Source organism: Natrarchaeobaculum sulfurireducens (genome assembly GCF_003430825.1).
GTDB lineage: Archaea > Halobacteriota > Halobacteria > Halobacteriales > Natrialbaceae > Natrarchaeobaculum > Natrarchaeobaculum sulfurireducens.
This window is the reverse complement of the sequence record NZ_CP024047.1, coordinates 2,254,431-2,709,010: the sequence shown is the minus strand read 5'-3', so window position 1 is coordinate 2,709,010 and position 454,580 is coordinate 2,254,431. Positions and strand designations below refer to the sequence as shown.

At 63.3% G+C, this 454,580-nt stretch carries 433 protein-coding genes, 3 tRNA genes and 2 pseudogenes (2 of these 438 cut by a window edge); 258 read left to right on the top strand and 180 right to left on the bottom strand.

Annotated elements, in window-relative coordinates; genetic code table 11:
- From AArc1_RS14360 to AArc1_RS14180, 42 genes are all read left to right on the top strand, one after another.
- Window positions 1–497 carry the end of a class I SAM-dependent methyltransferase gene (locus tag AArc1_RS14360; protein ID WP_117365017.1) on the top strand. Its footprint begins 535 nt before the window's first position, so only the last 497 of its 1,032 coding nucleotides appear in the window; its start codon lies beyond the left edge, outside the window; its stop codon occupies window positions 495–497.
- Window positions 498–597: 100 nt separating this feature from the next.
- Window positions 598–671: transfer RNA gene (locus AArc1_RS14355), tRNA-Thr, on the top strand.
- A gap of 114 nt (window positions 672–785) precedes the next feature.
- Window positions 786–1,013 (top strand): hypothetical protein, encoded by a 228-nt coding sequence (locus AArc1_RS14350; RefSeq protein ID WP_117365016.1) that lies wholly within the window; start codon window positions 786–788, stop codon window positions 1,011–1,013.
- Complete coding sequence (locus AArc1_RS19135; protein ID WP_186336608.1) at window positions 1,010–1,159, top strand: hypothetical protein; 150 nt, start codon at window positions 1,010–1,012, stop codon at window positions 1,157–1,159. The genes AArc1_RS14350 and AArc1_RS19135 overlap by 4 nt, the downstream gene beginning before the upstream one ends.
- A complete protein-coding gene (locus tag AArc1_RS18775; RefSeq protein WP_154670858.1) occupies window positions 1,152–1,304 on the top strand; it encodes a hypothetical protein in 153 nt (50 codons plus the stop codon). The genes AArc1_RS19135 and AArc1_RS18775 overlap by 8 nt, the downstream gene beginning before the upstream one ends.
- Window positions 1,297–1,773, top strand: a complete 477-nt coding sequence (locus AArc1_RS14345) for a hypothetical protein (RefSeq protein WP_117365015.1) — start codon at window positions 1,297–1,299, stop codon at window positions 1,771–1,773. The genes AArc1_RS18775 and AArc1_RS14345 overlap by 8 nt, the downstream gene beginning before the upstream one ends.
- A gap of 187 nt (window positions 1,774–1,960) precedes the next feature.
- The gene (locus AArc1_RS14340; RefSeq protein WP_117365913.1) at window positions 1,961–4,072 is read left to right on the top strand and encodes a minichromosome maintenance protein MCM; all 2,112 of its coding nucleotides are present in this window, start codon (window positions 1,961–1,963) and stop codon (window positions 4,070–4,072) included.
- 2 nt (window positions 4,073–4,074) lie between these two features.
- The gene (locus AArc1_RS14335) at window positions 4,075–4,470 is read left to right on the top strand and encodes a hypothetical protein (protein ID WP_117365014.1); all 396 of its coding nucleotides are present in this window, start codon (window positions 4,075–4,077) and stop codon (window positions 4,468–4,470) included.
- Window positions 4,471–4,492: 22 nt separating this feature from the next.
- Complete coding sequence (locus tag AArc1_RS14330; RefSeq protein WP_117365013.1) at window positions 4,493–5,314, top strand: DNA cytosine methyltransferase; 822 nt, start codon at window positions 4,493–4,495, stop codon at window positions 5,312–5,314.
- Window positions 5,314–5,538 carry a hypothetical protein gene (locus AArc1_RS14325; protein WP_117365012.1) on the top strand — a complete coding sequence of 75 codons (225 nt, stop codon included), beginning with the start codon at window positions 5,314–5,316 and terminating at the stop codon, window positions 5,536–5,538. Before AArc1_RS14330 ends, AArc1_RS14325 begins: the two co-directional genes overlap by 1 nt.
- Entirely contained in the window at window positions 5,531–5,764 is a 234-nt protein-coding gene (locus AArc1_RS14320) for a helix-turn-helix domain-containing protein (RefSeq protein WP_228442339.1), read from the top strand. The genes AArc1_RS14325 and AArc1_RS14320 overlap by 8 nt, the downstream gene beginning before the upstream one ends.
- 99 nt (window positions 5,765–5,863) lie before the next feature.
- A complete protein-coding gene (locus AArc1_RS19130; protein WP_133412362.1) occupies window positions 5,864–6,514 on the top strand; it encodes a hypothetical protein in 651 nt (216 codons plus the stop codon).
- 1 nt (window position 6,515) lies between these two features.
- The gene (locus AArc1_RS14310) at window positions 6,516–6,737 is read left to right on the top strand and encodes a hypothetical protein (RefSeq protein ID WP_228442338.1); all 222 of its coding nucleotides are present in this window, start codon (window positions 6,516–6,518) and stop codon (window positions 6,735–6,737) included.
- Window positions 6,734–6,940, top strand: coding sequence for a hypothetical protein (locus tag AArc1_RS14305; protein WP_133412361.1), 207 nt, complete (start codon window positions 6,734–6,736; stop codon window positions 6,938–6,940). Before AArc1_RS14310 ends, AArc1_RS14305 begins: the two co-directional genes overlap by 4 nt.
- 626 nt (window positions 6,941–7,566) lie before the next feature.
- A complete protein-coding gene (locus AArc1_RS14295) occupies window positions 7,567–7,998 on the top strand; it encodes a hypothetical protein (protein WP_228442337.1) in 432 nt (143 codons plus the stop codon).
- 5 nt (window positions 7,999–8,003) lie between these two features.
- Complete coding sequence (locus AArc1_RS14290; protein ID WP_117365007.1) at window positions 8,004–8,300, top strand: hypothetical protein; 297 nt, start codon at window positions 8,004–8,006, stop codon at window positions 8,298–8,300.
- 113 nt (window positions 8,301–8,413) lie between these two features.
- The gene (locus AArc1_RS19550) at window positions 8,414–8,545 is read left to right on the top strand and encodes a hypothetical protein (protein WP_267130073.1); all 132 of its coding nucleotides are present in this window, start codon (window positions 8,414–8,416) and stop codon (window positions 8,543–8,545) included.
- Between the two features lie 3 nt (window positions 8,546–8,548).
- Entirely contained in the window at window positions 8,549–8,683 is a 135-nt protein-coding gene (locus tag AArc1_RS19545; RefSeq protein ID WP_267130072.1) for a hypothetical protein, read from the top strand.
- Window positions 8,684–8,686: 3 nt separating this feature from the next.
- Window positions 8,687–9,112, top strand: coding sequence for a hypothetical protein (locus tag AArc1_RS14285; protein ID WP_117365006.1), 426 nt, complete (start codon window positions 8,687–8,689; stop codon window positions 9,110–9,112).
- Window positions 9,113–9,136: 24 nt separating this feature from the next.
- Entirely contained in the window at window positions 9,137–9,892 is a 756-nt protein-coding gene (locus AArc1_RS14280; protein WP_117365005.1) for a hypothetical protein, read from the top strand.
- On the top strand, window positions 9,889–11,430 hold the full coding sequence (locus tag AArc1_RS14275; protein WP_117365004.1) for a phage terminase large subunit family protein: 1,542 nt from the start codon (window positions 9,889–9,891) through the stop codon (window positions 11,428–11,430). Before AArc1_RS14280 ends, AArc1_RS14275 begins: the two co-directional genes overlap by 4 nt.
- 15 nt (window positions 11,431–11,445) lie before the next feature.
- The gene (locus AArc1_RS14270) at window positions 11,446–12,867 is read left to right on the top strand and encodes an anti-CBASS protein Acb1 family protein (protein WP_117365003.1); all 1,422 of its coding nucleotides are present in this window, start codon (window positions 11,446–11,448) and stop codon (window positions 12,865–12,867) included.
- 2 nt (window positions 12,868–12,869) lie between these two features.
- On the top strand, window positions 12,870–13,934 hold the full coding sequence (locus AArc1_RS14265) for a minor capsid protein (protein WP_117365002.1): 1,065 nt from the start codon (window positions 12,870–12,872) through the stop codon (window positions 13,932–13,934).
- Between the two features lie 88 nt (window positions 13,935–14,022).
- Window positions 14,023–15,696, top strand: coding sequence for a DUF7282 domain-containing protein (locus tag AArc1_RS14260; RefSeq protein WP_117365910.1), 1,674 nt, complete (start codon window positions 14,023–14,025; stop codon window positions 15,694–15,696).
- A gap of 11 nt (window positions 15,697–15,707) precedes the next feature.
- On the top strand, window positions 15,708–16,199 hold the full coding sequence (locus AArc1_RS14255; protein WP_117365001.1) for a hypothetical protein: 492 nt from the start codon (window positions 15,708–15,710) through the stop codon (window positions 16,197–16,199).
- A gap of 11 nt (window positions 16,200–16,210) precedes the next feature.
- A complete protein-coding gene (locus tag AArc1_RS14250) occupies window positions 16,211–17,368 on the top strand; it encodes a major capsid protein (RefSeq protein ID WP_228442336.1) in 1,158 nt (385 codons plus the stop codon).
- Between the two features lie 14 nt (window positions 17,369–17,382).
- Window positions 17,383–17,742: a hypothetical protein gene (locus AArc1_RS14245; protein WP_117364999.1), complete on the top strand. Its 360-nt coding sequence runs from the start codon at window positions 17,383–17,385 to the stop codon at window positions 17,740–17,742.
- A 3-nt stretch (window positions 17,743–17,745) separates the two neighbouring features.
- A complete protein-coding gene (locus AArc1_RS14240; protein ID WP_117364998.1) occupies window positions 17,746–18,105 on the top strand; it encodes a hypothetical protein in 360 nt (119 codons plus the stop codon).
- 5 nt (window positions 18,106–18,110) lie between these two features.
- Entirely contained in the window at window positions 18,111–18,305 is a 195-nt protein-coding gene (locus AArc1_RS14235) for a hypothetical protein (RefSeq protein WP_117364997.1), read from the top strand.
- Window positions 18,298–18,432 (top strand): hypothetical protein, encoded by a 135-nt coding sequence (locus AArc1_RS19540; protein ID WP_267130071.1) that lies wholly within the window; start codon window positions 18,298–18,300, stop codon window positions 18,430–18,432. Before AArc1_RS14235 ends, AArc1_RS19540 begins: the two co-directional genes overlap by 8 nt.
- Window positions 18,429–18,878, top strand: a complete 450-nt coding sequence (locus tag AArc1_RS14230; protein ID WP_117364996.1) for a hypothetical protein — start codon at window positions 18,429–18,431, stop codon at window positions 18,876–18,878. Before AArc1_RS19540 ends, AArc1_RS14230 begins: the two co-directional genes overlap by 4 nt.
- Window positions 18,868–19,251, top strand: coding sequence for an HK97-gp10 family putative phage morphogenesis protein (locus AArc1_RS14225; protein ID WP_117364995.1), 384 nt, complete (start codon window positions 18,868–18,870; stop codon window positions 19,249–19,251). The genes AArc1_RS14230 and AArc1_RS14225 overlap by 11 nt, the downstream gene beginning before the upstream one ends.
- Entirely contained in the window at window positions 19,248–19,655 is a 408-nt protein-coding gene (locus AArc1_RS18535) for a hypothetical protein (protein WP_133412360.1), read from the top strand. Before AArc1_RS14225 ends, AArc1_RS18535 begins: the two co-directional genes overlap by 4 nt.
- A complete protein-coding gene (locus tag AArc1_RS14215) occupies window positions 19,652–20,080 on the top strand; it encodes a hypothetical protein (RefSeq protein WP_117364993.1) in 429 nt (142 codons plus the stop codon). Before AArc1_RS18535 ends, AArc1_RS14215 begins: the two co-directional genes overlap by 4 nt.
- A 21-nt stretch (window positions 20,081–20,101) precedes the next feature.
- Entirely contained in the window at window positions 20,102–20,635 is a 534-nt protein-coding gene (locus tag AArc1_RS14210; protein ID WP_117364992.1) for a hypothetical protein, read from the top strand.
- 6 nt (window positions 20,636–20,641) lie between these two features.
- Window positions 20,642–21,154 (top strand): hypothetical protein, encoded by a 513-nt coding sequence (locus AArc1_RS14205; protein WP_117364991.1) that lies wholly within the window; start codon window positions 20,642–20,644, stop codon window positions 21,152–21,154.
- 337 nt (window positions 21,155–21,491) lie between these two features.
- Window positions 21,492–21,650: a hypothetical protein gene (locus AArc1_RS18770; RefSeq protein WP_154670857.1), complete on the top strand. Its 159-nt coding sequence runs from the start codon at window positions 21,492–21,494 to the stop codon at window positions 21,648–21,650.
- 152 nt (window positions 21,651–21,802) lie between these two features.
- Entirely contained in the window at window positions 21,803–22,777 is a 975-nt protein-coding gene (locus AArc1_RS19695; protein WP_133412359.1) for an HNH endonuclease, read from the top strand.
- Window positions 22,778–23,080: 303 nt separating this feature from the next.
- Window positions 23,081–24,979, top strand: coding sequence for a phage tail tape measure protein (locus tag AArc1_RS14195; RefSeq protein ID WP_228442335.1), 1,899 nt, complete (start codon window positions 23,081–23,083; stop codon window positions 24,977–24,979).
- Between the two features lie 13 nt (window positions 24,980–24,992).
- Window positions 24,993–26,144, top strand: a complete 1,152-nt coding sequence (locus AArc1_RS14190; protein WP_117364988.1) for a hypothetical protein — start codon at window positions 24,993–24,995, stop codon at window positions 26,142–26,144.
- A complete protein-coding gene (locus AArc1_RS14185) occupies window positions 26,141–27,019 on the top strand; it encodes a hypothetical protein (RefSeq protein WP_117364987.1) in 879 nt (292 codons plus the stop codon). The genes AArc1_RS14190 and AArc1_RS14185 overlap by 4 nt, the downstream gene beginning before the upstream one ends.
- Complete coding sequence (locus AArc1_RS14180) at window positions 27,016–30,321, top strand: fibronectin type III domain-containing protein (RefSeq protein WP_117364986.1); 3,306 nt, start codon at window positions 27,016–27,018, stop codon at window positions 30,319–30,321. Before AArc1_RS14185 ends, AArc1_RS14180 begins: the two co-directional genes overlap by 4 nt.
- A 205-nt stretch (window positions 30,322–30,526) precedes the next feature.
- On the opposite strand, the gene AArc1_RS14175 is transcribed toward AArc1_RS14180, so the two are convergent.
- From AArc1_RS14175 to AArc1_RS18765, 3 genes are all read right to left on the bottom strand, one after another.
- Window positions 30,527–33,037, bottom strand: coding sequence for a BGTF surface domain-containing protein (locus AArc1_RS14175; protein WP_228442334.1), 2,511 nt, complete (start codon window positions 33,035–33,037; stop codon window positions 30,527–30,529).
- 1,711 nt (window positions 33,038–34,748) lie between these two features.
- On the bottom strand, window positions 34,749–35,381 hold the full coding sequence (locus AArc1_RS14170; RefSeq protein WP_117364984.1) for a hypothetical protein: 633 nt from the start codon (window positions 35,379–35,381) through the stop codon (window positions 34,749–34,751).
- Window positions 35,382–35,471: 90 nt separating this feature from the next.
- On the bottom strand, window positions 35,472–35,615 hold the full coding sequence (locus tag AArc1_RS18765; protein WP_154670856.1) for a hypothetical protein: 144 nt from the start codon (window positions 35,613–35,615) through the stop codon (window positions 35,472–35,474).
- Window positions 35,616–35,929: 314 nt separating this feature from the next.
- Between AArc1_RS18765 and AArc1_RS14165 the strand changes: the two genes are divergently transcribed.
- From AArc1_RS14165 to AArc1_RS14155, 4 genes are all read left to right on the top strand, one after another.
- Entirely contained in the window at window positions 35,930–36,280 is a 351-nt protein-coding gene (locus AArc1_RS14165; RefSeq protein ID WP_117364983.1) for an ArsR family transcriptional regulator, read from the top strand.
- A gap of 299 nt (window positions 36,281–36,579) precedes the next feature.
- Window positions 36,580–36,906 carry a HalOD1 output domain-containing protein gene (locus tag AArc1_RS14160; protein ID WP_133412358.1) on the top strand — a complete coding sequence of 109 codons (327 nt, stop codon included), beginning with the start codon at window positions 36,580–36,582 and terminating at the stop codon, window positions 36,904–36,906.
- Between the two features lie 82 nt (window positions 36,907–36,988).
- Window positions 36,989–37,129 (top strand): hypothetical protein, encoded by a 141-nt coding sequence (locus tag AArc1_RS18760; RefSeq protein ID WP_154670855.1) that lies wholly within the window; start codon window positions 36,989–36,991, stop codon window positions 37,127–37,129.
- Window positions 37,130–37,192: 63 nt separating this feature from the next.
- Complete coding sequence (locus AArc1_RS14155; protein ID WP_117364981.1) at window positions 37,193–38,269, top strand: Cdc6/Cdc18 family protein; 1,077 nt, start codon at window positions 37,193–37,195, stop codon at window positions 38,267–38,269.
- A gap of 9 nt (window positions 38,270–38,278) precedes the next feature.
- Here the strand turns inward: AArc1_RS14155 and AArc1_RS14150 are convergent, their stop codons facing one another.
- Window positions 38,279–38,518 carry an AbrB/MazE/SpoVT family DNA-binding domain-containing protein gene (locus AArc1_RS14150; RefSeq protein WP_117364980.1) on the bottom strand — a complete coding sequence of 80 codons (240 nt, stop codon included), beginning with the start codon at window positions 38,516–38,518 and terminating at the stop codon, window positions 38,279–38,281.
- Between the two features lie 100 nt (window positions 38,519–38,618).
- Here AArc1_RS14150 and AArc1_RS14145 point away from each other — a divergent pair, with 100 nt between their 5' ends.
- From AArc1_RS14145 to AArc1_RS19120, 10 genes are all read left to right on the top strand, one after another.
- Entirely contained in the window at window positions 38,619–38,813 is a 195-nt protein-coding gene (locus tag AArc1_RS14145; RefSeq protein ID WP_117364979.1) for an AbrB/MazE/SpoVT family DNA-binding domain-containing protein, read from the top strand.
- 279 nt (window positions 38,814–39,092) lie between these two features.
- The gene (locus AArc1_RS14140) at window positions 39,093–39,455 is read left to right on the top strand and encodes a hypothetical protein (RefSeq protein ID WP_117364978.1); all 363 of its coding nucleotides are present in this window, start codon (window positions 39,093–39,095) and stop codon (window positions 39,453–39,455) included.
- Window positions 39,452–39,721, top strand: coding sequence for a hypothetical protein (locus AArc1_RS14135; RefSeq protein WP_117364977.1), 270 nt, complete (start codon window positions 39,452–39,454; stop codon window positions 39,719–39,721). Before AArc1_RS14140 ends, AArc1_RS14135 begins: the two co-directional genes overlap by 4 nt.
- On the top strand, window positions 39,721–40,002 hold the full coding sequence (locus AArc1_RS14130; RefSeq protein ID WP_228442332.1) for a hypothetical protein: 282 nt from the start codon (window positions 39,721–39,723) through the stop codon (window positions 40,000–40,002). The genes AArc1_RS14135 and AArc1_RS14130 overlap by 1 nt, the downstream gene beginning before the upstream one ends.
- Complete coding sequence (locus AArc1_RS14125; RefSeq protein ID WP_117364976.1) at window positions 39,999–40,742, top strand: hypothetical protein; 744 nt, start codon at window positions 39,999–40,001, stop codon at window positions 40,740–40,742. Before AArc1_RS14130 ends, AArc1_RS14125 begins: the two co-directional genes overlap by 4 nt.
- Entirely contained in the window at window positions 40,739–40,882 is a 144-nt protein-coding gene (locus tag AArc1_RS18755; RefSeq protein ID WP_154670854.1) for a hypothetical protein, read from the top strand. Before AArc1_RS14125 ends, AArc1_RS18755 begins: the two co-directional genes overlap by 4 nt.
- Complete coding sequence (locus tag AArc1_RS19125) at window positions 40,875–41,990, top strand: hypothetical protein (RefSeq protein WP_117364975.1); 1,116 nt, start codon at window positions 40,875–40,877, stop codon at window positions 41,988–41,990. The genes AArc1_RS18755 and AArc1_RS19125 overlap by 8 nt, the downstream gene beginning before the upstream one ends.
- Complete coding sequence (locus AArc1_RS14115; RefSeq protein ID WP_186336607.1) at window positions 41,990–42,928, top strand: ICP22 family protein; 939 nt, start codon at window positions 41,990–41,992, stop codon at window positions 42,926–42,928. Before AArc1_RS19125 ends, AArc1_RS14115 begins: the two co-directional genes overlap by 1 nt.
- The gene (locus AArc1_RS14110) at window positions 42,925–43,245 is read left to right on the top strand and encodes a hypothetical protein (protein ID WP_117364974.1); all 321 of its coding nucleotides are present in this window, start codon (window positions 42,925–42,927) and stop codon (window positions 43,243–43,245) included. The genes AArc1_RS14115 and AArc1_RS14110 overlap by 4 nt, the downstream gene beginning before the upstream one ends.
- The gene (locus AArc1_RS19120; RefSeq protein ID WP_186336606.1) at window positions 43,242–43,403 is read left to right on the top strand and encodes a hypothetical protein; all 162 of its coding nucleotides are present in this window, start codon (window positions 43,242–43,244) and stop codon (window positions 43,401–43,403) included. The genes AArc1_RS14110 and AArc1_RS19120 overlap by 4 nt, the downstream gene beginning before the upstream one ends.
- A 20-nt stretch (window positions 43,404–43,423) precedes the next feature.
- On the opposite strand, the gene AArc1_RS14105 is transcribed toward AArc1_RS19120, so the two are convergent.
- On the bottom strand, window positions 43,424–44,638 hold the full coding sequence (locus tag AArc1_RS14105) for a site-specific integrase (protein ID WP_117365908.1): 1,215 nt from the start codon (window positions 44,636–44,638) through the stop codon (window positions 43,424–43,426).
- A 689-nt stretch (window positions 44,639–45,327) separates the two neighbouring features.
- Here AArc1_RS14105 and AArc1_RS14100 point away from each other — a divergent pair.
- Window positions 45,328–46,101, top strand: a complete 774-nt coding sequence (locus AArc1_RS14100; RefSeq protein WP_117364973.1) for a CatB-related O-acetyltransferase — start codon at window positions 45,328–45,330, stop codon at window positions 46,099–46,101.
- 51 nt (window positions 46,102–46,152) lie between these two features.
- Here the strand turns inward: AArc1_RS14100 and AArc1_RS14095 are convergent, their stop codons facing one another.
- From AArc1_RS14095 to AArc1_RS14085, 3 genes are read right to left on the bottom strand one after another with little or no spacing between them, the layout of a single operon-like run.
- Window positions 46,153–46,857, bottom strand: coding sequence for an energy-coupling factor transporter transmembrane component T family protein (locus AArc1_RS14095; RefSeq protein ID WP_117364972.1), 705 nt, complete (start codon window positions 46,855–46,857; stop codon window positions 46,153–46,155).
- A gap of 8 nt (window positions 46,858–46,865) precedes the next feature.
- Complete coding sequence (locus AArc1_RS14090; protein ID WP_117364971.1) at window positions 46,866–47,588, bottom strand: energy-coupling factor ABC transporter ATP-binding protein; 723 nt, start codon at window positions 47,586–47,588, stop codon at window positions 46,866–46,868.
- A 19-nt stretch (window positions 47,589–47,607) separates the two neighbouring features.
- Window positions 47,608–48,195, bottom strand: a complete 588-nt coding sequence (locus AArc1_RS14085; RefSeq protein WP_117365907.1) for a biotin transporter BioY — start codon at window positions 48,193–48,195, stop codon at window positions 47,608–47,610.
- Window positions 48,196–48,836: 641 nt separating this feature from the next.
- Between AArc1_RS14085 and AArc1_RS14080 the strand changes: the two genes are divergently transcribed.
- Window positions 48,837–53,432 (top strand): DUF7282 domain-containing protein, encoded by a 4,596-nt coding sequence (locus tag AArc1_RS14080; RefSeq protein WP_228442331.1) that lies wholly within the window; start codon window positions 48,837–48,839, stop codon window positions 53,430–53,432.
- 120 nt (window positions 53,433–53,552) lie between these two features.
- On the opposite strand, the gene AArc1_RS14075 is transcribed toward AArc1_RS14080, so the two are convergent.
- From AArc1_RS14075 to AArc1_RS14065, 3 genes are all read right to left on the bottom strand, one after another.
- Window positions 53,553–53,843 (bottom strand): DUF7545 family protein, encoded by a 291-nt coding sequence (locus AArc1_RS14075; RefSeq protein WP_117364970.1) that lies wholly within the window; start codon window positions 53,841–53,843, stop codon window positions 53,553–53,555.
- A gap of 208 nt (window positions 53,844–54,051) precedes the next feature.
- Complete coding sequence (locus tag AArc1_RS14070) at window positions 54,052–54,516, bottom strand: DUF5799 family protein (protein ID WP_117364969.1); 465 nt, start codon at window positions 54,514–54,516, stop codon at window positions 54,052–54,054.
- Window positions 54,517–54,612: 96 nt separating this feature from the next.
- Window positions 54,613–55,113 (bottom strand): gamma carbonic anhydrase family protein, encoded by a 501-nt coding sequence (locus AArc1_RS14065; protein WP_117364968.1) that lies wholly within the window; start codon window positions 55,111–55,113, stop codon window positions 54,613–54,615.
- A 525-nt stretch (window positions 55,114–55,638) separates the two neighbouring features.
- Here AArc1_RS14065 and AArc1_RS14060 point away from each other — a divergent pair.
- Together AArc1_RS14060 and AArc1_RS14055 are read left to right on the top strand one after the other, a co-directional pair.
- Entirely contained in the window at window positions 55,639–57,861 is a 2,223-nt protein-coding gene (locus tag AArc1_RS14060) for a sensor histidine kinase (protein ID WP_161958297.1), read from the top strand.
- Window positions 57,862–58,075: 214 nt separating this feature from the next.
- Window positions 58,076–60,559, top strand: a complete 2,484-nt coding sequence (locus tag AArc1_RS14055; protein WP_117364966.1) for a DNA topoisomerase I — start codon at window positions 58,076–58,078, stop codon at window positions 60,557–60,559.
- 55 nt (window positions 60,560–60,614) lie between these two features.
- Here the strand turns inward: AArc1_RS14055 and AArc1_RS14050 are convergent, their stop codons facing one another.
- Window positions 60,615–61,286, bottom strand: a complete 672-nt coding sequence (locus AArc1_RS14050) for a TlpA family protein disulfide reductase (protein ID WP_117364965.1) — start codon at window positions 61,284–61,286, stop codon at window positions 60,615–60,617.
- Window positions 61,287–61,523: 237 nt separating this feature from the next.
- Between AArc1_RS14050 and AArc1_RS14045 the strand changes: the two genes are divergently transcribed.
- A complete protein-coding gene (locus AArc1_RS14045; protein ID WP_117364964.1) occupies window positions 61,524–62,141 on the top strand; it encodes a class I SAM-dependent methyltransferase in 618 nt (205 codons plus the stop codon).
- Window positions 62,142–62,178: 37 nt separating this feature from the next.
- Here the strand turns inward: AArc1_RS14045 and AArc1_RS14040 are convergent, their stop codons facing one another.
- Together AArc1_RS14040 and AArc1_RS14035 are read right to left on the bottom strand one after the other, a co-directional pair.
- Entirely contained in the window at window positions 62,179–62,775 is a 597-nt protein-coding gene (locus tag AArc1_RS14040) for a TlpA family protein disulfide reductase (protein ID WP_117364963.1), read from the bottom strand.
- Between the two features lie 92 nt (window positions 62,776–62,867).
- A complete protein-coding gene (locus AArc1_RS14035) occupies window positions 62,868–63,422 on the bottom strand; it encodes a class I SAM-dependent methyltransferase (RefSeq protein ID WP_117364962.1) in 555 nt (184 codons plus the stop codon).
- 177 nt (window positions 63,423–63,599) lie between these two features.
- Here AArc1_RS14035 and AArc1_RS14030 point away from each other — a divergent pair, with 177 nt between their 5' ends.
- Complete coding sequence (locus AArc1_RS14030) at window positions 63,600–64,280, top strand: LysE family translocator (RefSeq protein WP_228442330.1); 681 nt, start codon at window positions 63,600–63,602, stop codon at window positions 64,278–64,280.
- 27 nt (window positions 64,281–64,307) lie between these two features.
- Here AArc1_RS14030 and AArc1_RS14025 read toward each other — a convergent pair whose 3' ends face one another.
- Entirely contained in the window at window positions 64,308–65,591 is a 1,284-nt protein-coding gene (locus AArc1_RS14025) for a DUF7544 domain-containing protein (protein ID WP_133412356.1), read from the bottom strand.
- 140 nt (window positions 65,592–65,731) lie between these two features.
- Window positions 65,732–66,400 (bottom strand): HD domain-containing protein, encoded by a 669-nt coding sequence (locus tag AArc1_RS14015; protein WP_117364959.1) that lies wholly within the window; start codon window positions 66,398–66,400, stop codon window positions 65,732–65,734.
- A gap of 345 nt (window positions 66,401–66,745) precedes the next feature.
- Between AArc1_RS14015 and AArc1_RS14010 the strand changes: the two genes are divergently transcribed.
- From AArc1_RS14010 to AArc1_RS13995, 4 genes are all read left to right on the top strand, one after another.
- Window positions 66,746–67,162, top strand: a complete 417-nt coding sequence (locus tag AArc1_RS14010; RefSeq protein WP_117364958.1) for a cobalamin B12-binding domain-containing protein — start codon at window positions 66,746–66,748, stop codon at window positions 67,160–67,162.
- Window positions 67,159–68,247, top strand: coding sequence for a methylmalonyl Co-A mutase-associated GTPase MeaB (meaB, locus tag AArc1_RS14005; RefSeq protein WP_117364957.1), 1,089 nt, complete (start codon window positions 67,159–67,161; stop codon window positions 68,245–68,247). The genes AArc1_RS14010 and meaB overlap by 4 nt, the downstream gene beginning before the upstream one ends.
- 85 nt (window positions 68,248–68,332) lie before the next feature.
- Window positions 68,333–69,277, top strand: a complete 945-nt coding sequence (locus tag AArc1_RS14000) for an alpha/beta fold hydrolase (RefSeq protein WP_117364956.1) — start codon at window positions 68,333–68,335, stop codon at window positions 69,275–69,277.
- 192 nt (window positions 69,278–69,469) lie between these two features.
- Window positions 69,470–71,437, top strand: coding sequence for an acetate--CoA ligase (locus AArc1_RS13995; protein WP_117365905.1), 1,968 nt, complete (start codon window positions 69,470–69,472; stop codon window positions 71,435–71,437).
- Window positions 71,438–71,458: 21 nt separating this feature from the next.
- Here AArc1_RS13995 and AArc1_RS13990 read toward each other — a convergent pair whose 3' ends face one another.
- The 3 genes from AArc1_RS13990 to AArc1_RS13980 all read right to left on the bottom strand — a co-directional run bounded on the left by AArc1_RS13990 (window position 71,459) and on the right by AArc1_RS13980 (window position 73,727).
- Window positions 71,459–71,806: a 4a-hydroxytetrahydrobiopterin dehydratase gene (locus tag AArc1_RS13990; protein WP_117364955.1), complete on the bottom strand. Its 348-nt coding sequence runs from the start codon at window positions 71,804–71,806 to the stop codon at window positions 71,459–71,461.
- 73 nt (window positions 71,807–71,879) lie between these two features.
- Window positions 71,880–72,269: a Zn-ribbon domain-containing OB-fold protein gene (locus AArc1_RS13985; RefSeq protein WP_117364954.1), complete on the bottom strand. Its 390-nt coding sequence runs from the start codon at window positions 72,267–72,269 to the stop codon at window positions 71,880–71,882.
- Window positions 72,270–72,560: 291 nt separating this feature from the next.
- Window positions 72,561–73,727, bottom strand: a complete 1,167-nt coding sequence (locus AArc1_RS13980; protein WP_117364953.1) for a thiolase domain-containing protein — start codon at window positions 73,725–73,727, stop codon at window positions 72,561–72,563.
- 161 nt (window positions 73,728–73,888) lie between these two features.
- On the opposite strand from AArc1_RS13980, the gene AArc1_RS13975 reads away from it, so the two are divergent.
- Window positions 73,889–74,956 carry a M42 family metallopeptidase gene (locus AArc1_RS13975; protein ID WP_117364952.1) on the top strand — a complete coding sequence of 356 codons (1,068 nt, stop codon included), beginning with the start codon at window positions 73,889–73,891 and terminating at the stop codon, window positions 74,954–74,956.
- Window positions 74,957–74,995: 39 nt separating this feature from the next.
- On the opposite strand, the gene trkA is transcribed toward AArc1_RS13975, so the two are convergent.
- Window positions 74,996–76,333: a Trk system potassium transporter TrkA gene (gene trkA / locus AArc1_RS13970; RefSeq protein ID WP_117364951.1), complete on the bottom strand. Its 1,338-nt coding sequence runs from the start codon at window positions 76,331–76,333 to the stop codon at window positions 74,996–74,998.
- Window positions 76,334–76,466: 133 nt separating this feature from the next.
- Window positions 76,467–76,988 carry an SRPBCC family protein gene (locus tag AArc1_RS13965; protein WP_117364950.1) on the bottom strand — a complete coding sequence of 174 codons (522 nt, stop codon included), beginning with the start codon at window positions 76,986–76,988 and terminating at the stop codon, window positions 76,467–76,469.
- Window positions 76,989–77,091: 103 nt separating this feature from the next.
- Between AArc1_RS13965 and AArc1_RS13960 the strand changes: the two genes are divergently transcribed.
- The 10 genes from AArc1_RS13960 (at window position 77,092) to AArc1_RS13915 (ending at window position 87,662) form a co-directional block, all read left to right on the top strand.
- Window positions 77,092–77,925 (top strand): NAD(P)/FAD-dependent oxidoreductase, encoded by an 834-nt coding sequence (locus AArc1_RS13960; protein WP_323368564.1) that lies wholly within the window; start codon window positions 77,092–77,094, stop codon window positions 77,923–77,925.
- Between the two features lie 88 nt (window positions 77,926–78,013).
- On the top strand, window positions 78,014–79,183 hold the full coding sequence (gene coaBC, locus AArc1_RS13955; protein WP_117364948.1) for a bifunctional phosphopantothenoylcysteine decarboxylase/phosphopantothenate--cysteine ligase CoaBC: 1,170 nt from the start codon (window positions 78,014–78,016) through the stop codon (window positions 79,181–79,183).
- A 204-nt stretch (window positions 79,184–79,387) separates the two neighbouring features.
- On the top strand, window positions 79,388–80,002 hold the full coding sequence (locus tag AArc1_RS13950; protein WP_117364947.1) for a DUF7344 domain-containing protein: 615 nt from the start codon (window positions 79,388–79,390) through the stop codon (window positions 80,000–80,002).
- Between the two features lie 192 nt (window positions 80,003–80,194).
- A complete protein-coding gene (gene hpt / locus AArc1_RS13945; protein ID WP_117364946.1) occupies window positions 80,195–80,764 on the top strand; it encodes a hypoxanthine/guanine phosphoribosyltransferase in 570 nt (189 codons plus the stop codon).
- 228 nt (window positions 80,765–80,992) lie between these two features.
- Window positions 80,993–82,645, top strand: a complete 1,653-nt coding sequence (locus tag AArc1_RS13940; RefSeq protein ID WP_117364945.1) for an ABC transporter substrate-binding protein — start codon at window positions 80,993–80,995, stop codon at window positions 82,643–82,645.
- 21 nt (window positions 82,646–82,666) lie between these two features.
- Complete coding sequence (locus tag AArc1_RS13935) at window positions 82,667–83,620, top strand: ABC transporter permease (RefSeq protein ID WP_117364944.1); 954 nt, start codon at window positions 82,667–82,669, stop codon at window positions 83,618–83,620.
- Entirely contained in the window at window positions 83,617–84,708 is a 1,092-nt protein-coding gene (locus tag AArc1_RS13930) for an ABC transporter permease (protein ID WP_117364943.1), read from the top strand. Before AArc1_RS13935 ends, AArc1_RS13930 begins: the two co-directional genes overlap by 4 nt.
- A complete protein-coding gene (locus AArc1_RS13925; RefSeq protein ID WP_117364942.1) occupies window positions 84,708–85,778 on the top strand; it encodes an ABC transporter ATP-binding protein in 1,071 nt (356 codons plus the stop codon). The genes AArc1_RS13930 and AArc1_RS13925 overlap by 1 nt, the downstream gene beginning before the upstream one ends.
- Window positions 85,775–87,136 carry an ABC transporter ATP-binding protein gene (locus AArc1_RS13920; protein WP_117364941.1) on the top strand — a complete coding sequence of 454 codons (1,362 nt, stop codon included), beginning with the start codon at window positions 85,775–85,777 and terminating at the stop codon, window positions 87,134–87,136. The genes AArc1_RS13925 and AArc1_RS13920 overlap by 4 nt, the downstream gene beginning before the upstream one ends.
- Before the next feature lie 13 nt (window positions 87,137–87,149).
- Complete coding sequence (locus AArc1_RS13915; RefSeq protein WP_117365904.1) at window positions 87,150–87,662, top strand: hypothetical protein; 513 nt, start codon at window positions 87,150–87,152, stop codon at window positions 87,660–87,662.
- 118 nt (window positions 87,663–87,780) lie between these two features.
- Here AArc1_RS13915 and AArc1_RS13910 read toward each other — a convergent pair whose 3' ends face one another.
- From AArc1_RS13910 to AArc1_RS13900, 3 genes are all read right to left on the bottom strand, one after another.
- Window positions 87,781–87,999: a universal stress protein gene (locus AArc1_RS13910; protein ID WP_228442329.1), complete on the bottom strand. Its 219-nt coding sequence runs from the start codon at window positions 87,997–87,999 to the stop codon at window positions 87,781–87,783.
- Window positions 88,000–88,249: 250 nt separating this feature from the next.
- Window positions 88,250–88,324: transfer RNA gene (locus AArc1_RS13905), tRNA-Met, on the bottom strand.
- A 66-nt stretch (window positions 88,325–88,390) separates the two neighbouring features.
- Complete coding sequence (locus tag AArc1_RS13900; protein ID WP_117364939.1) at window positions 88,391–88,837, bottom strand: GtrA family protein; 447 nt, start codon at window positions 88,835–88,837, stop codon at window positions 88,391–88,393.
- 271 nt (window positions 88,838–89,108) lie between these two features.
- On the opposite strand from AArc1_RS13900, the gene AArc1_RS13895 reads away from it, so the two are divergent.
- Entirely contained in the window at window positions 89,109–89,945 is an 837-nt protein-coding gene (locus AArc1_RS13895) for a DUF7847 domain-containing protein (RefSeq protein WP_117364938.1), read from the top strand.
- Window positions 89,946–90,206: 261 nt separating this feature from the next.
- Here the strand turns inward: AArc1_RS13895 and AArc1_RS13890 are convergent, their stop codons facing one another.
- A complete protein-coding gene (locus AArc1_RS13890) occupies window positions 90,207–90,473 on the bottom strand; it encodes an HAH_0734 family protein (protein WP_117364937.1) in 267 nt (88 codons plus the stop codon).
- Window positions 90,474–90,710: 237 nt separating this feature from the next.
- On the opposite strand from AArc1_RS13890, the gene AArc1_RS13885 reads away from it, so the two are divergent.
- From AArc1_RS13885 to AArc1_RS13860, 6 genes are all read left to right on the top strand, one after another.
- Window positions 90,711–90,995 carry a 50S ribosomal protein L44e gene (locus AArc1_RS13885; protein ID WP_117364936.1) on the top strand — a complete coding sequence of 95 codons (285 nt, stop codon included), beginning with the start codon at window positions 90,711–90,713 and terminating at the stop codon, window positions 90,993–90,995.
- A 5-nt stretch (window positions 90,996–91,000) separates the two neighbouring features.
- Window positions 91,001–91,174 carry a 30S ribosomal protein S27e gene (locus tag AArc1_RS13880; RefSeq protein ID WP_117364935.1) on the top strand — a complete coding sequence of 58 codons (174 nt, stop codon included), beginning with the start codon at window positions 91,001–91,003 and terminating at the stop codon, window positions 91,172–91,174.
- Window positions 91,171–91,968, top strand: a complete 798-nt coding sequence (locus AArc1_RS13875) for a translation initiation factor IF-2 subunit alpha (RefSeq protein WP_117364934.1) — start codon at window positions 91,171–91,173, stop codon at window positions 91,966–91,968. Before AArc1_RS13880 ends, AArc1_RS13875 begins: the two co-directional genes overlap by 4 nt.
- A gap of 36 nt (window positions 91,969–92,004) precedes the next feature.
- On the top strand, window positions 92,005–92,184 hold the full coding sequence (locus AArc1_RS13870; RefSeq protein WP_117364933.1) for an RNA-protein complex protein Nop10: 180 nt from the start codon (window positions 92,005–92,007) through the stop codon (window positions 92,182–92,184).
- Between the two features lie 6 nt (window positions 92,185–92,190).
- Window positions 92,191–92,958: a proteasome assembly chaperone family protein gene (locus AArc1_RS13865; RefSeq protein WP_117364932.1), complete on the top strand. Its 768-nt coding sequence runs from the start codon at window positions 92,191–92,193 to the stop codon at window positions 92,956–92,958.
- 123 nt (window positions 92,959–93,081) lie between these two features.
- Entirely contained in the window at window positions 93,082–94,446 is a 1,365-nt protein-coding gene (locus tag AArc1_RS13860) for a flavin monoamine oxidase family protein (RefSeq protein WP_117364931.1), read from the top strand.
- A 73-nt stretch (window positions 94,447–94,519) separates the two neighbouring features.
- On the opposite strand, the gene AArc1_RS13855 is transcribed toward AArc1_RS13860, so the two are convergent.
- Complete coding sequence (locus AArc1_RS13855) at window positions 94,520–95,299, bottom strand: DUF7839 domain-containing protein (RefSeq protein ID WP_117364930.1); 780 nt, start codon at window positions 95,297–95,299, stop codon at window positions 94,520–94,522.
- Between the two features lie 299 nt (window positions 95,300–95,598).
- On the opposite strand from AArc1_RS13855, the gene AArc1_RS13850 reads away from it, so the two are divergent.
- The gene (locus tag AArc1_RS13850) at window positions 95,599–96,843 is read left to right on the top strand and encodes a digeranylgeranylglycerophospholipid reductase (protein ID WP_117364929.1); all 1,245 of its coding nucleotides are present in this window, start codon (window positions 95,599–95,601) and stop codon (window positions 96,841–96,843) included.
- Window positions 96,844–97,023: 180 nt separating this feature from the next.
- Window positions 97,024–97,857, top strand: coding sequence for a ZIP family metal transporter (locus AArc1_RS13845; RefSeq protein ID WP_117364928.1), 834 nt, complete (start codon window positions 97,024–97,026; stop codon window positions 97,855–97,857).
- A gap of 146 nt (window positions 97,858–98,003) precedes the next feature.
- Here AArc1_RS13845 and AArc1_RS13840 read toward each other — a convergent pair whose 3' ends face one another.
- Entirely contained in the window at window positions 98,004–98,744 is a 741-nt protein-coding gene (locus AArc1_RS13840; protein ID WP_117364927.1) for an SDR family NAD(P)-dependent oxidoreductase, read from the bottom strand.
- Between the two features lie 140 nt (window positions 98,745–98,884).
- Here AArc1_RS13840 and AArc1_RS13835 point away from each other — a divergent pair, with 140 nt between their 5' ends.
- The gene (locus AArc1_RS13835; protein WP_117364926.1) at window positions 98,885–99,346 is read left to right on the top strand and encodes a universal stress protein; all 462 of its coding nucleotides are present in this window, start codon (window positions 98,885–98,887) and stop codon (window positions 99,344–99,346) included.
- A 66-nt stretch (window positions 99,347–99,412) separates the two neighbouring features.
- Window positions 99,413–99,877, top strand: a complete 465-nt coding sequence (locus tag AArc1_RS13830) for a universal stress protein (RefSeq protein ID WP_117364925.1) — start codon at window positions 99,413–99,415, stop codon at window positions 99,875–99,877.
- A gap of 147 nt (window positions 99,878–100,024) precedes the next feature.
- On the opposite strand, the gene AArc1_RS13825 is transcribed toward AArc1_RS13830, so the two are convergent.
- From AArc1_RS13825 to AArc1_RS13755, 15 genes are all read right to left on the bottom strand, one after another.
- Complete coding sequence (locus AArc1_RS13825) at window positions 100,025–100,831, bottom strand: CBS domain-containing protein (RefSeq protein ID WP_117364924.1); 807 nt, start codon at window positions 100,829–100,831, stop codon at window positions 100,025–100,027.
- A gap of 74 nt (window positions 100,832–100,905) precedes the next feature.
- Window positions 100,906–102,417 carry a DHH family phosphoesterase gene (locus AArc1_RS13820; protein ID WP_117364923.1) on the bottom strand — a complete coding sequence of 504 codons (1,512 nt, stop codon included), beginning with the start codon at window positions 102,415–102,417 and terminating at the stop codon, window positions 100,906–100,908.
- Window positions 102,418–102,568: 151 nt separating this feature from the next.
- Complete coding sequence (locus AArc1_RS13815; protein ID WP_117364922.1) at window positions 102,569–104,107, bottom strand: NADH-quinone oxidoreductase subunit N; 1,539 nt, start codon at window positions 104,105–104,107, stop codon at window positions 102,569–102,571.
- The gene (locus AArc1_RS13810; protein WP_117364921.1) at window positions 104,107–105,636 is read right to left on the bottom strand and encodes a complex I subunit 4 family protein; all 1,530 of its coding nucleotides are present in this window, start codon (window positions 105,634–105,636) and stop codon (window positions 104,107–104,109) included. Before AArc1_RS13810 ends, AArc1_RS13815 begins: the two co-directional genes overlap by 1 nt.
- Window positions 105,633–107,669, bottom strand: a complete 2,037-nt coding sequence (gene nuoL, locus AArc1_RS13805; protein WP_117364920.1) for an NADH-quinone oxidoreductase subunit L — start codon at window positions 107,667–107,669, stop codon at window positions 105,633–105,635. The genes AArc1_RS13810 and nuoL overlap by 4 nt, the downstream gene beginning before the upstream one ends.
- 1 nt (window position 107,670) lies before the next feature.
- Window positions 107,671–107,976, bottom strand: coding sequence for an NADH-quinone oxidoreductase subunit NuoK (nuoK, locus tag AArc1_RS13800; protein WP_117364919.1), 306 nt, complete (start codon window positions 107,974–107,976; stop codon window positions 107,671–107,673).
- Window positions 107,973–108,416, bottom strand: coding sequence for a hypothetical protein (locus tag AArc1_RS13795; protein ID WP_117364918.1), 444 nt, complete (start codon window positions 108,414–108,416; stop codon window positions 107,973–107,975). The genes nuoK and AArc1_RS13795 overlap by 4 nt, the downstream gene beginning before the upstream one ends.
- Window positions 108,413–108,691, bottom strand: a complete 279-nt coding sequence (locus tag AArc1_RS13790) for an NADH-quinone oxidoreductase subunit J (protein WP_117364917.1) — start codon at window positions 108,689–108,691, stop codon at window positions 108,413–108,415. The genes AArc1_RS13795 and AArc1_RS13790 overlap by 4 nt, the downstream gene beginning before the upstream one ends.
- 2 nt (window positions 108,692–108,693) lie before the next feature.
- Window positions 108,694–109,155: a NuoI/complex I 23 kDa subunit family protein gene (locus AArc1_RS13785; protein ID WP_117364916.1), complete on the bottom strand. Its 462-nt coding sequence runs from the start codon at window positions 109,153–109,155 to the stop codon at window positions 108,694–108,696.
- Entirely contained in the window at window positions 109,152–110,246 is a 1,095-nt protein-coding gene (locus AArc1_RS13780) for a complex I subunit 1/NuoH family protein (RefSeq protein WP_117364915.1), read from the bottom strand. The genes AArc1_RS13785 and AArc1_RS13780 overlap by 4 nt, the downstream gene beginning before the upstream one ends.
- A complete protein-coding gene (locus tag AArc1_RS13775) occupies window positions 110,243–111,895 on the bottom strand; it encodes an NADH-quinone oxidoreductase subunit D (protein ID WP_117364914.1) in 1,653 nt (550 codons plus the stop codon). The genes AArc1_RS13780 and AArc1_RS13775 overlap by 4 nt, the downstream gene beginning before the upstream one ends.
- Complete coding sequence (locus AArc1_RS13770) at window positions 111,892–112,599, bottom strand: NADH-quinone oxidoreductase subunit B (RefSeq protein WP_117364913.1); 708 nt, start codon at window positions 112,597–112,599, stop codon at window positions 111,892–111,894. Before AArc1_RS13770 ends, AArc1_RS13775 begins: the two co-directional genes overlap by 4 nt.
- 6 nt (window positions 112,600–112,605) lie before the next feature.
- Complete coding sequence (locus AArc1_RS13765) at window positions 112,606–113,007, bottom strand: NADH-quinone oxidoreductase subunit A (RefSeq protein WP_117365903.1); 402 nt, start codon at window positions 113,005–113,007, stop codon at window positions 112,606–112,608.
- Window positions 113,008–113,430: 423 nt separating this feature from the next.
- Window positions 113,431–114,069 carry an AIR carboxylase family protein gene (locus AArc1_RS13760; RefSeq protein ID WP_117364912.1) on the bottom strand — a complete coding sequence of 213 codons (639 nt, stop codon included), beginning with the start codon at window positions 114,067–114,069 and terminating at the stop codon, window positions 113,431–113,433.
- Between the two features lie 48 nt (window positions 114,070–114,117).
- On the bottom strand, window positions 114,118–115,329 hold the full coding sequence (locus tag AArc1_RS13755; protein ID WP_323368556.1) for a 5-(carboxyamino)imidazole ribonucleotide synthase: 1,212 nt from the start codon (window positions 115,327–115,329) through the stop codon (window positions 114,118–114,120).
- A 211-nt stretch (window positions 115,330–115,540) separates the two neighbouring features.
- Between AArc1_RS13755 and AArc1_RS13750 the strand changes: the two genes are divergently transcribed.
- The 6 genes from AArc1_RS13750 (at window position 115,541) to AArc1_RS13725 (ending at window position 123,424) form a co-directional block, all read left to right on the top strand.
- The gene (locus AArc1_RS13750) at window positions 115,541–117,634 is read left to right on the top strand and encodes a methyl-accepting chemotaxis protein (protein WP_117364910.1); all 2,094 of its coding nucleotides are present in this window, start codon (window positions 115,541–115,543) and stop codon (window positions 117,632–117,634) included.
- Between the two features lie 91 nt (window positions 117,635–117,725).
- A complete protein-coding gene (gene ribH / locus AArc1_RS13745; protein ID WP_117364909.1) occupies window positions 117,726–118,139 on the top strand; it encodes a 6,7-dimethyl-8-ribityllumazine synthase in 414 nt (137 codons plus the stop codon).
- 13 nt (window positions 118,140–118,152) lie between these two features.
- Window positions 118,153–119,301, top strand: a complete 1,149-nt coding sequence (locus tag AArc1_RS13740; RefSeq protein ID WP_117364908.1) for a pyridoxal phosphate-dependent aminotransferase — start codon at window positions 118,153–118,155, stop codon at window positions 119,299–119,301.
- Window positions 119,302–119,356: 55 nt separating this feature from the next.
- The gene (locus AArc1_RS13735) at window positions 119,357–120,106 is read left to right on the top strand and encodes an HNH endonuclease (protein WP_117364907.1); all 750 of its coding nucleotides are present in this window, start codon (window positions 119,357–119,359) and stop codon (window positions 120,104–120,106) included.
- Window positions 120,107–120,147: 41 nt separating this feature from the next.
- A tRNA-Gln gene (locus AArc1_RS13730) sits at window positions 120,148–120,250 on the top strand.
- Between the two features lie 333 nt (window positions 120,251–120,583).
- Entirely contained in the window at window positions 120,584–123,424 is a 2,841-nt protein-coding gene (locus tag AArc1_RS13725; RefSeq protein ID WP_117364906.1) for a leucine--tRNA ligase, read from the top strand.
- Here AArc1_RS13725 and AArc1_RS18530 read toward each other — a convergent pair.
- Complete coding sequence (locus AArc1_RS18530) at window positions 123,408–123,602, bottom strand: hypothetical protein (protein ID WP_133412226.1); 195 nt, start codon at window positions 123,600–123,602, stop codon at window positions 123,408–123,410. The genes AArc1_RS13725 and AArc1_RS18530 overlap by 17 nt on opposite strands.
- A gap of 170 nt (window positions 123,603–123,772) precedes the next feature.
- On the opposite strand from AArc1_RS18530, the gene AArc1_RS13720 reads away from it, so the two are divergent.
- From AArc1_RS13720 to AArc1_RS13710, 3 genes are all read left to right on the top strand, one after another.
- Window positions 123,773–124,072: a HalOD1 output domain-containing protein gene (locus AArc1_RS13720; protein WP_117364905.1), complete on the top strand. Its 300-nt coding sequence runs from the start codon at window positions 123,773–123,775 to the stop codon at window positions 124,070–124,072.
- A gap of 93 nt (window positions 124,073–124,165) precedes the next feature.
- Window positions 124,166–124,765, top strand: a complete 600-nt coding sequence (locus AArc1_RS13715; protein WP_117364904.1) for a DUF420 domain-containing protein — start codon at window positions 124,166–124,168, stop codon at window positions 124,763–124,765.
- Window positions 124,766–124,860: 95 nt separating this feature from the next.
- Complete coding sequence (locus AArc1_RS13710; RefSeq protein WP_117364903.1) at window positions 124,861–125,418, top strand: pyridoxamine 5'-phosphate oxidase family protein; 558 nt, start codon at window positions 124,861–124,863, stop codon at window positions 125,416–125,418.
- Here AArc1_RS13710 and AArc1_RS13705 read toward each other — a convergent pair.
- Entirely contained in the window at window positions 125,406–126,662 is a 1,257-nt protein-coding gene (locus tag AArc1_RS13705; protein ID WP_117364902.1) for a cytochrome P450, read from the bottom strand. The two genes, AArc1_RS13710 and AArc1_RS13705, sit on opposite strands and share 13 nt — an antisense overlap.
- 96 nt (window positions 126,663–126,758) lie before the next feature.
- Here AArc1_RS13705 and AArc1_RS13700 point away from each other — a divergent pair, with 96 nt between their 5' ends.
- On the top strand, window positions 126,759–130,577 hold the full coding sequence (locus AArc1_RS13700) for a PAS domain S-box protein (RefSeq protein ID WP_117364901.1): 3,819 nt from the start codon (window positions 126,759–126,761) through the stop codon (window positions 130,575–130,577).
- Between the two features lie 47 nt (window positions 130,578–130,624).
- Here the strand turns inward: AArc1_RS13700 and AArc1_RS13695 are convergent, their stop codons facing one another.
- The 3 genes from AArc1_RS13695 to AArc1_RS13685 form a co-directional block, all read right to left on the bottom strand.
- Entirely contained in the window at window positions 130,625–131,398 is a 774-nt protein-coding gene (locus tag AArc1_RS13695; protein WP_117364900.1) for an ABC transporter permease, read from the bottom strand.
- Entirely contained in the window at window positions 131,395–132,399 is a 1,005-nt protein-coding gene (locus AArc1_RS13690; protein WP_117364899.1) for an ABC transporter ATP-binding protein, read from the bottom strand. Before AArc1_RS13690 ends, AArc1_RS13695 begins: the two co-directional genes overlap by 4 nt.
- A gap of 98 nt (window positions 132,400–132,497) precedes the next feature.
- Window positions 132,498–133,832 (bottom strand): metallophosphoesterase, encoded by a 1,335-nt coding sequence (locus AArc1_RS13685; protein ID WP_117364898.1) that lies wholly within the window; start codon window positions 133,830–133,832, stop codon window positions 132,498–132,500.
- A gap of 157 nt (window positions 133,833–133,989) precedes the next feature.
- Here AArc1_RS13685 and AArc1_RS13680 point away from each other — a divergent pair, with 157 nt between their 5' ends.
- The 3 genes from AArc1_RS13680 to AArc1_RS13670 all read left to right on the top strand — a co-directional run bounded on the left by AArc1_RS13680 (window position 133,990) and on the right by AArc1_RS13670 (window position 136,395).
- Complete coding sequence (locus AArc1_RS13680) at window positions 133,990–134,124, top strand: PGF-CTERM sorting domain-containing protein (protein WP_117364897.1); 135 nt, start codon at window positions 133,990–133,992, stop codon at window positions 134,122–134,124.
- Between the two features lie 111 nt (window positions 134,125–134,235).
- Window positions 134,236–135,234, top strand: a complete 999-nt coding sequence (locus AArc1_RS13675) for an aldo/keto reductase (RefSeq protein WP_117364896.1) — start codon at window positions 134,236–134,238, stop codon at window positions 135,232–135,234.
- A gap of 336 nt (window positions 135,235–135,570) precedes the next feature.
- Complete coding sequence (locus AArc1_RS13670) at window positions 135,571–136,395, top strand: ion transporter (protein WP_228442328.1); 825 nt, start codon at window positions 135,571–135,573, stop codon at window positions 136,393–136,395.
- On the opposite strand, the gene AArc1_RS13665 is transcribed toward AArc1_RS13670, so the two are convergent.
- Both AArc1_RS13665 and AArc1_RS13660 read right to left on the bottom strand, forming a co-directional pair.
- The gene (locus tag AArc1_RS13665) at window positions 136,367–137,062 is read right to left on the bottom strand and encodes a thioredoxin domain-containing protein (RefSeq protein WP_117364895.1); all 696 of its coding nucleotides are present in this window, start codon (window positions 137,060–137,062) and stop codon (window positions 136,367–136,369) included. The two genes, AArc1_RS13670 and AArc1_RS13665, sit on opposite strands and share 29 nt — an antisense overlap.
- 64 nt (window positions 137,063–137,126) lie before the next feature.
- Window positions 137,127–138,584, bottom strand: a complete 1,458-nt coding sequence (locus tag AArc1_RS13660) for a heme o synthase (RefSeq protein ID WP_394341234.1) — start codon at window positions 138,582–138,584, stop codon at window positions 137,127–137,129.
- A 358-nt stretch (window positions 138,585–138,942) separates the two neighbouring features.
- Between AArc1_RS13660 and AArc1_RS13655 the strand changes: the two genes are divergently transcribed.
- Window positions 138,943–140,403 carry a sodium/proline symporter gene (locus AArc1_RS13655; protein ID WP_117364894.1) on the top strand — a complete coding sequence of 487 codons (1,461 nt, stop codon included), beginning with the start codon at window positions 138,943–138,945 and terminating at the stop codon, window positions 140,401–140,403.
- A gap of 85 nt (window positions 140,404–140,488) precedes the next feature.
- Here the strand turns inward: AArc1_RS13655 and AArc1_RS13650 are convergent, their stop codons facing one another.
- The 3 genes from AArc1_RS13650 to AArc1_RS13640 all read right to left on the bottom strand — a co-directional run bounded on the left by AArc1_RS13650 (window position 140,489) and on the right by AArc1_RS13640 (window position 143,889).
- Window positions 140,489–142,612, bottom strand: a complete 2,124-nt coding sequence (locus AArc1_RS13650; protein WP_117364893.1) for a PAS domain-containing sensor histidine kinase — start codon at window positions 142,610–142,612, stop codon at window positions 140,489–140,491.
- Between the two features lie 104 nt (window positions 142,613–142,716).
- Window positions 142,717–143,481, bottom strand: a complete 765-nt coding sequence (locus tag AArc1_RS13645; RefSeq protein ID WP_117364892.1) for a response regulator — start codon at window positions 143,479–143,481, stop codon at window positions 142,717–142,719.
- Between the two features lie 90 nt (window positions 143,482–143,571).
- Window positions 143,572–143,889 carry a DUF7111 family protein gene (locus tag AArc1_RS13640; protein ID WP_117364891.1) on the bottom strand — a complete coding sequence of 106 codons (318 nt, stop codon included), beginning with the start codon at window positions 143,887–143,889 and terminating at the stop codon, window positions 143,572–143,574.
- A 106-nt stretch (window positions 143,890–143,995) separates the two neighbouring features.
- On the opposite strand from AArc1_RS13640, the gene AArc1_RS13635 reads away from it, so the two are divergent.
- The 9 genes from AArc1_RS13635 to AArc1_RS13595 all read left to right on the top strand — a co-directional run bounded on the left by AArc1_RS13635 (window position 143,996) and on the right by AArc1_RS13595 (window position 152,338).
- Window positions 143,996–144,901, top strand: a complete 906-nt coding sequence (locus tag AArc1_RS13635; protein WP_323368555.1) for a DUF3267 domain-containing protein — start codon at window positions 143,996–143,998, stop codon at window positions 144,899–144,901.
- Between the two features lie 170 nt (window positions 144,902–145,071).
- Window positions 145,072–145,368, top strand: coding sequence for a PadR family transcriptional regulator (locus AArc1_RS13630; protein WP_117364890.1), 297 nt, complete (start codon window positions 145,072–145,074; stop codon window positions 145,366–145,368).
- A gap of 224 nt (window positions 145,369–145,592) precedes the next feature.
- Complete coding sequence (locus AArc1_RS13625; protein WP_117364889.1) at window positions 145,593–145,787, top strand: cold-shock protein; 195 nt, start codon at window positions 145,593–145,595, stop codon at window positions 145,785–145,787.
- Window positions 145,788–146,051: 264 nt separating this feature from the next.
- Window positions 146,052–147,098 (top strand): phytoene/squalene synthase family protein, encoded by a 1,047-nt coding sequence (locus AArc1_RS13620; RefSeq protein WP_117364888.1) that lies wholly within the window; start codon window positions 146,052–146,054, stop codon window positions 147,096–147,098.
- A 132-nt stretch (window positions 147,099–147,230) separates the two neighbouring features.
- The gene (locus tag AArc1_RS13615) at window positions 147,231–148,214 is read left to right on the top strand and encodes an ornithine cyclodeaminase family protein (RefSeq protein ID WP_117364887.1); all 984 of its coding nucleotides are present in this window, start codon (window positions 147,231–147,233) and stop codon (window positions 148,212–148,214) included.
- 122 nt (window positions 148,215–148,336) lie between these two features.
- Window positions 148,337–149,032 (top strand): DUF7409 domain-containing protein, encoded by a 696-nt coding sequence (locus AArc1_RS13610; protein ID WP_394341235.1) that lies wholly within the window; start codon window positions 148,337–148,339, stop codon window positions 149,030–149,032.
- A 112-nt stretch (window positions 149,033–149,144) separates the two neighbouring features.
- On the top strand, window positions 149,145–149,939 hold the full coding sequence (locus tag AArc1_RS13605) for a class I fructose-bisphosphate aldolase (protein WP_117364885.1): 795 nt from the start codon (window positions 149,145–149,147) through the stop codon (window positions 149,937–149,939).
- Between the two features lie 2 nt (window positions 149,940–149,941).
- Entirely contained in the window at window positions 149,942–150,799 is an 858-nt protein-coding gene (locus tag AArc1_RS13600; protein WP_117364884.1) for a class 1 fructose-bisphosphatase, read from the top strand.
- 165 nt (window positions 150,800–150,964) lie between these two features.
- Window positions 150,965–152,338, top strand: coding sequence for an ADP-dependent glucokinase/phosphofructokinase (locus AArc1_RS13595; protein ID WP_117364883.1), 1,374 nt, complete (start codon window positions 150,965–150,967; stop codon window positions 152,336–152,338).
- A gap of 28 nt (window positions 152,339–152,366) precedes the next feature.
- Here the strand turns inward: AArc1_RS13595 and AArc1_RS13590 are convergent, their stop codons facing one another.
- Complete coding sequence (locus AArc1_RS13590) at window positions 152,367–153,260, bottom strand: universal stress protein (protein WP_117364882.1); 894 nt, start codon at window positions 153,258–153,260, stop codon at window positions 152,367–152,369.
- 105 nt (window positions 153,261–153,365) lie between these two features.
- Window positions 153,366–154,607: a glycosyltransferase gene (locus AArc1_RS13585; protein WP_117364881.1), complete on the bottom strand. Its 1,242-nt coding sequence runs from the start codon at window positions 154,605–154,607 to the stop codon at window positions 153,366–153,368.
- A 137-nt stretch (window positions 154,608–154,744) separates the two neighbouring features.
- On the opposite strand from AArc1_RS13585, the gene gap reads away from it, so the two are divergent.
- Together gap and AArc1_RS13575 are read left to right on the top strand one after the other, a co-directional pair.
- The gene (gap, locus tag AArc1_RS13580; RefSeq protein ID WP_117364880.1) at window positions 154,745–155,818 is read left to right on the top strand and encodes a type I glyceraldehyde-3-phosphate dehydrogenase; all 1,074 of its coding nucleotides are present in this window, start codon (window positions 154,745–154,747) and stop codon (window positions 155,816–155,818) included.
- A gap of 24 nt (window positions 155,819–155,842) precedes the next feature.
- Window positions 155,843–157,054, top strand: coding sequence for a phosphoglycerate kinase (locus AArc1_RS13575; RefSeq protein WP_117364879.1), 1,212 nt, complete (start codon window positions 155,843–155,845; stop codon window positions 157,052–157,054).
- 132 nt (window positions 157,055–157,186) lie between these two features.
- Here AArc1_RS13575 and AArc1_RS19630 read toward each other — a convergent pair whose 3' ends face one another.
- Window positions 157,187–157,561 carry a hypothetical protein gene (locus AArc1_RS19630; protein WP_321169158.1) on the bottom strand — a complete coding sequence of 125 codons (375 nt, stop codon included), beginning with the start codon at window positions 157,559–157,561 and terminating at the stop codon, window positions 157,187–157,189.
- A 30-nt stretch (window positions 157,562–157,591) separates the two neighbouring features.
- Window positions 157,592–158,764, bottom strand: a complete 1,173-nt coding sequence (locus AArc1_RS13565; protein WP_117364878.1) for a hypothetical protein — start codon at window positions 158,762–158,764, stop codon at window positions 157,592–157,594.
- A gap of 493 nt (window positions 158,765–159,257) precedes the next feature.
- Here AArc1_RS13565 and AArc1_RS13560 point away from each other — a divergent pair, with 493 nt between their 5' ends.
- A complete protein-coding gene (locus AArc1_RS13560) occupies window positions 159,258–161,039 on the top strand; it encodes an acyl-CoA carboxylase subunit beta (RefSeq protein ID WP_117364877.1) in 1,782 nt (593 codons plus the stop codon).
- 286 nt (window positions 161,040–161,325) lie between these two features.
- A complete protein-coding gene (locus AArc1_RS13555) occupies window positions 161,326–161,676 on the top strand; it encodes a DUF5658 family protein (protein WP_117364876.1) in 351 nt (116 codons plus the stop codon).
- A 28-nt stretch (window positions 161,677–161,704) separates the two neighbouring features.
- Here AArc1_RS13555 and AArc1_RS13550 read toward each other — a convergent pair whose 3' ends face one another.
- A complete protein-coding gene (locus AArc1_RS13550; protein WP_117364875.1) occupies window positions 161,705–162,163 on the bottom strand; it encodes a MaoC family dehydratase in 459 nt (152 codons plus the stop codon).
- Window positions 162,164–162,429: 266 nt separating this feature from the next.
- On the opposite strand from AArc1_RS13550, the gene gdhB reads away from it, so the two are divergent.
- From gdhB to AArc1_RS13530, 4 genes are all read left to right on the top strand, one after another.
- Window positions 162,430–163,704, top strand: a complete 1,275-nt coding sequence (gene gdhB, locus AArc1_RS13545) for a glutamate dehydrogenase GdhB (protein ID WP_117364874.1) — start codon at window positions 162,430–162,432, stop codon at window positions 163,702–163,704.
- Window positions 163,705–163,812: 108 nt separating this feature from the next.
- Window positions 163,813–164,673, top strand: a complete 861-nt coding sequence (locus AArc1_RS13540; RefSeq protein WP_117364873.1) for an HpcH/HpaI aldolase/citrate lyase family protein — start codon at window positions 163,813–163,815, stop codon at window positions 164,671–164,673.
- 147 nt (window positions 164,674–164,820) lie between these two features.
- On the top strand, window positions 164,821–166,077 hold the full coding sequence (locus AArc1_RS13535) for a Glu/Leu/Phe/Val family dehydrogenase (protein ID WP_117364872.1): 1,257 nt from the start codon (window positions 164,821–164,823) through the stop codon (window positions 166,075–166,077).
- Between the two features lie 177 nt (window positions 166,078–166,254).
- Window positions 166,255–166,719, top strand: a complete 465-nt coding sequence (locus tag AArc1_RS13530) for a DUF2062 domain-containing protein (protein ID WP_117364871.1) — start codon at window positions 166,255–166,257, stop codon at window positions 166,717–166,719.
- Window positions 166,720–166,793: 74 nt separating this feature from the next.
- Here AArc1_RS13530 and AArc1_RS13525 read toward each other — a convergent pair whose 3' ends face one another.
- The 3 genes from AArc1_RS13525 to AArc1_RS13515 all read right to left on the bottom strand — a co-directional run bounded on the left by AArc1_RS13525 (window position 166,794) and on the right by AArc1_RS13515 (window position 169,576).
- Entirely contained in the window at window positions 166,794–167,006 is a 213-nt protein-coding gene (locus AArc1_RS13525; RefSeq protein WP_117364870.1) for a hypothetical protein, read from the bottom strand.
- Window positions 167,007–167,011: 5 nt separating this feature from the next.
- Window positions 167,012–168,154 carry an acyl-CoA dehydrogenase family protein gene (locus tag AArc1_RS13520; protein WP_117364869.1) on the bottom strand — a complete coding sequence of 381 codons (1,143 nt, stop codon included), beginning with the start codon at window positions 168,152–168,154 and terminating at the stop codon, window positions 167,012–167,014.
- A gap of 141 nt (window positions 168,155–168,295) precedes the next feature.
- The gene (locus tag AArc1_RS13515) at window positions 168,296–169,576 is read right to left on the bottom strand and encodes a DUF7544 domain-containing protein (RefSeq protein ID WP_117364868.1); all 1,281 of its coding nucleotides are present in this window, start codon (window positions 169,574–169,576) and stop codon (window positions 168,296–168,298) included.
- A gap of 151 nt (window positions 169,577–169,727) precedes the next feature.
- Between AArc1_RS13515 and AArc1_RS13510 the strand changes: the two genes are divergently transcribed.
- On the top strand, window positions 169,728–170,540 hold the full coding sequence (locus tag AArc1_RS13510) for an RIO1 family regulatory kinase/ATPase domain-containing protein (protein ID WP_117364867.1): 813 nt from the start codon (window positions 169,728–169,730) through the stop codon (window positions 170,538–170,540).
- Window positions 170,541–170,638: 98 nt separating this feature from the next.
- On the opposite strand, the gene AArc1_RS13505 is transcribed toward AArc1_RS13510, so the two are convergent.
- From AArc1_RS13505 to AArc1_RS13480, 6 genes are all read right to left on the bottom strand, one after another.
- Window positions 170,639–171,370, bottom strand: coding sequence for a maleate cis-trans isomerase family protein (locus tag AArc1_RS13505; RefSeq protein WP_117364866.1), 732 nt, complete (start codon window positions 171,368–171,370; stop codon window positions 170,639–170,641).
- Window positions 171,367–172,983: a hydantoinase B/oxoprolinase family protein gene (locus AArc1_RS13500; protein ID WP_117365899.1), complete on the bottom strand. Its 1,617-nt coding sequence runs from the start codon at window positions 172,981–172,983 to the stop codon at window positions 171,367–171,369. Before AArc1_RS13500 ends, AArc1_RS13505 begins: the two co-directional genes overlap by 4 nt.
- Window positions 172,984–172,988: 5 nt before the next feature.
- Window positions 172,989–175,055, bottom strand: coding sequence for a hydantoinase/oxoprolinase family protein (locus AArc1_RS13495; RefSeq protein ID WP_117364865.1), 2,067 nt, complete (start codon window positions 175,053–175,055; stop codon window positions 172,989–172,991).
- Window positions 175,056–175,060: 5 nt separating this feature from the next.
- Window positions 175,061–176,299, bottom strand: coding sequence for an Nramp family divalent metal transporter (locus tag AArc1_RS13490; protein WP_117364864.1), 1,239 nt, complete (start codon window positions 176,297–176,299; stop codon window positions 175,061–175,063).
- A gap of 126 nt (window positions 176,300–176,425) precedes the next feature.
- Window positions 176,426–176,974, bottom strand: coding sequence for a ribbon-helix-helix protein, CopG family (locus tag AArc1_RS13485; RefSeq protein ID WP_117365898.1), 549 nt, complete (start codon window positions 176,972–176,974; stop codon window positions 176,426–176,428).
- A gap of 226 nt (window positions 176,975–177,200) precedes the next feature.
- Window positions 177,201–177,896 (bottom strand): YqjF family protein, encoded by a 696-nt coding sequence (locus tag AArc1_RS13480; protein WP_117364863.1) that lies wholly within the window; start codon window positions 177,894–177,896, stop codon window positions 177,201–177,203.
- A gap of 124 nt (window positions 177,897–178,020) precedes the next feature.
- On the opposite strand from AArc1_RS13480, the gene AArc1_RS13475 reads away from it, so the two are divergent.
- Window positions 178,021–178,581 carry a metal-dependent hydrolase gene (locus AArc1_RS13475; protein WP_117364862.1) on the top strand — a complete coding sequence of 187 codons (561 nt, stop codon included), beginning with the start codon at window positions 178,021–178,023 and terminating at the stop codon, window positions 178,579–178,581.
- Window positions 178,582–178,899: 318 nt separating this feature from the next.
- Here the strand turns inward: AArc1_RS13475 and AArc1_RS13470 are convergent, their stop codons facing one another.
- The 4 genes from AArc1_RS13470 to AArc1_RS18750 all read right to left on the bottom strand — a co-directional run bounded on the left by AArc1_RS13470 (window position 178,900) and on the right by AArc1_RS18750 (window position 180,727).
- The gene (locus AArc1_RS13470) at window positions 178,900–179,751 is read right to left on the bottom strand and encodes a carbon-nitrogen family hydrolase (RefSeq protein ID WP_117364861.1); all 852 of its coding nucleotides are present in this window, start codon (window positions 179,749–179,751) and stop codon (window positions 178,900–178,902) included.
- 4 nt (window positions 179,752–179,755) lie between these two features.
- A complete protein-coding gene (locus AArc1_RS13465) occupies window positions 179,756–180,193 on the bottom strand; it encodes a CoxG family protein (protein WP_117364860.1) in 438 nt (145 codons plus the stop codon).
- Window positions 180,194–180,278: 85 nt separating this feature from the next.
- The gene (locus tag AArc1_RS13460; RefSeq protein ID WP_117364859.1) at window positions 180,279–180,503 is read right to left on the bottom strand and encodes a DUF7123 family protein; all 225 of its coding nucleotides are present in this window, start codon (window positions 180,501–180,503) and stop codon (window positions 180,279–180,281) included.
- Between the two features lie 71 nt (window positions 180,504–180,574).
- Window positions 180,575–180,727 carry a hypothetical protein gene (locus tag AArc1_RS18750; RefSeq protein WP_154670596.1) on the bottom strand — a complete coding sequence of 51 codons (153 nt, stop codon included), beginning with the start codon at window positions 180,725–180,727 and terminating at the stop codon, window positions 180,575–180,577.
- Between the two features lie 31 nt (window positions 180,728–180,758).
- Between AArc1_RS18750 and AArc1_RS13455 the strand changes: the two genes are divergently transcribed.
- Entirely contained in the window at window positions 180,759–181,907 is a 1,149-nt protein-coding gene (locus tag AArc1_RS13455; RefSeq protein ID WP_117364858.1) for a pyridoxal phosphate-dependent aminotransferase, read from the top strand.
- A gap of 161 nt (window positions 181,908–182,068) precedes the next feature.
- Here the strand turns inward: AArc1_RS13455 and AArc1_RS13450 are convergent, their stop codons facing one another.
- The 3 genes from AArc1_RS13450 to AArc1_RS13440 all read right to left on the bottom strand — a co-directional run bounded on the left by AArc1_RS13450 (window position 182,069) and on the right by AArc1_RS13440 (window position 184,611).
- Entirely contained in the window at window positions 182,069–182,257 is a 189-nt protein-coding gene (locus AArc1_RS13450) for a DUF7525 family protein (protein ID WP_117364857.1), read from the bottom strand.
- Between the two features lie 109 nt (window positions 182,258–182,366).
- Window positions 182,367–183,398, bottom strand: coding sequence for a phosphate signaling complex PhoU family protein (locus AArc1_RS13445; RefSeq protein WP_117364856.1), 1,032 nt, complete (start codon window positions 183,396–183,398; stop codon window positions 182,367–182,369).
- 103 nt (window positions 183,399–183,501) lie between these two features.
- Window positions 183,502–184,611 carry an ATP-NAD kinase family protein gene (locus tag AArc1_RS13440; protein ID WP_117364855.1) on the bottom strand — a complete coding sequence of 370 codons (1,110 nt, stop codon included), beginning with the start codon at window positions 184,609–184,611 and terminating at the stop codon, window positions 183,502–183,504.
- A gap of 92 nt (window positions 184,612–184,703) precedes the next feature.
- On the opposite strand from AArc1_RS13440, the gene AArc1_RS19535 reads away from it, so the two are divergent.
- Entirely contained in the window at window positions 184,704–184,826 is a 123-nt protein-coding gene (locus tag AArc1_RS19535) for a hypothetical protein (RefSeq protein WP_267130070.1), read from the top strand.
- A gap of 2 nt (window positions 184,827–184,828) precedes the next feature.
- Here the strand turns inward: AArc1_RS19535 and AArc1_RS13435 are convergent, their stop codons facing one another.
- Complete coding sequence (locus AArc1_RS13435) at window positions 184,829–185,512, bottom strand: competence/damage-inducible protein A (protein WP_117365897.1); 684 nt, start codon at window positions 185,510–185,512, stop codon at window positions 184,829–184,831.
- A 203-nt stretch (window positions 185,513–185,715) separates the two neighbouring features.
- On the opposite strand from AArc1_RS13435, the gene AArc1_RS13430 reads away from it, so the two are divergent.
- The 7 genes from AArc1_RS13430 to udk all read left to right on the top strand — a co-directional run bounded on the left by AArc1_RS13430 (window position 185,716) and on the right by udk (window position 190,683).
- A complete protein-coding gene (locus AArc1_RS13430; RefSeq protein ID WP_117364854.1) occupies window positions 185,716–186,600 on the top strand; it encodes an IS1595 family transposase in 885 nt (294 codons plus the stop codon).
- A 111-nt stretch (window positions 186,601–186,711) separates the two neighbouring features.
- Window positions 186,712–187,062, top strand: a complete 351-nt coding sequence (locus AArc1_RS13425; protein WP_117364853.1) for a winged helix-turn-helix domain-containing protein — start codon at window positions 186,712–186,714, stop codon at window positions 187,060–187,062.
- Between the two features lie 148 nt (window positions 187,063–187,210).
- Window positions 187,211–187,696, top strand: coding sequence for a 6-pyruvoyl trahydropterin synthase family protein (locus AArc1_RS13420; protein ID WP_117364852.1), 486 nt, complete (start codon window positions 187,211–187,213; stop codon window positions 187,694–187,696).
- Between the two features lies 1 nt (window position 187,697).
- Window positions 187,698–188,489: a 7-carboxy-7-deazaguanine synthase QueE gene (locus tag AArc1_RS13415; protein WP_117364851.1), complete on the top strand. Its 792-nt coding sequence runs from the start codon at window positions 187,698–187,700 to the stop codon at window positions 188,487–188,489.
- A 36-nt stretch (window positions 188,490–188,525) separates the two neighbouring features.
- Complete coding sequence (gene queC / locus AArc1_RS13410) at window positions 188,526–189,278, top strand: 7-cyano-7-deazaguanine synthase QueC (RefSeq protein WP_117364850.1); 753 nt, start codon at window positions 188,526–188,528, stop codon at window positions 189,276–189,278.
- Between the two features lie 88 nt (window positions 189,279–189,366).
- The gene (locus AArc1_RS13405; protein WP_117364849.1) at window positions 189,367–189,825 is read left to right on the top strand and encodes a hypothetical protein; all 459 of its coding nucleotides are present in this window, start codon (window positions 189,367–189,369) and stop codon (window positions 189,823–189,825) included.
- Window positions 189,826–190,014: 189 nt separating this feature from the next.
- Window positions 190,015–190,683 carry a uridine kinase gene (gene udk, locus AArc1_RS13400; RefSeq protein WP_117365896.1) on the top strand — a complete coding sequence of 223 codons (669 nt, stop codon included), beginning with the start codon at window positions 190,015–190,017 and terminating at the stop codon, window positions 190,681–190,683.
- A gap of 6 nt (window positions 190,684–190,689) precedes the next feature.
- Here the strand turns inward: udk and pth2 are convergent, their stop codons facing one another.
- A complete protein-coding gene (gene pth2 / locus AArc1_RS13395) occupies window positions 190,690–191,028 on the bottom strand; it encodes a peptidyl-tRNA hydrolase Pth2 (RefSeq protein WP_117365895.1) in 339 nt (112 codons plus the stop codon).
- A 127-nt stretch (window positions 191,029–191,155) separates the two neighbouring features.
- On the opposite strand from pth2, the gene AArc1_RS13390 reads away from it, so the two are divergent.
- Window positions 191,156–191,761, top strand: coding sequence for a thioredoxin domain-containing protein (locus tag AArc1_RS13390; protein ID WP_117364848.1), 606 nt, complete (start codon window positions 191,156–191,158; stop codon window positions 191,759–191,761).
- Window positions 191,762–191,805: 44 nt separating this feature from the next.
- Window positions 191,806–192,408 (top strand): dCTP deaminase, encoded by a 603-nt coding sequence (gene dcd / locus AArc1_RS13385; RefSeq protein WP_117364847.1) that lies wholly within the window; start codon window positions 191,806–191,808, stop codon window positions 192,406–192,408.
- Between the two features lie 7 nt (window positions 192,409–192,415).
- On the opposite strand, the gene AArc1_RS13380 is transcribed toward dcd, so the two are convergent.
- Both AArc1_RS13380 and AArc1_RS13375 read right to left on the bottom strand, forming a co-directional pair.
- Window positions 192,416–193,726: a DUF7405 family protein gene (locus AArc1_RS13380; RefSeq protein ID WP_117364846.1), complete on the bottom strand. Its 1,311-nt coding sequence runs from the start codon at window positions 193,724–193,726 to the stop codon at window positions 192,416–192,418.
- Between the two features lie 10 nt (window positions 193,727–193,736).
- Window positions 193,737–195,665, bottom strand: coding sequence for a hypothetical protein (locus tag AArc1_RS13375; RefSeq protein WP_117364845.1), 1,929 nt, complete (start codon window positions 195,663–195,665; stop codon window positions 193,737–193,739).
- Window positions 195,666–195,862: 197 nt separating this feature from the next.
- On the opposite strand from AArc1_RS13375, the gene AArc1_RS13370 reads away from it, so the two are divergent.
- The gene (locus tag AArc1_RS13370) at window positions 195,863–196,762 is read left to right on the top strand and encodes a thiamine-phosphate synthase family protein (protein WP_117364844.1); all 900 of its coding nucleotides are present in this window, start codon (window positions 195,863–195,865) and stop codon (window positions 196,760–196,762) included.
- A gap of 2 nt (window positions 196,763–196,764) precedes the next feature.
- Window positions 196,765–197,490: a class I SAM-dependent methyltransferase gene (locus AArc1_RS13365; RefSeq protein WP_117364843.1), complete on the top strand. Its 726-nt coding sequence runs from the start codon at window positions 196,765–196,767 to the stop codon at window positions 197,488–197,490.
- A 42-nt stretch (window positions 197,491–197,532) separates the two neighbouring features.
- Here the strand turns inward: AArc1_RS13365 and AArc1_RS13360 are convergent, their stop codons facing one another.
- From AArc1_RS13360 to hutU, 7 genes are all read right to left on the bottom strand, one after another.
- The gene (locus AArc1_RS13360; protein ID WP_117364842.1) at window positions 197,533–197,943 is read right to left on the bottom strand and encodes an acyl-CoA thioesterase; all 411 of its coding nucleotides are present in this window, start codon (window positions 197,941–197,943) and stop codon (window positions 197,533–197,535) included.
- Between the two features lie 60 nt (window positions 197,944–198,003).
- A complete protein-coding gene (locus AArc1_RS13355; RefSeq protein WP_228442327.1) occupies window positions 198,004–198,876 on the bottom strand; it encodes a DUF7001 family protein in 873 nt (290 codons plus the stop codon).
- Between the two features lie 72 nt (window positions 198,877–198,948).
- Window positions 198,949–199,878, bottom strand: a complete 930-nt coding sequence (locus AArc1_RS13350; protein WP_117364841.1) for a sulfide-dependent adenosine diphosphate thiazole synthase — start codon at window positions 199,876–199,878, stop codon at window positions 198,949–198,951.
- A gap of 85 nt (window positions 199,879–199,963) precedes the next feature.
- Window positions 199,964–201,541, bottom strand: coding sequence for a histidine ammonia-lyase (gene hutH / locus AArc1_RS13345; protein WP_117364840.1), 1,578 nt, complete (start codon window positions 201,539–201,541; stop codon window positions 199,964–199,966).
- Window positions 201,538–202,851: an imidazolonepropionase gene (hutI, locus tag AArc1_RS13340; protein WP_117364839.1), complete on the bottom strand. Its 1,314-nt coding sequence runs from the start codon at window positions 202,849–202,851 to the stop codon at window positions 201,538–201,540. The genes hutH and hutI overlap by 4 nt, the downstream gene beginning before the upstream one ends.
- Entirely contained in the window at window positions 202,848–203,831 is a 984-nt protein-coding gene (hutG, locus tag AArc1_RS13335) for a formimidoylglutamase (protein WP_117364838.1), read from the bottom strand. Before hutG ends, hutI begins: the two co-directional genes overlap by 4 nt.
- Window positions 203,828–205,561 carry a urocanate hydratase gene (gene hutU, locus AArc1_RS13330; protein ID WP_117364837.1) on the bottom strand — a complete coding sequence of 578 codons (1,734 nt, stop codon included), beginning with the start codon at window positions 205,559–205,561 and terminating at the stop codon, window positions 203,828–203,830. Before hutU ends, hutG begins: the two co-directional genes overlap by 4 nt.
- An 85-nt stretch (window positions 205,562–205,646) precedes the next feature.
- On the opposite strand from hutU, the gene AArc1_RS13325 reads away from it, so the two are divergent.
- Entirely contained in the window at window positions 205,647–206,291 is a 645-nt protein-coding gene (locus AArc1_RS13325) for a helix-turn-helix domain-containing protein (protein WP_117364836.1), read from the top strand.
- Window positions 206,292–206,507: 216 nt separating this feature from the next.
- On the opposite strand, the gene AArc1_RS13320 is transcribed toward AArc1_RS13325, so the two are convergent.
- Window positions 206,508–206,951, bottom strand: coding sequence for a cupredoxin domain-containing protein (locus AArc1_RS13320; RefSeq protein ID WP_117364835.1), 444 nt, complete (start codon window positions 206,949–206,951; stop codon window positions 206,508–206,510).
- A 165-nt stretch (window positions 206,952–207,116) separates the two neighbouring features.
- Between AArc1_RS13320 and AArc1_RS13315 the strand changes: the two genes are divergently transcribed.
- Together AArc1_RS13315 and AArc1_RS13310 are read left to right on the top strand one after the other, a co-directional pair.
- Entirely contained in the window at window positions 207,117–207,842 is a 726-nt protein-coding gene (locus tag AArc1_RS13315; protein WP_117364834.1) for a protein sorting system archaetidylserine synthase, read from the top strand.
- A gap of 178 nt (window positions 207,843–208,020) precedes the next feature.
- Complete coding sequence (locus AArc1_RS13310; RefSeq protein WP_117364833.1) at window positions 208,021–209,400, top strand: HEAT repeat domain-containing protein; 1,380 nt, start codon at window positions 208,021–208,023, stop codon at window positions 209,398–209,400.
- A 215-nt stretch (window positions 209,401–209,615) separates the two neighbouring features.
- On the opposite strand, the gene AArc1_RS13305 is transcribed toward AArc1_RS13310, so the two are convergent.
- Together AArc1_RS13305 and AArc1_RS13300 are read right to left on the bottom strand one after the other, a co-directional pair.
- Entirely contained in the window at window positions 209,616–210,095 is a 480-nt protein-coding gene (locus tag AArc1_RS13305; RefSeq protein WP_117365893.1) for a type II toxin-antitoxin system VapC family toxin, read from the bottom strand.
- Between the two features lie 11 nt (window positions 210,096–210,106).
- Entirely contained in the window at window positions 210,107–210,376 is a 270-nt protein-coding gene (locus tag AArc1_RS13300) for an AbrB/MazE/SpoVT family DNA-binding domain-containing protein (RefSeq protein ID WP_004216296.1), read from the bottom strand.
- A 377-nt stretch (window positions 210,377–210,753) separates the two neighbouring features.
- Here AArc1_RS13300 and AArc1_RS13295 point away from each other — a divergent pair, with 377 nt between their 5' ends.
- Window positions 210,754–212,550 carry a phospholipase D-like domain-containing protein gene (locus tag AArc1_RS13295; protein ID WP_117364832.1) on the top strand — a complete coding sequence of 599 codons (1,797 nt, stop codon included), beginning with the start codon at window positions 210,754–210,756 and terminating at the stop codon, window positions 212,548–212,550.
- 20 nt (window positions 212,551–212,570) lie between these two features.
- On the opposite strand, the gene AArc1_RS13290 is transcribed toward AArc1_RS13295, so the two are convergent.
- Entirely contained in the window at window positions 212,571–212,999 is a 429-nt protein-coding gene (locus tag AArc1_RS13290) for a metal-dependent transcriptional regulator (protein WP_117364831.1), read from the bottom strand.
- 94 nt (window positions 213,000–213,093) lie between these two features.
- Window positions 213,094–213,588 (bottom strand): ferritin-like domain-containing protein, encoded by a 495-nt coding sequence (locus AArc1_RS13285; protein WP_117364830.1) that lies wholly within the window; start codon window positions 213,586–213,588, stop codon window positions 213,094–213,096.
- Window positions 213,589–213,760: 172 nt separating this feature from the next.
- Between AArc1_RS13285 and AArc1_RS13280 the strand changes: the two genes are divergently transcribed.
- Entirely contained in the window at window positions 213,761–214,483 is a 723-nt protein-coding gene (locus AArc1_RS13280; protein ID WP_117364829.1) for a helix-turn-helix domain-containing protein, read from the top strand.
- A 172-nt stretch (window positions 214,484–214,655) separates the two neighbouring features.
- Here AArc1_RS13280 and AArc1_RS13275 read toward each other — a convergent pair whose 3' ends face one another.
- The gene (locus AArc1_RS13275; protein WP_117364828.1) at window positions 214,656–215,489 is read right to left on the bottom strand and encodes a proline dehydrogenase family protein; all 834 of its coding nucleotides are present in this window, start codon (window positions 215,487–215,489) and stop codon (window positions 214,656–214,658) included.
- Window positions 215,490–215,632: 143 nt separating this feature from the next.
- On the opposite strand from AArc1_RS13275, the gene AArc1_RS13270 reads away from it, so the two are divergent.
- From AArc1_RS13270 to AArc1_RS13260, 3 genes are all read left to right on the top strand, one after another.
- The gene (locus tag AArc1_RS13270) at window positions 215,633–217,168 is read left to right on the top strand and encodes an aldehyde dehydrogenase family protein (protein WP_117364827.1); all 1,536 of its coding nucleotides are present in this window, start codon (window positions 215,633–215,635) and stop codon (window positions 217,166–217,168) included.
- Between the two features lie 169 nt (window positions 217,169–217,337).
- Window positions 217,338–218,504: a thiolase C-terminal domain-containing protein gene (locus AArc1_RS13265; RefSeq protein WP_117365892.1), complete on the top strand. Its 1,167-nt coding sequence runs from the start codon at window positions 217,338–217,340 to the stop codon at window positions 218,502–218,504.
- A gap of 6 nt (window positions 218,505–218,510) precedes the next feature.
- Window positions 218,511–218,972 carry a Zn-ribbon domain-containing OB-fold protein gene (locus AArc1_RS13260; RefSeq protein WP_117364826.1) on the top strand — a complete coding sequence of 154 codons (462 nt, stop codon included), beginning with the start codon at window positions 218,511–218,513 and terminating at the stop codon, window positions 218,970–218,972.
- Window positions 218,973–219,047: 75 nt separating this feature from the next.
- Here the strand turns inward: AArc1_RS13260 and sufD are convergent, their stop codons facing one another.
- From sufD to AArc1_RS13245, 3 genes are all read right to left on the bottom strand, one after another.
- Window positions 219,048–220,265 (bottom strand): Fe-S cluster assembly protein SufD, encoded by a 1,218-nt coding sequence (sufD, locus tag AArc1_RS13255; protein ID WP_117364825.1) that lies wholly within the window; start codon window positions 220,263–220,265, stop codon window positions 219,048–219,050.
- Window position 220,266: 1 nt separating this feature from the next.
- On the bottom strand, window positions 220,267–221,697 hold the full coding sequence (sufB, locus tag AArc1_RS13250; protein WP_117362529.1) for a Fe-S cluster assembly protein SufB: 1,431 nt from the start codon (window positions 221,695–221,697) through the stop codon (window positions 220,267–220,269).
- A 61-nt stretch (window positions 221,698–221,758) separates the two neighbouring features.
- Window positions 221,759–222,667 carry an ABC transporter ATP-binding protein gene (locus tag AArc1_RS13245; RefSeq protein ID WP_117364824.1) on the bottom strand — a complete coding sequence of 303 codons (909 nt, stop codon included), beginning with the start codon at window positions 222,665–222,667 and terminating at the stop codon, window positions 221,759–221,761.
- Window positions 222,668–223,145: 478 nt separating this feature from the next.
- Between AArc1_RS13245 and AArc1_RS13240 the strand changes: the two genes are divergently transcribed.
- The gene (locus tag AArc1_RS13240) at window positions 223,146–228,374 is read left to right on the top strand and encodes a S8 family serine peptidase (protein WP_161958296.1); all 5,229 of its coding nucleotides are present in this window, start codon (window positions 223,146–223,148) and stop codon (window positions 228,372–228,374) included.
- 161 nt (window positions 228,375–228,535) lie between these two features.
- Here AArc1_RS13240 and AArc1_RS13235 read toward each other — a convergent pair whose 3' ends face one another.
- Entirely contained in the window at window positions 228,536–231,253 is a 2,718-nt protein-coding gene (locus AArc1_RS13235; RefSeq protein WP_117364822.1) for a DNA-directed DNA polymerase, read from the bottom strand.
- 131 nt (window positions 231,254–231,384) lie between these two features.
- Here AArc1_RS13235 and AArc1_RS19115 point away from each other — a divergent pair, with 131 nt between their 5' ends.
- Genes AArc1_RS19115 through AArc1_RS13220 form a run of 3 tightly spaced genes read left to right on the top strand, consistent with a single transcriptional unit; the run spans window position 231,385 to window position 232,683 of the window.
- The gene (locus tag AArc1_RS19115) at window positions 231,385–231,570 is read left to right on the top strand and encodes a DUF7331 family protein (protein ID WP_117364821.1); all 186 of its coding nucleotides are present in this window, start codon (window positions 231,385–231,387) and stop codon (window positions 231,568–231,570) included.
- 54 nt (window positions 231,571–231,624) lie between these two features.
- Window positions 231,625–232,155 (top strand): DUF7322 domain-containing protein, encoded by a 531-nt coding sequence (locus AArc1_RS13225; protein WP_117364820.1) that lies wholly within the window; start codon window positions 231,625–231,627, stop codon window positions 232,153–232,155.
- Window positions 232,156–232,206: 51 nt separating this feature from the next.
- Window positions 232,207–232,683 (top strand): DUF7346 family protein, encoded by a 477-nt coding sequence (locus AArc1_RS13220; protein WP_117364819.1) that lies wholly within the window; start codon window positions 232,207–232,209, stop codon window positions 232,681–232,683.
- 20 nt (window positions 232,684–232,703) lie between these two features.
- Here AArc1_RS13220 and rad50 read toward each other — a convergent pair whose 3' ends face one another.
- The 3 genes from rad50 to AArc1_RS13205 form a co-directional block, all read right to left on the bottom strand.
- Window positions 232,704–235,376, bottom strand: coding sequence for a DNA double-strand break repair ATPase Rad50 (rad50, locus tag AArc1_RS13215; RefSeq protein ID WP_117364818.1), 2,673 nt, complete (start codon window positions 235,374–235,376; stop codon window positions 232,704–232,706).
- Entirely contained in the window at window positions 235,373–236,764 is a 1,392-nt protein-coding gene (mre11, locus tag AArc1_RS13210; RefSeq protein WP_117364817.1) for a DNA double-strand break repair protein Mre11, read from the bottom strand. The genes rad50 and mre11 overlap by 4 nt, the downstream gene beginning before the upstream one ends.
- Before the next feature lie 140 nt (window positions 236,765–236,904).
- A complete protein-coding gene (locus tag AArc1_RS13205) occupies window positions 236,905–237,174 on the bottom strand; it encodes a MarR family transcriptional regulator (RefSeq protein WP_117364816.1) in 270 nt (89 codons plus the stop codon).
- Between the two features lie 328 nt (window positions 237,175–237,502).
- Between AArc1_RS13205 and AArc1_RS13200 the strand changes: the two are divergent.
- Together AArc1_RS13200 and pan1 are read left to right on the top strand one after the other, a co-directional pair.
- Window positions 237,503–238,740 (top strand): annotated as a pseudogene (locus tag AArc1_RS13200) (RNA-guided endonuclease InsQ/TnpB family protein).
- Between the two features lie 58 nt (window positions 238,741–238,798).
- On the top strand, window positions 238,799–240,016 hold the full coding sequence (pan1, locus tag AArc1_RS13195; RefSeq protein ID WP_117364815.1) for a proteasome-activating nucleotidase Pan1: 1,218 nt from the start codon (window positions 238,799–238,801) through the stop codon (window positions 240,014–240,016).
- A 171-nt stretch (window positions 240,017–240,187) separates the two neighbouring features.
- Here the strand turns inward: pan1 and AArc1_RS19110 are convergent, their stop codons facing one another.
- Complete coding sequence (locus tag AArc1_RS19110; RefSeq protein ID WP_186336605.1) at window positions 240,188–240,325, bottom strand: hypothetical protein; 138 nt, start codon at window positions 240,323–240,325, stop codon at window positions 240,188–240,190.
- A 144-nt stretch (window positions 240,326–240,469) separates the two neighbouring features.
- On the opposite strand from AArc1_RS19110, the gene AArc1_RS13190 reads away from it, so the two are divergent.
- Complete coding sequence (locus AArc1_RS13190) at window positions 240,470–241,024, top strand: GMP synthase subunit A (RefSeq protein ID WP_117364814.1); 555 nt, start codon at window positions 240,470–240,472, stop codon at window positions 241,022–241,024.
- 114 nt (window positions 241,025–241,138) lie between these two features.
- Here AArc1_RS13190 and AArc1_RS19105 read toward each other — a convergent pair whose 3' ends face one another.
- The 3 genes from AArc1_RS19105 to AArc1_RS13180 all read right to left on the bottom strand — a co-directional run bounded on the left by AArc1_RS19105 (window position 241,139) and on the right by AArc1_RS13180 (window position 242,944).
- A complete protein-coding gene (locus AArc1_RS19105; protein ID WP_186336604.1) occupies window positions 241,139–241,303 on the bottom strand; it encodes a hypothetical protein in 165 nt (54 codons plus the stop codon).
- Between the two features lie 116 nt (window positions 241,304–241,419).
- Complete coding sequence (locus AArc1_RS13185; RefSeq protein ID WP_117364813.1) at window positions 241,420–241,635, bottom strand: hypothetical protein; 216 nt, start codon at window positions 241,633–241,635, stop codon at window positions 241,420–241,422.
- A gap of 277 nt (window positions 241,636–241,912) precedes the next feature.
- Window positions 241,913–242,944, bottom strand: coding sequence for a PGF-CTERM sorting domain-containing protein (locus AArc1_RS13180; protein ID WP_228442326.1), 1,032 nt, complete (start codon window positions 242,942–242,944; stop codon window positions 241,913–241,915).
- Between the two features lie 270 nt (window positions 242,945–243,214).
- On the opposite strand from AArc1_RS13180, the gene AArc1_RS13175 reads away from it, so the two are divergent.
- The 4 genes from AArc1_RS13175 to AArc1_RS13160 all read left to right on the top strand — a co-directional run bounded on the left by AArc1_RS13175 (window position 243,215) and on the right by AArc1_RS13160 (window position 248,922).
- A complete protein-coding gene (locus AArc1_RS13175) occupies window positions 243,215–243,724 on the top strand; it encodes a hypothetical protein (RefSeq protein ID WP_117364811.1) in 510 nt (169 codons plus the stop codon).
- A gap of 101 nt (window positions 243,725–243,825) precedes the next feature.
- Window positions 243,826–246,651: a DEAD/DEAH box helicase gene (locus tag AArc1_RS13170; protein ID WP_117364810.1), complete on the top strand. Its 2,826-nt coding sequence runs from the start codon at window positions 243,826–243,828 to the stop codon at window positions 246,649–246,651.
- Between the two features lie 245 nt (window positions 246,652–246,896).
- Complete coding sequence (locus tag AArc1_RS13165; RefSeq protein WP_117364809.1) at window positions 246,897–247,289, top strand: response regulator; 393 nt, start codon at window positions 246,897–246,899, stop codon at window positions 247,287–247,289.
- An 88-nt stretch (window positions 247,290–247,377) separates the two neighbouring features.
- The gene (locus AArc1_RS13160; RefSeq protein ID WP_117364808.1) at window positions 247,378–248,922 is read left to right on the top strand and encodes a methyl-accepting chemotaxis protein; all 1,545 of its coding nucleotides are present in this window, start codon (window positions 247,378–247,380) and stop codon (window positions 248,920–248,922) included.
- A gap of 32 nt (window positions 248,923–248,954) precedes the next feature.
- On the opposite strand, the gene AArc1_RS13155 is transcribed toward AArc1_RS13160, so the two are convergent.
- Entirely contained in the window at window positions 248,955–251,657 is a 2,703-nt protein-coding gene (locus tag AArc1_RS13155; protein ID WP_117364807.1) for a hypothetical protein, read from the bottom strand.
- Between the two features lie 973 nt (window positions 251,658–252,630).
- Between AArc1_RS13155 and AArc1_RS13150 the strand changes: the two genes are divergently transcribed.
- The 3 genes from AArc1_RS13150 (at window position 252,631) to AArc1_RS13140 (ending at window position 255,618) form a co-directional block, all read left to right on the top strand.
- Window positions 252,631–253,341, top strand: a complete 711-nt coding sequence (locus AArc1_RS13150) for a hypothetical protein (RefSeq protein WP_117364806.1) — start codon at window positions 252,631–252,633, stop codon at window positions 253,339–253,341.
- Window positions 253,342–253,495: 154 nt separating this feature from the next.
- Window positions 253,496–254,758, top strand: a complete 1,263-nt coding sequence (locus tag AArc1_RS13145; RefSeq protein WP_117364805.1) for a HEAT repeat domain-containing protein — start codon at window positions 253,496–253,498, stop codon at window positions 254,756–254,758.
- A complete protein-coding gene (locus AArc1_RS13140) occupies window positions 254,755–255,618 on the top strand; it encodes a CheF family chemotaxis protein (protein WP_117364804.1) in 864 nt (287 codons plus the stop codon). The genes AArc1_RS13145 and AArc1_RS13140 overlap by 4 nt, the downstream gene beginning before the upstream one ends.
- A gap of 50 nt (window positions 255,619–255,668) precedes the next feature.
- Here the strand turns inward: AArc1_RS13140 and AArc1_RS13135 are convergent, their stop codons facing one another.
- From AArc1_RS13135 to AArc1_RS13125, 3 genes are all read right to left on the bottom strand, one after another.
- Window positions 255,669–255,863 carry a hypothetical protein gene (locus tag AArc1_RS13135; protein ID WP_117364803.1) on the bottom strand — a complete coding sequence of 65 codons (195 nt, stop codon included), beginning with the start codon at window positions 255,861–255,863 and terminating at the stop codon, window positions 255,669–255,671.
- A 75-nt stretch (window positions 255,864–255,938) separates the two neighbouring features.
- Window positions 255,939–256,217 (bottom strand): DUF7521 family protein, encoded by a 279-nt coding sequence (locus tag AArc1_RS13130; protein ID WP_117364802.1) that lies wholly within the window; start codon window positions 256,215–256,217, stop codon window positions 255,939–255,941.
- 1 nt (window position 256,218) lies between these two features.
- Window positions 256,219–256,578 carry an ArsR/SmtB family transcription factor gene (locus tag AArc1_RS13125; protein ID WP_186336603.1) on the bottom strand — a complete coding sequence of 120 codons (360 nt, stop codon included), beginning with the start codon at window positions 256,576–256,578 and terminating at the stop codon, window positions 256,219–256,221.
- 335 nt (window positions 256,579–256,913) lie between these two features.
- On the opposite strand from AArc1_RS13125, the gene AArc1_RS13120 reads away from it, so the two are divergent.
- From AArc1_RS13120 to flaJ, 9 genes and pseudogenes are all read left to right on the top strand, one after another.
- On the top strand, window positions 256,914–258,146 hold the full coding sequence (locus tag AArc1_RS13120) for an archaellin/type IV pilin N-terminal domain-containing protein (protein WP_117364801.1): 1,233 nt from the start codon (window positions 256,914–256,916) through the stop codon (window positions 258,144–258,146).
- 2 nt (window positions 258,147–258,148) lie between these two features.
- Window positions 258,149–258,793, top strand: coding sequence for an archaellin/type IV pilin N-terminal domain-containing protein (locus AArc1_RS13115; RefSeq protein ID WP_117364800.1), 645 nt, complete (start codon window positions 258,149–258,151; stop codon window positions 258,791–258,793).
- Window positions 258,794–258,798: 5 nt separating this feature from the next.
- Window positions 258,799–258,982, top strand: a pseudogene (locus tag AArc1_RS19690) (archaellin/type IV pilin N-terminal domain-containing protein); the annotation flags it as partial.
- A gap of 1,282 nt (window positions 258,983–260,264) precedes the next feature.
- Window positions 260,265–260,915: an archaellin/type IV pilin N-terminal domain-containing protein gene (locus AArc1_RS13105; RefSeq protein WP_117364799.1), complete on the top strand. Its 651-nt coding sequence runs from the start codon at window positions 260,265–260,267 to the stop codon at window positions 260,913–260,915.
- A gap of 331 nt (window positions 260,916–261,246) precedes the next feature.
- Window positions 261,247–261,909 (top strand): archaellin/type IV pilin N-terminal domain-containing protein, encoded by a 663-nt coding sequence (locus AArc1_RS13100; protein WP_117364798.1) that lies wholly within the window; start codon window positions 261,247–261,249, stop codon window positions 261,907–261,909.
- 140 nt (window positions 261,910–262,049) lie between these two features.
- Window positions 262,050–262,670, top strand: a complete 621-nt coding sequence (locus AArc1_RS13095) for a flagellin (protein WP_117364797.1) — start codon at window positions 262,050–262,052, stop codon at window positions 262,668–262,670.
- Window positions 262,671–263,162: a flagellin gene (locus AArc1_RS13090; RefSeq protein WP_117364796.1), complete on the top strand. Its 492-nt coding sequence runs from the start codon at window positions 262,671–262,673 to the stop codon at window positions 263,160–263,162.
- Window positions 263,163–263,164: 2 nt separating this feature from the next.
- Complete coding sequence (locus AArc1_RS13085) at window positions 263,165–264,316, top strand: FlaD/FlaE family flagellar protein (protein ID WP_117364795.1); 1,152 nt, start codon at window positions 263,165–263,167, stop codon at window positions 264,314–264,316.
- Window positions 264,317–264,426: 110 nt separating this feature from the next.
- On the top strand, window positions 264,427–266,151 hold the full coding sequence (gene flaJ / locus AArc1_RS13080; RefSeq protein ID WP_117364794.1) for an archaellar assembly protein FlaJ: 1,725 nt from the start codon (window positions 264,427–264,429) through the stop codon (window positions 266,149–266,151).
- Between the two features lie 323 nt (window positions 266,152–266,474).
- On the opposite strand, the gene AArc1_RS13075 is transcribed toward flaJ, so the two are convergent.
- The gene (locus AArc1_RS13075) at window positions 266,475–267,149 is read right to left on the bottom strand and encodes a DUF7500 family protein (protein WP_117364793.1); all 675 of its coding nucleotides are present in this window, start codon (window positions 267,147–267,149) and stop codon (window positions 266,475–266,477) included.
- Window positions 267,150–267,458: 309 nt separating this feature from the next.
- Between AArc1_RS13075 and AArc1_RS13070 the strand changes: the two genes are divergently transcribed.
- The 4 genes from AArc1_RS13070 to AArc1_RS13055 all read left to right on the top strand — a co-directional run bounded on the left by AArc1_RS13070 (window position 267,459) and on the right by AArc1_RS13055 (window position 272,417).
- Window positions 267,459–269,480, top strand: coding sequence for a FlaD/FlaE family flagellar protein (locus AArc1_RS13070; RefSeq protein ID WP_117364792.1), 2,022 nt, complete (start codon window positions 267,459–267,461; stop codon window positions 269,478–269,480).
- Window positions 269,481–269,487: 7 nt separating this feature from the next.
- Entirely contained in the window at window positions 269,488–270,243 is a 756-nt protein-coding gene (locus AArc1_RS13065) for an ATPase domain-containing protein (RefSeq protein ID WP_117364791.1), read from the top strand.
- A 14-nt stretch (window positions 270,244–270,257) separates the two neighbouring features.
- Entirely contained in the window at window positions 270,258–271,931 is a 1,674-nt protein-coding gene (locus tag AArc1_RS13060; RefSeq protein WP_117364790.1) for a type II/IV secretion system ATPase subunit, read from the top strand.
- 93 nt (window positions 271,932–272,024) lie between these two features.
- The gene (locus AArc1_RS13055) at window positions 272,025–272,417 is read left to right on the top strand and encodes a DUF7522 family protein (RefSeq protein ID WP_117364789.1); all 393 of its coding nucleotides are present in this window, start codon (window positions 272,025–272,027) and stop codon (window positions 272,415–272,417) included.
- A 4-nt stretch (window positions 272,418–272,421) separates the two neighbouring features.
- Here the strand turns inward: AArc1_RS13055 and AArc1_RS18740 are convergent, their stop codons facing one another.
- Window positions 272,422–272,583 (bottom strand): hypothetical protein, encoded by a 162-nt coding sequence (locus AArc1_RS18740; protein WP_154670598.1) that lies wholly within the window; start codon window positions 272,581–272,583, stop codon window positions 272,422–272,424.
- Between the two features lie 96 nt (window positions 272,584–272,679).
- On the opposite strand from AArc1_RS18740, the gene AArc1_RS13050 reads away from it, so the two are divergent.
- On the top strand, window positions 272,680–273,879 hold the full coding sequence (locus AArc1_RS13050; RefSeq protein ID WP_228442325.1) for a mechanosensitive ion channel family protein: 1,200 nt from the start codon (window positions 272,680–272,682) through the stop codon (window positions 273,877–273,879).
- 114 nt (window positions 273,880–273,993) lie between these two features.
- Window positions 273,994–274,167 (top strand): hypothetical protein, encoded by a 174-nt coding sequence (locus AArc1_RS19100; protein ID WP_186336602.1) that lies wholly within the window; start codon window positions 273,994–273,996, stop codon window positions 274,165–274,167.
- Window positions 274,168–274,451: 284 nt separating this feature from the next.
- Here the strand turns inward: AArc1_RS19100 and AArc1_RS13045 are convergent, their stop codons facing one another.
- Complete coding sequence (locus AArc1_RS13045) at window positions 274,452–274,778, bottom strand: (2Fe-2S) ferredoxin domain-containing protein (protein WP_117364788.1); 327 nt, start codon at window positions 274,776–274,778, stop codon at window positions 274,452–274,454.
- 553 nt (window positions 274,779–275,331) lie between these two features.
- On the opposite strand from AArc1_RS13045, the gene AArc1_RS13040 reads away from it, so the two are divergent.
- The 9 genes from AArc1_RS13040 to AArc1_RS13000 all read left to right on the top strand — a co-directional run bounded on the left by AArc1_RS13040 (window position 275,332) and on the right by AArc1_RS13000 (window position 283,611).
- Window positions 275,332–276,408, top strand: coding sequence for a monovalent cation/H+ antiporter subunit E (locus AArc1_RS13040; protein WP_117364787.1), 1,077 nt, complete (start codon window positions 275,332–275,334; stop codon window positions 276,406–276,408).
- A complete protein-coding gene (locus tag AArc1_RS13035; protein WP_117365890.1) occupies window positions 276,401–276,682 on the top strand; it encodes a cation:proton antiporter in 282 nt (93 codons plus the stop codon). The genes AArc1_RS13040 and AArc1_RS13035 overlap by 8 nt, the downstream gene beginning before the upstream one ends.
- Complete coding sequence (gene mnhG / locus AArc1_RS13030; protein WP_186336601.1) at window positions 276,682–276,999, top strand: monovalent cation/H(+) antiporter subunit G; 318 nt, start codon at window positions 276,682–276,684, stop codon at window positions 276,997–276,999. Before AArc1_RS13035 ends, mnhG begins: the two co-directional genes overlap by 1 nt.
- Window positions 276,996–277,583, top strand: a complete 588-nt coding sequence (locus tag AArc1_RS13025; protein WP_117364785.1) for a DUF4040 domain-containing protein — start codon at window positions 276,996–276,998, stop codon at window positions 277,581–277,583. The genes mnhG and AArc1_RS13025 overlap by 4 nt, the downstream gene beginning before the upstream one ends.
- Entirely contained in the window at window positions 277,580–278,197 is a 618-nt protein-coding gene (locus tag AArc1_RS13020) for an MnhB domain-containing protein (RefSeq protein WP_117364784.1), read from the top strand. Before AArc1_RS13025 ends, AArc1_RS13020 begins: the two co-directional genes overlap by 4 nt.
- On the top strand, window positions 278,194–278,586 hold the full coding sequence (locus tag AArc1_RS13015) for a sodium:proton antiporter (RefSeq protein WP_117364783.1): 393 nt from the start codon (window positions 278,194–278,196) through the stop codon (window positions 278,584–278,586). Before AArc1_RS13020 ends, AArc1_RS13015 begins: the two co-directional genes overlap by 4 nt.
- On the top strand, window positions 278,579–280,255 hold the full coding sequence (locus AArc1_RS13010; protein WP_117364782.1) for a proton-conducting transporter transmembrane domain-containing protein: 1,677 nt from the start codon (window positions 278,579–278,581) through the stop codon (window positions 280,253–280,255). The genes AArc1_RS13015 and AArc1_RS13010 overlap by 8 nt, the downstream gene beginning before the upstream one ends.
- Complete coding sequence (locus AArc1_RS13005) at window positions 280,252–282,054, top strand: Na(+)/H(+) antiporter subunit D (protein WP_117364781.1); 1,803 nt, start codon at window positions 280,252–280,254, stop codon at window positions 282,052–282,054. Before AArc1_RS13010 ends, AArc1_RS13005 begins: the two co-directional genes overlap by 4 nt.
- A gap of 87 nt (window positions 282,055–282,141) precedes the next feature.
- Complete coding sequence (locus AArc1_RS13000; RefSeq protein WP_117364780.1) at window positions 282,142–283,611, top strand: monovalent cation/H+ antiporter subunit D family protein; 1,470 nt, start codon at window positions 282,142–282,144, stop codon at window positions 283,609–283,611.
- A 105-nt stretch (window positions 283,612–283,716) separates the two neighbouring features.
- Here AArc1_RS13000 and AArc1_RS12995 read toward each other — a convergent pair whose 3' ends face one another.
- On the bottom strand, window positions 283,717–284,835 hold the full coding sequence (locus AArc1_RS12995) for a tyrosine-type recombinase/integrase (RefSeq protein ID WP_117364779.1): 1,119 nt from the start codon (window positions 284,833–284,835) through the stop codon (window positions 283,717–283,719).
- Between the two features lie 290 nt (window positions 284,836–285,125).
- Between AArc1_RS12995 and AArc1_RS12990 the strand changes: the two genes are divergently transcribed.
- Complete coding sequence (locus AArc1_RS12990) at window positions 285,126–286,679, top strand: ABC1 kinase family protein (protein WP_117364778.1); 1,554 nt, start codon at window positions 285,126–285,128, stop codon at window positions 286,677–286,679.
- A gap of 3 nt (window positions 286,680–286,682) precedes the next feature.
- Here AArc1_RS12990 and AArc1_RS12985 read toward each other — a convergent pair whose 3' ends face one another.
- The 4 genes from AArc1_RS12985 to AArc1_RS12975 form a co-directional block, all read right to left on the bottom strand.
- Window positions 286,683–288,296, bottom strand: coding sequence for an alkaline phosphatase family protein (locus AArc1_RS12985; protein WP_117364777.1), 1,614 nt, complete (start codon window positions 288,294–288,296; stop codon window positions 286,683–286,685).
- A 295-nt stretch (window positions 288,297–288,591) separates the two neighbouring features.
- The gene (locus AArc1_RS18525; RefSeq protein WP_133412355.1) at window positions 288,592–288,954 is read right to left on the bottom strand and encodes a hypothetical protein; all 363 of its coding nucleotides are present in this window, start codon (window positions 288,952–288,954) and stop codon (window positions 288,592–288,594) included.
- 41 nt (window positions 288,955–288,995) lie between these two features.
- Window positions 288,996–289,358, bottom strand: a complete 363-nt coding sequence (locus tag AArc1_RS18520) for a hypothetical protein (protein ID WP_133412354.1) — start codon at window positions 289,356–289,358, stop codon at window positions 288,996–288,998.
- Window positions 289,359–289,607: 249 nt separating this feature from the next.
- The gene (locus tag AArc1_RS12975) at window positions 289,608–290,618 is read right to left on the bottom strand and encodes a lipid II:glycine glycyltransferase FemX (RefSeq protein WP_117364775.1); all 1,011 of its coding nucleotides are present in this window, start codon (window positions 290,616–290,618) and stop codon (window positions 289,608–289,610) included.
- Between the two features lie 384 nt (window positions 290,619–291,002).
- On the opposite strand from AArc1_RS12975, the gene AArc1_RS12970 reads away from it, so the two are divergent.
- The 3 genes from AArc1_RS12970 (at window position 291,003) to AArc1_RS12960 (ending at window position 295,172) form a co-directional block, all read left to right on the top strand.
- The gene (locus AArc1_RS12970) at window positions 291,003–292,037 is read left to right on the top strand and encodes a DUF1616 domain-containing protein (protein WP_117364774.1); all 1,035 of its coding nucleotides are present in this window, start codon (window positions 291,003–291,005) and stop codon (window positions 292,035–292,037) included.
- 641 nt (window positions 292,038–292,678) lie between these two features.
- Window positions 292,679–294,562, top strand: coding sequence for an MFS transporter (locus AArc1_RS12965; protein WP_117364773.1), 1,884 nt, complete (start codon window positions 292,679–292,681; stop codon window positions 294,560–294,562).
- A gap of 178 nt (window positions 294,563–294,740) precedes the next feature.
- The gene (locus tag AArc1_RS12960) at window positions 294,741–295,172 is read left to right on the top strand and encodes a universal stress protein (RefSeq protein ID WP_117364772.1); all 432 of its coding nucleotides are present in this window, start codon (window positions 294,741–294,743) and stop codon (window positions 295,170–295,172) included.
- A gap of 34 nt (window positions 295,173–295,206) precedes the next feature.
- Here the strand turns inward: AArc1_RS12960 and AArc1_RS12955 are convergent, their stop codons facing one another.
- On the bottom strand, window positions 295,207–296,160 hold the full coding sequence (locus AArc1_RS12955) for an NAD-dependent epimerase/dehydratase family protein (protein WP_117364771.1): 954 nt from the start codon (window positions 296,158–296,160) through the stop codon (window positions 295,207–295,209).
- A 515-nt stretch (window positions 296,161–296,675) separates the two neighbouring features.
- On the opposite strand from AArc1_RS12955, the gene AArc1_RS12950 reads away from it, so the two are divergent.
- The 4 genes from AArc1_RS12950 (at window position 296,676) to AArc1_RS12935 (ending at window position 303,351) form a co-directional block, all read left to right on the top strand.
- On the top strand, window positions 296,676–298,196 hold the full coding sequence (locus tag AArc1_RS12950) for a flippase (protein ID WP_117364770.1): 1,521 nt from the start codon (window positions 296,676–296,678) through the stop codon (window positions 298,194–298,196).
- 154 nt (window positions 298,197–298,350) lie between these two features.
- On the top strand, window positions 298,351–299,472 hold the full coding sequence (locus tag AArc1_RS12945) for a hypothetical protein (protein WP_117364769.1): 1,122 nt from the start codon (window positions 298,351–298,353) through the stop codon (window positions 299,470–299,472).
- Window positions 299,473–299,542: 70 nt separating this feature from the next.
- Entirely contained in the window at window positions 299,543–301,579 is a 2,037-nt protein-coding gene (locus tag AArc1_RS12940; RefSeq protein WP_117364768.1) for a hypothetical protein, read from the top strand.
- Between the two features lie 191 nt (window positions 301,580–301,770).
- Window positions 301,771–303,351, top strand: a complete 1,581-nt coding sequence (locus AArc1_RS12935; RefSeq protein WP_117364767.1) for an alkaline phosphatase family protein — start codon at window positions 301,771–301,773, stop codon at window positions 303,349–303,351.
- Window positions 303,352–303,548: 197 nt separating this feature from the next.
- Here the strand turns inward: AArc1_RS12935 and AArc1_RS12930 are convergent, their stop codons facing one another.
- Window positions 303,549–304,766, bottom strand: coding sequence for a carboxylate--amine ligase (locus tag AArc1_RS12930; protein ID WP_117364766.1), 1,218 nt, complete (start codon window positions 304,764–304,766; stop codon window positions 303,549–303,551).
- A gap of 581 nt (window positions 304,767–305,347) precedes the next feature.
- Here AArc1_RS12930 and AArc1_RS12925 point away from each other — a divergent pair.
- Entirely contained in the window at window positions 305,348–306,349 is a 1,002-nt protein-coding gene (locus AArc1_RS12925) for a polysaccharide deacetylase family protein (RefSeq protein WP_117364765.1), read from the top strand.
- Window positions 306,350–306,372: 23 nt separating this feature from the next.
- On the opposite strand, the gene AArc1_RS12920 is transcribed toward AArc1_RS12925, so the two are convergent.
- The 3 genes from AArc1_RS12920 to AArc1_RS12910 all read right to left on the bottom strand — a co-directional run bounded on the left by AArc1_RS12920 (window position 306,373) and on the right by AArc1_RS12910 (window position 310,002).
- On the bottom strand, window positions 306,373–307,392 hold the full coding sequence (locus tag AArc1_RS12920) for a GNAT family N-acetyltransferase (RefSeq protein WP_117364764.1): 1,020 nt from the start codon (window positions 307,390–307,392) through the stop codon (window positions 306,373–306,375).
- A gap of 106 nt (window positions 307,393–307,498) precedes the next feature.
- Entirely contained in the window at window positions 307,499–308,731 is a 1,233-nt protein-coding gene (locus AArc1_RS12915) for a glycosyltransferase (protein WP_117364763.1), read from the bottom strand.
- Window positions 308,728–310,002, bottom strand: coding sequence for a prenyltransferase/squalene oxidase repeat-containing protein (locus AArc1_RS12910; protein WP_117364762.1), 1,275 nt, complete (start codon window positions 310,000–310,002; stop codon window positions 308,728–308,730). Before AArc1_RS12910 ends, AArc1_RS12915 begins: the two co-directional genes overlap by 4 nt.
- A gap of 170 nt (window positions 310,003–310,172) precedes the next feature.
- Here AArc1_RS12910 and AArc1_RS12905 point away from each other — a divergent pair, with 170 nt between their 5' ends.
- On the top strand, window positions 310,173–311,291 hold the full coding sequence (locus tag AArc1_RS12905; protein WP_117364761.1) for a DUF354 domain-containing protein: 1,119 nt from the start codon (window positions 310,173–310,175) through the stop codon (window positions 311,289–311,291).
- Here AArc1_RS12905 and AArc1_RS12900 read toward each other — a convergent pair whose 3' ends face one another.
- Window positions 311,292–311,636: a hypothetical protein gene (locus AArc1_RS12900; RefSeq protein WP_117364760.1), complete on the bottom strand. Its 345-nt coding sequence runs from the start codon at window positions 311,634–311,636 to the stop codon at window positions 311,292–311,294.
- A gap of 503 nt (window positions 311,637–312,139) precedes the next feature.
- Between AArc1_RS12900 and AArc1_RS12890 the strand changes: the two genes are divergently transcribed.
- Complete coding sequence (locus AArc1_RS12890; protein ID WP_117364758.1) at window positions 312,140–312,322, top strand: hypothetical protein; 183 nt, start codon at window positions 312,140–312,142, stop codon at window positions 312,320–312,322.
- 57 nt (window positions 312,323–312,379) lie between these two features.
- Here AArc1_RS12890 and AArc1_RS12885 read toward each other — a convergent pair whose 3' ends face one another.
- The 3 genes from AArc1_RS12885 to AArc1_RS12875 form a co-directional block, all read right to left on the bottom strand.
- Window positions 312,380–313,729 carry a hypothetical protein gene (locus AArc1_RS12885; protein WP_117364757.1) on the bottom strand — a complete coding sequence of 450 codons (1,350 nt, stop codon included), beginning with the start codon at window positions 313,727–313,729 and terminating at the stop codon, window positions 312,380–312,382.
- The gene (locus tag AArc1_RS12880; RefSeq protein ID WP_117364756.1) at window positions 313,726–314,736 is read right to left on the bottom strand and encodes a polysaccharide deacetylase family protein; all 1,011 of its coding nucleotides are present in this window, start codon (window positions 314,734–314,736) and stop codon (window positions 313,726–313,728) included. The genes AArc1_RS12885 and AArc1_RS12880 overlap by 4 nt, the downstream gene beginning before the upstream one ends.
- Before the next feature lie 187 nt (window positions 314,737–314,923).
- Window positions 314,924–315,529, bottom strand: coding sequence for a metal-dependent hydrolase (locus tag AArc1_RS12875; RefSeq protein WP_117364755.1), 606 nt, complete (start codon window positions 315,527–315,529; stop codon window positions 314,924–314,926).
- Between the two features lie 118 nt (window positions 315,530–315,647).
- On the opposite strand from AArc1_RS12875, the gene AArc1_RS12870 reads away from it, so the two are divergent.
- The 3 genes from AArc1_RS12870 (at window position 315,648) to AArc1_RS12860 (ending at window position 317,113) form a co-directional block, all read left to right on the top strand.
- Window positions 315,648–316,370, top strand: a complete 723-nt coding sequence (locus AArc1_RS12870; protein WP_117364754.1) for an alpha/beta hydrolase family protein — start codon at window positions 315,648–315,650, stop codon at window positions 316,368–316,370.
- Between the two features lie 87 nt (window positions 316,371–316,457).
- Entirely contained in the window at window positions 316,458–316,805 is a 348-nt protein-coding gene (locus AArc1_RS12865; RefSeq protein ID WP_117364753.1) for an ArsR/SmtB family transcription factor, read from the top strand.
- Window positions 316,802–317,113 (top strand): DUF7521 family protein, encoded by a 312-nt coding sequence (locus AArc1_RS12860; protein ID WP_117364752.1) that lies wholly within the window; start codon window positions 316,802–316,804, stop codon window positions 317,111–317,113. Before AArc1_RS12865 ends, AArc1_RS12860 begins: the two co-directional genes overlap by 4 nt.
- A gap of 394 nt (window positions 317,114–317,507) precedes the next feature.
- On the opposite strand, the gene AArc1_RS12855 is transcribed toward AArc1_RS12860, so the two are convergent.
- Together AArc1_RS12855 and AArc1_RS12850 are read right to left on the bottom strand one after the other, a co-directional pair.
- Complete coding sequence (locus AArc1_RS12855; protein WP_117364751.1) at window positions 317,508–319,019, bottom strand: MATE family efflux transporter; 1,512 nt, start codon at window positions 319,017–319,019, stop codon at window positions 317,508–317,510.
- A gap of 100 nt (window positions 319,020–319,119) precedes the next feature.
- Window positions 319,120–319,521: a universal stress protein gene (locus AArc1_RS12850; RefSeq protein ID WP_117364750.1), complete on the bottom strand. Its 402-nt coding sequence runs from the start codon at window positions 319,519–319,521 to the stop codon at window positions 319,120–319,122.
- 64 nt (window positions 319,522–319,585) lie between these two features.
- On the opposite strand from AArc1_RS12850, the gene AArc1_RS12845 reads away from it, so the two are divergent.
- Window positions 319,586–320,422, top strand: coding sequence for an N-acyl homoserine lactonase family protein (locus AArc1_RS12845; RefSeq protein ID WP_161958295.1), 837 nt, complete (start codon window positions 319,586–319,588; stop codon window positions 320,420–320,422).
- A 24-nt stretch (window positions 320,423–320,446) separates the two neighbouring features.
- Here AArc1_RS12845 and AArc1_RS12840 read toward each other — a convergent pair whose 3' ends face one another.
- Both AArc1_RS12840 and AArc1_RS12835 read right to left on the bottom strand, forming a co-directional pair.
- Window positions 320,447–321,448: an FAS1-like dehydratase domain-containing protein gene (locus AArc1_RS12840; protein WP_117365889.1), complete on the bottom strand. Its 1,002-nt coding sequence runs from the start codon at window positions 321,446–321,448 to the stop codon at window positions 320,447–320,449.
- Window positions 321,449–321,453: 5 nt separating this feature from the next.
- Window positions 321,454–322,704: an acyl-CoA dehydrogenase family protein gene (locus AArc1_RS12835; protein WP_117364748.1), complete on the bottom strand. Its 1,251-nt coding sequence runs from the start codon at window positions 322,702–322,704 to the stop codon at window positions 321,454–321,456.
- A 151-nt stretch (window positions 322,705–322,855) separates the two neighbouring features.
- Here AArc1_RS12835 and AArc1_RS12830 point away from each other — a divergent pair, with 151 nt between their 5' ends.
- Entirely contained in the window at window positions 322,856–324,217 is a 1,362-nt protein-coding gene (locus AArc1_RS12830; protein WP_117364747.1) for an MmgE/PrpD family protein, read from the top strand.
- A 37-nt stretch (window positions 324,218–324,254) separates the two neighbouring features.
- Here the strand turns inward: AArc1_RS12830 and AArc1_RS12825 are convergent, their stop codons facing one another.
- Window positions 324,255–324,701 (bottom strand): twin-arginine translocation signal domain-containing protein, encoded by a 447-nt coding sequence (locus AArc1_RS12825; protein WP_117364746.1) that lies wholly within the window; start codon window positions 324,699–324,701, stop codon window positions 324,255–324,257.
- A gap of 207 nt (window positions 324,702–324,908) precedes the next feature.
- On the opposite strand from AArc1_RS12825, the gene AArc1_RS12820 reads away from it, so the two are divergent.
- On the top strand, window positions 324,909–325,979 hold the full coding sequence (locus AArc1_RS12820) for a quinone-dependent dihydroorotate dehydrogenase (protein WP_117364745.1): 1,071 nt from the start codon (window positions 324,909–324,911) through the stop codon (window positions 325,977–325,979).
- A gap of 60 nt (window positions 325,980–326,039) precedes the next feature.
- On the opposite strand, the gene allB is transcribed toward AArc1_RS12820, so the two are convergent.
- Entirely contained in the window at window positions 326,040–327,419 is a 1,380-nt protein-coding gene (allB, locus tag AArc1_RS12815; RefSeq protein ID WP_117364744.1) for an allantoinase AllB, read from the bottom strand.
- Window positions 327,420–327,698: 279 nt separating this feature from the next.
- On the opposite strand from allB, the gene AArc1_RS12810 reads away from it, so the two are divergent.
- Both AArc1_RS12810 and AArc1_RS12800 read left to right on the top strand, forming a co-directional pair.
- On the top strand, window positions 327,699–328,052 hold the full coding sequence (locus AArc1_RS12810) for a hypothetical protein (protein WP_117364743.1): 354 nt from the start codon (window positions 327,699–327,701) through the stop codon (window positions 328,050–328,052).
- A 692-nt stretch (window positions 328,053–328,744) separates the two neighbouring features.
- Entirely contained in the window at window positions 328,745–329,158 is a 414-nt protein-coding gene (locus AArc1_RS12800; RefSeq protein WP_228442324.1) for a helix-turn-helix transcriptional regulator, read from the top strand.
- Window positions 329,159–329,283: 125 nt separating this feature from the next.
- Here AArc1_RS12800 and AArc1_RS12795 read toward each other — a convergent pair whose 3' ends face one another.
- Window positions 329,284–329,787: a DUF7344 domain-containing protein gene (locus tag AArc1_RS12795; protein ID WP_117364740.1), complete on the bottom strand. Its 504-nt coding sequence runs from the start codon at window positions 329,785–329,787 to the stop codon at window positions 329,284–329,286.
- 253 nt (window positions 329,788–330,040) lie between these two features.
- Window positions 330,041–330,211: a DUF7563 family protein gene (locus AArc1_RS12790; RefSeq protein ID WP_394341265.1), complete on the bottom strand. Its 171-nt coding sequence runs from the start codon at window positions 330,209–330,211 to the stop codon at window positions 330,041–330,043.
- A 640-nt stretch (window positions 330,212–330,851) separates the two neighbouring features.
- On the opposite strand from AArc1_RS12790, the gene AArc1_RS12785 reads away from it, so the two are divergent.
- The 3 genes from AArc1_RS12785 (at window position 330,852) to AArc1_RS12775 (ending at window position 333,117) form a co-directional block, all read left to right on the top strand.
- Window positions 330,852–331,184, top strand: coding sequence for a winged helix-turn-helix domain-containing protein (locus tag AArc1_RS12785; RefSeq protein ID WP_117364738.1), 333 nt, complete (start codon window positions 330,852–330,854; stop codon window positions 331,182–331,184).
- Between the two features lie 196 nt (window positions 331,185–331,380).
- Complete coding sequence (locus AArc1_RS12780) at window positions 331,381–331,656, top strand: PadR family transcriptional regulator (RefSeq protein ID WP_117364737.1); 276 nt, start codon at window positions 331,381–331,383, stop codon at window positions 331,654–331,656.
- A gap of 459 nt (window positions 331,657–332,115) precedes the next feature.
- Window positions 332,116–333,117, top strand: coding sequence for a DUF1616 domain-containing protein (locus AArc1_RS12775; RefSeq protein WP_117364736.1), 1,002 nt, complete (start codon window positions 332,116–332,118; stop codon window positions 333,115–333,117).
- A gap of 271 nt (window positions 333,118–333,388) precedes the next feature.
- On the opposite strand, the gene AArc1_RS12770 is transcribed toward AArc1_RS12775, so the two are convergent.
- Window positions 333,389–333,919: a DUF7344 domain-containing protein gene (locus AArc1_RS12770; protein WP_117364735.1), complete on the bottom strand. Its 531-nt coding sequence runs from the start codon at window positions 333,917–333,919 to the stop codon at window positions 333,389–333,391.
- A 424-nt stretch (window positions 333,920–334,343) separates the two neighbouring features.
- Here AArc1_RS12770 and AArc1_RS12765 point away from each other — a divergent pair, with 424 nt between their 5' ends.
- The 5 genes from AArc1_RS12765 to AArc1_RS12745 are packed head-to-tail and all read left to right on the top strand — an operon-like array spanning window position 334,344 to window position 339,798.
- A complete protein-coding gene (locus AArc1_RS12765; RefSeq protein WP_117364734.1) occupies window positions 334,344–334,922 on the top strand; it encodes an acyltransferase in 579 nt (192 codons plus the stop codon).
- Complete coding sequence (locus AArc1_RS12760; RefSeq protein WP_117364733.1) at window positions 334,919–336,124, top strand: DegT/DnrJ/EryC1/StrS family aminotransferase; 1,206 nt, start codon at window positions 334,919–334,921, stop codon at window positions 336,122–336,124. Before AArc1_RS12765 ends, AArc1_RS12760 begins: the two co-directional genes overlap by 4 nt.
- Window positions 336,121–337,125: a Gfo/Idh/MocA family protein gene (locus tag AArc1_RS12755; RefSeq protein WP_117364732.1), complete on the top strand. Its 1,005-nt coding sequence runs from the start codon at window positions 336,121–336,123 to the stop codon at window positions 337,123–337,125. The genes AArc1_RS12760 and AArc1_RS12755 overlap by 4 nt, the downstream gene beginning before the upstream one ends.
- Window positions 337,122–338,666 (top strand): nucleotide sugar dehydrogenase, encoded by a 1,545-nt coding sequence (locus tag AArc1_RS12750; RefSeq protein ID WP_117364731.1) that lies wholly within the window; start codon window positions 337,122–337,124, stop codon window positions 338,664–338,666. Before AArc1_RS12755 ends, AArc1_RS12750 begins: the two co-directional genes overlap by 4 nt.
- Window positions 338,659–339,798: a glycosyltransferase family 2 protein gene (locus AArc1_RS12745; RefSeq protein WP_117364730.1), complete on the top strand. Its 1,140-nt coding sequence runs from the start codon at window positions 338,659–338,661 to the stop codon at window positions 339,796–339,798. Before AArc1_RS12750 ends, AArc1_RS12745 begins: the two co-directional genes overlap by 8 nt.
- Window positions 339,799–339,814: 16 nt before the next feature.
- Here the strand turns inward: AArc1_RS12745 and AArc1_RS12740 are convergent, their stop codons facing one another.
- From AArc1_RS12740 to AArc1_RS12720, 5 genes are all read right to left on the bottom strand, one after another.
- Window positions 339,815–340,003, bottom strand: a complete 189-nt coding sequence (locus tag AArc1_RS12740) for a hypothetical protein (RefSeq protein WP_117364729.1) — start codon at window positions 340,001–340,003, stop codon at window positions 339,815–339,817.
- A 123-nt stretch (window positions 340,004–340,126) separates the two neighbouring features.
- Window positions 340,127–341,227: a DUF354 domain-containing protein gene (locus tag AArc1_RS12735; RefSeq protein ID WP_117364728.1), complete on the bottom strand. Its 1,101-nt coding sequence runs from the start codon at window positions 341,225–341,227 to the stop codon at window positions 340,127–340,129.
- 131 nt (window positions 341,228–341,358) lie between these two features.
- Complete coding sequence (locus AArc1_RS12730) at window positions 341,359–342,321, bottom strand: NAD-dependent epimerase/dehydratase family protein (RefSeq protein WP_117364727.1); 963 nt, start codon at window positions 342,319–342,321, stop codon at window positions 341,359–341,361.
- On the bottom strand, window positions 342,318–343,286 hold the full coding sequence (locus AArc1_RS12725; protein ID WP_117364726.1) for a DUF362 domain-containing protein: 969 nt from the start codon (window positions 343,284–343,286) through the stop codon (window positions 342,318–342,320). The genes AArc1_RS12730 and AArc1_RS12725 overlap by 4 nt, the downstream gene beginning before the upstream one ends.
- Window positions 343,283–344,383, bottom strand: coding sequence for a Gfo/Idh/MocA family protein (locus AArc1_RS12720; RefSeq protein WP_117364725.1), 1,101 nt, complete (start codon window positions 344,381–344,383; stop codon window positions 343,283–343,285). Before AArc1_RS12720 ends, AArc1_RS12725 begins: the two co-directional genes overlap by 4 nt.
- A gap of 302 nt (window positions 344,384–344,685) precedes the next feature.
- Between AArc1_RS12720 and AArc1_RS12715 the strand changes: the two genes are divergently transcribed.
- Window positions 344,686–346,602, top strand: coding sequence for a rhomboid family intramembrane serine protease (locus tag AArc1_RS12715; protein WP_117364724.1), 1,917 nt, complete (start codon window positions 344,686–344,688; stop codon window positions 346,600–346,602).
- A 30-nt stretch (window positions 346,603–346,632) separates the two neighbouring features.
- On the opposite strand, the gene AArc1_RS12710 is transcribed toward AArc1_RS12715, so the two are convergent.
- Window positions 346,633–347,583, bottom strand: coding sequence for a polysaccharide deacetylase family protein (locus tag AArc1_RS12710; protein WP_117364723.1), 951 nt, complete (start codon window positions 347,581–347,583; stop codon window positions 346,633–346,635).
- Window positions 347,584–347,983: 400 nt separating this feature from the next.
- Between AArc1_RS12710 and AArc1_RS12705 the strand changes: the two genes are divergently transcribed.
- Together AArc1_RS12705 and AArc1_RS12700 are read left to right on the top strand one after the other, a co-directional pair.
- Window positions 347,984–349,579, top strand: a complete 1,596-nt coding sequence (locus AArc1_RS12705; protein WP_117364722.1) for an alkaline phosphatase family protein — start codon at window positions 347,984–347,986, stop codon at window positions 349,577–349,579.
- A gap of 54 nt (window positions 349,580–349,633) precedes the next feature.
- Complete coding sequence (locus tag AArc1_RS12700) at window positions 349,634–350,020, top strand: hypothetical protein (protein WP_117364721.1); 387 nt, start codon at window positions 349,634–349,636, stop codon at window positions 350,018–350,020.
- 99 nt (window positions 350,021–350,119) lie between these two features.
- On the opposite strand, the gene AArc1_RS12695 is transcribed toward AArc1_RS12700, so the two are convergent.
- Window positions 350,120–351,454, bottom strand: a complete 1,335-nt coding sequence (locus AArc1_RS12695) for a hypothetical protein (RefSeq protein WP_117364720.1) — start codon at window positions 351,452–351,454, stop codon at window positions 350,120–350,122.
- Between the two features lie 364 nt (window positions 351,455–351,818).
- Here AArc1_RS12695 and AArc1_RS12690 point away from each other — a divergent pair, with 364 nt between their 5' ends.
- From AArc1_RS12690 to AArc1_RS12680, 3 genes are all read left to right on the top strand, one after another.
- Entirely contained in the window at window positions 351,819–353,609 is a 1,791-nt protein-coding gene (locus AArc1_RS12690; RefSeq protein WP_117364719.1) for a hypothetical protein, read from the top strand.
- 935 nt (window positions 353,610–354,544) lie between these two features.
- The gene (locus AArc1_RS12685) at window positions 354,545–355,486 is read left to right on the top strand and encodes a hypothetical protein (RefSeq protein WP_117364718.1); all 942 of its coding nucleotides are present in this window, start codon (window positions 354,545–354,547) and stop codon (window positions 355,484–355,486) included.
- A gap of 476 nt (window positions 355,487–355,962) precedes the next feature.
- Window positions 355,963–357,750 (top strand): hypothetical protein, encoded by a 1,788-nt coding sequence (locus AArc1_RS12680; RefSeq protein WP_117364717.1) that lies wholly within the window; start codon window positions 355,963–355,965, stop codon window positions 357,748–357,750.
- Window positions 357,751–358,296: 546 nt separating this feature from the next.
- Here AArc1_RS12680 and AArc1_RS12675 read toward each other — a convergent pair.
- Window positions 358,297–358,896: a DUF7344 domain-containing protein gene (locus AArc1_RS12675; protein ID WP_117364716.1), complete on the bottom strand. Its 600-nt coding sequence runs from the start codon at window positions 358,894–358,896 to the stop codon at window positions 358,297–358,299.
- Between the two features lie 749 nt (window positions 358,897–359,645).
- Between AArc1_RS12675 and AArc1_RS12670 the strand changes: the two genes are divergently transcribed.
- The gene (locus AArc1_RS12670; protein WP_117364715.1) at window positions 359,646–360,599 is read left to right on the top strand and encodes a transcription initiation factor IIB; all 954 of its coding nucleotides are present in this window, start codon (window positions 359,646–359,648) and stop codon (window positions 360,597–360,599) included.
- On the opposite strand, the gene AArc1_RS19095 is transcribed toward AArc1_RS12670, so the two are convergent.
- Window positions 360,592–360,768: a hypothetical protein gene (locus AArc1_RS19095; RefSeq protein ID WP_186336600.1), complete on the bottom strand. Its 177-nt coding sequence runs from the start codon at window positions 360,766–360,768 to the stop codon at window positions 360,592–360,594. The genes AArc1_RS12670 and AArc1_RS19095 overlap by 8 nt on opposite strands.
- Window positions 360,769–360,905: 137 nt before the next feature.
- Window positions 360,906–362,636 carry a methyl-accepting chemotaxis protein gene (locus tag AArc1_RS12665; RefSeq protein WP_117364714.1) on the bottom strand — a complete coding sequence of 577 codons (1,731 nt, stop codon included), beginning with the start codon at window positions 362,634–362,636 and terminating at the stop codon, window positions 360,906–360,908.
- Window positions 362,637–362,924: 288 nt separating this feature from the next.
- Between AArc1_RS12665 and AArc1_RS12660 the strand changes: the two genes are divergently transcribed.
- Both AArc1_RS12660 and AArc1_RS12655 read left to right on the top strand, forming a co-directional pair.
- Window positions 362,925–364,826, top strand: coding sequence for a DEAD/DEAH box helicase (locus tag AArc1_RS12660; protein WP_117364713.1), 1,902 nt, complete (start codon window positions 362,925–362,927; stop codon window positions 364,824–364,826).
- 243 nt (window positions 364,827–365,069) lie between these two features.
- Window positions 365,070–366,809, top strand: a complete 1,740-nt coding sequence (locus tag AArc1_RS12655; protein ID WP_117364712.1) for a helicase HerA domain-containing protein — start codon at window positions 365,070–365,072, stop codon at window positions 366,807–366,809.
- A 39-nt stretch (window positions 366,810–366,848) separates the two neighbouring features.
- On the opposite strand, the gene AArc1_RS12650 is transcribed toward AArc1_RS12655, so the two are convergent.
- Window positions 366,849–367,967: a DegT/DnrJ/EryC1/StrS family aminotransferase gene (locus AArc1_RS12650; protein ID WP_117364711.1), complete on the bottom strand. Its 1,119-nt coding sequence runs from the start codon at window positions 367,965–367,967 to the stop codon at window positions 366,849–366,851.
- Between the two features lie 225 nt (window positions 367,968–368,192).
- On the opposite strand from AArc1_RS12650, the gene AArc1_RS12645 reads away from it, so the two are divergent.
- On the top strand, window positions 368,193–369,824 hold the full coding sequence (locus tag AArc1_RS12645; protein ID WP_117364710.1) for an alkaline phosphatase family protein: 1,632 nt from the start codon (window positions 368,193–368,195) through the stop codon (window positions 369,822–369,824).
- Window positions 369,821–370,831, top strand: coding sequence for a lipid II:glycine glycyltransferase FemX (locus tag AArc1_RS12640; RefSeq protein ID WP_117364709.1), 1,011 nt, complete (start codon window positions 369,821–369,823; stop codon window positions 370,829–370,831). The genes AArc1_RS12645 and AArc1_RS12640 overlap by 4 nt, the downstream gene beginning before the upstream one ends.
- Here AArc1_RS12640 and AArc1_RS12635 read toward each other — a convergent pair.
- A complete protein-coding gene (locus tag AArc1_RS12635) occupies window positions 370,828–371,082 on the bottom strand; it encodes a MarR family transcriptional regulator (RefSeq protein ID WP_117365888.1) in 255 nt (84 codons plus the stop codon). The genes AArc1_RS12640 and AArc1_RS12635 overlap by 4 nt on opposite strands.
- 253 nt (window positions 371,083–371,335) lie before the next feature.
- On the opposite strand from AArc1_RS12635, the gene glmM reads away from it, so the two are divergent.
- Window positions 371,336–372,673, top strand: a complete 1,338-nt coding sequence (gene glmM, locus AArc1_RS12630) for a phosphoglucosamine mutase (RefSeq protein WP_117364708.1) — start codon at window positions 371,336–371,338, stop codon at window positions 372,671–372,673.
- 77 nt (window positions 372,674–372,750) lie between these two features.
- On the opposite strand, the gene AArc1_RS12625 is transcribed toward glmM, so the two are convergent.
- On the bottom strand, window positions 372,751–372,960 hold the full coding sequence (locus tag AArc1_RS12625; protein ID WP_117364707.1) for a DUF7563 family protein: 210 nt from the start codon (window positions 372,958–372,960) through the stop codon (window positions 372,751–372,753).
- Between the two features lie 432 nt (window positions 372,961–373,392).
- Here AArc1_RS12625 and glmU point away from each other — a divergent pair, with 432 nt between their 5' ends.
- A complete protein-coding gene (glmU, locus tag AArc1_RS12620) occupies window positions 373,393–374,577 on the top strand; it encodes a bifunctional sugar-1-phosphate nucleotidylyltransferase/acetyltransferase (RefSeq protein ID WP_117364706.1) in 1,185 nt (394 codons plus the stop codon).
- Between the two features lie 496 nt (window positions 374,578–375,073).
- On the opposite strand, the gene glmS is transcribed toward glmU, so the two are convergent.
- Complete coding sequence (glmS, locus tag AArc1_RS12615) at window positions 375,074–376,888, bottom strand: glutamine--fructose-6-phosphate transaminase (isomerizing) (RefSeq protein WP_117364705.1); 1,815 nt, start codon at window positions 376,886–376,888, stop codon at window positions 375,074–375,076.
- 778 nt (window positions 376,889–377,666) lie between these two features.
- Here glmS and AArc1_RS12610 point away from each other — a divergent pair.
- Window positions 377,667–379,727: a cation:proton antiporter gene (locus AArc1_RS12610; RefSeq protein WP_117364704.1), complete on the top strand. Its 2,061-nt coding sequence runs from the start codon at window positions 377,667–377,669 to the stop codon at window positions 379,725–379,727.
- Window positions 379,728–379,763: 36 nt separating this feature from the next.
- Here AArc1_RS12610 and AArc1_RS12605 read toward each other — a convergent pair whose 3' ends face one another.
- From AArc1_RS12605 to AArc1_RS12595, 3 genes are all read right to left on the bottom strand, one after another.
- Entirely contained in the window at window positions 379,764–380,465 is a 702-nt protein-coding gene (locus tag AArc1_RS12605; protein ID WP_117364703.1) for a helix-turn-helix domain-containing protein, read from the bottom strand.
- A 386-nt stretch (window positions 380,466–380,851) separates the two neighbouring features.
- Window positions 380,852–384,058, bottom strand: coding sequence for a bacterio-opsin activator domain-containing protein (locus AArc1_RS12600; RefSeq protein ID WP_117364702.1), 3,207 nt, complete (start codon window positions 384,056–384,058; stop codon window positions 380,852–380,854).
- Between the two features lie 298 nt (window positions 384,059–384,356).
- Complete coding sequence (locus tag AArc1_RS12595; protein WP_117364701.1) at window positions 384,357–384,779, bottom strand: universal stress protein; 423 nt, start codon at window positions 384,777–384,779, stop codon at window positions 384,357–384,359.
- 240 nt (window positions 384,780–385,019) lie between these two features.
- Between AArc1_RS12595 and AArc1_RS19090 the strand changes: the two genes are divergently transcribed.
- The 4 genes from AArc1_RS19090 to AArc1_RS12580 all read left to right on the top strand — a co-directional run bounded on the left by AArc1_RS19090 (window position 385,020) and on the right by AArc1_RS12580 (window position 388,392).
- Complete coding sequence (locus AArc1_RS19090; RefSeq protein ID WP_133412228.1) at window positions 385,020–385,214, top strand: hypothetical protein; 195 nt, start codon at window positions 385,020–385,022, stop codon at window positions 385,212–385,214.
- 164 nt (window positions 385,215–385,378) lie between these two features.
- Window positions 385,379–387,097, top strand: a complete 1,719-nt coding sequence (locus AArc1_RS12590; protein ID WP_117364700.1) for an alpha,alpha-trehalose-phosphate synthase (UDP-forming) — start codon at window positions 385,379–385,381, stop codon at window positions 387,095–387,097.
- Window positions 387,094–387,909 (top strand): trehalose-phosphatase, encoded by an 816-nt coding sequence (gene otsB / locus AArc1_RS12585; protein ID WP_117364699.1) that lies wholly within the window; start codon window positions 387,094–387,096, stop codon window positions 387,907–387,909. The genes AArc1_RS12590 and otsB overlap by 4 nt, the downstream gene beginning before the upstream one ends.
- 129 nt (window positions 387,910–388,038) lie before the next feature.
- Window positions 388,039–388,392 carry a winged helix-turn-helix domain-containing protein gene (locus AArc1_RS12580; protein ID WP_117364698.1) on the top strand — a complete coding sequence of 118 codons (354 nt, stop codon included), beginning with the start codon at window positions 388,039–388,041 and terminating at the stop codon, window positions 388,390–388,392.
- Between the two features lie 729 nt (window positions 388,393–389,121).
- Here the strand turns inward: AArc1_RS12580 and AArc1_RS12570 are convergent.
- Together AArc1_RS12570 and AArc1_RS12565 are read right to left on the bottom strand one after the other, a co-directional pair.
- Window positions 389,122–391,095, bottom strand: coding sequence for a bacterio-opsin activator domain-containing protein (locus AArc1_RS12570; RefSeq protein ID WP_117364697.1), 1,974 nt, complete (start codon window positions 391,093–391,095; stop codon window positions 389,122–389,124).
- A 240-nt stretch (window positions 391,096–391,335) separates the two neighbouring features.
- Window positions 391,336–391,587: an MTH865 family protein gene (locus AArc1_RS12565; protein ID WP_117364696.1), complete on the bottom strand. Its 252-nt coding sequence runs from the start codon at window positions 391,585–391,587 to the stop codon at window positions 391,336–391,338.
- 222 nt (window positions 391,588–391,809) lie between these two features.
- On the opposite strand from AArc1_RS12565, the gene AArc1_RS12560 reads away from it, so the two are divergent.
- Window positions 391,810–392,199, top strand: coding sequence for a ribbon-helix-helix domain-containing protein (locus tag AArc1_RS12560; RefSeq protein WP_117364695.1), 390 nt, complete (start codon window positions 391,810–391,812; stop codon window positions 392,197–392,199).
- A 108-nt stretch (window positions 392,200–392,307) separates the two neighbouring features.
- Here AArc1_RS12560 and AArc1_RS12555 read toward each other — a convergent pair whose 3' ends face one another.
- Window positions 392,308–393,921, bottom strand: a complete 1,614-nt coding sequence (locus AArc1_RS12555; RefSeq protein WP_117364694.1) for a cobyric acid synthase — start codon at window positions 393,919–393,921, stop codon at window positions 392,308–392,310.
- Between the two features lie 70 nt (window positions 393,922–393,991).
- Window positions 393,992–394,204 carry a hypothetical protein gene (locus tag AArc1_RS12550; RefSeq protein ID WP_117364693.1) on the bottom strand — a complete coding sequence of 71 codons (213 nt, stop codon included), beginning with the start codon at window positions 394,202–394,204 and terminating at the stop codon, window positions 393,992–393,994.
- 113 nt (window positions 394,205–394,317) lie between these two features.
- Between AArc1_RS12550 and AArc1_RS12545 the strand changes: the two genes are divergently transcribed.
- Window positions 394,318–394,674 (top strand): hypothetical protein, encoded by a 357-nt coding sequence (locus AArc1_RS12545; protein ID WP_117364692.1) that lies wholly within the window; start codon window positions 394,318–394,320, stop codon window positions 394,672–394,674.
- 42 nt (window positions 394,675–394,716) lie between these two features.
- Here the strand turns inward: AArc1_RS12545 and AArc1_RS12540 are convergent, their stop codons facing one another.
- The 3 genes from AArc1_RS12540 to AArc1_RS12530 all read right to left on the bottom strand — a co-directional run bounded on the left by AArc1_RS12540 (window position 394,717) and on the right by AArc1_RS12530 (window position 397,675).
- Entirely contained in the window at window positions 394,717–396,165 is a 1,449-nt protein-coding gene (locus tag AArc1_RS12540) for a hypothetical protein (RefSeq protein ID WP_117364691.1), read from the bottom strand.
- A complete protein-coding gene (locus AArc1_RS12535) occupies window positions 396,162–396,911 on the bottom strand; it encodes an ABC transporter ATP-binding protein (RefSeq protein ID WP_117364690.1) in 750 nt (249 codons plus the stop codon). Before AArc1_RS12535 ends, AArc1_RS12540 begins: the two co-directional genes overlap by 4 nt.
- 74 nt (window positions 396,912–396,985) lie before the next feature.
- Window positions 396,986–397,675: a cob(I)yrinic acid a,c-diamide adenosyltransferase gene (locus AArc1_RS12530; protein WP_117365887.1), complete on the bottom strand. Its 690-nt coding sequence runs from the start codon at window positions 397,673–397,675 to the stop codon at window positions 396,986–396,988.
- A gap of 144 nt (window positions 397,676–397,819) precedes the next feature.
- Here AArc1_RS12530 and AArc1_RS12525 point away from each other — a divergent pair, with 144 nt between their 5' ends.
- Together AArc1_RS12525 and AArc1_RS12520 are read left to right on the top strand one after the other, a co-directional pair.
- Window positions 397,820–398,185: a helix-turn-helix domain-containing protein gene (locus tag AArc1_RS12525; protein ID WP_117364689.1), complete on the top strand. Its 366-nt coding sequence runs from the start codon at window positions 397,820–397,822 to the stop codon at window positions 398,183–398,185.
- Window positions 398,186–398,328: 143 nt separating this feature from the next.
- A complete protein-coding gene (locus AArc1_RS12520; RefSeq protein ID WP_117364688.1) occupies window positions 398,329–398,682 on the top strand; it encodes a hypothetical protein in 354 nt (117 codons plus the stop codon).
- A gap of 75 nt (window positions 398,683–398,757) precedes the next feature.
- Here the strand turns inward: AArc1_RS12520 and AArc1_RS12515 are convergent, their stop codons facing one another.
- Window positions 398,758–399,843, bottom strand: coding sequence for a guanosine monophosphate reductase (locus tag AArc1_RS12515; RefSeq protein WP_117364687.1), 1,086 nt, complete (start codon window positions 399,841–399,843; stop codon window positions 398,758–398,760).
- Between the two features lie 106 nt (window positions 399,844–399,949).
- Here AArc1_RS12515 and AArc1_RS12510 point away from each other — a divergent pair, with 106 nt between their 5' ends.
- Complete coding sequence (locus AArc1_RS12510) at window positions 399,950–401,371, top strand: FAD-dependent oxidoreductase (protein ID WP_117364686.1); 1,422 nt, start codon at window positions 399,950–399,952, stop codon at window positions 401,369–401,371.
- A gap of 39 nt (window positions 401,372–401,410) precedes the next feature.
- Here the strand turns inward: AArc1_RS12510 and AArc1_RS12505 are convergent, their stop codons facing one another.
- The 4 genes from AArc1_RS12505 to AArc1_RS12490 form a co-directional block, all read right to left on the bottom strand.
- Window positions 401,411–401,626, bottom strand: a complete 216-nt coding sequence (locus AArc1_RS12505) for a hypothetical protein (protein ID WP_117364685.1) — start codon at window positions 401,624–401,626, stop codon at window positions 401,411–401,413.
- A 129-nt stretch (window positions 401,627–401,755) separates the two neighbouring features.
- On the bottom strand, window positions 401,756–402,289 hold the full coding sequence (gene msrA / locus AArc1_RS12500; RefSeq protein ID WP_117364684.1) for a peptide-methionine (S)-S-oxide reductase MsrA: 534 nt from the start codon (window positions 402,287–402,289) through the stop codon (window positions 401,756–401,758).
- A gap of 52 nt (window positions 402,290–402,341) precedes the next feature.
- Complete coding sequence (locus AArc1_RS12495) at window positions 402,342–403,001, bottom strand: 2,5-diamino-6-(ribosylamino)-4(3H)-pyrimidinone 5'-phosphate reductase (protein ID WP_117364683.1); 660 nt, start codon at window positions 402,999–403,001, stop codon at window positions 402,342–402,344.
- Between the two features lie 46 nt (window positions 403,002–403,047).
- A complete protein-coding gene (locus tag AArc1_RS12490) occupies window positions 403,048–403,257 on the bottom strand; it encodes a hypothetical protein (protein ID WP_117364682.1) in 210 nt (69 codons plus the stop codon).
- A gap of 103 nt (window positions 403,258–403,360) precedes the next feature.
- Between AArc1_RS12490 and AArc1_RS12485 the strand changes: the two genes are divergently transcribed.
- The 4 genes from AArc1_RS12485 (at window position 403,361) to AArc1_RS12470 (ending at window position 407,821) form a co-directional block, all read left to right on the top strand.
- Complete coding sequence (locus tag AArc1_RS12485; protein WP_117364681.1) at window positions 403,361–404,680, top strand: Single-stranded DNA binding protein; 1,320 nt, start codon at window positions 403,361–403,363, stop codon at window positions 404,678–404,680.
- On the top strand, window positions 404,677–406,449 hold the full coding sequence (locus AArc1_RS12480; protein ID WP_117364680.1) for an RPA family protein: 1,773 nt from the start codon (window positions 404,677–404,679) through the stop codon (window positions 406,447–406,449). The genes AArc1_RS12485 and AArc1_RS12480 overlap by 4 nt, the downstream gene beginning before the upstream one ends.
- A gap of 7 nt (window positions 406,450–406,456) precedes the next feature.
- On the top strand, window positions 406,457–407,284 hold the full coding sequence (locus tag AArc1_RS12475) for a metallophosphoesterase (RefSeq protein WP_117364679.1): 828 nt from the start codon (window positions 406,457–406,459) through the stop codon (window positions 407,282–407,284).
- An 84-nt stretch (window positions 407,285–407,368) separates the two neighbouring features.
- Window positions 407,369–407,821 (top strand): molybdopterin-dependent oxidoreductase, encoded by a 453-nt coding sequence (locus AArc1_RS12470; protein ID WP_117364678.1) that lies wholly within the window; start codon window positions 407,369–407,371, stop codon window positions 407,819–407,821.
- A gap of 295 nt (window positions 407,822–408,116) precedes the next feature.
- On the opposite strand, the gene AArc1_RS12465 is transcribed toward AArc1_RS12470, so the two are convergent.
- Window positions 408,117–409,487 carry a sodium-dependent transporter gene (locus AArc1_RS12465; RefSeq protein ID WP_117364677.1) on the bottom strand — a complete coding sequence of 457 codons (1,371 nt, stop codon included), beginning with the start codon at window positions 409,485–409,487 and terminating at the stop codon, window positions 408,117–408,119.
- 157 nt (window positions 409,488–409,644) lie between these two features.
- Here AArc1_RS12465 and AArc1_RS12460 point away from each other — a divergent pair, with 157 nt between their 5' ends.
- The 3 genes from AArc1_RS12460 to AArc1_RS12450 all read left to right on the top strand — a co-directional run bounded on the left by AArc1_RS12460 (window position 409,645) and on the right by AArc1_RS12450 (window position 413,560).
- The gene (locus AArc1_RS12460) at window positions 409,645–411,189 is read left to right on the top strand and encodes an acyl-CoA carboxylase subunit beta (RefSeq protein ID WP_117365886.1); all 1,545 of its coding nucleotides are present in this window, start codon (window positions 409,645–409,647) and stop codon (window positions 411,187–411,189) included.
- A 6-nt stretch (window positions 411,190–411,195) separates the two neighbouring features.
- Window positions 411,196–411,546 carry a hypothetical protein gene (locus AArc1_RS12455; RefSeq protein ID WP_117364676.1) on the top strand — a complete coding sequence of 117 codons (351 nt, stop codon included), beginning with the start codon at window positions 411,196–411,198 and terminating at the stop codon, window positions 411,544–411,546.
- Between the two features lie 181 nt (window positions 411,547–411,727).
- Entirely contained in the window at window positions 411,728–413,560 is a 1,833-nt protein-coding gene (locus AArc1_RS12450; protein WP_117364675.1) for an acetyl-CoA carboxylase biotin carboxylase subunit, read from the top strand.
- 176 nt (window positions 413,561–413,736) lie between these two features.
- On the opposite strand, the gene AArc1_RS12445 is transcribed toward AArc1_RS12450, so the two are convergent.
- Window positions 413,737–415,536: an SLC13 family permease gene (locus tag AArc1_RS12445; RefSeq protein ID WP_394341244.1), complete on the bottom strand. Its 1,800-nt coding sequence runs from the start codon at window positions 415,534–415,536 to the stop codon at window positions 413,737–413,739.
- A gap of 143 nt (window positions 415,537–415,679) precedes the next feature.
- Here AArc1_RS12445 and AArc1_RS12440 point away from each other — a divergent pair, with 143 nt between their 5' ends.
- The gene (locus AArc1_RS12440; RefSeq protein ID WP_117364673.1) at window positions 415,680–416,138 is read left to right on the top strand and encodes a universal stress protein; all 459 of its coding nucleotides are present in this window, start codon (window positions 415,680–415,682) and stop codon (window positions 416,136–416,138) included.
- A 179-nt stretch (window positions 416,139–416,317) separates the two neighbouring features.
- Here AArc1_RS12440 and AArc1_RS12435 read toward each other — a convergent pair whose 3' ends face one another.
- The 4 genes from AArc1_RS12435 to AArc1_RS12420 all read right to left on the bottom strand — a co-directional run bounded on the left by AArc1_RS12435 (window position 416,318) and on the right by AArc1_RS12420 (window position 419,804).
- Window positions 416,318–417,793 (bottom strand): MATE family efflux transporter, encoded by a 1,476-nt coding sequence (locus AArc1_RS12435; protein ID WP_117364672.1) that lies wholly within the window; start codon window positions 417,791–417,793, stop codon window positions 416,318–416,320.
- 352 nt (window positions 417,794–418,145) lie between these two features.
- Window positions 418,146–418,775, bottom strand: a complete 630-nt coding sequence (locus AArc1_RS12430) for a universal stress protein (RefSeq protein ID WP_117364671.1) — start codon at window positions 418,773–418,775, stop codon at window positions 418,146–418,148.
- A gap of 187 nt (window positions 418,776–418,962) precedes the next feature.
- On the bottom strand, window positions 418,963–419,100 hold the full coding sequence (locus AArc1_RS12425) for a DUF7560 family zinc ribbon protein (RefSeq protein WP_117364670.1): 138 nt from the start codon (window positions 419,098–419,100) through the stop codon (window positions 418,963–418,965).
- A 248-nt stretch (window positions 419,101–419,348) separates the two neighbouring features.
- Entirely contained in the window at window positions 419,349–419,804 is a 456-nt protein-coding gene (locus AArc1_RS12420) for a dCTP deaminase/dUTPase family protein (protein ID WP_117364669.1), read from the bottom strand.
- Between the two features lie 134 nt (window positions 419,805–419,938).
- Here AArc1_RS12420 and AArc1_RS12415 point away from each other — a divergent pair, with 134 nt between their 5' ends.
- Window positions 419,939–420,607, top strand: coding sequence for an O-methyltransferase (locus AArc1_RS12415; protein ID WP_117364668.1), 669 nt, complete (start codon window positions 419,939–419,941; stop codon window positions 420,605–420,607).
- On the opposite strand, the gene AArc1_RS12410 is transcribed toward AArc1_RS12415, so the two are convergent.
- The 3 genes from AArc1_RS12410 to AArc1_RS12400 all read right to left on the bottom strand — a co-directional run bounded on the left by AArc1_RS12410 (window position 420,592) and on the right by AArc1_RS12400 (window position 424,828).
- On the bottom strand, window positions 420,592–421,050 hold the full coding sequence (locus AArc1_RS12410; protein ID WP_186336599.1) for a hypothetical protein: 459 nt from the start codon (window positions 421,048–421,050) through the stop codon (window positions 420,592–420,594). The two genes, AArc1_RS12415 and AArc1_RS12410, sit on opposite strands and share 16 nt — an antisense overlap.
- 57 nt (window positions 421,051–421,107) lie before the next feature.
- The gene (locus tag AArc1_RS12405; protein ID WP_117364667.1) at window positions 421,108–423,897 is read right to left on the bottom strand and encodes a PAS domain S-box protein; all 2,790 of its coding nucleotides are present in this window, start codon (window positions 423,895–423,897) and stop codon (window positions 421,108–421,110) included.
- Between the two features lie 157 nt (window positions 423,898–424,054).
- The gene (locus AArc1_RS12400) at window positions 424,055–424,828 is read right to left on the bottom strand and encodes a creatininase family protein (RefSeq protein ID WP_117364666.1); all 774 of its coding nucleotides are present in this window, start codon (window positions 424,826–424,828) and stop codon (window positions 424,055–424,057) included.
- Between the two features lie 112 nt (window positions 424,829–424,940).
- On the opposite strand from AArc1_RS12400, the gene nikR reads away from it, so the two are divergent.
- The 7 genes from nikR (at window position 424,941) to AArc1_RS12365 (ending at window position 431,126) form a co-directional block, all read left to right on the top strand.
- Window positions 424,941–425,366, top strand: a complete 426-nt coding sequence (gene nikR / locus AArc1_RS12395) for a nickel-responsive transcriptional regulator NikR (RefSeq protein ID WP_117364665.1) — start codon at window positions 424,941–424,943, stop codon at window positions 425,364–425,366.
- Between the two features lie 235 nt (window positions 425,367–425,601).
- Window positions 425,602–426,645: a Bug family tripartite tricarboxylate transporter substrate binding protein gene (locus tag AArc1_RS12390; protein ID WP_117364664.1), complete on the top strand. Its 1,044-nt coding sequence runs from the start codon at window positions 425,602–425,604 to the stop codon at window positions 426,643–426,645.
- Between the two features lie 85 nt (window positions 426,646–426,730).
- On the top strand, window positions 426,731–427,339 hold the full coding sequence (locus AArc1_RS12385; RefSeq protein ID WP_117364663.1) for a hypothetical protein: 609 nt from the start codon (window positions 426,731–426,733) through the stop codon (window positions 427,337–427,339).
- Between the two features lie 13 nt (window positions 427,340–427,352).
- On the top strand, window positions 427,353–428,873 hold the full coding sequence (locus AArc1_RS12380; RefSeq protein WP_117364662.1) for a tripartite tricarboxylate transporter permease: 1,521 nt from the start codon (window positions 427,353–427,355) through the stop codon (window positions 428,871–428,873).
- A gap of 94 nt (window positions 428,874–428,967) precedes the next feature.
- Window positions 428,968–429,345, top strand: a complete 378-nt coding sequence (locus AArc1_RS12375; protein WP_117364661.1) for a cupin domain-containing protein — start codon at window positions 428,968–428,970, stop codon at window positions 429,343–429,345.
- A gap of 153 nt (window positions 429,346–429,498) precedes the next feature.
- Window positions 429,499–429,909: a hypothetical protein gene (locus tag AArc1_RS12370; protein ID WP_117364660.1), complete on the top strand. Its 411-nt coding sequence runs from the start codon at window positions 429,499–429,501 to the stop codon at window positions 429,907–429,909.
- Between the two features lie 65 nt (window positions 429,910–429,974).
- The gene (locus AArc1_RS12365) at window positions 429,975–431,126 is read left to right on the top strand and encodes an acyl-CoA dehydrogenase family protein (RefSeq protein ID WP_117364659.1); all 1,152 of its coding nucleotides are present in this window, start codon (window positions 429,975–429,977) and stop codon (window positions 431,124–431,126) included.
- A 72-nt stretch (window positions 431,127–431,198) separates the two neighbouring features.
- Here the strand turns inward: AArc1_RS12365 and AArc1_RS12360 are convergent, their stop codons facing one another.
- The gene (locus AArc1_RS12360) at window positions 431,199–431,801 is read right to left on the bottom strand and encodes a response regulator transcription factor (RefSeq protein WP_394341245.1); all 603 of its coding nucleotides are present in this window, start codon (window positions 431,799–431,801) and stop codon (window positions 431,199–431,201) included.
- 731 nt (window positions 431,802–432,532) lie between these two features.
- On the bottom strand, window positions 432,533–434,500 hold the full coding sequence (locus AArc1_RS12355) for a 3-hydroxyacyl-CoA dehydrogenase/enoyl-CoA hydratase family protein (RefSeq protein WP_117364658.1): 1,968 nt from the start codon (window positions 434,498–434,500) through the stop codon (window positions 432,533–432,535).
- Window positions 434,501–434,615: 115 nt separating this feature from the next.
- On the opposite strand from AArc1_RS12355, the gene AArc1_RS12350 reads away from it, so the two are divergent.
- Window positions 434,616–435,767, top strand: coding sequence for an acyl-CoA dehydrogenase family protein (locus tag AArc1_RS12350; protein WP_117364657.1), 1,152 nt, complete (start codon window positions 434,616–434,618; stop codon window positions 435,765–435,767).
- 250 nt (window positions 435,768–436,017) lie between these two features.
- On the opposite strand, the gene AArc1_RS12345 is transcribed toward AArc1_RS12350, so the two are convergent.
- Window positions 436,018–436,341, bottom strand: coding sequence for a DUF5789 family protein (locus tag AArc1_RS12345; RefSeq protein WP_117364656.1), 324 nt, complete (start codon window positions 436,339–436,341; stop codon window positions 436,018–436,020).
- 108 nt (window positions 436,342–436,449) lie between these two features.
- Complete coding sequence (locus tag AArc1_RS12340; RefSeq protein WP_117364655.1) at window positions 436,450–436,827, bottom strand: hypothetical protein; 378 nt, start codon at window positions 436,825–436,827, stop codon at window positions 436,450–436,452.
- An 88-nt stretch (window positions 436,828–436,915) separates the two neighbouring features.
- On the opposite strand from AArc1_RS12340, the gene AArc1_RS12335 reads away from it, so the two are divergent.
- The gene (locus tag AArc1_RS12335) at window positions 436,916–437,674 is read left to right on the top strand and encodes a helix-turn-helix domain-containing protein (RefSeq protein ID WP_117364654.1); all 759 of its coding nucleotides are present in this window, start codon (window positions 436,916–436,918) and stop codon (window positions 437,672–437,674) included.
- A gap of 60 nt (window positions 437,675–437,734) precedes the next feature.
- Window positions 437,735–440,410 (top strand): heavy metal translocating P-type ATPase, encoded by a 2,676-nt coding sequence (locus AArc1_RS12330; RefSeq protein WP_117364653.1) that lies wholly within the window; start codon window positions 437,735–437,737, stop codon window positions 440,408–440,410.
- Here AArc1_RS12330 and AArc1_RS12325 read toward each other — a convergent pair whose 3' ends face one another.
- Window positions 440,411–440,938 (bottom strand): metal-dependent hydrolase, encoded by a 528-nt coding sequence (locus tag AArc1_RS12325; RefSeq protein WP_117364652.1) that lies wholly within the window; start codon window positions 440,936–440,938, stop codon window positions 440,411–440,413.
- Between the two features lie 149 nt (window positions 440,939–441,087).
- On the opposite strand from AArc1_RS12325, the gene AArc1_RS12320 reads away from it, so the two are divergent.
- On the top strand, window positions 441,088–442,992 hold the full coding sequence (locus tag AArc1_RS12320; protein WP_117364651.1) for an L-aspartate oxidase: 1,905 nt from the start codon (window positions 441,088–441,090) through the stop codon (window positions 442,990–442,992).
- A 124-nt stretch (window positions 442,993–443,116) separates the two neighbouring features.
- A complete protein-coding gene (locus tag AArc1_RS12315; protein ID WP_117365883.1) occupies window positions 443,117–443,707 on the top strand; it encodes a DNA-3-methyladenine glycosylase family protein in 591 nt (196 codons plus the stop codon).
- Window positions 443,708–443,855: 148 nt separating this feature from the next.
- Here AArc1_RS12315 and AArc1_RS12310 read toward each other — a convergent pair whose 3' ends face one another.
- The 4 genes from AArc1_RS12310 to AArc1_RS12295 all read right to left on the bottom strand — a co-directional run bounded on the left by AArc1_RS12310 (window position 443,856) and on the right by AArc1_RS12295 (window position 448,074).
- Window positions 443,856–444,110, bottom strand: a complete 255-nt coding sequence (locus AArc1_RS12310; protein ID WP_117364650.1) for a PRC-barrel domain-containing protein — start codon at window positions 444,108–444,110, stop codon at window positions 443,856–443,858.
- Window positions 444,111–444,170: 60 nt separating this feature from the next.
- Window positions 444,171–445,514 carry a RimK family alpha-L-glutamate ligase gene (locus tag AArc1_RS12305; protein ID WP_117364649.1) on the bottom strand — a complete coding sequence of 448 codons (1,344 nt, stop codon included), beginning with the start codon at window positions 445,512–445,514 and terminating at the stop codon, window positions 444,171–444,173.
- Between the two features lie 141 nt (window positions 445,515–445,655).
- Complete coding sequence (locus AArc1_RS12300) at window positions 445,656–447,122, bottom strand: oligosaccharide flippase family protein (protein WP_117364648.1); 1,467 nt, start codon at window positions 447,120–447,122, stop codon at window positions 445,656–445,658.
- Window positions 447,123–447,324: 202 nt separating this feature from the next.
- Window positions 447,325–448,074, bottom strand: a complete 750-nt coding sequence (locus AArc1_RS12295) for a GNAT family N-acetyltransferase (protein WP_117364647.1) — start codon at window positions 448,072–448,074, stop codon at window positions 447,325–447,327.
- Window positions 448,075–448,223: 149 nt separating this feature from the next.
- Between AArc1_RS12295 and AArc1_RS12290 the strand changes: the two genes are divergently transcribed.
- The 6 genes from AArc1_RS12290 to AArc1_RS12265 all read left to right on the top strand — a co-directional run bounded on the left by AArc1_RS12290 (window position 448,224) and on the right by AArc1_RS12265 (window position 453,361).
- Complete coding sequence (locus AArc1_RS12290) at window positions 448,224–449,303, top strand: succinylglutamate desuccinylase/aspartoacylase family protein (protein ID WP_117364646.1); 1,080 nt, start codon at window positions 448,224–448,226, stop codon at window positions 449,301–449,303.
- 235 nt (window positions 449,304–449,538) lie between these two features.
- Window positions 449,539–449,994: a succinate dehydrogenase, cytochrome b556 subunit gene (locus AArc1_RS12285; RefSeq protein WP_117364645.1), complete on the top strand. Its 456-nt coding sequence runs from the start codon at window positions 449,539–449,541 to the stop codon at window positions 449,992–449,994.
- Window positions 449,994–450,359: a succinate dehydrogenase gene (locus tag AArc1_RS12280; protein WP_117364644.1), complete on the top strand. Its 366-nt coding sequence runs from the start codon at window positions 449,994–449,996 to the stop codon at window positions 450,357–450,359. Before AArc1_RS12285 ends, AArc1_RS12280 begins: the two co-directional genes overlap by 1 nt.
- Before the next feature lies 1 nt (window position 450,360).
- On the top strand, window positions 450,361–451,233 hold the full coding sequence (locus AArc1_RS12275) for a succinate dehydrogenase/fumarate reductase iron-sulfur subunit (protein WP_117364643.1): 873 nt from the start codon (window positions 450,361–450,363) through the stop codon (window positions 451,231–451,233).
- A gap of 3 nt (window positions 451,234–451,236) precedes the next feature.
- Entirely contained in the window at window positions 451,237–453,075 is a 1,839-nt protein-coding gene (locus tag AArc1_RS12270; protein ID WP_117364642.1) for an FAD-binding protein, read from the top strand.
- 97 nt (window positions 453,076–453,172) lie between these two features.
- Complete coding sequence (locus AArc1_RS12265; protein WP_117364641.1) at window positions 453,173–453,361, top strand: hypothetical protein; 189 nt, start codon at window positions 453,173–453,175, stop codon at window positions 453,359–453,361.
- Window positions 453,362–453,473: 112 nt separating this feature from the next.
- Here the strand turns inward: AArc1_RS12265 and AArc1_RS12260 are convergent, their stop codons facing one another.
- Complete coding sequence (locus AArc1_RS12260; RefSeq protein ID WP_117364640.1) at window positions 453,474–453,668, bottom strand: XapX domain-containing protein; 195 nt, start codon at window positions 453,666–453,668, stop codon at window positions 453,474–453,476.
- Between the two features lie 137 nt (window positions 453,669–453,805).
- On the opposite strand from AArc1_RS12260, the gene AArc1_RS12255 reads away from it, so the two are divergent.
- On the top strand, window positions 453,806–454,033 hold the full coding sequence (locus AArc1_RS12255) for a MarR family transcriptional regulator (RefSeq protein ID WP_117364639.1): 228 nt from the start codon (window positions 453,806–453,808) through the stop codon (window positions 454,031–454,033).
- A gap of 193 nt (window positions 454,034–454,226) precedes the next feature.
- Here AArc1_RS12255 and AArc1_RS12250 read toward each other — a convergent pair whose 3' ends face one another.
- Window positions 454,227–454,580, bottom strand: the 3' end of a protein-coding gene (locus AArc1_RS12250) for an HD domain-containing protein (protein ID WP_117364638.1). Its footprint extends 462 nt past the window's final position; only the last 354 of its 816 coding nucleotides appear in the window; its start codon lies beyond the right edge, outside the window — the gene reads right to left on this strand; it ends in the stop codon at window positions 454,227–454,229.

The window sequence follows — 454,580 nt, the reverse complement described above, 5'->3', positions numbered from 1 at the left end:
TCGACGACGAGCGCGGGAACGGCCCGCAAGGTGAATCCGAGCACGTGTTCGACATGTTTGCCGGGGTCGGCCCGTTCGTCGTCCCGTTTGCCACACGCGGAGCCGAGTGCGTCGGCGTCGACGTCAACGAGACCGCGATCGAGTATCTCCGGGAGAACGCACTGAGAAACGGTGTCGAGGACCGAATCACTGCCATCCACGACGACGTTCGCGAGGTCGCACCGGCGTATGAGGGCTGGGCCGACCGCATCGTCATGAACCTCCCACACAGCGCCGACGACTTCCTCGAGTCGGCGGTAACGATCGCCAGCGACGACTGCGTGATCCACTACTACGACATCCAGCACGAAGACGACCCCTTCGGCCCGGGCGAGCGAGCGATTCGCGAGGCTGCCGACCCCGAGTACGCGGTCTGCGTCGAGACCCAGCGTGTCGTTCGATCGTACGCACCCCACGAACTGAACGTCTGTCTCGACGTTCGCCTCGAGCGGCCGTAGCTTCGAGCCAGCGGTGCGCGATCCGTTCGCACGAGCGTAACGATTCGCAACCCTTATGCCCGATATCACTCCTACAGTTAGATGCACATAGCAGTGATGTGCCGGTGTAGCTCAGACTGGCAGAGCGAATCCTTCGTAAGGATTAGGTCGAGGGTTCAAATCCCTCCACCGGCTTAAATCCTTAGGTTCAAAGCTTCTACCTGCAGGATTCGGTACTTCGGATACTTTTGACCTCTCCGTAAATTCGGACCTCAGGTTCAAAGCCGCGACTTCCGGGGGTGTTGCGGCATGACGACCGGGTACGTCGTCAACCTCGAAAACGGCCACGACGGCTACTGTATCGAGAGTCTCGTCGGCGTTACGTTCTGTGGCGAGACGTTCGATCCCACCACCGACGAGCGGGAAGTTTACGCGATCGATCGTAGCGAAGACCACCCGCACACGTACCTCTGTTTCGACTGCTCGAGGGCGAACGCTCGCCACGTCCGCGGTGCAGCCCGAGGTGAGATGGCATGAGTTCCGCGACCGACGGGTTCGGCCCGTTCTGCGGTGCTCTCGGCTGTACGAACGGTGCTGACGTCGTGATCCGCCATCCCGAGCACGGCCGACGGACGGTCTGTGACGAGTGTGCTGACGGCTACGAGGTGATCGCCGATGTCTAATTCGGACGCCGAAGAGGCGGTTCTGATCGCCCAACAGGCACTCGGCAGGTGTGTGTTCCTCGAGCAAGAAGTTCGAGAAATTCGAGAAGAGACGAACGAACTCAGAAAAGCAGTCGATCGTCTTGAGGGTGATCTCGATGAGTGACGCCCCTGAGGTCAGCCCAGAAGACGCACTCCAGGTCGCCCAGCGTGCGATGAATCGGTGTTCAAATCTCGAGAGTCTCGTCGACGACCTCCAGGAGGAGAACCTGGAGCTCGCTAACCGAGTCACGTCACTCGAACTCCGTTACCAAGATCTCGACGAAGGCCGTTCCTACGACGATCTCGATCGGGACGGTCGCGTCGGTCGTGTCCGTGAACACGCCTTTCAGAGGGCGGTCAACGGCCACGGGAGAGCTGCACTTGATTACAATGACGTGATGTGGAGTGTCTTCGACGGTGAGCCCAGCGCCGACTACTGTTACAAACTGATGCGACTCGCTGCAGAGGCGCCTGGATTCGATTATCACAACCCGGACGGGAAGGGGAAGCAACTCACCGTAGACGCAAACGAGGCGAGAACGGGAGCCGCGTTTTCGTCCGCGAAGAAAACGGATTCGTCGGGGGTGCTCTGAGGATGCGTTTGTTCCACCGCGGGATTCCACCTCCAGAAAGTAGGGTGTAGTCCAGTGCAAGTGTAGTAGTGTAAATAAGTGTCCGTTAGCTGTGAGTACGCCGAATCCGACGCCGTCCGACGCCGTCGTTCAACGTCACGAAGGCTCGATTCGGTTTTATTCGCAGACGAAAACCGCGACCGATCCAATGTCACAACCCCAACCGCAAACCGAACCGCTCGTTGATCGCCTCTCGACGAAATTCTATCGTCGATACTACAAAGAGGACATCCAGCAACTCGCCCAACGCTACCCCAACGAACAACGCTCTCTCGAGGTCGACTGGGCGGACGTCTACAAGTTCGATCCGAACGTCGCCGATGACGTCCTCGAGAATCCCGAACAGATGCGTCGGTATTTCGAGGAAGCACTCCGGCTGTTCGACCTCGCGATCGACATCTCGCTCGGGAACGCACACGTACGTATCTACAACCTCCCCGAGGAGTACACGCACTACCCAGGCGAGTTCTCCCCATCCGAACATCTCGGTGCCTACCGGTCGATCCGCGGGGAGATCACGAAGACCTCAGACGTCTACCCGAAGATCGAGGAAGCGGCGTTCGAGTGTAAGCTCTGTGGGACGCTCACCCGCGTTCCCCAATCGGACGGCCACTTCCAGGAGCCCCACGAGTGCCAGGGCTGTGAGCGACAAGGCCCCTTCCAGGTCAACTTCGACCAGTCGGAGTTCGTCGACGCACAGAAACTCCGCATCAAGGTCCCGCCGGAGCTCGCCGACGGCGCCGGCCAGAAGATCGACGCCTACGTCGAAGACGACATCGCCGGTGACGTCACCGTGGGCGATCGCGTCCGCGTGTCGGGGATCATCCGATTCGAGCAAGAGAGCAAGGGCTCACAAAAGCAGCCGAAGTTCGACGAGTACCTCGAGGGCTACCACATCGAGATCGAGCACACCGAACAACAGGACCTCGATGTCACCGCCGAGGAACGCCGTCGGATCACGGCCCTCGCGAACGGTGAAGAGGGCGACCCGTTCGACGTCGCGGTCCAGTCACTCTCACAGAAGGTGTTCGGATACGAGGTCGAAAAGAAGGCGCTGATCCTGTCGATGGTCTCGGGCCAGCAGATCGAGTACGCTGACGGCGACACCGATCGGGCGAACGTCCACGTCCTCCTGATTGGCGACCCCGGAACCGGGAAGTCGAAGCTCATCGATCGCTGCGAAGACGTCGGTTGGCGAACGGTCGGCGTCTCATCGCGACGAGCGTCCGGACCTGGACTCACAGTGACGGCCGAACAGGACGACTTCGGTGATGGTGACTGGTCGCTCAAAGCCGGTGCCCTAGTCCGCGGGAACGGCGGTACGGTCTGCATCGACGAACTCGACGACATGGACCCCGACACGCGGTCGTTCCTCCTCGAGCCGATGTCGAAGCAGAAGATCAACGTCGAGATCGCCGGCGAACACGCGACGTTCCGAACGGAGGCGTCAGTGATGGCCGCAGGGAACCCCGAGCATGGCCGGTTCAACCCGTACGAGCCGATCGCCGAACAGTTCGACTTCCGCTCGGATCTGCTCTCTCGGTTCGACCTCATCTTCACCGTCCAGGACGAGCCAGACGCCGACGACGATCTCGAGCTGGCCGATCACATCCTGGACGTTCGTGACGACGCAAAGCGAGATGCCGATAACAACCACGACGAACGCCCAGCCGACGCGGCGGCCGATGACCCGATCGTCGACGCTGACCTGTTCCGCAAGTGGATCGCGCTCGCGAAACAACGACCGAACCCGCCGTTCGAGAGTCCCGAGGTGAAAGCCCAGCTTCGGGATAGCTTCCTCGAGATTCGCCGACTGTACGACGTCAGAGACAACTCACCGATCCCGGTGACGATGCGCGACCTCGAGGCACTGGCTCGGATCGCCGAGGCGGCGGCGAAGTTCGAGCTCTCCGACGTGATCACCGAGCGCCACGCCCGTATCGCGACCGAACTCGCCGGGCGGTCGATGCAGGACGTCGGCAAGAACGAAGATGGCGAGTACGATGCCGACATCGTCGAGGTCGGCCAGTCGAAGAGTCAGAAAGACCGGATCAACTCACTCGCCACCGCGATCAACGATCTCGAGAGCGAGCACTCCTACGATAACGGCGTCCCGCGGGAGACAGTGATCAAGCGCGTCGAAGAGATGGGGGGCAGCTGGAGCAGCGAACGACTACACTCGGACATGGACAAGATGCTCGAGGACGGCGTCGCGATCCAACCGAAGACAGACCACATCCGTTACCTGGGGAGGGCCTGATCATGACGGTAATCCAGGACACTGGGAACGCGTCCGCGAAGGAGATCTACGACACGGTCGTCGGCTTCGTCGAGCACAACACCGGTGGCGTGCAGCCGCCACTGATCAACGAGCCGCCGGTCGTCGCCAGCGTGTGTCGGCTGTTCCCCGACGAGCATCCCTCGCGCATCCGGTCGGCGATCGCGGCGGCGACCTCGAGGGGCGACCTGTTCCGCTACGTTCGCGAACGCGAGGATCGACGGGACCAGCGCTTTCTCGGAATCGACGACGCGGACGTCCTCGAGACGAAGATCACCGAGTATCACGAGCGCTCGGAACGGACGACGCGATACGGGGCGATCTGTCTGCAGATCGCGAACGGTCGCGTGGACCACCTACGGGGTGGGGATGATGAGTAACTCTGGTGCTATCCCTCGATCGATGCTCGAGACAAGTGCGTTCCTCGGGACGCAGGAGTATCAACAGCCGGATGATATTCGAGCTCGGATCGGCTACTCAGACCCGCCGACGCACGTCTCGCTATTCAGTGGGATCGGTGGCTTCGATCTCGGCTTCGATCGGGCAGGATTCAAAACGCTCGCTGCAGTCGAGGCGGACAAAGAAGCCGCCAAGACATACCGGACCAACTTGATCGAGGGCGAGCACCTCGAGCAGGATGAGCCGCCAGTTCTGATGGAACGCGACGTCCGGAAGGTGTCGACATGGGAGATCCTCGAAGCGGCTGGCGTTGGTGTCGGCCAGCTTACCGCGGTCTCCGGCGGGCCACCGTGCCAGGGCTTCAGCCACATCGGCAAGCGCGAAGAAGACGACCCGCGCAACGAACTCTACGTCGAGATGGTACGAATCGTCCATCAGGCGAAGCCGGTCACGTTCGTGATGGAGAACGTCCCCGGCCTGGCGACGATGAAGGACGGAAAAGCCATCATAGAGGTCGCCGAGTCCTTCGCATCCGGAGGGTACCACGTCACCTGGGACGTCGTCGACGCCGCTGACTATGGCGTTCCCCAACATCGAAAGCGCGTGATCATGATCGGCAAGCGCATCGACGTGATGGGGATGCCCAAGCAGGGAAATCCACAGCTGCACATTGGTGCGAAGCCGGGTACGATCGACCATCCGGAGTTCTTCCGAGATCGTCACGATCTCAATGAGCCCGACCAGGCGACACTCGACGCCTTCGACAACGACCCTGAGACGATAGACGAGATGATTGAGCAACTCATTCAGGAGGGGGTGGTCTGATGACTGAGAGCATCATCCCCGACGACTTCGATCTCGAGAAAGCACGAGCAAAGCGCTCGTCGACGCCAGACGAGAAGCGCAAACGCTGTCCGGAGTGTCACAACACCTCGATCATCCGGAAGACGTCGAAGCCGAGCACTGATCGCTACGAAGAGGGTGACTGGCGCTGTGACATCTGCTGTGCCCACTTTGATGAGCCACTGCGAGGTGATCCCGGTGCCTGAACAACAGCCTTCAGACCTGGAAGATCTCCCACCGAGTGCGAAGCTGGTCTACAAGATCCTCGAGTACGAGGACCGACCGCTCCCGACGCCCGAGATTGCCGACGAAGCCCATCTCCCCGAGTCCACAGTCCGCCATGCGATCCGCCGGCTTGACGACGCCGACACGATCGTCTGGAAGAACGATCTCTCGAGCCCTGGGAGAAAAGTCTACTATCTCGACAGGTGATGAATCTCATCGGTGTACGACTGCTTATCTAAGATAATGCCTCATACTGATACAACGTGAGCCCCGGTGCGTGGTTGGCGACTACGCGCCTTCTCAGTCATGGCTATCTCTAATACCGAACCTCGGACGGGAACGTGCAGACACTGCGAAGACGAACATCCGATCGAGACTGCTGTCGGCCAGTTCTGCAGCGAAGCGTGCAAACGACTTGATCGGGCCGATAAAGCACTCTCTCAACTTCGATCACAGCACTACCTCTGCGGAACGTGCGGTGGGCAACTCAAGGAGATCACGCCGCCGGACGAGGACTGGCAGCACGAACACGGCTCGCAGACCCAGGTCGCGCTGAACCACGGCGGCAAGTACCACAACGTCGACGGCGCGATCGCCCTGGACGCAACCGACTGCGAGGATATCCAGCGGACGGCGACCGACGCGGTGATCGGCTTCGAGGACCCGACCGATCACGCTGCCGAGGTCGTCAAAGAGACCGAGCACGCTCACGGCCTGCGCCAGTATCGGACCGGCATCGGCTGTGTCTGCGGCGCGACTGATCACTCGAGCACGGACGATCTCCTCCGCGAGGCCGACCCGGCTCGAGTTCTCGCGAACTACGTCCAAGCGTTCCGGCTGCTCGAGCGCAAAGAAGCGATCCACTGGCGTCTGGACAAAGACGCGTTCTTCGAGACCTACCGCGAGACTCGAGACTTCGAGCTCGCACTGGGCACGGCACTCAACAGACCTGATTAACATGCGATCTTACAGCGGGCCGACGATCGACGCGGGCTACCAGCCCATATCTGAGCGACCGACGCTCGAGGAGCAAGCCGATGAGGTCGTCTACGCGACCGATCCTGACCTCGGCGGCACGGAACGAACCGAGGGTACGCCGACGATCGACGACGACACTGACGAGCCAGAACGCCCAGCGGTCCCCGGACAGACGACGATCGGAGAGTGGTCACAGCTATGATGGACTTGATCCAGGAGTTAGCCGCCCAGAGCGACGCCGGCCAGAGCGTCGCCGTCGAAGTACTGGTCGGCACGCGCCAGGCCGTCGGGACGATCGACCACGTCGAGAGCGAGCCGACGATCACGGGCGTCGAGTACAAGGTCCACGTGGACATCAACGGCCGACGTATCGTCTGCTCTCCTGGGCAACTGCGACTCGCGTGACGCCTCCCATGGTGGCTGGTGTAGGAGGGTTCGAGTCCCTCGAGGCGCGTCGATGACGGCCCGCGGATGATCGTCGCTGCTGACGCGGTCGACGTGACCGGGCTCGAGTCCTCAACCACAACTGTTCGGTGGGCCTGAAACACCCACCGGGTTCCGCCGTCTCCGTGGTCGGTTGTTCGGGGTTCGATTCCTCGAGGACGGCGTCCGATGACGACGATTCCACTGCTCGAGTGGCGCTCGAGTACGACCGTCTGAGGCACACCCAGAGCGCCTATTGCGCTCGCTGAGACTCTCGCTGAGATCAAGGGCTGAGACAGCAGCCGATCGCAACTGCACATCTTCATCCAGCGGATCGCGAGCAGTGAGTTATCGTTCACCGTCGATGTCGAACTTGTGGTTGACACGACTCGACTTCGACCTTCGACCTTCGTTCGGTCAGGACACATGCGCCAGGATCCAGCGAGTGCGCGGTGAGGGGTTTGCCGACTCGTGCCCCGGGGACAACTCGGGATCGGGACGGCTCGACGATCGGGCTTGAGGGAAACCTCGAGATCTCGACGTCGACCCACGGCCGCGAAGCAACACTCTCCATCCAGCCCGCTTCCATACTGACGTTTTTGATACCGATGTCCATACTCGACATCCTCCAGCGTCTCCCTTTCAAACGCTGGAAAACGACTCGAGATGCACTGCGCCCAGTCCTCGCGTCGACAGACTGGCCAGAATATCCGGACCACGTCACCGTCGACGTTGACGTCGAGACGCTCGAGGCCGCGTTCCGCGACGTCCACTGGGAGGACACCAGCGGCTTCTCGATCGAGTACCGCGGCGAGGTCCTGAACCTGCGTCGTCCAGCTGGGCGTCGCGATGACGGGACGCCGCTCGAGGACCACCTCCGCTTTCGCGAAACCGACGCCGGCCTCGAGGGCAACGGCCATCGCGAGCCGTCTCGTCTCGAGGCCAAAACCCAGCACGTCGAGGAGGACGGCTTAGCGTGGCTCTCGAGCCAGGAGCTTGCCGCACTCGTCGAGGAGGCTGGCCTACAACCCACTGTATAGATGCCATGTCTGACAAGCGCCCACTCATCATCCCACATCGCGTCGTCGAGCACAACCGACGGCTCGAATCGACACTCAACCGGAGGCTATCCGTGACACTCGCGACGTACAAGTCGATCGAAGCGATGGCCGAACTCGCAGTCGTTGCACTCGCCTTCTACTCGATCTACCACGGCGCCGACCCGCTGTTAGCGTTCGCACTGACCGCAGTGGTCGTCGGCGGCTGGAAGGTCGTGGAGTTCCTGGCCGTCTACGCTGACGACCTGGCCGAAGCTCGAGACGCCGTCGACGGCAGTGACTGAGCCATGGATCCGTATCGACAGTGCAACCACGGACCGCGACCGAACGCTGCCGTCCTCGAGCCCGACGGCACGATCGCGTGGGACCTCGTCCTCGAGGAGGGTCGCTGACCGCTATGCCCTCTGGACAGTACTGGGGTGACGATCGCGACGATGACGACGAGTGCGCCCACCCCGACATCATCGACCGTCCGGGCGCAAACCCGTTCTGCCGTGTCTGCGGGAAGATCAACCCGACGACCGACTGAGCGATGTCCAGCGACGATCTCGAGCGCGGAGACGACGTCAAAGAGATCGAAGAGGGTGGCTGGCTCATCATCTGGGACGGCACTCCCGACGGCTGGCTACGCTGTCGCGAAGCGCCGCAACTCGAGTACTGGAGATAACACATGACTGATCTCGAGATCCTCGTCGAGCCGGACGATACGGCTCGCCGGCTTCGTGAGTACGTCCGCAACAACCCGGACGTCCGCCACGACGACTACGAAACCGACGGTGTCGACCCGATTCGAGAAGCCTGTTACGTCCTGAGCGAGGCCTATTTCCACGCTCGAGGCGGCACAGACAGCAATCTCGAGGTGTACTGCATCGGCTGGGACGACGTCTACGATGACGCCGACGGCGCTCACTGGTTCCTTCGCGATGGCGAGACGGTAATCGACCTCTCACTCCCGACGCCGGCGTACGGCGAGGACGTCCCGTGGGACCAGGCACGACACCGCGCGTTCATCACTGGCTATACGCCCTCTAAACGAACCTCGGCGGTCCTCGCAGCGCTCGAGATCGACCCTGAAGCACGCTCGAGCGGCGACTGACTCTTTGGTGAACTAATCAATCCCATGAACGTCGACGAAGATGAGCTGGTCGGCCAGCCGTCGGACGAGGTCCCGACGCTCGAGCCGACCGACGAACACTGCCGTGGCAAGCGCACGGAAAGGCGCGACGGCGAGACTGTGTTCGTCGCCTACTGCCGATCGACCCCGGGACGTGGCACGGATCACGTCGGTGAGGGTCGGTGCAAGCATCACGGCGGGAACGCCGGGTCTGGTGGCGCTCGAGCCGGCGCCGGCGCCCCAGCGGGCAACACGAACGGGACGACCCACGGCGGCTACACTGACGAGAAGAGCTTCTACGCCGACGTCCTCGACGAGTCGCTCCAGGCGCTCGCCGACGAGATCTTCGAGGACTACCTCGAGGAGTACGAGCGACGTCACGGCAGAGAGCCGCCGAAAGGGCTCGAGATGGAGCTTGAACGCCTCTCGATCAGTCACGTGAAAGACGTCGTCCTCGACCAGTGGGCGAACGACAAGCCAGAGTCGCTCGAGTCGGGCAACCCGCTGGTCGATCGCGAGACGGAACGCGACTTCAACCCTGAAGACGGCTCCGTGACTGTGGAGACGTACAAGGAGAGCGTCGTCATCCAGGCGCAACGGAAACTCTCGAGCGACCGCCGGCAGTGGCTCAAAGACCTCGGGCTCCTGGACGATCCCGAGAGTCAGAAAGCCGACGCGATGCAGGACAGCCTCGAGCTAACCCTCTCGAGCGAGGATAAGGAGGCGCTCGAGGAGGCCTTCGACGAAGAGCCAGACACATGAGCCAGGCAGCAGACGTGATGCAGATCGCCGAGCGGAACCCGCTCGCACACCCGGCGATCGCGTCGATCCAACTGTTCGATTACTCACTGCCACCGGGCCCGCACCTGAAGGAGCTGTACAACGCGCTTTGGAAGGCGGTCGACCCGGATTTTCCATACGCAGCGACGAAGATCGCGCGACTGCTCCCTCGAGGCCACGGCAAGAGCGAGGGGATCGGCGTCGTGTTCCCGACGTGGGTCATCCTCTCGTACCCCGACGTCCGCGTCGCGGTGATCTCGAAGACGGCCGATCTCGCAGCCGAACGGACCAGCAAGGTCGTCGACGCCGTCGAACACTGGGCGCCACAGTTCGGGATTGAGATCGAGAACGCCGCCGGCCAGCAACTCAACACGGCAGCGAACACCGAGAAGGAGCCCACGATCTCGCCGTACGGCCTCGAGTCACAGCTGACCGGAAAGCACTTCGACGTCATCGTCTGGGACGACATCGCGGACTGGGACAACCAGCGGACGGCGAAGCAGCGCCGAAACGTCCGGGAGTACTTCCGCGACTACGAGAAGAACCTGATCGACCCGGACTCCGTCCTCGAGTGCGACGGCGTCCAGGCGATGATCGGCACGCGGAAGCACCCGCAGGACATCTACGAGACGGACATCCTGAACTCGGCGAGCTGGGACGCCAGGACCTACAAGGCGATCGCCGAAGAGGACTGGCCACTCGTCGAGCAGCGGGCCTGGCAGGTTCGCGGCGACGACGGCGAGGTCTACGCCGACGTCGGCGACCTGCCGGCGGACGTCAACCTCGCGAACAACGGCGTGATCCCGGACGAGCCGATGACAGTCCTCTGGCCGGAACACAAGCCGGCGGAGTCGCTGCTGTACGACATCGTCGACGGCGACAACACGACGCCGATCTGGCGACGGGAGAACCAGCAGGATCCCCACGCTCTCTCCGGCGAGGTGTTCAAGTCCGACTGGCTCACCTACGTCGACGAACTCCCGAAACCCCGCTCGAGTTACGAGTGGTACGCCGGCATGGACATCGGCCTCGTCGAGGACCTTCAGCAGGCCGCTGAGGACGACACCGACTGGACCGCACTTGCAGTCATCGCCTGGAACGCCGACGTCGAGCGAGGCTACCTGACGACGCTCGTCCGCGACCGCGGCATGTCGGTCAAAGAGTCTGCCGACTGGGCAGAAGAGCACCTCGAGGACGTCGACGTCGATCAGATGCTGGTCGAGCAGAACGCCAACCGTGGCGTCGCCCAGCGTCTTCGCGATGACTCGCCGATCCCGGCGGAGGGCGACTCCTCGAGCGGCGACAAGGAAGAACGGATCCACAACATGGCGGCCGACTTCGAGAGCTCCACGCTACGGATCGTCGGCTCGCCCACCGATGAGGAGTGGCGCAACTTCGAGGTCGAGGAGTGGCTGCAGTTCCCAAACGCCTCACACGACGACCGCCTGGATGCGATCGAGATCGCGATGCGAGCGGTGGAGTACGACGACGACACCAACAGCGGCAGCGGCACCTGGTAGGCCTTTTCAAAGATCATGACTGACGAAGATACTGAGACAGAGGCAGAGCTCGTTACTCGAGACGGAGGCCTCTCGACGCGGCAGGAGTTCCAGATGCGGTTTGCTCTCGCCCAGGCGTTGGGGGAGAACCTACCGGGCGACGAGGACTACTACGAGGTCTTCAACTGGGACAAGAACCCAACCGTCGAGGACTACTTCGCCCTCGCCCTGCGGAACCCGTACGCCTACGCCGTCACGTTCCTGCCGCCGGAGACGACCTGGCGCGATCCACCGGAGATCGACGACCACGCCGAGCCGTCGGGCAGCGCAGATCAGACCTCGTTCGAGGCAGACGTCGAGGACCTCGTCGACGATCTCCGACTGTGGCACTACTGCCGCCGGGCAGACAAGCTCGCAGGGATCGGCAAGTTCGGCGCGCTCGTCCTCGAGTTCGACGACACCGAGGACCCCAGTGACCTCGATACGCCAGTCGAGCAGGGTAGCGAACTGACCGGGCTGCGGCCGTTCTCGAGGGCGTCGGTCGCTGACGTCCGCGTCGGCGGGCCGGGATCGGGCCGGTGGAACGAGCCGATCAGGTATCAACTGGACTTCAGCGACGAGAACGAGAACGAGGGCGTCATCCGACAAGAGGGCCCCGAGACGGTCTGGGTCCACTGGAGCCGCGTCATCCACATCCCGTCGGACGAGCTGCTCGACGACGAACTCCGCGGCATCCCTCGGCAGAAGCCGGTCTACAACAACCTGATCGACATCGAGCGCACACTCGGATCTGCCGGCCAGCTGGCCTACCGGGCAGCGGCGTGGGGGATCCACATCAACATCTCGGAGAACTTCGACGTCGACGACGGTGGCGACGAACTTCGAGAACATCTCCAGCGCTGGCAGCACGGCCTCGAGAACGTGCTCCGGACCCACGGCGCCGACGACGTCAAGTCACTCGGTGGCGAGGAGATCGAGCCGAGCCCGATCATCGATCCGAACATCGAGGCGATCTCCTCGCAGACGGGGATCCCGCAGTCCGTCCTGAAGGGTAACGAGACTGGCGAGCGAGCGACCACGCAGGACCTGAAGGAATGGTACGGGAAGATCTCGGAGCGACGGAACGAGTTCGTCGAGCCGCTGATCGTGCGGGAACTGATCGACCGACTCGTCGACTTCGGCTCGATCGAGCCGCCAGCCGGCGACGGCTACGACACCATCTGGAAGCCGCTGGCAGAGCTAAGTGAGGCCGACCAGGCCGACGTCCGCGAGACGCGGGCCGACGTCCTCGAGACTTGGATGCAAGTCGCCCCTGGCATCCTCACGCCGGAGCAGCAACTCGAGTACATCGAGGACGGCAAGCTGCCAGCAGAACTCGATACTGCGGAACTGCCACCACTCGACGAAGACAACGACGAGGTCGAGGCACAGTGGCAGTCGCTCCAAGCCGGTGACTGAGCATGTCGTTCAACCCAACGTACGAACGCCCTCGAGAACTCACAGCCTCGGAAGATCCCACGAAGACGAAGACGATCCGAGAGACGTACGGCCAGCGTCTCCGTGGCGCGTTCGGCCGGATCAACACCGCCATCCGCGAGCGAGTGACCGAGGACGACATCTTCGGGCTCGAGGACACCTACCTCACGGATGACGAGATAGACCAGCTACTCGAGACGTTCGCCGGCGTCGACGGACCGCCGGACCTGAGCACGATCGACCCGGGCGAGCGAGTCGAACGCTTCGAGGCGTGGCTCGACGAGGCGATGGACTCGGAAGTTCTCGAGGTGATCGACCGAGACGAGAACGTCTGGATCCGCCGTGCCTACGAACGCGGTGTCGAGGATGCTGACTCGAACCTCAAACGAGCCGGCGTCAGTGCTGGTGCTGCCACGGAGGCAGCCGACGTCGTCGAGATGCCGGTCCACGAGCGCAAGTTGCACGTGCTGTTCGCCCGCAACTACGCCGAACTCGACGGCATCTGTGACGCGGTCGCCCAGCAGGTCACTCGAGAGCTCGCCGACGGGCTCGCCGAGGGCGTCAACCCTCGAGAGATGGCACGTCGGCTCACCGATCGCGTCGACAAGATCGGGAAGACGCGGGCTACCGTATTGGCTCGGACGGAGACGATCAACGCCCACACCCAGGCCTCAGTTGAGCGGTACCGACAGCAGGGTGTCGAGGAGGTCGGCATCGAGCCAGAGGTTCAGGTCCAGACGGCCGGCGACGAGGCCGTCTGCGAGCAGTGTGCCGAGGTGGCTTCCCAGGGCCCGTGGGAACTGGACGAGTTCGAGGGTAGCGAATACCAGCCGGCAATCCACCCTCAATGCCGTTGCGCCGTCGTTCCCGTGGTCAACGAAGCTGCGGCGTCGGCGTACCTCGAGCACCCGAAGCAGTTCGTTGCGATGCTCCGGGCTGGCGCGTTCGTCGCCGACTCTCGAGAGCGCTACGAGGCGCTGGCAGCAGCGGACGACGACGGCGCCGAGGAGTTGGTCGCGCACTTCTCACCACAGCAGACAGCAGCGTAATCCGGGACCGATGACCCTCACACGACACCCACGCTTTTCCGGATCGGCCGGCGCGGCGTGAGAGGCGAGGTCCCGGGCCGACATGATCATGAAGAACAACAGTACTCACGACCTGCGGGTGTCGGCCCGAACGGCCAGGCTAACCGCAGGTCAGGACGACGATGACGACGGCCCGCCGTGGCGCTTCGGCGGGATCGCAGTCGCCGCCGGTGACATCCTCCACATGGACGACGGGACTCGAGTCCTGATGCCTGGCGAGGAGCTCAAGAAAGCGGCCGAGTCACAGGCCGGCGAACCGCTCACGACCGACCATCCTGCAGACGATGACGGCCAGCCAGTCTACCCGCCGCCGACTGACGAGACGGTCGGCAAAGTGGCGAAGGCAGGCTGGCTCGAGGGCGCCGAAGCAGTCGGCTACGAGGCGACGACACACGACCGGGACATCGCCGACGGCGTCCGCGGGGAGACCTACGAGGTTTCGGTCCATCCACGGTTCCAGGTCGAGCCCTACGACGGCCTCGAGGCCGACGTCCGGGCGTCGAACATCAAGTTCCTGGACCTGTCGGTCGTCTCGAAAGGCGACTCGCCGAGCAACACCGCAAAGTGGGGCCCGAACGAGGCACTGGCGTCGTTCACCCACTCAGATGAGTTCGCCGAGCAGCTGACCTCGGCGACACACGCGGATGCTGACGTCCCCGAGAATCCGGAAGGGATCGTCGAGTGGCTGGCCCGTAAGTTCGGCATCATCGGCGATCGCGGCGACCGGCGTGGTTTCATCCACGTCGAACCGCAGACGTCTGACGGTGAGACGATCCGCGTCGCCGAGGCCGGCTTCCAGGATGCGCGCTGGGTTGTGTGTGCGCACCTCGAGGGAGAGGAGTATCCGGACATCGGCCCAGGGCTCAGCTCCTCGATCGGCGAGGCTGACGCGGTGGCGCCTGGTGAGATCGAGGCCGGCATCCAGATCGAGTTGGACGACCCGCTCGAGGAGGACGCCGAGGTCTACGTCGCGCTCCACTATGCGAGCGAGGACGGCGAGAAACTCGACCACATCACGAGCGCCGACGGCGGCCACTTCTACGACAGCGCGTTCGTCGGCGTCGCTCCGGACGAAGCGGACGTCACGGCCGACGCCGATGGCCAGCAAACGACGGGGGCGGCAACCGGCACCGGGTCGGGATCCCCTGTGGACGACTCAGATCCAACTATGGACGACAACACTCGACAGCAGTACGTCTCGTTCTTGACCGCCAACGCGGGCTTCGACAAGGAGTCCCTCGAGGCGATGGACGACGACGTGCTCAAACAGACGTACGAACTCGCCGCGGAGAGCGGCAGCAACGGAGATCCCGACGACGGGACTGACACTACGACCAACGACGGCGGCAAGACCCTCGGCGAGATGACTGCGGACGAAGCCGCAGACCAGCTGGGTGACGCCCTGCAGGAGCGTGGTTTCGTGACTGAGGAGAACGCCGACGAACTCCTCGCTCAGGCAGAGCAGCAGGCGACGAAGAGCCAGAAGGTCGAGGAGATCATCGCAAACAGCGATTCCTACGACGAGGACGACCGCGAGGACCTCATGGCCTCGGCGGACTCGATCGTCGACGACGTCCACGACAACGTCACTGGCCAGAGTGGCTCGGGTCTGCCCGGCGCCGCTGGGCTGACGGCGTCGATCGGCGCTCCCGACACTACGCCGTCGACCGACGACGACGCCGAGGACGATCTGGACGCCTACGGAACGGGGGTCGCCAACTGAGGTGACGACAGATGGCAGGACCACTAAACACCACGAACTCGGTCAAAGCAAAGGTACACAACCAGGTCGCCTTCGACGAAGGCGAGGCACTCGAGGAACTCGAGCCCGGCCAGGGCGTCGTCCGCGGCGACGGTGGCTTCGAGGCCGCCGGCGCTGACTCGCCAACTCGCCGCGTCGTTCGCGAACAGCGCAACCCTGGCAGTCGCGGCATCGAGGACGATGAGAGCCCGCTCGAGAAGACCTACGAGCCAGAGGCAAACGTCGAGACGCTCGGCTTCGGATCGCACGATCAGGCTCGGCTCCTGATCTCGTACGCTGACGTCGACGACGACGCCAGCGACGACACGTACGGAGAGGGCGACGAGGTCGGCTGGAACGCCAACGGATACCTCGAGGTCCTCGACGGCGACCCAACAGACGCGATCGGCGTGATCGCGCAGGAAGACGACGTCGAGATGTCGGACGGCGACGACCCAACCCACGTTCTCGTGGAGTTCTACTGAGGTGATTCAAGATGGCAATCAGCACTTCTGACAGTGTAGAAGCACAGCAGCCGCAGATGGCCGAGGAGTTCGAAGCAGGAACGCGTCTCCACGAGACGGCGCTGTTCAACCCGGTCAAGAGCGTCCGCGAGAACGCGTGGAAGCAGATCCGCGCCCAGTCTCCGATCGGCCCCGACATGTGGGAGGAGCTCGACCAGGCGGTCGGGATCCAGGGCCCGAAGGCAGAACTCACGGCAGACTCCTCGCTCCAGGTCGACTCCTGGCAGGAGTACGCCGAGACCATCCTCGACGACCAGTTCGTCGAGTCGACCGTCATCGACCAGCTCGAGGGCGCTGGCTTCAGCGTCTCGGCGTCGCTCTTCCGCTACGCCTACTTCGACCGCCTCCGCAGCGAGCGGATGGACGCGACGGTCAGCATGAACGCTCGAGCCCGAAGCGTTCAGGAGATGCCGGCCAACGCACTGCACGGCGTCCCGCTCTGGATCCACCACGTCGACTACGAGTTCGACAGCCGCGAAGTCCAGAACGCCATGCAGTTCGGCGACGATCTCGACGCATCCGTCGGCCGAGAAGCCCGTCGTGCGCTCAACCGATCCGAGCACAGCATGCTCTGGAACAGCGAGGGTCGAGAGGTCCCGACCGATCGAGGAACGCTCGCGGTCACTGGCCTCGACAGTGACAACGACCTCATCCTGCAGGCCAGCGGCTCGAACGGCTGGATCGGCGACCCCAACGAAATCCTCGCCGACTTCAAGGAACTGCACGACACGGTCGAGGAGCAGGACGACGTCCAGGACGAAGACGACGTCCCACTCGTCTCGCAGGTCGGCGGCTGGGTCTTCGTCCCGCGCAAGCTCTGGGGCGAAGTCGACCGCGAGGACTACGAGACTGAGGCGACCGACGAGCCGATCATGGAGCGCCTTGAGCGGAAGTACCCGTACCTCAACATCGTGCCAGCGCCGCGTCTGGACGGCGACACGTGCATCCTGCTGCTGAACGACACGCGGTACTTCCAGATCGTGAACGCCCAGGGCGTCACAAATACTAACTGGGAGGTCGACGGCGGCTTCGGGTTGCGTAACAAAACGCTCTCGAGCCGGACGCCGTTCGTCCGCCGAAGCCCGGACGGTATCCGCGGCATCGTTCGGATGACCGGCATCGACGCCTAAAGAGCCCACCAACGATGACAGACAACACAGTCCGCGTTCGGGTTGCCGGCTCGCAGTTCCGGTTTGATCGAGAGCAGTTCACCCGCGACGACACACTCGAGGTCCTGGAACGGGTCGCAGCGAAGCACCCGAACACGCTCGAGCCGGTCGACAGTGACGATGGCGACGAGGAAGACGACGACATCGAGCCGATTCCTGAGGACGAACTCGACCCGCATCCGTCGGAGCTGACCGTCGACGAACTCGAGACCCGACTCGGAAACGTCGACGACCTGGAGTTGCTCCACGGAATCCTCGAAGCCGAGCAGAGCAACAAGAAACGCGACACGGCTGTCGACTCGATTACTGGCCGGCTCGCCGAACTGGAGGGCTGATCGATGACGCTTGCCGAGCCGGACGACGTCCGCCTCGAGATCGATACGAACCTCGAGGACGACAGGATCACGAAAGTGATCGAGCGGAAGGCACGCGACATCGATCGAGACGATGGCGTTCCAGTTCTCGACGAGCCCGATCGCCGCGACCTCGAAGCAGTGCTGGCTGCGTTGCACATCGCGACGAAGCTCGATCGCGCAACCTCGAGTCAGCAGCTCGGCAACGCCCAGAAATCCTACGAGGAGTCGATGGTCGAAGAGCTTCGGGCCGACGCCCGCCGCCTCGGAGCGACTGACGAACTGATCGGGGTCGGCGGGACAGACAAGACTGCCTCGATCGCTGTGCCGGACACGCGAGGTTGATCCTGATGGTCCGAGCACGTGTCACCAACCAATCCGGACTCCGACGTGGCGGCCGGCAGTACGAGCCTGGCGATGTCCTCGAGGTTGCCGTCGACGTGGCCATCGAGTCCAGATACCTCGAGCCAGTTGAGTGTCCGGTCGAGAAGTCCGACGGCGAGACCTGCGGCCGGGAACGGCCATGTCGCTATCACGATGACTGACGATCTCAAGATGCCGGCGACGCTCGAGACCTGGACGTACCCAAGTCTCGACCTCGTTGTGGCCGTCGGCACGATCGGCAACTCGACCGACCCCGTCGTCATCACGAAATCGGTGACCGACACATGATCACAGGCTTCGAGAACGATCGCGCGATGTTCTTCGCCGAGCGCCAGGTCGACACTGCCGACGATCCCTACAGTGACGACCCCGAACCCGTCTACGACTGGGTACCGCTTGGGCTCGAGGACGACGAGTGGGAGTACGTCGACGGCGAGGTCGTCTACGATGAGGACGATGTCGAGCTGGCCCACGTCCGCGTCGAGCAACGCGACGCCGAGTACGTCCGAGAGGTCTACGGCGAGTGGCCGGCCGACGTCTACCGGGTGTACGCCTATCCCAAGGACGTCGGCACCATCGACGGTCGGAAGTACGAGCTCGAGATCAGCGCCGACGACCGCGTTGAACTCCACCGTAGCGACGGCCGTTTCGTCGTTCAGGAGCCGAACCTTCGACGGCTTGACTCAGCGGTTCCGGAGTACGTCCAACTCGAGGTGAGCCGCGTTGGACTTTGATCTCGAGTGGGAGTCGGGATTTGATCCCGAGAACGCCCAAGACGTCTTCGAGGAGATGCTCGCAGAATCCGACGAGGAGCTGGTCGTGGCGATGACTGAAAGCTCGCTGGAGATCGAAGCCGATGCACGGCGACGATCGCCAGTCGACACCGGAAACCTGCGCGGCGCGTGGACCTCAGAAGTCGAGACAGAGGGCGAGACGATCATAGCCGAAATCGGCAACGAGGCAGCATACGCTGCGTTCGTCGAATTTGGAACCAACCGGATGGCCGCACAGCCAATGATCCGGCCGGCGATCGAACGCGAGATCCGCGATCTCGAGCGTCGTATTCGGGAAGCCGTCTACGAGGCTGCAGAGGAGGCGCGTCAATGAATTACGGACTTCACGACGCTCTGCAGGATGCGATCACAGACCTGCTCGAGGAGTTGCAGGATGCCGTACGCCAAGGAGCAATGCACACCGAAAAAAAGGTCAACGTTGTACAGCACACCCGGCAACGATCACTCGTCGTCGGACTTGCTGGCCCGCAGATGGAGGAACCCAACCTTTACAGTGAGGTCCGTCCAACTGTCGGGTGTGCATCGGAGGAGGACTATCACTCCCCCGATGCCGGCCCAAATAAGGGCCATTACGCCAAACAGGTAGATGAGCAGATTCAATTGACAACTGGGGTGCTGGTACACCCCAGTTGGTTGAAGTTGCCCGCCGCACGTAACTCTGCCTCATCTACACTTTCTCTCTCTGATGATCGTCCTCGAGCGGGTGGTATGGCATGAGATACGGCCTTCACACCGCTTTAGAAGACGTCATCAAAGAGTTGCGAGATTCTGACGATCTAGTTGACCTTCTCGAGGCCGCGGACGCGATCGACGAGGGCTGGCCTCGCGACGCCCAAGAACACTCAGTCGTCGTCCGCGTCCAGCCGATTACTGAGTCCTCGAGTCAGATGGGCGCGGCTACGCAGCGAACGTTCCGGTTCCAGTTCTCGGTCGTCGCGACAGACGACTGGCGAACTGCACAGCTGGCGCCGACCTACCGCATGGCCGAGATCATGCACGAGATCGCCGAGCGCCTCGACGTCGGCGCGCAGTCGCCGTACGCCGAGCCCGGCGAAGTTGCATCCGGGAGCTGGGAAGAGGTGGTCGGCAACCGAGTAGCGATGATCCAGGACTGGCGAATCACAGTTCGACAGCGACGATAACCGACACACAACGACTACACTATGACAAACGATCTACCCGACAACGTCATCACGGGCGGGAATCACCGCGTTGGCACCATCGACGCCGACGTCGACGAGGCCGTCCTCGATGACATCATGACCGGCGAACAGGAGGTAACGTACGTTGGAAACGCACACGACGGCTTTGAGATCGACAACGACTGGGAGGAGTTCTCGGTCAACCCTGCGTCCGGCTCGATCACGTTCCAGGGTCGAACGCACAAGGCCCAGACACTGACGACGAACCACTTCAGCACGCCCGGTCTCGAGCACTTCGAGGACGCTGGCCTCGTCGATACTGAGACCGGCGAACTGACTGAGAAGGCAGTCGTCGGCGGCGTCGTCCTCGAGAGCTTCGACGATGACCCGAGCGAGACGGACGCCGAACCCGTCGAGACCTTTGTCTTCGCGAACTGCGAGATCGCCGCTGAAGGCCTCGACTACGGTGAGACCGATCCCGGAAACACCGAACTGACGATCTATATCCGGGGCAAGAAGTACGCCCTCGGATTCCGCGACGAACCAGCGGAGTGATGATCTATGAGTGCCGATAGCGTTAGCGTCTCCTGGTCGAACGAGGAGGCGCTCGAGGAACACGAGAGCGAGCAGCAGCACGCTCGAGAACAGCGCAAGCAAGAACGCACCGAACTCTACGGAAAGGCCCAGGAAATCTTCGAGGCTCGAGCCCACGACTCGTTCACGGTGGAGTTGCACGGCGTCGAGGTCGAGTTCCTCTACCCCGACCCGGACACGAAACAGGAGTTCGAGAACCGCCAGCGGAAGATCCTCGAGGACGCCCAGGAAGGGGCCAGCCTGTTCGATCTCCTCCAGGAGGCACAGGTCGGGCTCGACAAAATGGAGGATACACTCTCCGACCACGCCGTCGACCCGTCGCTGCAGGAGCCGTCGGTCTGGCGTACCGGCCTCGGACTTACTGAAGACGAAGTCGGTGAGCTCTACCAAGATTTTTTGATGGTTGGTCGCGGGGAAGAGACGTCCAGGCAGGCCGAGATGTTGGAAAAGATGCTCTCGGAGACTTCCTCGAGTGGCTGAATAGCAAACAGCGCTACCGGCCTGCAGAGTTCCTCTTCGAGATGAGCGAGGCCGAGCGTGCGTTCTGGCTCACCCGCTTCGAGAAGTATCGCGACGAGCAAGAGCGGCTACAAAGCACGTACAACGCGTAGCTCTGGGGGCAGATGGGACGAAAATCTGTGCGATGGCTACTCACCCAGTCGACCGTTGGTTCCTCAACCGTTCGCTTGAGGATGACCCCGACCACTTCCCAACCACGTTGGCTGGACCTCCAGCCACGAACCACCGCCTGCGAGGAGATGCGATGCAACCCACGCTGGCGTAAAGGCTTATCCGCTACTGCACCGACCCATCGAGTATGGCTACCGACGGCGAGACGCCCCCACAGCCACCCGAGGACGAGATGCTCCCCGACGAGCGAGAGATCATCCTCGAGCGGCTGGACGAACTCGAGGACGCCGACTCACACCTCACGGTTGAAGAGACTGCTGAGAGTCTGGGGATCGATCTGGAGTAGCCAACGTGCCACAAGCGCCGTCGGAGGTAACAATTTTCGAGTTGGTTGTGTGATATGATGAAAAAGTGTCTGAATATGCGTTGTCCGAAAGCCGTTCGCGACAAGCAGTACTGCAGCTGGAGGTGCTCGTGGAGTCGCTCTGGGGTGAGGCGATGAGTGGTGACGGGACGCACAAGTGTCCGACATGCGGGGATGAATTCGGTAATGAACGCGGTGTGAAAGTACACCACACGAAAGTACATGATGAGAGTATCGCAGGTGTCGAGGTCGAATGTGCGCAGTGTGGTGAGGTCAAAACGGTCACTCCTAGCCGCGTGGAGCGGTATGATGACCATTACTGCAACAACGAGTGCCGCGCAAAGCACCAAAGGAAGCGTACTAGCGTAGAATGCCATTTCTGTGGAGACGAGTTCGAGATAGCAGAGTGGCACCTTGAGCAATCAGAGCGCGTGTTCTGTCCCAACAAAAACTGCCGAGGTAAGTGGCAATCCGAAAGGATCCAAGGGTCAGATCACCCCAATTGGAGAGCAGATTCGCACACCAAAGTTAACTGCTCGTTTTGCGATGCTGAACTTACTCGGAGAACAGATCGTGTGGAAGGACGCTCAGAGCATTTCTTCTGTGGCAGGATCTGTGAAACCGAATGGAAGCTGGAGAACTGGGCCACCGGCGAAGATAATCCACTCTACGATCGGGTAACCCTCGAGTGCGGGTGGTGCGGTTCTGGGGTTGTGCGTAAGCGGTATTACAAGGACTCTGTTGACCACACTTTCTGTCGTGGGACGGACTGTCTTCAGGAATGGCTCGCTGAGACTTCTTCGGGTGAGAACAATCCAAACTGGTTAGGAGGATCACTGCCGTATGGCCCTGGCTGGAACGAGTCGAAGAAAGAAGCCGTCCGCGAGCGAGACGGTTGTCAGTGTGTGTCTTGTGGACTTCCACAAGCAGAACACTACGGCCAATATGGCCAGAAGCTTGATGTTCATCACATCACACCGGCACGGCAAATAGACGATCCAGAAGAACGCAATGCCATTGGGAACTTGGCGTCTTTGTGCATCCCGTGCCACCGAAAATGGGAGAAAATGGCCCCACTCCGCCCCGTCACGAATCCTGTCGACGACTGACTTGCTACCGATGACCCTGTTGGGCCGGGTGAGGGTTTTGAAAGCATAGACATCAGCACAAACGCCCGGAATCTCTGAGTCATGTTGTCAGAGCTGTCTTGTGGTATGAACAGGAGTTGAATCTCTTGCAAAATAGCCATATTTCTATCCAACAGAACGGTCAGTTGAATCATTAGTATGACAACAATATCGACATTAACGGCAGTATTGAACCTCGACCAGTCCGGTTTCACCTCGAGTGTTGAGGACGCACGCGGTAGTCTCGACAGCCTTAGCGACCGAGCAGCCTCTGCCGGGAGATCGATGCAACGGACAGGGGCTGTCCTTTCGGCAAGCATCACCGCACCTCTCTCTGCCCTTGGCGTTGCATCGGTCAAGACTGGCAGCGAAATTGAGGAGATGCAGGACAAGATGAGTATTGTCTTCGACGATCTCGAGGACGACGTCATCAAGTGGTCTGAAGCACATGCCGATGCGGTCAATCGGTCGGCGTATCAGTTGCAGGAGTACGCAACGAGCCTCCAAGACACGTTCGTCCCAATGGGCTTTGCCCGCGACGAGGCTGCTGGAATGTCGCAAGAACTCACAGAACTTGCCATTGACCTAGCCTCCTTCAACAATATGTCGGAGGACGCCGCGATGTCCAAGCTCGAGTCTGGACTGATGGGTCAACACCGCGCGCTTCGGGACTTCGGCGTTGCGATCAACGAGTCGCGACTCGAGCAGGAATTGATGAATAAGGGGATGGCCGACAGTGTGCAGGAAGCCAGTGAACAGGAGAAGATGATGGCGCGTATGAGCATCATCATGAGTGACACTGCTGACGCCCAGGGTGACGCTGCTCGAACGTCGGATTCATTCGCGAACAAGATGCGCGGCCTTCGTGCAGATACAGAAGAGCTTCGTGCTGAGATCGGGCAGCACCTTATCCCAGCCGCGACGTCGCTCGTCGGTCGCGTGTCTGGCCTCGTATCGTGGTTCGGCGAACTTTCAGACAGTCAGCAACGGACAGTCATAACTGCTGGCGGCCTTGCAGCAGTGCTGGGCCCACTCCTAATTGCTGCAGGGACGTTCCTGACGATCCTCCCGACAATGGCGGCTGGTTGGGGCATGGTTACTGGTGCAGTCACTGGCGCAACTGGTGCTATTGCCGGAGGTCTCGTCCCGTCTCTGCTCGCGACGAACGCCGCATTACTCCCCATAACAGCCCCCATTTGGACGGTCATCGCCGCGATTGGTGCCCTGATCATCGCAGTCGGCGGGCTACACTACGCCTGGACGAACAACGTCCTCGGGATCAGAGATGCAGCCACGGATGCCTTCGGGACCGTCCGAGGGTGGTTCGAGTCCGCACCCGGCTGGATGCTCGCTCTGCTCGGCCCACTCGGAACGCTCTATTACGCCTGGCGGGAGAATCTGTTCGGCGTCCAGGACATCGTTGGCAGCGTCTTCGGCTGGATCGGCGATAAGATCGACTGGCTCCGTGACCAGATCGAACGGATCCCCGGTGTCGGTGACGATGACGGGATTAGCCAGGACGATATCGTTGCTGACGATGTTGACGAACCCGACGTTAACGAGGACACCTACGCTGAGGCGTTCGGTGACCTCGGCGAGACGTCGGGTCAATCATTCGGAGAGTCCTTCGCCGAGTCGGTCGTCGACGGCCTCGAGACAGATGATGCCGAGGCACACCTCGAAGACGAGATCGCTGGCGCTGAACAACGACTCTCCGAGCTGCAAGAAGGCGGCGTGGCACTCGAGGATCAAGAAGAGGCGGCGGACCTCCAGCGCGAGATCCGCGACCTCGAGGGCCAACTTTCGGGTGTCCAAAACGCCGATGGAATCGAAGACGTTGACCCCGACCTGCTCGCGGATGCCGCACAGGCACAAGTCGACGCCGAAGAAGAGCGCCAGAACACGCTCGCTGCGGTTGCCGATCGGATCGGCGGTGCGGATGTCGAAAGGGCTGATCACGGCGAGGCAACGCCGGAGATGGTCGCCGACTCACTCGACAGTGGCCCTGAGCAGGCCGATCGCGGCTCAACAGAGCAGGGGCTCACGGAAGAGACGCTTATGAACGCGTTCATGACCGCCCTCGAGCAGTGGTCGGAGGGCCGGAAGTTCCGAATGGAGCAGTCGATCAACGAACGTCGCTTCCGCGGTCTGTTCCAAGATGAAGCTGACGTCTATTTCGACTGACTCGCTATCCGCTATGCACATCTACACACTCACCGTCGACGACCAGCACGACGTCGGCCAGCTCTCAGACAGCGGCGGCCTCGACGTCGACAAAGAGAACCTTCTCGAGGAGATCGGCAGCGCAAAACCCATCTCGAGCCCGCCGGATTCGATCGACCCGCCGATCAAGTTCAACGGCCCCGATGCGACGATGCGAGCGCTCGAGTTACACGAACTCCTCAACTCCCCGCATCACGCCCCGCTGCCGGTCGCGATCGACGTTCCAGGCTACGACGGCTACTACGTCGCCGATGACGCGACCCGAAACACGAAGCTCGCCGAAGGTGGCGATGCCGATTACGAACGGATCGACACGAGCCTCACCCGCGCCGGGACGGACCAGCGACTCGTTCGCGCACTCGAGGCCGCCCCACGGCTGGCCGACCACGAGTTCGGCAACGACCTCGAGGCCCACATCGCACTGCCGACCGACGCCCGCAAAGTCCGCTGGTTCGATCCCGACAGCGGCGATCGTGAGCTCGCCGAGCCCGTCGAGACGGTCGCGACCGCCTACGGCGACGTCGACGTCTACGATCTCGAGGGCTGGCCCGACTACGAGTTCGACCCCGACGATCCATCGGAGGCTCCGCTGCTGGTCTACGAGATCGACAAGGACCGCGATGCCGAGGCGGACGTCCGACTGTGGGATACGCGCGGGTACGAGTCGCTCGAGGACGGTGGCCGACGGCGGTGGCAGTACGTGTTCTCGAAGGACCACGAGTACGACGGGGCGATCGTGCTGGACACCGGTCGGTTACGGCTCTGGCTCGACGAGGACGACGGTACCGTCGACGCCCAGGAGTTGGACAGTTCGGAAGCGGAGTGGACCGACCTCGAGCTCGCAGCCGAGCAGCCCGAAAGCGTCGCGGTGTTCGACATCGACGTTCGCGAGATCGGGATGGTCCGCGATCGCGTCCAGGTGACGTTCGACGTCGACGGCGAGTTGTTCGCGATGGATGCGATCCTCCAGGCCGGCCACGACGCCGTGTTGGTCGACATCCCTGACGGCGAGAGCGGGCCGATCCCGGCCGACGTCGAGTCGTGGCTCGAGCCGATCGCGGCCGAGACGATCGTAGACGCACAGCCGACGAAGCAACTCATCGAACGCAATAACGTACGAAAATGACTTACAGCGGAAACATAGACTTCGACGGCGATTTGACCGACCTCGATATGGAGCCGGTTGTGTACTTATTCGACATGAACACCGGCGAAAAGGTTGGAATGGGTATGGTCGACGAGGACGGGGATTACACCATTTCAGATTACGATGACGGGGAAATAATGGCGGTTGCGGTGGGATATGAAGACCAGGCAAACCCCGTATATTACACCGATCGGCCTGATATAAACATCGACGATTCGGACAAAAAGGGGTATTGGACCGGATTCAATGTCGTCGAAAGCGGGGACGTGAACCGACTATCCGGCGGTTGGGAGCGGTGGGGAGACAGCGGTATTGGGGACCTCGACCTTGAAACGGATACTGACGCCGTTTACGGTAATAATGTCCTCCGGTGGGATACCAACACGGGCGGGAATTACGGTCAAATATGGAGTATTGTCGGGGAACACGAGGATGTAGATATAATAGCTCGCGCCGAGGTCACAGACATCTATTACAGGGTGTTGGCACGGGCCGACATGGACGAGGAGGGAGATGGACATAGGGCCCTTGCAAGAATAGACGACGATCAGGTCGCCGTTCGTGCATTCGACGAGGACGGGAACCTAATCGATAGTGAAAGCTCAGGCATTACGAGGACGGGAGATTGGGCTTGGAGTAGATTCAGGTGCGAGGGCGATGAATACAAGGGTAAAGCTTGGGACGGTGACGACTCGATACACGACGAGCCGGACGATTGGGAGGTCGAAATAGAGTTAGAAAATATTGGGGAGGGAGGCGTCGGTATTCAGACGACCTCTTTCTCAGAGTGGGCAATCGATTATTTCTCCGTCGGAGTGGACGGACATGAGCCACCGCGGATTGACGAGCCATGAGCGATTTTTACCTATCTGACCCGACAGACGAGGGCGGCGATTTTTACCTTGGCGACCCGCCGGCTCCCGAAAATCTCGAGGCCGAGGCGGGCGACGGCGAAATATCTCTCGATTGGGGCCTCGTCTCGGAGGCCGACGAGTACCGCGTTTACCGCGACGACGATTCGGGAGTTTCAATCACATCGTCGAATCGTATCGCGACGACCTCCTCGACAGGATATACGGATACGGACGTAGAGACGGGGGACGAGTATTATTACGTCGTCACGTCGTACCTCCGCGGAGCGGAAAGCTCCTCGAGCAACGAGGCGAGCGCGGAACTTGCTATTAAAGCGCCGTACGACTTTTCAATCGTCGACGCGGGCGAGACGACACTCGATATTGAATGGGAGTACGACGGCGACGGGCATGACGGATTCGAGCTCGAGGTACGGTATGATTCCGACGACGATCCCGTGTTTGACGTCGTCGATGACTTTGACGAGGACGACCGAGAGGCGACGGCCGAGGGCGTCAGGAACGGACGGAAGCTTACTGCACGGTTAAGAGCCTATTCCGAGGACTTAACGAGTGATCCGACGGACACCGACGAGGCCGAAACGTCCCTCCCGGATATTGAGTCGGTCGACCTTGACGCATCCGAACAATCCGAGCTAACAGTCGAGCCCGAGGACGTCCTAAATGACGGTTGGTACCGGATTGAAAAACGCGACGACGACCCCGACGGCGACCACCCAGATTATGAGTTCGACGGCGACCTCGATTATGACGAGGACCCCCTCGAGTACACAATCGACGACCTCGTCGACGGCGAGCAATACTCGGTAAGAATCCGAACGGAGACAGAGGATAATACGGGCCATTGGCTCAATGTGGACGAGATTACAAAACTGGTACCGCCCGAGGACGTCGAGGCCCTCGACGTCGGCCGACGGAGCGCGACCGTCGAGTGGTCCGACGAGTCGGAGTTCCGCGGCAGCTACCAGATCTACCGCCGCCGGACTGACTTCGACTACGACGGTCCCGGTCGCCTGGTCGGGACGGTCGGCGATGAAGACGAGTCCTTTACCGACTACGCTGTCGCCCCCGACCGCGAGTACGAGTACGTGATCCGCGCCCGGACCCAGTGGGTGTACGCCGACAGCGAGCCGAGCGACCCCGCCGAGACAGACAGCGTCGGCCTCGAGCAGCGGGCGGTCCCGTCGAGTGGGTGGTACGTCGAGATCGACCACCCCGACCGCAACGCACCACTGGTTCCGGAGTTACTCGACGACCCACAAAAGCAGCCGACAGTCAACGGCTACCCACGCGTCTCGTTTAGCGTCCCTGCGGACGAACGCTGGCTCGATACCGCTCTCGATGACGCGCCGGTTCGCGTCTGGAAGGACGGACAAAAGCAGCCGGTCGACCGGCTCGAGCATCGAACACTCACACCCGAGACAGTCGAGCTTGAGGCGCGCGGTGGAACGCAACTCGATCGGCGCGTCGTCGAGAGTGCCGACATCGAAGAGGCGCTCGTCTACGCCGAGTACCTAATCGAGGAGTACACCGACTACATCCCCGTCGTCGATGACCCCGACGACGTTGTCCGCGAGGACGTTCTCTTGCTGGCGGCGGCGATCCTCGCCGAGTTGCAGGGGGCGTTCGAGGCGATCCCCGACGACGTCCCGCTCGAGTACGATGACGATGGCCTGCAGGCAACCAACGTCTCCGACGTCGACTGGGACTTTGGGGCCGAGGATAACGACGACGTACCTGGTGGGGCTGGGGCCCTCGTCATCTCGCCCGGAACTGGCGGCACGGGCAGCCGATCGGTAAGCATCGACCACGCCATCCCCGACGGCGACGCTCTCGTGGCCGTTTACTCGGTTGAAGACTCGGGCAGCGGTCCGTCGACAACAGTGGACGTTGAGTTCAACGGGACCGTCGTCGAGGGGGGCGACGACACGCCGCTGGGTTCCGATCCGGGGTGGGACGTGTTCGAGATCGACGGCGACGTGGCCGCCGGCTCTCACGACATCCGCGTCGATCCTGGCGATTTCGACGCCAGTGTCGGGCAGATCATCGGCGCGGTCGCGATCGTCGACGCGCGGTTTACCGACCTTGACGAAGACGAGCTGGTCAACGAACCCGGCGGGCACCTCAAGTACCCGTTCAGGTACCCCGAACGAGACACCCCTGCCCACCTCGCCCTCGAGGAGATCGCCACGCCGCTGTCGATCGTCCGGCTCATGCTCGAGGCCGTCTCGGACGACGGCGAGCCGCTCCCCGAACTCTCGATCGGTGTCGACGGCAGTGATGACGACTTCGACACCGTTACTGACGCCCTCTCGTACGACCTCGAGTACGACGACCTCGCTGCGGTTGCGAACGTCCGCGTCGGGTTGGGCCATCGCGAGGACCTCGAGCCACGGGACGCGACGCCGCGGCTGGGCTACGAACCCCAGGCGCTCGACGAACTCGAGTTGCGTGCTGACCTCGACGAGACGCCGGTCGTCGTCAACTACCAGCGCGACGCTCGGCTCAAGGACCACCTCCAGGACGTCGTGGTCGACATCGCCGACGCCGCCTACGAGATCCGACCCGGCGACGACGGTATGGAGGTCCACATCGCACGGATCGACAGCCGCGAGACCGACGTCGATCCCGATCTCATCAACTACTCGATCGAGCGCAACACCGAGGATACTGTCGACCGGGCCGTGGTGTACGCCGGTGCCGAGAGCCTTCGCCGGGTACCCTTCGAGGCCGATGTCGACGAGTGGACGGAGTTGCCGCTCGGCGAAGGACAGATCGTACGGGACTTCGAGACCATCTACGATGCCACCGATGACGACGAGACACTCGACCGTGGTGACGACTACGAGATCCGCCCACTTGTCGAGGATGGACCACCGGAAATCAAGCTCCTGGTCGACCTCGACGAGCCACGGATCGACTGTGACTTCCAACCTCGAGGTGAGCACGAACGCACCGATCTCCCCGACGAACCTCGAGAGATCAGCGAGCACGCGACGAACCTCTCGAGTCAGCAGATGGCTGATATTGCAGCCTTCCAGGCCGTCGAAGGGTCCTACACCGATGCCGTGATCACCGCCCGAATTACGGTGCCGCCGGACGAGATTGGCTGGAACGTCATCGACGCGCTGAACGTTCCACAGCTGCCCGGTGGGCCGTACCAGGTCCTCGACGAAGAGACTAACCCACGTCGGGGACAGTTCCCGCTGGGCGTCGGGCGTGGTGGCAAAGAAGAGATCCAGCGCCTAGACGACCAGACTGGACACCTGAGCGAGCGCAACTAAGCTCACGCTTTCTCTTTTTTCGCTTCTGTACTGCTGAGAACGACTGCTCGAGCACGCACGGAGTGGCAACGCTCTGGTCTTCGATCCAGTCCAACAGCGCTAGCGCTGGCGCTACGCGGTGCTGGATGATGTTGCGTCAATAAAAAATCGGTGTGTCGCGGAAGACCGGAACCGAAGTCCGGTTAGTTAGCTGCTGATCGCGGCCTTAGTTCTGGCGGCGGAGTGCCAGCATGCCGGCGGCGATCAGTGCGAAGAGTGCAACGGCGATGCCGAAGCCGGGGACACCGTCGTCCTCAACTTCTTCAACGTCGTCATCCTCTTCTTCCTCAGGCTCTTCCTCAGGCTCTTCCTCAGGCTCCTCCTCAGGCTCCTCCTCAGGCTCCTCCTCAGGCTCTTCCTCAGGCTCCTCCTCAGGCTCTTCCTCAGGCTCCTCCTCAGGCTCTTCAACTGCTTCGACGAAGATACCGTCAGCGTCGTCAACGGAGCTGCCGCCGATGCGGAAGTCGAGTTCAGCTTCGTCGTCGACATCACGGTCGTCGAAGTCGAAGCTCTCGGACTCCCATGCACCGTCGGAGTCGATCTCAGCGTCCTCGGTGTTGAGGAAGCTTGGCGTGTCGCCAGCGTTGCTGATGCGGAGGTCAGCGTCCGATCCAGGTGCGACGTTCGTCTCACCCGTGATGACCGACTCATCACTGTTCTCGATCTGGACGTGGTCGTCCTCATCAAGGTTGTCGAAGTGGACTTCAGGCTCGACAATCTCGAACGTGGTGCTCACAGACTGGTCAGAGTCTGCCTGGAAGTATGGGTAGGCGTCGTCGACGTCGCCATCGTTCCAGTCAGCTGCGTTGAAACCTTCCGTGCCAAATTCGTAGCGGTCGTCGTCGTCGGTCTCGTATTCGAGCTCGACGTCGAAGGTGTCGCCGTCGTCGATACTGCGGTCGAAGACGCCGTCGCCTTCGCTGGTGTCAACGACAACGTAGAGTGCGCCGTTCTCGTTGTCAGGCAGCACGAAGATGTCGCCTTCGTCGTCGTTGTCGAGGTTGAGCGAGTTAGCGTCCTGGTTGCCCGTAGCATCGTCAGCCTCGACTTCGAAGTTAATGCCTTCGTACTCGTCGGTGACAACGCTGTCGAGCGTGTCAGCACTGGTTCCGTCTTCGAGGATATCGAAGTCGTAGTCGCCGGATGCGATGAGGGCACCGAACATGCCGGTTGCCTCGGCTTCGATGATCAGACGGTCGTCTTCGGCAACGTCAGTGCGCTCGGTGACTTCGTCGAGGAGGTCCTCGAGTTCGTCATCTTCGTCCGCACTGTCTTCAGGTGCAACGTGCGTGGTGATCTCGCCGAGCTCAGGCTCGAGCAGGTCGAGCGTTGCGGCGTCAAGCTCGTCTTCGAGGTCAAGCTCGTCGTCACCGTCTGCGATGAAGTGTCCTTCACCGTCAACAGCGAGCTGGTAATCCGTAGACTGGATCGGTCGGACGAGCTCGGAGATCTCGAGGTCGTCGCGGAACTCGTTCAGCGTGTACGTAGTTCCATCCTCGCCAGCGACGTATTCATCGCCGTCATCTTCGAGGATGAGGCCCTCGAATTCGTTGTCAAGGTGCTGGAACTCCATGTCAGCGTCTTCCTGTCCAAGGCTGACAACTTCGTCATCCTCGGAGTAGAAGACGTCTTCGGAGTCAGCGTTCGTGCCAACGAGTCGGGTGTTGACGTGGAAGCTGACTTCGTCATCCTCGCCACCATCGTCTTCGATGTAGAGGACGTCGAAGTAACCAGCGTCTTCGTCACCGAAGCTCATGTAGGCGTCGTCGGTGTCCTCGAGTCCGACGGTGATCTCAACGATGTCACCAGCGGACTGCGTGTAGACACCTTCGCTGAAGTCAGCGTCGATGTCGGACTCGGTCACTTCGATCGAGTCAGACGCTGCGGCTTCGGTATCAGTGGATTCAGCGTCGAAGTCGTAGTCACCTTCGTCGATGCCATCGAACTCAACATCTGCTTCGGTGTCACCGGCTTCGTAGAGGACGATCTGTTCGTCGTAATCGTCCTCAGCTTCGGAGTACGCGAATGGGACGAAGTCGAATACGTCGCCGTACTCGTCAACGTCCGAGATGCCGTACTCGTCTTCGATGGTGTCGCCATCGAACGCGTCGACAGGCGTGTCGAAGAGATCGTCGTGGACGTGGACATCGGTGTCCTGGCTGTCGTCAATCGTGACGTACTGGCGGACGTCTTCCTCAGTCAGGGCATCAGCGAGGCTTTCGTTACCCTCGGTGAAGATCTGGACCAGTTCGTCGTCGTCAAGGTCACCATCTGCGCTGACGTTCAGCGAGTAGGTGCCACGGTTGGAGTCAATCTCGAGTTCGGTGTCCGAGTCAGGACCGGCGTCGGTCACTTCATCGTCATCGAAGTCGAAGTCAAGATCCTGAATGCGGACCTCGAAAGCGTCATCGGTCGAGGTAGCACTCGGGCTTGGGAGTCCAGGTCCGTCGAGGAAGTAGTCTTCGCCGGATTCGAGATCGTCAGTTTCGATTTCGATCTCATCGCCATCGACAGTGTACTCTTCGACGAACGAGCTGGATTCGACAGTACCGGAGTCGGTGTCGTCGATCACGCGCAGGTCGTAGTCGTCGCCATCGCTGAAGTCGCCCTCGAAGGCGTCGTCAGCGGTTGCGATGACATCCTGTCCCTGGTATGGGTTATCTGGGTTGTAGTCCACGAAGTCCTCATCTTCGGCTTCCTCTTGGACTTCGATCGCATCGTCGATCGTTACCGATTGATGGAGATTGGAGGTGCCCTCGCTCTCAGTAGTGAGGTCGTAGGTGCCTCGGTCGAACTGTTCAGATTCCAGCTGAAGTTCGACGGTGTCGTCAAAGTCGGAAGCGACGTCGAACGTCAGACTGTCATCGTCGAAGTCAGCATCGGCCTCAATCTCGTGATCGTTACTTTCGGAGTCGCCCGTGTTGATAACGTCTATGTCAACATCAAGCGTGTCACCCTCCTCAATGGTGTTAGCAAAGGATATCTCGTCGATGGCGACGCCAAGCGTCGTGAAGTCAGTGTTTTGGACTTGGAAGTTGTCCGCACTGGCAGCGTACTGGTCGTCCTCGGCATCAAGCACAGCGTGAACAACGAGGTCGTCGCCTACGTTGAATTCACCGTCTGTACTCATATCGAGTCCGGTAACTGTATCTTCACCAGACCCACCAGCACTTTCCGTACCTTCAACGTAGTTACCGTCTTCGTCCACAATGTAGACACTAACATCGTTCACATCACCGCTTCCGAACGAGTCGTCGTATTCGACGTCGACCTCAACACCAGACAGGTCATTGTCAGTGTAGTCGAGCTGGTCGTCGTCAATGGAGACGGAGTCAGCACCGACGATGTGGAAGGTGTCACTTTCCTCATCAGGATCGTCAGCAACGTATTCAACGTCTACGGCAGGCGAACCGTCAGACGTGTCAAGGTCAACATCGATATCGATGTCGGCTGTCTGTGTACTGGCTTCTTCTTCGATTCCGACCTCGAACTCGTCATCAGAGACACTGACGATGCTTGCATCGTGGGCGTTGCCTTCAGTGACCGTGGCATCGTCGATAACTGTACCATCAAGCCCTTCTGCAGTGATGGTGACATTACCTTCTTCTCCGTCACCAACCTCAACGTCATCAAGGGTTATTCCATGGCTTCGTACAGGGGTATCACCCTGGTCGATACTTATGTCCTCATCAACATCAAGCGAATTGATGTCGTCAACTTGTGTCGCCGCCGCCGCGCCCGCAAACGCTGCGGACATGGCGACAACGGAGACGATCATAATCACGGAAAGGAACAGCGCACGTCCCTTTTCACGATATGATGTATTATCGTTCATTTATGTTGTATGTTGTCGTGTTTCGATTTCGCAATTAGTTAGCGCGCGATCCGTCATCTTTGGAGGCGACCTTCTGCAACCGGCCGACTTCATCTTCGAGTACCGACCCGGCCGCCCGAGTAGGGGTATTGGATAGTACACGCAACTGGACATAAATGCTTTCTGGGTTATTATATCCAGAGTAAAATGAAGTAACTAACCTGTTACCAGTCCGTAGCGTTCTGCTACTCCTGAAATTCAGATTTTCTGACCGGTGGGGTGCTGAGAAGTGGTGTCATACACCGTGAGACGTCGAAAATCGGGCGTGTAATCACCCAACAGATCGCGACCGGAACCGGCCAGTCACCAATACATTCTTACTCGAGAAGCGTGTACTTCCGTGTGGGTGCATGCACAGATGTGCCATGACGCCCACTCGCTCGGATTAGGGGCCGAGCGAGCCGCGAGTCGTCTCGAGGGGGCGAACGGCCGCCCGGATAGAACTGTTCTCACCCTTCGGCGACATTTTCCGTGTGCCTACCCCCGATCGAGCGCCAGCGCTGCTCGCCGAGTGTTACCCCTCTCGTTTTTCGACCGCGGGCCACTCACCGAACGTTGTGGGGATACAGTCGAACCGCCCGCTGATGCGGAAATACTCGAGCAGCCACCGAACGGAGCCCTCGACTGCCGGGTGATCGCGGAGATCGTAATGTCGAATCGGGCTTTCAAACTCGGCATACAGTTCCTCGGTCGAGATCGAGGCGTCGACGCGAACCGAGGTTTCTTCGGAGGTGGAGTACCGCCGCATGGGCTGGGTCTCGAAACGCTCGCGTTCGATCACCCACTCGATGCCGTCGGGGCGACGCTCGTAGATAATCGTCCGATACTTCCGAAGCTCGCGCTCGCCCAGGAAGTGTAACACCCAGTCGTACGCCTCGCGCGGGAGTGACGTCGATAGCGCGTCGGGATTCGAGAAGTCGATCGCCTCGAGTTGCTCGCGATTTTCCTCGACGAACACTTTCGCAGCTCGTCGGTCATCGCCCGCAAGGTAGTAGACCGTCGTCCAGGAGCCACTGTACTCGGCTGGGACGTCACTCGAGCGCGTGATTCGCAGCGTCCGGAGCTCGAAGCGTTCCTCGGGAGCCAACAGCCCGCGATTGACGTTCGTCCGTGGGCGTTCTGAGAGTTGTTCATACAGCTTTGTCATCTACTACGCTGTGTCTGAACAGCCTCGGAGTATGAAGGTGGGTGGTCGGACGTGGGTGGCCCGAGTCACGACCTCGGCGGTTGTGGTCGGTTAGGAACTTCCCTGGTGGAGCTCAACGCGGCCGCTATCAGCCTCACCGAGGACGTGCAGGTCACCGTCGAGTCGGTAGCCAACTACGAGTTCAACATCTGAATCCGGTCCTGCCTCGAGCAAGATGTCTGGAGTACCACGCATCGGTCGAACTATCCCCATTAACGATAATTAATCCACAGGGTTTAGACCGCACTCGATCTGTTTGATAGCACGGTCTCCGGCGTCGTCAGTCCTCGAGCATCGCGTCACGAGCCTCACGCACGCGCTCGAGTTGTTCGTGTGAGCCGCCGTGATCTGGGTGGGCCTTCTTGATCGCCTCCTGGAAGGCGACCGTGACGACGCGATCGGGCCGTAACTGTACCGCCGCTAGCGAACAGATCGTACTTTCCGACGTTTGTGGCCATCAAAGATATGTAGTAACTCCAACCTAAACTCGGCCGGGGGATTACCACACAATGAAGCTTCGATACGAGACTGATTTTCTCATCCTCGAGGGGCTTGAGGAACACGGTCGAAATGTTGCCACGAACCTCTCGCACCACATCGATAGAACGCGTAAGAACATCAACGTCAGACTGCCAGTGCTCCAAGATTACGGGCTGGTCAATAAAATCGGCCCTGTAGAACATAGTGGCCTTTACGAGATCAACGACTACGGACGAACAGCACTGCACTACCAAGATCAGTACGAAGAAGTCGACGACTTCGAGGCACTGCTCGAGAACGCAATGAAACCATCCGCAGCGGAAACCAGCCGGTCGTCGAGTGACGGCACACAGGAGATGGCCGCCGGAGACGACGACTGACGGACCCACTCGAGCACCGACGCATTTCTAATGGATGGTCTCGCGGCCACAAACTTGACAATAGAGTCTAATGACGTTTCACTTGGCGAGATTGTCCACTATCGTTGCCATCGGTTTGATAACCGGACTCTCGTCTCGATGGGGGGTGAACATCATCGAACGGGACATCACCGATCGCCATCTCGGTGATTTCGTTCTCCGCGTGAATTATGTTGATAGCCCAGCCAGTTTACTTCAGTTTAAACTGAATTGCACTCGTGGCCAGTAAATTCATTATATAGAGATTCTGAAGAGTTAGCATGGCAACGGGAAGCCTTGAGCTCCACCGCCGATGCACACCAGTTGTGGATACGGAATACGACGACAAGACCGACGCTCCGGTAGTGATGATCGCCGAGGCTCTTGCGGATGTCACTGGAAAGGAGATCGCAGAGCTCCCACCACTCCACGACTACATTGATTGTGGAGCTCTCAATCAACTGTTCGAGGCCAGCGAGAAACTCACCGGGGACGTGGTCCTGAGTTTTACAGTCGAGCAGTGGAACGTGTTCGTCCGATCCGATGGGATAGTTCGGATCTGCGACGGAACCGACCTCAACGAGCCCGAGCCAGTCTTTGAAGACTAGATCGCCTAGCCACAAGAGTCGATTCGCGCGATACGTCAGTGCCATTCACGTCCGTCGCGATCGCGTAGCTCGAGGGAGTGAAATGGCCGCCGTCGAGATCGAAGATGAGTTCGGCGTGCTTGTGCACACTGTGGACGACCTCGACGACGCCAAGGCAACACTGTACCTGACGGTTCTTCAACGGCAGGGTTGGGTTCAACGTTGCCAACGTCGGGAAGTGTGATCGGCACCTGTTTCGAAACGGTGCCCGTCACCGCTTTTAGGTCAGTCATCGACACTGTCGGTAATGATTAAAAATCGCTGGGTGTTCGAAGACAAGTACGAAACCCAGATCCTCCATCGACACGACGAGCTCCAATCACTCTCTCGGTCGTTAGGCCGCACTGAACACGGCCTTTCGGCAAACGACGTTCTGATCCACGGCCCCTCCGGCGTCGGGAAGACAGCGTCGGCTCGCTACATGCTTCGCAATCTCCGCCAGCAGTGGGGCCTCGAGTGGTCGCTCATCGAGTGTTCGGACCAGACGTGTAACGGCATCCTGCATGAAGCCATCACTCGCCATCGAAACCGAACGGTCGTTCACCGCAACCAGCCACGGGCCGATCTCCTCGAGGCGCTGGACGACGTCGTCTCTGGCCCCTACGTGTTGATGCTCGACGAAGCCGACGTCATCCCTGATTTGGGCGTGCTTCGGGATCTCTACTCGATCGACGGTATCTCGGTGATCGCGATCACCCACTCCGATACCGAGTGGCTCTCGCGCGTCGACCGCAACATCCAGCCACGGTTTCACGGTGACTCGCAGGTCCCGTTCCAGAAATATCACGTCGACGAGCTCGTTGACATCCTCGAGCCGCGCGTCGAACACGGCCTGATCGGGCAGCCGATCGACGTCGCCCAACTCGAGTGGATCGCCGACGAGACCGGCGGGGTCGCCCGCTGGGCGATCAAGTCGGTGCTGGCCGCTGCGAAGATCGCCGACGAGCGCCACCACGACACCATCCTCGACAAAGACATCGAAGACTCGTTCGATCGTGCGATGCAGATGATCCGCAAAGACAATCTTCGGAGTTTGCCGGTCCCCTACCTTCGACTGTACGAACTCGTGCGCGCGATCGGGCCAGTCGACGGAAGCGAAATGCGTGCGGCGTACGACGAACACCAGGAGATGATCTTCGAAGGGCGCGACCGCGATCCCGTGACCTGGCGACGGGCGTGGGACTATCTCGCGAAAATGGCTGACTATGACCTGCTCGAGATGCCCGGTGAGACGAACTCGAAAGTGTACGAGGTCATCGATCCGGAGTTAGAAGCGCCTGTGGACTTTGAGATAGACAGAGCCGTCGTCGGCGATTGTCGGTAAGTCAAATTTTCATTCGCCGCTGGCCCCTTCTTCTGCGGAACGGATGCGAATTACGTCTTCATTCTTGTCAGCGACGATTTCAACTTGTTGACCCTCGCACAGTCCGATTGACTGGTAAACCTCTTCGGGGATCGTAAGCACAGTGCTATTGCCAGAGGATCGCAGTTTCCGTTCTGCAGTCACCGTACCTTGTTCCCAGTCGATTTCAACGCTGTTCCCCATATCCAGGGATTTCTGAGCGAGTGCCATAGGTCTTACTCGAATAAGACGAGAATGTATACACAGAAAAAGCTATCGCCAGTCTGCACTCATAGGAAGATTTTAGTGAGACAGAGAATAAGACATGTGTATGTCGGTCGATGTCGATCCGAATGAAAACAAAACACGCGCCGAGCGAAGCATCCGGAAATCGGGCAACAGCTTCGTTGTCTCGATTCCGCCGGAGATCCTGCAGTCTGCAGGAATGTCGGAAGGTGACAGAGCAACACTCGAGGCCGACATCGGTGGGGAGACGATCCAAATCCACCGTAACACCGACGCATAGCTAACCAATCAACAGCAGTGAGCCGGGTGTCTCTAGCACCCGACCGAGGACTGAACGCATGGTCACGAACGCAACACGCGGATATTGTTACGCTGGCGGTACGGCAGCCTTTGGAGCTGCTAACCAGCGATTACTCCGACTGACCTGTTTCGAAACGACGCGGGTTAGTTTAGTAGGTGTTCGTGACCTACATCAGAACCAACTACTCGCGGGCACCACCGGAGCGCGCCCAACCTTCCAAAGCAGTCGCGCTCCGGCTGTCCGCGGGCCAGATCCAACATGTCTGAGAAAGACCCAGCCGGGCGTGAGAACGCCCGGCAAAGTGATAGGAGTATCGCATTTGAGACGAGTGCAGCCGACTGCACCACCGCAAGCGACGACGCCGAGATTCCGATCCTCGAGCGCCCCCAGGTGTCCGTCGAGGACGCCGCCCGAGTGCTTGCCGACCTGAAAGACAGCCGCCCGACCGATCGCGAGCTCGCGGTCGTCCGTGCGTTTGACGCGGCCGAACGGAAGACGCTACGACCACGCCGACTGCCAGGCTACTACACGACTGGCGGGCAGCAATTTGCCGTCGAAGGCCGAACCACTGGCGAGTGGCTCGTCACCAACCACGCGATCTCGGTGGGTGATGTGCGATGACGGCCTCGAAGTACGCCACCATCGCCGAGGACGAGAGTGGCGGACTCCACCTCTTCCGTGGGAAAGAGAGTGCCGAGTTCTCCTACGCGAAGTTCACCGACACCGACGATGACGCGACGCTGATGGAACGCATCACCTACGAGCGCCGCGCGTTGATCCACCTCCCCGAACCGATGAGTTCCGAGGAGTTCAAGGAGTTCGTCGAAGGCCGGAAGATCGCCGACGTCGTCGGTGAGTGTGTCGGCTTTAGCGGGGGTGAGCAGTGATGGATCTCACCTGCCGCGACCGCATCACCGTCGAAAAAGACGGTGAGCGAGTCGATGTGTACAACCACGCCAGCATCAGCCAACACCACTACGTCAACAGCGTCAACGGGTACGAAACGTTCGAGCCGTCGATTGCGAAAGGCGACATGGGCGACGGGCCGAAGCCCGAGGCTGTGACGCCGCGGCTTGCGACGCTTTTGTACGACGAGTTCCGGGTAGAGGTCGAACAACAGGGAATCGACGTGATCGATCCCGAGTCTGACGAGGTCGATGTGCTATGATCGCCGGCCAACTCGGATTCCTCTCTGAGCCCGCTTCCGAACCCCTCGAGAACTACCACGACCAGACCGGTCGCGCGGTCCACGTCGAGGAGACCCAGACCTACCTGGACGACGAGCTGATCATCCAGTCGGGGATGGTCGCCGGAGACGTCCCCAAACAGACCGAGCGAGTCCTTCTCGACGGCCACGAGATCGACACCGAGACGCGAACGGTCAGCCGCCGCGTCGCCAGCAAGTTCGTCGCCGACGTCAGCGGCGAGGGGTGGGTGCTCGCCGAGCGCACCCACTCGAGCGACCTCGAGCACGAACCCGACTGGCCGTTCAACGAGTTCTCGAAAGTCACCGGGCCGGAGATCTCACCCGTCCGCCTCAAGCCGTGGGAGTTCGTCCGCACCCAGCGCGATGAAGGCCGGACGTTCACGGTCGAGATGTCGACGAACGAGTCGAACCTCGATGACGTCTCGATCGAGTGGGGCCACGGTGCGCTCAAAGCCACCGCGGTCAACGCCGACGTCGGCGTTGCACTGACGACGTTCTGGAACGACGTGCACATCCGGCTGGTGATCTACGCCAGTGGCTACCTCGCGATCTGGGAACCCGCCGAGATGAAACCCGAGCTGCTCGGGCGGTTCATCAACGAAGAGATCGTCCCGATCGCGACGTTCGACCCAGCTGCCGAACCCGAAGAGAAACAGGGCGTCGAACAGTCCACGCTCGGCGACAGTGGGGTGGATGCATGAGCGTCCGCTACCAGAGCGTCGGGACGATCGACCGCGCCGCCGCGTCGTCGATCCGCGTCGGTGACCAGCAGATCCTCGTCGACACGGGTGAGGACGAACTGCACATCGCCGAGCCCGCCGGAGGTGAGGATGATGAGTAACGGCTGTGGGTTCTGTGGACAGCAAGGCCACAACGTCGATCACTGCCCGGAGCGCCTCGAGGCGTACCACGGCCGACCCGCCGACCAGGACCTCGATCTGTGGGTGCTCGGTGCCGACGGCGACGTCTGGCACGCCGCCGGAAGCTTCAACGGGCACGAACACGCCTGCCTCTGTGGCACCGACGTCGAGACACCGCTCGAGTGGAGTACCGAAGACCTCCGCTGGGCACCCGATCGCTACGCCGACGTTCCCGTCTGTCGCGAGTGCGTGGCCACGCTCGAAGGCACGCGTGCAGAGACGGTCCCCGACGACGTCGCGTTCCAGACCGCTCGAGAGATCGTGACCGACGGCGGCGAGGAAGTAGACCGGTTTACCGATCTCCCAGTCCCCGATCGATTCTTCCTGCAGATCAGTTCTGCCGAGATCGACTACCGCGTCGAAGACTGGGAGCGCGACGAGATCCGGTTTTCGGCCCAGAACGTCCCCGGTGGAAAGTTCGGCTTCGAGATCGCCGCGGCATACAGCTACGCTGGCTACGACTGCAAGCAACACTTTTTACTCGACGTCGAGGGTGCTGTTGCGCTTCGGAAAGCACTCGGTGAGGCGCTCGAGGCCAGGGGCTACGATCCCGAGACCGGTGAACGAGAGATCGTGACCGACGGTGGTCAGTGTGTGGACGATACCGAAGCCGAGGCTGAGGCACTCGTTGAGCTATTCAACGAGGCTGCCGCAGACCACTCGCCGGATCTAGAGTGGTTCGCGATGGGACTGGTCCACGAGTCGATGGAGAAATGTTTCGTCCTCGAGGCCCAGGAGTACATCGATCCTGACGGCCTGGACGCGCTAAGAGACGCCGGTCGGACTGTGCGGTACATCGAAGCCTACCAGAAACCACCGAAGGACGAGGTGTACTGCCAGATCGAGATCCCAGTCCACGGAGATCGTGGCCGTACACTACACACGGATACCGACGACGAAGACGTTCAAACCGACGGCGGCCTCGAGGAAATCTTCCGCCGCGAGACCATCGTCGCGACTGACGACGGGATCGCCGTCGGTGACGCTGCCGTCCCACGTTCTCGCACGCGCGAGGGGGGTGACAACTGATGACGGTCAATGCCGACTCGCTGCGCCACCTCGCGGCCGTTGTCGACGAACTCCAGGAGACGCCAATCGACGTCGACGGCGCACGCGTTCTCAACGCGACCGACGACGAACTCCGGGCACAGGTCGCGCTGACGATCCCGATGGACGCCACCCTCGAGATCGGCGAGGTCGGCCCCGCCGAAGACAGTTCGGACGGCGTCAACGAAATCGAAGAGGACGAAAAAGCCGACCGAGAAGACAACCCCGAAGTCCTCGATCACACGTCGACCGAGGATCTTCAGTACGCCTACGACGAGGCCGATGGTCGGATCTCCGAGGCCGCTGAACACTTCGAGGTTAGCTACTCGGCAGTGTTCAAGCGGATGAAAGACCACGGCGTCCATACGCCGAACAGCACAGCCGAACGCGACACCGCCACCGAGGACGACACCACCGAGTCTTTGTCAGAGGCACGCACCGTCGACCTCGAGGCGGACGTCGCGGACGACGCGCCAGAAACCGATGCTGGCGACGACGTCCAGGACGAACCCGAGACCGAGATCGAAGCCGAGTCGATCACCGTCGACGCGATCGACGACGGCGTCACCTGTGATGGGTGTGGAGAGCACTTCGATAGCCGGGAAGCGCTGCAGGGCCATGGCCCGAAGGCGTGTTCCGGCGGCGACGGTCCGGACGTCGAACTCCCCGATGGCGTTACGCCCGATGATGTCCGTGCTGTGGTTGCCGAGTGCGAAACGCTCGGCGACGTCGGCCAGGAGATCGGCGTCACCCGCGGTCGCGCTCGAACAATCACCGTTGCACTCGGGTGTTACGGCGACGTTCGTGACGTGCCGTCTCGCGACCGCGCCTCGCTGACGCCACTACAGACGGTCGGCCTCGGCGTGATCGCCGTCCTCACGTTCTGGGTTTTGCTCGCGTTCTACGGGGTGATCCTATGAGCGCCGCGACGAGCGGCCCGGAGGTCAAGCCCACGCCCAGCTACGAGGAACTCCACGTCGACGAGCACTTCTACGACCGGTGGGCCGAGCGCTCGCCACGGTCGCAGCTGAACCCGTCGATTGCGTGGCTCGAGTCGATCCCCGTCGACTATCCGAGCGCCACGCCGCCAGCCGACCGAACGCGATACCACGAGGTGACGCAGCTGCTCTTACTCGCAACTCCAGAGGGACGGCTAGTCACCTGCATCCGACTCGAGGACCGCCCGGACGACGAACAGCGCTACATCCGCGACCAGATCGAGGTGACCGACCGATGAGCCAGAGTACGACACCACCAGCTGACGACGACCGCGACCCGTGGGAACGCCTTGCCGAATACGAAGACACGCTCGAGATGCTCATCGAAGAAGGCGTCCCGATGGCCCAGGACGCCGAAGTCCTGCTCGAAGAGCTCGAAGACCGGGGGTTGCGATGATTGCTATCGCACAGAGCGGTTTATCGGTCGAGCAACGAGGCGCGAACCTCGGGGTCGTCGATGGCGTCATCGACCATCTCGAGGACCTCTCGAGCCTTCTCGGGCGGGAGTTCAGCCAGCGATTTGGACTCACGCTCGTCCGCCTCGTCGAGTTCGGACGCCGCCTGCGGGTTCATCGCCTGACCGCACCAGACACAGAGCGGTTCCTTTCGGGGTGTCTCTCGAGCGCATCGCGGGCACTCGAGCGGTGCGATCGGGTCGGGTTCGTCGTCGGTGACGTCGACGCCGTGGATCTTCGCGAGCTCGCGATCGCTCTCTTCGGCGAACACCGAGATGTAACGCGCGGCGACGCGCGAGCCACGCACCCAGCCGTGGTGCTCTTCGATGTGGGCCTGGTTGAGGTTCCTCGAGGCGAGAAAGGCAGCGCTGGATTTGCGGAAGTTCGTCAACGTGACGGGCTTGGTGACGCCAGCGCGTTTGGCGACCTCGTCGAACACCTTCGAGACCATGCGGTCGGAGATCGGCTCCGCCTTCGTGATCTTACTCCACAGCGGGGCGTTGGGCGCGTGTCGGTCGGGATGGGCGTCGAGCCAGCGGTTGACCCACGGCACCGACGGGATCAGCATGACCGTCCGACGGCCCTGTTTGCCCTCGACGGTGACCTGCAGGCCGTGTTTGTGGTCCTGGACGTCGTCGACGGTGAGGTCTTTGAACTCCCCACCGCGGAGGCCGGCGTCGAACTGCAGCGCGATCATCGCGGCGTCGCGAGCGTTGTAACACTCCTCGAGCATCGGCTCGATATGGTCGTCCCATCGGAGCATGTTTCGCGGGTCGGGCGTGGGATCGTAGTTGTTCGAGGTTCCGCTTGGGACCCACTCGATCGACTCGGGTGGCTCTTCGCCGTCGGTGACGCGCTTTGCGAAGACACGCAGTGCAGAGCGGTAGTCCCGGTTGGTCTCTTCGTTGCTGTAGGTGCGGTTGATCCAGCTGACGATCGTTTCGGCTGCGCCGCGGTCTTCGAGGGCATCGGCGAGCGTGCCGTCCTCGAGGGACTCGGCGATGATCGTACAGTGTCGGAGGAGCTTCTCGTGGCGGTAGTCGGAGTATTGCTGAGCGAGGAGATCGAGTCGGTCGCTGAACTCGAGGAGGACGTCACGATCCCGATCGCCGATCTCGTCACCGTCCTGGATTCGGTCGCGGAGCGAGTCGATTCGCTTGCGTGGTGTCGACGCCATGAAGAGGTCGATGATGTCGGCTATCATAAAGGTGTGGCTTTGAACCTCTGGTTCGCGGCCCTCCACCGGCTTACTTTTGTCGCACGGTTACTCGTGGGCTGTAACAACTGCAACGATGTGTACACTGATCGCCGATCCGTCTGGCGAGCAGGTGCGCACTGACGTGCAGTGGCTAGTATAGCGAGTATCGGCAGTACGCCCGAACTGACCGCCCGGTCGGAAACCAAACTCGAGTCACCGCTGAGCCCTATCGATCCCCGAGATCAAAACCATTAATAGCAATCACCATTAACTATCAAGTGCCCATCCAGGCGAGTTCGTCTGGAGGCACCCCAACCGCTTGTCACTCCATCCCCCACCCAATGACATCCCGCGGTTGGGAGCTGCCGACACGAGGGTTCCCCCACCCTCGCAACCGGCTCCCCCTTCTGACCGATCGTCGGCGACGCGAGCGACGGTGATCGAGTGCTGTCGAGACGAGAATGTCGGAACGAGGTTTCGAGATACCTCCTCGAGAAATCGGACCCTACAGCCACAGTCGGCCGTTCACGGGTGCGTCGAAGGCGAACTCGAGAGGTGGTAGCGACGCCTGAACGGAGTATGCTGATGTTTCGATCGATACGGGTCGCTGAGTGTCCGCCGGTGGTCAATGAACTATTTGTGTCGAGGGAGCGGTTCGTGAGATACGCGTGACGCTTGCCACTGTCCTGGATCGAACGCTGTCGGTGCTGGGCTATCCCCGGCCGACGCACGGACTGGTCAATCGATTCAGGGACGAGACGAGACTCGAGGTCGATCCAACGGCCCGGATCGCGACGGGCTGTCTACTTCGCGGGCAGGTCGACCTCGCGTCGCGGGCGCGACTGAGCCGTGGCTGTATCCTCAACGGAGACGTCTCCGTCGGTCGGGGAACGAACCTCGAGCCGGAGTGTGAACTCGTCGGCGACGTCGACCTCGGGCGATACTGTGCGATCGCCAGGGAAACCGTCTTCCAGGAGACGAACCACGAGATGGCCCAGCCATCGCTGCAGATTCGGCTCTACGATCGGGTGCTCGATAGCGACCTCCATCCGGCCTCGAAGGGGCCGATCACGGTCGGTAGCGACGTCTGGATCGGGGCACGTGCGACGATCCTCTCGGGGGTCGAGATCGGCCACGGTGCGGTGATCGGAGCCGGCGCGATCGTCACCGATGACGTCGAGCCGTACGCGGTCGTCGCGGGCATCCCTGCCGAGCGGGTCAAGTGGCGGTTCCCTGAATCGGTCCGAGAGAAGCTCCTCGAACTCGAGTGGTGGGAGTGGGACGAGCGAACGATCCGGGCCAATCGTGACTTCTTCGAGCGAGAGCTCGTCGGCCCAGAAGACGTGCCCTCGGTCGACGAACGCCGACCGACAGAGTCGAGCCGGGAGTCGGGGCGGGCACGGGCTGCTGATTCGTCTCGGGTGTCCGGTTATTTCGGGTAGTGGGCTGTGTTGCAGCGATCGCGAGCGACGTCGTGCAGCGTCGACAGTGGGTTAGACCAGTGCCGAGAGCGCCAGCACGATGGCCAGCGTGAGTGCCGGGATATCGAGTCTGGAAAGGGACAGCGACGGGAGCGTCGGATTCCAGGCAAAACACCGAGCCCGGAGCGCAAGCGAGAGCCGATCCGCACGATCGAACGCCCGCCTGAGTCCGAGCTGCCCGATCGTCGTGGTACGCTCGAGCGGGCCACGTTCGGTGCCGAGTCGGGCTGCGATCGCCTCGCGGATCGTTCGGAGGTCGGCCTGGAGAACGGGTAAGAAGCGGATGACGAGCGCAACGCCGATGCCGAGCACCTGTCCGGGCTTGCCGGGGATCGTTCGCTGGATCGCGGCACGTGAGGCTCTGACCGGCGTCGACCGGATGTACGCCGCGCTGACGAGCAGGATGAGGAGGACGCGGTAGCTCGCCTGTGCGGAGGCCAGGCCGTCCTCGAGGGCGACCCACGGTGGGCCAAACGTGACCGCAGCGACGATCGGCGCGATGGCGAGCAAGACGAGCGCGAAGCGGTAGGCATACAGCGTTCGTAGCGGGTGTACGCGAGCGACGGCGAGGATGGCACCGGTCAGAACGGTGAGTGTAGCCAGCGCTCGCGGACTCGTGTGAGCGAGTGCGGTCGCCGCGAACCCGATCTGGATCGCGAGCTTCGAGCGTGGATCGAGTCGGTGGGCGAGCGTCTCGTCCGGTTCGTAGGTAAGCATCGGTCTGGCTACTCCGTCGGTGTCGACTGCCGATCGGGTACGCGAACTGCGAGGGCAGGGAGTCCCTCGAGCGCCCCTGTTGACGGCTCATCGAGGACGACCCGTCCGTCGGCCATCGCGATCACACGGTCGGCGAGCCCCAGGACGTCCCGGAGGTCGTGGGTCGCAAGAACGACACCGGTCCCCTCGGCAGCGAGTGACTCGAGTCGCGAGAGGACCGATCGACGGGCGGGCTCGTCGAGTCCAGTAAAGGGTTCATCGAGCACGAGGTGTGAGGGGGCCATCGCGAGAGCGCCGGCGATGGCGACCCGAGCCTGCTCGCCGCCGGAGAGCTGGTCGATCCGGTCGGCTTCGCGGCCGGCTAAGTTCACCGCCTCAAGTGCGTGCTCGACGCGACGGTCGATCTCGGTTCGGTCGAGGCCGAGGTTCTCGGGGCCGAACGCGATGTCCTCGCCGATCGTCGCGGCGACGAACTGATCGCGGGGGTGTTGAAACACCATGCCCACGCTCGAGCGTGCGCCGATCAGGTCGTCCTCGACGGGCGTTCCGTCGACGAGGACCGTTCCATCGTCGGGCGTCAACAGGCCGTTGCAGTGGCGCAGCAGGGTCGTCTTGCCGCTGCCGTTGGCGCCGGCGAGGAGGACGAACTCGCCGTCGTCGATCGTAAGCGAGAGCTCCGAGAGGACGGGGACGCCGTCGAACGCGTGCGAGACAGAGCGAAACTCGATCATCGGTGGATCAGGGTGGCGCTCACGAGCGGAGCGGGCTGACGACGCCGCGTTTTACGATCGCGATCGCGGCGGCCATTTTGAGCAGTTCGCCGGGGATGAACGGCAGGGCGCCGACGGTGATGGCCTCCCAGACCTCGAGTTCGAGCAGCCAGGCCATGTACGCGGTCCCCATCCCGTAGATGAGTATCGTCGCGGCCACCAGGACGCCGACGAGAAACGGGGTTGAGACGTCAGCCGGATCGCGCAGGTCGGTCCCGCCGTGGACGAGTAGTCCGACCAGTGCCGCGGCGATGGGATACGACCAGAGGTAGCCACCAGTCTCGCCAACGAGCACCCCGAGGCCGCCGACCATCCCGGAGAACACCGGGAGGCCGATGGCACCGGCTGTGAGGTAGAGCAGGATGGAGATACCCCCCCAGACCGGCCCGAGCAACAGGCCGGCGAGGAAGACGAAGAGTACCTGAAGTGTAATCGGGGCCGGGGACAGCGGCAGTGGGATCGCCACCGGTGCGACGGCCCCGAGCAGGGCCGCGAGTAACGCGGCTCGAGCGAACTGGCCGACGACGGCGTCGTCGACGAGTTCGGCCGAGGATCGTTCGGTTTCCATACCGTCGCCTCTCTCGTAAACCGGGATGAAAACTTCGGTTTCCGAGATCGGATCGGCTGCATTCGAAGTGAGGTCACTCTCTTCGATCTGTGGGACCTTCCGTCGGGCTGAGAGCTTTTGTCCTCGGCGTGTCGACCGTCGATCTGGTGGCGGTTGCTCGAGCACCCGGTCGCAGACAGTCCATCGAGCGTGACTCCGAGGACGGCGCTCATCGATCGGCGGTGTAACCCCGCTACAACCGGTGATTTCTTTCTCACTCGAGCGGAGATTGGCTCTCGTGGGGGCTTCCAGGTGATCGCTCGGAATCCATCGACCGAGGCCCCTCGAACGACACATCGCCCGGATCGTTCCGGGTAATCACTGCTTGTATCGGTGGGCTAGCTGAAACGACCGGCGCCCTTATGCTTCGATTCCGCCGCCTGTCGCGAAACGATGCGACAGCGGAGTGTGCGGTATGGGCGGGGGCGGAATCGCTGCTGGTTGAGCACTGGTCGAATCGCGACTGCGTCGGGCGACGGCGTCGCCTCGAGTGGGCGGCCACCACGGACACGGGCTGACGAGCGAGCCATCGGGTCCGGTCGAATGCGGCCTAGCGGCCAGAGCCGAAGCGACGGCCGGATCGGGCTGGACGGAGGTGTCCGATGAAGCCCGGAACGCTCGTGGTCGTGACCGTCGCGCTTGCGCTCGTCGCAAGCGGTATCGCGTTGCCGCTTCTCGGTGGCGGGTTCGATGGACTCACCGGAGACGAATCCGAACCGGGCGACGACCGGGAGACCGGGTTCGAGGAAGCGATCGAGAACGACGGTTCCGGGTCAGCGACCGACGATGGCGAGGGAATCGACGGCGAGGTGATCGACATCGATGGATCCGACCTCGAGTTGGTTTCGATGGCGGCTCCGTCCGAGCAGTCACCGCTCGAAGACGGCGAACAGTCGTCCCCCGGGAACGATTCGGACGCAGCGACCGACGGCGGCGTCACCTACACGACGCTCGCCCAGGAGACTGAAGACGACGCCGACGCCGTCGAAGCGGGCGTCGAGGCCGCGATCGAACTGGTTCAGGCCCAGGGCGTCGAGGTGAGCCAGGAACAGGAGACCGCGGCGCTCGAGGGGGCCAGCGCGTCTGCTGCCCAGCACCAGGAGGCGTCGGCCGAGCAGGTCCAGGCTGCGACGACGGGGAGCGTCTCCGGCGCCCTGTTGCAAGAACAGCGCGTCGATGGCGAACAGATCCAGTACGCCGTCGGCGGTGCGACCGACGGGGCGCTCTCGCAGTACCAGACGGCGAACGCAACACAGTTGCAACACGCCGCCTGGGGGGCGACCCACGGTGCCATCGCCCAGGAACAGCGCGTGACCGTCGAACAGCTCCAGGTCGCCGCGGCTGGCGGGGCCGCAGGCGCTGCGACCGAGGCTGGCGAACAGGGAGTCGACCACAAGCCGACGATCCAGGAGGCTGCCCAGGGTGCTGCTTACGGCGTCCTCGAGCAGTACCAGACGATCACGGCCGAACAGCGCCAGCAGATCACCCTCGAGCACGTCCAGCACGCTGCAGCGGGGGCCGCCGCGGGCGCGGTCGAGGGATCGACCGAAGCCGCCCTGACGCAGGACCAGCGGATCGAGGTCGAACAGGGTCAGATGGTCGACTTCAAACAGGTTCAGAAGGCCGCGAAAGGGGCCGCAAAGGGCGCACTCGAGCAGCGCCAGGACGTGACAGTCGAGCAAACCCAGTCGGCAGCCTGGGGGGCGAGTGCAGGAGCACTGAAACAGGTGCAGTCGGTCGACGTCGAGCAGGTCCAGCGCGCCTCGATCGGTCAGCTCCAGGAAGCGGCCCACGGCGCGGCACACGGGGCGATCAGTCAGAGTCAGGAGGCGACCGTCGAGCAGATCCAGGCCGCGGCTGACGGCGCAGCACACGGCGCGCTCGTCCAGCATCAGGCAGTTTCGATCACGCAGGTCCAGTACGCGGCGACGGGAGCCGCCAAAGGGGCGCTCGAGACGGCCGTTCAGGAACAGATCGTCGAGGTCGAACAGATCCAGGCCGCCGCGTGGGGCGCGAGCGAAGGAACGGTGACACAGACGCAGCTCGTCGACGTCACGCAGGTCCAGCAGCTCGCGAGAGGCGGCGCGGGCGGCGCGTTGCTCCAGCACCAGGAAGCGACGGTCGAACAGCTCCAGTTCGCGGCCAAAAGCGCCTGCGAGGAGACCGCCAGGGTCGTCCAGGACCAGCGGATCAGCGTCACGCAACTCCAGATCCTGGCCGGCGAGACGGCCGCGGACGCGACCGCCTACGCCGTCGCCGAAGGGATCACCGACGAACTCGAGATCGTCCAGTACGTCGAAGTAGAGGTCGTCCAGAACCTCGAGGAGATCGACGAACTCGAGGGGACGGCCTCGATCTCTATCTCGGATCAGGAGAGCGACGGCGAGACGGTCGTCGTCGATCAGGTCGACCTCTCTGAAGGTGGCTTCGTGGCGATCTACGGCGGCGTCGCCGCGGACGTCGATCCCGACGCCCTCCTGGGTGCATCGGGCTACCTCGAGCCGGGCGAGCATGAGGACCTCGAGATCGAACTCGACGAACCGCTCGAGGAGAGCGGCCCGATCGTCGCCGCGGCCCACCACGACACGACCGGCGACGAGACGTTCCAGTACGCTGAGACCGACGGAACGGAGGACGAGCCGTACGTCACCGAGGGCGGCGCACCGGTCGTCGACGGCGCGTTCGTCACGGTCGACGACCCCGAGCCGGAGCCCGAGGCCACCCTCTCCGTGGCCGACCAGGAGGGCGATGGCGAGACGCTCCTGATCGACGAGGCCAACGCGAGCGTCGACTCCCTGATCAGCGCCGAGTACGACGGCGAACGCGTCGACAGCGAGGTGTTCGACGCCGACGAGTCCGTCGAGGCGTTCGATCTCACACTCGAGCCAGCACTCGAGGACGACGCGACGGTCGACGTCTCGGTTCGCGACGCCGAGACCGACGACGAACTGGCGAGCGAGACGATCGCGTACACGTTCGAGGAGGTGCCACCAGACCCCTCCGAACCGGAGGCCAGCCTCTCCGTGGCCGACCAGGACGGTGACGGCGAACTGCTCTTCGTCGACGAGGCGAGCGCGTCGGTCGACTCCCTCCTGACCGTCACCGACGCCGACGGCGAGCGAATCGGCGAAAACGGCCCGTACACCGGAAACGAAACGATCTCGAGCGTTCCCGTCCCGCTCGATCCGGCGCTCGAGGGCGACGCAACGCTCGAGGTGGCCGTTGTCGACGCGGCCGACGACGAGGTCCTCGAGAGCGAGTCGATCGAGTACACGCTCGAGGAAGAACCGCCGGAGCCACCCGAACCCGAGGCGACGCTCGAGGTCTCGGACCAGGCGGGTGACGGCGAGTCGGTCGTCGTCGACGAGGCGAGTGCGACGGTTCCGTACGCGCTCGCTGTCACCGACGAGGCTGGCGAACAACTGGGACTGAGTATTCCGTTCACGGCCGACGAGACCGTCGAGAACGAGTCGATCGGGCTCGACCCGGCGCTCGAGGACGACGGCCCGCTCGAGGTGAGCGTCGTCTCGCTCGACGGCCTGGACGACCCCGGCGAGGCCGACGAAATCGACGGCGACGAACCGGTGCTCGCGAGCGAGACGCTCGAGTACACGATCGATCCGACGCCACCCGCCTACGACGTCGAGTTCGTCACCTGCCAGCAGGCGGAGATCACCGGCGAGTTCGAGGACGGCGACTCGGTGATCGTCGCCACCGGGTTCTACGAATCCGGCGGCTTCGGCAACACCCTGGGCGAGTACGGCCTCACGGTCGGTGCGGACGTCGACGCGCCGCTCGAGGGGACGATCTCGTTCGAGATCGGCGAGGACTTCACGATAACGGAGACCGACGAGGGCGCGACCGTCGAGGTCCCACCGGGTGACTTCGGCGCGGCGATCACTGGCATCGCCTCGCCTGAAGCGATCCCCGGTGAGATCGATCACCCGAACCCCGACGCGAGCGACTGTATCGCCGAGGTCCGACCCGAACTGCCCGAGATCACCGTCCTCGAGACTGAACCCGGCGAAGACGCCATCGACGTCACCTTCGGGTACGAGAACCCCAACGACGCCGCGCTGTTCGTCGGCAGCGAGTTCGTCGAGGGCACCACCGCAGACGACCCGATTGAGGAACTCGAGGCTGGCACAGGCGAGTTCACCGCCGAGTGGACGCCAGAAACGGACGACGAACGACTCGTCTGGGCGGTCGATATGAGCTTCTACGAGTACGACGAGGTGCTGACCGCCGAGACGCCGCCGGCCGGTGAGATCGACCCACCCGAGCCCGACGAGGGCGAGTTCGCCGTCTCGATCGTCGACGTCACCGATCCAGTGACGCAGGGTGACCCACTTGAGGTCGACGCCGAACTCGAGAACGTCGGCGAGGAGGCGGCGACACAGAACGTCACGCTCGCGGTCGACGACGACGAACGCGACGTGATCGAGGTGTCACTCGAGCCCGGCGACACCGAGTCCGTCACCCTGACTGGCGAGACCGACGACCTCGAGCCCGGCGAGTACCCCATCTCGGTCTCGAGCGAGGACGAGACGGCCGAGGGCACCGTCACGATCGAGCCCGTAGACGAAGCGGGCGAGTTCGTGATCGTCGACCTTTCGGGCCCCTCGAGCGGCGTGGCAGGCGAAGGCGTGACCGTCGCCGCGACGATCACGAACGCCGGCGACGGCCCGGACGAGCAAACGGTGACCTACAGCGTCGACGACGAGGTGCTCGACGAAGAGACGGTCGAACTCGATTCCGGCGGCTTCACGACGGTGACGTTCTCGTCGACGCTGTCGGCGGGTGAGTCGACCCACACCGTTTCGACCGACGATGACGAGGCCTCGCTGACCATCGAGGGCCTCGAGGTCCCCGGTACGGACGAAGTCCCAGCGGATGAAGTTCCCGGGGACGACGTCGAAGACGAGGACGATCCCGATGAGCCGGACGACACCGAACCGGACGAGGAGGTTCCACCGCCAGACGACGACGCGACGGACGCCGACGATCCGGACATCGACGATGAGCCACCCGAGGACGAGGATGACGGCGCTGACGACGAAGCCGGCTTCGACGAGCCGACCGACGACCCTGACGACGAGGATGCCGAGTCGGCCGTCGCCGGAACCGGCGGAGACTCACTCGAGTCCGGCAGCGAGTCTGGTGTAACTACCGGAACCGTGTTTGCGGTCGCAGGGTGACCCTACTCCGGTGGTTTTCGTGTCCGCTTGCGCTGTCTTTCCGGCCGGTACAGCCGTGGCTTTTCGAGCTCGGCGGCAGTGAGAAGTGAGCGGGCAACTCGGTGTCGGTCGGCGGACAGCTCAGTGCTGGTGGCCGGTCGCTTCGCCGAAGGTGACGCCGAATCGCTCTTCGAAGAGGTCCATGATGTGCTGTTCCTGGGCCTCGAGCTCTTCGTCGGCGTCGTGGCCGTGGTGGACGATATGGTGGGCGCGGCTGGCAAAGGAGAGCAAGACCACGTCACCGACCGTCTCAGCAGACGACTGATCGCCTTCCGCGACGAGGTCGAGCAGGCCCGCAGGAACCTCGACTTCGTCAGTCGTGTCGTCGTCGGCGTCGATCGTGAGGGTTACAGTTGCTACGTCGTCAGACATATCCCAACCCTGGGGAGGCGTACCTAAAGATGCTGTGGCTTGCACCGGCTCGGCTAACGGCTACGCCGCCACACCGTGGTGGTGTCTTGCTCACGCTCGTTCGTGCCCGTGACTGACGATTTGGCAGGCCGGTGAGCCAACGGAACCGACGCTCGCCGCGGCTGAATCCGCGTCGAATTCGGAGCCGGACCGGTGTCAAGTCAGTCCGTTAGTCCCGAGTGGCAGCAGCCTCCCGCACCGTGTCCCACTTGCCTTGGGCCTCGAGGTGGGCCTGTAACTCCTCGGCGTACTCCTGGGTGAGCCGTTCGGCGGCCTCGAGTTGGTCGTCGTGAGCATCCCCACCGTCGCCGAAGCCGAGTGCGCCCTTGATCGAGTCGACGAGGCCGCCAGAGGAGCTACCGTTCGAGCCTTGAGCGCCTCCGGGGCCGCCCATCGCGCCCATCCCGGCCTGGACGTTCTCGAGTTCGGGGATGATCTGGTCGACCTTCTCCGTGTTGGCGACGATCCGCGCTCGATCGGGGTCGTCGGGGTGGTCGATCTCGAACTCCGTCGCGGTCATGATGAGGCTCCACTGCTGGTTCGAAAACTCGGAGTTCGCGATTCGCGAAGCGAACTCCTGGTCGACGGTCATTCGGTCGCCGACGATCCGGTCGGTCCACGGCGAGTCGCTCATGGCACCCCCTTGGATCGGTTGTCGTATCAGGGTTTCCCTCGCTGGAACGGGCGTTGTGACGCCACTGGCGGCGGTGGCTCGCCAGTGGTAATCGGCTCACTCGAGCCGACGCGACGTCTCGGCGTAGCGCCTCGAGAGTTCGACGTACCGGTCGGCCGTCGTCTCGAGTCGAGGATCGTCGACTTCGGTCTTGGGTTCGGCGGGAGCGCCAGCGACGAGGGTCTTCGGCGGGACGTCGGTCCCTTCGGTGACGACGCTGCCGGCGGCGACGACGGCGCCATCACCGACACGAGCACCGTCGAGGACGACCGCATTCATCCCGACCAGCGCGCGTTCACCGACGGTGGCGTCGTGGACGATGGCGCTGTGGCCGACCGTCGAATACGGCTCGAGGACGGCCGACTCGTGACAGACGGCGTTGTCCTGGACGTTCGCACCCTCGCCGACGGTGATCGTGCCGTGGTCACCGCGGAGGGTCACGTTCGGCCAGACACTGGCGTCGGCCTCGACGATCACGTCGCCGATGACGACCGCGGCCTCGTCGACGTAAGCCGAGTCGGCGATCTGTGGTTCTCGTCCGTCGAACGATCTGAGCATAACTGATTCGTGACTCGAGCAGTCCCTTGAACGTGCCTATCGTCGGAGGCGGCTGATTCGTCCCAGGCCAGCAGTCGGCTTGCGACGCACCTACATACGTTGGCTGTGCGATTACTATTGGGGCAGTGCCATGTCCGGACGCAGCGGACCCGACGGCTCACCCCGGCCACCAGTCCGCTGCCATCCCATCCCCACCGCTGTCGCAGCCATCCCCCCCTCCTACCGTCACTTCTCTCTTTCCGAACCACTGCGACAGCGAATCGACTGACGAGCCTCGAGGGATCGATTTCAGCGGTGCAGTGCCGTGGGAAGCCTCGCCGTCGTCGGGCATCGGCCGACTGCCTGCGGGAGCTTCGCTTCCTCTCCGTTTCCGGCGAGGAGGTCACGAGGCATGCGCACCCAACAGAACGACACTCGCCCACCATTGCTGGACGAGAACACCCGTCTGTTGGCTGTTCTTGGGCCGAAAGGTTGAATTAGTTGTCAACGAGGTACGCTTACACGGAACGAATGTTCGACGAGCCGGTGGATAACGGAGCGTGGTCACCAACGGACTCCACAGCGTCAGCGACGGTTCTCGTCATCGGAGACGCTCCCGAGTGGGTCGCCACCGTCTCGTCGACGCTCGAGAGTACACCCGAGCCGTTGACCGTCGAGACCGAAGCGGACGTCGACAGCGCGCTCGAGCGCCTCAGAGCCGACGTGATCGACTGCTTGCTCTGTCGCGTCGACTCGTTCGACCGGACTCAGACGGCACTCGACCGGTCGGCCGACGAACTGCGACCGCCACCGATCGTCTGCTGGGGGACCGCCGACGAGCCGGGGTCGGTACTCGAAAACGGCGCTGCAGACGTTATCGACCCGTCGCTCGCTGACGACCGCGCTCGAGTCGTCGCACGCCGCATCAGAACGGTTGCCGAGCGGTATCGGGCAGCACGTTCGGCGACCACGTACTGGTCGATCTTCGAACACCTGCCTGACGCCGCCGTCGTCCACGATCAGTCGGGTTCGTTTCTCGAGGTGAACCGCGAGGTATCGACGCTGCTCGGATACGATGAAGCGACGCTATACGACCTCTCGGTTGACGACCTCGAGACGACGTTCGACGCCGAGGCGCTCGAGTCGATGGTCGTCGAACTCGAACCCGGCGAGTCGAAGACAGTCGAGGGACGAAACGAGCGGGCGGACGGAACCGAAATCCCCGTGCGGGTCAGCTTCCGTCGCATCGACGACGGGACGGGGCCGCGAGTCATTGCATCACTTCGTGACCTCTCGGAACTGAAAGCTCGCGAACGCGACCTCGAGCGCAGCCTCGACTTGCTCGAACAGACAGAAGAGATCGCAAACGCTGGTGGCTGGGAACTAGACGTTCGAAGCGATTCGTTGCGGTTGACCGATGGCACTCGGCACATTCTCGGCCTCGAGGCGGACGCGACGCCGACGATCGACGATGTGCTAATGAAATACCACCCGTCGGATCGTTCCCGCCTCGACGAGGCCGTCTCGGCCGCGATTCAGACGGGCGTCGGCTTCGAGGAGATGGCACGCCTCGAGACGACCGACGGCCCGGTTAGACAACTTCGACTCCGCGGGGAAGCCTACCAACGAAACGGCGAAACCGTCAGACTCCGTGGAGCGATCTGGGACGTCACCGATTGGATGGAGGCTCAATCGGAGCTCAACCAGCGGGAGGCACACCTCTCACAGGCACAGTCGGTGGCCAATCTCGGCAGTTGGTCGAAAGACCTCCAGTCGGACGAAATCTCCTGGTCCGACGAGGTTTACGCGATTTACGGCCTCGAGAGAGACGACGAGCCGATCGACCATCAGCGGTTTCTTTCGCTCGTCCACCCTGAGGACCGACAGCGAGTCGACCGGGAGTGGGAGCGAGCCAAACGCGGCGCGCCCTACGATGTCGAACACCGGATCGTGACCACCGACAACGAGACGAAATGGGTCAGACAAAAAGCCGAACTGTCGTTCGCCGACGGTGAGCCGGTAAGCGCGATCGGCGTCGTCCAAGACATCACCGACCGCAAGACGTACGAACGACGTCTCGAGGCCCAGAACGAACACCTCGAGATTCTGAACCGAATCGTTCGCCACGACGTGCGAAATCGGATGAACGTCATCGCCGGCTACGCTGCGTTGCTCGAAGAACGATCTGACGAGCCGACACCACTCGCTGAAACTATCAGGTCAGTTGCAGACGAGCTGGTCTCGATCAGCGAGCGGATCAGAACCGCAAACCAGTTGCTCTCGGATGAGACGGAGGTGATTCCACTCCCGGTCGACCTGCTCGTCGAAGACGCACTCGACGAGGTGACCGAAACGCACGACGAACTCGAGTATGACTGCGATCTCGACGATGGACTCTGGATCTGGGGGTCTGAAGCCATCGGACTCGCTCTCGAAAACGTCCTCGAAAACGCGATCGAACACAACGACGCGTCGACCCCCCGGATCGAGGTCACGGCGGATGCAGCTCCCGACGATGACGTCGTCATCCTCGAGGTCGCGGACAACGGGCCCGGCGTTCCCCCAACCGAACGAGAGCTCCTCACCGGCGACCGACAACGCTCACAACTCGAACATTCGAGCGGGCTCGGGCTCTGGCTCGTCGACTGGATCGTCTCGAGCGTCGACGGCTCGCTCTCGATCGATACCGACGACGGTGATGGAACCGCCATCACGTTCGCGTTCCCGGCTGCGGCACCGACGGACGTCACGCTTCCGTGCGAACGGTAGCCGGTCGGCGGGGTTCGACGCTGACCCTGGATGCGTCGATCCTGATCGTCCGGCAAACGCCCGCGAGCACGCGCCGTGCCCGATCGCACGCACACCCGCGCTGTCGGTCGGTTTTGGCGAAAGCGTTATCAGATACTCAGGCGTAGCGCCGGACAATGTGCGACACTCGCTCGTTGCTGGGACCGGGGCCAACCGTGCCAGGGGGTGATTCGCGGTGGAGTTGATCATCACCGAGAAGGACAACGCCGCCAGGCGGATCGCCGACATCCTGAGCGGTGGCACCTACGACTCGAGCCGAGAGAACGGCGTCAACGTCTACGCCTGGGGTGGCAAACGTTGTGTGGGACTGTCGGGTCACGTCGTCGGTGTCGACTTCCCCGCTGAATACGCTGACTGGCGGGACGTCGAACCCGTCGAACTGATCGACGCCGCCGTCGAGAAGACGGCGACGAAAGAGAACATCGTCGCGACGCTGCGCATCCTCTCGCGGAAGGCAAATCGCGTGACGATCGCGACCGACTACGACCGTGAGGGTGAACTCATCGGGAAGGAAGCCTACGATATCGTCCGCGAGGTGGACGAAGAGGTCCCGATTCGGCGCGTTCGGTTCTCCTCGATCACCGAAAACGAGGTTCAGAACGCCTTCGACGAACCCGACGATCTCGACTTCGATCTGGCGGCTGCCGGCGAGGCTCGACAGATCATCGACCTCGTCTGGGGGGCGGCACTCACCCGATTCCTCTCGCTGTCGGCCGGCCAGCTCGGCAACGACTTCATCTCCGTCGGGCGCGTCCAGTCGCCGACGCTGAAGCTGATCGTCGATCGCGAGCGTGAGATCGAGGCGTTCGATCCCGAACAGTACTGGGAGCTGTTCGCAGAGCTAGCGAAAGCCGACGAATCCTTCGAGGCCCAGTACTTCTACCGCGACGACGAGGACAACGAGGCCGAACGCGTCTGGGAGGAGGCCGTCGCCGAGGAGGTCTACGAGACGCTCTCGAGTCACGACGCGGCGACCGTCGTCGACGTCACCGGCCGCACCCGGACCGATACGCCGCCGACGCCGTTCAACACCACCCAGTTCATCCGCGCGGCCAGCGCACTCGGCTACTCCGCCCAGCGAGCGATGTCGATCGCCGAGGACCTCTACACCGCCGGCTATATCACCTACCCGCGGACGGACAACACCGTCTACCCCGACGACTTAGAGCCCGACGAGTTGCTCGACGAGTTCGTCGGCCACCCGACGCTCGGCGAGTCCGCCGAAAGCCTGCTCGAGGCCGACGAGATCGTCCCCACGGAGGGCGACGAGGAGACGACCGACCACCCGCCGATCCACCCGACCGGCGAGATCCCCGCTCGCGGCGGCGACGTGAGCGACGACGAGTGGGAGATCTACGAACTCGTCGTCCGTCGGTTCTACGCGACGGTCGCCGACGCGGCCGTCTGGGAGCACCTCAAGGTCGTCGCCGAAGTCGATGACTGCCGACTCAAAGCCAACGGCAAGCGGCTCGTCGAACCCGGCTACCACGACGTCTATCCGTACTTCAGCACCGCGGAGAACTACGTCCCGGCCGTCGAAGAAGGCGAAGAACTCGGGCTCTCCGACGTCGAACTCGAGGAGAAAGAGACCCAGCCGCCGCGACGCTACGGCCAGTCGCGGCTCATCGAGACGATGGAGAAGATGGGCATCGGGACGAAAGCGACCCGCCACGACATCCTCGAGAAACTGTACGACCGCGGCTACGTCGAGAGCGACCCGCCGCGGCCGACGAAACTCGCGATGGCCGTCGTCGAGGCTGCCGAGAACTACGCCGACCGGGTCGTCTCAGAAGAGATGACCGCCCAGCTCGAGGCGGATATGGACGCCATCGCGGGCGGCGAGGCAACCCTCGAGAACGTCACTGACGAATCTCGGGAGATGCTCGAGGCGATCTTCGAGAACCTCGGTGACTCCCGCGAGGAGATCGGCGACCACCTTCGGAAGTCGCTCAAAGACGACAAGCGCCTGGGGCCGTGTCCGGACTGTGGCGAGGACCTGTTGGTCCGACGGAGCCGTCACGGCTCGTACTTCGTCGGCTGTGACGGCTATCCCGACTGTGAGTTTACGCTCCCGCTGCCCTCGACGGGCAAGCCGCTGATCATGGAACGCGAGTGTGCAGACCACGGGCTGAACGAGGTCAAGATGCTCGCGGGTCGGCAGACGTTCGTCCACGGCTGTCCGCTCTGTAAGGCCGAAGACGCCGGCGAGGGACCGATCCTCGGGGCGTGTCCGGACTGTAATTCGGAGGAGGGCGGCGAACTCGCGATCAAGACGCTCCAGAGCGGCTCCCGGCTCGTCGGCTGTACGCGCTACCCCGACTGTGAATACTCGCTGCCGCTGCCCCGTCGGGGCGAGATCGAGGTCACCGAGATGCGCTGTGACGAACACGACCTGCCCGAACTCGTCGTCCACAGCGGCGACGAGCCCTGGGAACTGGGCTGTCCGATCTGTAACTACCGGGAGTTCCAGGCTCGAGACTCCGAAAGCGGCTCCGACCTCGAGTCGATCGACGGCATCGGCGCGAAAACGGTCGAAAAGCTCGCCGACGCGGGAATCGAGAGCCTCGAGGACCTTACCGAGGCCGACCCCGACGCCATCGCCGAAGACGTCGACGGCGTCAGCGCCGACCGGGTTCGGACCTGGCAGGCGGAGGCCTGATTCGGCCCACCGTTCCGGGCCTCGTGATCGACGGTCGCAGTTTCTCGATCGCTCCTCACTGAGCCGTCTCGGCGTCGGTCTCTCCGTCGTCGGCACGCTCCTCGGTGGAGCTGTTCCCACTGTGTTCGGCGCTTCCGACGTCTCGTTCGTCTTCCCCGTCGGCTGTGGCGGCCTCCTCGAGGATCGGCTCGAGATTTCTGACGATGACGTTGGTGTCGACGACGCCGTCGTCGTCCCAGCGTAGTTCGCCGTCGGAATCGACCGCGGCGAGGACGGGGTAGCCGGTGATCCGATACCAGGTGCTGAGCCGGCCTCTGGGGTCGAATCCGAGCGACCAGTCGGCGTTGTGCTCGGCCCACCACTCCCGGAGGTCGTCTTCCGGGAAGGGAGCCGTCACCGAGACGACGGTGAGGACGTCCGCGTACGACTGAGTTAGCTCTGCGACGGCGTCCTCGAGGGGAGGCATCAGCCGCTGACAGGTGCCACAGGACGGCGAGGTGAAGTTGAGCAGCAGGACGCCGTCGGTGGGGACCGGAATCGTCCCGGCCTCGCTCTCGCCGGCGTCGATCGTCTCGAGTTCGAACTCGGGTTCGCCCGACGAGTCCTCCTCAGTCTCTTCGGTTTCGTCGGGTGCCGCTGGCGTGATTGACGTGCGACGCCAGAGCGCGACGCCGCCACCGAGGAGTCCGACGCTCGCTAAGCCGGCGACGGCCTCGCGGCGCTTCATCTGACCCGTACCTCCGTCCGCGCCGGCCGTGGCTGTCGACGCCGCACTCGTCTCTCGTGAGCGCCGTGCTCGCGGTGGCCGTCCCGAGTGTCGGGGTAGTCACGCGTCGCGTCGTCGCTCGGGCGCTCGAGCATGCACAGCCGTAGGGGCTGTCGGGTCAAAACGTTCACTGGTTCGGTTCCCGAACGTGGTCGCCGAGTGGGTACGTACAAGAGCGGTCAGTTCGTGAATCGAACCATGCCGTCCGATCGCGACCGCTGGAACGATCGCTATCAGGATCCGTCGTTCGACCTCCCCGACGACCCGATCCCCGAACTCGAGCGGCGCATCGAGACGCTGCCGGAAGGCCGCGCGCTCGACGTCGCGACCGGAACCGGGCGAAACGCCCTCTTTCTCGCCGCCAACGGCTACGCCGTCGACGCCATCGACGTCTCTGACGTCGCGCTCGAGCAGGCCCGACAGCGTGCCGACCAGCGCGCCCTCGACGTAAACTGGAGACGTGCCGACCTCGCGGAGACCGACCTCGAGACCGATCGCTACGACGTGATTACGGTGGCCTTTTTCGCCGCGCTTGAACACCTCCCCGCGTTGAAAGAGGCCTTGGCTCCCGGCGGTGTGCTCGTTTACGAACACCACCTGCGCTCGAGCGACCAGATCGAGGTCGGCCCCTCGAGCGATCGCCACCGCTACCGGTCGAACGACCTGCTTCGGGCCTGTCTCGACCTGACGATTCTCTCGTACGAAGAGCGCCGCCGGTCGGTGATCGACGGGACGGCTGCCGTCGCGACGCTCGTCGCCCGCAACTCTCACGGCGGTGTGCAGTCGTATCCGCTGCTAGCCGAGCCAGACGAGTGAGCGCGTCGTCGGGTGACGGCTCATGCGTGCCTGGTCGTCAGTCCTCGAGGGCGTCGGCGACGCCGTCGACGATGCTGTCGGTTGCCGTCGCATCCGTCTCGTGCCAGCGGACCGCGCCGTCGGCGTCGATCACGACGAGCACGGGGAACCCGCCCACGTCGTAGTGATCGGTGAGTGCGCCGTCCTCGTCGATGCCGAGCGGCCAGTTACCGTCGTGACTCGTCCACCAGTCGGCGAGTTCGTCGGCCGACTCGTCGCTTCCGAAGGTGGTGTCGGTCACCGAGAGGACGGCGAGACTGTCGTTCGGCTCGAGGTCGCGGGCAGCACCCAGCCGATCGGCCGCGTCGTCGACGTTCTCGAGCAGGCTCTCGCTGGTCGGACAGCCGGTTCGGGTGAAGTTGACGAGCAGCGAGCGGTCGCTCGCGGGGACGGTCGTCGTTCCAGCCTCGCTGCCAGGGGCGTCGACGGTGGTGAGTTCGAACGGTGGGCCGTCGGGTTCGTCGTCGCTCCCGGCCGCCGGTTCGTCGCCCGTGTCGGCCTCGAGACAACCCGCGGTCGCCACCAGACTGGCTCCGATGAGAAGCCGCCGTCGGGTCGGCGAAAGACCGAGTCTGACGGTCCGTCCGCGATCCATAGCACCAACTATGGGGTCGAGTGACAAAGGTCTGGGCCGGCAGACGACGGGTGTCAGCGGTCGGTCCACCGTCGGGCAGCGGTCGTCGTCGGTTAGCGCCGCGCGACGCAGACGTAGGTCTCGTGGCGGTCGACGGCGTGGGTGACGGTGAAGCCAGCGTCGGTGAAGTGTGAGACGGCGTCGCCGAGTGCGTAGCGTTCCTCGAGCGGCGGTCCCGCGATGCGGTCGCCCGTTGCCGACCAGTCGATGGTGACGACGCGGCCGCCAGGGCGGATGACTCGGGCCAGTTCGGCCAGGCTCTCCTCGCTTTCGTACTCGTGGTAGGTGTCGACCGAGAACGCACCGTCGAGGCTGTCGTCGGCCAGCGGGAGGTCGTCGACGGGTGCCTGGACCAGTTCGACGTTCTCCGGGACGCCTTTCTCGCGGTAGAACTCGTGCATCTCCGCCTGGAGGTCGACCGCGTAGACGGACCCAACGTAGCGAGCCACGTCGTCGGCATAAAAGCCCGTCCCGCTGCCGAGGTCGGCGACGACCTGTCCATCGTGGGGCTCGAGCCAGGTTAGCAGTTCCTCCTGAGAACACCACCGGTAGCGAGTGACGTCCTCTAAGTCCGCAGCGCGGTCGGGGTCGAATGTGTGAAAGCCCATACACCTGCTTTCGACTGTCGCGTAATGTAGCTCCGCATTCGTCGGTCGACGTCGATGTGCGTTCGAGTCACCGATGGCGTACCAGCCGACCGAACGTAGGGCTCCCGGTCAGGGAGTTCGACCGACTCGCTCGAGCCAGTCGCTGTGTTTTTCACGATCTGGACCCGACTCGAGACTGTGTTCACGACGCTGACGACGGTGTTCGCAGGGGTCGTCTTCGGCCTCGCGCTCGCGGCCCCACCGGGGCCGATGAACGCCATCATCGCCGAGGAGAGCGTCGTCCGCGGCTGGACGGCCGGCTTCCGGGCTGGCCTGGGAGCGATGACCGCTGACGTGCTCTTTTTCGTCCTCACGCTTGGTGGCGTTGTCGCGCTCGTCGACGGCGTCCCGGCCGTTCGTCCCGTCCTCTATCTGGTCGGCGGCCTGCTGATGTGTTACTTCGCGGTGGGCGCGGTCGACGAAGCGCGGGCCGCCGCTTCCTTTACCGACGGCGGCGAGCCGACCGCGGCGGGCTTTCGAAAGACGTTCGCGCTCTCGCTCTCTAACCCCTACCAGATCGGCTTCTGGCTCACCGTCGGCGTCGGCTTACTCGAGCCCGGCCAACTCGACGTCTTCGCCCACGTCCCCGCCGTCGGCGACCTTCTCGCCGGTTCCCTGCTGGTCCAGACCGGCTCGACGACGCTCCTGGTCGGTTTCTTCGCGGGTATCGCGGTTTGGATCGTCGTTTATCCCGCCGCGCTCGTTTCGGCGGGGCGACGTGTCGATGCCCTCGCTCCGATCGTCGCCGCTCTTAGTGCCGCCGTGCTGGCCGGTTTCGGTCTGCTCTTTCTCGCAATGGGTGTGGTTCGCCTGTTCTAACGCCCGGGACACCGAGTATCGAGTCTCTCAACGCGAGTCGTCGGCTTCCTCGTCCGTCCTGTCGTCTGCTTCCTCGTCCGTCCTGTCGTCTGCTTCCGACCGAGTCTCGGTGGCTCCGTCGTTGCTCGAGTCGGTACTGTCGTTGCTCGAGTCCAACGGCTCGCTCGTGTCGTCGGCCCGTGACTCGACCGGCTGGTCCCAGACGCTTTCGCCCTCCCAGACGGGGTCGTCGAACGCTCTGTCGCTGGAGCCACCGGATTCGTCTCCCGTCGATGGCTCACCGCCGGGGCCATCGACATCCATCGGACGGTCGGTGCGCTCGAGGTCCGACGTCGGTTGCATCGGTCCCGGATCGTCACCCGAAGCAGTTCCAGCGGTGATCGCGGCCCGTCGGTCGGCGACCAGGTCGAGCGAGTCGTCGGTTGCGCCGAGGATCCCGATCGCGTAGTAGCGAACGTAGCTCCGGACGGGCGATTCGACGAGCGCCACCGCGTACTGGTAGGCGAGGTAGCCGACCAGCAGCCCGACGACTGCGACGAGCACGAGCGAGTCGTGAAGTTCTGTCAGGAGGGCAGCGAAGAGAATCCAGAGGAACAGCCCGAAGAACGCGGCGAAAAAGCCGACGACGGCGAAGACCGCCCAGAGGGCGAAGCCGATCGTCCAGGCGACGAGCACGAACGCGAGAACGCCGACCCAGTTCGCGCCGATCACCGGCACGAATCGCCGCCAGGCGCTAATCGGGCCCCGCTCGTCGTGGAGCATGATCGGGACGACGAAGCCGTTCGTGAGAGTGTCGACGACGAACCAACCCAGTACCACGGCCACTGCGTAGGCGACGAGCGCGGCGACGGCCCCGGCTGACAGTGCGTTCGGGTCGGACACGTCACCCAGAACGACGAGTGCCACGAGTGGGGCAGCGATGGCGACGACCACGCCGATCCCGACTGCGAACCGAAACACGAGCAACGACAGGCCTCGTCGCACGTTCGCCCGGAGGTATCGCCGGACGGACATCGTCTCCGATCGAAGCGATTCGACGAAAACGAACTCGAGCAGTGCGGCGACGTATCTGAACGCGACGTATATCACGAGGACGGCCACCGCCCCGGCGGCCACGAGGGGGAGTTCGTCGGACCCCTCGAGGGCCTGGATACCCAGTTCGACGGGGACGTTGAACACCTGGAGAAACGCGCCGAACCCGCCGAGAAATGCGAGAACGATTCCGAGTTTCAGCCAGCCCTGGAGCCAGAGGGCCGAGAGATACCGTTTCGTCAGGTGGAGGGCGTCGGTGAGACTATCGGCGGCGTACATCCTATCAGATTACTACTCTCCACCTGATAAGTCTGTTCTGGTGTAACGACCGTTCGGTGACCGACCCTCGCCGCCCTCGGTGGGCCGTCGAAGAGACCGGACACGGGAGCCATGGTCGGCTGAAAACGCTGTCAGAACGGCTATAGTCCAGCGATCTCGTCTTCGAGCCACTCGCTGAACCACTTCGCACGCTTGAGTCGCTGATGGGCGATTCCCTGGCCAGTATCACTTTTCACGCGCGAAGCGGCGTCGTAGCCCCGCTCGAGTACCCGGTCGACCATCTCGTCGGCCTGCATGTGTGTGCGGGCCTCATAGCCCATGCGCAACAGCATAAGCGTCGTCCCGTTGGCACCGATTTTATCGAGCAGATCGGCTTCGATCAGACACTGCGTCTCGAGGGCCAGATCCGTCAGGTCGCCCTGGTAGGAGTGGTGTTCGATCGCGCGACACACCTGGCTGATGAACGACTCGGGGTAGTCCGCGCGGGCCTCGAGATATTCACGGGCGACGCGAGCGCCGGCTTCGGCATGCAGTTCCTGGTCGGTCTCGAGTTTGGCGACGTCGTGAAAGAGTGCCGCAACGCGGGTAATGTCGACGTCTGCACCCTCGCCACGAGCGATCTCTTCGGCCAACTCGACGACGTTCAGGATGTGGTTGAACCGGTACTCGGCGGAGTGCCACGGGTACCATCGCATTCGGCCGCCTTCAGTCTCTTTCTGTACGCTTGCCGCGAGGTACTCGTAGACGAACCGTTTCATTTCCTCGAACTCCGCGTCGGTGACCCTGGTCTCTTTTATCTCGACACCCACGAAAGATCCCTCCGCAATAGACGAACGATAGTCATTGCAGGAATGTTCGTTCGTAGCACTCTTTAGCCTTTGGTTCGGGATGGTTACGGCCGCGAGGACGGTCACGAGCGGGACACACTCCTCGAGCGAAACGGGTCCTCGAAGCGAGAGTGTTGGCGACGACTGGCAGGGCTCGAGGCGGGGTTTCGGTGACGATTTCGACTCGGTTTCTCACGGTCGGCGGGGTCGAGCGATGGGGGCCCATTCGTTCGATGATCGATCTTGGCTCGTCGGGGCACTCTCAGTGTCGCCGGGACTAACACGGTTTTCCGTTAAAGTCAAACACACGGCCGGGGAAGATGAGGTATGAGCAGTGAACAGCAAGGGGAGTCGATCCGGTGTCTGGTCGCCAAAGTCGGTCTCGACGGTCACGACCGTGGGGCACACGTCATCGCGCGGGCGTTCCGAGACGCCGGTTTCGAGGTTATCTACTCCGGGTTGCACCGTGCACCGGACGAAATCGTCCAGGCAGCGGTTCAGGAGGACGTCGACGTGCTGGGGATCTCCATCCTCTCCGGCGCACACGATACCCTCGTCCCGAAGATCATGAGTGGACTCGAGGAGTACGGTGCGAAAGATGACACGCTCGTCCTCGTCGGCGGCGTCGTTCCCGAGGAAGACCGCGAGAACCTGAAGGCGGAGGGCGTCTCGGCGATTTTCGGCCCCGGGACGTCGATCGAAGAGACGATCGAGTTCGTCCGCGAGAACGCGCCCGAGCGATGACCGGCGACGAGACGCTGCTCGAGGACCTGCTGGCCGGCGAACACCGCGCGCTGGCTCGAGTCATCTCGAAGATCGAGAACCGTGCGCCGGGCCACCGCGAGCTCGTCTCGGCGCTGTACGCTCACGCGGGCGACGCCGACGTGATCGGCGTCACGGGCAGCCCCGGCGCGGGCAAATCGACGCTCGTCGACAAGCTCGCCGAAACCTACCGCGAGCGCGGCGAGACCGTCGGCGTCATCGCGATCGACCCCTCCTCGCCGTTTACGGGCGGGGCGGTGCTTGGCGACCGTATCCGGATGGCCTCGACGGTCGGCGATATGGACGTCTTCGTTCGCTCGATGAGCGCCCGCGGCACGCTCGGCGGCCTCTCGACGGCGACGGCGGACGCCGTCAAGGCGATGGACGCCTTCGGCAAGGACAAGATCATCATCGAGACCGTCGGTGCCGGCCAGAACGAGATCGACATCGTTCGCACCGCCGATACGGTCGCCGTCCTCGTCCCGCCGGGATCGGGCGACGACATCCAGACGCTCAAAGCCGGGATCCTCGAGATCGGCGACGTCTTCGTCGTCAACAAGGCCGACCGTGACGGGGCCGATCGAACCGTCCAGGAACTCCGAGAGATGATCCACCTCGGCGAGGGAAGCGGCTTCGGCAGCGGCCACCACGGCGCAGACGAGATCACCGACCACCATCCCGACTGGGACGGCCCGGACGAGACGGACGGTGACACAGCCGAGGTCGCCGCCGACTGGTCCCCACCGATCGTCGAAACCGTCGCCACGACGGCGACGGGCATCGACGACCTCATCGACGAGTTCACCGCCCACCAGACGTACCTCGTCGACTCCGGAACCCACGCGGCGATGGCCCGCCAGCGCTACGCCGAGGAGATCCGAACCCTGCTGCGCGAGGACGTCCACGCTATCCTCGAGGACGAACTCGACCGCGTCGGCGGGATCGACGACCTCGCCGACGCTGTCCGGGCGGGCGAGACCGACCCGTACACCATCGCCGACGAGCTGCTCGAGCCGGTCGAAGCCTGCGTGTCGGAACTCGGTACCGACTCGGCCGGCACCGAGTAACGCTTCGTGGGGGCTGGACCTGCTCACAATCGCGCTCGTGAGAGATAGCCCCACCTTGAAGACCGACGGCGACGTACGACGGCGTATGCGAGCCCGATCAGTCCTCGGCGCGACCCTCGGTGCCGTCGGCGCGGCCGTCGTCGGCAACCGGTTTCTGAAAGCGCGCGCTGGCGACCTCGAGAACCCGTTGCCGGGCGTCGAACGGACCTACCGGTGGCGGGGTATCGAGACCACCTATACCGTCGCTGGCGATCCGAACGATCCAGACTTGTTGCTCTATCACGGCATCTACGCCGGCGCGAGCGGGTACGAGTTCGAACCGGTTTTCGAGCGCCTCGCGGAGGAGTATCACGTCTACGCCATCGACCTTCCCGGCTTCGCTCGGTCCGAGCGACCGCCGTTGCTTTACTCGCCGTCGCTGTACGCTGAGTTCGTCCGTGATTTCGCCGACGACGTCACCGACGATCCCATCGTGGTCGCCTCCTCGCTCACCGGGGCGTTCGTCGCCGACGCCGCAGGAGAGGCCGACTTCGAACACCTGGTGTTGATCTGTCCTACCGACGAGACCGCCCCCGAACGGCCCTGGCTTCGGACTCTTTTGCGGACGCCGATCCTCGGGACGACCGTCTACAACCTGCTTGCGAGCAAGCCCTCGATTCGACGGTACTACGTCCGCGATGGGTACTACGACGCCGACGCCCTTGAGCCCGAGGACGTCGCCTACACCTGGAACAGCGCCCACCAACCAGGCGCTCGCTACGCGCCGGCGTCGTTCGCTGCCGGTACGCTCGACCCCGAGTTCGACCTCGCGACGGAACTCGCCGCCCTCGAGATGCCCACGACGCTCGTCTGGGGTCGAGACGCCGAACTCGTCCCGCTTCGTGACGGCCGTGACCTCGCCGACGCCGCCGATCTCGAACTGGTCGTCATCGACTACGCAACGCAGTTGCCCCACGCTGAACATCCGGCGGAGTTCGTCGAGTACCTGACCGCCGAACTGGCCCACACCGACGTCGAACTCGACGAGTAATCACAGTGCCTTCACCTCTCAGATCGCCCATTTAGCTGACCGAACGCTCCGGTCGTGCGATCGAGTCGGGTCCGAACTCTCGAGATCGTCGACCTGACACCACGTGGTGGATCTGCTCTGTCGACGACCCGTATGTCCACTGATGACATCGAGCACAACATACAGATGCATCGGGGTCGTACGAACGATTCTATGGTCAACCAGGGACCGGATCCACCCGCTCGAGGCGACCCCCTCCATCCCAGACGACCGTCGGCCGCATTCGGACGCGAATCGACCGATGTGGAGGGCCCGCTCGCGGACGACTTCGACCGCGAGTGGCCGGCGTGCTGGGAGACGGCCGCGTCGTTGCTCGAGTGGCACGAGCCTTACGACGCCGTACTGGACGACGACGATGCCCCGTTCTACCGATGGTTCGTCGGTGGTCGACTGAACGCGGCGGAAAACTGCGTCGACCGCCATCTCGAGTCCCGACAGAACCAGGTCGCCCTCCGCTGGGAAGGCAAACGCGGGGAACGGCGTGCGTACACCTACCTCGATCTCTACCGGGAGGTCAACGCCGTCGCCGCTGCGCTGCGTGATCTCGGCGTCGAGGAAGACGACGTCGTCACGTTCTACCTGCCGAACCTCCCGGCGTTGCCGATCGGGATGCTCGCCTGTGCCCGCATCGGCGCCCACCACAACGTCGTCTTCGCCGGCTTCGCGCCCGACGCGCTCGCCGATCGGATGGATGGCGTCGACTCGAGCGTGCTGGTCACCTGCGACGGCCACTTCCGGGAGGGGACGGCCATCGGACAGAAACGGAAAGCGGACGCGGCGCTGGCCGCACTCGAGACGTCGATCCCGACGATCGTCGTCGATCGGCTGGGGCCGAGCCACGACACCCAGCTGGGGGACGACCAGTACGATTACGACGGCCTCGTGACGACGTTTACTGGCGAGGAAGTCGAGCCGGTTCCCCGTGCGGCGACCGATCCGCTCTTTCATATCCACACGTCCGGGACGACCGGCGAGCCCCAGCGGATGACCCACGCGACCGGTGGGTATCTCGCGGGGACGGCCTGGACGGCTGGGACGGTGTTCGACCTCTCGCCCGGTGATACCTACTGGTGTACGGCCGACGTCGGCTGGATCACCGGCCACTCCTACGTCGTCTATGGGCCGCTCGCCCGCGGAGCGACGGTCGTCCTCGCGGAGGGCAGCCTTCGGTACCCGGATCGCCACCGGCCGTGGGAGGTCATCGAGCGCAACGGCGTCGAGGTGCTCTACACCACCCCCGGGACAGTCAGAACGTTCGCGAAGTGGGGTGAGTCTTTCCCCGCAGCCCACGATCTCTGCTCGTTGCGGCTGCTCGGGACCGTCGGCGAACCGATCGGGCCGGACACCTGGGAGTGGTACTACACCAACGTCGGCGGCGAGCGGTGTCCGATCGTCGATACCTGGTGGCAGACCGAAACCGGGAGCATCCTGCTCTCGACGCTGCCCGGCACCGACGAGATGAAACCGGGATCGGTCGGCCCACCATTGCCCGGGATCGAGGTCGGGATCGTCGACGAACACGGCCGGGAACTTCCGCCCGGCGAGCCTGGCTATCTCACGATCGAGCGCCCCTGGCCGTCGATGCTCTCGCCGCTCGAGGGCGACGAGTACTGGGTCCTAGCGGAATACTGGCAGGAGTTCTCGGATCCGCGGGCCGACAGCTGGTCGTACTTCACCGGCGACCGCGCGGTCGTCGACGACGACGGCTACGTCCGGATCATCGGCCGCGACGACGATGTCGTCACGGTCGGCAACCGACGCCTCGGCACGGCCGAACTCGAGGCGGCGATCACTGCCGTCGACGGCGTCACGGAAGCCGCCGCCGTCGCGGGTACCGACGGGGGCGACACCGAACTCTACGTCTTCGCAACGGTCGCCCAGGAGCGTCGTGACCGGGAAACGATCCGGGAGGCCGTCGCGGACTCGGTCGCCGAGCGCGTCGGCGAGTTCGTCCGTCCTGGGGCGGTCGTCTTCACTCCGGAACTGCCCGAAACGCACTCTGGGAAGACGATGTACCGGATCCTAGAGCGCATCGTCGAAGACGCTCCGCTCGAGGACAGCGATCCGCTGCGCAACCCCGAGATCGTCGGCGAACTCGCGACGATATGGGCTCGCGAGTGAGCTACTCGCGTCGGCTGATCGTCACTCCTCGGGATACTCCTCGTAGCACCGGTCCATCTTCGCGGCCATGACGAAATCCGACTCGTGTAAGCCGTCGATCTTGTGTGTCCACACCTCGATCCGGACTTCGCCCCACTGGAGGTGGATGTCCGGGTGGTGCCACTCCTCTTCGGCGAGTTCGCCGACCTCGTAGGTGAACTCGAGCGCGTTGCGGAAGTCCGGGAACTCGTAGGCTCCCTCGAGATGGTGGTCGTCAACGACCGCCCAGACGTCGTCCTCGAGTTCCCCGAGGTAGTCCGCGTACTCCGGCTCGGTGAGCGGTTCGTCCTCGGACGTACAGGCTTCACACTCCTGATCGGCGAGGGCCATACCTCGTGTGAACGTGCCGCAATAACAAAGGCCGTTCGCTGGCGGTGAACGCGATGGGGAACCGGTAGGTCGATCAGACCGGACTGAACCCGAGGACGCGCTCGTCGGTCGTCTCCGAGACCGTCACTTCGAGTTCGATCTCGAGGCCGCTCTCGACCGCGTCGACGTCGACGCCGATGACCTGCCCCGTAATACGGACGGGGCCGAAGTTCGCGATGGCCGTCGCGTAGGGGGCGTCGTCTTCGAACGCTGGCGTCGGGACGTACGTGACGGTGAACGTCTCGATTTCGCCGCTCTCTGGCAGGGGGACTTCCTCGAGATCGGTCGAGCCGCAGTCGGGACAGACACGCCGCGGTGGCAGCGAACCGTGATCGTTTGGACACTCGAGGTAGTACGCTTGGCCCTCCTCGACGGCGTCGAGCCAGTCGTCGAAGCCAGCATCCCGGACGGTGTTTTCGCTCACGCAACCACCTCCAGAGCATACGCTGGCGTCATTGCGTTCGCTTCACTACGTTCGCTCACGCAACCACCTCCAGAGCATACGCTGGCGTCATTGCGTTCGCTTCACTACGTTCGCTCACGCAACCACCTCCAGAGCATACGCTGGCGTCATTGCGTTCGCTTCACTACGTTCGCTCACGCAACCACCTCCAGAGCATACGCTGGCGTCATTGCGTTCGCTTCACTACGTTTGCTCACGCAACCACCTCCAGAGCATACGCTGGCGTCATTGCGTTCGCTTCACTACGTTCGCTCACGCAACCACCTCCAAAACGTGGACGACCGCGCTGGCGACGGTGCCACCTGCGTTGTGGGTGACGCCGATCGTCGCGTCGTCGACGGACTCGCTGTTGGGATGGGTCCCAGCGAGCAGGGTCGTGATCTCGGCGATCTGAGAGGCACCGGTCGCGCCGACGGGGTGACCCTTCGCTTTCAGCCCGCCCGAGAGGTTGATCGGCGTCTCTCCCTCGGCGGTCGTCCGACCGTCACGGGCCGCCGTGATCCCCTTACCGACCGGCTCGAGACCGAGCGCCTCGATCGCGAGCACTTCGGCGATCGTAAAGCAGTCGTGGACCTCGGCGACGTCGACGTCTCCTGCATCGACGCCGGCGTCTGCGTAGGCTTCTTCGCCGGCCTCGCGGGCGGCCGGCGAGCGTGCGAGGTAGTCTCGGTCGTGTAAGGCGAATCTGTCGCCACCCTGTCCCGAGCCGGTGATCGCGACCGGAGCTTCGAGCCCGTGGGCTTCGGCGTAGGCCGCACTCGTCAGGACGACCGCTGCGGCCCCATCGGAGATCGGACAGGAGTCGTACAGTCCGAGCGGGCTCGAGACCTGCGGGGCCTCGAGGACGTCCGAGACCTCGATCGCGTTCTGGTACTGCGCGTTGTCGTTTGGCAGTGCGTTCTCGTGGTTCTTGACGGCGATGTGGGCCAGATCCTCGTGTTCGCCGCCGTACTCGGTGAAATAGGCCTGCGCCATCAGCGCGTATGCACCGGGGAACGTCATCCCGGCTCGCACCTCCCAGAGTTCGTCGGCGGCGATGGCGAGCGCCTCCGTTGCCCCCGCCGTCCCGAGGTTCGTCATCCGCTCGACGCCGCCGACGAGGACGACATCGGCCGCACCGCTGCGGATTCGAACCACAGCATCACGGACGGCCACGCCGCTCGAGGCACACGCGGCTTCGTAGCGGGTCGCCGGGGCGTCGACTCCGGCGGCTTCGGCCATCAGCGGCCCCTGGTGGCCCTGGTGTTCGGCGAGTTCGCCCATAAAATTCCCGTAGAAGACGGCGTCGACGTCCTCACGGGGGACACCGCTGTCTTCGAAGGCTGCGATACTCGCCTCCGCGAAGAGGTCGCGGCCGGTCCGCTCGGGTGCGTTCCCGAACGCGGTCAACCCTGTTCCTGCAACACGTACGTCACTCATGAACACACAGTACTATACCGACGGGCTAATATCCAGCGGGTACCATCGAACTCTGCGATCAGTCCCGAAGGAGCCGACCGGGGATCGGGAGTCGCGGTTGAGCCCCCGTCCAGACAGCCGAGAACCACGTGTTTATAGCCCAGAACGGAACACGTCTAGTCATGACTTCGACATCCCTCGACGTCGAACTCCTGACGGAACTGACCGAGACGAGCGGGGTCCCCGGCTACGAGGACCGAATTCGACAACTCGTCGTCCGCGAGCTAGCAGACAGTGTCGACCGCGTCCGAACCGACGCGATGGGGAACGTCGTCGGCACGCTCGAGGGAGACACCGACCACGAGGTGGCCGTCGCGGCCCACATGGACGAGATCGGGTTCATGGTGAGATATGTGAAAGGCGACGACGACGGCTTCGGGTTCGTCGAACTCGACCCGCTCGGCGGCTGGGATGCCCGCGTGCTCAAAGCCCAGCGAGTGACGATCCACACCGAAGACGGCGACGTCCCTGGCGTCATCGGCTCGCCCCCGCCACACACCCTCGACGAGAAAGAACGCGAGAAGACCCCCGAGGTCTCGGACGTCGTCGTCGACGTCGGCCTTCCCTCCGAGGAGGCCACCGAGCGCATCTCGCCCGGCAACCTCGTGACGATGGACCAGACCACCGAACGCGTCGGCGAGACGATCACCGGCAAAGCCCTCGACGACCGCGTCTGTCTGTTCGCCATGCTCGAGGCCGCCCGCCGACTCGAGGAGCCCGACGCGACGATCCACTTCTGTGCAACGGCCCAGGAGGAAGTCGGCCTGCGTGGCGCCCGTGCACTCGGCGTCGACGTCGATCCCGACCTTGCTATCGCACTCGACGTCACCGTCGCGAACGACGTCCCCGGCTTCGACGCCGGCGAGCGCGTCACGGCACTCGGCGACGGCACTGCAATCAAACTCAAAGACTCGAGCGTCATCACCAACCCGAAGGTCCACCGTCGGATGAAAGCCGTCGCCGAGGACCGCGAAATCGACTACCAACTCGAGATCCTCCCCGCCGGCGGCACCGACACAGCCGGATTCCAGCACACCGCCGGCGCAAAGCCCGTCGGCGCCATCTCGATCCCGACGCGTTACCTCCACACCGTCACCGAGACTGCCCACGTCGACGATATCGCAGGCACGATCGACTTGCTCGAGGCATTCCTCGAGACCGAAGACGGGAGCCACGAGTACACGCTCTGAGCCAACTGCTCGACCGAGTTCGTACGCTATCGGACGGCATCACAGCGCCGCGGCGACCTCGTCGAGCACCTCGGTGTCGACGAAGACGACGACGTGGTCACCACCTTCGAGGACGGTCTCACCCCGGGGCGTGATCAACTCCCCGTCGCGGGTGACGGCACCGATCACGACCCCTTCCGGGAGGTCGGCCATTACCTCGCGAATCCGGGTCTTACAGAGCACGCTGTCCGCGTCGACTTCGATCTCGAGCACTTCGGCACGGTCGTGCTCGAGCATCGCGAGTTTCTCGGTTCGGTGTTCGCGAGTGAACCGGGTGATCTCTTCGGCGGTGACCAGTCGCGGGTTGATCGCGACGTCCATCCCGACGGTCTCGAAGAGGTCAGCGTACTCGCCGTACTCGACGACGCCGATGGTGCGCCCGACGCCGATGCGTTTCGCGAGCAACGAGACGAGCAGGTTCTTCTCGTCGCTCTCGAGGGCGGCGACGACGATGTCGGATTCGTCGACGTGCTCGCGAACGAGGAAGTCGATGTCCGTCGCATCGCTTTGTAAGACGAGCGTCTGCGGGAGCCGTTCGGCTAGCTCACGTGCCCGGTCGGGGTCGCGCTCGAGGAGTCGGGGTTCCAACCCAGCGGCCTCGAATAGGCGGGCCGTCTGGTACCCGACCTCGCTCCCGCCGACGACGACGACTTCGTTAGCCTGCTCGAGCGTCGGAGCGGGCGTCAACGAGCCGGCGAACTCGCGGACGCTCTCTTCGGAGCCGATGACGACGACGGCGTCGTGGGGCTGGATCACCGTCTCGCCTTCGGGGATCACGACGTCGTCGTCACGGAGAATCGCTGCGAACGTCAGCGACTCGTATCGGTCGGCTTCGGCGACGGTCTCGCCGGCGATCGGGCTCGTCGGTTTCACGTCGAATTCGGCCATCCGGACGAGTCCGTTCGCGAAGCTATCCACGTCGCGAGCGCCCGGCAGTCCCGCGATGTCGACGATCGCCTCCGCGGCATGAAGGTCGGTACAGACCATGAAATCGACGCCGAAGGCCTCTTCTGATCGCTCCCAGGTCCGCAACAGATTCGTGCGTTTGATTCGTGCGATCGTAAACGCGTCGTCCATAGCCTTCGCCGCGCCGCAGATGACCACGTTTGTTTCGTCGACGTCGGTGCTCGCAATCACCATGTCCGCCCGCTCGAGACCGGCTTCTTCGAGTGTTTCGAGTGACGTGCCATTGCCCTCGAGTGCGAGTACGTCCTGATCGTAGGTGATCGACTCGACCCGCTCGCGGTCCCGGTCGATCATGACCACGTCGTGGGCGTCTTGGAGCCGTTCGGCGATGTTCGTTCCGACTTCGCCTGCGCCGACGACGATCACCCGCACGGCTGTCCCTCCCACGGCTCGACCGGTGCCATACTCCGTGCTACCGGGGCCAGTGTCAAGTGAGTTGTCGTCGGGGCCACAACACGACTCTCCGGCGGCGGTTCCGCTGGGGACCCATACTGGTCGGCCATGCTCAGGGTACTTCGTGAATCGTCAGTTCCACGTCGCGGTGACTGCCCTCGATATCGGCGACGAGCCGTTCGACGACGGTCTGGGCCTCGTTGAGGAGCCGTGGCCGAACCTTCTTGATCACCCAGTCGAGCGAGACGAACCGCGGCAACGAGATAGCGTCTTTATTCGCAGAGTGTGGGTCGTACATCGCCTCGAAGTAGATCCGGCTCGCGGTCTCTACGTCCGGCGGTGCCGACTCGGGTTCGGCCTCGACGCGCCACGTACCGCGGGCGTCGATGTCGTTGACCAGTCGCCACTCGAGCGACTCGGGTTCGGTGATGTCGACTACCTTCGACCGGGCGGTGTACGTGAGCTTCCACCACCCGAGCCGAAGGTCGTAGACCGAGCCGACGCCGCCGTCACCGTGGACCCGCACCTCCTCGAGGTGGTTCGTATAGCGCGGATACTCCTTGAACGAGCAGACGTACGGAAAGACCTCCTCGGGCGAACGATAGGCGACGGTGCTGAGGAGAATTCTGTCCACACCCATCGTACACGACAGGCGAAAGTAATACTGTCGGACAGAACGAGCGTGAGCATTCGCCGTGCCTCGAGCGACTTCGTCAGTGACTGATTCATGTCAGTGACTGCTGTCCGACAGGTACGTATCGGAATCCGCTCAGTCCGACGGTGTCGCAACCGAGGTAGCAACCTTTGATAGCTGTCGGCAGGAACGACGACACATGCGTGACATCTGTATCGTCGGCGGTGGTGTCGCCGGTCTCGCCGCCTCGATGTTCACCGAGAGAGCAGGACTCGACACCCTCGTCGTCGACGGCGGCGAGTCGATCCTCGCACGAAATGCCAGCCTCGAGAACTACCCCGGCTTTCCGGACGGTGTCGACGCCCGTCGGTACCTACGGCTCGCCCGCAAGCAAGCCCGAAACGCGGGCGTAACGTTTGAACTCGGCCGGGTGACAAGCGTCGAACCGATCGACGAATCCGACCTCGAGCAGGGGTTCGTCCTCGAGACAGACGGCGGCGACCCGCTCTCTGCCCGGCGCGTGATCGCCGCGTCCTGGCCAAACAGCGAGTACCTCGTCCCGCTCGACGTGGGCCGAATCCAGCGCGGGAGCAAGTATCACGTCGACGTCGACGACGCAGGACGGACGGCCGTCGACGGCGTCTACGCCGCCGGTCGGATCGCCGGCGAACCCCACCAGACGATCGTCGCTGCGGGACACGGCGCGAAGGTCGCCCTCGCGGTGATCCACGACTCCGACGCCAACTTCTACCACGATTGGGTCGCCCCGGAGGGGTACTTCACCGCTCGTGACCGGAACATTCCACCGGGCTGTGAGGAGATCGACGACGCGGAGCGACGACGACGCGACGAACAGGCTCGAGAGACGATCCTCGAGGCCTTCGCTGAACCGCTCGACGAGCAGCCGACGATGCACCCGAGCGTCGAACGGGAGTGATCGACGCGGCACCGGCGACGGGGACGACGACGGCGACCGTCGGCGGGGCTCGCTACCCTTAACACGTCGCCGTGTGAACACCAGCCAAATGCTCGAGGGAGTCAACGTCGCACTCGGGGTGACGGGGTCGATCGCGGCCGTCAAGACCGTCGAACTGGCCCACGAGTTGCGACGCCAGGGGGCCGAGGTTCGGGCCGTAACCACCGCCAGCGCACAGGGAATCATCCACCCCTGGGCGCTCGAGTTCGCGACCGAAAACGAGGTCGTCACCGAGATCACGGGCCGCGTCGAACACGTCGAACTTTGTGGCTACGATGGCTGGGCCGACGTCTTCCTGATCGCGCCAGCGACGGCGAACACGGTCGGCAAGATCGCCGGTGCGGTCGACGACACTCCCGTGACGACGACGGCGACGACCGCACTCGGCGCCGACACGCCGGTCGTAATCGCCCCTGCGATGCACGAACCGATGTACGACCATCCCGGCGTACTCGAGGCCATCGAGACCGTCGAAGAGTGGGGCGTCGACTTCGTTGACCCACGGATCGAGGAGGGGAAAGCCAAGATCGCGAGCGAGGAGGCCATCGTCTGTGACGTCGCTCGCGCAGCGGGTGACCGACCGCTTTCCGGCGAGCACGTCGTCGTCACCAGCGGGGCGACCAGCGAGTCGATCGACCCCGTCCGAGTGCTGACGAACCGTTCCTCGGGGAAGATGGGCAACGCCGTCGCCAGGGCCTGTTACATCCGCGGTGCCGACGTCACGCTGGTCCACGACGGTCCCGAGGTCCCCTACGCTGACGTCCGTGCGGTCGAAAGCGCTGCCGAGATGCTCGAGGCGACCCACGAAGCCTGTACCGACGCCGGTGTCCTCGTTTCGGCGGCCGCAATCGGCGACTACACCGTCGAGAAAAGCCCAGAGAAGATTCGCTCCGGCCAGGAGCTGACGCTCGAGCTCGAGCCAACGCCGAAGCTCATCGACGAACTCCGCGAGGCACGGCCCGACCTGCCGATCGTCGGCTTCAAAACCGAAACCTCCGGCGACGACGCGGCGATGATCGAGGCGGCCAGACACACCCTCGAGCGGGCTGCTCTCGCGTTCGTCGTCGCCAACGACGCGAGCGTCATGGGTGGCGACCGGACGCGAGCACTGTTCGTCCACCGTGAAGACGCCGCCCGGTACGAAGGATCGAAAGACGGACTCGCCGCAGAGATCGCCGAATCGATCGTGACGATCAGTACCGGTAACTCGACGGCGTGATACGCCACGCTTGGCGGAAATCCGATGGCCGGATTCCACGTCCTTCAGGGCGTGGAGGAGGTCAATTGGTCTCGGTTGTCGTGTCTGCACTGTAACTTTCTCGCGGAGGACAGGAGAATTATATAGGTGGCGTTCATGCGACGACGTAATGGCTGAACGAGCGGGTCTGGAACGCAACAATCCCTCCAGCCGACGGTGACCTATATGGCGACGCAACGACGCCAGCCGCCGTCGGAAACCGACGCCGACGCCGACGCCGACGTCGATCCACCCGAACTTACCAAGGGTGACGTCTTCGAGGTACTTCGCAACCAGCGCCGTCGCTACGTCCTCCACTATCTGAAACGCGACGATCGACCGGTCGAACTCGGCGATCTCGCCCAGCAGGTCGCCGCCTGGGAGTACGAGACGACGACCGAGGAAGTGACATCGGCCCAACGAAAGCGCGTCTACACGACGCTTCAACAGACCCATCTGCCGAAGATGGACGAGGTAGGTATCCTCACGTTCGACTCCGACCACGGCGTGATCCAGGCGACCGACCGGACCCACGATATCAGCGTCTACCTCGAGATCGTCCCCGGCCACGAGTTCGCCTGGCGCGAACTGTATCTCTCGCTGGGCGCGATAAGCTGTGCGCTGGCCGCAGCGCTCTGGCTCGAGATCGATCCGTTCACGGCGCTTTCGGACCTGACCTGGATGGGGATCGTCGCCGTCACGTTCACTGCGACAGCGGCCGCTCACATCTACTACGAACGCCACATGCGTCTGGGCCACGGCGACGAGCCACCGGAACTCAGTTACGGCTCTGACGGCTGACGACCGACCGCTGTCTGACTGGTGGGGCTGGGTTGCCGTCTGCTGTTCGACCGACTGCTCGAGCGGCCACGAAACCGGCCGCACTGGCCGGGTCGCTCGTGACCTCCCGAAGTGGCTCGCGGGCTGGTATCGCCGCTCACACGCCGTCGACCGGATCGTCACCTTTTACTTCGCTTCCACCCCACCTGCGACATGGATCAGTTGAAGCAGTCGCTTCTCGAGGCGCCGATCGTCGAGAAAAACGGCTATCACTACTTTGTACACCCGATCAGCGACGGGGTGCCGAAACTCGACCCTGGTCTGCTTCGCGAGATCGTCATCCGAATCATCCGCAAGGCGAAACTCGAGGACGTCGACCGGATCGTCACGCCGGCGGCGATGGGCATTCACATCTCGACGGCCGTCTCGCTAATGACCGACATTCCGCTGACCGTCATCCGTAAACGCGAGTACGGGCTCGAACACGAGGTCGCCATCTCTCAGCAGACCGGTTACTCCGAAAACGAGATGTACATCAACGACGTTACCGAGGGCGAACGCGTCCTCGTCATCGACGACGTGCTCTCGACGGGCGGGACGCTCGCTTCGGTGCTCGAGGCGCTCGACGGTATCGGGGCCGAAGTCGTCGACACCGTCGCGGTGATCAAGAAGGTCGGCGGTGAGAACAAAGTCGACGACGCGGGCTACGACGTCAAGACACTGATCAACGTCGACGTCGTCGACGGTGACGTCGTGATCGTCGACGAGACTGGCGACGACTGAGACTGGAGTGCAACCCGGTATCGGTGATCGTCTCTCGGGACAGTGAGTGCCCGAAAGCGATGACAACGATCGTTCCGCGGCGGGCTTCGGTCCCGATTTCTGACACAGTTTACAACCGGCTGCGTGTCTCTCCGAACAGCGACCCGTTCCAGACAGATCACTCTCCGGTTGACACGACGGTCTCTGACGGCGAACAGTATATACCGACGGCGTCGCAACTGGTGGCGTATGGATGCGTCGGAGGGATGGAGGCGGCGTGGGAGCCGACGATCGGTTCTGAGTCGGATCGGTGCCGCCGTAACCGTCGGGCTGGCTGGCTGCGTGACTGCCGACGAGAACGAGACTCGCTCCGACAGCGAGGGGGCTGACGACGAGGCGATTGCACTCGTCGAGCGCGGCCTCGAGGCGGCGGGCGTCGATCCGCCGGTCGAGACGACGATCTACGCGAACGTCGAGAACGACGAGCGGGTCCGGTGGGCCCAGCTCGTCCAGCAGGAACTGAACGAGACGGGGTTGTTCGACGTCTCGTTCGAGCAACTCGAGTGGGGTCAGTACCAGGATCTCTGTTTCAGTATGGCCGACAGCGAGGAAAACGCCCTCGTCACGCTCGACGTCAGCGGCGGCTGGGATCCGCACACGTACCTCGAGCCGCTGTTTCACTCCGAAAAGGCCGCCCCGTCCGGTCTCAACTTCAACCACTTCGAAAGCGAGACCGTCGACGAACTACTCGAGGCTGGCCTTGCCGAGTCAGACGAGACGCATCGGCGGGAGCTGTACGCGGAGCTTCAGGAGGAACTCGTCCGTCGGGCCCCCGTGTCGATCGTTCGGTTCGGCGAATCGGCTACCGTCTACCGGCGCGACGTCGTCGACGACTGGCGGAGCTATCCGTTGCCGGGCAGCGAGTACGAGTCCGTCTTCGCTCCGTACGCTGAAACCGCCGTCTCGATCTCGAACACCGACCGACTCGTCGGCGATGCAATCGCGTCGATCTCGAACACTGACCCGGTCCAGATGCACGACACCACGTCGAATATGGCGACGACGCTTCTTTATGAGGGGCTCCTCGGCGTCGACTTCGACGGGACGCCTCGGCCACAACTCGCCACCGACTGGGAGCGACTCGACGAAACGACGTATCGCTTCGACTTGCGATCGGACGTGACCTTCCACAACGGCGAGTCGCTCACCGCCGAGCACGTCCAGTTCTCCCTCGAGCGCTACGACGGGACGCCACGCGAGGCCGACGTTTTCGAGTGGCTCGACGCCGTCGACGTGCTCGATGACTCGACGCTCGAGATCAGCCTCACGGAGCCGTACGGGCCGTTCGAGACGTCCGCCAACGTGCCGATCGTCCCGCTTGCGGCCGGCGAGGACGGCGACGTCGACCTCGTCGAGACGCCGGTCGGAACCGGACCCTACCAGTTCGCAGGCCAGTCGAGCGGCGAATACTGGGACCTCGAGCGGTTCGAAGATCACTGGGCTGTCGACGAGGGCGGCGTCGACAGCCAGCCGGTCGAGACGATCCGCCTGCGGGTTCTTACCGATGCGGCCGCCAGACAGGCCGCACTCGAGGCTGGCGAGATCGACGTTGCGACAGGACTCACCGCCGAGAGCGTCGACCAACTCGCGAGCGACGAGACGTACGGCGTCGAGCGAACCGTCGCCGGTCAGTACGACTTCCTCATCTATCCGACCTACCTCGCACCGTTCGACGAGGTCGACGTTCGCCGGGGAATCGACCGTCTCCTCCCGCGCGACCGGATCGTCGAGACCGTCTACGCCGGTTCTGGGACCGTCGCCTACACGCCGGTGCCACCGCTGCTCGAGTCGTTCGTCGATCCGGCGTTCGAAGCGCATATCCTCGACGAGTTCTTCGGTTGACACCACCTGAACGGATCAGTAATGGCGCTTGGAAAGTACGTTCTCGAACGAACGCTGCTCGCAATGCCGGTACTGGTCGGTGTGTCGGCGATTACGTTCGGGCTACTCCACCTCGCGCCTGGCGATCCGATCGACGTCCTCGTCGGGTTCGAAGGGATCGATCCAGCAGTTCGAGACGACCTGCGAACGGAGTACGGCTTCGACGATCCCGTCTGGCAGCAGTATCTCGGCTGGGTACACGACGTGCTCTTTCTGGAGTTCGGTGAGTCCCCGATCACCGGCCGCGACGTCGAGGCCACGATCGCCGAGCGCTTGCCAGCGACGCTCCTGCTCGGGCTTTCCGCGTGGGTCGTCTCGCTCGCCGTTGGCATTCCTGCGGGTGTACTCGCGGCGACCACCGCCAGCCGAACCGCCGACGAAGTCGGTCGTCTCGCCGCCCTGGCTGCGATCGCGACGCCGAACTTCTGGCTCGGGCTCGTCCTTCTGTTCGTCTTCGGCGTCCAGCTGGGTTGGGTCCGAGTGACGCCGCCCGACGCGTCCTTGCTGAGCCTCGAGATGCTGTGGTTTATGCTGTTGCCGACGCTCACGTTGGCGGCGGCCTCGGCCGCCCTGGTTATGCGACTGCTACGCGCGTCGATGCGTCGTGAACTCGAGAAAGAGTACGTCCGGGCTGCCCGCGCGAGGGGGCTTCGCGAGCGGACGGTACTTCTGAAACACGTCCTTCGGAACTCGCTGGCCGCGGTCGTCACCGTCACTGGCTTACAGATCGCGTTTCTCGTCGACGGTGCCGTCGTCGTCGAGCAGGTGTTCTCCTGGCCAGGGATGGGCCAGTTGCTCGTCGAGGCGATCGACCAGCGTGATTTCCCCGTCGTCCAGGCTGCGGTGCTGTTGATCGCGGTTTCCGTCGTCGTCGCAAATCTGCTCGTCGACATCGTCTACGCCGTCCTCGATCCACGAATCAGGTACGACCGATGACCCGACCAGGCCCAACCACGCGACGCGGACGTATCCGGATCGAGGGCTTCGACCGAGACGTCGACGAAACGACGGTCCGTGCGTCGACCAGCGAGAGGGCTGTTCGAGACGACGACTTCGAGTCGACTCGCTCGAGGCCGCTTGCCGAGGCCACTCCGTCCACCGACGCCGCTGGATCACGGTCGCAGACGGCGGGCGTCTGGGCTCGGTTTCGAACGAACCGGTCGGCCACCCTCGGTGCGGTGCTCGTCTTCGGACTGGCGCTGGTCGCAGTTTTCGCCCGGCCGCTCGAGGTCGCGACGATGGGGTATCGAATCACGCTCCAGCCGTTCGCGCTGGCGCCGTACGATCCCGCGGCGATGTACGTCGGACCACCGAACGCCGGGCCGTCGCTCGCACACCCGTTCGGGACCGACTGGGCGGGCCGAGACGTGTTCTCGCGTGTGCTGGTCGGCGGTCGGTACAGTCTGGCAATCGGCGCGATTGCAGTCGCACTGGCCCTGGGAATCGGGATTCCCGTCGGGGCGGTCGCGGGGTACGTCGGCGGCTGGGTCGACGAACTGCTCATGCGTCTCGTCGACGCGCTCTATGCGTTCCCGTTTCTCGTCCTGGCGATCGCCGTCGTCGCGCTCCTCGGGCAGGGCTTCTGGAACGTCGTCGCCGCGCTCGTCGTCACCGGCTGGCTCTCGTACGCCCGACTCCTGCGCGGTGAGGTCCTCTCGATTCGGGATGCCCAGTACGTCCGCGCCTCGAGCGCGCTCGGAACGTCAACTCGAACGATCCTCACCAGACACGTCGTCCCCAATGCGATCGCGCCGGTGATCGTCCAGGCGACGTTGAACGTCGGCACGGTCGTCCTCGCGGCCGCCGCGCTCGGGTTTTTGGGGCTCGGATTACCCCCCGGGACGCCCGAGTGGGGGACGATGCTCGCCCGCGGGCAGACCGCCCTGCTCCAGGGCCACTGGCACGTCACCGTCTTCCCAGGCCTGGCCCTGTTCTTGTTCGTACTCGCGATCAATCTCGTCGGTGATGGAGTGGCCGTCGCGCTCGACCCACGAACCGACGACGCCGAACGGAGGGGTCGGTAGTGGCGCTGCTCGAGGTCGAATCGCTCACCGTCGACTTCTACACTGACGCTGGCGTCGTCCGCGCCGTCGACGGCCTCAGTTACCGGCTCGAGCGCGGCGAGACGTTTGGGATCGTCGGCGAGAGCGGGGCCGGGAAGACCGTCGCGAGCCTGGCACTGCTCGGGCTCGTCGGAGACGGCGAGATCGTCGACGGGACGATCCGGTTCGACGGCCGGGAGCTACTCTCGTGTTCGCCCTCGGAACTCCGTGCGATCCGTGGCAATCGCCTCTCGATGTCGTTCCAGAACGCAGCGGCGACGTTCAACCCCGTCTACACCGTCGGCGAGCAGATCGCCGAGACGATCCGTGCCCACGAAGCCGTCTCCCGACGTACAGCCCGCGAGCGGACGATCGATCTCCTCGAGCGCGTCGAAATCGCCGCATCAGCGAGCCGGTACGCCGACTACCCCCACGAGTTCTCCGGCGGGATGCTCCAGCGGGCCGCCGTCGCCATGGCGCTCGCCTGTGACCCCGACCTCCTGATCCTCGACGAGCCCACGACCGGGCTCGACGTCACCGTCCAGGCACAGCTGCTCGAGTTGCTCGAGATCCTCGCACGCGACGACGAGATGGCCATTCAGCTCGTCACCCACGATCTGGGCGTCGTCGCAGCCTGTTGTGATCGGGCGCTGGTGCTTTACGCCGGCGATGCGGTCGAACGCGCGCCGGTCGAGGAACTGTTCTACGATCCCAAACACCCCTACACTGCGGGTCTCATGGCCTCGATCCCGCGCATCGGCGACGGACGGGATCGGCTGCCACCAATCCCCGGTTCGATGCCCGATCCGGTCGACCGTCCGACCGGCTGTCGATTTCACCCGCGGTGTCCGTACGCCGAGGCAGTCTGTGCGACGCGGGATCCACCGTTGCTCGAGGCTGATACCGGACGGCCCGTGACGGACGTGGCGAGCGGCGGCTCCGACGTTCACGTCGCCGCTTGTCACGAGTACACGGGCGACCTCGACGGCGGCCTCGAGTACGAGGTGCGAATCGTCGGCGAGGAGGAGGAAACTGGGGGTGATCGTCGATGACCGACGACGTCCGCTTGCGCGCCGAGAACCTGCAGACGCACTACGAGACGACGGACGGCCTCCTCGAGCGACTGCTTGGCCGCGGTGAAACCGTCCGCGCAGTCGACGGCGTTGACCTCGAACTTGCGGCCGGCGAGACGCTGGGACTCGTCGGCGAGAGCGGCTGTGGCAAGACGACGCTCGCACAGACGCTGGTCGGGCTGCTCGAGCCCACGGCCGGGACGGTCAGCTACCGCGGTACCGACGTCACCACCCTCACAGGTCGTGAGCGCGAGGCGTTCCGGACGAGCGTCCAGTACCTCTTTCAGAACCCCGACGCCAGCCTGAACCCGCAGTTGCCCGTTCGAGCCCTCGTGGCCGAGCCACTCGAGGCCCACGAACTCGTATCCGCGCCACGTCGGGACGAGCGCATCGCGGAGCTGCTCGAGTGCGTCGGTCTGGACGCCACCTACGCGAGTCGCTACCCCCACGAGTGCTCCGGCGGGCAGCGCCAGCGGATCGCGATTGCCCGCGCACTCGCGCTCGAGCCCGAGGTGCTCGTCTGTGACGAACCCGTCTCGGCGCTCGACGCCAGCGAACAGGCCCGTATCCTCAATCTGCTCGCGGACCTCCAGGACGAGTTCGGCCTCTCGATCCTCGTCGTCAGTCACGATCTCTCCGTGATCGAACACGTCTCCGACCGGATCGCCGTCATGTACCTCGGACGGATCGTCGAACGGGGGTCCCCGACCGACCTCTTCGGTAGCCACGGGGAGGGGTCCCGCGAGGTCCACCCCTACACCGAGGCGCTGCTGTCGGCACTCCCCGAACCCGACCCATGCTGGGTAGGCGAGCGAATCGTCCTCGAAGGCGAAGTCCCCTCGCCGATCGACCCGCCGTCGGGCTGTCGGTTCCACACGCGCTGTCCACGTATCGTCCCACCCGACGCGTTCGATCTCGAGGCAGACGAGTTTCGGCCCGTAATGGTGCTTCGGGCTCGGCTCGAGGACGCGATCGACGACTCGACCGACGACGGCCTCGCAGCGCTCGGGGTCGCGCCCGCTCGCGACGACGCCACCGAAACTGGTGCCAATGCGTCGGCAATCCGGGAGGCAGTCGGCGTTCCAACGCCGCTTTCGGACCCCGACGCGGACGCCATCCTCGAAGACGCACTCGAGCGAGTCGCCGACGGCGACCTCGCGTCGGCCCGAACGCAACTCGCAGAGGCGTTCGAGACGCCGTGTGAAACTTCCGCCCCGTCGTTTCAGTCCGTCTCTGACACCGGCGGTGACTCGTGCGGACACGTCGTTGCCTGCCACCGGTACGACGACCCCGCAGCCGACGGCTCGGGTGACGACACGTTTTTCGGCCCACGATGAGAGCGTCGACCCGATGCGCCGTGACGAGTCGTCCCCTCTCGAGCACTCACGACGGAGCCCTGCCTCGAGCGGCCGAACGATCGACTGGAGCGCGCTGAGTGACGCCGTTCTCCCACAGGCTATTCGGTGCCGGGCGATCGACGTCACTATCTCGACCGACCGCGATGAATACCGTCTCGGCGAGCCCGTTTCGATCGACGTCACGCTCGAGAATCGACTGCCCGTCCCGATCCGGCTTCGGACCGACTCGCCGGAACGCTGGTACTGGGCCGTCGACGGCCATCCGGCCGCCTCGTGTCACCCTCGGGGAATTCCCGATCGGCCGTCGACCATCGCGTTCGCCCGCGGGGAACGCAAGCGATTCCGCCGACGGTGGTCCCAGCGGCTCCGCGTCGACGAGCGGGAGTGGCAGCCCGTCGGCCCCGGTCGGTACGTACTTGAGGCGAAGATTGCTCGGGACGACGCCGAGGCTCGCGGCCTGATCGGTCGGTGTACTGTCGAAATCTGTGAGCCACGACTGGTGTAAGAAGATGGTGAGCCACGACTGGTGTAGGATGGCAGTACGTGATGGTCGGTGGAGGAGGGGAGAGCAATGAGTGACCTGAAAGACCCGACGGCGCTACTCCGACGGACAGCACCCTCGATCAGACGTTGTCGGCCGGTGCGACGGCCGTGACCGGCCGATCGGTGTCGAAGATTACTGCCTGCGTGACGCTGCCGAACAGCACTTTTCCGACCGGGGAGCGTTTCCGGACGCCGAGGACAACGAGGTCGCTATCGAACGCCGCTGCTGCCGCAACAATCTCTTCTGCTGGCTCGCCCGCTCGCTCGTGGACGGCGTGTTGCAACCGATTGGCTCTCACCCACCGGATACTGCCACTCCCCTTTACAACGTGATGCTGTGGACGCAATCAGCCGCTCGAACCGATGTGGCTGTGCTCTTCGGTATTGTTCGCGTCGAAACGTAGCGGGAGGTAGATTTGAACTACGCAAAGACGGACCTGCTCGCATAGCTCACAGGTTGCGACTTTTCTAGTTCAAACTACCACTAACCTATTTTTGGCGCTCACGACACTCGTCACTGCGTTCCTCGCTGTTGTTCGCGTCGAAAAGTAGCGGGAGGTAGATTTGAACTACCGATCTGCGGGTTATGAGCCCGCCGGAATCTCCTGGCTATCCCATCCCGCTACCTCTCTCTAACCGAGTGGACTAATTAAGGGTTGTGATTCGGATGCCGTATGCGGGTTTCTCCCGTTACCCCCGGTGGACCTTCCACGTGTAGAGGCTCTCACAGGTGTAGTTGACGAAGAATCCGACGCCGATGCCGATCACGTTCGCGGTCATATACCAGACGTCGAAGCCGTAGACGAGTATTGCAAGCACTGAAAGCGTCACGAGAAAGCCACCGAACCTGACGCCGTTCGATCGCAGGAATCGTCGACCGAGCGCCCGCGGCCCGACCTGTCCGTAGTTTGCGAACGTCCAGCGTTCGTTGATCACGAAGATGACCACGATCGCCAGTTCCCAGGCGATGACCTTCGCGACGACCGGCCCCAGAACGGTGAGCTCGACCAGCAAGAAGAGCACAACGTTGTCTACGGCGGCCCCAGCGAAGCCGACGCCAGCGAACTGTCCGAACCGGGTCGGGTCGACCAGCGCGCGTAGGCGCATCTGAACGGCCTCGAGAAGCGAGTCACTCATGACCCGAGCCGAATCGACGGTCCGGTTCGCCCTCGAGCGTTGCTGATCTGGGGTCGTCGAGTTCGATCAGGATCATCTCCGGTGCCACCCGGTCTGGGAGACCGAGGACGAACGAGCGCAGCACGTCGAGGGTGGGGGCGAAACGCCGGGATGACGAGGTCGTCCGTCCGACTCATTCGTCCCGAGCGTGGGCCCGCCGTGCAAAAAGCGTGCTGGACGTCGCCACGTCGCTCTCGCTAACGTATTTATGGATCGCTGACAAGAACTCGGTATGGCTGTCATCCGCTCTCTCAAACGAACCCCCGCTGTCCTCCGTGCGAATCCGATCGTATTCGGCCTCGCCCTCGCGTACGGCCTCGTTGCGCTTCTGGGACAACTCCCGCAGTATGTCGTTCAGGACCCGGTCGTCGTGCTCGCCGCCACGTGGGGTGTCACTGGCATCTCAATCTTCGTGTATCCGTTCTTCTGGGGCGGACTGCTCGGGATCGCGAACGATGCCGCGACGGACGACCGGCCCACCGTCAGTCGGTTCGTCTCTCATGGGACGTCGTGTTACCTCTCGATGCTCGGTGCCTACCTCCTCGTGCTCGCGATCGTGCTTGCACTCGGACTGGTGGTGTTCTTCACGGCGGTAATCGGCGTCCTCGGAATGATCGCCGCCGACGGGGGGCTGGTTGCGCTCGCGTTCGTGGCCGTGATTGCACTCGTAATGGCCGCGCTATATCTGGCGATCTTCGTCGCATTCCAGTTCTACGGTCACGCGATCGTTCTCGAGGGCGCTCGAGCGATCGATAGTCTGGGACGCAGCCTCGAGGTCGTCAGGGACAACCTCCGTTCGGTCGTCGGCTACGTGCTCGTGACCGCTCTCGGTGGAGTCCTGCTGGGTGGGGTTTATGCGGGCGTGTTCCACTGGCTTTCAGAGCCGCCAGCGCCGGGTGAGCCTCCAGCCACCCTGGAACTCGGTCCCACCCTCGTCGTGCTCGGCAGCTCGACGGTCGTCGCAGCCGCCTTCGGAGCCGTCTTTCTGGTCTTCTCGGTGCTATTCTACCGGTCGGTCACCGATCTGGACGGCGCGGTCGCCTCGAGCGTGTCTGAACCGGTTCCCTGACGTCTCAGTCCGCCGAGAACGGTCCGAACCCAGCGTGTCGTGGCTCCGCCCCTGACCAGCTTTGTGTCTGTTTCTATCAAGGTAGGTGCGCTGTCCCATCATCCACCCACGGCTAAACCCGTGGGCTTCCTCTTTGCACTTCTGTGAGTGGCCGAAAACTGACGCGGCTTGCCGTCCGTAAGCTGTGCTCGAAAACGACGATGCGACGAGTTCCACCTCGAGCCGACGGCAGCAAAACGGCGACCGACCGCGACTGCGGCGTTAGACCGTGAGTTCGCCTTTCGGTCGGACGACGTCGACCTCGTCAGCGTCGACGCGTTCGACGTCGAGGAAGTGTGGGATGAAGTTTCGGCGTTCGAAGTCTTCGAACTCAGACTCCTCGCCGACGGTACACCAGAGCTGGACCTCCTCGGGTCCGTGCCACTCGCCGTTGCGGCTGATCCCGAAACAGACCAGTTGCTCCCCCGCGTGCTCGATGATGGCCCCTTTCCGGATCCCTGGGTCGCCGTGGATGATGAGCCGCTTCATGGCCTCGAGTTCACGTGATGGCGGATTAAACGCTTCGATGGCTGGGCGTTGTGATTGATCGCTCTCGGAAAGAGTTGACCAACGGGCACCTCGAGGGATCGCGTGATCGACGGCGGCCCCAAATGAGGTTGGAGACGCTCATATAATTCAATCGCTCGCTCGCGAGAGATCAGGATCGACCGCGAACCAAACGGGTTTTAAACGGGGCTACCTTAGCCCTCGGCAAGTGAGATAACCATGCAGATGCCACGCCGATTCAATACGTACTGCCCGCACTGCCACGCACACTACGAACACGAAGTCGAGAAGACCCGAACCGGCGCCTCGACTGGCATGAAGAAGGTCGCCGACCGACAGCGAAAACGCCAGACCTCGAGCATCGGTAACTCCGGGAAGTTCTCGAAGGTCCCCAGTGGCGAAAAGCCGACCAAGAAGACCGACCTGAAATACCGCTGCAGCGAGTGTGGCAAAGCCCACCTCCGCAAGGGATGGCGCGCCGGCCGACTCGAGTTCCAGGAGTGATTACGATGGCAGGAAATTTCTACAGCGTCCGTTGCGGTGACTGCGAGAACGAACAGACCGTCTTCGGCAAAGCCTCGACGGAGGTCGCCTGTGCCGTCTGTGGGACGACGCTTGCCCGCCCGACGGGAGGCAAAGCCGAGATCGAACACGAGATCGTCGAAACCGTCGAGTCACGATGAAGTACAGCGGCTGGCCTGACCCCGGCGAACTCGTCGTCGGCAAGATCGACGAGATCGAAGACTTCGGCGTCTTCGTCGATCTCGAGGAGTACGAGGACAAACGCGGGCTGATCCACATCTCCGAAGTCGCAAGCGGCTGGATCAAAAACGTCCGCGATCACGTCCGTGAGGGCCAGATCGTCGTCTGCAAGGTCTTAGACGTCGACGAGGGACACGAACAGATCGACCTCTCGCTCAAAGACGTCAACGACCACCAGCGCTCGGAGAAGATCCAGCAGTGGAAAAACGAGCAAAAGGCCGACAACTGGATGGATCTGGCGTTCGAGGGCCTAGACGACGAATCCTATACCGCTGTCGCGAACGAGTTGATTGGGGCCCACGGAAGCCTCTACGAAGGCTTCAAGCAGGCCGCGATCCACGGCGAAGAGGCCCTCGAGAGCACCGATATCTCGACCGACGAACTCGAGGCGATCGTCGAAACCGCCCGCGAGAACGTTTCGGTGCCGTACGTCAACGTCACCGGCTACGTCGATCTCGAGAACCCGTCGCCGACCGGCGTCGACGGCATCCGCGAGGCGCTCAAAGCCGCCGAAGGGAACGGCGAGGTACCGGACGAAGTCGACCTCGAGGTCAGCTACGTCGGTGCGCCCGAGTATCGAATCGAGGTTCAGGCACCCAACTACAAGACCGCCGAGGCACAGCTCGAAGAAAGCGCCGAGCGTGCGGTCGCGGCGATCGAAGACCACGATGGCGTCGGTGAGTACCACCGTGAACGCCGAACCGACGACGAGTAACGAGGCTGTCTCGAGTCTATCGACACGCTTTCGAGTATGAAATCTGACATTCGGGTCTGTTCGGCATGGCGTGAGCGACACGACCGCCCGGTCTACTCACTCGGCGATCGCTGTCCCGACTGCGGCGCTGCGACTGAGAACACCGCGCCGGCACCGTTCAACCCAGGCGATCCATACGGCGAGTACCGACGCGCTCTTAACCGTCCCGGTCGCTGATACGGTATGGACGAACTCGACATCGAGACGGTCGCCGAGGTCGACCTCGACGATCCCGTACTCGTCGAGGGCCTACCCGGCGTTGGACACGTTGGAAAACTCGCCGTCGACCACGTACTCGAGGAGTGTGCGGGTGACTGTACACTCGTCCGACGAATATACTCTCAGGAGTTCCCACCACAGGTGACCGTCGAAGACGGCGTCGCGGACCTGACGTGTACGGAGATCCACGCCGTCTCGTTCCCCGAGGGCCGAGATCTACTCTTGTTGACGGGAGATCACCAGGCACAGACGAACGCGGGCCACTACGTGTTGACGAGCGCGTTTCTCGACGTCGCCGAGGAGTTCGGCGCGAGCGAGGTCTACGCCTTAGGTGGCGTTCCGACAGGCGAACTCATCGACGAGTACGCCGTCGTCGGCGCTGTCAGCGACGAGTCACTACTCGAGTCGCTCGAGGAGGCTGGCGTCGAGTTTCGCGAGAACGAACCCGCCGGCGGTATCGTGGGCGTCTCCGGGCTCCTCCTGGGACTTGGCGAACGCCGCGGCTTCGAGGCGGCCTGCCTGATGGGCGAGACCAGCGGCTACCTTGTCGACCCGAAAAGCGCCCGCGCGGTGCTCGAGGCCCTCGAGGACCTGCTTGGCTTCGACGTCGACTACGAGACGCTCGACGAGCGCGCCGACGAGATGGAAGACGTCATCGGCAAGATCCAGGAGATGGAACAGCAACAGCAGATGGACGTGCCGACGGACGACGACCTGCGGTACATCGGCTGAGGCGGGCCGTCGGATCTCCGTCGAGTCGCTGCCCGGCGGTTTCGACGCGACCGAAAAGACTCTTTATTCGGCTCGACCAGAGCCCTACCCGGAGACGCTGTCGTCTCCGATCGAGGTGCTTCCATGACCACGACACACTCCACTCACGACGTCGGTATCGTTGGGGCCGGACTGGCCGGACTGGCTGCGGCTCGAGCGCTGACCGCTGACGGATTCGACGTGGTCGTTCTCGAGGCCAGAGACCGCGTCGGCGGTCGAACCGCAGAACACACTCTGTCGATCGGCGAGCCGATCGACCTCGGTGCCCAGTGGATCGGAACGAACCACGACCGCGTGCTCGATCTGGTCGAGGCGTTCGATCTCGAGCTATGGTCGCAGTACGACGACGGGACTGACCAGGTTGCGGTGGCCGGTGAGATCTTCGAACACGACGAGCGGTATCGGGCGCTGCCAGCCGAATCGGAGGCGACGCTACGGGAGGCGTTCGAGCGCATCGAAACGCTTCGGAAATCGGTCCCGCTTGAGTCACCCCAGGATGCTCCGACTGCCGGAGCGTGGGACGGGACCACGCTCGAGACCTGGAAACGAGAGACGATCACGACGGACGCTGCATGTGAGGCGTTCGATGCGTTCGTCCGTGCCGAGTTCACCGTCGAACCGAGCCAGATTTCGCTCCTGTCTTTTCTCTCCGCCGTCGACGCGAGCGGCGGACTCGAAGCGGTTACGAACGGAGACGGTCGAACGGAGGCGTACCGTCTCGTCGGTGGTATCCACCAACTCTCGAGACGGCTAGCCGAGGACCTCGGCGATGCGATCCGATTGGGCGAGCCAGTCCGACGGATCGACCGGACTGGTGACACGGTTTCGCTCGTCACCGCGGAGGCGAACTACACGGTTTCGGATGCGATCGTGGCGATGTCGCCGCCACTCGCCGGGCGGATCGAGTACGATCCGCCCCTATCGGGGCGTCGGGAGGCACTGACCCAACGGATGCCGATGGGATCGGTCATCAAGTGCTTCGCTGTCTACGAGGAGCCGTTTTGGCGTAGCGATGGGTACTCAGGGTCGGTGCTGGCGACCGACGGTATCCTCTCTGAGGTCGCTGACGCAACACTCCCCGAAACCGGCCGTGGTGCACTCGTCGGGTTCGTCGCCGGAGCCGACGCACTCGAGTGGACGGATCGTCCCGTTGCCGAGCGTCGCGACCGCGTCCTCGACGACCTCGCTCGGTACTTCGGCCCGAGGGCTGGCGATCCGATCGAGTACGTCGACAAAGCTTGGTCGACGACCCCGTGGTCAGCGGGTGGGTACAATGCGTCGATGGCGCCAGGGACGATGACCACCTGTGGTGACGCACTCTGTGGTCCTGTCGACCGGCTTTACTGGGCGGGCGCCGAAACCGCGACGGAATGGTCGGGATTCATGGAAGGTGCGGTCCGATCTGGCCGGCGAGTTGCGACCGAGATCAGAGAACGTCACTCGAGTTGAGACAATCACTGAGACAGGGACTAACGGCGAGGCGAACCGACACAGAGACGAACTGGCTCTTCGACGATCCGACTCACTCCTCGAGGACTTCGTACGAGACGTCAGCGTCGCGAAGGACGTCGGTAACGCGGCCGACGGCGTCGGTGGTCGCGACGACGGTCACATCGATGCCATGGTTTGCAGCATCAGCAGCGACGTCGCCGACAGCGAACGTCGTCGCGGGCTCGACGTTGGCCTGCCGACAGGCGATGACGGCTTCGACGCCGGTCGCGAGGACGCGGTCGGCGTCGGCACAGCGGTCGACGACCGCCTCGTCGGCGAGTGCGCGACTGCCGCCGGCACGTACGCTCGGGACCTGCAAGACGGTGACAGATCCGGGCTCGAGTTCCATGACCCCCTCGAAGCTGGTGACTCCGACGTCAGTGCCGGCTTTCGCATCGGTAGTCGCGATGCCAGTCGCAGGCCCTTCACCACCGGGTTCGGCGTAGAGCAGGCCGTCCTCGAGCGACAGCGAGACGGTGTCGCCTTCGGCGATGTCTTCGGTCGCAACGTAGGCGTCCTCGCTCATCGCGCCTAGCACGTCGCTCGTGACGTGGTCTGCGAATCGGCGGACGTCGTCGGCGACACGAAAGAGCCAGTCGACACCCTCCCGAGTGACTCGATAGCGCGAGCGTGCTTCTTTCTCGACGAGACCGTCGTCCACGAGTTCGCGAATGTACTCGCTGACGGCCTGGCTCGTGACGCCGACTTCCTCGGCGATCTCCCCCTGGCTGACGGCTGGCTGGCGCTCGGCGATCTGGACGAGGATCCGGAATCGCGTTGCGGCCCGCTTGTTGTCGAGGACGTCGACCATACCCATAAGGTTACTTCGAGCGCGGTAAAAAGGTACGCGGTCGACGCGTACCGTAGTAACAACTGCACCGAGTCACACACCGATCACCGATCCGTCTGGCGAGCAGGTGCGCACTGACGTGTAGTGGCTACTATGTCCTGCCGATGGGCCAATACCGAAGTCGATGGAAGCCGTTGTCGGCTGTGTGATCGTCGACAGGGTACTACTCACAGTAACCGGGTGTCTCGAAAAAGTGTATGGTATCTGTCTCTGGACGGCGACTGGACAAACTCATTAGGCTAGAAGAGAGTCAACAGAGTATGAACGACCGCTACGACGTAGTGATCGCCGGTGCCGGTCCAGCAGGTGCCCAGTGTGCCCGCGACCTGGCTGCCAGGGACTACGACGTCGTTGTCCTCGAGACCGAACCTGAAGACGAGTTCCCGCGCGCGAGCAACAAATCAACTGCGGGAACGTTTCCCTCCATGATGTCGTCGTTTGCGATTCCAGACGACGTGGTGATGCAGTACACCGACAGCGTCGTTCTCGAGTCACCGACGGACTACTTCGTCAAAGAGCAACCTGGTGCCGTCCTCGAGTTCGCCGACTTCAAGCGGTTCCTCGTCGAGGACGCGCGCGAAGACGGCGCAGAGTTCCGCTTCGGTGCCCGTGCGACGGAACCGATCATGAAAAACGGCGAACCGATCGGTGTCCGATACAACGGAGACCAGGAAGTCTACGCCGAGATAACGATCGACGCGACCGGCCCAGCCGCGCCGCTGGCGAAGAAACTCGGTGTCAGCGACCTCGAGCGAAAGAACCACGCTATCGGCGTCGAATACGAGTTCGAAGGGGTCGAAGTCGATCGTCCCGGATTTGCCGACCTCAACGACGCGATGATGCTTCGACTCGACCACGAGATCGCTCCCGGCGGCTACTCGTGGATCTTCCACACGGGCGGCGACACGGCGAAAGTCGGCCTCTGTTACATCCAAAACGACTACCACACCCGGTACTCGAAAGACGGCTACACCATCGACGACTACCTCGAGCACTGGCTCGAGACCGATCCGCGGCTGGCCGATGCCGAACGGCTCGAGGGCAAACAACACCGGGGTTCGGCACACATCCAGATGCCCGGCACACTCCACACTGACCGATTCATCGCCATCGGTGACACCGTCCCGACGGTCGATCCGCTCTGGGGCGAGGGGATCCACCAGTGTATGAAATCCGGCCGTGCCGCCGCGGCGACCGTCGATAGCTGTCTCAAACACGGCGACCTCGTCCCGACCGCGGAGAACCTCGAGGTCTACGAGACGCTCTGGCACCGCGACGTCGCGCCGAACATGCGAACGCGGCTGTTGATGACGAAGTTGCTCTATCTCCCGGAGAACGAACGCTACGATCAACTCATGTCGGACCTCAATACCCTCGGTCACGACACGCTGGCGAAGGCCAACAACGGTGACCCCTTGGCGGTTGCACGCCTGCTGAAGCCGGGCGACCTGCCGATGCTCGCGAAGTTCGCCAAACGGGAGTTCGTCCCCGACGTCCTCCCGTAACGCCGACCGGCACTGGTCGAGTGTCGGTTTCGGCCTTGAAACCCGCCCTATCCGTCGGCTCTCTCGATCGACAGTCACGATCCAGTTCGCCCTCGCCACGTCCGAGACGTCCCGAAAGAAACACCGCCGACACCAACCGTCGCCACCAGACTGGTCTCGAAGGCCAACATAGTTCCCCTCATGGACGACCTGTTACTCGTCTTCGCCGTCGGCCTCGTCACCGGTCTCGCGACGGGACTCGGTGTCGCGCCGTTTTTCGTCGTCCGCGAACTCAGCGCTCGGTGGCTGGCACTGCTCTGGGGACTCGCCGTCGGCATCTTGCTTACGGCGTCGCTGTTCGGCCTCGTCGGGGAGGGGATCGCCGTCGGGTCCGTCAGTCACGTCCTGATCGGCGTCCTCGCTGGCGTCGCGTTCGTATTTCTCGCAGACCGGCTCGTCGCTGGCTACGAGTTCTCACCACGACAGATCGCACCAGGCGAGCGACCGGCGGCCTCGGCGCTCGAGGTCCGGACCCTCGTGTTGACCGTCGGGGTGTTGACCATCCACAGCATTCCCGAGGGGATCGCCGTCGGCGTCGCATTCGCCGATCCGGGGCCTGCGCCGACTGTCGACTTCGCAGGTCTCACCCTGCCAGCGCTGGCCGTCTTCATGGGCGTCGCAATATCGATCCTGAACGTCCCCGAGGGGCTCGCGATCGCCATCCCGCTCATCGCGTACGGCATCCGCCCCTGGAAGGTCGTCGGCTGGGCCGTCTTCTCGGGCCTGCCACAACCGATCGGCGCCGTCGCCGCCTACCTCTTCGTCAGCACGTTCGAGGGATTACTCGCGGTGAGCTTCGGGTTCGCCGCGGGCGCCCTCTTTTATCTCGTCTTCGTGGAGTTTCTCCCGGCCGGCCTCGAGGCGGGCCGCTCGTTGCCGGGCCGTGGACACCTCGAACTCGCCGCGGGCTCGCTGGCCGGTGGACTCGTGACCCTCGCGATCATCCTGGTGGTGGAGGGCATCGGCGTCGCCTGAACCCGCGTGCGGACACGCCGGTGGGGCTCCGTTTGCCACCCACCTTTTTCCGTTCGGGTCGCTCACACGGGTCGCGACCGCTCACGCAAAAATCTGGACCAAAAACGGCCCGTAGCCCACCGCGCCACGGTACAATCGCTCGCCTCTCAGACCGTCTCGGGCAGCCAGCCGCCGTCGACCTCGACATTCTCGCCGCTGACGTAGTCGGTGTCCGGGTCCAGGAAGAAATACAGTGGGCCGATCAGATCCTCGAAACTCGCGGGCCGGTCGCGCGGGAGGTCCTCGGGGAACTCGTCCGAGTTCTCCACGACGTACGGGGAGATGGCGTTCACCGTGATCCCGTCGTCGGCGGTGTCGGCCGCGAGCATCCGCGTGAACATCAGGACGCCGGTCTTCGCGACGAAGTACGGGAAGTTCTTCGGGCTCACGAGCCCCTTCTCCGAGGAGGCGTAGCCGAGATTGACGATGCGACCGTCGCCCGACTCACGCATTCCCGGCAGTGCCCGCTTCGCACAGAGGTAGGTCCCGTTGAGGTTCGTCTCGAGGACCCGATTCCAGGTCTCGAACTCGAGGTCGGCCCAGTGATCCGGAGCGAAATCGCCGACGTTGTTGACCAGCAGGTCGACCGAGCCGAGCGCTGACTCGACTGCAGCGAAGAGGTCGTCGACGCTATCGGGATCGGTCACGTCACCCTGGACGGTCATCGCCTCGCTCGCGCCGCGCTCCCGGGCGGTCTCAGCGACGTCGCGGGCGGCGTCGGCGCTCGTGTGGTAGTGGACCGCCGTCTTGGCACCGCAGTCGGCAATCGCCAACAGGAGTTCGCGACCGACGCCGCGGGCACTCCCCGTCACGAGGGCGGTCTGACCGGTGAGATCGGGTTCATCCATACCTGTCTCTGGGTCGGGACGGTCCTAAAAGGGCCGGTGGTAATGTGAACGGCCGCGTCGTCCGGCCAACCGGTACTCGGTGGTGCCGAGCGGGCCTGCGAGGCGTGGATTTACGGTGGCCGAGCACCGTAGTCGTCTGCATGACGCTCGAAACCGTGTTGCTCGCCGTCGGTCCCGGCGATGCCGAACGCAGCCACGAACTGGCCGATGCCGTCCTCGAGGTCGCCACGCCGGCCGAGGCGACCGTCGTCCTCGCACACGTCTTCACCCAATCCGAGTACGACGAGGTCGTCACTAGACTCGAGTTCGACGACGACGTAGACATCGACCCCGACACCGTCGCTGTCAGCCACTCGACGATCCGTGACCTGCAGGCGGCCTTCGACGAGTCCGACGTCACGTACGAGGTCCGTGGGGCTGTCGGCGATCACGGAGCAGCGATCGTCGATCTCGCGACCGAAGTCGACGCGGACCGTGTCGTCGTCGGCGGCCGCCGCCGGTCGCCGACTGGGAAAGCCGTTTTCGGCTCGACGGCACAGGAAGTCTTGCTCTCGGCACCGGCTCCCGTGACGTTCGTCCGCAGCGACGACGAGCAGAGCTAGCCGCCAGTTCCGGCAATACTGCACTGACGGGAATACTTAAGCAGGTTGCACTGGCACTGTCAAGGTATGGCCATCGATACGGTTTTGCTCGCAGTGGGTCCAATGGATACGGTACGCGCCGAGGGGCTGGCCGACACCGTCCTCGAGATCGCGGAACCGCTCGACGCGTCGGTCGTGATCGGCCACGCGTTCACCGAAGACGAGTACGAGGAGTTTCGCGAGGACTTAGGCTTCGAAGAGCGAGTCGAGAACGTCGACCCCGACGACGTCGCCGCACGACGCCCACCAGTCGGCGACCTAGAAGAGATCTTCGCAGAAGCCGACGTCGAGTACGAGGTACGCGGCGCACTCGGTGAGGTGTCTTCGGAGGTCGTCGACATGGCGATCGACGTCGGTGCCGATCGGCTGGTCCTCGGCGGCCGCCGTCGGTCCCCGGCCGAAAAAGCCGTCCTCGGCTCGGTTTCACAGGACATTATCCTTCAGGCACCCTGCCCGGTCACGTACTTCCGGGATTTGGACGTCATGGAGTAGCACTGTCGGACAGTATACCGACCAAAACGAGACGGGGCTCGGACTCACCGCTTTTGCTCGTCGTCTCTGCTCGAGCAAGCGATGTTTCGTCCAGTCGTCTACGTCGACGTCATCGCTCGCAACCGCGCCTGTCACTCGGCGGCGCGATCAGTCGCCCGACTGCAGTCGTTTCGTCGTCTGGACCAGCGGATGTCGTGCGTAGTCGACGACGTCGATGTCGTCGATTCGCTCGAGCCCTTCTTTCTCGGCTGTCCGGGCCATCCCGAGGTCGATTTCGTAGTCGACGACGATTACGTACGCATCCATCTCATCGATTCCGAGCCGATCGGCCGCAAGCACACGGTGGTGGCCGTCGGCGAGCAACAACGTACCACCGTTGTCGATGACCACGAGCGGTTCGGCCAACCCGCGCTCGAGTTCGTAGCGCCGTCCCTCGAGTTCGTCGGCGTAAACTCGCCCCTGTGTCGGGGTCAACTCGGCCAGGGTCACCGTGTGTCGTTCCTGGCTGAGTTCGATGTCGTGGATCTGCTCGAGCGTACGCATCAGTTTTCCGACCTTCTCGGGCGTTGCGCGCTCGATCTGACTGCGGATGACGTCGGAGTTCGAGATGATCCCCACGAGGTTTCCAGCGTCGTCCACTACGGGGAGTTTCTTGATCCCCGATCGGAGGATGACGCGAGCGGCGTCGGTCACCTTCATCTCCGGGTGGGCGACCAGCAAGTCCGTCGTCATCACCTTGAAAATCGGTTCGTCCTCGTCGGCGAGCAACAGGTCTCGGGCGCTAACGAACCCATCGACGCGACGGCGTTCACAGACCGGATAGCCGCTGTGGTCGTCACTTTCAGCGATCCGCTTGGCGACGGCGCCGACGTTGGCGTCGGGTGAAACCGTGGCCACGTCACGGGTCATGTAGTCTTTGACCTGGGGCTTTCGTCTGTCTGACGTGACCTCCATACACGCCGGTACGGGGTGAACGCGCAAAAGCACTGTTACTGACGGAACTACATATCTCCTGTCACTTTCGGGTTTCAGGCCGATTCGCCGTCCTCGCTTTCGGCAGTGTCGGTGAACAACCACTCGCTGGTTCGCATGTACGCGCCGACAGGAGTTCCGGGGCGCGTCTGAATTGCCTCGAGAAATCGGTTTGTAATCACTTCCTCGACGACGCTGACGATCGAGCCGACTTCCTCTTCGTCGTCGACGTCGCCGAGGATACCCACCTCGAGTTGTGCGCCGGCCATGTCGGCGTGGCCGCCGGCGCTGCCGATCCGGTCGAAGGCGTCGCGAAGCGTCTCCCCGAGGTCGACGTCGGTCGCCCGCGAACGTGCGGAGAGATACGCCATCTCGTCAGTGAAGCCGAAGACGAGCGTCGTTTCGATGCCCTCGATCGCCAGTAGCTGGTCGGCAGCCTGTGGCAAGGCGTCGCGGTTTGTGAGCTGTCCGACGCTCGCAACGGTGACTGACCCGCTCTGGATGCGATTTTTGATCGCACGGGCGATCGTCTCGAGCGTCTCACCGTCGATCGTCGGCTGTTCGACCTGTGCCAGGATGCCTGCGTCGGCGTACTCGCTGAGGATCGAGGCCGCCCGGAAGTCGGCGGGCGAGACCTCGCGGGTAAAGTCGTTCGTGTCGATGCGGATGCCGTACAACAGTGCCGTCGCCGTCGCCGGGTCGAATTCGAGGCCGAGCCCGTCGAGGTACTCCGTCATGATCGTACTGGTCGCGCCGACTTGTTCGCGCAGTTCGACGAACGCACCGGGGACCGGTCCCCGCGGCGGGTGGTGGTCGATGACCACGTCGACGTGGAGCGATTCGGGTAACCCGTCGTTGACACCCGGCCGGGAGTGATCGACCAGTGCGAACGCCGAGAACTCCTCGAGTGACTCGTCGTCGTCGAGCTGTCGTAACTCGAGTTCGAGCAGGTTGACCATCGCCCGATTCTCCTGATGGGAGATCTCGCCGAAGTAACAGGCCTCGGCGTCGACGCCGAGTGCGTCGGCGATGTCGACGAGCGCGACCGCACTCGCGATCGCGTCGGGATCTGGATTGTCGTGCATCACGACCGCCAGGCGCCCGTCGATCGACGACAGCTGTTGGCGGAGCCCGAGCATCGACTCGACGGACGGCCCGACGGTCTCCTCGAGAACCCGATCGGTGATCGCGCTGTTCGCATCGACGACGTAATCAGCGAGTTCCCGAAAACGCGTGCGGTCGGTCGCGATCGGATTGCCGCCGAGTGAGGCGACGATCGACGCGTCGGGAAAGCGCTCGCGGGCGTTCTCTAGCGTGCTGAGATTTTCGTCCGTGCGATCGCCCCCGACGAAGACAGTCGTGGGCTCTTCGTCTACGGCGATCGCGTCGGGATCGGCCGGATCGGCCGGATCGGCCGCTCGAGCCCGAATGCTCTCATCCCGAAGGGCTTCGACGACGTTCTCGTCGTCGGTGACAACGAACAGCTGGTCGGTTCCAGCTCGATCGACGAGCCCGTCGACTACCTGTCGGCCGACGGTCCCACATCCGAGTACGAGCTGTAACCCCATTTGTCGCGGCTTGCAACCGGGAGGGGTAAAAACTACCGGGTCGCCCTCGGGTCGTGACACTCTGTGTATTCTCTGCTGCGTCGTGTGTCGAACCCGAAACCACTCCTCTCGGATACGTCCGAACGAAAAACTCGAAAACGAGGCCAGTCGCCTACGAAGCCAGCACGACTGACGCGGCCTCGACTGCGATGTCGACGACCGGGCCGAAGCCGGGCAGTAAGACGACCGTCATGACGGCGGCGAAGACGATCGCTGCGTAGAGGCCGGTCGGCTGGGAGAGCGCGTCACGCTCGACGACCGGCTCTTCGATCCAGACGGCTTTGACCAGTCGCGAGTAGTAATACAGCGAGAGTGCACTGTTGACGACGAGTGCGGCGGCGACCAGGAGCATCGCCGTGGTGCCGACGCTGATCGCGCCGACGAACAGGAAGTACTTGCTCCAGAAGCCGCCGAGCGGCGGGATACCCGCGAGGCTGAACATGAAGATGGCCAACGCGAAACAGGCGACCGGCGCCCGTCGTGCGAGGCCGTTGTAATCTTCGAAGGTGCGACCGACGCCCCAGTGTTCGGCGAGGGCGACGAACAGGAACGCACCCGTGTTCATGAAGCCGTAGACGAGCAGGTGCATCATCGCCGCACCCATGACGAGTTCGCCGCCGCCGACGGTGAGGCCCGCGAGCCCGATCAGCGCGTACCCGGCGTGGCCGATCGAGGAGTACGCGAGCATCCGCTTGACGTTGTTCTGGGTCGCCGCGGCGAAATTACCGACCGTCATCGTCACGATCGCCAGGATGACGAACGCGAGCGTCCAGTCGATACCGATCAGCTCGCCCGTGACGTCGATCGGGAAGGCCGTCGTGAACACGCGGAACGCGATCACGAAGCCGGCGGCCTTCGACGCCGACGAGAGGAACGCGCTGATCGGCGCAGGACCACCCTCGTACGCTTCGGGCGCCCAGAAGTGAAACGGCACGCTCGCGGTCTTGAACGCGAAGCCACCGATCAGCATCAGGATACCGAGTCCGAGCAGGCCACCGTAGCCTGCATCGCCGTCGGCCGAAAGCGCCTCGAGTTCGGCCGCGATGGCGTCGAGTTGCAGGTGACCGGTCGCGCCGTAGATCAGCGAGATCCCGTAGAGCATGATCGCCGAGGAGAGCGCGCCGATCAGGAAGTACTTCAGGCCCCCTTCGATACTTCCACGGTTGTCTTTGAGGATCGAGACGAGCGCGTAGGACGGGAGACTTGCCAGCTCCATGGCGATGAAGATGGTGACGAGGCTGTTGGCGGCAGCCATCGTCGCCATCCCGGTCGCCGCGAGCAAGACGAGCGAGTAGTACTCGGCCTGATAGGAGTGGCCATCCATGTAATCGTAGCTCGCGACCGACACCAGGGCGGTGACGATCGCGACGACGATCATGAAGAACAGCGCCATCTGGTCGACGACGAGCTGGCCGTCGAACAGTTCGATGACGCCGAAGCCGTCCGTACCGGGTTGGCCGACTCCGGCGAAGATAAACCAGACGGCGACGCCGAGTGACGCGAGCGAGCCGACGACAGCGGTGCCAGCGAGTAGCTCTCGGTTCGTCGATCGCGGATTGATACTGTCGATGATGAACAGCACCATCGCCGTTGCGACGAGCAACAGTGCCGGCGCGAGTGCAGCCCACTCGGGAAGTTCGACTAGCGCCATCACAGGTCACCTCCGTTCGCCAGGATCGGATCGACTGCGTCGGTAATCATCTCGAAGATCAACTCGGGAGCCACGCCCAGGGCGATGATGAGCCCGAGTAACACGAACATCGGTGCGACGTCGTGAAGCGGGGCGCGACTCACCTCGTAATCGGTTTCCAGACTGTACGGCCCGAAGACAGCCCGCTGAAGTGCAAACAGCAGGTAGCCCGCGACGATGACGATGCCGAACATCGCCAGCGCCGTGAAGACGGGTGCGTACGCGAGCAGTTCGGAGCCGAACGCCCCGAAGAAGATGAAGTACTCGGCGGCGAACCCGCTCATCAGCGGCAGACCCATGTAGCCGAACGCACCGGCGATCAGGATGCCGACGGCGACCGGCATTCGGTCGGCCATCCCGGACATATCGGTGACCATCCGGGTGTGGGTGGCGTTGTAGATAACGCCGACGGCCATGAACATCAGCCCCGAAATGAGGCCGTGAGAGACCATCTGGAAGGTTGCGCCGCCGACTCCGAACTGGGTGTACGCGATCAGTCCAAGGATGACGTACCCCATCGACGAGACGGACGAGTAGGCGACGATTCGTTTGAGGTCTGTCTGGGCCAGTGCGAGCATCGCGCCGTAGATGACGCTGATCACCGCGACCGCGGCGATCGGGACCGCGTAGGCTGCGACCTGCTCTGGGAACATCGTGAAGTTGAATCGGAGCAGGGCGTAGGTCCCCATTTTCAGGAGGACGCCTGCCAGTAGCACCGACGCTGGCGTCGGTGCTTCGACGTGAGCGTCCGGCAGCCACGTATGGAACGGGACGACCGGCACTTTCACCGCGAAGCCGAGGAACATGGCCACGAAGACGAGTGAGGCCAGCGTCGGCCCGTCGACGCCGAGGAAGCCGTCGGGGCCGCCCTCGAGCATCGCATCTGCGACTTCGGGCAGCGCGAAGCTCGTGACGGCGTCACCGAGCCCGAAGACGAGCGCGATGAACGCACCGAACATGACCAGCGAAGCCACGTTCGTGTAGACGAAGAACTTGATCGCAGCGTACTTCCGGCGTGGCCCACCCCAGATACCGATCAACAGATACATCGGGATCAGAACGGCCTCCCAGAAGATGAACCAGACGAAAAAGTCCAGTGCAGCAAAGACGCCGATCAGATTCGCCTCGATGAACAAGACGAGTCCGTAAAACTGTGACTCGCGTTCGTCGATCGGCGTCCACGAACTCATGATCGCAAGCGTCGTCAGTAGCGTCGTCAGTACGACTAACGGCAGGCTAATGCCGTCGAGACCGACGAACCACGAGATCGCGTAGTCGCCGAACTGGATCCACTCGACCTGATTCTCGAAGGCCAGTTCACCGTCGAGCAAGGCGTTGCCGCTGCCGTCGAAGGCCGTGAACATCCACAGGCTGAGCGCGGCAGGGACGAGGCTGATCGCAAAGGCCAGCTTCCCCGCGACGCGGTTCGGCGCAACGAAGACGACCGCCGCGCCGATCAGTGCAACCGCAATGAGCATCTCGATCATCATATGAACCACCCTCCGAGGAATCCGAGCACGAGCAACAGGACGATCAGTCCCGTCACCAACAGCGCCGCGTAGTTCGTCACGATACCGGTCTGCAGCCGTTTCATCCCGTTACTGCCGAACAGACTTACCGTCGAGACGCCGTTGACGACGCCGTCGATGACCGTCTGGTCGAACCGATCTGCGGCTCGAGCCAGCGGGAGCGTAACGCCTTCCGCGAGCCAGACCTGATACTCGTCCTGGTAGTAGTTGTCCTCGACGACCTTGCCCGCAGAGCCGAGTTTCTCTTTGTGCTCGACCGGTTCGGGCACGTTGTACAGCTTCCAGGCGAGCCCGGCCCCGGAGAACGCAAGCAGCAACGAGAGTCCCGCCGCGAGCAGGACGGTCAGCTGTTCGGAGCCGATGTAGCCGGTCTCGTAGGCCAGTAGGTCGGTGTAGGCGCCGTAGGTGAGTCCCTCGACCGCGCCGTACTCGCCGTCGAGCCAGAAGCGCAGGAACTCGATGTCGAGGCCGGTGAGCTTCGCGACCGGCGCGAGGTTGGCGATGCCTGCAACGAGCGCGAGCACGCCCAGCACGATCAGTGGGGCCTTGATCGACCAGCCCACAGGGTGAGGGTCTTCGGCTGCTTCCGACCGGGGCTCACCGTGGAAGGTCAAAAAGACCATCCGGAAGGTGTAGAAGCCGGTGAAGAAGACGGCCAGCAGTCCCATCGCGTAGGCGGCCATGATCAGCGGCTCCTCGACGCCGACGATCATGGCGTCGAAGAGAATCTCGTCTTTCGACCAGAAGCCCGAGAACGGGATGATGCCCGCGAGCGCGAGCGCGCCAGCGAGGAACGTGTAGTAGGTGATCGGCGCTTTGTCCTTTAAGCCGCCCATCTTCCACATGTCCTGTTCGTGGTGCATGAGGACGATGACGGCGCCGGCGCCGAGGAACAGCAACGCCTTGAAGAAGGCGTGGTTCATCAGGTGGAAGACCCCGGCGACGTAGCCGCCGACGCCCAGTCCGAGCATCATGTAGCCGTACTGGCTGATGGTGGAGTATGCGAGCACCTGTTTGATGTCGTCTTTGACGACACCCATTGTCGCCGCAAAGAGCGCGGTGAAGCCGCCGACGAAGGCGATGATCGCCAGCGCCGTCGGCGACAGCGCGTAGTAACCGAACATGCGTGCGACGAGGTAGACACCCGCAGCGACCATCGTCGCCGCGTGAATCAGTGCGGAGACAGTGGTCGGACCCTCCATCGCATCCGGTAACCAGGTGTGCAGCGGGAACTGTGCGGATTTCCCAATGACGCCACCGAGGACGAGTAGTCCCGTGATCGTCACCCAGGTTTCGGCGCCGAAGCCGAACAGCGTCTCGCCGTCGGCGATGGCGGTCTCTGCTGCGGCAACGAACGAGGCGTCGCCAGCGAACTGCAGAGTTCCGAACGTCGCGCCGATCGCGACGACCCCGAGCAGGAAGAAGTAGTCACCGAAGCGGGTGACGAGGAACGCCTTCTTCGCCGCCGACGGGGCCGACTTCGTGCGGAACCAGAACCCGATCAGCAGGAACGAACAAAGGCCCACGAGCTCGAAGAACATGAACGCCATCAGCAGGTTGTCTGCGTAGACGAACGCGAGCATGCTGAACGTAAAGAGCCCGAGGCCGGCGTAGTATCGTGGGAGGCCGGTCTCGCCCTCGGCGTTCATGTAGCCGAGGCTGAAGACGTGGACGAGAAACGCCACGAGCGAGACGATTACCAGCATCAGGGCCGCGAGCGGATCGATCAGGATACCGAACGTGAACTCGATACCGGAGACGCCGGTCTGGCTCGCCGCGTCACCGACCGCCCACGTATAAAGCGTCTCGTGGTAGGTCTCACCGCTCGCGACGGCCGCCAGCATCCACAGCGAGAGCAACAGCGAGCCAGCCGTCGCAGCGATGCCGGCAATCGCGCCCTTCTTCGGCATGTACTTGCCGAACGCGAGCGCGACGACGAACGCCACGAGCGGGAACAGTGCAATCGCCGGTGCGTAGTCGAATGCGCCTTCCATCTTACCACCTCATCGTCGTCGGTACCGTGACGTCGACGTCACGGAAGTTACGGTACAACACCAGGATGATCCCGAGCCCGACGGCGACCTCCGCGGCAGCAAGAGCCATCGCGAACAGCGCGAAGACCTGCCCCGTGAGGTTCCCATGATAGAACGCGAACGCGATCAGGTTGATGACCGCCGCGTTCATCATGAGCTCGACGGACATGAGAAACATCAGTGCGTTACGACGCGTCAGGATGCCGAAGAGGCCGATACAGAACAGCCCCATCGACAACAAGACGTAGTACTCGATCGGAATCGTCATCGAGACTCACCCCCCTCCGTTCGAGCCCCGTCGGTGGGGCCGACCCTCGAGGTGGGTTCGTGACCACCGTCGGCAACTGCGCCGCCGGACGCCGGTCGGGTATCGCGCTGGCTAGCCAGCGGCGAGACTGGCTCGCCGCCTTCCTCGCGCTTTGCGAGGACCAACGACGCGTCGAGTGCGGCGTCTAAGACGATCGCGATCAGGATGAACGCGACGAGGAACGGCTCGGTGTCGGGGATCGCCCCCTCACCGGACTGCAGCGCCTCCAAGTTGAACATCGCGTATCCGATCTCGGAGGTGATGGCGATTCCGTCCGGATAGCCGCTCATCTCCCCGAACTGGGTCGTCCACGCGATCGCCGCCATCACGCCGAAGAGGACGACTGCGAGCAATCCGGGTGCGAGGGTTCCACTCGTGTGGAGTCTCGGTCGGTTCGTCATGTCTGTGCCACCTCGTCGGTGTCCGCGTCTGTCGGCTCCTCGCGCTGGGTGAGCATCACGGCGAACGTGATGAGGATGAGTACCCCGCCGACGTAGACGAGGATCTGCATCATGGCGACGAACTCCGCCGCCAGCATCACGTAGTGGACCGCGATGCTGAGCAACGCTACCCCGAGCATGAGCGCCGAGTGCCAGGGGTCACGCAAGAGCACTACCCCCAGCGCGCTCCCGAGGGTGAGGGCCGCGAACAACGCGAACGCGATTGTTTGCATCATAGTTACTGGTAGTCGACGTCTCCTTCACCCTCGCCGATCCACGCGCCCCGATCGGGTTCGCGTGACTCGAGGGGATCGATGTCCTTGTACCACGGTACGGCTCGTAGCTGGTCTTTGTTGTAGACCAGATCCTGCTTGGTGTCGCCCGTAAACTCGAAGTTTTGGGTGAGCAAGATGGCGTCGACGGGACAGACCTCCTCACAGAGCCGGCAGTAGATACACTGGCCGATGTGGAGGTTGTACTGTTCGCCGTTTCGCTTGTCGTCCATCACGATCTGGATGGTGTCGTTCGGACAGACGTTCTCACACTGGCGACACCAGATACACCGTTCCTGGCTGAACTTGTGGACGCCCCGAAAGCGCGGGGAGACGTCCGGTGCGGTCTTCGGATACTCTACGGTGAACGTAGAGCCGTCCAGTGCGTGTTTCATCGTCGTCGCCATCGATTTGAGAAGTCCAATCATGCTATCACCCCAACGATCGCTGCGGTCAAGAAGAGGTTCGCGAAGGCGAGCACCAACAGCCCCTTCCAGCCGATCTCGATCAAGTGGTCGATTCTGACCCGTGGAATCGCAGAGCGAAGCCACTGGGTCAGGAGGAACACGCCCCAGATCTTGATGAGGAACCAGACGATGCCCAGTTCCGCCGGTCCGGGGCCGGCCGGTCCGCCGAGGAAGATCGTCGCGATGATCGCCCCACCCAGGAAGATGTGGAGGAACTCCCCGAGATAGACCAGCACGAAGTAGACCGAGGAGTACTCGGTCTGGTAGCCGGCGATCAGTTCAGCCGGCGCTTCGGGCATGTCGAACGGGTTTCGTCCGACTTCCGCGAAGTTCGCGATCAGGAACAGTACGAATGCGAACGGATTGACGAGTGCGAACCACGATGGGATCGTTACACCCGCGATCGTCACTAGCGGTTCCGCCTGCGCCTCGACGATCGTCCCCATCTGGAGCGACCCAGCAAAGAGCACGACCGACATCCCGGTCACGACGAGCGGAATCTCGTAGGCGATGTTCTGTGCGACCGCCCGCAACCCGCCGAGCATCGAGTATTTGTTTCCAGAGGCATAGCCGGCCATCATGAGGCCGATGGAGGCGATTCCGGCGACCGCGAAGACGAACGCCAGTCCGACTTCGGGATCGGCGAGGTGGATGCCGCTTCCCATCGGGATCACGGCGAAGCCGAGCAGCGCCGAGCCAGCGATCACGATCGGTGCGAGGTCGTAGGCCGGTCGATCCGCGTTTTCGGGGATGATGTTCTCTTTCGAGAGCAGGCGAACCGAGTCGGCCACGATGATCAGAATGCCACCCGGACCGAGGTGATTGACCGCGATCCGGTCGGTGAACGCCGCGGTAATCTTCCGCTTTGCCCACGGCCCGGCGACGCCGGTCATCGCGAGCATGATGTTCGCGACGATGAACGCCGCGACGAACGCCGCGAGCAACTCGCCGGCCACGCCGAACTCACCGAGTCCGGTCAGATCGGCCAGCCGTTCCGGTAGCAACACCGTCTCGCCGTTTTGCAACGGCAGGTAGGTGGCCGCCGCGGTCATCGATCCACCTCTCCGAGCACGATGTCCAAGCTGCCGAGCGAGGCGACCAGATCAGGGATGTACTCCCCTTCGGTCATCTCCCCGAGTGCTTGTAGGTTCGAGAAACACGGGCTGCGGATCTTGAATCGAGCCGGCTTGTCGGTGCCGTCAGAACGCATGTAGATGCCGAGTTCACCCTTTGCGGCCTCGACGGCGCGATAGATCTCGGCGTCAGCGTCCGGTTTCAGCGTCCGTGGCACGTTGGCCTGGATGTCGCGTTCGTCTTCGGGCCAGCTCTCGAGGACGTCGAGACACTGCTCGACGATCTTCGCGGACTCTTCGACTTCCTGCATGCGGACGAGGACGCGACTGTAGTTGTCACAGCCGTCCATCGTGACGACGTCCCAGTCGAGTTCGTCGTAGTAGCCGTAGGGATCGTCACGGCGGAGGTCGTAGTCGATGCCAGAGCCGCGGGCGACCGGGCCAGTACAGCCGTACTGCTTTGCGACCTCGGGCTCGAGAATGCCGGTGTCGGCACAGCGCAGTTGGAAGATCTCGTTAGTCGTGATCAGGTCGTTGTACTCGTCGACCTTCGAGGGGAGTTCATTGAGGAAGTCACGCGCCTGTGCGAAGAACTCCTCGCGGGGTTCTGGCAGGTCCCAGGCGACGCCGCCGACCCGGAAGTAGTTGAACATCATCCGCTGGCCGGTGAGATCCTCGAGGAGATCCTGGATAATCTCGCGGTCGCGGAACGTATACATGAACGTCGCGGTGAACTCACCGTAGACGTCCAGTGCGAACGTTCCGAGCGCGAGCATGTGTGAGGCGATCCGGCACAGTTCCGAACCCATCGTCCGGATGATCTGTGCGTATTCGGGCACCTCGATGTCGGCCATATCCTCGATCGCTCGCGCGTAGGCCCATTCGTTGAGCAAACCAGAGGAGACGTAGTCCCACCGATCGGGGTAGGGCATGATCTGATGCCGGTAGGTCCCCTGCTGGCACATCTGCTCCTCACAGCGGTGGAGGTAGCCGATGTCCGGGTCGACGTCGACGACGGTTTCGCCGTCTAACACCGTCTTGACGTGAAGCACACCGTGGGTCGCCGGGTGGTGAGGGCCGACGTTTAGGAACATCGTGTCTCCCTCGGAGTCACGGTGGTCGGGCGCGAGCGGATTTGCGTGCTCTGAGAGCGTCACGACCTGTGGTTTGTCCTGGTCGTAGTCGCCACCGAGCGGATGTCCTTGCCACGTCTCGGGAAGCAGGATTCGTCGCAGATCCGGGTGGTCGTCGTACTCGATCCCCACCAGATCGTACGCTTCGCGCTCATGCCAGTCGGCCGTCCGGTACACTGGTTCGGCGCTCTGGCTGACCGGGGCGTCGAGTGGCGTCGGAACGACGACGCTCACCTCGTCGGTTGGATCGGCGAACTTCTTGAGGTGGTAGATCGTCTCGTACCGGTCCTCGTACTGCTGGGCGGTCACGCACGAGCAGTGATCGTAGCCCGCCTCGTCTCGCAGCGTAAACAGCACGTCCTGGACGTCGCCGGGATTGACGACGACGCCCGGTGCGTTCAGGTGCTCATCGCGAGCGAGAACGCGGTCTCCGAGTAGCGCCTCGAGTTGGTCTTCACGTTCGACGTCCGATGTCTCTTCGACTCCCGTACTCATGGTGAATCAGCCCAGTTATACCGCATAACGAGGTCGTCTTCGTTGATCTCGTCGGCCAGTTTCTGCACTAGTTCGTCCCGTTGCAGGTCGCCGAAGCGCTCGAGTTCGTACGGCTTGACGACGACGGGAGAGGATTCACCCTTTTGGATCCGCTCTTGAAGCTTGAGGACGCCGTAGATCAGCGCCTCGGGTCGTGGCGGACAGCCGGGAACGTGGATGTCGACGGGAATGATCTCCTCGGCACCCTTCACGACGTTGTAGCCTTCCTGGAAGGGGCCGCCGGAGATCGTACACGAACCCATCCCGACGACGAACTTGGGTTCGGGCATCTGGTCGTAGACGCGCTTCATGCGCGGGCCGAACTTCGAGACGATCGTCCCGGGAACGATCATGACGTCGGCCTGTCGCGGCGAGGCGCGGGGGACGCCGGCACCGTAGCGGTCGATGTCGTGTTTGATCGCGTAGGTGTGGATCATCTCGATGCTGCAGCAGGCGATTCCGAACTGCAGCATGAACATCGAGTTCCCGCGGACCCAGTTCATGAACTCGTCGAACTTCGTGAGGATGAACGGCGACGCGCCGAACGCTTCACGAAGCTTCGAGTTGAACCGGTCGTCGACGCCGGCACCCATTCGGGCGTCTTGGGTCGCCGTCGACGGGGCGGTACTTGCCTCAATCGATTGTCTGGGGTCGTCGTTACTCATTGTCGCTCACGTTTCGTCCACCTGTCGGGGTGTTTGTGCCCACTGTACTGCACCGCTGCGCCACGCCCAGCCGAGACCGACGAGCAGGATCGCGACGAACGCGACCATCGGTCCGAGAATCTCGAGCGTCGACACCGCGTCGGATTCGATGGCATCCAGATACACGACCGCCCATGGGAACAGCAGGACGGTTTCGATATCGAAGACGAGGAACAAGAGCGCGACCATGTAGTACTGGATGTTGAACCGGATGCGGGTCCCACCGGTCGGCACCTCGCCACTCTCGTAGGTGGCACGTTTGCTCGTTTCTGGGACGCTCGGCCGCAGGAGGTACGATACCGTCATCATCGCAAGCGGTATCAGCAGTCCAATGAGCGCTAACGCCCCAATCGCTATCCAATCGTTCATCTCCGTAACGTTCGGACGTTCATACCCCATGCACATAAGGGTTGATTGTTCGTTTTTCGGCCTAACACGGGCTACAAACCGTCTTCAGTGTCCGCAGATCTACCTGAATAATCGCCTTATACAATATGTACTGGTCAAAGGGGTGAACGAAACGGTAAGACATGATTACCGATCGGGCGGTTCGTAGGGGACCTGTTATCTGCTGACTCTACTGGCCGAGACGCAGCCTATCGATTGCTGGAGCTGAGACGCCGTCGACCGTCGGAGCCGGGACTGGCGTCACGGTGTCGACTCTGGTGGTCTCTGGGTGGTCTCGCACACTCGAGACGGGAAACCGGCCAAACGCTGGCGGCTCCGTGCGTGATCGAGAACGATCACTCAGAACGCCCAAGACCGGATTACTTGTCGATTCGGTCCGACCGACTATCGGTCGCGTTCCCGGAAGCGTTCGACGCCGTCGTCGTGCAGTTCGCGGGAGACGTCGCCGACGCCACCACGTAATCCGTCGTGATAGGACACGAGTCGCTCGCGGACCTCGTCGTACTGCCGGGCGAGGATCTGGGCGGCCGAGAGTGCGGCGTTGAACGACTTGCCGGCGTCGACGGCGACCAGCGGCGCGCCCGCGGGCATGCCGATAACGCTGTCAACTGACTTCTCCTGGACGGGGACGCCGATTACCGGCAGCGGGTAGGCGACCGAGGCGGTCATGTTCGGCAGGTCCGCGGACTTGCCGCCCGCACCGGCGATGATGACCTCGAGGCCCCGGTCCTCGGCCGTCTCGGCATAGGCCGTCATCAGATCCGGCGTGCGGTGGGCCGAGGTGACGTACGTCTCGAAGGTGAACCGCTCGTCGGGCGCGTCCTCGTAGTCCGTCTGTTCGGCAAAGCCGAGTTCGTCGACGAACGCGTCGTACGCGCCGGGGCGTTTCCCGCCGGTCAGCATGACCTCGAGATCGCTGTCCGAACCCATGACGATGCCGACGTCGGGGGTCTCCTCAGTCGACCGATCCTGCTCGGCCTCGTGGTGCAATCTATCGATGAGATCGCGAACGCTCTCGCTCATGGATGGTGATGATCCGCGAAGAACTTCAAACGGTGGTAAACGCCGCGGCTACGACCTGAACGTGACGGCCTCCTCGAGGTCGCGCGCGGCCTCGAGCAGATCGTCGGTCGATTCGTTTTCGCGTGCAGTGACGGTGACGTGCCCCATCTTCCGCAGCGGGCGAGCCTCCCGCTTGCCGTACCAGTGGAGATTTGCGCCGGGCGTCTCGAGGATGTGATCGAGGTCCGAAAGCGCTGCCTCCCGTGGCTCCTCGACGTCGGCCAGCAGGTTCTTCGAGACTGTCGGCGCGCGCAGGTCGGTCGACCCGAGCGGCCACCCCAAGACGGCACGGACGTGTTGTTCGAACTGTGAACTGTGGGCCCCCTCGATCGTCCAGTGTCCCGAGTTGTGTGGTCGCGGCGCGATCTCGTTGAGCAACACCTCGCCGTCGCGCGTCTCGAACAGCTCGATGCCGTACACGCCCCATCCCTCCATCACTTCGAGCACGTCCGCGGCCACATCGCGGGCCCGGTCGGCGACGGCGTCACTCGAGCCGGCGGGGACGACCGTCTCGCGCAGGATCTCTTCTTCGTGGACGTTCTCCCCGATGGGGAAGGCAGCGATCTCGTCGTCTCCTTTCACGGCGATGACCGAAATCTCACGTTCGAAGTCGACGAAGGCCTCGACCATCGCGGGGCCGGCGACCGACTCGAGGGCTTTTTCAGCCTCGGCTTTCGACTCGACGGGGACGTTCCCGCGGCCGTCGTAGCCGCCGGTGCGGGCTTTGAGCATCACGGGACCGCCGTAGTCGTCGATTGCCGCACGGACGTCGTCGGCGTCGTCGACCTCGCGAAACGGCGGGACAGGGACGCCCGCGCCCTCGAGTTCGCGTTTCTGGACGAGCTTGTCGTGGATCGTCTCTAACGTCTCCGGCTTCGGGTGAACGGGCGTTCCGGTGTCCTCGCTAACGCGGTCAAGGGCCGTCTGGTCGGCGAGTTCGATCTCGAACGTGAGAACGTCCGCGCGCGAGGCGAGGTCTCGGATGGCGTCTTCGTCGTCGAAGTCGGCGACGAGCTGGTCGCGCGCGACGAGCGCCGCCGGACAGTCCGGCGTTGGATCGAGTACGATCACCTCGACGCCGAGTGGGGCGGCGGCCTCGGCGAGCATCCGACCGAGCTGTCCGCCACCGACTACCCCGACGGTCGGTCCGGGCGTCCGTAACGTCGTCATTGCGGGCGGCTTGTCCGTGCCTCCGCTTAAGGATTCCCAATCGTCGACCACGGGATGTCCACGTGACCGAGCGTCGGTCCCTACAGCCGCTGAAACCCAGTGTAATCCCGACCGGACGTGGACTGCCTACTCAGTGTCCGATCCGTTTCTGTTGGCATTGTCGCCGGTCCGGGTCCGACGCTACTCGCAAGGATCACGATAAACGTGTCACATTGTGGCCAATAATGCATTTGACTCCCGCGACTATCGTCACCCAAGATCAATGGCACCGAAAAACTACTTGCGGCGCGTCACAGGTGGGAACGACGCCAACGAGAATCGACCGGAACGAGACGAACAGGAAGGTGAACGGCGAGCGTCGACGGACGGTGGCGGCGTCACGATCGACCCCGGCGCAGACGACGAGGACGCGACCGAGACGATCGGTAACGCTCCAGACGCCGATACCCGACTCGAGCGGGCGGTCGAAGCGGTTCGATACGACCGGGAGACCGAACGAACGCTCGAGGCTACAGCGGCCGACGAACTTGGCCTCGACGTCACCGACCTCGAGGGCGCTTACCCCGTTTCGGTGCCGATCGATGCAGCCGCACGACACACGCGACTCCTCTCGACCACCCTCGAAGAGGGCCGCGGGACCGAGCGAGCGAGTCGGGTCGCTTCGATCGCCCGCCAACAAGCCGAGGCGTCGGTTCCGCCGTCAGCGTACGTGGCCACCTACGAACGAGCGTTCGAGCGGCTGGTCGAGCGAACGTTCGACGATCTGGAAGACGGCGGTGACCTCGAGTCGGCCAAAGCGAAGCTGCTCGCCGGGCTCAACGCCTCGCTCGTCGATATGCAGGTCGGCGTCGACGAGTTCGCCGACGAAGACGTGGTTGCGCCGCTTTCGGACGACGACTCCCTCGAGGGGATCGGTCTCGAGGCCGCAGTCGCCGCCCTGCCCGAACCCGCGTTCCTCATCGACGACGAAAACACTGTACTGGCGTACAACTCGGGGTTCAACCGGCTGTTCAGCCTCGAAGATGATCACCGCGAGTACGTCGGCAAGGACTCCCGTGAGACGATCGCGGCGGCCGCGTACACCGACGGTCGACGCCATCACAGCCTCGCCGACAAGATCGTCGAAGAACACGCAGGGGTCGACGACTGGGGCCTCGAGACGGCGGCCGACCACGAGGCGACCGACAACGTCGTCTACCGGGACACGAGCGTGACCGTCGACAACACCGGTGCGGAGGCCCACGTCGAGATGCTAGCGATGCCGATCTACGACGCCGATGGGGAGTTCTTAGCCGTCCTCGAGCTGATTCGAGATCGAAGCGACGAGATGCGCCGAAAGCGGGCCGTCGAGGAGTTGATCACCGAGGTGACCGACACCCTCACGCGAATCGGCGAGGGCGACCTCTCCGCGCGCGCTGAGTTCGTCGACGATCACGACGTAATCGAGTCGAACCTGCTGGCGCTGACCAGCGACGTCAACGAGATGGCGACGAACTTCGAGGAGGTCGTCACCCGCGTTGACGAGAAGACGACGGACCTCGCCGACTCGATCGAACGCGCGACCACATACGCAGATCGGATCGATGAGCAGGCGACGAACCAGAGCGAGTCGCTCGAGACGGTCGCTGACGAGATGGAAGACTTCTCGGCGACGATGGAGGAGGTCGCCGCCTCCTCCGAAGAAGTCGCCGAAGCGGCCGAGTCCGCGCTCGAAGAGGTCGAGCAGGGCGTCGGCGCGAGCGAGGACGCAAAGGACGTGACCGACGAGGTCGCTGAGATCAGCCGCGAACTCGTCGACACCGTCGAGGAACTCGACGACTACATGAACGAAATCGGTGAGGTCGCCGAGGTCATCGCCGACGTCGCCGATCAGACCAACCTGCTCGCACTCAACGCCAACATCGAGGCCGCGAAAGCTAACGAAGCGGGCGCTGGCTTCGCCGTCGTCGCCAACGAAGTCAAGAATCTGGCGGCGGAGACTCAAGAGCACACCGACGAGATCGCCACCCGGATCGACCAGGTCCAACGCCAGACCGTCGAGACCGTCGACGAGGTCGAAACCTCACACGAACACGTCCAGAAGGTCGAATCGGAGATCGACAACGTGCTCGTCTCGCTCGAGACGATCTCCGATCGCGTCGAGTCCGCTGCCGACGGTATCCAGGAAGTCGCGGGCGCGAACGACAAACAAGCGGCCTCGGTCGAGGAAGTCATGGCGACTCTCGAGGACGTCCGCGAGAGTTCGACGAACGTGACCGAGACGACCGACGAGATCGTCGAGGAAACCGAACAACAGGAACAGGCCGTGTTCGAACTCGCCGACCGCGTCCGACGAATGTCAGGCGACGAGTCGTAACCGGTCGACGGAGGCGCGACTCGATTCCCAGGGGACGGGGACGTTCGCCGAGAACGGTACCTCTTTTACCCACCCTCTCTTCGCGTCGCATATGACCACGCTCGGACTGGTGGTCGCGGAGTTCAACCGGCCGATCACCGAGCAGATGGAAGAGGTCGCTCTCGAGACCGCGAGCGACGCTGGCGCCGAGATGTACGAGACGGTTCACGTCCCCGGCGTGTACGACGCGCCGCTGGCCGCAGACCGACTGGCCCGCCTCGAGGACATCGATGCCGTCGCCGTGGTCGGCACGGTCATCACGGGCGACACCGACCACGACCAGGTGATCACCGACGCTGCGGCCCAGCGACTCGCCGACGTCAGTCTCGAGCGTGACACCCCCGTTACCCTCGGCGTGACGGGCCCCGGAATGTCCGCTGCCGAGGCGCGAGAACGCATCGAGAACGCGTCGAAAGCCGTCAACGGCGCACTCGACCTTGTAACCGAACTTCCCGATCCACAGTAATACGGAACCAGCCATGTCCATGGAATTCACCGACCGCGTAACCCGAGTCGAACCGTCCGCAACCCTCGCGATCTCCGCACTCGCGACCGAACTCGAAAACGACGGCGCCGACGTTGTCGACCTCTCCGTCGGCGAGCCGGACTTCCCGACGCCCGAGAACGTCGTCGAGGCCGGCAAGGCCGCGATGGACGCCGGCCACACCGGCTACACCACCTCCGCCGGTATCCTCGCACTCCGTGAAGCCATCGTCGACAAACTCGCCGACGACGGTCTCGAGCACACCACCGACGAAGTCATCGTCACGCCCGGCGCGAAACAGGCGCTGTACGAAGTCATCCACGCCCTCGTACAGGAAGGCGACGAGGCCGTCCTGCTCGACCCCGCGTGGGTTTCGTACGAAGCGATGGTGAAGATGGCCGGCGGCGATCTCACCCGCGTCGACCTCTCTCCCCACGACTTCCAGCTCGAGCCCGCACTCGACGAACTCGCCGACGCCGTCTCCGACGACACCGACCTGTTGATCGTCAATTCGCCGTCGAACCCCACCGGTGCCGTCTACACGGACGCCGCACTCGAAGGCGTTCGCGACCTGGCCGTCGAACACGATATCACCGTCATCTCCGACGAGATCTACAAGGAGATTACCTACGGCGTCGAGCCGACGAGTCTCGGAGCCCTCGAGGGGATGGCCGACCGCACGATCACGGTCAACGGCTTCTCGAAGGCCTACTCGATGACCGGTTGGCGGCTCGGCTACTTCGCCGGCCCCGAGGAACTGATCGACCAGGCTGGCAAGCTCCACAGCCACTCCGTCTCCTCGGCCGTCAACTTCGTCCAGCACGCCGGCATCGAAGCGCTCGAGAACACCGACGACGCCGTCGCCGAGATGGTCGAGGCCTTCGAACAGCGGCGTGAGTTGGTCGTCGAGTTACTCGCCGAACACGACGTCGACGTCGCCGTCCCCGAGGGCGCTTTCTACATGATGCTCCCCGTCGACGACGACGATCAGGCCTGGTGTGAGGGAGCCATCGAAGACGCCCACGTCGCGACCGTCCCCGGCAGCGCGTTCGGCACGCCAGGCTATGCCCGGATCTCCTACGCCGCAAGCGAGGAGCGCCTCCGCGAGGGCATCGAACGACTGGCCGAGGAAGGCTACCTCTAGACCGGATCGGTTTCGGCTCCTCGAGTTTATCTGCGATAGCGAAGCGAACGGGGGTATGGAGTGTCCGACGTGTGGTACGTCTCTCGCGACGGAATGTGGGATGCGCCAGCACCACACCAAAGTCCACGGCGAACCGCTCCCAAACCGCAGCTGTACTGGGTGTGGGACCGAGTTCTACGATCCGAAATCCCGCCGGAAATTCTGTTCGGACTGCAATCCGAACGCGGGCGAGCACAACGGCAACTGGAACGGTGGCACGGAGACGGCGTCGTGTAAACTGTGCGACTCGGCGTTCGAGTACTACCCCTCGGACAAGCCCGGTGTGTACTGTCCGGACTGCGTCGAGACAGCGGACGGGCTCCTCCCAGAGAATCCGTCTGAAAAGGGAGCGCGCGTCACAACCGACTGTCGAACCTGTGGTGTGACACTCGAGGTTCGTCCCAGACTGCTCGAGAAGCGAACACAGGGCTGTTTCTGCTCACGGAGATGCCACAGCGAGTGGCTCTCCGAGAACGTCGTCGGCCCCGATCACCACCAGTGGGAAGGCGGACCGATCGAGTACGGCCGATCGTGGTGGCGCATCCGGCGTCAGGCGCTCGAGCGCGACGACTACGAGTGTCAACACTGCGGGATTGGGCGGGACGAGATCGGCCGAAACCCAGACGTTCATCACCGCCGACCAGTTCGGTCGTTCGATCAGCCCGAACAGGCACATACGATGGACAACGTGATTACACTCTGTCGGAGCTGTCACCGACGTGTCGAAGACGGGGCGATCACGCTGTCGCCCGACGGCGAAAAGTAACACTATTGTGTGACGGTGGCCTACTGATGATCGTTGTAAGAAGTCCCGTGGTGTAGTGGCCAATCATCTGGGCCTTTGGACGTGTTCGGTTACGGCCGTCACGGAAGCAAGCCCAGGACGGCGGTTCGAATCCGCCCGGGACTACTTTTGCGCCGAACAAACTCGTGAGGCGCAAGTATCCTCGGCGGTTCGAGCCCAGAGGACGAGAGGATTCGAGTCCTCGCGGTTCGAATCCGCCCGGGACTATGTAAAATATTTTACAATTTTCCAAGACATCTCGAGCGCTGCCACTCTCCGACAGCGGCTCATCCACCGACCGGCGGCGGTCAGTATGCACAGTCGTCGCCCATCGACCGCTCGAGCCGTCGACGCGTCGTTTCAGCCACTCCGTACAGACGGACGACGATCCTCGAGATATGGGCGAACAATGATATAGCCGGCACGCCCACTGACGGACAACGGAGTACTCGAGCCCACATGACGAGTCATTACGATCACGCGCAGGTGCAGGAGTTCTGGCAATACGTCTGGGAGCGCGACGAGGTCTACGAGCTCGACCCCGACGTCGACGACCCGACGTACGTCCTCGGGATGTTTCCATACACGTCGGGAACGCTCCACATGGGACACGTCCGCAACTACGCGATTACGGACGCCCACGCCCGCTATCGTCGAATGTGCGGCGACGACGTGCTCCACCCGATGGGGTGGGACGCGTTCGGCCTTCCAGCAGAAAATGCCGCCTACGAGCGGGCGAGCGACCCCGAGTCCTGGACCCAGGCCTGTATCCGCCGAATGCGCGAAGAGCTCGAGACGATGGGCTTTGGCTACGACTGGTCGCGTGAGATCACGACCTGCGAACCCGACTACTACCAGTGGAACCAGTGGCTCTTCAAGCGCCTCTACGAGGCAGGGCTCGTCGAGTACGAAGCCGCGTCGGTCAACTGGTGTCCCGACTGTGAAACGGTGCTTGCGGAAGCCCAGGTGGAGGAACGAGAGGCCGAACGTAGTGAGGCCGCTACTAGAGCGAGCGGCGAAGCCGAGGGCCGCGAGGTCGAGCAAAGTGAGACCTCGAATGGAGCGAGCGGCGAAGCCGCGAGCCGCGAGGTCGAACGCGTCTGCTGGCGCTGTGAGACGCCGGTAGGCCGTCGCGAACTCGACCAGTGGTTTTTCGCGATCACCGACTACGCCGAAGAACTTCACGACGCCCTCGAGGGCCTCGAGGAGTGGCCCGAGGGTGTCCGCGAGATCCAGCGCAACTGGATCGGTCGACAAGAGGGCGTTCGAATCGCGTTCGAGGTGAGCGAGCCACATGACGGATTGGCGGAGCCGAGCGGGGATGAAGCCGACCCACGGGGCAACGGGACCCAGGGGTCAGATGCCGCCGACGGCACTGTCGACGTCTTCAGCACCCGACCGGAGACGATTTACGGGGCGACGTACCTCGCGGTGTCGCCGGGTCACGACCTCGCACGGGAACTGGCCGACGCCGATGAAGCCGTCCGCGAATACGTCGAGACGGTTAGGGAGCGTCCCCCAGAAGCGGTCGGCTTCTCGGGTATCGCGACTGACGCGACGGCGGTCCACCCCCTGACCGGCGAGGAACTGCCGGTGTACGTCGCCGGCTACGTCCTCGAGGACGTCGGGACGGGAGCCGTGATGGGCGTTCCGGCGCACAACGAGCGTGACCACGCGTTCGCTAGCGAGCACGGGCTGCCGATCGAGAGCGTGATCACGCCGAAAGACGCGACCGTCGACGTCGACCTCGAAGACGAACCCTACACTGGCGAGGGGATCCTCGAGGCAAGCGGCGAGTACGACGGCCTCGAAAGCGAGACGGCCCGTGAGCGACTCCTCGCGGACGTCGCGGCGATCGAGGAGGACGTCATCTACCGACTCAGAGACTGGCTCATCTCCAGACAGCGCTACTGGGGGACGCCGATCCCGGTCGTCCACTGTGACGATTGCGGGCACGTGCCCGTCCCCGACGAAGAGTTGCCCGTCGAGTTGCCGGAGTTCGTCCACACGACGGGGAATCCGCTGGCCGAACACGAGTCGTTTCGCCACACCGAGTGTCCGGACTGTGGCGGCCCAGCCGAGCGCGAAACCGACACGATGGACACGTTCGTCGACTCCTCGTGGTACTTCCTTCGGTTCCTCTCGCCCGACCTCGAGGACGCGCCGTTCGACGCCGAGCTGGCGAACGACGCGTTGCCGATCGACGTCTACGTCGGTGGCGACGAACACGCCGTCTTGCACCTGCTATACATCCGGTTTATGATGCGGGCGCTTGCCGATCTCGGACTGCTCGAGGTTCGTGAACCCGTCGAGCGCCTCATCAGCCAGGGGACGGTGCTGTACGACGGCGAGAAGATGTCGACCTCGAAGGGGAACGTGGTCGCACCGCTCGAGTACGGTGCGGAGACGACCCGGTTGTTCGTTCTCTCGGCGGCTCACCCCGAGCAGGATTTCGAGTGGACGGCGAATAACGTCCGCGGCGCGTACGACCTCCAACAGACGCTGTATGGGATGGCGACCGAGTTCGTCGACGAAGGACACACCCGCGTCGAGTCCGAAATCCACGACGAGTTCGTCGCCCGCGAGATCGACCGGACGATCGCCGCAGTCGCCGACGAGTACGAGCGATTTCGCTTTCACCGGGCGGCCACGGAGATTCAGGAACTGGCCCGACTCCTGCGACGCTACCGCGCGTACGACCGTCCACACGGTGAGATCTATCGCCGCGGCCTGCTGACGCTCGCCGCGTTGATCGCGCCGATGGCGCCGCACCTCGCCGAAGAACTCTGGAACAAACTCCGCGGCGACGGCCTGGTCGTCGAGGCCGACTGGCCCGAACCCGAGGCCGACGTTGCCGACTACGCGACGGAACGACGGTTCGTCGAGACGACGCTCGAGGACGTTCGCGACATCGTCGACGTCGCCGCAATCGACGAACCGGCGCGGATCGAACTGGTCGTCGCCCCCGAGTGGAAGTACCGGGTCGCCGAACTGGCTGCCGACCGCGCCGACGGCGAGCCGATCGAAGGCGATGCAATCGTAGAGCGTGCACAGACAGCAGGCATCGATGTACCCGACCGCGAGACGCTGGGAACGTTCGTTGGCGATCTGGTCGAGCGGACCACCCGCAGCGGACTGGACCAGTTCCTCCCTGCCGGCGACGAACGTGCGATCCTCGAGCGAACGAGTTGGCTACTCACCGACGAGTTCGACGTCGACGTCGTGGTTCGACGAGCGACGGACGACGACGACCTGGCGGCGAAAGCTCGACCGGGAAAACCCGCTATTCGGATCGATTGAGCCACCGGATCGCTTGAGTCGAACAGACGAATCGGGCATGCCACACCGACGCCTCAGTGTCGCGGTGGTCCTCGTCGTGGTCGTCGGCGTCACGGTACGTCTCGCCGTCGTCGGCAGCGCCGCGGTGGTCGCCCACTTCACCAGACGGGTGAGGACGTCCCGTCGTCGGTCGATCCATACACTCCTCGAATGTCTCTCGAAATCGAAGGATCGAACCGGTACTCCTCCCCGACGGCGACTGGTTTTACACTCGAGGCTTCGATATCGAAGGGCACAACGGCTCAGGCATCGACACACCGCTCCAGAAGGACAGCTTTATTCAATCGGCTTCGAAAGTGGAGTGATAGAATGGCGGGTGGCGACAGTATCGACAGGGTAGCAACGAAAACGCCAAGTCAGGCGGTCGTCGAGGCCGTCGCCGATGCGGAGGGCGTTTCACCACGAGCGTTGCGACCCCCAACGTACCAACCCTTACACGAGGTGATCGATCCGGACTCGCTCGACGCCCTCTTCGCCGACCGCGTCGACGGTGCACCACGAGCTAACGGGACCGTCTCCTTTACGTACTGTGGGTACGCCGTCACCGTCGACGGCGACGGATCCGTCACCCTCGAGCGCCGATCGAGTTCGGACGACGCTCGAGAGTGAGCCGGCTCGCGGAAGAGGTATCGCAGGGTTCTGGACGCGATCGGGAAGATCAGAACAGCAAGACAGATACGGGGCCTCTCCTAACGGCCGATAATGGCAACCGTGGCAGCGAGACGACGGCTTCGAGAACGACCGATCGGCGTCACGCTCTTTCTGACGGTCGTCGGCTATGGACTGGTGATCGGGACGTTCCTGCTCGACCTTCCGATCTATCCGGACCTCACGAACGCGCAGGTGAACGTCCTGACACACGCGATCGCCGTCATCAACCTCGCGACGACGGTGTTGATCGTCCTCGGCTGGTACTGGATCCGAACCGAGCAGATCGAGAAACATCGCGCCGCGATGATCGGCGCGTTCGCGACGATTCTGCTGTTCCTGGTCGTCTACCTGGTCCGGGTCGGCGGCGGCGGCGACAAGCTATTCGTCGGGCCCGACACAGTCTACTACGCCTATCTGATCATGTTGGCGATCCATATCATCCTCTCGATCGTCGCCGTGCCGGTCGTCCTCTATGCGTTGATCCTCGGACTCACGCACACGCCTGCGGAACTGCGTCGGACTGCCCACGCCCGCGTCGGTCAGATCGCAGCCGCCTCGTGGCTGTTGAGTCTCGTCCTCGGGATCGTCACTTACCTCATGCTCAATCACATCTACAGCTACGAGTTCGGGATGCTCGTGCCGATGTTCTAGCGACTCGAGACTGACGCGAGTCGGTCCGATAGGCCGTCTTTGGGGAGACGCGACGACGCTGCTGGTATTTTACGGCTGGCGCCCTCAGATCGGGTATGTACGTGCGAGGACAACTCTCGTCGGCCGACCTGGCGGCGTTCCTCGAGCAAACGGCGATCCCGATTCGACTTGCGTGTCGAACGCCACAGGACAACCTCTGGATGTGTTCGCTGTGGTTTCGGCTCGTCACAGCCGAAGCGGTGGACGACGAATCGACGGGCAACAAAGCGGCGGCTGGCGGATCGACGGGCGACGAAGCGACAGCCAATGGGGCGACGGCCGACAACTGGCGGCTCCAGTGTGCCACCTCGGCGAGCGCGGACGTCGTCTCGTTTCTCGAGTCCGATCCGAACGCGGCGTTCGAGGTGTCGACGAACCAGCCGCCGTATGCGGGCGTCAGGGGCCGCGGGACGGTCTCGATCGAGCCCGATCCAGAGAAGGAGACGCTTCGGGATCTACTCGAGCGTTATCTCGGTGGGACGGACTCACAGCTCGCGACGACGTTGCTCGCCCCGGAACGCGAGGAGGTGACGCTGACGCTCGAGCCGGCCGTCGTCTACGGCTGGGATTATGCGAGCCGGATGGGCGATGTCGACGACGATCAGCGTTCGTAGCGGATCGGCAACGACTCGACGCCGTAGACGAAGGAACTACGTGTCGGCTCGAGGTCGACGTCGACGAGGTCGATCGACGACGTTCGGGCCAGCAGTTCCTCGAACGCCACGTTCGCCTCGAGGCGGGCGAGCGGCGCGCCCAGACAGTAGTGGGTCCCGTGGCCGAACCCGAGGTGCTGGTTGGGTGTTCGGTCGGGGACGAACGTGTCGGCGTCGTCGAACTGCCGCTCGTCGCGGTTCGCCGACCCGAGCCAGGCGATCACGCGGTCGCCGGATTCGATTACCTCGCCGCCGACGGTGACGTCCTCGGTGGCGACGCGTCCCATCGCCTGGACCGGCGAACGGTAGCGTAGGGCCTCCTCGAGGGCCGTCCGTAACGCGCGCTCGTCGTCTCGAAGCTCCTCGAGAACGTCGCCGTCGCCGTCGACGTCGTCGACGAAACACCGGATGGCGTTCGTGATGAGGTTCGTCGTCGTGATGTTGCCCGCGATGAGCAACAGGATGCACGTCCCGAGCGCTTCCTCCTGAGAGAGTCGGCTCCCATCCTCGAGTTCGCCGGTTGCGATCTGAGTCAACAAATCGTCCCGAGGCGACTCGCGTCGGTCCTCGAGGGCCTCGAGGAAGTACGTCGCCATCTCCATCTGCGCCTGTTGCTGGCGCTCGTGGTACTCGGCGGTCTCGTCCCCGTCGTCGGCACTCGTGGCCTCGACGAGCGTATCTGACCAGGTTTTGAACCGGTCCCGATCGCTCGGTGGGATCCCGAGCAGTTCGGCGATAACGATCACTGGCAACGGGTAGGCGAACGCGTCGACGACGTCCAGCTCGTCGTCCGGGCCACCGAGGGCGTCCGCACGCTCGAGGAGGTCGCCGGCGAGGTCGCGAATGCGAGGCTCGAGGTCGCCGAGCGCGCGTGGCTCGAACGCGTCGTCGACGACGCCGCGCAGGTCGCCGTGGCTCGGCGGGTCGGTAAAGAGCATCGTCTCGAAGATGAGCGTCTCCTCCGCCCGTTCGGGCTCGACGTAGTCGTCGGCCCGGCGCGGATCGACCGAAAAGGTCCCGTCGTCGTCGAGCACTCGCTTGACGTCCTCGTAGCGGAAGACGTCCCAGGTTCGTCGCGTCGGGTCGTACCGGACCGGTGCGTTCGCACGCATCTCGCGATACCAGTCGAACGGCTCGAGCCAGGCCGAACGCGACTCGAGTTCGGCGGGAAACGTCTGTAACCCTCGAGGGTCTGTGCTGCTCATATGGGTGGTTCCCACGGACACTGGCAAAACGTTCGGGGTGGAATAGGCCCCGAGCGCAGAAACCCTTTAGCCGCTTCTGGCGACTAGAGGGTTACCATGACCTCTACGCCCTGCGGGGCCAACGGCGACCGGGCGGGACAGCCGGGCCGGCAACGAGTCGTCGCGGATCTCGGGACGCGAGCCCTCGAGTGCGACGACCTCGAGTCGCTCTTCCGTGACGCAACGGCTGCCGTGGCGGCGTCGCTCGAGACGGATTCGTGTACGCTTCTCGAGGCACGGTCGGACGACGAGGGGTTTCGGCTGCAGGGCGGCGACGGCTGTGACGAGTGTCGCGTGGGGGCGACGGTGCCCGCAGATCCTGACACCTTGGCCGGTGTCGCTCTCGAGCGGGCGAAATCCGTTGTCGTCACCGATCTGGATGCCGACGATCGGGTCGACGGGCCAGCGTTTCTCGAGCGACGCGTCGCGAGTGGAATCGCCGTCCTCGTCGGACCGCCAGCCGACCCCTGGGGTGTCCTCGCCACCCACGCGAGCGCGAGACAGTCGTTCGACGCAGAGACGGTCGCGTTCGTCCAGAACGTGGCGAACAGCCTCACGTTGGCCATCGAGCGCGACCGTGCTAATCGCCGTCACGACGCTGAGGCTACGCTCACGGAGACGATCGTCGAAACGAGCCCGATCGGGATCACGATCGTCGACCGCGACGGAAAGTTGCGATTCGCCAACGACCGAGCCGAGGAACTCTTCGCCCGCTCACGAGAACGGATCGACGAACTCAGTTTCGACAATCCCGAGTGGGACGAGATCACCCTCGACGGAACCCCGCTCGAGCGCGAGTCGCTGCCGTTTCTACGAATTCTCGAGACCGGCGGGCCGCTGTATGACCAGCGTAGCGGCGTCTTGCGGCCCGACGGCGAGCGCGTCTGGATCTCGGTCAACGGCGCGCCGCTGTTCGACGAGTCCGGAGCCATCGACGCCGTCGTGTTCGCGATCGAAGACATTACCGAGCGGGTGGCCCGGAAACGAGAACTCGAGCGCTACGAAACGGCCGTCGAGACGGTTCACGACGGCATCTACGTCCTCGACGAGGATCGCCGGTTCGAACTGGTGAACGATGCGTTCGTCGAACTAACGCAACTCTCTCGCGAGGAGCTTCTGGGCAGTCACGCGTCTCTCGTCTACGGCGAGGAGTTCGCGTCGATCGAAGCCGAACAGCGTGAATCTACGGTGGGATCGACGAGTCCGGTGTTCGAAGAGACGATCCTCGAGGGAGCTGGGAGATACCGAACGGTCGAAAATCGTTTTACGCTCGTCCCAACTGACGCCGAGGGGGCGAAACGGATCGGCGTTATCCGCGACGTCACCGAGCGAACCCGGCTCAGGAGAGAACTCGAGGCCGAACGCACGCTGAAAGACCGGATCCTCGAGACCAGTCCGGTCGGCATCACGTTGATCGATGCCGACGGGGTGAACGTCTACGCAAATGAGAAAGCCGAAGACCTGTTCGGTCGCTCGCTCGAGGAACTCAGGACGTACACCCACGACGACGACCGCTGGGAACTCATCGACGAGGACGGCGAGTCGTTGGCGGGCGCTGACTTGCCGTTTACGACCGTCTCGGAGACCGGCGAGCCGGTATACGACGAGGTGCTTGGCATCGAACAGCCCGATGGCACGAGGGTGTGGCTCTCGGCCCACTGTGCGCCACTGTTCGACACAGACGGCGCCTTCGACGGTGCGGTGTACGCGCTCAAAGACATCACCGAGCGAAAGCGCCTCGAGAGCGACCTCGAGACGACGCTCGAACGAGTGACGGACGCAATCCACGGACTCGATACGGACTGGAACTTCACCTACATCAACGACCACGCAGCGGAGTTGCTAGGCGACGATGACGGCACCCTGGTCGGAGAGAACGTCTGGGAGGTGTTTCCAAGTGCCGTCGACTCGCGGTTCGACCGGGAGTACCGCCGGGCGATGGACAGCCAGGAGACGGTCACCTTCGAGGAGTACTCGCCAGTCGTCGGCGGCTGGCTCGAGGTAACCGCCTACCCCTCCGAGAGCGGACTGTCGGTGTATTTCCGGGACGTCACCGACCGCAGGGAGATGGAGGCGACCCTTCGCGAGAGCGAAGAGCGCTTCCGGACGCTCGCTGAACACCTGGACGAGGTCGTCTGGCTAGCCGACGCCGACCCGTCGTCGTACGCCTACGTCAACCCCGCCTACGAAGCCGTCTACGGAAAGAACCGCGAGTCGCTATACGAGGATGGCCTCTCGTGGCTCGAGATAGTCCACCCGGACGACCGCGACCGGGTCCGCGAGGCCTACCTCGAACTCCCCGACTGCGAGTACGACGAGGAGTTCCGCGTCGTCGGTCCTGACGGCGAGACACGGTGGATCCACGCCAGTGCGGTCGCCGTCACCGACGAAGAGGGCCGCGTCGAGCGAATCGTCGGGATCGACGCCGACGTGACCGAGCGCAAAGAACGCGAGCGGACGCTCGAAAAGTACCGGACGATCGTCGAAACGGTCGACGACGGGATCTACATCGTCGACGACGACGGCCGATTTACGATGGTCAACCGCGCCTACACGGAGTTGACCGGCTACGAACGCGCGGAACTGCTCGGCTCGTCTGCGACGCTGGTGGCCGACGAGGCGGCCATCGGCCGCGCTCGAGCGCTTGTCGACGAGCCGAGCGAGGCCACACTCGACGCCGAGATCGAGACCGTCGAGGGCGACCGGGTCGCGGTCGAAGCGACGCTGGCCGGACACGTCGACGACGAATCCGGCGAACGCCGGCGGATCGGTGTCGTCAGGGACGTCACCGAACGAAAAGAACGAGAAAGACAGCTCGAAGAAAGCGAGCGGCGCTACCGGACGCTCGTCGAACACTTTCCGAACGGCGCCGTTGGCCTCTTCGACGACGAGTTGCGGTACACCCTCGTCGGCGGCGAACTGCTCGACGACCGCGGCGTTTCTCCGGCCGAGCTCGTCGATACCTCGATCTTCGAGCGATATCCCGACGACGTCGTCGCCGAACTCGAGCCGAGATTCCGCGCGGCACTCACCGGTGAGTCGGACTCGTTCGAGTTCGAGTACGACGGGCGACAGCTCCACGTTTACACGCTTCCGGTCCGCGACGACCGGGGGTCGGTGTTCGCCGGAATGCTCATGATCCAGGACGTCTCCGACCGCGTCGAGTACCAGCGAAAACTCGAGACGTCGAACGAACGCCTCGAACAGTTCGCCTACGCCGCTTCACACGACCTCCAGGAGCCCTTACGGATGGTCTCGAGCTATCTCACCCTGGTCGAGCGTCGGTATGGAGACGAGCTGGACGAGGATGCAAGCGAGTTCATCGAGTACGCCGTCGACGGTGCCGATCGGATGCGCGAGATGATCGACGGCCTGCTCGAGTTCTCCAGGGTCGAAACGCAGGGTGAGCCACTCGAGCCGCTCGAGCTCGACGACATCCTTGCGGACGTCCGCCGGGATCTCGAACTTCAGATGGGTGCCTCCGGCGCCGAGATCACGGCGGAGTCGCTGCCTCGCGTCGACGGTGACGGCAACCAGGTGCGCCAGGTGTTCCAGAACCTGCTGTCGAATGCCATCGAGTACGCTGGCGACGAGCCGCCTCGAATCGAGATTTCGTCTCAGCAGGCAGGAGAACAGTGGGTCATCTCGGTCGCGGACGAGGGAATCGGCATCGACCCTGACGACGCCGACCGCATCTTCGGCCTGTTCAACCGGTTACACGCCGTCGACGAACACCCTGGCAGTGGAATCGGCCTGGCGCTGTGTCAGCGAATCGTCGAACGCCACGGTGGCGAGATCTGGGTCGATACAGAACCCGGCGAGGGCGCGACGTTCTCGTTCACCCTTCCGGCAGCTGAGACGGCAAACGGCCCCTGATCGCGCCGAGACGCAACTGTCGATGGCCGAGAACTCGGCCAGCGGGATCAGTCCGTTCGAGGAATCGATCGAGCCCCGAGTGCGAACGTGACGACCGCGACCGCGGCGAGAATCACGATGTTCGCCAGGACGGGATCGACGCCCGCGACGGCAGGCGTGCCGGCTTCGGGGTAGGTGGCCGCCCGAACGCCACGAGCGAAGTACGTCAGCGGCGAGAGGTTCACGAGTGGCTCGAACCAGTCGGGGAGCTGCTCGAGGGTGACGAACGTCTCGGAGAGAAAGAGCAACGGGAACGCGATCGCGTTGCTAGCAGCGATTGCACCATCGCGTGAGTCGGTGTAACTGCCGAGCATCGTCCCGATGCCACAGAAACAGATCACGCCGACGAGGACGTACGGCACGAGCCACGGCGAGTAAACGATCTGGGCGCCCGTGAGCGCGACGACCATCACGAGGATCAACAGTCCTGCGAGGGCGATGATGACGGCGTTGACGATCGTCTGGGAGACGAGCCATTCAGCGCGTGACAGTGGCGTCGTCGCGAGCTTCTCGAACCGGTTACCCTCGCGGTGGCGGGCGACCTCGCTGCCCATCCGCGACAGTGGCGTAAAGAGGACGACGGTAGCGAGATAGCCGGGAACGTAGTACGCCGGTGACTCCGCAAACAGCCCCTCGCCCGTGGGGTCGGTCCGAACGAGCGCACCGAAGATGACGATCAGGATCACGGGGAAGAAGAACGTAAAGAAGACTGCCGTCCGACGGCGAACGAACGACCGCCAGCCGGCGGTGGCCTCCGACCGAACGCGACCGAGTCGGCTCACGTCGTCTCACCCGGCCTCACGGCGTCTTCTGCAGGTGCAGCCTCCCCACCGGCTGGCTCACCGAGTCGATTCGTTCGCTCGAGTTCCGTCTCGTCCGCCAGCGTGAGGTAAACGTCCTCGAGATCTGGTTCGGCCCACGAGAGGCCGGTGTACTCGAGGTCGTGTTGCTCGAGGAAGTCGACGACGCCTCCGATCTCGGCCGGCGGGACGTCGCGAACCACGACCGCGCTCTGGCCGCTCGAGGCCCCAGCGACGTGGCTCCGGGCGACTCGTTCGGTGGGGTACTCGAGGGGGGCGAAAGCAGCCGGCTCGGCGTCGGTTTCGATCGTGAGTCGGCTCGAGCCGCCGTATTCGGCGACGAGCGATTTCGGGGTGCCTTCCGCGACGATCGAGCCGTCGGCGAGCAAGCCGACGCGGTCGGCCAGCCGTTCGGCCTCGGCCATATCGTGTGTGGTCAGGAGGACGGTCGTCCCGGCGGCGGCGAGCTCTTCGATGAGCCGCCAGACCGTTCGCCGACCCGCGGGGTCGATTCCCGTCGTCGGTTCGTCGAGAAAGAGCACGTCGGGGTCATTGACCAGCGTCGAGCCGACGCAGACGCGACGCTGCTGGCCACCCGAGAGGTTCTCGTACCAGGTGTCTTCGGCGTCGACAACGCCGACGTCGGCGAGCACGTCGTCCGGATCGCGAGGATCGTCGTACAGCCCCGCATAGTAGACGACGAGTTCGCGGGCGGTGAGTCTATCCGGCGGCGAGAAGTCCTGGGGGAGGACGCCGAGTGTGGCCCGGTCGACAGCAGTCGGCGACTCACCGAGGATCTTGACCGTCCCGGCGTCGGGTGTGGTCGTCCCCGTGAGCGCACGCACGAGCGTCGTCTTGCCAGCCCCGTTCGGGCCGATGAGCGCGAACACCTCGCCACGCTCGACGGATAACGACGCCCCCGACAGCGCAACCGTCTCGCCGTAGGTCTTCTCGAGGTCCGTCGCGTCGACTACGGCTTTCATGCAGGGTGGTATCGACCGGTTGCGGGTAAGGGGTTCGATTCGGTCTCGTCGACCCGACGCCGGCTTCCAGCCGCTCGAGTCCGGCTCGAGTCGGTCGGTCAATCACTCGGTGTCGGCGTCGCGACCGTCTCGGTGGCCTCGACGACGTGTCGGTCGGGCAGTTCGGGTTCGGGATCCCGACCGACGGTGAAAAATCGCTCGGTGCGCGTTAGCTCCTCCGTCGCCGGACTGGGCTTCGTGATCTGCTCGAACTCGACGGCAACGCCCGACGGCTCCTCGGCGATACGAACGACGGCCAGCTGGTACGAAGGATAAAACACCGGCGGCAACAGGCCGATGATCCCGTCTCGGCGGTGGAGACGTTTCAGCCAGGTGCCGCTATTGACCAGCAATCCGCCGTCGACCTCCTGAATCGTCGGTCGGTGCGTGTGGCCGAAACAGAAGATCGTCGTCTCCGGTTCCGATGCGAAGATCTCACGGGCGGCCTCCTCGTAGGACGCGATCGGGTCGACCGTAAGTTCGGTCTCGAACACGCCGAATCGGTTGATCGTCTTTCTGACGTCTCGACGGATGAAATACAGCGGAATTCCCACGAGCATCAACAGCCCGACGACGGAGACGTTCACCGTGAGCAAGAACCAGGCCGCCGCCCCAGCCCGTCCGAACTGGCTGAAGAACGATCCTGCCCACTCAACCGGCAGCGACCAGAGCCCCGCCAGATGCAGTCCCGACAGGACGACCAGGATGACGCTGATATTGAACAACAACAGGAACGGAACCAGCGAGTACCGCAACAGGGGGTTCATCTCCCGGTAGAAGTACTTCGAGAAGAGCCAGACCGGCATTCGTTCGGTCGGCGTCACCGCCTGCACGTCTTTCATCCAGTTGTACCGTCCACGGTCTGACAACTGGCCCGCACGGCTCGTGACGAGGGTGTTGTAGTAGTATCCAAGCGGCCTCGCGTAGCGAGCCCCCCACTCTTCGATCCGGTTGTTGGGGTCTTGCTGATTGCCGTGCTCGAAGTGGATCGCCTGCTCGCCGACCGGCCGGGTGATCGACTGCTCCTGGACGAGGTCGACGTTGTATTTTGCGAACCGGTCGACGTACTCGTCGTACGCCGCGAGTTCGTGGTCGTGATTGCCCGGCACTAGCGTGATGGGCACGTTTTCACCCGTCGCCCGGAACTGCTCGAACAGCTCCGGATACGTCTCCTCGAGCACGTCGAACTTCTCGATACCATCGGCTCGCGTGAACTCCCAGAGCCCGAAGGCGTCGCCATTGATGATCAGTTCGGCGTCCTCGTCGGTCGTCTCCAGTCGCTCGAGAAAGGCCAGTAGCTCGTCGAGAAACTCGACTTCCTCGAGTTGTTCGTCGCCGCCGATGTGGAGGTCACTGATCACGTAGTAGACCCGATCATCGGAGTCGGTAGCCATCGTCTCGAGGCTGTGGCTCCACCGCGAAAGGTGTTATCGTCTGTTCCCGAAACTGGTAGTGATCTGAAAACGGCCGATCTCGACGGAGCCGGTGGTGGTGGCCATCTCACTCCCTTCCGATCGGTGCGCTCGAGGACCCGGAACCGTTCGACGATGAATGAAAGACGAGACGATGTACGCCGAGAACACCACCAACGGTGACGACGGCACCCCCGGCTTCGGGGTCGGCATCGCGGTGCTGTCCATGCTGGCGGCGACGCTTCTGTCCGGTCTGCGATTCGCCCGTAACTGACGGCACGCTGCTCGTCCCGATTCGGGCACCCGATCCCTCGAGTTTCGGTACCCCCGAGTTCCTGCCGTCGGGCGGACGTTTATGCGCGATTGGCGTGAACGGCTGTCTACTATGGAGTATACGACGCTTGGCAACACAGGAACGACCGTCTCACAGCTCTGTTTCGGCACCTGGCGGTTCGGGCGCGCCACCGGTGACCTCGAGAACGAGACCGACCGCGAGGAGGCCCACGAGTTGCTCGACGCCTGCTGGGACCAGGGAATCAATTTCATCGACACGGCGAACGTCTACGGCAATCCCGACGGCACCAGCGAAGAGTGGATCGGCGAGTGGCTCGCCGAGTACGACCGCGAGGATTTCGTGATCGCCTCGAAAGTCTACTTCCCGTTCGACGGCTGGGGCGACCCACGACCGAACGATTCGGGGCTGGGTCGCAAACACATCCGTCGGCAGATCGACGGCACGCTCGAGCGCCTCGGCACCGACTACCTCGACCTCTACTACATCCATCGCTGGGACGACGAAACGCCGATCGAGGAGACGCTCTCGGTGCTTACGGACCTCGTCCGCGAAGGGAAAGTCAACCACCTCGGAGCGAGTACGATGGCCGCCTGGAAGCTAACGAAGGCACTTTGGACCGCAGACGTGGCGGACCTCGAGCGTTTCGACGTCACTCAGCCGATGGTCAACGCCGCCCACTACGACGTCGTCGGGGACTATCTCGACGTCTGCGCTGACCAGGATCTCGCAGTCTGTCCGTACTCGCCGCTGGCCGGTGGGTTCCTTACCGGCAAGTACGAACGCACCGACGACGGCGGCGTCGAAGCGCCCGATGGCTCGCGGGGGAGCCTCGACGACCTGTTCGAGGACCGCTATGCGACCGATCGGGCCTGGGACGTTCTCGAGACCATCGACTCCGTCGCCGACGAGGTCGACGCCACGCCTGCACAGGTCTCACTGCGTTGGCTGATGGACCAGACGCGCTTTACCTGCGTCCCCATCGTCGGCGCACGAACGACCGGACAACTCACAGAGAACGTCGGTGCGATCGAACTCGAGCTCACCGACGAGCAGTTCGATCGCATCGACGCGGCTCGAAGCAGTGAGTAGGCCTCCGACCGTGTCAGTTCATACGGTGTATTGGCCTTGTTTCGGCACCTAAATTCAGCGGTCTCAGACCGTCAAGCGTACGGTTTTGAGCGTGTGAATACGGCCCGGTCTATTGTGATTCGGTACTGGTGATCGCTGTCTCCGGTTGAGCGGTCACCGACAACACCGTACACCTATCCATACCGGGCGGTTCGTTTCCCTGTTGGGTTCTCACCGAGCGACCCCTCTCCGGTCGCCAGATCATCACTCGACTCACAGCGTCGTTCCACGACCGTAGCGAGCCCCTGTATCGACGGATGGGTACGTTTTACACCGGTCTCGTTCGTCGCTACCTGTATGTTCGATTCAATGCGACGGACGACGTTCTCTCTTCTGTCACCCGATCGTGGTGGCCGTGCTGGAGTCGTCGTCGATTGGCTCATTATGGCCGTTATTCTCGTCAACGTCGCTGCCGTGATGATGGAGACGGTCGATTCGGTCGCCAGCCAGTACGGACCGGTCTTTCTCTGGCTCGAGATCTGCAGTGTCGCACTCTTTACCGTCGAATACCTCGGCCGTGTCTGGAGTGCCGTCGAGCACCCTGCATACTCCGGTCCCATCTCCGGTCGAGTCCGGTTCGCGTCTCGTCCGTTACTGATCGTGGATTTGCTCGCGATCCTCCCGTTCTATCTGGCGCTTTTCGGCGTCGGTGGTGACCTACGAGTCATCCGAGCGCTGCGATTGTTCAAGCTCTTCCGATACTCACAATCACTTTCGTTTTTCACCCGCGTTCTGAAACGGAAGAAAACCGATCTCGTGGTCGTGACGGTCGTTGATGCCGCAGTTCTCGTCGTCGTGTCCAGCCTCGTGTACCTCGTTGAACACCAGGCACAGCCGGAGACGTTTACGTCGATTCCGCAGACGCTCTGGTGGGGCGTCGCCACGCTGACCACGGTCGGATACGGTGATATGTACCCCGTGACGCCACTCGGGCAGCTACTCGGCGGAATCACGGCTGTCCTTGGTATCGGGCTGTTCGCACTTCCCGCCTCGATCATCGCATCGGGCTTCCTCGAGGAGGCCCGGTCGGCGACGGCGTGTCCTCAGTGTGGCACTCGAATCGATCACACCGACGATGCGACCGATTCAAGCGTCAGCGGGCGTCTCGAAAACTCTCGATAGCATTGTCAGTGGTCGTCGGGTCCACTTCGGACGACTCCGAGACACGGTCACGGATCTCATCGATGTCGAACGGATCCTCGATCAGTTCGTCCTCGATGACGACCGTCGGCGTTCCCTCGACGCCGGCCGCCTCGCCTCGCTCCCAGTCGGCGACGAGCGTCGGGTAGAACGTCTCGTCCTCGAGGGCGCTCGTGATCCGCTCTGGTAAAATGTCGAACGACTGTGCCATCCTGCCGAGCCTGTCGTCGCTCCAGTCGTCGGCGCGCATGACCGCCGCCTTGTACTCGAAGAAGTCGCCGTTCGGATCGCCGTCGGTGTGAGTCTCGTGTTGTACCGCTCGCGCGGCGTTTGCCATCTCGGCCGACTCGTCGGCAGCCCCGACGACGAAGTCGCGGTGTTGATAGGTGGCCTCGCCGGTGTCGAGTAACTCACCTTCGAGTACCGGAAAGACGTCGGCCTGGAACTCACGACAGCCCTGACAGCCCGTATCCTCGTAGACCTCGATCGTCACGTCGCCATCGCCAAGCGTAGGGACGGGGAGCTGTCGATCGGCGTCGGTGCCCTCGAGTTCCTCGGGAATCGATATCTCCCTGAATCCGCTACAGCCGGCGACGCCGACCGCGAGTGTTGTCCCTGCAGTTGCCGCGAGAAACGTTCGACGATCCATCTGTTATCGCTCGCTACTGGACGGAAGAGCGTAGTCGTATCGGCCACCCGAATTCGAACGAAGCTTACAGTACCAGCGCGTCGACGACGATGGCCACGAGGACGGCACCGAGGAAGGCGTTCGAGGCGTGAAACGAGCGAAACGCGGCGCGTTCGGTCTGCTCGAAGTGAAGGACGATCGCGGCCCAGAGGAAGAGGCCGCCGAAGATTGCGACCGTCGCAGCGTACAGCGCTCCGAGGTCGGTAAGCCAGGCGAGGACGACCGTCGAGACGAGCGTCGCGGCGATGTAGTAGACGATGTGTTTTCTGGTTTCGGTCTCGCCGCGAACGACGGGCATCATCGGGAAGCCACCACGGGCGTAGTCGTCTTTGTACGCCAGCGCGAGGTTATAAAAGTGCGCTGGAGTCCAGAGGAAGATAACCCCCGCGAGCGCGAGTGCGGGGAGGCCGATCTCGTTCGTGACGGCAGCCCAGCCAATGAGTGCGGGTAACGCACCCGCGAGACCGCCGAGAACGGTGTTCTGGACGGTGTTCGGTTTGAGCAACAGCGTGTAGACGACGCTGTAGAACATGATCGCGGCGAGCCCCAGTGCGGCCGCGAGCGCGTTGATCGTCAGGAAGACACCGAGGGAGGCAACCGTCAGCAGGCCGCCGAACACCAGAGCGTGGTTGACCGGGATCAGATCGTTCGCGAGCGGCCGATCCGCGGTTCGGGACATCTTCTGGTCGACGTCGCGCTCGAGGACGTGATTGAACGTTCCCGACGCACCGATGGCGAGGACGCCACCGCCGAGTGTCGCGACGATCGTGGCGGCATCGAGTGCCGGCCCTGCGGCGAGTGCCATCCCGGCTGCGGCGACGAGACAGAGCAGCCACATCAGTCGTGGCTTCATCATCTTGAAGTAGGCGTAGGCGGTGAGTCGGACGCGAGCGAGGCCGCTCGAGGGAAGCGTTCTGTCGGCTGCAGCGGGCGTCTCCTCGAGCGGTTCGGGCGAGTCGATCGCGTCGTCGGCCTGGCCGGTTGAGGACTCGAGGTCCCAGGCCAGTGCGAGGACGACGGCCGTAAAGACCGCGACGCCGAGTCCGAGATGCAGTCCCGGAGTGATCGCCGCGGGACCGAAGACCGCCGTTGCAGCGCCGACACCGACTTGGACGACGTAGAGGACGCCGCCGGCGAGGATCGCGCCACGAACGCGCCTCGAGACGTCTCCGAGGACGGCGGCGACGACCGTCGCAGCGACGAGCAAGCCGACGATCACGGCAGCCAGTCGGTGGCCCCAGGCGATTGCGAGTTGCGTCTGGTTGAGCGGATCTGTCGGCGCATGACAGGTCGGCCAGGTTGTACACGCCGCGGCGGCGTCGGTCAACGAAGTGGTTGCGCCGATTATCAACAGGAGGTAGACGCCCAATCCTGTCGCTGCGAGTAGTGCAGAAAATCGTCGACGCGTGCCGATCGGTCGGGGAAACGACTCGGTTGCCACGGCTATTCTTGTCTGAAACGTTCGACTCCGGCTATTTAGCATTCTCGCTTTTCTCAGCTGTTTTTGAAGCCGTCGTTTCGTTCGTGTCACTCCTCCACCTTTACATTACCAAAACAACATTATGGCTCACCGCGTTTTGGAAGAACGTACGATGTGGGTAGATGTATAATGCATAATATTCCGCATTACCGACCATGGCCGGGATGGATATTATACAGGGCTATTCTCGACTGTGGTGTGATACGGTGTGTTAAAATATGGTTGAATCGACACTTCCGGTGGGGACTACGATCGCGATTCTCTTCATGATCGCGGCTCCAATTCTCACGTACGTGCTGTACCGAATCGACATGATGAGAGGGGATGGACATGTTACTGTCTTCGGGAGAGGTGGTCAGTGATGGCGGAACTCCAGTTCCAGATCACCTTCGGACTGTTTATTCTGACGCTTGCAGGAATCGGACTGTACTTTTTCCTGACAACCGAGACGAAGCGGCTGTCGGAGTACATGCTCGCGGGTCGAGACGTCGGTACGGTTCCGATCGCGATTTCCGAAGTGACGGCGATCGCAAGTGGATGGACGTTCTTCGCCTGGGTTGGCGTCGGTTTCACGGTGGGGCTGAGTGGTCTCTGGTTCTCGATCACGATGATCTTCCTCGTGTTGTTCCTGTACCGATACGTCGCGCCGAACTTCCGCGGGACGTCCGAACAGCTCGGCAGTCAGACCGTGGTCGATCATCTCTCCGTCGTGTTCGGTGAACACAGACTCGGCCCGGCGATTCGACTCGTCGGGACGGTGACGATCGTCGTCTTCATGATGTCGTACATCGGCGCCCAGATCATTGCGATCGGTGAAGCGATGGATATCGCGCTCGGAATTCCCTACACGACCGCGATTCTGATCGGTGGAATCGCTGTCGCGTTCTACACGACGCTCGGCGGCTTCAACGCATCCGTGACGGCTCACCTCCTGATGGGATCGCTGGTCATCATCGCCGCGATTCTCGTCCCGGTTGGGATGATCGCCGAGATCGGTGGCTGGTCTGCGTTCCTCGCCGAGGCGTCGGCGAACGATCCAAACCTGCTCTCGATGAGTGGCGGCGACGCGGGGATGGCTCTCGTGATCGCGATTTTGGCCTGGGTCACCTTCGCCGCGGGCGCTATCGGCCAACCCCACGGCCTGATGCGGTTCCAGGCAATCCGCTCACAGCGGATCATTAGTGCGGCATCCGTCATCGCCGTCGCGTTCCAGGCGCTCAGGCTGACGGTTCCCCTGCTCATGGGTGTTGCCGGTCGCGTGCTCTACGAAGGCACCGACATCCACCACGAAAACGTTGCGATGCACGCCATCATCGACCTGTTCCCGGCCTGGCTGGCTGGAATCTTGCTCGCCGGTATCATCGGTGCGATTCTCTCGACGTCGGACTCGATGATGATCGTCACCTCCGCCGACGTGACGCGCTTCTACGAAGAACACGTCAATCCGAGAGCGACCGAGACCGAACTGATCCTGTTCGGCCGCGGAATCGTCGTCGGGGCCGCCGTCATCGGGATCGCGCTCGCGTACGTCCGACCGGGGACGATCTTCGAGATCATCGAGTTCGCGTTCGTCGGTCTCGGCGTCTCGCTTGGCTTGCCGCTTGCAGCACTCGTCCTGTGGAAGAAGACGACGGCAGAAGCCGTCCTCGCGACGATCCTCGTCGGTCTCGTTGGCTCGATCGGGAACCTTTATCTCTTCCCCGAGTACTTCCCGATTCTCGTCTGGCCGCCTGCAATCGCGGCGCTCGTGCTGGTGAGTCTGTGGACCTACGACGAACACGCGATGGAGTACGCCGAGTCGCGAACCGTCATCCAGGACTGACTGTTCTGGTGTTTCACAGTTCATTTTAGCACTGTTCGCCGACGGAACTGTTCTCGCGACCACCGTCTTGCGTGGTGAGTACTGATCACTCAGGACGATACCGTCCGGTTTCCACTTCGAACCTCGCGCCACCGTCGACGCTTTCTGTCACGTCAACGGTCCAGCCGTGGGCTTCGGCGATTCCCTTGACGATCGCGAGGCCGAAGCCGGTTCCATCGGTCGTCGTCGAGAACCCCTGGTCGAAGATTGCGTCCCGAACCGCAGGGGGAATGCCCGGTCCGTCGTCCGCGACGTAGAATCCCGTCCCGTCGGTCAGCAGACCGACTCGAACCGTCACGTCGTCGCCGCCGTGGTTGAGTGCGTTCGACAGCAGATTTTCGATCAGCTGACGTAACCGTACCTCGTCCGCCTCGAGCCGGTATCCGTCGAGATCGACGTCGATCGTGGCGTCGTCAGCCGGGATCGTCTCACGGACCGACTCGACGAGCGTGCCGAGTGCGACCGGCTGTGTCTCGTCGACCTGTTGGCCGTTGCGTGCGAGCGCCAGCAGGTCGGTGATCAGCGCGTTCATCCGCCGGTGTGCCGCCTCGATGCGGTCGAAGTCCTCCGACGACCCGCTCTCTCGAGCCAGTTCGAGGGCAGCCTGTGCAACTGTGAGCGGATTGCGAAGGTCGTGGCTCACGACGGCAGTGAACTCCTCGAGCCGGTCGTTGGTCCGCTGGAGGGTCCGTTCGTGTTCCTTGCGGTCGGTGATGTCCTGGAACGCACCACGAGCACCGATCAGGTCCCCATCGTCGTCGTACCACGGCGAACCAAGCGTTCGAACCCACCGAACCTCGTCGGTAGACGTGACGATCCGCAACTCCAGATCGTAGCGGTCACCCGTCGTCTGCAGCCGCTCGAACGCGTCCGTAATTGTTGTTCTGTCTCGAGGGTGGTAGAACTCGATCCCGTCTTCGATCGCCGGCTCGTACTCCGGGGGCAGCTCGTGGATGCGATAGACCTCGTCCGTCCACTGCATCGCTTCCGTCCGGAAGTCGACCGCCCAGCCGCCGATCGCTGCGACCGACTGGATCTGCCCGAGAAACTCTCGCTTTTGCTCGAGTTCCTGAGCCCGTCGGATGTGTGCCGTAATATCTCGGCCTTCGGCTACGAGTAAGTCGACCTCGCCTCGTTCGTCCGTAATCGGGCGAAGTGAGAAGTCGATAATTACGGTTCCATCGGCACCCTGGACCTCCGCATCGTACCGGACGAACTCGCCGTTGCCTGCCGATTCGATCGCGGCTTTCAGATCCTCCTGGCCGTCCTCGGAGTGTCGCCACCAGTCCGATTCCCAGAGTGGAGTGCCCACGACATCACTGCGGTCGAACCCGCCGAACTCGAGCGCGGAGTCGTTCGCCTCCAGAAGCGTCCCGTCGAGGTCGAGCAGGCCCGTAAACTGATAGGTCTGGTTGAAGATGGCGTCGTACCGTCGTTCGCGTTCTTTGAGTTCGGTAATGTTACGTGTCGCCCCGACTATCTTTTCGACGTCGCCGTCGATGACGACTGGCGCAATTCGCGTCTCCCAGGTGGACTGCTCGTCGGGAACGGAAGCGGTCTCTTCGTACTCGAGTGGCTCACGTCGGGCGACACACTCGCGGTAGTTCTCGAGGATAGTGCCGCCCCGGTCGTCACCGAAGACGTCCCGGAGTCGTCGTCCGCTTAGTTCGTCGTTGGACAGCCCGGTGTGGGCTTCGTAAACCGGGTTCACTCGCTCGAGCCGGAACTCGTCTCTGACTTCGTCGACGTCGATGAGAAACAGCGCATCCTGTGTGTTCTCGAAGACGGTTTCCGCGAGTTCGACCTCTGCCTCTCGGTCCGTTCGTTCGGTGACGTCACGGGTGATGATCGACAGGCCGTCCTCGTCGGCATAGAGGGTCGCCTCGAGCCAGTCGTCGGATACGTCGTCGAGTCGAACGTCGACAGTGCGTGGTTCGTGCGTGCGCATGACCACTCGGCAATGGGACTCGAACCGTGAGCCACGAAGGGCCGGGACGACGTCCCAGAGCACGTCGCCGACGACGTCCGCCGCTCGAGTGTCGGTCACTGCCGCCATTCGTTCGTTCCAGTACGTGATTCGCCACTCGGAGTCGACTGCACAGTACGGGTCCGAGATCCGGTCTGCCAATCGCTCGTACGCCGTTTCGCACGTCGTTCGGGTGTCAGTCATCGATCAAGTGAAACCACGGGTGGGACGAGACAGCGGAACGTGTTCGCCGGTGTGGAAATCCCCGAGTGACGTCGGGAGTGCACTCGGGTCAGGTGAATAACGGTTTAGCCGCTGGTAACGGCTTTGCGGATCCGTTCGACCAGGACATCGAACTGCTCGGGATCTGGGTCTTTTTGGACGTAATCGGTGACACCGGTTGCGATAGCCTCGCTCGCAACCCGCTCACTGCCTTTAGCGGTAAAGACGATAAACGGGAGGTCAACATCCTGTTCGCGGACAGCCTTCAGAAAATCGAGCCCGCTGATGGCTGGCATCTGATAGTCGCTGACGACGCAGTCGAACGACGCCTCCTCGAGCGTCGAGACTGCCTCGAGCGTACTCGCCGCCGTCGTCACTTCGATATCGTCGTTCTCGCGTTCGATGTAGCCCCCGATGGTTTCGGGAAGCCCTGGCTCGTCGTCGACGAGCAACACCGCGATTCCCTCGTCGTCGGTCCGAGCGTCCGCGTCGACCGTCCGCTCGTACTGGAGTTGCTGGCGGACGGCGAGGTCGAGCCACGCACCGACGGTGCCGTGGAGGCTGGTCGATTCGACGATCTGCTCGTCCGGGTCGTACGTGAGCAGCCCGCGGTCTTCGAGTAATGGAAGATGACTGTGGAGCAACGAACTGTGCACGTGCGTGTTGTCGTCCGCACTGCCCTCTTTCGTACTGGCCGCTGTGAGCACGTCGACCAGCTCGTCGAGCGTCGCGACCCGGTGCTGGCGGAGATGGAACAGCACAGTTCGTCGACCCGCGTTGGAAAGGGCGTAGAACAGTTCGTCACTATCGAGGGGCCCGTGACCGTCTGAGTCGGAAATCTCACCTTTCATTGGTAGTAGTGAGCACCAACCAAGCATAAACATTATTTAATTTTCAATAATAATACCATTAAGCCTGAGCGTCAAGCCGTCTGGATACTCTCACATCCCCATATCTTCGGCGTCTCCGGGGATGGGCAGATCGTGTGTCGAGACACCGAGTAGCTCCGCGACGTGATCGAGTGCCATGTCGAAGCCGTAGTAGCGCTCGAGTTCGTCGGCGTCGGCCGTCGGTCGCACCTTCAACATGGCATAGCCCTCGCGGTTCTGTGCGATCGCGGCGGTTCCACGTGCACTCGAGTCCGGCTGGGCCGTAAACTCGAGCAGCCGTTCGCGCTCGGTCTCACGATAGGTCGCCTCGATGCCGTTTGCCGTAGCTGATCGTTCGCCAACGTCCTCGTCGGCGTCGGTCTCGTCCATACCTGCTCTATGGGGCGGACCACCGGGAAACTATCGGTTCGGTTCTGCATTGCCTCGAACTGTGGCGACGGAGACCGACATCGCTTTTTCACCGCCCGGGGGAGTGATGGTCGTGAGCCGGACGGACTCGAACGTCTCGCACCATCCGGTCGCGGAGTTTCGACTCACGCCGGCCGTGACCGTCACGTGGCTTTTCGTCTCCGTTGCCGGTTTTTTCGCGTTCGCCTACGGGTTTGGTGCCCTCGTCGCGGCGCTCGGCGGCCGTTCGCTCGAGCCCATTGTGATCCCCGCGCTGTCGGCGACTGGACTGACGGTTCGGTTCGTCGCCGCATTCGTTCTCGTTCCCGTCGTCGTCTCGGTCCACGAGTTGCTCCACGGTGTTTTCATGGCTCGGTACGGCGGCAGGCCCAGCTACGGCGTGGGCGTCTCTCGGTTCTTCTTCCCTACCGCCTACGCAGAAACGGGCTCGAGTTTTACCCGTACGGAGTTGCTCGTCGTCTTGCTCGCGCCGTTCGTCGTGATCACGGCCGCCGGTCTCGCCGCGGCACTCGTCGTCCCCTCCTCGGTGCTCGTGTTCGTGCTCGCGGTCAACGCCGCGGGCTCGATCGGCGACCTCTGGATGGCTGGCGTCCTGTTGCAGTATTCCGCCGACGCCCGTGTCGCCGGGCTCCCGGCGGGGAGCGAGGCCGGATTCGCCGTCTACGCACGGAGTGACGAAGCGGTGACTCGTCGGTCTGGGTCGGCACTCCTCGCGAAGGGCTGTGCGGGTGCCGTCGGGACGGTGGCGGTTATCGTGGCGACGGCGCTCGCGGCCGTCTTCCTCTCGCTTGCAGCCGGCTCTGGAACTGTGATCGTCGGCGACCCCGGTAGCCGATGGTTCGTTTTTAGCCACGAGCGCCTCGCCAGCGGCGGTGCCGCACTCGAGGTCGGAACGCCGTTCGTGGTCGGCGCGTCCGCTGTGGGTGGCGTCGGCTGGGCGCTGGTGACGGCCGTGGCTCGTGGACTCGAGTGAGCCGGACTGCTGTCCGTGGGTTCGAAGCCGACCGTGAGCCGGCCTGCGGTGGGGCCGGGAAATCGGCACAGCAATCCACCTCAGCACAGCACCGATGATCGGGTGTGTCTCGGGCCACCGCTCGAGTCCCGAATCGCAACGTTCGAGCGGCTGTCGTCTCGAGAGGACGTATGGGAAAGTGGCTCCAGAGCGGCCGTCGACGAGACGTCTGTTACCTCCTTGCGGCCGCAGACGGCGACGAACTGCGCGGACAGCAACTCAAGTCCCAACTCGAGTCTCACTACGACGAGCGCATCGAGCCGAAGTCGTTCTACGGCTCGCTGTCGGCGCTGGTCGACGCAGGGTTCGTCGAGAAGCGCACCGCGGGGATCCACGACGCGTACGCGCTGACCGACGCGGGACGCCAGCGTGTCGACGACCACTACGCCTGGGTACGGTCCTGTCTCGAGGGGCGAGCCGACGGCTGAAGTGGACCGCTGTCGGTCAGTTCCGTGGCTCGCACACCAAACTGTGGATCTGCCGACTGTTCTCGCCAGTTCTCCCAAAGACGGAACGACACTCGACCAGGACCGCCGTCTTATGGACAAACGAACGCTCGAAGACTTACTTGCGACAATTCTGTTTTCGTATTTCGTTCTTCGGCGAACGAATGCCAACACTTATCCGTGTCGTGGCACTCGGTATAGATGCAATGGCAAACGGTAAGGTTGATTTCTTCAACGACACTGGCGGCTACGGTTTCATCGACACTGACGACGCGGACGAGGACGTATTCTTCCACATGGAAGACGTCGGCGGCGAGGACCTGACTGAAGGCACCGAAATCGAATTCGACATCGAGCAGGCCCCCAAGGGTCCCCGCGCGAAGAACGTCGTTCGACTCTAACTACGATATTCTACTGTCGCTTCCCGCGACACGAAGTATTGCTGCATTTTTTGGACCGTCACGCTCGACAGCGACGCCTCGGCGTCCCACGAGTGGATCGAATGGCGCGCTGACAGCGTCCTGGACGGAGACGAAGCGGACCGACTCGAGTCGACGTGCGACAGCACTGGCCGGTCGCTTCTCGCTGGGTTCGTGTCACCGGTTGGAATATCCCGCCGGGACCGGGTTGTTTTTCCGGGATGCGCCCAAACTACACGCGAGTAGATGACCCCCGGCCAGCACGAAATCACAACCGACGCCGACCTGGAATGGTGTTACGACGCGGTTCACGGCGTTTCGCGGACTTTCTCGATCACTATCGACCGACTCGAGGAGCCGATGGCGAGTCACATCTGCCTCGGGTACCTCCTCTGTCGGGTCGCCGACACGATCGAAGACGCGGGACACATTCCACCGGCGGCCCAGACCGAACTCCTGAACGAGTACGATCGACTCCTCGATCCAGCGGACGACGTTCCGGTATCGTCGTTCATGGACGACGTCGAGCCCTGGATCCCCGAGGAGCGATCGAACGACTGGGAGGTCGTCGCTGAGACGCCACGCGTCCTCCGAACGTTCGAATCGCTTGAGGAGGAGCCCCGTGAGATCATGCGGGAACCCGTTCGCGAACTCGTCGGCGGGATGGCGATGTTCACCGATCGCTACGCCGAGGAGGGCGGACTGCGCCTCCAGACGCTCGATGAACTCGAGGAGTACTGCTGGTACGCCGCGGGGACCGTCGGTACGCTGATCACCGGACTCGTCGCCCGCGGAACGTCTACTGAGCGTGCGGCAGAGTTGCGCGCCAACGCCCGCTCGTTCGCCTTGCTGTTACAACTGGTCAACATCGCCAAAGACGTCGAAGCCGACTACCACGAGGAGAACAACGTCTACCTCCCCGCAGAGTGGCTCGCAGAGGAGGACGTTCCGCTCGACGGCGTCACCCACGAGGAGAACTACGGGGCCGTTACGAACGTCATTCAGCGCGTCACCGGCCGTGCCGAGGGCTATCTCGACGACGCCCAGCGCTATCTCGAGGCCGTCCCGGAGACACACGGCAACCGCCTGTCGGCCTGGGCGATTCCCTACCTGCTCGCCGTCGGCACGATGCGCGAACTGCGCGAGCGGCCCGAAGACGTCGTCCGCGAGGGTGGCGTGAAGGTGCCTCGAGCGGAAGTGTACGCCTTGATTCAGACGTTCGAGGAGGGAGTCCCACGGTCGCATCTTGAAGAGCTCCGCAAAGAGATGGCTGAAAAGCCACTCCATCGCTGAGTTCGACGGGGTCGAACGCGTTTTCACCGTCCAGTCGTCGGATGCTGGTGTCGGCACTGACAGTCGGTTTCTTCTTGCTTCGGTAGTCGGTCATGAGGGTAGAGTTTTACCGCCGCGTAGATCTGTGGTTGTATGGTCACGGTTCTCACCGCTGACGACGTCGAGTCGTTGTGTGACGTAGAGACGATGCTCCCCGCTGTCGAAACCGCGCTCGTCGAACAGGCCTCGGGCGCCGTCGAACGACCCGATCGGCCGCACTTTCCGGTCGGTGCGGGACTCGACGACGACACTCCCCACGGGACGGGACTGACCATGCCGGCGTACGTCCACGGCGAACCGTACTACGCAACGAAACTCGCGAGCGTTCACGAAGGAAACGCGGCCCGCGGTCTCCCGACGATCCAGGCACAGATCGCGCTTACCGACGCTCGAACCGGAACGCCGGTCGCCTACATGCCCGGGACGCGGGTGACGAACGTACGAACTGGCTGTGTGGGTGGCCTCGCGGCCCGAGCGCTCGCCGCAGAGCCAGTTCGTCTCGCGGTCATCGGGGCTGGCGCACAGGCCCGCTGGCAGACGCGGGCGATCGCCACGACGTCGGACCTCGAGTCGGTGACAGTCTACTCGCGAAGCGACTCGAAACACGACTGCGCCGACGATCTTCGGGCGGACGGAATCCCGGCTGAAACCGCGGAGACGGCCGCGGACGCCGTTTCGGACGCGACAGTCGTCGTAACTGCGACGACGAGTACGGAACCGGTGTTCCCGGCCGACGCGACGGACGCCGAACTCGTGGTCGCGGTTGGCGCTTACGAAGCCACAATGCAGGAACTCGAGCCCGAACTCTTCGAGCGGGCCGATCGAGTGTTCGCGGACGTGCCGGGCGAGGCGATCGAAACCGGGGACCTCCAGGGGACGTCGGTCCGTGAGGCCGATCTCGTGGCGCTTGCGGAGGCGTTCGACGGTGATCGACCCGACGAGCCAGCCGACGGGCTCACCGTGGTCAAAAGCGTCGGCAGCGCGGTCATGGATCTGACCGCGGCGACGACCGTCTACGAGCGCTCCGTCGATACCGACGCCGGCACTGACGTCCCGTTCCGACGTGTCGACGAGTAACACCGGGCGATTGGATGGGTCCGCGATCGGTCCGACTCGAGGTCGGCCGGTTCGTCGACGACGGACTCCGGGGCAACTTTGAAGAACGGACAGTGTGAGTATCACGTACCCTGGTGAATCGCGTGAGTGAGAAATTCGCATCTGCCGACCCTGAAACCGGTGAGAGCGCCGGCTACGAGGTCACTGCCGACGTCGGAAGCGACGCCGATTCACACCGTCGGTCGAGGAGCGAACGGGACGGTGACGAGGGATCGCTAACCAGGCTGGTGTTCGGTATGGGTTCGACCCCGGAACGCGTCGCTTCACGGATCAGGCAGGACGAGCAGGAGACGCTCGAGGAGGCCGGCCTCGATCCGGACGACGTCTCGAGCAAGGAGTACTCCTACCGGATGCTACTGGATGCGGGTGTCGAGGAGTCGGTCGCCGACGCGCTTCGTCGGCGGCTGTCGCTTCCCTGGTCGTTCGAGACCGACGGCGACCTGGATCGACGATCCACCGAAGTCCGCGGACTCGGCGAGGCCGAACGGGCGTGGATCGCTGCGAGCGAGGACGAACGCTGGCAGGCGTTCGAGCACGCTGGCGCTGGCCGAACCGAGCCTGCAGGCGACGACCGGACTGGTCGCCCCTGTCCTCGCCCGACGCCCGTCACGGCCGTTGCTGGCGTCGGTCCCGACGATGCCGACGTTCTCGCCGACGCTGGCATCATCTCAGCCGAGCGGTTGGCGACGGTCGATGCGAACGAGGTCGCCAGACTGCTCGAGCTGGACGTGTTACACGTCCGAACGTGGCGATACAACGCTCGCGAACTGCTCGAGTGAGCCGGCCCTCGGCGACGAAACCGTCGCTCGACGATTACGTACTACTCGAGTAAGAAATTCGGTGAAAGCGGACCATCAGAGATTTATAGCGGCCTGTCGGACCGTCTATCAGATGATTCCGATCGACGACTCTCCGATCGTTCGCGACGGCAAGTCACTGATTTTGGCGATGGACCACGGCCTCGAACACGGTCCAGTCGACTTCAAAGAGGTACCGGAGAAACTCGATCCATCGACGGTCTTCGAGACGGCGACGCACGACGCCGTTACCTGTATGGCCGTCCAGAAGGGGATCGCAGAGGGTTACTACCCGAGCTACGAGGACGACGTCAACCTCCTGTTGAAGGTAAACGGCACCTCGAACCTCTGGATGGGCGAGTACGACTCGGCGGTCAACTGCTCGGTCGACTACGCCGCCGAGATCGGCGCCGACGCCGTCGGTTTCACCCTCTACGGTGGGTCGAACCACGAAGTCGAGATGGCAGAAGAGTTCCGCGACGTCCAGGAAGACGCCCGCAAGCACGACCTGCCAGTCGTCATGTGGTCGTACCCGCGCGGTCAGGGACTCAAAAACGACACCAAGCCGGACGTCATCTCGTATGCAACCCGTCTCGGCCTCGAGCTGGGTGCCGACATCGCGAAGGTCAAATACCCCGGCAGCAAGGACGCGATGGCCCACGCCGTCCAGTGTGCTGGTGACATGAACGTCGTCATGAGCGGCGGCTCGAAGACCTCCGACCACGAGTTCCTCTCGACGGTCGAAGCCGCCGTCGACGCCGGCGCGAAAGGGCTGGCCGTCGGCCGCAACATCTGGCAGCGTGAGGACCCCACCCGAATCCTAGACGCCCTCGAGCTCGTCATCTACGAAGAGGAGACGGCCGACGCCGCACTCGAGGCGACCGAGTAGGAATGTCAGGTCCCGATCCCGTCGACGACGTGGTCGCGACGATCGCCCGCTCGGCGTCGGAGATCCGGCAAGGACTGGTCGGTCGTCGAGGCGACGTCGACGAGGAAAACCCCAGTGGGGAGACGCAGGCCGAGGCGGACGTCTGGGCCGACGAGTTGCTCGAAGACCGGCTGACGTCGATCGACGGCGTCGCCCAGTATGCAAGCGAAGAGCGCTCCGAGATCGTCGACTGTGAGGGTGAGGGCTACTGCGTCGCCGTCGATCCCCTCGATGGCTCCTCGAACCTCAAGTCGAACAATACGATGGGGACGGTGTTCGGCATCTACGACGAACCGCTCCCTGCGCCAGGGACCGCGCTGGTCGCTTCGGGCTGGATCCTCTACGGGCCGATCACGACGATGGCGTACGCCCGCGACGGCTCGGTTACGAGGTACGAACTCACCGGCGGCGAACGAACCGTCGTCGAGGAGAACGTCACCATCCCAGCCGATCCGCTCGTCTACGGCTTCGGCGGCCGCGTCCCCGACTGGCCCGAGGAGTTCGATGCGTACGCCCGCGAGGTCGAGTCCGATCCGGGTCACAAGCTCCGCTATGGCGGCGCGATGATCGGCGACGTCAACCAGGTGCTGACCTACGGCGGGATCTTCGCGTATCCCGCTCTCGAGGGGGCACCTCGTGGCAAACTCCGCCTGCAGTTCGAGGGGAACCCGATCGCGTACCTCATCGAGGCAGCCGGCGGCCGCTCCTCCGACGGGAGCCAGTCGATCCTCGAGGTCGAACCGACCGACGTCCACCAGCGCGTGCCGGTCCACGTCGGTAACACCGAACTGATCGACAGACTCGAGACCGTCCTCGAGTAACGACTGGCTGTCGGCCGTCGTATGGCCACCGTCCAGCCATCGGCGTATAACTTTTCGTGTCAGCGATCCGTCGTTCTGACCACGCGAGCGACGGGGAAGTCCGCACGGGTGGCGGACGCCGACCACCGCAGGATTATCCCGCTGGGACTGGGAGGGAGCCGTGCCATGTCTGACGCACACTCTCAACTGGAGGCGGATATCGCCGCGCTCGAGGGTCTGCCGGTGTTCGTCGCCTACAACGCGAACGTCGACGCGGTCGTCCGCGTCGGCGAGGAGCTGGAATCGTTTCTCGAGCGGCCGTCCGATCCCGGTTCCGAACTGCCATCGAGTCCGCTGCACTCGAAACGGGAACTCGCCGCGGCGATCACGCATACGATGGCGGCTGGCCGAGGGGACGAGATCGCGATGACCGACGCGTTCGCCGCCACGCTCGAGGCGGATCTCGAGCCCGACAGCCAGCAGATGGGCGGCCAGACGGGGATCATGACGAACCTGCTCACCGCGCTGGGAACAGCCCCGATCACGTACACGTACCTGGTCTCGGACCGACAGCTATCGATGTTCGACCACCCTGACGAGATTCGCTATCCGACCGTCGATGACGGGCAGGTACGGTACGTACCCCTCCCCGAAGCGGTCAACACGGATCGGACGAAGATCAACTGGGTGTTCGAGTTCCGGACGGGAGACGAGTTTTTCGGCGTGACCGCACCCGAAGACACCCGGTTCATCGCTGCCTCGAGGCCGCCGGAGTTCGACCTCTCTGCGGGGGAACTCGACGAGGCGATCGACCAGGTGGGCGAGGCCGTCGACGGAGCACTCCTCGCAGGCTATCACAACCTCACCCCTGCCCACGTCGAGGACGGCTACGAGGAGACCCACCGTCACGCCCGCGAGGTCATCCGTCGGCTTCGGTCGGGGAGCGACGTCGACGTCCACGTCGAGTACGCCGTCACCCACGACGACGACCTCAGAGCGAGCATGTACGAGTGGATCCTGCCGGAGGCGACCGTCGTCGGCGCGGACACGCACGAGCTGACGATACTGCACGACGACGCGGGCCTGGAGGTCGTCGCAGAACCGCCGTCGGAGGCAACGCCGTTCGAACCCGACGAGATTCTCGACCACTACCGGATGCTTGAGGCGGTTCGCGAGGAACTCGGCGTCGACTGTATCCAGCTCCACGCGATGGAGTACCACCTCGCTGTGATGGAGTCGTACCACTCGCCGAAGGCGCTCCGACGGGGCCTCGAGTTTTCGGCCGTCAACGCCGCTACCAAGGCGGCGCTGGGACACATCTCGGAATCCGCGGACCTCGAAACCGGCCTCGAGTACGAGCCCTCGGCGATGGGACGTGAAGCGATCGGCCTGCTCGCCGATCACCTCGGCGAGACGGCCGACGGCGGCGTCCTCACCACGCCCACCGTCGCCGCCTGCCCCAATCGCGTCGTCGACGAACCGGCGGGGACGGTCGGCATCGGCGACATCGTCTCCTCCTCGAGTTTCGTTCTGGAACTCGCCGTGGCCAACGACCAGTAAGCGTGACTGACGGTGTCTGCGAGTGGTGTCACGGGTGTTTTGCGCTCACCGGTACGCAAAACACCGGCACCTCGGCCTGACGAACCACGTTTTCGGTCACGCTCCCGAGGAACCACTGTCCAATTCCCGTCCGACCGTGGGTTCCCATGACGATGCCGTCGACGTCGTTTTCGGTCGCATACGTGGGTATCTCGGTTATCGGCGACCCTGTCACAATCGACCCCGAGACGCCCACCCCGGCATCCTCGCCGCGCGCTCGGACCGCGTCGATGACCGCCTCTGCTCTGTACTCGAGGGCCTCGAGGAGGTCGTCCGCTTCCGGCACATCCGCGAACGGGCCCATGTCGACCGAGTAGAGTGCGTGTATCGACGACTCGAGTCGGTCCGCGAGTTCGATCCCCCACTCGGCCGCGATCGTCGCGCCGTCGCTGCCGTCCGTAGGAAGGAGGAACCGGTCGAACCGAACCCTGTCGATGGCAGGCTCGTCGGCGTTCGGCGGAACCGCGAGTACGGGAGTCCGTGCCGTCCGGAGAACGTTTTCCGTCACACTGCCGAGGAGTACCCTGTCGAGCCCCGTTCGACCCTTCGTTCCCATAACGATGACGTCGATCTCGCGTCGCGTGGCGTACTCCCTGATCGACTGGAACGGAGTGCCCTTCCTGATCGTCGTCGTAACCGCTATTTCCTCGTCGTGGTCCGCGGCCAGCCGGGCGATCTCTTCGACCGCCTTCTCGGCGCGCTCCTCGAGCGACTGGAGATCCAGTTCGTCGAGATCCCCCGCCCGGAGTCGGGATTCGACGATCGACAGTACATGGACATCCGCGTCGATTCGCGATGCGAGCGCAATCCCGCGTCCGGCTCCGGCGAGTGCGCCATCGCTACCGTCGGTCGGTATCAGTATCGATTCGATGAACCGGCTCATAGGCGAGTCTTCGGGTGCTTCACCGGCTCGAGGAATAACTGTGTGGGGCTCGTCGGATCGGTGGTGCGGTTTCGTCGTGACTTCCCGTACCGATTCCTGATCGGTTCAGGAATCGAGTCCCAGGGAGTCGACGAAGATCTCGAGCAGGTCCACCAACTGTCTTGGCAGCAGGAACTGTTCCCGGACGCGCTCGCGGGCGTTATCGCCGAACGACCGGCGGCGTTCGTCGTTCTCGAGGAGGTCGACGATTCGATTGCCAGCACCGATGGCGTCGTCAGGCTCGACGAGGTAGCCGTTTCGGCCGTCTTCGACCTGGAGGGGGATCCCGCCGACCGTCGAACCGACGACCGGCGTGCGCTTCCACAGCGCCTCCGCGACGACGAGACCGAACCCCTCGCGAAGTGACTTCTGGACGACGACGTCCGACAGCCGCTGAAGGGCGTTTATGGCTCCGTCCGGGAGGTCCGTCAGGGTATGGACATCCGGGTCGTCGACCGCCTCTGCGGCGACCTGCTCGTACAGCTCCAGTCCCTCCGGGTCGTCGCCAGCCATCCCGCCAGCCAGCGCCAACTGTAGCTCCGGGACCGCTTTCTTGGCGGTTCGGTACGCTTCGAGGGTACCGAACTGGTCTTTCCACGGATCGAAACGGGACACCTGCGTCACCACTGGCGCGTCGAACGAGAGCGGATCCAGCCGGTCGCGTTCGGCCGCCAGCTCGGCGTCCTCGAGCGGTCGGTTCTTCTCCGTTATCGGATCGATCGACGGGGAGACGATGCTCGTTGCCGGGACGTCGACCACCGCGTACGCCGAACGGCTGAAGATCGCGTGATCGATCGGGTCGGTGTACGCCGAGACGAACGCGAGATAGTCTTCGACCGGCTCGGTGAGATCGACGTGACACCGCCAGATTATCGGTGCGTTTGGCAGCTGTTCGTCGAGTCGCTCGAGCATGCCAAGCGTCTGGGGATCGTGGGCCAGCACGAGGTCGTACTCGGCTTGGATCTCGGCCGCGTTGGTCGCGGTCACCTCGCGATAAATGACTTTCATCTCGTCAGTTACCGGCTCGCCGCTTCCCTGGAGGCCGTTGTGAACCGCCTTCGTGACCTCGAAGAAGTCGTCGTCGGCGTCCATGACGAGCCAGTCGGTCTCGATACCGAGGTCGGTACAGACCGGCACGATCGAGCGGAGCAACTCCGCGACGCCGCCACCCGTCGCGGTCGAGTTGATGTGCAGGATTCGAGCTTCGGATAGCGTTTCGGCGAGTTCGCGAAGCTGCTCGAGCAGGTCGCGCTCGGTCACGGCGGCGTACGCCTCGATCGAACGGTCCGGGAGCGAGGGGGCGTGCATCGTCCGTACCGCTTTCCACGACGACGGTGGTATCTGTTGGGGTATTCATGTCGAGTTCGCGTATTAGAAGGCCTGTAACTAGCGCTTGCTAACGCTTTGGCCCAACAAATATACACGCCGGAGGTGGAGTCCGGATCATGAGTGACGATCCAACCGGCACACATACAGGAGCGGACGAACCGCTTCGAATCGGGCTCAACGGATTTGGACGGGTCGGACGGTGTCTCCTCCGGGCGTCGCTAACTCACGACGACGTCGATATCGTAGCGATCAACGACGTGATGGACGACGACGACATGGCATACTTGCTCACGTACGATTCGGTTCACGGTCACCTCGAAGGGGTCTCTCGTCGCGGGGACACCCTTTTCGTGAACGACCAGGAGTTTCAGTTACTCTCGGGGCGCGAGCCGTCTGCCCTCCCGTGGGACGGGCTCGACGTCGACATCGCCTTCGAGGCGACGGGCCTGTTCCGGACCCACGACGAGGCTGCCAAGCACCTCGAGGCGGGTGCGGACAAGGTGATCATCTCGGCGCCGCCGACGGGCGAACCGGCGGTCCCGATGTTCGTCTACGGCGTCAACCACGAGGAGTACGAGGGTGACGACGTCCTCTCGAACGCCTCCTGTACGACGAACTCGGTTGCGCCGGTCCTGCAGGCTCTCGACGAGGAGTTCGAGGTGGTCTCTGGATTCTTGACGACCGTCCACGCCTACACCGGCAGTCAGGCGCTCGTGGACGGCCCCCTCGAGAAACGACGGCGTGGCCGCGCTGCCGCCGAGAACATCGTTCCGACGACGACCGGCGCGGCCGGTTCGACCAGCGACGTGCTCCCCGAGTTCGAGGGCAAACTCGAGGGGATGGCGATGCGGGTACCGGTGCCGAACGGGTCGGTCACCGACATCACTGTCAACATCGAGGAGACCATCGAGCGAGACGAAGTGACCAACGCGATCCGGACCGCAGCCGACGACAGGCTGGCCGGCGTCCTCGGCTACACCGACGACGAGATCGTCTCCCGGGACATCGTCGGGCTGCCGTTCGCCTCGTACGTCGATCTCGAGTCCATGATGGTCGCAGCCAACGACACGGTGAAAGTGCTCGCCTGGTACGACAACGAGTACGGCTTCTCGAACCAGATGATCAAACTCGCGAGATACGTCGCGAGCGAGTCAGAGAGCATCGACGCCGAACGGACCGTCTCCCACTGACAGCCCGAAGACCACCCCACAGCCATGACTACGTTCCGAACGATCGACGACCTCGAGCCCGAACGACGACTGCTGGTCCGCATCGACGTCAACGCGGCCGTCGAGGACGGGGTCGTCCAGGACGACCGACGGTTCGCCCGCCACGCCGAGACGATCCGGGAGTTGCTCGCGGACGACCACGCGATCACCCTGCTGGCCCACCAGGGTCGGCCCGGCCGCGAGACGTTCGTCTCGCTCGAGGCACACGCCGACCTCCTCGCCGACCACCTCGATCGTCCCGTCGCGTTCGTCGCCGACACCGACGGGGACGAGGCGCTCGAGGCGATCGACACCCTCGAGCCCGGCGACGTCCTTCTCCTCGAGAACGTCCGGATGTGCGACGACGAGTTGCCCGAAGAAGCGCCCGATGTCAAAGCCGAGACGGACCTCGTCCAGACGCTCGCCCCGGCGTTTGACGCCTACGTCGGGGACGCGTACTCCGCGTCCCACCGATCACACGCCTCGATCGTCGGCTTTCCGCGCGTGATGGACGCCTACGCAGGCCGGGTGATGGAACAGGAGTACACGGCGATCACGGCCGTCCGCGAACGGGAGTTCGACGGCCCCGTCACGATGATCCTCGGCGGGACGAAGGCCGAAGACACCATCCCGATCCTCGAGTGCCTCGACGACACCGTCGATCGGTTCTGTCTCGGCGGCGTCGTCGGGGAACTCTTCTTGCGGGCCGACGGCCACGACGTTGGCTACGACGTCGCGGACACGTCGCTGTTCGACCACCAGTGGGATGCCTACCAGGCGGACGTCACACGCATCCTCGAGGCCGACCGCGACCGACTCTCCCTCCCGACGGACCTCGCCTACGAAGCCGACGGCGGCGAGCGAGCGGAGACGGCGCTCGAGGGGGTGTCGAAAGAACGTCCGTTTCTCGACGTCGGCTCGGAGACGGCTCGGCGATTCGCCGAGTTCGCATCCGACTCCGCCGCGGTCTTCGTCAAGGGTGGCCTCGGCGTCTTCGAGGACGAGCGGTTCGCCGACGGTACCGTCGCCGTTTTGACGACGATCGCCGACGCCAACTGCTTCTCGGTCGTCGGCGGTGGCGACACCGCCCGGGCGATCGAACTGTACGATCTCGACGAGGCGGAGTTTTCACAGGTATCGATCGCCGGCGGCGCGTACGTCCGCGCGCTCACCGGCGACCCGCTCGTCGGCGTCGAGGCGCTCGAGCGTGAGCAGTGACGTCGCTCATCGCGTGTCGAGCTGGCGACAGTCCGTAACACCAGATCGCCGGTGCCGTCTACGTGCTACGGATGTATTGCTCGTCGATGCCGACGTCGAGCAGCCGGTGCTCTTTCCGACCGTACCAGGCTCTCAACTCGTCGCTCGAGATCGACCGACCCACGGCGCCGTGATCGAGACGTAGATAGCGACGCCACTCAGGAGCACTCCGTAGAACGCCCAGCGTGGCCACCCCGTCTCGAGAAAGAGCAGCGTACAAAACAGGACCCAGAGCGTGATGATCGCCAGATCGGCGAGCAACCGGTATCCAGCTCTGGCGACCGTCCGAACGCTACCGGTTGGCCGCGTTGTGTGCTCGCTATCGGCGCTCGACGGTCGGTCGCTGGTCGATGATGTTCGGTCGTCGGCTGATCGTGTGGCGTCGTTGGCTGATGCTGTACCGTCGTCAGCCGATCGTGTGCCTTCGTCGGGCGCTTCGGTGCGGTTTTCGGTTCTGGTGTTATTCATCGTGATGTTCTCATCGTCCGACTCGAGCGATCAGAAGTGATAGCCATACTCCTCGGTGAGCGTGTAGGCGGAAACGCCCCAGACGTAGCTCTGGCCCGGCCACCACGTGCGGGCGTTGTTGAATCCCGCGACGAGGACGTCCTCGTCGTCACCCTCCGGGTCGGAGTGGTAGCTGACGGAGCCGCTATCGCCGTCGGTCAGATCCATCTCGCCACCCCAGCGCAGTTGGCCGCGCCGGCAGAACTCGTCGGTGAAACAGGTGACAGCGTCGAGACCCTGAATGCGACCGGTCGTATGCCCGGTAAGCGCACCGACTTTCTCGAGTTCCTCGTCGCGGGCGATGAGATCGGCGATTCCGTACCGGGTGAGCTGTCCGCGGACGCGCCGGGTGGTCGGAGCGTCGATCCAGCTTGCAGGTTGGAGTGGCCCGGTGGGCTCGATCGCAGCGACGTCTTCGACGGGGTGGGCACGTTCGACGGTCCCGAGTTCGATCGACTCGGCACCCTCGACCGGAAGCAAGGTCTCCTGACCGACTGGGTCTGAGACCGCCTCGAACGCGTGTTCTGCCGTGGCGAAGAACGACCGCTCCCCGTCAGGATGATAAAGCGCCGGTGCGAGCGTCGCCATACTCGAGGGTGTCTCGCACGCGACGCCGCTCGGTGCCGTCCCGCCGTCGACGGACGAAGCCAACCGCGGTCGAGTCGAGTCGGGTCCCTCCTCGAGGTTGTCGATGTCGACGATCGTTTCGGCATTGATCGAGATCCCGTCGGCCACTTCGCGGACCATCTCGGGAATCGAACTCCCCTCAGTCGAGACGCCGATCGAGACGGCCGCGCTTTCGCTCTCGTAGCTTCCGGGGACCACCGCGCTGCCGAAATACCCCGTAAAGGCGTATCGAGCCAGCAACTCGTTCACCTCGAGGGCCGTCTCGACGGCCTCGTACCAGCCTGCTGGGACGTCCCGGGTTCGTTCCTCGAGTGAGAACGGATCGTCGGGATCAGATCGGACTACCGCGGTGACGACGGTCACCTCGTCGTCGTCAGCCGCGAGGAAGTCGTCGACGCCGAGCACCGACGCCAGCCCGACCGCAAAGCCGCCGCTGGCAGCGGTCCGAAGGAACTCCCGACGGTCGATCCCTGACTCGAGTCGATTCCGAAGACCTGCAGCTCGGCTCCCGGAGCGCTCCGTACGTTCTCCTGACATACCGGTGTCTCGGTGCTTGAAAACGGTGCGCCCCGTTCGGTCAAAGCTAATGTTCACGTACACGGGGTGGTCGATAGCTACTGGTAGGTAGTGCAAAACCGTCGAAAGCCACAGCGCTTGCACCTGCTGTCAGCTGTCTCCGTTCCGGCAGTCGGTTCTGTTGGGTCCGAGTGGACGGAAGTCGCCAGTTACCGGCTCGCGTGTCGTACTGTCGGACAGAAGTCACTGCGCCTGTTCATCACATAATACCTGAACGACCGAAGACGAACATTCGTGCTCGAGTGGCCTCGAGCGTACGATGTCTCCGTGTTGGTGACCACGGAGACAGCGACTCGTCTCCCCGGTTCGACTCAACTCTCCCCCGACCGTCGGCGCGGCGCTCGCCCGGTGGTTCTCCCGTGCGAACCGAACTCTCTGCTTTCGGTTCGATTCTCGCTCCCGACCGATCCCGTCACCTGAATGCCTTTTTACCTGCCCATACTCACTGTGATATATGGACATCCGTATCGCACAGGGTGCAACCGACGACGAAGTCTCGGCGATCGCGGCTGCCCTGGCCGCACACCTCGGTGACTCGGTCGAGGTATACGTCGGTGATGCGTCGGAACCGACTGTCGTCTACGACCACGAGGGGCGCTCGAACGACGACGGCGACGCGTCGACCGCGAGGGACGGCGACTCAGACGAGCCAGCGCTCGAGCCGACCAGCCGTGAACGACGGCTCAGAGACGAAATCGAAGACATCCTCGAGGGGGGGCCAGAGAAGTATCGCGAACAGCTCCCGGAGGAGGACAAACTCTTCGTCCGTGACCGCCTCGACCTCTGGTTTGGTGGCGAAGACGATGCCTTTCTCTTCGAAGACGGCACGTTCGCGGCCTTCGACGACTGGCACCCCGACGGCGTCGGCGAGGAGACGGACGACAGGCTGCCCGCGGACGGCCTCATCACCGGTGGAGCGACCTTCGAGGGTCGGGATCTGCACTTCATGGCCAACGACTACACCGTCAAACGCGGGAGTATGGCCGCAAAAGGCGTCGAGAAGTTCCTCCGGATGCAACAACGCGCGCTGAAGACCGGCCAGCCCGTCCTCTACCTGATGGACTCCTCCGGCGGCCGGATCGACCAGCAGACCGGCTTCTTCGCCAACCGCGAGGGCATCGGGAAATACTACTACAACCACTCGATGCTCTCGGGTCGAGTCCCCCAGATCTGTGTCCTTTATGGTCCCTGTATCGCCGGGGCGGCCTACACGCCGGTATTCGCGGACTTTACGATCATGGTCGAAGGGATGTCCGCGATGGCGATCGCCAGCCCGCGGATGGTTCAGATGGTCACCGGCGAAGAGATCGACCTCGAGGAGTTGGGTGGCCCGCAGGTCCACGCCCGCGAGTCCGGCTCCGCGGACCTCGTCGCCCGGGACGAAGAACACGCCCGCGAGCTGGTCGCCCAACTCATTACGTACCTGCCGGATAACGCCGACGAGACGCCGCCACAGAAAGCGGGTAAACCGCCCGCGAAGTCGCCCGAGGGCATCGACGCCGTCGTTCCACAGGAGCCGAACAAGGGATACGACATGGTGGACGTCATCGATCGGATCGTCGACGAAGGCTCGTATTTCGAGTTACGACCCGACTACGGCGCAGAGATCATCACGGCCTACGCCCGGATCGACGGCCGTCCCGTCGGTATCGTCGCGAATCAGCCCGCCACCCGCGCGGGTGCGATCTTCCCCGACGCCGCAGAAAAGGCCGCCGAGTTCATCTGGAAGTCGGACGCGTTCAACATCCCCTTACTCTACCTCTGTGATACGCCCGGCTTCATGGCCGGCTCACAGGTCGAAAAGGAGGGGATCTTAGAACAGGGCAAGAAGATGATCTACGCCACCTCATCGGCGACGGTACCGAAACAGACCGTCGTCGTCCGCAAGGCCTACGGCGCTGGCATCTACGCGATGGGCGGCCCGGCGTACGACCCCGAGAGTGTCATTGGCCTCCCCTCCGGCGAGATCGCGATTATGGGTCCTGAAGCGGCGATCAATGCCGTCTACGCGCGCAAACTCGCCGAGATCGACGATCCCGACGAACGCGACCGCCGAGCCCAACAACTCCGTGAGGAGTACCGCGAGGACATCGACATCCACCGAATGGCGAGCGAAGTCGTCGTCGACGAGATCGTTCCCCCGAGCGAGCTGCGCCGGGAACTCGTCGCCCGATTCGACTTCTACGCCGATGTCGAAAAGTCACTCCCGAGCAAAAAACACGGAACCATCCTGTAGCGGGCACCGTCGAGGCTCGTCTCGAGGGCGATTCTCGTCGCGCCCACCCTGATCCTGCGAACCTGCATTCGCTGCACAGATCGGTAGTGTGCCCCACCCGTCGAACCGATTTGTAGCACGGCCTACTCGTTGTGTCTCGTTCTCGAGCGGCCGCCATCGTCTCGGTTATCAGTGCTTACCGATCGGTGACGGTCGTCTACGCTTGCCATAACAAAACACACGTCGCCTGTAGCGGAGCGTACTCGCTCTCGACGGCGACAGCCGGTTCGACTCCGGCGGGGAGCCTATGAGTTCCGACGGTGCGTACTCACACCACCGCATTCCCATCGACGTCACGCCGGCCGCCCTCGAGCGGGCGCTCTGGGCACTCGTCGCGCTCTCGCTCGTTGGGGACGTCGTAACGACGTTCGTGGGCCTCCACCTTGGACTGGCAGAATCGAACCCCATCGCACGGAGCGCGATCGACGGCTACGGACTGGCCGGGATGCTCGCACTGAAGACGTTGGCGGTTGGTGTCGGCCTGGCCTGTCGACCGATCCTCCCCGATGTGTACAAACCGATCGTCCCCGCCGGGCTCGCGATCCCGTGGACGATCGCCGTCGGTATCAACCTGTATATGATCTCGTCAGTGGTGTGAGTCCGGCCCCGCGTCTCGAGGCCGGCGACTACGTCTCGGCTCGGTGGCGTTTCAGCGAGAGAACGGTGCGATCGAACGCACAGACGAGCTCGTCGTCCTGGTTGAACACCTCGACGTGCATGGTGACGATGCCGCGTTCGCCGTCGCTGGTCTCGCGCTTGTCGGTGACCGTCGACTGGACGCGGATGGTATCGCCGTGGAAGACCGGTGCCGGATGTTCGACGTCGTCGTACGAGAGGTTCGCGACGATCGTACCGTCGGTCGTCTCGGGGATGGAGATCCCGACGGCGAGGCTCATCGTGTAGAGGCCGTTGACCAGGCGCTCGCCGAAGTCGGTGTCGGCAGCGAACTCTTGATCCAGGTGTAACGGCTGCTGGTTCATCGTCATATCACAAAAACGCTGATTGTCGCTCTCGCTGATCGTTCGACGGCGCTCGTGTTCGATCGTCCGGCCGACCTCGAACTCCTCGTAGTAGAGCCCAGTCATAGCGACAGTGTCGGCGACCCGATACTAAAGCGTGTTGGGCCGTGGCGAGGCTGTCTCCGTCGAGCGTCCGTTACCCCCCCTCCAGGGTGTCCCATCAGCGCGATGCGAACGTGAGTCGTGCAAATATTGCACGAACCGGCGTCCAGTGACAAGGGTTATAGCTGGTGATCGGAAATTCTCATACCATAACCCGCGAGCCGTCGCCTGGGTACGGATTTGTCGACTCCCGTCAACCCGGGTGGCACTTCGACGTGGGGGCCACCAGTATGACAACAGCTAACCCGAAATCGGAACCGAACGAGGAGAGTGCCGTCGAAACAGCCCGCAGACAGCTCGAGCGGGCCGCTGCTCACCTCGACGTCGACGAGGGCATCGTCGAGCGACTGCGCCATCCCCGGAACGTCTTCCGGGTGACGATCCCGCTCGAACGCGACGACGGGACCAGGGAGATGTTCACGGGCTATCGCGCCCACCACGACAGCGTTCGTGGCCCGTACAAAGGCGGGCTGCGCTACCACCCCGACGTGACCGAAGAGGAGTGTGTGGGACTCGCGATGTGGATGACCTGGAAGTGTGCCGTAATGGACCTCCCGTTTGGCGGCGCGAAGGGAGGCGTCGTCGTCAACCCGAAAACGCTCAGCTCGGCCGAGAAAGAGCGTCTTACGCGTCGCTTCGCCGAGGAACTCCGCCCGGTCATCGGACCGATGAAGGACATCCCTGCCCCCGACATGGGGACCGATCCGGCCACGATGGCCTGGTTCATGGACGCCTACTCGATGCAAGAGGGCGAGACATCGCCGGGCGTCGTTACCGGCAAACCGCCGGTCGTTGGCGGTTCGTACGGACGTGAGAAGGCACCGGGACGAAGCGTCGGCATCATCACTCGGGAGGCGATCGACTACTACGGCTGGGACATCGAAGACCTGACTATCGCCGTCCAGGGCTTCGGCAGCGTCGGTGCGAACGCCGCACGCTACCTCGACGACCTCGGTGCCTCGATCGTCGCTGTCTCCGACGTGGACGGCGCAATCTATGACCCGGACGGACTCGACACTAACGACGTCGAAGACCACGACGAGACGCCCGGCATGGTCTCGGGCTACGACGCTCCCGAGACGCTCTCGAACGAGGCACTGCTCGAGCTGGACGTGGACATCCTCATCCCGGCGGCGATCGGGAACGTCCTCACGGCCGAGAACGCTCGCGAGGTCAAAGCCGACCTGATCGTCGAGGGCGCGAACGGCCCGACCACGTCGACGGCCGACCAGATCTTCGAAGAGCGCGGCGTGGCGGTGATTCCCGACATCATCGCCAACGCCGGCGGCGTCACCGTCTCGTACTTCGAGTGGCTCCAGGACATCAACCGCCGCAAATGGTCGCTCGAGCGCGTCAACGAGGAACTCGAGACCGAGATGCTCAGCGCCTGGGACGCGATCTGTGCGGAGTACGACGCCCGCGACGTCACGTGGCGCGATGCAACGTACATCGTTGCTCTCTCACGCATCGCGGCAGCGCACGACGCTCGCGGTCTCTGGCCCTGACTCGGTCCGTTCGCTCTCGATCAGTCTTCTCCGCGCTCGATCGGACCTGACGTCCATCCCATACGATTTTCCCAGCATTCCTTTATTTACGGCCGGTGGACTTCCCGTATGGTCCGCAGAAGCGTCCTGTTTACACCCGGTGACCGTCCTGAGATGCTTCGCAAGGCAGCCGACTCCGGTGCCGACGTGATCGTCTTCGATCTCGAAGACGCCGTCTCGCCCGATCGAAAGGGCGAAGCCCGGACGACGGTCCGCGAGGTCCTCTCCGATTCCGCGTTCGATCCCGACTGTGAAGTCTGCGTCCGCCTCAACGCCTCGAGCGAGGCGTTCGGCGACGATCTCGCGGTACTCCTCGAAGACAGCACCAGCCTTCGCCTCGATAGTGTCATGCTCCCCAAAGTCGAGTCTGCAGCCGACATCGACGAACTCGAAGCCGAACTCGAGGCCCACGACGAACCCCGCCCCGTCCTCGCGCTCCTCGAGAGCGCCGCGGGTATCCTCGCTGCCCCGGACGTCGCCGCCGCCGAGGCGACCGACGCGCTGGTGTTCGGGGCCGAGGACCTCTCCGCTGACCTCGGTGCGACTCGAACGCCGGAGGGGACGGAGGTACTTTACGCCCGCCAGCGGGCGGTGGTCGCGGCGGCCGCTCACGACTGTGTGGCGATCGACACCCTCGTCACCGATTTCGGGAACGACGAGCGACTGCGCGAGGACGCGGCTGTTTCCGTCCAGCTTGGATACGACGGCAAACTGGCGATCCATCCGGCACAGGTCGCCCCGATCAACGAGGCGTTTACGCCGTCGATCGAGGAGCGTGAATGGGCCGAAGCCGTCCTCGAGGCCAAACGCGAGGCCGACAAAGCGGGTCGGGGCGTCTTCGAGGTCGACGGCGAGATGATCGATGCACCGCTGATCGCCCAGGCCGAACGCATCCTCGAGCGCACCCGTGCCGCCAACCATCGGAAGTAAGCCGCCATCGGACGAGCGGAATCGCTAGAACGGAACGACCGCCCACGGCTACACAGAATATAACCATCTCACTACACCTTATATTGGATATTATTTACTAATTGGCTTTCAAAATGCTTATTTCGGTGACCTCGGAACCCCCAGACAATGTCAGAGACAGCCAACCCGTTCGAGAGCCTCCAGTCGCAGATCGACGAGGCGGCTGGGTATCTCGACGTCGAAGCCGACGTCATCGAGCGCCTCAAGCATCCAGAGCGCGTGCTCGAGACGAATCTGACGGTCGAGCTCGACGATGGCTCGCTCGAGCGATTCAAAGCGTTTCGCTCGCAGTTCAACGGCGATCGCGGTCCATACAAAGGCGGTATCCGCTACCACCCACAGGTCTCTCGCGACGAAGTGAAGGCGCTGTCGGGCTGGATGACGTACAAGACGGCGATCGTCGACATCCCACTTGGCGGCGGAAAAGGCGGGATCGTCGTCGATCCCGACGAATACTCTACGGCCGAACTCGAGCGTCTTACCCGGTCGTTCGCGAAGGAGTTGCGTCCGATGATCGGTGAAGACCGCGACATCCCCGCGCCGGACGTGAACACGGGTCAGCGGGAGATGAACTGGATCAAAGATACCTACGAGACACTCGAGAACACCACGGAGCCGGGTGTCATCACTGGCAAACACCTCGCCAGTGGCGGTAGTGAGGGTCGCGTCGAGGCGACGGGTCGATCGACTGTCCTCGCCGCTCGAGAGGCGTTCGAGTATCTCGGGAAGGACCTCGAGGGCGCAACCGTCGCCGTCCAAGGCTACGGGAACGCCGGCTGGATCGCCGCCAAACTGATCGACGAGATGGGTGCGACGGTCGTCGCGGCGAGTGACTCTTCCGGCGGAATCTACAATCCAGACGGTTTCGATCCCGTCGCCGCCAAACAGTACAAAAACGAGACCGGCAGTATCGTCGGCTACGAGGAGAGCGAGGACGAACTCACCAACGACGAGGTCCTCACCCTCGACGTCGACCTCCTGATCCCTGCCGCCCTCGAGAACGCAGTCGACGGCGACCTCGCAACCGACATCAACGCAGACGTCATCTCTGAGGCCGCTAACGGCCCGTTGACGCCCGATGCCGACCGCATACTCGAGAACGAGGACGTCTTCGTCATCCCCGACATTCTCGCGAACGCCGGCGGCGTCACCGTCTCGTACTTCGAGTGGGTCCAGAACCGTCAGCGGTTCTACTGGTCCGAACAGAAAGTCAACGAGGAACTCGAAGGGATCATCGTCGACGCCTTCGACGCGCTCGTCGGAACGATCGAAGAACACGATCTCGACAACCCACGGACGGCTGCGTACGTCGTGGCGATCCAGCGGGTCGCGGACGCGTTCGACGAAGCTGGGACGTTCCCATAGGTCGTCAGACTGCCGGATAGAACGAGTGTGAAAATTCGTCGCACCCACCCGGCGAATCCTCTTCAGTAATCTCTGTCTGACAGTATCAGTATCGCCCCAACGCGGCTGTACGCTGATACGTTTTCGCACGACTCGACATCTTTATCAGATTCGCAGCACACCGGTTGGCAGAGCCTAATGGTTCGGGAACGGGTCGCCTGTTATCGTGACCGGGTCCGCCGCGAACTCACCGCGGCGTTTCGGGAAGAACACACCGAACACGAGGTCGCGATCAGTTTCGCCATCGGCGTCTTCGTGACGACCCTACCGACGGGTGGGTTAGGGATCGGCCTCTTTCTCGTACTCGTCTCGGTGTGGTCCTGGATCAGTAAACCAGCTCTCTTTGCCTCCGTGGCGGTCCTCAACCCGTTCATCAAACCCGTCGTCTACGTCGCGAGCTTTCAGGTCGGTGGCGTGTTCGTTCACACGCCATCGCTCGAGTCGGCCGGATCTGCCACTGAAACCGCCAGATTTGCCGTTCGACAGCTGCTGGTCGGAAACGTGGTGGTCGCGTTCGTCCTCGCGGCCGTCGGCTACCTCCTCGTCTTTCATCTGATCAGCGCCCATCGCGAGCGAAAACGACGGGGGTCAGGGCCGACATAGCGCTCCCATCGCTCGAGTACTGGCCCATCCAGCGTCGGCTCGAGATCGGGAACTGGTCGTTCGCCTCGAGTTGGTTAGACGACGGTATAGGCGACGAGTCCGACGCCGAGGAGGGCGACGGCGACGGCTGTCCCCTTCGTGACGCGGACGCGATCCTCGTCGTTTATCTCGTCCGCGTCGATCGGCGTCATTCGCTGGCGATGCTGGGCCTGGACGATCGCCGGTGCGTACCGAACGCCAGCGAGCCCGAGCGCAACGAGTCCGAGACCGATTACGAGCGCGAGCACGGCTCTCAGAGGCCGATTTCTCGGCCGATGACGAGGTGTTGAATCTCGCTTGTCCCCTCGCCGATCTCCATCAGTTTGGCATCCCGGTAGAACCGCTGGGGGGCGAAGTCGGTCGTGTAGCCGTAGCCGCCGAGCACCTGGACGGCGTCCTCTGCGACCTCGCGGGCGGCCTCGCTGGCGTCGAGTTTCGCGAGGGCGGACTCCCGCGTGACGGGCTCGCCGTCGTCGTAGGTCGTCGCGGCCCTGTAGGTCAACAGGCGTGCGCGCTCGACCTTCCGGTGCATGTCGACGACCGTGTCGCGGACGGCGTCGAATCTCGAGATCGGCTGACCGAACTGTTCGCGTTCCGTGCTGTACCGCTTGGCGTGGTCGTAGGCACCCTGGGCGAGTCCCGTCGAAAGCGCGGCGATGGAGATTCGACCGCCGTCGAGGGTCTTTTTCGTCTGGTCCCAGCCGTCGCCTTCTTCGCCGAGTAATCGGTCCTCGGGGAGCCGGACGTTCTCGAGTCGGATCTCACAGGTCGGCGAGGCGTTGAGCCCCATCTTCTCCCAGATCGTCGTTACCTCGAAGCCGTCGTCTTCGCGGGGATCGACGATGAACGTCGAAATGCCATCGTAGCCCGCCTCGGGGTCAGTGACGGCCTTGACGAGAATCGATCCGGCCTCGCTGGCGTTCGTGATGAACTGCTTGGTTCCGTTGAGAACCCACTCATCGCCTTCCTTTCGTGCGGTCGTGTCCATGTCGGAGGCATCGGAGCCACTCTCGGGTTCGGTCAGTGCCCAGCCGCCGAGATACTCGCCCTCCGCGAGCGGGCGTAGCCAACGTTCTTTCTGCTCGTGGGTGCCGAACTGCTCGATCGGTTTCGATGCCAGCGACGTGTGTGCGACGTACGAGAGGCCGATCGATCCCGAGACGCGACCGAGTTCCTCGGCGACCAGCGAGTACATGAGGGTGTCGCCGCCGAGCCCGCCGTACTCGTCGGTGATCGGGACGCCCATCACGTCCAGCGCTGCGAGCTGGTCGAAGATTTCGGCCGGAAAGCGATGCTCGTCTTCGATCTCCTGGGCGATCGGCTCGATTTCTGTCTCGCAGACCTCCCTGACGGTATCCCGAACCATCCGGTGTTCGTCGGGCAGCGTGAACTCCATACGCAATATGCGGCCGGATACGGATTGAATGTTACCCCGCACACGGTGGATCGGAGTATTCGCCTCGCTACAGGAGACACACACCGCCGAGTAGGCTACCCGAGATTACCGAAAATCCCCGACGACGGCGAGAGCGCGGCGTTACCAGCCCCGCCTTTCGTCGCGGTCGTCGCCGTCTTCGTCGTCTCCGTCGTGGTCACTGTCTTCGTTAGCCTCGCGGTCGTCGTCGAACACGTCCCAGTCACCGGCGTCGTTCTCGTTACGGGACTCTCGATCGCTCGAGTCGTCCCAGCTACTGTCGTCCCACGGGTCGGAGTCGTCCCAGATGGCACCTTCGTCGTCGCGGTCGTCGCGTCGGTCGGACTCGGATTCGTCGGCTTCCCAGTGGTCTTCGCGGCCAGCACTGATCGGCCCGTCGCGCCCGTCGCGCTCGTCATCATCGCGAGCAGCCGCTCGCTGGTCGGGAATCAGGTCGAGATCGCGGTTCGTATCGCCGAGCAACAACAGCGCGTAGTACTGGAAGTACGTCCGGATCGGCATCTGGATGAGTGCGACGACCAGCAAGGCGACTAGTACGCCCAGGAGGACGACTGGTATCGCGAGCAGAAAGCCGATCTCGCCGAGCATCACGAGCAGGACGAGGAGAATCACGAACGGAATCGCCACGAGTACGAGCGCAAAGAGGATCAAAAAGCCAGCGGCGATGTTGACCACGAGTTGGAGGATCCAGACCAACAGCAGATAGACGAGGTACTCGGACCAGTTACCGGTCAGCGTCGGCCAGAACCGCCGCCAGCCGGAGAGGACGCCGCGTGATTCGAGCAGCATAATCGGGGCGACGAACTCGGAGGTAAACCGCATCACGATCACGTACACGAGTCCGACGCCGATGCCGACCAGGGCGAGCAAGAGGAAACTCCCGAGGATGGCTTCGGTGCCCGAGGCAGTCAGAACGATGGCAGCCGCGGGGACGGCGAGCACCGCGAACGAGAGTAGCCCAACGAGGAGCCGAAAGCCGAAGAGTCGGAGGCCCCGGCCCAGGTTCTCCCTGCTGAATCGGCGAATCCGAACGTCGTTCGAGCGCAACGACTCGACGAAGACGAACTCCATGATCGCCCCGACGATCGCAAAGAACAACCAGAGCAACACGGCAAGGAGGACGAGGGCGAGTGCGATCGCGAAGAACTCATCCGGGAGCGGCTCGGCCATCGGGTCGGCCGCTGGGTCGGCCGCTGGATCGGCCGGTGCCAGCTCCTCGGTCTCGGAGACGATGCCCGGATCGCTCGGAATACCGCCGCCCAACCCGATCCCCGTAACGAACAGGACGACGATCGCCAGCTTCAGCCACAGCCACGGCCGTATCGGCAACAGGAGGTCCCGCGTTACGTCGATCGCATCGCCGAGGTCGTCGACAGCATCCATATCTGCTGTTACGTTACGTTTCGACGGTGAAAATAATACTGTTCTTCCGGACAGTCGGGCTCGCTATCCGTGACCCCCTCACTACTGATGGCGTGACCGCCGATGTGGTATTTCGGGATGCATATATGGCTCTGTCACGTCCCACCGACGTATGGACATCCGCCAGCTCGCTCGAGGAAGTATCGAGTGGGACCGTATCGAACGTGTGATTCGGACGCTGGCGGATCGACACGACCGCGACGTCGTTCGCGTCGAGTTCCTCGAGGCGGACAACTGGCTGTCGACGCCGTGTGTGATCGACGAGGAGTTCTTCGTCAAGATCGTCTCCCGGCAGAACGCTCTCGTTCACGCGCTGTTGACCACGGGCCGAAACGTCGGCGCGGTGTCGTCGGGGACCGGCGGCTTCTTCGATCGGTTCGATACGCCCCTCGAGATGGTCGAACACGAGTACGAGGCGACAGAGCGGATGCACGAAATCGGCGTCAACGCACCCAGTCCGATCGAGGCGTTTGAGGTCAACGGGCTCGGCGTCCTCGTCCTCGAGTACCTCCCGGAGTTCGAGACGCTCGATTCGGCCGACGACGCCACCGTCGCCGAACTCGCCCCTGACCTGTTCGCGATGCTCGCGACGGTCCACGACCACGGACTTGCCCACGGCGATCTGCGATCCGAGAATATCCTGCTGTGTGACGACGACCTCTACTTCATCGACGCCACGAGCGTCACCGGAGACCGCGTTTCGGAGACGACTGCCTACGACCTCGCGTGTGGCCTCGCCGTCCTCGAGCCCCGGATCGGTGCTCGCGGTGCCGTCGAGGCCGCCTCGTCGGCGTACGAACCACGCGAACTCCTCGCTGCACGGCGGTTCCTCGATTTCGTCCGGCTCCGACCCGACCACGAGTTCGACTCGACGACGCTCCGAAGCGAACTCGAGAAGGTGGCGGATATAGAGCAGCGTCGCTGACCGAGGGGGCGTCCTCGAGTCAGCCGACGATCGAAGCGGCGAACAGTTCACGGCAAAGTGGTCCGTGTGAAAAGCCGGGGCTGAGCTCGGTTGTGGAGTCAGTCGGACGAGTCGTGGTCGAACAGGACGCCTGCGCCGTCACTGCCGATCGATGAGACTCGACAGGCATCCCACAGCGTCGCACTGTTGCTGGTGATCACGGGCACCTCGAGGTCGGACTCGAGTGCGTCCACTGCGTCGAGTGACCGGTAGTTCGTACAGGAGACGAAGACGGCGTCGACGCTCTTGACCGACTCGGCCAGTGCTGTCGCCTGATCGCGTGCGTCTTCGGGCTCGAGCGCGCCGATCTCCGTGTTCGCTTCGATACCGCGGCCGTCGATACGCACGACCTCGAAGCCCGCGGCCTCGAGGAAGTCGCGTTCTCGCTCGTCGAGATCGGCGGTGTACGGCGTCGCGACGGCGATCCGCTCGGCCTCGAGGATCTCGAGGGCCCGGATGACCGACCGGGCCGTGGCGACCGCCGGCACGCCAGCCGCGTCCGACAGCGTCTCCTCGAGTTCGGCGTCGAATCCGGGGCCGTGCAGCAGGCTCCCGGTCGTACAGGCGTAGGCGACGACGTCGACGTCTGCGTGTCCGAGGAGTTCGGCCGCCAGCGTGGCGTCAGCGCTCATCGCGTCGAGTTCGTCGACGCTGACGGACTCGAGGGCCATCCGTGCGGCGTGGACCGAGACGCCGTCGGGGGTGTACTGGGCGAACTCGACCTCCGCGGTCGTGTTCGAGGAGGGGACCACGAGGCCGAGTCGACCCGGCGAGTCGGTGCCGTCGCTCATCGCTCATCTCCAGTCTCCGTTCGCTTTTCGTCGTCGCGGTCGGCCTCCCTCGCCTCGTCATCGCGGTCGGCGGGGTCGCCGTGGCCGCCGCCGCCGGGGGTTCTGACTGTGACCGTCGTCCCCGCCTCGACGTCGACGGTCGTCTTGGCCGCCACAGGTTCACCGTCGATCAGATTCGCACCCGGTGTGGCGTCCTCTCCGCCGCCGACGCCGCGTGGTGCGTGCCGACGGCGTTCGGTCAACAGCGAGACCGTCGCATCTCGATCGACGGTGACGGTTCGTTCGAGGCCAAGTCCGCCACGGAACTGGCCGCGGCCGCCGCTGTTCGGCCTGAGTGCATACCGTTCGACCCGCAGCGGGTACTCCGTCTCGAGCGATTCGATCGGCGTGTTTAGCGTGTTCGTCATCCCGACCTGTACACCGTCCATCCCGTCTTTTCCTGCTCGAGCGCCGAAGCCGCCGCCGATGGTCTCGTAGTAGGTGAACGAACTGTCCCGCGCACCGATCGTCAGGTTGTTCATCGTCCCCTGGCCCTGTGCGGGAACGCGGTCGGGCGCTGCTCCGGCGAGCGCCGTGAAGACGACGTCCGTGACTCGCTGGCTGGTTTCGACGTTCCCGCCGACGACCGCCGCCGGGGGTTCGGGGTTGAGCAACGACCCCGTCGGCGCTTTCACCGTGACGGGCTCGTAACAGCCGTGATTCGGCGGGATCTCCGGATCAGTGACACAGCGGACGACGAAGTAGACCGCGCTCGTCGCGACCGCGAGGGGGGCGTTGAGATTCCCGTCGAGTTGGTCGGCCGTTCCGGCGAAATCGACATCGACCGCGTTGCCATCGACGGTCACCGTCACGGCGATCTCGACGTCCTCGTTCGTCAGCCCATCGCCCTCGAGGACGTCCGTCGCCTCGTACGTTCCATCGGGAAGCGCCTCGATCTCGCGGACGATCCGCTCGTGGGAGTAGCCGATGACGGCGTCGAAACCGTCGAGGACGGTCTCACGGCCGTGCTCGTCGAACAGCGAGGCGAGCCGGACCTCGGCGCGTTCGTTCGCCGCCAGTTGCGCTTGCAGGTCGGCCTTTCGTTCGCTGGGGTTTCTGACGTTCGCGAGCACGAGCGAGCGGACGTCTTCGCGAATCTCACCGCCTTCGACGAGGCGTGTCGGCGGAATGCGAAGTCCCTCCTGGTAGATCTCGCGTGCGCCGGCGGGCATGCTTCCAGGAGTCATCCCCCCGACGTCCGCGTGGTGGGCTCTCGAGACGGCGTAACCGACGATCTCGCCGTCCGGTGCGAGCGGTGAGACCATCGTCACGTCCGGCAGGTGCGTGCCACCCCTGAATGGGTCGTTGAGCACGAAGACGTCGCCGGGCTCGGGATCGTACTCCGTGACGGCGTCGACGGACTGGGGCATCGCGCCGAGATGCACCGGAATGTGCTCGGCCTGCGCGATCATCCGCCCCTCGGCGTCGAACAGCGCGGTCGAGCAGTCCCGTCGTTCTTTGATGTTCGGCGAGTACGCCCCGCGGATCAGGGTCTGGCCCATCTCCTCGGCGACGCTCTCGAACTGGTTTCGCAACACCTCGAGCGTGATCGGATCGATTCGGTCGTCGGTCATCTTCGTCATCGGTCTCGCACCTCTTCTCGGCTCAGTACGAGCGTTCCGTCCGCGAGTACGTCGCCCACCCAGGCCGGTGGCACGACGGTCGTACTCTCTGCCTGTTCTAACACCGCCGGTCCGGAGATGGTCGTGCCGGACTCGAGGCGGTCACGGTCGTACACTGTCGTCTCCCTCGTGCCGACGTCCGGGAAGTGTGCCTCCCGACTGCCGAGTACGGCGTCTCCGTCGCCGTCGTGGCGGACGACGGGTTCGGCTCCCTCGACGGTCGCCGTCGCTCGCAGGTTGACGACCTCGATTCCTTCCTCCATCGTGTAGCCATAGGCCTGGTCGTGGGCCTCGTGGAACCGCCTGGCGACGGCGTCGGCATCGAACGACTCGTCGACGGGGACGGTCAACTCGAAGCTCTGTCCGGCGTACCGACAGTCCGCAGCGCGGGAGACGACCGCCGCATCGGAGTCTGACGTATCCGCGAGGACGTCGGAGACGAGGTCGTCGTAAACGCCCTCGAGTCGGTCGCGGTCTGCGGTCTCACGGGTCATTTCACTTCCCGTTCGACTGTCCGAGGCGCGTCGCGCCTCGTTCTCGAGTTCGACCCCGACCGTCCGCACGGCGTCGTAGCTCTCGTCGGCCGCCAGCAGTCCGAACGCCGACAGCACGCCGCCCGGACGCGGAATCACGACCCGGTCGACATCGAGCGCCTCGGCGAGCGCCGTCGCGTGCATCGGGCCAGCCCCGCCGAAGGCGACGAGGGCGAACTCGCGCGGATCGTGACCGCGTTCGACGGTTACCGACCGAATCGTCCGCGTCATCGTCGCGTTCGCGACGCGATAGACGCCCTGGGCCGCCTCGAGTGCATCCTCGAGGCCCGCTTTCTCGGCCAGCCGCTCGAGAGCATCGTGGGCGGCCTCGACGTCGAGTGTCATCTCGCCGCCGAGGGCCGTTTCGGGGCCGATATACCCGAGAACGACGTTGGCGTCGGTTACCGTCGCCTCCGTTCCACCACGGCCATAGCAGGCCGGGCCAGGCTGAGCGCCCGAGGATTGGGGCCCGACCCGCAGCGCGCCGCCGGCGTCGACCCAGGCGATCGAGCCGCCACCCGCGCCGACGGTGTTCACGTCGACCATCGGCGTCCGGATCGGGACGCCCGCGATTTCCGAATCCGTCGTTCGTTCGGCTTCCCCGTCGCGGACGAGGCTGACGTCGCTCGAGGTGCCGCCCATGTCGAACGTAACGAGCCCCTCGACGTCGGTGTCGTCGACGGTCGCCGCAGCGCCGACGACGCCGGCTGCAGGGCCCGAAAGCGTCGTCGTCACGGCGTGTTCGCGGACCGTCTCGGGGTCGGCGATTCCGCCGTTGGCCTGCATGATCTGCGGTGCAGGGATTCCAGACGCTCGAGCTTCCTCGACCAGTCGACCCACGTAGCTGTCGATCGCCGGGCGAACGTAGGCGTCGACGGCCGTCGTCGACGTTCGCTCGTACTCACGGAACTCGGCGAGCACCTCGTGTGAGGCAGAAACCGGCACGTCGAGTTCCTCCCGGAGGACCTCGGCGACGACTTGCTCGTTCTCGGGATCTGCGTAGGCGTGCAGCAGGGAGACGGCGACGGCCTCGACGGCTTCTGCCCGGAGCGTCTCCGCGAGGGCACGCACCGCTTCCGGGTCGACCGGCTGTTCGACGCCGTCCGCCGTCGTTCGCTCTTCCAGTTCGAACCGTCGCCGACGCGGGACCAGCGGGTTCGGTTTTTCGGCGTCGAGATCGTACAGGTCCGGCCGATCCTGTCGACCGATCTCGAGGACGTCTCGAAAGCCCGCCGTCGTCACGAGTGCCGTCTTCGCGCCACCGCGCTCGAGCAGGGCGTTGACCGAGACGGTCATCGCGTGGGCGAACTCGTCGAGGTTGCTCGGATCGATGCCGGCCTGTTCGCAGGCTTTCGCGATCCCTTCTAAGACCCCGACGCTCTGGTCGTCGGTCGTCGGTACTTTCGCCGTTACGAGTCGATCGTCTACTGAGAGCGCCACGTCGGTGAAGGTTCCACCGACGTCGACGCCGATTGCGGTGTGTTGGGTCATACTGATTAGAGACCGAGCAGTCCGGTCAAGACGTCGATAAACGCTGGAAGGTTGTCGTTGAGTGTCAATACGCCGATCATGATCGCTACCAGCGTAACGATTCCCCCGAGCAGGTTCTGAATGGGAGAGTTCGTGTGCTCACCGAGCAGCGCTTCGTTGTTCATCGCATAAATCAGGAAGATGGCGAGAATCGGCAACAGCAGCCCGTTTGCAACCTGTGCCAGGAGGATCACCTCGACGGGGTTGAACCCCATCCCGGAGAAGATAATGCCGACCCCGAGGATGGTGATCCAGATCGCACGGAACCGGGTGGATTTGAGGTCACGGTCCCAGCCGAGTGCACCTGCCGTGGCGTAGGCCCCGGCGAGCGGTGCGCTCATCGCACTGGTAAAGCCAGCCGCGAACAGCCCGATTGCGAAAAACGTCAGGGCGAACCCGCCCATCACCGGCTCGAGTTGGTCGGCCATCTCGCCGACGTCGGCGATCGAGGTCCCTTCGGGGAACACCGCTGCAGCGGTGACGACGATCGCCGTGGTGATCAGCCCGCCGACTGCGACCAGGAGGATCGTGTCGTACTGGACGTCCTTGAGGTCCTCCGGATCGTTCCACTTCTCTTGCACCGTACTCGCGTGCAAGAAGAGATTGTAGCCGACGACCGTCGTACCGATGAGTCCGGCGATCAACAACGCCGACCCGTCGGGGACCGTGGGGACGAGCCCGACGGAAAGCGCCCCGATATCTGGTTGAACGACGATTGCGTTCACGATGAACGCAAGTCCCATCACCACCACCAGCCCGATGAAGACCCGCTCGATGAGCTTGTAGTTTCCAGTGAACAGCAATGCCCCCGCGACCAGCCCGATCACGGGCCCCCAGATGTTCTCTCCAACGCCAGTGATCGTCGTGAGCCCGGCCGCGCCACCGGTGATGTTGCCGGTCTGGAACGCCGCGGTACCGATGCCGATCGCCGTCACGACCAGCCCGACCGCGAACGCACTTAAGACAGGATTGTCGAACTGCTTGCGCAACGCTTCCCCCAGCCCCTGCTGGGTGATCAGGCCCAATCGAGCGCTCATCTCCTGTAACACCATGGTCGCCAAAATCGAGAAGACGATGGTCCACAGCAGGACGTAGGCGTACTCCGCGCCGATTACGCTCGCGGTCGTGACGGTGCCGGGACCGATGAACGCCGCCGCGACTAACGCGCCGGGTCCGACTGATCTCAGTCTGTCTGTGATTGCCATGTTCGTGATCCACTCACAACCCTCTTCCTGTAGCGTAAAAGGGTTGTTAAGACACCCTCATACACAGGATGACGATCCTAGAACGAGGTATGAAAACGTATGAATTGCTGTGTGATGACTAGCCACTCACTCTGTGGTCGGGCGCTCGGTGATGATCGCCTTCGAGACTCCCGGCTCGATCTCGACATCGACCGGCAAATCGGCCGTGCTACGCTCGATAAACCGCGACATGAACCAGCGAACCGGCTCCGACGGAAACACGACGTGATAGACCCCATTGTCCTCGTGTCGAACCGCCAAAAACCCACAGAACGAGAGCCACTCGAGTACGTCCCCGACTTCGTCGAACCGGTCTGCGTACTCGCGAGCGTGGTAGTCAGAGACACGATCGGCGGCCTCGACGAACGACGGATCGGGGCCATCACCGTCACAGACGTGTTCTAAGAACGCGTGTAAGAAGTCGATGTCCAGCAAGACGTGCTCGCCAGACGAGAGCATCTGATAGTACTGTTCTAAATTATCACTCGGTCGACCAGTTGCCGCCTCGAAATTCGCCGCATAAAACGTCAGTGCACGGCGCATAACTTCGCTCTGTCCCGTGCCCGTTTCAGCACTGAGCGTCTCGAGTGCCGTCGTCGAATCGTCGTCGAGCGATACTGTGACGCGTCGTGTCATACTCCGCAGGATGCACCCCGTGCTGGTATAGTTCACGGAACTGGGCAACCGATTGTCCATTCGGTCACTTCTGTTGGGTTCCGTGTTTATTCGTCGACTTCCGAGTCGTTTCATGTTCGGGTTGTTTCCGACCGAACCCGTCGACGTGGCCGGTCGATCCAGTTCGTCGTCGCTCGTCGGCTCGCTGTCGTTCGGGACTGCCAGCCGGACAACCGCCGCAACCGGGTCAGTGTCGATGAATCCGACCTGCACGCACGTCGATGGGGGCCGCGAAATACAGGAGCGGGTCTCCGTCCGGATGGTCGAATCCGTTGGCTCGAAAGAGCGTGTTGGCCTCGATGTCGGCCCACGCGGGAGCGAGGTCCCACGGCTCGTGACCGATATCGCCGTAGTAAAGCCGCCCCCGATCGTTCGCCGTATAAAACCGGTACCGCTCGGTCAAAAACGCCTCGAGCGACCCAGGATCGGGCGTGTCGAACGCGCCGTCCGGGCCGTACCGGGCGTCGAATCTGGCTGGATTCGCCCTGCGCGTCCGGCGGCGACTTCGAAACGAGACGATCCGGTCGGTCCCGGTGCCCTGCGTGTCGATATCCATCGTCGCCCGATAGTACGGCAACCGAAACAGCGAGCGAGCGATGCCGACGCCGAGGCGGTCGTCGGCATCCAGGTTGAAGAAGTAGACTCCCGGCGTCCCGTCGACTGTGACGTACGTCCGGAGGTTGAGTTCGCCAAAGGACAGCCCGATCGGCGAGCCGCTCGGTCGGATGTCGTCCATCACGAACGGAACGACACCCAGGTACGCGTCGCCGTGATACGTATCGACGGCCACTCCGTCCGGCAGCCTTCCGGTGAGCCGTTCGGGATCGACGCGCCAGTGGGCGAAGAGCAACTCCCGCCACTGCATCGACAAGAACGCTCGCATGGGTGATCGTTAGGACACGTCCCGTTTTCCGGTTTCGGTAGCGGAACCGTGTGTACTCGTCGACGAGCGTCCGCGAGCGGGTCTCGGAACAGATTTACTTGCCCTCCACATCGTTCCGGCCAGCATGTGGCCGCTCGGACACGTCGCCATCGCGTACCTCTGTTATACTCTCTCGACCCGCCTCCGGTACGACCTCCCGCCGGGACACCTCGCAGTGCTGGCACTGGTCTTCGCCAGCCAGTTCCCGGACCTGCTCGACAAACCGCTGGCGTGGTATCTGGGTATCCTCCCGACGGGTCGGACGCTCGGTCACTCGCTGTTGTTCCTGGTGCCGCTTTCGATCGCGGGCTATCTGCTCGCCCGGCGGTACGCTCGAGGCGAGTACGCCATCGCGTTCGCGATCGGGGCGCTTTCGCATACGATCGTCGACGCGGTGCCGATCCTCTGGGACCCCGACGAAACCGGGGCCCATCTGCTGTGGCCCATTACGCCCGTCGACGCTTACGAGAGCGGTGCGCCGAGCGTCCTCGGACTCCTCGTCGATTCGATGAGTGACCCGTACTTCCTCTCGGAGTTCGTCTTCGCTGCGGTCGCGCTGGCCGTCTGGCGAGACGACGGCTATCCCGGCCTCGAGCCGATCCGTGGACTGCTCGAGCGCGTTCGCCCGACGCCGGACAGTTCCTGAGTCGGCCTGTTGTGAGTGTTTCTCGAGAGATAGGGCCGAGTGCCACGGTGGACTGGCGACGGTTCGTCTCCTCGAAACGCCGGATTTCGTCCCGGCGTCGTCTCTCAGTGGTGAGTCAGTGAATCCGTCTCGAAAGGGATGAACGAGGGGTGCGGACGTGGAGAGGGGACGGACGAGGTTCGCTCGGTCCCGGGAGCCGAGCGTTCGACGGCCCGGAGTGACGCGCTGTGCCGGTTACGACGTGAAAAGCGCCTGTACCGGCAATTCTGCTGAGGGTGCGACCGAATAAAAAGTCAGCGGTCGGTAGCTGCCGTGACCTCACTCCTGTCGGCCAACTCGCCGGTCGTCCAGTGCGGGAAACTCCTCGCGAACCGAATCGACGCGGCCCGGCTCGAGTTCGCAGGTGATCAACGACGGCTCCTCGCCGCTCGAGGCGAGTGGGACGCCCCACGGGTCGTAAACGGTGGACCGGCCGAGCAGCGTCGCGTCGGCCTCGGGGAAGTGGCCGCTGCCGTTTATTGTCGCGACATAACACTGGTTTTCGATCGCTCGGGCCCGCGAGAGGGTCTCCCAGTGTTCGATCCGGGGATAGGGCCACGCGCTCGGGACGAGCAAGAGGTCGGCCCCGTCGTCGACGAACCGGCGGTACAGCTCCGGAAATCGGAGATCGTAGCAGGTCGTGACGGCGACGGTCATCCCGCAAACGCTCGCCGTCTCGAGTCGCTCGCCAGGGACGAGCAACTCCGACTCGGCGGACTCATAGCCGAAGAGGTGGTGCTTTCGATACGCCAGCTTTCGGTTCCCGTCGGCGTCGAACAGGACGGCAGTGTTTGCTAGCCCCTCGTCGGCAGGCGTCGGAACCGACTCCGTCGCGGCGAGGTCTTCGACGATGCTTCCCGCGAGGACTGCAACGCCGGCGTCGGCGGCTGCCTCGCGGACCCGCGTGAGCGTCTCGCCCTCGACAGGTTCGGCGAGTTCGTCGTACCGATCGAACGCGAAGAAGCCGACCGAAAACAGTTCCGGCAGTGCAACCAGATCCGCGCCACGGGCAGCCGCCTGTTCGATCGCCTCGAGTGCACGCTCGAGGTTTGCCGTCACGTTACCGGCCTCGACGTGCAGTTGCGCGAGGGCGATCGTCAGTTCGTCCGGGGCGGACGTCGAACCAGTCATCGGCTCACGCCCCACCTCGGTCGAGGTCGCGCTCGAGCGCGCGCTGGAGATTCGTCAGTTCGTCGTCGAGGTTTCGTTTGAAAAACGTCTCGACGCCTGGGAACTTGCCGTCGACGACGAAGCGGTTCTCGAGGCGCGAGCCGCCGTCGGTCTCGACGATCGTGTGTTCGCCGGTCACCTCCATCACTTTCGAGCTGCCGACGAACTTGACGTACTCCGGTGGCCTGCGGGAGACGTCTTCGGTGTCGACCTGTACCGTTCGCCGTACGAGTGGAATCGGTAAGTCGACGTGCCAGGTAACCCGCCGTCCGTCAGGATCGGTGGCGACGAACTCGTTGACGACGCTGATCGATCGGGCCCGGTTTTTCGGATCGGAGATGAAGTCCCAGACGCGATCGGGGGGTGCCGGTAGTTCGAACGACCGCTCGACCCGTACAGTCATGCCTCTACGTGGGGGATTCACTGATAAAAAGGCCGTGGACCGCACCCGTCTTTCGAGCGGTCACGGTCCGGGTGTGACCGCCTAGTCAACTCACCGTCACTTTCCACGTCGTCGAGCGGGCACGCCCCCACTTTTCGATGTCGATGTCGTCAGATTTCTCGGCCAGATGCGGGAGCCGTGCACCTACCTGCTTCGACGAGAGTCCGATTGCGTTCGCGATATTTTTCGCCCGGAAGTATCGTTCACCACGGGCGGTGCTCTCGCGGAGGTACGAGAGGATCCGCTGCTCTTCGTCGGAGTAGTCGGTCATCGTCCGTGCCCGCCAGTAAGGCCTCCTCGCTCTTAACGTTTGCAGCTATCGTACTCGCTGAACGTCGCTGTCTACTGTTCGCGAAGCGACACTCGACGCTCGAGGCCGCCGGTATCGACATCGGCAAGTTGGTGCTGTCGCGTCGTCGAGGCGCCACCCCTGAGCCGAACCTCCATCAGCCGAACGTGAGAACTCGCCCCCGCGGCACCGTTCGATACGCTCATACGCCATCGGGGGCGTACGTGACGCTTACCGATGACTTCTCAGCGGGCAGCCGACGTGTCACCGTTCATCGCGATGGACGTCCTGGAACGGGCGAACGAACTCGAGGACGTAGTTCACCTCGAGGTCGGCGAGCCGGACTTCGAGCCACCAGCCAGGGTGGCCGAGACGGCCATCGAGTCGATCCAGGCGGGCAACACTGGCTATACAGCTTCGCGGGGAAAGCCGGCGCTCAGACGAGCGATCTCCGCCTACTACGACCGAACGTACGGCGTCAACGTCGATCCCGGGCGTATCGTGGTGACGCCGGGGTCGTCCCCGGGGTTGTTGCTCGCGATGGCGGCCATCGTCGATCCCGGTGACACCGTCGCCCTCACGGACCCACACTACGCGTGTTACCCGAACTTCGTTCGAACCGTCGGCGGCCGGGTCGAGACCATCCCGCTCCGTCCGGAGAACGCCTTCAAGCCCGACATCGGCGACTTTGAGGCGGCGCTCGAGGCGTCGACCCGCGCGCTCGTGCTCAACTCACCTGCAAACCCGACTGGGGCCGTGATGGACGGCTCGACCCTCGCCGCCCTCTCGAGGACTGCATCCCGGACCGACACGACGATCATCTCGGACGAGATCTATCACGGCCTCTCTTACGGCGTCGACGACCACACGATCCTCGAGTACACCGATGACGCGTTCGTCCTCGACGGCTTCTCGAAACGCTTCGGGATGACCGGTTGGCGACTCGGCTGGCTCGTCGTCCCGCCGGCGTTCGTCGACGCCGTCAACCGGTTGATGCAGAACCTGCTGATCTGTGCGCCCAACTTCGTCCAGGACGCCGGCATCGCTGCGCTCGAGCCGTCCGCCGACCGACTGGCCGAGATCCGCGACCGATACCGGGCGCGTCGCGACCTGCTGGTCGACGCTGTCACCGACTGGGGGCTCGACCTCGGTTACACCCCACAAGGTGCGTACTACCTGCTGGTCGACGTCTCCGACCTGCCGGGTGAGACGCTCGAGATCGCCGATCTGTTCCTCGAGACGGCGGGCGTCGCCGTCACACCGGGCGTCGACTTCGGCGAGTCTGCGAGTGAGTACCTTCGATTCTCGTATGCGACCGACACCGAGTCGATTACCGACGCGATCGACCGACTCGAGCGTCTGCTCGAGCGTACTGACGTCGTCTGACCCGGACTGCCCCAGTTATCGGGCGCACCCGCGGCTCGGACGGCGGTTGTGCCGGCACCGACGTACAGTAGACCGTCTGAAAAGCAGGCTCGTTCGGGTCGGCGGACCGGGACCGGGTGCTCACGCTCCGTCGTCGGTCGAGTCGGGGAGCGAGTCGACGGTCAGCCCCAGTAGAGGTGGATGCCGACGACCGCCAGCGAGCTAAAGATCATGGCTGCGGCGAAGCCCCATGCAGCCTCGATGTCCGGTGCACCGGTGTACATCAGCGCGGCACCAATGACCGCGATCGCGCTGAGTGCGAGCGCGAGTCCGACACCCATATCCGTCGACGACTCCGATTGCGTAGCCATGATCGGGCGTTGTGAGTGAGGTCTCTTAATTGCACTTATTTTAGCCGACCCGATCGAGAAGCGGTGTCCGGTGGCGGTTAGACGGACCGGCTACTCGAGTCTCGAGGACCTACCTGATCGTCGTGTGTTCTGACTCCTCGTTGAGAGCGAGGTTGGCCGCGATCTCGGCGTTTCGCATGGCGTACTGGGCGGTCTGCTGGAGGCTGACGAGTACCTCGCGGACCCGCAGGAGATCCGCGTTGTCCATCTCGGGGAGATCGGCGAGAATCTCCTGTTCTCGATCCGAAATCTCTCTGAACAGACGGCGAACCTCGTTCGATTTGTTGTAGTCGCGTTCGACGGCTGCCTCGACTGACTGCGTCGTGATCAGGTCGACCTGCTCGTTGAGCTCCCGGATGTCACGCATCACGGAGCTGTCGACGTTCAGGCTGTGCCCGTCGGTCTCGATGACGATCTCGGCGATGTCTTCGGCGTTGTCCGCCGTCAGCTCGAGATTCTTCGCGATCGATCGGTAGCCGATCAGGGGGAACCCGCTGTTCAGTCCAACCGCGCGGGCGAGGTTCGGGTTCTGGTAGGCGGTGAAGATCAGTCGAAGCAAGAGGACGAAGATCTTGTTCGCCTGCCGCTCGCGGTTGAGCGCCCGCTGGGCGAGGTCGGGGTTACCGTGAGCGAGTGCTTTGATTGCCTCCCCTCGCATCGTCTGGCCGGTCCGCTCGAGCCGTTCTAGCAGGTTGTCGAGCGTGAAGTCTTCGGGGTCGACAGAACACCGAATGGAGATGCTCTCGGGCGTCTCTTCGATGACGCCAAGGCCCATCAGCTGCGTTTCGGCCTGGTAGACCGCGTTGATGTGATCGGAGTCGAGCGCGCCGTCTTCGCGTTCGATTCGAATAATTCGTCGGCCGAGAACGTACTGGGCTACGATCGCACGTTCGACGGCGTCAGCGTCTAACTCGTCTGTGTGGATGATCGCCTCGGTCTCTTCGGTGCTGGCGGACTCGGGCATCACTGTCAGCGTGCCCTTGCCGCTGGTCCGAAGCGACACTTCGTCGCCTTTCTCGACGCCGTGTTCCGCTGCCCACTCGGCAGGAAGAGTCATCGCGAGCGTAGACGGGCCGAGTCGCTGCACTTTCCGCGTTTCCATACCGGGCCGTATGCACGACCTGGCCTTAATATTGACTATATTGGCATTGCATATTCTCTAAAACGTTATATTGTCCCGTCTATACGAGGAAGTCGACCAGTCCTTATACAACATTCACGAGCCGGGTGGTGAACCGACCGGTTCGGACCCGAATCCAGCCACGGAGGGCCTCGTCGATCTCCTCGTCGTCAGTATCGACGCGAAGAACGTCCAGAGCGTCTAGCTTCTCGTCGGCGGCGACGACCTCGACCGTGTCGGCCAAGTCGATGACGGCCGGCGATATCTGGTGGTTCCCTCGCCCGAAGATGAAGCCCTGGCCGCCGATCGGCGAGACGACGATCGTGGTCGGGTCCTCGAGCACGTCCAGAATCTCGGCTTCGGACGCGTCGCGGACGAGGACCTCGCCGTCACGCCAGACGTCGACGCCGAGTGGCGACGGTTCGAAACCCAGTTCCGTCTCGATCGCGCCGACGGTACTTCCAGGGCCGAAGACGTAGGTTCGGCCCGATTCGACCTCGCGAGCGAATCCTGCGGCCAGCGAGTCGGGACTTCCGCTCGCAACCTGCTTGCCGGATTGAACGTCGGGGGCAACCGGAACCGGGGCGATGGCCCTGAGTTCCGAGCGTACCTCCCCTTCGCGGTAGGCCTCCTCGTCGATGTCGTTCACCTCTCGGGAGTCGACGCGCTCGAACTCGGCCGCGATCCGCCCCGCGTCGGCTGGCGTTACCGCGAACACCGACGAATATATCTTGACGCCCGCCGGTACGCCGAGCATCGGCGTCTTCTCTCCAGCGCCCTCGAGGACGCCCGCGACGTCGACGGCCGTCCCGTCGCCCCCGACGAAGAGGACGAGGTCGACGCCGTGTGCGAGTATCGCCTCGACGGCTGCCCGGGTGTCGGCCGCACTCGTCCCGGGGTTCGCCGGGTCCTCCGGTCGGTGCTCTGCATCCCCGTCGTCGACCGGGTCGTAGACGACCGTCGGTTCGTAGCCGGCGTCGCGGGCGGCGTACTCACCCAGCACACCGGCTGCAGTGAGGACGGATACGTCAGGCTCGCGCCGTCGTAACGACCGAAGCGCCTCCCGTGCCCGGTCGGGAGCCCGTGGCTCTGCGCCTAGCTCACGTGCGTCCTCGAGTTTTCCGTCGGTTCCTTTCAGGCCGACCCGACCGCCCATACCGGCGATCGGGTTGATGACGAACCCCAGCGCGTCCATACGGTCCGTTCGGCGGGTCGACGCAAAAGGATGTGGTGGTTCCGCCGGCCCGTATCTGAAAAACTAAGAGGGATCGGCCCCGACCGTCGGCCATGAACGAACTCACGTACGTGCTCGAGGCGGAACCGGTGTTACCGATGGACATCGTCGGCTGGGGGACGCTTGCGCTCGGCGTGCTGGTGGCGCTGCTCTGGCTGGGCTATCTGTACCGCTAACACTACACCTTCTCGACGCGATCACGAAGCCACGCTGTAGCCTCGGCTGTGGTCGCTTCGTCCGCACTCTCGATCGCGATTCGGACGCTCTCGCCCGGATAACTTCCGACCGAGACGTCGAATCGCTCGCGTAACTCCGCAAGTCGGCCGAGTAATGCACTTTCGGGTTCGTCTGCGACGACGACTTCACGGTAAGTCGGCGTCCCAGAAAACTCGGGTTCGATCCCCTCGAACATCGCTTTCATCTCCGCCGGTACGCCGGGTAAGACGTAGATTCCCTCGAGTGCGGCCCCTGGAGCGACGCCGACCTCGTTGTGTAGCGCCCGGGCCCCCGCCGGAAGCTCCGTCGTCCCTTCGGTGAGGTCGTTCCGGGAATACCCCGAGTCCTCGAGCCAGCGAAGCGCGTCTTCGTGTTCTTCCATCGACCGGCCAAGGGCAGCTGCGACGGCCTCCATCGTGACGTCGTCGTGTGTGGGCCCGAGTCCGCCCGTGACGAGTACGGCGTCGTACTCGGCGCGGTACTCGTTGACAACGCGGGCGATGTCTCCGATCCGGTCTGGAACGGTCGTGACCCGCTCGACGCCGACGCCACGGTCGGCTAGCCGCTCACAGAGCCACGTGGCGTTCGTATTCGTCGTCCGACCGGCGAGCAACTCGTCGCCGACCGTTACGATTGCGACGTTCATACTCCCCGTTCGAACGGTGACCTCAAATGCGTCTCGTTCGACCCGGTCGGTCAGCCCGGACTCGACTCCCGATCGATGTCTCGTCACTCACACCGAATATCTATTATAACGTACGCTCTTCTGTAGGAGATTGTTGATACTGCTCAGCTGTCGCTGTGGAATCGAAGAGAGCAAGGACACCGCGTCAGCGGTGTCCGTTAGGCATGATTCCGCTAGATGTGTTTGGGTCGGAATCGGTCGCAGCGGACCTGTTGCAGCAGGTTCGCTGGCGTAACGGTGTTACTTGCCCTCGCTGCCGTTCTGACCTGGCGGTCAAGAACGGCAGCTATGGGCACTTTCAGCGCTATCTCTGTAAGAATTGCGACCGCACGTTCAACGACAAGACCGGCACGATCTTTGCCCATTCGAAGGTCGCGCTCAGGAAGTGGCTGTTCTCGATTTACGCATTTCTCCGGTTTAACACGAGTCTTCGCCAACTTCAGCTAGAGATCGATGTTCAGTACAAAACGATCTACCAGCGCGTCGAGCGCTTCACGAAGGCGCTCGACGCCCGGTCACTCGACCTCGTCGGGTCGGTCGAAATCGACGAGATCTACGTTTCTGCAGGGTTGAAAGGCCGCGAGCGCGACCAAGAGTCGCGCTCGCGTGGCCTGTCCACGCGTGGGCGAGGATCGTACGACCAGGACAAACCGCCGGTGTTCACGATCGTCGATCGTGGTACCGGCGATCGGTACGTGATCCCAGCGAAATCCGCCGATGAATCGACTATTCGGCTCCTTCTCGCAAACCGCGAGAAGGAGCCACTGACCATCTACACGGACGGATTTCGTGCCTACGATCCGCTGGCCGAGGACGACGCATTCGACCGCGAATACGTCGTCCACGGCGACGGCGAATACGCCGACAAAGACGTTCACGTCAACACCTGCGAGAGCCACGGATCGCTGCTGCGACCGTGGTTCTCGCCTCATCGAGGCATCTCAAAAGATAAGCTCACACAGTATCTCCGAGCGTTCCAACTTCGACGAAAACTACTGCGGAAACCAGGGCGAGAGGCACTCAAACACGCTGTCAAAGCTACGCTGTGAAATCAACAAAGTGCTACACAAGAGCGAATCAACAAAGTGCTACACAAGAGCGTATAACGTATTTCACAGTAACCGCAAGATTCACTTCTGATACTTAATAACACCGTACTGATGTCCCGTTCGGATCGAAACGATGGCAACTCGAGAACTGTTCTCTCTGCGCTGGGGAACAAGTATAGCGCAGAGATTTTGTGTGCAGCCGGAACACCAAAATCAGCACAGACGCTGAGCGAGGACATCGAGATCCCGATTGCAACGTGCTATCGGCGAATCGAAGAACTCGTTGACGCTGGCCTGCTGACCTGCGAGGGTCGTCGACTCTCCGAGGAGGGTCGTCGAACGAACATCTACCGGCGAACACTCGACGAAATCGAGATCGATTTCGGCGGCGAGACACCATGCGTGTCTCAGAAACGCCGAACCGAAGCGAAGAATAGACTTCAGGATCAGTTTCAGGGATAGATTTTTCGTCGCCGTGTGTCGATCAACCGTTTCGATAGGTCGGCTGGTCGTCGAGATAGCACCACGACGTTCGGTTCCGGTTCGTCTCTGCGCTGGTGCTGGCGGCACGTAGGATCATCCTTAAGTATTCTCTCGAGAATACTCGAGTATGACAGACAGCGTAGTAGGGTCCGACCGTGAGTCAACCGTCGGGTCGACCACGGACGCAGCCGTCGTCGGAGCCACCCGGACGCTCCGTGTCGGCCACGATCGTCCCATCAGGATCAGTGCTGGACACCGGCTGTTACACCACGACGGCAAATGCTCGCGCCCCCACGGCCACAACTACGAGGTCACGGTTACCGTGGACGGACAGCTAACCGAGGAGGGGTGGATCGCGGACAAAGGCGATATTACTGCAGTTATCGACGAGTGGGACCACATGTTCTTGCTCGAGGCGGGTGACCCCCTCGTCGACGCCTTCGAGGCGGCTGGCGACGCTGACGGCGTCGTCGTGCTCGAGCATCCACCGACGGCCGAGGTGATGAGCGTGATCCTCGAGCGTAAACTCCTAGACGCATTGCCCGAGACCGTCACCGACGTCGCGGTCGAGGTGAGCGAAACCAGCGAACTCTGTGGCGGTGGACCGATCTGAGATGCCGGTCTCCGATTCGGTCGATCGACCGCCGATCGAGAGCGACGACGCGCATCCGACAGCAGGCGACGGCCTCCCGATCAACGAACTGTTCTACTCCCTGCAGGGAGAGGGAATCCTCGCGGGAGTCCCGTCGGTGTTCGTCCGTACGAGCGGCTGTAACCTCCGATGCTGGTTCTGTGATTCCTATCACACGTCCTGGGAGCCGACGCACGCGTGGCGTTCGCTCGAAGAGATTATCGCGGACGTAAAACGTTACGACGCCGACCACGTCGTTCTGACGGGTGGCGAACCGCTACTTCACCAGGAAAGCGTTACACTGCTCGAGGCACTCGACGACCGCGGCTATCATACCACCGTCGAGACCAACGGGACTATCTATCGCGACGCACCGATCGACCTCGCATCGATCAGCCCGAAACTCGCGAGCAGTACGCCGACCCCCGAGCGTGTCCCCGAGGGAAGCGACTCGAGTGGATGGGGCGACCGCCACGAACGCGATCGAATCGACATCGAGGCGCTCGCCCAACTGGTCGAGAGCTACCCGTTCCAGCTGAAGTTCGTCGTGGCCGATGACGAGGATATGCCAGAGATCACCGAACTCCTGACGACGCTTCGTGCGGCCGCGAGCGTCACGATTCCTGACGACCGTATCCTCCTGATGCCGGAAGGCGCAACCCGTGAACGCCTCGCCGAGACGCGCACTCGAGTCGCAGACCTCGCGTTAGCACACGGTTTTCGCTACACGCCGCGACTTCACGTCGATCTCTGGAACGACGCACCCGAGACCTGACTGTCCTAGAATAAACCATCACTCACGATACAAAACATGGCCAACGAACCCAACGCGACGACGACCGACTCACAGCCATCCGTCGACGACTCGAGCGGCAAGCGAGCCGTCGTACTGCTCTCCGGCGGGATGGACAGCGCAACCGCCGCCTACGAGGCCCGTGCTCGCGGGTACGATCTCTATGCCCTGCATACGTCCTACGGCCAGCGGACCGAGGATCGCGAACTCGAATGTGCCCGCCGGCTGGCCGACGACCTCGACGCTGTCGACGTCCTGTGTGTCGAGACCGGCCACCTCGCCGCGATCGGGGCCTCGAGTCTCACCGACGACGAACTGGCAGTCGACGACGCCGACCTCGAAAGCGACGAGATCCCTGACACCTACGTGCCGTTTCGGAACGCAAACCTGCTCTCGATGGCGGTTTCGTACGCGGAGGCGAACGACTGCGAAGCCGTGTTTATCGGCGCTCACAGTGAAGACTTCGCTGGCTATCCCGACTGTCGACCCGCCTTTTTCGACGCGTTCGAGCGAGTGGTCGAGGTCGGTACCAAACCAGACACCGACATCGCGATCGAGACTCCGTTCGTCGACGCCTCCAAGACCGAAATCGCTGCCCGTGGGCTGGACCTCGAGGTCCCCTTCGAACACACCTGGAGCTGTTACCGCGCGGATGAACCCGCCTGTGGAACCTGTGACTCCTGTGGGCTTCGGCTTCAGGCGTTTCAGCGAAACGGCGTTCGTGACCCGATCTCGTACGCCGAGCGACCGTCGTACGTCGACGCCGAGTGAGCCGGGGTGGGAAACCGACTGCTTCGCGTTCCGACCAGTCGGCTGCGAACGAAAACATTCACCCCCCGACGCGTGGAGACGATAACTGATGGGCAGCCGACCACTCTCGTGGGTCCGCGACGACGGTGAGTGGACCACCCCAGGGGGTCGACGAGGCGAGTTTCTCGTGTTGCTCGTCGGCCTCCCGGTATTCGCCTGGTTCGTTCACACCGGGCCGGGGTTGCCACAGATCACCGACCACGGCTTCGCCGCGGCGCTCGGCGTGGGCTGTGGGTTCTGGTATACGACCGCTGGACGGGAACGGATCGTCGCGTCCGTACCAGAGGGTATCGGCACCTGGACCGTCGTCTCCGCGTTCAGCGGTGGGATTGGACTGTCGGTGCTCGAGTTCGTGCCGGCGACGGACGCGCTGATAGCGGTGCTTCTCGTCGCAGGGACAACGGTCGTCTGCATCTACGTGCTCCGGCTGGTGTCACCGATTCACGACGGCGTCCAGCCGCCTCGACGAGGCGCTGCCCCACCGCCTGCAGTGGGCGTGGACGACTGAGACGGTGTGATATGAGTGCGAACCGAGGTCACTCGACTGTGGGCAGCGACCACCGGTATCAGGGGATACCGATCCGGACGATAGGGGGCGTCGATTCGCCGCTCTCCGTACTGCGTGCGTGCTCTCGTCGACTGGTCGGCTACCATCGGTTTCAAGGGATTCAATACGAGCGACTGCGAGGTACGAACGATGAGTATCCCGTCGTTCGCGATCGGCATCGCCGGCGGCACGGGTGCCGGGAAGACGACGGTCTCGCGCAACGTGGCGGACGCCGTCGGCGAACCCGTCACGCGACTCCCGCTCGACAATTACTACGAGGACCTCTCCCATCTCCCGTTCGACAAGCGGGAGTCGGTCAACTACGACCACCCCTCGGCGTTCGAGTGGGACCTCCTGTACGACCACCTCGAGTCGTTGTTGCTGGGCCAGCCGATCGAGATGCCCCAGTACGACTTCGAGGTGCACAATCGGACGGACGAGCGCATCACCGTCGAGCCGACCGACGTGATCGTTCTCGAGGGAATTCTCGCGCTGTATGACGACCGAATCCGCGAGATGCTCGATCTGCGGGTGTACGTGATGACCGACGCCGACGTCCGTATCCTCCGACGGATCGAACGCGACGTCGTCGATCGCGGCCGTGATCTCGAGGGCGTCATCGAACAGTACCTCGAGACGGTCAAGCCGATGCACGAACGGTTCGTCGCGCCGACGCGTAAGAACGCCGACGTGATTATCCCCGAGGGAGCAAACCGGATGGCCGTCGATCTCCTGATCGACAAGATCGAAGCCGAACTCGACGACGACCGGGCCGATCGACGGCGTGAACTGTCGTTCGATTCGTCATCGCTCGAGTAAGCCGCGTTAAAACAACGAGAGTTCTCCCGTCACCCGATCGACACGGTCGTCCGCTGCGGGACCGACAGCGAGTGCGGTGACGGTTCCCGGCTCGAGCTGGGTGTGGCCGGCGTCGCGGACGACCGCGTTGGGGATCCCGTCGCTGTCGGCGATCGCAGCGAGTTCGTGCAGTTGGCGTTCGCTCTCTCCTTTGAGAACGACTTTCTTCTGGCCGCCGCGTTTCCACTGGTCGCGAAGCTGACTGTCTGCCTTTTCGTAGGCCGACAGCGAGGCGTGGGCGACCTGCGCAGCGAGCTTTCCCTGGCCCATCCCGACGTCCGTGCGGGCGACGATGGCCTGTTTCATGCTCCCATCCTCGAGGGCGAGGGCTAAAGCGTCGGCGATCGATGCGAAACGGCTGCTGGGCCGTCGTGTCGGATGGTATCGTCCCGGTTGCGTCACGTATTTGACGCTGGCATCGATACTGTCGGTCATGGACTACACGCGGCGATCGTTCCTCGGAACCGCAGCAGCTTCCGGCGCTGTGGTCGGGCTCGCGGGCTGTCTCGGAGGCGGTGAGACCCCTGACCCGCCCGTCGCAGGCGACCCCGACGCGGACGTGACGGTGACGGTGTACGAAGACTTCTCCTGTCAGTTCTGTCGGGATTTCAAAGAAGACGTCTATCCACAGCTCGAGGCCGAGTACCTCGAGCCGGGTCGGATTCGGTACGAACACCGGGACTTTCCCATCGTCGACGAGTGGTCGTGGTCCGTTGCCGACGCCGCCCGGGAGATCTACGAAACCGAGGGTGACGACGCGTTCTTCGCGTTCGCCGACGAAATCTACGAACACATGGGCGCTTACTCCTACGACGACATCGAGTCCGTCGCGGACGACATCGGAGCCGACGGCGCGGCCGTCCGCGAGGCGGCCGAGCAGGAGACCCACCGGTCGACGATCGAAGCCGCCCAGTCGTACGGGCAGTCGAACGGCGTCGAAGGAACGCCGACCGTCCACATCAACGGCGACCCCGTCGACCTCCAGGCGATCGCGTTCGATCAGGTCGCCGTCCCGATCGAGCAGGCACTCGAGGAGTAGTCCGAATCGAACCGTTTACGCCCCGGCCGTTCGACTGCCCGGGTATGATCCTCTCCGATGCGGACATCCTCGACCGACTCGAGGCGGGCGACCTCGTCGTCGATCCACTCGACGATCCTGAACTACAGATTCAACCGGCGAGCGTCGACCTTCGACTCGGCCGGGAGTTCCTCGAGTTCCAGCGGACGAACATCCCCTGTATTCACCCCAACTCCGAGCACGAGGTCGACGAGTACGTCACCGAGACGGTCGTCGAGAACGGTGACGACTTCATCCTCCATCCTGGCGACTTCGTGCTCGGGACGACCCACGAACGCGTCGAGATCCCCGCGGACCTGATCGCCCACGTCGAGGGCCGCTCCTCGCTGGGGCGACTCGCCGTCGTCGTCCACGCCACCGCGGGACTGTGTGACCCCGGATACCGCGGCCAGATCACCCTCGAGCTCTCCAATCTGGGTACCGCGCCGGTCGCCCTCACGCCGGGTATGCGTATCTCACAGCTCACTTTCACCGAACTCAAGACGCCCGCCGAACGGCCCTACGGCAGCGAGCGCGGCTCGAAGTATCAGGACCAGGACGGTCCACAGGCCTCGCGCATCCAGAGCGACGACGAGTTCGGCGGCGACCAACTCGAGCGCGGCGACTGACCGACGCTTACGTCTCCGGGTTGGGGCTGGGCAGCACTCGATGCCGTCGTGGCGGGACGAGTGAGTGTCCCCACCGTCGGAGTCGGAGATACTGGAGGATACCGTTGCCCCCGCGGGGCCCGACGCCATACTGGCCGAACGCTTCGCCGACCATCGCCTCTCGAACGCGGATAAACTCGGCAATTTCTCGCTGGAGTGAGACGAAATGGAGACCACAGACGTCGCCGTCTGTCGTGTTGACGTCGCGGCGAAGTAGTACGGGGTCGCCGTCTTCGCGTGCTCGAGCGAGTTTCTGTGCGTGGCCGACGATGCCGCGCTCTCGGGCGTCGTCCTCGATTCGATCGGCGGTTTCGGCGACGCGGGCGTCGGTTCCCAATCGCTCGCCGTACTCGCCGACGGCCTCCTGCTGGGCGTGGTGTGGACTGAACAGCCGCGCGACGCGGCTCTCGTGGTCGCTCCCGTCGAACCAGGTCTCGAGGTCGAGTTCGAGGGTCTCGATGTGCTGGGTCGTCCCGCCGGCGAACGCGCCGTCACGGATCGTCACCCGGTCTTCGGTCGCCTGACTCTCCCGAAAGCCCGAGCGAAACCCCATGAAAAACGGGGCCTCCTCGGGGACCGGCTCGCCGTCGGGAATCCCCTCGAGCCCGGCCTGTCGGTCGGCTGGCAACCCCGGTCCCACGAACCCGGTTCGACGGCTCGTTCGGTCGAACACGTCCTCGAGCGAGGCCGACGTTTCGTGTCCGTTCAGTGTTTCGCGCTCTCCGAACAGGGCCTCTTCGACGGCGAGCACCACGGCAGCGTCGTCGCTCGCGAGATGTAACAGCGCGTCCGTCCCGTCGACCGTCACGTCGCTCTCGGCGGCGAGGACGACGATCGGGTCCGGCTCCGGCAACTCGACGGCCTCCTCGAGCGCGGCGTCGAAGCGATCGAAGTACGCGGGCGTATAACCCAGCGTGAAGAGGATGCCGTCGGGGGCCCACGCGATCGACCGTTCGACGCCCTGTAACGCCGCCGCGACGGTTTCTCTAGCCGTTTCGTCCGGCTCGCGGCGCAACGACAGGTCGAGGAAGACGTGGTGGGCGGGCGGACGGTGATTTCCGTCGCTGTCCGTCTCGAGGACGTCGTTCCAGGCGTGTTGTCGGTCGGGAAGCGACGCGGGGTCCGTGACGCCATCGGGTGCGCTGACCGTCGACTCGCCCTCGAGGCAGGCCGCAACCGTAGCGCTCACGCCGGTCGCCACCGCTGCACGGAGGACCGCCCTTCGCGATCGATCACTCGTCCCGCCGTCGTTCGGTTCGTCGTCTGCTGGAACTCGCATTCGAAGTCGATCAGTAGCCCGACAGCGTCAGCCGCGCTGTCGTGACGAAGTTCGTCAGTCCCGAGGCGTATGGGAGCTGGTTGACGGGGCCGATCATGAGGAGCCAGAGAATAACTCGTTCTCCCTGGATCGGATCGCCGTCGACGTACTGGGCCGGATGGTAGAAGCTGTAGGGGATCGTCTCCTCGGAGAGCCGATCGGCAGTCTGTTCGCCCGGACCGATCTCGTCCTCGTCGCGTCGGGCAACGACGACCTCGAGCCCGTCATCGAGCGGGACGTCGATCCTCTCCGATCCGTCCGGATTGGCGAACCTGACGATCGTTCCCGGTTCGCCCTCTACATAGAACTCTTCGTCGGGAGTTGTCCAGTCCTCACCGTCGAAGTAGTCGATCTCTGCGCCGTCTTCGGTGCCCGGCGTGACGTCGATCGCCTGTGCCGAAATGTAGTGCTGGAGGACCGGTTCGTCGTAGGAGCCGTCCGTGCCGTACTCGTCGGTGTTCGCCCGCCGCTTTCCGGCGAACTGTGTGATGAGTCCGGGGCCGGTTCGCCGAAAGATCGGCGACAACGTTCCGTCCGCGTAAAATTCGTAGGCGATGTCGTAATTGTAGGGACCGAACCGAATCCCGGAGTGGAAATCGATGCTCTCGTGCCCGATCGCACTCGAGTGGTAGTGCGTTTTCAACTGGAATCCACTCGGAACGTCGTCACGGGCCGGGAAGTCGAGTCGTCCGAGCATCCCCGGACCGCCGGAGACCGAACTGTGGACGTCCCAGAAGAGCAGATCGCCGCTGAAGACGCTGTCGTCGTCCGGGAAATACCATTCCCGCGTGTTTCGGTCCTCTCGTGGGGGCAGGTAGTACCCTGTGTACGTGACGGGAGCGTTCATCGCCTCGAAGACCGGACTCCCCCGGAACGACGCGGCGACGGTAACGCCCTGTGCGTCTGCGTGTTCCCACTCGAGGTCCCAGTCGTCCCGTTCGAACGACTCGTCGGGGAGTTCCATCCGGTGGTGACCGTCGTTGGCCGTGTAGTACGGGCGCTGTTCGGTTGGGACGTCGGGGACGGCGTCGAGGACTGACTCGTCGGCCGGGACGATGGTCTCGACGAGTTCGTACAGCGGGTACTCGACGGCGTGGTCGACGACGGCCACGTCGACGAGTACGGGCGCTTCCGGATCGGAGCCGTCGATGAACGCGCTGATGGTCCGAACGTCCCCGCCGTCGTTGACGTTCAACACCGCGGTTCCACCCTCGCCGTGACGGAGGTCTGCCTGCCCGAGTCCGGTGTAGCTTCCCGCTGCGCCTTTCCACGATGGATACCACTCCAGTTCGGTCACGTCTCCGATAGCCTCGCGGACCACGTCGGTCTCGAGGATCGCCTGGCCGATCGCCATCTGGTCTGGGCGCTGAGTCACAGACCAGCCGATGTCCTGCGGGTCGGTGATTTCGAGGGCGACGATCTCGTCGGTGTGCCGGTCGATGAGGCCGTAGACGGTCTGTCGGTTCTCGGCGGTAACCTGAAACTCGCCCTCGTCACCGTCGGGAAAGCCCTCTTCCTGCACTCGAAGCGCGGTCGGGCCCTGAATGCTGACCGTCTCGAGGTGGTTCGTGAGGACCTCGTAGGCTTCGAATCCGCCGACCCAGTCGCCGACGAGTGCGTGGACTTCGGGGTCGCGAAGCAGCGTCTCGACCGCCCGACGCTTCCGGTAGGCGTGGGCTCGTTCGTAGCTGTCGCCGTCGAACTGGCGCACGGAGGCGAAATCGGCGGTATCCATCCGGGCTGCGGGAATCTCCGTGTCGACCTGCTCGTCGTCCGGGTCTTCGACGGCCGACGGCTCTTCTGACTCGCCGAACTCGGTACACCCAGCAACGGCCGCGAGACCGCCGCTTACAGCGGCCAATCGTACGTACTCGCGCCGAGAGACGTCGCCATCGGTCATTATGACAGCAGTATATCAACACTCTATAGGTAGTTTTGGACGTTTCTCACGGACCGCGCCGCGCCGACGGGTTGATCCATCGAGCGATGCAGTCACGCAAACCGGTCGCGTACGATCGAACCTGTGGTACGCTCAGTTTACCCATGGTCGTGGAGGCCCACAGTTATCCCGGACGCGCTCGTAGCCTCGAGCAAGCAATGCAATTCGTCGAAGAGATCGTCGTCGACGAGTTCCTCCCGACGGTGCGGTCGCTGTTGGCCGGGGAACTCCGCGAGCGCGGGCTGACACAGAGCGACGTCGCGGCGGTGCTTGGCATCAGTCAGAGCGCCGTCTCGAAGTACGCCCACGGCGACGTCGCCACGAACGACCGGATCGCCGAAGACGACCGCGTCGAAACGCTCGTCTCGGAACTCGCCGACGGTCTCGCGTCGGGGGCGATTACTCCCGTTCAGGCGCTGATCGAGATCGAAGTCCTGATACGCGACCTCGAGAGCGGCGGTGACGTACTCGCCCAACTCCACGAAGAAGCGGTTCCGGAACTCGCAGACCACGGAGCCAGCTTTCGAATTCACGATCCCGAGAGCGACCTGCGAACGAGCGAACGCGTCCTCTCGTCGCTTCGGCGCGGCTTGCGCATCCTCGAGAACGCGAGCGGCTTCGCGGGTCTTATCCCGGCGGTCGGGTCGAACCTCGTCGCGTGTACGCCGGACGCCGAAGACGTCGACGACGTGGCCGGCGTTCCCGGGCGGATCTTCGACGTGAAGGGACAGGCGACGGTGCCCGCCGACCCGGAGTTTGGCGTCTCCGAACACGTGGCGACGGTGTTGCTTGCCGCCCGTGAACAGGGTGCAGATGCCGCCGCTGCGACTAACGTCCGATACGACCCGAAACTGCTCGCAGAACTGGTCGACCGCGGCCACGTCACCGCCGAGTTCGACGAGTCAGCGGACGTCGGTGAGAGCGTCGCCGAGGCGCTCGCGGTCGACCCCGACGCGACCGTGCTGTACCAGACCGGTGGGATGGGTATCGAACCGCTGATTTACGTCCTGGGGCCGGACGCCGAGTCGGTCGCGGACACGATTCGCTCGCTGCTTTGATCATGGATCGGATGACGATTCGCGACCGCGTCGGGATGGACGACGAAACCGCCCAGGAGTTCTATGGCCGCTGGGCCAGCCTTTATGACCTGATCGCTCGATATACGCCGGGAATTTCTCACCTGCGACGGCGGGCGGCGGCCGCCTGTCGACTCGAGCCCGGCGATACCGTCGTCGAGATGGGCTGTGGAACGGGCACAAATCTGCCGTATCTACGCGAGCAGGTCGGCCCCGACGGCGTCGTGGTTGGAATCGACTTCACGGGGCCCGTCCTCGAGCGCGCCCGCGACCATACGAGCGAGTACGACAACGTTCACGTCGTCCGGGGCGACGCGACGCGGCCACCGCTCGGGCTGTCCGAGGAGACGCCGCTCGAGGAGCCGGCGATCGACGCAATCCTCGCGACGTTCGTCGTTGGGATGCTCGAGGACCCGTCCGGTGCGGTCGACGACTGGTGTGACCTCGTCGGCCCTGATGGCCACGTCGTCCTCGCGAACGCTGCCCGCAGCGACGAGTGGTACGCGCCGCCGGTCAACGCCGTCTTCCGGGCGATCGTCGTGCTCTCGACGCCGCCGACGACGACGCTCCGCTACGAGACTGATCCACATCTGCGACTCGACAGGAAAATCGACGCCGCTCACGCCCGACTCCGGGAGCGGTCGGCCGCCATCGCCGACGAGACACACGTCTTCGGCGTCGTGAGATTGACTGGGGGACGACTCGCCTAGCCGTTCGTTCGACGCGCCGACTGCGCCACGGCTTCACCTGGCTCAGGCTGTCGTCTCGAGGTCGCCGAGTTCGAGTAGCGACGCTCGAGCCCGTTCGGGTAGCGGCGTCGGTCGTTTCGCGTCGGGGTCGACGTGGACCATCGTCGTCTCGGCAGTCGCCGCGACGCCGTCGTCGACGCGAATCTCGTAGCCCATCGTACAGCTCGAGTCGCCGAGGTCGGTGACCCAGAGGGCGACCGTCGGCTCGTCGTCCGCGACGATCGGCTGCTTGTAGTCGATTTCGAGGTTCGCAATGACGAACGGGACGTCCTCGGCAGGGATTTCGAGGGCTTCCTCGAGAAACGCCACGCGGGCCGTCTCGAGATAGCTGACGTAGACGGCGTTGTTGACGTGATCGAGGGGGTCGAGGTCGCGGTATCGAACGGGAACGTCGACGGTAAACGGGTCACTCATGCTACCTACAGAAAGTCGGGTGCCCGAAAAGAGGGCTCCGGTTGGGACGTCGACCCCGTGTTACTCGAGTGCGTACCGTTCGGCGTGGGCCGGACAGAACTCGGGGTCGCGAAGCTGGGCGTCGATCAGGTCCTCGTGGTAGTGAGCGTTGAACAGCCGACAGCCCTCGCGGTCACAGAAGGCCTCGCCCGTCTCGAGATAGTGATACGCCTGCAGGACGTAGCCCATGAGCGCCTCGGTCGTCCGAGGGTCGTGTTCAAGCAGGAACTCGCCGTCGACCTGATTCTCGAGCACCTCTCGTGGAGGCGTATCACCCGAGATCATGGCGTGGCGTTGCTGTTCTCTGTAGTACACTTCCGGTTTCGCGGGTGCCTCATAGAGGCCGGGCACCGACAGCACTGCGGGCTGGCCGAGCACGCTTACGCGCTTGTGCCAGCGGCCGTCGTGGTCGCCCCAGGTAGCGATGGCCCGGTCGAGGATGGCGACGTGTAGCGTCTCGAGTCCGCGTTCCTCGCTCGAGAGCGCAGCGTTGAGCGCCCGCTGGAGCTGGACGCCGTCGTAGAGGACGCCGCCTTCGCGCTCGGGCTGGTCGAGGGCGCGCGCTTCGTACCGGATCGTTCCGAGCATGGTGTTGCCGGTCTCGCGGTCGTACGGCGAGAGCACCCGCGCCCGGGCGAATCGTTCGGCGAGGTCGTCGGTCCGGTAGACGTCGAGGAATCGATCCCGGACGACGACCTCGGCGTCGATGCGGGGCTCGATCCAGTCGGCGATGGCGTCGACGTCGACGACGCCGTTGGCCGCTTGAGGGGACGCCGACGCCTCCCTGGCGGCGATGGCGTCGACGTCGACGACGCCGTTGGCCGCTTGAGGGGACGCCGACGCCTCCCTGGCGGCGATGGTCGACGGCGGCCGGTAGCAGACGAGACGGTCCATTGCTGAATTCATATCGCGATATACAGTGTTCGCTTGTGGGGATTCACCGGGGTGTTCCGTCGGCGACGGCCGTCAGTCGTCGGCTGGCGTTGCTCTCGAGGTGATGTCGACCGGGTCGGCGTCGACGCCGAGTTCGTCGATGGCTTCCTGGGCGGCGCGTTTGCCCGAGACGAGCATCGCGCCGAAGGTTGGCCCCATCCGCGGGAGGCCGTAGGCGGTCGCGACGGCCATCCCCGTGGCGATCAGGCCGTCGTGGACGAGGCCGGTGTGTTCGACGACGGCGTCCTCGCTTTTGCCAACCCACATCGAGTCGTGGCCGGGCGAGTCGTGGCCGGGCGCGCCGTACTGTTCGCTCTCGGTCTGGTCCATCACCTGGCCGCGCTCGCGGGCATCCTGTACGCCGGGGGCGTCGAGGACGCCGCGCTCGTCGAGTTTCGTGATCGCCATCGCGTCATGGCCGGTCGCGTCGATGACCAGGTCCGCCTCGACGGCGATGGGATCGACGCAGGTGATCTCACGCGGGAGGGCGTGGACCGGCGTCCAGTTCATCACGATCCCCGAGACCTTGTGGTCCTCGCGGATGACGATGTCCGTGAACTCGGTCATGTTCTGCATTTTCGCGCCCGCGTCACAGGCGGCTTTGATCAGTCCCGAACAGGCTTCCGGGCCGTTCGCCACGTACAGCCCCTCGCTGTCCTGAGACTGCTTGTACGAAACGTCGAGTTCCGCCAGAATTCCCTGGGCCGGATCGCGCACCGTCACCTTGTTCATCAGAAAGCCGCCGAGCCAGAAGCCGCCGCCGAGATAGTTGTTCTTCTCGACGACCATCGTCTTCACGCCGCGTTCGGCGAGTTCCTTCGCGGCGGTCAGCCCCGAGGGGCCGCCGCCGACGATGATGACGTCCGAGTCCGAGAAGTCCATGAACTCCTCGGTCCACTCCTGGCCGATTGCACGCGTTACGTCTGCTTCACCGACGTCGCTGAACTGGTCGAATTCGGACATACAACTAGGTGGTATTGCTTGGTGGTGAAAAGTCTGTCGCGCCTCTTTCAACTGCAACCACGACTGAGCTGTTCCGACGGGCTGCTCACTCGAGGTGTGGCTCGATCGTCTCGTCGAGCAGTCCGTCGGCGATCAGGGCTTCGACCGCTGTGACGTCCCGATCCGGTCGTCGATCACCGGACAGCGGCGGGACGACGGTCCGCACCGTCTCGTAGACGTCGTCGGTTCCGGCACCGAGTGTCTCGTCGACGTAGTCGGCGGCCTCGACGCCACAGCGCAGTTCGGCCGCGATGACCTGTCGGGTGCGCTCGAGCACGCGGCGGGCATTGACCGCCGCGGTGGCGCTCATGCTCACGTGGTCTTCCTGGCCGCCGGAGACGGGGACGGTGTCGGTCCCGGCACGGCCGACGCTTCGACACTCCGCGACGAGCGACGCGGCGGTGTACTGGACGATCATCAGGCCGGATTCGACGCCCGACTCGCGGGCGAGAAACGGTGGGAGGTGAGACTCCTGGAGATTCGGGTTGAGCAGCCGGTCGATGCGTCGTTCGGCGACCGCAGCGAGGTCGGTCAACGCGGCGATCAGATAGTCCAGGCGATGTGCGAGCGGCGCGCCGTGGAAGTTGCCGCCGGAGACGACGGCCGCGCGGTCGGTGCCCGAGGCGCGGTCGTCGAGGGCCGCACGCGGGAAGACGAGCGGGTTGTCGGTGACGCTGTTGAGTTCGACTGCGACGGCCTCGCGGAGGTGTGCTACCGCATCGCGGACGGCCCCGTGAATCTGTGGGAGACAGCGAATCGAGTAGGCGTCCTGGACGCGGTCACAGTTCCGGTGCGACTCAACGACGGCTGACCCGGCGGTCACCTGCCGGACGACGCGGGCGCTTTCGGCCTGGCCGCCGTGGGGACGCACGTCGTGGAGCGGTTCGGCACAGGCGGCGGTCGTCCCCATCGTGACCTCCGTCGTCAGCGCGCCGGCGACGTCCGCAGCCCGGCAACACTGCTCGGCGTCGGTGACCAGCAACGCGGCGAGCCCGAGCGTCATCTGGGTGCCGTTGATCAACGCCAGCCCCTCTTTGGCCCGCAACTCGAGTGGCTCGAGGCCGACCGCAGCCAGCGCCTCGTCGCCTGGAAGTCGCCGGACGCCGTCTCCGTCTCCGTTTTCGCCGGTCGGAACGGTCGCTTCGCCCTCACCGATCAACACGAGCGCGAGGTGGGCGAGCGGGGCGAGGTCGCCCGACGCCCCGAGGCTTCCACGGGAGGGAACGACCGGATGAACGGGTTCGTTCAGGAAAGCCGCGAGGGTCTCGAGCACCTCGAGTCGGATCCCGGAATACCCCTTCAGGAGTGCGTTCAGTCGCGTCACGAGCATCGCACGCACCGCCTCGCGCTCGAGGTGTCGGCCGCTGCCGGCGGCGTGGCTTCGCAGGAGGTTCGTCTGCAGCTCCGACAGCGCCGCCCGGGGGATCCGCTCGTCGACGAGCTCGCCGAATCCGGTGTTGACGCCGTAGACGGGATCGCCGGCCTCGAGTACGTCCTCGACGCGCTCGCGGGACGCTCGGACGCGCTCGCGGGCTTCGGGTGTGATCGAGACCGCCTGTCCATCGCGAGCGACGGCGGCGACGTCGTCGATCGTCAGCGAGTCGCCATCGAGTTCGACCGTCATCGGCTCACCCCCAACCCAGCCGTAAACGCCAGTTCGCCGCCGATGAACGCACTGTCGACGACCGACGTCCCGAAGCGATACGGAACGTGGGCGTGTGATGGGGCCTCGAGCACGAGCAAGTCGCCGGGGGCACCGTCACGGAGGGTCCCGCTCCCCGCCGGAACGGCCTCGATAGACGGCCGATCGGCGCCGAGGGCGAGACCGCCGGCGTAGGTGCCGGCACGGACCGCTTCGGCCGGTGAGAGCCCCATCCCAACGCAGGCCAGCGTCGCCGCGAACGGCAGCTGTGGCGCGTAGCAGTTCGGATTGAAGTCCGTCGCGAGCGCGACTTCACCGCCTGCTGCGAGAAACTGCCGCGGGTCTGCGTACTCCGTCCCGAGGGCGAAGGCCGTCCCCGGCAGGAGCGTCGGCGTCACGCCCGCCTCAGCCAGCGCCGTGGCGTCGTCGGCCGTCGCTTGCAGAAGGTGGTCGGCGCTGACGGCCTCGAGGTCCGCGGCGAGCCGACTCCCGCCGAGTCGGGCGAACTCCTCGGCGTGTACCTTGGGTACGAGCCCGTGTTCGCGGCCGGCCTCGAGCACCCGCCGCGATTGCTCGACGGAGAAGACGTCCTCCTCACAGAAGACGTCACAGAAGGCGGCCAGGTCGGCGACTGCCGGGAGTTGCTCCTCGATCACGCGGTCGACGTAGGTGTCCGTCGACTCCCCGTCGGGCACCGCGTGGGCACCCATGAACGTCGGGACGACGGTAACAGGGTGACGGTCGTCGGCCCGTCGGATCACCTCGAGCAGCCGTCGCTCGGTGTCGGTCTCGAGACCGTAGCCCGATTTCACTTCGACCGTCGTCGCGCCACCGGCCAGCGCCTCATCGAGATGACCGAGCAATCGCTCGAGGAGGTCGTCCGCGCTTGCCTTGCGCGTGGCCTGAACCGTCCGCAAGATGCCGCCGCCCTCGGCGAGAATCTCCTGGTAGGATTTTCCGCGAAGTTTGGCCGCGAACTCGTCGGATCGATCCCCGGCGAAGACGGCGTGGGTGTGGCTGTCGACGAACCCGGGGAGTACGGCCCGACCGGCCGCGTCGACGGCTCTGTTGGCGCTTTCGGGTGGATACTCCCGGACGACCTCGTCGGTCGGACCGACCGCAACGACGTGGCCGTCGGTGACTGCGACCGCGCCATCCTCGAGCCGCTCGAGGACCGCGTCCGGCTCCGTTGGCGGCTCGTGAGCCCCTGGATGGCCTCCGTCGGTCGTTCCCGTCGCCGGACCGACGACGAGTTCGGCCGCGCCGTGGACGACCAGGTCGGCGTCGGTCATCGACGTTCACCCCCTCTATCGCCGTGTCGATTCCCGTCCCCGCGGCTCGTCGCACCGGCGAGTGCGTGCGCGACGACCCTGGCTGCGGCGTCGGCGGTTCGACCATTCCGATCGAGCGGCGGTGCACATTCGACGACCTCGAGTCCGACGAGTCGGTGGTCTCTCGCCAGTTCGTAGACGAGCCGGAACAGCTCACGTGGCGTCAGTCCACCCGGCGTCGGGGCACTCACGCCCGGGGCGTGTGCGGCGTCGAGGACGTCACAGTCGACGCTCACGTAGACCGCATCGACGTCGGAGACGGCGTCCCGAGCCCGATCGAGCGCACCCTCGAGGTCGCGGCCGACATCCGCTGCGGTGACGACGGTGCCGCCGCGTTCCTCGAGGTAGTCGGCGTAGACGGTCGACGTCTCGAAGTGGCGTACGCCGACGCAGGTGTAGGCATCGAGGCCGGCCTCGAGCAGCTCCCGATAGGGCGTGCCGCTCGTTGGCTCCGCTCGGACCGCGCGGACGTCGAGGTGGGCGTCGAGGTTGACGACGCCAACGCGACCGTGCTCGAGCAGCGGGACGACGTTGGGCACCGTCAGGGAGTTGTCCCCGCCGAGAAAGACCGGGAGCGCCGCCGACTCGTGGACGGTTTCGGCGGCCTCACGGACGCCCTCGCGGATCGACTCGAGGTCGGTCGTCGCCGGTTCGACGTCGCCGTAGTCGCCGACGGCGGCGATCGATCCCGCGGTAAAGTGGTGGCTCTTTACACCTGCGAGGGCCTCGCGGATCGCGTCCGGGCCGTCTCTCGCGCCCGTTCGACCGATGACCGCGGCGTCGAAGGGCTCGCCGACGAGAACGGCGTCGTAGGCCTCGAGATCGGCCGCTCGAACGGGTTCGTCCGGCTCGACGCGGATGGGTTCGACGACGTCGCCGAAGGTCTCGTCCGCGGGATCGCTCGAGGGGGACGACCAGACCGGCGGATCGGCTCGCGTCATTGGTCCTCCATCGGCACGTGGACGTCCGACTGGGCGGCTTCCTCGAGGGCGTCTTCGTAGCCAGCGTCGGCATGGCGCAGGACGCCCATTCCGGGGTCGGTCGTGAACACCCGTCTGGCCTTCTCGGCGGCCAACTCGGTGCCGTCGAGGACGACGTGGTTGTTCGTGTGAATCGAGTTGCCGATGCCGACGCCGCCGCCGTCGTGGACGCTGACGATGTCTGCACCTGCCGCACAGTTCACTAAGGCATTCAGGATCGGCCAATCGGCGATCGCGTCGGAGCCGTCTTTCATCGCCTCTGTCTCGCGGTTTGGGCTTGCGACGCTGCCGGCGTCGAGGTGGTCGCGCGTAACCACGATCGGCGCCGAAATATCGCCCTCGGCGACGAGGTCGTTGATCCGCAAGGCGAATCGGGCGCGCTCGGTGAGCCCGTCCGGATCGTCACCGGCCTGGTAGCCGAGCCAGCAGACCCGGCTTGGCAGCCCCTGGAACTGGACGCGCTCCTGTGCGAGGTCGATCCAGCGATGGAGGTGCGCTTTCTCGGGAAACAGTTCCCTGATCGCCTCGTCGGTGCGGTGGATGTCCGCCTCGTCGCCGGAGAGAGCGACCCAGCGGAACGGTCCCTTGCCGCGACAGAACAGCGGCCGGACGTACGCCGGTACGAACCCGGGGAAGTCGAACGCGTCCTCGAGGTTGCGGTGTGCGTTCACCTGCCCGCGGATGTTGTTGCCGTACTCGAAGGCGACCGCGCCGGCGTCCTGCATCGCGAGGATGCCCTCGACGTGGCGACGCATGGTATCCAGGCTCTCCTCGACGTACGCCTCGGGGTCGTCCTCGCGCAGGGCGTCGGCTTCGGCGACGGTGTAGCCCGCGGGATAGTACCCCTCGAGTTCGTCGTGGGCGGCCGTCTGGTCGGTGACAACGTCGGGGACGAACCCCCGGTCGCGCATGGCGTCGAACAGCTTGGCGGCGTTCACGTGGACGGCAATCGAACGCGGTTCGCCCTCGCGTGCAGCCTCCTCGGCCATGGCGATAGCCTCGTCGACGGCGTCGGTTTTCTCCATACAGTAGCCCGTCTCGAGACGTCGGTCGATGCGCTCTTCGTCGACCTCGGCGGCAATACAGACGCCCTCGTTCATCGTGACGGCAAGCGGCTGAGCCCCGCTCATCCCGCCGAGTCCGGCCGTAACCGTGATGGTCCCGCGGAGCCCCTCCTGTTCGGGGAAGTGCTGGCGGCCGACCTCAGCCAGGGTTTCGTAGGTGCCCTGGATGATCCCCTGCGTGCCGATGTAGGCCCACGAGCCGGCGGTCATCTGCCCGTACATGATCAGGCCCTTCGCCTCGAGTTCGTGGAACTGTTCCCAGTCGTCCCACTGTCCGACGAGGTTCGAGTTCGCGATCAGCACCCGCGGTGCTCGCTCGTGCGTCTGGAACCGCCCGACAGGCTTTCCCGACTGGACGAGCAGCGTCTCCTCGTCACCCAGTTCGCGCAACTCGTCCAGTATGGCGTCGTAGGCGTCCCACGAGCGAGCCGCCCGCCCCGTTCCACCGTAGACGACGAGATTTTCGGGGTCTTCGGCGACCTCGGGATCGAGGTTGTTGTTCAACATCCGGAACGCAGCTTCCTGGCGCCATCCCTTACACTCGAGGTCGGTACCAGTCGGCGCACCCTGGTAGGTTCGCCACTGCTCGCTCGGTGATCCGCGGGGCGGCTCTCGGTGCTCGCTCATACAGTGGAATACGATCGCACGGCAGGAAAGCTCCGAGTTGCCATACGGAGTGGTATTTATATACACTTGGGGCAATACGTCGGCTATGTACGAGGCGATCTTCCGCGTCGACGAGCCATCGTCGCCGATACCGACCGCCGGTCGCGACGTGCGGGTTGACCTCTGGTGTACCGACCACTGTGATCTCGTGCGCGCAGTTGGGGGCGACGCGGACGAAGCGCTCGCAGACGTCGCTGCGGCCGTCGGCATCGCCGATCGCATCGTCGCCGGTGAGGAACACGTCGCCATCACCGAGACCTGTCTCGCGAGCGAGCGCCCGGACAACCTCGAGCGCTACGTCGGCCGCCACGGCTGTCTGCTCCTTTCGCCGCTGCGGTACGCTGACGGCAACCGTATCTGTCGGCTGCTGGCGCTCCAGTCGGACGCCCTTCGTGACGTCTATCGCGACCTCGTCGCGGACGGCTACACCGTCGAGGTCGAGTCGAAACGAACCGTCGAGACGGTGGCAAGCGACCGTCCGCTGCTCGACCCCGGCGGGCTCGTTCCCGAACTCACCGCCCGTCAGCGGGAGACGATCGAACTCGCGATCGCGGGTGGCTACTACGAGATCCCCCGCGAGATTTCGACCGCCGACATCGCTGACCACGTCGGTGTCGAGCGTCGAACCGCCGAAGACCACCTCCGACGCGCCGAGCGCAAACTCATCGACGCGATCGCGACCTATCTGTAACGTCTCGAGGTCGACTGTGATTGCCAATCGGCACGCGGCTGCTACGGGTTTGATAGTGCGAGAAGACGTTCGTCGTCGACTTCATGATCATCTTCAGCTGATCGGGGACGATCCCATCACGTCTGGTGGATAGCGTGGGGTTCGCAGTGGAGAAACTCGGTAGCTGGGCGCTCGAATCGCCCCTCGGCGGTCAAATCCGAAAAAGACTTGTGCGGGTCACTCCGTGACGACGACCGTTCCGACCATGTCGGCTTTCACGTGGGGTTCACAGATGTAGTGGTAGGTGCCAGGGACTTCGAACGTATGGGCGTAGGTTTCGCGCGTCCCCAGTCGGCCACCACGGTAGTCGTGCCAGGCTTCGATGGCGGTGTCTTCGTCCTCGTAGTCCCCGCTCGCGAAGTACTCGGCGTCGTCTGGAATTTGATTCTCGAGGGCCGTTACGGTGTGGTCGGCACCGCTCGTGTTCTTCCAGACGACGGTTTCGCCCACGGTCGTCTCGTACTCTCTGGGGACGAACTCGTTTCTGGTCATCCCGATGTCGCAGTCGTCGCCGCTACAGAATTCGTCGTCGTCACCAAAGACACTGAGAACTGACGTACAGCCGGCCAGCCCTGCGGTGGCCCCACTCCCGACGGCGGCGAGGTAGACGCGCCGGTTCATACGCGGTCCTTAGGGAAGTCACGGTATAACGGCCCCGGTTCGTTCTCGAATAAATCGGGTGCGATCGTTCTCGGTAGGTCGGAACGCCCTGTGGAAGTCGATTTTGGTCGCGGACAGACCACGAAACGAAAACACGTAAGGCACCCGCACGCCGAATCCGCGAACATGCTTCCGCGGTTCGTCGGTCGACTCGGCGTCGCCGACGCGGTGACGGTCGCCAACGCTGCCCTGGGATTCGTCGCCTGCGTCGTCGCGTTCGTCGACATCGACCTCGCTGCCCGCCTGATCCTGCTGGCAGCGGTCGCAGACGGGCTGGACGGGATCCTCGCGCGCCAGTACGGCGGGACCGAGGCCGGTCCGTACCTCGATTCGCTCGCCGACGTCGCCTCGTTCGCCGTCGCTCCAGCCGTCCTCGCATTCGTCGTCGTTAGCGATGGTCTCGGGATCGGATTCGAGACCGTCACGGCCGAACTCCTGCTCGTGACGGCGGTCTGTGCGCTGTTCGTCGCGATGGCCGTCACCCGGCTTGGACTCTACACCGCCTACGACACCGTAGACGAGTATACCGAGGGCGTCCAGACGACGCTCGCGGCAACGATTCTCGGCGCTGCGATCCTTGCAGGCGTCGCCGGGCCGTGGCTCGTCCTCGCGATCACGGCGGCGTTCTGTTATCTCATGGTCTCGCGGATTCGGTATCCCGACCTGCTGGTTCGAGACGCCGGAATCATGGGCGTCGTTCACGTGCTGGCGATCCTCGTCCCTGGGTTCGCCAACCGGTCGTTCCCGTTCGCCCTGTTGGTCCTCGGACTCGCGTATATGACGCTCTCTCCCTGGTTCTACTGGCGGTCAGTGCCATCCTCGGCGCCGACAGATGCCCCCGAGAACGCCTGAGACCGATCACCTCTCGAGCAGGTCTGTGACCGACTCCCCCGAGAAGGACTGCCGAAAATCGCCCTCGAGAAGCGCACCGAAAGCGACGCTGCATGGAAACGCTTAGGGCGGTCCTGAACGCACCGTCTGGTATGTACGTAGTCACGCGTCGGCGTCGTCCCCCGGCGAGGGTGGTAGCATGAGCGAGGACGAGGCAAACGGTGACGAAGCCGCGGCCGACGACGAGCCATCGGTCGATCTCGAGTCGATCGAAGCCGACCTCGAGTCGGTTCGTGGCGACCTCGACGACCTCGAAGACGACCTCGAGGCGGCCGACACCGAAGCCGACCTGGACGTCGTCGAGGGTGACCTCGAGACCGTCCGTACGGACCTCGAGTCGATCGAGGTTCCCGAACCACCCGAGTCCGACGACGAGGACGAGGACGAAGACGACGAGCCCGCCCCCGAAGAGGAACTGCAGGAGACCTACGACGACCTCGAGAGCGACCTCGGCGACCTCGAGGACGACCTCGAAGAGCAGCGTGGTCCCTACGCCGAGGACGTCGTCAGCGAGATCACCGGCGTCAGCGGGACGATCACGGGAACTCGGTGGACGTTCGAGGGCGACGAGGAGCTGATCGAGGCGACTGAGGACTTCCTCGCGGGTCTCAACGAGTTGCTCGGAACCGACGTCACCCTCCCGGACGACCTCGAGCCCGCTCCCGGCGCGGAACTCGGTGACGACGGCCCCATCGACGGAAACGTCCCCGAGCGACTCGAGGCGACGCTCGAGGAATCCACCGACGCCGTCGAGGCCGCCGATCTCGACGCCGACGACGACGCCGAGACGATCGCCGGGCTGCTCGAACGCTGCGACGACTTCGAGTCCGACGTCGACGATGCGACCGAGTGGACGGACCTCGAGGTGCGCGAACAGCTCCGTCGCGAGGGCTTTTACGATGTCCTCGACCACGTCAAAGACTTCCCACCGGAGTGGCACGCCATCAAAGTCCACGAAAAGCGAGGTAACGTCGAGCAGATCCTGCTGGCTTACGAGAGCCTCGGCTCCGACTTCATGGAAGAACACTGCCTCGAGGCGCTCGAACGGATGGGCCCCGAGGAGGCGATCGATCCCATGCTCCAGAAAGCGGGTCGTCGCGACACGGCGGCGATGAGCATCCTCGGGAAGATCGGCGTCGCAGACGACGAGGTCGTCGAGACGCTGCTCGATTACGTCGACTCCAACCGCGACCTCCAGAAACCGGCGTTCCGGGCGCTGGGCGAAATCGGGGCCGAAGACGCCGTCCAGCCCATCGCGAACCAGCTCGTCGCCGACGATCCGGACGTCCGTAGCTGGGCGGCCCGCGCGCTCGGACTGATCGGTGACACCCGCGTTATCGAGCCGCTGGCTGACGTCCTGGCGGACGACGAGGAAGATCGAGTTCGGGCGAGCGCCGCCTGGGCGCTCAACCAGATCGGAACCCAGGACGCCCTCGAGATCGTCGCCGACTACGACGCCGACCGCGCCTACCTCGTCCAGGTCGAAGCGCAGAAAGTCGACCTCGAGCCGGCAGCCTGAGTCGGGTTACGAGTTCGGGTTCAGTTTTTCGTCCAGTTGCTGGCGCCCACACGTCGCGGAGGAGCTATCCGGTTTCGTCTCTGTCAAACTCATTACTGAGTGATAGGATTCAGCGCCCGTGCTGAACCCACAGCGCAAATGTGGCACTCGATAGAGCGCGATCTGCGCGAAGAGTCGAACGCTCAGTACAGGCCGCATATGCATCATAGACCATACTATCCATCAATTAGGGTTAATTTCTCACGTGTCTCAGTTGGAATTGGATTGACGTATTTCACATCTTCGTCGTTACAAAGATCGTCGAAATCGCCGTCGGTTGTAATCAAGTAATCGGCGTCATATGCTCGTGCAAGCGCGAGGATGAACGAATCGTACACGTCGTGGTTTTTGTCAGCGCTGATCTCGTACGCCTCGAGCAGCGTTGTCTCGGTAGCACTGACGATTCGTGCAGGGCTACGAACAAGTGATTGGATAGCATTCCGAGCATCAACTGCGTCTACTCCAAAATTGCTCGTCATCAGATACTGTGCTCGCAACGGATAATAATCAAACACGAGCAAGACGTTTGGTCCATCAATTGCGTTTTGGACCCACGGATACACATCGTCATGTGCAGGATGATCATCGGTGAGCGCGATTGCTAGTACGTTCACGTCAGTAAGAACTGTCACTTCAGTAGGGAGAGAATCAGTCATCAGATAGTCGCTCACTGGTCCATCGGCCCGAAGAGGGTTTCTCCGGCATCAGTTGGTGTCGTGTTCTCCCAGTTCTTCTGACCGGCTGTTGCTGTCTCTAATTTCGAACTTGGTTTGGGGTTGACTTCAAGCACCGATCCGACAAGAGTTGCAGGAATCTCATCGTTTGATTCGATTCCTAATCGGTCCCGAACCTCTTTTGGGAGTGTTACCCGCCCTCTATCGTCCACTGTGAGTGTAAGTTCTTCCCCGTTGTTCGCTTCAAATGCGGACTTTCCCATTTTGAATCGCCTAATTCCCACTACTCTGTTGACATACAAAACTCTTGCGCCACTCGAAATGCTGATCAGTTCGCACGTGTAGTCAGCAGGTGCTTCACTGATTTCGACGTGAAGCAAACAAAGTCATCGTGCTGCATCCATGCTCTGTATGCAGCAGGCCTCTGTTGACAGTGATTCGGGAGTTCGGACAGAGTTTGCTGAGTAACAGCGACAAAGCGATCCTCTCCCACTCGTTTCGACTACATCGAACGTGCACAACTTCACCGGAAGGCCGTGCTGTATATCTGTTTTACAGTCAGCAGCCAACTCTTGTCGTTTGCTGATGATTTCAACAGCGCCCCGAGTTTTTAAATACGATTGGGCGACCAAACTGACCGATGTCGTCTCCTCGAGCGAGGGTCGCGATCATGCTCGTCCTCTGTGCGCTCACGATCGCCGGAACTGCTCCGGCCGTGGCTGCAGCCGGCGACGGCACGGCTGGCATCGAGTCGGAATCGTCGCCGGTCGACTGTCACGCCGACCGAACGGCATCCGCCGACCTCGAGGAGCCACGGATCGTCGAACTCTATCCTAACCCGACGATTGACGACAACGTCGGCGAGTATCTGGTCGTCGAGACACCGCCCGAGACGACGTTCGAGAACTTGACCGTTACCGACGGCCATACGACCGCCCGGTTTCCGGACGAGCGCGTCTCCGGTCGTGTGGCTGCGAGCACCGACGCGACGGTCACCGAGACGCTGACCGACGACCCGGTGATCGAGCTCGAGGGGAGTATCCGGCTCGCCGTCGACGGTGACGACCTCGAACTCCGGGATGGTGACGAGCCGGTCGACGCCGTCTCATACGAGCGAGCGCCGCTCGCCGAACGCTGGCACCGGATCGATCCTGACGGCGCGAGCGAGACCGAAGACGCAGCCAGTGCGCTGGACGATGTGGCCGGGGCTGAACGGGACGGCCAGGGGAAGTGGCATCCTCGAGATGCGACCTGCCTCCCCGTCTCGAGCACCGCCGTCGATGAGGCGACCACGTTCGTTCTCCCCGATTCGCCCGAGGTGCCACGGGAGACGCTCCAGGCGGCCGACGAGCGTATTCTTCTCGCTGGCTACACGATCAGCTCCGACGCCGTCGCTCGAGATCTCGTCGACGCGGTCGATCGCGGGGTCGACGTGGCGGTGCTCGTCGAGTCGGGTCCCGTCGGCGGCACACCCGCTGCGAGCGAACCCGTCCTCGAAATGCTCGACGCTGGCGGCGTCGACGTCAGAGCTATCGGCGGTGAAGGCGCTCGTTACCGGTATCACCACCCCAAGTACGCCGTCGCCGACGATCGGGTGCTGGTGACGAGCGAGAACTGGAATCCAAGCGGCGTCGGCGGCGAGTCGAGTCGCGGCTGGGGTGTTCGCGTCGTCGACGCCGACCTCGCGGCGGACCTCGAGGCGGTCTTCTGGGCTGATTTCGAGGGCCGGGACACCGAGCCCGGAGCGGCGTTCCGAGCGAACGCCACCTTCGTCGAGGGAGACGACGCGGCGGACGATCGGACCCGCACGTTTCCGACCGACCACGACGCGACGGCGGTCAACGCAGACGCCGTCGACCTCCTTCTCGCGCCGGACAACGCCGAAGCGGCGACCCTGGAGCTTCTCGGCGGTGCTGACGACGAGATCCTGATCAAACAAGCGAGTATCGCGGCCGACGCGACCGTCCTCGAGGAGACCGTCGCGGCGGCCCGTCGTGGCGTCGACGTCCGGATCTTGCTCGATTCAACCTGGTACCACGAGGACGAGAACGCGGCGCTCCGGGACGACCTCGAGCGAACCGCGGCCACGGAGGGCCTCCCGCTCGAAGTCGAACTCGTCGACGAGACGGACCGGTTCGAGAAAATCCACGCCAAGGGTGTCGTCGTCGATCGGGAGGTCGCGATCGTCGGCAGTGCGAACTGGAACCAGAACGCCTTCGAGAACAATCGGGAGGTTCTTCTGGCGGTTCACGGGACTGAGGCTGGCGAGTACTATGCGGACGTCTTCGAGGCGGATTGGGAGGACGATCCGTGGTCATTGCCGTTTGGCCTCTCGGTGACGGTCGTCGTGGCGCTCTTGCTCGCAGCGGTGGTGGGTTATCGCTACGTTAGTTTCGGGACCGAACGAGCTGTCGGTCGAGGACGCTCAGCGGAGTAGTGTCGGCAGTTTCCGCCGGGTCAGTCGGCCCGGCCCTCGAGTTCGAGGTGTTTACAGCGGTCTCGTTCGGCGTCGAAACAATCGGGACACTCCGCTGGCCGGTCGATGATGGTGTCCAGGCGCTCGGCGACGGTGTCGTCGATGACGCTCTCGAGTGCGCGGGCCTCCTCGCGGTACTCTTCGACCTCGAGGACGTTCGCGAGGAACCGTTCGATGATACAGTAGGTCTGGAGGGCATCGTGGGCGCGCTCGAGCCCTTCGTCGGTCAGGCTCGCGCCCTTGTACTTCTCGTGTTCGACGAGATCGCGTGCTTCGAGTTTGCCGATCATCTCGTTGACGCTCGCGGGGCTGACCTCGAGTAAGTCGGCGAGCGTCCCCGTCGAAGCGGGGCCTTCTTCGATGCGCTGGGCGAGATAGATCGCCTTGAGATATTGGTCTCCAGTGTTCATCGCTGTCCTCCGTTGGAGTCGGCCGTGTCCGTCGTCCGGTCGGTCGTGTCTGGCTGTACCTCGATCGGCCCGCCCGCCGCCTCACTTGCCCAGATCATGCTCTGCGCTCCATGATGTCGGTTACGTCCTCGACACCCTCTTTTTCCTCTTCACGGATGTCATACAGCGTCTCGAGCAGCCGGTTCCGATCGATCGCGAACTCGGCGTCGGACGTCTCGACTGCATCGATCAGGTCGTCGTAGAACTTATAGGCCGTCTCTTCGTTGGCCAGTTGATCGTAGAGGACCCCATCGGTGTCCTCCGGCGGGCCGTACCGGGCGCTGACCAGCTGGTTGATCTCCTCGTAGGGGACGGTTTCGGCGTCGAGTTCGTCGACGAGCGCCTCCAGCCGTTCGCGATGGTCGGCCGACTCTTCGGCGGCTTCCGCAAGCAACGCGTACACCTCGTCGTCGATCGCGTCCCGTTCGTCCTCCGGGAGTGATTCGAGGTGGTGTGCGGCGCGGGACTCGACGACCTCTTCCAGCACGACCCCGATCTGGAGGAGTCGAGCGAGCTGATGGTCGCTCGAGACGCGCTGTCCCAGACTCATAGCTACTCGTCGGTGGGCCCGTTACTTAACTTCAGGCATCCAGTCGATAACATTGTGCGCGCGGTGTCTGTCCACAGAAGGGGATGTCGTCGACGAGTCTGACCGGACCCGTTGACAGTACTGCGATTCGCTAGACCGTCACATAGAAGGTTCACCAGCAGCATGAACAGGTATGAGCCAGGCGGAACCTTCCTCAGGCGTCCGGTTGACGCTTGATCTGTGGCACCCAAACTGCTGGGCCATCGAAGCGACGGGCCAAACCGGCGGTGGTGTGTTAGCACACGCGATCTACGACTCACCCAGCGCTGTCAGTGATAGCCCCCGAAGGGTCAATGGCCTGTTCACCGCGTTTGGAGAGACAGTCGACGAAGTCGAGATGCTCCTCGAGGCTATTCGAGACTCCGAGCACTCGGGCGACGTCCTCGAGTTACAGGAACGATTCGGCCGGGCGCGCAACGCGCCGGGAAACGTCGTTCGTGAGTTCTTCGTCGAGTACGATCCGAACGACATGATGTGTCCGACTCTCCTCGAAAACGGATTCGTCCACAGCGCGCCGGTGCGCATCCAGGGCGGCAGCGAGGAGTGGCACGTCTGCTTTGCAGGCGAACGCAGTGAGATCGAAGACGCACTCGATCAGGTTCGTGAAACGTCGGGAGCGGACGTGTCCGTCGCATCGATTACGACGTCCGATCCGGATGGCCGTTCCTCTCGTGATCGGCGACTCGACAATCTGACGCCGACTCAGCGAGAGGTGTTCGAACATGCCCGTGAGACGGGCTACTACGAGTGGCCCCGTGGAACGACGACCCGCGAACTCGCTGACGACCTCGACGTCTCGAAATCGACGCTCTTAGAGCACCTCCGGAAGGCAGAGTCGACGCTCCTCGACCCCTGAGAGTCGGGGCTACAGGAAAGCACAGGCTGACTGGGACCCTGTCCAGTCACACACCTCAGGACAACGTCGGGTATAGTATACGGGATCACTACAGGCCGTAGGGGGGTGACTGTGTGCGACGGTCGGTGCGACCGGTAGCGTACCGGCTTACCCGATCTCGAGGCGGTATCGGTCAGCTGAGGATCGCTCGAACGGCGAACAGGAGGTTCTCTTTGCGTTCTCTGACCCGTCGGTAGAAGTACGACGCCCATTTTTGCCCGTAGGGGACGTACTGATAGACCTCGACGCCCGCGGCGGCGAGTTCGTACTGGGCGTCGGTTCGAACGCCCGTCAGCATCTGGATTTCGTAGGGTGTCCCGTACTCCTGGTGGAACTGGCGAGCCCGTGCGATGACTGCTGGATCGTGACTCCCGATGGCGACGCCGTCCTCGAAGTGTTCGAACATGTACTCGATCAACTCGAGGTAGACCTCGTCGACGCGACCCTTGTCCTTGTAGGCGACCTCACTGGGCTCGTCGTACGCTCCCTTGACGATTCGCACTTTTCCCGGTGCGTCTGCCAGACGTTCTACGTCCTCGCGGGTTCGCTTGAGGTTAGCCTGGAGACAGAGTCCCATCCCGCCGTGTTCGCGGACGAGCGGCTCGTAGACGTCGAGGGTCGCATCGGTCGTCGTGTGATCTTCCATGTCGACCCAGACGAAGACGTCCCGTTCGGCACCGCGTTCGACGATTTTGGTGAGGTTCTCGTCGAACACGTCCTGGCCGAGGTCGAGGCCGATCTGGGACGGTTTCACCGAGACGCAGCCGTCGATGCCCGCGTCCGCGATCTCGTCGATCAAGCCGATATATGCGTACGTATCTCCCGTCGCGTCGGCCGGATCGTCGTAGTGTTCGCCGAGGAGGTTACAAATCCCGGCAACGTTTCGCGTGTTGAGCGTTCGGACGTGCTCGAGCACCTCGCTGGGTGACTCACCAGCGACGAATCGGTTAGCGATCGGTGGAATCATCTTACTATAGTAGGTCGAGAGCGTCCCAATAAGCTACGACCCGACCAATTCTATCACCTTCCCGTTCGGAGAAACGAACTCGAGCGGCCCGAGCCGACCATGGGAGGGTCGACGTACACGGTGGCCGCCGAGTAGGTACAGGTATGTCCGAACAAGCGACGACAGACCCGTACCGCCATTACGTAAACGGCGAGTGGACCGACGGACACGGCTCGGAGACGTTCGACAGTGAGAATCCGGCGACCGGCGAACCGCTTGCGACGTTCCACCGCGGCACGGAAGCGGACGTCGACGCGGCGCTCGAGGCTGCGGAGGACGCCTTCGAGGAGTGGCGTGAACTTTCACATATCGACCGCGCGGAGTACCTCTGGGACATCTATCACGAACTGCGCGAGCGCCACGACGAGCTGGGCGAGATCATCACCAAAGAGTGTGGCAAGGAGATCTCCGAGGGGAAAGCAGACGTCGCCGAAGCCTGGCACATGGTCGAGTGGGCGGCGGGCAACGCCCGTCACCCACACGGTGACGTCGTCCCGAGCGAGATCGGCTCGAAAGACGCCTACATGCGCCGTAAGCCCCGCGGTGTCATCGGCTGTATCACGCCGTGGAACTTCCCCGTCGCGATCCCGTTCTGGCACATGGCTATCGCGCTGGTCGAAGGGAACACCGTCGTCTGGAAGCCCGCCGAACAGACGCCGTGGTGTGGCCAGATCATCGCCGAGATGTTCGAGGACGCCGGAATTCCGGACGGCGTCTTCAACATGGTCCAGGGCTTCGGTGACGCTGGCGCGGCGATCTCCGAGGACGAGCGCGTCGACACCGTCCTCTTTACCGGCTCCGCGGAGGTCGGCCACGAAATCGCGAGCAAGGTCGGTGGCGAGCCGGGCAAACTTGCAGCCTGTGAGATGGGCGGCAAAAACGGCATCGTCATCACCGAAAACGCGGATCTCGATATCGCCGTCCACTCGGCGGTCATGTCCAGTTTCAAGACGACGGGCCAGCGCTGTGTCTCGTCCGAACGCCTGATCGTCCACACGGACGTCTACGACGAGTTCAAAGACCGCTACGTCGAGATCGCCGAGAAAGTCGCGGTCGACGATCCGCTCGAGGAGGACACGTTCATGGGGCCGGCGATCGAGCCGGAACACGTCGAAAAGATCCAGAAACACAACGAACTGGCCCGACAGGAAGGTGCCGAGGTTCTGGTCGACCGATTCGAACTCGACGACGACGAGATTCCGGACGGCCACGAAGACGGCAACTGGGTCGGCCCGTTCGTCTACGAGATCGAGTACGACTCGGACCTGCGCTGTCTGAAAGAGGAGTGTTTCGGCCCCCACGTTGCCTTGCTCGAGTACGACGGTGACATCGAACGCGCCCTCGAGATCCACAACGACACGCCCTACGGATTGGCCGGCGCCATCATCTCCGAGGACTACCGCCAGATCAACTACTTCCGTGACCATGCAGAACTCGGCCTCGCGTACGCGAACCTGCCGTGTATCGGTGCGGAGGTTCATCTCCCCTTCGGCGGCGTCAAGAAGTCGGGCAACGGCTACCCGTCCGCCCGCGAGGCCATCGAGGCCGTCACCGAGCGCACTGCCTGGACGCTGAACAACTCCAAGGATATCGAGATGGCCCAGGGCCTCTCTGCGGACATCACGACCCAGGACGACTGAGCAGTCCCGGACCACCCAGTCACTTCTCGTTGCTGTACACGACTGTCTGGTAGTACACAGAGCGCGCTGTGAACGCTCGAGCGCCGTGTTTTTGCCCGTACGAACCCGTTCTCGACTCCGAACTGTGGTGTGAGTAACTGTTAACACATCATCCGTGTACGTCTGTGGTATGGCAGACCCACGCATCGTCGCGGTCGGATCGTCGCCAATCGGTGCGACAGACCTGACTGGGTGCGACCTCTTCACCGCGGCGCTGACGGAGGCGTTCGACGGGCTGCCCGACCCGGCAGAACTCGTCGACGCCATCTATGTCGGCAACCAGTCCGAGACGTACGAACACCAGATCATGTACGGCACCCTCATCGCCGAGTGGGCTGGGCTGCGGAACGTGCCCGCCGAACGCGTCGAGGGCTGTGCGGCCGCCGGCGCGCTCGCGCTGAAACACGCCGTCGAAGACGTTCGGTCGGGAACCAGAGACGCCGTCCTGGCCTGCGGCGTCGAGAAGATGACCGCTGGCGGCACTGCCGGTGCAACCAACGCCCTCTCGGCTGCCTTCGATAGGGCCCTCGAGCAGCGCTCCGGAATCACGGCCCCGAGCCAGTACGCCCTGCTTGCCCAGCGGTATCTCCACGAGACCGACGCGACCGAGGAGGAACTCGCCCACATCGCGGTGAAAAACCACCGCAACGCCGCCTCGAATCCTCGCGCACAGTACCAACAGGAGATCGACCTCGAGACCGTACTCGAGTCGAACTACATCGCCCCGCCGCTGAAACTGTTCGACTGTGCACCCATCAGCGACGGGTCGGCCGTCGTCCTGGTGACGAGTGCCGAGTTGGCGGCCGACCTCGTCGCTCGAGACGAGCAGGTTCGCGTCGGCGGCGTCGGCGCGGCGGCGAACAACATCGCGGTCGCCGAACGCGACCTGACGTTCGTCGAAGGAGCGAACGTCGCCGCGAGCCGCGCGTTCGACCAGGCCGGCCTCGAGCCCGAAGCCGTCGACGTCGCCGAGGTCCACGACGCGTTCACCGTCTGTGAGGCGCTCCTCTCTGAAGCCGTCGGGTTCGCCCCACACGGACTGGGCTATGAGAGCGCACTCGAGCCGGATGAGCGCTCCGATGGGTGGACCGACGTCCGTCTCAGCACGAGTGGCGGGCTGAAAGCCCGCGGCCATCCGATCGGTGCAACCGGACTCATGCAGGCAATCGAAGCGTACGAACAGCTCACCGACACGGCGACTGACGAGCGCCAGGTTCCCGACGCGGAAGCCGCACTGCTCGTCAACGAAGGTGGCGTCGCTGACGCCGTCACCGTCGCACACGTCCTCACGAACTGATCACCCATGACAGACGATAGTACATCCTACGAACTCGAGTCGCCTGAAGACGTCACGCCCGACAATCCGTTCACGCTTCCCGGCTTCTTCGACGCGATGGCCGACGGCGAGTTACTCGCCGCCCACTGCACCGACTGTGACACGCGGCTCGTGCCGCCACGACCGGCCTGTTACGCCTGTGGCAGTCGCGCGCTCGACCTCGAGGCCCAGCCGAAACGGGGCACGATCGTCTCCTACACCGAGGTTCGCGTCCCGCCGGACCCCTTCCTCGACCGCGCGCCGTTTCCGGTGGCGATCGTCGAACTCGACTCCGGGGCGCGGCTCACCGGCCGCGTCGACGCATCCTACGACGACCTCGAGATCGACCTGCCGGTCTCGCTCTCGATCCGGGAGCCGGGGCCGATCGAACGCGAGGTCGCCCGCGATCACGAGGCGGAGTGGCCGATCCACGTCTTCGAACTCGAGTGAGCGGTCGCTCGGGCTCGATCGCGTCCGCTGGCGGACGGGTGTGACGGGCCGAAAAAACCGACTTCGAATCCTGTGTTAGTCGCGCTGGCGAAGCCGTGCGGCGACCAGTTCCTCTAAGTCCTCACGCAGTTCGTCGACGGCGACCTCCTCGAGCACTGGCACGAAGAAGCCTTCGACGAGCATGTTGCGCGCCGACCGTGGGTCGATCCCGCGGGAGGTCATGTAGAACAGGTCCTCCTGGTCGATCTGACCGACCGTCGCCGAGTGGCTGGCCTCGGTGTCGTGGTTGTTGATGATCAGCTTCGGGGAGGCGTCGGCCTCGCTCTCATCGGAGAGCATGAGCGTGTTCTCACGCTGGTAGGAGCTAGTGTCCCAGGCGTCGCGACCGACGTCCTGGACGCCCTCGTAGACCGAGCGGGCGACATCGTCGGTGACGCCGCGGGTGACGAGGTCTGCCGTAGTGTGCTCGGCGCGGTGCCAGACCTTCGCATCGAGGTCGAAGTGCTGGTCGTCGTGGCCGTAGAAAGCGCCGACGATCTGGGTTTCCGAAGAGTCGCCGTTGAGCTCCGTCGAGACGCTCGACTTCGTCAGCTGCGTGCCGAGGTTGACTTCGATCCAGTTGATCGTCGCGTACGTGTCGGCGTCGCCGCGTTTGTACGAGAAGTTGTACGCTTCCTCCGAGAGGTTCTGGAGGCTGCCGTACTGGACGTTACTGTTCTCGCCAGCGACGACTTCGACGATGCCGCTGTAGTACTGTTCGTCCTGCTCGGCGCCAGTGGACTGGCGCTCGAGGATCGTCACCGAGCTCGATTCCTCGGCGACGACGAGCGTGTAATTGAACAGCGAGCGGGAGTTCTGCTCGGTGCGGATCGTCACGTCTTCTGCGTCGACGCCCTCGGGGACGTAGACGACGGTCCCAGTGCTAAACAGCGCCGTCGAGAGCGCAGTGAGGTAGTTCTCCTGGGGATCGATGACGCTGCCGAAGTACTCCTCGAGGAGCGCTTCGTGCTCGTCGACGGCCTCACTCCAGGCGAGGACCTCGACCTCGTCGGGACCGACCTGGTCTTTGTTCTCCGCGGCGTTCAGCGGATCAACGAGCGACTCGTAATCGAGTTCGTGGAGATTCGTCCAGTCGCGACCCGGCGTTCGGATGACGTCGGGCATGTCGAGTTCTTCGAGTGCATCGAGTGCCTCGAGGCGGGTCTCGAGCATCCACTCGGGCTCGTCGAAGTCGCCCGAAAGTTGGCGTACCTGTTCTTCAGTCAGATTGGCGTGTACCTGCGTCGTACTCATATTATCCGAGGCTCCCCTCCATCTCGAGTTCGATCAAGCGGTTCAGTTCGACGGCGTACTCGATCGGCAGTTCTTCGGTGATCGGTTCGATGAAGCCGGCGACGATCATCTTCTTGGCGTCGTCGTCGTCGAGGCCGCGACTCTGCAGATAGAAGATGTCCTCGTCGCCGATCTTGCCGACGGTCGCCTCGTGGGCGACGTCGACTTTCGACTCTTCGATCTCCATGTACGGCATGGTGTCGGAGGTCGACTCGTTGTCGAACATCAGCGCGTCACACTCGACGGCTGTGCTCGAATTTTCGGCACCGTCGGCGATGTGGACCAGACCGCGGTAGTTGGTGCGACCGCCGTCTTTCGAGATCGACTTCGACTCGATAGTCGATTTGGTCTCGGGAGCGTTGTGGTAGACTTTCGCGCCGGTGTCGATGTCCTGGCCTTCGCCGGCGAAGGCGATGGTGATGTGGGTGTCGGTTGCACCGCGACCCTTGAGGATCGAACACGGGTAGAGCATGGTAGCTTTCGAGCCCATCGAACCCGAGATCCACTCCATCGTGCCGTTTTCCTCGACGATGGCGCGTTTCGTGTTCAGGTTGTAGGTGTTGCGCGACCAGTTCTGGACCGTCGAGTACTGGACGTGGGCGTCTTCTTTGACGAAGACCTCGACGCCCCCGCTGTGGAGGTTAAACGCCGAGTACTTGGGTGCCGAACAGCCCTCGATGTAGTGGACTTCGCTGCCTGGTTCGGCGACGATGAGGGTGTGTTCGAACTGGCCCATTCCCTCGGTGTTCATGCGGAAGTACGCCTGGACGGGCATCTCGACGGTGACGTCCTCGGGGACGTAGACGAACGAGCCGCCGGACCAGATCGCCCCGTGGAGTGCCGCGAACTTGTTGTCGCTCGGGGGCACACACGTCGTCATGAAGTACTCTTTGACGATTTCGGGGTGTTCCTGGACCGCGCGGTCCATGTTCATGAAGATGACCCCCTTCTCCTCCCACTGGGACTTCATGTTCTGGTAGACGACCTCGGACTCGTACTGCGCGCCGACGCCCGAGAGCGCCTCTTTCTCGGCTTCCGGGATGCCGAGTTTGTCGAAAGTGTCTTTGATCTCATCGGGGAGGTTCTCCCAGTCGTCGGTCCCCTCGCGCATCTCGACGTCCGGGCGGATGTAGGGGACGATCTTGTTGACGTCGACTTCCGAGAGGTCCGGCTGTCCCGGCCAGCCGGTCGGCATCGGCATCTCCTGAAAAACCTTCAGCGCACGCAGACGCCGCTCGAGCATCCACTCGGGCTCGTCTTTGTCTTCGGACATGAGCCTGATGGTTTCTTCATCGAGGCCCTTTTCGGCGGTAAGCGCGGCTTTGTGTTCGTTTTTGAACGCAAACCGGTCTTCGGTGTTCGTCGTTTTGAGGTGTTCTTGTTCGGAACTCATGATTTGTATACGGTGATGGTTACGGTCGTAGCTTCATATCCGTTTGGCTAGTCAGAACTGGTTATGCAGTTCCGTAGACCTCTTCGCGGACCCAGTCATAGCCTTTGTCCTCGAGCTCTGCAGCGAGCGAGGCGTCGCCGCTTTTGACGACTTGGCCGTCGAGCATGATGTGGACGTGGTCCGGCTCGACGTAATCGAGGATGCGCTGGTAGTGGGTGATCTGGAGGATTCCAGTGCCGACCTCGTCGCGAAGCGCGTTGATGCCATCCGAGACGTCCTGCAGTCGGTCGATGTCGAGCCCGGAGTCGATCTCGTCGAGGACGGCGACCGAGGGCTCTAAGATTGCGGCCTGGAGCACTTCGTTCTGTTTCTTCTCACCGCCGGAGAAGCCCGCGTTGAGGTAGCGCATGGCGAACTTCTCGTCCATGTCGAGCTGTTCCATCTTCTCGGAGAGGATCTCCTGGAACTCGGCGACGCCGACTTCGCCCTCGTCTGCGGGGCCTTCCATCGGCGACGTCTCGAAGCCTTCGTCTTCTTCGTCGTCGTCTTCACCTTCGTCTTCTTCGAAAAGTTCTTCGCGCTCTTCGATCTTCGCGTTCAGCGCCGTGCGAAGGAAGTTCGACATGGTGACGCCTTCGATCTCGGCAGGATACTGGAAGGCGAGGAAGACACCCAGCGCCGCACGCTCGTTAGGCTCGAGGTCGAGGAGATTCCAGGTTCGCTGGTCCTCGTCGATCTCGACTTCGTCGCCGAACTCGTCTTCGTCGAGGTGAATCAGAACCTCGCCGTCGGTTACTTCGTACGCCGGGTGACCGGCAACGACTTTCGCCGTCGTCGACTTACCCGAGCCGTTTGGTCCCATCAGGGCGTGGATTTCGCCCGTTTCGACCTCGAGATCGACGCCCTCTAGAATTTTTTCGTCGCCATCTGCAACTTTCGCGTGTAGGTTGTTCAGTTCGAGACGTGCCATAGTACTCTGTCGTCCGAATGGTGGGTCGTCTTCCTGATAACGGTTTCGTATCCGGGTGGATACGGTTTCGAATAACGAATATTATTTCACCAAATGGAAACGCCGAATCGGTTCGACTGAATTCCGCCGATCGAACCGACCAGCTACCCTTTGTTTGACGGGTCTGGTCCAGCCCCGACGACGGCCCCACGTAACCTCGAGGATCGATGAGCAGTCTCGACTCACCGGTCGGGTGTCCACGGGAGCGACACCGGACGGATGCTACTCGAGGGTCCCGGGGCGGTCGAGAGCGTCCTCGAATAGTCAGTTAGGTGGTGAGTATTCCACCGGAAACCTGGTGTGCCCGAGTGACTCTCGATATCGACGGCTAAGCCGTTTTCTCCGCGTACGTGAAATAAAATCGCTAGCGAATCGTGACGTTCGTCCTACAAATACATACTAGACTAGACATATGTACGTCGAGTTAGTAGATCAGTTGATGATCAGGGGCCACCCCCTACTTGCGGCCGGGGTCGCAGTTACGTTGCTCGTTGCGGCCGCACTGGGTACGGGAACGTTGGCCGCTGGCGGCACGGTGATCGCGTCCGATATCGGTACTACCGGTGGTTCGGAAGCGAGCGATGCGACGACTGCCAACGGCGTATCGTTCGACGATCGAACGGACCACGAGGGATCCGACGGGGACATCCTCGAGCGATCACCGTCCGATTCCGGCGGCCAACTCGACGAGAACCTCACCAACGCGACGGGCGAGGTGACTGTCGTCGTGCGATTCGAACACGAGGAACCGGTCGGAATCACCGACACCGACTCGGATCCCGTCGAGCAGTTGCGGACCGCCGCCGAAGCGAGCCAACGCGAGTTCCGCGAGAGCTACGGCGACGCTGGAGCGGTCCGTACCCAGGACGATGCGCCGGTCGTGATCGAACGGGAGTTCTGGCTCGCGAACGCGATGGTCGTCACCGTCGACACGGACCGCGTTCCGATCGAGGCGTTCGTAGAGACCGAGGGCGTCAGTGACGTTCACGAGAACTTCGAGCTGTGTCTCGACGGGGCGGCCGTCGGGGGCGGGGAGGCAGGTGTCTATTCGACGGCCGGAATCACAGACCCGGTCGAGGCGACCGGCGACGAAACGACGTACGGCCTCGAGTTGATCAACGCGCCCGACGTCTGGGAGACGGTCGAGACGCAGGGCGAGGGAACGACGGTCGCGGTCTTCGATACGGGTGCCGACCCCACCCACGAGGACGTCGACGTCGAGGCGTGGGCCGAGTTCGACGTGTTCGGCAATCTCGTAAGTGATGATCCGACCGATGCCTACGACAACAACGGCCACGGGACCCACGTCGCGGGGACCGTCGTCGGCGGCGACGCAAGCGGGACCGCCATCGGCGTCGCCCCGGAGGCCGACTTACACGCGATCAAGGTTTTGAACGACGACGGCACGGGGTCGTTCGCCCAGATCATCGCCGGGATGGAACACGCGATCGAAGACGACGACGTCGATATCCTGCAGTTGAGTCTCGGGGTCGACGGAACGCAAGACGGGATGGTCGAACCGGTTCGAAACGCCCGTGAGGCAGGACAGCTCGTCGTCGCCTCCGTCGGTAACGACGATGACGGCCAGTCGGGCTCGCCGGGGAACGTCTTCGACTCGGTGAGCGTGGGCGCGGTCGATTCCTCGAGCGACGTCGCGAGCTTTTCCGGCGGCGAGGAGATCAGCGCCGACGACTGGGACGACCCCCCATCGGAGTGGCCCGACACGTACGTCGTCCCGAGCATAACGGCCCCGGGGGTCGGCGTCGAGAGTGCAGCCATCGATACCGGCGACGGGACGACCGCGAGAAGCGGCACCAGCATGGCCGCCCCGCACGTCTCGGGGACGGCGGCCCTCGTGCTCTCGGCGGTCGACGACGACGGGCTCGGGGACGACGAACTCGTCGACCTGCTCGAGGAGACGGCCGTTCATCCGGACGACGAACGCGAGCCCGACACCCGATACGGCCACGGGATCGTCGACGCCGTCGAGGCTGTCAACACCGCACTCGAGGAGTTCGAGGGCGAGGCGACGGTCGAGGGGACCGTCACTGACGACAGCGAGGATCCGATCGAGGGAGCGATCGTCGAGTCGGACGCCGAGGGTACGCCGACGGCCGAGACCGACGCCGACGGCGCGTACGAACTCGAGACGGTGGCTGGCGAGCAAACGATCTCGGCCGAGGCGTTCGGCTGGAACCGTACCGAAACGGAGACGACCGTTCCAACCGACGGAACGGCGATCGACTTCGAGCTGAACGAACCGATCGTGACAGTCGAGCGAACGGGCGACTCCACCAACCGGTTAGATCCGGCAGAGACAGACACGATCACCTTCCGCGTGGCAAACGTCGAGGGGTACGCCGTCAGCCTGACCGACGAGAGCGAGACCGTCGACGGGGACTCCGTCGATACCGATGAGATCGACCTCGATGTGAACGGATCGGACGCCGACTTCGACGAGCAGACGGCGTTTGCGAACCGAAATACGACCGACGAGTTTACCGTCACCATCGATCCCGAAGACGAAATCGATCTCAGTCGGATCCAGCTCGAGCACGAGTTCGACGGTCCGGGCGGGAACGTACGCGAGACCACCGGGATCACGACGATCCATTCGGATCGGGTTCCGGCGGGTACCGACCGGAATCTGTCCGACCTGATCGAGTTCGTCGTGGCGGGAACGACGATCGTCGTCGACGAGGATCGAACCGAAACCGCCACTGAGGACGGTGCAGCCGTCGAACTGGACCGTGATATTTCGCTGGCAGGGAGCGCTACACTCGCCATCGAAACCGAGGCGGAAGAGCGTGACGCGATCGGTATCAACGTCACCAACGAGTTCGCCAACGTCGAGAACCTCACCGTCGACGGCGAGGAGGGTGTCGACGTCGGCATCCGCGTCGTGGGCGACTCGGCATCGAACCTCACAGGCGACGGCCACGACGGCCTCGACGTCGACACCGACGTGAGCCCGAACGTCGACAACGTCACCGTCAGCAACGCAACCGTCGGTATCCAGACGTTCGAGGCCCGCGGGATCGCCGGTTCGACCGTCGAGGACGTCACCGACGGGATCGTCCTCGAGGAGTCGACGTTCCGGGTCTGGAACACCACGGTTGCGCCCGACGAGCGTGGGATCGTCGCCACCGCCTCGAGCACGCTCGAGAACAACACGATCGACGGGGGGACGACGGGACTCCGGATCGACGCCGCCGGGGTAGACGGAGCCGACAACGACGTCGATGGGGCGACCACCGGCCTGGCGGTGCTCGAGGGAGCCGACGGCACGACCCTCACCGACACCGCGTTCAGCGAGACCGTTGGGACGGCGATCCTGTTCGACGGGGCAACGAACAGCGATCTCACTGCATCGGCGGCGAACGAGTCCTCGACGGTCGAGTACCGGAACGTCGATATCGAGGACGACAACGCCCTCGAGATCGAACTCGCGAACGGACGCCAGATCGGGACCGTCGGCCAGAACGTGACTGTTGCACAGAATACCAATCCGCCCGACGTCGACGATCAGTTGCCGATCGACGCGAACCTCTCGATCGAGGAAACCGAAAGCGACGCCGGTGAAGTCGACCTCGAGGTCTTCTACACGCCGAACGACTTCTCGGCGATCTTCGAGGAGTCGTTCGGCCTGTACAATCACGACGGAGACGAGTGGTCAGAACTCGAGGCGGACCTGGATACGGACAGTCGAACGCTCTCGACGACGATCGACTCGTTTAGCTCCTTCAGCACCGCCGGAAGCGAGGAGGGCGGGACGATCAACGGAACGGTGACCGACACCATCACCGGCGACCCGATCGAGGCGATCGACGTCACGGCCGACAACGGGAGCACGACCAGCACCCGACGGACGAACGAGGTAGGCGAGTACGACATCTCGGTCCCTGTTCGCGACGAAACGTTCAACGTCACTGCGGGACTCGAGAACGCCTCCTACGACCCCTCCGAGACGGTGGAGACGAAGAAGTTCGAGAGCGGGGGCAATACCTACACCGTCGACCTCGAGACCCAACTCTCGAACGCGACCATCGAGGGGACGGCCACCGCTGCGGACACGGGTGACCCACTCGAGGGCGTGACCCTCGAGGCCGAGACCGAGGACGGACACCGGGTGGCAAACACGACCGACGCCGACGGCCACTACGAGCTGTCACTGCTCCCGAGTACGTACAACGGATCGTACACGCTGAACGCCTCGATAGTCGACTTCGAGGAGGAGACGATCTTCGAGGACCGGAAGCTCAACGCTGCAGCGGAGGTGATCGAAGACGTCGCCCTCGAGCCGAAACCGGGAACGATCGAGGGGACGGTGACCGACAGTGAGGACGAATCGGGGATCGAAGCGGTGACGGTGTCGGCAGACGGCGGGGAGACGACGACCGACGCCGACGGACACTACGAACTGTCGGATCTCGACCGCGGCGACCGGACGGTGACCGTCGAGGCCCACGGCTACAACGGGACGACCCGGAGCGTTTCGCTTCCGGCCAACGCGACCATCACGGAAGACGTGGCCCTCGAGCCCGTTCCGGTGTACACGATCGAGGCGGTCGACCTGCCCGACAGCGTCGATCACGGTGACACGCTCTCGGGAACGGCGACGGTTCGAAACGACGGGCTCGCCAACGGCACGGGAACGATTACCCTCGAGCTGTCGGCCCTCGAGCTATCCGATTCGTCTTCGATCGATCTCGAGCCCGAGGAGGAAGAGGGGGTCGATCTTTCGGTGTCGATCCCCAGCAGTGCGTCCACTGGGGAGTACGAGGCGACGATCTCGAGTAGCGACGACACGGCCGTCCGCCCGGTCGACGTGACGACGGCGTCCAGCGACGACAGTGGCGGCGGTGGCGGCGGTGGGCAGGGCGGTGGCGGTGGCCAGGGTGGCGGCGGTGGCGGTAGCGGTGGGAGCGGGAGTGCGGGCGACGACGGCCCGCCCTCCTTCGACAACATCCGCGGGACGCTGACGCTCGTGACGCCCTCGAGTGAGTCCTCGACGCCGATCGAAGACAGTGATCCCGATACCCCCGGAACGACCGTCATTACGACCGACGCGAACGGCGTCGAACAGGTTCAGTTCACCGCGGACGATCTTACGGGCACGATCGACATTGCCGAGTACGACCGCCCACCACAGCGGATCCGGGACGATGTAACCGCGTCGATCGAGGCGGACATCGACCGGTTCGACGACGATCCGTTCGAGATCGTCTCCTTTTCGGAGATGTCCTCCTCGCTTTCCGCCAGGGACGACTCCTCGGCGACGGTTACCCTCGACCTCGAGGCCGATTCCGTCGAGGAACCCGACCAGCTGACGACGATCAAAGAAACCTGGTCGTTCTCGCGCCAGCAGTGGGAGTGGCAGGAGAAGCCGACGACCGTCGAGGAGACGGACGACGAGACGATCACCGTCTCCGTCGACGTCGACTCGTTTAGCTTCTTCGTGCTCGCGGAAACCGAGGGCGAACCGACACCCGTCGACTCGGGGGACGAACCAGCGTCCGATCCCGAAGACGAGCCATCCGAGGAGGAGCCATCCGAGGACGACGATACCGACGACGGGATCTCCGGCTTCGGGCTCGCCGTCACCATCCTCGCGGTGCTCGTCGCCGTCGGCTGGACGGCCCGGCGGCGAACAACGTCCCTCGAGTGACCGTCGACCGACCTATCATACCGAATCCACTTTCGTCCGATCGATCCCGTAGAGAGGCTCGAGGATACTGTAGAGACGGTATCGAGGAACGAACGGATGACGACGAGACGTGCCTATACTCCCCGTCGACCTGTTCAGCGGGGCGTCGACTCCCGCTCGAGTTACATGAAGCTATCCAGGCCGGTCTGCTCCTGGCCGCTTTTGACCTCCTCCCACGAGACGTCGAGCGCCTCGAGAATGCGCTCGATCGGTCCTTTTAGCGTCTTCTCGAGCATCGTGTCGTAGTCGACTTCGAACTCCTCGGGGATCTGGTCGTCGTACTCGAAACAGATGACGTCGGGGTCGCGCTTGAACGCACCGTAGAGGGGGTCGTGCTGGGGGTCGAACCCTCCGTCCGACTCCATTCGCCGGAAGAACGCCGGGTCGATCCGATCGAGGTAGAGCCGCTTCGGTTTGCTCCCTCGCTGGAAGTTGGTGTCGAGCAGCAGGTTCGCGTACTTCGCGCCTCGAACCTGTGCCGTGTCGGTGTCGTAGTTGTCCAGTCGTTTGCCGATGCCGCCCGGGATAGCGATGTCCTCGAGGCTCACGTCGCCAGCCAGCACGTCCTCGATGACGCCGTTGACGTACTCCTTTGCACCCTCGACGTCGCCGTCTTTGACGATCATCTCGATGACCTCGTGCTGGACGCGTTTGGTGATCGGTGCGATGTCCGACCGCTGGTACTCGAAGCCGACGATGTCGATGGTGTCGACGTCTTTGCCTTCTTTCCAGACGATGTGACCCGCGTAGCGTTTCTTCTTGCCAGCCTGGAAAAAGCGCCGATACAGTTTCTCGAACTCGATCTGGAAGCGGTGGTCCTCGGCGTTCAGTTTCTCCGCTGCGAAGTCGCCGTACCGGTCGTTGATGTGCGCTTCGATCTCGAAGGACTGTTCGATCGCCTCGGCGTTCGAGACGCCGGAGCCCAACTCGAGCATCACTGAATCGGTATCTCCGTACGTAACCTGGTAATCTAGTTCGTTTGCAGCGGTTTCGGTAAATTCGATTACTTCGCGACCAGTGGCCGTGATCGCCGCTGCGGCGTCCTTGTCATAGAGTCGGAACTGTTCCCATCCCGACACGCCGTAGAGCGAATTCATGATGACCTTCACGGCACCCTGCTGGCGGTCGTACTGCTCGTACTCGGGTGTGCCGGGTTCGTGTTCGTTGCGCAGGGTCTTTTTCTCCTCGCGTTCGGCGAGCAGTTCCTCGATCATCTCGCGATTGACGCCGTCGGGTTCCTTGCGAAAGTGGGTTCCAGAGGGTGCGAGGTAGGTCTCGCCGTCGTACTCGGCGGGGTCGACCCTGGTCTCCGGCGAGGCGTTGATCGTCACCATACACATCGGGTACAGCGACTTCAGGTCGAGTACGGTGACGTTCTCTTTGACGCCCGTGATCGGGTCGAACACTGCACCGCCTTCGTACTCCTCGCCGGCTTCCTGCTGCCCCTTCGAGGGGAGCGCAAATCGGCCGTGGGCCTGGTGGAGGACGTACATGTCGACTGCATCGCCCGGCGTGGGGGCGTCCTCGAGTTTACAGCCGACGAACGAGCGCACTTCGCCCCAGAAGGGGATGATCTGCTGCTGGCGGTCGAGTTCGACACAGAGTTCGACGTCCCGGAGGTTGTACTCGAGGAGTTTCGTCGGATCGTCCTCCCAGAGGTCGCCGATCTTGCCCGCATATCGTTCCTTGCCGACGCCGAGTTCGGCCTCACCGACGGCGTCGAGCCGGTAGGAATCCAGTTCCGAGAAGACCATCCGCTGGTAGCCATAGAGCAGGTCGAAGACGACCCGGCCCTTGATGTCGGGGCCACCCCAGTTGCTCCGCCAGACCTCGTCGACCCGAGAGAGGCGGTCGATCGAGAGGTCGTAGTCGTGGTGTGGGCCGTCGAGTTCCTCGAGGCGGTCGAGGAAGTACGGCGCGTCGAAATCCTCGAAGTTCCATCCTGTGAGGACATCTGGATCCGTCGTCTCGACGTACTCGACGAACGCCTCGAGCATCGCTTCTTCTTCCTCGAACGCCCGAACGTCGTGGTCGATTTCACCCTCGATCGGATCGTAGTCGGTGATCGCCTCGGGGATCTCACCGTCGCCATCGTCGGCTCCGGTGATCCACATAACGTACTCATCACGGTAGGAATCGTGACTCGTGAGACAGACGATCGACTCCTCTCCCTCTTCTGGGAATCCGTGTCGGTCTTCGACCTCGATGTCGAAGGTCAGCACGCGTGGGTCCGCATCGACGTCGGCGGCTTCGACTTCCTCGTGGGGAATCACGAGCGAGTCGTCTTCTGTGCGGCGCTCGGGGACGCGGATGCCGCTACGGACGTCTTTGTCGATCAGAAAGCGGTTCGGAAAGAGGATGTCCGCTTCGTAGTGTTCGAAGTCGTCACGGATCTGGCCGACGTCTCTCGGGGTCTGGCCGAAGATCTTGGTCAGTTTCTCGCCCCGGATGCTCTCGTAGGGTTCGCCGTTTCGATCGTGTTCGCGACTGTCAGTCAGTCGGTCGTACTCCTCTTCCGGCGGCCGCTCGAGCGACGTCGTGGGCGCGTAGAAATACGGCCGGAAGCCGACGACCTGAACGTGCTCGAGGGTGCCGTCGTTCGTTCGCCCGAATACGTGGATGATCGGTCGCTCGTCGTCGCCATAGCCAGCGACCGTGTAGTCGACCTGCATCACCGCGAGCTCGAGTTCGCCGTCGGGCTCTGGCAGGGTCTCCGCCACGACGTCGACCACCTCGGCGGTGCTCGAGCCGCCGTTGCCGGCGACGGCGATCGCCTCTTCGTCCGGCCGGTCGTCGGACGCCGAAAACTGCGTGAGTCCGGTCTGGCCCGCCTCAGTCATGATGTCGGGGTTTGCAGGCGGCGAATAAAAATCCCCCATACTCCCGTCCGGACCGGCCATCGAGAGACCGAGTGTGTGAATTTGCAGGAGCAACAAGACATATTACGTGGTAACACATACCAAGATATCAGGTGATCGGTGTGTCTACTCTCAACGATGACGATAAGCAGGATGGCGAGCGTGAATCGACTGCACCGGAAGACCCCCAGCTGATCGAGTCCTACGAGACCGACGAGTGTGTCGTTTTCTACGACGCGTACAACCCGCTCGCGTGGGTCGAAACCTCACGGCCGCTCACGCTCGACGAGTGCGCCTGAGTCTCCCAACGTCGAATACGAACCCTTTTTTCGTCGCTCACTGACCCTACGAGCGTGGTGTTCGACCGCAGCGAACACGAACCCGAAGAGACAGACCCCGAAGCTGACTTTCGGGATCCAGAGAGCGACTCGCTCACGATTCCACGCGTCGACACCGAGGACGCAGGTTCGGGGCTCAAATCAGACATTGAGGCGGACCAAAAGATCGAGACGATCGATCCTCCCGAGGTGCCGACGACGGAGACTGAGGTCCCCAGTGAACTCGCGAAGGCGTTCTGGGCGCTCGTCATCGTAGTCAACGGGGCGGTGCTCGGAATCTCACTCGGCGCGATGTTCCTGGTCTTCGAGGGCGACACCCAGCGAGGTGGAGCGTTGTTCGCTGGTGGCGTTCTCCTGCTTGGGTTCGCGATTCGCCGGTACAGCGCGTTCCGAACGTCGGCTTCGGCGTCGGCCGACGGGATGGACACCGAGGACGGAACCGACGAGGACATACCTGACGACGATGCAACCGACGAAGACGTACTCGACGACGGTGCAACTGGCGATGATCTCCCCGACGACGATGCAACCGACGCATCCGGGTAAAGTATTTCAGGTGACGAACACGAGTACCCCTTACCGAACGCGTACCCGACTATGAAGACCGTTCAGGACGACACCGGAAAGCGGTACCTGCTGCTCAAACAAGCCGAACAGGCGAGCCTCGTCCGCGATCCCGACAGCGGAAACGAGTGTTACGTCCAGAACGACCGTCTCGAGGCACTCGAGGAGAGCCCGCTGGAGACGGCCGCCCGGACGGTCTCGAGCCCCGTGCGGACACTCCTGACGAGCGTTCACGACGAGGCGACGCTCGGCTTGCTCTGTGAGCTCGAGACGCGGGGCCCGCTCGCGATCCGGACCGTTCTATCGGCGTACGATTTCTGCGAGAGCGATCTCAACGGTCGACTCGCCGTTCTGGCCACGGCCGATCTCATCGGGGAGACCGAGATCGCTGGCGAACGTGGATACGAACTCACCGACACGGGCAAGACGGCGCTCGAGGCAATTCGGCCGACAGAGGAGGGAACGACAGCTTCCGATCGACGAACTGGCGCATCCGAGGACGATCCTTGAGCCGGCCGCTCGAGTCGCGCTCACTCAGAGGCGAGTAACGCAGCCTCCGGCGGCTCGCCGCGCTCGAGTCGCGAGCGATTCGATGTGGCGTCTTTCTCGATCCGAACGAGCGAGTCGGCCGCACCGACGAGTTCCTCGTCGTGGCTGACGACGACGATCTGTTCGACACCGAGATCGCGCATCGACTCGACCAGCGAGACGAGTTGGGTCACGTGGCCCGAGTCGAGAAACACCGTCGGCTCGTCGAGAATGAGCGGCGGCATCGGTGCCGTTCCCTCGACGCCCTCCGCGAGCAGTCGGTAGATCGCACACCGGAGGCTGAGGTTGAACAGCGCCCGCTCACCACCGGAGAGTTGCTCGGGCTCGAGGGGTTCGCCGTCTTTCTGATAGACCGTCAGCCGGTAGTCGCCGTCTAACTCGATCGACGCGTACGAATCGTTCTGATAGACCAGCTCGAACGTCTCGTTGAGCAGGCGTTCGAGGGTCTCGACGTTTCGCTGGCGCAACTCGGCGCGTAACTCACCGTAGGTCGTCTGGAGGGTTTCGGCTTCGTTGTACAGTGATTCGAGACGATCACATCGGGCCTCGAGTTTCTCGAGTTCGTCGCGGCGTTCCTCGAGTTCCTCGAGTTCGCGTTCGACTGCCCCGATCGCGTTCTGGAGTTCCGTTCGCCGTGTTTCGAGTTCCTCGAGTTTCGCGTCGACTTTCTCGATGTACTCCCGGGCGTTTTGTTCGTCCTGTCTCGCCGTCGCGACGCGCTCTTCGTCGAACTCGGATTTGAGTTCGCGCTTTCGCTTGCGTTTGTCCGAGAGCGTCTCACGACGTTCGTCGTTCATCGTCCGCCAGTCCGACCGGCGTTCGCGGTAGGTCTCGATCTCGGTTGCGAGGTCGCGGCGTTCGTCGTCGATCGCCTCGACGCGTCGGAGCGACTCGAGGACCGATTTGATCTCGCCGCGTTCGGTGTTAATCTCGCCGAGTTCGGTCCGCTTCTCGTCGACGTCGCCCGCGAGATCGTCGGCCGTCGTTCGCTTCTCTTTGGCCTCGGACTCGTACTCATCGGCTCGCTCGAGTAACTGCGTTCGACTCTCACGGCGCTCCTCGAGCGTCTCGCGTTTTTCGGCGAGCAACTGGGCGACGTTCTCGCGGTTTTCTTCGAGCCGGTCGACGCGACGTTCGGCGTCCCGGAGCTCCTCGGCGCGCTCGAGGCGTTCGTCGACGGCGTCGCGGTCGTCCTCGAGGGCATCACGTCGGTCCTGCAGGTCGGCAAGCTCCTCGCGTTTCTCGTCCAAGACGTCGACGTGTGGCGAGTCCTCGACGGGCTGGCCACACTCGGGACACTTGCCCTCCTCGAGCAGCCGTTCGCCCTCCTCGATGGCGTTCTCGACGGTCCTGATCTCTGCGGTGACGTCACCGAGATCGTCCGTTAGCTCCTCGCAATCGGCCTCGAGACTCTCGATACGGTCGGCTGCGTCGCCGAACTCGACTGGTGCATCCTCGAACCGCCCGCGAGCCGTTTCGATCCGTGTGTCGAGTTCCTCGAGGCTCGCTTCTCGCTCGTCGATGGCGTTCTCGTCGGCCTCGAGTTTGGCGGCGACGTCGTCAGCTTGCTCGCGGGCGTTCGCGGCCTGTGCTTCGAGTTCGTCGGCCGCTGTCCGGAGGCGTTCGATCTCCCCGGTCGTCTCCGTGATCGTGACACGGACGTCCTCTAGATCGTCACGGAGTGTCTCGTCGCGTTCTTCGAGGGCCGCAATCGCTGTCTCGACATCGTCTCCGTCGGGCGCATCGACCGTCTCCAGTAGCTCGGCCCGTTCCTCGGCGAGCGTCTCGCGTCGGTCTTCGCGTGCGTTAATCTCGTCTTTTGCGTCCTCGCGGTCGCGTTCGGTCTCCTCGATCTTCGAGCGCAGGGTGTCGATCTCCTCGGTGAGCGTCTCGATCTCCTCGCGAGTCTCCTCGTGGCGCTCGAGGACCTCCTTGGCGGTCTCCAGGGTCGTCCGTGCCTGCTCGCGCTGGGTCTCGAAGTGATCGATCTCCTCGTTCACCTCGGCCTGGCGCGACTCGAGTCCGTTCAGGCGCTCGTGGAGGTCCTTGTCTTCTTTCCGTTCGACCCGTTGGCGGACGTTCTCTGTGACCTCTCGTTGGCCGTCGAGCACCGACTTGACCCCCAGGCGGGCGTCGCTCGCTCGCTCGCGGTAGTCCTCGAGCGCGCCAAGCTGGAGCAGGTCGTCGATCATGTCCTGGCGATCACTCGGTGAGGCGTGGATGAGCTTGTTGACCTCGCCTTGGCGGACGTACGCGCAGTTGACGAATGCGTCGGCGTCCATCCGCAACAGCTCGGTCACCTCCCGGCGGACGTCGCGGGCGCCCTCGATCGTTTCCGTGGGCGTCTCGAGGACACACGTCGTCGTCGTTGCCCGGTCGCCCCGGAGTTTGAGTGCTCGCTCGACGTGGTAGTCCCGGCCGTCGTGGGTGAACCACAGTTCGACCTCGGTCTCTTCCTCGCCGGTCGTGATGACGTCGTCGAGGGTGCGGTCGTCGAGCGCCTTCGAGCCGTACAGCGCGAAGAAGACGGCCTCGAGCAGCGTCGACTTTCCGCTGCCGTTGACGCCGTGGACGACGGTGACGCCCCGCTCGAGGGCGAGATCGGCGTCGCCGTAACACTTGAAGTTGCGCAGCCGGACCCGATCGACTTTCACGCGAAATCACCCAGCGAGGCGTGGTCTGCGTCCTCGTCGGCGGTCGTCTCGGCCGTTTCGACTGGCTCGTCCATCGATTCGTCGGCATCCGAGCCGCTGGCCTCCGCGTCGGCAGTCGACCCTGAATCGGCGGTCTCCACGTCGGTGTTCGAACCCGAGCTGTCGGCCTCCACGTCGGCAGTTGAACTCGGGTCGGCTGCCGTGTCCGTCTCTGACAACTGGTCGGCGACGGTCGTCACGTCGGCGTCGTCCGGCGATCGCTCGGGGGCGGGGTCGAACGCCGCATCGTCGTCCTCGAGTAACTCCCTGACGCGACGTTCGACCGACTCGCGGACGTTCGAATCGGGCAGGTCGCCGTCACGGACCGTGCCGTCGATCTCGAGAGCGGCGTTGCTCAGCCCGAGGTCACGGACGCGTTCGCGGACGGCAGCGTCGGGGTCGGCGAAGCTCACCGAGACGGCCTCGTCCTCGTCGGGGAGGTCACGACGGTCGTTGACTCTGGCGACGAGTGCGCCGCGGTCGGTGGCGAGTTCCTCGATCGAGGCGGGTGTAATCGGCCGGCCCTCGCCTTCGATGGTGACGATGACGACTGCGTCCTCGAGGTCGTACTCACGGACGCGCTCGGTGACGCGGTCGACCCCCTCGTCTTCGGCGAGGTCGACGTCGACGAAGACGAACTCGCGGGTATCCGCGATCGAACGGCGGGTGATTGCGACCTCCTCGTCGAACGTGACGAGGTTGTAGCCACGGGGATCGCGTTCGCTCGCGCTCGCACGCTCGGTCGAGCCACAGTAGGTAACCCAGGTATCTCGGACTTCCGCAGTGTCGGCGGCGTGGTTGTCGCCGAGCAAGACGGCGTCGAACTCGACCGTCGACTCGGCGAGGAGGCGGTCGGTGTCCCAGTCGGCGTGGGCGAACGGCTCGAACAGACCGTGGCTGACGAGAACCGAGTGGTCGGCCGACTCGGGGACAGACTCGAAGTCGTACTCGAGGGCGTCACGCCGGGAGCGAGGGACGAAATCGAGGCCGTAGAAGGCGACGTCGTCGACCACGACGGGGCTGTCGTCGAGTCGGGTCGCGAGACCGAGATCAGCAAAGAGATCGAGCCACTGCGCGTCGCGTTTCCCCTCGTGGTTGCCGACGACGGCCAGAAAGGGCACGTCGGCGTCGGCGAGCGTACGGAGGATTTCAACGGTTCCCTGGAGGTCGATAAGGCCGGGACGACGGTCGTGAAAGAGGTCTCCGGCGTGGATGACGGCGTCGACGTCGTCGGTAATGGCGTCTTCCGCGACCTCGCGGAAGGCCTCGAGAAAGTCTCGCCGTCGGTCGGGCGAGTTGTACTGCTGATACCCGATGTGGGTGTCGCCCGTGTGTATCACCCGTGTCATTGGCCAGTGGTTGGACAGCGGCCCCTAAATGGGTTCCGTGACCGGAGTGAAAGTAAATCCGAACCATCGGCTAGCAGTACAGTTTCGCGCTCGAACACCGGACGACAGAAAGCAAAGAAGTGGAAATGCGGGGCCGACGATCAGGGTTCGATGTCGAGCGTGTACAGGCGCTTGCGTGCGTCAGAAAAGGAAAAGCGCGATTCGATAACGTTCTCCTCGTCGAGTCGGTTGAGCGCGTACCGGACCGTCCGCGAGGGGAGAAGCGTCTCCTCGGCGATCTCCTGTTGGGTCATCGTGTCGTTGTACTCGAGAACCTTCGCAACGAGTTTGGCACTCGGCGGCAGTTCGCGAACGTCTTCCCACGTTCCTCGCTGGTCTGTGTCCCCTCGAACGGGCTCTGAAGCACTCATCGTATACTCCTATCGAATACAGAGTGATAATATTTTCTCTTTCGCATAATGCTCAGCAGTTATTCCCTGAAGGGGTGTACAGGCAATCAAGGCGACTGCCCCGGGGCTTGACCCCGGGGTTGAAGCCGACAACAGCAATTCACAAACAACATTCCGGAACTCCTTATATGTTCTAACACGTATTAGTGCGTGTGCCAAGACGATATACCGTGACAGTCCCAGAAGAGGATGGGGAGTGGCTTGATAGCCAGCCCCATCTCTCACCGAGTGGTCTGTTACAAAAAGCAATCCAAGAACAGCGAGAAAAAGAGGAATCAGAGTAACAGTTATGAAACACACGCTTCGCTTCCCGGCGTACCTGTCCGATGACGTGGAGAGCGAAGCGTGGCACCACATCGACATCCTCCGCCAAATCCGCAACCACGCCGTTCGAGACTACTACAACTCCGACTCCAACAACCAGCCATCCGACTACGACCAACATAACAAACTCACCGGGTGGGCAGACCAATGGCCGACCTTCGCAGAACCCTCCGACACGCCGCACAACAAGCCATCACCCAAATCCACAGCGATCTGGAAACCTTGAAAGGACGGCGAGAAAACGGCTACAACGTCGGGCGGCTAAAGTGGCAAGGTCGTGGTGAGTTTCGGTCAGTGTCGTACAATCAACCCCGTCGCTGGAACGTGGATCACAACACGGGCGACGACCGATTCGTGCGACTCCGACTCGAAAAGATCGGCTGGTTCAAAATCCGCGCAGACCGCGACGTGCCATCCAAAGACGAGATTGACGAAATCATCCTCAAAAAGGAGTCGACGGGCGAGTGGTACGTCTCGCTCGTCACCACCGTCGAAGGCACATCCGAGAAACCGTCACTAAGCGAGATCGAAGCCGAGGGCTGCGTGGGCGTTGACCTCGGCATCACCAGCTACATCCACACGTCAGAAAACCTCTCCGTGGAAACGCTCGACCTGTCGGACGAGTACGACCGCTACGCACGCGAGCAGCGGAAACTCGCCCAGAAAGAACACGGCTCCAACAACTGGGAGAAACAACGCCAACAGGTGGCGCGAGTCAAACGGAAAATCAAGCGGAAGATCGAAGATTTCCAGCACAAGCTGACGACGTGGCTCGTCCAAGAGTACGACGTGGTGGCCGTCGAGGATTTGGACGTGAAGCCGATGCTGGAAACCAGCCAGAACGCCAAAAACAAGCAGGATGCGGCGTGGTCGCGGTTCATCGAGCTGTTGGAGTACAAAGGCGAGTTGCACGGCACGCACGTCGAAACGGTCGAACCTCGTGGGACGACGAAAGAGTGTTCAGTTTGTGGTGTCGAGACGGATAAGCCGATCTGGGTACGTGAGCACTCGTGTCCGGCGTGCGGCCACGAAGAGGATCGTGATTTGAATGCGGCGAAGAATATTCTCACTCGTGGATTGCGGCAGTTAGGGCTGGGACAGTCCGAATCAACGCCTGTGCAGACTGCGCTCCCTACGTTCACACCTCAGCGAGAGGCTGTGGATGCAAAGCGCGTCGTTGAAGCAGGAAGCCCCGGGGCTTGACCCGGGGTGAGTTCACCGACCCGAAGCCTCTTATGAACCAACCCCCAACATCCGTGTGATGAGCGACACTGTGGACGACGTCGACCTCCCGTATGACGAGGACGAGGCGTCCCAACAGGAGAAGATCCAGGCGCTCGAGGACCGGCTGGAAATCCTCGAGACGCAAAACGAGGAGATGCGCGATAAGCTCCTCGATGCGAACGCCGAGAACAACAAATACCAGCAGAAACTCGAGCGACTGACTCACGAGAACAAGAAGCTCAAACAGTCGCCGCTGTTCGTCGCCACGGTCCAGGAGGTGTCGGACGAGGGTGTCATTATCAAACAGCACGGGAACAATCAGGAGGCCCTCACCGAGGTCACCGAAGAGATGCGCGAAGACATCGCGCCAGACGACCGGGTGGCGGTCAACAACTCCCTCTCTATCGTCAAGACGCTCTCTAGCGAAACCGACGTCCGGGCCCGCGTGATGGAAGTCACCGAGAGTCCCGAAGTCAGCTACGAGGACATTGGCGGCCTCGAGGAGCAACTCCAAGAGGTTCGTGAAACCGTCGAGATGCCCCTCGAGAAGCCCGACATGTTCGAGGACGTGGGCATCGATCCACCGAGTGGCGTCCTGCTGTACGGTCCACCCGGGACGGGTAAGACGATGCTCGCGAAGGCCGTCGCCAACCAGACCGACGCGACCTTCATCAAGATGGCCGGCTCCGAACTCGTCCACAAATTCATCGGCGAGGGTGCCAAACTCGTCCGGGACCTGTTCGACGTGGCCCGCGAACACGAACCTGCCGTCATCTTCATCGACGAGATCGACGCAATCGCTGCCAAACGCACGGAGTCGAAGACGTCGGGCGACGCCGAGGTCCAGCGAACGATGATGCAACTGCTCGCCGAGATGGACGGCTTCGAAGAACGCGGCGAGATCCGTATCATCGCCGCCACCAACCGCTTCGACATGCTCGACCGGGCGATCCTTCGCCCCGGTCGGTTCGACCGCCTCATCGAGGTGCCGAAACCAGGCGAGGAGGGTCGCGAACTCATCTTCCAGATCCACACCCGCAACATGAACGTCGACGACGACGTCGACTTTGCCGCCCTGGCCGAAGAAACGGCGGACGCCTCCGGTGCCGATATCAAAGCTGTTTGTACCGAAGCCGGTATGTTCGCCATCCGTGACGACCGTACCGAGATCCGCGGAGAGGACTTCCAGAACGCCTGGGACAAGGTGCAGGCCGACTCGGACACCACCGAGGACGTCTCGAAGACGTTCGCCTGACCGGAGCAGTCGATTCTCCCGGCGTCGCTTTCGAGACGATACCGACTCATCCAGTGAACCCGCTCGAGCGACGGTGTTCACTCAGCACAGCCGCTGGCGCGAGTGTCAGTGTCGACTCCCTCGAAAAACGCAGGTCGACGGCGATCCTCGAGCGATCGCGGTTCCCGATCGTTACAGCGTCGCGAAGATGAGCCACGGAAGGGCGAACATCGCGAGCGTGAGGACGACGAGGATAAGCCCGTATCCGACGACCGTTCCCACCGCAGCCTTCCAGGCCGGATGTGTGAACTCGTTGAGATCGACTGCCATACACGTACCGTCCGGTGAGAGACGCATAAACGTACCGGAGCGAGACGGGTCGACGGCTGTCGGTTGCCGAACTCGCCCCCTCGAGTACGGCGAGAAGCGCCATTTTCGGACCGCTTTTACCAGTCGACTGGCTAGGACCCGCCAATGACGAAGATCGTCGTGGTGGATAACCACGGGCAGTTCACTCATCTGGAGCAACGAGCACTACGCGACCTGGGCGTGGAGACGGAACTCGTCGACAACGAGACGCCACCGGAAGACGTCGACGCCGACGGGATCGTTCTCTCCGGCGGGCCGGATATGGACCGCATCGGCCAGTCTCCGGCATACCTCGAGGACGGCCGTCCCGTACTCGGGATCTGTCTCGGCATGCAACTGATCGCTGACGAACTCGGCGGTCGCGTCGGCGGCGGCGACTACGGCGGGTACGCCGACGTTACCGTCGAGGTCCTCGACGAAGACGATCTCCTGACCGGGTCGCTGTATCCCGAAACGCGCGTCTGGGCGAGCCACGCCGACGAGGTCAAAGACGTTCCGGAGGGCTTTACGATCACGGCACGGAGCGACGTCTGTAACGTCGAAGCGATGAGCGACCCCGACCGTGACCTCTATGGAGTTCAGTGGCATCCCGAAGTCGCCCACACCGAAGCCGGTGAGGAGATCTTCGAGAACTTCCTCGAGATCTGTGACGGTCAGTAGCGATCGGTAGTCAAAGCGAAAGCGTCAGACCGACGCGGAGACCAGACAGGTTGCTGTGTCGTCACATCTGTGCCGACTCACTGGCGTGATGGGACTGATGTACAGCGGTCCGTCTCAGGAGGGGTGCTGGTGTTTGAGCTTTTCTGCGACCATTCCGGGGACCGGCGTCCCACACTCTTTGCACTTCCAGGCTGCGACGATTCCGCCGCGTTCTTTCTCGAGGTCCTGCTTGTACTGTAACACCGCCCCGCAGGTGCAGGTGTGGGTCGCACGAGCCATGGATGCGTTATCGTCTCGAGGGGCGATAAACTCCCTGTCGAATCCACACGACGGCCGGAGCGTACTGTGAGTACCTCCGCTGACGAGCAACGGAACACGACCACGTTCGAGCCGGGTTAGCGCTCCTCGAGCAGTCCAAGGTCGATGCCGATCAGATCGGCGAGGTGATCGGCGACGTCGGGGTCGACCTGGGCGACGTCCTCGCCGTCGTGGAGCTGGTCGTTGTGACGCTCGATCGAGTCGGCGACGTCGTCGAGGGGGATTCGGGAGGTCGTCTCGCACTCGGGACAGACGATTGGGACGCGTGGATCGTCGTCGGACTCGGCGGACATGATCGGTGAAGTCTCTCGTGGCGACCGTCAAAACGTGATTGATTCGGGCGTCGAACCGTGGCCCGTCGGCTCTCCGTCAGACGGGCGTCATCTCGGCCAGCACGCTTATGATCACACCGTCGAAGGAAATCGACTGACGGGGAGTCGACAGTCTATCGCATCTGGTCCGTCGCAGTTCCCCGTCGCGACCGACGCTCCATGGGTGGTGGCTACACCTGTAGTCACCCTGTAGCCACCTTTTCGAACCCCTCCTCGTCGAAACGGCCGTGAGCGCCGTCTACGGAGTTACCTCGCGACGCCATCCGAATACGACTACGGCTGCGACTGCGGCCAGTGCTACGAGTGACCCGAAGCCGGGGATCGGCTCCTCGTCGGTGTCCGCCGCAGCGTCGGGCTCACTCGAGTTCGACTGTTCGTCCGTGCCGTCGTCCGGTGTCGCTGTATCGCTATCGTCACCCGTCGAATCGTCGCCGCTGGTCGAATCGTCGTCCACCGATGTTGTGTCCTCGAGGGCCGCCCCGTCACGGTCGAGTTGCAAGACGACGACGGCCTGTCCGTGGGATCCGTCCGTGTAGTAGGTCCAGCCGCCAGTCTCTTCGTACGGCTGGGCGTCACCGATCGGGTCGACGTCGGAGTCCCACGTGTCGTTCGGTTGCTCGACGACGCCGACGAGTTCGACGTCGTCCGCGTGGTCGCCGTCGATCGTCGGCTCGCCATACCTGACCGTTTCGTCCTCGGGCAAGCCGTGCCACTCGAGACAGTGGGAGTCGAGGTAGCCGTCGCCCTGTGGGAGCCCAGCGGTCGTTCCGAACTGGTCAGCGTCGAGCGGGCGGTCGTAATGCGTGGTCAGCGGGTACTCGACGACGAACGGGTCGGCGTCGTCGTGCCACTCGAGTTCGTCGCCGGTATCGACTGTGACGGTAGTGTTCGGGATCGATTCACCAACGACGGGGTCACCGGCTTCGTTGAGCAGGGCCGTACAGATCTTGCCGGAGCCGTCACCCAGGTACGGCGACCGGTAGTCATCGCGCGGATTGATGTAGCTGATCCAGCGTCCATCGCTCGCTTCGGCCTCGAAGAACGGGTCACCCTCCTCCGGGACCGGCTCGCTGTACGGCTCCTCGGAGACGCCGACCTCGTCGGTCGTGGTCGACGACTGGACCGGCGACGTCGTCTCGGTCGAACTCGCGGCGTCGGCTTCGCCCACGAACAGTCCACCGACGAGGACGCCGACCGTGATGACGCCGATGATGGCGACCAGGGTCGTCAGCACGATGAGTGCTCGGCGCGAGTGTGCCGGCGACATCATTCGGCAGCCACCTCGGGCTGTGGCGTACGGATCGATTCGGTCCACACCTCGAACCGCAGTCGGCTGAGCGACAGTTGATCAGTCGGAATCAATGACTGTCGTCGTTCGATGACTGTCATTGGCTGAGATATCGGACTCGAGGGCGTAGCTATGCGCCGCCTACCCGGCCGTAGGTGGCAGTTACTCATCGTCAGGGATGGACGCTCGCCGACTGTTGGCGCTTGCTTTGCCACCCCGAACCGATTTCGTGCTCGAGGGTGTATCGACCTCATGCCTATCCGATCGGCAGCTGACGGCCCAGCGTCGTCCGACACCGGTAATTCAGAGTCACAGAGCGGACGCGGGCGCTTCCGGCTGCTCGTGCTCCTCGCGCTCGGTGTCGGCGCTCTCGTGTACGTCCTCTCGAAGTACGTGGACCTGCCGGGGGTCGTCCCATCGACCGAGGACGTTCGTGAGCGGGCACCCACGGCCGAAGCGGTACGCGAACAGACGTCCGAGGCCGTCCCCGACGACTTTCAGGAGATTCCGGTCGGGGGTCGGGGAGATGACGAGTCCTCGGCTACTGCGTTCGACGACTCGACAAGTCCGGAGGACGTCACGGAGGGCGTGGACGATGCAGAGACGGCCGTCGACATGACCGACGAGGAACGCTCGGCGGAAGAAATCGCTGAACGGGCCGACGAAGAGGTTCCGGAGCCGGGTGAGATGGCTGTCGACGACGCGGTAGCGGACGAACTCCTCGGCGACGAGGACGACGAACTCGAGGGCGACGAGTCGTAGTCAGGTCGATCGGCTCTGTCGATTGCACTCCCGCTGTACGTCGTCGCCCCGGTCCAGCACGAGCGTGGCGCTTATGCATCGGTCGTCCCTACCCTGGCTCGATGACTGACGGGGACGTCGCCGCCTTTACACACCTCGGCCCGACGGTTCGCGGGGCGTTGTCCGAACGTGGCTTCTCGACGCCGACGGCGCCACAGCGGCTCGCGATTCCGCCGCTTGCCGACGGCCAGAACACGCTCGTGATCGCGCCGACGGGCAGCGGCAAGACCGAGACGGCGATGTTGCCCGTCTTCGATCACCTCGTCGACGAGCCGCCGGAGGGCTTCGGCGCGCTCTACGTCACCCCGCTGCGAGCGCTCAACCGTGACATGCGCGAGCGCCTCGAGTGGTGGGGTGACTATCTGGACCTCGAGGTCGACGTTCGTCACGGCGATACGACGCAATATCAGCGGGGCAAGCAGGCCGAGAATCCGCCGGACGTACTGATCACGACGCCGGAGACGCTGCAGGCGATGCTGACGGGCGAGAAACTCCGAAAAGCACTGGCGGACGTCTCCCACGTCGTGATCGACGAAGTCCACGAACTCGCCGCCTCGAAACGCGGGGCACAGCTGTCGGTCGGCCTCGAGCGGCTGTACGACCTCGCGGGCGACTTCCAGCGGATCGGGCTCTCGGCGACGGTCGGCGATCCCGAGGAGGTCGGCCAGTTTCTGACCGGCGGCCGCGCCTGTGCGATCCGTCAGATCGACGTCGGGAGTAACATCGACGTGAGGGTTCGTAAGCCGGAGGTGACCGACGAGGACGAGACGCTCGCGGGCAAACTGATGACTGACGCCTCGGTGGCGAGTCACGTCCGGCTGATTCGTGACCTCGTCACCGCCCACGAGTCGACGCTGATCTTCGTCAATACGCGACAGACGGCGGAGGCGCTGGGCTCGCGGTTCAACGAACTCGAGTTGCCGATCGGCGTCCACCACGGGTCGCTCTCGAAGGAGGCCCGGATCGACGTCGAGGACCGGTTCAAAACCGGCGACCTCGACGGTCTGCTCTGTACCTCCTCGATGGAACTCGGGATCGACGTTGGCCGCGTCGACCACGTGATCCAGTACAAGAGCCCCCGGCAGGCCACCCGACTACTCCAGCGAATCGGGCGTGCGGGCCACCGTCGGGATGCGGTCTCGAGCGGGACCATCGTCACGACCCGTCCAGACGATACCTTCGAGGCGCTGGCGATCGCTCGACGCGCTCGAGCGGGCGAAGTCGAGCCAGCGGCCATCCACGAAGGCAGCCTCGACGTAGTGGCGAACCAGATTCCGGCGATCGTACAGAGCCGCGGCGCGACACACGTTCGCGAGGCCTACGAGACCGTCTCGCGAGCCTATCCGTTCAGAGCGCTTCGCGAGGAGACGTTCCGCGAGGTGGTCTCGGAACTCCATCGCAACCGAATCGTCTGGTTCGACGAGAATGCCGACCGTCTCGAGACGACCGGCGGCACCTGGCAGTACGTCTACGCGAACCTCTCGATGATCCCCGACGAGGAGACCTACGAGGTCCACGACATCGCCTCGGGGGGGCAGATCGGGACGCTCGACGAGCGGTTCGTCGTCAACTTCGCCCGGCCGGGGGAGGTCTTCGTCCAGCGCGGAGAGATGTGGCGTATCGCCGAAATCGACGACGAGGAATCCCGTGTCAAGGTCACCCCGATCGAGGACCCGGCCGGCGAAGTGCCCTCCTGGATCGGCCAGGAGATTCCCGTCCCCGCAGCAGTCGCGGGCGAGGTCGGCGAGATTCGCGCCGTCGCTGAACCCCAACTCGAAGCCGGAGCCGACGCCCCCGCCGTAGGTCGGGAACTCGCCGGACGCTATCCCGCAGGCGACTACACCCTCACGGAGGCCTGTGAGCAACTCGAGCGCCAGGTCGAGGCCGAGTCGCCGATGCCGACGGCCGACCGGCTCGTCCTCGAGCGACAGGGTCGGACCGTCGTGGTGAACGCCTGTTACGGCCACGAGACCAACGAGACCCTGGGACGTATCCTCTCGGCTCTGCTCGGCCAGCGTGCAGGCACCTCCGTGGGACTCGAGGTCGACCCGTACCGGATCGAACTCGAGGTGCCGAGTTCGATCGCCACGAGCGACGTCCTCGAGGTGCTCGAGAGCACCGATCCCGACCACGTCGAGGCGATCGTCGAACTCGGGTTGAAGAACTCCGACGCCCTCGCCTTCCGGCTCGCGCAGGTGTCGGCGAAGTTCGGCGCGCTCAAACGCTGGCAGGGCTCCGGTCGCATGTCGAACGAGCGGCTGCTGGCGGCACTCGAGGAGACGCCGATGTACGCAGAGGCGGTCCGTGAGGTGTTCCACGAGGATCTGGACGTCGAACGCGCAAGCGCAGTGCTCGCCGAGATTCAGTCGGGTGCGCTCGAGCTGGTGACGACTCGCGGTCGGACGCCGGTCGGGCAAGGTGGGCGCTCTGCGGGGAAAGAACTGCTCGCCCCGGAGAATGCCGACGCAAGCGTCATCCAGACGGTGAAAGAGCGTATCCAGAACGATCGCGTGATCCTCCTGTGTACCCACTGCAAGGAGTGGAAAGTCAGGACGAAGGTCAAACGCGTTCCGAACCAGCCCGAGTGTCCCGACTGTGGTTCGACCCGAATCGCCTCGCTGAACCCCTGGGCCGACGAGGTCGCCGACGCCGTCCGTGCCGCGGAGAAAGACGACGAACAGGAAACGATGACCGAACGCGCCTACCGCGCGGCGAGTCTCGTCCAGAGCCACGGCAAACAGGCGGTGATCGCAATGGCCGCCAGGGGCGTCGGGCCGCACAACGCCGCCCGGATAATCAACAAGCTTCGTGAGGACGAAGCCGAGTTCTACCGCGACATCCTCACCCAAGAACGCGAGTACGCACGAACGCAGTCGTTCTGGGACTGACCGCCCGTCTCGTTCGTGCGTACCGGGTCACACGCGAAGGAAGTCAACCGTCTCGAGACGCGACGTCGAGGCCGTTCGGTCCGAGTGTCCGGTGTCGTCGTGGCCGATGTGGTCTCTCGGGCGGATAGATCGCTGCCGATACCGTCCATCTTCCATCCGTGTCCCGACATATGACCGGCCGTCGACCGATGAACTCGCCGAATCGGCCGTAAGGCATTATTAGAAATCGAATACCACTATACCGTATGTCGTCGTACACCGTGCTTCTCGTCGAAGACAGCGAATTTATTACCGAACACGTCAGTGAGACGTTAGCGACGGAACACGGGTTCGACGTAAAAACCGTCGGCTCGGCGGCTGAAACCCGAGCCATGCTCGAAGAGGAGATAATCGACTGCGTCATCTCGAGCTACGAACTGCCGGACGAAACCGGGATCGAACTCGCTTCCTCGATCAACGACGACGCGGGCTCGATGCCGATTCCGTTCGTCCTTTTCACCGCTAACCCGCTCGAGCCGCTCTCTGAGAAGGCTCTCGAGGCGGGCGTCTCCGCGTTTGTCAGGAAGAATACGCAGGCGTCAGGACAGATGAACGTCTTCGCGAACCGGGTCCGACTGGCGATCGAAGCGGCTCGGTGAACGTCCCCTGACGGGAACGGCCCGCTCTGATGAATATGGTGGGTTGGCCGCTGGCTATAAGGAGGTGAGTTGCCGTGTTGCAGTCGGGATGACCGGCACGCCAGATGGACGAACCACCGAAGCGCCAGCCACGGGGACCACTGCGGACTCGAGCGGTATCGAATCCACGGACGAACACCAGCCATCGTCGGTCGGCCACGCGGCGACGATTCGGCGGGCGGGCGTCACGCAACTGTTCGACGGAACGGGGTTGCCGACGTTCATCCTCGACAGCGAGGGCACCGTTGTCGAGTGGAACGCGGCTATCGTCGACCTCACCGGCGTCGACCGCGAGGAGGCAGTCGGTCACGATCACGTCTCGGAACTGTTCTACCCGGACGGCCGGCGAGCGGATACGCTCGCGGACAAAGTCCTCGAGGAACCCAACCGCGCACACACAGCGTTCGGCGTCGAACTCCGGGACCCAGAACGGAACCGCTACGGCGATACCAGCACGATGATCGACCGCCACGGCGACGAGAAACACATCGATTTCTCCGCGACGCCGCTCTACGACGGCGACGAACTGATCGGCGTCATCGAGGTGGTCGTCGACCGGACCGAAACGATCGAACAGCGGGATGCGACGGTCGACCTCGTCGAAGAAGTCGGCCGAACTGCGACCGAGATCAGCCGGGGCGATCTGACCGCTCGAGCGGCTCGCTCCGACGCGTTCGACGTCCTCGATGGGGAACTCGTCTCGGTCATCGACGCCGTCAACGAGATGGCCGACACCCTGGAGACGCTCACGGGCCGGGTCGACGACCAGGCCACCGAGATCGACGCTGCGACGGCGGAGGCCAACGAGGCAGCGGACGAAATCGCCGCGAACGTCACTGAACAGCGGACGTTGCTCGACGACTCGGTCGACGAGATGCAGTCGTTTGCAGCTGGGATGGAAGAAGTCGCTGCCCAGGCCAATGAGGTCGACTCGGCCGCAACCGACGCGGCGACGGCGGTCGAAGACGGCCTCGAGGCGGGCGAAGACGCACGCGACGCGACCGAAGAGATCGTCGCGATCAGCGACGAACTCGTCGAAAACGTCGAACGGCTCTCCGAGAAGATGGACGAGATCGAAGACGTCGTCGAGATCGTCGCCGACGTCGCCGACGAGACGAACCTGCTCGCGCTGAACGCGAACATCGAAGCCGCTCGAGCAGGCGACAGCGGCGACGGCTTCGCCGTGGTCGCAGATCACGTCAAGACGCTCGCCGACGAGACGCGAGGGCATACGGACGAGATCACCGAGAGCCTCGACGAACTCCAGGTCCAGTCGGCGACGACGATCGAGACGGTCGACCGCTCGTCGGATCGAATCGCAGACGCCGACGCAGAGATCGAGGCCGTCCTCGACTCGCTCGAGTCGATCGACGGCTCGGTCGACGAAGCAGCCCACGGCATCAGCGAGGTCGCACGCGTGATCGACGATCAGGCAGCGACGGTCGAAGAACTCACCTCGACGATGGAGACCGTTCGCAGTCGCGCCATCGAGAGCGAATCGGCGGCCGACCGGATCGTGTCGGCGACGGATCGACAGGACGAGATCGCCGACCTCCTCGTCGATCGCGTCGAAGAACTACAGACGGTCGAGTAATCGGCTGCTCCACTATTTTCGAGCGGCGCTTCTCAGCCGAGGTTCGCAATCAGAATGCCCTCCGGACGGAGGACGACCCCGACGTCACCGCTTGCCCCCTGGAACACTTCCTCGTGGGCCGTGATGTCCTCGACACCTGCACCGACTTTGAACTGATCGACGCTGGGCAACGAGCCGAGCGTCCGTCGTTCGTTTGGTCCCAACTCGAGGTCCTCGAGCAACACGGTGTCGTCCGCCGTCTGACAGCGGATACGGACGAGCGTCTCTCGTGGCAGTTCGTTCTGGACGACCAACGTCCCGCTGCCCAGCCCAATCGCGTGTTTGAGCGTCGTGACGATCGCGTTGATGTCTCCCGCTTTGATCGCCGCGACGAGCGCCGCGGCGGTCATCTTCGCCCGTTCGAGTCGGTGCTCGAGTGCCTCGCGAGTAAAGGTCGACTCGAGCTGGGCCCGCACGGTCGCTGGGTCCGGTGGGAAGTTTTCAGGGTCGTTTCGGTAGACGAGTAAGACGAGCACCGACGCGGCTACACCGAGGACGCCAAGGAGGACCATGAACCACGAGAGCCCGTCGTCCTCGTCAGCGTCCGGCTCTTCGTCGGGCTCTTCGGCGTCGTCGACGTCGTCGTCCGGCTCGAGGTCGTCGTCCGGTTCGGGATCGTCGGGTTCGTCATCCTCGGGCTCCACGTCGGACGGCTCATCATCGCCGTCCGAAACCGACAGTGTTCGCTCGACCTCGTCGTCTTCCGTCATAAATGTATACTCATACGTCCCGGGGCTACTCGGAGCCGTGTCGGTAAACGAAACGGTCGTATGCTCTACTGGCGGAAGCGTGATTCTGTCTATGTGGGCGAGTTCTCCGTCCTCGGTCTCGACCTCGATGTACTGTGTCCCTGCCTCCGCTCCGGTGTTGTTTATGCTTGCAGAGACGGTGAATTCCTCATCCGGCTCGACCGACTCCGGGAGATCGAGATCCTCTATCTCGAAGAACGGGTTGAGCGGTCTCACCCGCACGGTTTTGATATCTTCGTCGTTTTCACTCCGTGCGATGAGGTCGATCTTGTTCGGGTCGTCGTCTTCGGTCCGGAAGCTCAACCGTTCTGTGGTCGACTCACCGGGTGACAGACTGACGGACGTGTTGTCTCTGAGATGTTCGATATTTCGGTCCGGATCACCGCCACCCTGGTCGACGACCAGTCTGACGTCCTGTGTCGCCTCGATATCTCCCGTGTTCTGAACCGCGACGGTCGTCTGGAGCGTTTCCGTCTCGTTCACCGGCGCGTTTGTTTCGACGATCTGTAACTCAAACCCACTACCGAATATCCGTGGAGTAATCCGATCGCGTTCTCCGGGCGTCGAAACGGTAGCCTGGACGTCGGGTGCATCACCTTGCTGGACGTCGTAGGTGAAATCCACCGTCTCGGAGTCCGATCCGGGACCCGATAACGTTACGTTCGTTTCGTCGATGATATTGCCGTCAACGGAGAACTCGATGGGATATGTATGGGTGCCATCGGGCAGGTTGTCATGTTCGATATCGGCTTCGATTTCCAGTTCCTCTCCTTCTTCCGGCGCGTTCCAGGACGTGATATTAGCCTGTACGTCACGCTCGTGTGCATCCGGTGAAATGACCTCGAGCGTTTCCTCGACGGTTCGGTCTCCTGCGCCGCCGAGCGCAGAGAGCTTGACGTCGACGTTCGGCCCATCCCCTTCGACCGTCGAGTAGACGAACGTCCGTTCTTCACTCGATCCGGCATCAAGCGGCTCGATCGATCGGCTGTCCACTGTCGATCCGTCCACTTCGAAGACCAACTGATAGGACTCGTTGAACTCGTCGCGGTCGAGGGCACCGATGCGTTCAACGACAGCCGTGACCTCGAGGTCATCGCCCTCTTCCGGTCGATTGTAGTCTGCGATGTCGACGGCGATCCTGGCTTCCTCGATGGACGCTCGCGTCTTGTTTTGAGCCGCCGGATTCGAGACGCCGGCGTCTCCACTAAGCTCAGTAAGCACCTCTACTTCAGGTGCATCACCGTTTCTCGTTTCGAACGTGATCGTTTCGGTTATCTCCTCACGATTTTCGAGCGTGATGTCCGCCTCGTCCGCCGAGGTTGGCTGTCCGGACTCGTTCACGATATCGACCGAGAGATTCCCGTTAAACTCGTGATAGCCGAGGTACTCGATGTCGACGTCGATATCGACTTCCTCACCCTCGGCCCCCTCGGAAACGGTTGGCTCCGACAGACGCAGTTGTGGGTCACCCTCGAACACTACGGGATCACCGTCTACCTCGAGTTCTTCGGTTTCGTCCTCCTCGAGAACGACTGTACCGTTGTCGCTCATTATCAGCGATGAGTTGACGAACTCGCCGTCAGCAACCCGCAGGTCCGGGTCTTCGTCGCTGAATCGGAACACGTTTCGATCTCCGACAGTCGCCTTGTCGCCGTCGATCGTCTGTACAGTTCCGTTCTCGACGACCAGTTTGGCGCTGGTGTTGTCCTCGAGATGAACGTGTGGATCAGCCGGGCAGTCATCCGCAATTGCCCCGCTTACAACGTGTTCGTCATCGAATCGAACAACGACGGCATCATCGTCCGGGTTACACTCTGTGTCTACTGCTTCCCCAGTGTTAGCAGCAGGAACAGCACCGTTCGCCCCTCCTGAGTCGACCGCTGCCCCGGCGACTCCAGCCGCTGTTGTAAGTGCAAATACACAGAACAGGGTAACGGCGACCAACACGATACCAACTCTCCAGGCTGGCGTTCGGTTGAGACGGCCCGACCACGGCGCAAGCTGCTCGCTTCGCGGGGTTGAACGTCCGCGAACCGCGGCTCGCCACTGACCGACACGCCAACTCAGGGGGATCACCTTACCGTCGGGTTAGCCATCAGTGTTTATTGAATTATCGGCCAAACTACGGCTGGTCAAGCTACAGGTGGGTGGCCCTTTCTCACGTTTTTGGTTCTCGAGCTTGTATTCCGTGCCGAGTGGGACGAACCACGCTTGACCTCCTCCACGCCCTGAAGGACGTGGAATCCGGCCATCGGATTTCCGCCGAGTGTGGCGTTCAAGGTTCCAACCCGCACTCAAGGGGAACCGGCAGCATCTCGGAAGACACAGTCTTCCGACGGTCCGCGAGAGCTTGGCTCTCGCTTGATACCGGAGGAACTCTCGTTTCCTCCCCTGTCTAGGGCTGTGGCCCGGTCAACCAGACCCCATCGGATTCCGTGTCATTGCCGAGTGAACCACCGCTGGTCCACCGCCCCTTGTGGTTCGGGGCCGGCATCTCACCGAATCCGTAGCACTCTATGTTACGTCGGACCACAGCAAAAAGATTGCAAACGAAATCCGGTCCGGCCACTGGTGTGGATGCTGCGTCGGGCCTACCGCTCGATCTGCGCCTGAAGACGCAGGTATGCGCTTGAAAACGCTATCAGATCGCTCTCGAGTCTCTTTCACAGCTCGTCGCTGCGAGCTCGGGATCAAGCATCTGATGGCCATCTCCCTCGAGAGCCCCTGGAACACGACCGCTAGCCGTCAGTTTTGTCTCGCCAGGTGAGCAGAAATTCGCTACTCGAACGGGACCTTTGATCCTTCGCACGTGTGGGATTACGTGCGTTTCAGGACGGAACGGAAGGGATGTTCCGGAGTCGTAGCTTGGATCGGTTCGGCCGACGCTCTTTTGACCTACTGGTGTGACCCTTTCATAAAGATGCGAGACGCTCCCGGGAACCCGACCGATACAGCCGATGACACGAGCCGACGCTGCAGCCACCTCGGGGAAGGCGTCACCGCTGCGAGTAGCGGTTCCGAGCGTTTCACTCGCCGACAGGCTCTCGCTGCCGCCGGCACCCTCTCACTCGGAATGACCGCTGGCTGTCTCGACTCCGTTCCTTTCCTCAATAGTAGTCGCGTCCCGATCGAGCCCGAAGCGCCGGGTGACGATCCGGACGCGAGCCCAGAGGAGTTCTACTATATCCTCGAGGATAACGGCATCATCGTCGATGAGCTGTATCACGACACGGAAAATAACGATCTGCTTCTTTTCTATGAATCCGAGGCAACCGACAGGGAAGCGTCCGACGACGAGATCGGGCTGATCTACATTCTCTTCCGTGACGGACTCGTCGAGAGAGGATCGGATATCAACCATCTGTACACCGAGGTCATCGATGGTTTCGAGACGCAAGTCGAAGGCTGGGGCGTAAACTCAGATTGGGCACGACAGGACCTCGATGGTGAAGTCGACGAGTTAGCGGTCTGGAATCAGATCGTCACAACGATGGTGTACCCGGACGGCGAAGAACGCTTCGACGAGCACGACCAACCGAACGACACCGATACCGAGACGAACGAATCCGATGCAGAGCTAGAGACACATGATGCCGGAAACGCCACCGGTGACGGAACGGACGTCGAGTAACAATGAGGGGTTTCAGCGCCTGCATCGGCCGGGTCGAACGCAAGCGGTTTCACCCAGTCGATCGCAGCGAGAAAGCGAACGTTGAATATTTGGCACTTGGAACTCCCGGCATGGGACCAACAGTCGGTAAAAAAGCTGCTGCTTGGTGGTAGATGTGACACTATTCGAACTCGAGCGAAACGCGGATTTCGACGGACTTCTCACGTATCTCGAGCAGAGCTCGAACCCGAATATTCGCCGTCGGTCAGCCGAAGTGCTCGGGGGACTGGAGTCCCAGGCTACCGACCAAACATACCCCCGCGAGGACGTCGTGGATCAACTGATCACCGTAGCGAAAGACGACGAAGACGAACGGGTACGGGCAGCAGCGATCGATGCACTCGATCAGTACGGACAAGACGCGCTCGAACGGTTTATCGGCGATATCTCCGGAGAGGAGATCGACAACGTTGCAGAGTGGAAGAAGGCACAACTCCTCGCGAAAGGGTTGCGTGCTGACCTGCCGGAGTTGCGGATGGCCGCCGCATCGGGGCTCGGTCGGATCGGAGAGACGAACGTCACCTCCGAACTCGTCAAGGCGATCGACGATCCGGACCCAGAGGTGAGAAAACGGGTCGCTCGTGCCATCGGACGAATCGGTGCGCCGGAGGCCGTTCCAGCACTCGCACCAAAGTTACACGAGGATCAGTACGATGTCCGAATAGAAATCGCATACGCGCTTGCGGACCTCGGTACGACGAACGCGTTGCGTGAACTGATCGATATCGCCGAAGACGACGACGAAGTGCTTCGCCGAATCGCCGTCGATGCGCTTGGTCGGTTAGGAAGCGTCGACGCAGTCGAAGTGCTTGCCGAGGCGTTACAAGACGAATCGGATTCGGTGCGCCGCACGGCGATGTTCTCTCTGGTGCAACTCCTTTCGGAAGCGCCAGCGAGCGCCAGTCATCAGGTTCGTGAGAAGATCGTCGACGAGCTCGCGGAGGCAAACGAACGACAGGCGGTCGAACCACTGACCGAGATCCTCGAGCGGAGTACGGAGACCGCCCAGCGCCGGAACGCGGCGTGGTTGCTGGGCCGAATCGCGGCGGAGGAGTATCAAACACACGCTCAGGATGCGTTGATCGAAACATTGGCCGACGACGACGAGATGACCTCGAAGTTCGCAGCGACGAGTCTTGCGCTGCTCGACGGTGATGGACTCGAGGATCGGTTGTTACAGATCGTCGAAGACGACCACCGCGACGATGGAATGCGCGTGAAAGCACTGTTCGTCCTCGGGAAGATCGGCGGGGATAAGGCACGAAATCGGATCTCGTCGTTCGTCGACCGAACGGAAAGCGATCGGTTACGCAAACGTGGATTCTCTGCGCTGTCAAAACTGGGTGGTGTCAGCAGTTTCAGTGGTGATTTCGGATGAGCAAGTCCGAACAAAAGCTCGCGGACGTCACCGGAAAGTTCACCCAGGTTGTTCGTGACGGGCGAAAACTAAAAGACACCAACTGGTCGAACGGCCGTATCGTCCTGTCGAATAAGCGGATCGTGATCGTCGGCAACGATAGGAAAGAGACGATTCCGCTTGCGAAGATCTCCTCGATCAGGGGTCGGTACGACGTCAACCAGGCAATCGCGACGGTCTCGAATTATATTAGCATCAACTACGGGCCAAACGTCTACCTGATCTCGATGGACGAGGTCAACGAGTTCGAACTGCAGATTCAGAAGGCGATCTTAGACGGCGAAATCCTTCTGATCAAACATCCGGCTGTCAAAGGCGGCGTCGTTCAGGACTCGTCCTGGCAAAAAGCGCGCGTCAACATCAACACCGGGGTCGCCAACTTCGCCGTCGAAAACGGACGGTTCGTCCAGATCGAAGTCGACGACGTCGGTACCGTCGAGACCGACGAACGAACGGTCCGCTCGAAGGATCGGCCGGTCCTCGAGGCCGAACACACCGAGGAGGACTCGAGCGTCCAGACGTACCTCTCGGGCTCGAAACAGAACGTCGCGATCTTGAAATCCGTCCTCGATCGGGGGGCGAAAAAGAACGCCTCGTCGATCGACCTCTCCTCGAAAGAAGAGGAAGTGTTGATGGCGATTTACTCGGGTGTCTCCCCGTTCGAGGTCCCCGAGTTCCTCGACATCGATACCGACGAGGTCGAGTCGATCTACGAACGGCTGATCGAACTCGACGTCCTAGAAGAGGTTCGAGTTCGTCGGGAAGTCGCGTTAAAACCGCGTGGACGCAATATCGCTAGCGAAGCGATGAACCAGAAGTAGTCGTCGGCCGTCTACAGTCCTCGACGACCGCCCGAGGCCGCACGTTCCACTCAATCCTCGATGAGGTAGCTCACGTCACGCTCGAGTTCATAGCCTCTCGGTACGCCGACGTTTTTCAGACAGTCGTCACAGAGCGGTTTCGCGTACGTCCGGTTATTTCGCTTTCCCAATACGTTCGCGTCTTCCAGAGAGATGAGTTCGTCACAGCGGCTACAATTGATCTTATCGCCGTCGATGATATTCATACGAACAGTATGGCGACGAGGAGGAAATAAGTGTCGTGGCCACGGCAACGATGGGAAAAATTCGAGAGAGGGCGGTCAGTCGGCATAGAGACTCGCGATCACGGCCAGGAATCCGAGGGTCGTCACGAAGTAGTTGACCGTCAACAGCGTGCGCGGGTTTTGAAAATCGTTGACAAACGCGCTGATCGTCGTGGCGGTTGCGGCGGCGACGATCAACGTAAACCCGACCGAGAGGTAGACCATCGCACGGCGTCTGGTTTCCGCGTACGCCTGGACGGCCATCCCTGCCATGACGAGGCCCGACGCGATCAGCGTCCCACTGAAGACGATATAGAGGAGCTCGACCGGCTGCATCTCAGTCGTCACCGCCGATACCGCGACTCAGGTCGTCCCAGACGCTGCTCAATGGCTGTGTTGTCGTCTCCCGTTCGATCGATTCGATCTCCATCTCCGTCCCGTCGAATCGAATCACGATTTCGTCGACCGTACGCCGATACACCGTCTGACTCTGGCCGGGTTCGCCGAACTCGCTCGTCTCCTCGTCGTCCTCGAGCAGTCCGAGTTCGTTGAGCGCCTCGACTCGTCGGTAGCTGGTCGTGACGGGGATGTCCAGTTCGTCGCTGAGTTCCTGGGCCGACGCTGGCTCCTCGGCGGTCCGGAGGATATCCGGGCTGTATTTCTTGCCCAGGGTCCCCAGTAACTCCATCGGGTCCATACAAGGTGTCTCGAGCGGACCCACAAAACCGTACTTGCCGATTCGACGCGGCGTCTCGAGCGTTCCCACGTCTGGAAACGGCTGCTCTGAGGGTTCGAAACGGCTGTTCTCGAGGCACCGGCCACAATCTTTATGTAATCCAGATGTTCCGGTTCTGAACCGAACGTCCCGTGTGGTTAGTGATCCATTGTATTCGTCGGGGATGTGCTTGAAACCGGTCGCTCAGCGTCGGCAGATCGTTCCCACTCTTGAAAATTCTGGCTCAGGTTTAAGTCCCGATAGTAGAGAGTGTAGGGTGACGCCCGAGCAAATTGGGTGTTCACCCCTACACAACTATGTTCGCAAACGAAGACGGAGAGCGCGGTCAGGTGGGGATCGGCACACTCATCGTGTTTATCGCGATGGTGCTGGTCGCTGCAATTGCCGCTGGTGTGTTGATCAACACCGCTGGCTTCCTGCAGACGCAGGCTGAAGCTACCGGTGAGGAGAGTACAGAGCAAGTGAGTGATCGATTGCAGATCGTGAGTACGTCAGGTACTGTTGATCAGGCGACAGTTACTGATTTTGAAGAGGCGAGTGATTCAACGACTATTACGTTAGAACCAGATAGCGATGAAGTAGAAGGAGAATATATTTCCGTGACTGCGGCAACCGGCGGAGCTGATGGCTTCGAACAGCGCCAAGTCGTGGAATTTGATACCGGTGATGGAAGTGATGTGGATGTTGAACTCACCGACCTTCCAAGCGAAGATGCATCCGACTCTGATGATCTAATCGTCACTGTCGATGGAGAAAACATCGAAGCCCAAACCGAGACGATTTCGGAATGGGAAGATGAAACTTACACTGACTTCGGTGGCCTGGTGCATGAGGACTCCATTGAGACTACTGACAACTTTGAGGTGGAAATCGACAATGACAACATCGAGGACCAAGATGATATCGAAGAGTTCGAGGACAGCGTTACAGCACGGTTAACTGACTTCGATCGGACTGAAGCATCAAGTATCGAGGCAACGGATGATGATGGGGGATCTATCACATTCGAATTCGATAATGTCGAAGAAACGGATGGTGAGGACCTCGCAATAGAGGTCATTGGAGCTGACGCCGAGGATGAATTTGCTGCAGACATTTTAGAGGAGACTGTTACCAACCAAGAGTTGGATAATGGCGAAAACCTAGTGGATTTTGAACTTGTTGACACCAACAACGTTGTCGACAACGTTCAGTTCGTCGCCGCACTAGCGCCTGGCTCTGATCCAATCGACTTAGAGCAGACGTCGGTCCAGTTCATCGGTCAGCAGGGTGAAGCAACTGAGTCAATCTCTGAAGAGGTGAATATCAACCAGATTCAGGGTGTCGACGAGGGCGACGGTGTCCTGACCGACTCCTCGGACCGTGCCGAGGTTGAGTACGAGTTTGACGGTGAAGTTGAAGACTACATCCGTCTCGACGAGGGTGAATCGCTCTCTGTCGTCTTCACGACGGACTCCGGTGCGACCACCGAAGAAGAACTCCGCGTTCCCACGACCATCGTTGACGACGATCAGTCGGTGAGGCTGTAACCATGTTCGTGGACAACAACGGAGACGACCGAGGCCAGGTCGGAATCGGCACGCTCATCGTGTTCATCGCGATGGTGCTGGTCGCCGCGATCGCCGCGGGGGTCCTGATCAATACGGCAGGCTTCCTGCAAGCTCAGGCGGAAGCGACCGGAGAGGAGAGCACAGAACTCGTCTCCGAACGAATCGATGCGACCAGCACAGTCGGGATCGTCGACAGTGCAGATGACGGCACACTCGACGAGATCAGAGTCGGCGTGACGGCGGCTGCCGGAGCTGATGATATCTCACTGGAGGAAACGGTAGTCCAGGTCGTCGGGCCTGAAGGACAGGCCAACCTGGTCTACGACGAAGACGTCGATGACGAATCCGACGTCGATGACTTGAGCACCGACCAGCCGACGTTCGCCGCGATGGACAACTCCGGTGACTTCATCGAGCCAGATAATGCTGTGCTCGACTCTGACAACGGAGACTTCACGCTGGTCTTCAACCCAGAAACCGATCCGTTCGGTGACGACGACAGCGAGGTCTTCGGTGAAGGAGACGAGGCAGCCCTCGACATCGTGTCGCCTGCCTCCGCGACTACGCAAGTCGAACTCCGTGCACCGGACCTCTTCAACGATGACGGTGAGGCCGTCCGGCTGTGATATCCATGTTTAGCAACGGAACAGAAAACGATCGCGGTCAGGTGGGGATTGGCACACTCATCGTGTTCATTGCGATGGTGCTGGTCGCCGCTATCGCCGCGGGCGTCCTGATAAACACCGCGGGCTTCCTGCAGACGCAGGCCGAAGCCACGGGTGAGGAGAGCACAGAGCAGGTGAGCGATCGCATCCAGATCGTGAGTACGTCAGGATCTGTTCAGGAGGTAATGACCTATCCTGACGAGACTGTCAATCCGGATGGAGAGATAACTGATGTGATTAGCGGATCTGGTGTTGTTGTGACGGGTCCGTTTACTGAGGAGGGTGACATCGATACATTTACCGGTCCTGCTGACAGCGTCGGTGTAGTTGACCGAGCGCTCGTCGATGACGTAGATACGATAACTCTCGATGATGAAGTGACAGCCGATGCAGACATTGGGTTAGAAGAAGGTGATACCATCACGGTCACCGTTCTGGGAGACCAACTCAATGAGCCAAAGACTGACACAGTCGAACTCCAAGACGATGGAGAGGGTGATCTGGTAACTGTAGAGGACTTCGAAATTGAGGTTCCAGATACAGATGCTGGTGAGTATCGGATTACCGCTGACGCTGAAGGAGTTCAGGCAGTGACTCAAGCAGATGATGGTGATGGCGCTGACGGCGCGCTTGATATTACGGAAAGCGCTGATTCAACATCTGATGTAGCCATCGATGATAATTTCCAACTCCTCATGGAGGATCCATCTGAGCTGAAACGTTCAGATATCCGTATTGTGGTCGCAAACACAGAACAGGACGAATTCGATGTCGTCGAAAATGCAGATCTGTTTGACCAAGGATCGCCTGAAAGTGATATCGATGACGCGTTCGAGGACATTGAAGAAGGAGACTACGCTGTCGGAGTAGTCGGTGTTGATGTTGCTTCAGATGATGAATTCACAGAGGGTCAGGAAGCCATCGATCAACTCGACGCAGATACTGACGACATCGCTGATGGTGCCCTAGATCAAGATGTGCAACTAACTCCGGAGCGCGACGATCTGTCTGTCGAAGTCCAAATCGACGGCGATGAGACAGAGACGTTCGAATTCGACCGTGAGTTCGACGAACGAGTCACCGAAGTTCAGTTCCTGACCGCACTGCAGCCTGGTTCGGACCCGATCGACCTCGAGACGACGTCGATCCAGACGATCGGTGAGCAAGGCGAGATCACGGAAACGATCGACAGTGAGGCCACCGGAATCGACATCACGCCGGTCCAGGGTGCCGAAGAAGACGTCCTGATCGACTCGTCCGATCGGGCTGAGGTTGAAATTCTCGTCGCATCGTTCGGAGACCGAGAGTACCGACCGATGGATACGCGTGAGGACATGACCGTACTCTTCACGACGAGTGCGGGTGCGACGACGGAAGTCGAACTCTCCGTGCCAAACAACATCGACAACGACGTATCGGTTGACCTGTAACCATGTTCGTAGACAACAACGACGACGACCGCGGGCAGGTGGGGATCGGCACGCTCATCGTGTTCATCGCGATGGTGCTTGTCGCCGCGATCGCCGCGGGCGTTCTGATCAACACGGCGGGCTTCTTGCAAGCCCAGGCGGAAGCGACCGGAGAAGAGAGCACCGAGCTCGTCTCCGAACGAATCGACGCGACCAGTACGGTCGGGATCGTCGACAGTGCGGATGACGGCGAACTCGAGGAGATCAGAGTCGGCGTGACGGCAGCGGCCGGAGCTGATGACATCTCACTGGAGGAGACGGTAGTCCAGGTTGTCGGGCCTGAAGGACAGGCCAACCTGATCTACGACGAAGATGCCGGTGACGGTGTCGATGACGTCGATGATTTGAGCGACGACCAGGCGACGTTCGCCGCGATGGACAACTCCGGTGACTTTATCGAGCCGGATGACGCTGTGCTTGATTCCGATAACGGCGACTACACGCTGGTGTTCAACCCAGAAACCGATCCGTTCGGTGATGAAGACAACAGCGAGGTCTTCGGTGAAGGAGACGAGGCAGCACTCGACATCGTGTCGCCTGCCTCCGCGACCACGCAGGTCGAACTCCGTGCACCGGATCTCTTCAACGACGACGGAGAGGCTGTCCGGCTCTAACTAAGACACCGCTCCTAATCGATTTCTTTCGTTGACAACGAGATCACGTAGCTTTGACTACATCTGAGCCGTTCAACTGTATAGACTATTTGTGATTTCTGAACGGTGAAACTCATCAGAGTCAACTCCACTTTTTCGCTCTATACCACGGCTGAATTCGGCATTATTCAAAGAAACGTGGCTCTTCTATTCGACGAGCCAATACGACTAAGTGGACTCCAATTGAACTATCGTGTATAGAGGACAGTCGATCGGTGATGACCTGCAATTAAACGGAATTGTGGCCACCACCGAGTTCGTGATCAGGGCGGGGAAACAGAAAAAATAGCCAATGTTTGACAGAAATTCCACTGACAAAAGTTCGGACCGAGGTCAGGTAGGGATCGGTACGCTTATCGTGTTCATCGCGATGGTGCTGGTCGCTGCGATCGCCGCCGGCGTCCTGATCAATACAGCAGGTATGTTACAGGCGCAGGCCATGGCCACCGGCGAAGAGAGTACAGAACTCGTTTCGGAACGTATCGATACAGGAAGTGCAGTAGGCATCGTCGCTGACGACGGCGGTTCAGACTCCGGGGAGCTTGAGGAGATTCGACTCGGTCTCTCAGCAGCAGCGGGTGCTGGTGAGATCAATCTTGACGATACCGTCGTTCAGGCACTCGGACCAGAGGGGCAAGTAAACCTCGTTTACGCTGAGAGTACTTCCGATGCGTTCGATACCAATGACATTGAAGACTTAGAAGAAGATCGGTTCATCGCACAGGATATGGATGGAGAATTCGTCGATCCAGAAGACGTGATCCTCAACGACGACAATGGCCAATTCACACTGGTATTCAATCCTGAGGCTGAGCCGTTCGGAACTACAGACGACGCGTTCGGAGAGGGTGACGAAGCCTCTCTTGACATCGTCTCCCCATCTTCCGCCACCACCTCTGTCGAACTGAACGCTCCAGACCTCTTCCAGCACGACGGTGAAGCCGTTCGCCTGTGAAGAACAGTTCTGGTTTTCCCTTATCCGTTCCTTCTATGTTTCTTCTGAGTCACATCTGTTCCTCCCTGATGAAAGCAAACGAGTACTGACTGGTTGGATGGCCAGAGCGCTTTTACCCGTTTACTCCCTCGAGTCGGACAATGGGGTTCAGTACGAGCGGCGCGGTCGTGGTCATCCTCATCGGGTTCCTGATCGCGATGGGGGCGTTCGTGCCAGCCCTTTTCGATGCCGGGGCGGCGACCAGCGAGGCGTTTTCCTCCCAACAGGCGTCGATGCAAGACCAGGCCAACACTGATATCGACCTCGAGTTTACCGTGACCTACAACGTGACCAGTGAGGAGGTCGTCGACGGCCCCACCGCCACCGTCTCCAACGACGGCACGACGACCCTCGACCTGGAGCGGACCGACCGCCTCGAGAACGGCGAGTACGTCACACTGGATAGAACGGACGACGACGTGGCCATCGTCGACGGCGACAGCGAGCGCACTGACAGCACGCTTTGGAGTCCCGGAACGGTGCTCGAGTTCGAGTACGAACCCGACGAACTCGAGACGGACCTTGAAAAGTTCGATGACGAAGACGACGTCTGGGAGTACGACGAGCAAGAACGGCTCACCCTCGACGGCAGCGACGACGACCGAATCGAGGATCGGCTCAAAATCGTCACCGAACACGGCATCGCCGACGCGTCGACGCTCGAGGTCACGCTCGAGCGGTACGTCGAAGACGACGACGAAGAAGAGAACGGAGGGGACTAGATGGCCAGCGTCTCCTCTGCACACCTGATCTTCTTCATCGCGAGCCTCGTGGTCGCGACGGCCGTCGCTGGTACGATGGTCGTCGAGGTCGGCCAGGTCGGCAGTGCGATCGAAACCCGCAGCTCAGGGGTCACGGACGATATCGAAACCGAAATCGCAATCATCAGTGACGCGAACGAAGGCGATGCAATCGTCAATGAGTCGGGGAGTAACAGCTATGATACCGACCTTACCCTTCTCGTAAAGAACATCGGTGACAGGAGCCTCGAGGCGGAGCCGAGCGAAATCGATGTCTTCGTCGATGGGTCATACATAAGCCACGACCGGTTCTTCGTCGAGCGAGCCGACAACAGCGACGGGTCGTGGGATCCGTCCACGGTCGTCGAAGTCACGATCCCGGTCAACGATATCGGAGATGGCGACATCAGTGTGACGATCATGACGAGAGGCGATGAGGATACGATCAGGTTCTACTACGAGGAATCCGACTAACCATGGTACTGTTCAGCGAACTGGGTGGCGAGCCCGACGACGATGACGAATCGACCGATAGCGCGGACGACCTTCTCGAGTCCGACGACGAATTACTGGATGATGACCTGTTTTCGGACGACGAAAGCGGGTCGTCCGACGACGTCGAACTCACCTATCAACTCGACGAGATCGAGAAGGAAGTCGACTCGCTCCAGAATCGGGTAGAAACGGTTCGCGGGGAAAACGAAAAGATCAGTGACTCGATCCAGTCGGTCGAACGAAACGTCGACAAGCTCGTCGACCTCTACGAGATCGTCACCCACGGGGTCAATCCGTTCGTCGGCGATCAAGAGATCGGGGACGCGTTCGACTCGGCGATCGGTGACTCGGGAATGTTCGGCGACGATCCGGAAGACCACATCGACAGTGAAATTGCCGAAGCCGACGCGGACGACTTTTTGGAGGAACCGATGCCATTTGAAGACGACGACACTGACGACTTCGAGGCAGAGCTCGACGAAGACACACTCGAGGCCGACGAACCGGATGAGGAATTCGACGACGACACGCTCGATGGGGCACTCGAGGACGAGTTCGAAGATGAGACACTTGCCGATGAACCGCTCGAGGACGAGTTCGACGACGAGATAGCCGCGGAAACGGATGAGTCGGCCGACGACCTGACGCAATTTTTACCGTCAGACGAGGACGAGTCGTTCGAGGCCGCTGACGACTCCGGCCCGGACGCTGACGAGCCCCTAACCGAGGCCAGCCCTGTGGACGAACTGCACGACACTGAACCCGAACTCGAGACCGAAAACGGTGAGGTCGGCGAGCCACCGTATCTCGTCCAGGCCCCATCTCGGTATGCGTCGGAGGTGCTGGTCCTCGAGTGGCTCGATCACCTTGTGGAGACGGCAGGTCTCGAAGGCGCCGCCCAGACCGTTGCCTACTATCGATCGGCCGGGTGGATTTCAGCGGGTGTCGAGGGCTATCTACGGACGCTATTAAACGGCTTTGGCGATCGTGAGACGTCCCCGCCAGCGGATCCGGAACCGCGTTCAGTTCTGAGTACGACCGAACACAAGCGAAGTCTCCAGTTCATCGCTCGAATTGCGACCCCGGAGAAACGAACGGAACTCGACGTCGATGACGTTTTCTCGGCGTCCTAGCACTATCTCGTCAGTGGACCAGCCAGAAGCTTTGTATGTTGTCCATCGAGAGTATCCGCTCGAGAATACTCTCACCATCGGGTACCCAACCCCGCTCCTGATCACCCCCTATGGCACTAGCTGAAAAGTCTGCGGTCGCATCCCAACTCGGGAAGTCGATAATTCAGGCGTACGAGGAGATGGAACTCCCGGCGAGTGTCTATATCCTCGTTATTTTATTCCCGACGTTTCTCTTTTTCGTGGGTACGGCTGCGCTAGCGGTGTTTCTCGACGTTTTCTTGCTTGTCCGGTTGTTGCTCCCGGTTCTCGGACTGTTGCTATTTTTGGCTGCGGTCGGCTATCCTCGAATCGCGATCGACCAGCGCCGGATCGAGATGGAGAATCGATTCCATCTCTTCGTTATTCACATGACCCTCCTCTCGACGACGAACATCGATAGGATGGAGGTAATGCGCAGGCTGGCTCAAGAGGAGGAGTACGGCGAACTCGCCGCCGAGATGCAACGGGTCGTCGATCTGGTTGACGTCTGGCACCTGAGTCTCGGCGATGCCTGTCGTCGCCGTGCCAAGGACGTTCCCAGCGAGTCGGTCAGAGACCTTCTGGAGCGAATGGCATACACGCTCGAGGCGGGGCAAGCGTTAGACGAGTTCCTCTTTCAGGAGCAGGACGTACTGATCAACAAGTACTCGACAGTATACCAGCAGTCGCTCAGCAATCTGGACGTGCTGAAAGACCTGTATCTGTCGATCATTATCTCGATGACGTTCGCGCTGGTGTTTGCGATCGTACTGCCGCTGTTGACCGGAAATAATCCGACGCTCACGGCGAGTATCGTGATCGTTCTGTTCGTGTTCGTCCAGATCGGTTTCTTCTTCCTTATTCGGGCCGCCGTCCCCGACGATCCGATTTGGTACCTTGAGGACGGGTATCGGACCCAAACCAAGAAACGAATGCTCGCATCGACGGTCATCGGAGTCAGCACGAGTCTCGTCTTGGTCACTTTGCTGACCGCAGGGTTTTTTGAGCTTATTCCGGGGACAGAGCAGGTCCGATTCGACGCCATCCCACTGTTGATGTACATGCCGATCGCGACGGTTCCGTTGCTCATCCCTGGATTCGTGTTCTGGTATGAGGAACGGCGCGTCTTCGACCGTGATCGGGAGTTCCCGAATTTCATTCGAGCACTTGGCACCAGCGAAAGTGCAAAACAGAGTACCACCTCCGAGGTTCTCGCGACCCTTCGAACGAAAGATTTCGGGCCGTTAACACCGGACGTCAACGATTTGTATCGGCGCCTCAATATGCGCCTGAGTACCGAGAAATCCTGGCGGTACTTCACCGGTGAGACTCACTCGTTTTTGATCCAGAAGTTCAGCGAGATGTATCTGGTAGGTCGAGAAATGGGTGGCGGACCCAAGCGGCTCGGCGAACTCATCAGTGATAACATGAACGCGATCGTAAATCTTCGTGAACAACGCCGTCAGCAGACAACAACGCTCGTCGGCGTGCTGTATGGCATTACTGCTGCTTCCGCCTTTGCATTCTTCATCGGACTCGAGTTGGCACTCATGCTCTCGAGTTTCGATATCGATATTCAGAGCGACATTGGTGCCGAAATTATCTACACCGACCAGTACGATGTGCATGTACTTCGATTTTTGATTCTTCTAGTTCTGATATTTAACGCGTTCATCTCGTCGCTCGTGCTTCGAGCCGCAGACGGCGGTCACTTCGGCAACTCGTATTTCCACTTTACCGCACTTCTCTGGCTCGGTGCTGTGACGGGAACGATCACTGAGTGGCTCGTCAACGCTATCATTACAGTCGATCTGTAAGCGCTCGGAGGACAATTTGGCTACTCTTGCCCGTGATCAACGGGCTGTACGTGCGCTTGACCAAGTACAACCGCTGGCCACAAACGTAATGTGTGCTCTCTTTTTATATACAGTTAGACGATCAATTATGCAGCCTCCATCCAGTAGCGCCCGACTGTCGGCGAGAGCGGTCGAATCAATTCACAGCGGAATCCTATTGTTTGGGTACACGATCTTGTTATCACTGTTTATGGCTGCGGTGATATTCTTGAACGGTTGATACTCATGCCATAGCGGTGGGTGCCTGACGCCACGAGCCTGGTTCGGCCCGGATTTGTACGTAGTTATTCGATCGCATCGAGTAACTCTCCGATCGTACTCGACTTTGAGAGACCGTGGCGTCTTGCAGCCTGACGAACCTGCTGGGAGGACAGTGATGCGGTGAACTCGGATTTCTCGAACAGTAGCGATGCCGTCCGGTGTGTTGGCGTCTCCGTTGCGACGTTCTGGGCGTACCAGAGGACGAGGCTGTCGAACGTCCCGACGACATCGTTGGACGTTGTTCGATGACGGATAGTGGTCCCGTTCAACTGCGAGACGATGTCGAGTGCATAGCGGGCGTCGGACCGCTCGAGTTCGGTGGCGAGAATCGATCGTGCTGTCTCTGGGCTCTGTACGGGCTGTACTCCAGACTGGTGGTGAGGCGGCTCGGTGGCCTCGTGTTCGAGCGGTTCGTGAGAGTTGGGCGTCGATTGCTCTCGTGCAGGTCGAGAGGAGTTCCTGGCGGGTGGCTGGGCGGGTTCTGACTGGTCGGGACGGCTCGAGACGGCTGGTGGTCCGTCCGCAGAGACCACGAACCGCCCCTTCTCGACTTCCGCGACGTGTGGGCTCTCGGTGATGTCGAGGTCGTCGGGCGAGAGGACGCCGCCTGCGTCCGAGCCCGTCGGTTGTTCGCTTGGGAGTACGGGCGGGACGTCTGCGCGTTCCTTCGGGTTGTTTCCCTTGTTACTGTTCGTCATGGCCTATTCAATATCGGCTACTATCACGCGAGACGAAAAGAAACCTTTGTTTGAACTGATTTATCAGTGGTAGATAATCCATCTCTGGTAAGGTCTGTACTCTTTCAGGTCTGTTGAGTGGGCCAGATCGTCCAGAACGGGTAGATAAAGGCTGGCCACAATCACTTAATACGTAGATTCTCATAGTCTTCACAGATGACTAACTGTAGTCCGGTCGGACCAGACCACACCCCCGGTCAAAACGGCACCGACGTCCGATCGAAACGGACTACGGTCGAATCCAACGGCGGATCACCGTGAGAGTTCACCATGCTACTATCGATAATCGGAGACATACTCGGGCGCGAGGACGAGGAGAATCGTGCCACTGATGGCGGAAGTTCGGACGATCTGTTGGGCGGTGAGCTGGCCGGGAGCATGAGCGAAGATGAACTGCTACCGGGCGCATCCAGCAGCGGCGACGCGAACACCGGTGGCGGCGTCAGCGACGACGATATTTTCGGCGACGACGGCGGAGACGACTTCCTGGACGACGGCGACGACGACTTTCTCGCAGACGATGGGGACCTCGGCGGCGGTGAAATGGCTATCGGCGAGATGGAAGACGCCGACAGTGGCGTCTCGAGCGAGATCGAAGCCCGCGTCGAGGAGATGGAAAACGATGTTGGCTCGCTCTCTTCGACGGTGAACACCGTCCAAAGCGAGAACGAAAAGATCAGCGAGTCCCTCGAGGATATCGAGGAGAACATCCGCAAGCTCCTCGAAGTGTACGAGATGGTGACACAGGGAGTCAACCCGTTCGTCGAGGAGGACTCACTGAACGACACGTTCGGCGGTGGGGCACCGGGAACGGGTGATTTCGGCGGTGGAAGTCTCTTCGACTCCGATGACGACGGAACCGACGACGAAGAGATGGACGAAGACATCGCGAGCGCCGAGGCTGAGGAGTTCCTCGACGAAAGCATCATCGAGGACGACGAGTTCGCGGATGACGATTTTGCGGATGAAGAGTTCGACGACGGAACCGACGAAGAACCCGAAGCCGATGCGTCCGGTGGGGACGATGACCTCTCGTTCGACGAACTCAAATCCGAGTTCGAATCCGGCGACGCCGAGTGGGTCGAAGACGAAGACGGCGAAGACGCACTCGGCGAAGACGACGCGTTCGACGAGGACGACGCGTTCGACGAGGACGACGCGTTCGACGAAAGCGATACGCTGGACGGAGTCGACGAAGGCGATGAGGAAGACGAGGAAGACCCGTTCGCGACTGCGGACGATGACCTCGAGACCGGCGACGAACTGACCGAGTTAGCCGACGACGACCCGACCGATTCGCTCAACGCGGAAGACGAACTCGCCGTCGAATCGGTCGACATTCCGTGGGACGACGGCGGCCGACCTTACCTCGAGTCGGTGCCGTCTGAGTACGATACCGAGTTCGTCGTGATGGATTGGCTCGACTATCTGGTCGGCGAGGTTGGCCTCGACGGAGCGGCCGAGACGGTTCGATTCTACGGTTCGATCCACTGGCTCAGCGAGTCGGTCGAGGAGTACCTGCAAACGATTCTGAAGGGGTTCCACGGTGGCCCGGAGGTCGATGACCCCGAGCCACGCTCTGCGCTTGGCGTCGATCACAAGCGCAGCCTCTGGTGGATCAGTCAAATCGCTGCACCGAGCAAGAACCGGCCCTCTTACGAGGAGTGGCTCGAGCAAGAGGGTCTCTCACTCGAGTCCGGTGTCGAATCCGACGCTGAGGCCGAATCGGACGCCAGCGCGGAACCCGAGACAGACGACGCGGGAACGAAGCTGACGTACTCCGAATCCGACATTGACGCTGGTGGAACGATCACTGACGCCGAGACGGGTGTCGGGGTCGCGACCGTCGAACAGATCGACGACGGAGAAGCGAAGACCGCTCACGGCGAGGCTGATGAGGACTCCAACGGCGAATCGATGCAGGCCGACGATGGCGGCGGACACAAGATCGTCATCGACGAATCCGGAACCGACTCGACGACGGTAGACGAGCCTGCGGGCCCGCACAGGGCCGAAATCGAAGCCAACGGCGAACGGATGATCTGGGTCGATTCAGACGTCGTTCTTTCGGAGTCCGGCGTCGAACTTCGAAACACGCGGGACGGCCACCGCGTACAGAACGCCCTCGAGCACGCGAGACCGCCGGCCGGATCCGAAGCCGACGACCTCGAAGAATGGCGTGAATCAGTCGTCAAGCCGTTGATCGCCTCCGACGAAGAGACCTCACTCGAACGGTGGCAGGTCGAACTCATCCGATCGCTGCTCTCCCCCGACGACGACGCTGACAGGTGATTTTCCTATGAGTACGCTCAAAAACATATTTTCGATTGGGTTAGACGATCGAGACCGACTGAACAAAGAACTGGGCGGTGGTATCCCAACCGGCAGCATCGTGCTGATGGAAGGAGACTACGGTGCCGGGAAGAGTGCGCTCTCCCAGCGCTTTACCTACGGCCTGTGTGAAACTGGCAAATCGGTTACGTTTCTCTCGACCGAACTCGAGGTCCGTGGGTTTCTCGACCAGATGGATTCGCTCAACTACAACGTCGAAGAGCACCTTCTGTTCGAGAACCTTCTGTTTCTCCACGGCGACCTCGACAGCGGCGGGGTCTTCTCGTCCGATGAGGAGGATACGCGACAGGACCTGCTAACGGACCTGATGGAAGAGGATACGCTCTGGTCGGCAGACATCATCATCATCGACACGTTCGATGCCATCTTGCGTAACGACCCCAAGTTCGAGGCGCTCGTTCGCCAGAACGAAGAGCGCCAGGCCGCCCTCGAGATCATCTCCTTTTTCAGGAACGTGATCTCACAGGGAAAAGTCGTCATCTTGACCGTCGATCCGTCCACGGTTGGCGACGAGGCGATCGGACCGTTCCGGTCGATTGCTGACGTCTTCATCGAACTCGAGATGATCGAGGTCGGAAACGACATTCGTCGGCAGTTGTTCATCAAGCGCTTTGCGGGTATGGGCGAACAGGTCGGTGACCGGATCGGGTACTCCGTTCGATCCGGCGTTGGAATCGTGATCGAAAACCGCAGTGTCGCTTAAACGGTGTTCGATAGATGACCGAGATGGGAAGGCCGAAACCGTCGGAACAGCTACAGGAGCTTGCAGCCCGGCGACCTCATCTTCGCGAACATCTCAAGAAGTTCAGACAGATCACCGGCGAGTTTCCGATGTTAGTCGACGAACCGAGTGGCGATCACGAAACTTCTCATCCCAATATCTTGTATCCGGTTGGTGGCCCCATCTACAGCCATATCTACGGCGACGTCGGAACCAAGATGCAGTATTTCGCGGTCGAACCAGTGTTGTCCGAAGAAGAACAAGTTGTCTTCGAGAACATACGAGATTCGCTTTTACGACGCAGTGCAACTAAAGTCGCACCTGAGGCAGAAGCAGAGTACGGTGACCGAATCGAAGAGTTACTTGGTGAGACGACCCACATCAAAGGCGAAGAACACGAAAATGTCTTGGATCAAATTAAAACGAAACTGCACCCTGGAATTCAGGAAATCTCCCGGGAGACCTATGAAAACATCCGTTACCGGCTGAACCGGGATATCGTCGGGCTCGGCCCGCTCGAGCCGGTTATGCGCGACCCGGCGAACGAGGACATTCACGTGATCGGGCCGAGTGAGTGTTACGTCGACCATGGCGTCTACGGGCTGGTGGAGACGACAGTCGATTTCGGGACGCCCGACGAGTTCGACAACTGGCTGTCGAACATGGGTGAACGAATCGGGAACCCGATGACCGACGCCGAGCCGATCATCGACTCGACGCTCCCCGACGGTTCGCGTCTGAACGTCATCTACAGCGATGACGTGAGCGTGAAAGGGCCATCGCTGACGATCCGTCAGGGCGATGAAGTGCCCCTGTCGGTCACCCAGATTACGAACTGGGGGACGCTCTCGCCCGAACTCGCGGCGTATCTCTGGCTCTGTCTCGAGAACGAGCGGACGGTGTTCGTCGTCGGAGAGACGGCATCCGGGAAGACGACGACGCTGAACTCCATCATGACGTTCATCCCTCGAGACTCGAAGATCTACACCGCAGAGGACACCGCGGAGGTCCTGCCGCCACACGACACGTGGCAGCAGCTACTCACACGTGAGAGTCGCAGTGAGGACAGCGCAGACGTCGACATGTTCAATCTCGTCGAGGCCGCACTGCGGTCGCGTCCCGAGTACATCGTCGTGGGTGAGGTTCGTGGTGAGGAGGGACGCATGGCGTTCCAGGCAGCCCAGACCGGTCACCCGGTTATGCTCACCTTCCACGCGAGCGACATCGTCTCGATGATCCAGCGGTTTACCGGGGATCCGATCAACGTCCCCGAGACGTTCATGGACAATGCTGACGTGGCGCTGTTCCAGAACCGGGTCAAACAGGGCGACGACGTCCTCCGTCGGGTAACGAGCGTCCAGGAGATCGAGGGGTACTCCCAGGAGATGGACGGGGTCGTCACCCGGCAAGTCTTCTACTGGGACCCGGTCGACGACGAGATCGTCTTTCAAGGGATGAACAACTCTTACGTGCTCGAAGAACAGATCGCGACGCTGCTCGGTTACGCCGATACCCGCGACATTTACGACGACCTGCAGTTCCGATCCGACATCATCGAACGGATGATCCAGGAGAACATTCTCGAGTACCACGAGGTCAACGACGCCATCGACTCGTTCCAGCGTGACGGCGTCGAAGGCCTCCCGTTCCACATCACCCGACCTGACTGAGCCCGTCTCCTGCCGCCTGGAGTGTCCCCGACGGCTTGAGTGGGGTGGCCTGAACAACACGCTAATAGGCGTCCCGCGTCCAGAGGTGAGTGTATGTCCGAGATCGAATCTCCCTTCGACGAAGTCGTCGAGTTCGCCCGCGACGAACTCGGTGACGGAGTGCGCGCGGTCGACTACTTCGACACCAGCGACTACGAATCGCTGTACATTCGCGACGACGTCGCCGGTCTCTACACGGAATCACAGTTCGAGCGGATGAGTGTCGAACGGATGTCGAACCTGTTGAACGTCAACTTCTTCGAGCAGATCTACGACGTCGGCGAGTTCCGCTACTCGGTCCGTCGGTTCGAGGACGCTTTGCTCATCTTCCTTCCTGTCACGGAGTCAAGTGGTCTCGTCATCTCGACCGAGGTCGAGCTCCCGACGTCGATCGTCGGCTTCGCCGAAGCGTGCTTTGACATCGCGAGACAGGCCGGGGAGGCCTGACCGCTCAGGCCGCCTCGAGCAGTATCATAACTGTACGGCCACCGCCGACGCTCATGCCGACGAGGCCACCGTCGACGTCGGGATCGGTTCGAAACTGGGAGGCGAGGCTGGTCGCGAGCGTTCTGCCCGAGCCCCCGTTCGTCGGCGAGCAGGACGACGCCCCCACCGTCACTGAACTATTCAACAAACAATCAGAAACCCTCTCGTCTGGGTCGTTGGCCAGCAGTTTCTTGGTGTAGATGGGTCGACTGAACACACGAACGTGCTTCCGACAGACCACGCCGAGGCGGCGCTGGCGAGCCTCGAGACCGTGACCACGACCGAGGCTCGCCTCGCCGTCAGCATCGGAATCGTCCTCGCCGCACTGGCCGTCGCTGCCGTCGTCGTTCCACTGGTCGTCCGGCGCAGCGTCGATACCGTTGGCCGAGGGCTCCACGAGAGTAACGCCGGATCGTTGCTCGAGATCGTCGACGACGTACTGAACGTGCCGTTCCCTCGCCGTGCGGTCGTTCGATCGGTCCAATCGGTACTCGTCCTCGTTGCGTTTCTCGCGTTGCTCGTCCTCTGGGGCTATGGGTCCGTTGCCTCGAGCGTACTCACGGTACTTGCGACGGCACTGCCGTACGCCCTCCGTGGTATTCTGACGGTCGGATTGCTTCTGGGCGCTGTCGTCGGAACCCGGTATCTCGAACAGCGCCTCGAGGAGTGGTTGGCGGATGCAAATTACGTCACTGCCCACCAGGAAGGCGTCGTCTTTCGCGTGTTGCAGGTAACGATCTTCATCGCGGTCGGATTGGCTGCGCTCTCGCTGTGGCAGATCGACCTCGGTGGCTTGCTCGTCGGGGCGGGGTTTCTGGGGATCGTCATGGGGATGGCCGCCCGACAGACGCTTGGATCGCTGATCGCTGGCTTCGTGTTGATGTTCTCACGTCCCTTCGAGATCGGTGACTGGGTTCAGGTCGGTGACCACGAGGGGATGATCGTCGACATCACGATCACCAACACGCGGCTGCGAAGCTTCGACGGTGAAACCGTGGTCCTTCCGAACGATCACGTCTCGAGTGCGACGGTCGTCAACCGGAGCAAGCGAAACCGGCTGCGCCTGCGACTCGAGGTCGGTGTCGACTACGAAACTGACTTAGAGCACGCCGAGTCGGTCGCCGTCGAAGCGATGGAGGCCGTCGACGACGTCGCACCCGCGCCGAAACCGCAAGTGATCCCGACCGCATTTGACGACTCAGCGATCACGCTCGAGTGTCGGTTCTGGATCCGCCAGCCCAACGCCCACAAGAAGTGGACGACGATTCGAGCTGTCGTCCACGAGCTCAAGGCTGCATACGACCGCGAAGAGATCGGAATCCCGTACCCACAGCGTGAACACAGTGCTCGTTCGGGTGGCGGATTTAGCGTCCCGATGCAGGGACGCGACGGCGAGGAACTGGCGTACTCCGAAACCGAGTGAGTCTACGGGCGCAGCGACGTCCTCGATCAGAGAGGGAATCGTTCGGAGTCGGCTAATCGAGACGGGATCGCACTCACCGCAACGATTTACTCGTTCGCGGACGTTCGGATACATATGACCGACGCCCTCCGCGCCATTGGACTCGTGATCGTGGCGCTCATCGCACTGTTCGTCGCCTTCGAGGTACTCTCGATCGTCTTCGGCGTCGTCACCTGGGTCGTCTCCACGCTGGTGACACTCGCCATCGTCCTCGCTGTCGCGTACGTGGTGTACGCGCTCCTGACGTAGGCAGCAATCCACATCTGGCCGACGTACTGCCTCGAGTCCGTTACCGACCGTCTGCACACCACGGTACCCCGTCGGTATCGTTCAGGCCATCGAACCCTCAGAAAGGTCGTTGCCGACGTCGTCGAATGTTAGCATCTAGAGTCTCTGGGGTCGTCGTCCACTCGAGGACATGCTCAGACGAGGAACCCGCCCCCTACCGACCAACAGATGCCAGATACTGGAACAGCCATCGTCGACACCTGCCGGTCGGGTCCTCAAGCGATTAGTCGAACGCGTCCGCCAGGCTACCGCTCGAGTCGTTCGGCTTCCGGACCGAACGTCGACTCGAGCAGGTCGGGCACGTCTTCGGGCTGGACGTCGGCGTACCACTCGTTTCGGGGCTGGATCGTGATCGCAGTGCCACCCTCGCTACAGAGGCCGAGGCAGCCCGCGGTCGAGACGCCGATCGGCGACCAGAAGGCGTTCCGATCGCGGAGCCAGGCCTTGACGGCCTCGAGGACCTCGTCGGCGCCGACGTCGGCACAGCAGACGTAGTCGGAGTCGCGATCGTTCGTACAGACGAAGACGTGGGCCGCGAGTCGGTCGCGTTGTTGGTCTGTTCGGCGGTTCATCTCAGTGAGCAGGTTCCATCGGCGAGGCGTGCTCGCATGAGTGGTCAGGTCGACCGGTGAGGGGTTCAGTTGCCAGCATAAACTTCGTTTGTTCTATTGAAAGTAAGATTGTAAGGGTTACGATAGCGCCCCCTTGGTATAGGTGGTATGTTTCTTCTCCATACGCTAAACTGGCCCCGACTGCACCCCGGATGACGTCGGAATTAAACGAACGTATTCCAGATTCAAAAATCTCGGAACATATGAGGAGTCTTGTGTGGGAGAACTCATAACGTATCGATTCTCCGCGCCAACTGGCGGATAACGAAATAGTTTTCCTACGGGTACCGCTTGGGTCGACTAACGAGAAGAGAGACATGACTAGCAAACGACGGCCATCCGAAGGGGTGTCCGCGGCAGACCGAACGCTTACAGCGTCGTCGACAGAGATGGGCAGTCGACGATCCGCTCCCGGCGTCGCCGTGGATGATTTCGAGGCTTGCGACGGACGCGATGGGCACGGACTCGTCGCACGCCTCGAGGACCGTAAGGTTCCGTTCGGGAGGTGGCCGACATGACCGGCGGTGGGGGAGTTCTCGTTCCGATCGCCCCGTCAGGAACGCTCGAGGAGACAGTAACGCACGCTGTCGACCTCGCTCGCGACGACGGGGACGATGTACACCTCGTTCGGACGGTTTCGGGTCATCACGTCGGTGATGTCCCAACGCCGGATCGAACGGTTCTAGAGCAGGCCGAACGCAGAGCGCAGGACGCCTCGACGGATGCGCTTGCGGTGACGACGGCCTTCCTCGGAACGGACCGATACGTCGCCGGGCCGGGCGAACACGTCGAACTGTTCCTCGAGTATGCGCGCGAACACGGCATCGAACGGATCGTCCTCGATCCACACTACTCGCTCGATGCGACGGCGCCGACATTGCAGTCACTCGAGTCGATTCTCGATGGAACTGGAGTGGCGTTCGAGCGGGCCCCGGTGACGTCCGACAGCGGGACGCTGACTGGTGACGAACTCTTCCGGGCAGGGGTTGTCGCAGCCGTCGCATTTGGCTTCTACGTCGCCCTCGGTGCGACGAACTACTCCCTGTTCGATCCGTTCGTCCTCGGTTCTGGTGTGATCACGGCGATCATCGCGGCGGCGCTGTTGCGCAACGTCGCGTTCGAGACGACACCGAGTCTCGGACCCGTCTTCGGGACGGTCGCTCGCGGTGTGCTGTTTGTGCCGTATCTCCTCTGGGAGATCACGAAAGCGAACGTATTGTTCGCATACGTCGTTTTACACCCGTCCTTGCCGATCGATCCCGGCCTGGACAGAGTTGACGCTGCGGTCGGAAGCGGGCTAGCAGTGACCGCGTTTGCGAACAGTATCACCCTGACGCCCGGAACGCTGACCGTGGATGCGGACGGGCATCAACTGCTCGTTCACTCGCTCAATCCAAGTGCCCGCGAGGATCTCGTCGAGGGTGTCCACGAACGTGCCGTCAGGTACCTCTTTTACGGCCGTGATGCCAGCGAATTAGCTGGCCCGGCCGCCCGAGGCGACGCGGTCGCACTCGAGGGTCCTGCCGCTGCTGGCGGTGCCATCGAGGCCACCCCGACGGAGACGCCAACGGGAGGTGGGCCCGATGAGTGACCTCGCGGGAACGGTTTTGCTGGCGGCGGCCGCAGTCGTCGTCGTGTTGGCCGCGTTGGTCCTCTACCGCGTCGTCGCCGGACCGACGACTCACGACCGGGTGATGGCCGTGAACGTGATCGGGACGAGCATCGTGATGGTGCTCGCGTTGATCTCGGCCGGACTCGACCGACCCGAGTATCTCGACATCGCGATCGTTTACGCGTTGCTCAACTTCGTGTTGAGTCTCGTCGTCGGTCGGTTCACCTACGACGCTGAGGGGGTGGACTGGTGATGATCGTGACCACACTCATCGTCGTCTTCGCCGCGATCGGCGTCTTCTTTACGTTCGTTGCGGCCGTTGGCATGCTCCGGCTCCCGGACGTCTACAGCCGATCACACGCAGCGACCAAAGCCGACACGCTCGGTGCCGGCTTTTCGGTCCTCGCCGTTGCCCTTTACTTCGGGACCGTCGGCGAGACCCTCCGGGCTCTGATCTTGCTCGTGTTCATCTACTACACCAACCCCACGGCGGCCCACGCGATCACGCGAGCCGCCTACAGCAGAGGTATCGACGTCTGGACGACTGACGACTCGGAGGGATCACGATGATCTGGCTCGAGCTCGCACTGATCGCGTTCGTCCTCCTCGGCGCGCTCTTCGTCGCGTTCGCACGCGACGTGGTGGGTGCGATCGTTACGTTTGCGGGACTGACCCTTGGAATCGCAGTGATCTGGGTGCTACTCGCTGCACCCGACGTGGCGCTGATCGAAGCAGCAGTCGGTGCTGGCGTCATCTCCGTGCTGTTTATGATCACTGTCAAGAAGACGACAGGTCTCGCAAGCAGTGCGGCCGACGCCGACGAAGACGGCGGTCGACTCGCCGCGTTTCGATCGCTCAACCTCCCGGCGTTGCTGATCGTCGGCGCCCTCGCGGTGCCGCTTGGCTATACGTTCCTCTCGCTCGATCCTATCGGCGCGGCGGACGCCCCGGCGGTCTCGAGTACCTACGCCGATGGCGAACTGACGCCGTATGGCTACTACATGGAGGAGACGCTCGAGGATGCCGGCTTCCCGAACGCGGTCGTGGCAGTGCTCGTCGTGTATCGTGGGCTGGACACGCTCGGTGAACTCATCGTCGCCTTCGCCGCGGCGGTGAGCATCCTGATCGTACTCGGCCGGGAGGATATCCTATGACGGGGACCGATCACGATGACGTCGAATCCGACGGTGGACAGGACGCGGACCCCTCGGAGGCCGACGAGATCCACGGTTATGCCGTCGACGACGGTGGCGACGAGGATCCGGGATCGACGGCCGAAGACGCCGCGGCTGAGGCACAGTCGCTCGATCGCGAGGAGATGGCGGAGCTACAGGCGACGACCGAAGTCGTCGAGAGTCCCGTCGTCAAGACCGCCTCGAGGACGGTCACCCCGTTCGTCGTCGCCTTCGGGATCTACCTGACGCTGTTCGGGACCAGTCTCCCCGGCGGCGCGTTCCAGGGCGGTGTCGTAATGGCCTCGACGATCGTGCTGGTCGCGATGGCCTTCGGCTTCGGCCCGACTCAGGAGTGGCTCGACGGGCGTGCGCTCGCAGGACTGTTCATACTCGGGGCCGCCATCTTCGGCGCTGTCGCGTTCGGCGCGCTCCTCTACGGCGGCGACGTCCTCGAGTTGTTCGTCTTCCCGCTGTCCGTCGAGAACATGGTCAAACTCGTCGAGGTCGCGATCGCCGCGCTCGTTGCTGGCGTCATCATCGGCCTCGTCGTCTGGCTCGCCGCAGGGTTCGGCGAAGGAGGTGAATCCATATGATCGAAGCCTATCACTACTACTTCACGTCGTTCGCGCTCTTCCTGATCGGGATCTACATGATGATCGACAATCCGAATCTCATCAAGAAGATCATCGGGCTCAACTTTGCACAGATCGCGGTCTACCTGATGCTCGTGACGATCGGCTACGTCGAGGGGGCGACCCCACCGATCCTCACAGACGGGTTCGCGGAGCCACACGCCAATCCGTTGATGCACGTCCTCGTCCTGACCGCGATTGTCGTCGGGGTCGCGCTGACGGCGCTGGCGCTGGCGCTTTCGATCCGACTCTACGCCGAGTTCGGGACGATGAACGTCCGCGAGATCGAGGCTGCGATCGCCGCAGACGATACGACCTCGTCGAACTCGGGAGGTGGTAGCGATGACTGAACTCGTCCTCGCGAACGCGACGACCGTCGAGTCGATCCGTCCTGGACTGGTGTTGGTCGTCCCCCTCATCGCGCTGGGGCTGATCTTCCTCTCGAAAGACCGCCCGAACGTCCGCGAAGCGTGGTCGTTGCTCGCGGCTGTCTCCATGTTCGCCATCGTCGCCAGCATGGTCCCGGACGTCCTCGAGGGCACCGTCCACCAGACGACCATCGGAACGTTCGTCGAGGGGATCGACCTCGTCCTCCGGGCCGACGCCCTGGGGATGGTGTTCGCGCTCGTCTCGAGCGGGCTCTACGTCCTCACCGCGCTGTACAGCATCGGCTACATGCGCGGCCACCACGAGCCGTTCCAGACGCGATTCTTCGCGATGCTCTGTGCGAGCGTCGGTGCCGCACTGGGTGTGGCGTTCGCCGCGAACATCTTCGTCCTCCTCGTCTTCTACGAGGTGCTGACGCTTGCGACCTACCCGCTGGTCGCTCACGACGAGTCCCACGAGGCGCGCGTCTCGGGGTATAAGTACCTCGCGTACGCGCTCTCGGGTGGACTCGCCGTCTTCGGTGGGATGCTCGCTATCTTCTGGCTCGCTGGCGACATCACGTTCACCCGCGGCGGCATCGAGGGCCTGTCGACCCTCGCCGCAGAGGACCCGTGGGTCGCCCGCGCCGCGTTCGCGCTGCTGGCAGGCGGTTTCGCCGTGAAAGCAGGCGTCATGCCGGTCCACGCCTGGCTGCCCAGTGCGATGGTGGCGCCGACACCCGTCTCGGGACTGCTCCACGCGGTCGCGGTCGTCAAAGCCGGCGCGTTCGGGGTCGCCCGGACCGTCATCGACGTCTTCGGCCCCGAGACGGTCGCCGAGATCGGGATGGGCGTCCCGCTGGCGATCCTCGCTGGCGCAACGATCGTCATCTCGAGTCTGTTCGCGTTGCGCCAGGACAATCTCAAAGCGCGGCTGGCGTACTCGACCATCGCCCAGCTTTCGTACATCGTCCTGGGCATGGCGCTGTTGACGCCGATGGCGCTGACTGGCGGGCTGTTACACATCCCCGCCCACGCCTTCGCGAAGCTGACGCTGTTCCTCTGTGCCGGGGCGCTGTACGTCCAACTCGAGGTAAAGTACATCAGCGAGATGCCCGGCGTCGCAAAGCGGATGCCGGTCACGATGACGGCGTTCGCCGTCGGGAGCCTCAGCATGGCGGGCATCCCCCTACTCGCTGGCTTCGTGAGTAAATGGCACCTGCTGTGGGGTGGAGCCGAGGCTGGAACCTTGCTCGTCCCCGCCGTGCTCGTCACCTCGGGTGCGCTGAACATCGCGTACTTCTGGCCGATCATCTACACGGCCTTCTTCGAGACGGCGGACGACCACGGCGGCAAACCCGTCCTCGACAATCCGTTCGGCGGTCGATCGGAGAAATCGATGGCGTACCGTGCCGATGGCGGCCACGACGATCACGACCACGACGACCACGGCCACGTCGAACTCCCGCCGAGCGACGGCTGGGACCGGCCGACCGGCCGCCTGCAGGAAACGACGCCGTTCATGCTCGTCCCACTGATGTCTACGATGACGCTCGTCTTGCTGTTCGGGATCGCACCGGATCACATGGTCTTTTTCGACCTGATCAACGGAATCGTCGAGGCCTCGGGCGCTGAGGGGGTGATCGACGGATGAACGAACTCCTCTCCGTGCCGCCGGCGCTGCTCGTCGCGGTCGCGCTCGTGCTCACACTGGTGCTCCCACGGCGAGCGGCCCACGGCGTCGCGACGCTCTCGCTGATCGGCGTCGTCGTCTGGGCCCTGCTCGTTCCCGAGGGAACCGGTCCGACCGCGACGTTCATGGGCTTCGAGTTGCTCGTCCTCGAGGTCGACGGCTTCTCGAGACTGATGGCGATCATCTTCGGCGGCTTCGGTGCGTTCGCCGTCGCCTACGCCTACTTCGCCGACACTGACACGCGACACCTGCTGTGGGGGCTCGGCTACGTCACCGCCTCGCTGTGGACCGTGATGGTCGGCGACTGGCTCTCGCTCGTGGTCGGCTGGGAGGCGATGGCCATCGCCAGCACCGTCTTCGTCTGGCAATCCGGTGGCCGGTCGATCCGGACGGGCTACCGGTACGCGCTGGCCCACGGTATCGGTGGCAGCCTGCTCCTGGCGGGTGTCGCCCTCTACCTGTTCTACGGAACCGACGGCGGTGCGACCGCGTTGCACTTCGCCGAGACCAACGTCGCTGGCCTCGAGGTCGACCTCGGGACGGTGACGTTCTCGGTGACGGCGCTGTTGATGGGCGCGGGGATCGGCCTGAACGCCGCCATCATCGGCCTACACGCCTGGCTGCCGGACACCTACCCGAGTCCGAACGTTGCCACGTCGGTCTTCCTCGCCTGCTATACGACGAAGACAGCGGTCTACGCGTCTTTCCGGGCGTTCCCCGAGGGGAACATCTACTTCGCGTACATGGGCGGTGCGATGGCTATCTACGGGGCGGCGTTCGCGCTCGCCCAGAAGGACATGCGCCGGCTCCTGTCGTATCACATCCAGGGTCAGGTCGGCTTCATGCTCGCCGGTATCGGTATCGGCTCGACGCTCGGCGTCGCTGGCGGCTTCGCCCACCTGTTCAACCACATCCTGTATAAGGGTCTGCTGTTCATGGCCGCGGGGATCATCATCCTCAAACTCGGCAAAGAGAGCCTGGATAAGTTCGGTGCCATCGGGACGACCGCGCCGATCGCGCTCGGTGCCTTCCTCGTCGGTGCGCTTTCGATCTCCGGCGTCCCCGGCTTCAACGGCTTCGTCAGCAAAGGAATGTTGATCGATGCCGTCGTCGAGGCGAACCTGACGACGCTCGAGTGGATGCTATATCTCGGTAGCGTCGGCACCTTCGCCTCGTTCATCAAGTTCGGCTACTACGCCTTCTTAGACGGCGAGCCGATCGAGATGCCAGACGCCGACTGGGGTCACGCCGTCGTCACCGGCGGCGTCGCCGCCGGCTGTATCGGCTTCGGCCTCTACTACCCCGCACTGTACGCACTCGTGCCCGGAAGCGAGGCCTGGGGATCGGATCCCTACACGCTCTATGAGTTCACCAAAGTCGCCCTCCTCGCATCGGGCGGTCTGTTGGTGTTCGTGGTCGCGAAACCGCTGCTCGGGACGTTCCACGGCGGGATCGACGTCGACCGTGCCCACGACCCGCTCGCGTTTTACGGCGCAAAGGGCGCTTCGGGCGGCCTCGGCGGCGGCTACAACCGCGTCAACGACGCCGTCGTTGCCACCGGCTGGGCGCTCGTTCGAACCGCACACGATCCCAGCCGAACCATCCGCACGGTGATTCCCTCGAGCCTGCACGAACGCTACGACCAGCGACTCGAGCAGACGCCCGGAAAGACCGGCGGCAAACTCGGTATCGGACTGACAATCTACGTCGCGGCTGGCGTGCTCATGCTCGCGCTTGGGTTCTCCCTGTTCATCCAGTAATTATGATCGGAACTGCTACCACACTGACGACACGGACGGATCGCTGGAGCGAGCGCGGCGTCGATCTCACGACGGAGGTGAGCTGAGATGGACCACCTCGAGTGGATCGTCGGCGCGGTCGTTCTGTTGCCGTTGTTGACGGCGGTGTTACCGATCGCCGCGGATCTCCGCTGGAAGAACGTTGGCTGGAGTTTCGCCGCAGCGATCCTCTCGGCGACGTTCGCACTCGCGGTGGCGCTGGCGTGGGTCGTCCACCACAACGGCGCGATCCGGTACGAACTCGCCGGTATCCCGGTGCCGTTCGGGATCGAGTTGTTCGCCGACGAGTTCTCGATGGTCGTCGTCATCCTGACGCTGCTCATCTGTCTCGGCGTGCTCGTCTACACTCGCATCGGCGGGCCTCGAGGCAACGCCTTCTACGGCGGCTTCCTGCTGTTGACCGGCGGGATGCTCGGCGTCGTGCTGACGGGTGACATCTTCAACCTCTACGTCTTCCTCGAGATCATGGCGATCTCGTCGTACGCCCTCGTGGCGTCCTCGAAGTACCGCTGGTCGACTTACGCGGCGTTCAAGTACCTGCTGGTCGGGACCGTCGGGGCCTCGTTCTACCTGCTTGGCGTTGCACTCGTGCTCGCGGCGACCGGGACACTGACGATGAACGAACTGCCCCAGCACATCGCCGAAGCCGGCTACACGGACCCCGTGGTCGTGACGGCGTTCGTGCTGATGGGTGTCGGGCTCGCGATCAAGATCGCGCTGTTCCCGGTGCACACCTGGCTGGCGGACGCCCACGCCTCCGCACCCGACGGCATCAGTGCAGTCATCTCCTCGCTGATGCCCGCCGTCGCGGTCTATGCGTTCGCTCGGATCATCTTCACCGTCTTCACGCCCGAGTTCCTCGAGGCGAACCCGACGATCTCACAGCTCCTGCTGGTCGGCGCCCTGCTGTCGCTGTTTGCGGGGAGCTTCTTCGCGCTCTTACAGGATCACATCAAACTCGTGTTGGCGTACTCGACGGTCTCGCAGTTCGGGCTCATCCTCGTCGGGATCGCCGTCGCAAACGAGACGGCGCTGTTCGGCTCGATCCTCCAGATCTTCGGTCACGGGATCGTCAAGGCCTCGCTGTTCATCCTGGCGGGGATGTTCGCGCTCCGTTTCGGCGGGATTCGAACCGTCGACGAGTATGCCGGGCTCGCAAAGAAGGCTCCCGTGATGGCCGGTGCCTTCGCGGTCCTCGGGATTGCGATGATCGGGCTGCCGCCGACGGTCGGCTTCGTCGGCAAGTGGTACATCGCGCTCGGTGCGTTCGAGGAGGGGCTGTGGCTCGTCTCGGCACTCGTCCTCGGCAGCACGCTGCTTTCGGCGGGATACATCCTGCCGTTTATCAACCGGATCTACTTCCACCCGTTCGAGGGCGAAGACGTCGACCGCGCGTCGATCACTCGGGGGATGCTCATCGCGATCGTCATCGGCGCGGTCCTCGGCCTGACCCTCGGGTTTGCCTCCGCAGAGATCCAGTCGATCCTCGAGAGTGCGATTCAGGACCTGGTTCCGTAATCGTCGCCTAACCCAGCGTCTGCGTACCAACTGTTCTTGTGGTTTCCCCGATAGAGAGCTGCGACACGGCCGACGAACTACTCAGATCCCTTCTTATGGCCGGGCTTAGCCATCGTCTTCGCGAGGTGTCGGATCTGGGCCGATCGGCGGCCGATCCTCGAGGACGGCGATCGATCGGTCGTCGGACGAGGTCCGAAGCTGTGGTGCCGCCGGAGTTGCCTCTCGCCGTTCGGTCGTCGCAAAGCGGTCACCACGGACTCCCCGCGGGGTCAGGTAGTCGCCGTCGACATCGACCTCCGCCTGCTCACAGAGCCGCTTCAACACCGAGCGTGCACCCTCTGTCGTGATCGCTGGCGGGGCGATCGCTCGCTCGCGGGCGAGTTCGGTCGCCGTGTGGCGCTCGAGCAGTCGTTCGACCTCGGCATCGTCGTGGCCCCGTTCGTGGAGGGTTTCCCGGACACGACGGGCGATCGACGGGGCGTGTCGGGTTGGAAACAGCGGCCAGTCGTTCGACGGCGGATCGAGAACGACCCGGTATCGCCGCAGGGCCGTCCTGGCCGGACCGAGTACCGTTACCTCCTCGAGGCGCTGGGACTTCCCGAGGACGCGCAGCGTCCCCGCGTAGAAGTCGACGTCGTCCCAGGTCGCGCCCGTCCGCCGGTCGTCCTCGGGGACCCGGAACAGTTCGGCGCCACGAGCACCCGAGTGGGCGAGGACGGCGACGAGCGCGTACTCGCGCAGGCGCGTCCGTCGCTCGTCCGTGCCATCCTCGCCCGCGTCGGAACCGAACGCCCGCTCACGGGCGTAGGCCTCGAGGCGGCGCCGACGGTCGGGTGACCAGGAATCGTCGTCGCCCGTTGATTCGGGTGCCGGGAGCGCCGACTCGGCAACGTCGCTCGCCGCCGGATTGGTGGGGACGATCCCCCCGCGAACGCACCAGGAGAGAAACGCTCGTACAACCGCGTAGTAGGTGTGGACGCTCGAGGCGGTGTACTCGCCGCGGTCGGTTCGCTCGTGGAGGTCGGTCGCGTACGCCCGCAGGTGTGTCGGCTCGAGGGCGGCGAGTGCGGTGACGCGACACTCGCGTTCGATCCAGTCGGCGAACCGCCGGAGGATCGATTCGGCGTTGGCTGCGTAAGCGCCCGCCCCTGGCCCGTCCGGGTCGCCGACGGCTTTACGGGTGAGGTAGACGTCGATCGCGTCGTCGATCTGAACGTCGGTCACGACTCGCTCACCTCGCTGATCGGTCGCCGTTGGACTGTCCGCTCCGTTGGCTCGATGGCGCTGAACCGAACTCCGTCCCCGTCGTGACGGCGGACGATCCGCCGCGAAAATCCGGCATCGACGCGGTACATCCGTTCGAGTACTACTGTCTCATCCGCGTAAATCTGTGTTTCGATCCCCCATATCGGTGAACAACCGGGCCCGGAACCGTTCAGATATTTGTACCAACGGCGAGAATTCCGAGCCATGGGCGAGACGCCACCGTCTCCACGTCACCCCGACCTGCTCGTATGATGGGATTTTACCGCCGGTACCTCGCCGTCGTCGTCACGTTCCTGCCGTTTGCCTGGGCGTTCCTGCGCGATGCGCGTCGGTTCGTCCTCTTTGGCCCCTCCCGGAGCGTCAGCGAGGCCGAACACCGACGCCGGGCGACGAAGTTGCGAGACGCGATGCTCGAGCTCGGTCCGGCGTTCGTCAAGGTCGGCCAGGTGCTCTCGACCCGACCGGACGTCGTCCCGCCGACCTACGTCGAGGTACTGTCGACGCTCCAAGACGAGGTCCCCGAGGACGCCGGCGGCGACCCCCTGACCGTCCTCGAGGACGAACTCGCCGACGGCCTCGACCTCGAGACGCTCGAACCCGTCGCCGGCGGCTCGCTCGCGTTCGTTTACACCGTCGAACACGACGGCGAACGAATCGCGCTCAAAGTTCGCCGTCCCGGAATTCAGGCGATCATCGAGCGTGACCTCGCGGTCATCCGCCGGATCGTCCCCCTGATCGCCATCATCGCGCCGGAACGCTACGAGTACTCGCTGAAAAACGTCGCGAGCGACTTCGAGACGATCATCCTCGAGGAGCTGGACTTCGACCGAGAGGCGACGATGATGCGCGAGATTCGCTCGAACGTCGACGAGTCACAGGTCGTCGTTCCGGCCGTCTACGACGAGCTCTCCTCCGAACGCGTACTGGCGATGGAGTTCGTCCCCGGCCGCAAGATCACCGACGAAAACGCCCTCGCCGCCGTCGAGCGGACGCCAACCGAGATGGCGACGCTGCTCGCCAAAACCTACCTCCAGATGGGGCTCGTCGATGGTGTCTTTCACGCCGACCCACATCCTGGCAATCTCGCCGTCGCCGACGACGGGCGGCTGATCATCTACGACTTCGGCATGAGTCGACGGCTGACCGAAGCCGAACAGGACGACCTCGTCGACATCTACCGCGCGCTCGTCATGCGCGACGTCGACCGACTGCTGGATGCGCTCATCGACCTCGAGGTCCTCGAGCGATCGGTCGACCGATCCGAAGTCAGACGAGTTCTCGAACTCGTCATCGAGAACCTCGAGGGACGCTCTGAGATCACCTGGCGGGCCATCATCACGGAACTCATGCAGATGCTCCACGATTTCCCGTTCCGGATTCCACCGAACGTGATGTTGCTCGTCCGCGTCGGCACCGTCGGTGAAGGCGTCTGCCGCCAGCTCGACCCGGAGTTCGACTTCATCACCGTCACCCGTGAGTTCCTCGTCGAACACGGGTTCATCGAGAGCGAGCTGCGCGAGCTTGCATCCGAGATTCGCCGGGACTTTCAGTCGTCGATTCCGGCACTCGCCCGCGCGCCGACACGATTCGACCGGGTCGCCACCCAGATAGAGCGCGGCGAACTCGTCGTCAGGACCGAGCCCGTCGAGGACGACGGGGCAACTCGAGCGATCGGCTATGCGATCCTTTCGGGTGCGCTGTTCGTCGCCGCCTCCATACTCGTCTTCTACGACCAGCCCTACGAACTTCTCGCACTGGCCGGGGGTGTCCTCTGTGCGCTCGTCTACGTGCGTTCGCGGTAACGATTACTCGAGGTAGCCGAGATCAGCGAGTCGCTGCTCGACGCCGTCGTCTGCGGTTTCGACCGACACCCCGTCGTCGGTGCGCGGATAGGACTGGACGCCCACAGGGTTGACACACGGCAAGGGAGTCCCGTCCATTCGATCGCACGCCGGCACGTCGAGCGTGGCCAGGACGGTCGGGGCGATGTCGAACAGGTGTGCGTCACCGACGCCCGCGCCGTGGTCGACAGCTGCTCCGGAGAGGGCAACCGTTCCCTCGAGCTTGTGATTCCACGGCTCGGACGGCGGGCCGAACTGCTCGTCGCGAAGCGTCGCCGAGAGGAAGTGCTCGAAGTCGGCCGGGACGGTCACGACGTCGACGGCGCGCTCGCTTTCGGGACCGTGGAAGTACTCCTCGCGCGGGCGGACGTCCTCGAAGACCGGCTCGCCGTCGGGCGTCCGAACCGACCTGAGGGCGTCGATGAGCCGAGTCCGGACGGCTTCGTACTCGGCTTCTGGGACCACGCCATTGGGTTCGCGTCCCTCGAGGTTGATTCGGACGCCGAGTTCGATTCGTGAGCGAACGTACGCGCGTGATGCGGGGAAGTCGACCTGCTTGGCACCGGCGCTGACGACGCCCGCGGGGGCGTGTTTCGCAGCGACGTCGTCGAGGCCCAGGCGCTCGAGGACGGCCCCGATTCGCTGGCTGGTGAGGCCGGCACGGGCGGCGGTGGCCATCGCTCGTTCGCCCAGGCCGGGCCGGTGGTCGGTCGCCTCCGCACCCGCCTTGAGCGCGTCGTCGCGGACGGTCGCCCAGGTCGGCATGCCGTCGCCGCCGCGGCGCGTCTCGACGAGGCCTTCAGCGCGGAGGTACTCGTTGACGCGAAACTCGAGCCCGCGGTAGGGCCCCATCCCGTGGTCGCTGGCGACGATCACGGTGTCGGGGTCGTACACCTCGAGGATCGACTCGAGCTGGCGGTCGAGTTCGCGGTAGATCGTTCGGATGGCGGTGTCGTCGTCGGGGGCCTCGTGGTAGATCGAGTCGGTCCCCTGGAACTCGACGAAGCCGAACGCCGGATCGAACCGGTCGGCCAGGTAGCAAAACGCTTCCCCACGCATCCGGATGCAGTCGGCGTAGGCGCTGGCGAGGTCGGCAGCGTCCTCGTCCGGGTAGACGCGGTACTCGCCGATCGCCTCGCGGACTTCCTCGAGTAGTCCCTCTGGGTGACAGTCGGGGTCTTCGGGGGCGGTGTAGCCGGGGATCAACGCGCCATCGAACGCCCGCGGCGGGTGGGTTACGGGGGCGTTGACGACGACGCTCGAGAGGCCGTGGTCGTCCAGTAGCTCCCAGATCGTTGGCTCGCAAACGTCGCTCGCGTTCACCACGTCCCAGTCGTAGCCGTCGAATCGCAGAAAGCCGAAGACGCCGTGTTTGCCGGGGTTCTTCCCCGTATAGAGCGACGGCCACGCTGAGGCCGTCCACGGCGGGATCTGTGACTCGAGCGTCCCGTTAGGGCCGTCCCGGTAGATCGACTCGAGCGTCGGTACCTCGTCGTCCTCGAACAGCGGCGCGAGCACCCGGTCGCAGGCCGCGTCGATCCCGACGAGCAGGGTCCGGAGGGATGAGTTGTCGGTCATCGTCGTCGCCTCCGTCGCGGCGGTCCTTGGTTATGAAGCCGGTTATCCAGTGGGTTAGTTTCTGATAACTAAATCAGTCTACTATCAGGAAACAGGATCATGATCTAATTTTTACATAATAATAAACCAATCTATTCTCGGCAAACTGCAGTCTCTATTTATTCTGTTCTGTTGTTTGTGTACTCCGAAAGAGAATATGAAACATAAGTTATAGTCAAGGGGGCGACAATCAATGGTGGCCATTTAATATGGAATACTATGGACGTCGACCTCTACAGGATTATGTTCTTTTCGTTTACTCAATCCCGTACCTGACGGTTATATCTTCAGTAGAGTTAATTAAGACACAGACATCACCCTCGTCTCTTTTAAATTCTATTTTGCTCGATTTAGTGGCAACTTTGATACAGTAGGAGCGTGAATCATTGACGTACTGGCTATAATCCTGTTGTGAATTTGAATCAATAGTTCTCACTTCATCAAAAACGATCTCTGAAGACTCATTTTCAACTATTGTCAATTTGATGTTGTATGCATAATCAGCGCCATTAGTAATTGTGAGTGCATCGCTGGGCGAACAGGCCCCCGAGTTATTTCCATTTCCTACACATCCTGAAAGCAAGCCCATTGTAGAAAGCAAGTATGATCGTCGTCTCATGCAATTCACGTAGCAGTTTATAAACAAAAATTTATGCTTTTCTAATATATCTTATTGTATGGACCACCACAAATATCCTCTTCATCCTGATCAGTTGCAGTAAGCTGGTCTCCATCATCGTCCCTGTGTCTTTGCCATGCCTCTGGATTATTTGCTGATGTATAACCTAACGATCCGAATGAGATCGTTACTGATCCGCCCGCTTTTTGTTCGTCTAAGTGACTATAGACCGCCCAGACTTGACGAGACCCAGGCTCAAAACCGCTGTCCGCCTCTTTAAGCGGGGCTGCGAAATACCATGTTTCACCAGCATCACAGTAATCGTCCACGGAGCCATCATCAAACGAACAGGCAATACCGTTCTCGTTGTAATCCTCAGCTGAAACCGATACGTCGTCAGACATCCATGTCCCATCAACACCGTCAGGAACGTACCAAGCTCCCTCTTTGTACGTGAGTCCAATTCGATCATTAGCCGCCAGACTTGGGCTATGGCCGCACAGAGGAGTTCCATCAAATGTCCAAGAAACAAGTGCATAGGCAGAATTATAGTCGGAATTGCATGTTGGGCCATACATTGAGAGAGCTATCATAACCCACTGTTTGTGTTGCTGGCGATCGATTAGGTAATGAATATGGTCCCATTCGGGTCCCTACTTCACACTATCGTACAGCGACGCGGCCGCCCGCATCCCCCACGAGCCGTACTCGAGACTGAAGTAGGTCTCGAGGTCGGGGTTGAACTTCGCCTTGTAGCGGTTGATCCGGCGGGTGTCGGCCCCGACGAGGTCGTACGTCTCGAGCCCGCGTTCGCGAGCGTCGTCCATAATCGCCCAGTCCAGCAGGTCGTTGGTCGGCACGTCGACGTCGGCGTCGGTTCGTACGCCACCCATCCAGCGGCCCGTCCGCGAACCGTACTCGAGCGCCAGGATGCCGCCGACGAACTCGTCGTCGACGTGGAGGGCGTAGGGTGTGACGTGGCCGTTCGCCGACGCGTCAGCGAGGTCGAGGACGAACTCGAGCGGGACGTCGAAGCTGATCCCCTGGGATTCATACCGGTGTGTGACCTGCTCGTGGATCCGTTGGATCGACTCGCGGCCGCCGATGGTGATCTCGTAGGCGTCGTCGGCCGTGTTCCGGACGTTGCGTCGGGCGTCGCTGCTGAACGATCCGAGAATGTCGGCTTCATCACGCGTGAGGTCGACGGCGTACGTGTACTCCGGGGTGGCGTCGAAGCCCTCCCAGACGAACGGCCGAACGTCGGTAACGCCGGTCGACGTGCGGACGTGCCCGTACTTCGGATCGAGTTCGTCGTCGATCCACTCGAGACAGCCGTCGACGAACCGTGTCCGTCGTTTCTCTCGTTTCCGCTGTTTCAGTTTCCCCATGTTGAGAAACGCCGGGCCGAGGTAGGGCACGCGGAGGTGTGGCGGCGGCGAGAAGACTGTCCGCACGAATCCCTTCCGAAGCTCGAAGACGGGGAAGAGCCCGACCGGCTCCTGGCCCTTGAACCCGATCAGGGGATGGAGCGTCGCCCCCGCATGATCCGCCTGGACCGCGAGCGCCTCGAGTTCGTGACACAGTGTTCCCTGTGGCGAGCGGCCGACGTACTCGTTCCAGCGGGCACGGTCGTCGTCGGTAGCGACGCGGACGTCGACACTCATCCGGGCACCTCCCGACGACTCCCGTTGTCGGTCGCGCCCGGCCCGTCGATCGTTCTCGATTCCATGGCTTGCTGGTCACCGGATGTCCTCTTTGTAAGCGAGCCGTTTCCGACCACGGTGTGCCGTCGGTCGCTCGCCGAGTGCTTCGTGGTCAGCCGACCGCTCGAGCGGTGCAGGGGCTGAGCGCAACCAGCAGGAACTGGGAAGTCGGAACCAGCTCCGCTCTACGGGCGATGCCGCGCAGCGTTCGTCTCGGCCTGTCGTCGGGTCGATCACCAGCCAACGCGGCGGTCCGTCCCAGCGCCTGAAGCGGTCGTTCTGTGGCGGGTTATCCGACGAGTAACAATACCCGGATCGGTCGTGTTTCGAGTACCTAACGAATCTATGAAAGACAGACAGCGAGAAACGATTCAGCCGGTTTCGGCGACCGGCCAGGGGACCAGCAGTGTCACACCCCGCCTCCCGATCGATCTGCTCGGCGTCGCGGGTGTTGCTCTCATCGCAATCGTGTTGCTGGCGGTCGTCGAAGTCACCTCGCCGGTCGTTCGCGCGGTCGTCGGAGTCCCATTGCTGTTTCTCGCGCCCGGATACGCGACCGTTTCGATCCTCTTTCCGCGTGCGTCAGCGCTCGAGTCGGCCGACGACCGGCGGTTTCTCGGCCAGACCAGAACCGTCAGCGACGGGGAACGACTCGCACTCTCGTTCGGGCTGAGCGTCGCGCTCTTGCCGATGCTCGGGTTGACGATGGCCGCGGCCACCGTCGCGCTGACCGGCCCCGCAATCGTCACCACCGTCGGTGTGTTCGTCCTCGGCAGTGTGTTCGTGGCGGCGCTCAGACGAGGACGTGTCCCGGCAGGTGAACGGTATTCACTTCGACTCGGTCGGAAACTGGGTCGGCTCTGGGGGGCGATCGTCGGCGGCTCCGTGGTCCACACCGCGGTCAACGTAGTCCTCGTCGGCAGCATGCTCGTTGCCCTGACGAGCGTCGGGTACGGGTTCGTCTCGCCACAGCAGGGCGAAGGGTACACGAGCCTCGAGTTGCTTTCCGAAGACGACTCCGGCGAGTACGTCGCCAGCGACTACCCGACCGAGCTGGAGCCGGGCGACCCCATCGAACTGACCGTCGCCGTCGAGAATCAGGAGGGTGTTGACACCGAATACACGGCCGTCGTCCAGGAACAGTGGGTCGACGACAGCGACGTTATCGATCGGACGACACACGACGACATCAACCTCGCGGTCGGCGACGACGAGACCGTCCACGCCGACCTCGAGGTGACGCCCGACGCCGAGAGCGGAACCGTCCGCGTCGCCGTCTTGCTCTACGACGGCTCACCACCCGAGGAGCCGACGACCGACAACGCCTACCGGTACGGCTACGTCTGGGTCGACATCGACGAATCGCTCGAGGAGGACTGACGCCGGCGGTCAGACCGTAAGCTTATATTCGAACCGATGGGGGAGTTGGGGTTTTGATGACGATGCTGAAACCCAGCAGACGACGCGTGGAACGTATGCGTCTTGAAACCTTGGGGCCGCTTCGACCGGCCTGAAATCCCATGGTGGGGTTCCTCCGTGTTCACGCGGAGGAGGAGGTCACTCTTCCCTGCTCGAGCGGGTGACAGGGGTCAGCGTAGAGCCGCACCTGCCCGGTGGTCGATGTGGGGCCGCACCTGCCCGGTGGTCAGTGTGGAGCCGCGACTGTCCAGCGGTCAGTGTGGAGCCGCGACTGTCCAGCGGTCGGCATGCAGCCGCTGACGATCAGCTGATGGTCGTTCGTAACGAGCGTGTCTTGCAGTTGTCGCGGTTCGATTCTCATTCGACGTTCCATCTGATGCCCGCTCGAGCCGCGCTGGGATGTGTACTCGAGCGGCACAATATGGACTGTTCGAGCAGCGCTTGCAGCTGTTTCGAGCACCCCTGTCGACCGCCCGGTCCCGTTCGGATCTCATCTCCCTCGAAGTCTCGCATGTCATCGATGGCGACGGTATTGGGTCGCTTACGGTCAGCAACTGGTGAATAACAAGGTCGATTATCGGCCAACGACGCAGCAGCTTCGAATGTCCAGTCACTCCGCAGCCGACGATCCGTTCCAGAAGCTGGTGCTCTCGGTCGGCTTCCTCGCCGTCGCCGCGAGCGCCTTCCTCGCGCGGGAATCGCCAGCGACCGGCTACGAGCTGTCGATTTACACGATGACTCCGATGGCGGTCTGGGCGGGGCTCTTGTTTGCACTGGCGGTTGCACTCGCTGTCGCGTTCGTCCCGACTGCGAGCGAACGGTCGCCTGTTCGATCACTGGCGGTCGGCCTCGGCGGTCTGGTCGTCTTCACCTTCGCGAGCACACCGATCCTGCGTGGCTACCGCTACATGGGTCAACACGACGCGTTGACCCACCTCGGCTGGGCTCGCGGGATCAGCGAGGGGACGGTTAGTCCGTTCGACCTCTTCTATCCGGGGATCCACACGGTGTCGGTGCTGGTCAGTTCAGTGCTCGAGGTCCCGCTCGAGCGGGGGCTGTTCGTCGTCGTCCTCGTCTCGATGCTCGTCTTCTGGACGTTCATCTCACTCACCGTCTGGACGATCACGGAGAGTCGGGTCGCGACCATCGTCGCTGCGTTCTCGGCGTTCTTGTTGTTGCCGGTGACGACGCTTTCGATGTATCTCACCCCCCACGCGATGTCCCAGGCGGTGCTGTTCTCGGCGCTGTTGTGTTATCTGTTCGTGTCGTATCTCCGGACGGATCGCGACCGAGCGGCGGTTACGGGGGTCGGCGCCGCGTTCGCGATCGCCGGCATCGCAGCCGTCATCTACCATCCACAGCTTCTGGCCCACCTGATCGCCGCGTTCGTCGCAGTCTGTGTCGTCCAATTTCTCGCCCGACGCGTCTCTCGAGCCGGCCCAATCGCCGACCAGACGCCGATGTACGGCCAGGTACTGTTCTTGATCGGGCTCTTTCTCGTCTGGACTGCAAATCACGGCTTCTTCAGTGACACGATTAGCTACTTTCTCGCATCGGTAGTCGAGTTCGTCCGCAGCGGTGGCGGCACTCCGGGCGGCTCGGCCCAGACTCAAGGCGAGTCCGTCGCGGCTATCGGCGGCAGCATCCTCGAACTCTTTTTTAGGCTCTTTACGCCACAGCTGGTGTTTTCGATACTCGCAGGTCTGTTCGGGCTGGCTGCTCTCTTTGTGACCCGATCAGTATGGGTTCGACGAGTTCGTCCCGAGTCCGTCTACTTCGTCGCCGGGCTGGTCGCACTCGTTCCAGTCTTTTTCATGTACTTCTTCGCCTCCGGCTCGAGCATGTACTTCCGGGTCTTCGGCCTCATGATGGTCTTCATAACGATCCTCGGAGCGCTCGCGATCGCCGGCATCGGGGCTCGGCTCTCGAGTGCTGGATCGACCGACGGCTCGAGTGGGGGGGCTGACGGCTCGAGCAGTACATCTGGTGGCTCGAGAGAGAAGCCGAACGGCCCTATTGTCGGCCATCCAGCGTTCGCTCTCGTCTTCGCGCTGTTGCTCGTCCTGTCGCTGGTCGCGATCTTTCCGTCACCGTACACCTACGCACCGTCACCACACGTCAGCGAGACGACGATGAGCGGCTACGAGACTGCCTTCGCATCGCAAGACGAGGAGGTCGACTACCTCGGCCTTCGTGACGGCCCGAACCGGTTCGACGACGCCGTAAACGGTAACGAACAGCGGAGTCACTATCATTTCAACGTCGACGCGGCCACGCTTAGAGGCGACGTCTCGAGCGAGTACGACGAGGACCGGTACCTGGTGCTGACGGAAATGGACTACGAACGCGAAGTAAGCGCCTACCACGGACTGCGGTACACCGAGGGCGACCTGGCCGCCGTCGAGTCCCAGCCCAACGTCGATCGTATCCAGTCGAACGGCGAGTTCGACCGCTACTACGTCCACGATACGTCGCCGGACGTGTGAGCACACTGCGTTCGGCCGTCAGGCGGAGACCTCTCAGACGAGAACAGCACACACGAGGATGTGGGAGCTTGCGGGTCGGCGAATCCCCCGACAGAGACGGGGACCGGGAGTCGGGGATCCCTCCCACCACGCAAGAATTTGTGAAGCAGGTATTATACTCGGGCGAGGAGGATCACGTATGACGTTTCTCGTCGCAACCGATGGCTCGGCGGTCAGTGATACAGCAGTCGAACACGCGGCACACGAAGCGAGCACGTGGGAGACGTCGTTACAGGTCGTCCACGTGTTGACTCCCGAGACCGAGTTCGTCGATGGGAACCTCGTCCTCCCTGGCGAAGCGGAGGCGATCGAACACGGCGAACGAACGCTCGAGCAGGCCGAACAAGTGGCCGCTGAGACGGCGGCCGACCACGACACCGAGATCGAAATCGAGACCGAACTGCTGGCCGGTCGGCCCGCGGAGTCGATCGCCGAATACGCCGAGAAAGCGGACGTTCGCGGCATCTACGTGGGTCACCGCGGGTTCTCGGACAAGCGCGAGCAGGTGGTCGGCAGCGTCGCGAAGACGGTCGTCGACAAAGCGACCGTACCCGTAACGATCATCAAGTAGCCCAACCCGGATTCGTCGTCGGGTTTTCGCTGAACTAGTCGGCCCCGTCGGTGTGGTCGACGACCGCGGCGTCTCGAGCGCTGGCGAGTTCGCGGAGTCCCTCCTCGAGCGAGATCGATGGCTCGTATCCCAGACGCTCCCGGACGTTCGAGAGATCTGCACGGCTGCGTTCGACGTCGCCTTCGCGCGGATCGGTGTGGACGATTTCCGAGTCGGAGCCAGTCACCTTCCGGATCAGTTCCGCAAGTTCGCGCACGGAGACGGCATCGCCGGTCGCGACGTTGTACGCCTTACCGACGCGATCGGTCGTCGCCGCGAGGCAGTTGGCCTCGACGACGTCGTCGACGTGGACGAAATCACGGGTCTGCGTGCCCGCACCATGGACCGTGATGGGCTCGTTCCGTCGTGCTTGCTCGAGAAAAACGTCGATGACGCCGCTGTAGTCGCCGCCTCGCTGGCCTGGCCCGTAGACGTTGAAATACCGCAGCGCGACCGTCTCGAGGCCGTAGAGGTCGTGATAGAGTCTCGCGTAGTGGTCGACGGTCAGCTTTTCGAGGCCGTACGGTGACTGGGGCTGTTTCGGCGCGGACTCGGGGATCGGGACCGTCTCGGGGTCGCCGTAGATCGCCGCGCTCGAGGCGAGCACGGCCCGGGCGTCCGCGTCGCGAGCCGCCTCGAGGACGGCGATCGTTCCGTCGACATTCGTCACGTGGGAGGTGGTTGGATCTGAGACGGACGCGCCGACGCTGACGAGTGCCGCCTGGTGGAAGACGACGTCGACGCCGACCATCGCCTCGGCGAGGGCGTCGGTGTCTCGAAGATCGGCCTCGAGGAGCGTTGTGTCGGCGGGAACTGCGCCTGGATCGCCGTTCTCGAGGGAGTCGAGGACGACCACGTCGGCGTCGGGTGTGAGGCGTCGGGCCAGGTGCGAGCCGATGAAGCCAGCACCCCCAGTCACGAGCACGCGCTTGTCCGAGAGGGGTGACATCGATCCTCCGTTCCACGAACGCTGTGTTAGTCCCTTTGGACGGTTGCACGAGGTGCAGGCCGTGGTGGCCAGCACGGCCGACGGATCGACTGTCTGCGGACTCGCCGGTAGCACGGCCGAGAAGCTGCCGTCGTCGGTCGGTCCGATCGGTTGGTGTTCATGACCGATTCCATACTCACTCTCTCTGGTCCGACCTGGGTTAGCTCCGGCCTGAAGCGAACGAGATGGCGCTGTCGTGCGTTGGCTCCTTTGTCCTCGGGATTACCCGGCGTTCTCGACGGTAACAGGGCTATAACAAGGTGTCGATCAGGTGACTGTTCGCGTAGCTTCGATGACATGGTCCGACCACTTTCAGCGTTCGATACGGACGGTTCGACTCGGGTCCCGGCGTCCCAACGGCGGTCAGCCGGCCGTGATAGCGGACGAAGCGTGATGGGACCGGATGTGCCCGATTGGATCGGTGGGGTCCGACTCGAGCGACTTTTGGGACCAGGTTCGCTGCAGGAACGCAATCGATGTCGGTGACGGCGCGGATCGCCAGCGGCTTCAAGGCGAACCTGGTGGCGAAAGTCGTCGAGGTCGGCGTCAACGGTCTGTTGATCCTGCTGTTGACTCGGGTGTTCCTGACGAGCGAGGAGTACGGACTGCTCTACCTGGCGATTTCGATCATCAGCATCGCGATCTTTTTCAGCCAGTTCGGACTCGCCAAGTCGGCGGCCAGGTACGTGACCGAGTACCGGAAGACGGACCCCTCGAAGGTCCCGCTCATCGTCCGCCGGTCGCTGCTGTTCAATCTCGTAGCGATCGTGATCGTATCCGGTGTCTTCGTTGCGTTCCGGCAATCGATCGCCGCCTGGGTCGGTGAACCCGAACTGCTGACATTGCTCGTGCTCGGGGTGGGATTCATCGTTGCTCGCACCCTGCGATCGTACGCCTATTTCCTGTGCCAGGGGTTCAACCGCGTCTCCTGGAGTGCGGGACTCTCGATCGTCTCGAACCTGGGCCATCTCACGTTCGTCGTCGGCTTTCTGGCTCTCGGATACGGTGTCCCCGGTGCGATTCTCGGCTACACCATTGGCTACGGGCTCGGAGCGGTCGTTGGCCTGCTCGTCCTCTATCGCTGGCTCGCTCACATTCCGACCGACCGACTCGCTGACGAGTCGGACGACGATCCCAAAACCACCGAGATCGACCGTAACGACTCGAGCGAGACGGGGCTCACGCGACGCCTCCTCGAGTATAGCCTGCCGCTGTCGATCACCGGCGCGTCGTCGATCATGTTCAAACGCGTCGACATCGTCCTCGTAGGGGCGTTCCTGACGCCCGTCGCGGTCGCATACTACACGCTGGCCAAGCAACTGACGGAGTTCGTCGCAGCGCCGGCCAGTTCGCTCGGGTTTGCGCTTGCGCCGACGTTCGGTGAGTCGAAGTCGACCGACGATCTGGATCGTGCCGCCCGGATCTACGAGACGACCTTCGAGCACACCCTGCTGTTTTACATCCCTGCTGCGACGGGGATCGTACTCGTCGCCGACCCGGCGATCAGACACGTCTTCGGGCCGGACTACCTCGGTGCGATCCCGATCGTTCAGGTCCTCGCCCTGTTCGTCGTCCTCGAGTCGATCAACAAACTCACCAACGGGGCACTCGACTTCCTCGGCCGTGCCCGACATCGGGCGATGTCGAAAGGCAGTGCGGCGACGATCAATGTCGGGCTCAACATTGCCCTGATCCCGACGATCGGGCCGGTCGGTGCAGCGATCTCGACGGTGATCAGCTACGCGATCATGGCAACGGTCAACCTCTATCTGATCCACAGCGAGCTGTCGCTGTCCGTCCGGCGGCTCGTCGGAACGGCGTTCAAGACGTGTACCGTCGCCGTCGGCATGGCGCTCGTCGTCGTGCTGTTGTTGCCGTACGTCTCGAGTATCGTCTCGCTGGTCGCGCTCGTGGCCGTCGGCGTCGTCGCCTGGCTGATGCTGGCGGTCGGCAGCGGCATGCTCGACCTCCGGTGGGCGGTCTCACAGCTCAGCTAACCGACGCCCGCCGCCCGTCTTTTCCGTCGTCGCAGGATTCGCTGGACGCACCCGATCGGTTTTCCTGAGAGTCGATACCAGCCGACAGTCTTTGTTAAAGACTGGTCTGATTAACGGAGTCTTACTTCCACCAGACGTTCTTCGCAGGGAGTGTATGAGCGATACAGCGACGTTCGTGGACGATCGACCCGCACTCGACCGCCGTTCGTACCTGAAAGTCGCCGCAGGCGCGGCTGTACTAAGCGCCGTCGGCGTCGGCTCGGCGGCTGCCGAGGAGGACTACGACGTGATCGAGGTTTCGGCTGGCGACACGTATACGGTCCAACTCGGCGACGGCGACACGCTCGAGAACACCCTGATCGACATCTCGGCTGATGGCGCTCAGTATCAGATTACTGCCACGGGCTCTGACTGGCAGATTCGAAACGTCGGCGTCAGCGGCGTCTGGGACGGCCACGAGAAGGCCGAACCGATCTCTGTCAGCGTCCCCGACGCTGGTAGCTCGGCTCGCATCGAGAACCTCTATCTGGGTGATGGTGCTCACGACGATACGTATCCAGGCGCGACCGGGATCTTCGTCTCGCCGGGCCACGCGGGCGTTCTCGAGATCGACCGGGTAAATATCCAGGGCTACCCCGACAATGCCATTTACGGCAGTGGCCCCGGCAATCCGTCGAACCACTCGACGCAGGGTGCCGGCGGTGAGGTTCACATCACGAACTCCTTCGCGGCAGACTGTCGTGCAGGTGGGTTCCGCATCGGGACGAACGGTTCGTACGCCGAGAACTGCGTCGCCGTCGGCTGTGATCGTAACTTCTGGGGCTTCTACGAGGAAACCGAGGTCATCGACTGTGACTTCTCCGACGCCGAGATGGGTGACATCGGCACCGGGGACGGCCACTGGGGCGAAAACGCGTCGGTCGTCGTCACGGACACGCGCTTCGAGACGAGCGTCGAACACTCCGGCAGCGTGGTCGGCGAGTCGGCCGACGATGTCGACCGATCCGAACCCGAAGACGTCGACGGGGTTCCCCTGACCGCCGAGGAAGCTGCCGCTGGCACCGCGAGCGACCCCACCGACTCCGACGACGATGGAGACCAGAGCGATCAGGAAGAGCCGGCAGACGAGGGGGAGACACCGGACGATTCGGACGATCAAACCGACGACGAAGCGGACGAGCGAGACGACGAGTCGGACGAAACGGCACCCGACGACGACGGCGAGCGTGAGGGTCGCATGAACTTTCAGACGATTCTGAGGGTTCTCTTTAGCTGACCCTCTGGATTTAAAGACTGACCAGGTTAACGGATTCTTACTTCGGCTGGACGGTCTTCGCTCGAGACGTATGACCGACAAGCAGGATGCAGTATCCCCCTTCTCTGGCAAGGCACTCCTCGATCGACGCTCGTGGCTGAAGGTGGCCGCGGGGGCGGTAACGATGGGGGCCATCGGTGCGGGAACGGCCGCCGCCGACGAAGACTACGACGTGATCCGAGTCCCAGCAGGAGACACCTACCGGGTACAACTCGGCACCGGCGACACGCTCGAGAACACCGTGATCGATATCAGCGCCAGCGGGGCGCGATACCAGATCAACGCGGTCGGGAGCAACTGGACGATCCGCAACGTCGGCGTCCGTGGTGTCTGGGACGGCTACGACAAGGCCGAACCCCTGATCGTGAGCGTTCCCGACGCCGGCGGCTCGGCCCGTATCGAGAACCTCTACCTGGGTGACGGTGCCCACGACGACACGTACCCCGGCGCGACCGGGATCTTCGTCTCGCCGAACCACGCCGGTGTCCTCGAGATCGACCGGGTAAACATCCAGGGCTACCCCGACAACGCCATCTACGGCAGCGGCCCCGGCAACCCATCGAATCACTCGAGCACCGGTGCCGGCGGTGAAGTGCACATCACGAACTCCTTCGCGGCGGACTGTCGTGCAGGTGGGTTCCGGATCGGGACGAACGGCTCGTACGTCGAGAACTGCGTCGCCGTCGGCTGCGATCGTAACTTCTGGGGCTTCTACGAGGAGACCGAGGCGATCGACTGTGACTTCTCGAACGCACGCCTCGGCGACGTCGGGACCGGCGACGGCCACTGGGGGGCGAACGCGCGCGCTCGAGTGACCGACACTCGCTTCGGGACCACCGTCGAGCACTCCGGACAGGTCCTCGGCGAGTCCGCCGGTTCCCCTCAGCGATCCGAGCCCGAAGCCATCGAGGGCGTCCCCCTCACTGCGGAGGACGCCGCGTCGGGCTCGTCTGGCTCGTCCGAACCACCATCATCCGGCGAGCCAGACGACGGTGACGACGAGGACGAGACCGACGACGAAGACGACCTCGAGGGCGGCGACGAGCACCTGCTGGCGTTCGTCACCGAGCCCGAGGCCCAACTCGCCGGCTACGAGTTCACGGCGGATGGCCCGGTCGAGTTTGCCGAAGCGCCGTACGAAACCCCCTCCGGCGGCAGTATCGAAGGCGGGACGTTCGAGGCGGAAGACTTCGTCGACGAAGACGGCGAGGGCTGGCGGGCGGGCGGCGTCACCGGCGGCGGCCAGGGTGACGCGTTCCTCGTCGACGGGCCGATCACGTCGATCGACCTCGAGCAGCCCGACGTGATGTGGGTCGAACTCGACGGCGAACGGATGGACCCCGAGGAAATCGTCGACGAAACCGCCGGCGACGACACCGAGGACGATTCGGACGAGGAGGACGAAGAGGGAAATGAGCGCCTCCTCGCGTTCGTCACGGAGCCGAACGCGAGGCTTGCCGGCTACGAGTTCACGGCGGACGCACCAGTCGAGTTCGCAAAAGCGGATTACGAGACACCGTCCGGTGGCAGCATCGAGGGTGGCACCTTCGTTGCCGAAGACTTCGTCGAGGAGGCAGACGACGGCACCTGGCGAGCGGGTGGTGTCAGCGGCGGCGGCCAGGGTGACGCGTTCCTCGTCGACGGGCCGATCACGTCGATCGACATCGAACAGCCCGACGTGATGTGGGTCGAACTCGATAGCGAACGGATGGACCCCGACGAGATTCTCGAGGAGACGGCGGGAAACGAGAACGGCAGTAACGGCGACTCGGAGGACGAAGCGGGAAACGAGAACGGCGGTGACGACTCGAACGAGGCGTTACGGAAGGCGATCGTCATCGACGGTACCGACGCCGACGGGCCGAGCACCTACTCGTTCGAGGTCTCTGGCGCGGTCGAACCCTCGACCTACCGTGGCGCAACGATCGACGACGATACGGTGGTCGACGGCGGGGCCGTCGAGGGCACCGTCGACGGAACGAAAGACGCCTACCGATTCACCGGCGACGTGACCGGCTTCTGGCTCTCCGGCGACGCGACCGTCGACCTCGAGTACGACGCTCGCTGACAGTCTCGACGTCGGCGCGTCGTTTCGAGACCCACCGAACGGACTCGAGCAGATGCGGGTTCGACGGGGTACGCCGACACGAATCGTGATCCGACGGCGACTACTTCACTCCCCGTCGAGCGTAGGTCGGTACTACTCGGGGTAACTCGAGGGATAACAAAGTCTCACAGCGGTGAGACCGTATCTGATTCATGACTGTCGACTCCAGTGAGGCCGGTCGGGCGTTCGTTCTCGGTATCGACGGCGTCCCCTGGACCCTCCTGTCGGACTGGGCCGCGGCGGGAACGCTGCCGAACTTCGAACGACTCATCGAAGAAGGGGTCGCTGCCCCACTCGAGAGCACGACGCCGCCGACGACGCCGACCGCCTGGCCGTCGATCGCGACCGGCGTCTGGCCGGACAAACACGGGATCTACGGCTTCCAGCGGGTCGAGTCCGACTACACGCCCGAAATGAACACGAGCACGTCACTCGAGCGACCGGCGCTGTGGGATCTGCTCTCGCCGGCGACCGTCGGGAACGTGCCGATGTCCTATCCGGCGAGCGAGATTGACGGCACCATGGTTTCGGGGATGATTGCCCCGTCGATGAACGAGCGGTTTACCCACCCGCCTGAACTGGTGGACGAGATCGAGGCCGAGATTCCGTCGTATCAGATCGGACTTAACTGGTACGACTACGCCGACGCCGAAGAGCGTTTTACGGCGGACCTCGGGTCGCTGCTCGCTGCCCGTCGGGCACTGATGGACCGGCTCATGGAGATCGATGACTGGCGACTGTTCTTTTTCGTCTACACGGCTCCCGACCGACTCCAGCACCTCATCTGGGAGGAAGACGTCGTCCTCGAACACTACCTCCAGCTCGACGACATTCTGGAGGACGTCCTCGACTACGTCGACGCACACGACGCCACACTCTACGTCGTCTCCGACCACGGCTTCGGTCCGATATCGCAGTTCGTTCACCTGAACACCGTGCTTTCGGAGGCGGGCTACCTCGAGCAAAAGTCCCAGAACGCGACTCGAAACTCGCTGTCACAGCTTGGGGTCACCAAATCGAACCTCCTGAACGCCGTCAAGCGAGTGGGGATCGACGAGAAGCGGGTCGTCAAGACCCTCCCGAAACGGCTCGTCGACGGCATCGCAGAGCAGGTGCCGGGCGAGCACGCGCTGTACGACGTCGACTTCTCTGAGACGGTCGCCTTCGCTCACGGACCGGGCTACGTCTACGTCAACGACACCGAGCGATTCGACCGCGGCACCGTTGCCCCCGAAGACGTCCAGTCGGTCAAACGCGAGTTGCAGACTCTGTTCGAGGACCTGACCGATCCCGAAACCGGGGAGCCCGCGCTGTCGGTCTCCGACGGCGACGAGGTGTTCTCGACCGACGACGACTCGCCGGACCTCGTCGTCGTCGGGCGAGACGGCTACGAACACAAGACGAAGATCGCAGCGCAGGTGTTCACCCCGGCGGGTACCAAGGCAGCGAGTCACCGCAGCGAGGGCGTCTTCTTCGCGTACGGCCCCGGCATCGAGGCGACGGGACCGGTCGACGGCCTCGAGGTCGTCGACGTCGCCCCGACGCTGCTTCACAGCGTCGGCGAGTCGATCCCAGATCACGTCGACGGAACGGTCCGAACCGACCTCTTCTCGACGGCGCGCGATCCGACCGTCGAGGACGTCGACGTCGCGACGAGTGAGGGCACCGAAACGGCCGACGACGATTTCGGGGACGTAGAGGATCGCTTGCGCGGCCTGGGATACATGGACTGACGACCGGACGAGGTGTACTGAGCCGCGAGCGCGCGATGCGGTCGCTTGGGTGTCGAATCCGTTCTTCTCGAGGTGTCGATCGGCGAATTAGCGACGGATCGGGAGAAGGGGGTCCGCTACTGCGTTAGGCTGGGTGCCCCTCGAGACGGCACCACCTCTGCTTGTGTTTTTGTGCGGGCGGGGACGCCGGCTACTCCTCACTTGATCGTGCCGCGGTGTTTGTACTCGTCGTAGGCGTTCCAGAGGTCCCTGATGAACGGACGGGGATCGTCGAGACTGGCGTAGTCGAATCGTGGATGCTCGACGATCGTCCGCGCGATGTCGCCCGTTGCCTGGGACAACGGCGGCTTCTCGGCCAGGTCGTACTCCTCGAACAGCACCGAGCGCAGATAGAGCAGTTCACCCCGCAACAGATGACCAGCCATACCAGCCTCGTACTCGTGGTCGATGTGGTCTTTCCGGTCGGTCGCGAGCAGCCAGTAGTAGTACGGAAAGTCCGCCCCGGCCTGGATCGAAAACGGCAGCGACGACCAGAATCGGGGGTTGATCTCCATGAGCTTGAACTCACCCGTCTCGTCGTCTCTGAGAAACTCGACCATCGCGAGGCCGTGCCACTCGAGTTCGTCGAGCAACGCTCGCCCCGTTTCCTCGAGTTCGGGGATTCGGATCGACTCGCGGAACGAACTCGCGCCACCGGCGTAACTGTAGCCACGGATCTGGCGGTGCTGGAAGGTTGCGACTGGCTCGCCGTGGTCGTAGAGGGCGAAAAAGCCGTACTCGTCGGTCGTGGGGACGTACTCCTGGACGATCGGTCGATGCCCCATCGCACGCTCGAGGACCTCGTAATCGGGCTCGATGCCGGGCTGGAGGTACTCGGTTTTCGGCGGAGAGTCGAACTGCTCTGGCCCATACTGGTCGACGTACTCGTCGACGAGTATCGCATACCGTGCTTTGACGATCCACTCACGGTTCCAGTCGGTCGGCTCGTCGAGCAGTCTGGTATCCGGCGTCGACACGCCCGCATCCTCGGCGATATCGAAGAGCTCGACGCGGTCGTGGACCTGCCGGAGCGTCTCGAGATCCGGCCACGGCGTCGCGACGTGCGCTGCGAAATCGGATTTGTACTTTGCGAGGACGTAGACGTCGACGTCTCGGACGGGGATAATCGTCGCGACGTCGGGGCGCATCGCGATCGACTCGAGTGCGGATTTGAACCCGAGCAGGTTCTCGTAGGGGTCGGGCACGCGGACGGCCTCGTCACAGTATCTCGAACGGGCGGCAGGAGCGGTCCCACGGTCTGTGAGGGTAATTCCACGAATGCCTCGCCGGCCGAGCGAGCGCAGGCAGGCGGTGCTACTCGGTGCGGTACATGCCGGGACGGCGAACGATCGATCGGTCCATTCATCATTACCCATTCGAATCACCTGCTGGTCGAGCGCGCGCTTCGACCGCTCGGGTGACGGAACTCGTTGCCCGGGCAGCACTGCTCGACGCGCCGACCGCGGTTTCGTCGTTTCGGGCCGGTCCTGTGAACCCGTCCCGTCGTCCCGATACGGAAATCGCCATAGCGACATTCACGCATCGTTGAACGTTAGTTAAGAATGGGGTACTCGACCCGATTCCTCAGGTTACGCCGTCGCCGGTAGCTCGCCTCGAGTGACTAACGCCGGTTTCGAGCCTTCCGCTGGCCCGTAATGAGGTCCTACCGAACGACTCACACAGAATCACGTTCATACTTACAAATTCATCGGCAGTAACACGTCAAACGGGACGACCGTCCGATCGGCGGTCCACCGCGAGAGGCAAGACCAATGACCGACTCGAGACACCTAGCCGATCCGAACGAGCCGCGACTGTATCATAGACCCCACGTCGACGGGCTGCACCGCCCTCACTGTCGCTGGCTGTTGAAAGCCGACCGAAGGCACCACAGCGACGACCGAACTCGCTCACTGGCTCGAGAAGTTACGGCCGCGTTCCTGGGACGGGAGGGTCGATGGGAAGCGTAGTCCTCTCGGTCGACGCCGAACTCGCCTGGGGGTTTCACGACCTCCCTGAACCACCGAGACAGCGGATTCGGAACGCTCGATGGGGGTGGCAGCGGCTGCTCGAACTGCTCGAGGACTACGACGTCCCGGCGACCTGGGGCGTGGTTGGCCACCTGCTGCTTGAGTCCTGTGACGGTCGTCACGCCGACCACCCCGCGGCCGCAGACGGCTGGTTCGAGCGCGAGCCGGGCGGCTCGTTCGAGGACGACGATCGCTGGTACGGGCTCGATCTCGTCGCGGCCGTTCGGAACGGCCGACCTTCCCATGAGATCGGTTGTCACACGTTTTCGCACGTCGTCTTCGACCAGTCGACCGACCGAGCCGTCGTCGACGCTGAACTCGAGCGTTGCGTCTCGGTCGCAGATCGCCACGGCCTTTCGCTCGAATCGTTCGTGTTCCCGCGAAACGTCGTCGGCCACCGGGACGCCCTTGCTGAGTACGATTTCGACTGCTACCGCGGCATTGGACCGCCACGCTGGTACGACCACTCCCGGTTCTACCGGCCCGGCAAGCTCGCGAGTTTCGTCGCCGGTCGAACGCCGCCGCCGCTTGTTGTTCCCGAAATCGACGAGCACGGCCTCGTCAACGTGCCCGCATCGCTCTGTCTGTTCTCGTTCGAAGGGACGGCCCGATCGGTCGTCGAGCCGTTCGTCGGCGACCCGGTCCTCCGAAAGGCCAAACTCGGGATCGACGCTGCAGCCTCGAGCGACGGGATCTGTCACTTCTGGTTGCACCCGAACGACATTACGTCGACGCGGGACGTCCGACGCTTGCGGCGAATTTTTACCTATCTCGAGGCAAAACGCGACGAGACGCCGCTCCAGGTCGAGACGATGGCCGGCGTCGCCCGGCGCGTCAGCCCCGACGAGGCGACTCGACCGGCCGAAACGGTGGCCGACGAGAGCGTTCCTGTCCCCCGGCCGTCCTCACATTCGGCCAGCGGACGGTGACAGCCGAGAGCTGACAAAAACAGTTACTTCAGGGAGCTAGCGACGCGTTGGTACGCCGATTTTGCCAGGGTCATCTCGAGGCCTGACGATTCGACGACGTAGTACGGCCGGAGCTCGCCGTTGAACTTGCCCTTGTACTCACAGAGCCGTTCGGTGTTGGCTCCGACGAGATCGTAGCCGGTGATCGACTCGAGCGCCGGGTCGGTGACGAGGTCCTCGAGAATCACGCGATGGAGCAGGGTGTTGACGCTGACGTGTTCGTAGGAGGCGGTGACGCCGCCTTGCCAGTAGTACGCCAGGTCGTTCGAGAAGAGTGCCACGATGCCGCTCAGGTACTCGCCGTCGGGCGTGCGGGCGACGTAGACGCGCCAGCGGTCGTCGCCCAGAGTCGAGAGTAGATCTCGAAGGAACGGCCGCGACATGGGAGCCGTGTCGTCGTACTTGGCGTACTGGTCGACGACGTCGTCGTAGATCCGTAACGCCGCGTCGACCCCTTCGGTGTCGATGGCGACGTCGAGTTCGTCATAGCGGCGCATCTCGTTTCGCAGACTCTTGCTGAACCCGGCCATCGCGTCCTCGACGTCGGCACAGCCCGCACAGTCGACGACGTACGTGAACTCGGTGTCGACTGCGAGGTCGTTCCAGCCGTAGGGTCTGGGGTCGTCGTAGCCGACCGGACAGGTCATCCGGAGCAGCGTCGAGCGGTTATCGGCCTCGAGGTCGTCCAACACCCCCTCGGCCAGTGCGGCGTTGATCCGCTCCCACTTGCGTCGCTTCGGGCTGTTCGGAGCGATGATCGGCCCTAGCCGAGGGACGCCGAGTCCGACAGGCGGCGAGAAGACGGTTCGGCCGACGGGCTTTTGCTCGACGAACGCAGGCAACAGGCCAACCGCCTGCTGTCCCTTGAACGCCCCGTAGAGACGCATCTCGGCGTCAGTGTGGGCGTCGAGGACGGCCAGCGCGTCCGGATCGTGAAACACCTCGAAACCGCTCGAGGGAAGCGCGTCGCCCCACTCTTCGAGCTCGAGTCGTTCGATCTCCATGTACCTCACAGCGCGGGAACTGTTCGTTTTGTTATCTCGTCGCTACCCTGGCGTAACCGGTCGCCACCGTTGTTCCAGTGGGTCTCGAGTCTCTCCGGATCGAAGCTCAGCCCTCGAGCGTCGACAGGATGCGCTGCCAGTCCTCGCCAGCACACTCGAGCGAGAACTGTGATCGTACCACGACGGCGTTTTCGCCGAGGCGTCGGCGGAACGCCGGATCGTCGAGACAGCGCGTCAGTGCCTCGGCAAAGCGCACCGGGTTGCGGTCGGTGAGGAGCAGGCCGTTCTCGCCGTCGTCGACGACGTCGGAAATCGAACCGACCGCCGGCACGACTGCCGGGAGGCCGGTCGCCATCGCCTCGAGCATCACCAGCGGGAGGGCGTCGCGCTCGGAGGTGAGGACGAACGCGTCCGCCCGCCGATAGTACGACAGGGGCTCGTCGACCCACCCTGGCAGGTCGACCCGATCTTCGAGGCCACGGGCGGCGAGTTCGGCTTCGACCTCGCTCCGAAGCTGGCCGTCGCCGACCATGACCGCCCGGAACTCCCGATCAGTGCCCTCGAGTGCGTCGAGGGCTTCGACGAACCGCACCGGGTCCTTTTCGGGTCCGAAGCGGCCGACCCAGACGAAGTCGTAGTCGGCGTCGACCGGACCGGTGGCGTCTTCAGTCCCGTCGGCGGCATCGTCCTCGAGCGGGCGGTAGGTGTCGACGTCGATCGCGTTGGTGAGCCGTTCGATCCGATCCGGCGGGACGCCCAGTTCGGCGAGTCGCCTCGCGTGATCGGTGCCGGGGACCGAGACCACGTCGAACCGCCGGAACGCCCACCTGGGAACCGGGCCGTAGAACTGCTCGGCATGGTGGTCGAGGTCGATTCCGATGATCCCGAGGTGGGCCGGATAGCCGTAGACGGCTTTCAGGACGAGCGCGTACCAGCCGTAGGGGAACAGCGAAATCGACGCGACCGCGTCGTACTCGTTGCGATATCCTTCGTAGAGGGCGACGAACAACATGAGGACGACCCGGAGCAGTCTGGGGCCGATTTCGGGCACCGTGACATACCGTGCGTCGTCCACGTCGTACCGGGGCTCGAGCGCAACGAGCGTCGTCTTCCCGGCGACGTCCGCGAGCGGGCCGTAGTGGCGGTGGTTCTTGTGTGCGAGACCAGTGATGACGAGGACGCGTTTCTCGTCGGCCCGAGTCCCCGCGCTTCCCGTCGACGACTCGCGATTGCGTCGTTCGTCCGACCACCGTCGTGGGCTGGTTGTCGAGGAGTCCTCGCTGTCGTTCGTCGACGACTCATCCGGGGGTGGCGCTCGAGCGGGCGACGATCGACTCATGGATGCTGTCCGGGTTCGATCCGGTGGTCGCCTTCGTCTGACGCGGCCAGCAGGAACTCAGAGAGCGCGTACGACATCCACGCCTGACACCAGCGCATCAGCGTGACGCGTTTGGTGTGGTGGCGATACTGCCGGTAGTAGAACTGCCCCTCGCGGACCTGGAGGTTGGCGAGCACCCACCGGAGAATGCGTTCGGCCATCTCGAGGTCGCCCTCGCGGGTGAAAACGAGCATGCCCTGGGTGCTCGCGTGGATGTCGCGGGGGTAGGCGCTCGCTTCGTCGAAGTTCGGCGCACCGTCGAGTTCGAACAGTTCCTCGCGGTAGAACGTGAGTGCGTCCTCGAGGGTGTCGGCGAAGCGGTCGTCGTCGACGACCTCGCGGTAGCGCTGGAACGCCTCGATGACGAACCCGTTGTGGTGGCTGTCCATCGAGAGATGGGAGGCGTCGGCCGGCAGGCGGTAGGGCCAGCCGCCGACGTCGGTCTGGGTCCAGGCGACGTGCTCGAGGATCTTCGTCGCTCGCTCGCGAAGCCCGTCGTCGCCGAAGTGCTCGTAGAGGTCGAGGAGCATCATCGCCCCGACTGCGGCCGCGTTGATGGTGTAGGAGTCCTCGGGGTGGTTCATGTGGTAGTCGATCGTCGCCCCCACCTCGCCCTCGCGGTAGTTCAGGTCCGTTACCAGGAACGACTCGGCGCTTCGAGCGAAGTCGGCGTAGCGATCGTCGAGATGCGACGCTCGCAAAAGCGCCTTGACGCCGTAGGCCGTCGAGACGATGTCAGGGTCTTCGGGGACGCCTTTCGTGTGGAGATGCTGGATCGGATGGCGGTGGCCGCCACAGTAGCCGCTGTAGTCGGTGATCCGTTCGTCGACCAGCCAGTCGGCGAGCCGACGCGCCTCGCCCTCCGGATCGAAGGCGGCCTCGAGCGGCGTCCCGTCGGCCGCCAGTTTGTGATAGTTGAGGTTGGCCATCGAGAACAGCGCTGTCCCCTTGTAATTGCGTCGGGTCTCGACCCGGAACAGCGGCCGAACGTCGACCGGCGTGCGTTTGACGACCTCCTGGACGACGAGGTTGAGCACCCGGTTTTCGAACGGCAGCGACTGCAACAGCTCGCTACTCAGTCCGTCGCCGTAGTCGGGGCCAGCGTAGTCACGCCGCCGGGCGTACGCGAGCGTCGAGTCGAGCGTGGGCCCGTACGCCTCGAGCATCCGCGGTCGCTCGCGTTCGCTCGTCGGGGCGTCTTCGGCTGTGTCGGGAACTCCTTGTGACTGCATTTACGCGGGCCTCGAGCCGTCCGGCCATTATTATAGGGCTGCTACCCCGACTCACGGGCGAACAGGAACCGGCTATGCAGGCGCAGGCTTGCCCGTCGAGACGGGTACGAGGGTGATAACAAACCGGACCCGTCGGTTCACCGTACGGTCAAGAGGGACTGCCAGTCATCATGAACTACCTGTTCTTTACGAATACGCCGGCCCACGTTCACCTGTACAAACACGCCGTCAAAGCGCTTTGCGAGCGCGGCCACGAGGTGCTGGTCCTCGCCAGGGACTACACCTGCACCGTCGACTTGCTCGAGTGGTACGATCTCCCCTACGCGGTCTACGGGTCCTGTGGAACGACGAAGGGATCGTTGCTGACGCGGCTGCCAACTCACTACGTTCGGGCGATCAGTCTAGCCCGTCGGTTCGATCCCGATCTGCTCTTCGGGATGGGTGGCTACGCCGCCCACACCGGGGCCGTCACGCGGACGCCGACGGTGTTACTCATCGACTCCGAGCCAGCGTCGTTCGATCACACCATCTCGACGCCGTTCGCTCGGGCGATCCTGACGCCGAATACGTTCCGCAAGGACCTCGGTGACCGCCACTACGTCTTCGCCGGACTGAAAGAGTGTGCGTACCTCCACCCCGAGACGTACGAGCCGAACCCGGAGATTCGTGACCGCCTCGGCCTCGCTGCCGACGAACCGTACGCCATCCTCCGGCTCAACGCCTTCGGCTCCCAGCACGACGTCGGCAAACAGGGGATCACTGGCGACGACCGCCGACGGATCGTCGAGCGGCTGGCCGAGGACGTGACGGTACTCGTCTCCGACGAGGGAGCCAACGCCGACCTCGAGACGCTGCCCGCCGAGCCGTTCGACCTCCACCCCGCGCTGATGCACGATGCGCTCGCCGAAGCCGACCTGCTGGTCGCCGATACGCAGACGATGGTCACCGAAGCCGGCCTCCTCGGGACGCCCGCGATCCGCTCGAACTCGTGGGTCGGTGACGACGACATGGGTAACTTCGTCGAACTCGAGACTCAGGGACTGATTCACAACGTCACCTCGGCCGACGAGATCATAGCACACGCGACGACGTTGCTCGACGACGACGGCGTCGACGAGACCTGGAACCGACGCCGCGAGGAGTTCCTCACGGACAAAGCGAACCTCACCGACGTGATCGTCGACGTCGCACTCGCGGACGGACACGTCGGCGACCTCGAGTCGGTCCGGCAGTTCGACCAGTCCGCGAGGCGCTCGTCGGTCGACTCCGTCGGCGTCCGTAGCGACTGATCACGTCGTAGCCGTCCTCTCGTCGGTCGTGTCATCCTCGAGTCTCGTTTTTGGGTCGTCCGGGTACCGTTCGGGAGCCGACCGGGTATCAGGCTCGGTTCCGGGTTCGTCGGTCGGCGACGGCGTCCCCTTCCCGTCCGAGCCGAACCGGACGGCGGTGTGTACGTACAGCACCGCTCCCACACCGATCGCCAGGGCGGCCCCCACGTTCGCGGTCGGTCTATCGATCGGAAATCGAGGGTATGGCCGCCAGCTGGCCAATAGCCGGGGAATCACCACGGCGACCGTCCCGGGAACGAGGATCGTGAACAACAGCGTTTTGAGTGCTGTGATAACTGTGACCATGGACAAATTCAGCACACTATTCGCCAAGAACCTGTGGAGCCGACTGCCGTCGCAGGTCCTGCTCTGGATCGCGTCCGTGCGTGAGTTCGAATCGTTCCGTCACGTGTCCGGTCCGAGTTGACAACCAGCGCCGATCCCGTTGGTCCCACCGCCGCCGAGTTTCGAGCGACTTACGAGCTTTGGCAAACAGAGCCGTGCGACCGGCCTCACTCGAGTAGCGCGTAAACTCGAGCCGACGACCTCGGGGTTCCTCGAGCCGACGACCTCCCGTATCGGTCTCGACGGTACGGACGACACTGCGAGCGGGCGACGAGGGATACGCTGCCAAAATTACTAAGTTGAGCGAACAGCCAGTGACGAACGCTCAGGTGGCGCTGACACGAGGAACGACGCGCCCACCGACGTCAGACCACACTCGCTGGACGGCTGTAGATCGCACACAGGGCCCCATCAACTGGGAGACAGATACCGCAGTTCCGACCCGAGACACAGAGGACACCCCTATGCCCGATTCCAACATCGTCACCGATTCGCTCGACCGTGGCAAGGTCGGCATTGGAACGCTCATCGTCTTCGCCGTCGTCGTGCTCGTCGCAGTGATCGCCGCCGGCGTCATCGTCTACTCGGCTGGCCTGTTAGAGAGCCAGGCGACCGACGTCGTCTCTCCTGACGAACCACTGTTCTGAATCGAGGGTGTCTCCTACTACCCGGTAGACGGAGCGGTTTTGGGTTCGAGCCGCGGGTTACCGACGCCAGATCGCCGCCACCCACAACAACGAGAGCAGGAGGAACGACCCCACGGCGACGCCGCCGGCGAAGCCGATGTCGGAGACCCAGCTCCGCTCGTCGGGGCCGGCCTCAGGGTGGAGGGCGACGGTCACCCCCTCGAGCGAGGAGACCTCGGCTTCGAACTGGTAGGTGCCGCCGCGATCGGCGCGAACCTCGGTGGTCGTCTCAGCCCACTCGTCGTCGACTGCTTCGTAGAGCACCACGTCGTCCGGGCCGATCCCAGGCTCGTCGAGTTCGTCGGCGCTGACGGTGACCGTGACCGTTCCTGAGGCGTCCGCACTCGAGTTGCCGTCGATGCGCAGGTGGGACATGGCGTCCACCCCAGCAGGCGACTCGGGGGGACCGTCCGGCGCTTCGCTCGCGAACTCGAGGGTCGTGTCGTCCTCGAGGCCGGTCACGTCGATCCGCTCGAACTGGACGCCGTCGCCGGACCCGGCCGTTGGCTGCAGGGGGACTCGATCGTCGACGGATGGATCGGAGACGGACGCCGCGATGCCGTCGTCCGTTCGGTCGTAGGCGATCGCGGGGTTGTCACAGCTCCCAGTCCAGATGGTGACTGGCTCGGAGAGCGACAGCGAGTGGCGGTCCGGATCGTCGACGTCGCCGGAAAGGGCTTCCCAGTCGTCGATCTCGCCGCCGTCCCAGAAGTCGCCGCCGGTGCCGGTCACGTTCTCGTCTTCGAACTCCTCGGCGACGTCCGCGTCGTACAGGTTAGCGTCCTCGTTGAACGCGGGGTGGACTGTCACCGAGAACGGCCCGCCGAAGCCGCCGTTCAGCGCGCCGCCACCGGTCCGGTTTTCGATGTAGGCCCACGACGCGTCCGCGGTGCCGTCGCCGCGGTCGAACTCGTCGCGGTTCGTATCGCCGTCGTAGTCGTCGTTCCGGACGTCCCACGTGGCGGCGTGTGGCGCGCCGACGAGGTCGAACGTGACGACGCCACCGGCAGTGCCGCCGTCGAGTTCGTCGTGGACCATCACGAGGCTCGTTCCGTCGGTCCCCTCGTGGAGGAACAACAGGCTCGTATCGGACTCCTGGAGATGGGTCGTCCCGTAGGAGCTGTACATCCGATCTGTGTCGTTCGGATGGGTGTTGTGATCCCGATAATCGTAGAAGGCCTCGATCGATTGGTCACTCGAGAGGGGCTCGATCTCGTAACACGAGTCGTCCTGTTCGACGACGTACGTGTCACTCGGCATCGATTGTGTGGTTGTTGTCGAGTCAGCAACCGCAGGAGTCGCGACCGCACCGACGGTGCCGAGGACGAACAGTCCGACGACCAGCACCGTCAGGAGCCTCGAGTTCATGACTCGCCTCCCGGACTCGAGGCCCGTACCTGGGGATCGTCTCCACGACCCGGCTCGGAATCGGCCGGTCCAGCGCTCTCGAGCCGGCGAGACGGCACCCGTGAGTCGCGGTCGGTTTCGGCGAGGAACTCCTGTGGAGCCCCGATCCAGCCACCGAGCGACTGGGCTCGCTCGATCAGCCACCGATACAGCTCCCGGTGGCCGGGGAACTCGCGTTCGTTGAAGTACCGTGGATGCCAGAGAACGGTCATTACGGCGTCGTTCACGGCGGCCTCTTTGACGAGTTGGTCACAGACCTGGCGTGCTTGATCGGGGTGGTTCCCTGGGTCTGGCAGTGCCTGATCCATGATCGTCAGCGGAAAGACGACGAACTCGTCGTCGAACGGTCGGAGCGGTCGGTAGCCATGATGAAAGTCACAGCTAGTCGTCGACCCCAGAGTCGCATCGTACGCGAGGCCGATCTCCCGGTGGTGTCGCCACGTTTCGGGCACCGAGAGCCGGAGGTGGTGTTGTCGCCCGCCGACGACTGGCCGTCCGAGCACACGCTCGAGCACTCGTTTTTCCTCGTCTAGTCGAGCCGGATCCTCCGGCGAGTGATAGGAGCCGTGGAGGCCGACTTCCCAGCCGCCAGCCTCGAGTGCCTCGAGGACGGCGACGATCTCGTTGCTCGTGACGTCGTACCGACCCAGATGCTGGATCCAGTTCGACGGTAAGAGCCAGTCTCGTGGCGGCCGGTCGACCAGCAGGTGTTGTTCGTTGAGGAAGTAAAACGCCGATCGAACGCCAAGGCCGGCCTCGAGGGACATGACCTCCTCGAACTGCCAGTACGGGTTCGACGACGAGAGGGCGGTCCGGAGGTGATAGCCCGGTCGCTCACGGGTCGCGTAGTACAGCGACCGAAACCCCTTGTAGGGGCGATCCACGTCGTGAGTCAGACAGAGTGCGAACTCGGCGTCCGAGGGGAGGGCATCCACGCGGCTTCCGGGTGGTCGGTCGCTCGCGTTCATGGGTTCACCCGCGGGGGTCGATAGCGATGAGTTGGCGGGCGGGACGTGTCGGTCATCTCATCTCCACTGTCACCGGCAGCGATACGATAGTAAATGACGACATTACCTGTCGGTGACGTTTGAGTCAGACTCGTCCGCTGGTTACCCCGTCGTTACCAACCAGTGTCGACGGCGCGGCGACCGTCGCTCACATCGGGTCCCGGCCACCGACGAGTGCGATCACCAGGCGTTTACAGCCGACGAGACACTCCCGGAGGACGGGTGCGCCGTCGGCGAGCCAGACCAGGGCCGCGAGTCCCGCGAGTCCGACCTGGACCCACATGTACGTCGAGAGGTCGCCCGCGAGGAGGTCCTGCTGGTAGCGGCCGAAGAGACGAACGAACTCGTCGGTGAATCCTGTCTGTTCTTGAACCCCGTCGACCGTCGAAACCGGCCAGAGCAGTATCTCCGGTGTGTACTGGCCGCCGCGCAGATAGGTATCGAGCACGTCCGCGGGCAGATGCAACAGGTAACCGACGCCGAAGGCGACGCCAGCAGGCCCCTTGCCGACGCGTCTCGCGAGCAGTCCGACCGCGAGCGAGAGCGGAACCGCGAAGAAGATCGAGTGTCCGAGTGCATAGCCCGACTCGAAGACACCGAACTCCCAGGCCAGCGGTTTATCGATGAGATCCGGCAGGACGGACGCGAAAACGACCGCAAACGCCTCGAGCCCGTCCGGCGACTCACGGTAGTAAAGATGCGCGAACAGCGAGTACGCGAGATAGCCGACGATCGCGTGTTCCCATGGCCACATTGGTCGTGGCTCGCGGACTGATGGGGTTAGTTATGTCACGAATACTGTCGGCCGTCGGATTCGGGTCCCGGATTGCGACGCGGGAAACGATTACGGTCGTCCGTTCCCCAGCGGTCGTATGAGCGAGCGATACGAAATCACCGTCGAGGACGACGGGACGGTGGCAGCGGTCCACCACGAGGCGTCGGGTGACCGCTGGTTCGTCTGCTGTCACGGCTTTCGAAGCGACAAGTCCGGAAGTTACGAACGCCGCTGTCGACGCGCGGTCGAGGCCGGGTACGACGCCGTCAGATTCGACTTTCGAGGATGTGGCGAGTCCGATGGTCACTTCGCGGAGTCGACGCTGGAGTCGAGATTGACCGATCTCGAGGCAGTCCTCGAGTTCTTCGATCCTCGATCCTGTGTCCTGTTCGGCTCGAGTTTCGGGGGCGCTGTCGCGTTCCACGCCGCGGGGACGTTCGCAGCCGAGCGCGCCGACGCGGTCGTCACGCGTGCGCCCGTAACCGACACGTCGTCGTTCGACGACTACCGTGAGGCGGTCGCGACGGCTGGACGACTCGAGTTCGACGACGACGAGTGGGTCGACGAGCGGTTCTTCGCGGACCTCGATCGGCACGCCTTCGCCGACCTCGAGTCGACGCTCGACGTTCCCGTCGCCATCTTCCACGGGACGGACGACGACTCGGTCCCCGTCGACGACAGCCTGCGCGCGGCGGACCGCCTCGAAACGGACGTCCTCGTTCAGGTCCTCGAGGGAGAAGGCCACCTGTTCTCGGCATCTGCCGAACGTCGACTGCTCGAGCTCACGTTCGCCTGGCTCGAGGCGTACGGAGTCAGCTGACGCGATCACGTGGCTGCCGTCGGGGTGTTCTCTCGGTCAGAAAAACCGGATCGCTTTTCATGTCGTTGCCGGAACGATGGCCTACAAGTGAGTGAGGAAATCGACCTGTCGACGGTCCTTTCGGTCCTCGACGACGAGTACGCCCGGGATATCCTCACCCACACGAGCGTCGAACCCATGTCTGCCAGCACCCTGAGCGAACGATGTGACGCCTCCCTCCCGACGATCTACCGACGCCTCGAGCGCCTCGAGGCGTGCCGTCTCGTCACCGAGGAGACGGAACTCGCTCCGGATGGAAATCACTACAGCGTCTATACCGCAAACCTCGACCGCCTCGAGTTGACGCTCGAGGACGGCGCGTTCGACCTCGAACTGACCTACCAGGAAGAAGACGTCGCCGACAAGTTCACGCGCATGTGGGAGGGGTTACGATGACCGGCGACGTCGTTCGACTCGGTGAGGCGTCGCTGTTCGAGCTCCTGACGGTGGCAAGTCTCTTCCTCGTGGCGCTCATCGGGACGCTCATCGCGTACCAGGCCTACCGGGGCTACCGACGAAACGACGCCACGTCGATGCTGTATCTCGCCCTGGGACTCCTCTTGCTCACGTTGTGTCCGTTTCTGATCAACGTAGCCATCAACTCGTTTACGAGTGCCGAACAGGTCGTCACCGTCTTCCTCGAGAACGTAAGCCGGCTGGCCGGGCTGGTCGCGATTACCTACTCGCTGTACGGCCGACACTGATTCGTTTCGGTTGTTTTCGTGACCTAGACGGCCTGATAGTGCACGCTGAACGATCCGTGTAGATGCCTCGAGAGTGACCGACCTGGCCGGGGACCAGAGTTTCGACGTCGGTGACCGTCGAAGCGATGGGGCCGAAGCGAGAGACGTGGGAGGGCAGTGGGTGACCAGTCAGAGGCGGGTGGAACCGGCCGACCGGGGTGGCACGTGGGCGGGAGCCACCGAGGGCAGTGTCGGCCGGCGTGATCGGGCGGGGGGACCACTCAGGTGGGGCCTGTGACGTCCCCCAGCGATTCGTACTGACGCTGTGGTATTAGTCGTACGAGTGAATTTTCTGGGCCGGAAAATCCGCCCTCGTCTCGAGCGGGGCTCGAACGGAAGACTGTGCGACGTCGAGTTAGTCGTCGGCTTCGCTCGGCTCGGGCCGATAGTCGCGGCTAATCACTTTCCACCGGCCAGTCGCGAACCGGGAGTAGTTGATGACCGCCGGGACCGCCGTCTCGGCGAGGAAGGCCAGATACAGCCCCCACAGTCCGAGCGGCGGAATCGTCACTCCGGGGACGACGACGCCGACGATCGGCACCGTCCCGGGCGATGGAACGGCGAGCCCGACAGCGCCGAGGTACGCAAGCGGGATCGCGAGCCCGAACATTCCCAGCAACTGGCTGTAGAACGGCCACCGGGTGTCGCCGCTGGCCTCGAGCGCACCGGCTGCGGTCGTCGAGACGCCCTGGAAGAGAACGGCGAGACAGGCCGCATGCACGAGCGAGACGGCGATCGGTACCGAGAGGTCAGCCGGGTCGTCGGCGAACCCGAGGACGATGGGTTCGGCGAAGACCGCGACGACTCCAGCCGCGACGAGGTAGGTGGCGACAGAGAATCGAACGATCTCGCGCCCGTACGTCTCGGCGCGATCCTCGGAACCGGTGCCGAGTTCCTGACCGACGAGACTCGAGGCGGCGAGCCCGAATCCCCAGCCGGGCGTGTTCATCAGCCCCCAGATTCGACGGGCGATGACGTAGGCGGCGACGGTATCCTGACCGAAGACGTCGACGATCGCGAGCATGGGAAACTCCGCGACCGTCCAGACGAACCGCGTCCCGAGGACGGGCAGCCCGATTGTGGTCAGGTCTCGCAGTGTCTCCCCGTGGAGATACCGTCCCGCGGGATCGACGCTGGTCGGGAACGCACCCATTCTGGGGAGTCGCCCGGCTCCGAGGCCGGCCGCGAACGCCGCCGTTACGACCACGTTCGCCAGTACGGTTCCGAGTGCCGCACCGACGACGCCCATGTCCAGCCCGAAGATAAGCACGGCGTTGAGCAGGATGTTGGCGCCAGCGCCGCCCGCGCGAACGACCATCGGCGTCCAGGCGTCGTCCATGCCGACGAACGTGCGGCTGCCGATCAGGTTCAGCCCGGCGAACGGGATCCCGAGGCCGACCAGCTGGAGGTACGCCGCCCCATAGGCGATCGCCTCCGGATCGTTGCTGACGAGCGAGATCAACGCGTGTGGATAGTACCAGAACACGGCCGTGATCGGCAGAGTCAACGCGAGCACGAGGACGACGCTCGAGCGGACGGCCTGGCCGAGCTGGTCGTACGCCTCCGCGCCGAAGCGCTGGGAGACGAGCGCGATCGTTCCGCCAGCGACGCCGCCGCCGACGGTGAACGCAAGCCCCCAGTACGGGGTTGCGAAACCGACACCGGCGATAGCAGCCGGCCCGACAGCAATGCCGACCATCGCGACGTCGACGGCGCTTTTCGACATTCGGGCCAGCCCGGTGACGATCCGTGGCCACGCCAGATCCGCCGTCCGGCGCGCTCGCTCGAGGCCGATCAGGCCAACTCTGGCGAGTACACGCCCGATCCACCAGATGCTGAGCCGGATCGGGTTGGGGACGCGAGCCACGGGAACCGGCTCGGACTAATCGTGGTCGCGAAAAAGCCCTTCTCGAGGCGGCAGGGGGCACCGGTTTCGGTTCGACAGCCGGTAGGGCCCACCAGTCGACTCACTCGACGACGAGCACCGGCGTCGAAGCGCGCTCTGTGACACGGTCGGAGACGCTCGAGCGCAGGAACCGCTCGAGGCCGCGATTTCTCCCCATCACGATCAGGTCGATGTCGTGTTCGTCGGCGTAGTCCAGGATCGCCTGATGGCGAAGTCCGTGGCGGACGTTCGTGTCGACGTTCTCGAGGCCCGCCTCGGCGGCCCGCTTGGCGACGTATTCGACGGCCTCCTCGCCGATCGGCTCGAGGTCGTCGAAGTCCATTCCCGGTGCGATCTCGGCGGAGTTGATCACGTACAGTGTGTGTAAGGTGGCCTCGTGGACGTTCGCGAGTTCGATCGCTTCCTGGATCGCCCGGTCGGTGTTCTCTCGTCCGTCGGTCGGGACCAAGATTGCATCGTACATGCGCTCTGGTCGCCACTTCGACCATGAGCCTCAAGACGGTTTCCCGCGTTGGGAGGACCGACCCGTGAAGATCCACGCGCTCTCGGTCGGCCGGCTGTCGCTTCCGAACCGTCACGTCAGCGCTCGCCGTCGGACGCTTCCGGGGCGATACCTCGACGTCTGGTGCGACGACAGCCAGCTCGAGCCCGCGCCCATCTTCTGTTTCGCGATCGAGCATCCCGAAGGCGTGATCGTCGTTGACGTTGGCGAGACGACCGACGTCTTCGAGCCGCGAGCCGTCGACCTCGGTGCGCGAGTGCTCGTCGACCGCGACGGCCTCGACCTCGAGCCGGCCGACGAACTCGCCAGCCAGCTCGAAGCGGTCGGCATCGATCCCGGAGAGGTGTCGACCGTGATCTTGACACACCTGCATTTCGATCACGCGGGAGCCGTCGGAGCGTTCCCGAACGCAGACGTGCTCGTCTCTCGCCGGGAGTATCTGGCACACCGACTGTTGCCGCTTGGTTCGTCGGTTCACCGCTGGCCGGACGACCTCGAGCCGATGCGTCTCACCTACGACGGTGGCCCGTTCGGCCCCTTCGAGTCGAGCCACCGGCTCACCGACGCCGGCGACGTGCTCGTCGTCCCGACGCCTGGACACACGCCGGGCCACCAGTCTGTTCTCGTCCGTGAGGAAGAGGCCCTGCTCTGTCTCGCCGGTGACGTCACGTTCACCGAGTCACAACTGCTCGAAGACGACGTCGTTGGAATCGCCCTCGACGGGCGAACGAGCCGACAGAGCGCCAGGAAGATCCGACGGCTCCTCGAGCGTGAGCGAGTCGTCTACCTGCCGGCACACGACCCTGAGACGAAACGTCGACTCGAAGAACGGGTCCCAACGACGATCGACGCGTCGGACTGAGGAGACACAGACTGTGGGGGATGGTCACTCAGGGAGCGTCGCGGTCGCCGTTCCGGAAAGCAGTGTTTCACCGCTGTCGGTCCGCGCCTCGAGGTCGACGGTGACGGTGTCGGCCTCGACTGCGGTGACCTCGCCGTCAGCGATTACGTCCTCGCCGGGGAAGACACGCGACTGGAATCGGACGTCGAAGGTGTCGACGGCCTCGAGGCCGACCCAGTCGGTGACGACGCGCGAGGCGATGCCAGCGGTGAACATCCCCTGGCCGAAGACGCTCGGGTTCCCCGCGGCGCGGGCGTAAGGCTCGTCGTAGTGGATCGGATTGAAGTCGCCGCTCGCGCCGGCATACTGGACGAAGTGTCGACGCTCGAGGTCAGAAACCACGATCCTTGGTCCAGGATCGCCCACCGAAACGTCCGCGGTGGACCGAACGGGATCGACCGATTCCGATGTGGATACCGACGAGTCGTCGGTCGGCTTCGCCCGGTCGTCCTCTCCAGATTCGTTCGCGTCCGCATCTACGTCTGCGTCTGCATCGCCGTCGACGGCCCCCTCGGTCTCGATCACGGTGGCCCGATCGGTGAGCACCAGCTCGCCCTCTCGATCCCGATACTGGGTCTCGAGGACGGCGAACGTCATCGTGCCCGCACGGCCGCCGTTGCGCTGGAAGACGTTAGTCAGCGTCGTCGTTCCCGACAACTCGTCGCCGACGGAAAGCGGGCGTTCGTACTCATAGCGCTGCTCGCCGTGGAGGACGTACTCGAGTTGAAATCCGAGATCGAAGCCGTAGAGGTCGCCTTCCGCCGTCTGATACCGGGGAAACCGACTGACACGTGCGTACGTAAGCGGTGCGGGAATCCGTTCGTGTCCGACCTCGCGGGCGGCGTCCACGTCGTGATAGATCGGGTTCGAGTCGGTGATCGCGCGGGTGAACTCCGCGACTTTACCGCGCTCAACGTGAAACCCCGCGACAGTCTCACGGGAGTCACCGACGAGCGCCTCGAGTTCGGACAACGATTTGCTCGGCACGTCGATCACCGCTCGAGGGCGTCGATGCGGAGCTCCTCGTCGAACTCGAGGGCGTTTTCGACCTCGCTCGTGTCGACGTCGTCGAACGCCCAGCGCGCGATCGTCCGGCGGTGAACCTCGTCTGCGCCGTCGACGAGCCGGAACGCACGGACGTGCTCGTAGAAGTGTGCGACCGGGAGGTCCTTTCCGATGCCGTTGCCGCCACAACACTGCAACGCGAGGTCGATCGCGTCGTTGGTGACGTTTGCGGTGTACATTTTCGCCATCGCGACCTCGATCCGGGCGTCGCTCTCGTCGAGTTCGCGGGCGGCGTGGCGAACCATACAGCGGGCGGCGTGCAGCCGCGTCTCGGCGTCGGCGATCCGATGCCGAAGTGCCTGTTTCTCGGCGAGCGAGTCGCCGAAGCCCTCGCGTTCGGTGAGGTACGCCTTCGCGACCTCGAGTGAGCGCTGGGCCATCCCCGAATAGCGCATGCAGTGGGTGAGTCGACCGCCACCGAGGCGAAGCTGGGCGATACGGAATCCAGCGTTTTCCTCGCCGATCGTGTTCTCGACGGGGACGCGGACGTTCTCGAACTTCACCTCCGCGTGACCGCCAGTCCGTTCGGTGATGCCGTGACCGCCGAGGTGGGGAACGTTGCGGACGACCTCGACGCCGTCGGCTTCCCGCGGGACGAGGATGATCGACGTCCCCGCGTATGGGTGGGCCTCTACGTCCGTCCGGGCCATCACGAGATAGAAGTCGGCCTCGAGGCCGTCGGAGGTCCACCACTTGTGGGCGTTGATCACCCACTCGTCTCCGTCTTTGACGGCCGTACTCTGGAGCATTTTGGGGTCGGAGCCGCCACCCTGGCGGGGCTCGGTCATCGCGAACGCGGAGGTCAACTCCCCCTGGACGAGCGGGCGCAGCCATTTCTCTTTCTGTTCGTCGGTGCCGACCATCTCTAAGGTGTGCATGTTCCCCTCCTGTGGGGCGTTCGCCCGGATCGCCAGCGCGCCGATCAGCGATCGACCGACCTGTTCGAACGACGGCAACATATCCCGAAAGCCGAGTCCCTGGCCGCCGTACTCCTCGGGTACCTGCGGCGCGAACAGGTCCCGTGCTTTGGCCTGTTCCCAGAGGTCCTCGATCTCGTCTGTGGTAATCGGTTCGCCCGTCGCTAAGGCCTCGCGCTCTCGAGGGATCACGACCTCGTCCATGAACGCCTCGACCCGGCTCGCGACTGCTTTCGCCTTCTCGGTGTCGTGGTACTCCATAGCAGTGACTCTGCATCACACATTGTAAATGGTGGAGAATGCGGTTATCCACGTGACGTCGGGCCGGTGCAATGAAGGGGGTACCGCTTCTTCACCGGTCGGTCTGATCGGTATCATAATCTATCGGTACGTTCGATACCCAAGCCACTAGATGACACAGTCTACCTCGAGCGGAGTGACGGAAGCGCTCGGCCGGTTCGTCGCCGACCTTACCGTCGACGACGTCCCGGACGAGGCGATTCGCGTAGCCGAACGGGCGATTCTGGACACGGTCGGCGTCACCCTCGCCGGTGCCGGGACCCACGCGACGACCTGCGCGCGCGGTGCGGCCGCTGGATCGGGCGAGACGACGCTTCTCGGTCGTGAGGACCGTGCGCCGCTATCCGACGCGGTGTTCGTCAACGGAACGGCGGGCCACGCACTCGACTTCGACGACGTGGCGCTCCCGGCGATGGACGGCCACCCGAGTGTCCCGATGGTCGCGCCACTGCTCGCCGTCGCCGAGCGTGAGGGGGCCTCGGGCGGGGACGTCCTGACGGCGTACGTCGCCGGCTTCGAGACCCAGAACTACCTCTCACGGCCGCTCAGCCCCGGCCACTACGAGGGCGGCTGGCACGCCACCTCGACCGTCGGGCTGTTCGGCGCCGCCGCGGCCGTCGCGAACCTCCTCGAGTTCTCGGTCGAGGAGACGGTCGACGCGCTCTCGATCGCCGCGTCGATGCCCGCTGGCCTCAAGCGCAACTTCGGTTCGACGACGAAACCGCTCCACGCCGGTCAGGCCGCCCGCTCCGGGACGACGGCAGCCCTCCTCGCCGCCGAAGGAGCGAGCGCCGACCCGACGGCGATTGAGGGCGACCGCGGCTACTTCGATCTCTATCGCGGGGACGGCGAACCGGACCTCGAGGCCCTCCCCGAACTTGGCTCACGCTGGTCGGTGCTCGAGGACGGCGTCGACGTCAAGAAATATCCCTGCTGTTATTACACCCACGCGGCGATATACGCCGCAATCGGGGTGGCCGACGAGTTCGACCTCGAGCCAGCCGATATCGACGGAATCGCCGTCACGGCCTCGCAGGCGGCTGCTGACGCCTTACACCACGACGATCCAGCGACCGGCCTCGAGGGGAAGTTTTCGATGCCGTACGTCATCGGCCACGCTATCGCCCATCGCGCGGTCGGCCTCGCTGCCTTCGAAGACGACGCGATCGACGACGACGGCGTCCAGGCGGTCCGCGAACGCACGACGCTGGTCGTCGACGATGACCTCGCCTACGACTCGAACGCAGCCACGGTCACCGTGACGACTCGCGACGGCGAGACCGTCGAGCGGTTCGAAGAGAAGCCGCCGGGGACCCACGACGATCCGCTTACGATCGACGAACTCCACGAGAAGTTCCGAATGTGCGCGGCCAACGCGCCGATCGGGGTCGACGCCAACGCCGCCCTCGAGGCCCTCGACGACCTCCGCGCCGTCGAGGACGTGAGCGCAGCCCTCGAGCACCTCTCATCGTAGACGCGACCGTCGAGCCGGTGGTGGATCGTCGCCGTCGTCAGTCGGCGTCCAGCGGGAGCAGGTGAAGTCGGCTCGAGGCGACAGCGACGGTGGCCTCTTCGCCGACCTGAACGGCGTTGAACGCCTCGCGGCTCACGGCGCCACCCCGGCAGTCGTGTCGTCCGTCCCGCGCACAGATGTTGAGGCCGTACTCGACCGCGTCGTACCGGTTGGCGAGTTCTTCGTGGGTCTCGGCGTCGATGGTCGGACGTCGTTCCCTCCGGCCGTCGAACAGCGCCACCTCGTCGTGTGATTCGATGACATACGGGACATTCATGCTGTCGTGGATCACGGAGTAGACGACTTCGGTTCCGTCATCGTCGTGTCCTCGGATCCACTTCTCGTTCACCGTGCCCTGGTGAACGGCCCTGGAGAGCCCAACGCCGAGTCCACCGAGTCCGACTCCGACGCTCGCCGTTGCCAGTACCTGCCGCCGGGTCAACATACGTACGCCTTCTCGCCAGGTTGCATGAACGTGTCGCTCGAGACGCCGGAAAACCGGCTGTCTGTTCGACTTTCGAACCAGAATCCATACCTTCTGGCTGCGTTGCCGACTCGTCGTCGCGACTCGTTTGGCCTCTCGACGCGGTCGACGATGTGACTCGAGTCAGCTTCGAGACGTTTAGGGCCCTCCGTTCCCTTCGCTCCGCCAATGACGCTCTACTCGCGGGTTCGCCCCCTCGCGTTCAGACTCCCCGCCGAGACGGCCCACGACCTCGGCAAGCGAACGCTCCGGGCGGCCCAGTCGACGTGGCCCACCCGACGGGCGCTCCGGGCTGCCTATCGGTATGACCACCCCGCACTCGAGGTCGAGTTGTTCGGCACGCGATTCCCGAACCCGGTCGGGGTCGCCGCCGGCTTCGACAAGAACGCCGAGGTGACCCACGCGCTCTCCGCGCTGGGCTTCGGGTTCGTCGAGATCGGCACCGTCACGCCGTACCCGCAGGCGGGCAACGAGCGGCCCAGGCTCTTTCGCCTACGCGAGGACGAGGCGATGATCAACCGCATGGGCTTCAACGGTCAGGGAATGGAGCGCGTCAAAGAACGCCTCGAGACCGACGGCGTCCCCGACATCCCGCTTGGCGTCAACATCGGCAAGATGAACTCCTCGAGCGAGACGGAGGCGATCGAGGACTATCGGCGCGTCTTCGATCGGCTCTCGCCGTTCGCCGACTACGTCGTCGTCAACGTCTCCTGTCCGAATACCCCCGACGAGTTCGACGAGGCCTCTCCCGAACACTTGCAGGCGATCTTCGAGACGCTCGAGGCCGAAAACGACCGCGACGTGCCGATCCTCGTAAAGATCGGCCCTGACGACCCCGAGTCGTCGGTCCTCGACCTCGTCGACATCGTTCGTGAGTTCGACCTCGACGGGATCGTCGCGACGAACACCTCGACCACCCGCGAGAACCTCGAGTCGCCGAATCGCGAGGAGTGGGGCGGCCTGAGCGGCCAGCCGATCGACGCTCGTTCGACCGAGCTGATCCGGACGATCGCCGCACACACCGACGGCGACCTGCCGATCGTCGGCGTCGGCGGCGTCGACTCGGCGGCGAGCGCCTACGAAAAAATTCGGGCCGGGGCGTCGCTCGTCCAGCTCTATACGGGGTTCGTCTACGGCGGCCCGTCGACAGCGAAACGAATCAATCGCGGGCTCGTCACGTTGCTCGAGCGCGACGGGTTCTCGTCGGTCGAGGAGGCAGTCGGCGCGGATCTCGAGTAGACTATCGGCGCGGATGTCGAGTAAGCCGTCGAAATCGTCTCGAGCCGCTGGTAGGCTTCCTCAGACAGGGTCGGCGTCGACGTCGACGCGCGTGCCGTAGCCCGGTTCGCCGACGACCTCGCCGTCCTCGTAGACGACCTCGCCACGGACGACGGTCGCGACCGCCTTTCCGGTAAAGGTCTCGCCTTCGAACGGCGTTACGCAGTTTTTCGAGTGCAACGCGTCGGCGTCCTCGAGCGTCCACTCGTGGTCCGGGTCGACGATCGTGAAGTCGGCGTCAGTTCCGACCTGCAACGATCCTTTCTGGGGATACATGCCCCAGACCTGGGCTGGACGGGTCGAGTGGCGGTGTACCCACTCTTCGAGCGTCAGGCGGCCCTCGTCGACGAACGTGAGCATGACGGGGATCTCGGTCTCGAGGCCGACGAATCCGGAGATGGCATCCCAGGTGTTGCCGAACGGGTCGTCGACCTTCTTCTCCTCGGGCGTGTGTGGGGCGTGATCGGTGGCGATGCAGTCGATAACACCGTCGTCGATACCCACGTCCCAGAGTTTCGCACGCTCCTCGGCGTCCCGGATCGGTGGCTGGATGCGCGCCGGATTCCCTTTCTCGCGCATGACGTCCTCGGTGAACCAGAGGTAGTGTGGGCAGGTCTCGGCGGTCACGTCGACGCCGCGAGCTTTCCCGCGGGAAACGGCCTCGGCGGCCGACCCGGAGGAGACGTGGTACATGTGGATCTTCACGCCCGTCTCCTCCGCGAACGTGATCATCCGCTCGACGGCTTCCCGTTCGGCGATCACGGGCCGCGAGTGGGAGTGGTCGATGGGGTCGTTTTTGCCTTCGGTCTGGAAGCGCTCGGTGTAGTGGTCGATGATCTCGCCGTTTTCCTCGTGGAATCCGAGTCGTTTGCCGGTCTCGCGGATTCGTTCCATCGCCGCTATGATCTCGCCGTCGTTCGGCGGAGGCACGTCCCCGACGGTCGAGCCGAGGAAGATCTTGTAGCCGAGCGCGCCGGCCGCATCGAGGTCGGGAATCAACTCGAGGTTCTCGCTCGTGACGACGACGTAGCTCTGAAAATCGACGTGCGCTGTAGCCTCCCCGCGTTCGTACTTCAACTCGAGGTTGTCAGGCCGGTCGATGACAGGGTCGGTGTTTGGCATCCCAACGACGGTCGTCACGCCGCCGGCTGCCGCAGCCCGCGTCGCGGACTCCCAGTCTTCTTTGTACTCGAGGCCGGGTTCGCGATTGTGGATGTGGCAGTCGACGATACCGGGGACGAGGACGTTTCCGCCGGCGTCGAGAACCCGATCACCGTCGGGGAGACAGTCGGGTTCTCCCAGCGCCACGATCCGTCCACCCTCGACGGCGAGGCCGGAATCGGGAGCCCGCCCTGCGGGCGTGACGACGGTACAGTTCCGAACGACGAGGTCGACGCTCATTGGGCGTGGGTTGCGGAGGAACGCGCATATAGCTTCTGTTGGCCCAGTAGTTCGTAACTCGCCGTCTTCGTCGCTCGTCAGGAGACGTGTGAACGCCGTCACCAGGTGAGGCCGGCTCGAGGCCGATAACGTGGGCTAATCGTTCCGGAAGAACCGGCGGATTTCGGTCGTACAGAGCCGTGGATCTGTCTGCGATTCCAGACGCCAGCCCCTTTTAAATCGAGTCTGGTCCCTGTACGTGAGTGATAACTAACGGCGCCGGAGCGGTCGTAATACGACATGATCGAGAGCCTCATCGTCTTCGCCGTCAGCCTGCTAATCGGTGCGCTCGGCATCTATCTCGGTGCCAAATTCATCGTCGATGCCGAAGATTACAGTTACGCAGTGATCACGGCGCTGATCGGCGCCGTCGTCTGGGCAGTCGTTGGGTTCTTCTTCGGCTGGATTCCACTTCTGGGGCCGCTTCTCGTGTTCGTCGCCTATCTGGCCGTAATCAACGCGCGTTACCCGGGTGGCTGGGTCGACGCGGCGGCGATTACCATCGTCGCCTGGGTCTCCGTGCTCGTCGTCCTCTACGTCCTCGCCGTCATCGGCGTGACCGGATTCGAAGCGGTCGGCGTCCCGGGCGTCTGAGCGATCGCCGTTTCACCTCGAACTGGTCGATGCTCGAGTCGAGCGATAGATCCCATCACACCGGGCTAAGCTATGCCCCAGAACCGTCGTCTCGATTCGGGCTTGGTCCCGCCTCGAGCGAACTGAACCGGTCAGCCGGCAGGACGGTCGCTGAAATATGGTCTTACCGGATGAACGCGAGTGGAATCCAGCGAACCGTATCGAACGTCCGGCCGCGTTTATTCGGTTCGTCGACTACCCACACCGACACCGAACATGCAACGCGATGTTCGAGCCTCGAACGGGCAACGGAATAATTCGGTCGAGCGGTGTGCGAAACTCGGCGCTGCGAGGGAACGTCTCGCCGTGGTCCAGCGCAACTCGGTGGCGAGTCGAAATCGGCCGAACCCGTCCGCGATGACCACTGAGTCGACGACGCCTCCGATAGAGGAACGGATACCGAAGATCACCGACGGTGACCACCGATCACCGAACCACATATCGGCTCACAACCTAACGACGTATAGTATTTCAATATAGTGTTGAGAATAGATATAACTGCATGAGCAATACAAAACCCTTTGTGGGCCGCTCACGACGGTATAGCAACGAGTGAGCGCGTGGATACCGAAATAACTGATATGAGTAACCAGCACCGAGACTCGACTCGAGTCCTTACAGCCACAACATGGTCTCTCTCACCTATCGGAATAATGGGTTTTTCGTGGGCTGCCAGTGGACCCATCCAGCCGATCCAACTGGCGGGTCCACACCTCGCGGCGTTCGCCGGGATCATCGTCCTCGCGATCCTCGGTGGGTTTCTGCTCTTGCGAAACCGTCTCGAGGAGCGACATTCGTTCACCGCGAGTACGGACTCGCCCTCCGAAGAGTTCGTGACCGACCGCGAGCGGGTTCGGCGGCTCATCTCGAAAAACGGCGGTCGGATGAAACAGTCACAGATCGTCGACTCCGTCGACTGGTCGAAAGCGAAAGTGAGCCGGCTGCTGGCCGAACTCGAGGAGGACGAACAGATCACGAAGCTCCGACTCGGGCGGGAGAATCTGGTCTGTCTCCCAGGCAACGAGCCGACCGCATCGAAGTCGCCTGAACAACCGAAAAACGAGTAGTTAGGCTCCCGAACTACTCCCCTTTCGAAAATCTTGTTGTTCGTCTCGACGAGGTGTGATGTCGAACCCGTGAGTATCCGCAAACAGTGCTGTTTCAGAGATCGCGAGCTTCAGGGAGTAACAGCTCAGGCCAACAGCTGATAGAGGCTGCTCGCGGCGACGGCGAGTAAGACGAGGACGCTCCAGAGCTCCGGATCGATGCTCGAGAGGACGGGGAGGTTCAATCCCGCGAGTGCGATGACTGCAAGTCCGAGGACACAGAGTCCGAGGTGAAACTGGAGGACGTGTGATCCGTCGTCCGGGTGGCCGTTGATGTACGTGAGAACATCGTCGAAGTTGGGCCCGGATGCGATGGTCTTTGCGTCGGAGTCGTACTCGATGACGGCGTCTTCCTCGAGTTGAGGGAGATGTGTCTGCTGGAGCGAGACGTAGACGCTCTTGTAGAGGTTGTTCGGGACGGGCGTGGCGTCCGATTCTGTGGCCGCAATATCGGTGGCAACGTCGGAGACGTCGATCTGTCCTGACTCCTCGGCGAGTAGCTGAACGATCGCTCGACGTCTGTCGTTGCCGAGGATGTGAAACACTTCGCTTTCGGCGAGCGAGTCGGTTCTGCTCGTCTGAACAGACATTGATCAGGAGGAGACCGCGAAACCGCTGTCATCGGACTGTCCGTCATCAACCGTCATGTACGCGTCTCTTCATCAACCACCGACTTTAACCTCTGGTATTAATTTCCATTTGCTATGACTGGAAATATTCGCGTGTGACCGACGACCGGTCGGACAATACGATCTATTGTTGTGATGTACCGCTGTGCATCCTGGCCAGGTTGTGTGTGGCTGAACTGACGGATAGCAGCCCGTACGAACGGACGACGGCCGTTCAGCGTCGCCGTTCTCCGGGGAGATGGCCGCCGGATTGCATCTCCCGATACGTCGTACAGGCGGGACAGCCGTGAACGACGTCACCGTTGTCTCCGAACACCCGGGCAAATTGCTGGGTGACGTGGGTGCCGCAGTTTCGACAGCGTGGACCTGCCGTCGACGATTCCATCGGTCGCCAATTCGTCTGTGAGGATTTCATGTGTTTTGGATGACGTACGCGGACGGTATCGAGGCGATCGTCGAGTCGACTCGGTCGTGTGTAGCGTGCACCTGCACCCGTCGGTCGAACGGGTGATCGTGGACGCTGGATGCAGCGGTAGTTGGTGGGGGTCGTCGCACCGGTACTCGTCCGGGCATCACTACAACCGAGGTCGGTAGACCCGAATAAAGGACGTAGACCGTTCACTTCACTCCGGACGGAATCGGGGAGAAACTCGCCGTTTCTGTGCGAATATCCCTGATAGAGGCCACATCGGCCCCGAAATGAGTTTCGGCGTGGATCGTATCTCAACGTGAATTCAGGTGGGTTGGAATCCATTCGGTCGACAAATCACGTGTTGTCGCTCGCCTGTGCCATGATAAACGGGTGGTTTCGACCACGAAACGGCTCGTTTCGGGACAGAATGAGTATATTTCGAGGAAGAAGGTCCTTCGTTATAAAATACCACTGTCGCTAACCCATCGACGCGTTGGAACGTACAATGCTGCAAAGAGCACGTTGCCCCCGATCAGTCCAGCCGTCCCGTATCGACTCCTCTCGATCCCGAGAGCGAACGAACGCAGTGTAACGAAGACGAGTAAGCACGTCCATGTCAACGAAAGCGAGCAACACACAGGCGGAACCGACCCCCGACCCCGCGGCACAACTCGACGTGCTCGGCGACGAGTGTGCACGAACGATCCTCGTCGAGACGAGCAACGGGCCGAAAACGGCGAAAGAACTGACCGACCGAACGGAGAGTTCGTCGGCGACAGTCTACCGACGAATCAACAATCTCCTCGAGACCGATCTCATCGCAGAGTGTGTCCGATTCGACGAGGATGGGTCACACACGACCGCGTACGAAGCGACGATCGACCAGCTCCGCGTCCGGATCGGCGCGGACGGAATCAGCGTTGTCCGCCCGAATGCGACCGAGTGATCGGTTCGCCGGAGAGCTAGGTTCATGCGGTACGCCGTCAGGACCCACATGTCTTGTCGGTAGTACCCGCTTAGGAGAGTGACGTTCCGGTTCGGGGAACTGTTTGCTATCGGTTCGAACGTGAACAAAATGCTACCGAATTGTACGAGACGGATAACAAATATCCTCTCAGTGGAACGATCACCGTGATTGAGCAATGCACGATCTGACCGGCTTCCAGCGAGATTTACTGTACGTTATCGCCGGCGCCGATCGACCGTCGGGACAGACCGTCAAAGACGAAGTCGAGAAGTATTACAGTTCTGAGATCAATCACGGGCGGCTGTACCCGAACTTGGACACACTGGTCAACAAGGAACTGGTCGAAAAAGGGCAACTCGACAGGCGGACCAATTACTACGCGATTACGGACGCTGGTCGAGACCGAATCGACGAGCGTCGAGAGTGGGAGGAACAGTACGTCGACTTCTGAAACGGCCGTTCGGATCGTCAGGATTGCCGGTATTGGTCCGCTCCGTAGCCCCCTCACTGTCCAACTCGAGCTGTCACACGTTCCCGTTCCGTAGTCGACTCCGCACATCGCTCTCCGGGTGTCGGTTTCTCCGTCGGTTGTTGTACTCTCTCTGCTGTTGTCCGTTCTTTGACTCTCACACTCTTTCCCGACTGTCGCTTTCTCCACTCGCTTGTCCGTCGGTGTGATCGAGACCGGCGTCACTGAACGTCGGTTCGCCTTCGAAGCCCTGCGTGGTCGGTTCGGTCACCGGTGACCAACAGCGCAACTCGAGCGACGGTCGGGCCGTTGCAGGGTCGACACACGCCGAATAACCCGGCCATAACAAAGCGACGGACGACGAAATAGGCGCTCGACAATGGCTACCGGACCGAGCGCCGGCCGAGCGGCGCCAAACCGACACCCCGCGGGGGAGAAGCGATGAGCTTCGACACGCGAACCTGGACGCACCTGGGATTCGTGAGGCAGTACCCGTTCGATCTGGCCGTGATTTCGCTGGCGGCGATCGCTGCCTACGCTGCTGTCACTTCCTACCCAGCGGGAAGCACGCTTCGGCTCCTGGCCACGTTTCCACTCGTCCTGTTTATTCCAGGATACGCGCTCGTTTCGGTTCTCTTTCCCGGAACCGAGCGAACCGTTCGCCATCCGTCGGGACCGCTCGAGTCGGTCTGGGCCGGGATCGACGTGGTCGAACGGCTCGGGCTGTCGGTCGCGCTCTCGCTGGCGATCGTTCCGATCGTCGTGCTCGTGCTCCCGTTCGGCGCGGGACTCGGAACCGTGTCGATCGCCGCCACGCTCGCCGGACTCTCCGTCGTGTTCGCTCAGCTCGGCGTGATCCGACGGTTGCGAACGCCACAACCCCAGCGGTTCGTCGTCTCGCCGATCGCCGGCATCAATCGCCTTCGAGCGAACGAAAACGCCGTCGCGACGCTCTCTTCGATTCTGCTCGTTGGTGCGATCGCTCTCGCGGCTGGCGCGTTGCTCCTCGGATTCCTCGCGCCGGCATCGGCAGACGGATTCACCGAACTCGGACTCTACACGGAAGATGACGACGGCGACCTGGTCGCTGGCGAGATCCAGAACGAGGTCGAACCCGGTGACTCGGTGCCGGTAACCATCGCCCTCGAGAACAACGAGGGTGAACGGACCGACTACTCGGTGATCGTCCAGGAGCAGGTCCTCGAAGACGGTGAGATCGTCGAGCGAACCGAACTCGAGCAGTTGGACGCGTCGGTCGCGGATGGCGAGACGGCGACGACCGATCAGTCGATCACGCCGACGGTTGACGAAGACGAAACGGTCCGGGTGAGCGTCCTCCTCTACGAAGGCGAGCCGCCGGAGGAACCGACCAACGAGAACGCCGACACGGAGACCTATTTTTGGGTCACCGTCACTGACGACCCCGATACCGACGACGACTGACGGCCCTGGTGAATCGCCTCGAGGCAATCTCTTTGTCTTCTGTACCGTCGGAGGGTGTGTGCTCTTCTGACTCGCCGCTCTTTGCCCCCGGTTGGCTCGTGTCTCGTTGCTCTCTTTGCCTCGTCTCTCGGTCCTCGCACTCGGTATCGGAACGAGTGTCCGTAGTCCTCTCCTCGGACGGAGCCAGCGACTGGGCAGCCACTGTTGGGCAGCTATCGCTCACACGGTGGGTGGGCGCTGGTAACGCAACGGAGGGCAGTCAGGTCCGTCGTCAGTGACTCGCACGACCGAACGGGACGTCGAGGTCTGGTCGACGTGAGGCGTACTGGACGAGCGAAACGACGAGGACGATCACGCAAAGAAGTAGGGCAACGATCGGGGCGACAGCGGCTGTAATCGATGTGAGCCACGTCAACGCCAGTGCGGCCGCACCGACGGCGGTAACCGTCAGGTAGACGCGGTGCCACTGACGGGTGGTCTCTACGTGGCGGTCGAGGTACGGCTCGAAGACGTCTTCGCTGGGGAGCAACTCGATCGCGTGTGCGTCAGGGTCCCAGTCGACGATGTCGTGGTCTTCGAGCATCGGGAGATGCGTCTGGTACAGCGAGATGTAGACGCGCCGACGCTGGGTCCGGGTGACCTCGTCGGGGTCGGCGTCGTTCTCCCACGCGGCGACCTGCTCGACGAGCGAGGCGAGGTCGCAGCTGCCGCCCTGGCGTTTGAGGAACTGGACAGTTCGACGTCTTCGTGCGTTACTGAACACGTCGAACAGTTCGGCCTGGGTGAGTTCGTGGTCAGACATGGGTGCCCTCTGCGTCCCGATTCGAACCGCGATCGGGGGAGTACGAATACCTCACACCACCTCGTGTGGGACCCGAACCCTTTACTATCGCTCAGCTACCCTTCCGAAATCGAGTTATACCCGTTAGAAGCCGTGACTGACGCCTCTTTCGACGTTTCTGCCCTCGCGGGGGCCTGCGCGGTGTGACTCGAGGGCGGCATCGAACGCCCCCGGTGCCAGTGCGCTCTCTTCGGTCCCGCGGCTGTAGCTCGAGTCTACGGGGCCTCAGGCCCGGGATAACAAAACCTCCACGTTGGCTGTATCAGGACGATTCCCACCAGGGTATCGAGTTACCAATGACGAAACGAGACCGACGATTCCGCACGCTGTTGCGACGGCAGACGCCGTCACCGGGGCGTCCGGACGACGACGGAGGTGTATCGACGTGAGTCAGTTCGTCACCGGTGAGGACTGCCAGATCGACGACGACGCGGCGGTCGGCTACGGGGCGTTCGACGAACCGACCCAGATCGGCGACGACGCCACGATCAGGGCCGGTTCGATCGTCTACGGGGACGTGACGATCGGCGACGACTTCACGACGGGTCACAACGTGTTGGTTCGCGAGGAGACGACGATCGGCGACGACGTCCTCGTCGGGACCAAGACGGTCATCGACGGGCAGACCCGAATCGGCTCGCACGTCAGCCTTCAGACGGCCGTCTACGTCCCCACGCAGACGATCATCGGGGACAACGTCTTCGTCGGCCCGAACGCCATCATGACGAACGACGAGTATCCGATCAGAACCGAGGTCGACCTCGAGGGCCCGACGATCGAGTCGGGTGCATCGATCGGTGCTAACGCGACCTTGTTGCCCGGCGTGACGGTCGGCGAGAACGCATTCGTCGCAGCCGGCGCGGTCGTGACCGACGACGTCCCCGCGGACAGTCTTGCCGTCGGCGCGCCAGCGACCATCGAGCCGCTCCCGGACCCCCTCGAGGGGCCGAACCACCTCGCATGACCGACACAGAACCGAATACGGAACTCGGTACCGAGCCGGACAGAGACCCCGCGACGACGGGTGCCAGCGCTGACGCAGCCGATACGACGACCGACGAGGGCGTCTCGATCGCCGACCCAGACGTCAGCACGGCGGCGATCGACCGCGTCAAATCGGTGATCGAGCGGGGCGTCCTCGCCGCTGGCGAAGAGGTCGAGGCGTTCGAAGCCGAGTTTGCGTCGTTCTGTGGGGCCAGCCGCGGCGTCGCGACCTCGAACGGAACGACAGCGCTTCACGCCGCGCTCGAGGCGCTTTGCGTCGGCGAGGGCGACGCGGTCGTCACTTCGCCGTTCTCGTTCGTCGCGAGCGCGAACGCGATTCGACTCGCCGGCGGGACGCCGGTCTTCGCCGACATCGACCCCGAAACGTACACCATGACGCCTCAGGCCGTCGAGGAAATCGTCTCGGACCGGGACGACGTCGTCGGGCTCCTCCCGGTTCACCTCTATGGGCTGCCCGCCGACATGCCTGCGCTGGCCGACTTCGCCGATGACCACGACCTGTTCGTCCTCGAGGACGCCTGCCAGGCCCACGGCGCGGCGATCGACGGCGAACCCGTCGGGAGCCTCGGTGACGCGGCCTGTTTCTCGTTCTACCCGACGAAGAACGCTACGACCGGCGAGGGCGGTATGATCACGACCGACCGCGACGACCTCGCAGATCGAGCCGCGAGCTACATCAACCACGGCCGCGCCGCCAGCGAGCGCGGCGGGTACGAACACAGACGGCTCGGGCACAACTACCGGCTGACCAACGTCGCCGCGGCGATCGGTCGAACCCAACTCGAGCGCCTGCCCGCGTTCAACGAGGCTCGACGCGAGAACGCGGCCTACTACGACGACCGGTTCGCCGAGTTGCCACTCGAGACGCCGACGGAGCCGTCGGGCTATCGCCACGTCTACCACCAGTACACGATCCGGACGGCGGACCGAGACGGCTTACAGCAGGCACTCGAGTCCCGCGGCGTCGACACGGCGATCTACTACGACCCGCCGATCCACCGCCAGCCAGCCTACGAGACGGTCAGCACTGCCGCGGCTGACCTCCCGCGGGCCGAACGAGCGGCCGAAACCGTGCTCTCGCTCCCGGTTCATCCGGGGCTCTCAGCGCGCGATCGGCGGCGGGTCGCCGAAGCAGTTCGCAACTACGCTCTCACCGCATGAGTATGGATACATCACAGGAATCGACGCGAGCCGTACGGGCCGGCGTTATCGGCGTTGGAGCGATGGGGAAAAACCACGCACGCGTCTACAGCGAGCTTCGAGACGTGGCGTTAGCGGGCGTCTGCGACCACGACCGCGAGGTCGCTCGCACTGTCGCCGCCGAGTACGGCACGGAGGCGACCGACCTCCAGTCGTTGCTCGAGCGCTGCGATGTCGTGACGGTCGCCGTTCCGACGCCGGTCCACTACGAGACCGTCTCGCAGTGTCTCGACGCTGGCGTCCACGTCCTCGTCGAGAAGCCGATCGCCGAGACGACCGACCAGGGCCGTCGGCTCGCCGAACAGGCCAGAGAGGCAGGGCTCGTCCTCCAGGTTGGACACATCGAACGGTTCAATCCCGCCGTTCAGACGGTCGCCGAGTTGATCGACGACCTCGAGGTGATCGGTCTCGAGGCCGAACGGCTCGGCCCGCCGGTCGATCGGACCGCGCGGGGAAACGTCGTCTTCGACCTGATGGTCCACGACGTCGACGTCGTTGGATCGTTACTGGACGAACAGCCGGAGTCGGTCTCCGCGATGGGAACCGACGACGGACAGTACGCCACCGCGACGATGGCCTACGACGACGTCGTCGCCTCGCTGACGGCGAGTCGGGTTACCCAGAAGAAAGTCCGAAAACTCACCGTCACGGCCACGGAGTGTCTCGTCGAGGTCGACTACCTCCAGCAGTCGGTGTTGATTCACCGCGACTCGTATCCAGAGTACCTTACGGACGACGGCCAGCGACGCTACCGCCACGAGAGCGTCGTCGAACGCCCGCGGGTCGACAACGGCGAGCCCCTGCGACACGAACTCGAGTCGTTCCTCGAGGCGGTCCGCACGGACAGCGAGCCGGCGGTGACCGCCGAGGACGGCATCGAGGCCCTCGAACTCGTCCAGACGATCGACGCACTCGTCGACGGCAACGCGCCCGAGCGAGAACGGGAGGTGGAGATCAGATGACGGCCGACCGGACTCGAGCGACCGAACCCGACGGCGGGATCGGCCTCTACGGCGGCGACGTCTCCGAAACGCGCCAGCGTGAGCTGTTGACGTCGGGTGCGATTCCCGTCGCCGTCTACGGGCTCGGCAAGATGGGGCTACCGCTTTCGGCCGTCTACGCCGAGACGACCGGGGCCGTCACCGGCGTCGACGTCGATCCGTCGGTCGTCGAGACCATCCGCCGGGGCGAGAGCCACGTCGTCGGCGAACCCGGCCTCGCGGACCTCGTCGCCGACCAGGTCGACGCGGGCCGGCTCGAGGCGACGACGGACGGCCCCGCCGCGGCCGAACAGGCCAGAATCCACGTCGTGATCGTTCCCACGCTGCTCGACGACAGGAACGATCCCGATCTGACGACGGTCGAGTCGGTCGTCGACGACATCGGGGCCGGCCTCGAGCCAGGTGATCTCGTGATCGCCGAGTCGACGCTGCCCCCTGGCACCTGCCGTGACGTCCTCGCGCCACATCTGGCCGCGACGTCGGGACTCGAGCCCGGCGAGTTCGGCCTCGCGTTCTGTCCCGAGCGAACCGCTTCGGGAACGGCACTGCGGGACATCCGCGGCCAGTATCCGAAGGTCGTCGGCGGCGTCGACGACGAGAGCACGCGCGCAGCGTGTGTCGTCTATGGCGAACTCTCGGACAACGACGTCCACCCAGTCTCCGACGCGACGACCGCGGAGGCCGTCAAGGTGTTCGAGGGCGTCTACCGCGACGTGAACATCGCACTCGCGAACGAACTCGGACGACTCGCGGACGAACTCGGAATCTCCGCGCGCGAGGCAATGCACACGGCGAACGAACTGCCGATGTGTCAGCTCCACGACCCCGGCCCCGGCGTGGGCGGCCACTGTATCCCGTTTTATCCGCACTTCCTGTTGTCGGGTGCCGACGAGCCGATGGCGCTCACCCGGACCGCTCGAGAAGTCAACGAGTCGATGCCAGCGGTCGTCGTCGGGCGTCTCGAGCGCGAACTCGCAGCCGCCGAGGTCGACGACGGACTCGAGGGCGTAGCGACCGACCTCGCGGACGCCTCGGTGGTCGTCCTGGGGATCACGTACCGCCCCGGCGTCGAGGAGACCCGCGCGTCACCCGCGCTGGGAGTGATCGATGCGCTGACGGACGCCGGCGCGGACGTCGCGGGTGTCGATCCACTGGTCGACCCCGCCGACTACGGTGTCCGGCCGGTCTCGCTCGCGGATCTCTCGGCCGAGTCGTTCGACGCGGCCGTCCTCGTGACGCCACACGAGGAGTTCCGCGATCTCGAGTGGGACGCCCTCGAGCCGATGGTCGTCGCAGACGGCCGCGATGCACTCGGCGAACTCACCGGGTGGGATGCACTCGACCGCCACGAGTCGCGCCACCGCGTCTACACGCTCGGTGGCTCGAGCGACGGGTCGCCCCCAGCCGGCCGGCGTGAGAGTCGCCGATCGACAGAGCGGATGGCGGGTTCGAGCGCTGACCCGCTCGAGCCGGGTCGAACGGACGGTGGTGACGATGTATAAGGGAAAGACGGTCGGCGTGGTCGTGACGGCCTACGACGAGGCGGCGTTCGTCGGGAGCGTCATCGAGACGGTGCCGGCGTTCGTCGACCGGATCTACGTCGTCGACGACGACTCGCCGGACGAGAGCTGGCGAGTCATCCAGGACGTCGCCGAACGGATTAACGACCGGGAGGAGACGCCACCGGAATTCGCGGTGACAGACGGTGGTGACGGCGACGGACGACGTGTCGTCCCGATCCGCCACGAGGAAAACCGTGGTTATGGCGCGGCGGTCAAGACGGGCTACGAGCGCGCCGCCGCGGACGATATCGACGTCGTTGCCGTGATGAACGGTGACGGGCAGATGGATCCGGCGATCCTCGATCGGATCGTCGATCCCGTCGCGACTGGCGAAGCCGACTACGCAAAAGGGAACCGCTTGCTCACGCGCGAGGATCGCGAGGGAATGTCGACGTTCCGGTTCGTCGGTAATGCGATGCTCACCGGCCTCTCGAAGTTCGCCTCGGGCTACTGGACGATCGGTGACCCACAGAACGGCTACACCGCCATCTCTCGAGAGACGATCGAGTCGCTCGACCTCGAGTCGATTACGGACCAGTACGGCTTTCTCAATCACATCCTCACGCACCTCAACGTCGACGATCGCCGGGTCGCGGACGTCTCGATGTCGGCCGTCTACGGCGACGAGGAGAGCAGCATCCGGTACGTCCCGTTTATCAGATACGTCTCGCTGTTGTTGCTCCGGAGCTTCCTCTGGCGACTCAAGCGTCAGTACGTGGTCGAGGGCTTTCACCCGACGGTCGTCTTCTACGGAAGCGGTACGGCCGGGCTCGCCGGGGGCCTTCTCGGCGCGTTCGCATCGCTCCGACAGCGCACTCGAGACGCGGGCTCGAGCGGCGGGGTCGTCGCCGGTCTCCTCGCGTCGTTCGTGGCTGTGCTGGTTGGCCTCCTCGCACTCGGCATCGCGATTGCGATGGATGCAACGGCAAACGAGTCACTCGAGGTGACCCACTACGAGTACAGCGACGGACGCGACGGTTCGAACGCGGACCGGTCACTCGACCCGACCGAACGAGACGATCAAGACTGGATTTCGACGGCCGATCGCGACGGGCCATCGCACCCGCAGTGAATCGGCTCCACCAGCCCTAGTAATCGATTGCGTAGGTGGCGATATCGGTGGCGTCACAGGCCGGACACCGTTCCGTCTCGGCCGCGACGTTCGTCCCGCAGTTTCGACACTCGAACAGGACCGTCACCCGTCGCTCGTCGTACTCATCTACGTCGGCCGACGCTGTGCGGCGGCGTAACCCGGAGAGGAGTTTCGAGAGTGACATGTTGACCAGTGACAACTCTTGGCAGTGGACCGAAATAAGGGTTTTCGCGTAATCCTCCCTTACAGTGACTGAAACGGCCGTCGGTGGCGGTCACCCGGCACCTGCATGCCCGAGCGCCGATGCTCAACTCGGAGTCGACCGCTTGCGTAACGTGCGCCGCGTCGCTGGCCCGAGTCGATCGACCGATCCGCGAGCCTCCGCGACGTCGACCAAGACGTCCGTCAGGTTCACCAGGTCGCCGACGTACTCGCGTCGTCGTTGCGCCCAGCGGTCGGTTGCCGTCTCGTCCTCGAGCAGGTCGAGTGCACGGTCGCGAACGTCGTCGTAGCTGTCGGCCTGCTCGACGAGGCCGACGCGCTCGAGTTCGCGGAACTCGCCGTAGACGTGGTCGTCGGTGCCCCGATAGCGGATCGCGGGCGTCCCGAGGAGGCCAGCTTCGGTGACCATGGTGCCCGTATCGGCGACGAGCAGGTCGGCACCGGCCATCGCGTCGTGGATCAACGCGGGGTGGAGGTCGTACGGACGAGCCGGGAGGTCGGTGAGCGCGAGGTCGTCGCCCTCGTCGGAGACGAATACCGTCGCCCGTTCGCTCAGTCGTTCGATCAGGTCCAGGCGCTGTGCCGAGGAAAAGCCCTCGATGCCGGCGTCGTGAAGCGCGTCGAGGGCGTTGAACCGAACGATGACGTAGGGCTCGTCGGGGTCGATCCCGAGGTACTCGTGGACGGCCGGGTCGGGGTCGAAGACCGCGGGGTGAAGGTACGCACACTCTTTGAACCCCTCGAACGTGTAGTGGGCGTCGCCGAGGTCACGACGGGTAACGGCGGGCGAGAGGATACAGTCGGCGAACGGCCGCGAGACGGTGTGGTTGAACGACCCCGGCTCGTCGTCGAGGACGAGCACGGTCGGCGCTCGAGCGAGCGAGCCGGCAAAGGCGGCGTACGGACCGCGACCGAAGACGACGTCCGGGCTGAACCGCCGTGTCGTCGTCGCGATGCGGCCGAGTTGGCCGACCAGCTCTCGTCCGAACGCCAGCCGCGACGTCGGCTCGGTCCCGTGTGCGCCGTAGGGCTGATACGGCAGTCCGTAGAACTCGAGTAAGTCGGTCGTACAGTCGTACTCCCGTCCCAGGACGCACACGTCGTGGCCCCGCTCCTCGAGGCGGGAGACGGCGTGGCGGTACAGGTGGACGTGCGCCGGCGTGTTCGCGAAGACCAGAATCCGCATCGGCCCGGGATTGTCGCTCTCATGGCTTTGTAATTGAAGGAGTACACGGAGGCGGCGTCGTGGACTCGAGATCGGCCGTCGATGTCTCCCTAGAAGGTGTACCGAACAGTCGCCGTTCGGCGATGGCGGGGCTATCGGCCCCGGTACCACTCGAGGATCTCGGGGAGGTGGGCCTCTATGGGCTGGTACTCGTAGCCGAGTTCGTCGTGGGCCTTCTGCGAGGTGTAAAAGAGTCGCTGGGTCGCGAGGGCGGCCATCTGCCGATCGAACGGGAACACCTGTCGACCGGTGACCGCGCGGACGCCCTCGGCGACGGGGCCGGCGGCGCGGATGGCGGTCGCAGGTACGCGGATCGGGGCTGCGGTGCCGCCCGCGTAGTCGGCGATCCGCCCGGCAGCCCGATCGTAGGTGAGGTTCTCCCCGCCGAGGAGGTAGTGCTCGCCGCTCCGGCCGTGCGCTGCGGCCGCGAGCAATCCGTCGACGACGTCCGAGACGCCAACGATGCTCGCCCCGCCGGGGAGGGTCGCGGGCATCGTCGGCTCGAGTCCCATCGCGAGCAACTGGGACGTAAAGGACTCGTCGCCGGGGCCGACGATCGACGTCGGGTGGACCGTGACCGCCTCGCCGTCGACCTCGGCGTACCGGTCGACCAGCCGTTCGGCCTCGGCTTTCGAGGACTGGTACGCGCCGATTGGCTCGGCGACGTCCGTCTCGTCGGCGAACTCGCTGGTCCCGTTCGCCCGCCGGGTGCCAGCCGTGCTGGTGAACACGACGCGGTCAACGTCGCCAGCACGACAGGCCTCGAGGACCGAGGCCGTCCCGTCGCGATTGACCCGCCCGACGGTCTCGGGGTCGGCGCTCCAGAGCCCGACGCCAGCGAGGTGGAAGACGACGTCGGTCCCGTCGACGAGCGAGCGCAGCGGCTCGTCGTCGAAGAGGTCGCCGACGTACCACTCGACTCCCTCGAGGTCGCCCCGGTCCGACGTCGGTCTCGCGAGCCCGCGAACCGTCCAGCCGTCGTCGAGCAGCCGCGCACAGAGGTGCGAGCCGAGAAAGCCCGTCGCGCCGGTGACCGCGGCCGTTCGACTGCTCATCGTGGCTCCCCCTCGAGCTGTGGCGGGACGGCGTCGCCGGCGACCGCCGCGTAGAGTCGGTAGGCCGCGGTCACTGCGGGATGTGTCGACTCCCGCGGCGGCAGCTCACCGCTGTCGAGTCGGTCGCGGATCGTCTCGAGAGCCAGCTTCCCGCCGCCGACCGAGTCGACGCTAATCGACGTTCGCTCGTCGAACGCCTGGCTCAGCGCGCCGTCGGCCGCAAACGACCGCTCGAGCAGCGAGCTCCCGAGCGCGTCGACGGAAGCCGTCGGGCCCGCAAACAGAGCGTTTGTCGCCGCCGAGGTTCCGGCGTAGGCGGTCGTCGCATCCAGCACACAGAGCGCCGGGTCGACGGCTCGAGTCGCCCCGAGTGCGGCGCGGTCGGGGTCGACAGCTCCCGTCGCGAATCGGGCGAGCGTTCGCATCCCACCGGCGATCGGCCCCTCCGCTGTCGGCCGTAGGCTCGGGACGACGATCGTCGCCCCCGTCGCGAGTCGGTCCGGAATCGAGACTGTCGTGGTTCGGCCCCCCGTCTCGAGGAGCCGGTCAGTTCGTGCGTCCTCAGCGAGGTCGACCAGCTCGGCGTCGACGCGCTCGAGCAGCGAGGTGTAGCCGAGGTGTGCCGCGGTTCGATCGAAGCCGATGACCTCGTCGCTCACCCCGGCGATGGCGAGGTCGGCGTCGGTCCGGTCCTCGAGGACCCTGACGATCGCGGCGACGACCGCCGGGTCGGTCACGACGCCCGAGGAGGGGTGAAACGGGTAGTGGGCGTCCGGGACGACGGTGATCCGGTCGACGTCGGAGAACGTCGATAGGTCGGCCTCGAGCAGGGACGCGACCAGTGACTCGAGCCGATCGACGCGTTCGTCGGCGTCGGGGACCCACCCCCCGTGGGCGGCACCGTCGACGGCGACCCCGCGAACCGCGACCGGTTCGTCGACCGTCGTCGCTCGAGCCCGGCTCATGGCCGTACCTCCGGCGTTTCGATGGCGTCATCCGAGGCTTCGGCGAGGTCGTAGGCCGTCTCCGCGAGCTCGAGCGCTCGTCTGCCGTCGGCACCGTCGACTGGCGGCGTTTCGTCCTCGCGGATGGCCTCACAGAACGCCAACAGCGCCTCGTAGTGTGCCTGCAGGTAGAACGTCGGGCCGAAGACGTCGGGATCGCCCAGAGTGAGACGGCTCGCGGTGTTTCGCAGCGCGGCCGTCGCCGCGCTCGCGTAGAAATTCCCCGGCAGGTGGTCGGTGTTACTGATCGTTCCCGTCACTCCCTCGAGTCGCAGCCGGGTGTTGACCTCGGGGAGGTCCTCCCACTGGTAGGTGCCACAGTGAAGCGAGATCGTCGTCGCCGTCTCGGGAGCTCGCAACAGGACCGTGGCAGCGTCTTCGACGGGGGAGTCGAGCGTTCGGTCGACGTCGGCCCCATCGACGTCGACCTCGCCGAAGAGCCACTCGAGGACGTCGAAACAGTGGACGCCGAGTTCGACCAGCGATCCGCCGCCGGCGAGGTCGGGGTCGTGTGCCCACGACGGCGGCGCGGTCTCGGCCGGCGGCCGGCCGAACGGAAAGTCGTTCACCCGCGTCATCGAGGCGTAGGGAACCTGACCAACGCGTCCCTCGTCGTACTCCCGTTTGACGCCCTTGACGTCGGGCTGATAGCGGAGCGTGTGATCGACGCCGACGGAAATCCCGGCGGCCCTGGCGGCCTCGAGCAGCCGGTCGGCTTCCTCGGTCGAGCGCGCCAGCGGTTTCTCGACGAAGACGTCGACGCCAGCCGCAGCGGCCTGCTCGACCGCGTCGGCGTGCAAGAACGGCGGCAACGCAACGACCGCCGCATCGAGCGCCTCGGCCTCGAGTAACGTCCCGTACTCGTCGTACGTCCGGGGGACGCCAGCGCGTTCGGCCCGACGCCGATTTTCGGGAACGGCGTCGGCGGCCGCGACCACGTCGACGCCGTCCATCGCGAGTGCCGACTTCAGGTGAACTGTGCCGATGTTTCCGACCCCGAGAATCCCGAGCGAGAGCGCGCTCGAGTCGGTCCACCGACTGCGAAGTGCAGGTGCCATCTGTCCGAGAGGCTGCCGTGGGCGGGCTTTGTTATCGGCGTCGTACAGCGAGCCCGTCGATCGGCGGTCGTTTCGTACCGCACCCTTGTCGTCCTCGGCCCGTTCGTACCGATCCGTTGTCGCCGCTGGACGTCTCGTATCGATCCGTTGTCCTCGCGTGTCTCAGCCTACAGCCACCCCACCGGACCCGGTGGATGTCATCGGCGAGGCGGTCTCCAACAGCGACCGGGGCTTCCAGTCGGGACGGAACCCAACAGGCCGATAACCCAAATTTGACGGGTCCGCTTTCCCAAGAGTCGCCAATGGTGGTTTCACCCGCACAGATCGCGCTGGCCGTGACGATCGTCGCCGTCTCCGCGATCGTCTGGTATCTCGAGGGCCGAAAGCAGTGGCGCTCGCGACTCGAAGCGCGGTTCGTCTACGGCGTTCCCTGGGGGACGCTTCTCACCGTCTCGATCGTCGTCGGATTCTATCTCCTCGCCCAGAGCGGACTCCGTCACTGGAGCGAGCCGGTCACGTTCCCGTTTATCACGTGGTCGTACTTCTACCCGATGGGCCAACTGACGGCCGGGATCGCCCACGGCTCGCCGGGGCACCTCGCCTCGAACATGGCTGCGACCCTCGCGTTCGCGCCGCTCGTCGAGTACGCCTGGGGGCACTATCCGCCGGGTCAGTCCTCGAGCCGACCGGAGGCCGACGCCCCGCTCGAGGCTCGAGCGGACGGGATGGACAGCGACCGTGGCCTCCTGGCTCGGCCCTGGGTTCGGGCGCTGGTCGTCGTTCCCGTCGCTTTCCTCGGCGTCGCGGTGGTGACGGCCGTCTTCGCGGCAGGCCCCGGGCTCGGATTCTCGGGGGCCGTCTACGCCATCGCGGGATTCGCCCTCGTCGTCTTTCCCCTCTGGGCGGTCGTCGCCGTGGTCGCGACCGGCACGATTTCGACGCTCGGTCAGGCGTTGAGCCAGCCCGTCCTCACGGCGACGATCGAGCCGGGGCCGCCGGGGCCGCCAGCCTGGGCCGGAGTCGGCTTTCAGGCCCACCTGCTCGGCTTCCTGATCGGGGTCGTCCTCGCGGTCGCGCTCTTGCGCCACCGCAATCAGCGCCGATCGCTCGAGCGGGTGTTCTTCGCGACGGTGCTGTTCGGAATCGCCCAGAGTCTCTGGTTGCTCGTCTGGAGTGCCGACGGGACGTTCGTACGCTATCAGGCCGTCGGGGTCTCGATGGTCCTGACCCTCGCGGTTCTGGTGGCGGTCGCCGCCGGAGGGAGCGACCGGTCGCTCTTCGGTGATCTCGTCGCCGACGGCCACGGCCCGAGCCGTCGCCTGCTCGGCCTCGGCTGGCTCGCATTCATCGGGCTCGGCGCTGGCTTCGGGCTTGCAGCCGCCGCCGTGACTGGACTGCCGTTAGGGCCAGTCGCGCTCGGTCTCCTGATGGTCTCGTTCCTGCTCGCGATTCCGGCGCTCCCGTCGGTCGTCCGCGGCCCCACAGGGCCGCTCGAGCGTCGTCAGGCCGCCGTTGCCCTCCTGCTCGTTATGACGGTCCTCGTCGCGTTCCCGAGCGTTCCCTTGAACATGTTGGCGGTCGACGATACCGGCCTCGAAGACGAGGTCGACGCCACCCTCGAGGTCGACGGCTACACGGTCGCCTACGGGGAGAACGTCACGAGCGGCCAGGGACCGATCCTCGAGCCGGAGGCGATCGACGAGCAAGCCGAGGACGGGCTCGATCTGACCCAGACGGGTGTGATCGTCGTCGACGAGACGCGGCAGCTCTGGACCGTCGGCGTCCCACCGGAGGGCCTCGCCTACGAGGGCACGGAGACCGTCGAACTCGGCGGCGTCGGCTCGCACGAACAGGTCGCCGTCGAACGAACCGGCTGGGACGTCGTCGGAAATACGACCGCGTACGCCGTCGACCTCGAGCACGACGACGAAACCATCAGGTCCTACGCTTCCGACCCCGTTGTGGCGACCGCGCGACTGGATGGCCACGAGGTTGCCGTCGAACCGACCGACGACGCGTTCGCCCTCTCCGTGATCAGTGACGGCTCGAGCGTCGGAGAAACGGAGATTCCGTCAGTCAACGAGTCGGCGACGGTCGGTGACCTACAGTTCAGCACCGAGGAGACCGACGACGTCGTGAAAGTCGTCGGGACGAGCGCCGACGGTGACACCGAAGTGACAGTCGCGACGCGCGAGGAGTACGGCGGCGAGTGGTCGTAGCCATCCGCTCGGGCCCGTGTTTTCCGGCTTCTACGGTCGGCGTTCGAGACCGCCGCTCGAGGCGACCGTGCCGCCATCGATGCCGCGTTTTCGGTCGATTCGACGAGCGACGTCGGCCATCGTCTCGACCTCGAGTCCCGTCCCGCGTCGGGTTCGGTCGACGTAGGCGAGGATCGTTCGCAGGCGGCGGGCGTCCCGCGGTCGCGTCAGGTTGTTCGGGTGAAACCAGATGTGGAAGATCCCGTCACGGGCGGCCGCCTCGTCGATTCCACGACGGGCCTGAAGCACCATTGGGTCCGTCCAGACCGATTCGGTGACCGTTCGAGCGGGTCCTTCGAACCCGAAGAGGAACAGCGAGGCCGGAACGTTCACGAGGCCGTACTCGTCGACGGTCGGTCGGACCAGCGGCGACTGGCTGCGGACGGCCGCATCGAAGAGTCCACGAACGCCGTCTCTGGTCGGCGACCGGCCGCGGTATGCACGGACTCCGTACTCGGCGAGGACGTCCCGGTGGCCGATGTCGTTTCGAGGATAGACGAACGAGTCGATCGACTGGTCCCACTCGGCGGCGAGGTCGACCGCTCGCTCGAGTTCGGCGGCGGCGATCTCGCGATCGACCTCGGGCTGGCCGAAGAGGACGTGCGAAAAAGAGTGACTCGCGAACTCGTGGTCGACCGACGAGGCGAGCACCGCGTCGACTAAGTCGGGGGCAAAGCGGAGGTCCTCGCGGTCGCGCCAGTCGGTTCGCTCTCGCTCGAACCAGCCTGCCGGTGCCGGGTGGGCTGCGTGTCGGCCGTCACAGGACTCGAGCAACAGGTGGCCAACGATGGCCCAGGTCGCTGGCACGTCGAACTCCTCGAACAGCTCGAGACAGTGCTCCCACCCACGTCGCCCCGCTTCGACCCGTTGGACCGGCGGCTCCGCCAAGTCGTGAAAGCCCCAGCCGAGTTCGGCGTCGAGCGAGAAGACGACACTACCCATCTGTCCTCGCTTCGCGTCGCGCCCTTCGATTCTCGCCACGAGCGAGTGCGACCGAGCCGTACGTAATCATACTCGAGAGGGAGTCCATCGGGCGGTATTGTTATTGCGGGCTTTTGCTGCTGTGAGTGCCAGCTAAGGCGTTCGTGCCCGAATCAGCGGTCCCCTCTTCTCGAAACGCCCCGCTGGGCCACCTGCCTGATCGATCGGTGCGTCCGACCCTCAGTCCGAGACGACAGTCGGGATGGCCAACGGTAACGTCACCGAACAGCCGACAGTCAGGCCGGAGTGAACGTTACGCCGGGCGACGACGTCGGCGAACTAACACTGCCAGGGCTGAATACGCTCTATAACAAAGCGGTCCTCCAGAAACTCCCCGGACAGCAGGCTTCTCAGTACAATCATGAGCGGATCCACACCTACGTCAGAACGAGCGTTCGTCCTCGGTCTCGACGGCGTCCCGTGGCGACTCGTCGAACAGTGGTGCAACGCCGGAGAACTGCCGAACTTCGAGCGGCTGCGCGAGGAGGGTGCCGCCGGCCCGCTCGAGAGCACGACGCCCCCGACGACGCCACTGGCCTGGCCGTCGATCGCGACCGGCGTCTGGCCGGACAAACACGGGATCTACGGCTTCCAGAACCTCTCGTCGTCGTACTCTCACGAGATGTACACGAGCCGTGATCTCAAACAGCCGACGCTGTGGGAGCAACTCTCACCGGCGCACGTCGGCAACGTCCCGTTGACGTTCCCGGCGAGCGAGATCGACGGCACCATGGTCACGGGAATGGTGACGCCATCGACGGAAAAGACGTTCACCCATCCGCCGGAACTCGGCGAGGAGATCGAGCGCCGGATTCCCGACTACGAGATCAGTATCAACTATCCCGACTACGCGAACCGACTCGAGGCGTTCGAGGGAGCGATCGACGAGATGCTCGCGAACCGCCGCGAACTGATGCGCCTGCAGATGGACCAGGCGGGTGACGACTGGCAACTGTTTTTCTTCGTCTACACCGCTCCCGACCGCTTCCAGCATCTGGTCTGGGACATGGACCGACTGCTGGCTCACTACACACAACTCGACGAGATCATCGGCGAAGTCATCGAGTACACCGATCGTCACGACGCGACGCTGTTCGTCGTCTCCGACCACGGCTTCGGTGAGATCGACGAACTCGTCTACGTCAACCACATCCTCGAGCGGGAAGGCTACCTCTTCCGCCGCGAGGACGAGGGTGCACGGGGAGCGCTCGCCAGCCTCGGCCTCTCCCGTGATCGGATCAAAGATGCACTTCGACGCGTCGGGATCTCCGAAGAGCGACTCGTCTCGACGCTGCCCCGAACGTTGCTCGATTCGGTTGCCGAACAGCTTCCCGGCGAGCACGCCCTCTACGACGTGGACTTCGAACGCACCGCCGCGTTCGTCCACGACGCGGGCAACTGTTACATCAACGACACCGAGCGGTTCGAAGACGGCGTCGTCGACCCGACCGACGTGCCCCAGCTCAAAGCTGAACTCGTGGCGCTCTTCGAGTCGGTTACCGACGATGACGGAAACGACCTGCTCGTCGTCAAAGACGGCGACGAACTGTTTCCGAACGACGACGGCTCGCCCGACCTGATCGTCAACGCAGTCGACGGCTACGAGTCGCGGAACGCGATCACGGACGAACCGATCGGCGAGACCGGTACCTACGCTGCAAGCCACCGCAGTACGGGTATCCTCCTCTGTCGCGGACCGCCGATCGAGGCCGGGGCCTCCCTCCGTGGCGCCCGCGTGGTCGACGTCGCACCGACGCTCTTACACGGGATCGGCCAGCCCGTCCCACGGGAGGCCGACGGTCGCGTCCTCTTCGACGCGCTCGATCCCGAGGCGGTCCCCTCGAGAACGAAGGTCCAACGGACAACCCTCACGCGGGCGAACCGGGGCAACGAAGCGGTCGAAGAGGACTTCACCGACGTCGAAGATCGACTGAAGGGCCTCGGCTACATGGAGTAACTCGGGGCAGTTCGCAAGCATCGTTTCTACCCGACTCGAGCGAGAGGGACACCTATGGTCGACGAGGATCTCGAACTCGAACGTGATCTCGGCGAGGCGACGATCGTCTACGACGACCCTGCGGAAGGGACGGTCCACAAGACGATTCCGAACGAACACGTGGCGTACGTTCAGGATCACTGGATCGTCAAGACTGACGAGGACGACGAAGGCCACGACATCGTCCGACGAATTCCGTCCGGACGAGTCCACTACGTCGAGCGATCCGTCGAGCAGTTCCAAGAGGAAGTCGAGACGGTGATCGATCAAGTCCAGTCGTTCGCCGCCGACCTCCGGACGAAGCTCCCGGTCGGTGGCAGCGATGAGCGCGAGGACCGATCCGAGGTTCGACCGCTCGAGATCGACGTCGAGGAAGGCGACGACCGTCCCGACCGCGGCTGATGCGGCCGGTCGTCTCGAGGTTTCGGGCCACCCGACGCCCCACTGTGGGGTGACGGAGCTGTTATCAGGGGCAGACGCGGTCGAGACCCGACTGAACCGTTATCGGGTGCGAACGCGGTCGAGACCCGACTGAACCGCTTTCCAGGTCGGATAGGCGACGTTGTAGACGCGGTTAGGTGTGTTCCGTGCGCCCGCGCGTAGAAGCCGATGTGACAGCGGTGACGTGGACTCGGAGACCAGCGCCCCGAGGTCACGCGTGAGCAGCCACTCGAAGAACGCCCGCTCCTGTGGCGTCTCGGGGTCGGTTTCGCGAACTCGGTCGCGGATGTCCGCCCACATGTTCCGTTCGTCTTCACCCAGTTCCCACGCGCCGCCCTCGAGAGCGCGTCTGATCTCGTCGTAGTCGTGCTGTGAGAACGGATAGCCGTGGGCGGTCGGCTCGAGCCCGGAGAGCCGGAGCCCGACGGCGGTTCGATAGCACTTTTCACACTCGCCGCAGTTGCCGTCCATCCGGCGGTTACAGGTCTGGAGCTCGAGCGTCGAGTCCTCCTGCTCGACGTAGTCGGCGATGACGTCGAGTCGTTCCTGTCGGGTCAACTCGTAGCCGTCGTGGTGACACTGCGTTCCGCTCCAGCGGACGTGATCGTCGATATCCGGCCGCGAGCCCCACTCGAGGTCGATGCCCTCCCAGTGGGTGGCGGCGACGTAGACGTCCGCGATCCCTCTCGTGTAGGCCATCGGCGCACAGAGTCCGAGCAGGCCGAGTCCGTGGCCGACGGAGCTGTACCAGGCCCCGTCGACGAATCGCTTGTAGTGAGCCAGTATCATCGCGTGGTCGAGCGCCGAGAGCGCGTTCGTCTCGAGAAAGGCCGTCTCGAGCCCTCGCTGGTCGGCGAAGTCGGAGACACGTCCGCGGAGGTGGGCCCAGTTCTCGTCGTCGGCCGGGTCGGGCGTGATCGTCCATCCGCGGATGCTCACCAGCGTCGGATCGTCCTCCCGGTGGCGGACGTACGAACACGTCGAGTCGACACCCCCGGTGAAGAGCAGGGCACTGTCGCTCTCACGCTTGGCGTCCCTGTCTCGGCTTCCGCTCGACGGCGGCTCGACGTCGACGCACGTTCTGGCGTACAGCGTTCCCCCTTCGAGGAAGTCGTGCATGGCGAGTAACGACGTTTTGACGTCCTCGAGTGCCTGGGCGAAGGTGGCGTCGACCGCGTCGACGTAGACGTCGGCACCGTTGGCCCACGCGACGGGACAGACGTTCGCGAGGACGGGAATCGCCAGGACGGCGTCGGGAACGGCCTCGATCGAACGATCGTACCTGACCCGAAACGGCGTTTCGGTGAAAAACCGCTCGAGGTCGGCGGAGGGGCGAAGGGTACACTCGAGCGTCGATCCGTCGGCGTCGATCCGGTCGATGACGAGCCACGACATGATGGGACGACGGCACGTACCGTCGACTCGAGCCTCGACACCCGAGTTCAAAAACAGTGACAATCGTTGATCGCCCACCGATCGTGAAATCAGACCGTACACGAAGTGTACTGCCGGGTTTCGCGGAACCCGTGATCTGCGATTCGGTGGTGCCCGCGGAGAACTCTCTTCTCCGCGTACCAGGCCTCACCCCGGCGACTCGAGCGCCACCGACCGACAACGGCACCGACAGTCGCGCCGACGCATCGACGCTGCCGGGGCGGCGGTCGGGAATATGATGCCTATAACAAACCCGGAAATCGGTGACGCTCCCGCAAGACATGCGTATCGACTCGAGATCGATTAGCTGCTGGGGCGAGAGACGATGAGACGGCCGGCACTCGACGCGACGTTCGCTGTCGGCTATCTCGCCGTTGCACTCGCGTTGTTCCTCGCGCGGGCGAATCCCGCGTCCGCGTACGAATCGTCGGTCTACGCCGGGACGCCGACGGTGGTGTGGCTCGGCTTCGCGTTCGGGCTAGCGATTGCCGTCGGGACGGCGCTGACCTGTCGGGGCCGCGATCAAGCGCTTTCGATCGGGCTCGGCGGCCTGGTCGTCACCTCGATTGTGAGTCTCCCGATCATCAGGAACTACCGCTTTTCGGGAATGGGCGATGCGATGACGCACCTCGGCTGGACCCGCGACCTCGTCGACGGCGAGTTAGCGCCACACGAGCTGTTTTATCCGGCTGTTCACTCGTTCGGCGGTGTCTTTCACTTCCTCGGGGGCGTCCCGGTCGAGCGGGCGCTCCTGTTTACGATGGTCGTCCTCTTCGTGCCGTTTCTGATTTTCGTCCCGCTCGTCGTCCGTAATATCTCCGGCAACGCGCTGGCCGTCGGACTGGCGGCGATCGTCTCCTGGATGGTCCTGCCGATTAACAACATCGCGACGCACATGGGTATCCACACCAACTCGAACGCCCTGTTTCTGGTTCCTGTCGTGATCTTCGCGTTCGTCGCATATCTCCGTCGACGGGCGACGGTCGAGCGGCTCCCGCTGGGTATCTCGCCGTTTAGCCTCCTCGTCTATCTCACCGGATTTGCCCTCCTGTTGGTCCATCCCCAGCAGATGGTCAACGTCGTTATTCTCTTCGGGGCGATCGGTGTCGTCCAGTTTCTCGCACAGTACCGACTCGAGGACCACCCGATCCTCGAGCATCCGACGACGTACGTTCAGACGGTCGTACTCGGGACGATCTTCACCGTCTGGGCGGCGACGAACGATCGGTTCAGAAGCGCAGTTGTCGGGCTCGTAGAGGGACTCCTTGCCGAAGACATCGGTGCTGCTGCCGAAGTAGACGAACGGGAGGCCTCGCTCACCGAAATCGGCGGCAGCTTGGGCGAACTCTTCGTCACCATGTTCGTCGATGCCGCCGTAATCGCGGTGGTCGTAGGCCTGTTCATCCTGGTGACCTGGCTCGGCTGGACGACGATGAGCCGGGAGGCGGCGTCGTTCGTGACGTACTTCGGACTCGCGCTAGTGCCGCTGACGGTACTGTTTGCCCTCTACTTCGTTGGTACGCCGACGATGGCGTTTCGCCAGGTCGGCTTCATCTTCGTCCTCGTAACCATTCTCGCCGGGCTCGCACTTGCACACCTCTTCGGCGGCCTTGCACGGTATCTGACGGTTCCGGGTGCGAATACCATCGCGTCACTGACTCTCGGGGTGCTTCTCGTCCTCGGGCTGATGACGCTTTTCATCTCGCCGGTCATGTACGATCCGGGCCAGCACGTCACTGACGAGAAGATGAGCGGCTACCAGTCGACCCTCCACCACGGCGTCGAGGATCAGCCGATCACCGCGCTCGGGTACGACCCGTTCCGGTACGACCACGCGATCAACGGCCTCGAGGGTGAGGAGTCGTTGACCGGCGGTACTGCGGCGAGTGGAGAAGTCGACCACGAGGCGTTCGAGGACGGAAACTACAGCGGTGCCTACTTCGATATGGACTACTACCTCGTGGTGACGGCGTACGACGTGAATCGGGAGATCGACGTCTATCAGGAACTCTACTACAGCGAGGCCGGACTGGCGGGCGTCGAGCGCGACCCCGCTGCGGACAAGGTCATCTCGAACGGCGAAGTCGACGTCTACGCCGTCAGAGCCGACGACTAATACCGTCAAACAGAACTATAGTAGCCACTGCACGTCAGTGCGCACCTGCCCGCCAGACGGATCGGCGGTCAGTGTGCAAACCGTTGCAGTTGTTCCCGTCACCAGTCCGGGCTCGAGACGCCACAGGGAGCGGTGAACGGGTCGTGGCCACCACATCCCGCTGTGAGTCACCACGAGGCTCACAGGCAGGAGGCGTACTCTCGAGGAGTATCGCCGACTCTCTCTTTCGATCGCGTTCGACCGCCTCGCTCGACTGTCGACACTTCCAAATGCCACGCGTGTGCAGCACGCATGCGCGACTCGTGACTCATCGTTGACTGTACTCGAGTACGGGACGCCTCCGCTCGAGTCTCCGCGGGACGGCGGCGGTCGAACGTCTCCATCGTGGCGGTCACGGGTGATCGGCCCAGCCACAAACGACCCGGTCACCTGCGAGGATTTATCAGGTCGCTTGCAACGGTCCGTCGGGACGATCAGGAGGCTGTCGGGTCGCCAACAAGGATCGCCGCACGCGGGGCCAACACTGGGGCCGCTGCTCGAGGGGGAAAGCCTACACCGAGTTACCAGCCGGTTGAGTGAAGCCCCCTCTCGGTAGGCGTCCACCCACCTTCGCACGAAACTGAGGGACCACTTCGGCCGATCGAGGGATGGAGTAACTGAGGGTTAGCAGCCCGCCGATCGGTCGACCGATCCGTTTCGTCGGTCGGCAGAGCATCGGGTCGGTGCGCTGTTCGGTTTCGAGCAGCCCTCGAGGCCGAATAATACGGCTTTTCTCCGGGAAATATCGACTTGTGGGCGGTGACGTTCGTTCGTATGTTCGTGATGCTTCTTTCGGAAATCGTACGCAGTTCATTATCGAGACCAACACAATCATCGAATCTAATGTTTTATTACAAGGAAAAGTTTATGAGTATAACATCAGGTTACGCAAGTGTATGGCGCAGAACCCCCGTACGTCCGAGACGGATTCCACTCCGACTATAGGCCGTAACACTGGATTAACCCGCCGCAGCTACGTTCGTTCGCTCGCGGCGGTCGCCACCGCCACGACGGCGGTCGGCGCTGCCGGTGGCGCGACGGCCACGGACGACTACGAGGTCATCGAAGCCGAGAACCAGTCGATCACGATCGAATCCGACGAGACCTGGGAGAACAAGCTCATCGATATGACGACCGGCCAGGACATCACCATCACTGCCCAGGGCAGTGACTGGACGATCCGGAACGTCGGATTCGAAGGCGCGAACGAATCCGGCGCTGGCTCCGGAACGTTCGGGATCGCCGACACTGGCGGCGAGAGCACGGTCGAGAACGTCTATCTCGGCGACGGCTCCGTCAGCGGCAACGCAGCCCCAAACGGCCACGGCGAGACGGCCTTCTGGGTCAGCCCCGACCACGCTGGACACCTCGAGTTCAAACACGTCAACATCCAGGGTTTCGCGGACAACGCGATCTACGCCTCCGCGCCCGGAAACGCCGGCGGTGGCACGGTCCACATCGACGAGTGTTTCGCCGCTAACTGCTATGTCTCTCACTACCGTCTCGCGACGGAAGGGAGCAAGGTGACCAACTCCTGCGTTTACGTCGACGAAGAAGACTACGAAGGCCGCGGCATCTGGGGCTGGGCGCCCGGCACGATCGACGTCGAGAACTGCCAGATCGAGATGAACGGCCACCACACCGCGATCGACGCCGGCGCGAACGGTCAGGCCACCACCATCGTCGTCCGCGACACCGACTACGACGAGGCCGCTGGCATCGTCGAACACGACGGCTCGAACGTCGAACTCGAGGACGACGTCGGAACGGACCCCGAAGCGTACATCCCCGATGGCGTCCCCACGAGCCCCGAGGAAGCCGCCACGGGCGACGACTAACGGTCCAGCTCATGTTCCCTCGCTGACGCCGTTCCCCTCCGCTTTACACCCTTTCTTTCGGTCCCACTGACGCAACCGACACTCCCACCCCGTTTTTCAGCGTTCACTCGAGACCGGCGGCGTCTCCACTGGCGCGACTTGCATTCGTTGCCCACAAGTGCGTCATTGGAGGCTGTCTCTGCCGGTCGTTCACGAAACCTGATCCGCTCACTCGAGTCGTCCGCGCCGATGAGCCGGTAATACCGTATTACCTCTGTCCACGGTTGGTGTGCTGGTGTTTGCTGCTTCGATGAGTCTACGGGGGCATGGAAAAACTGGATGTCACACCACCTGCCTCATTCGACCTGAAATACAATAATTCGTGAATGAAAATGCATGTTATACTGAAATAACGTACAGGCAATTAGTAAGATCTGTAAATTTTAAGTATAAAAGAAGGGAAAGTTTATACTGGTAGTATTGTATTACTCGATTGCATGGCACGCGAACCCTCGGTACTGGACGAACAGCGGTCCGCCGATACAGACGGCACAGCGCCCGTTGACGGCGGTAATAAGATGTTACTCGATCGACGGACGGTCGTCAAGCTCGCTGGCGTGACGACAGCCGGTGCGGCTCTGGCAGGGGCCACGACGGCGACGAACGACTACGAAGAGATCACCGCCAGCGGCCAGACGATCCGAATTGAACAGGGCGAGACCTACGAAAACAAGCTGTTCGACCTCACGAACGGTAACAGTGTTCTCTTGCTCGTCGAGGGTGGAAATTCGACGATCAGAAATATCGGTTTCAAAGGGCTCCACCGCGGCGACGCGTTCATGATCTCGATCACCGCTCCGAGCGGTGACGTCCTGATCGAGAACGTCTACCTCGGTGACGGGTCGACCAAAGAAGGCGAGAGCTTCGTCCACGGCCCCGGAGCGGTCTTCATGCATCGGAACGCAAACTGTGACGTCACATTCCGCTACTGCAACGTTCAGGGTTGGCCGAACAACGGGTTCTACTGTTCGAACACGGCCGACGGCGGCTCAGCTCGCTTCGAGAACTGTTATGGGAAGAACAACGGCGTCTCGACGTTCCGCGTCGCTGGTGGCAACGACAGGATCGAACACTGCGTCGCGTACAACGACAACACCGACTACGGTCCCGGCTGGGGTGGATACGTCGAAGACTCCGGTCGACCGCTGTGGGTCTGGCCCGGCGGCACCGTCAGCATCGAAGACTCTCACTTCGCGGCTGGCTCGTACCCCTACGCAGCAGTGATGCGAGGCAGTGGCTCCGCGCAGATGTCCGGTGGAGCCATCGACGGCAACGTCCAGGGCAACGGCCTCCAGCGCTCGAGCGTCTCGAGCTCGGCCGATTTGTCGATCCCCGAGGGTGTTCCAACGTCCCCCGAGGAGGCGGCATCCGGCGGCTCGGATTCCGGATCGGACGGCGACGAAACGCCCGAAGACGACGAAGACGACAGCGATCTCGAGCACCTCCTCCTGTTCGACGGCGACGACGCGGACGTCACCCGATACGAGTTCGAAGTCTCTGGCGAACTCGAGCCGTCGACACACAACGGGGCGACGATCGACGACGAGACCCGGATCGACGGCGGGATCGCCCACGGTGTCGTCGCCGACTGGAAAGACGCGTTTCGCTTCAGCGGTGACCTCGAACAGCTCACAGTCGACGGTCCGGCGACGGTCTCTCTCGACGGCGAAGAGATCGATCCCGGCGAGTACGGCGAAGACCTCCCCCACATCCTCGAGGTCGAGGGGCGGGGCGCGCCGACGAACTTCGAGATCACCGTCGACGGGACGATCGAACTCGACTCCGAGGAGGATCCGGAAGACGAGGCGACGACCATCTCGGGGTCGACCGTTCAGAGTTCGGTGACTGACTCGAGCCAGGTGTTTCGGTTTTCTGGCGCTGTCACCGACGTGACGTTCGCCGAGGGTGAAGCGGCGGTGTTCGTCGACGACGAAGAGATCGACCCGAGCGACTACGGCGAGTACGAACTGCTCCCACACGCGCTCGTCATCGACGGGTCGGATGCAGACGGACCGAGCGCGTACTCGTTTGCGGTCAGTGGCACGGTCGTCAAATCCGAGTACCGCGACGCGACGATCGACGAGGGTGACGTCATCGAGGACCGGCAGGTTCGTGGCGCCCTCGAAAACGGGCTCGACGCCTACTGGTTCGACGGTGACATCGAGGACTTCACTATCGTCGGTGACGCCAACGTCGACGTCCAGTACAACGCCCGCGATCAGTAGGGCAGCAATTCGATCGAACCGACTTGAGGGAGGTGTGTCGACGAGGAGGGATTGCTGCGCTATGGCTCGAGCCGATTCGAGAACGAAGTGACACGCGATAGAGGCGGCCAGCACTCGAAAGTGGCCCCCGTTCGGGAACAGTAAGCTGGCACGCGAACTGCTCCGGTACTGGGTGACGGTTGTCGGGAGCCACTCGAGCGTACGGCTGGTGTGAATAAAAGTCCTTCCCGACTCGGTTACGTCGAGGTATTTTCGAACCGGTAGACGAAAAATTCTGACTGGAAGATCCGAAAAGAGGACGGGAGTGACGAGCCTTCGGCGACGGCCTCATCCGTCCATCGGTCGAGAGAGACCTGAAACGGTTCGATCACCCGCGGGTTCTTCGAGTCCGCTCGAGTGATATGAGTGCTCCTCGAGCGGTGGCGGGTAGGAGATCACGGTACCAGGAGGGACACGATCGACGGTAAACTCGTCGTGATTGTCGAGAAGGCTCACCCAGCGGTGTTCGTGTATCGTGACGATCGAGCAGAGAATGTCGTTGTCCGGTCAATCGATCCGGGACAGTTTTCCGTCGACGGATTGTTCTCGTCGACGGTTCGTAACGACGTGTACGATCGAGAGCAAGAGGAACGCGAAAACGACCGCGCTGGTAACTCCGAGCGTGGGGGCAACCGTAAGCGGCGGCACCTCGAGGACTGCAGCGCCGACGAACGCGGCACCGACCACGCTGAGTCCGGCGTACCACCGATCCCAGCGATCCTGTTTGTGATTGTCCGTATCGAGGTACATCATCAACAGGTCGGCGTTGTCCGCAAGCGAGATCAGCCCCCGATCCTGGTCGTATTCGACGATTCCTGCATCGTCCATCTTGGGGAGATGGGTCTGGTACAACGCGACGTAGACGCGCTTTCGTTGGTCGGAACTCAGCGCGTTGACGTCCGTATCGTTTTCCCACGCCGCGATCTGTTCGGCGAGTTCACCGAGCGTGACCGTCTCTTCGGCCTCGAGCAAGTACGCGAGGACTTCGCGGCGGCGGCGGTTCTTCAGGAGTTCGAAAATTACGTCTTTCGAGAGTCCATCGTCAGCTTCGGAGTCGGAGACTGACGAGGCGATTTCGTCGGGAAGTGAGGTATCGATCGACGACATTAGTACGGTCCTCCGGACAGCGGTTGGTCGGCCCGTACTGGTTCGTCCGTCTGTCGGCCGTCGGAGCCACCACCAGCACGAGCGGTCGACCCAGCCCGCAGATCGTTCGAACGGCGATTCGCAGTCACTATTGACACACCAAGTTGTACACCAACAGAGACTCTCTTAAACGCGGCCACGTTTTGCACCGGCTGCAAAGTCGATACGCCACGGCTTCCCCCGCAAGCTCCCCGCTGCGCTCGTCGGTGTCTGTACCGACGCTCGAGTCGGGACAGCCGATCCAACTCGTACCGCCCGGTTTCGGGGCTGTATTCTTGGCGTACGCGAGGGACGAGCTCGGGCACCGATGCTCCACCAGCGTCCGGAGTGTACGTCGGCAACACGGCAGTGGTACGGAACGTTCGACTCTATCGACATAAAAACGAGCGACGGTTTGGCAACGAAACGTCCGTTTACGTGATGAAGTATCGATTTCCATCGGGAGATGGACGGAACGATGGGGGCAATTCATGTGGGGCGTTCACGTTAAGCACAGTACGTCGAACTGATGTGATCGATTGCTTCGACTCGGTAAGACCGATGTGACACGGTCTCCGTAACGATCCTCGGCCGCCTCGAGCAGCGTGATCTCTGTAGCCGGCCGACCTTCGCAGTTTCTCTTTCGAACCGCTTGCCGGCGGTAAGTCAGTGTTTCCCACGGAAACCATGTGAGCCCCTTACAGTGCCTGCACGGTTCCCTCCGACTACTGATGACACAGTCAATCATCGATCACGCGACGACAGAGTCCCGGGAGCGGGACGTCGAGCTGTGTCCCGACTGTGAAACTGATACGATCGTACACGACCCGGATCGCGGCGAGCGCGTCTGTGATGAGTGTGGGCTGGTTCTCACCGAAGATCCCATCGACTACGGTCCGGAATGGCGAGCGTTCAACGCCCAGGAGCACGACCAACTCTCGCGCGTGGGCGCACCACTCACGCAATCGATGCACGACAGGGGACTGACGACGACGATCGACTGGCGAAACCGGGATGCAAACGGCCATTCGATGTCGGCGGACAAACACGGCCAGCTTCACCGTCTTCGCGTCTGGCAGGAGCGAATCCGAACCAAAAACGCTGGCGAACGAAATCTCAAGTACGCACTCTCCGAGATCGACCGGATGGTCAGCGCCCTCGGCGTTCCAAAACCGGTCAAAGAGACTGCGAGCGTCATCTACCGACGCGCCCTGGAGCAGGATCTCATCCGCGGTCGCTCGATCGAAGGCGTCGCGACGAGCGCCCTCTATACAGCCTGCCGAAAAGAGGACATCCCACGCAGTCTCGAGGAGGTAACCTCCGTTTCTCGCGTCGACCAGCGCGAGATCGGCCGTACCTATCGCTACATCGCGGACGAACTCGACATCAACCTCGAGCCGACGAACCCCCGCCAGTTCGTCCCGCGGTTCTGCTCGGAACTCGACGTCGACAAGGACGTCGAGACGACCGCCATCGAGATCATCGACCGGACGACAGAACAGGGACTTCACTCAGGGAAGTCCCCGACCGGATTTGCTGCTGCTGCAATCTATGCCGCCGGCTTGCTCTGTGAGGAGACGATTCCACAACGGGCCGTCGCCGAAACTGCCCAGACGACCGTCGTCACTGTCAGAAACCGCTATCGAGAACAGCTCGAGGCGATCGACCGGACGCCCGCTACATGATCGACCGCTCGTCTTCGCCGTAAGCGTCCTCGCTGACCAGTGCATGCAGGTTCGCATACGGCACGAACGCGATGAACTGGTCGTCGTCGTCGTACAGTTCGAGTCCTTTTTCGGCGTGCTCGTACCGATCAGCGCGGATCTGGCCTTCCGGAAGGATCGCTCGGAACATAGCTACTGACTACGGTCTCGGAACGCAAATAGGTTTGACTCCGAATCGAGCTCTCGGACTCCAGGGGAAACCGGGTCGGACGAAAAATGGGTCGGAACCGACTCAGATGAAAAACGGGTCGTCGCTGAGTTCTATCGTTAGTTCGCGACGGTGAACTGATCTAGCTGTCCGTTTAGCTCGGTTGCCGTACTCGAGAGCGAACGTGCTGCGTTCGAGATCTCGGAGATCGTGGCGGTCTGTTCTTCGGCGGCTGCGGCGACGCTGCTGGTATCCCTGAGGGTCTGTTCGCTCTGCTCGGTCGCCTCGTCGACCATCGTCACGACCTGCTGGCTCGTCCGGGCCTGTTCGTCGGTCGCGTCGTTGATCGACTGGACGCCGTCGTTGGCCTCCTGGACGTGATCGGCGATCTCCTCTAAGACGCCGAGGCTTTCCTCGATCGTTTCCGCGCCGTCGACGACGTCCCGTTGCATCTGCCCGATCTCGTCGACGGCTTCCTGGGCGGACGACTGGACGTCGCTGACCATCTCGTCGACTTCCTGGGTCGCCTCACCGGTCTCTTCGGACAGCGACTTGATCTCGTTGGCAACGACGGCAAACCGGCTCCCCTGGGAACCCGCTCGAGCGGCTTCGATCGAGGCGTTCACTGCAAGCAAGTTTGTCTCCTCTGCGATTTCGTCGATCACTTCGACGACCTCACTGACCTCGGCCAGTTCCTCGTCGAGTTCTTCGATCCGATCGACGATCGTCGTCGAGCGACGTTCGATTCGCTCGAGTTCTTCGATCGCGTCGCTTGCGGTTTCACCCCCCGAACGGGCGCGGCCGGCCGCATGGTCGGAGAGGTCTGCAACGCCATCGGCCGTCGAGGCGATCTCCTCGATCGTCGCCGAGAGATCACTCATTTCGCCGAGGACCTCCTCGAACCGGTCGTTTTGTTGGTCCGTCGCGATGGAGATTCCCTCTGCGGACTGGCTTACCTCTGCACTCGCTTTCTCCATCTCGGCGACGCTCGTCGAGACCTCTTCGCCGACCTCGTCGACCTCGTCGGCGAGCGACTGGACCGTCTGGAGGGCGGCTTCGACGTCGTCGAGCATCGCGTTCAACCCGTCTCCGATCTCGCGCATCGCCTCGTGATCGCTCTCGATAGACACTCTGGTCGTGAAATCGCCCTCGGCACATTTTGCGAGTACCGCTCGACAGCGATCCGCGTCGGCCTCGAGCGCTTCGTTTCGTCGTTCGACTTCCTTTCGCTGGCGCTCGATGCGTTCGCGACTCTCCTCGAGTTCGGTAATCCTGTTCTCGAGGCTCGCCTGCATCTGGGTGAGTGACTCGCCGAACTCACCCGGGACGTGTTCGTCCAGGACGGCGGCCTCGAACTCCTCTTTTGCCAGGGCATCCGCCTGATCGCCGACCGTCGTCAGGTACTCGTACATCGTGACGAACGATCGCTGGAGGTCGCCGGTCTCGTCGATCTGATCGGTGCCAGACGGTGGGGTGTCGAGCTGGCCGTTCGCGATCGAATCGGCGATCACCCGGAGCTCTTCCAGTGGCTCGATGATGTCTCGTCTGGCGATCAGCGTCGTGTTGACGAACGCGATCACCGCGAGTATGAACACGACGCCCGTGAGGAGGATTTGTGCCGTCGGGAAGACGGCGAACGCCTCTGACGGGCCGAGAAAGACGAGCGGAAGTGCAAAGACAGCAAGTGTCGCGAGAAACTGCAACAGAACCGCCGCAGCCATCTTGCGCTCTACACTCTTCGTGATCCCGAGCGTGTCCATCATTCCCCAGAGGACTGACTCATACCACTCTCGCAACCCATCGGAGGGCTCGCCAGCCGACTCGAGTCGGTCACTAGAAAGGGTCGACATACCCCGATACATGTTGACGGGTGTACTTAAATCCGCGGTGAAATGCCAGAACCGTGAGAGCCGATGTTGAACAGAAATCAGCATAGGTGTGCAGTAGAGGGCTTGAAAACGCGATCTACAGCGGGTCCTGGCGGAAGTGGGCTTCACCTATCAGATGCACATAACTGTTGTGGCCGTTCGAGTACCACCGTGAACGCAAGTTGCCCGACGTCAACGATTCAGCAGTTGCAGCGGGACGACGGCTGACGAGCGAAATCGGTTTACACGCACCACCGCTACGGGCGCGCAGTGACCGACGAATCAGGGTCGAACCCAACGACGGGTCGGACGACCGACACGGACGGCAACGAGCAGACAACCGATCAGGACGCAGTGTCGTCGGCAGATACGTTCTCTATCGCCGAGTTCCACGAGGCGAGCCAACACGACGGTCGTCCTGTACTCACCGCGGCAGCCGTCGCCCGTGCACTCGAGATCCCCCACGAGGAAGCGACCGAGCGGCTCGAGGTCCTCGCCGAGCGTGGCGATCTCGAGCGACTGTCGGTGTCGACAGACCCGGTCGTCTGGTATCCGACCGAGCTCGAGGACTTGACCGACCGCGAGCGGGTGCTCGTCTTCCCGAAACGGCGCGAGATCGTCGTCGATCAACCGGAGCAGTTCACGCGCGCACAACTCGCCCAGTTCGCCCATCTGGCCGACGGCAACGGCGAGGGCGGCTACCGATACGTCGTCCGGCCGGAGGACGTCTGGCAGGCACCTCACGACTCCTTTGAGGGACTCGAGCGAACGATGCGTCAGGCGCTCGGGCAGCGCTCTGACTCCCTCGAGACGTGGGTCGAAAGCCAGTGGGACCGCGCCCACCAGTTCCGACTCGTCACTCACGAGGATGGCTACACCGTTCTCGAGGCGAAGCGTCCGGAGGTGATGGGCAACGTCGCCCGCCAGAAACTCGACGAAGAACACGTTCACGCGCCCATCTCCGAGACCGAAGACTGGGTTCGAGAGGGTGCTGAGGCGGCCATCAAACGTATTCTCTACGAGGCGGGCTATCCAGTACAGGACCAGCGAAACCTCGAGTCCGGCGAGGACCTCGAGATCGACCTGCAGGTTCGGCTCCGGGACTACCAGCGAACGTGGGTCGACCGCTTCGCCGAGGCCGGTGAAGGCGTCTTCGTCGGGCCACCGGGAAGCGGCAAGACCGTCGCCGCGATGGGGGCGATGGTCCACGTCGGCGGCGACACCCTGGTGCTCGTCCCGAGTCGTGATCTCGCACGTCAGTGGGCCGACGCCGTCGTCGAGTACACCTCGCTCGAAGCTCACCAGGTCGGCCAGTACCACGGCGGCCGCAAGGAGGTCCGGCCGGTGACGATCGCGACCTACCAGATTGCAGGGATGGATCGTCACCGCTCGCTGTTCGACGACCGCGAGTGGGGACTCGTCGTTTTCGACGAGTGCCAGCACGTCCCCAGCGACGTCTACCGACGGAGTACCCACCTCCAGTCCCGCCACCGGCTCGGCCTCTCGGCGAGCCCGATCAGAGAGGACGACCGCCAGACCGAAATCTTCACCCTCGTCGGCCCGCCGATCGGCACCGACTGGCAGGCGCTGTTCGATGCGGGCTTCGTCGCCGAACCCGAACTCGAGATCCGGTACGTTCCGTGGGGCGACGACGAACAACGCAACGCCTACGTCTCGGCGGAGGGCCGCGAGCGATACCGGATCGCCGCCGAAAACCGCGGGAAGATCGACGACGTCCGATATCTGCTGTCGGCCCATCCTGACGCAAAGGCGCTCGTCTTCGTCGACTTCCTCGAGCAGGGCCGAGAGCTGTCGGCCGCCCTTGAGGTGCCGTTTCTCTCCGGGGAGACACCGCATCACGAACGACGCCGACTGCTCGAGGAGTTCCGCCGGGACGAACGCGACCTGCTGATTATCTCGCGCGTGGGTGACGAGGGAATCGACCTGCCGACGGCCGATCTGGCGATCGTCGCCTCGGGACTCGGCGGCTCGCGCCGGCAGGGAACCCAGCGGGCGGGACGGACCATGCGGCCCGCTGGTGGGGCGCTGGTCTACGTGCTCGCGACGCGGGGCACCCGCGAAGAGGATTTCGCCCGCAGGCAGCTCCAGCACCTCGGTCGCAAGGGGCTGACCGTGCGGGAACAAACGGTCGGCCACGACGGCGAGGAGTGACCGACGCGGTGGCGTCCCAGAAACCACGTGTCCTCGCGTGACGCTCGTCGTGACGTGAACCGCCACTCTCCCTCTCTGGGCGGAACTGGTTCGTCTACTGGGGGCTGATCGGCGGTGAGTCGGTCGCCGTCGCGTTCGACCTCGAGGGCTGAGAGCCGTCGGCCGAGGCCAATATTCAAGGTGTCTGTCTTGGAACTGTACTGATAGCATGAACGAGCCGTTCGCAGGCGGGGTGGGGATGCGGTGAGCGAGCACCAACAGCGTGAGATCCTCGTTGGCGAGACGGATGACGGGTCTGACCTGCACCTGCCCGTCGTCGAACTCCTGACTGGACGGGGGTTCGTCACCGGAAAATCCGGTAGCGGGAAGTCGAACACTGCGTCCGTGATCGCCGAGGAGTTACTCGAGGCGGGCTTTCCACTGTTGATCGTCGACACCGACGGCGAGTACTACGGCCTCAAAGAGGAGTACGAGATGCTTCATGCGGGGGCCGACGAGGAGTGTGACATTCAGATCGGGCCGGAACACGCAGAACAGATGGCGACGCTGGCACTCGAGGAGAACGTCCCGATCATCCTCGACGTCTCGGGGTACTTAGACGAGGCGGTCGCCGACGAACTGCTCCGGGAGACCGCCAGACAGCTGTTCGTCAAGGAAAAGAAGCTCAAAAAGCCCTTTTTGCTCGTCGTCGAGGAGGTCCACGAGTACATTCCCGAAGGTGGCGGCATGGGAGAGACGGGCAAACTGCTGATCAAGATCGGGAAACGCGGGCGCAAACACGGCCTCGGCATTCTGGGGATCAGCCAGCGACCGGCCGACGTCAAGAAGGACTTCATCACGCAGGCGAACTGGCTCGTCTGGCACCGGCTGACCTGGGATAACGACACCAAGGTGGTCGGCCGGATCATCGACACCGAATACTCCGAACTCGTCTCCGAGTTGAACGACGGCCAGGCGTTCGTCCAGACCGACTGGAACGACGTCGACGTCAGAAAGATCCAGTTCCGGCGCAAACGAACCTTCGACGCCGGTGCGACGCCCGGACTCGACGACTTCGAACGCCCCGAGCTGAAGTCCGTCTCCGACGCGCTCGTGGGCGACCTCCAGCAGATTTCCGAACGAAAGGACCGCGAGGAAAATCGGATCGTCGAACTCGAGAACGAACTCGAGAAGAAAGACACACGGATCGAGACCTTAGAGAGCGAACTCGAGAACGCCCGCGACATCTCGAGTGCGGCCAAACAGATGGCCGACGCGCTGTCGAACCCCGAGACGATCCAGACCCAACTGCCCGAAGCCGACGGCGAGGAACTGCGGCGGCTCCACCAGGAAATCGTCGAACTCGAACGAGAGTGTGAGGTCTTAGAGGACGACCTCGAGGAACGCGAGGCAGCACTCGAGGCGGCCGAAGCGGACGCCGAGCGGTTCGAGGCGCTTCTCGAATCGCGAACCGAGACGATCGATCGGCTCCGGATGGAAAACGAGCGACTGCGTCGGCGCGTGAGCGAACTCGAGCGCGACCTCGACGGCGAGTCGGCTGGGCTGGCTGACGAAGCCGAACTGGAGGACGCCGACACGGCGAGCGACCACCCAGAGCCGATCGTCCACGCGGACGGTGATGCGGTCGAGTTCGGCTACGCCTCCGAAGAGGAGACGGGGCTGGCAGAGATCGTCGTCGCGAACGAACGCCGCGAGTTCGTCGACCTTCTCGAGACGATCGGGATCACAGACCGGGTCGAGGCGGCGAGCGACCGCTCGCAGTGTTCGCTCGAGACGGCCGCCCGCGTCGTCGCGGAACTCGCTCGGGACGGCCCACTCGAAACCGCGACGATCGCCCCGCGCGTCGACCGCTCACCGGTCGCAGTCCAGGGGTTGCTCTCGGAGCTGCGGACGGAGTCCGTCCTCGACAGGGAAGCGGGCCGCCGATACGCCCTCGCGGCGGACGTCCGAGCGAAGCTGACGCTCGTGGGGGCGGACGGCTGACGGATCACCGCTATGAGCTCACCACGCGCATGGGCGCGATCACTGCCGAAGCTGTCTCCCCACGTCGAGGATCGTCGACGGAGCGATGTGCTGGTGGACCGGAAGCGTGACGATCTCTCGAGCGAGTCTCGTCGCGGTCTCGTAGGTCGGCTTCTCTCGAACCCGCGGTGAGAGGCGTGGCCATCTCTTCGCACCGCCAACGCCACAGCGGTCGAGTTCCGCACGGAACTGCTCGTGACCGGCCGCTCTGACCGGTGCCACTTGTGGACAGATCCCCTCGGGAAGCGACTCGAAGACGAACTCGACGTCGTCTCGGGACTCGAGGGCTCGCCGCCAGGCCAGGTAGTTCTGTCGGCGGGCCTGCCTGATGGCCCGTGGGTCTGACTCCTCGACGACGTACGCCGAGAGTTTCGACATGGGTCGTTTCCCTTTTTCGTACCGTTCTCGAGGGCCGCCAACGGAGCGTCCGTCGTTGCGGCTGGCCAGTATGGCGTCGATCGACCGACGAATCGTTCCGTTTCGATCGAATACGTCACGGAACGCCGACTTCAGGAGGTATCGACAGTCGGAACCGTCGAATCCATCCCGAACGCCAGCCGACGAGGAGGGATCGTACGCTTCGGCGGCCTGTTCGTCGTTCAGATAGAGTATCGCCCCGTCCGGAACGGGGAACAGCTTCCACAGGCTCGTAACCCCGAGATGCCCGCGCGTGCCGAGTACCGTTTCGCCGTCTACGCTGAGCGGTGCGTGTGCGTTATCGTCGACGTGATAACACCCGTAGTCAGCGACGATCGATCGTAACTCGTCCAGTCCCGGGTGCGGGAACCCGAAGTAGTTCACCGACATAACGGCGATCACGTCGTCGTCGAGCCGTCGTTCCAGATCGACGAAATCAGGTGCAAGTGACGGCTCGAGGGCGTAATACTCCGTCTCGAGTTCGAGGTCGTACAGCGGTTCGACGACGGCGTCAGGGAGGTACGCCGGGACGAGAACGGTCTCACCTGGTTCGATGAGTCCGGCGAGTCCATCATACAACGCCGCTTTTCCGGACCCATAGAAGACGAACTCCTGAGCGTGTCGATTCAAGAACGAGTCGACGCTGTGTCCCTGGTTCGTCGACGGTGACGGCACGAATAGCGATGGCGTTTCCTTAATCATCCAGCACCCACCCAGCCCCAGACACTGGGAGCAACCCACACATTGCACTTCCTATTCGGTGAATCATCCTCTTAGTGATGCGATGGGTACGATCGCACCCGTCACGGCAGGCTGGCCCTACAGTCGACGACGGCGGACTGCCCGGCCCGACACAGGTCGACGAAGAGTCGGCTTACAGTGACAAAGCGTTTGCATAACAAAGCCTGACGGGGAGAAGCGTAGTCCATGGTAGATTCGTCCGACGAAGACGGCATGCGGTTGCTCGTCGTCGGGCTCGATGCCGGGTGTCGGCCCGTACTCGAGCCACTGTTCGAGTCGGGGACGATTCCGACGCTACGCGAACTGTTCGACACAGGCGCGAGCGGGCCACTCCAGTCCCAGATTCCGCCCTGGACGGCGAGTGCCTGGCCGTCGCTGTTCACCGGGAAGAATCCGGGAAAACACGGCGTCTATGACTTTCTCTCGTTCGAGGGCTACGACTGGGACGTGGTGAACGCCACCCACGTCAGGGCGCGTTCGGTCTGGGAACTGCTCTCCGAACACGGCTACTCGAGCGTCGTCGTCAACGTCCCCGTCACGCACCCACCCAGCGAGTTCGACGGGGCGTTGATTCCGGGGATGACCGCTCCCGAAGACCCCGACTGTCACCCGACGGGGATCCTCGAGGATGTGAAACTCGCCTGTGGCGGCTATCGGGTCTATCCCCAGAGCGGTCCGGAACCGGATCGGTCGATCGAGGGATACGAACGAACCATCGAATACCGTGGTAAGGCGTTTCGATACCTCTCCAGGCGGATCGAGCCGGATTTCGGCTTTCTACAGTTCCAACAGACCGACAGCGTGTTCCACGAACGGCCGGGAGACAAGGAGGCGATCGAAGCCGTCTACCGTGCAGTCGACCAGCAGGTCGAGGAAACCATCGAGGAACTCGAGCCCGAGAACGTCCTGGTCGTCAGCGACCACGGGATCGGGACGGTCTCTGGCCCCGAGTTCCGGATCAACGAGTACCTCCGGGAACGCGGCGACGTCGCCGCCCGCAGCGGTGGCGAAGGGATGCCTAACTGGACGGCGTCCTGGGAGAACGACTTACTCGAGGGCGAGGACGCCGGTGGACACGAGACGGGCCCGATCGAACACGCCATGAACGCCGCGGCGAAAGTCGGGCTCACGACCCAGCGTGTCGCTGGCGCGCTCGATCGCGTCGGCCTGAAAGAGCCGATCGGCAGACGGGTGCCGAACGGGATGATCCGGGCCGCCAGCGAGCAGGTCGACTTCCCACAGTCGCGGGTCTACATGCGGTCGAAGAGCGAACTGGGTCTGCGAATCAACCTCGAGAGTCGGGAGCCAAACGGCGTCGTCCCCGAATCGGCGTACGAGGCCCTCCGAGAGTCGGTGATCGAGGACCTCTCCGGCCTTCGAACACCCGACGGCGAGCCGATCTTCGACGCTGTCGAACCCCGAGAGACGTACTTCGAGGGGCCATACCTCGAGGACGCACCCGACATCGTGACGGTGCCGGCCGACTTCGACACCGCGATTACCGCGGATATCGGCCAGGGAACGTTCGGCGAGCCGATGGAGTCCTGGAACCACAAGCGAACCGGCGTCGTCGCGGCTTCAGGTCCGGCGTTCGACGAGGACGTCTCGCTCGCGGGAGCGAGCCCGACGATCTTCGACGTCGCGCCGACGATCTGTTCGCTGTTTGGCGTCCCGATCGACGCGGAGATGGACGGCCAGCCGCTCCCGATCGTCGAAGAGACCGCAAAAGCGGAGTATCCAGCCTACGAGTCGAACGCCATCGCAGCGACGGAACACAGCGCGGTCGAAGATCGTCTCTCCGACCTGGGATATCTATGACCGTCGAACTCAGGGTTCTCAACCCACGAACCGAAGCCGACGAGTGGAACCGCTACGTCGAACGTTCCGGCGGGACCAACCCGTTCTTTCGGGCTGAAGCCCTCCGTCTTCAAGCCGCCGACACTGGCACGAGACCGCACCTGCTGGTTGGGTTCAAAGGCCAGGAGGCCGTCGGGATCTTTCCGATCTTCGAGTACACGAGGGGACCGTTCACCGGCGCGTTCTCACCGGCTCCCCGCTCGTGGTCGCCCTATCTCGGTCCAGCCGTGTTGAACGTCGAGAAACTGAAACAGCGCAAGGCCGACCGCCGGATCAAACGCTTTCTCGAGGGCTGTCTCGAGTGGGTCGACGAGGAACTCTCGCCGATCTACTCGAAGTTCATCGCCGCAGAGTTCGACGACGTCCGCCCGTTCGTCTGGAACGATTACGAGGTGAAACCGGGCTATACGTACGTCGTCGACCTCGAGGGAGACGAAGAAGAGCTGTTGAACCGCTTTAGCGGGGACGCCCGGAACAACATCCGGAACGCGGACGAAGACGCCTACGTCGTCGAGGAAGGTGACATCACCGACGTCGAACGCATCGTCGAACAGGTCGACAGACGATACGAGAATCAGGACCGCTCGTTCCACCTGAGTACCGAATTCGCCCAGAAGGCCTACCATCGGCTCCCCGACGGATCGCTCAGGCCCTACGTCTGTCGCATCGACGGCGAGTTCGTCGGCGGCATCCTCGTCGTCGAATCGGCCCGGACCCGGTACCGGTGGCAAGGCGGCGTCAAGCCCGATACGGATCTCGAGTTACCGGTCAACGACCTGCTCGACTGGTACGTCATGCGCGATGGTCTCCGGAACGAGATCGCTCGCTACGACATGGTCGGTGCCGGCGTCCCGAGTATCAATCGGTACAAGGCGAAGTTCAATCCGCGGCTCGAGACCCATTACGAGATCACCGACGGCTCGCTCGGGCTCGACCTCGTGGTCGATCAGTACCGAAAGCTGCGCTAGTCGCGGATCCAGTAGTTCGATTGTCGGGCATCGTCGAGACAGACGCGGCTGGCGATCAGGTCGCTGTCCTCGAGTTTGCCGAGCGCGTACCGGACGGTTCGCGCACAGAGTCGTGACTCGGTTGCGATCTCTTCTTGGGTCAGCTCGCCTTCGTATTCGAGGACTTTGTAGACGAGTTTCGCACTGGGAGAGAGGTCGGTGATCGTCGTCTGCTCACCCTCGACGTCGGAATCGTGTTCGGTTGCGCTCATGTGGGCTGCGTGTACCGCACCGATTCGGAGACGACCCATATATACGACCGAGATGGTTCAGAAATATAGGGGCGAACTACCGATCCAGGATATCGCCGCGTGGCGGCCGGTTCGCTCCCGCTCCGACGCGTTCGACCGTCGACAGTAGGCACGCACACTGAACAGTTCGATACTGATTCGACTACTCGACGGCGATCCGGAAAACGGGGTTAATACCCACATAGTAAGGACCCCTGGACCATCATCGAGGCGTATGTTTGGAACCAGCGGCATTCGCGGTCCCGTCGGGGAGACGGTAACGACGGAGCTGGCGCTGTCGGTCGGTCGGGCGGTCGGCTCTGCAGGCTACGACACGGTCGTCCTCGGCCGGGACGTCAGAGAGAGCGGGCTGATGCTCGCCGACGCAGTCGCCGCGGGCCTGCGTGAGTGTGGGACGGACGTGATCGACGTCGGCCTCGAGGCGACGCCGACGGTCGCGAGGGCGGTCGGTCGCTACGACGCCGACGCAGGAATCGTGATCACGGCCTCGCACAACCCGGCGACGGACAACGGGATCAAGCTCTGGACACCGTCCGGGAAGGCGTTCGGTCCCGACCGTCGCGACGCAATCGAACGCCGCATCCGTGAAGAGGACTACGACCCGTCCCGATGGGACGAACTGGGACGGCGACGCCGTCGCGAGTCGGCCCGCACCCAACACGCCGCCCAACTACGTGAGGCCGTCGACCTCGAGGAAGCGCCGAGCGTCGTCGTCGACCTGGGCAACGGCGCGGGTGGGGTGACACCGACGGTGCTCGCCGACCTCGGCTGTCACGTCCGAACGCTGAACGGCCAGCCCGACGGTGCGTTCCCCGGTCGTCCGAGCGAACCCACGAGAGAGTCGCTCGAGGCGCTGTCGACGTTCGTCGGCGAGACCGACGCCGACCTCGGCATCGCTCACGACGGCGACGCCGATCGAATGATGGCGGTCGACGAGACCGGAACGTTCGTGCCGAAAGACGCGCTGTTGGCGATCTTCGCCAGCAGAGCTGCGGGGGCGGGCGATCGCATCGCCGCTCCGGTCGACACAAGTCTCGCCGTCGACGACGCGCTCGCGGCCGTCGGTGCTAGCGTGACTCGGACGAGAGTCGGTGACGTCTACGTTGCCGAACGGACCACCGAAGCGGACGTCGTCTTCGGCGGCGAGCCAAGCGGTGCGTGGATCTGGCCAGAGGAAACACGGTGCCCGGACGGCCCGCTTGCAGCCTGCAAACTCGTCGAACTGGTCGCGAGTCAGGGCCCGCTCTCCGAACTCGTCGACGCGATCGACCGGTACCCGATCCGACGCGACTCGATCGAGGTCACGGACAAACGCGCCACCATGGCGGCGGTGACCCGACAGGTCGATCGCCGATTCGACGACGTCGAAACGCTTGACGGCGTTCGCGTCGAGACCGACACCGGCTGGTTCTTGATCCGGGCCAGCGGGACCGAACCCGTCATCCGGGTCACCGCGGAGGCTCGAGCGGAGTCGGACGCAAAACGGCTCTTCGAGACGGCCACGGGACTCGTCGTAGACGCCTCGGCTGCTCAAACACGGGAGATCGAATAGAAGCGAGGTGGCGTCCGTCCCGTCTTCCACCGTCGTCGAATACGGGCGGTTCACTCGTGGGCTCGAGGCCAGCGGGGCTATCGGGCGTCTTTGGGAATAAAGTCGGAGGTCTTCATCTCGCGATACGTCGCACAGTCTGGACAGGCGTGGACGACATCGCGGTTGTCGCCGAACACGCGAGCGAATTGTCTTGTTACCTGGGTACCACAGTTGACACACCGGGGGGCACTCGTATGCTCACGGGACGTCATCGGCGTCCACTTCGCGTCGGTCAGTTCCGTCGACATCAACAGGCGATTCCGACAGAACGGTATTTAATATAGACTCCATAACTCAGTTTTCAGCGATTAGTTTCACGTTACGTCCGTGACAATCCTGCAGACGTGACTGTCCCGGTATCGGGAGCGAGACGTACTCGAACCCGAGAAATTATACATTTCTACCTGGAAACACGTCGTTTTACCCTCTCCACTCGGGCCGTGGGTGGCTCTCACCGACCGATCCGAAGTCGATCGTAGAGCCGATCACTGCGTGGGCGTTCGCGAAACCGACCGATCCGCGGATCGGCCGGGAGCGACTCGACTGCGTGACGAGTGCCAGATCGCGGGCCGATCGCGTCGGCGGAATCGGCCGCCTGCACCGGAGAATGGATGTGAAACCGGGTGACGGCGGCCAGTAGCTGACGTATAATTATCCGCGGTATCGACGTAGCACGCCTCATGAAAGCAGTCGTTCTCGCGGCGGGAGAGGGAACCCGGATCCGACCGCTGTCTGCGTCTGTGCCGAAACCGATGTTACCGGTGGCGGACCGACCGCTCGTTGCCCATACAGTCGACGCAGCCATCGACGCCGGTGCCGACGAAGTCGTCCTCGTCGTCGGCTACGAAGCGGACACGGTCAAAGAGTACTTCGGGACGGAGTATCGCGGTCGACCCGTCGACTACGCCGTCCAGCACGAACAGGCGGGGACAGCCCACGCCGTCAGCGTCGCCCGCGAGCACCTCGAGGGGCCGTTCGCCGTCCTGAACGGCGACAACCTGTACGATCCGGCCGCGATCGAACGACTGTTCGACGCCTGTCCGGCGGTCTGTGCGGTCGAGGTCCAGAATCCGCGACAGTACGGTGTGTTACGCACCGACGCCGACGGGACGATCGATCACATCGTCGAGAAACCTGCCGATCCCCCGACGAACCTCGCGAACGCCGGTGCGTATACCTTCCCCGGCGTCGCCCGCGACTGGCTCGACGTCGCACAGAGTGAACGCGGCGAGCACGAGATTACCGACGTTCTCGCCCGCGTCATCGACGAGTTCGCCGTCACGCCGGTGACGACGGCCCGATGGATGGACGTCGGCCGACCCTGGGAGCTGCTCGAGGCCAACGAGTGGAAGCTGGGCGACCTCGAGCGTCGAATCGACGGCACGGTCAGCGACGCAGCCCACCTCGGGGGGACCGTCGTCGTCGAGGCCGGTGCGACGGTGAAGCCGGGAGCCGTCGTCGAGGGGCCGGTGTTGATCAGGTCGGGGGCGACCGTCGGGCCGAACGCCTACGTTCGAGGGGCGACGCTGCTTGGCGAGGACGCGTCGGTCGGCAACGCAGTCGAGATCAAAAACAGCGTCCTCTCACGGGGGGCGACGGTCAATCACCTCTCGTACGTCGGCGACAGCGTCCTCGGCCGCGACGTGAATTTCGGCGCGGGGACGACCGTCGCGAACCTCCGTCACGACGGGGGGGACGTCCGATTTGCGGTGAAAGGCGATCGCCTCTCGACCGACCGGCGCAAGTTCGGTGTCGTCGTCGGCGACGGCGTCAAAACCGGGATCAACTCGAGTCTGACTCCGGGACTGAAACTCACCGCCGGCGCGACGACGACACCGGGCGAGGTCGTCGACCGCGACCGGTAGTCGACCGAGTGCTCGAGGGCTGGTCGTCGACCGCCCGAAGAGTGGACTGAGACTGCCACTCAGACTGGTATATAGTAGCCACTGCACCGAGTTGCACGCTGATCGCCGATCCGGCTGGCCATCAGGTGCGCACTGTCGTGCAGTGGTTACTATAGCTCGCCAGACGGGCGAGCGGGTCCCGCTGTCGTTGTAGCCTGTCGCTATCGGATCTCGCTGTGCTCGTCGCCCGTAGCTATCAAGTGTCGTATTTATAAGCAGGGAGACGGCTAGTTTAACCGGAGGGTATCGATCGGTAGACCGTCATCAGTCGATCACCGCACTCCCTCCAGATCCGATTCCGACGCTATCGAGTGTGGGTCGAGTAGACGGACACCCCTGGACGTGGGGCTACGGGGGTGGCCTTACGTCCTGTGTGTCCCGAGACACGCACTCGAGCCAGTCGCTGCTGGTATTTCACAGCATGGTACGCCGTGGACCGGCCCTGAGAAACAGCCGGTTACTCCACGGTAACGCTTTTCGCGAGGTTTCGTGGCTTATCGATCGGCCGATCCAGGAGGTCAGCGGCGTGATAAGAAACCAGCTGTAACTGCACGTTCGAGAGCAGTCCGGCGAGGCTCGGATCCGTCTCGGGGATCTCGAGGTGAGCGTCTGCGACCTCCGTCGCGGCGTGGCCGTCGGGACAGACGGCGATCACGGGCGCACCCCGTGTCTGTGCCTCCTCGGCGTTCTTCAGGGTTTTCTCGTCTTCCTCGCCGGTGAAGACGGCAAAGACGGGTGTGTCGGGAGTGACGAGCGCGAGCGGGCCGTGTTTGAGTTCACCCGAAGCGAACCCCTCGGCGTGTTCGTACGTGATCTCTTTGAACTTCAACGCTCCCTCGAGTGCCACCGGGTAGCCGAGGCCACGGCCGATGAAAAAGTACGACTGGCTTCCGTCGTACCGCTCAGCAATCGCCTCCGCCCGAGAGTGTTCGAGGACGGACCCGATGGCGGCGGGCATCCGGGCCAGTTCGGGCAGCAGCGACGCGAGGTCGGTGGAGCCGCGTCCGCGGAGGTCCTGGCTGATACGCTGGGCCAACAGGGTGAGCATGACGGCCTGCGAGGAGAAGGTCTTGGTCGCGGCGACGCCGATTTCGGGACCGGCGCGGATGAACAGCGCGTCGTCGGCCTCTCTGGCGGCAGTCGAGCCGACGACGTTCGTGACGGTCACCGTCCGTGCGCCCCCGGCGTTCGCTTGCCGAAGCGCGCTTAGCGTATCCGCCGTCTCCCCGCTCTGGGTGACCGCGATCACGAGCGTATCCTCGGTGATCGGCGGGGCCGAGACGCTGTACTCGTTGGCCAACAGTGCGGTAGCGTGAACGCCGGCCTTTCGGAGCGCGAACGTTCCGTACAGCGCCGCGTGATATGATGTCCCACACGCGATGAGTTGAACACTGTCGACGTCGCCGAACGCACCGTAAGGAAACCCCTCGAGGGAGAGATCGCCGAACTCGGGGTCGATCCGACCCTCGATCGCCTGAGCCAGCGACGTCGGCTGTTCGTGGATCTCCTTGAGCATGAAGTGATCGTACTCGCCTTTCCCCGCCTGTTCGGGGTCCCAGTCGACAGTTTCGGGCTCGCGTAAAACTGGATTCCCCTCGAGGTCCGTACACTCGATTCCGTCTTCGTCGACGACGACGACATCGCCGTCTTCGAGGTAGATGACGCTGTCCGTGTACTCGAGAAACGCGGGAACGTCGCTCGCGAGGAAGAACTCGTCGTCCTCGATGCCGACGACCAGCGGTGATCCCTTCCGGGCCGCATAGAGGACGTGTTCGTCAGAGAGTATCGCCGTGACGGCGTAGCTACCCTCGAGCTCTTCGATCGCCTTTCGGAACGCCGCCTCGCCGGCCAGCCCTTCATCGAGGTAGTACTGGATGAGATGAGGGATGACCTCGGTGTCGGTATCGCTCGTGAACTCACAGCCGTTCGCTTTGAGCCACGTTCTGAGTTCGGCGTAGTTCTCGATGATCCCGTTGTGGACGACGGCGACGTCTTTCGTCTCGTCCGTATGCGGATGCGCGTTTGCGTCCGTCGGCGGGCCGTGTGTGCTCCATCGCGTGTGGCCGATGCCGACACGTCCCTCGAGCGAGACGTCTTGAATCGAAGCTTTCAGTTCGTCGACTTCACCGGAGCGCTTCTCGACAGCGATTCCGGAGCCGTTCTGGACGGCGACGCCCGCCGAGTCGTACCCGCGGTACTCGAGGTTCTCGAGCCCGGTCAGCAGCGTTTCCAGTGCGTTACCCTCTCCGACGTGACCGATGATCCCACACATTCGTGATCACCGACCGGTTGAGCGTCGGTGGCTCTCGGTCACCCGTCCGTACAGTAGACTCGACGGTTCGGTGGAGGCGGTATCGTTCGTCGACGGGGGTGACGCTGTCCGTGGACGTCGTTCAGCGACGACCAAGTGAGATAACCGATACATGGGCATAGGTGGATGACGGACAGCCCGAATCATTACTATAGACGGGCTACTGAACCGGGTAGCGTCGTGGTAATTTTTCGCTGGGGGGTCGAAACAAACCTTCGAGGGTCGGTTCCCCGACTACCACATCGTGCCTCGAGACGGAACGATCGTACAGAACGATGCCCATTTCGGCCCAAGATCCGACTGAACGCCCACGGAATCGGGAGTATGTCAAGCGAACAGCCAGGAACGCAGGGTGTACGAACACCCGCTCGAGCCGTATCCGTGGCTGAACGCTCAGTAGGGTTAGACAACGGTTGACAGTCGAACCGCTCCTCGCTAGTGCTGGCAACTGTGGGCGAACACGAGCGACGGGCCGACAGCCTCTGTCACCGATAGAACCGCCTATTCGTCGGGTGGATTCCCTGAAATGGTTCAGTTATCCAGTTTCAAATCCGTAATCGTGTCCAAAGTTTCCATTTGCGGCGAACGGGGGCTGAAATCCGACGTTTTATTACCCGTCCGGCCATTTCCACCCGACGATAACCCTGTTCCGAACCGAACCGTCACGACCGCCGTCTCGTTTGCCGGTACTGAACGGTCAGCTGGTCCCGTTTGCGTCTCCCGATGAGCTCCCGTCTCAATGAACGCGACACCACTTCCTGCCGTCCTCGGGCTCGCACTCGAGCAGCCGGTGCTCGTCTTCACGATCGCGATGATCGTCTTTCTGGTCGCGCCGCTGCTAGCCAAGCGGTTCGGTCAACCAGGAATCGTCGGTATCGTGATCGTCGGTGCCCTCCTTGGACCGGGTGCGCTCGGCGTCGTCGAACACTCCGATGCGATCGAACTGCTCGGTGAGGTCGGTCTGATCTACTTACTGTTTACCGTCGGGCTGGAACTCGACATCCAGGGATTTAAAGAAGCACCGGAGAACGCGGCACTGTTCGGCCTGGCGAGTTTCTTCCTCCCGTTTACCGTCGGGACGTTCGCGACGCACACGGTACTCGGCCTCGAGCTTATGCCGGCGATGTTGCTGTCGGCGGTGTTCGCCTCGCACACCCTGCTCGCGTACCCGATCGTCAACCGGCTCGGGGTGACGAAGAACCGGGCCGTCACCGCCGTCTTCGGTGGCATCCTGTTCACCGATACAATTGCGCTGATCGTGCTGGCGATCGTCATGGGTGCCGTCGACGGCGACCTCTCGATCCTGCTGTTCGGTCAGGTCGGCCTCTCGCTGGTCATCCTTTTCGGCAGCGCGTGGTTCGTCCTGCCACCGGCCTCGCGGTGGTTCTTCCAGAACTTCAGCGAGGAGAGTTACTTCGAGTTCCTGTTCGTGATGGCCGCCATCTTCGCGGCGGCCAGTCTGGCTGAACTCCTCGATCTCGCGCCGATCCTGGGTGCGTTCGTCGCCGGAATCGCCCTCAATCAGCTGATCCCCACCGGGGGAACGCTCATGAACCGCATCGAGTTCGTCGGGAACGCCTTTTTCATCCCGTTTTTCCTCTTTCACGTCGGCATGCTCGTCGATCTCGGGGTCATCTTCGACGGGCCAGCCACCCTCCAGACGGCCGCCGTCATCATCACGATCATGGTCGCAGCGAAAGGTGGCGCTGCCTGGGCCGTTTCGCACGTACAGGGGTACACCCCGAACGAACGTGGGGTCATCTTCGGGCTCTCGGTTGGACAGGCGGCGGCTGCGCTGGCGATTACGCTCGTCGGCTTCGACGCCGGGTTGTTCGGGCCGGAAGTGCTCAACGCCGTCGTGTTGATGTTGCTCGTCACCGCACTCGTGAGCCCGTGGCTGACCGAACGGTACGCCACGCAACTCGCACTCGAGCGAAATGTCGAGGACGACAATGGCGGGGCGAGAGATCCCAACATCCTGTTACCGCTGTCGCACAACGCCGAACTCCAGCAGCGACTTCTCGATCTCGCGTTCGTCATCAAAGGGGGCCAAAGCGAAGCGCCGGTCAACGTGTTGACCGTCGTCCAGCCAGATCAAGGCGGATCGACCGAACAGCAGGTCGCGGACGTTCAGGTCGAACTCGAGGAGCTTGCCGCATCGGGTAGTGCCGCGGAGGTTCCAATCCACACCGAAGCCCGAGTGAACCACAACGTTGCCTCCGGGATCGTCCAGGGCTCGGTCGAAGTCCAGGCCGACCAGATCATCGTGGGGTGGGACGCGACCGAGAGCTTCCGTCACCGGATCTTCGGTAGCATCATCGATCAGGTCCTCGAGCGGACCACCCTTCCCGTGCTCATCTCACGGCTTGGCCACCCCATCAACACGACGCGTCGGCTCTTCGTCGTCGTCCCGATCGGTGCAGACCACCACGAAGGGTTTTATGAAGCCGTCCACCTCATCAAACGGATCGCGACAGGAATCGGCGCTGAACTGACCGTCCTGGTCGTCGAAGGGTCGGCCCACCAGTTCGAACAACTCTTCGACCTCGTCGAGGAGGACGTCACGGCCGAGTTCCAGTCGGTCGATCGATGGAATCAACTCCTGCCGACGCTCGAGGAGGCCGCCGAAGAAGACGATCTCGTCGCCGCAGTTTCGCCGCGTCGTGGTGACGTCGGATGGCACACCGAACTCGAGGACCTACCGTCGCGACTGGTCGAACTCCCGCCTGAGTCGTTCATTACGATCCACCCACGACAGGGCGAGCCGGAGTACGACCGACAGTACCTCCGATTCAAGTGAGCTCAGAGTGGTGACTTCGCCTGCGTTTTCCGACCGCTATCGAGCGAGCGTTGCGTCGCAGAGTTCGCCGATTGCTCGCCGGAGCCGCTGAGAGACGGCCGACTTCGAGACGCCGAGTCGCTCGGCGAGTTCGTCCTGAGAGATGCCACGAGGGACGTCGAAATACCCCTCTTCGTGGGCAACCGCGAGCAGTTCCTGTTGTTTTTCTGTAAGTGCAACGACGCCGTCGTCGCCGTCGTCGGAGACACGGAGGTGTTCGACCGCGATCGAGACGTCTCGACCGCGACAGTGCTCGTTGAACGCGACGAGTGCGTCCCGATTCGGGAACTGGAGCTGGACCAGCCACCCGTCGCGCGAACTCGTGATCTCGAGCAGTCGCCCCCCGACCTCGGCGGTTCCAGCGGCGAAGCGTTTCGCCCGGTCGGCGAGGGCGACGCGGTAGACCCGCCGGTCAGGGTACCGGTCGACCAGAACGGGGTCGACCACGGTCGGGTCGGTCTCGAGTGCCGTCTCGAAGCCGTCGAAGACGTCGGCGAAAACGGTGACGAACAGGAGGGTACGGCCCGTCTCGAGGGTCGTCCAGTACTCCGGTTCGACGCTTACGTCGGAGACACGACGCAGGGTCGGTCGGAGGACGAGATCCGGATGGTCGAGTCGCAGCTGTGCAACGACCCCACCGTCGGCCTGGGACCTGAGAACGGACCGGTCGCTCTCGAGGTCGACGACGTCGATGCTCACGTGTCACTCCGCCGTCCGGGTGGACGACAACTGTAAGAACTCCTTACCGGGTACGCGCTCATTACGTCTCAGATTCGACCGCGGCTACATGGTCGTAGGAGCTATATACGGAACCGCTCGGATCGTTGTCGTCAATACCTATTCATCCGTCTTTCCTGCTGAACGTCTGTTACTGGAATAAACACCGTATTACCGATACTCTGTTTCAGTACAATCTCCCTTCTTGATGTGTTTCTTCCACTTCGATCGGACGTGAGCGGTGTCCTCGAGAACGGATTGGTATCCCGCCGGTAGGTGAGGAGACGCACACTACTCGCGATCGAAAGACGCGAATTTTCCCTGACCGCCGCGTACGCCGGCAGCCGGTGCGTTCGCGACCGAGAGAGTCACTCCTGGCCGTTGTCGAACAGCAGTTCGAATAGCTTTCGCTGTGCAGTCCGGAAGTGCCGGCTGAACGTCGGCTGGGAGACGCCGAGCGATTCGGCGACGTCTTCGCCGGTGCTCTCGCGTGGCCACTCGAAGAAGCCGCTATAGTAGGCCGTCTCGAGGGTTCGAAGCTGTCGGTCGGAGAGTCGCTCGCGGAGTTCCGTGTCGAACGGCCGCGTCGACCGGTCGGTTCGTTCTTCTTCGCGGCGAGCGAGCAGTTCTGTCCCCGGATAGACACGCTCGAGCGCGCGGACGAACGGCCGGACGCCGACGTTGCTCGGCAGGTCGACGACGAGCTTGGTGTGGTCGGCCACCGGGCGGACCGAACGAACCCGGCCGCCGTGGTCCGCGATGGTTCCCGCAACGCTTGTCTCCGCGAGGACGAGTTCGACGGGCGTCCCGTTGGTCGCTTCGCCGACCTGTCGGACGGCACCGACGCCGTCGACGTCCTCGAGGGTTGCTTCGACGTCGACAGTCCCCACGTCGGCAACTGCACAGTAGACTGTCGAACCACCCGAGGATCGCGGAACGACGGACCTGACGTCGAGTCGGCGGTCGAGCCTGCGTACGGCCGCAGAAAGCGGTTCCGTCTCGTCCCGAAAGGCGAGTTCGAGTTCGCTCCAGGCGTCGGCGAGCAGCGCCCGTTTTCGCTGGAGCGAGCCGAGCGCGTGGCCAGCGACCGTTGCCAGCTGTTCGGTGGCCCGACGCGTTCGGTCGTCGAACGCCCCGTACCGGGTCGCATACGCGGTGAGGACGCCGTACTGGAACCCCTCGTATTCGATGGGAACGGCCAGAACCGATCGCACGCCACGCGTCAGGAGGGTCTGGGTCCACGCCGTCCGCTCGTCGTCCTCGAGTGTCGCCCCATCGTCGAACTCGGGTGTCTCGAGTGTCGGTGCGTCACGGAGGGATGCCTCGAGATCCTCGACGACGACGATATCTCGACTGGCCGCTGCCCGTCCCGTCGGATCGACCCCCGTGTCGTCGACCGGTATCGACGCCGATTCGAGGATGGCTCCGTCGTCGCCGTCCCACGTGCGCGGATCGATCATCTCTATCCCCGCGTCGATACCCCCAACCCAGACGAGGTCGATCGCGTCGGTCGCCTCTCCCTCGAGCGACCTGATGCCCGCACAGAGTCGCTGTTCGACGGCGTCGCGGGTTTCAGCCGCCAGTAGTTCCCGTTCGATCGTTTGTAGTCGGGCTGCCGTCGACGCATCCGTCTCCGCGCGCGAGAGGTGGCGCCGACACTCGCGCACGCGTCGTCGCGTCCCGAGTTCCTCGAGCCTGAGTGTCGCCACCGTCGCGATCGTCTCGACCGACGTTAGCTCGAGCCGATTGGGGGGCAGCGGCTCGCTGCTGGCCGTGAGCACGATGGCTCCGTCACCCACCGGAACCGCGACCACGCGTTCGGCCTGGATGCCTGCGCGCTCGAGGACGGGAACGAGCGCCGGCCGATCGACGGCGCTGATCGCCTCCCGCTCGAGCAGATCCGACAGTCCGGCGTCGTCGTACTCGAGGGATCTCGGCTCGCCGTCGGCGATTGCCTCATCGCTTGCGACGGCGGCGGGGCTGAGCAGGCCCTCATCGACGGTGTACCAGCCGACGAACTCGGCGTCGAGACATTCCCGGATGCCATCGACGGCCGATCGTCGGGCGGCTGGCCGCGACGGGGCCCGTCGAAGGTCGGCGGTCGTCGCTCGGACCGCCGAGAGTGCGGCTGCAGCGGAGCGACGGCGATCACGGACGACACAGAGCGTCAGCTTCGCCTGCGGGAGCGGGACGACGAAGACGTCGACGGCTCGCGGTTCGGCTCCGACCGCGAGGTCGCCGCTGACCGGTTCCATCCACCGGACGACCGTCGACCGGGAACGCTCTCGAACGGTCTCGGCGAGGTCGTCGGCGAACAACGTGTCGACTGTCAGCCCGACCAGCGGTTCGCCACCAGCCCACCTCGAGAGCGTCGCGTTCGCGAGCCGAACCGTCTCCCCATCGAGGACCACCACGCCGTCGTCGAGTGCGTCGACTGCGGACTCGAGCACCTCGAGTCGCTCGCGGTCGCCGCCGACGAGCGTCTCGTGAGCGGCCGTCTCATCCGACGAGACGGAACGAGCCAGGACGGTGAGTCCCGTCTCATCTGGTGAGGCAGTGAGTTCGAGGTCGTCGTCGGTGACCGGGTCTGAGAGGCCGAATCTGATGACCGACTCCGACGCGCTGGCCTCACGGAGCCGATCGTACAGCGTAGACCGAACCGGATCTGTAAGCTGCTCCCAGACGACCGCACCCGGCTCCGGGTTCCCATCGAACAGTCGCGTCGCCGCCTCGTTGGCGTAGCGAAGTTCCCAATCGGGACCGAGGGTGAACGCCGGCTCGTCGAGCCGGTCGATTCCAGGGGCCGGTGGCGCGTCTGTGGGGCTTCGGGCGACCGCGTCGGTGATCGTCGCCACCACACCGTCGATCACCGGGTCCTCGAGCCGGTTGAGCAGCGCCAGGTCGGCGACGATCCACGTGCCGTCGGCTCGCCCGAATCGGAGTGTGAGGCGGTCGTTCGAACCAACGGCCCCCGACGAGACGTCGGCGATCGTCTCGCGAACTGCCGCCCGATCGTCGGGATGGGCGAGCCTCGAGAGGTCGGTGCCCTCGAGTTCGACCGGAGTGTACCCAATGCGTCGGTCGACCGCAGCGTTCGCATCCGTGATCGTCCCATCGGGTTCGAGGACGCAGACGACCGCGTCGGTGTGCTCGAGGATCGTGCGGTATCGAGCGCTCTCGACGTCGGCGGCGCTCGCGTGGCGAGCGGCGTTTCGTACCCTGGTCGCGACGACGCGAGCCGACTCGTTCGGGTCGACCACGTCGACGGCCCCTGCTTCGAGCGCCCGGTCGGCGTCCCCGGGATCGGTGAGGGCAACGATCGGGACGTCCTCGAGCGCGGCGGCGAGTGTGTCGACCGACGGGGCGTCACCGGTCGGATCGAACTCACAGACGACGCACTCGGCCTCGACGTCCTCGAGCCAGTCGAGCGCAGCTGCCACGGTTCGGACGTGGAACACCGCCCCTGGCTCGAACGCGGTCTCGAGGGCGTCTATCGGTCCGTCGATCCGCGAGCTGTCGCCGACGACGAGGACGCGGCTGACGTCGCCGACTGCCGTCGTAGCACGGTCGCTCATCGCTCGACCCCCGTTTCCGGCCGATCCCGTGCGTTCGAAACCGCTCGCGGGTGCTGTCTGGACCCCCGCGCTGGTCGCGAGGAACCACGCTTCGGACCCACGTCGCGGCGTCGGTCGCCTGAGCCATCCGGGTAATCGGCCACGGAATCCGGTACACCGAGTGTCGGGAAAATTATCGATACCGTATCCTCGAGTAACACTGGCTTACGAGCCAACTCGGCCGATCGAATGCCGACTGTCAGTGGCGCGACGACGGCCCGCCCGATGACCGAGTTCGAGGAATGGATTGTCAGCCGCGTTAGGCTTCAACTCGAACCGTGACGACCGGAATAGGGGCGTTTCGAACCACCTCTTCGGCGACGCTGCCGAGGACGAGGTGATCGAGTCCGCTCCGGCCGCTCGTCCCGATCACGATCATGTCGACCGGGTTCTCCGTCGCGAACGCGACGATCTCCTCCTGGGCGACCCCCTCGAGCACCGTCGTGGTAACCTCGAGGTCGGCCTCACGTGCGGCGCGTGCTGCCTCTTCGATCGCATCGGCCGCTTCACCCTCGAGATCTGTGCGCATCTCATCGCGTTTTTCGGCGCTGAACGGCCCCTCTTCGGCGACCGAGACGATGTGCAGGGTCGCGCCGAGTCGGTCGGCGAGTGCGATCGCGTGGTCGGTGGCCCGTCGCGCACCGTCGCTATTGTCAGTCCCGAGCAGGAGGTTCTGATACATGTCCAGCCGTTGGAGAGTGACGAGGATACCTCCAGGCCCTGCCGTTGCCGGCGACCCCGGGAGAGAGCGTGAACTGGAGATACGGGGCCGCTCGAGGCCGTATAGGCGACCTCAATGAATCGTCGGCTCGCCGTCGGAATCGAGAAACGACTGCGTTCTGGCGTCGAACCGTCGGAAAGCGATCGAAACGATGTGGTACGACTGGTATAACTATCGGGGGACGTCGAATACGCCTTCGACATGTCCAGATCGAACCGCTCCGCCATGAACATCGGCTGTCCGGCGTGTAACGCCACGGTCGACACGTTCCTCCCGCCAGGCCCCGGTATCGTTGATTCCGACGCCACCTCACCGAGCGACGACACGAACCGCCTCCAGGGCACCGAAACCAGCTGTCGAAACTGCGGCCACGAACTCGAGCTCTATTACTACTGACCGTCGCAGGCGCTGTCGATTTATACCTCGGCTCTGGTGTCGGTAGGGAAGCGCTATCGCCAGAGAGTAGCGCTTCACGACGGCCTAGATAGCCTGCGCAGATATGATCTCCATGCGGATGCAGGCCGTGAACCAACCCGTCGGCGGCCTGTTACTCGGAGCGAATGCGAACTCCCGAGGAGCGACTGTCGCCGACAGACTCGAGTACGTACCAGTTACGAGCCGACGGGTGCGGCCGAGCAACCGAGGATTCGACCGACAGCGCCACCAGCTGTCCTGGCTCGTTGATCGTCGTCTCGAACCGGCAACCGTACCGCCACGAGTACGCAAGCGACCGCGCGGACACGACGTGGGCAGGTGACGATAAGACGATGACTGACGGCACTGGATCGACGACCGACGGCAAGGAGACGGCGATCGACGAGGATGGGGTGATGGCGGGCCGACAGCGGTCTCTGACGGTCGACGAACCGACCGGTGGGCTGACCGCCGGTCTCGACCCGGTCGTCCAGGAAGCGAACGGAACCTGGATCGCCTGGGGTGACGGCGAGGCCGACTTCGAGGCGGTCGATGACGACAACTGCGTCGCCGTCCCACCCGGTGACGAGTCGTACACCCTCCGCCGGATCGACCTCTCCGAGGAGGCCGTCGACGCTTACTACTACGGATTCAGCAACCGCGTCCTCTGGCCGCTCTGTCACGAGTTTCCGACCCTCGTCGAGCACCGTTCGAACGACTACGAGTGGTACCGAACGGTCAACGAACTGTTCGCCGACGCGGTCGTCGAGCACGCAACGGACGAGTCGATCGTCTGGATCCAGGACTACCACTTCGCGCTCGCTCCACGGATAGTCCAGGAGTCGACGCCAGCGTCGGTGACCGTGGCCCAGTTCTGGCACGTCCCGTGGCCGACGCCGGAAACGTTCAGGCAGTGTCCAGCCGGCGATCGACTGCTCGAGGGGCTGTGTGGAAACGACCTGCTCGCCTTCCACGTCGATCGGTACGTCGCACAGTTCCTCGAGTGTGTCGATCGGTACCTCCCGGACGCGGCGGTCGATCACGTCAGTCGGACCGTCGACTACGCGGGTTCGACGACGCGCGTCGTCTCGACGCCGATGGGAATCGATGCCGAGGCCTACGATCGAGACGCACGGACAGCGGACCCGACCGCGGAGTCGGTCCGTTCCGAACTGGGCGTCGGCCCCGAAACCGTCGTCGGACTCGGGGTCGACCGGCTCGATTACTCGAAGGGAATCCCGGAGCGACTGGCCGCCGTCGAACGCTTCTTCGAACGGAACCCGGGCTGGCGTGGCGAGTTCACCTTCGTCCAGAAGACGTCGCCGTCGCGGACCGACATTCCCGCCTACGAACGGTACGGCGAACTCGTCCGAAGCGAAGTCGAACGCATCAACAGCCGGTTCGAGACGGACGACTGGCAACCGATCGTTTACACTGAAGCCTACCTCGATCGCGACCGGCTCTGTCGGCTCTATCGCCGTGCGGACGTGATGGTCGTGAGCCCGCTGCTTGACGGGATGAACCTGGTCGCCCAGGAGTACGTCGCCTCACAGGTCGACGGCGAGGGCGTCTTGGTCCTGAGCGATCGAACGGGCGTCCACGAACTGCTCGGGCCACACGCGTTGACGATCGACCCGAGCGACGTCGACGGGATCGCCGATCAGCTCGAGCGAGCCGTATCGATGCCCCGACACGAACGCCAGCGACGGATCAACACCCTTCGAAGCCGCGTCTTCGACGCCGACCTCGAGCAGTGGATGGCGACGCAGTTCGACTGGATTCGACGCGTCCACGCCGACGAACGTGGGGCCTCGACCGACCACGATTCCGACAGCGATCCACGCGAACGACCGTCACCGGTATGAACACGAGCCAGACCGATCCGTTGCCCCGTCCGCTCGAGGACGACCATCCAGCGCTCAAATCGACGCTCGAGGGGGGTTCACACCTGCTCGCGTGTCTCGACTTCGACGGGACGCTCGCACCGATCGTCGAGAACCCGGACGAGGCGACGCCACTCACGAAGGCGGAACAGGCCCTCGAGGGACTCGCCGCCGACCCCGCAGTGACGACAGCCATCGTCAGCGGCCGTGCGTTGGCCGACGTTCGTGGTCGGATCGACACGCCGAGCATCTACGCCGGTAACCACGGCCTCGAACTCGCCCGAAACGGCTCGCTGGCGGTTCACCCGATCGCCAGGAAACGAGCCGACCGTCTCGACACCGTCTGTGCAGTCCTCGAGACGGTCCTCGAGCCCGTCCCGAACGTTCGTATCGAGAACAAACGGCTCACGGGGACGGTTCATCTCAGGTCCGTCCCCGCGGCGAGTCGACCGGTCGTCCGTCGGACCACACGCGAGATCGTCGAGTGGATCGCCGGCGACGACCTCGAGCTGTCGTCCGGCAAGTGCATCCTCGAGATCGGGCCGTCGATTCAGTGGGGAAAGGGTGACGCCGTCGAGTTGATCGCCGCTGACCTTCCACGGGACACCATCCCCGTTTACGTGGGCGACGACGTCACCGACGAGTCCGCGTTTCGTGCGGTCGAACCCGAAGGAATCGGCGTTCGAGTCGGAACCGACCGCTCGACCGATGCGTCCGTGCAGGTTCGGTCCCCGGAGGACGTGACGGCGTTCCTGCGATGGCTTGGCTCGGATGGCGTCGACCACCTCGAGTGACTCATCGGAGAGTCTCCGTCGACGCCCGAGTCAGACCACCACTGGATGGTACCGCCAACTACAGGGCGGGATCGGCCGAAAGTCTTAGTTACCACTGGAAATATAGGTCCGGTACGAGAGTGACCAATAGTGAAGCTCCGCCAACCTACTGATTTCCTGATCCTCGAGGCCCTCGAGGACAAGGGGCGAAACGTCGCAACGAACCTGGCGGCCCACACGGGCAAGAGCCGGAAAAACATCAACACGAGACTGCCCGTCCTCGAGGATTACGGCCTCGTTCGAAAGATCGGGCCAGCCGAGCGCTCCGGTCTCTACGAAATTTCTTCGCTCGGAAAGGCCGCCCTTGTCTATCAGGACCAGTACGACGAGGTCGACGACTTCGAGTCGCTCATCGAAGGCCCCAACGCGGGTGCCGCCGAGGAGAGTGGCGAGGCACAGACGAGCTTCGCCCGCGGCGACGAAGACGACGAAGCTACCGAGTAGCGATTCCACCGTCAGGTACGACGACTGGGACCACCTGCTCGATCCGTTTTCTCGGCACCGTGAGTAGCGCTACTATCACGACCTATAGTAGCCGCTGCACGTCAGTGCGTACCTGATTGCCAGACGGATCGGCGATCAGTGTGTGACTCGGTGCTGTTGTTACTATATCGAATACGATTTGCGGTCCGTTCGACGAGCCTTTCCGGACGAGCAGTCACGATCCGCAGAGAGTCACGATCTCTTAAAGGTCGCCGATATTAACCCGAGCGACGATGGCCCACCGGGCGGTCGAATCCGATGGGAATGGACGGAGCAGGCGCTCGAGCCCCCTCAGGATTCGAGCGATCACAGGTGATGGAATGGTTGTCATAGCGGACGTCGTCGAGGCCCTCTTTGCGGGGTCCGACGGTCGATACTACACTGACTGGCAGGTTCGTCGAAAGACGAAATCAGAACGCTGGCGCAGGTGTCTCAGCCAGCACGATGGGCACGATCCGGTCCGATTGCTCGTGGCGGTCGACGAGACTGATCTGTTGCTGCTCACACGCGTCGACCCCGAGACACTCCCGCGTGGGTTCGAGATACGTATCGAAAGCGAGTGCGCTCGTGTGGTCCGTTCACGCGGTATGGCACCGGACGAATCGCGACTTCGACCGTCGTCCGGATGGGAAAGTGAGGGGTCGGACCGAGAATCACCGACTCGAGGCGGATCCACGGGCCCCGGATAGCTCACTGGACTCGACTGCTGTCGGTATCGAAAAATTCGCGAAGAATCGTCTCGAGCCCCTTCCGCAAGTGCTGGTGCATCGTCGGCGGGGTGACGTCCATGGCCTCGGCGATCTCCTCGCCGGTGCTCTCGCGAGGCCACTCGAAGAACCCACCATAGTACGCGAGCCGCAGCGTCGTGAGTTGTCGATCCGTGAGCCCGTCGAGGATCCGGTTCCGGCGTTCGGCTGCCGTCCGGACCGGGCGGTCGACCGTTCGTCGAGCCACGAGTTCCGTGTTCTCGTAGATGCTTTCGAGGGCGTCTGCGACCGCTCGAACGTTTGCGTCCTGTGGCACTTCGACGAGGCAGGTACCGATGCCGTTCTCGACGGTGACGTCACGGATCGTGACCCCGTGATTGGTGAGGATGCGAACGCCGGACTCGGACAGGCACATCTCGATCGTACACTGCTCGGGACCGTCGTGGATGAGCCGACACTCCTCGACGGAGTCGTGTGCGGTCGCCTCCTCGAGAACCGTCTCGCCGCCGAGCCCATCGATCGTCACGTACTGGTAGGTTCGCCCACCGGCAGTCGTACCGTTCCACTCGAACGAGCAGGTGCAGTCGTAGCTCTCGGTGAGATCGAACGAGAACGTGTCGCCACCGTCGATCCGGAACTCGAGTTCGACGATCGAGTCAGAAAACAGAAGCTGGCGGTTCTTGATCGCCATGATCGTAAACCCCATCGTCTCGCCCAGCAGTTCGAACGCCGACCGTTCCGTTTCGCTGAACGCGTTCTCACGATCCGAGAGAACGGAGAGGATACCGTACGTCGCGGCTTCGTGCGCGATGGGGACGGCGACAACGGCCCCAACGCTGTCCTTGCGGGCAGCTTCCTGCAGCGGCTCCGGAAGCGTTTCCGTCTCGAGGACGTTCGTCGCCGTCTCGACATCGCTGGAGCGAGCCGCCTCGGCGGCCGGCGTCTCGTGTTCGCCAATGATGGTTTGGACGCACTCGAGGTAAGCCTCGGCGTCGCCGGCACCGGTTCGATAGCGCAGTTCGTCGTCCGGCCCGAGTCCGGCGATCCAGGAGCCACAGTACAGCTCCGAGTCGACGAGTCGCTCACACACTTCCTGCTCGAGGCGGTTCTGTCCGGGTACCTCTACCAGCGTCTCGATCACCCGTCGGCTAACCGCGTTGATACGGTTGAGCGTCTCGAGTTCGGCCTGCCGGGAACGGAGCCGTTGTTCTCGTCTGGCCCGTTCGGTGACGTCCCGTGCGAGCCAGATGACGACACGTCGGCCCTCGATTCGCTCCTCTGCGGGGACCACTCGGGCATCGAACTGGCGTATCCCCTCGGTCGTCATCGCCTCGTACTCGATCGTCTGTACCCGGTCCGTCTCGATCGCCCGTTCCAGACAGGCCTGGAGTCGACGAGCGACGTCGTCAGGAAAGATGTCTTCTAACCGATTGCCCGTCAGTTCGTCTGCGGTGACCGTGTACAGATCTCCGGACTCCGGTCGCACTTTTGCGTCGCGGTAGGTTCCGGTTTCGTCGAGGAGGAACGCCTCGTCGGGGAGTTCGGTCGTGAGCAGCCGGTGGTAAGACCACTCGTCGTCACTGGTCGCTGTCTGTTCATCCGACTCGATTACCTGTCGGATTCGTTCGATCGACCCGTCCCGGTCCAGTGGCGCGTACTCGGTCGCCCCGCCCCGGAGCGCCGCCGCCGCGATCGGTTCGCCACCGGTCGGTGGTGCGACGACCGCGGGCGCGTCCGTCGCCACCCGCACGCGCTCGAGGCACTTACAAACCGCCTCAGCACGGTCGAGTTCGACGATGACTGCGTCCGGCGACCGTTCCGAGAGGATGGCCTCGAGTTCCGAGCACGGGATCGATCGGACCGTAGCCGATGTCTCCGACTCGAGTCGGTCGTGGAGGCGGCTCGGTCCGGTATCCGTCACGATACCGATCAGGTTCGCACTCGTTTCACCAATCATACGTGTCGAGCGGGTCGGCCCGAATGTCGTTTCTGTGGGACGAAAGCTCGTCTTTGACGATATTACGGAATGAAATAAAACCCGATGATCCGAACCTGTTCACGCACGTCATAGTTGAGACGGCTGGAACGTTTAGACGGACGTCAGGAAGCAAAAACGGGGGCCATACCAGACTCCCGATGGGGCGTCGATTCGGCGTGTGCGACTGGGAATCGTCACTGCCGACAACAGCGTCGTCCGTTACAATTCGCCCTGGTCTTTGAGGTCGCCGATGATGTCGTCGACGAGTGGTTCGACGTCATCGTACGGGAAATCACCACCCGATGTCTTCGTGTTCAGTTCCATCGCAGTCATGGTGAACTCACCAGACTCGAATTTGGTCCCTGGGCCGTCTGGAAGTGCCGGCACGAGGTCCATTGGACTCGAAATTGGATAGTCAGCACCCTCGAACGCCTCGATCATCTGGTCACGGATTTCGTCTGCGTCTGCCATTGCGTCTGGGTCGTTCTACGTGATAAATAATAAATTTGTGGGTAGTTGCGTTTCGACGGACGGGTGTGGACGCTCATCTGGCGACGGGTTGCGGACGAACCCATCCGTCGGTCGATCGTCGATTGAACGGTGTCGGGGGCGTACTATCCAACACATCGTACGTTCCTATCGCCTGAGAGGTTCCCGAAACAGTGATTATCGAGGAGTGGTCTATTATAGCACATGGCCAAAGATACCGTCAGGTACCCAGACGAGGTAGTCGAAGAGATCGACGCACTCGTCGAAGACGGTATGTTCGAGAGCAAATCGGAGTTCTATCGGTTCTCTGCGGAGTACGTACTCACCCTCATCGATCCAGATCACGACGTCAAGACGTTCAACTTCGACGAGATCAAGACCGAACTCGACATCACCGAGGAAGACCACGCCAAGGCCCTGGGTACCGATGGTGGCACCTTCTTCCTCGACGCCGTCATCACCGTTCGCAAACACGGTCTTCGCGGGAACCACGAGGCTGCAGAACGGTTCATCGACACCCACTACGATTCGACCGATCAGGAGTGTATTATTCTCGAAGAGTTGCTCGGGACCTACCGAGGAGAACCCAGCTAACTCGAGTCGGCGCTTGCCGGCTCCCTTTCGTCCCGTTCGTCGTGCGGTTTTATCGACGATCGTTCAGACGGGACAGCGAGTTTCGGGACCGAATTCTAACAGCCCGTCTCAGACGAACGGCTCGCCGAGACTCTCGAGGTCGACGTGCGCTCGGACCAGCGTTGCGGCGCGGTCGTACGGCGTTGCGCCGACGAGAGACGCCGAACCCGATGCAGAGTCATTGTCGGTGCCGGAGAACTCACTCGGACGCGGTCGGTCGACGCCCGCTGTCGCTGCGACGCTGTCGAGAAACGCCCCGCGGACGGAGTCGTTGTCGAACAGACCGTGGAGGTAGGTTCCAAGCACCCGGCCGCAGGCAGCGCTCGAGTCGCCGAGCGGCTGACGAACGTCGGCATCGGACAGCGGTCGGGTCCGGCCAGCGTGGATCTCGTAGCCTGAAGCAGTCCCAGTCGCCCCCTCGAGAATCGGCGTCGCGCTCCCGTCTATCGACACTGTGGTCTGCTCGAGTCGCTTGTCGGGTTCGAACCGCGTTTCGACCGGGAGCAGGCCGAGTCCCTCGACGACGTCGTCGGTGCCCGTCCCCTCGAGTGCGGCGTTGGTGATCCGTTCGCCGAGGAGCTGGTAGCCGCCACAGAGGCCGACCACGGGGCCGTCGAACGCGTAGAGTGCGTCGGCGAAGCCGGCCGCCCGGAGCGCCAACAGGTCGTCGACCGTGTTCTTCGTCCCCGGAAGCACGACGGCGTCGACGTCCGCGAGCGCGCGTTCGTCCACTGGCGAGTCGGGATCGACCGGGAGATAGATCACCGAGACGCCGGGTTCGCTCGCCAGCGCCTCGAGATCGGTGGCGTTCGAGATTCGGGGGAGACGAGGAACGCCAATCCGCAGTCGACGGTCGTCGGGGACGCCGTCGTCACCGCCGTGGACGCCGCGTTCTTCCGCCCCTGGGAGCCCGACGCTGTCCTCTTCGGGCAATCCGGGGTCGGCGTACGGAACTACACCGAGAATCGGAACACCCGTCCGGGATTCGATCTCCTCGATGCCTGGCTCGAGCAGTGACGGATCGCCGCGGAACTTGGTGATGAGCGCGCCGACGATCCGGTCGCGCAGGTCGTCGGGAACGAGTTCGATCGTTCCGTAGAGGCTCGCGAACGCGCCGCCGCGCTCGATGTCGACGAGCAGGAGGACGTCGGCGTCGGCAAACTGAGCCGTCTCGACGTTCGCCAGATCCCGATCGTGGAGGTTGATCTCACCGATGCTCCCCGCGCCTTCGGCGACGACGACGTCGTGGTCGGCTGCGAGCCGGTCGAACGAATCTTTGGCGGCCGTACGCGCTCGCTTCCAGTGAGACTCGTAATAGGTTCCCGCGGTGAAATGATCGACGGCACGGCCACCCAAGACGAGTTGGCTCTCGCCGTCGCCACGGGGCTTGAGCAATACGGGGTTACAGTCAGTCGTCGGCGTCATGCGGGCCGCTCGAGCCTGGACGAACTGCGAGACGCCGATCTCGCCCCAGCGGTCACCGCCGCCCGGCTCTGCCTCGTGTGCTGTGTCGTCGAGGTCGGCGTCAGGCCGGAGAACAACGCGCGCGTTGTTGCTCATGTTCTGGGCCTTAAACGGGGCGACTGAGACGCCACGGTCTGCGAGCAGCCGACAGAGCCCCGCGGCGATGGTCGATTTACCGACGTGACTCGCGGTTCCGGCGACGAGAAGGGTCCGAGTCATTCGCGATAGCTGGTACTCGTCTGGCCCGTGCTATCGTCCTATCGGTTCGAAAGCCGTCTCTCCCTGTTCGTCACTCGTCGTCGTAGGCCGGTTCCGGCGGCTGGCCTCCCTCGAACGGGACTTGCTCACCCTCGTGGGGTTCGATGTGGCTCAGGATCTCGAAGGGGACGTAGCCGATGTTGTCCCCCTGCTCGTCGTGGAGGACGATCCCGTGGTCGTACTCACGGAAGTCGAAACAGTCGATCTCTTCGTAGGCGTTGCCCGGTTTGAAGACGACCTTCATAGACCATGTGTCATCGTAGTGGACGGTTTCGGTGTGGCTTGCAACTGATGGGTGCTTTCGAGTCGAGCCGTGATCGCCAGTGTTTATGCCCGGACCGATTCTGGGTGTGCTCGATGGACGAGTCGTCCGACAGACAAACTGACGACCGACGCAGCGACGATGGACCGCCGGCTGGCGTGGTTCTCCTCGCCTTCGTCGGCTGGCTTATCGCTCTGGTACAGATACTCGGCGCGCTCGTTGCGGTGTTCGGCGGTGAACTCGCCGCCGCGTTGCTCCTTGGTGTCGGGGCCGGCAGCTACGCCGTGGTGGCGTGGGGACTCGTAGTAACCAGGCTGTGGGCGTGGATCGGGGCGTACGTGCTGTTGGGAATCAACGCCGTCGGCGGACTCCTCGGTGGCTCTCTCGTCTCACTCTTCGTGTCGACGATCGTCGGCATCTACCTGCTCGCAGCGCGTGAGCCGTTCGTGTAGCCAGAACTCGAGCGACCTGCCCAGCTCATCGACCCGTCCGGCTCACTGCGTCCGATACCGCACGTCCCAGCGTGGGCCGGCCCGACTCGAGAGGACGTAGCCGACGGTACCGAACGCGAGACTCGCAGCGGCCAGTACGGCTGCGAGGGATGTCGACGGCGGGACGACGACGAAGCCAGCGACGAGCGTCGGGACGACGGCGACGGCCACGCCGAGGGTGAACACGCCGAACCGGACGGCATCGAAGAGGAACTCGTTGGGGTCGAAACCGGCGACGTAGACGGTCAGGCCGTAGTAGTAGAGTCCGTAGCCGGCGAGTACGAGTGCACCGACGGCGGCGTCGACGACCGTCGCCTCGAACCAGACGACAGCACCCAGATAGGGGACGAAGACGGCGGGCGTGCCCACGACGACGAACGCGGTTCGTTTCGCCCGGAAGACGTGCTCGACCGAGACTGGGTAGACGAGGTAGTCCTCGAGCGAGTCGAACTGGGTGAGCCAGTTGTACGTCGTAAACGCCGAGAGGCCGAGAACGGCGCCGAAAAAGATCCCAGGTGCGGGTTCGATGCCGGTGATCTCGTGGACGACGCCGACGAGCCCAGCGACGAGTGCGAGCAAAATGGCGGCGGAGACGAACGGCTTCCAGACGCCGCCCGACGACCGTGCGAGGTCGAGCAACGTTTTCGTGACGAGCGCGTCGTGCTCGAGCGGCAGCGCGTCAGCCACGTTCGCAAAGCGGTCGCTCGCGGTTCGGTCAGGGCGGGCGTACGTCGGGTCGTAGAGCACGAGCGAGCCGACGGCAACCGTGGCGGTAGCGACGACCAGGCCTGTGGCAACCGTCAGCGGTGCCTCGAGTGGGACCAGCATCGACCGGACTGAACTCCCGCCCCCGGCCATCCAGACGGCAACGGCGACGAGGGCAATCGAACTCACGATGGCCCACCCCGGAACGCTCTGCGTCCGGAGCGCGATTCCGGCGACGGTGAGTGCCATCCCGGCGACGAACACGAGCGAAAGCGAGCCCCACAGCGCGCCGACGGCCGGAACCGTTCCCGCTGTGAAGCCGCCAAGCGGAATCGCCGCGGTCGCCATCGGCAGGACGAAGACGACCGCGTAGAACGCAGCGTCTTTCAGCAGAAACGCCCCGAGGAGCCAGCGCCGCGAGAGCGGCAGCGTCTCTACAGTCGAGAGGAGAAGGCTCAGTCGCCCGAAGACGTTCTCGAGCATATCGGAGCCCGCAAAGCCTGCTGTCCCGCTGTAGAGGCCGAAACCGGCTGCGAGGGCGTGCAATCCGAGAACGACCGTCCCGGCGGCGGTGCCGGTCTCGAGCAGGGCAACGGTCGCGCCGATGGCGAGCCCGGCGATCAGGACGGGGAACGCGGCGAAGCGCCACCCGCCGAACAGGCGCGTGTGGAGGCGCCACTCTTCGAGGGCGAGCACGACCAGAACGGTTCGGACGACACGACGTCGCCGATCGAACGGGTCGGTCATTGGTCGAGTCGGTCTCGAGCGGGGACATCTCGAGGGTCGGCATCACCGACGTACTCGAGGAACGTTTCCAACAGCGGTTCGTCGTCCGCCTCTGGCACGCGCTCGGCGACGAGCCGGCCGTCGGCGACGATTCCGACGCGGCTACAGATCGCCTCGGCGACGTCGATGTTGTGCGTCGAGACGAAGATGGCGTTGTCGTCGGCCGCGTACGCGAGGAGGAACCGCTTGACCTGTTCTTGCACGAGCGGATCGAGATTCGCGAGCGGTTCGTCGATCAACACGACGTCGGGTTCGTGGATGAACGCCTGGGCGATCATCACTTTCTGCTGTTGGCCCCGCGAGAGGTCCGTATGCAGCGTCTCGAGTTTACTCCGAAAGCCGAGACGGTCGGCCCAGCGTTCGGTTCGGTCGGCGACGACGTCCGGCTCGAGGTCGCGAATCCGGCCGACGAACGCGAGGTACTCACTCGGCGTGAGGAAACTCGGCGGCGATCCCCGCTCGGGAAGGATGCCAACCCGTCGGCGCGTCTCGAGCGGGTCGACGGTGGGATCGGTCTCGAGGACACGAATCGTTCCCGAGTCGGGGCGTACCTGTCCGGTCAGCGCCCGGATCGTGGTCGTTTTCCCGGCGCCGTTGGGGCCAAGAAACCCGAACAGCTCTCCGCGGTCGACGGTGAGGTCCATCCCGTCGACCGCGCGAACGGCTCCGTACGATTTACACAGCCCGTCGACTCGAATCGCGGCCATCAGTCGGCGAATCGTTACGAGCCATCGGTAATAACGATGCTGGCAGCCCGCTCACGGGAACGGCAGGTCGCTGGTCAGTACTCCGTCCCGCGTCGTGCGCGCTGGCCGTCCTCCATCGGGTGTTTCACCTTGCGGACGTTCGTGATCAGGTCGGCTCGGTCCTCGAGATACGTCGGCTCCGCGTGACTGCCGGAGAGGATCAACTCGAGATCGTCGGGTTTGGCGTCGATAAGACCGATGACGTCGTCCTGACTGATCAGGTCGCGATCTGCGGCGTAGAGCACTTCGTCTACGATCAGCATGTGCATTCCGTCTTCGGGCGGTGCGTCGAGGTCGATCGGTGCGCCGAGATCGGCGTCGGCCGCCGCCTCGAGCAGTTCGTGGGCGCGCTCGAGGCCGGCCTGGGCTTCGGCCTCGTGGTCGGCCTCGTCGCTCCCGTCGGCCATCCCGTGCCAGCCGTAGTGGCCGAGGTTCTCGTAGCTCATCCCCGGCAGCGCCTCGATGGCGTTGTACTCTCCACGGACGGCCTCGACGCTCGAGGCACCGCCTTTCATGAACTGGAGGACGTGGACGCGGTAGCCGTGGCCGGCCGCGCGCAGTCCCATTCCGAACGTCGCAGTCGTCTTCCCCTTGCCGTCGCCCCACCAGATCTGGACGAGGCCGAACTCTTCGGGTGCCGACGGTTCGATGCGCTGTGCTTCGGGGGTACGACCGCGACCTGGGGTCCGCTCGAGGGTCGAGTCGGACGGCGTGTCGTCGCTCATAGACGACCTCTCGGTCCGGTCGTACATGTAGGTACTCGTCCTCGAAGGAGCACCCTCGGGCGAACGGCGACGGACCGTTCCCGACAGATCAGTACAGTGACCAAACCTGTCTTGAGGCTTCGACCCTAACGTATTCGTACGCCTATGTCCCTCGAGTTCTCGTCGGCAGGAGAAGGGCCGGACATCGAGACGGTCGTCGGCGCCCTGGACGACGACGGCTGCCGGAAGATCGTCGCGGTGCTCGAGGAACCGAAGACCGTCGACGAGGTCGCCGAGGTGACCGGGCTCCCCCTGTCGACGACATATCGAAAGCTCGATCAGTTGACTGACGCCTCGCTGGTCAACGAGACCGTCGGCGTCCGTCAGGGGAGCCATCGGAAAGCCCGCTACATCGCCGACGTCGAACGGATTACGATCGATCTGAACGACGAGCGGCGGTTTCGGGTTCGGATCGAACGCGCGAAGAGTCGCGCGATGAGTATCTGGGCAAAGACGAGCCAGGAGTTATAGCGCGGATCGGAGAACCAGCGTTCCGAAGCCTGTACTCGAGATCGTGATCGTCTGAGCGTCGGGTGGCGATCCCGACGGTCGACCGCGGTTGGCGGATTCAGTCGGTGGGTACTGACTTGGTCGTCGACTCGTAACGAGTAGGTATGATCGATAGCTTCGTCGTGTTCGTCGTCAGCCTGCTGATCGGTGCCCTCGGAATCCATTTCGGTGCCAGGGTCGTCGCCGACATAAGTGACTACACGTATGCGGTCTGGACGGCCCTCTTCGGTGCGATCGTCTGGAGCGTTGTCGGCTTCTTCGTCGGATGGATTCCACTGCTCGGCCCGGCGATCGTCCTGCTCGCGTACCTGGCACTCATCAAGCGTCGGTATCCGGGCGGATGGATCGACGCCGCCGGGATCACGCTGGTCGCGTGGCTCGCCGTTGTCGTGGTGTTGTACGTCCTCGCGACCGCCGGTGTCACGACCTTCGACGCCGCGGGCGTTCCGGGGACGTGATCGAATTCGGTGCCGTCTCGAGGACGCGATTGCGGCCGTCAGGGGTGTCGGGGCTGTTGAGATGTCGGGAGAACGTCAGTCGTCGTCGCCCGCGGCAGCGTAGTCGACGCTGTCGACGCTGATCGTCTCCCACTCGTTGTCCGTGTGTGATCCCTCACGTTCTCTCGCGCTCGGAGCGACGCGGACGAACTCGGCGTTCGCTCGAGCATCGGAGATCGTGAGCCCGCCGCAGTAGGAGAGCCCGGATTTGATGCCTGCACAGAACTCCGTTGCGACGGTGGCAGCGGGGCCCTTGTAGGGTGTCAGTCCCTCGACGCCCTCGTCCGCGCGGACGGCTTCGTCTTTGTCCGACCGGTCCTCAGCGGCGGCGGTCGTCGCCATTCCGCGCGAGCGCTTGTACCGAACGCCGTCGATCTCGACGACCTCACTCGGCGCCTCCTCGGTGCCGGCGAAGAGACTGCCGAGCATGACCGCGTCGGCGCCGGCCATCAGCGCCTTCACGGCGTCGCCGGAGGTCCGGATGCCTCCGTCGGCGATGATCGTGATGCCGAGGTCTCGAGCGACGTCGGCGCAGTCGTCGATGGCGGTCAGCTGCGGGACGCCCGCGCCGGCGACCTTCCGGGTGGTACAGTGTGAACCCGGTCCAACCCCGACTTTTACGCAGTCTGCGCCGGCCTCGGCGAGGTCCTCGACGCCCGCTGGCGTCGCGACGTTCCCAACGACGAGGTCGGCGTCCGGATACGTCGACCGAAGCGTTTCGGTGGCCTCGAGGGTACGCTCTAGGTGGCCGTGGGCGACGTCGACGACGACGGCGTCGGCTCCGGCCTCGAGGACGGCCCCGGCACGGTCGACGTAGCTCTCGTTGATCCCGACGGCGGCGGCGACCGGGACGCCGGCGTCGGCTACCTTTGCTACCTCGCTTGCCTGTTCGTCGACCGTGAGAAACCGGTGGATCACGCCGATGCCACCGGCGTTCCCCAGCGCGGTTGCGAGGTCGGCTTCCGTCACGGTGTCCATCGCCGCCGAAACGAGTGGCGTCTCGAGGTCGATTCCTGGCGTCAGCGTCGTCGAAAGGTCGACGTCCCGTCGGCTGTCGACAGGCGACCGCTGCGGAACGAGCAGTACGTCTCCGTAGCTCAGTCCCGTCCTGAGATTCTTCATGAGCCGTCCGAAGATCAGCGTCCAGCGGAATAAATGATCTGATCGCGCCCCCCATTCGGGGCGGTCGACCTCCACAGTTACAGTGGAGCCGATAGTTGGTACACCCATGACGGAACCCTTCGTCGTCGTCGGCGGTGACGCGGCGGGTATGTCTGCGGCGAGTAAGGCCAAACGCGACGACCCGGACCTCGAGGTCGTCGTCTTCGAGAAAGGGGAGTGGGTCTCCTACGGTGCCTGCGGACTCCCTTACTACGTGAAAGGGGAGATCCAATCGCTCGAGGCGCTCGTCTCGGTGACGCCCGAGGAGTTCCGAGAGGAACGGGACATCGACCTGCGGACGGGCCACGAGGTCGTCGCGATCGATCCCGACGGGCAAACGGTGACCGCCGAACCGCTCGACGGCGGTGAGCCGATTGTCCAGTCCTACGACCACCTGCTACTCGCGACCGGTGCCGAGGCGGTGGTCCCGTCGATCGATGGCACCGACCGCGAGGGCGTCTACACCCTCGGCTCGATGAGCGACGGAAAGGAACTGCGCGAGTACGTCGCGAGAGCCCGCACTCGGGAGTCGTTTCAGCAGCCCGACCGCGGCCCGGCGTGTCGCTATCTCGAGGACTGTGTTGGCCCGGTGGCCGTCGTCGGCGGCGGTTACGTCGGCCTCGAGATGGCGGAGGCGCTCGCTGCGAACGGCTTCGAGGTGAACGTGTTCCAGCGTGGCGACCGGCTGTTGAACGGGTTCAGTGAGGCGACGAGTGAGGCAGTCGCCGACCACCTCCGTGAGGAGGACGTGCTCGTTCACCTCGGAACCGACGTACTCGAACTCACAGGAGACGACGCCGTCGAGGCAGTCGTCACCGACGAGGGCCGGATCGACGTCGAGATGGTGTTGCTCGGCACCGGCGTCCGGCCGCGGACGGCGCTCGCCGAGGCCGCCGGGATCGATCTCGGGGAGACGGGCGCGATTGCGACAGACGCGTACTGCGAGACGAACGTCCCCGACGTCTACGCCGCGGGCGACTGTGCGGAGGCAGCCCACACGGTCACGGGTGACCCAGTCTACGTCCCGTTGGCGCTAACGGCGAACCGCCACGGTCGGGCCGTCGGGCAAACCGTCGCCGGAACCCCGACGGAAGGCGGCAGCGTCGCGGGTACGGCGGCGATCAAGGTGTTCGACGTCGAAGCGGCTCGAACCGGGATACTCGACCACGAGGAGGCGACCGCCGCCGGATTCGACCCGGTAACGAAGACGATCGACGCGAACTCCCGCGCCGGCTACTACCCGGAGGGCGGCACCGTCACCGTTACGCTAACCGCCGACCGTCAGACCGGCCGCGTCCTCGGTGGGAGCCTCGTCAGCGAGTACGGCGAGGGCGCAGTCCATCGGAGCCACGCGATCGTCGGGGCCCTCGAGGAGGAAGCCACCGTCTTCGACCTCGAGGACTACGACCTGGCCTACGCACCGCCGTTCAACACGACGTGGGATCCGGTACTCGTCGCGGCGAAAGTCCTCTCGGGAACCCTTCGGTAATCGCCCACCAAACCGTCGATGGGCGGCCGAACTCGATGCTCAGCGTCGATTCCGTCGTCGCTGCTGGACGGCCTCGAGCGCCCCGGCTCGAGTCCGGTAGCCGATGCCGATCGCCCCACAGCCGCGACACTCCCAGCGGTACTCCCCACGAAATCCACGGATGGAGACGACGTTACTGCAGTCCGGACACCGCTTCTGGCGACGCCGTTCTCGCACCCGCTCGAGGACCTCTGCGACGGTCATATCGTCGGTCATTCAGTGCCGGCTGGTCAGTCGCCGATTGTAAGTTTTCTCCTCGGCGGGCGGCGATAGCGGGCCGGGAGATAAACGGCGGACTCGAGCTACACGACGCAGAAAAGATTGTTGAGCCGTGCGAACCGATTGTCAGTCGTCGACGGACGGCTTCGAGGCGAACTTCGCTCTGACCTTTTCGACTTTCGGTGCGGCGTGCATCCGGCAGTAGGCGTCGGTCGGATTCTTCTCGAAGTAATCCTGGTGGGACTCCTCGGCCTCGTAGAACGTCTCGAGCGGCTCGATCTCGGTCACGATGCCGTCGTAGAGTCCCTCTTTCTCGAGTGCGTCGGCGAACGCCTGGGCGGTCTCGAGCTGGTCGTCGTCGTGGGCGTAGATCGCCGAGCGATACTGCGAGCCGACGTCGGGGCCCTCGCGGTCTTTCGTCGTTGGGTCGTGGATGGTGAAAAAGACCTCGAGGAGGTCCTCGTAGGCGATCTGGCCGGGATCGTACTCGACCTGGACGACCTCTGCGTGGCCGGTCTGGCCCGAACAGACCTCCCGGTAGGTCGGCTCGTCCGTGTGGCCTCCTGCGTAGCCGGAGGTGACCGATTCGACGCCCTCGAGTTCCTTGAGTGCGGCTTCGACACACCAGAAACAACCGCCGCCGAACGTAGCGCGTTCCATACGTGTAGAACGTGTCGCCGCCGGTTATGTTTGACGGGTTTTTATCCGGTCGTCACTGGGCGTTCCAGGTCAACAGCACGCCCTCGCCGAGCCGTTCGACGCTCTCGAGCGAGAGCGTCGGGAAGTTCGAGACGAAGCCGTTGCCGTCGGCCAGCGTGGGGGCGTCCCGGCCGCCGATCACCGTCGGGCCGACGAAGACGCGTAGTTCGTCGACCAGCCCGACCTCGAACAGCGAGAAGATGAGTTCGCCGCCGCCTTCGACCATGATCTGCTCGAGTCCGGCCTGTTGTATGGCCGCGAACGCACGTTGGAGGTCGACCCGCGTCTCGCCAGCGGTGACGAGTTCGGCGCGGTCGGCGAGGTCCATCCGTTTGTCGACGGGTGCGCGCTCGCTCAGACAGACGTAGGTCGTCGCCGCGTCGTCGACGATAGCGGCGTCCAACGGGGTCCGGCCCCTCGAGTCGATCACGACGCGGGCAGGGTGGGCTGACTCACCGCGCTCACGGCGCGCCGCCGTCAGCGAGTCGTCTTTGACCGTAAGGTGTGGATCGTCGGCGAGGACGGTGCCGACGCCGACGACGACTGCGTCGCTAGCAGCCCGGAGGCGATCGACGCGGGCGAAGTCAGCCTCGCCACTGATGGTGATCTGCTCGCGACGGCGCGAGGAGAGTTTTCCGTCCGCGCTCATTGCGGCGTTGACGACGACGTGCATTATCGACATCTGCGTCCGGCGTCCTAAAGAAGACTCTGCAGTCGACCTATCGCGTCCGACGCGGATCGTCACTCGTTCCGAGCAGGATTCGGTAGACGACGTAGCCGATCAACAGTGCAAACGCGAACGTCGCAACGGTCTCGGCGAACCAGATCACTGCGTACAGCGCCCGTGTAAGGACCCTGAGTACGACGATGCCGCCGAAGATCGCCGCGACGAACGCGAGCCCACCGAGTGCCGCACCGAGTCGTTCCATGTCTGTCGTCTCGTCGCCGACCAGATGTACGTATCGCCGTTCGCCGAGTCACTTCCACCACGGTCCGGGAACGCTTTTTAAGCCCCCGCTCGAAAAGCCAGTGATGGAACTCGACGATCATGCCGAGGAACTCGCCTCCGACCTCGGTGTCGACAAAGAGGAGGTCAAATCCGACCTGCAGAACCTAGTAGAGTACAGCGTTCCAATCGACGAAGCCAAAGGCAGCCTCCGCCGGAAGTACGGTGATGGCTCGAGCGGCGGTGGCGGCGCTCCGTCGGCCAGAGACGTCGCCGAGATCACCCCCGACGACGGGAATGTGACGGTAAGCGGCGTCGTCCTGACCGCGGGCAAGCGATCGATCCGCTACCAGGGTGACGATCACGTCATCGTCGAAGGGACACTCGCCGACGAGACCGGCGTCATCGATTACACCGCCTGGGAGGACTTCGGCCTCGAGCCGGGAGACGCGATCACCGCGGGCAACGCTTCGGTTCGCGAGTGGGACGGCGAGCCCGAACTCAACCTCGGCGAGAGCACGTCGCTGTCGCTCGACGACGGCGAGCCCGAACTACTCGAGGCGTACGCTGACCAGCTCGGCGGCGAGGCGACGCTTTCGGACCTGCAGACGGGCGACCGCGCGGTCACCGTCGAGGTGGCCGTCCTCGAGTGTGAACGCCGGACGATCGACGGTCGCGACGGCGAGACGGAGATTCTGAGCGGCGTCTTCGGCGACGAGAGCGGTCGACTCCCCTTTACGAACTGGGAGCCGGCACCCGAACTCGAGGAGGGCGCTACCGTCCGCATCGAGAACGCCTACGTCCAGGAGTTCCGGGGCGTTCCCGAGGTGAACGTCTCCGAGTTCTCGGCGGTGTCGGCGGTCGACCGTGCGGTCGACGTCGGGGCCGACGTGACGACGATGAGCATCCACGAGGCCGTCGATACCGGCGGTATCTACGACGTCGAAGTGGTCGGCAACGCCATCGCCGTCCGTGACGGCTCCGGGCTCATCCAGCGCTGTCCCGAGTGCTACCGCGTCATCCAGAAAGGGCAGTGTCGAACTCACGGCTCGGTCGACGGCATCGACGACCTCCGTGTGAAGGCGATCCTCGACGATGGCACCGGTGCGGTCACCGTCATCCTCGACGACGAGCTGACCGAAGAGGTCTACGACGGAACCCTCGAGGACGCCCTCGAGCAGGCTCGCGAAGCGATGGATCAGGAGGTCGTCGCCGACACGATCCGCGACCGTATCGTCGGCCGCGAGTACCGCGTCCGTGGCCATCTCTCGGTCGACGAGTACGGCGCGAATCTCGACGCCGAATCGTTCACCGAGAGCGACGACGACCCCGAAGTGCGGGCACGCTCGTTCCTCGAGGACGTCGAGGGCGACGACCTCGCTGGGCTCGAGGGGGTGGACGCATGAGCGCGACTGACGATGAAGAGATTCCCGGCCGTGAGGTCGCTTACCGACTGTTCGCCGCGGAGTACGACGACGCCTCCCTCTCCTACACCGAAAGCGACGAAGAGCGTGCCCCGAACTACGTCATCTCGCCGACCGGTGCCCGGATGAACCGTCTGTTCGCGGTCGGAACGCTCACCGAGATATCGGACGTAAACGATGAGATGGTTCGTGCTCGCGTCGTCGACCCGACGGGTGCGTTCGTCGTCTACGCCGGTCAGTATCAGCCGGATGCGCTCGCTTTCCTCGAACAGACCACACCGCCCGCATTCGTCGCGGCGACGGGCAAAGCACGGACGTTCGAGCCCGAAGACTCCGATCGCGTGTACACGTCAGTTCGTCCCGAGAGTATCTCGGCCGTCGACGCCGACACCCGGGACCGCTGGGTCGTCAGCGCGGCCGAACAGACCCTAGAGCGCATCGGCATCTACGCAGCGGCTGCCACCCTCGACGAACGTGGCGAGGCACTGACCGCCGTCCTCGAGGATGCCGGCGTCGAGCGCGCGCTCGCGACCGGCATCCCGCTCGCACAGGACCACTACGGGACGACGCCGTCGTATCTCGCCGCACTTCGGGACTGTGCGCTCGAGGCCGTCGCCGTCGTCGCGGGCGAACGCGACCAGGTGAGTGGACTCGACATCGCGCCGGACGACCAACTGTCGGCAGACGAGGCCTCGTTCGCGTCGCTTGCCGATCTCACGAGCGTCGACCTGGAGAGTGTCGCGACGCCGGACCAGGACCCAGAACCCCAGTCAGCGGCATCCGTCGCCGCGACCCCTGGCGGTGACGTCGACTCACGAGCCGGTTCCGCGACCCCCTCTGACACGTCGACGGCCGAGACGTCGTCCGACGCTGCCCTCGACGCCGATGCCGAATCCGACGAGCCGCTCGCGGACGCTCCCACGGGAACGCTCGAGGCCGAGTCGACGACGTCGGTCGAAGACGCCTCGGAGACGTCGCTCGCTGACGAGTCGGGAACGGCTGACGAGCCGGTTACGCTCGAACCCGAAGACGAGGACGAAGCGGCCGCTTCGGACGATGACGCGACGGTCGACGACGCTGTTGCAGTCGACGATGTTGCGGACGTTTCAACCGACGAAAGCGTCATCGACGAACCCGAAGACGACGTCACAGATGTCGACGCCGACGACTTCGGCGACGGCGGGATGTACGAAATGGACGACGAAGAGCGCGAACAACTCGAGGCCGAGTTCGGCGCTGAGTTCACGACCGGAGCGGAGGTCGAAGAGCCCGGCGAAGCTGACATCGACGTCCCCGACCCCGACGAGACGCCGGAGTCGACGGACGAACCAGCACCCGAAGGCGAGTCGGAACCGGAGACTGCTGGCGACGACATCGGCGAGCCGCCAGCGTCGACCCTCGGGGACGACCTCGAGTCTGCGCCGACGTCGACCCTCGAGGCAGACTCGGAGGACGACCTCGAAGACACCGAGTCGGGCGACGAGCCCACTGCGTCGGCCGACGATGCCGACGCGGCGAGCGACGAGTCCGACACCGAGACGGACGCTACCGGGGAGATCGACCTGCAAGCCCACGTCCTCGAGACGATGGGAGTGCTCGACGACGGCGATGGCGCCGACCGGACGGCTCTCGTCGAACGAGTTACAGCGGAAACCGGCGCGGCCGAGGCCGACGTCGAAGACGCGATTCAGGACGCGTTGATGGGCGGCCAGTGTTACGAGCCGGGCGACGACACCCTGAAAGCGATCTGAGCCGGCGATGGATTCCGTTCGCAACGGCACCCAACCCGTCCGCCTCGAGCCAGTTCCCGGTGAACCCGCGGCGACGGCGACGATCGAGGGCGACCGGGCGTTGCTCGTGGCCGACTACCACGCGGGCTACGAGGCCGGACTGCGCGACGAGCGCGGCGTCGACGTCCCCAGCAAGGCGGCTGCCAGGCGCGAGCGACTACTCGACTTGCTCGAGCGAACCGACGCTTCCCGGCTCGTCGTTCTCGGAGATCTCATGCACTCGATCGGCGATCCAGGCGGGGCCGAACGGGGCGAACTCGAGGTGCTGTTCGAGTCCCTTCCGACGTCGCTGTCGGTGACCGTGGTCAAAGGCAACCACGACGGCGGGATCGAGACCTGGCTCCTCGACGGCGAGTGGGCCGCCTCGACCGACCTCCCCTCCGTCGAGGTCGTCTCCGGGTCGGGTGGTGCGCTCGATGGGGTTGGCGTCTGTCACGGTCACACCTGGCCTGCACCGTCGGCCCTCGAAGGCGACGTCCTCTGTTTCGGCCACGAACACCCCTGTGTCCGTCTCGAGGACGAAGTCGGCGGCAGCCGCGTCGAACGGGTCTGGCTCCGCGGGCGGCTCGATCCGGCTCCCTTCCGATCGCGACCGGAGTACGCGGAGCTCCCGTGGCTCGAGGACGGGACGCCGCCGCGGCTCGTCGTCGTCCCGGCGTTCAACGACCTCGTTGGCGGCACCTGGGTGAACCTCCCCGAGCAGTCGTTTCTCTCGCCGTTTCTCCCTGCAGGGCTGACCGAGGGTGAGGCATACTTGCTCGATGGAACACGGCTGGGGTCGTATCGCTCCGTTTGAGCGGCCCACGACCGTTGGCCCATTCCCGCAGGCTCGTAACCGTCGTCGCACTTTAGCCGGCGCTCGACCAACGTCATCTCGACCGTGACCGCACCCCCATCGCTCACCCAGCCGATCGAACTCGTCACCGACGGTTCGACGACGCTCGGGGCATCGACGCTGGCGTCGCTTCCGACTCGAGAGCGGACGTTCGAGATCGTCTGCGCCTCCGGCGACCGCTACGCAGCTGTCTGGGCGGGCGTCCCGATCGTGGCCCTCCTCGAGCATGCGAGCGTGCCCCCGGAGACAACACATCTTCTCGTCGAATCCGACGTTGGCTATCGCGTCTGCGTGCCGATCACTCGAGCGCTCGAGGGACTGCTCGCCTTCGCTCGTGACGGTGAGACACTCGCGACGCTCGAGAGGTTCGACACCCGGTTCGTCGGCCCAGAGATCGGCGGGCCGAAGGCCGTCAAAGACGTCGTCAGACTCGAGACGGCGACGTTACCACCGGGTGCAGATCCCGACTCGTACGAAGAGCTGTGGCCCGAGGAGTGATCGGCCGCGGGTGCCCGACAGACGACCCGAACAGGGAGTCGACACGCGTCACATACGAGGCGTTCGGACTCGAGTCACAACAGAGCGAGACGAGGTGTCTGAACGAACGGCGACGACACCGGTCGACGTGACCACGTTCGATTCGCAGTCTTAACGCGACGACAGCGTCTCGGTTCGGCCCCTCGGCGACCGCGACGAGGTAGCTACCGCCCGAATCGAGGTCGAAACGTGGTCGCTCCAGTAGTAGTTGTGGCGCTGTCGTCCTTACCGCGTCGAAAAAGTCGTTCGTCGTGGCCTACAGGTTCTCGCCGAGCCACCCTGCGAAGTCGGTGCTGAGGAACTCGACGTATCCGACGACGCCGAGATACAGGGAGATAGCGAGCACGACGAGAATCGGAATGCGGAGCACCCAGATCCAGAGCTGTCCGATCGACCCGAGATCACCGATTCCTTTCTCGAGTTCGTCGACGGCGGCCTGTGGTGCGATCCAGCCGACGAGGATCATCATCAAGAACGCACCGAGGACGAGCAAGACGCCATCTGCGAACCCATCGAGCAGGTCGAGGAACACGAGATCGTAGGTGACCGGCACGCCGAGTAAGTAGATGACCGCCCCCATCCCAGCGGCTGCTTTCCATCGTTCGACGCCCTTTTCGTCGATCACGTAGGACGTGACGACCTCGAGTAACGAGATCGAACTCGACAGCGCCGCGATGACGACAGTCCCGAAGAACAGAATGCCGAGAACGTGGCCACCCGAGATCGTCGCGAACGCTTCGGTCATCGAGACGAAAATCTCGCCTGCGCCGCCTTCGCCCGGTTCGATCCCCGCAGCGAAGAAAATGGGGAAGACTGCGAGCCCAGTCAGGAACGCGATCCCGGTGTCGAAGCCGATGATCGTGATGCCGTCGGTTGCCAGGTTCCGGTCTTCACCGAGGTACGATGCGTACGTGATCATCACGCCCATCCCGAGCGAGAGGGTGAAAAACGCCTGTCCGGCCGCGTCCGGAAGCAGCGTCATCCAGTTTGCGGCGATGACGTCAAACTCCGGTGACAGATAATATGCGTACCCGTCGCTCCCACCTGGGAGGGTGAACGCCCAGATAGCGAGGCCGCCGAGCAGGACGATCAACGACGGGACCATCACCTTGACCGCGAGTTCGATCCCGCGTCGGATGCCGAGCGCGACGATTCCGACGGTCAGTATCATAAACAGCGTATGAAGGACGAACGCATCGAGGCCCGTCGACAGCTCACCGAACATCGCAGCGGTGTCCCCGCCGTAGACCTCGACACGGCTCGCGTAGCTCCCACGGAGTCCCTCGAGGAAATAGCGGATGAACCAGCCCGCGACGACGCTGTAGAACGAGAGGATGACGAAGCCAGTGACGATGAACATCCCTCCGACGTACTTCCAGGTGCTGCCACCGTACTTGACCAGTGCACCGACAGGGTTTCGATCGGTCTTTCTGCCGATCACGAACTCGGCTAAAATGGCCGGAAACCCGATCAACGCGACGAACAACAGATATACGAAGAGGAACGCCGCCCCTCCACCTTCACCCGTTACAAACGGGAACCGCCAGATGTTTCCAAGCCCCACTGCACTTCCCACGGCGGCGAGAATGAAGCCAGTCCGTGTTGCCCACGTCTCACGTTGTACCATGCATTGGTCTCTAAAAGCACGGGTATATAACTTTTCGCGATAGATCCTCTTTTTGCCACGAGAATGGATATTAATCGTGACAGTGTTACGGAATCCTTTTCGTGTTGGTCCTCGCAACTCGCCGTATGAATCGGACAGGGGTGTACGTCGCATGACGATGGAAGATCGAATCGACGAACTCGAGGAGCTCCGTGAAGAGGCACGGCTTGGCGGTGGAGAAGAGCGAATCGAGAAACAACACGACAAGGGGAAGATGACCGCTCGCGAGCGGATCGATTACTTCCTCGATGAGGGCACCTTCACCGAGTTCGACCAGCTTCGGACCCACCAGACGAGCCAGTTCGGGATGGAAGAGAAGAAAGTCCCGGGTGACGGCGTCGTTACGGGCTACGGTGAGGTCAACGGTCGGACGGTGTTCGTCTTCGCTCACGATTTTACGGTCTTTGGCGGCTCGCTCGGTGAGGTCTTCGCTGAGAAGATATGTAAGGTTATGGACATGGCGATGGAAGTCGGCGCACCGATCGTCGGCCTCAACGACTCCGCTGGCGCGCGAATTCAGGAAGGTGTCAAGAGTCTCGCCGGCTTCACCGAAATCTTCCGGCGCAACCAGGAGGCAAGCGGCGTCGTTCCCCAGATATCCGGGATTATGGGACCGTGTGCCGGTGGTGCAGTCTACTCGCCGTCGATCACCGACTTCATCTTCATGGTGAAAGATACGAGCCACATGTACATCACCGGACCAGGCGTCACGAAGACCGTCACCGGTGAAGAGGTCACACACGAAGAACTCGGTGGGGCCATGACCCACGCCGACAAGACCGGCGTCGCCCAGTTCGCCTGCGAGGACGAAGAGCAGGCACTCGACGACATCAAACGGCTACTCTCGTATCTCCCACAGAACAACGTCGAGGACCCACCCCGAGTCGAGCCGTGGGACGACCGCGACCGCCGCGACGAGGCGCTCGAGTCGATCGTCCCCGAGAGCGCACAGAAGCCCTACGACATGGTCAACGTCATCGACAGCGTCGTCGACGAGGGCTCGTTCTTCGAGGTCGCGGAGAACTACGCTCAGAACATCGTCGTCGGCTTCGGCCGACTCGACGGGCGATCCGTCGGTATCGTCGCGAACCAGCCACGGGTCAACGCGGGTACCCTCACCGTCGACGCCTCGATGAAGGGGTCACGCTTCGTGCGCTTCTGTGACTCCTTTAACATCCCCATCGTCACCTTCGTCGACGTGCCCGGGTACATGCCCGGCACCGACCAGGAACACCGTGGTATCATCCGACACGGTGCCAAACTCCTGTACGCGTACTCGGAGGCGACCGTTCCACTGCTCACCGTCATCACCCGGAAAGCCTACGGTGGCGCGTACTGTGTCATGGCGTCGAAGAACCTCGGTGCCGATGTCAACTACGCCTGGCCCACGGCGGAGATCGCCGTCATGGGTCCACAGGGTGCAGTCAACATCCTCTACCGCAAGGAACTCGCGGAGTCCGACACCCCCGACGAACTGCGCGACGAACTCATCGAGGAGTACCGCGAAGAGTTCGCCAACCCGTACACTGCAACGGACAAGGGCTTTCTCGACGACGTCATCCTCCCGACTGAGACCCGTCCGCGGCTGATCGACGACCTCGAGATGCTCGAGACGAAACGCGAGTCCAATCCGGACAAGAAACACGGCAACATCCCGCTGTAAGCGCCAATGGCATCGACAAACCAGGCCGACGGAGCCGACCCTTCGGAAACCGGGGCGGACGACGCCAGTGCCACCGCCGGACCGGCCGCGGGAGTTCTCCCTGCCGACCTCGAGTTCCAGCTTCCCGACGACGCGACCGACGAAGAGGCGGCCGCCATCGCGGCTGCGATCGGGGCTCACCTCCACGACCACGCCCTGGCAGCCGCTGCGGCAGCGGCCGCGGATGAAGAGACGTGGGACGGGAAACGGTGGGCCTTCGGCGGCCGCATCCGCACCCAGCAGCAACGTCGCGTCCGGACGCCGCGTAATGCACCGACCGACCCGTGGACGGCTGCTGGACGGACGGGTCGGTTCTGACCGGTTTCGTCCGGACAGTTTCCCTCGAGTCTGGGCGATAGGACGGCGGTCGGAGACCGACTGTACAGCGCTCGCCCATCGACCGCGGACCGACCCAGCTGTGAGCGACGGCGATTTTTGCCCTGACACCCGACCCGTTGCGAAAAAGTAAGGTGGGTCCCCCGCGACCGTTTTCCCAGGAATGTTCAGGAAGGTTCTGGTGGCGAACCGCGGAGAGATCGCCGTTCGAGTGATGCGTGCGTGTGAGGAACTCAACGTCGGAACGGTCGCCATCTACTCGGAGGCGGACAAAGACTCGGGACACGTCCGATATGCGGACGAGGCGTACAACGTCGGCCCCGCCCGCGCGGCCGACTCCTACCTCGACCACGAGGCGGTCATCGAGGCGGCTCGCAAGGCCGACGCCGACGCGATCCACCCCGGCTACGGCTTCCTCGCCGAGAACGCCGAGTTCGCGAGCAAGGTCGAGGCGGCCGACGGGATCACCTGGATCGGTCCCTCGAGCGAGGCGATGGAGAGCCTCGGCGAGAAGACCAAAGCCCGCACGATCATGACCGAGGCGGACGTGCCGATCGTTCCGGGGACGACCGAACCGGTCACCGAACCCGAGGAGGTGAAATCGTTCGGTGAAGAACACGGCTACCCGATCGCTATCAAGGCCGAAGGCGGTGGTGGTGGCCGCGGGATGAAAGTCGTCTGGGACGAAAGCGAGGTCGAAGACCAACTCGAGAGCGCCAAACGCGAGGGGGAGGCCTACTTCGACAACGACTCGGTCTACCTCGAGCGCTATCTCGAACAGCCACGTCACATCGAGGTCCAGATCGTCGCCGACCACCACGGGAACGTCCGTCATCTCGGCGAGCGTGATTGTTCGCTGCAGCGCCGACACCAGAAGGTCATCGAGGAAGGCCCATCGGCGGCCCTTTCTGACGAACTGCGCGAGAAGATCGGCGAAGCCGCCCGTCGGGGCGTCGCCGCCGCCGACTACACGAACGCGGGCACCGTCGAGTTCCTCGTCGAGGAAGACCCCGACCGTGACGGACCGCTCGGCCCTGAGACGAACTTCTACTTCCTCGAGGTCAACACGCGGATTCAGGTCGAACACTGTGTCACCGAGGAGATTACGGGCATCGACATCGTCAAGCGCCAGCTTCGGGTGGCCGCGGGCGAAGAACTCGACTTCGAGCAGGACGACGTCGAAATCGACGGCCACGCGATGGAGTTCCGGATCAACGCCGAGAACGCCGCCGAGGACTTCGCGCCCGCAACCGGCGGAACGTTAGAGACGTACGACCCGCCGGGCGGGCTCGGCGTTCGACTCGATGACGCCCTGAAACAGGGCGACGAACTCGTCACCGACTACGACTCGATGATCGCGAAGCTGATCGTCTGGGGTGAAGACCGCGAGGAGTGTATCGATCGCTCCATGCGCGCCCTGCGGGAGTACGAAATCGGTGGCATCCCGACGATCATCCCGTTCCACCGGCTGATGCTCACCGACGAGGAGTTCGTCGCGAGTACGCATACGACGAAGTATCTCGACGAGGAGATGGACACGAGCCGGATCGAAGAAGCCCAACAGCAGTGGGGTGGCGACACCGGCGACGGCTCGAGTGAGGACGAAGAGAGCGTCGAGCGCGAGTTCACGGTCGAGGTCAACGGCAAACGCTTCGAGGTCGAACTCGAGGAACACGGTGCACCGGCAATTCCCGCGGGCGACGTCGATGTCGGCGGCGCTCAGGCGAGTCCACCACAGCCGGCTGGCGGCGACAGCACGGACAGCGAGGAGTTCGCGGGTGACGGCGAAACCGTCGACGCCGAGATGCAGGGGACGATCCTCTCAGTCGAAGTCGAGGAAGGCGACGAGGTCGCTGCGGGTGACGTGCTCGTCGTTCTCGAGGCCATGAAGATGGAAAACGACATCGTCGCCTCACGCGGCGGCACCGTCTCCGAGATCGCCGTCGAGGAAAACCAAAGCGTCGATATGGGCGACGTACTCGTCGTTCTCGAGTAGGCTTCGTCGCGGACGACTCGTCGAGTCGATCGCCCGTTTCGGTGCCGTCGCGGCCTTGGTTGGGCTGGTAGTGGTCGCCGTCGCTCGGTGATGCAACCGAGGTGAACGAGACTGGCGTCGATGACGGGGCTACAGAGAGACAGCGAGAGTGTCTCGGGGCTTGCTCCCGAGGTATTTCACGATCCCCACTCCTCGAGGAACGCCGTTGGCAACGTTGTCATGTCGATTCCCCATGCGAGCGGGAGCCACAGCACTGCCACGATCGTTATCAGGATGATGCCGAGGACGTTGAGGCCGATACCGACGCGGGCCATCTGCGGGAGGGTGATGTAGCCGCTGCCGAAGACGATCGCGTTCGGTGGCGTCGCGACCGGGAGCATGAACGCGAACGAGGCCGCCGTCGCCGCGGCGATCATCAGTCCGTAGGGGTGGATGCCGATGCCGACCGCGACACCGGCCAGTATCGGCATCAACATCGCGGTCGTCGCCGTGTTCGAGGTGATCTCGGTGAGAAAGATCGTCATCGCGACGACCGAAAGCAAAATGAGGACCATCGAAATCCCCTCGAGCGCGCGAAGGCTCTCACCGATCCAGACCGCGAGGCCGGTCTCGCCGAAGCCGGCGGCGATCGCGAGCCCGCCACCGAACAGGAGGATCACGCCCCAGGGGATGTCGACCGCGTTCGCCCAGTCGAGGACGAACGTGTGCTCGCCGTCTTCGGTCCTCGTCGGTAACGTAAAGAGCACGAGCGCGCCCGCGATCGCGACGATCGAGTCGACGTCGTCGGGCACCGCGACCAGCCCAGCCTGATCGATCAGGCTCGCGCCGATCCAGCTCGCGGCCATTCCAACGAAGACGACGAGCACCAGCCGCTCCTGGCTCGACATCGCACCGAGGTCGCTGAGTTGGCGCTCGATCGTCTCCGCGCCGACCGGCAGCTCGGAAAACTGCGGGCGCATCGCCACACGAGTAACGTAGAGGTAGACGCTCACGATCCCGACGATCGAGATGGGCACGCCGTAGCGCATCCACTCGGCAAAGCCGATCGTCTCGCCGAACAGCTCGCCAGCCTGGCCCGCAAAGAGGATGTTCGGCGGCGTGCCGATGAGCGTGCCGACACCACCGACCGAGGCACCGTAGGCGATACACAGCATCAGCGCGATGCCGAAGGAGAACTCGCCCTCGCCGGTGGCGATCTCGAGGTCGGTCTCGTCGATCAGGTCTGCGGTCTGGTAGATCACCGCCAGTGCGATCGGGACCATCATCATCACGGTCGCGCTGTTCGAGACCCACATCGAGAGAAACGCCGTCGCGATCATGAACCCGAGGATAAGCCGGGAGGGTGAACTGCCCACGAATGCGATCGTCCGGAGGGCGATCCGGCGGTGGAGCCCCCACCGCTGCATCGCCATCGCGAGGAAAAACCCACCCATAAAGAGGAAGATCAGCGGGTTGGCGTACGACGGGGTCGTCTCGGCGACCGGCAACGCGCCGGTTAGCGGGAAGAGAACGATCGGTAGCAGCGACGTCGCCGGGATCGGGATCGCCTCGCCCACCCACCAGACGGCCACCCAGACGGTGACGGCAGCGACGGCTTCCCCCTCCGGTGGGAGTCCCGCTGGCGTCGGCGAAAAATAGATCAGCGCGAACAGAAGGGGGCCAAGCAGGAGGCTGACCTGTTGGCGCAGCCCGTAGCCCCCACCCACGTCGAACGGTGAATCGTCGTCGCCCTCGAGATCGTCCGGATCGGGTGGATCGCCAGCGAGGTCGCGTGAGCCGTCTCCGCTGTCGTCGCCCGCGAACCGCCGGGTTGCAGCCGGATCGTCCGGCACATCGGCGCGGAGTTCCCCGCTCGCGATGTCGGCGGCGATCGTCGGGCCATCGAGGCTGAGATACGCTTTCGTTCGGGCGCTAGAACGCCAGAGGGCTGACCCGACCTCCCGAGTACCGCGGCGACACGCCTCGAACACGTACATCATAATCAATTAGGATAGTTGCTAGGGGCGCACATAAGGCTTCCATGGCGATTTCTCGAGGGTGCTGAAAAGTAAGCCAGTCCGAACCGCCCAACGTGGCTCTCGTGACGAGAGCTTTGTTACTGGAGGTGGTACGGCGGGTCATGTACCGGGTGTTGCTCACCGCTGATGAGAGACGGTCGCGGGTCCGCGCACAGGCCGAGGCGATCGTCAAGGGTGCGGCCGACGACCACGTGGTCGATATCCTCCACGTCCATCAGGAGGTCTCGCTGCCCGACGCCGAGTGGGCGGTCGGCGGCTTCTTCGAGACGTACGCCGAGGAGATGGCCGACGTGATCCGGGAGGTCGATCGGCTTCCAGCATCGGTCGAGGCCGCTATTGAAGTCCTCGAGGACGCCGGGATGGCGTACGCGGTCCACGAGACCGTTGGAACGCCCGCCGAGACGATCATCGATGCCGCAGCGGAACTCGACAGCGACGAGATCGTCCTCGGCGTCTCGAAACACACTCCGGTCGGGAAGGTGCTGTTCGGTAGCGTTGCACAGGCAGTGATCCTCGACACTGACCGGCCAGTGTTGGTCGTCCCCAACGAGACACGGTGAACGGCCTCCACGGATCGGGATGTTCGTCGTCAGCGACGGATCGAGATATTCGTCGTCAGCGACGGATCGGGCGCTCGAGCAGGGAACCGTCTTGGTCGGGAAGAGCTGTCCGACCCCCAGTAAATTATCCTGCATGGAGTAGGTGGCGCTGACCTCGAGGCGGCCGACGACGGTCTGGGTCAGTCCCCTGTCGTCGACGGTGTGCCTTCCTCGACGACGGCGTCAGTCCAGGTTCCACGGAGGAACCAGACCGCCGTAACGATCGCCGAAACGACGTAGGAAATCGCAATGGCGTACCAGACGCCGATTACACCCATCCCCAGAATCGTGACGCAGACGACGGCGATCGGGAGACGCCAGACCCACAGCTCCTGGATCGAGAGCACCATCGCAGCGCGCGTCGACCCGCTGCCACGGAGCCCGCCCAGCAGGATCTGGAAGACGCCGAGAAAGAGGTACGACGGACCGGCGATGAGGACGTAGGCAGCGGCGTACTCGACGACTTGCGCTGCGTTTTCGGTTCCATCCTCGATGAAGACGGCGGCGATCGGTTCGGCGAGCGGATACGCGATGGCGATGGCAACCGTGAACGCGGCGACGATGACGATCGAGCTGAGCGTGACGGCTCGCCTGGCGCGATCGACCTGTCTGGCCCCGAGATTTTGTCCGACGACGGTCTCGGTGCCGCGGGCCAGTCCCAGCGCGGGCATGAACAGCAACGAGGAAAGCCGCGTCACGATACCGTAGGCGGCGACGGCTTCCGTTCCGACGAGGGCGATGATCGCGGTCAGGACGGTGATGCCGAACGCGCGAAATCCTTGCTCGGTCGCGATCGGTGCCCCGATGTCGAAGATACGTCGAACCGTCCCCCAGTCGAGCCACAGGTCGGAACGCGACGGCTCGAGCCCCACGCGGCCGGTAAACAGCATCGTGAGCCCGGCCGCCGCGGCCACGCCACGGGAGATGATCGTCGCTACGGCAGCGCCTTCGACCCCCCAGCCGTCGAAGCCGGTCGCGGCGTACAGCGACGCCTCGAGGTCGGTCGCGCCCACCCAGGCGAACAGCGGGTTCTCCTGAAAGCCGAGGATCAGAAACGGGTCAATGATGACGTTGAGCGCGACACTGACGGCCATCAGATACAGCGGTGTTCGGGTGTCGCCCCAGCCTCTCGAGAGGGCATCGAAGATGAAAAACCAGAACATGAACGCGATACCGATGAACATGATTCGGGTGTAGCCGACGGCGTAGACGAACGCGTCCGTTCCGGGTTCCGCGCCGATCAACTGCATGAGCCACGGCGTCGCGACGTAGCCGACGGCGGCGAACGCCAGTGCAACAATCGTCACGAACGAGAGAGTCTGTCCCGCGACGTGACTCGCCTTCCGGAAGTTCTCGGCTCCCTTGTGCTGGGCGATGAGCACCGTCCCGGCGACGGTGAGCCCGCCGCCGACGCTGATCATCAGGAAGACAACGGCCCACGAGAACGACAGGGCTGCAATGGCGTCACCGCCGAGTCGGCCGACCCAGTACGTATCCGCCAGATTGTACCCGACGTTGAGCAACTGTGAGGCGACAATCGGAGCCGAAAGCACCATCAACGGCTTGAACAGCTCCCCATCGGTGACGTCCACCGCGCGATCTCGAGACTGACTCATCGGCCCTCGTGTGCTCGGTAGATCCGGGCACGAAAGCCGGGACGACGACAGCTAGCGATCGAACACTCGCCGCCCGTCGTCCGGGCAGTCACTCCCAGTTCGAACGGCCTTCCGGTCGCCCTCGAGCTACGAGTCAGCACGTGGAGTAACTCGCAATTGGACGCCTGGCTCGTCGGTTCGCATCGGCTCTCGGTTGAATCGGATCGGAGCCGGCGACCCGTAACTGTCCCGTACGCGTGACCTGCAGACACTGACTAACTGGTTAGTTAGCGAGTCGAAAAGGTGTTTCGTTCCGAACCCGATCGACGTTGTGAGGACGAAAATGACACACACGAACACGTCTCGAGAATCGCTACTTCGACCGCTCGGTATCCTGTGATCTCGCGATCCGTGACTCACCGGAGACGGCGTCGACGTGGACCTGAACGGAGTCTCCGTCGGCCTCGAGGGAAACCACCCAGGAAGCAGACGTTCGGTGTGGGTCGTCGATGACGGTGACGTCGTCGTAGCCTGCCTGGTTGGCCTCGGCTGTCGCGATTCGCTCGACCTCGTCGCTGTCCTGAATCCGGAGATCGTCGGTGAGTTTGACGGTCACAACCGGGACGTCCGCCATGCGGACGATTCGTTCGGTGACGCTGCCCACGAGGACACGATCGAGGCCCGTTCGACCCTGAGTTCCCATGACGATCACGTCCACGTCGTTCGCGTCGACGTAGGCGAGGATCTCCTCGTGAGGGATGCCGTATTCGACCGCCGTTGCGGCCTCGATACCGTGTGTGTCCGCTTCGATCGCGACCTGTTCGATTGCACGCTCAGCTGCCACCGTCGCACGCTCGCCTTCGAACGTCCCGAACGGCCCCTCTGGAACGACAGACAGGGCATGAACTGTCGCGTCGAACCGGTCTGCGAGCGTCAATCCATGTTCGATAGACCGACGGGTCCCATCGCCCCCATCCGTGGGAATCAGGACGTTCTGGTACATGAGGCCAGCTTAGGAACAAGCACGTAAATACCCTCGAGTCACCCGCATTGGGGTTCGTAATCGCGTCGGCGTCGCCTTCGGATCAGTTTCCGATGGAGAAAAGTGGTGGGTTACTCGAGCACCGTTCGATCGATCGGTCATGCGGCCACGACGAGCTACCCGATCGGTGTGGACTCGAGTTGGCTGGTCAACACGGGACGAAGTGGTCAGTGCTCACCGGCTGTCCACACAGCGGACAGCCGTTCTCGACGGTCGCATCGAGGACCGGGCTGTCGACGGGAAACTGCGTAGCACAGGCAGGGCACCTGAATTCGTACTGCTCCATACCTACTATGAGACTCCCCATCATCATGGTAGCCGTACCACGATATCTGGGACGTTTAAAAGGAGCCGGTCGATCGGCGCTACGATCGGACTCCGCTTGTTGGTCGGTGCCGGTTCGCTCGTGTGTCCACTCTCCTGGCTCGTATGACGCTTGCGCACAGCGCCTCTGGTAGCCACTGGCCGTCAGTGTACACCCGATCGACAGACGGATCGGCGATCAGTGTGCAACTCGGTGCAGTTGTTACCATATCACTGCGTATGACGCGAGCGATCGCCGGCTGGAACGAGCGTCGACACCCGTGCGTTCTCCTTGAGGCACAAGCCGCTTCCGGCGACCGAAAGCGGAATCAACGGCAAGTGCGAGGAAACGAATACCGAGGGGTGTGAACCGCCGCGGGCGAGGAGTTCGTTTCGCGGCTGAAGGAACAACGGCTCCTCACAGTCGGTGAGAAACTCGTTGTGCTGGAGGACGTACTGGCCACCCTCGAGGTCCCACCAGCCGTACTCGTCGTCCGGATTGTGGAGGTCGGTCGGGACCGGCTCGAGGTCCGCATCCTCGAGTTCGTCGCCACCGAAGTCGAGTCGACCGGGGGCGGCGACCTCGTAGATCGCGCTCACCGTCAGGTCGATCCCGTGGTCGTGGACCTGTACCGGTTCGTAGACGAGGTTATCGACCACCTCGACGAGCGGGTTCTCCGTGGACATTTCGGCCGGACAGACGATTCGAGGCGACAAAAAACGTACCGCAAGCAGAGGGCTCCGGCGGACGATGGCTGGGACGATCGACCACCGGCCAAGAGATGGTGGAAGCCTTTGTCACGCCGCCCGTAGGGAGGACCATGGTCGACGTTCTCACGACCGAGATCGAACAGTTCGTACGGGCCGCCGGGCCGGACCCCGACACGGTCCTGACCGAGATGGACGAGGTCGCCGAAGCCGAGGGGTTCCCACACGTCGGACCCGAGGTCGGCGGAACGCTTCGCCTGCTCGCTCGACTGACCGACGCCGAGCGGATCTTCGAGTTCGGCTCGGGCTTTGGCTACTCTGCGTACTGGTTTGCAGCGGCGCTGCCCGACGACGGCGAACTCGTCCTCACCGAGGTCGACGAGGACGAACTCGAACAGGCCCGCGAGTACATGCGTCGGGGTGGCTACGACGAGCTGGCCCGGTACGAACTGGGGGATGCCCTCGAGACGATCGAGCGCTACGACGGGCCGTTCGACGTGGTGCTGATCGACCACCAGAAACACCGATACGTCGACGCCTTCGAGGCGATCCGCGAGAAGGTGCCTGCAGGTGGCGTCGTCGTCGCTGACAACGCGATCACCGCGGGACCGATCGAGTTCGAGAAACTGCTCGAGCGCGTCGACGGCGGATCACCGGCGGACCAGAACGACCACACGGCCGGCATCGGCGACTACCTCGAGTCCGTGCGGGCGGACCCGGCGTTCGAGACGGTCGTGCTCCCACTCGGTGAAGGAATCGCTGTCAGTTATCGGGTCGAGTAATCGGAGGTATCGCCCTCGAGCACCTGTTCTTCTGTGGCTTCGGTCCCGGCGGGAGCACCGTACTCACGAAAGCCCAGGAAGACCGTCGTAGAGGAGGCGATCAGGAGCGTTCCCCACGTAATCGCCGTTAGCGAAAGGACGAGCGTCTCGGGGTTGCCGGGGACTGCCGCAGCGACGGTCTCGAGTCCAATCGCGTGGAGCCCCGAGATCGCGAGGAAGGCGACCCAGAGCGAAAGCGACAGCTGTGCGAGGGTCCGCCGGCTCACCCGCTTTGCGTACAGGGCGACGCCGTAGACGCCCGCGATGGCGAGTGCCGTCGCTCCGAGTGTCAGAGACGTCGCGTCGAGAATCGTATTCGTGGCGCCTGCGACCGCAAAGCAGGCGAACGATACGGCGAGCAGAAGTCGATCCGAGCCGAGTATTGTCGGAATCACGTCGTGCACCGCTTTGGAGGGACGTATAGCCGACTGGGTATATAGCTGTTGGCTCCCGCCGACCGATCACGTCGACGCAGCCGGAAGCGTCACCGAGAACGTTGCTCCCTCCCCCGGTTTCGAGTCGACCTGAATCTCGCCGCCGTGGCGCTCGACGATACGCTGACAGAGCGCGAGTCCGATGCCGGTACCGTCGTGATCGTCGTGGCCGTGCAGTCGCTGGAAGACCTCGAAGATTCGCTCGTGATCGTCGGGGTCGATGCCGATACCGTCATCGCTGACCGAGACAACCCACGCGTCCTCTCCTCGAGCGGCCAGGGCCGTTCGACGATCGATCGCGGTTGGATCGTCGACTCGCTCGGCGGTGACGGTGATCCGGGGCCGGTCGTTGCCGCTGTACTCGATGGCGTTCGTGAGCAGGTTCTGGAACACCTGCCGGAGTTGACTGCGGTCTCCCTGGACGCGTGGCAGTGACTCCACCGTGATCTCCGCGTTTGACTCTTCGATCTGCAGTTCGAGGTCCCGCCGGACAGCCGCGAGCGTCTGCGCTAAATCGACCGGCTCGAACTCGTCACCTCGCGTCTCGACCCGTGAGTACGCCAACAGGCCGTCGATCATCTCCCGCATCCGGTCTGCGCCGTCGACGGCGAACTCGATGAACTCCCGGCCGTCCTCGTCGAGTACGTCGTCGTAGCGTCGCTCGATCAACCGGAGATAGCTGGTAACCATGCGCAGGGGTTCTTGAAGGTCGTGAGAGGCGGCGTAGGCGAACTGCTCTAAGCGCTCGTTGGACTCCTCGAGTTTGTGTTCGTACTTCCTTCGCTCGGTGACGTCCCGAAAGTACACCGAAAGGCCGGTCGGTGACGGGTAGGCCCGGATTTCCATCCAGATGTCGAGCGTTCGGGAGTATCGCTCCCAGGACAGCGACTCCTGTGTCTCCATCGCCTGGTGGTATCGCTCGTACAGATCGGAGCGCTTCCCGCCGGGGAACACCTCCCACAGGACTTCCCCGACCAGTTCGTCGCTCGAGTACCCGAGCAACTCCTCGGCGCGTTCGTTGACGTGCGTGAACCGAAACTCCTCGTCGACCGCGTAGAAGGCGTCTGAGACACGGCCGAAGACCTCGCTCAACTCGGTCTCGAGTTCGCTCTTGCGTCGCTCGAGGCGGCGCTGCTGTTCTTTGAACGCCGTTACGTCTTCCGCACTCGAGATGACTCGCTCGAGGGAGCCGTCGGGGCCGAACACCGGGACGGCGTTGACCGAGATCCAGCCGCGATCGCCCGCGGTACTCTCGACGACGAGTTCGGTGTCGAACACCGGCTCACCGGTTCGTCTGACTCGGGCCGACGGACCGTCCTCGGGCTCGAGTGGCTCACCCGACGCGTCGAAGACGTCCCACCGCTCGATCAGTTCCGTCTCGCCGAGGGCTGCTTCCGTCTCCGGGCCGAACCGGGTCTGTATCCGTCGGTTGGTGAGGACAGTTTCGCCCGCTGCGTTCTCGACGGAGATACCGATCGGTGCCATCTGCAGGAGTCGTTCGGTCTGGGTCCGTTCGCGTTCGAGCTGGCGCTCGTGATGAATCCGGTCGAACGTCGCTTCGAGGCTCGAGGCGACGACGTTCGCGAGCGAACGGTCGCTTTCGTCGAAGGCGTCGCGCTCCGGAGAGCCGACGAGGACGACGCCGTGGTCTCCGATCGGCAGACAGAGTTCGGTTCGTATCGGAGTCTCCGAGTTGTAGACGTCCGGATCGGCGGTGACGTCGTCGATGAGCGCTGGTTCGCCAGCTTCGAAGACGCGCCAGGCGATGGCGTCACCCGCCTCGAACGTCGGGAGTTCACCGAACAACGTTTCGGCCGTGCTGGACCAGCCCGCCGGCCGGAGTTCCTCAGTGGCTGGATCGTAGAGGAAGACGCCGTTGACCTCGAGATCGAGGATCTCTTGGATGTGACGGCTCGCCGCTGCGGCGACTGCCTCCCGGGAGTCACCGCCGATCCACTCCTGGACGGCGTCGTGGAGCCGCTGGAGCTGTGCGGTGCGTTCGTGTCGGTCGGTCACGTCGTAGTACAGTTCGACGCGTCCGCCGGCGTAGGGCCCGGACTCGATCGGTCTGCTGCGGTGTTCGAGCCAGCGTGCCTCGCGGTCCGGTCCAGGGGTGACGTGACACTCGAACCGCTCGGCGAACGTGTTGTCGCCGTAGGTCGCGAAGACGGTGTCGACGAACGCGTCGGCGTCTGCCAGTCGACCGGCGATCGTCTCCTCGATCAATCGCCGCTTATCCCGTCCGACGACGGCATCCCGGTCGACGCCGAAGTAGCGTTCGGTCGTCTCGTTGATCCACGCCACGTCGAACTCGTCATCGAGAACGAAGACGCCGACGTCGGCCTCCTCGAGCACCGTCGCTGCGCCTTCAAACGCAGTGGCCGACGCTGGCTCCGGTGTGGCCGTCGGTCGATCGACTGCTCCGACGATTCCGACCGTCCCGTGAACCCCGCCATCGTGGCGGACCGTCTTCGTTCGAAGCTCACGAGCCACCGACCGTCCGTCGGCGGTATGGACCGAGACCTCGAGTTCCGCAACCGTCTCATCTCCCGTTCGATTGGCCGATCCTATCGCTCGATCGAGGCGGTTACTGCCCGACTCGCCCAGCAGTCTCGAGACCGGATCGCCGACGAGGTCCTCGCGGTCGAACCCCGTCAGCTCGAGGAGGGCGTCGTCGACTGCCAGCATCCGATCGTCGGCGTCGAGCTGAAAGACGCCGCCGTCGATCGCGTCGACGAGTGACTCGTTCCACGCGGCGCGGCAGCCGCCTTCGGGCTCCCAGAAGCCCCCGTTCGGCGATTCGGTCCGTTCACTCATTGCGCGTTTCACGACACACGGACGGATAAGGCCAGCGCAGCACCCGTAAAAAGAGGAATCCACCGGCGAGACCGTCACTTCCAGTCGACCCACTCTCGTCATACGGAGTGGAGACTCGCATCCGCTCGTGGGTTCCGGTCTCTTGGGAGTAGGGAAATTATGAATCGACGTGTGGGCGAGGGCGTAGCGTTTCGACGGATCGGGCGTCGAGCCACTCGAGCAGCGAGACGAGCTGGTCCGTCGCGGCTTCGAACAACCGCTCACCGATCTCCGGCGTCGCGTCAGTCTGGTCTCCGAAAACACCGTTCGGACTGTTCTCGATCGCGTCGTAGTAGGTCCGTGCGCCGTGGACGAGTTCGGCCTCGTAGTCGAAGACGGTGCCACCGTCGCGAGCGTCCTCGAGGCGGTCCTCGCGGACGAGTTCGCTCGCAATGTGCATGATCATCGCCGTCTCTTTGGGGCCGCCGTGGGGGCCGGGCGTCTCGAAGACCTCCTCGATCAGTTGGGGGATGGACTCGTCCCACATCCACTCGATCGCGAAGGCGGTGCCGTCTTCGTGGAGTCTGCGGCCGACTTCTCTGAGGTGGTCGACGTTGCCGCCGTGGGCGTTGACGTAGACGATTCGGTCGATCCCATGGTCGGTGAGGTTCCGCGAGAAGTTCTCGACGTAGTCCCGAAACACCGGCGCGTCGACCCACATGGTCCCCGGAAACTGTCTGTGGTGAGGACTGACGCCGATCCGAACTGGCGACGTACAGAGATAGCCCGTTCGATCGGTCGCTTCGCGTGCAAGCGCCTCCGCGATGAGGTAATCCGTTCCCTCCGGTAAGTGTGGGCCGTGCTGTTCGGTCGAGCCGACGGGGACGACTGCGAGCGACTCGCTCGAAATGTACGCCTCGAGTTCTTCCCAGGTGTGGTGTGGAAGGTACATACAGGCATTCCGAGCGGGAACACGAAACGTTGTGTGGCCCAAATCGGTGAGCGAGACGAACCGTTGCCATAGTATAGTAAGCCTTAATATATTCTGGCCGCCGAATTATTATATGGCAGTTGTCAGCGTTTCGATGCCGGATGACCTTCTCGAGCGACTCGACCAGTTTGCGGAGGAACACGGCTACACCGGTCGCAGCGAAGTCGTCAGGGAAGCCTCGCGCAACCTCCTCGGAGAGTTCGAGGACACCCGACTCGAAGACCGCGAGCTGATGGCGATCGTTACGGTCCTGTTCGACTACGAGACGACCACCGTCGAAGAGCGGATGATGCACCTGCGACACGAGCACGAAGAACTCGTCGCCTCGAACTTCCACAGTCACGTCGGCGACCACTACTGTATGGAACTGTTCGTCCTCGAGGGCGCACTCGAGGACATCTCGACGTTCGTCGGGAAGATTCGTGCGACTCAAGACGTGCTGACCGTCGACTACTCGGTAAACCCAGTCGACAGTTTCGATCCGATCTCCCAAAGCTGATAGCCGACACGAACAACCGGCAGATATTCGGCGCGTACCGATCGCCTAGCTGTCGTCTGTGCACTCGTTGGGGCCTTGGCAGCAAACAAAAAATTGAAATTCTATCCACATTTTTCGCTGAGAAACCGATACTCGTGCGGAACCTCGCCAACGAATGTTTGCGATTTGTGGTTCATCACCAAACCGTACGACATTGGGAAGAACTATATTGTTGTGATCGATAACCTGAGTTGGTATGGAAGAAGTGAACAGGCGTCGATTTTTGAAGCACGCAACAGTAGCGACTGCGGGTGTCTCACTCGCCGCTGGGTGCCTCGGCGACGACGAAGACGACGGAGCAGAAGCTGAAGCAGAAGACGATTTCCCGACCGACAACATCACGATCGTCATCCCGTTCGGTGAGGGTGGGGGAACCGACGACTTCGCACGAACGGTCGCCGGCGCAGCAGACGACCACCTCGACGTGTCGATCCAGTTCGAAAACGAACCGGGTGCCGGTGGACTGAACGGAACGCAGGACGTCGTCCAGGCCGAACCCGACGGCTACACGCTCGTCGCGTTTAACCCGCCGTCGACGCCGACCTCGTGGCTCGTCCAGCAACCTCCCTACGAGATCGGTGACCTGGAGGGCGTCGCGACGGTCGGTCGGTTCCCGTACATCATCTACGCGAACACCGACTACGAGATCGAAGACTTCGGCGACCTCATCGACCGCTACGAGGACGGCGAGTTCAGCCAGATCGCCGGCCAGGGTGTCGGGACGATGGTCGACGTCGTCGCCCGTACGCTTCGCGACGATGTCGGCCTGCCGTGGGAAGACTACATCGCCTACGACGGTGGCGGTGAGGTCACCGAAGCGGTCATGTCCGACGAGGTCAGCGTCGGTATCGGTACCGACTCGGGTGCACTGGCCGGCGCTGAAGAAGGGCGCCTCGAGCCGATTGCCTGCATCCCCGACGGTGGCAGCGCAGTCTTCCCCGACCTCGAGTCGATCGCAGAACAGGGCTACGCCGAGGAAGGCGACCCGATCGACACACTGGCGATGCTCCAGCCCAGCTACTGGGCGCCGCCGGGAACGCCGAGCGAGCACATCGACGTGATCGCCGAGGCGCTCGAGCAAGCGACCGAAGACGAGGGTGTCCAGGAATGGGCCGAAGACACCGGTAACGTCGTCGAGTACAGCGGACCGGACGAGGCGTCGCAGACCCTCGCCGACGTCCTCGAGACGGTTCCGGACGTCGTCGATCTCGACGCAGTCCGCGAAGAAGCCGAGTCGTAATCCGACCAACTCACCGTTTCATAACCTCGGTAACGGGGGGTGATACCTAGTCATGAATATACAGTCGATTCGAAAGCATTTCACGATGGAGCACGTTCTGCTCCTGGTATTTCTGGGGACGGCAGTCTACATGTTCGTCGAATCCTTCTCCTTCGGCGACCGAGCGGCTGCCTTCCCGCGATTTACCGCCGGGGCAACGATCATCGGCGCGACGTTGTTGTTGTTGCGAGCGTATCTACCATGGCCGCTGAGTAAACTCGTCCAGGATACAGAAGGTGCGTTCGACGAGACAAGCTCTATCGACGAATTAGAGGACGAAACGCCGGGAGACGAGACAGACGTCGAAACGCCGGGAGACGACCCAGCGAGTGAGGTGACGGACGCACCACCGATCCGGACCGACGAACCAGACGCCGACAGCGAGGTTCGATACGTCGATCTGGGAGCGGTCTGGATGCACGGGACGCTGTTCATCGGTGCCCTGACGATCCTGTTCGTCGTCGTCTCGTACCTGATCGGGATGCTCTGGACGGCACCAGTGTTCGTCGCAGTGTACCTCCTCGCTCTGCGTCGGCCCTGGTACGCCGTCGTCGGACTCTCCCTTCTGGCCTTCGTGGCCGCTTTCGGGTTCGTCGCCGTGCTGGGTATTGGCATCGACAGCGGTGCGCTCATCGATCTCGGGGGAATGCTATGACGGGTGATCCACGATGACGCTCGGGGCACTTGCGGAAGCGGTTTCTCTCGCGTTTGGCTGGCCGACAGTTGGCTGGATCGTCGGTGGTATCTTGCTGGGCATCTTCATCGGTGCACTTCCCGGGCTGGGGCCGTCGCTTGGGATGGCGATTATGTTGCCGCTGACGGTACCGCTCGACGGCGGTGACGCGATCATCTTGCTCGTGAGCGTCTACAGCGGCGCGATGTACGGCGGTGCTATCGCGGCGATTCTCATCAACGCACCGGGGACCTCCGCAGCGGCAGCGACGACCTTCGAGGGGTATCCGATGTCACGCAACGGTGAGGCGATGAAAGCACTCGCGATCTCTGCGACATCGTCGTCGATTGCCGGCTTCTTTACCGTCATCACGTTGATTATTCTGTCACCAGTGCTCGTCGAGATGGTCCTCGCGTTCCAGTCGCCCGAGTACTTCCTGATCGCACTTCTCGGACTGGCGATGATTACCGTTATCGCCCGGGGCTCGATGGTGAAAGGACTCACTGCCGGGATGTTCGGACTGATGCTCACTACCATCGGGACGTCGACGACGACCGTCTCGCCACGGTACGCGTTCGAGGATTATCTCGGATTTATGCTCTACGACGGGATCGATTTCGTCGCGGTGCTGATCGGGCTGTTTGCGATCGCCGAGATGTTCAAACTCACGGGTGAGAAAGGCGGCATCTCCCGAAGTGATACGAAGATCTCTGGCGGCATCGTTCCTGGGATCAAAGCGACGCTCAATCACCCAGTCACCCTGGTCAAATCCGGCTACATCGGGATGATCATCGGAGCGATTCCCGGTGCGGGTTCGACGGTTTCGACGTTCGTTGCGTACGGCGAAGCCGTCCGCACGTCGAAGGATCCGGACTCGTTCAAGAAGGGTAACGAGACCGGACTGATCGCAGCCGAGTCGTCCAACAACGGGACTATCGGCGGCTCGCTCATCCCGACGCTCTCGTTCGGTATTCCAGGGAGTGCTGCAACGGCAGTGTTACTCGGCGGACTGGTGATGCACGGACTCAATCCGGGTCCGACGCTGTTCAGCGACGAACTCGCGACGACCTACAGCCTGTTCATCGCCCTTCTGGTCGGTAACGTCCTCATCCTCGTGATGGGACTCGCGTTCGTCACGCGTGCGAGCATCATCACGAAGGTCGATACGGACTACATCGTTCCGATCATCATCGTCCTCGCACTCGTCGGCGCCTACTCGCTTCGTGGCGGCGACCAGATCTGGCTCGACGTCGGGACGGTCGTCGCCCTCGGTGTGATCGGGTACTACATGAAAAAGTACGATTACTCGATTATCGCGTTCGTCCTCGGGGTCGTCCTCGGTGGCATCGCCGAGCAAAACCTCGATCGGTCGTTACAACTCTCCGACGGATCGTGGCTGATCTTCGTGAACCCCCTCGAGCAGCCCCTGTCACTCGCACTGGTCATCCTGATCGCGTTGATGGTCTTCGGACCGCTCCTGAAGCCCTACGTAACAGAGCTGCTCGACCGACGTTAACCGCAGACTATATTTTCGTTTCCGTTCGACCCGACCGTCGGGAGATCATGCCGTGAAGGGCTAGTTTTACTGGGATCCCACCGAATCGTCACGTATGACCTACCGGAAGGTGAACTACGAAGAAGTCGATCAGGTCTCGAGCGCGATGCACTTTCTCTCCGATCCCCTCGAGACCGAGCAGGTCGGCGTGACGATTGCTCGGTGTGACCCCGGCTGGAACAGCAAGCCCCACGACCACACGGACAATGACCACGAGGAGGTTTACGTCCTGATCGAGGGGGCGGCGACGGTCGTGATCGACGACGAGCCGGTCGAGATGACTACTGGAGACGCCCTCTGGATCCCGCCGGAGTCGTCCCGGCAGATCAGAAACGGCGACGACGAGAGCGCGTTCGTGCTCGTCAGCGCTCCAAGCATCGGCGACGAAAACGGTGACGACGGTGAGTGGCTCCTCTCTGGGTTTGCTGGCTGAGTAGCCGCCGGTTCTGTCAGTCGCCATCTTGCCACGAGAGTCGACGGGACGGTTTAGTGCCTCGGCGGCATCGTCGTGGATGGGTGAGTCTCGATCTATTCGAAACATCACGCAGCCGTCTCGCTCGTCGTCGCCAGCGTCGTCGGCTACGCTATGCCGACGGTCACCCTCTCCGGGGTCGCGATTCCGGCGATCGCTGTCGTTGTGTACGGCGTCGCAGTTGGGGTCTTCATCGATCTGGATCACTTCTTGATCGCTCGGCTCAAGACGGGGCGGTGGGACGCCGTCCGGCGTTGCGTTCGCGACCCAGTGATCGCCGTGGCCGACCAAGGTCAGATCTTCGAGCGAGGTGACGTCGGGGTCCTCTCGAGGCTGTTGAGCCACCTCCTCGTGATCGGCGTAGCCGTCCCGGCGATCGCTCTGCTCAGTCTTCCCCTGGCGGTCGTAACGGCTGCCGTCCTCTACGCACACATCGTCTGTGACGTCCTCTGGGACATCTGGCGGCTGGATCAACACACTGACGTCGCCGCTTCCGAGGACGACCTGATGCAAGTGTTTCGCTGATCCCTCCAGAATCGAGGTCGGCGTTTGGCCCCGTCTATTTCTGCTCGGCGGTGGTATAATCGAGTATGGACGTACTCGACGACAGCATTGTCCCGGAGCACGCTCGAGCCGTGAAACGAGACGCCCGTGAGTTCGCAACCGAACATATCATGCCGAACGCCCAGGAGCACTTCGAGTCGGGCTCGTACCCTCACGAGGTCCTCGAGGCCGGCCAGGACGCGGGACTCGTTGCCCAGGACATCCCCGAAGAGTGGGGTGGTCGCGGATTCGACCTCCCGCAGCTACTCGCGCTCACCGAGGAGTTCTACCGGGCGGACGCCGGAATCGCGCTCACGCTCCAGCTCGCGAGTTTCGGCTGTGAGATCACGTACGAGTACGGCACCGACGAACAGTGCGAAGAGTACATCCGGCCCGTTGCGGCGGGTGAGCAACTCTCCGGGCTTGCGGTGTCGGAACCCGACACGGGAAGCGACCTCGCGGGGATGGAAACGCGGGCGGAGAAAGACGGCGACGAGTACGTACTCAACGGCGAGAAATACTGGATCGGCAACGGCGTCGAGGCCGACTGGGTGACGATCTATGCCCGAACCGGCGACGACGAGACCAATCGCTACGGAAACCACTCGATGTTCATCGTCCCCACGGATACCGAGGGGTACGAGGCCGAGCATATTCCCGAGAAGATGGCGATGCGAGCCTCCAAACAGGCCCACGTCACGCTCGAGGAGTGTCGAATCCCTGAAGAGAACCTGATCGGGACCGAGGGGGCGGGCTTCTGGATGCTCGCCGAGTTTTTCAACCACGGGCGGGTCATCGTCGCTGGCCACAGTCTAGGAATCGCCGCCGCAGCCATCGAAGAAACGTGGGCGTTTACGCACGACCGCGAGGAGTTTGGGCGGGCTATCTCGGAGTTCCAGGCGGTCCAGCACGGCCTCGCCGACATGCTCATCGACTTCGAGAGCGCTCGAGCGCTCTCCTGGCGGGCCTGCAAGAAGGTCGCAGCAGGCGAGAACGCTGGCTACTGGGCAGCACTCGCGAAGACGAACGCAACCGAGACGGCCGTCGACGTCACCGAACAGGGGATGCAGTTCCATGGCGGTCGATCGGTCCTCAACGACCGCCGCATCGCTCGCACCTATCGTGACGCCCGTATCCCCGTCATCTACGAGGGTGCAAACGAGATCCAGCGGAACCTGATCTACGGGCAGGCACCCTAAGCGGTCACGTGACACTACCAGCTGCGGGTTCCAGCCCCAGCAATGCCATCAGCCGTAGGGATCTGTGATTTGTCAGTCTCCCGACTGCAGGTCCTGAAACGCGCCGACGAAGTCGTCGTGAGAACGCATCCCCGAGATCGTCTGGTCGACGCGGTCTTCGAGCGTCTCGACGCGACCGCAGAGGTCTTGGTACTCCTCGTTTGTCTCGAGTTCGCGGTCTGATTTTTCGGACTCTAACAACGCCTTCTTCGAGACGAGCGCATAGTACTCCTGTACGTCGGCCTCATACTGCGTTCGGGTCGAGACGTCCGAGACCATCCCCAGGAGTTCGTCTTTCGAGACTGGCTTGACGAGGTAGTCGTCGAAGCCCATCTCGATGATGTCGAAGTCCGGATCGACCGCCGTAACCATGACGACCCGACAGTCGTATCCATCCGATCGGATGTTCTCGAGGACTTCGTCGCCGGAGAGCCCCGGCATCCGTCGGTCCAGCAGGACGACCTCAACGGAGTCTCCCATCTTCTCGAGCGCTTCTTCCCCGTCGTAGGCAGTCCCGACCGACCACTCGGTCTCGAGCCAGGCAGCGAACAGGTCGGCGAGACGAGCCTCGTCGTCGACGACGAGCACCTCCACCTCCTCGCTCACGTGTTGACCCCCGTCGTTCCCTTCGTCCATTCCAGCCACGGGTCACCAATGGAACCTATGGGTCATAAAACTCGCGACCAAAACCAGCCATTCGTAACGTCCAGTCGTTCATCTTAGGTGATAGTAGCGCGTATAATCGCTTCCAGCCCCGCGAGGCCCCACGAACCACTCTCGGCTACAGACGACGGGACTGATCCCGGACGCCGTACACTCAGCGAACTGGCGTGTCGGTATGAGTGACTGTGATAAAACCGTATCGAACGGAAAGAAAACTCGGCTGTCTGGGACGAACGCCGCCGTTTCCCGCGTTACAGGCGGAGTAGCGCAATGCCACGGCCTTCAGGCCGTGGATACGCGCGTAAGCTTGATCAGGCTGTATTCCGTAGACGGCAGTACCGGAGTTCCCACGTTGAGAAACGCCGTCTTTGACGACACCACGGCTTCGCCGTGACTTCTCGCGTGGTAACAAATCCGACTGAACCAGTCCACGACGTACCGGCTTGGCCGACGCGAATCGTGGTACCGTGCGGGCTGAATACCCCGCCGTGGAGCGACGAGCGGTATTCGTCGCGTCGAAACGCCGACCGAGTGTCGGACGGAAGGCCCGTTTGGCCGGGCTAGACGCGCTGCAACGCACGTCCTTGGTCACAACTGGACGGCTACCATCGACGTGGGACGCGAAAGCGTACTTCGCCACCGAGGAAACGCGCAACCTTGAACTCCGCTTCGCGGATTCCCGCGTCTTCAGGCGCGGGAGGAGGTCAATTTCCTTCGAACTCCGGCTCTCCGTCACCCATGAACGCCGTGATGCCTTCCATGAGATCGTCGGTCGCCATCAGGTGACCGAACGCGGAAGCCTCGTACTCGAGGCCGGCATCGGTGTCGTCGCGGCCGGCGAGCATCGCGCGCTTGGTGAACTTCAGGGCGATCGGCGGACCACCGGCGAGGTCGGCCGCCAGCTCGAGGGCTGTGTCCTCGAGGTCGTCGTTGTCGACGACGTCGTTGACGAAGCCGTAGTCGGCCATCGTCTCGGCGTCGTAGCGCTCGGCGGTGAGGATAATTTCTTTCGCACGGCCTTCACCGATCACGTTGGCGAGTCGCTGGGTACCGCCCCAGCCGGGGATCAGCCCGAGGTTCAGTTCGGGCTGGCCGAACTCGGAGCGCTCACTGGCGACGCGGAGGTCTGCACAGGTCGCAAGCTCCATTCCACCACCGAGACAGTAGCCGTCGATCCCGGCGACGACCGGCAGATCACAGGCCTCGAGTTTGCCAAATGCCTGTTGGCCGGCACGCGAGAGTTCCTGACCCTCGATGGGGTCGGCACCGCTTCCGGCCATGCTCTGGACGTCAGCGCCAGCAGAGAACGCCTTGTCTCCTTCGCCGGTGAGCAAGATCGCGCGAACCTCGTCGTCGTCGGAGAGCTGGTCGATTGCGGTCGAAAGCTCTGCGAGCAAGTCATCGCTGATCGTGTTCATCCGGTGTGGGCGGTCGATGACGATGTGGCCGACGTACTCGGCCGGATACTCGACGCGGATCGTCTCGAAGTCGACGCCCTCGTCGTCGTCCTGGTCGTAGAAGCCGCCTTCCGCGGCGCGCGCTTCGAGGTAGTCTGCGGGCTCGTATCGCTCGTAGCCCGTCTGTTCGGCGGCTTCCTCGAGCGTCTCGAGGAGGTCGTCGAGTCCGTAGTCGTCGACCATCTTGACGGGGCCATCGGGGAAGCCCGCCCCGAGCTGGGTGGCCTCGTCGATCGACGCCGGCGGCGCGACGTCGTTGCCGATCAGTTTCGCGGCCTCGTTTGCCATCGTCGCGAGCAGTCGAGCTTCGACGAGGTCGGACTGTTCGTCGGTCGGGATCTCGGCTCCGGGACCGTCTTCGTAGTCATAGAAGCCTTTGCCTGTCTTCTTGCCCAGTTCCTCGTTTTCGACTTTCTCCTCGAGCAGCGGCGCGGGCTCGTAGGCGTCGCCGAGTACCTCGTGCATGTACTCGAGGACGTGGTAGCTGACGTCGTTACCGACCTGGTCGCCGAGTTCGAAACTGCCCATCGGCAGGCCCATGCCGTACTTGGTCGTCGAGTCGACCTCAGCGATCGTCGCCTCCTCATCGGAGACGAGCCAGGCGGCCTCGTTCATCAGGGGGACGAGGATGCGGTTGACGATGAAGCCGGGCGAGTCCTTGTGAACGCGTACGGGCGACTTGCCGAAGTCCTCGGCGAGATCCTCGATCACGTCGAGTGTCTCTTCGTCGCTTTCGGCGCCGGAGATGACCTCGACCAGCGGCATCCGAACCGGTGGGTTGAAAAAGTGCATCCCGCAGAACCGCTCGGGTCGCTCGGTGACCTCGGCGAGGTCCGTGATCGAGAGACTGGAGGTGTTGGTCGCGAAGATGGCGTCGTCGGCGGCGACCTCCTCGAGTTCGCCGTAGACGTCTTTTTTGATCTCCATCTGTTCGGGGACGGCTTCGATGACGACGTCCGCGTCGGCACAGGCTTCGCCCATGTCGACCAGTGGCGTGATACGCTCGAGGACGGTGTCGGCCTCCTCTGAAAGCTGGTCGTTCTCGGCGAGTTTGTTCAGCGACCACTCGATCTGGTCGTAGCCGTTCTGGACGAACTCGTCGTTGATGTCCCGCATGTTCACATCGTAGCCAGCCATCGCGGCGACCTCCGCGATCCCGTGGCCCATGTTACCCGCGCCCAGAACTGCGACGGTGTTGATATCTTCAAGCTGCATGGGAGAACATGCGGTGGGGACCGGTTTCAACGTTTCCCTATTTCGAGAAGAAAACTGCAGTTGAGTTTACATCGGGTTACAAAGGTCTTTATCGATGGGATTGGAACAAATACCCATGGAGTTTGGACTCACCGACGAGCAACAACAAATTCGCGACGAAGTCAGGCGGTTCGCCGAAAACGAGATCGTCCCGGTCGCCGAAGAGTATGACACAGGAGAGAAGTATCCCCACGAAGTCGTCGAGAAGGCCGCCGAGATGGGTCTGACTGGCTCGTACATCCCGATCGAGTACGGCGGTGCTGGCTATTCGATCCTCGATACGGCGATCATCACCGAAGAGCTGTTCGCCTACGATCCTGGTATCGCGCTCTCGATCGTCTCGACGTCGTTCGGGACTGAGTCGATCATGAACTTCGGGACCGAAGAGCAGAAAGAACGCTTCTTAGAGCCCGTCGCGATGGGCGAGTCGATTTCGGGTGCTGCGATCTCCGAGCCCGACACCGGATCGGACGTCTCGTCGGTCTCGACGCGCGCCGAGAAAGACGGCGACGAGTGGGTACTCAACGGCACCAAGATGTGGATTACGAACGGCACCGTCGCCGACTACTTCGTCGTCCTCTGTAAGACCAACCCCGACGCCGAAGGCCGGTACAACGGCTTCAGTCAGATCATCGTCGAAACCGACCGCGACGGCGTCAAAACCGAAAAGATCACCGGCAAACTCGGCATTCGCGCCTCCGACACCGCAGAGGTCGTCCTGGATAACGTTCGCGTCCCCGAGGAGAACCTCGTCGGCACGCAGGACGCCGCGTTCATGCAGCAGATGCAGTTTTTCGACGAGACCCGAACCGCCGTCGCCGCCCAGGGCGTCGGCATCGCCAAGGGTGCGACTCGTGAAGCGCTCGAGTACGCCCAGGATCGCGAGCAGTTCGGCCAGTCGATCAGCGAGTTCCAGGCGATCCAGCACAAACTCGCCGACATGGCCACGAAGACCGAGGCCGCCCGCAACCTGACGTACAAGGCCGCCTGGAACGTCGACCAGGGCAACGACATCACCAAACTCGCCTCGATGGCCAAGGAGTACGCCTCCCGCGTCGCCGTCGACGTCGCCAACGAAGCCGTCCAGATTCACGGCGGCTCCGGCTACGTCAACGACTTCCCCGTCGAACGGTTCTACCGCGACGCCAAGATCACCCAGATCTACGAGGGCACGACGGAGATCCAGAAGAACATCATCGCCCGCGAGCTGCTCGGCAAAGGGTTTTAAGCCGATCGAGCGCACTCGAATCGCCTGCTACCACCGTGGTCGCAGCCGTCTGAACCACGCGATCACGGCTTCGCGACGAGTCCACTTTACCGAGAGAACGATTGGTGAGTGGCGACTGCTCCGGTAGGCGTCGCGTCTCGATGAACGCCCACGAATCGAATCGGCAATACGAACGACGACCTCGAGCGCTGCGTATGCAGCGTTGCTTACCGGGGTTCGGCCGGCCACTATGCCATCGCTCGGTGTTGTCTCAGAACGACAGGTGGGTTCGATCGAGTTCTTGAACGACCTCGTCGCTCCGGTCGCTGTACTGTGGTCGACCCACGGCGTCCCGCCGAACGCCGTTCATGATCGCGAGCTGGAGTTCACCACGAGACTCGTAGGTTTCGTAGCCCGACGTCTCGAGGATTACCTCGAGCGTATCCGAACCGTGCGGATAGCGAACCTCGGCGTCGCCAAACTCAGTCAGGACCTCCTCGGTCGTCACGGGAAACGTGACGTCCTCGAACAGCGTGTTGACGGTCCCGACCTCCACGGAACGCGTCTCATCGGTGTCGTCGTCGATCCGTTCCATCGTGAATTGTTGGCGTGAGATTCAGTGAAAGTCCTATAGCCTGCGTGTTACTGCCGCCGGAAATCGAGTGGAAGCGGCCCTGTAAGTCTGGTACTGCTGAGCGGGGGATCAGTTGTCGGCATCTGAATCGGTGTCGCCGTCGTCGTTGTCGGAGTCGGTGTCGCGAGCGTTTTGGTCGGTGTCGCCAGTCGGTCGTTCGGGCCTCGTTCGGTCGGACGATGACTCGAGCGGTCGTCCAGTTCCCACCGAAGACTCTTCGAGCCCGGATCCGGTGGGTGTCCCCGGGTCGCGCCCGAGCAGATACAGGACGAGCGGTGGAAGGACGTAACAGCCGATGGCGACGGCTGCAAACCGTGAGTCGACGAAGACGAGCAGCCCGAAGATCGCGAGCGCTGCCGTCGCGCCAGTGTGGATGGCAGTCGTCGTATACTGGCGGTGAAACGACCAGAAGGGACGAAGCCGCCCGCTGACGGTCGAAACTACCACAACCGACGAGAGAGCGAGACGACTGACATCGTCGAACGGATGGGCGCGACGGAGAAACCATTTGGCTCGTCGGCCCCTCCCTTCAGCTATGAGAGAGTTCGTCTTCGCCCTCGAGTACGAGCCGGGTACGAATCCCGTCGCAGACGTCCTCGCGGAGTACCAGGGGACATCGATTCGATCGCTGTCGTGTCACGTCACTTCGGATAGCCTCTGGCGGGTCGACCGCGCGGAGGGACCGGAAGCCGCGCTCGAGGCCCTCGAGAAGGCCTACAAAACGGGTGAGTTCTTCGCGGACTGTCTCGTCAAAGACGACTGTGGGGCCGACTGTGACGTGCAGGTGCTCGACCGCTCGAGTGACGAGCGCGTCGTCTATACCTACTGGGATCGGACGGACGTCTGTACGTCTGTCCCCCACGTTGCACTCGAGCGGCTAGGCGATGGACTGTTGTTCGAGACCTACCGCGAGGGGCGGCGCTACCGGTGGCGGATCGTCCTGGGCGATGGGAGACCGGTTCACGACTTCTTCGACGCCCTCGCCGAGGAGGTCGACGAGTGTACCGGTATGGAGATGCTCCGGCTGACCGAACTCGGCCCGGATGGGAGCAGTCTCGACGGCGACTCGGACGCCTCGCTACCGAGTGAGCAGCGCGATGCCCTCTATGCTGCCGTCGAATACGGCTATTACGAGACGCCTCGCCGGATCGAACTCGGCGACCTCTCCGATCGGCTGGGGGTGCCACGGTCGACGCTCTCGTATCGGCTACGACGCGCCGAAGCGGCCCTCGCGACGGCGTTCGTCTCGGCTGAGGACTCACTCGAGTCGCTCGCCACGAACGGTGTCCGCTGAGCGGCCGAGTTAGCGCACGCCAAATAACCCATATCTCATATCGGCGCTAACTGACAGTTGATGAGTGAGTCTGTCGATGACGAGTCTTGCGGGCGACGCCGAACGCTCACGCTCCGGGTCCCCGAAATGGATTGTCCGTCCTGTGCTGGCAAGGTGTGTACGAGTGTCGAACGGCTCGAGGGAATCGACGACCTCGACGCGCAAGTGACCAGCGGTCGGCTGGTCGTCACCTACGACCCGACACGGGCGGACGAGGCTGCCGTCAGAGAGCGCGTCGCGGCGGCCGGATATACCGTCGACGACGGGGCGACAGAGCGGTCGTTCGCCGTCCCGGGAATGGACTGTGCCTCGTGTGCGAGCAAGATCGAGACCGCACTCGAGGCCGTCGACGAACTCGAGGCCATCGAGACGCGACCGGCCTCGGGACGGGTCACCGTGACGGGAGCCGACGACGTCCACGACGGGCGGATTCTCGAGGCGATCGAGGGGGCCGGTTACGACGCGACGCCGATCGACGACGAGCGGCCGGCGATCGGTGACTCCCGGGCCGTCTGGAAGAGTCGCCGCGCCGTCGGAACGGGCGTCGGGGCCGTTCTCGTCACTGTCGGCCTGGCACTCGAGTTCGTCCTCCCGGCGCTCGACCCGTCGCTGTGGACTGCTGCGGGACGAACGTATAACCTTTCACACGTGCTGTTCGTCGTTGCCGCGGTCGTTGCGGGTGCGCCGATCGTTCGTAACGGGTATTATTCGGCCCGACACCGGAACCTGGACATCGACTTCCTGATGACTGCGGGGATTATCGCCTCCGTCGCCGCCCACTATCCCAAAGAGGGTGCGCTGCTCGCCGTCCTGTTCTCGGTGGCGGAGTTGCTCGAGCGGTTCTCGATGGACCGCGCGCGTGACTCGCTCCGGGAGTTGATGGACCTCTCACCGGAGACGGCGACGGTCAAACGCGACGACGGACGCGAGGAGACGGTGCCCGTCGCCGACCTCGAGGTGGGAGATGTCGTGGTCGTTCGCCCGGGAGAGCGTGTGCCAGCCGACGGGACGGTACTCGTCGGCGAGAGTGCGGTCGACCAGTCACCGATTACCGGCGAGAGCGTTCCGGACGACAAATCTATCGGTGACGAAGTCTACGCCGGGACGATCGCCGAGTCCGGCTACCTCGAGGTCGGCGTCGAAGCCGAAGCAGGTGAGTCGACCATCGCGCGGATCGTCAGACTCGTCGAGGACGCCGAGCGCGAGAAGACCGAGCGCGAACAGTTCGTCGACCGATTCGCGAGCGTCTACACGCCGATCGTCGTCGTCGTCGCCGTCGCGGCCGCCGTCGTCCCGCCGCTGGCGCTGGGAGCGTCGTGGGGCTACTGGTTCGTCGTCGGGCTGACCCTGCTGGTGATCGCCTGTCCCTGTGCGTTCGTCATCTCGACGCCGGTCAGCGTCGTCTCTGGAATCACCAGCGCCGCGCGAAACGGCGTCCTGATCAAAGGCGGCCGATACCTCGAGGCCGTCGGCGACAGCGACGTCCTCGCCGTGGACAAAACGGGCACGCTGACCGAAGGCGACCTCTCGGTGACCGACGTGATCGGGCTCGAGGGGGCGACCGAGGCCGAGGTTCTCGAGGTAGCGAGCGCGGCCGAACGACGGAGCGAACACCCGATCGGTCGGGCGATCGTCAGCTACGCCGAAGCGCACGGCCTCGAGTTCGATGGACACGATAGCCCCGACGTCTCGGGTTTCGAGGCGCTTTCGGGCAAAGGAGTCCGTGCCGACGTCGACGACGAGACCTACTACGTCGGCAAGCCGGACCTGTTCGACGGACTCACCGATCTCGAGCACGTCCACGCGACGACCGACGGCGGCGTTGCACTGACTGAACTGGGCTACGAGCCAACGCCGCGGTGTGACCGCGAGGGTTGTCTCGACGTGCTCGCCGACGTCGTCCCCGACCTCGAAGCGGCGGGGAAGACCGTCGTGATCGTCGGTACCGAAGACCGCCCGATCGGCGTCATCGGCGTCGCAGACCGGGTCCGCCCGGAGGCGGCGTGGGCTGTCTCGCGGCTGCAAGACCAGGGCGTTCGCGTCGTGATGCTCACCGGCGACAACGAAGGGACGGCCCGCGCTATCGCCGAGGCAGTCGGCATCGACGAGTACCACGCCGAACTGCTGCCCGAGGAAAAACTCGAGTGGATCCGACGACTCGAACGCGCGGGGCCACACGGCTCCGAGGGATCGCCCGAGGAGCGAGACAGAGCGCGAAGAGACGAGTACGGCGACACCGATGACGGCGGCGACCGGTCGACCCACGTCGCCATGGTCGGCGACGGCATCAACGACGCGCCTGCGCTCGCGACCGCAACCGTCGGCATCGCGATGGGCGCGGCTGGGACCGACACGGCGCTCGAGACGGCAGACGTCGCGTTGATGAGCGACGACCTCTCTCGCCTGCCGTATCTCTACGAACTCTCGGGGAAGGCAAACGGCGTCATCCGCCAGAACATCTGGTCGAGCCTGGCCGTCAAGGCCGTTCTCGCCGCGGGTGCCCCATTCGGAATCGTGACGGTGATCCACGCGGTCGTCATCGGCGACATGGGCATGAGCCTCGGTGTGACGGGCAACGCGATGCGGCTGGCGAACGTCGAGCCGGAGACCCCGACGGATGGCATGGAGATGGCCTCAGGGACCGATACCATAGACGGCGTCTTTCCGACCGGTTCGGACGGGGCCGGGCCACGGTAGCTACAGGTCGAATCGGCGGCCGAGGAGGTCGAGCCCCGGCCGTCCATCGGCCCACCAGAGGGCGACCCCGCCGACGAAGATAACCGCCTCGAGCCACAGCGTCGTCACCTCGAGGCCGCCGACGGTGCCCAGTGTCTTTACGCCGCTGTACGCCGGCATCGGCGTCACCGGCCAGAGGAGAAAGCCGAGTTCGTGATAGTCACCGGCAAGGACGTGCCAGGGAACGTCGGCCGCGATGTGCGAGCCGTAGCCGATCGCGAAGGCGACGGCGAGTCGACTCTGTCCGCGACGGCGAGCGACGAGCCAGACCAGCGCGACGAGGGGGACGGCGAACAGCAGCGAGTGGCCGATCGTCCGACCGACGGGTGTGATTCCCGCGTGGTACAGCGGCTGGTCCAGCAGGTCGGGGAGCGTTGCGGCGACGACCGCCACCGCAGCCGGGCTCGAGGCTGGCGGCGTGCCGTCCGCCCAGCGAGCGTACACGGCGTAGCAGACGTAGCCGACGACCGGGTGGACGATCGGCTGCATGGTCGTCTCGAGGGACGCAAGCGCCGTAAGCGTCCGGCCGGAATCGTCGACATCACATCTCTGCAGTAGCGACCCCAAAACGCCCAGATTCAGGCGCTCGACGCTGTTTGGGACGCTACCTAAAAGCGTTCGTCCCCTCCGTTATATTGATGACACCATCCGAATCCGATGCCGACGGATCCCCCGACGGAGAGCGGACGGGCGACGCTGGTGAGTCGGGCGTCGAGAACCGTCTCACACACGGCAGCCTCGAGTCGGCTTCGGACGGGGCGCTCGAGTACGACGTCGTCACCACTCCTGTCCTCGTCGTCGGCGCGGGCGCAGCCGGTGCTCGCGTCGCGATCGAACTCGCCGAGGGCGGAGTCGAGCCGCTGGTGATCGGCAAGCGTGACCACGGCGACGCACACACGACGTGGGCCGCCGGCGGCGTCAACGCCGCCCTCGGCTCGCTCGACGACGAAGACGACTGGACGATTCACGCCGCCGACACGCTGAACGAAGGCCACCACATCAACGACCCCGACGCCGTCGAACTCACCGCCCACGAGATGCCAGCCCGTGTTCGCGAACTCGAGTCGTGGGGGATGCCGTTCGATCGCACCGACGACGGGAGAATCAACCAGCGGTACTTCGGTGCACAGTCGTACCGTCGGACCTGCTTCGTCGGCGACCGAACCGGCGAGGCCATGCTCGAGACGCTCGTCGACCGGGCCCGCGATCTCGGGATTCCAAAGCGCGACAACGTGATGATCACCCGGTTGCTGTCGGACGGCACACGGGTCGCTGGCGCAGTCGGGTTCGACATGGAGTCGGGCCGAGGGCTGCTGTTCCGAAGCGACCACGTCGTCCTGGCGGCCGGTGGATTCAGCGCGCTCTATCGACGTCACTCCTCGCGGGACGACGAAAACAACGGTGACGCACAGGCGCTCGCACTCGAGGCAGGTGCACGGCTGCTCGACCTCGAGTTCGTCCAGTTCCACCCGACGGGGATGGTCGGCGAGCGGTACGGCGAGGAGTGGGACGGCCGTCTGGTGACCGAAGCGGTCCGCGGTGAGGGCGGCCGTCTGTTCAACGCGGAGGGCGAGCGGTTCATGGAACGGTACTCCCCCGACCAGATGGAACTCGACGCCCGTGACGTCGTCGCGCGAGCGATCGCCCGCGAGATCAGTGAGGGTCGTGGCACCGAAAACGGCGGCGTCTACCTCGACATCTCACACCGTGATCCGAACTACATCCAAGATCGGCTCCCCTCGATGGTCGAACGCTTCGAGTCCCTCGGCGTCGACATCACCGCGGAGCCGATCGAGGTCGCGCCGACGGCCCATTACACGATGGGCGGCGTCGACGTCGACTTCCACACCGGCGAGACCGGCGTCGAAGGGTTGTACGCCGTCGGCGAAACCGTCGCGGGCGTCCACGGCGCAAACCGGCTCGGCGGGAACTCGCTGGCGGAAACCGTCGCCATCGGGAAACTCGTCGGAGAACACGTCGTGGACGAACTCGACTCGAGCGAGACCGACGTGGTGGGGGCCGATGCCGGGACAGCCGACCTCGAGGTGACGAGCCAACAGCGAGCACTCGCCGAACGCGAGTTCCAGGCACTGTCGGCGCTCGCCGACTCCGACGGCGACGTTCCCCCGACGGAGTTGCTCGACGAACTTCGTCAGCTCCTCTGGAACCACGCTGGCATCCTGCGCGACGAGGACGACCTGCGAACGGGCCTCGAGAAACTCGCCGTGCTCCGCGACCGGACGGCCGACCTCCGGGTCGAAGGGGACCGCACCTCGAAGTCCTTCGAGTACGCCGTCGACCTGTCCTTTGGCCTCACCGTCGCCGAGCCGATGCTCCGGGCGGCGGTCGAACGCGCCGAGTCCCGCGGTGCCCACCACCGCACGGACTACCCGGAGACGGACCCCGACTGGGGTGTCAATCTGCTCGTGTCGGCCGACCAAAGCGGTCTCTCGATCCGTCGGCGTGGCGTCGGTGATCCGAGCGAACCGGTCCGAGAGGCTCTCGAGAAGGGCTACGAACTGGACTATCACCACCTCGAGTAAGCCGCTGAACCGCCGACCAGTCTCATCGGATCACAGAGCCGCAGTCTGACGCGGACTTCGACCACCTACGCTGGCGACCGAGATGCCTATAGACGACCGGCACTGTGTTCGACCCGAGACGCTGATGTTAGAAGAGGCTCACTCCGTTCTCCGAGACGACCCCGTGATGGCGACGCTTCTTGACCGTCACGACCCGTACGAGGAACCCGACTGGGACGAATACGAACGGCTCTGTATCTCGATCATCAACCAGCAACTCTCGACCGCGAGCGCGACGGCCGTTCGCGAGCGCGTCTTCGACCGTCTCGAGGGCGAAGTGACGCCCGAAACCGTCCTCGCCGCCGACGACGGGGCGCTTCGGGATGCGGGGCTCTCTCGCAGTAAGGTCGAGTACCTTCGAAACGCCGCTCGAGCCTTCCAAAACGGCGATTTCTCGCGTTCGGGACTGGCAAACCACTCCAACGACGAGGTGATCGACCTGCTCACCGAGATCAGGGGAATCGGCGAGTGGACGGCCCGGATGTACCTCCTGTTCGTCCTCGAGCGGCCGGATGTCCTTCCGCTTGGTGATCTTGCGGTCCGACGCGGAATCGAACAGTTGTACGCCAACGGCGAGGAGTTGACTCGAGCGCAGATGCGCGAGATCGCCGAAGCGTGGCGTCCGTACCGAAGCGTTGCGACCAGATACATCTGGGCCGAGTACGAGTCGGAGTAGTGCGGACCAGCACCGTCGCTCTCGACAGCTCGGCCGATCGGCGTCGTACCGACGGCAGGTTGGCTGGCGAGTCGACTGGTGGACTCTCCGGAGAGCACTCGAGGCCGGATAGATCGACGAACAGGGTCGTAGCGACTCGAGTTCTAGGCTAGGCGGTCGAATTCCTTCCGTCGATCATGAGGTAGTCGTCGAGGCCGACGACTCGAGTCGCGGGGATACGGATCGTTCCGTCGTCTGCTCGGTCGAATTCGGTACTCACGTCGTCATGGAGTGGGGTGACGAGAACCCACTCGAGTTCGCCGGTTTCGACGGTCATCGTGAGGTTTCGAACCGTCCCGAGTTCTGTTCCGTCGGTACACATCACGGGCGCTTCGGAGAGCGTCGAGGCGAGGACTGTCGACATCTCGTTTCGCTTTCGACCGACCAGTTAATAAAAATATCTTCGTCCGTGAGACCGTGTCCGCTACTCCTCTTCTTCCGGTGTATCGCCGTCGTCGCCGTCGGTGCGGCGACTGACGTCGACCTGGTAGTGAGACAGAATGTCCCGACCCAGAAGCACCTGGTAATCCATGTGACTGCGGTCTTCGACGCTTGCAGTGACGGTATGGCGGTTGCCGCCGATCCCGACCACGACGTCGACGACGGGGCGACTTCGTGCCGTCTTGCTACTCCCCGATTTCACACGCGTGATGGATTTGATCGGCCCAGCGCCGATCTCGGCGGCCAGCGAGGTGTCGATGCTCGTTCGGGTCGCCCCGGTGTCGGACTTCGCCAGCACCGACGCCGATCCGCTGGTGCCCGAGAGGACGACTTCTTCGATATAGCCGATGATGACTGGATCAGTCTCGTCCTGGGCCGGCTTTGACGGCTGGGCCGTCGGTCGAGTGTCGTCGAGTATCGTCGAAAGCTCCTGGACGCGGTCGTCGTCGACGCTGCCACCGGCCCGTTCAATCGCGAGTTTGGCGATGTACGGCGCCGGACTGACGTCTGTCGCCTGGTAGAGCCCCTTGAATCCCGCCGTCGGATTGACCTCGAGGACGAACCAGCCCTCGTCGCCTTCGACGAGGTCGACACCCGCGTAGTCGAGGCCGACGGCCGACGACGCTCGCCGTGCCATCTCCTTTGCATCCTCTGGGAGGTCGTCGGTTGCGTCCTCGACGGAACCGCCGAGGGCGACGTTGGTCCGCCAGTCGTTGTCGGGTGCGTACCGGTACATCGCCGCGACGACCTCGCCGCCGACGACGTAGACGCGAACGTCGCGGTGTCTGGTATCTTCCTGCTCGACTAACTCCTGGAGGAACGCGTACCGGTTGCCGACCATCGCGTTGACCGGGTCGTCGGGGCCGACTTTCCACGTCCCGCCGCCATGGGTACCGATCGCCGTCTTGTAGACCGCCTCCTCGCCGTAGCGGTCTCGAGTCGCGTTGAGGGTGTCGCTACTGAGCGCAAGCGTGACGTCGGGGGTCCGGACGTCGTTTGCGGCCAACGTCGTCGCCGTCGAGAGTTTGTGGATCGCCGTCAGCACCGCTGTCGGCTCGTTGAGTGTGGGGACGAGCTGGGCGAAGGTGTTCGCAAGCCCCAGTTCCTCGGCGGGATGCTCGGTGTTCGATAGCAACATCCGGTTGGCGATTACGTCGACGTCTGGCTCGAGAACGACACTCCCACCGGTGACGCTGACGGAGGTGTTTTCGGTCCGAAGCCACTCGGTCTCGTGTCCGAGGTCTTCGACGGCGTTGAGAATTGCTTTCGTTTCTTTACTCGTGTGGAGACTCAGTACCCCGACAGTTACGGGATCGACGTCGGCCATACCGGATAGTAGTCCACCTCCCGGATAAGTATTCCCAGTGAATTGGCGGTTTGCGGGGTATTCACTAGCTGAACAATATCCTGACAGAGTACAAATAAATCCGCCGAGCGGACCCTACCGAAACACCAGTGGGCGCTCCCCTCATCGAATAACGGCTCGAACTTCTCGGAGATCGAGCATACCACTTGCAACCGCCAGGACGGCCCAGGTTGCCGTCCCGAGAGCGATCGCCCCGAACAGCATCGCCAGACTCGAGATCATCGGGGTGACGATCCAGACGGCACCTGCCATTACGGCCGTGATCGCACAGACGAGCCCCATTGCCCGCCCGAGGCGAGCCAGCCGAAGCGAGAGTTCGGTGTGAACGACGTAGACGTTCACCGCGACGTACACCGTGTGGGTCATGACCGTCGCAATTGCAGCGCCGATGACACCCATCGTCGGGATGAGAACGATGTTGAGCCCGAAATTGGCGATCGACGTCGCTCCCTTCGCGATCGCACGCTCTCGAGCACGACCGAGGTAGTCCAGACTATCGCTCGTAAGATTGGTGATCGCCTGGAGCACGACGAAGCCCGCGAGGATCTGGAGGACTGGCACTGCACCCGCGTAATCGGCACCGAAGACCATCGTAACGAACGGTTCGGCCACCAGGACGAGTCCCGCCGCGGCCGGGACGTAGAGCAACATCGTGTGGGTCAGCGAGGTCTCATAGATCTGGCGAGCCTGCTCGAGCTGGCCAGCGGCTTTCTGCTCGCCGAAGTTCGGCGAAATCGTAAAGCCGAGCGACTCGGCGGGCGCGAGCACGAAGTCGACGATCTGTTTGCCGAGCTGGTAGAAGCCGACTGCAGCGGGCGTAAGAAAGACGCCTACGAGAACGACGTCGATCCGCTTGTCGATGACGTTCGCGCTGCGCGTCGCCGTCAACGGCACGCTGTACTCGAGCAATCGCCGCGAAAGCCCTTCTTCGTAGTTCTCGGCGGGTTCGTACTCGCCGTAAAACCGGCGATAGAGGAGGGCGAGACCGACCACCCCCGCGAGCGCGTAACCGACGATGTACCCGAACAGCGCACCGATCGCACCGAACCCGAGTAACACGAAGCCGACCGCAAAGACGAGCCGGGTCGCCCCACTGATCGCCTGGACGGCCGCGCTATACTCGAGGCGATTGAATCCCTGGAAGACGATCTGTGCAAAGACGTTGAACGAGTTGGCAATGATGAAGAGGACGCCCGCTGCAAGAAACGGGGCCGCCCCAGGATCGCCGAGGAGGACGGCGATCTGTTCGTGAAAGAGCAACAGCACGTAAGAGACGACGGAGAGGATGATGAGTTTGTACGCGATGGCCGATTTGAGCAGGTGCGGGATCTGTCCCTCACCCGCCTCGCCGTACTCGGAGATGTATCGCGCCGTCGACTTCCCGAGACCCAGATCGGCAAAGAGCTGGACCACCGCAAGAATCCCGATCGCCCAGTACAGCGCCCCGTAGCCGTCCGGGTTGAGAACACGCGCCAGAATAAACATCAACAGCGCGCTCGAGACCATGTAGATCGCTCGCGAGACGAGCGTGGCCTTGAAGCCGCGAACGATGTGATCTCGTGTACTCATAGCGAAGTCTCTGGTGGTCGTGACCGTCAATCCCGGACGCCCGGTCTCACTCTCCCGGTTGCGAAATCGACCAATTGTAATGCGGTGACAACAGCTGTAGGATCGACGTACCGACGCTGCAAGGGACGGGTATGGGACTGTTACCGGCCAGACCGGCTCGAGACGGGAGCCGTCCGTCGATCGGGTCGATCGCCAGTCGAACCTACAGGTACGAGGCGTCCCAGCGCGTCGCTTTGCGGCGATTGCCACAGCTGTTGCACTCGATGCGTCCCATCGAATCCATGGCGTTATCGAGTGAGTCGCAGTTCCCACAGAACCAGCCGTACAGCTCCGATCGTTCCTCGGTTTGATACGTCCTGTAGAACGGTGCTTGCACGCCCCGTGCGGCCTCACCGAAACTCACGTAAACCACCCCATCATCGACCTCGAGTTCGTCGATCGCGGCCCAGCCCTCCTCGTCGACGTCGCCCTCGACGTAGACGTTTTCGGTGAACCGTTCGTCGCCGATCTCTACCTCGCGCTGACCCGCTTGCTCGAAGCCGTGATCTCGGTAGAACTGGTTGCCACCCTCGTTGTCCTCGAGGACGAACCCCTGAACCTGTTCGGCACCTTCCTCGAGGAGTTTCTCCCGGGTGCGAACGAGCAGTCGAACGCCCGTTCCGCCGCCACGGTGGTCGGGGTCGACGTGGAGCCAGAGGATGCGGCCGGTCTTGTGGCGGTCGCCGATCAGGTCGCTCTGAGAGAACGCGACCGGGTCGCCATCGCGCTCGACGAGGAGGACGAACGAGTGGTCGTCCTCGAGTTCGTCGGTGAACGACTCGCCGTACCACTCCTCGAGTGCGTCATCGATGGTCGACTCCTCGAGAAAGTCCGTGTACGTCGAGTTGAGCGAGTTCCTGGCGATCTGCTGGACATCGCTGACGTCGTCCGGAGTTGCTTCATGCAGCTGCATGCCCCATCGTACCATCCCATCCTACAAAACGTATGCCCACGGAATGAGATTCGCTACGACCGTCCAGTTCGTCCACGGGATCCGATACGAAATTGGACGGGTTCGCTCCGGAAGGGAAGATTCACGTTACTGACGCGGGAGTGATCCGTATGAGCGATTACGATTCGGGCGACGAACCGCCCGACGGTGGCTCGTCTGAGCCGGACGACGTCTTTACCTACAACGGCGGTCGCGTCGATCCCGGAGAGTCCGCCAACATCCGCTACGGCATTAGCGAAACGTACCTGGGAGACCCCGTCAGAATTCCCGTCACCGTCGTCAACGGGGCGTATCCGGGTCCGACGGTGTTCCTCTCCGCGGCGGCTCACGGGGACGAACTCAACGGCATCGAAGTCGTTCGTGAGGTCGCCCACGACTGGGATCACTCTCAGCTTCACGGGACGCTGGTCTGTCTGCCCGTGATGAACGTCCCCGGCTTTCTCGCCCAGGAGCGATATCTGCCGATCTACGACCGGGACCTGAATCGGTCGTTCCCTGGGCGGGAGGGCTCGACGAGCGCGAGACGGATGGCCCACCGTATCTTCACAAATTTCATCGAACCCTGTGATCTGGGTATCGATTTTCACACTTCGACACGGGGGCGGACAAACATGCTCCACGTTCGGGCGAACATGAGCGATCCGACCGTCGACCGCCTCGCCAAGTCGTTCAGTTCGAACGTCGTCATCGCCGGTCGGGGGCCGGCCGGAACCCTGCGGCGTGAGGCTACCGACGCTGGCGTTCCGACCATTACGGTCGAAATGGGCGAGGCACATCGCTTCCAGCGGACGCTCATCGACCGCGCGCTAACTGGCGTCGCGAGCGCTCTCGCCGAGTTCGGCTGTCATCCCGATTCGTCGGTTCACTGGCCCGGCTGGCGGACGATCATCGACGACGACGACGAGAAAACCTGGCTCCGTGCCGACGCCGGCGGCATCGTCGACATGAAACGCGGCCGCGGCGCGCTCGTCGAGGATGGCGAGGTGATCTGTACGATCACGAACCCATTCAAAGAAGAGGACGAAGTCGTCACCGTCGAAGCCCCCTTCACCGGCCTGATCGTCGGCGTCCTCGAGAACCCCGTCGTCTACCCGGGTAATCCCCTCTGTCACCTGGTCGGGCTCTCCCCGGACACTCGAACGGCGCTCCAGCGTGAGCGGCGACCCGAAAGCTCGCAGTCGGAACTCTGAGCGTCGACCGTGGCCGGTAGCTACGGCTGACTCGCCAGGTCGAACCAGTGATTTCAAGGCGGTTTCGAGGGGTAAGCCGATGGCCGTGACCGGTCTGGTTCGAGTGGATGTCGTCCGCTTTCACAAGCAGCCTTTACCCGCCATGGATCAGGAAGAACGATCGTGAACGTAGTCTCTGATCGAAGCGACAAAGGTAAGTTCTATACCTTCACGCTCAAACGGTTCACGTGAGCGTATGAGTCAGTCTTACAATCGCGGTCTCATCGAGGACTTCGGTCGGTGGAAGGAGTTCTCGGCCGGAATGTGGGCGTGGATTTTCCACAAGTTCACCGGGTGGATGTTGATCGGCTACCTGTTCACCCACATCGCCGTACTGAGTACTGCCACGTCGGGAGAGACGGTCGAAGTGAACGCAGCGGACTTGCCGAACATCGAGGGAACGGGCGTCACGGAAGTGCCCCTTTACGACGCGACGCTCGGCGGGCTCGAGGGCTTGTTCATCATCCGTGTACTCGAGGTTGGACTGCTGGCGGTTGCAGTCTTCCACATCCTGAACGGGTTGCGTCTGCTGATGGTCGACCTCGGCATCGGGCTGGAAGCACAGGATAAGAGCTTCTACGCCTCGCTGATCCTGACCGGCATCATCACGGTCGCAAGCGTGCCAACGTTCATGACGGGGGTTGGGTTCTAATGGCCGAACGCTACTCGTCGTTCACGCCAGGGGGGACCGGCTGGTTGCTCCAGCGCATCACGGCGGCGTTCCTCGTCGTCGTGCTCGCGTTTCACTTCTTCCAGCTGCACTTCGTCAACCACGCGGCCGAAATCACCCTCGCGGGAACTGAGGCCCGTATGGAGAACATCGGCTACTTCCTGACGATGGTGCTGTTCCTGTACGCGGGCGCGTTCCACGGCATCAACGGTGTCTACAACGCGTTGGTCAACCAGGGACTCGACGGTACCCCAAAGAAAGTAGTGCTTGGGGTCCTGATTATCGCAGGTGTAGCGCTCGTCGCCCAGGGAACGTACGTTGCACTCGTCATGGCCGGAATGATCTAACATGAGCACCCAACAACCAGAACCAGAAACCCAGGAAGCACCGCAAGACCCGGAGATGAAAGGCGCGGAGTCGCCGGTCGACCAGCGGGAACGCGAGAGCGGGATGGCCGACCAGACGTCGGTCGACGACGCCAATCTCGAGGGCGAGACGGTTCACATCAAGGTGTTCCGCTACGACCCCGAAGTCGAAGCGAAACAGGAACCCCGCTTCGACGACTTCCACGTTCCCTTCACGAAGGGGATGACCGTCCTCGACGCGGTCATGTACGCCCGTGACGAGTACGACTCGTCGCTGACGTTCCGTCACTCCTGTCGGCAGGCCGTCTGTGGCTCCGACGCTTTTTTCGTCAACGGGAAACAACAACTCGGCTGTAAGACCCAGATCGCTGATCTCGAACAGCCGGTTCGGATCGAACCGCTGCCACACCAGGAAGTCGTCAAGGACCTGGTCGTCGACATGGAGCACTTCTACGACCAGATGCACGCCGTCGAGCCGTACTTCCAGAACGAGGATACGCCCGACGCGAGCGCGCTCGAAGAACAGCGTCAAAGTCGTGAAAACCGCGAGAAGATCAAGATGTCCACTCGCTGTATCTGGTGTGCATCGTGTGTCTCCTCGTGTAACATCGCGGCTGGCGACAACCAGTATCTCGGGCCGGCAGCGATCAACAAGGCCTACCGGTTCGCGATGGACGAACGCGAACCCGAAGAGATCAAAGAGCACCGACTCCGCATCATCGAACAGGAACACGGTGTCTGGCGCTGTCAGACTCAGTTCTCCTGTACCGAGGTGTGTCCGAAAGACATCCCGCTCACTGAGCACATTCAGGCGCTCAAACGGGAAGCCGTCAAAAAGAACCTGAAATTCTGGTAACCCATGTACGAACACGATGTCATCGTGGTCGGCGCCGGTGGCGCCGGCCTTCGGGCCGCAATCGCAGCGCACGAGGCGGGTGCCGACACGGCACTCGTCACGAAACTCCACCCGGTCCGCAGTCACACCGGCGCGGCCGAGGGTGGAATCAACGCCGCCCTTCAAGAGGGCGACGACTGGGAACTCCACGCCTACGACACGATGAAAGGCTCCGACTACCTGGGCGACGCCCCGGCAGTCGAGACCCTCGCACAGGACTCCCCCGAGGACACGATGCGCTTAGAGCACTGGGGAATGCCCTTCTCACGTGAAGAAGACGGGCGAGTCTCCCAGCGACCGTTCGGTGGTCTCTCCTACCCACGAACGACGTATGCCGGTGCCGAAACCGGCCACCACCTGCTGCACGTGATGTACGAGCAGGTCGTCAAACGCGGCATCCAGGTGTACGACGAGTGGTACGTGATGAACCTCGCGACCAGCGACGAGCCCGACCCGAACGACCGCACCTGCCACGGCGTCGTCGCCTACGACGTCCAGTCCGGCAATATCGAGGGCTTCAAAGCGAACGACGGTGTTATCCTCGCGACCGGTGGCCCCGGCCAGGCGTTCGACCACACCACCAACGCCGTCTCCTGTACCGGCGACGGCCACGCCATCGCCTACCGCGCTGGCGTCCCGCTCGAGGACATGGAGTTCATCCAGTTCCACCCAACGTCGCTTCCTTCGACCGGCGTCCTCATCAGTGAGGGTGTCCGTGGAGAGGGCGGAATCCTCTACAACGAGGAAGGTGAGCGGTTCATGTTCGAATACGGCTACGCGAACAACTCCGGCGAACTCGCCAGCCGCGACGTCGTCTCGCGAGCCGAACTCACCGAGGTCAACGAGGGCCGTGGCGTCAACGACGAGTACGTCTACCTCGACATGCGCCACCTCGGCGAAGAACGCATCCTCGATCGCCTCGAGAACATCCTCCATCTCGCAGAGGACTTCGAGGGCGTCGACGGCCTCGTCGAGCCGATGCCGGTCAAGCCCGGCCAGCACTACGCGATGGGCGGGATCGAAACCGACGAGAACGGTCAGACCTGTATCGACGGCCTCTATGCGGCCGGCGAATGTGCCTGTGTCTCCGTCCACGGCGGAAACCGACTGGGTGGTAACGCCCTGCCCGAACTGATCGTCTTCGGTAAGCGCGCCGGCCGCCACGCCGCCGGTGAAGACCTCGGCGACGCCCAGATCCGGACCGGTTACGGTGAGGACGTCGAAGACGAAACCGACGCCGATCTTCCCGTCACGCCCGGCGAGGCCGGCATCGATACCGACGATGGAGTCGCTGCCGACGGTGGTGTCACAGCAGACGTTGAGGGACTGCTCGAGCGCACCGTCGAACGCGAGCGCGAACGCGTCGACCGACTGATGGACAAAGACGATGGCATCCAGCACGCCGAAATCCGCCAGAAGCTCCAGACGGCGATGACCGACTACGTCAACGTCTTCCGGACCGAGGAGGGCATCAAGAAGGCGCTGAAGGTCATCCGCGAGTGCCGCGAGGAGTACCAGGACGTCTACGTCGACGACCCGTCGCGAACGTTCAACACCGATCTCCAGCAGACCTACGAGACGCGGAACCTGATCGACGTCGCCGAGACGATCGCACTGGGTGCGCTCGTCCGCAACGAGTTCCGCGGTGCCCACTGGCGCCAGGAGCGCCAGGAACGTGACGACGAGAACTGGCTCAAACACACGCTAATCTCGTGGAACGGCGGTAAGCCCGACATCTTCTACCGTCCAGTCATCCTCGAGGGCGAAGAGAAGACCTACGAACCCAAGGTCCGTAGCTACTGACGTCACAGCCTGTTTTTTGGATGTGAAGCCGTTCTCACAGCCGCGTACGGACGGAGACCGGTAGGCATATCCTGTTTGCCCCGTTGCGATTCACTAGATGAGCCTCGAGCGATTCGTTCGTGTGAATTTGGTGCTCGTTCCCCTCCTCGCCGCCGCTGGCTACCTGTTCTACGAGTCGCTTCCAGTCGTCATCGTACCGTTCGGCGTCGCCTATCTCACGGTCGTCCTCGTTCTCTCGTTCGCCTGGGGTATGTCGCGGCTGACGCTAGCTCTGGACTCGCGGTGAGAACCGGGTCCAGTGTGGACTCGAATGCCCTCTGAGAGTTCGAGTTTGGCCCCAAGGGCCACGCCGGTCGGCGACGGTGAAGACAGGACCTGGTGTGTCTCTCGAGACGCAGTTACATACCGAGGGTCTCGAGGATATCGACGCCGATGTCGACGTATTCGATAAGCTTGTATCCCAGATAAATTCCGACGATACCCATGACGCCGGGAAACTCCGGCGGGGCCGGAATCGGGACGTTGAGAAATTGAAACAAGGCTCCTGTAAGCAGACCTGTCAACAGTGCGACCACGGTAAGCTGAACCGACATACCGTCAGTGTCTTCGGTGAACGTACAAAAGCGACACGCTCAGCGGTCCCAATCGGCCCCGACAGGAGCCGGGCACCCACCGACTTTCGACGATCGTTGAACTAGTATTTTAGTATCGTCGAAACAAATGCCCGAGTATGGAGTCAAAATCACGACACCGCACCGCCACCCCGATTCCGGACGCAATCGAATCGCCACGAGCGAAACTCGTGTATCTGTACGTAACGACTCGTGGCGAGACGACGGCTGAACAGCTTCGAGACGATCTCGGAATGCGAACGGGGACGACGCTCACAATACTCAGAACGCTACAGGAACGCGGCTATCTCGAGCGACAGGACGACCGAATCGTTCCACTCTCCTGATCGAGCACGTACCGGTCTGACTCGTCTGACGTGTACACTTGGGTTCTGATACTGTCGGACAGATCTATTGTGAGAGTTTGTCATTCCCATCCGGCGACATCTCTTCAGTGACTTTTGTCTGATAGTATGGGGTACTCTCGAGCAACCGTCCAAGCGGCAGCAGCGAGCTACCGACCGTGTCGGGGACAGTCCGTTACAGTTCGATGCGTTCGACCAGCTGTTCGTGCGTTTCGTTCGTGTTGACGGCCACGATACGGATCTGGTCAGCAAGTCCCGAACCGCGGAGTTTCGCCTTCAGGAGGTTGTCGACCTGGTAGACACCGGCTGCGTTGGTCATCGCGATTTCGACCATCACCGGCCGCGTCTCGCCTTCGTACAGTGAGACACGCTTGATCGCCTGGCTCGAGAGCGTGTTGATCCCGCGGCCGCCGTGTTCGTACGGGATGCGCGAGCGACCACTTTCCATATCGAGGGCGTCTGCGACGCGGATCACGCCCGCCTCCGTGGTCAGGGGCGTCTCGGACCGGTGGTGACAGAGGATCGCGTG

What these genes read in the sequence shown, in the direction of transcription:
- AArc1_RS14350 (WP_117365016.1), top strand. Translation starts at nt 786, where the DNA reads ATGACGACCGGGTACGTCGTCAACCTCGAAAACGGCCACGACGGCTAC.
- AArc1_RS19135 (WP_186336608.1), top strand. Translation starts at nt 1,010, where the DNA reads ATGAGTTCCGCGACCGACGGGTTCGGCCCGTTCTGCGGTGCTCTCGGC.
- AArc1_RS18775 (WP_154670858.1), top strand. Translation starts at nt 1,152, where the DNA reads ATGTCTAATTCGGACGCCGAAGAGGCGGTTCTGATCGCCCAACAGGCA.
- AArc1_RS14345 (WP_117365015.1), top strand. Translation starts at nt 1,297, where the DNA reads ATGAGTGACGCCCCTGAGGTCAGCCCAGAAGACGCACTCCAGGTCGCC.
- AArc1_RS14340 (WP_117365913.1), top strand. Translation starts at nt 1,961, where the DNA reads ATGTCACAACCCCAACCGCAAACCGAACCGCTCGTTGATCGCCTCTCG.
- AArc1_RS14335 (WP_117365014.1), top strand. Translation starts at nt 4,075, where the DNA reads ATGACGGTAATCCAGGACACTGGGAACGCGTCCGCGAAGGAGATCTAC.
- AArc1_RS14330 (WP_117365013.1), top strand. Translation starts at nt 4,493, where the DNA reads ATGCTCGAGACAAGTGCGTTCCTCGGGACGCAGGAGTATCAACAGCCG.
- AArc1_RS14325 (WP_117365012.1), top strand. Translation starts at nt 5,314, where the DNA reads ATGACTGAGAGCATCATCCCCGACGACTTCGATCTCGAGAAAGCACGA.
- AArc1_RS19130 (WP_133412362.1), top strand. Translation starts at nt 5,864, where the DNA reads ATGGCTATCTCTAATACCGAACCTCGGACGGGAACGTGCAGACACTGC.
- AArc1_RS14310 (WP_228442338.1), top strand. Translation starts at nt 6,516, where the DNA reads ATGCGATCTTACAGCGGGCCGACGATCGACGCGGGCTACCAGCCCATA.
- AArc1_RS14305 (WP_133412361.1), top strand. Translation starts at nt 6,734, where the DNA reads ATGATGGACTTGATCCAGGAGTTAGCCGCCCAGAGCGACGCCGGCCAG.
- AArc1_RS14295 (WP_228442337.1), top strand. Translation starts at nt 7,567, where the DNA reads ATGTCCATACTCGACATCCTCCAGCGTCTCCCTTTCAAACGCTGGAAA.
- AArc1_RS14290 (WP_117365007.1), top strand. Translation starts at nt 8,004, where the DNA reads ATGTCTGACAAGCGCCCACTCATCATCCCACATCGCGTCGTCGAGCAC.
- AArc1_RS19550 (WP_267130073.1), top strand. Translation starts at nt 8,414, where the DNA reads ATGCCCTCTGGACAGTACTGGGGTGACGATCGCGACGATGACGACGAG.
- AArc1_RS19545 (WP_267130072.1), top strand. Translation starts at nt 8,549, where the DNA reads ATGTCCAGCGACGATCTCGAGCGCGGAGACGACGTCAAAGAGATCGAA.
- AArc1_RS14285 (WP_117365006.1), top strand. Translation starts at nt 8,687, where the DNA reads ATGACTGATCTCGAGATCCTCGTCGAGCCGGACGATACGGCTCGCCGG.
- AArc1_RS14280 (WP_117365005.1), top strand. Translation starts at nt 9,137, where the DNA reads ATGAACGTCGACGAAGATGAGCTGGTCGGCCAGCCGTCGGACGAGGTC.
- AArc1_RS14275 (WP_117365004.1), top strand. Translation starts at nt 9,889, where the DNA reads ATGAGCCAGGCAGCAGACGTGATGCAGATCGCCGAGCGGAACCCGCTC.
- AArc1_RS14270 (WP_117365003.1), top strand. Translation starts at nt 11,446, where the DNA reads ATGACTGACGAAGATACTGAGACAGAGGCAGAGCTCGTTACTCGAGAC.
- AArc1_RS14265 (WP_117365002.1), top strand. Translation starts at nt 12,870, where the DNA reads ATGTCGTTCAACCCAACGTACGAACGCCCTCGAGAACTCACAGCCTCG.
- AArc1_RS14260 (WP_117365910.1), top strand. Translation starts at nt 14,023, where the DNA reads ATGAAGAACAACAGTACTCACGACCTGCGGGTGTCGGCCCGAACGGCC.
- AArc1_RS14255 (WP_117365001.1), top strand. Translation starts at nt 15,708, where the DNA reads ATGGCAGGACCACTAAACACCACGAACTCGGTCAAAGCAAAGGTACAC.
- AArc1_RS14250 (WP_228442336.1), top strand. Translation starts at nt 16,211, where the DNA reads ATGGCAATCAGCACTTCTGACAGTGTAGAAGCACAGCAGCCGCAGATG.
- AArc1_RS14245 (WP_117364999.1), top strand. Translation starts at nt 17,383, where the DNA reads ATGACAGACAACACAGTCCGCGTTCGGGTTGCCGGCTCGCAGTTCCGG.
- AArc1_RS14240 (WP_117364998.1), top strand. Translation starts at nt 17,746, where the DNA reads ATGACGCTTGCCGAGCCGGACGACGTCCGCCTCGAGATCGATACGAAC.
- AArc1_RS14235 (WP_117364997.1), top strand. Translation starts at nt 18,111, where the DNA reads ATGGTCCGAGCACGTGTCACCAACCAATCCGGACTCCGACGTGGCGGC.
- AArc1_RS19540 (WP_267130071.1), top strand. Translation starts at nt 18,298, where the DNA reads ATGACTGACGATCTCAAGATGCCGGCGACGCTCGAGACCTGGACGTAC.
- AArc1_RS14230 (WP_117364996.1), top strand. Translation starts at nt 18,429, where the DNA reads ATGATCACAGGCTTCGAGAACGATCGCGCGATGTTCTTCGCCGAGCGC.
- AArc1_RS18535 (WP_133412360.1), top strand. Translation starts at nt 19,248, where the DNA reads ATGAATTACGGACTTCACGACGCTCTGCAGGATGCGATCACAGACCTG.
- AArc1_RS14215 (WP_117364993.1), top strand. Translation starts at nt 19,652, where the DNA reads ATGAGATACGGCCTTCACACCGCTTTAGAAGACGTCATCAAAGAGTTG.
- AArc1_RS14210 (WP_117364992.1), top strand. Translation starts at nt 20,102, where the DNA reads ATGACAAACGATCTACCCGACAACGTCATCACGGGCGGGAATCACCGC.
- AArc1_RS14205 (WP_117364991.1), top strand. Translation starts at nt 20,642, where the DNA reads ATGAGTGCCGATAGCGTTAGCGTCTCCTGGTCGAACGAGGAGGCGCTC.
- AArc1_RS18770 (WP_154670857.1), top strand. Translation starts at nt 21,492, where the DNA reads ATGGCTACCGACGGCGAGACGCCCCCACAGCCACCCGAGGACGAGATG.
- AArc1_RS19695 (WP_133412359.1), top strand. Translation starts at nt 21,803, where the DNA reads ATGAGTGGTGACGGGACGCACAAGTGTCCGACATGCGGGGATGAATTC.
- AArc1_RS14195 (WP_228442335.1), top strand. Translation starts at nt 23,081, where the DNA reads ATGCAACGGACAGGGGCTGTCCTTTCGGCAAGCATCACCGCACCTCTC.
- AArc1_RS14190 (WP_117364988.1), top strand. Translation starts at nt 24,993, where the DNA reads ATGCACATCTACACACTCACCGTCGACGACCAGCACGACGTCGGCCAG.
- AArc1_RS14185 (WP_117364987.1), top strand. Translation starts at nt 26,141, where the DNA reads ATGACTTACAGCGGAAACATAGACTTCGACGGCGATTTGACCGACCTC.
- AArc1_RS14180 (WP_117364986.1), top strand. Translation starts at nt 27,016, where the DNA reads ATGAGCGATTTTTACCTATCTGACCCGACAGACGAGGGCGGCGATTTT.
- AArc1_RS14170 (WP_117364984.1), bottom strand. Translation starts at nt 35,381, where the DNA reads ATGACAAAGCTGTATGAACAACTCTCAGAACGCCCACGGACGAACGTC.
- AArc1_RS18765 (WP_154670856.1), bottom strand. Translation starts at nt 35,615, where the DNA reads ATGCGTGGTACTCCAGACATCTTGCTCGAGGCAGGACCGGATTCAGAT.
- AArc1_RS14165 (WP_117364983.1), top strand. Translation starts at nt 35,930, where the DNA reads ATGAAGCTTCGATACGAGACTGATTTTCTCATCCTCGAGGGGCTTGAG.
- AArc1_RS14160 (WP_133412358.1), top strand. Translation starts at nt 36,580, where the DNA reads ATGGCAACGGGAAGCCTTGAGCTCCACCGCCGATGCACACCAGTTGTG.
- AArc1_RS18760 (WP_154670855.1), top strand. Translation starts at nt 36,989, where the DNA reads ATGGCCGCCGTCGAGATCGAAGATGAGTTCGGCGTGCTTGTGCACACT.
- AArc1_RS14155 (WP_117364981.1), top strand. Translation starts at nt 37,193, where the DNA reads ATGATTAAAAATCGCTGGGTGTTCGAAGACAAGTACGAAACCCAGATC.
- AArc1_RS14150 (WP_117364980.1), bottom strand. Translation starts at nt 38,518, where the DNA reads ATGGCACTCGCTCAGAAATCCCTGGATATGGGGAACAGCGTTGAAATC.
- AArc1_RS14145 (WP_117364979.1), top strand. Translation starts at nt 38,619, where the DNA reads ATGTCGGTCGATGTCGATCCGAATGAAAACAAAACACGCGCCGAGCGA.
- AArc1_RS14140 (WP_117364978.1), top strand. Translation starts at nt 39,093, where the DNA reads ATGTCTGAGAAAGACCCAGCCGGGCGTGAGAACGCCCGGCAAAGTGAT.
- AArc1_RS14135 (WP_117364977.1), top strand. Translation starts at nt 39,452, where the DNA reads ATGACGGCCTCGAAGTACGCCACCATCGCCGAGGACGAGAGTGGCGGA.
- AArc1_RS14130 (WP_228442332.1), top strand. Translation starts at nt 39,721, where the DNA reads ATGGATCTCACCTGCCGCGACCGCATCACCGTCGAAAAAGACGGTGAG.
- AArc1_RS14125 (WP_117364976.1), top strand. Translation starts at nt 39,999, where the DNA reads ATGATCGCCGGCCAACTCGGATTCCTCTCTGAGCCCGCTTCCGAACCC.
- AArc1_RS18755 (WP_154670854.1), top strand. Translation starts at nt 40,739, where the DNA reads ATGAGCGTCCGCTACCAGAGCGTCGGGACGATCGACCGCGCCGCCGCG.
- AArc1_RS19125 (WP_117364975.1), top strand. Translation starts at nt 40,875, where the DNA reads ATGAGTAACGGCTGTGGGTTCTGTGGACAGCAAGGCCACAACGTCGAT.
- AArc1_RS14115 (WP_186336607.1), top strand. Translation starts at nt 41,990, where the DNA reads ATGACGGTCAATGCCGACTCGCTGCGCCACCTCGCGGCCGTTGTCGAC.
- AArc1_RS14110 (WP_117364974.1), top strand. Translation starts at nt 42,925, where the DNA reads ATGAGCGCCGCGACGAGCGGCCCGGAGGTCAAGCCCACGCCCAGCTAC.
- AArc1_RS19120 (WP_186336606.1), top strand. Translation starts at nt 43,242, where the DNA reads ATGAGCCAGAGTACGACACCACCAGCTGACGACGACCGCGACCCGTGG.
- AArc1_RS14105 (WP_117365908.1), bottom strand. Translation starts at nt 44,638, where the DNA reads ATGGCGTCGACACCACGCAAGCGAATCGACTCGCTCCGCGACCGAATC.
- AArc1_RS14095 (WP_117364972.1), bottom strand. Translation starts at nt 46,857, where the DNA reads ATGCTTACCTACGAACCGGACGAGACGCTCGCCCACCGACTCGATCCA.
- AArc1_RS14090 (WP_117364971.1), bottom strand. Translation starts at nt 47,588, where the DNA reads ATGATCGAGTTTCGCTCTGTCTCGCACGCGTTCGACGGCGTCCCCGTC.
- AArc1_RS14085 (WP_117365907.1), bottom strand. Translation starts at nt 48,195, where the DNA reads ATGGAAACCGAACGATCCTCGGCCGAACTCGTCGACGACGCCGTCGTC.
- AArc1_RS14080 (WP_228442331.1), top strand. Translation starts at nt 48,837, where the DNA reads ATGAAGCCCGGAACGCTCGTGGTCGTGACCGTCGCGCTTGCGCTCGTC.
- AArc1_RS14075 (WP_117364970.1), bottom strand. Translation starts at nt 53,843, where the DNA reads ATGTCTGACGACGTAGCAACTGTAACCCTCACGATCGACGCCGACGAC.
- AArc1_RS14070 (WP_117364969.1), bottom strand. Translation starts at nt 54,516, where the DNA reads ATGAGCGACTCGCCGTGGACCGACCGGATCGTCGGCGACCGAATGACC.
- AArc1_RS14065 (WP_117364968.1), bottom strand. Translation starts at nt 55,113, where the DNA reads ATGCTCAGATCGTTCGACGGACGAGAACCACAGATCGCCGACTCGGCT.
- AArc1_RS14050 (WP_117364965.1), bottom strand. Translation starts at nt 61,286, where the DNA reads ATGAAGCGCCGCGAGGCCGTCGCCGGCTTAGCGAGCGTCGGACTCCTC.
- AArc1_RS14045 (WP_117364964.1), top strand. Translation starts at nt 61,524, where the DNA reads ATGCCGTCCGATCGCGACCGCTGGAACGATCGCTATCAGGATCCGTCG.
- AArc1_RS14040 (WP_117364963.1), bottom strand. Translation starts at nt 62,775, where the DNA reads ATGGATCGCGGACGGACCGTCAGACTCGGTCTTTCGCCGACCCGACGG.
- AArc1_RS14035 (WP_117364962.1), bottom strand. Translation starts at nt 63,422, where the DNA reads ATGGGCTTTCACACATTCGACCCCGACCGCGCTGCGGACTTAGAGGAC.
- AArc1_RS14025 (WP_133412356.1), bottom strand. Translation starts at nt 65,591, where the DNA reads ATGTACGCCGCCGATAGTCTCACCGACGCCCTCCACCTGACGAAACGG.
- AArc1_RS14010 (WP_117364958.1), top strand. Translation starts at nt 66,746, where the DNA reads ATGAGCAGTGAACAGCAAGGGGAGTCGATCCGGTGTCTGGTCGCCAAA.
- meaB (WP_117364957.1), top strand. Translation starts at nt 67,159, where the DNA reads ATGACCGGCGACGAGACGCTGCTCGAGGACCTGCTGGCCGGCGAACAC.
- AArc1_RS14000 (WP_117364956.1), top strand. Translation starts at nt 68,333, where the DNA reads ATGCGAGCCCGATCAGTCCTCGGCGCGACCCTCGGTGCCGTCGGCGCG.
- AArc1_RS13995 (WP_117365905.1), top strand. Translation starts at nt 69,470, where the DNA reads ATGGTCAACCAGGGACCGGATCCACCCGCTCGAGGCGACCCCCTCCAT.
- AArc1_RS13990 (WP_117364955.1), bottom strand. Translation starts at nt 71,806, where the DNA reads ATGGCCCTCGCCGATCAGGAGTGTGAAGCCTGTACGTCCGAGGACGAA.
- AArc1_RS13980 (WP_117364953.1), bottom strand. Translation starts at nt 73,727, where the DNA reads ATGAGTGACGTACGTGTTGCAGGAACAGGGTTGACCGCGTTCGGGAAC.
- AArc1_RS13975 (WP_117364952.1), top strand. Translation starts at nt 73,889, where the DNA reads ATGACTTCGACATCCCTCGACGTCGAACTCCTGACGGAACTGACCGAG.
- coaBC (WP_117364948.1), top strand. Translation starts at nt 78,014, where the DNA reads ATGCTCGAGGGAGTCAACGTCGCACTCGGGGTGACGGGGTCGATCGCG.
- AArc1_RS13950 (WP_117364947.1), top strand. Translation starts at nt 79,388, where the DNA reads ATGGCGACGCAACGACGCCAGCCGCCGTCGGAAACCGACGCCGACGCC.
- hpt (WP_117364946.1), top strand. Translation starts at nt 80,195, where the DNA reads ATGGATCAGTTGAAGCAGTCGCTTCTCGAGGCGCCGATCGTCGAGAAA.
- AArc1_RS13940 (WP_117364945.1), top strand. Translation starts at nt 80,993, where the DNA reads ATGGATGCGTCGGAGGGATGGAGGCGGCGTGGGAGCCGACGATCGGTT.
- AArc1_RS13935 (WP_117364944.1), top strand. Translation starts at nt 82,667, where the DNA reads ATGGCGCTTGGAAAGTACGTTCTCGAACGAACGCTGCTCGCAATGCCG.
- AArc1_RS13930 (WP_117364943.1), top strand. Translation starts at nt 83,617, where the DNA reads ATGACCCGACCAGGCCCAACCACGCGACGCGGACGTATCCGGATCGAG.
- AArc1_RS13920 (WP_117364941.1), top strand. Translation starts at nt 85,775, where the DNA reads ATGACCGACGACGTCCGCTTGCGCGCCGAGAACCTGCAGACGCACTAC.
- AArc1_RS13915 (WP_117365904.1), top strand. Translation starts at nt 87,150, where the DNA reads ATGCGCCGTGACGAGTCGTCCCCTCTCGAGCACTCACGACGGAGCCCT.
- AArc1_RS13900 (WP_117364939.1), bottom strand. Translation starts at nt 88,837, where the DNA reads ATGAGTGACTCGCTTCTCGAGGCCGTTCAGATGCGCCTACGCGCGCTG.
- AArc1_RS13895 (WP_117364938.1), top strand. Translation starts at nt 89,109, where the DNA reads ATGGCTGTCATCCGCTCTCTCAAACGAACCCCCGCTGTCCTCCGTGCG.
- AArc1_RS13890 (WP_117364937.1), bottom strand. Translation starts at nt 90,473, where the DNA reads ATGAAGCGGCTCATCATCCACGGCGACCCAGGGATCCGGAAAGGGGCC.
- AArc1_RS13885 (WP_117364936.1), top strand. Translation starts at nt 90,711, where the DNA reads ATGCAGATGCCACGCCGATTCAATACGTACTGCCCGCACTGCCACGCA.
- AArc1_RS13880 (WP_117364935.1), top strand. Translation starts at nt 91,001, where the DNA reads ATGGCAGGAAATTTCTACAGCGTCCGTTGCGGTGACTGCGAGAACGAA.
- AArc1_RS13875 (WP_117364934.1), top strand. Translation starts at nt 91,171, where the DNA reads ATGAAGTACAGCGGCTGGCCTGACCCCGGCGAACTCGTCGTCGGCAAG.
- AArc1_RS13870 (WP_117364933.1), top strand. Translation starts at nt 92,005, where the DNA reads ATGAAATCTGACATTCGGGTCTGTTCGGCATGGCGTGAGCGACACGAC.
- AArc1_RS13865 (WP_117364932.1), top strand. Translation starts at nt 92,191, where the DNA reads ATGGACGAACTCGACATCGAGACGGTCGCCGAGGTCGACCTCGACGAT.
- AArc1_RS13860 (WP_117364931.1), top strand. Translation starts at nt 93,082, where the DNA reads ATGACCACGACACACTCCACTCACGACGTCGGTATCGTTGGGGCCGGA.
- AArc1_RS13855 (WP_117364930.1), bottom strand. Translation starts at nt 95,299, where the DNA reads ATGGTCGACGTCCTCGACAACAAGCGGGCCGCAACGCGATTCCGGATC.
- AArc1_RS13850 (WP_117364929.1), top strand. Translation starts at nt 95,599, where the DNA reads ATGAACGACCGCTACGACGTAGTGATCGCCGGTGCCGGTCCAGCAGGT.
- AArc1_RS13845 (WP_117364928.1), top strand. Translation starts at nt 97,024, where the DNA reads ATGGACGACCTGTTACTCGTCTTCGCCGTCGGCCTCGTCACCGGTCTC.
- AArc1_RS13840 (WP_117364927.1), bottom strand. Translation starts at nt 98,744, where the DNA reads ATGGATGAACCCGATCTCACCGGTCAGACCGCCCTCGTGACGGGGAGT.
- AArc1_RS13835 (WP_117364926.1), top strand. Translation starts at nt 98,885, where the DNA reads ATGACGCTCGAAACCGTGTTGCTCGCCGTCGGTCCCGGCGATGCCGAA.
- AArc1_RS13830 (WP_117364925.1), top strand. Translation starts at nt 99,413, where the DNA reads ATGGCCATCGATACGGTTTTGCTCGCAGTGGGTCCAATGGATACGGTA.
- AArc1_RS13825 (WP_117364924.1), bottom strand. Translation starts at nt 100,831, where the DNA reads ATGGAGGTCACGTCAGACAGACGAAAGCCCCAGGTCAAAGACTACATG.
- AArc1_RS13820 (WP_117364923.1), bottom strand. Translation starts at nt 102,417, where the DNA reads ATGGGGTTACAGCTCGTACTCGGATGTGGGACCGTCGGCCGACAGGTA.
- AArc1_RS13815 (WP_117364922.1), bottom strand. Translation starts at nt 104,107, where the DNA reads ATGGCGCTAGTCGAACTTCCCGAGTGGGCTGCACTCGCGCCGGCACTG.
- AArc1_RS13810 (WP_117364921.1), bottom strand. Translation starts at nt 105,636, where the DNA reads ATGATGATCGAGATGCTCATTGCGGTTGCACTGATCGGCGCGGCGGTC.
- nuoL (WP_117364920.1), bottom strand. Translation starts at nt 107,669, where the DNA reads ATGGAAGGCGCATTCGACTACGCACCGGCGATTGCACTGTTCCCGCTC.
- nuoK (WP_117364919.1), bottom strand. Translation starts at nt 107,976, where the DNA reads ATGACGATTCCGATCGAGTACTACGTCTTGTTGTCGATGGGGCTGTTC.
- AArc1_RS13795 (WP_117364918.1), bottom strand. Translation starts at nt 108,416, where the DNA reads ATGACGAACCGACCGAGACTCCACACGAGTGGAACCCTCGCACCCGGA.
- AArc1_RS13790 (WP_117364917.1), bottom strand. Translation starts at nt 108,691, where the DNA reads ATGATGCAAACAATCGCGTTCGCGTTGTTCGCGGCCCTCACCCTCGGG.
- AArc1_RS13785 (WP_117364916.1), bottom strand. Translation starts at nt 109,155, where the DNA reads ATGATTGGACTTCTCAAATCGATGGCGACGACGATGAAACACGCACTG.
- AArc1_RS13780 (WP_117364915.1), bottom strand. Translation starts at nt 110,246, where the DNA reads ATGACCGCGGCGGCCACCTACCTGCCGTTGCAAAACGGCGAGACGGTG.
- AArc1_RS13775 (WP_117364914.1), bottom strand. Translation starts at nt 111,895, where the DNA reads ATGAGTACGGGAGTCGAAGAGACATCGGACGTCGAACGTGAAGACCAA.
- AArc1_RS13770 (WP_117364913.1), bottom strand. Translation starts at nt 112,599, where the DNA reads ATGAGTAACGACGACCCCAGACAATCGATTGAGGCAAGTACCGCCCCG.
- AArc1_RS13765 (WP_117365903.1), bottom strand. Translation starts at nt 113,007, where the DNA reads ATGAACGATTGGATAGCGATTGGGGCGTTAGCGCTCATTGGACTGCTG.
- AArc1_RS13760 (WP_117364912.1), bottom strand. Translation starts at nt 114,069, where the DNA reads ATGAGCGAGAGCGTTCGCGATCTCATCGATAGATTGCACCACGAGGCC.
- AArc1_RS13750 (WP_117364910.1), top strand. Translation starts at nt 115,541, where the DNA reads ATGGCACCGAAAAACTACTTGCGGCGCGTCACAGGTGGGAACGACGCC.
- ribH (WP_117364909.1), top strand. Translation starts at nt 117,726, where the DNA reads ATGACCACGCTCGGACTGGTGGTCGCGGAGTTCAACCGGCCGATCACC.
- AArc1_RS13740 (WP_117364908.1), top strand. Translation starts at nt 118,153, where the DNA reads ATGTCCATGGAATTCACCGACCGCGTAACCCGAGTCGAACCGTCCGCA.
- AArc1_RS13735 (WP_117364907.1), top strand. Translation starts at nt 119,357, where the DNA reads ATGGAGTGTCCGACGTGTGGTACGTCTCTCGCGACGGAATGTGGGATG.
- AArc1_RS13725 (WP_117364906.1), top strand. Translation starts at nt 120,584, where the DNA reads ATGACGAGTCATTACGATCACGCGCAGGTGCAGGAGTTCTGGCAATAC.
- AArc1_RS18530 (WP_133412226.1), bottom strand. Translation starts at nt 123,602, where the DNA reads ATGGATCGACCGACGACGGGACGTCCTCACCCGTCTGGTGAAGTGGGC.
- AArc1_RS13720 (WP_117364905.1), top strand. Translation starts at nt 123,773, where the DNA reads ATGGCGGGTGGCGACAGTATCGACAGGGTAGCAACGAAAACGCCAAGT.
- AArc1_RS13715 (WP_117364904.1), top strand. Translation starts at nt 124,166, where the DNA reads ATGGCAACCGTGGCAGCGAGACGACGGCTTCGAGAACGACCGATCGGC.
- AArc1_RS13710 (WP_117364903.1), top strand. Translation starts at nt 124,861, where the DNA reads ATGTACGTGCGAGGACAACTCTCGTCGGCCGACCTGGCGGCGTTCCTC.
- AArc1_RS13705 (WP_117364902.1), bottom strand. Translation starts at nt 126,662, where the DNA reads ATGAGCAGCACAGACCCTCGAGGGTTACAGACGTTTCCCGCCGAACTC.
- AArc1_RS13700 (WP_117364901.1), top strand. Translation starts at nt 126,759, where the DNA reads ATGACCTCTACGCCCTGCGGGGCCAACGGCGACCGGGCGGGACAGCCG.
- AArc1_RS13690 (WP_117364899.1), bottom strand. Translation starts at nt 132,399, where the DNA reads ATGAAAGCCGTAGTCGACGCGACGGACCTCGAGAAGACCTACGGCGAG.
- AArc1_RS13685 (WP_117364898.1), bottom strand. Translation starts at nt 133,832, where the DNA reads ATGGCTACCGACTCCGATGATCGGGTCTACTACGTGATCAGTGACCTC.
- AArc1_RS13680 (WP_117364897.1), top strand. Translation starts at nt 133,990, where the DNA reads ATGAAAGACGAGACGATGTACGCCGAGAACACCACCAACGGTGACGAC.
- AArc1_RS13675 (WP_117364896.1), top strand. Translation starts at nt 134,236, where the DNA reads ATGGAGTATACGACGCTTGGCAACACAGGAACGACCGTCTCACAGCTC.
- AArc1_RS13670 (WP_228442328.1), top strand. Translation starts at nt 135,571, where the DNA reads ATGTTCGATTCAATGCGACGGACGACGTTCTCTCTTCTGTCACCCGAT.
- AArc1_RS13665 (WP_117364895.1), bottom strand. Translation starts at nt 137,062, where the DNA reads ATGGATCGTCGAACGTTTCTCGCGGCAACTGCAGGGACAACACTCGCG.
- AArc1_RS13660 (WP_394341234.1), bottom strand. Translation starts at nt 138,584, where the DNA reads ATGCTAAATAGCCGGAGTCGAACGTTTCAGACAAGAATAGCCGTGGCA.
- AArc1_RS13655 (WP_117364894.1), top strand. Translation starts at nt 138,943, where the DNA reads ATGGCGGAACTCCAGTTCCAGATCACCTTCGGACTGTTTATTCTGACG.
- AArc1_RS13650 (WP_117364893.1), bottom strand. Translation starts at nt 142,612, where the DNA reads ATGACTGACACCCGAACGACGTGCGAAACGGCGTACGAGCGATTGGCA.
- AArc1_RS13645 (WP_117364892.1), bottom strand. Translation starts at nt 143,481, where the DNA reads ATGAAAGGTGAGATTTCCGACTCAGACGGTCACGGGCCCCTCGATAGT.
- AArc1_RS13640 (WP_117364891.1), bottom strand. Translation starts at nt 143,889, where the DNA reads ATGGACGAGACCGACGCCGACGAGGACGTTGGCGAACGATCAGCTACG.
- AArc1_RS13635 (WP_323368555.1), top strand. Translation starts at nt 143,996, where the DNA reads ATGGTCGTGAGCCGGACGGACTCGAACGTCTCGCACCATCCGGTCGCG.
- AArc1_RS13630 (WP_117364890.1), top strand. Translation starts at nt 145,072, where the DNA reads ATGGGAAAGTGGCTCCAGAGCGGCCGTCGACGAGACGTCTGTTACCTC.
- AArc1_RS13625 (WP_117364889.1), top strand. Translation starts at nt 145,593, where the DNA reads ATGGCAAACGGTAAGGTTGATTTCTTCAACGACACTGGCGGCTACGGT.
- AArc1_RS13620 (WP_117364888.1), top strand. Translation starts at nt 146,052, where the DNA reads ATGACCCCCGGCCAGCACGAAATCACAACCGACGCCGACCTGGAATGG.
- AArc1_RS13615 (WP_117364887.1), top strand. Translation starts at nt 147,231, where the DNA reads ATGGTCACGGTTCTCACCGCTGACGACGTCGAGTCGTTGTGTGACGTA.
- AArc1_RS13605 (WP_117364885.1), top strand. Translation starts at nt 149,145, where the DNA reads ATGATTCCGATCGACGACTCTCCGATCGTTCGCGACGGCAAGTCACTG.
- AArc1_RS13600 (WP_117364884.1), top strand. Translation starts at nt 149,942, where the DNA reads ATGTCAGGTCCCGATCCCGTCGACGACGTGGTCGCGACGATCGCCCGC.
- AArc1_RS13595 (WP_117364883.1), top strand. Translation starts at nt 150,965, where the DNA reads ATGTCTGACGCACACTCTCAACTGGAGGCGGATATCGCCGCGCTCGAG.
- AArc1_RS13590 (WP_117364882.1), bottom strand. Translation starts at nt 153,260, where the DNA reads ATGAGCCGGTTCATCGAATCGATACTGATACCGACCGACGGTAGCGAT.
- AArc1_RS13585 (WP_117364881.1), bottom strand. Translation starts at nt 154,607, where the DNA reads ATGCACGCCCCCTCGCTCCCGGACCGTTCGATCGAGGCGTACGCCGCC.
- gap (WP_117364880.1), top strand. Translation starts at nt 154,745, where the DNA reads ATGAGTGACGATCCAACCGGCACACATACAGGAGCGGACGAACCGCTT.
- AArc1_RS13575 (WP_117364879.1), top strand. Translation starts at nt 155,843, where the DNA reads ATGACTACGTTCCGAACGATCGACGACCTCGAGCCCGAACGACGACTG.
- AArc1_RS19630 (WP_321169158.1), bottom strand. Translation starts at nt 157,561, where the DNA reads ATGAATAACACCAGAACCGAAAACCGCACCGAAGCGCCCGACGAAGGC.
- AArc1_RS13565 (WP_117364878.1), bottom strand. Translation starts at nt 158,764, where the DNA reads ATGTCAGGAGAACGTACGGAGCGCTCCGGGAGCCGAGCTGCAGGTCTT.
- AArc1_RS13560 (WP_117364877.1), top strand. Translation starts at nt 159,258, where the DNA reads ATGGACATCCGTATCGCACAGGGTGCAACCGACGACGAAGTCTCGGCG.
- AArc1_RS13555 (WP_117364876.1), top strand. Translation starts at nt 161,326, where the DNA reads ATGAGTTCCGACGGTGCGTACTCACACCACCGCATTCCCATCGACGTC.
- AArc1_RS13550 (WP_117364875.1), bottom strand. Translation starts at nt 162,163, where the DNA reads ATGACTGGGCTCTACTACGAGGAGTTCGAGGTCGGCCGGACGATCGAA.
- gdhB (WP_117364874.1), top strand. Translation starts at nt 162,430, where the DNA reads ATGACAACAGCTAACCCGAAATCGGAACCGAACGAGGAGAGTGCCGTC.
- AArc1_RS13540 (WP_117364873.1), top strand. Translation starts at nt 163,813, where the DNA reads ATGGTCCGCAGAAGCGTCCTGTTTACACCCGGTGACCGTCCTGAGATG.
- AArc1_RS13535 (WP_117364872.1), top strand. Translation starts at nt 164,821, where the DNA reads ATGTCAGAGACAGCCAACCCGTTCGAGAGCCTCCAGTCGCAGATCGAC.
- AArc1_RS13530 (WP_117364871.1), top strand. Translation starts at nt 166,255, where the DNA reads ATGGTTCGGGAACGGGTCGCCTGTTATCGTGACCGGGTCCGCCGCGAA.
- AArc1_RS13520 (WP_117364869.1), bottom strand. Translation starts at nt 168,154, where the DNA reads ATGGAGTTCACGCTGCCCGACGAACACCGGATGGTTCGGGATACCGTC.
- AArc1_RS13515 (WP_117364868.1), bottom strand. Translation starts at nt 169,576, where the DNA reads ATGGATGCTGTCGACGACCTCGGCGATGCGATCGACGTAACGCGGGAC.
- AArc1_RS13510 (WP_117364867.1), top strand. Translation starts at nt 169,728, where the DNA reads ATGGACATCCGCCAGCTCGCTCGAGGAAGTATCGAGTGGGACCGTATC.
- AArc1_RS13505 (WP_117364866.1), bottom strand. Translation starts at nt 171,370, where the DNA reads ATGAGCGACGGCACCGACTCGCCGGGTCGACTCGGCCTCGTGGTCCCC.
- AArc1_RS13500 (WP_117365899.1), bottom strand. Translation starts at nt 172,983, where the DNA reads ATGACCGACGACCGAATCGATCCGATCACGCTCGAGGTGTTGCGAAAC.
- AArc1_RS13495 (WP_117364865.1), bottom strand. Translation starts at nt 175,055, where the DNA reads ATGACCCAACACACCGCAATCGGCGTCGACGTCGGTGGAACCTTCACC.
- AArc1_RS13490 (WP_117364864.1), bottom strand. Translation starts at nt 176,299, where the DNA reads ATGGCAATCACAGACAGACTGAGATCAGTCGGACCCGGCGCGTTAGTC.
- AArc1_RS13485 (WP_117365898.1), bottom strand. Translation starts at nt 176,974, where the DNA reads ATGACACGACGCGTCACAGTATCGCTCGACGACGATTCGACGACGGCA.
- AArc1_RS13480 (WP_117364863.1), bottom strand. Translation starts at nt 177,896, where the DNA reads ATGCGAGCGTTCTTGTCGATGCAGTGGCGGGAGTTGCTCTTCGCCCAC.
- AArc1_RS13475 (WP_117364862.1), top strand. Translation starts at nt 178,021, where the DNA reads ATGTGGCCGCTCGGACACGTCGCCATCGCGTACCTCTGTTATACTCTC.
- AArc1_RS13470 (WP_117364861.1), bottom strand. Translation starts at nt 179,751, where the DNA reads ATGACTGGTTCGACGTCCGCCCCGGACGAACTGACGATCGCCCTCGCG.
- AArc1_RS13465 (WP_117364860.1), bottom strand. Translation starts at nt 180,193, where the DNA reads ATGACTGTACGGGTCGAGCGGTCGTTCGAACTACCGGCACCCCCCGAT.
- AArc1_RS13460 (WP_117364859.1), bottom strand. Translation starts at nt 180,503, where the DNA reads ATGACCGACTACTCCGACGAAGAGCAGCGGATCCTCTCGTACCTCCGC.
- AArc1_RS18750 (WP_154670596.1), bottom strand. Translation starts at nt 180,727, where the DNA reads ATGAGCGTATCGAACGGTGCCGCGGGGGCGAGTTCTCACGTTCGGCTG.
- AArc1_RS13455 (WP_117364858.1), top strand. Translation starts at nt 180,759, where the DNA reads ATGACTTCTCAGCGGGCAGCCGACGTGTCACCGTTCATCGCGATGGAC.
- AArc1_RS13450 (WP_117364857.1), bottom strand. Translation starts at nt 182,257, where the DNA reads ATGGCTACGCAATCGGAGTCGTCGACGGATATGGGTGTCGGACTCGCG.
- AArc1_RS13445 (WP_117364856.1), bottom strand. Translation starts at nt 183,398, where the DNA reads ATGGAAACGCGGAAAGTGCAGCGACTCGGCCCGTCTACGCTCGCGATG.
- AArc1_RS13440 (WP_117364855.1), bottom strand. Translation starts at nt 184,611, where the DNA reads ATGGACGCGCTGGGGTTCGTCATCAACCCGATCGCCGGTATGGGCGGT.
- AArc1_RS19535 (WP_267130070.1), top strand. Translation starts at nt 184,704, where the DNA reads ATGAACGAACTCACGTACGTGCTCGAGGCGGAACCGGTGTTACCGATG.
- AArc1_RS13435 (WP_117365897.1), bottom strand. Translation starts at nt 185,512, where the DNA reads ATGAACGTCGCAATCGTAACGGTCGGCGACGAGTTGCTCGCCGGTCGG.
- AArc1_RS13430 (WP_117364854.1), top strand. Translation starts at nt 185,716, where the DNA reads ATGATTCCGCTAGATGTGTTTGGGTCGGAATCGGTCGCAGCGGACCTG.
- AArc1_RS13425 (WP_117364853.1), top strand. Translation starts at nt 186,712, where the DNA reads ATGTCCCGTTCGGATCGAAACGATGGCAACTCGAGAACTGTTCTCTCT.
- AArc1_RS13420 (WP_117364852.1), top strand. Translation starts at nt 187,211, where the DNA reads ATGACAGACAGCGTAGTAGGGTCCGACCGTGAGTCAACCGTCGGGTCG.
- AArc1_RS13415 (WP_117364851.1), top strand. Translation starts at nt 187,698, where the DNA reads ATGCCGGTCTCCGATTCGGTCGATCGACCGCCGATCGAGAGCGACGAC.
- queC (WP_117364850.1), top strand. Translation starts at nt 188,526, where the DNA reads ATGGCCAACGAACCCAACGCGACGACGACCGACTCACAGCCATCCGTC.
- AArc1_RS13405 (WP_117364849.1), top strand. Translation starts at nt 189,367, where the DNA reads ATGGGCAGCCGACCACTCTCGTGGGTCCGCGACGACGGTGAGTGGACC.
- udk (WP_117365896.1), top strand. Translation starts at nt 190,015, where the DNA reads ATGAGTATCCCGTCGTTCGCGATCGGCATCGCCGGCGGCACGGGTGCC.
- pth2 (WP_117365895.1), bottom strand. Translation starts at nt 191,028, where the DNA reads ATGAAACAGGCCATCGTCGCCCGCACGGACGTCGGGATGGGCCAGGGA.
- AArc1_RS13390 (WP_117364848.1), top strand. Translation starts at nt 191,156, where the DNA reads ATGGACTACACGCGGCGATCGTTCCTCGGAACCGCAGCAGCTTCCGGC.
- dcd (WP_117364847.1), top strand. Translation starts at nt 191,806, where the DNA reads ATGATCCTCTCCGATGCGGACATCCTCGACCGACTCGAGGCGGGCGAC.
- AArc1_RS13380 (WP_117364846.1), bottom strand. Translation starts at nt 193,726, where the DNA reads ATGCGAGTTCCAGCAGACGACGAACCGAACGACGGCGGGACGAGTGAT.
- AArc1_RS13375 (WP_117364845.1), bottom strand. Translation starts at nt 195,665, where the DNA reads ATGACCGATGGCGACGTCTCTCGGCGCGAGTACGTACGATTGGCCGCT.
- AArc1_RS13370 (WP_117364844.1), top strand. Translation starts at nt 195,863, where the DNA reads ATGCAATTCGTCGAAGAGATCGTCGTCGACGAGTTCCTCCCGACGGTG.
- AArc1_RS13365 (WP_117364843.1), top strand. Translation starts at nt 196,765, where the DNA reads ATGGATCGGATGACGATTCGCGACCGCGTCGGGATGGACGACGAAACC.
- AArc1_RS13360 (WP_117364842.1), bottom strand. Translation starts at nt 197,943, where the DNA reads ATGAGTGACCCGTTTACCGTCGACGTTCCCGTTCGATACCGCGACCTC.
- AArc1_RS13355 (WP_228442327.1), bottom strand. Translation starts at nt 198,876, where the DNA reads ATGGACCGTCTCGTCTGCTACCGGCCGCCGTCGACCATCGCCGCCAGG.
- AArc1_RS13350 (WP_117364841.1), bottom strand. Translation starts at nt 199,878, where the DNA reads ATGTCCGAATTCGACCAGTTCAGCGACGTCGGTGAAGCAGACGTAACG.
- hutH (WP_117364840.1), bottom strand. Translation starts at nt 201,541, where the DNA reads ATGACGGTCGAACTCGATGGCGACTCGCTGACGATCGACGACGTCGCC.
- hutI (WP_117364839.1), bottom strand. Translation starts at nt 202,851, where the DNA reads ATGACCGACGCCGACCTGGTCGTCCACGGCGCGGCCGAACTCGTCGTC.
- hutG (WP_117364838.1), bottom strand. Translation starts at nt 203,831, where the DNA reads ATGACGCGAGCCGATCCGCCGGTCTGGTCGTCCCCCTCGAGCGATCCC.
- hutU (WP_117364837.1), bottom strand. Translation starts at nt 205,561, where the DNA reads ATGAGCGAGCACCGAGAGCCGCCCCGCGGATCACCGAGCGAGCAGTGG.
- AArc1_RS13325 (WP_117364836.1), top strand. Translation starts at nt 205,647, where the DNA reads ATGTACGAGGCGATCTTCCGCGTCGACGAGCCATCGTCGCCGATACCG.
- AArc1_RS13320 (WP_117364835.1), bottom strand. Translation starts at nt 206,951, where the DNA reads ATGAACCGGCGCGTCTACCTCGCCGCCGTCGGGAGTGGGGCCACCGCA.
- AArc1_RS13315 (WP_117364834.1), top strand. Translation starts at nt 207,117, where the DNA reads ATGCTTCCGCGGTTCGTCGGTCGACTCGGCGTCGCCGACGCGGTGACG.
- AArc1_RS13310 (WP_117364833.1), top strand. Translation starts at nt 208,021, where the DNA reads ATGAGCGAGGACGAGGCAAACGGTGACGAAGCCGCGGCCGACGACGAG.
- AArc1_RS13305 (WP_117365893.1), bottom strand. Translation starts at nt 210,095, where the DNA reads ATGACTGATTCTCTCCCTACTGAAGTGACAGTTCTTACTGACGTGAAC.
- AArc1_RS13300 (WP_004216296.1), bottom strand. Translation starts at nt 210,376, where the DNA reads ATGGGAAAGTCCGCATTTGAAGCGAACAACGGGGAAGAACTTACACTC.
- AArc1_RS13295 (WP_117364832.1), top strand. Translation starts at nt 210,754, where the DNA reads ATGTCGTCTCCTCGAGCGAGGGTCGCGATCATGCTCGTCCTCTGTGCG.
- AArc1_RS13290 (WP_117364831.1), bottom strand. Translation starts at nt 212,999, where the DNA reads ATGAACACTGGAGACCAATATCTCAAGGCGATCTATCTCGCCCAGCGC.
- AArc1_RS13285 (WP_117364830.1), bottom strand. Translation starts at nt 213,588, where the DNA reads ATGAGTCTGGGACAGCGCGTCTCGAGCGACCATCAGCTCGCTCGACTC.
- AArc1_RS13280 (WP_117364829.1), top strand. Translation starts at nt 213,761, where the DNA reads ATGAGCCAGGCGGAACCTTCCTCAGGCGTCCGGTTGACGCTTGATCTG.
- AArc1_RS13275 (WP_117364828.1), bottom strand. Translation starts at nt 215,489, where the DNA reads ATGATTCCACCGATCGCTAACCGATTCGTCGCTGGTGAGTCACCCAGC.
- AArc1_RS13270 (WP_117364827.1), top strand. Translation starts at nt 215,633, where the DNA reads ATGTCCGAACAAGCGACGACAGACCCGTACCGCCATTACGTAAACGGC.
- AArc1_RS13265 (WP_117365892.1), top strand. Translation starts at nt 217,338, where the DNA reads ATGGCAGACCCACGCATCGTCGCGGTCGGATCGTCGCCAATCGGTGCG.
- AArc1_RS13260 (WP_117364826.1), top strand. Translation starts at nt 218,511, where the DNA reads ATGACAGACGATAGTACATCCTACGAACTCGAGTCGCCTGAAGACGTC.
- sufD (WP_117364825.1), bottom strand. Translation starts at nt 220,265, where the DNA reads ATGAGTACGACGCAGGTACACGCCAATCTGACTGAAGAACAGGTACGC.
- sufB (WP_117362529.1), bottom strand. Translation starts at nt 221,697, where the DNA reads ATGAGTTCCGAACAAGAACACCTCAAAACGACGAACACCGAAGACCGG.
- AArc1_RS13245 (WP_117364824.1), bottom strand. Translation starts at nt 222,667, where the DNA reads ATGGCACGTCTCGAACTGAACAACCTACACGCGAAAGTTGCAGATGGC.
- AArc1_RS13240 (WP_161958296.1), top strand. Translation starts at nt 223,146, where the DNA reads ATGATCAGGGGCCACCCCCTACTTGCGGCCGGGGTCGCAGTTACGTTG.
- AArc1_RS13235 (WP_117364822.1), bottom strand. Translation starts at nt 231,253, where the DNA reads ATGACTGAGGCGGGCCAGACCGGACTCACGCAGTTTTCGGCGTCCGAC.
- AArc1_RS13220 (WP_117364819.1), top strand. Translation starts at nt 232,207, where the DNA reads ATGAAGACCGTTCAGGACGACACCGGAAAGCGGTACCTGCTGCTCAAA.
- mre11 (WP_117364817.1), bottom strand. Translation starts at nt 236,764, where the DNA reads ATGACACGGGTGATACACACGGGCGACACCCACATCGGGTATCAGCAG.
- AArc1_RS13205 (WP_117364816.1), bottom strand. Translation starts at nt 237,174, where the DNA reads ATGAGTGCTTCAGAGCCCGTTCGAGGGGACACAGACCAGCGAGGAACG.
- pan1 (WP_117364815.1), top strand. Translation starts at nt 238,799, where the DNA reads ATGAGCGACACTGTGGACGACGTCGACCTCCCGTATGACGAGGACGAG.
- AArc1_RS19110 (WP_186336605.1), bottom strand. Translation starts at nt 240,325, where the DNA reads ATGGCAGTCGATCTCAACGAGTTCACACATCCGGCCTGGAAGGCTGCG.
- AArc1_RS13190 (WP_117364814.1), top strand. Translation starts at nt 240,470, where the DNA reads ATGACGAAGATCGTCGTGGTGGATAACCACGGGCAGTTCACTCATCTG.
- AArc1_RS19105 (WP_186336604.1), bottom strand. Translation starts at nt 241,303, where the DNA reads ATGGCTCGTGCGACCCACACCTGCACCTGCGGGGCGGTGTTACAGTAC.
- AArc1_RS13185 (WP_117364813.1), bottom strand. Translation starts at nt 241,635, where the DNA reads ATGTCCGCCGAGTCCGACGACGATCCACGCGTCCCAATCGTCTGTCCC.
- AArc1_RS13180 (WP_228442326.1), bottom strand. Translation starts at nt 242,944, where the DNA reads ATGATGTCGCCGGCACACTCGCGCCGAGCACTCATCGTGCTGACGACC.
- AArc1_RS13175 (WP_117364811.1), top strand. Translation starts at nt 243,215, where the DNA reads ATGCCTATCCGATCGGCAGCTGACGGCCCAGCGTCGTCCGACACCGGT.
- AArc1_RS13170 (WP_117364810.1), top strand. Translation starts at nt 243,826, where the DNA reads ATGACTGACGGGGACGTCGCCGCCTTTACACACCTCGGCCCGACGGTT.
- AArc1_RS13165 (WP_117364809.1), top strand. Translation starts at nt 246,897, where the DNA reads ATGTCGTCGTACACCGTGCTTCTCGTCGAAGACAGCGAATTTATTACC.
- AArc1_RS13160 (WP_117364808.1), top strand. Translation starts at nt 247,378, where the DNA reads ATGACCGGCACGCCAGATGGACGAACCACCGAAGCGCCAGCCACGGGG.
- AArc1_RS13150 (WP_117364806.1), top strand. Translation starts at nt 252,631, where the DNA reads ATGCGAGACGCTCCCGGGAACCCGACCGATACAGCCGATGACACGAGC.
- AArc1_RS13140 (WP_117364804.1), top strand. Translation starts at nt 254,755, where the DNA reads ATGAGCAAGTCCGAACAAAAGCTCGCGGACGTCACCGGAAAGTTCACC.
- AArc1_RS13135 (WP_117364803.1), bottom strand. Translation starts at nt 255,863, where the DNA reads ATGAATATCATCGACGGCGATAAGATCAATTGTAGCCGCTGTGACGAA.
- AArc1_RS13130 (WP_117364802.1), bottom strand. Translation starts at nt 256,217, where the DNA reads ATGCAGCCGGTCGAGCTCCTCTATATCGTCTTCAGTGGGACGCTGATC.
- AArc1_RS13125 (WP_186336603.1), bottom strand. Translation starts at nt 256,578, where the DNA reads ATGGACCCGATGGAGTTACTGGGGACCCTGGGCAAGAAATACAGCCCG.
- AArc1_RS13120 (WP_117364801.1), top strand. Translation starts at nt 256,914, where the DNA reads ATGTTCGCAAACGAAGACGGAGAGCGCGGTCAGGTGGGGATCGGCACA.
- AArc1_RS13115 (WP_117364800.1), top strand. Translation starts at nt 258,149, where the DNA reads ATGTTCGTGGACAACAACGGAGACGACCGAGGCCAGGTCGGAATCGGC.
- AArc1_RS13105 (WP_117364799.1), top strand. Translation starts at nt 260,265, where the DNA reads ATGTTCGTAGACAACAACGACGACGACCGCGGGCAGGTGGGGATCGGC.
- AArc1_RS13100 (WP_117364798.1), top strand. Translation starts at nt 261,247, where the DNA reads ATGTTTGACAGAAATTCCACTGACAAAAGTTCGGACCGAGGTCAGGTA.
- AArc1_RS13095 (WP_117364797.1), top strand. Translation starts at nt 262,050, where the DNA reads ATGGGGTTCAGTACGAGCGGCGCGGTCGTGGTCATCCTCATCGGGTTC.
- AArc1_RS13090 (WP_117364796.1), top strand. Translation starts at nt 262,671, where the DNA reads ATGGCCAGCGTCTCCTCTGCACACCTGATCTTCTTCATCGCGAGCCTC.
- AArc1_RS13085 (WP_117364795.1), top strand. Translation starts at nt 263,165, where the DNA reads ATGGTACTGTTCAGCGAACTGGGTGGCGAGCCCGACGACGATGACGAA.
- flaJ (WP_117364794.1), top strand. Translation starts at nt 264,427, where the DNA reads ATGGCACTAGCTGAAAAGTCTGCGGTCGCATCCCAACTCGGGAAGTCG.
- AArc1_RS13075 (WP_117364793.1), bottom strand. Translation starts at nt 267,149, where the DNA reads ATGACGAACAGTAACAAGGGAAACAACCCGAAGGAACGCGCAGACGTC.
- AArc1_RS13070 (WP_117364792.1), top strand. Translation starts at nt 267,459, where the DNA reads ATGCTACTATCGATAATCGGAGACATACTCGGGCGCGAGGACGAGGAG.
- AArc1_RS13065 (WP_117364791.1), top strand. Translation starts at nt 269,488, where the DNA reads ATGAGTACGCTCAAAAACATATTTTCGATTGGGTTAGACGATCGAGAC.
- AArc1_RS13060 (WP_117364790.1), top strand. Translation starts at nt 270,258, where the DNA reads ATGACCGAGATGGGAAGGCCGAAACCGTCGGAACAGCTACAGGAGCTT.
- AArc1_RS13055 (WP_117364789.1), top strand. Translation starts at nt 272,025, where the DNA reads ATGTCCGAGATCGAATCTCCCTTCGACGAAGTCGTCGAGTTCGCCCGC.
- AArc1_RS19100 (WP_186336602.1), top strand. Translation starts at nt 273,994, where the DNA reads ATGACCGACGCCCTCCGCGCCATTGGACTCGTGATCGTGGCGCTCATC.
- AArc1_RS13045 (WP_117364788.1), bottom strand. Translation starts at nt 274,778, where the DNA reads ATGAACCGCCGAACAGACCAACAACGCGACCGACTCGCGGCCCACGTC.
- AArc1_RS13040 (WP_117364787.1), top strand. Translation starts at nt 275,332, where the DNA reads ATGACCGGCGGTGGGGGAGTTCTCGTTCCGATCGCCCCGTCAGGAACG.
- AArc1_RS13035 (WP_117365890.1), top strand. Translation starts at nt 276,401, where the DNA reads ATGAGTGACCTCGCGGGAACGGTTTTGCTGGCGGCGGCCGCAGTCGTC.
- mnhG (WP_186336601.1), top strand. Translation starts at nt 276,682, where the DNA reads ATGATCGTGACCACACTCATCGTCGTCTTCGCCGCGATCGGCGTCTTC.
- AArc1_RS13025 (WP_117364785.1), top strand. Translation starts at nt 276,996, where the DNA reads ATGATCTGGCTCGAGCTCGCACTGATCGCGTTCGTCCTCCTCGGCGCG.
- AArc1_RS13020 (WP_117364784.1), top strand. Translation starts at nt 277,580, where the DNA reads ATGACGGGGACCGATCACGATGACGTCGAATCCGACGGTGGACAGGAC.
- AArc1_RS13015 (WP_117364783.1), top strand. Translation starts at nt 278,194, where the DNA reads ATGATCGAAGCCTATCACTACTACTTCACGTCGTTCGCGCTCTTCCTG.
- AArc1_RS13010 (WP_117364782.1), top strand. Translation starts at nt 278,579, where the DNA reads ATGACTGAACTCGTCCTCGCGAACGCGACGACCGTCGAGTCGATCCGT.
- AArc1_RS13005 (WP_117364781.1), top strand. Translation starts at nt 280,252, where the DNA reads ATGAACGAACTCCTCTCCGTGCCGCCGGCGCTGCTCGTCGCGGTCGCG.
- AArc1_RS13000 (WP_117364780.1), top strand. Translation starts at nt 282,142, where the DNA reads ATGGACCACCTCGAGTGGATCGTCGGCGCGGTCGTTCTGTTGCCGTTG.
- AArc1_RS12990 (WP_117364778.1), top strand. Translation starts at nt 285,126, where the DNA reads ATGATGGGATTTTACCGCCGGTACCTCGCCGTCGTCGTCACGTTCCTG.
- AArc1_RS12985 (WP_117364777.1), bottom strand. Translation starts at nt 288,296, where the DNA reads ATGACCGACAACTCATCCCTCCGGACCCTGCTCGTCGGGATCGACGCG.
- AArc1_RS18525 (WP_133412355.1), bottom strand. Translation starts at nt 288,954, where the DNA reads ATGAGACGACGATCATACTTGCTTTCTACAATGGGCTTGCTTTCAGGA.
- AArc1_RS18520 (WP_133412354.1), bottom strand. Translation starts at nt 289,358, where the DNA reads ATGTCTGACGACGTATCGGTTTCAGCTGAGGATTACAACGAGAACGGT.
- AArc1_RS12975 (WP_117364775.1), bottom strand. Translation starts at nt 290,618, where the DNA reads ATGAGTGTCGACGTCCGCGTCGCTACCGACGACGACCGTGCCCGCTGG.
- AArc1_RS12970 (WP_117364774.1), top strand. Translation starts at nt 291,003, where the DNA reads ATGAAAGACAGACAGCGAGAAACGATTCAGCCGGTTTCGGCGACCGGC.
- AArc1_RS12965 (WP_117364773.1), top strand. Translation starts at nt 292,679, where the DNA reads ATGTCCAGTCACTCCGCAGCCGACGATCCGTTCCAGAAGCTGGTGCTC.
- AArc1_RS12960 (WP_117364772.1), top strand. Translation starts at nt 294,741, where the DNA reads ATGACGTTTCTCGTCGCAACCGATGGCTCGGCGGTCAGTGATACAGCA.
- AArc1_RS12955 (WP_117364771.1), bottom strand. Translation starts at nt 296,160, where the DNA reads ATGTCACCCCTCTCGGACAAGCGCGTGCTCGTGACTGGGGGTGCTGGC.
- AArc1_RS12950 (WP_117364770.1), top strand. Translation starts at nt 296,676, where the DNA reads ATGTCGGTGACGGCGCGGATCGCCAGCGGCTTCAAGGCGAACCTGGTG.
- AArc1_RS12945 (WP_117364769.1), top strand. Translation starts at nt 298,351, where the DNA reads ATGAGCGATACAGCGACGTTCGTGGACGATCGACCCGCACTCGACCGC.
- AArc1_RS12940 (WP_117364768.1), top strand. Translation starts at nt 299,543, where the DNA reads ATGACCGACAAGCAGGATGCAGTATCCCCCTTCTCTGGCAAGGCACTC.
- AArc1_RS12935 (WP_117364767.1), top strand. Translation starts at nt 301,771, where the DNA reads ATGACTGTCGACTCCAGTGAGGCCGGTCGGGCGTTCGTTCTCGGTATC.
- AArc1_RS12930 (WP_117364766.1), bottom strand. Translation starts at nt 304,766, where the DNA reads ATGGGTAATGATGAATGGACCGATCGATCGTTCGCCGTCCCGGCATGT.
- AArc1_RS12925 (WP_117364765.1), top strand. Translation starts at nt 305,348, where the DNA reads ATGGGAAGCGTAGTCCTCTCGGTCGACGCCGAACTCGCCTGGGGGTTT.
- AArc1_RS12920 (WP_117364764.1), bottom strand. Translation starts at nt 307,392, where the DNA reads ATGGAGATCGAACGACTCGAGCTCGAAGAGTGGGGCGACGCGCTTCCC.
- AArc1_RS12915 (WP_117364763.1), bottom strand. Translation starts at nt 308,731, where the DNA reads ATGAGTCGATCGTCGCCCGCTCGAGCGCCACCCCCGGATGAGTCGTCG.
- AArc1_RS12910 (WP_117364762.1), bottom strand. Translation starts at nt 310,002, where the DNA reads ATGCAGTCACAAGGAGTTCCCGACACAGCCGAAGACGCCCCGACGAGC.
- AArc1_RS12905 (WP_117364761.1), top strand. Translation starts at nt 310,173, where the DNA reads ATGAACTACCTGTTCTTTACGAATACGCCGGCCCACGTTCACCTGTAC.
- AArc1_RS12900 (WP_117364760.1), bottom strand. Translation starts at nt 311,636, where the DNA reads ATGGTCACAGTTATCACAGCACTCAAAACGCTGTTGTTCACGATCCTC.
- AArc1_RS12890 (WP_117364758.1), top strand. Translation starts at nt 312,140, where the DNA reads ATGCCCGATTCCAACATCGTCACCGATTCGCTCGACCGTGGCAAGGTC.
- AArc1_RS12885 (WP_117364757.1), bottom strand. Translation starts at nt 313,729, where the DNA reads ATGAACTCGAGGCTCCTGACGGTGCTGGTCGTCGGACTGTTCGTCCTC.
- AArc1_RS12880 (WP_117364756.1), bottom strand. Translation starts at nt 314,736, where the DNA reads ATGAACGCGAGCGACCGACCACCCGGAAGCCGCGTGGATGCCCTCCCC.
- AArc1_RS12875 (WP_117364755.1), bottom strand. Translation starts at nt 315,529, where the DNA reads ATGTGGCCATGGGAACACGCGATCGTCGGCTATCTCGCGTACTCGCTG.
- AArc1_RS12870 (WP_117364754.1), top strand. Translation starts at nt 315,648, where the DNA reads ATGAGCGAGCGATACGAAATCACCGTCGAGGACGACGGGACGGTGGCA.
- AArc1_RS12860 (WP_117364752.1), top strand. Translation starts at nt 316,802, where the DNA reads ATGACCGGCGACGTCGTTCGACTCGGTGAGGCGTCGCTGTTCGAGCTC.
- AArc1_RS12850 (WP_117364750.1), bottom strand. Translation starts at nt 319,521, where the DNA reads ATGTACGATGCAATCTTGGTCCCGACCGACGGACGAGAGAACACCGAC.
- AArc1_RS12835 (WP_117364748.1), bottom strand. Translation starts at nt 322,704, where the DNA reads ATGGAGTACCACGACACCGAGAAGGCGAAAGCAGTCGCGAGCCGGGTC.
- AArc1_RS12830 (WP_117364747.1), top strand. Translation starts at nt 322,856, where the DNA reads ATGACACAGTCTACCTCGAGCGGAGTGACGGAAGCGCTCGGCCGGTTC.
- AArc1_RS12825 (WP_117364746.1), bottom strand. Translation starts at nt 324,701, where the DNA reads ATGTTGACCCGGCGGCAGGTACTGGCAACGGCGAGCGTCGGAGTCGGA.
- AArc1_RS12820 (WP_117364745.1), top strand. Translation starts at nt 324,909, where the DNA reads ATGACGCTCTACTCGCGGGTTCGCCCCCTCGCGTTCAGACTCCCCGCC.
- allB (WP_117364744.1), bottom strand. Translation starts at nt 327,419, where the DNA reads ATGAGCGTCGACCTCGTCGTTCGGAACTGTACCGTCGTCACGCCCGCA.
- AArc1_RS12810 (WP_117364743.1), top strand. Translation starts at nt 327,699, where the DNA reads ATGATCGAGAGCCTCATCGTCTTCGCCGTCAGCCTGCTAATCGGTGCG.
- AArc1_RS12800 (WP_228442324.1), top strand. Translation starts at nt 328,745, where the DNA reads ATGGGTTTTTCGTGGGCTGCCAGTGGACCCATCCAGCCGATCCAACTG.
- AArc1_RS12795 (WP_117364740.1), bottom strand. Translation starts at nt 329,787, where the DNA reads ATGTCTGTTCAGACGAGCAGAACCGACTCGCTCGCCGAAAGCGAAGTG.
- AArc1_RS12790 (WP_394341265.1), bottom strand. Translation starts at nt 330,211, where the DNA reads ATGGAATCGTCGACGGCAGGTCCACGCTGTCGAAACTGCGGCACCCAC.
- AArc1_RS12785 (WP_117364738.1), top strand. Translation starts at nt 330,852, where the DNA reads ATGTCAACGAAAGCGAGCAACACACAGGCGGAACCGACCCCCGACCCC.
- AArc1_RS12780 (WP_117364737.1), top strand. Translation starts at nt 331,381, where the DNA reads ATGCACGATCTGACCGGCTTCCAGCGAGATTTACTGTACGTTATCGCC.
- AArc1_RS12775 (WP_117364736.1), top strand. Translation starts at nt 332,116, where the DNA reads ATGAGCTTCGACACGCGAACCTGGACGCACCTGGGATTCGTGAGGCAG.
- AArc1_RS12770 (WP_117364735.1), bottom strand. Translation starts at nt 333,919, where the DNA reads ATGTCTGACCACGAACTCACCCAGGCCGAACTGTTCGACGTGTTCAGT.
- AArc1_RS12760 (WP_117364733.1), top strand. Translation starts at nt 334,919, where the DNA reads ATGACCGACACAGAACCGAATACGGAACTCGGTACCGAGCCGGACAGA.
- AArc1_RS12755 (WP_117364732.1), top strand. Translation starts at nt 336,121, where the DNA reads ATGAGTATGGATACATCACAGGAATCGACGCGAGCCGTACGGGCCGGC.
- AArc1_RS12750 (WP_117364731.1), top strand. Translation starts at nt 337,122, where the DNA reads ATGACGGCCGACCGGACTCGAGCGACCGAACCCGACGGCGGGATCGGC.
- AArc1_RS12745 (WP_117364730.1), top strand. Translation starts at nt 338,659, where the DNA reads ATGTATAAGGGAAAGACGGTCGGCGTGGTCGTGACGGCCTACGACGAG.
- AArc1_RS12740 (WP_117364729.1), bottom strand. Translation starts at nt 340,003, where the DNA reads ATGTCACTCTCGAAACTCCTCTCCGGGTTACGCCGCCGCACAGCGTCG.
- AArc1_RS12735 (WP_117364728.1), bottom strand. Translation starts at nt 341,227, where the DNA reads ATGCGGATTCTGGTCTTCGCGAACACGCCGGCGCACGTCCACCTGTAC.
- AArc1_RS12730 (WP_117364727.1), bottom strand. Translation starts at nt 342,321, where the DNA reads ATGAGCAGTCGAACGGCCGCGGTCACCGGCGCGACGGGCTTTCTCGGC.
- AArc1_RS12725 (WP_117364726.1), bottom strand. Translation starts at nt 343,286, where the DNA reads ATGAGCCGGGCTCGAGCGACGACGGTCGACGAACCGGTCGCGGTTCGC.
- AArc1_RS12720 (WP_117364725.1), bottom strand. Translation starts at nt 344,383, where the DNA reads ATGGCACCTGCACTTCGCAGTCGGTGGACCGACTCGAGCGCGCTCTCG.
- AArc1_RS12715 (WP_117364724.1), top strand. Translation starts at nt 344,686, where the DNA reads ATGGTGGTTTCACCCGCACAGATCGCGCTGGCCGTGACGATCGTCGCC.
- AArc1_RS12710 (WP_117364723.1), bottom strand. Translation starts at nt 347,583, where the DNA reads ATGGGTAGTGTCGTCTTCTCGCTCGACGCCGAACTCGGCTGGGGCTTT.
- AArc1_RS12705 (WP_117364722.1), top strand. Translation starts at nt 347,984, where the DNA reads ATGAGCGGATCCACACCTACGTCAGAACGAGCGTTCGTCCTCGGTCTC.
- AArc1_RS12700 (WP_117364721.1), top strand. Translation starts at nt 349,634, where the DNA reads ATGGTCGACGAGGATCTCGAACTCGAACGTGATCTCGGCGAGGCGACG.
- AArc1_RS12695 (WP_117364720.1), bottom strand. Translation starts at nt 351,454, where the DNA reads ATGTCGTGGCTCGTCATCGACCGGATCGACGCCGACGGATCGACGCTC.
- AArc1_RS12690 (WP_117364719.1), top strand. Translation starts at nt 351,819, where the DNA reads ATGAGACGGCCGGCACTCGACGCGACGTTCGCTGTCGGCTATCTCGCC.
- AArc1_RS12685 (WP_117364718.1), top strand. Translation starts at nt 354,545, where the DNA reads ATGGCGCAGAACCCCCGTACGTCCGAGACGGATTCCACTCCGACTATA.
- AArc1_RS12680 (WP_117364717.1), top strand. Translation starts at nt 355,963, where the DNA reads ATGGCACGCGAACCCTCGGTACTGGACGAACAGCGGTCCGCCGATACA.
- AArc1_RS12675 (WP_117364716.1), bottom strand. Translation starts at nt 358,896, where the DNA reads ATGTCGTCGATCGATACCTCACTTCCCGACGAAATCGCCTCGTCAGTC.
- AArc1_RS12670 (WP_117364715.1), top strand. Translation starts at nt 359,646, where the DNA reads ATGACACAGTCAATCATCGATCACGCGACGACAGAGTCCCGGGAGCGG.
- AArc1_RS19095 (WP_186336600.1), bottom strand. Translation starts at nt 360,768, where the DNA reads ATGTTCCGAGCGATCCTTCCGGAAGGCCAGATCCGCGCTGATCGGTAC.
- AArc1_RS12665 (WP_117364714.1), bottom strand. Translation starts at nt 362,636, where the DNA reads ATGTCGACCCTTTCTAGTGACCGACTCGAGTCGGCTGGCGAGCCCTCC.
- AArc1_RS12650 (WP_117364711.1), bottom strand. Translation starts at nt 367,967, where the DNA reads ATGATTAAGGAAACGCCATCGCTATTCGTGCCGTCACCGTCGACGAAC.
- AArc1_RS12645 (WP_117364710.1), top strand. Translation starts at nt 368,193, where the DNA reads ATGGTAGATTCGTCCGACGAAGACGGCATGCGGTTGCTCGTCGTCGGG.
- AArc1_RS12640 (WP_117364709.1), top strand. Translation starts at nt 369,821, where the DNA reads ATGACCGTCGAACTCAGGGTTCTCAACCCACGAACCGAAGCCGACGAG.
- AArc1_RS12635 (WP_117365888.1), bottom strand. Translation starts at nt 371,082, where the DNA reads ATGAGCGCAACCGAACACGATTCCGACGTCGAGGGTGAGCAGACGACG.
- glmM (WP_117364708.1), top strand. Translation starts at nt 371,336, where the DNA reads ATGTTTGGAACCAGCGGCATTCGCGGTCCCGTCGGGGAGACGGTAACG.
- AArc1_RS12625 (WP_117364707.1), bottom strand. Translation starts at nt 372,960, where the DNA reads ATGTCGACGGAACTGACCGACGCGAAGTGGACGCCGATGACGTCCCGT.
- glmU (WP_117364706.1), top strand. Translation starts at nt 373,393, where the DNA reads ATGAAAGCAGTCGTTCTCGCGGCGGGAGAGGGAACCCGGATCCGACCG.
- glmS (WP_117364705.1), bottom strand. Translation starts at nt 376,888, where the DNA reads ATGTGTGGGATCATCGGTCACGTCGGAGAGGGTAACGCACTGGAAACG.
- AArc1_RS12610 (WP_117364704.1), top strand. Translation starts at nt 377,667, where the DNA reads ATGAACGCGACACCACTTCCTGCCGTCCTCGGGCTCGCACTCGAGCAG.
- AArc1_RS12600 (WP_117364702.1), bottom strand. Translation starts at nt 384,058, where the DNA reads ATGAGCGACCGTGCTACGACGGCAGTCGGCGACGTCAGCCGCGTCCTC.
- AArc1_RS12595 (WP_117364701.1), bottom strand. Translation starts at nt 384,779, where the DNA reads ATGTATCAGAACCTCCTGCTCGGGACTGACAATAGCGACGGTGCGCGA.
- AArc1_RS19090 (WP_133412228.1), top strand. Translation starts at nt 385,020, where the DNA reads ATGTCCAGATCGAACCGCTCCGCCATGAACATCGGCTGTCCGGCGTGT.
- AArc1_RS12590 (WP_117364700.1), top strand. Translation starts at nt 385,379, where the DNA reads ATGCGAACTCCCGAGGAGCGACTGTCGCCGACAGACTCGAGTACGTAC.
- otsB (WP_117364699.1), top strand. Translation starts at nt 387,094, where the DNA reads ATGAACACGAGCCAGACCGATCCGTTGCCCCGTCCGCTCGAGGACGAC.
- AArc1_RS12570 (WP_117364697.1), bottom strand. Translation starts at nt 391,095, where the DNA reads ATGATTGGTGAAACGAGTGCGAACCTGATCGGTATCGTGACGGATACC.
- AArc1_RS12565 (WP_117364696.1), bottom strand. Translation starts at nt 391,587, where the DNA reads ATGGCAGACGCAGACGAAATCCGTGACCAGATGATCGAGGCGTTCGAG.
- AArc1_RS12560 (WP_117364695.1), top strand. Translation starts at nt 391,810, where the DNA reads ATGGCCAAAGATACCGTCAGGTACCCAGACGAGGTAGTCGAAGAGATC.
- AArc1_RS12555 (WP_117364694.1), bottom strand. Translation starts at nt 393,921, where the DNA reads ATGACTCGGACCCTTCTCGTCGCCGGAACCGCGAGTCACGTCGGTAAA.
- AArc1_RS12550 (WP_117364693.1), bottom strand. Translation starts at nt 394,204, where the DNA reads ATGAAGGTCGTCTTCAAACCGGGCAACGCCTACGAAGAGATCGACTGT.
- AArc1_RS12545 (WP_117364692.1), top strand. Translation starts at nt 394,318, where the DNA reads ATGGACGAGTCGTCCGACAGACAAACTGACGACCGACGCAGCGACGAT.
- AArc1_RS12540 (WP_117364691.1), bottom strand. Translation starts at nt 396,165, where the DNA reads ATGACCGACCCGTTCGATCGGCGACGTCGTGTCGTCCGAACCGTTCTG.
- AArc1_RS12535 (WP_117364690.1), bottom strand. Translation starts at nt 396,911, where the DNA reads ATGGCCGCGATTCGAGTCGACGGGCTGTGTAAATCGTACGGAGCCGTT.
- AArc1_RS12530 (WP_117365887.1), bottom strand. Translation starts at nt 397,675, where the DNA reads ATGAGCGACGACACGCCGTCCGACTCGACCCTCGAGCGGACCCCAGGT.
- AArc1_RS12525 (WP_117364689.1), top strand. Translation starts at nt 397,820, where the DNA reads ATGTCCCTCGAGTTCTCGTCGGCAGGAGAAGGGCCGGACATCGAGACG.
- AArc1_RS12520 (WP_117364688.1), top strand. Translation starts at nt 398,329, where the DNA reads ATGATCGATAGCTTCGTCGTGTTCGTCGTCAGCCTGCTGATCGGTGCC.
- AArc1_RS12515 (WP_117364687.1), bottom strand. Translation starts at nt 399,843, where the DNA reads ATGAAGAATCTCAGGACGGGACTGAGCTACGGAGACGTACTGCTCGTT.
- AArc1_RS12510 (WP_117364686.1), top strand. Translation starts at nt 399,950, where the DNA reads ATGACGGAACCCTTCGTCGTCGTCGGCGGTGACGCGGCGGGTATGTCT.
- AArc1_RS12505 (WP_117364685.1), bottom strand. Translation starts at nt 401,626, where the DNA reads ATGACCGACGATATGACCGTCGCAGAGGTCCTCGAGCGGGTGCGAGAA.
- msrA (WP_117364684.1), bottom strand. Translation starts at nt 402,289, where the DNA reads ATGGAACGCGCTACGTTCGGCGGCGGTTGTTTCTGGTGTGTCGAAGCC.
- AArc1_RS12495 (WP_117364683.1), bottom strand. Translation starts at nt 403,001, where the DNA reads ATGCACGTCGTCGTCAACGCCGCAATGAGCGCGGACGGAAAACTCTCC.
- AArc1_RS12490 (WP_117364682.1), bottom strand. Translation starts at nt 403,257, where the DNA reads ATGGAACGACTCGGTGCGGCACTCGGTGGGCTCGCGTTCGTCGCGGCG.
- AArc1_RS12485 (WP_117364681.1), top strand. Translation starts at nt 403,361, where the DNA reads ATGGAACTCGACGATCATGCCGAGGAACTCGCCTCCGACCTCGGTGTC.
- AArc1_RS12480 (WP_117364680.1), top strand. Translation starts at nt 404,677, where the DNA reads ATGAGCGCGACTGACGATGAAGAGATTCCCGGCCGTGAGGTCGCTTAC.
- AArc1_RS12475 (WP_117364679.1), top strand. Translation starts at nt 406,457, where the DNA reads ATGGATTCCGTTCGCAACGGCACCCAACCCGTCCGCCTCGAGCCAGTT.
- AArc1_RS12465 (WP_117364677.1), bottom strand. Translation starts at nt 409,487, where the DNA reads ATGGTACAACGTGAGACGTGGGCAACACGGACTGGCTTCATTCTCGCC.
- AArc1_RS12460 (WP_117365886.1), top strand. Translation starts at nt 409,645, where the DNA reads ATGGAAGATCGAATCGACGAACTCGAGGAGCTCCGTGAAGAGGCACGG.
- AArc1_RS12455 (WP_117364676.1), top strand. Translation starts at nt 411,196, where the DNA reads ATGGCATCGACAAACCAGGCCGACGGAGCCGACCCTTCGGAAACCGGG.
- AArc1_RS12450 (WP_117364675.1), top strand. Translation starts at nt 411,728, where the DNA reads ATGTTCAGGAAGGTTCTGGTGGCGAACCGCGGAGAGATCGCCGTTCGA.
- AArc1_RS12445 (WP_394341244.1), bottom strand. Translation starts at nt 415,536, where the DNA reads ATGTACGTGTTCGAGGCGTGTCGCCGCGGTACTCGGGAGGTCGGGTCA.
- AArc1_RS12440 (WP_117364673.1), top strand. Translation starts at nt 415,680, where the DNA reads ATGTACCGGGTGTTGCTCACCGCTGATGAGAGACGGTCGCGGGTCCGC.
- AArc1_RS12435 (WP_117364672.1), bottom strand. Translation starts at nt 417,793, where the DNA reads ATGAGTCAGTCTCGAGATCGCGCGGTGGACGTCACCGATGGGGAGCTG.
- AArc1_RS12430 (WP_117364671.1), bottom strand. Translation starts at nt 418,775, where the DNA reads ATGTACCAGAACGTCCTGATTCCCACGGATGGGGGCGATGGGACCCGT.
- AArc1_RS12425 (WP_117364670.1), bottom strand. Translation starts at nt 419,100, where the DNA reads ATGGAGCAGTACGAATTCAGGTGCCCTGCCTGTGCTACGCAGTTTCCC.
- AArc1_RS12420 (WP_117364669.1), bottom strand. Translation starts at nt 419,804, where the DNA reads ATGTCCACGGAGAACCCGCTCGTCGAGGTGGTCGATAACCTCGTCTAC.
- AArc1_RS12415 (WP_117364668.1), top strand. Translation starts at nt 419,939, where the DNA reads ATGGTCGACGTTCTCACGACCGAGATCGAACAGTTCGTACGGGCCGCC.
- AArc1_RS12405 (WP_117364667.1), bottom strand. Translation starts at nt 423,897, where the DNA reads ATGAGTGAACGGACCGAATCGCCGAACGGGGGCTTCTGGGAGCCCGAA.
- AArc1_RS12400 (WP_117364666.1), bottom strand. Translation starts at nt 424,828, where the DNA reads ATGTACCTTCCACACCACACCTGGGAAGAACTCGAGGCGTACATTTCG.
- nikR (WP_117364665.1), top strand. Translation starts at nt 424,941, where the DNA reads ATGGCAGTTGTCAGCGTTTCGATGCCGGATGACCTTCTCGAGCGACTC.
- AArc1_RS12390 (WP_117364664.1), top strand. Translation starts at nt 425,602, where the DNA reads ATGGAAGAAGTGAACAGGCGTCGATTTTTGAAGCACGCAACAGTAGCG.
- AArc1_RS12385 (WP_117364663.1), top strand. Translation starts at nt 426,731, where the DNA reads ATGGAGCACGTTCTGCTCCTGGTATTTCTGGGGACGGCAGTCTACATG.
- AArc1_RS12380 (WP_117364662.1), top strand. Translation starts at nt 427,353, where the DNA reads ATGACGCTCGGGGCACTTGCGGAAGCGGTTTCTCTCGCGTTTGGCTGG.
- AArc1_RS12375 (WP_117364661.1), top strand. Translation starts at nt 428,968, where the DNA reads ATGACCTACCGGAAGGTGAACTACGAAGAAGTCGATCAGGTCTCGAGC.
- AArc1_RS12370 (WP_117364660.1), top strand. Translation starts at nt 429,499, where the DNA reads ATGCCGACGGTCACCCTCTCCGGGGTCGCGATTCCGGCGATCGCTGTC.
- AArc1_RS12365 (WP_117364659.1), top strand. Translation starts at nt 429,975, where the DNA reads ATGGACGTACTCGACGACAGCATTGTCCCGGAGCACGCTCGAGCCGTG.
- AArc1_RS12360 (WP_394341245.1), bottom strand. Translation starts at nt 431,801, where the DNA reads ATGGACGAAGGGAACGACGGGGGTCAACACGTGAGCGAGGAGGTGGAG.
- AArc1_RS12355 (WP_117364658.1), bottom strand. Translation starts at nt 434,500, where the DNA reads ATGCAGCTTGAAGATATCAACACCGTCGCAGTTCTGGGCGCGGGTAAC.
- AArc1_RS12350 (WP_117364657.1), top strand. Translation starts at nt 434,616, where the DNA reads ATGGAGTTTGGACTCACCGACGAGCAACAACAAATTCGCGACGAAGTC.
- AArc1_RS12345 (WP_117364656.1), bottom strand. Translation starts at nt 436,341, where the DNA reads ATGGAACGGATCGACGACGACACCGATGAGACGCGTTCCGTGGAGGTC.
- AArc1_RS12335 (WP_117364654.1), top strand. Translation starts at nt 436,916, where the DNA reads ATGAGAGAGTTCGTCTTCGCCCTCGAGTACGAGCCGGGTACGAATCCC.
- AArc1_RS12330 (WP_117364653.1), top strand. Translation starts at nt 437,735, where the DNA reads ATGAGTGAGTCTGTCGATGACGAGTCTTGCGGGCGACGCCGAACGCTC.
- AArc1_RS12325 (WP_117364652.1), bottom strand. Translation starts at nt 440,938, where the DNA reads ATGCAGCCGATCGTCCACCCGGTCGTCGGCTACGTCTGCTACGCCGTG.
- AArc1_RS12320 (WP_117364651.1), top strand. Translation starts at nt 441,088, where the DNA reads ATGACACCATCCGAATCCGATGCCGACGGATCCCCCGACGGAGAGCGG.
- AArc1_RS12315 (WP_117365883.1), top strand. Translation starts at nt 443,117, where the DNA reads ATGTTAGAAGAGGCTCACTCCGTTCTCCGAGACGACCCCGTGATGGCG.
- AArc1_RS12310 (WP_117364650.1), bottom strand. Translation starts at nt 444,110, where the DNA reads ATGTCGACAGTCCTCGCCTCGACGCTCTCCGAAGCGCCCGTGATGTGT.
- AArc1_RS12305 (WP_117364649.1), bottom strand. Translation starts at nt 445,514, where the DNA reads ATGGCCGACGTCGATCCCGTAACTGTCGGGGTACTGAGTCTCCACACG.
- AArc1_RS12300 (WP_117364648.1), bottom strand. Translation starts at nt 447,122, where the DNA reads ATGAGTACACGAGATCACATCGTTCGCGGCTTCAAGGCCACGCTCGTC.
- AArc1_RS12295 (WP_117364647.1), bottom strand. Translation starts at nt 448,074, where the DNA reads ATGCAGCTGCATGAAGCAACTCCGGACGACGTCAGCGATGTCCAGCAG.
- AArc1_RS12290 (WP_117364646.1), top strand. Translation starts at nt 448,224, where the DNA reads ATGAGCGATTACGATTCGGGCGACGAACCGCCCGACGGTGGCTCGTCT.
- AArc1_RS12285 (WP_117364645.1), top strand. Translation starts at nt 449,539, where the DNA reads ATGAGTCAGTCTTACAATCGCGGTCTCATCGAGGACTTCGGTCGGTGG.
- AArc1_RS12280 (WP_117364644.1), top strand. Translation starts at nt 449,994, where the DNA reads ATGGCCGAACGCTACTCGTCGTTCACGCCAGGGGGGACCGGCTGGTTG.
- AArc1_RS12275 (WP_117364643.1), top strand. Translation starts at nt 450,361, where the DNA reads ATGAGCACCCAACAACCAGAACCAGAAACCCAGGAAGCACCGCAAGAC.
- AArc1_RS12270 (WP_117364642.1), top strand. Translation starts at nt 451,237, where the DNA reads ATGTACGAACACGATGTCATCGTGGTCGGCGCCGGTGGCGCCGGCCTT.
- AArc1_RS12265 (WP_117364641.1), top strand. Translation starts at nt 453,173, where the DNA reads ATGAGCCTCGAGCGATTCGTTCGTGTGAATTTGGTGCTCGTTCCCCTC.
- AArc1_RS12260 (WP_117364640.1), bottom strand. Translation starts at nt 453,668, where the DNA reads ATGTCGGTTCAGCTTACCGTGGTCGCACTGTTGACAGGTCTGCTTACA.
- AArc1_RS12255 (WP_117364639.1), top strand. Translation starts at nt 453,806, where the DNA reads ATGGAGTCAAAATCACGACACCGCACCGCCACCCCGATTCCGGACGCA.